This window comes from Saccharopolyspora erythraea (genome assembly GCF_018141105.1).
In the GTDB taxonomy this organism is placed as follows: Bacteria; Actinomycetota; Actinomycetes; order Mycobacteriales; family Pseudonocardiaceae; genus Saccharopolyspora_D; species Saccharopolyspora_D erythraea_A.
The window spans coordinates 5,075,046-5,536,418 of sequence record NZ_CP054839.1 but is presented as its reverse complement, the minus strand read 5'-3'; the positions used below and the strand labels follow the sequence as shown (position 1 = coordinate 5,536,418).

Annotated in this window: 371 protein-coding genes, 5 pseudogenes and 1 riboswitch (2 of these 377 running past the window's edge); of the genes and pseudogenes, 207 read left to right on the top strand and 169 right to left on the bottom strand. The window is 72.2% G+C overall.

Annotated features, from left to right (window positions below; translation table 11 throughout):
- A protein-coding gene (locus HUO13_RS24740) for an acetate--CoA ligase family protein (protein WP_211897457.1) crosses the window boundary here: on the top strand, nucleotides 1–835 show its final stretch. 1,226 nt of this gene lie to the left of the window's left edge; only the last 835 of its 2,061 coding nucleotides appear in the window; the start codon falls outside the window, past its left edge; it ends in the stop codon at nucleotides 833–835.
- A complete protein-coding gene (locus HUO13_RS24735; RefSeq protein ID WP_211897456.1) occupies nucleotides 832–1,608 on the top strand; it encodes an enoyl-CoA hydratase-related protein in 777 nt (258 codons plus the stop codon). Before HUO13_RS24740 ends, HUO13_RS24735 begins: the two co-directional genes overlap by 4 nt.
- A 94-nt stretch (nucleotides 1,609–1,702) precedes the next feature.
- Here the strand turns inward: HUO13_RS24735 and HUO13_RS24730 are convergent, their stop codons facing one another.
- Nucleotides 1,703–1,960: a WhiB family transcriptional regulator gene (locus tag HUO13_RS24730; RefSeq protein ID WP_211897455.1), complete on the bottom strand. Its 258-nt coding sequence runs from the start codon at nucleotides 1,958–1,960 to the stop codon at nucleotides 1,703–1,705.
- A gap of 396 nt (nucleotides 1,961–2,356) precedes the next feature.
- Between HUO13_RS24730 and HUO13_RS24725 the strand changes: the two genes are divergently transcribed.
- Entirely contained in the window at nucleotides 2,357–2,776 is a 420-nt protein-coding gene (locus HUO13_RS24725; protein WP_349253336.1) for a PPOX class F420-dependent oxidoreductase, read from the top strand.
- 155 nt (nucleotides 2,777–2,931) lie between these two features.
- Nucleotides 2,932–3,861 (top strand): alpha/beta hydrolase, encoded by a 930-nt coding sequence (locus tag HUO13_RS24720; RefSeq protein ID WP_211897453.1) that lies wholly within the window; start codon nucleotides 2,932–2,934, stop codon nucleotides 3,859–3,861.
- Nucleotides 3,862–3,876: 15 nt separating this feature from the next.
- Here the strand turns inward: HUO13_RS24720 and HUO13_RS24715 are convergent, their stop codons facing one another.
- From HUO13_RS24715 to HUO13_RS24705, 3 genes are all read right to left on the bottom strand, one after another.
- Entirely contained in the window at nucleotides 3,877–4,866 is a 990-nt protein-coding gene (locus HUO13_RS24715; protein WP_249124017.1) for a DUF4185 domain-containing protein, read from the bottom strand.
- Between the two features lie 186 nt (nucleotides 4,867–5,052).
- Nucleotides 5,053–5,964 carry a hypothetical protein gene (locus HUO13_RS24710; RefSeq protein ID WP_211897451.1) on the bottom strand — a complete coding sequence of 304 codons (912 nt, stop codon included), beginning with the start codon at nucleotides 5,962–5,964 and terminating at the stop codon, nucleotides 5,053–5,055.
- 3 nt (nucleotides 5,965–5,967) lie between these two features.
- The gene (locus tag HUO13_RS24705) at nucleotides 5,968–6,315 is read right to left on the bottom strand and encodes a hypothetical protein (protein ID WP_211897450.1); all 348 of its coding nucleotides are present in this window, start codon (nucleotides 6,313–6,315) and stop codon (nucleotides 5,968–5,970) included.
- A 109-nt stretch (nucleotides 6,316–6,424) separates the two neighbouring features.
- Between HUO13_RS24705 and HUO13_RS24700 the strand changes: the two genes are divergently transcribed.
- Nucleotides 6,425–10,108 carry a CHAT domain-containing protein gene (locus HUO13_RS24700; RefSeq protein WP_249124016.1) on the top strand — a complete coding sequence of 1,228 codons (3,684 nt, stop codon included), beginning with the start codon at nucleotides 6,425–6,427 and terminating at the stop codon, nucleotides 10,106–10,108.
- A 76-nt stretch (nucleotides 10,109–10,184) separates the two neighbouring features.
- Nucleotides 10,185–10,367, top strand: coding sequence for a hypothetical protein (locus HUO13_RS24695; RefSeq protein ID WP_211897449.1), 183 nt, complete (start codon nucleotides 10,185–10,187; stop codon nucleotides 10,365–10,367).
- 108 nt (nucleotides 10,368–10,475) lie between these two features.
- Here HUO13_RS24695 and npdG read toward each other — a convergent pair whose 3' ends face one another.
- From npdG to HUO13_RS24670, 5 genes are all read right to left on the bottom strand, one after another.
- Nucleotides 10,476–11,141, bottom strand: a complete 666-nt coding sequence (npdG, locus tag HUO13_RS24690) for an NADPH-dependent F420 reductase (protein WP_211897448.1) — start codon at nucleotides 11,139–11,141, stop codon at nucleotides 10,476–10,478.
- Between the two features lie 93 nt (nucleotides 11,142–11,234).
- A complete protein-coding gene (locus HUO13_RS24685) occupies nucleotides 11,235–11,852 on the bottom strand; it encodes a hemerythrin domain-containing protein (protein ID WP_211897447.1) in 618 nt (205 codons plus the stop codon).
- A gap of 38 nt (nucleotides 11,853–11,890) precedes the next feature.
- Nucleotides 11,891–12,799, bottom strand: a complete 909-nt coding sequence (locus HUO13_RS24680; RefSeq protein ID WP_211897446.1) for an LLM class flavin-dependent oxidoreductase — start codon at nucleotides 12,797–12,799, stop codon at nucleotides 11,891–11,893.
- 213 nt (nucleotides 12,800–13,012) lie between these two features.
- Nucleotides 13,013–14,233 carry an MFS transporter gene (locus HUO13_RS24675; protein WP_211897445.1) on the bottom strand — a complete coding sequence of 407 codons (1,221 nt, stop codon included), beginning with the start codon at nucleotides 14,231–14,233 and terminating at the stop codon, nucleotides 13,013–13,015.
- A gap of 134 nt (nucleotides 14,234–14,367) precedes the next feature.
- Nucleotides 14,368–14,808 carry a type II 3-dehydroquinate dehydratase gene (locus tag HUO13_RS24670; RefSeq protein ID WP_211897444.1) on the bottom strand — a complete coding sequence of 147 codons (441 nt, stop codon included), beginning with the start codon at nucleotides 14,806–14,808 and terminating at the stop codon, nucleotides 14,368–14,370.
- 224 nt (nucleotides 14,809–15,032) lie between these two features.
- Here HUO13_RS24670 and HUO13_RS24665 point away from each other — a divergent pair, with 224 nt between their 5' ends.
- Nucleotides 15,033–17,969: a helix-turn-helix transcriptional regulator gene (locus HUO13_RS24665; protein ID WP_349253335.1), complete on the top strand. Its 2,937-nt coding sequence runs from the start codon at nucleotides 15,033–15,035 to the stop codon at nucleotides 17,967–17,969.
- A 26-nt stretch (nucleotides 17,970–17,995) separates the two neighbouring features.
- Here HUO13_RS24665 and HUO13_RS24660 read toward each other — a convergent pair whose 3' ends face one another.
- The 3 genes from HUO13_RS24660 to HUO13_RS24650 are packed head-to-tail and all read right to left on the bottom strand — an operon-like array spanning nucleotide 17,996 to nucleotide 20,722.
- Entirely contained in the window at nucleotides 17,996–18,811 is an 816-nt protein-coding gene (locus HUO13_RS24660) for a shikimate dehydrogenase family protein (RefSeq protein WP_211897443.1), read from the bottom strand.
- Nucleotide 18,812: 1 nt separating this feature from the next.
- Nucleotides 18,813–19,847, bottom strand: a complete 1,035-nt coding sequence (locus HUO13_RS24655; protein WP_211897442.1) for a 3-dehydroquinate synthase family protein — start codon at nucleotides 19,845–19,847, stop codon at nucleotides 18,813–18,815.
- Nucleotides 19,844–20,722 carry an ROK family protein gene (locus HUO13_RS24650; RefSeq protein ID WP_282976925.1) on the bottom strand — a complete coding sequence of 293 codons (879 nt, stop codon included), beginning with the start codon at nucleotides 20,720–20,722 and terminating at the stop codon, nucleotides 19,844–19,846. Before HUO13_RS24650 ends, HUO13_RS24655 begins: the two co-directional genes overlap by 4 nt.
- Before the next feature lie 329 nt (nucleotides 20,723–21,051).
- On the opposite strand from HUO13_RS24650, the gene HUO13_RS24645 reads away from it, so the two are divergent.
- The 4 genes from HUO13_RS24645 to HUO13_RS24630 all read left to right on the top strand — a co-directional run bounded on the left by HUO13_RS24645 (nucleotide 21,052) and on the right by HUO13_RS24630 (nucleotide 25,171).
- Complete coding sequence (locus HUO13_RS24645) at nucleotides 21,052–22,218, top strand: DegT/DnrJ/EryC1/StrS family aminotransferase (protein ID WP_211897440.1); 1,167 nt, start codon at nucleotides 21,052–21,054, stop codon at nucleotides 22,216–22,218.
- Nucleotides 22,215–23,309: a Gfo/Idh/MocA family protein gene (locus tag HUO13_RS24640; protein WP_211897439.1), complete on the top strand. Its 1,095-nt coding sequence runs from the start codon at nucleotides 22,215–22,217 to the stop codon at nucleotides 23,307–23,309. The genes HUO13_RS24645 and HUO13_RS24640 overlap by 4 nt, the downstream gene beginning before the upstream one ends.
- Nucleotides 23,302–24,003, top strand: a complete 702-nt coding sequence (locus tag HUO13_RS24635) for an HAD-IA family hydrolase (protein WP_211897438.1) — start codon at nucleotides 23,302–23,304, stop codon at nucleotides 24,001–24,003. Before HUO13_RS24640 ends, HUO13_RS24635 begins: the two co-directional genes overlap by 8 nt.
- A 178-nt stretch (nucleotides 24,004–24,181) precedes the next feature.
- Complete coding sequence (locus HUO13_RS24630) at nucleotides 24,182–25,171, top strand: glutathione S-transferase C-terminal domain-containing protein (protein ID WP_211897437.1); 990 nt, start codon at nucleotides 24,182–24,184, stop codon at nucleotides 25,169–25,171.
- Nucleotides 25,172–25,267: 96 nt separating this feature from the next.
- Here the strand turns inward: HUO13_RS24630 and HUO13_RS24625 are convergent, their stop codons facing one another.
- Nucleotides 25,268–26,599 (bottom strand): class II 3-deoxy-7-phosphoheptulonate synthase, encoded by a 1,332-nt coding sequence (locus HUO13_RS24625; protein ID WP_211897436.1) that lies wholly within the window; start codon nucleotides 26,597–26,599, stop codon nucleotides 25,268–25,270.
- 154 nt (nucleotides 26,600–26,753) lie between these two features.
- On the opposite strand from HUO13_RS24625, the gene HUO13_RS24620 reads away from it, so the two are divergent.
- From HUO13_RS24620 to HUO13_RS24605, 4 genes are read left to right on the top strand one after another with little or no spacing between them, the layout of a single operon-like run.
- Nucleotides 26,754–39,152 (top strand): type I polyketide synthase, encoded by a 12,399-nt coding sequence (locus HUO13_RS24620; protein WP_211897435.1) that lies wholly within the window; start codon nucleotides 26,754–26,756, stop codon nucleotides 39,150–39,152.
- A gap of 15 nt (nucleotides 39,153–39,167) precedes the next feature.
- Entirely contained in the window at nucleotides 39,168–39,926 is a 759-nt protein-coding gene (locus HUO13_RS24615) for an arylamine N-acetyltransferase family protein (protein ID WP_249125165.1), read from the top strand.
- Nucleotides 39,926–41,515 (top strand): bifunctional 3-(3-hydroxy-phenyl)propionate/3-hydroxycinnamic acid hydroxylase, encoded by a 1,590-nt coding sequence (locus HUO13_RS24610; RefSeq protein ID WP_211897433.1) that lies wholly within the window; start codon nucleotides 39,926–39,928, stop codon nucleotides 41,513–41,515. Before HUO13_RS24615 ends, HUO13_RS24610 begins: the two co-directional genes overlap by 1 nt.
- Nucleotides 41,512–42,519 carry a methyltransferase gene (locus HUO13_RS24605; RefSeq protein WP_211897432.1) on the top strand — a complete coding sequence of 336 codons (1,008 nt, stop codon included), beginning with the start codon at nucleotides 41,512–41,514 and terminating at the stop codon, nucleotides 42,517–42,519. The genes HUO13_RS24610 and HUO13_RS24605 overlap by 4 nt, the downstream gene beginning before the upstream one ends.
- Here HUO13_RS24605 and HUO13_RS24600 read toward each other — a convergent pair.
- The 3 genes from HUO13_RS24600 to wrbA all read right to left on the bottom strand — a co-directional run bounded on the left by HUO13_RS24600 (nucleotide 42,512) and on the right by wrbA (nucleotide 44,308).
- Complete coding sequence (locus HUO13_RS24600) at nucleotides 42,512–43,123, bottom strand: TetR/AcrR family transcriptional regulator (RefSeq protein WP_211903116.1); 612 nt, start codon at nucleotides 43,121–43,123, stop codon at nucleotides 42,512–42,514. The genes HUO13_RS24605 and HUO13_RS24600 overlap by 8 nt on opposite strands.
- A 173-nt stretch (nucleotides 43,124–43,296) precedes the next feature.
- Nucleotides 43,297–43,680: a lipocalin-like domain-containing protein gene (locus tag HUO13_RS24595; protein WP_211897431.1), complete on the bottom strand. Its 384-nt coding sequence runs from the start codon at nucleotides 43,678–43,680 to the stop codon at nucleotides 43,297–43,299.
- Between the two features lie 13 nt (nucleotides 43,681–43,693).
- The gene (wrbA, locus tag HUO13_RS24590) at nucleotides 43,694–44,308 is read right to left on the bottom strand and encodes an NAD(P)H:quinone oxidoreductase (RefSeq protein WP_211897430.1); all 615 of its coding nucleotides are present in this window, start codon (nucleotides 44,306–44,308) and stop codon (nucleotides 43,694–43,696) included.
- 194 nt (nucleotides 44,309–44,502) lie between these two features.
- Between wrbA and HUO13_RS24585 the strand changes: the two genes are divergently transcribed.
- From HUO13_RS24585 to epsC, 8 genes are all read left to right on the top strand, one after another.
- Nucleotides 44,503–44,838 carry a winged helix-turn-helix transcriptional regulator gene (locus HUO13_RS24585; RefSeq protein ID WP_211897429.1) on the top strand — a complete coding sequence of 112 codons (336 nt, stop codon included), beginning with the start codon at nucleotides 44,503–44,505 and terminating at the stop codon, nucleotides 44,836–44,838.
- Nucleotides 44,839–45,178: 340 nt separating this feature from the next.
- A complete protein-coding gene (locus tag HUO13_RS24580; protein WP_211897428.1) occupies nucleotides 45,179–46,075 on the top strand; it encodes a TIGR03619 family F420-dependent LLM class oxidoreductase in 897 nt (298 codons plus the stop codon).
- 371 nt (nucleotides 46,076–46,446) lie between these two features.
- Entirely contained in the window at nucleotides 46,447–47,124 is a 678-nt protein-coding gene (locus HUO13_RS24575) for a GTP cyclohydrolase II (RefSeq protein ID WP_249124013.1), read from the top strand.
- Nucleotides 47,121–48,806, top strand: a complete 1,686-nt coding sequence (locus HUO13_RS24570; protein ID WP_211897427.1) for a WD40 repeat domain-containing protein — start codon at nucleotides 47,121–47,123, stop codon at nucleotides 48,804–48,806. Before HUO13_RS24575 ends, HUO13_RS24570 begins: the two co-directional genes overlap by 4 nt.
- A gap of 186 nt (nucleotides 48,807–48,992) precedes the next feature.
- Nucleotides 48,993–49,976, top strand: coding sequence for a formylglycine-generating enzyme family protein (locus tag HUO13_RS24565; RefSeq protein WP_211897426.1), 984 nt, complete (start codon nucleotides 48,993–48,995; stop codon nucleotides 49,974–49,976).
- The gene (gene ribD / locus HUO13_RS24560) at nucleotides 49,973–51,130 is read left to right on the top strand and encodes a bifunctional diaminohydroxyphosphoribosylaminopyrimidine deaminase/5-amino-6-(5-phosphoribosylamino)uracil reductase RibD (RefSeq protein ID WP_211897425.1); all 1,158 of its coding nucleotides are present in this window, start codon (nucleotides 49,973–49,975) and stop codon (nucleotides 51,128–51,130) included. The genes HUO13_RS24565 and ribD overlap by 4 nt, the downstream gene beginning before the upstream one ends.
- 216 nt (nucleotides 51,131–51,346) lie before the next feature.
- Nucleotides 51,347–52,750 (top strand): pyridoxal phosphate-dependent decarboxylase family protein, encoded by a 1,404-nt coding sequence (locus HUO13_RS24555; protein ID WP_249124012.1) that lies wholly within the window; start codon nucleotides 51,347–51,349, stop codon nucleotides 52,748–52,750.
- Complete coding sequence (gene epsC, locus HUO13_RS24550) at nucleotides 52,747–53,352, top strand: serine O-acetyltransferase EpsC (protein WP_211897424.1); 606 nt, start codon at nucleotides 52,747–52,749, stop codon at nucleotides 53,350–53,352. Before HUO13_RS24555 ends, epsC begins: the two co-directional genes overlap by 4 nt.
- 32 nt (nucleotides 53,353–53,384) lie before the next feature.
- Here the strand turns inward: epsC and HUO13_RS24545 are convergent, their stop codons facing one another.
- Together HUO13_RS24545 and HUO13_RS24540 are read right to left on the bottom strand one after the other, a co-directional pair.
- Nucleotides 53,385–56,045, bottom strand: a complete 2,661-nt coding sequence (locus HUO13_RS24545) for a helix-turn-helix transcriptional regulator (RefSeq protein WP_249124011.1) — start codon at nucleotides 56,043–56,045, stop codon at nucleotides 53,385–53,387.
- A gap of 495 nt (nucleotides 56,046–56,540) precedes the next feature.
- Nucleotides 56,541–57,077 (bottom strand): TetR/AcrR family transcriptional regulator, encoded by a 537-nt coding sequence (locus HUO13_RS24540; protein WP_249124010.1) that lies wholly within the window; start codon nucleotides 57,075–57,077, stop codon nucleotides 56,541–56,543.
- Nucleotides 57,078–57,223: 146 nt separating this feature from the next.
- Here HUO13_RS24540 and HUO13_RS24535 point away from each other — a divergent pair, with 146 nt between their 5' ends.
- The 10 genes from HUO13_RS24535 to HUO13_RS24490 all read left to right on the top strand — a co-directional run bounded on the left by HUO13_RS24535 (nucleotide 57,224) and on the right by HUO13_RS24490 (nucleotide 70,608).
- Nucleotides 57,224–58,690, top strand: a complete 1,467-nt coding sequence (locus tag HUO13_RS24535; protein WP_211897421.1) for an MFS transporter — start codon at nucleotides 57,224–57,226, stop codon at nucleotides 58,688–58,690.
- A gap of 711 nt (nucleotides 58,691–59,401) precedes the next feature.
- Nucleotides 59,402–60,403: a pyridoxal-phosphate dependent enzyme gene (locus HUO13_RS24530; RefSeq protein ID WP_249124009.1), complete on the top strand. Its 1,002-nt coding sequence runs from the start codon at nucleotides 59,402–59,404 to the stop codon at nucleotides 60,401–60,403.
- Nucleotides 60,400–61,233, top strand: coding sequence for a class I SAM-dependent methyltransferase (locus HUO13_RS24525; protein ID WP_249124008.1), 834 nt, complete (start codon nucleotides 60,400–60,402; stop codon nucleotides 61,231–61,233). Before HUO13_RS24530 ends, HUO13_RS24525 begins: the two co-directional genes overlap by 4 nt.
- The gene (locus HUO13_RS24520) at nucleotides 61,230–62,693 is read left to right on the top strand and encodes an aldehyde dehydrogenase (protein WP_211897418.1); all 1,464 of its coding nucleotides are present in this window, start codon (nucleotides 61,230–61,232) and stop codon (nucleotides 62,691–62,693) included. Before HUO13_RS24525 ends, HUO13_RS24520 begins: the two co-directional genes overlap by 4 nt.
- Nucleotides 62,694–62,777: 84 nt before the next feature.
- A complete protein-coding gene (locus tag HUO13_RS24515) occupies nucleotides 62,778–64,295 on the top strand; it encodes a carboxylesterase/lipase family protein (protein WP_249124007.1) in 1,518 nt (505 codons plus the stop codon).
- A gap of 45 nt (nucleotides 64,296–64,340) precedes the next feature.
- The gene (locus HUO13_RS24510) at nucleotides 64,341–65,096 is read left to right on the top strand and encodes a class I SAM-dependent methyltransferase (protein ID WP_211897417.1); all 756 of its coding nucleotides are present in this window, start codon (nucleotides 64,341–64,343) and stop codon (nucleotides 65,094–65,096) included.
- Nucleotides 65,093–66,187, top strand: coding sequence for a flavodoxin family protein (locus HUO13_RS24505; protein WP_211897416.1), 1,095 nt, complete (start codon nucleotides 65,093–65,095; stop codon nucleotides 66,185–66,187). Before HUO13_RS24510 ends, HUO13_RS24505 begins: the two co-directional genes overlap by 4 nt.
- A gap of 41 nt (nucleotides 66,188–66,228) precedes the next feature.
- A complete protein-coding gene (locus tag HUO13_RS24500; protein WP_249124006.1) occupies nucleotides 66,229–68,961 on the top strand; it encodes a helix-turn-helix transcriptional regulator in 2,733 nt (910 codons plus the stop codon).
- A gap of 233 nt (nucleotides 68,962–69,194) precedes the next feature.
- Complete coding sequence (locus HUO13_RS24495; protein WP_211897414.1) at nucleotides 69,195–69,962, top strand: VOC family protein; 768 nt, start codon at nucleotides 69,195–69,197, stop codon at nucleotides 69,960–69,962.
- A gap of 160 nt (nucleotides 69,963–70,122) precedes the next feature.
- Nucleotides 70,123–70,608: a DUF1772 domain-containing protein gene (locus HUO13_RS24490; RefSeq protein WP_211897413.1), complete on the top strand. Its 486-nt coding sequence runs from the start codon at nucleotides 70,123–70,125 to the stop codon at nucleotides 70,606–70,608.
- Nucleotides 70,609–70,688: 80 nt separating this feature from the next.
- On the opposite strand, the gene HUO13_RS24485 is transcribed toward HUO13_RS24490, so the two are convergent.
- The 7 genes from HUO13_RS24485 to HUO13_RS24455 all read right to left on the bottom strand — a co-directional run bounded on the left by HUO13_RS24485 (nucleotide 70,689) and on the right by HUO13_RS24455 (nucleotide 77,626).
- Nucleotides 70,689–71,051 carry a universal stress protein gene (locus HUO13_RS24485; RefSeq protein WP_211897412.1) on the bottom strand — a complete coding sequence of 121 codons (363 nt, stop codon included), beginning with the start codon at nucleotides 71,049–71,051 and terminating at the stop codon, nucleotides 70,689–70,691.
- 27 nt (nucleotides 71,052–71,078) lie between these two features.
- Nucleotides 71,079–72,500 (bottom strand): sugar porter family MFS transporter, encoded by a 1,422-nt coding sequence (locus HUO13_RS24480; protein WP_211897411.1) that lies wholly within the window; start codon nucleotides 72,498–72,500, stop codon nucleotides 71,079–71,081.
- Nucleotides 72,501–72,584: 84 nt separating this feature from the next.
- Nucleotides 72,585–73,442 carry a sugar phosphate isomerase/epimerase family protein gene (locus HUO13_RS24475; protein WP_211897410.1) on the bottom strand — a complete coding sequence of 286 codons (858 nt, stop codon included), beginning with the start codon at nucleotides 73,440–73,442 and terminating at the stop codon, nucleotides 72,585–72,587.
- Nucleotides 73,439–73,840 carry a VOC family protein gene (locus HUO13_RS24470; protein WP_211897409.1) on the bottom strand — a complete coding sequence of 134 codons (402 nt, stop codon included), beginning with the start codon at nucleotides 73,838–73,840 and terminating at the stop codon, nucleotides 73,439–73,441. The genes HUO13_RS24475 and HUO13_RS24470 overlap by 4 nt, the downstream gene beginning before the upstream one ends.
- A gap of 49 nt (nucleotides 73,841–73,889) precedes the next feature.
- On the bottom strand, nucleotides 73,890–74,888 hold the full coding sequence (locus HUO13_RS24465) for a sugar phosphate isomerase/epimerase family protein (RefSeq protein WP_211897408.1): 999 nt from the start codon (nucleotides 74,886–74,888) through the stop codon (nucleotides 73,890–73,892).
- A gap of 38 nt (nucleotides 74,889–74,926) precedes the next feature.
- Complete coding sequence (locus HUO13_RS24460) at nucleotides 74,927–76,108, bottom strand: Gfo/Idh/MocA family protein (RefSeq protein ID WP_211897407.1); 1,182 nt, start codon at nucleotides 76,106–76,108, stop codon at nucleotides 74,927–74,929.
- Nucleotides 76,109–76,501: 393 nt separating this feature from the next.
- A complete protein-coding gene (locus tag HUO13_RS24455; RefSeq protein WP_211897406.1) occupies nucleotides 76,502–77,626 on the bottom strand; it encodes a carboxylate-amine ligase in 1,125 nt (374 codons plus the stop codon).
- Between the two features lie 289 nt (nucleotides 77,627–77,915).
- Between HUO13_RS24455 and HUO13_RS24450 the strand changes: the two genes are divergently transcribed.
- The 3 genes from HUO13_RS24450 (at nucleotide 77,916) to HUO13_RS24440 (ending at nucleotide 81,031) form a co-directional block, all read left to right on the top strand.
- Nucleotides 77,916–79,418 (top strand): MFS transporter, encoded by a 1,503-nt coding sequence (locus tag HUO13_RS24450; protein WP_211897405.1) that lies wholly within the window; start codon nucleotides 77,916–77,918, stop codon nucleotides 79,416–79,418.
- A 47-nt stretch (nucleotides 79,419–79,465) separates the two neighbouring features.
- On the top strand, nucleotides 79,466–80,467 hold the full coding sequence (locus HUO13_RS24445; protein ID WP_211897404.1) for an isopenicillin N synthase family dioxygenase: 1,002 nt from the start codon (nucleotides 79,466–79,468) through the stop codon (nucleotides 80,465–80,467).
- Between the two features lie 300 nt (nucleotides 80,468–80,767).
- Nucleotides 80,768–81,031: a GlsB/YeaQ/YmgE family stress response membrane protein gene (locus HUO13_RS24440; RefSeq protein WP_211897403.1), complete on the top strand. Its 264-nt coding sequence runs from the start codon at nucleotides 80,768–80,770 to the stop codon at nucleotides 81,029–81,031.
- 97 nt (nucleotides 81,032–81,128) lie between these two features.
- On the opposite strand, the gene HUO13_RS24435 is transcribed toward HUO13_RS24440, so the two are convergent.
- From HUO13_RS24435 to exaC, 3 genes are all read right to left on the bottom strand, one after another.
- Nucleotides 81,129–82,697, bottom strand: coding sequence for an LCP family protein (locus HUO13_RS24435; RefSeq protein WP_211897402.1), 1,569 nt, complete (start codon nucleotides 82,695–82,697; stop codon nucleotides 81,129–81,131).
- A 229-nt stretch (nucleotides 82,698–82,926) separates the two neighbouring features.
- Nucleotides 82,927–83,316, bottom strand: a complete 390-nt coding sequence (locus HUO13_RS24430) for a DUF779 domain-containing protein (RefSeq protein ID WP_211897401.1) — start codon at nucleotides 83,314–83,316, stop codon at nucleotides 82,927–82,929.
- On the bottom strand, nucleotides 83,316–84,839 hold the full coding sequence (exaC, locus tag HUO13_RS24425; protein WP_211897400.1) for an acetaldehyde dehydrogenase ExaC: 1,524 nt from the start codon (nucleotides 84,837–84,839) through the stop codon (nucleotides 83,316–83,318). The genes HUO13_RS24430 and exaC overlap by 1 nt, the downstream gene beginning before the upstream one ends.
- Before the next feature lie 234 nt (nucleotides 84,840–85,073).
- Here exaC and HUO13_RS24420 point away from each other — a divergent pair, with 234 nt between their 5' ends.
- Entirely contained in the window at nucleotides 85,074–86,564 is a 1,491-nt protein-coding gene (locus HUO13_RS24420) for a GAF domain-containing protein (protein ID WP_211897399.1), read from the top strand.
- Nucleotides 86,565–86,640: 76 nt separating this feature from the next.
- Here the strand turns inward: HUO13_RS24420 and argG are convergent, their stop codons facing one another.
- Together argG and HUO13_RS24410 are read right to left on the bottom strand one after the other, a co-directional pair.
- Nucleotides 86,641–88,059: an argininosuccinate synthase gene (gene argG / locus HUO13_RS24415; protein ID WP_211897398.1), complete on the bottom strand. Its 1,419-nt coding sequence runs from the start codon at nucleotides 88,057–88,059 to the stop codon at nucleotides 86,641–86,643.
- Nucleotides 88,060–88,186: 127 nt separating this feature from the next.
- The gene (locus HUO13_RS24410) at nucleotides 88,187–88,789 is read right to left on the bottom strand and encodes a TetR/AcrR family transcriptional regulator (protein WP_211897397.1); all 603 of its coding nucleotides are present in this window, start codon (nucleotides 88,787–88,789) and stop codon (nucleotides 88,187–88,189) included.
- Nucleotides 88,790–88,894: 105 nt separating this feature from the next.
- Between HUO13_RS24410 and HUO13_RS24405 the strand changes: the two genes are divergently transcribed.
- A complete protein-coding gene (locus HUO13_RS24405) occupies nucleotides 88,895–89,866 on the top strand; it encodes a hypothetical protein (RefSeq protein WP_211897396.1) in 972 nt (323 codons plus the stop codon).
- 250 nt (nucleotides 89,867–90,116) lie between these two features.
- On the opposite strand, the gene HUO13_RS24400 is transcribed toward HUO13_RS24405, so the two are convergent.
- The 4 genes from HUO13_RS24400 to HUO13_RS24385 all read right to left on the bottom strand — a co-directional run bounded on the left by HUO13_RS24400 (nucleotide 90,117) and on the right by HUO13_RS24385 (nucleotide 93,224).
- Nucleotides 90,117–90,551, bottom strand: a complete 435-nt coding sequence (locus HUO13_RS24400) for a nitroreductase family deazaflavin-dependent oxidoreductase (protein WP_211897395.1) — start codon at nucleotides 90,549–90,551, stop codon at nucleotides 90,117–90,119.
- A gap of 141 nt (nucleotides 90,552–90,692) precedes the next feature.
- Complete coding sequence (locus HUO13_RS24395) at nucleotides 90,693–91,613, bottom strand: NPP1 family protein (protein ID WP_211897394.1); 921 nt, start codon at nucleotides 91,611–91,613, stop codon at nucleotides 90,693–90,695.
- Between the two features lie 229 nt (nucleotides 91,614–91,842).
- A complete protein-coding gene (locus tag HUO13_RS24390; RefSeq protein ID WP_211897393.1) occupies nucleotides 91,843–92,142 on the bottom strand; it encodes a hypothetical protein in 300 nt (99 codons plus the stop codon).
- A gap of 113 nt (nucleotides 92,143–92,255) precedes the next feature.
- Nucleotides 92,256–93,224, bottom strand: coding sequence for an iron-siderophore ABC transporter substrate-binding protein (locus HUO13_RS24385; RefSeq protein WP_211897392.1), 969 nt, complete (start codon nucleotides 93,222–93,224; stop codon nucleotides 92,256–92,258).
- A 560-nt stretch (nucleotides 93,225–93,784) separates the two neighbouring features.
- On the opposite strand from HUO13_RS24385, the gene HUO13_RS37705 reads away from it, so the two are divergent.
- Nucleotides 93,785–93,946: a hypothetical protein gene (locus HUO13_RS37705; protein ID WP_249124004.1), complete on the top strand. Its 162-nt coding sequence runs from the start codon at nucleotides 93,785–93,787 to the stop codon at nucleotides 93,944–93,946.
- Between the two features lie 40 nt (nucleotides 93,947–93,986).
- On the top strand, nucleotides 93,987–95,024 hold the full coding sequence (locus HUO13_RS24380) for a cytochrome P450 (protein ID WP_249124003.1): 1,038 nt from the start codon (nucleotides 93,987–93,989) through the stop codon (nucleotides 95,022–95,024).
- Nucleotides 95,025–95,176: 152 nt separating this feature from the next.
- Here the strand turns inward: HUO13_RS24380 and HUO13_RS24375 are convergent, their stop codons facing one another.
- A complete protein-coding gene (locus HUO13_RS24375) occupies nucleotides 95,177–96,466 on the bottom strand; it encodes a DUF1479 domain-containing protein (protein ID WP_211897391.1) in 1,290 nt (429 codons plus the stop codon).
- Between the two features lie 91 nt (nucleotides 96,467–96,557).
- Between HUO13_RS24375 and HUO13_RS24370 the strand changes: the two genes are divergently transcribed.
- The 6 genes from HUO13_RS24370 (at nucleotide 96,558) to trxA (ending at nucleotide 100,994) form a co-directional block, all read left to right on the top strand.
- Nucleotides 96,558–97,712, top strand: coding sequence for an ROK family transcriptional regulator (locus HUO13_RS24370; RefSeq protein WP_211897390.1), 1,155 nt, complete (start codon nucleotides 96,558–96,560; stop codon nucleotides 97,710–97,712).
- 106 nt (nucleotides 97,713–97,818) lie between these two features.
- The gene (locus HUO13_RS24365; RefSeq protein ID WP_211897389.1) at nucleotides 97,819–98,067 is read left to right on the top strand and encodes a DUF2630 family protein; all 249 of its coding nucleotides are present in this window, start codon (nucleotides 97,819–97,821) and stop codon (nucleotides 98,065–98,067) included.
- A gap of 229 nt (nucleotides 98,068–98,296) precedes the next feature.
- Complete coding sequence (locus HUO13_RS24360) at nucleotides 98,297–98,857, top strand: STAS domain-containing protein (protein WP_211897388.1); 561 nt, start codon at nucleotides 98,297–98,299, stop codon at nucleotides 98,855–98,857.
- Between the two features lie 191 nt (nucleotides 98,858–99,048).
- Complete coding sequence (locus tag HUO13_RS24355; protein ID WP_211897387.1) at nucleotides 99,049–100,068, top strand: FUSC family protein; 1,020 nt, start codon at nucleotides 99,049–99,051, stop codon at nucleotides 100,066–100,068.
- On the top strand, nucleotides 100,029–100,418 hold the full coding sequence (locus HUO13_RS24350; protein WP_211897386.1) for a hypothetical protein: 390 nt from the start codon (nucleotides 100,029–100,031) through the stop codon (nucleotides 100,416–100,418). The genes HUO13_RS24355 and HUO13_RS24350 overlap by 40 nt, the downstream gene beginning before the upstream one ends.
- 126 nt (nucleotides 100,419–100,544) lie before the next feature.
- Complete coding sequence (gene trxA / locus HUO13_RS24345; protein ID WP_211897385.1) at nucleotides 100,545–100,994, top strand: thioredoxin; 450 nt, start codon at nucleotides 100,545–100,547, stop codon at nucleotides 100,992–100,994.
- A 72-nt stretch (nucleotides 100,995–101,066) separates the two neighbouring features.
- Here the strand turns inward: trxA and HUO13_RS24340 are convergent, their stop codons facing one another.
- The 7 genes from HUO13_RS24340 to HUO13_RS24310 form a co-directional block, all read right to left on the bottom strand.
- A complete protein-coding gene (locus HUO13_RS24340) occupies nucleotides 101,067–102,770 on the bottom strand; it encodes a PucR family transcriptional regulator (protein WP_249124002.1) in 1,704 nt (567 codons plus the stop codon).
- 102 nt (nucleotides 102,771–102,872) lie between these two features.
- Nucleotides 102,873–105,503: an ATP-dependent chaperone ClpB gene (gene clpB, locus HUO13_RS24335; protein ID WP_211897384.1), complete on the bottom strand. Its 2,631-nt coding sequence runs from the start codon at nucleotides 105,501–105,503 to the stop codon at nucleotides 102,873–102,875.
- A gap of 16 nt (nucleotides 105,504–105,519) precedes the next feature.
- A complete protein-coding gene (locus HUO13_RS24330) occupies nucleotides 105,520–105,846 on the bottom strand; it encodes a chaperone modulator CbpM (RefSeq protein WP_211897383.1) in 327 nt (108 codons plus the stop codon).
- Between the two features lie 2 nt (nucleotides 105,847–105,848).
- Nucleotides 105,849–106,766, bottom strand: coding sequence for a DnaJ C-terminal domain-containing protein (locus HUO13_RS24325; RefSeq protein ID WP_211897382.1), 918 nt, complete (start codon nucleotides 106,764–106,766; stop codon nucleotides 105,849–105,851).
- A gap of 6 nt (nucleotides 106,767–106,772) precedes the next feature.
- Nucleotides 106,773–107,285: a nucleotide exchange factor GrpE gene (locus HUO13_RS24320; protein ID WP_211897381.1), complete on the bottom strand. Its 513-nt coding sequence runs from the start codon at nucleotides 107,283–107,285 to the stop codon at nucleotides 106,773–106,775.
- 8 nt (nucleotides 107,286–107,293) lie between these two features.
- Entirely contained in the window at nucleotides 107,294–109,189 is a 1,896-nt protein-coding gene (dnaK, locus tag HUO13_RS24315; RefSeq protein ID WP_211897380.1) for a molecular chaperone DnaK, read from the bottom strand.
- Nucleotides 109,190–109,241: 52 nt separating this feature from the next.
- Entirely contained in the window at nucleotides 109,242–109,769 is a 528-nt protein-coding gene (locus HUO13_RS24310; RefSeq protein ID WP_211897379.1) for a general stress protein, read from the bottom strand.
- Between the two features lie 516 nt (nucleotides 109,770–110,285).
- Here HUO13_RS24310 and HUO13_RS24305 point away from each other — a divergent pair.
- Nucleotides 110,286–111,476, top strand: a complete 1,191-nt coding sequence (locus HUO13_RS24305; RefSeq protein ID WP_249124001.1) for a VanZ family protein — start codon at nucleotides 110,286–110,288, stop codon at nucleotides 111,474–111,476.
- Here the strand turns inward: HUO13_RS24305 and HUO13_RS24300 are convergent.
- Nucleotides 111,415–114,183 carry an AfsR/SARP family transcriptional regulator gene (locus HUO13_RS24300; protein WP_249124000.1) on the bottom strand — a complete coding sequence of 923 codons (2,769 nt, stop codon included), beginning with the start codon at nucleotides 114,181–114,183 and terminating at the stop codon, nucleotides 111,415–111,417. The genes HUO13_RS24305 and HUO13_RS24300 overlap by 62 nt on opposite strands.
- Before the next feature lie 157 nt (nucleotides 114,184–114,340).
- Between HUO13_RS24300 and HUO13_RS24295 the strand changes: the two genes are divergently transcribed.
- The 5 genes from HUO13_RS24295 (at nucleotide 114,341) to HUO13_RS24275 (ending at nucleotide 118,285) form a co-directional block, all read left to right on the top strand.
- Nucleotides 114,341–114,757, top strand: a complete 417-nt coding sequence (locus HUO13_RS24295; protein ID WP_211897378.1) for a hypothetical protein — start codon at nucleotides 114,341–114,343, stop codon at nucleotides 114,755–114,757.
- Between the two features lie 106 nt (nucleotides 114,758–114,863).
- The gene (locus HUO13_RS38160; RefSeq protein WP_211897377.1) at nucleotides 114,864–116,534 is read left to right on the top strand and encodes a PPE domain-containing protein; all 1,671 of its coding nucleotides are present in this window, start codon (nucleotides 114,864–114,866) and stop codon (nucleotides 116,532–116,534) included.
- Nucleotides 116,535–116,536: 2 nt separating this feature from the next.
- A complete protein-coding gene (locus HUO13_RS24285) occupies nucleotides 116,537–117,292 on the top strand; it encodes an ESX secretion-associated protein EspG (protein ID WP_211897376.1) in 756 nt (251 codons plus the stop codon).
- A 17-nt stretch (nucleotides 117,293–117,309) separates the two neighbouring features.
- On the top strand, nucleotides 117,310–117,627 hold the full coding sequence (locus HUO13_RS24280) for a type VII secretion target (RefSeq protein ID WP_211897375.1): 318 nt from the start codon (nucleotides 117,310–117,312) through the stop codon (nucleotides 117,625–117,627).
- Between the two features lie 34 nt (nucleotides 117,628–117,661).
- Entirely contained in the window at nucleotides 117,662–118,285 is a 624-nt protein-coding gene (locus HUO13_RS24275; RefSeq protein WP_211897374.1) for a YbaB/EbfC family nucleoid-associated protein, read from the top strand.
- A 131-nt stretch (nucleotides 118,286–118,416) separates the two neighbouring features.
- Here HUO13_RS24275 and HUO13_RS37685 read toward each other — a convergent pair whose 3' ends face one another.
- On the bottom strand, nucleotides 118,417–118,809 hold the full coding sequence (locus HUO13_RS37685) for a carboxylesterase family protein (protein WP_282976921.1): 393 nt from the start codon (nucleotides 118,807–118,809) through the stop codon (nucleotides 118,417–118,419).
- A 135-nt stretch (nucleotides 118,810–118,944) separates the two neighbouring features.
- Nucleotides 118,945–119,877, bottom strand: a pseudogene (locus HUO13_RS37680) (carboxylesterase/lipase family protein); the annotation flags it as partial.
- A 189-nt stretch (nucleotides 119,878–120,066) separates the two neighbouring features.
- On the opposite strand from HUO13_RS37680, the gene HUO13_RS24265 reads away from it, so the two are divergent.
- The 4 genes from HUO13_RS24265 (at nucleotide 120,067) to HUO13_RS24250 (ending at nucleotide 125,407) form a co-directional block, all read left to right on the top strand.
- Entirely contained in the window at nucleotides 120,067–122,976 is a 2,910-nt protein-coding gene (locus tag HUO13_RS24265; protein ID WP_211897373.1) for an AfsR/SARP family transcriptional regulator, read from the top strand.
- A 96-nt stretch (nucleotides 122,977–123,072) separates the two neighbouring features.
- Complete coding sequence (locus tag HUO13_RS24260; RefSeq protein ID WP_211897372.1) at nucleotides 123,073–124,227, top strand: WXG100 family type VII secretion target; 1,155 nt, start codon at nucleotides 123,073–123,075, stop codon at nucleotides 124,225–124,227.
- Nucleotides 124,228–124,298: 71 nt separating this feature from the next.
- Nucleotides 124,299–124,595, top strand: coding sequence for a hypothetical protein (locus HUO13_RS24255; RefSeq protein WP_432757863.1), 297 nt, complete (start codon nucleotides 124,299–124,301; stop codon nucleotides 124,593–124,595).
- Complete coding sequence (locus HUO13_RS24250) at nucleotides 124,592–125,407, top strand: ESX secretion-associated protein EspG (protein ID WP_211897370.1); 816 nt, start codon at nucleotides 124,592–124,594, stop codon at nucleotides 125,405–125,407. Before HUO13_RS24255 ends, HUO13_RS24250 begins: the two co-directional genes overlap by 4 nt.
- On the opposite strand, the gene HUO13_RS24245 is transcribed toward HUO13_RS24250, so the two are convergent.
- Entirely contained in the window at nucleotides 125,408–126,139 is a 732-nt protein-coding gene (locus HUO13_RS24245; protein ID WP_211897369.1) for an alpha/beta fold hydrolase, read from the bottom strand.
- A gap of 41 nt (nucleotides 126,140–126,180) precedes the next feature.
- On the bottom strand, nucleotides 126,181–126,465 hold the full coding sequence (locus tag HUO13_RS24240) for a hypothetical protein (protein ID WP_211897368.1): 285 nt from the start codon (nucleotides 126,463–126,465) through the stop codon (nucleotides 126,181–126,183).
- A gap of 112 nt (nucleotides 126,466–126,577) precedes the next feature.
- Between HUO13_RS24240 and HUO13_RS24235 the strand changes: the two genes are divergently transcribed.
- Nucleotides 126,578–126,868, top strand: a complete 291-nt coding sequence (locus tag HUO13_RS24235) for a hypothetical protein (RefSeq protein ID WP_249123999.1) — start codon at nucleotides 126,578–126,580, stop codon at nucleotides 126,866–126,868.
- Between the two features lie 107 nt (nucleotides 126,869–126,975).
- On the opposite strand, the gene HUO13_RS24230 is transcribed toward HUO13_RS24235, so the two are convergent.
- The gene (locus tag HUO13_RS24230) at nucleotides 126,976–128,589 is read right to left on the bottom strand and encodes an amidohydrolase (protein WP_211897367.1); all 1,614 of its coding nucleotides are present in this window, start codon (nucleotides 128,587–128,589) and stop codon (nucleotides 126,976–126,978) included.
- Nucleotides 128,590–128,603: 14 nt separating this feature from the next.
- On the bottom strand, nucleotides 128,604–129,914 hold the full coding sequence (locus HUO13_RS24225) for an MFS transporter (protein WP_211897366.1): 1,311 nt from the start codon (nucleotides 129,912–129,914) through the stop codon (nucleotides 128,604–128,606).
- 121 nt (nucleotides 129,915–130,035) lie between these two features.
- Here HUO13_RS24225 and HUO13_RS24220 point away from each other — a divergent pair, with 121 nt between their 5' ends.
- Nucleotides 130,036–131,559 carry a PucR family transcriptional regulator gene (locus HUO13_RS24220; RefSeq protein ID WP_211897365.1) on the top strand — a complete coding sequence of 508 codons (1,524 nt, stop codon included), beginning with the start codon at nucleotides 130,036–130,038 and terminating at the stop codon, nucleotides 131,557–131,559.
- A 12-nt stretch (nucleotides 131,560–131,571) separates the two neighbouring features.
- On the opposite strand, the gene HUO13_RS24215 is transcribed toward HUO13_RS24220, so the two are convergent.
- Nucleotides 131,572–132,378 carry a GNAT family N-acetyltransferase gene (locus HUO13_RS24215; RefSeq protein ID WP_211897364.1) on the bottom strand — a complete coding sequence of 269 codons (807 nt, stop codon included), beginning with the start codon at nucleotides 132,376–132,378 and terminating at the stop codon, nucleotides 131,572–131,574.
- A 147-nt stretch (nucleotides 132,379–132,525) separates the two neighbouring features.
- On the opposite strand from HUO13_RS24215, the gene HUO13_RS24210 reads away from it, so the two are divergent.
- A complete protein-coding gene (locus HUO13_RS24210; RefSeq protein ID WP_211897363.1) occupies nucleotides 132,526–132,870 on the top strand; it encodes an MmcQ/YjbR family DNA-binding protein in 345 nt (114 codons plus the stop codon).
- 22 nt (nucleotides 132,871–132,892) lie between these two features.
- Here the strand turns inward: HUO13_RS24210 and HUO13_RS24205 are convergent, their stop codons facing one another.
- From HUO13_RS24205 to HUO13_RS24195, 3 genes are read right to left on the bottom strand one after another with little or no spacing between them, the layout of a single operon-like run.
- On the bottom strand, nucleotides 132,893–134,020 hold the full coding sequence (locus HUO13_RS24205) for a zinc-dependent alcohol dehydrogenase (RefSeq protein ID WP_211897362.1): 1,128 nt from the start codon (nucleotides 134,018–134,020) through the stop codon (nucleotides 132,893–132,895).
- Nucleotides 134,013–135,038: a zinc-dependent alcohol dehydrogenase gene (locus HUO13_RS24200; RefSeq protein WP_211897361.1), complete on the bottom strand. Its 1,026-nt coding sequence runs from the start codon at nucleotides 135,036–135,038 to the stop codon at nucleotides 134,013–134,015. Before HUO13_RS24200 ends, HUO13_RS24205 begins: the two co-directional genes overlap by 8 nt.
- Nucleotides 135,031–135,462: a tautomerase family protein gene (locus tag HUO13_RS24195; RefSeq protein ID WP_211897360.1), complete on the bottom strand. Its 432-nt coding sequence runs from the start codon at nucleotides 135,460–135,462 to the stop codon at nucleotides 135,031–135,033. The genes HUO13_RS24200 and HUO13_RS24195 overlap by 8 nt, the downstream gene beginning before the upstream one ends.
- A gap of 93 nt (nucleotides 135,463–135,555) precedes the next feature.
- Between HUO13_RS24195 and HUO13_RS24190 the strand changes: the two genes are divergently transcribed.
- On the top strand, nucleotides 135,556–136,131 hold the full coding sequence (locus HUO13_RS24190) for a TetR/AcrR family transcriptional regulator (protein ID WP_211897359.1): 576 nt from the start codon (nucleotides 135,556–135,558) through the stop codon (nucleotides 136,129–136,131).
- Between the two features lie 98 nt (nucleotides 136,132–136,229).
- Here HUO13_RS24190 and HUO13_RS24185 read toward each other — a convergent pair whose 3' ends face one another.
- Complete coding sequence (locus HUO13_RS24185) at nucleotides 136,230–136,889, bottom strand: TetR/AcrR family transcriptional regulator (RefSeq protein WP_211897358.1); 660 nt, start codon at nucleotides 136,887–136,889, stop codon at nucleotides 136,230–136,232.
- A 158-nt stretch (nucleotides 136,890–137,047) separates the two neighbouring features.
- Here HUO13_RS24185 and HUO13_RS24180 point away from each other — a divergent pair, with 158 nt between their 5' ends.
- Nucleotides 137,048–137,848: an alpha/beta hydrolase gene (locus HUO13_RS24180; RefSeq protein WP_211897357.1), complete on the top strand. Its 801-nt coding sequence runs from the start codon at nucleotides 137,048–137,050 to the stop codon at nucleotides 137,846–137,848.
- Here the strand turns inward: HUO13_RS24180 and HUO13_RS24175 are convergent.
- From HUO13_RS24175 to HUO13_RS24160, 4 genes are all read right to left on the bottom strand, one after another.
- Nucleotides 137,829–138,350 (bottom strand): hypothetical protein, encoded by a 522-nt coding sequence (locus HUO13_RS24175; RefSeq protein WP_211897356.1) that lies wholly within the window; start codon nucleotides 138,348–138,350, stop codon nucleotides 137,829–137,831. The two genes, HUO13_RS24180 and HUO13_RS24175, sit on opposite strands and share 20 nt — an antisense overlap.
- A 211-nt stretch (nucleotides 138,351–138,561) precedes the next feature.
- A complete protein-coding gene (locus tag HUO13_RS24170) occupies nucleotides 138,562–140,925 on the bottom strand; it encodes an ATP-dependent Clp protease ATP-binding subunit (protein ID WP_211897355.1) in 2,364 nt (787 codons plus the stop codon).
- Nucleotides 140,926–141,230: 305 nt separating this feature from the next.
- On the bottom strand, nucleotides 141,231–141,800 hold the full coding sequence (locus tag HUO13_RS24165) for a type 1 glutamine amidotransferase domain-containing protein (RefSeq protein WP_211897354.1): 570 nt from the start codon (nucleotides 141,798–141,800) through the stop codon (nucleotides 141,231–141,233).
- A gap of 144 nt (nucleotides 141,801–141,944) precedes the next feature.
- Nucleotides 141,945–142,649, bottom strand: a complete 705-nt coding sequence (locus HUO13_RS24160; protein ID WP_432757767.1) for an aspartate/glutamate racemase family protein — start codon at nucleotides 142,647–142,649, stop codon at nucleotides 141,945–141,947.
- Between the two features lie 167 nt (nucleotides 142,650–142,816).
- Here HUO13_RS24160 and HUO13_RS24155 point away from each other — a divergent pair, with 167 nt between their 5' ends.
- The 7 genes from HUO13_RS24155 (at nucleotide 142,817) to HUO13_RS24125 (ending at nucleotide 147,731) form a co-directional block, all read left to right on the top strand.
- On the top strand, nucleotides 142,817–143,512 hold the full coding sequence (locus tag HUO13_RS24155; RefSeq protein ID WP_211897353.1) for a type 1 glutamine amidotransferase domain-containing protein: 696 nt from the start codon (nucleotides 142,817–142,819) through the stop codon (nucleotides 143,510–143,512).
- Between the two features lie 268 nt (nucleotides 143,513–143,780).
- Nucleotides 143,781–143,927, top strand: a complete 147-nt coding sequence (locus HUO13_RS24150) for a hypothetical protein (RefSeq protein ID WP_211897352.1) — start codon at nucleotides 143,781–143,783, stop codon at nucleotides 143,925–143,927.
- A 102-nt stretch (nucleotides 143,928–144,029) separates the two neighbouring features.
- Nucleotides 144,030–144,914 (top strand): SRPBCC family protein, encoded by an 885-nt coding sequence (locus HUO13_RS37675; protein WP_249123998.1) that lies wholly within the window; start codon nucleotides 144,030–144,032, stop codon nucleotides 144,912–144,914.
- A 127-nt stretch (nucleotides 144,915–145,041) separates the two neighbouring features.
- Nucleotides 145,042–145,257 (top strand): hypothetical protein, encoded by a 216-nt coding sequence (locus tag HUO13_RS24140; RefSeq protein ID WP_211903108.1) that lies wholly within the window; start codon nucleotides 145,042–145,044, stop codon nucleotides 145,255–145,257.
- A gap of 155 nt (nucleotides 145,258–145,412) precedes the next feature.
- Nucleotides 145,413–146,084 carry a TNT domain-containing protein gene (locus tag HUO13_RS24135; RefSeq protein ID WP_211897351.1) on the top strand — a complete coding sequence of 224 codons (672 nt, stop codon included), beginning with the start codon at nucleotides 145,413–145,415 and terminating at the stop codon, nucleotides 146,082–146,084.
- A gap of 28 nt (nucleotides 146,085–146,112) precedes the next feature.
- Complete coding sequence (locus tag HUO13_RS24130) at nucleotides 146,113–146,448, top strand: hypothetical protein (RefSeq protein WP_249123997.1); 336 nt, start codon at nucleotides 146,113–146,115, stop codon at nucleotides 146,446–146,448.
- Nucleotides 146,449–146,759: 311 nt separating this feature from the next.
- Nucleotides 146,760–147,731 carry a YihY/virulence factor BrkB family protein gene (locus tag HUO13_RS24125; RefSeq protein ID WP_249123996.1) on the top strand — a complete coding sequence of 324 codons (972 nt, stop codon included), beginning with the start codon at nucleotides 146,760–146,762 and terminating at the stop codon, nucleotides 147,729–147,731.
- Between the two features lie 21 nt (nucleotides 147,732–147,752).
- Here the strand turns inward: HUO13_RS24125 and HUO13_RS24120 are convergent, their stop codons facing one another.
- The 5 genes from HUO13_RS24120 to HUO13_RS24100 all read right to left on the bottom strand — a co-directional run bounded on the left by HUO13_RS24120 (nucleotide 147,753) and on the right by HUO13_RS24100 (nucleotide 152,997).
- Entirely contained in the window at nucleotides 147,753–148,916 is a 1,164-nt protein-coding gene (locus HUO13_RS24120; RefSeq protein ID WP_211897349.1) for an NAD(P)/FAD-dependent oxidoreductase, read from the bottom strand.
- 11 nt (nucleotides 148,917–148,927) lie between these two features.
- Nucleotides 148,928–150,367 (bottom strand): sodium:solute symporter family protein, encoded by a 1,440-nt coding sequence (locus tag HUO13_RS24115; RefSeq protein ID WP_211897348.1) that lies wholly within the window; start codon nucleotides 150,365–150,367, stop codon nucleotides 148,928–148,930.
- A gap of 28 nt (nucleotides 150,368–150,395) precedes the next feature.
- Nucleotides 150,396–151,529, bottom strand: coding sequence for an N-methyl-L-tryptophan oxidase (solA, locus tag HUO13_RS24110; RefSeq protein ID WP_211897347.1), 1,134 nt, complete (start codon nucleotides 151,527–151,529; stop codon nucleotides 150,396–150,398).
- 182 nt (nucleotides 151,530–151,711) lie between these two features.
- Entirely contained in the window at nucleotides 151,712–152,434 is a 723-nt protein-coding gene (locus HUO13_RS24105) for a GntR family transcriptional regulator (RefSeq protein WP_249123995.1), read from the bottom strand.
- A 137-nt stretch (nucleotides 152,435–152,571) separates the two neighbouring features.
- The gene (locus tag HUO13_RS24100; protein WP_211897345.1) at nucleotides 152,572–152,997 is read right to left on the bottom strand and encodes a MarR family winged helix-turn-helix transcriptional regulator; all 426 of its coding nucleotides are present in this window, start codon (nucleotides 152,995–152,997) and stop codon (nucleotides 152,572–152,574) included.
- Between the two features lie 67 nt (nucleotides 152,998–153,064).
- Between HUO13_RS24100 and HUO13_RS24095 the strand changes: the two genes are divergently transcribed.
- The 3 genes from HUO13_RS24095 (at nucleotide 153,065) to HUO13_RS24085 (ending at nucleotide 155,848) form a co-directional block, all read left to right on the top strand.
- Nucleotides 153,065–153,508 (top strand): PaaI family thioesterase, encoded by a 444-nt coding sequence (locus HUO13_RS24095; protein ID WP_211897344.1) that lies wholly within the window; start codon nucleotides 153,065–153,067, stop codon nucleotides 153,506–153,508.
- A gap of 104 nt (nucleotides 153,509–153,612) precedes the next feature.
- Nucleotides 153,613–154,284, top strand: a complete 672-nt coding sequence (locus tag HUO13_RS24090; RefSeq protein ID WP_211897343.1) for a haloacid dehalogenase type II — start codon at nucleotides 153,613–153,615, stop codon at nucleotides 154,282–154,284.
- 241 nt (nucleotides 154,285–154,525) lie between these two features.
- Complete coding sequence (locus HUO13_RS24085; RefSeq protein WP_211897342.1) at nucleotides 154,526–155,848, top strand: MFS transporter; 1,323 nt, start codon at nucleotides 154,526–154,528, stop codon at nucleotides 155,846–155,848.
- Nucleotides 155,849–155,897: 49 nt separating this feature from the next.
- Here HUO13_RS24085 and HUO13_RS24080 read toward each other — a convergent pair whose 3' ends face one another.
- A complete protein-coding gene (locus tag HUO13_RS24080; protein ID WP_211897341.1) occupies nucleotides 155,898–157,184 on the bottom strand; it encodes a hypothetical protein in 1,287 nt (428 codons plus the stop codon).
- Between the two features lie 199 nt (nucleotides 157,185–157,383).
- Nucleotides 157,384–158,541, bottom strand: coding sequence for a beta-ketoacyl synthase N-terminal-like domain-containing protein (locus HUO13_RS24075; RefSeq protein WP_211897340.1), 1,158 nt, complete (start codon nucleotides 158,539–158,541; stop codon nucleotides 157,384–157,386).
- 451 nt (nucleotides 158,542–158,992) lie between these two features.
- Here HUO13_RS24075 and HUO13_RS24070 point away from each other — a divergent pair, with 451 nt between their 5' ends.
- Nucleotides 158,993–161,737 carry a sensor domain-containing protein gene (locus HUO13_RS24070; protein WP_211897339.1) on the top strand — a complete coding sequence of 915 codons (2,745 nt, stop codon included), beginning with the start codon at nucleotides 158,993–158,995 and terminating at the stop codon, nucleotides 161,735–161,737.
- Nucleotides 161,738–161,753: 16 nt separating this feature from the next.
- Here HUO13_RS24070 and HUO13_RS24065 read toward each other — a convergent pair whose 3' ends face one another.
- On the bottom strand, nucleotides 161,754–162,329 hold the full coding sequence (locus tag HUO13_RS24065) for a hypothetical protein (RefSeq protein ID WP_249123994.1): 576 nt from the start codon (nucleotides 162,327–162,329) through the stop codon (nucleotides 161,754–161,756).
- A gap of 119 nt (nucleotides 162,330–162,448) precedes the next feature.
- Between HUO13_RS24065 and HUO13_RS24060 the strand changes: the two genes are divergently transcribed.
- Nucleotides 162,449–162,994 (top strand): DinB family protein, encoded by a 546-nt coding sequence (locus tag HUO13_RS24060; RefSeq protein ID WP_249123993.1) that lies wholly within the window; start codon nucleotides 162,449–162,451, stop codon nucleotides 162,992–162,994.
- A 109-nt stretch (nucleotides 162,995–163,103) separates the two neighbouring features.
- Here HUO13_RS24060 and HUO13_RS24055 read toward each other — a convergent pair whose 3' ends face one another.
- Entirely contained in the window at nucleotides 163,104–164,006 is a 903-nt protein-coding gene (locus HUO13_RS24055) for an oxidoreductase (RefSeq protein ID WP_211897337.1), read from the bottom strand.
- A 61-nt stretch (nucleotides 164,007–164,067) separates the two neighbouring features.
- Between HUO13_RS24055 and HUO13_RS24050 the strand changes: the two genes are divergently transcribed.
- Nucleotides 164,068–164,679 carry a TetR/AcrR family transcriptional regulator gene (locus tag HUO13_RS24050; RefSeq protein ID WP_249123992.1) on the top strand — a complete coding sequence of 204 codons (612 nt, stop codon included), beginning with the start codon at nucleotides 164,068–164,070 and terminating at the stop codon, nucleotides 164,677–164,679.
- Nucleotides 164,680–164,802: 123 nt separating this feature from the next.
- Here the strand turns inward: HUO13_RS24050 and HUO13_RS24045 are convergent, their stop codons facing one another.
- The gene (locus HUO13_RS24045) at nucleotides 164,803–165,279 is read right to left on the bottom strand and encodes a (2Fe-2S)-binding protein (protein WP_282974356.1); all 477 of its coding nucleotides are present in this window, start codon (nucleotides 165,277–165,279) and stop codon (nucleotides 164,803–164,805) included.
- 70 nt (nucleotides 165,280–165,349) lie between these two features.
- Nucleotides 165,350–167,677 (bottom strand): molybdopterin cofactor-binding domain-containing protein, encoded by a 2,328-nt coding sequence (locus tag HUO13_RS24040; protein ID WP_211897336.1) that lies wholly within the window; start codon nucleotides 167,675–167,677, stop codon nucleotides 165,350–165,352.
- Nucleotides 167,678–168,129: 452 nt separating this feature from the next.
- Between HUO13_RS24040 and HUO13_RS24035 the strand changes: the two genes are divergently transcribed.
- The 4 genes and pseudogenes from HUO13_RS24035 to HUO13_RS37670 all read left to right on the top strand — a co-directional run.
- Entirely contained in the window at nucleotides 168,130–168,840 is a 711-nt protein-coding gene (locus HUO13_RS24035) for an SdrD B-like domain-containing protein (RefSeq protein WP_211897335.1), read from the top strand.
- Nucleotides 168,841–168,928: 88 nt separating this feature from the next.
- A complete protein-coding gene (locus tag HUO13_RS24030) occupies nucleotides 168,929–169,411 on the top strand; it encodes an RrF2 family transcriptional regulator (RefSeq protein WP_211897334.1) in 483 nt (160 codons plus the stop codon).
- A gap of 4 nt (nucleotides 169,412–169,415) precedes the next feature.
- Nucleotides 169,416–170,681 (top strand): NAD(P)/FAD-dependent oxidoreductase, encoded by a 1,266-nt coding sequence (locus tag HUO13_RS24025; RefSeq protein ID WP_349253334.1) that lies wholly within the window; start codon nucleotides 169,416–169,418, stop codon nucleotides 170,679–170,681.
- Nucleotides 170,669–170,839, top strand: a pseudogene (locus HUO13_RS37670) (MFS transporter); the annotation flags it as partial. The gene HUO13_RS24025 and the pseudogene HUO13_RS37670, both read left to right, overlap by 13 nt.
- Nucleotides 170,840–171,081: 242 nt before the next feature.
- Here HUO13_RS37670 and HUO13_RS24020 read toward each other — a convergent pair.
- Both HUO13_RS24020 and HUO13_RS24015 read right to left on the bottom strand, forming a co-directional pair.
- Nucleotides 171,082–172,236 carry a GDSL-type esterase/lipase family protein gene (locus HUO13_RS24020; RefSeq protein ID WP_211903103.1) on the bottom strand — a complete coding sequence of 385 codons (1,155 nt, stop codon included), beginning with the start codon at nucleotides 172,234–172,236 and terminating at the stop codon, nucleotides 171,082–171,084.
- 64 nt (nucleotides 172,237–172,300) lie between these two features.
- Nucleotides 172,301–172,579 (bottom strand): hypothetical protein, encoded by a 279-nt coding sequence (locus HUO13_RS24015; protein WP_211897332.1) that lies wholly within the window; start codon nucleotides 172,577–172,579, stop codon nucleotides 172,301–172,303.
- A 116-nt stretch (nucleotides 172,580–172,695) separates the two neighbouring features.
- Here HUO13_RS24015 and HUO13_RS24010 point away from each other — a divergent pair, with 116 nt between their 5' ends.
- From HUO13_RS24010 to HUO13_RS24000, 3 genes are all read left to right on the top strand, one after another.
- A complete protein-coding gene (locus tag HUO13_RS24010; RefSeq protein WP_211897331.1) occupies nucleotides 172,696–173,709 on the top strand; it encodes a Gfo/Idh/MocA family protein in 1,014 nt (337 codons plus the stop codon).
- A 148-nt stretch (nucleotides 173,710–173,857) separates the two neighbouring features.
- Nucleotides 173,858–174,208: a hypothetical protein gene (locus tag HUO13_RS24005; protein ID WP_211897330.1), complete on the top strand. Its 351-nt coding sequence runs from the start codon at nucleotides 173,858–173,860 to the stop codon at nucleotides 174,206–174,208.
- A gap of 116 nt (nucleotides 174,209–174,324) precedes the next feature.
- Nucleotides 174,325–174,528: a hypothetical protein gene (locus HUO13_RS24000; RefSeq protein WP_211897329.1), complete on the top strand. Its 204-nt coding sequence runs from the start codon at nucleotides 174,325–174,327 to the stop codon at nucleotides 174,526–174,528.
- A 149-nt stretch (nucleotides 174,529–174,677) separates the two neighbouring features.
- On the opposite strand, the gene HUO13_RS23995 is transcribed toward HUO13_RS24000, so the two are convergent.
- The gene (locus HUO13_RS23995) at nucleotides 174,678–175,274 is read right to left on the bottom strand and encodes a glycoside hydrolase family 16 protein (protein ID WP_282976917.1); all 597 of its coding nucleotides are present in this window, start codon (nucleotides 175,272–175,274) and stop codon (nucleotides 174,678–174,680) included.
- 535 nt (nucleotides 175,275–175,809) lie between these two features.
- On the opposite strand from HUO13_RS23995, the gene HUO13_RS23990 reads away from it, so the two are divergent.
- The 9 genes and pseudogenes from HUO13_RS23990 to HUO13_RS23950 all read left to right on the top strand — a co-directional run bounded on the left by HUO13_RS23990 (nucleotide 175,810) and on the right by HUO13_RS23950 (nucleotide 187,496).
- Nucleotides 175,810–176,991: an ROK family transcriptional regulator gene (locus HUO13_RS23990; protein ID WP_211903102.1), complete on the top strand. Its 1,182-nt coding sequence runs from the start codon at nucleotides 175,810–175,812 to the stop codon at nucleotides 176,989–176,991.
- Between the two features lie 31 nt (nucleotides 176,992–177,022).
- Entirely contained in the window at nucleotides 177,023–178,174 is a 1,152-nt protein-coding gene (locus HUO13_RS23985) for a Gfo/Idh/MocA family protein (protein WP_211897327.1), read from the top strand.
- Nucleotides 178,174–179,178: a sugar phosphate isomerase/epimerase family protein gene (locus HUO13_RS23980; RefSeq protein WP_211897326.1), complete on the top strand. Its 1,005-nt coding sequence runs from the start codon at nucleotides 178,174–178,176 to the stop codon at nucleotides 179,176–179,178. The genes HUO13_RS23985 and HUO13_RS23980 overlap by 1 nt, the downstream gene beginning before the upstream one ends.
- Before the next feature lie 54 nt (nucleotides 179,179–179,232).
- Nucleotides 179,233–180,714: a sugar ABC transporter ATP-binding protein gene (locus tag HUO13_RS23975; protein WP_211903101.1), complete on the top strand. Its 1,482-nt coding sequence runs from the start codon at nucleotides 179,233–179,235 to the stop codon at nucleotides 180,712–180,714.
- Entirely contained in the window at nucleotides 180,711–181,715 is a 1,005-nt protein-coding gene (locus tag HUO13_RS23970; protein WP_211897325.1) for an ABC transporter permease, read from the top strand. Before HUO13_RS23975 ends, HUO13_RS23970 begins: the two co-directional genes overlap by 4 nt.
- A 51-nt stretch (nucleotides 181,716–181,766) precedes the next feature.
- Nucleotides 181,767–182,822, top strand: coding sequence for a substrate-binding domain-containing protein (locus HUO13_RS23965; protein ID WP_211897324.1), 1,056 nt, complete (start codon nucleotides 181,767–181,769; stop codon nucleotides 182,820–182,822).
- Nucleotides 182,823–182,932: 110 nt separating this feature from the next.
- A pseudogene (locus tag HUO13_RS23960) lies at nucleotides 182,933–183,661 on the top strand (ThuA domain-containing protein); the annotation flags it as partial.
- A gap of 48 nt (nucleotides 183,662–183,709) precedes the next feature.
- A complete protein-coding gene (locus HUO13_RS23955) occupies nucleotides 183,710–186,229 on the top strand; it encodes a PQQ-dependent sugar dehydrogenase (RefSeq protein ID WP_211897322.1) in 2,520 nt (839 codons plus the stop codon).
- A 61-nt stretch (nucleotides 186,230–186,290) separates the two neighbouring features.
- Nucleotides 186,291–187,496: an inositol-3-phosphate synthase gene (locus HUO13_RS23950; RefSeq protein ID WP_211897321.1), complete on the top strand. Its 1,206-nt coding sequence runs from the start codon at nucleotides 186,291–186,293 to the stop codon at nucleotides 187,494–187,496.
- Nucleotides 187,497–187,508: 12 nt separating this feature from the next.
- On the opposite strand, the gene HUO13_RS23945 is transcribed toward HUO13_RS23950, so the two are convergent.
- On the bottom strand, nucleotides 187,509–188,774 hold the full coding sequence (locus HUO13_RS23945) for an RNA-guided endonuclease InsQ/TnpB family protein (RefSeq protein WP_211897320.1): 1,266 nt from the start codon (nucleotides 188,772–188,774) through the stop codon (nucleotides 187,509–187,511).
- A gap of 140 nt (nucleotides 188,775–188,914) precedes the next feature.
- Here HUO13_RS23945 and HUO13_RS23940 point away from each other — a divergent pair, with 140 nt between their 5' ends.
- Genes HUO13_RS23940 through HUO13_RS23910 form a run of 7 tightly spaced genes read left to right on the top strand, consistent with a single transcriptional unit; the run spans nucleotide 188,915 to nucleotide 196,443 of the window.
- On the top strand, nucleotides 188,915–189,757 hold the full coding sequence (locus tag HUO13_RS23940; RefSeq protein WP_211903100.1) for an SCO3242 family prenyltransferase: 843 nt from the start codon (nucleotides 188,915–188,917) through the stop codon (nucleotides 189,755–189,757).
- Nucleotides 189,754–190,782 carry a 3-keto-disaccharide hydrolase gene (locus tag HUO13_RS23935; RefSeq protein WP_211897319.1) on the top strand — a complete coding sequence of 343 codons (1,029 nt, stop codon included), beginning with the start codon at nucleotides 189,754–189,756 and terminating at the stop codon, nucleotides 190,780–190,782. The genes HUO13_RS23940 and HUO13_RS23935 overlap by 4 nt, the downstream gene beginning before the upstream one ends.
- Nucleotides 190,783–190,796: 14 nt before the next feature.
- Nucleotides 190,797–192,203, top strand: a complete 1,407-nt coding sequence (locus tag HUO13_RS23930; RefSeq protein WP_211897318.1) for an EboA domain-containing protein — start codon at nucleotides 190,797–190,799, stop codon at nucleotides 192,201–192,203.
- Nucleotides 192,203–193,069 carry a TatD family hydrolase gene (locus tag HUO13_RS23925; protein WP_211897317.1) on the top strand — a complete coding sequence of 289 codons (867 nt, stop codon included), beginning with the start codon at nucleotides 192,203–192,205 and terminating at the stop codon, nucleotides 193,067–193,069. The genes HUO13_RS23930 and HUO13_RS23925 overlap by 1 nt, the downstream gene beginning before the upstream one ends.
- Nucleotides 193,070–193,074: 5 nt before the next feature.
- Nucleotides 193,075–194,169 carry a metabolite traffic protein EboE gene (gene eboE / locus HUO13_RS23920; protein WP_211903099.1) on the top strand — a complete coding sequence of 365 codons (1,095 nt, stop codon included), beginning with the start codon at nucleotides 193,075–193,077 and terminating at the stop codon, nucleotides 194,167–194,169.
- Complete coding sequence (locus HUO13_RS23915; protein ID WP_211897316.1) at nucleotides 194,166–195,551, top strand: alkaline phosphatase family protein; 1,386 nt, start codon at nucleotides 194,166–194,168, stop codon at nucleotides 195,549–195,551. The genes eboE and HUO13_RS23915 overlap by 4 nt, the downstream gene beginning before the upstream one ends.
- Before the next feature lie 52 nt (nucleotides 195,552–195,603).
- Nucleotides 195,604–196,443 carry a sugar phosphate isomerase/epimerase family protein gene (locus tag HUO13_RS23910; RefSeq protein WP_211897315.1) on the top strand — a complete coding sequence of 280 codons (840 nt, stop codon included), beginning with the start codon at nucleotides 195,604–195,606 and terminating at the stop codon, nucleotides 196,441–196,443.
- Between the two features lie 55 nt (nucleotides 196,444–196,498).
- On the opposite strand, the gene HUO13_RS23905 is transcribed toward HUO13_RS23910, so the two are convergent.
- Nucleotides 196,499–197,329, bottom strand: a complete 831-nt coding sequence (locus HUO13_RS23905; protein WP_211897314.1) for an alpha/beta fold hydrolase — start codon at nucleotides 197,327–197,329, stop codon at nucleotides 196,499–196,501.
- Between the two features lie 205 nt (nucleotides 197,330–197,534).
- On the opposite strand from HUO13_RS23905, the gene HUO13_RS23900 reads away from it, so the two are divergent.
- From HUO13_RS23900 to HUO13_RS23880, 5 genes are all read left to right on the top strand, one after another.
- A complete protein-coding gene (locus HUO13_RS23900) occupies nucleotides 197,535–198,032 on the top strand; it encodes a winged helix-turn-helix transcriptional regulator (protein ID WP_211897313.1) in 498 nt (165 codons plus the stop codon).
- 362 nt (nucleotides 198,033–198,394) lie between these two features.
- A complete protein-coding gene (locus tag HUO13_RS23895) occupies nucleotides 198,395–198,913 on the top strand; it encodes an SRPBCC family protein (RefSeq protein ID WP_211897312.1) in 519 nt (172 codons plus the stop codon).
- Nucleotides 198,913–199,974, top strand: coding sequence for an LLM class flavin-dependent oxidoreductase (locus tag HUO13_RS23890; RefSeq protein ID WP_211897311.1), 1,062 nt, complete (start codon nucleotides 198,913–198,915; stop codon nucleotides 199,972–199,974). Before HUO13_RS23895 ends, HUO13_RS23890 begins: the two co-directional genes overlap by 1 nt.
- 105 nt (nucleotides 199,975–200,079) lie before the next feature.
- On the top strand, nucleotides 200,080–200,799 hold the full coding sequence (locus HUO13_RS23885; RefSeq protein ID WP_211897310.1) for a Pr6Pr family membrane protein: 720 nt from the start codon (nucleotides 200,080–200,082) through the stop codon (nucleotides 200,797–200,799).
- A 67-nt stretch (nucleotides 200,800–200,866) separates the two neighbouring features.
- Nucleotides 200,867–201,817 (top strand): DUF5996 family protein, encoded by a 951-nt coding sequence (locus HUO13_RS23880; RefSeq protein ID WP_211897309.1) that lies wholly within the window; start codon nucleotides 200,867–200,869, stop codon nucleotides 201,815–201,817.
- Between the two features lie 17 nt (nucleotides 201,818–201,834).
- Here the strand turns inward: HUO13_RS23880 and HUO13_RS23875 are convergent, their stop codons facing one another.
- The 3 genes from HUO13_RS23875 to HUO13_RS23865 form a co-directional block, all read right to left on the bottom strand.
- Complete coding sequence (locus tag HUO13_RS23875) at nucleotides 201,835–202,347, bottom strand: mycothiol transferase (protein WP_211897308.1); 513 nt, start codon at nucleotides 202,345–202,347, stop codon at nucleotides 201,835–201,837.
- A 41-nt stretch (nucleotides 202,348–202,388) separates the two neighbouring features.
- Entirely contained in the window at nucleotides 202,389–202,775 is a 387-nt protein-coding gene (locus HUO13_RS23870) for a YybH family protein (RefSeq protein ID WP_211897307.1), read from the bottom strand.
- A gap of 69 nt (nucleotides 202,776–202,844) precedes the next feature.
- Nucleotides 202,845–204,608, bottom strand: coding sequence for a phytoene desaturase family protein (locus HUO13_RS23865; RefSeq protein ID WP_211897306.1), 1,764 nt, complete (start codon nucleotides 204,606–204,608; stop codon nucleotides 202,845–202,847).
- A gap of 280 nt (nucleotides 204,609–204,888) precedes the next feature.
- Between HUO13_RS23865 and HUO13_RS23860 the strand changes: the two genes are divergently transcribed.
- Nucleotides 204,889–205,170 (top strand): hypothetical protein, encoded by a 282-nt coding sequence (locus tag HUO13_RS23860; protein ID WP_249123991.1) that lies wholly within the window; start codon nucleotides 204,889–204,891, stop codon nucleotides 205,168–205,170.
- 4 nt (nucleotides 205,171–205,174) lie between these two features.
- On the opposite strand, the gene HUO13_RS23855 is transcribed toward HUO13_RS23860, so the two are convergent.
- Entirely contained in the window at nucleotides 205,175–205,780 is a 606-nt protein-coding gene (locus HUO13_RS23855) for a copper resistance CopC family protein (RefSeq protein ID WP_211897305.1), read from the bottom strand.
- 162 nt (nucleotides 205,781–205,942) lie between these two features.
- Here HUO13_RS23855 and HUO13_RS23850 point away from each other — a divergent pair, with 162 nt between their 5' ends.
- Nucleotides 205,943–207,889 (top strand): bifunctional copper resistance protein CopD/cytochrome c oxidase assembly protein, encoded by a 1,947-nt coding sequence (locus tag HUO13_RS23850; RefSeq protein ID WP_249123990.1) that lies wholly within the window; start codon nucleotides 205,943–205,945, stop codon nucleotides 207,887–207,889.
- 116 nt (nucleotides 207,890–208,005) lie between these two features.
- Nucleotides 208,006–208,695, top strand: a complete 690-nt coding sequence (locus HUO13_RS23845) for a DUF305 domain-containing protein (RefSeq protein WP_211897304.1) — start codon at nucleotides 208,006–208,008, stop codon at nucleotides 208,693–208,695.
- Between the two features lie 89 nt (nucleotides 208,696–208,784).
- Here HUO13_RS23845 and sbnA read toward each other — a convergent pair whose 3' ends face one another.
- The gene (gene sbnA / locus HUO13_RS23840) at nucleotides 208,785–209,771 is read right to left on the bottom strand and encodes a 2,3-diaminopropionate biosynthesis protein SbnA (RefSeq protein WP_211897303.1); all 987 of its coding nucleotides are present in this window, start codon (nucleotides 209,769–209,771) and stop codon (nucleotides 208,785–208,787) included.
- A gap of 517 nt (nucleotides 209,772–210,288) precedes the next feature.
- On the opposite strand from sbnA, the gene HUO13_RS23835 reads away from it, so the two are divergent.
- The 5 genes from HUO13_RS23835 (at nucleotide 210,289) to HUO13_RS23815 (ending at nucleotide 219,272) form a co-directional block, all read left to right on the top strand.
- Nucleotides 210,289–212,808 (top strand): Pls/PosA family non-ribosomal peptide synthetase, encoded by a 2,520-nt coding sequence (locus tag HUO13_RS23835; protein WP_211897302.1) that lies wholly within the window; start codon nucleotides 210,289–210,291, stop codon nucleotides 212,806–212,808.
- 144 nt (nucleotides 212,809–212,952) lie between these two features.
- Complete coding sequence (locus HUO13_RS23830; protein ID WP_211897301.1) at nucleotides 212,953–216,204, top strand: non-ribosomal peptide synthetase; 3,252 nt, start codon at nucleotides 212,953–212,955, stop codon at nucleotides 216,202–216,204.
- 22 nt (nucleotides 216,205–216,226) lie between these two features.
- On the top strand, nucleotides 216,227–217,231 hold the full coding sequence (locus HUO13_RS23825; RefSeq protein WP_211897300.1) for a TauD/TfdA family dioxygenase: 1,005 nt from the start codon (nucleotides 216,227–216,229) through the stop codon (nucleotides 217,229–217,231).
- Nucleotides 217,228–218,298, top strand: coding sequence for a 2,3-diaminopropionate biosynthesis protein SbnB (gene sbnB / locus HUO13_RS23820; RefSeq protein WP_211897299.1), 1,071 nt, complete (start codon nucleotides 217,228–217,230; stop codon nucleotides 218,296–218,298). Before HUO13_RS23825 ends, sbnB begins: the two co-directional genes overlap by 4 nt.
- A gap of 170 nt (nucleotides 218,299–218,468) precedes the next feature.
- On the top strand, nucleotides 218,469–219,272 hold the full coding sequence (locus tag HUO13_RS23815; protein WP_211897298.1) for a crotonase/enoyl-CoA hydratase family protein: 804 nt from the start codon (nucleotides 218,469–218,471) through the stop codon (nucleotides 219,270–219,272).
- 100 nt (nucleotides 219,273–219,372) lie between these two features.
- Here HUO13_RS23815 and HUO13_RS23810 read toward each other — a convergent pair whose 3' ends face one another.
- Nucleotides 219,373–219,693: a hypothetical protein gene (locus tag HUO13_RS23810; RefSeq protein ID WP_211897297.1), complete on the bottom strand. Its 321-nt coding sequence runs from the start codon at nucleotides 219,691–219,693 to the stop codon at nucleotides 219,373–219,375.
- A 726-nt stretch (nucleotides 219,694–220,419) separates the two neighbouring features.
- Here HUO13_RS23810 and HUO13_RS23805 point away from each other — a divergent pair.
- Nucleotides 220,420–220,758, top strand: a complete 339-nt coding sequence (locus tag HUO13_RS23805) for a hypothetical protein (protein WP_249123989.1) — start codon at nucleotides 220,420–220,422, stop codon at nucleotides 220,756–220,758.
- Between the two features lie 197 nt (nucleotides 220,759–220,955).
- On the top strand, nucleotides 220,956–222,269 hold the full coding sequence (locus HUO13_RS23800; protein WP_211897296.1) for a hypothetical protein: 1,314 nt from the start codon (nucleotides 220,956–220,958) through the stop codon (nucleotides 222,267–222,269).
- Nucleotides 222,270–222,544: 275 nt separating this feature from the next.
- Here the strand turns inward: HUO13_RS23800 and HUO13_RS38155 are convergent, their stop codons facing one another.
- From HUO13_RS38155 to HUO13_RS23785, 3 genes are all read right to left on the bottom strand, one after another.
- Nucleotides 222,545–224,047, bottom strand: coding sequence for a hypothetical protein (locus tag HUO13_RS38155; RefSeq protein WP_211897295.1), 1,503 nt, complete (start codon nucleotides 224,045–224,047; stop codon nucleotides 222,545–222,547).
- A 387-nt stretch (nucleotides 224,048–224,434) separates the two neighbouring features.
- Complete coding sequence (locus HUO13_RS23790; protein WP_211897294.1) at nucleotides 224,435–224,659, bottom strand: hypothetical protein; 225 nt, start codon at nucleotides 224,657–224,659, stop codon at nucleotides 224,435–224,437.
- A 198-nt stretch (nucleotides 224,660–224,857) separates the two neighbouring features.
- Nucleotides 224,858–226,249 carry an amino acid permease gene (locus HUO13_RS23785; protein WP_211897293.1) on the bottom strand — a complete coding sequence of 464 codons (1,392 nt, stop codon included), beginning with the start codon at nucleotides 226,247–226,249 and terminating at the stop codon, nucleotides 224,858–224,860.
- 341 nt (nucleotides 226,250–226,590) lie between these two features.
- Between HUO13_RS23785 and HUO13_RS23780 the strand changes: the two genes are divergently transcribed.
- The 8 genes from HUO13_RS23780 (at nucleotide 226,591) to HUO13_RS23745 (ending at nucleotide 248,966) form a co-directional block, all read left to right on the top strand.
- Nucleotides 226,591–227,427, top strand: coding sequence for an NmrA family NAD(P)-binding protein (locus tag HUO13_RS23780; RefSeq protein ID WP_211897292.1), 837 nt, complete (start codon nucleotides 226,591–226,593; stop codon nucleotides 227,425–227,427).
- Between the two features lie 51 nt (nucleotides 227,428–227,478).
- Nucleotides 227,479–228,024, top strand: coding sequence for an adenylate kinase (locus HUO13_RS23775; RefSeq protein ID WP_211897291.1), 546 nt, complete (start codon nucleotides 227,479–227,481; stop codon nucleotides 228,022–228,024).
- A 113-nt stretch (nucleotides 228,025–228,137) separates the two neighbouring features.
- Nucleotides 228,138–228,551: a DUF6098 family protein gene (locus tag HUO13_RS23770; RefSeq protein WP_249123988.1), complete on the top strand. Its 414-nt coding sequence runs from the start codon at nucleotides 228,138–228,140 to the stop codon at nucleotides 228,549–228,551.
- Nucleotides 228,552–228,704: 153 nt separating this feature from the next.
- A complete protein-coding gene (locus tag HUO13_RS23765) occupies nucleotides 228,705–229,598 on the top strand; it encodes a LysR family transcriptional regulator (protein ID WP_211897290.1) in 894 nt (297 codons plus the stop codon).
- A 418-nt stretch (nucleotides 229,599–230,016) separates the two neighbouring features.
- Entirely contained in the window at nucleotides 230,017–231,342 is a 1,326-nt protein-coding gene (locus tag HUO13_RS23760) for a lysine N(6)-hydroxylase/L-ornithine N(5)-oxygenase family protein (protein WP_211897289.1), read from the top strand.
- Nucleotides 231,343–231,434: 92 nt separating this feature from the next.
- A complete protein-coding gene (locus HUO13_RS23755; RefSeq protein WP_211897288.1) occupies nucleotides 231,435–232,418 on the top strand; it encodes an iron-siderophore ABC transporter substrate-binding protein in 984 nt (327 codons plus the stop codon).
- 58 nt (nucleotides 232,419–232,476) lie between these two features.
- Complete coding sequence (locus HUO13_RS23750; protein WP_211897287.1) at nucleotides 232,477–248,766, top strand: non-ribosomal peptide synthetase; 16,290 nt, start codon at nucleotides 232,477–232,479, stop codon at nucleotides 248,764–248,766.
- Nucleotides 248,763–248,966, top strand: a complete 204-nt coding sequence (locus HUO13_RS23745) for an MbtH family protein (RefSeq protein ID WP_282974328.1) — start codon at nucleotides 248,763–248,765, stop codon at nucleotides 248,964–248,966. Before HUO13_RS23750 ends, HUO13_RS23745 begins: the two co-directional genes overlap by 4 nt.
- Nucleotides 248,967–249,387: 421 nt before the next feature.
- On the opposite strand, the gene HUO13_RS23740 is transcribed toward HUO13_RS23745, so the two are convergent.
- Together HUO13_RS23740 and HUO13_RS23735 are read right to left on the bottom strand one after the other, a co-directional pair.
- Nucleotides 249,388–251,160 (bottom strand): ABC transporter ATP-binding protein, encoded by a 1,773-nt coding sequence (locus tag HUO13_RS23740; RefSeq protein WP_432757766.1) that lies wholly within the window; start codon nucleotides 251,158–251,160, stop codon nucleotides 249,388–249,390.
- Nucleotides 251,157–252,794, bottom strand: coding sequence for an ABC transporter ATP-binding protein (locus tag HUO13_RS23735; RefSeq protein ID WP_211897286.1), 1,638 nt, complete (start codon nucleotides 252,792–252,794; stop codon nucleotides 251,157–251,159). Before HUO13_RS23735 ends, HUO13_RS23740 begins: the two co-directional genes overlap by 4 nt.
- A 322-nt stretch (nucleotides 252,795–253,116) precedes the next feature.
- Here HUO13_RS23735 and HUO13_RS23730 point away from each other — a divergent pair, with 322 nt between their 5' ends.
- From HUO13_RS23730 to HUO13_RS23715, 4 genes are all read left to right on the top strand, one after another.
- Nucleotides 253,117–253,752, top strand: coding sequence for an IclR family transcriptional regulator domain-containing protein (locus HUO13_RS23730; protein ID WP_249123987.1), 636 nt, complete (start codon nucleotides 253,117–253,119; stop codon nucleotides 253,750–253,752).
- 546 nt (nucleotides 253,753–254,298) lie between these two features.
- Nucleotides 254,299–255,498, top strand: coding sequence for a CaiB/BaiF CoA transferase family protein (locus HUO13_RS23725; protein ID WP_211903093.1), 1,200 nt, complete (start codon nucleotides 254,299–254,301; stop codon nucleotides 255,496–255,498).
- A gap of 1 nt (nucleotide 255,499) precedes the next feature.
- The gene (locus HUO13_RS23720) at nucleotides 255,500–256,366 is read left to right on the top strand and encodes a hydroxymethylglutaryl-CoA lyase (RefSeq protein ID WP_211897284.1); all 867 of its coding nucleotides are present in this window, start codon (nucleotides 255,500–255,502) and stop codon (nucleotides 256,364–256,366) included.
- A 102-nt stretch (nucleotides 256,367–256,468) separates the two neighbouring features.
- Nucleotides 256,469–257,761 carry an SLC13 family permease gene (locus HUO13_RS23715; RefSeq protein WP_211897283.1) on the top strand — a complete coding sequence of 431 codons (1,293 nt, stop codon included), beginning with the start codon at nucleotides 256,469–256,471 and terminating at the stop codon, nucleotides 257,759–257,761.
- Between the two features lie 12 nt (nucleotides 257,762–257,773).
- Here the strand turns inward: HUO13_RS23715 and HUO13_RS23710 are convergent, their stop codons facing one another.
- Both HUO13_RS23710 and HUO13_RS23705 read right to left on the bottom strand, forming a co-directional pair.
- Nucleotides 257,774–258,280, bottom strand: coding sequence for a hypothetical protein (locus tag HUO13_RS23710; RefSeq protein ID WP_211897282.1), 507 nt, complete (start codon nucleotides 258,278–258,280; stop codon nucleotides 257,774–257,776).
- A 63-nt stretch (nucleotides 258,281–258,343) separates the two neighbouring features.
- Nucleotides 258,344–258,925, bottom strand: a complete 582-nt coding sequence (locus tag HUO13_RS23705; RefSeq protein ID WP_211897281.1) for a hypothetical protein — start codon at nucleotides 258,923–258,925, stop codon at nucleotides 258,344–258,346.
- Between the two features lie 538 nt (nucleotides 258,926–259,463).
- Here HUO13_RS23705 and HUO13_RS38150 point away from each other — a divergent pair.
- Together HUO13_RS38150 and HUO13_RS23700 are read left to right on the top strand one after the other, a co-directional pair.
- Nucleotides 259,464–259,595, top strand: coding sequence for a hypothetical protein (locus HUO13_RS38150; protein ID WP_282974325.1), 132 nt, complete (start codon nucleotides 259,464–259,466; stop codon nucleotides 259,593–259,595).
- Nucleotides 259,592–260,716, top strand: a complete 1,125-nt coding sequence (locus HUO13_RS23700) for an SDR family oxidoreductase (protein WP_249123986.1) — start codon at nucleotides 259,592–259,594, stop codon at nucleotides 260,714–260,716. Before HUO13_RS38150 ends, HUO13_RS23700 begins: the two co-directional genes overlap by 4 nt.
- A gap of 218 nt (nucleotides 260,717–260,934) precedes the next feature.
- Here the strand turns inward: HUO13_RS23700 and HUO13_RS23695 are convergent, their stop codons facing one another.
- Nucleotides 260,935–262,086 (bottom strand): MalY/PatB family protein, encoded by a 1,152-nt coding sequence (locus tag HUO13_RS23695; RefSeq protein ID WP_211897280.1) that lies wholly within the window; start codon nucleotides 262,084–262,086, stop codon nucleotides 260,935–260,937.
- A 152-nt stretch (nucleotides 262,087–262,238) separates the two neighbouring features.
- On the opposite strand from HUO13_RS23695, the gene HUO13_RS23690 reads away from it, so the two are divergent.
- Complete coding sequence (locus tag HUO13_RS23690) at nucleotides 262,239–262,721, top strand: DoxX family protein (protein ID WP_211897279.1); 483 nt, start codon at nucleotides 262,239–262,241, stop codon at nucleotides 262,719–262,721.
- A 165-nt stretch (nucleotides 262,722–262,886) separates the two neighbouring features.
- Here HUO13_RS23690 and HUO13_RS23685 read toward each other — a convergent pair whose 3' ends face one another.
- The 8 genes and pseudogenes from HUO13_RS23685 to HUO13_RS23650 all read right to left on the bottom strand — a co-directional run bounded on the left by HUO13_RS23685 (nucleotide 262,887) and on the right by HUO13_RS23650 (nucleotide 271,578).
- Complete coding sequence (locus tag HUO13_RS23685) at nucleotides 262,887–263,606, bottom strand: MBL fold metallo-hydrolase (protein WP_349253333.1); 720 nt, start codon at nucleotides 263,604–263,606, stop codon at nucleotides 262,887–262,889.
- Between the two features lie 80 nt (nucleotides 263,607–263,686).
- Entirely contained in the window at nucleotides 263,687–265,213 is a 1,527-nt protein-coding gene (locus tag HUO13_RS23680; RefSeq protein WP_211903091.1) for an AMP-binding protein, read from the bottom strand.
- 112 nt (nucleotides 265,214–265,325) lie between these two features.
- Nucleotides 265,326–266,183 (bottom strand): LuxR C-terminal-related transcriptional regulator, encoded by an 858-nt coding sequence (locus tag HUO13_RS23675; RefSeq protein ID WP_211897277.1) that lies wholly within the window; start codon nucleotides 266,181–266,183, stop codon nucleotides 265,326–265,328.
- Nucleotides 266,184–266,321: 138 nt separating this feature from the next.
- A complete protein-coding gene (locus HUO13_RS23670) occupies nucleotides 266,322–268,037 on the bottom strand; it encodes a penicillin acylase family protein (protein ID WP_211903090.1) in 1,716 nt (571 codons plus the stop codon).
- 15 nt (nucleotides 268,038–268,052) lie between these two features.
- A pseudogene (locus HUO13_RS23665) lies at nucleotides 268,053–268,930 on the bottom strand (IS982 family transposase).
- A gap of 67 nt (nucleotides 268,931–268,997) precedes the next feature.
- A complete protein-coding gene (locus HUO13_RS23660) occupies nucleotides 268,998–269,741 on the bottom strand; it encodes a penicillin acylase family protein (protein ID WP_211897276.1) in 744 nt (247 codons plus the stop codon).
- Nucleotides 269,742–269,761: 20 nt separating this feature from the next.
- The gene (locus HUO13_RS23655; protein ID WP_211897275.1) at nucleotides 269,762–271,276 is read right to left on the bottom strand and encodes a solute symporter family protein; all 1,515 of its coding nucleotides are present in this window, start codon (nucleotides 271,274–271,276) and stop codon (nucleotides 269,762–269,764) included.
- Nucleotides 271,273–271,578, bottom strand: a complete 306-nt coding sequence (locus HUO13_RS23650; RefSeq protein WP_249123985.1) for a DUF485 domain-containing protein — start codon at nucleotides 271,576–271,578, stop codon at nucleotides 271,273–271,275. The genes HUO13_RS23655 and HUO13_RS23650 overlap by 4 nt, the downstream gene beginning before the upstream one ends.
- Nucleotides 271,579–271,976: 398 nt before the next feature.
- On the opposite strand from HUO13_RS23650, the gene HUO13_RS23645 reads away from it, so the two are divergent.
- From HUO13_RS23645 to hypB, 20 genes are all read left to right on the top strand, one after another.
- On the top strand, nucleotides 271,977–272,939 hold the full coding sequence (locus tag HUO13_RS23645) for an MBL fold metallo-hydrolase (RefSeq protein ID WP_211897274.1): 963 nt from the start codon (nucleotides 271,977–271,979) through the stop codon (nucleotides 272,937–272,939).
- Between the two features lie 21 nt (nucleotides 272,940–272,960).
- Nucleotides 272,961–274,607 (top strand): FAD-dependent monooxygenase, encoded by a 1,647-nt coding sequence (locus tag HUO13_RS23640; protein ID WP_211897273.1) that lies wholly within the window; start codon nucleotides 272,961–272,963, stop codon nucleotides 274,605–274,607.
- Between the two features lie 132 nt (nucleotides 274,608–274,739).
- The gene (locus tag HUO13_RS23635; RefSeq protein ID WP_211897272.1) at nucleotides 274,740–275,654 is read left to right on the top strand and encodes a hypothetical protein; all 915 of its coding nucleotides are present in this window, start codon (nucleotides 274,740–274,742) and stop codon (nucleotides 275,652–275,654) included.
- Nucleotides 275,651–276,172 (top strand): hydrogenase maturation protease, encoded by a 522-nt coding sequence (locus tag HUO13_RS23630; RefSeq protein ID WP_211897271.1) that lies wholly within the window; start codon nucleotides 275,651–275,653, stop codon nucleotides 276,170–276,172. Before HUO13_RS23635 ends, HUO13_RS23630 begins: the two co-directional genes overlap by 4 nt.
- A gap of 165 nt (nucleotides 276,173–276,337) precedes the next feature.
- The gene (locus tag HUO13_RS23625; RefSeq protein WP_211897270.1) at nucleotides 276,338–277,378 is read left to right on the top strand and encodes a hydrogenase expression protein HypE; all 1,041 of its coding nucleotides are present in this window, start codon (nucleotides 276,338–276,340) and stop codon (nucleotides 277,376–277,378) included.
- Nucleotides 277,379–277,399: 21 nt separating this feature from the next.
- A complete protein-coding gene (locus tag HUO13_RS23620) occupies nucleotides 277,400–279,190 on the top strand; it encodes a nickel-dependent hydrogenase large subunit (protein ID WP_211897269.1) in 1,791 nt (596 codons plus the stop codon).
- Between the two features lie 15 nt (nucleotides 279,191–279,205).
- A complete protein-coding gene (locus tag HUO13_RS23615) occupies nucleotides 279,206–279,745 on the top strand; it encodes a NifU family protein (protein ID WP_211897268.1) in 540 nt (179 codons plus the stop codon).
- Nucleotides 279,746–279,748: 3 nt separating this feature from the next.
- Entirely contained in the window at nucleotides 279,749–280,405 is a 657-nt protein-coding gene (locus HUO13_RS23610; protein ID WP_211897267.1) for a DUF5947 family protein, read from the top strand.
- 1 nt (nucleotide 280,406) lies between these two features.
- Nucleotides 280,407–280,616, top strand: a complete 210-nt coding sequence (locus HUO13_RS23605; RefSeq protein WP_211897266.1) for a hypothetical protein — start codon at nucleotides 280,407–280,409, stop codon at nucleotides 280,614–280,616.
- The gene (locus tag HUO13_RS23600; protein WP_211897265.1) at nucleotides 280,613–281,326 is read left to right on the top strand and encodes a DUF6084 family protein; all 714 of its coding nucleotides are present in this window, start codon (nucleotides 280,613–280,615) and stop codon (nucleotides 281,324–281,326) included. The genes HUO13_RS23605 and HUO13_RS23600 overlap by 4 nt, the downstream gene beginning before the upstream one ends.
- Nucleotides 281,323–282,045, top strand: a complete 723-nt coding sequence (locus tag HUO13_RS23595; protein WP_211897264.1) for a hypothetical protein — start codon at nucleotides 281,323–281,325, stop codon at nucleotides 282,043–282,045. Before HUO13_RS23600 ends, HUO13_RS23595 begins: the two co-directional genes overlap by 4 nt.
- A 7-nt stretch (nucleotides 282,046–282,052) precedes the next feature.
- Nucleotides 282,053–282,184 (top strand): DUF6893 family small protein, encoded by a 132-nt coding sequence (locus HUO13_RS38145; protein ID WP_282974317.1) that lies wholly within the window; start codon nucleotides 282,053–282,055, stop codon nucleotides 282,182–282,184.
- Between the two features lie 120 nt (nucleotides 282,185–282,304).
- Complete coding sequence (locus tag HUO13_RS23590; RefSeq protein ID WP_211897263.1) at nucleotides 282,305–282,928, top strand: D-sedoheptulose-7-phosphate isomerase; 624 nt, start codon at nucleotides 282,305–282,307, stop codon at nucleotides 282,926–282,928.
- Entirely contained in the window at nucleotides 282,925–283,155 is a 231-nt protein-coding gene (locus HUO13_RS23585) for a HypC/HybG/HupF family hydrogenase formation chaperone (protein ID WP_211897262.1), read from the top strand. Before HUO13_RS23590 ends, HUO13_RS23585 begins: the two co-directional genes overlap by 4 nt.
- Entirely contained in the window at nucleotides 283,152–283,832 is a 681-nt protein-coding gene (locus tag HUO13_RS23580) for a D-sedoheptulose-7-phosphate isomerase (RefSeq protein WP_249123984.1), read from the top strand. Before HUO13_RS23585 ends, HUO13_RS23580 begins: the two co-directional genes overlap by 4 nt.
- 26 nt (nucleotides 283,833–283,858) lie before the next feature.
- On the top strand, nucleotides 283,859–284,131 hold the full coding sequence (locus HUO13_RS23575) for a HypC/HybG/HupF family hydrogenase formation chaperone (RefSeq protein ID WP_009945357.1): 273 nt from the start codon (nucleotides 283,859–283,861) through the stop codon (nucleotides 284,129–284,131).
- A gap of 10 nt (nucleotides 284,132–284,141) precedes the next feature.
- Nucleotides 284,142–285,269: a hydrogenase formation protein HypD gene (gene hypD, locus HUO13_RS23570; RefSeq protein ID WP_211897261.1), complete on the top strand. Its 1,128-nt coding sequence runs from the start codon at nucleotides 284,142–284,144 to the stop codon at nucleotides 285,267–285,269.
- A 65-nt stretch (nucleotides 285,270–285,334) separates the two neighbouring features.
- Nucleotides 285,335–286,447 carry a hydrogenase expression/formation protein HypE gene (gene hypE, locus HUO13_RS23565; RefSeq protein WP_249125161.1) on the top strand — a complete coding sequence of 371 codons (1,113 nt, stop codon included), beginning with the start codon at nucleotides 285,335–285,337 and terminating at the stop codon, nucleotides 286,445–286,447.
- Nucleotides 286,448–286,457: 10 nt separating this feature from the next.
- Nucleotides 286,458–286,787 (top strand): hydrogenase maturation nickel metallochaperone HypA, encoded by a 330-nt coding sequence (locus tag HUO13_RS23560; RefSeq protein WP_211897260.1) that lies wholly within the window; start codon nucleotides 286,458–286,460, stop codon nucleotides 286,785–286,787.
- A gap of 3 nt (nucleotides 286,788–286,790) precedes the next feature.
- Nucleotides 286,791–287,675, top strand: a complete 885-nt coding sequence (gene hypB / locus HUO13_RS23555; protein WP_249123983.1) for a hydrogenase nickel incorporation protein HypB — start codon at nucleotides 286,791–286,793, stop codon at nucleotides 287,673–287,675.
- Here the strand turns inward: hypB and hypF are convergent.
- On the bottom strand, nucleotides 287,626–289,884 hold the full coding sequence (gene hypF / locus HUO13_RS23550; protein ID WP_249123982.1) for a carbamoyltransferase HypF: 2,259 nt from the start codon (nucleotides 289,882–289,884) through the stop codon (nucleotides 287,626–287,628). The two genes, hypB and hypF, sit on opposite strands and share 50 nt — an antisense overlap.
- A 159-nt stretch (nucleotides 289,885–290,043) precedes the next feature.
- Here hypF and HUO13_RS23545 point away from each other — a divergent pair, with 159 nt between their 5' ends.
- Entirely contained in the window at nucleotides 290,044–290,784 is a 741-nt protein-coding gene (locus HUO13_RS23545) for a hypothetical protein (protein ID WP_211897259.1), read from the top strand.
- A 97-nt stretch (nucleotides 290,785–290,881) separates the two neighbouring features.
- Here the strand turns inward: HUO13_RS23545 and HUO13_RS23540 are convergent, their stop codons facing one another.
- Nucleotides 290,882–291,766: a LysR family transcriptional regulator gene (locus tag HUO13_RS23540; protein WP_211903084.1), complete on the bottom strand. Its 885-nt coding sequence runs from the start codon at nucleotides 291,764–291,766 to the stop codon at nucleotides 290,882–290,884.
- Nucleotides 291,767–291,878: 112 nt separating this feature from the next.
- Between HUO13_RS23540 and mgrA the strand changes: the two genes are divergently transcribed.
- Nucleotides 291,879–292,925 (top strand): L-glyceraldehyde 3-phosphate reductase, encoded by a 1,047-nt coding sequence (mgrA, locus tag HUO13_RS23535; protein WP_211897258.1) that lies wholly within the window; start codon nucleotides 291,879–291,881, stop codon nucleotides 292,923–292,925.
- Nucleotides 292,926–292,932: 7 nt separating this feature from the next.
- On the opposite strand, the gene HUO13_RS23530 is transcribed toward mgrA, so the two are convergent.
- Entirely contained in the window at nucleotides 292,933–293,889 is a 957-nt protein-coding gene (locus HUO13_RS23530; RefSeq protein WP_211897257.1) for a LysR family transcriptional regulator, read from the bottom strand.
- Nucleotides 293,890–294,055: 166 nt separating this feature from the next.
- On the opposite strand from HUO13_RS23530, the gene HUO13_RS23525 reads away from it, so the two are divergent.
- Nucleotides 294,056–295,969 (top strand): collagenase, encoded by a 1,914-nt coding sequence (locus tag HUO13_RS23525; RefSeq protein ID WP_249123981.1) that lies wholly within the window; start codon nucleotides 294,056–294,058, stop codon nucleotides 295,967–295,969.
- 50 nt (nucleotides 295,970–296,019) lie between these two features.
- On the opposite strand, the gene HUO13_RS23520 is transcribed toward HUO13_RS23525, so the two are convergent.
- From HUO13_RS23520 to HUO13_RS23505, 4 genes are all read right to left on the bottom strand, one after another.
- Nucleotides 296,020–296,844 carry an NAD(P)H-binding protein gene (locus HUO13_RS23520; protein WP_211897256.1) on the bottom strand — a complete coding sequence of 275 codons (825 nt, stop codon included), beginning with the start codon at nucleotides 296,842–296,844 and terminating at the stop codon, nucleotides 296,020–296,022.
- A 145-nt stretch (nucleotides 296,845–296,989) separates the two neighbouring features.
- The gene (locus HUO13_RS23515) at nucleotides 296,990–297,772 is read right to left on the bottom strand and encodes a crotonase/enoyl-CoA hydratase family protein (protein WP_211897255.1); all 783 of its coding nucleotides are present in this window, start codon (nucleotides 297,770–297,772) and stop codon (nucleotides 296,990–296,992) included.
- Nucleotides 297,773–297,814: 42 nt separating this feature from the next.
- The gene (locus HUO13_RS23510) at nucleotides 297,815–299,458 is read right to left on the bottom strand and encodes an acyl-CoA dehydrogenase family protein (RefSeq protein WP_211897254.1); all 1,644 of its coding nucleotides are present in this window, start codon (nucleotides 299,456–299,458) and stop codon (nucleotides 297,815–297,817) included.
- Nucleotides 299,442–300,053 carry a TetR/AcrR family transcriptional regulator gene (locus HUO13_RS23505; protein ID WP_211897253.1) on the bottom strand — a complete coding sequence of 204 codons (612 nt, stop codon included), beginning with the start codon at nucleotides 300,051–300,053 and terminating at the stop codon, nucleotides 299,442–299,444. Before HUO13_RS23505 ends, HUO13_RS23510 begins: the two co-directional genes overlap by 17 nt.
- A gap of 123 nt (nucleotides 300,054–300,176) precedes the next feature.
- Here HUO13_RS23505 and HUO13_RS23500 point away from each other — a divergent pair, with 123 nt between their 5' ends.
- On the top strand, nucleotides 300,177–300,593 hold the full coding sequence (locus HUO13_RS23500) for a nuclear transport factor 2 family protein (RefSeq protein WP_211897252.1): 417 nt from the start codon (nucleotides 300,177–300,179) through the stop codon (nucleotides 300,591–300,593).
- Between the two features lie 486 nt (nucleotides 300,594–301,079).
- Nucleotides 301,080–302,378 carry a sensor histidine kinase gene (locus HUO13_RS23495; protein ID WP_211897251.1) on the top strand — a complete coding sequence of 433 codons (1,299 nt, stop codon included), beginning with the start codon at nucleotides 301,080–301,082 and terminating at the stop codon, nucleotides 302,376–302,378.
- Nucleotides 302,379–302,418: 40 nt separating this feature from the next.
- Here the strand turns inward: HUO13_RS23495 and HUO13_RS23490 are convergent, their stop codons facing one another.
- Nucleotides 302,419–303,213 (bottom strand): hypothetical protein, encoded by a 795-nt coding sequence (locus tag HUO13_RS23490; protein WP_211897250.1) that lies wholly within the window; start codon nucleotides 303,211–303,213, stop codon nucleotides 302,419–302,421.
- Nucleotides 303,213–306,068: a DEAD/DEAH box helicase gene (locus tag HUO13_RS23485; protein ID WP_249123980.1), complete on the bottom strand. Its 2,856-nt coding sequence runs from the start codon at nucleotides 306,066–306,068 to the stop codon at nucleotides 303,213–303,215. The genes HUO13_RS23490 and HUO13_RS23485 overlap by 1 nt, the downstream gene beginning before the upstream one ends.
- Before the next feature lie 565 nt (nucleotides 306,069–306,633).
- On the opposite strand from HUO13_RS23485, the gene HUO13_RS23480 reads away from it, so the two are divergent.
- The 6 genes from HUO13_RS23480 to HUO13_RS23455 all read left to right on the top strand — a co-directional run bounded on the left by HUO13_RS23480 (nucleotide 306,634) and on the right by HUO13_RS23455 (nucleotide 313,348).
- On the top strand, nucleotides 306,634–307,140 hold the full coding sequence (locus HUO13_RS23480) for a 2Fe-2S iron-sulfur cluster-binding protein (protein ID WP_211897249.1): 507 nt from the start codon (nucleotides 306,634–306,636) through the stop codon (nucleotides 307,138–307,140).
- Entirely contained in the window at nucleotides 307,137–308,126 is a 990-nt protein-coding gene (locus tag HUO13_RS23475) for an FAD binding domain-containing protein (RefSeq protein ID WP_211897248.1), read from the top strand. Before HUO13_RS23480 ends, HUO13_RS23475 begins: the two co-directional genes overlap by 4 nt.
- Nucleotides 308,123–310,204, top strand: a complete 2,082-nt coding sequence (locus HUO13_RS23470) for a xanthine dehydrogenase family protein molybdopterin-binding subunit (protein WP_211897247.1) — start codon at nucleotides 308,123–308,125, stop codon at nucleotides 310,202–310,204. Before HUO13_RS23475 ends, HUO13_RS23470 begins: the two co-directional genes overlap by 4 nt.
- A gap of 228 nt (nucleotides 310,205–310,432) precedes the next feature.
- The gene (locus HUO13_RS23465) at nucleotides 310,433–310,633 is read left to right on the top strand and encodes a cold-shock protein (RefSeq protein WP_211897246.1); all 201 of its coding nucleotides are present in this window, start codon (nucleotides 310,433–310,435) and stop codon (nucleotides 310,631–310,633) included.
- 212 nt (nucleotides 310,634–310,845) lie between these two features.
- On the top strand, nucleotides 310,846–312,213 hold the full coding sequence (locus tag HUO13_RS23460) for a glutamine synthetase family protein (RefSeq protein WP_211897245.1): 1,368 nt from the start codon (nucleotides 310,846–310,848) through the stop codon (nucleotides 312,211–312,213).
- 7 nt (nucleotides 312,214–312,220) lie between these two features.
- Nucleotides 312,221–313,348, top strand: a complete 1,128-nt coding sequence (locus HUO13_RS23455) for an amidohydrolase family protein (RefSeq protein ID WP_211897244.1) — start codon at nucleotides 312,221–312,223, stop codon at nucleotides 313,346–313,348.
- 126 nt (nucleotides 313,349–313,474) lie between these two features.
- Here HUO13_RS23455 and HUO13_RS23450 read toward each other — a convergent pair whose 3' ends face one another.
- The 4 genes from HUO13_RS23450 to HUO13_RS23435 form a co-directional block, all read right to left on the bottom strand.
- Entirely contained in the window at nucleotides 313,475–314,842 is a 1,368-nt protein-coding gene (locus tag HUO13_RS23450) for an MFS transporter (RefSeq protein WP_211897243.1), read from the bottom strand.
- 308 nt (nucleotides 314,843–315,150) lie between these two features.
- Nucleotides 315,151–316,059, bottom strand: a complete 909-nt coding sequence (locus tag HUO13_RS23445) for a LysR family transcriptional regulator (RefSeq protein ID WP_211897242.1) — start codon at nucleotides 316,057–316,059, stop codon at nucleotides 315,151–315,153.
- 27 nt (nucleotides 316,060–316,086) lie between these two features.
- The gene (locus tag HUO13_RS23440) at nucleotides 316,087–316,995 is read right to left on the bottom strand and encodes a formylglycine-generating enzyme family protein (protein ID WP_249123979.1); all 909 of its coding nucleotides are present in this window, start codon (nucleotides 316,993–316,995) and stop codon (nucleotides 316,087–316,089) included.
- Nucleotides 316,988–319,351, bottom strand: coding sequence for an arylsulfatase (locus HUO13_RS23435; protein ID WP_211897241.1), 2,364 nt, complete (start codon nucleotides 319,349–319,351; stop codon nucleotides 316,988–316,990). Before HUO13_RS23435 ends, HUO13_RS23440 begins: the two co-directional genes overlap by 8 nt.
- Nucleotides 319,352–319,765: 414 nt before the next feature.
- On the opposite strand from HUO13_RS23435, the gene HUO13_RS23430 reads away from it, so the two are divergent.
- The 4 genes from HUO13_RS23430 to HUO13_RS23415 are packed head-to-tail and all read left to right on the top strand — an operon-like array spanning nucleotide 319,766 to nucleotide 326,457.
- Nucleotides 319,766–323,518, top strand: a complete 3,753-nt coding sequence (locus HUO13_RS23430; protein WP_211897240.1) for a CHAT domain-containing protein — start codon at nucleotides 319,766–319,768, stop codon at nucleotides 323,516–323,518.
- Nucleotides 323,519–323,545: 27 nt separating this feature from the next.
- On the top strand, nucleotides 323,546–325,162 hold the full coding sequence (locus HUO13_RS23425; protein WP_211897239.1) for an Hsp70 family protein: 1,617 nt from the start codon (nucleotides 323,546–323,548) through the stop codon (nucleotides 325,160–325,162).
- The gene (locus tag HUO13_RS23420) at nucleotides 325,159–325,794 is read left to right on the top strand and encodes a hypothetical protein (protein WP_211897238.1); all 636 of its coding nucleotides are present in this window, start codon (nucleotides 325,159–325,161) and stop codon (nucleotides 325,792–325,794) included. The genes HUO13_RS23425 and HUO13_RS23420 overlap by 4 nt, the downstream gene beginning before the upstream one ends.
- A 3-nt stretch (nucleotides 325,795–325,797) precedes the next feature.
- Nucleotides 325,798–326,457: an RES family NAD+ phosphorylase gene (locus tag HUO13_RS23415; RefSeq protein ID WP_211897237.1), complete on the top strand. Its 660-nt coding sequence runs from the start codon at nucleotides 325,798–325,800 to the stop codon at nucleotides 326,455–326,457.
- Here HUO13_RS23415 and HUO13_RS23410 read toward each other — a convergent pair whose 3' ends face one another.
- The 11 genes from HUO13_RS23410 to HUO13_RS23360 form a co-directional block, all read right to left on the bottom strand.
- On the bottom strand, nucleotides 326,458–326,607 hold the full coding sequence (locus HUO13_RS23410) for a hypothetical protein (RefSeq protein ID WP_211897236.1): 150 nt from the start codon (nucleotides 326,605–326,607) through the stop codon (nucleotides 326,458–326,460).
- Nucleotides 326,604–328,193, bottom strand: a complete 1,590-nt coding sequence (locus HUO13_RS23405; RefSeq protein WP_249123978.1) for a TRAFAC clade GTPase domain-containing protein — start codon at nucleotides 328,191–328,193, stop codon at nucleotides 326,604–326,606. Before HUO13_RS23405 ends, HUO13_RS23410 begins: the two co-directional genes overlap by 4 nt.
- Entirely contained in the window at nucleotides 328,193–330,595 is a 2,403-nt protein-coding gene (locus tag HUO13_RS23400) for a GTPase-associated protein 1-related protein (protein WP_211897234.1), read from the bottom strand. The genes HUO13_RS23405 and HUO13_RS23400 overlap by 1 nt, the downstream gene beginning before the upstream one ends.
- Nucleotides 330,595–331,782: a TRAFAC clade GTPase domain-containing protein gene (locus HUO13_RS23395; protein WP_211897233.1), complete on the bottom strand. Its 1,188-nt coding sequence runs from the start codon at nucleotides 331,780–331,782 to the stop codon at nucleotides 330,595–330,597. Before HUO13_RS23395 ends, HUO13_RS23400 begins: the two co-directional genes overlap by 1 nt.
- The gene (locus HUO13_RS23390) at nucleotides 331,782–334,142 is read right to left on the bottom strand and encodes a hypothetical protein (protein WP_211897232.1); all 2,361 of its coding nucleotides are present in this window, start codon (nucleotides 334,140–334,142) and stop codon (nucleotides 331,782–331,784) included. The genes HUO13_RS23395 and HUO13_RS23390 overlap by 1 nt, the downstream gene beginning before the upstream one ends.
- The gene (locus HUO13_RS23385; protein ID WP_211897231.1) at nucleotides 334,142–335,809 is read right to left on the bottom strand and encodes an Hsp70 family protein; all 1,668 of its coding nucleotides are present in this window, start codon (nucleotides 335,807–335,809) and stop codon (nucleotides 334,142–334,144) included. The genes HUO13_RS23390 and HUO13_RS23385 overlap by 1 nt, the downstream gene beginning before the upstream one ends.
- Nucleotides 335,802–336,497: a nucleotide exchange factor GrpE gene (gene grpE, locus HUO13_RS23380; RefSeq protein ID WP_211897230.1), complete on the bottom strand. Its 696-nt coding sequence runs from the start codon at nucleotides 336,495–336,497 to the stop codon at nucleotides 335,802–335,804. The genes HUO13_RS23385 and grpE overlap by 8 nt, the downstream gene beginning before the upstream one ends.
- 469 nt (nucleotides 336,498–336,966) lie before the next feature.
- Entirely contained in the window at nucleotides 336,967–337,761 is a 795-nt protein-coding gene (locus tag HUO13_RS23375; RefSeq protein ID WP_211897229.1) for an SDR family NAD(P)-dependent oxidoreductase, read from the bottom strand.
- A gap of 109 nt (nucleotides 337,762–337,870) precedes the next feature.
- A complete protein-coding gene (locus HUO13_RS23370) occupies nucleotides 337,871–338,704 on the bottom strand; it encodes an aldo/keto reductase (RefSeq protein ID WP_211897228.1) in 834 nt (277 codons plus the stop codon).
- A gap of 500 nt (nucleotides 338,705–339,204) precedes the next feature.
- Nucleotides 339,205–339,531 carry a DUF2795 domain-containing protein gene (locus HUO13_RS23365; protein ID WP_211897227.1) on the bottom strand — a complete coding sequence of 109 codons (327 nt, stop codon included), beginning with the start codon at nucleotides 339,529–339,531 and terminating at the stop codon, nucleotides 339,205–339,207.
- A 93-nt stretch (nucleotides 339,532–339,624) separates the two neighbouring features.
- Nucleotides 339,625–340,632 carry a LacI family DNA-binding transcriptional regulator gene (locus tag HUO13_RS23360; protein WP_211897226.1) on the bottom strand — a complete coding sequence of 336 codons (1,008 nt, stop codon included), beginning with the start codon at nucleotides 340,630–340,632 and terminating at the stop codon, nucleotides 339,625–339,627.
- A 118-nt stretch (nucleotides 340,633–340,750) separates the two neighbouring features.
- Between HUO13_RS23360 and hisD the strand changes: the two genes are divergently transcribed.
- From hisD to HUO13_RS23345, 3 genes are all read left to right on the top strand, one after another.
- Nucleotides 340,751–342,070, top strand: coding sequence for a histidinol dehydrogenase (hisD, locus tag HUO13_RS23355; protein ID WP_249123977.1), 1,320 nt, complete (start codon nucleotides 340,751–340,753; stop codon nucleotides 342,068–342,070).
- 24 nt (nucleotides 342,071–342,094) lie between these two features.
- A complete protein-coding gene (locus tag HUO13_RS23350) occupies nucleotides 342,095–343,435 on the top strand; it encodes an MFS transporter (RefSeq protein ID WP_211897225.1) in 1,341 nt (446 codons plus the stop codon).
- 95 nt (nucleotides 343,436–343,530) lie between these two features.
- Entirely contained in the window at nucleotides 343,531–344,430 is a 900-nt protein-coding gene (locus HUO13_RS23345) for a DUF72 domain-containing protein (RefSeq protein WP_211897224.1), read from the top strand.
- Here the strand turns inward: HUO13_RS23345 and HUO13_RS23340 are convergent.
- From HUO13_RS23340 to HUO13_RS23305, 8 genes are all read right to left on the bottom strand, one after another.
- A complete protein-coding gene (locus tag HUO13_RS23340) occupies nucleotides 344,427–346,031 on the bottom strand; it encodes an ABC transporter ATP-binding protein (RefSeq protein ID WP_211897223.1) in 1,605 nt (534 codons plus the stop codon). The two genes, HUO13_RS23345 and HUO13_RS23340, sit on opposite strands and share 4 nt — an antisense overlap.
- Entirely contained in the window at nucleotides 346,028–346,828 is an 801-nt protein-coding gene (locus tag HUO13_RS23335; RefSeq protein ID WP_349253332.1) for an ABC transporter permease, read from the bottom strand. The genes HUO13_RS23340 and HUO13_RS23335 overlap by 4 nt, the downstream gene beginning before the upstream one ends.
- Nucleotides 346,825–347,772: an ABC transporter permease gene (locus tag HUO13_RS23330; protein ID WP_211897222.1), complete on the bottom strand. Its 948-nt coding sequence runs from the start codon at nucleotides 347,770–347,772 to the stop codon at nucleotides 346,825–346,827. Before HUO13_RS23330 ends, HUO13_RS23335 begins: the two co-directional genes overlap by 4 nt.
- On the bottom strand, nucleotides 347,772–349,289 hold the full coding sequence (locus HUO13_RS23325; RefSeq protein WP_349253331.1) for an ABC transporter substrate-binding protein: 1,518 nt from the start codon (nucleotides 349,287–349,289) through the stop codon (nucleotides 347,772–347,774). The genes HUO13_RS23330 and HUO13_RS23325 overlap by 1 nt, the downstream gene beginning before the upstream one ends.
- A complete protein-coding gene (locus HUO13_RS23320; protein WP_211897221.1) occupies nucleotides 349,289–350,578 on the bottom strand; it encodes an MFS transporter in 1,290 nt (429 codons plus the stop codon). Before HUO13_RS23320 ends, HUO13_RS23325 begins: the two co-directional genes overlap by 1 nt.
- Complete coding sequence (locus HUO13_RS23315; protein ID WP_249123976.1) at nucleotides 350,575–351,687, bottom strand: PLP-dependent cysteine synthase family protein; 1,113 nt, start codon at nucleotides 351,685–351,687, stop codon at nucleotides 350,575–350,577. The genes HUO13_RS23320 and HUO13_RS23315 overlap by 4 nt, the downstream gene beginning before the upstream one ends.
- Nucleotides 351,681–352,550, bottom strand: a complete 870-nt coding sequence (locus HUO13_RS23310) for a Rossmann-like domain-containing protein (protein WP_249123975.1) — start codon at nucleotides 352,548–352,550, stop codon at nucleotides 351,681–351,683. The genes HUO13_RS23315 and HUO13_RS23310 overlap by 7 nt, the downstream gene beginning before the upstream one ends.
- Nucleotides 352,551–352,766: 216 nt before the next feature.
- Nucleotides 352,767–352,937, bottom strand: a riboswitch (cobalamin riboswitch).
- A gap of 326 nt (nucleotides 352,938–353,263) precedes the next feature.
- Entirely contained in the window at nucleotides 353,264–353,596 is a 333-nt protein-coding gene (locus HUO13_RS23305; protein WP_211897220.1) for a putative quinol monooxygenase, read from the bottom strand.
- Nucleotides 353,597–353,994: 398 nt separating this feature from the next.
- On the opposite strand from HUO13_RS23305, the gene HUO13_RS23300 reads away from it, so the two are divergent.
- From HUO13_RS23300 to hrpB, 6 genes are all read left to right on the top strand, one after another.
- Entirely contained in the window at nucleotides 353,995–354,207 is a 213-nt protein-coding gene (locus HUO13_RS23300) for a hypothetical protein (protein WP_211897219.1), read from the top strand.
- Nucleotides 354,208–354,335: 128 nt separating this feature from the next.
- Nucleotides 354,336–355,187, top strand: coding sequence for a TIGR03084 family metal-binding protein (locus tag HUO13_RS23295; protein ID WP_211897218.1), 852 nt, complete (start codon nucleotides 354,336–354,338; stop codon nucleotides 355,185–355,187).
- Between the two features lie 61 nt (nucleotides 355,188–355,248).
- Nucleotides 355,249–356,397, top strand: coding sequence for an acyl-CoA dehydrogenase family protein (locus HUO13_RS23290; protein WP_211897217.1), 1,149 nt, complete (start codon nucleotides 355,249–355,251; stop codon nucleotides 356,395–356,397).
- Between the two features lie 79 nt (nucleotides 356,398–356,476).
- Nucleotides 356,477–357,274, top strand: coding sequence for a class I SAM-dependent methyltransferase (locus HUO13_RS23285; RefSeq protein ID WP_211897216.1), 798 nt, complete (start codon nucleotides 356,477–356,479; stop codon nucleotides 357,272–357,274).
- Nucleotides 357,275–357,742: 468 nt separating this feature from the next.
- On the top strand, nucleotides 357,743–358,216 hold the full coding sequence (locus HUO13_RS23280) for a CAP domain-containing protein (RefSeq protein ID WP_211897215.1): 474 nt from the start codon (nucleotides 357,743–357,745) through the stop codon (nucleotides 358,214–358,216).
- Between the two features lie 186 nt (nucleotides 358,217–358,402).
- On the top strand, nucleotides 358,403–360,880 hold the full coding sequence (gene hrpB / locus HUO13_RS23275; protein WP_211897214.1) for an ATP-dependent helicase HrpB: 2,478 nt from the start codon (nucleotides 358,403–358,405) through the stop codon (nucleotides 360,878–360,880).
- A gap of 177 nt (nucleotides 360,881–361,057) precedes the next feature.
- On the opposite strand, the gene HUO13_RS23270 is transcribed toward hrpB, so the two are convergent.
- A complete protein-coding gene (locus HUO13_RS23270) occupies nucleotides 361,058–362,245 on the bottom strand; it encodes a hypothetical protein (protein WP_211897213.1) in 1,188 nt (395 codons plus the stop codon).
- A 537-nt stretch (nucleotides 362,246–362,782) separates the two neighbouring features.
- The gene (locus tag HUO13_RS23265; protein WP_211897212.1) at nucleotides 362,783–364,402 is read right to left on the bottom strand and encodes an AMP-binding protein; all 1,620 of its coding nucleotides are present in this window, start codon (nucleotides 364,400–364,402) and stop codon (nucleotides 362,783–362,785) included.
- Nucleotides 364,403–364,584: 182 nt separating this feature from the next.
- On the opposite strand from HUO13_RS23265, the gene HUO13_RS23260 reads away from it, so the two are divergent.
- Nucleotides 364,585–365,412, top strand: a complete 828-nt coding sequence (locus HUO13_RS23260; protein ID WP_211897211.1) for an enoyl-CoA hydratase family protein — start codon at nucleotides 364,585–364,587, stop codon at nucleotides 365,410–365,412.
- 113 nt (nucleotides 365,413–365,525) lie between these two features.
- On the opposite strand, the gene HUO13_RS23255 is transcribed toward HUO13_RS23260, so the two are convergent.
- Both HUO13_RS23255 and HUO13_RS23250 read right to left on the bottom strand, forming a co-directional pair.
- Nucleotides 365,526–366,665 (bottom strand): acyl-CoA dehydrogenase family protein, encoded by a 1,140-nt coding sequence (locus tag HUO13_RS23255; protein ID WP_211897210.1) that lies wholly within the window; start codon nucleotides 366,663–366,665, stop codon nucleotides 365,526–365,528.
- A 61-nt stretch (nucleotides 366,666–366,726) separates the two neighbouring features.
- The gene (locus HUO13_RS23250; protein WP_211897209.1) at nucleotides 366,727–369,099 is read right to left on the bottom strand and encodes a bifunctional salicylyl-CoA 5-hydroxylase/oxidoreductase; all 2,373 of its coding nucleotides are present in this window, start codon (nucleotides 369,097–369,099) and stop codon (nucleotides 366,727–366,729) included.
- A gap of 85 nt (nucleotides 369,100–369,184) precedes the next feature.
- Here HUO13_RS23250 and HUO13_RS23245 point away from each other — a divergent pair, with 85 nt between their 5' ends.
- Nucleotides 369,185–369,940, top strand: coding sequence for an SDR family NAD(P)-dependent oxidoreductase (locus HUO13_RS23245; RefSeq protein ID WP_211897208.1), 756 nt, complete (start codon nucleotides 369,185–369,187; stop codon nucleotides 369,938–369,940).
- The gene (locus tag HUO13_RS23240) at nucleotides 369,937–370,344 is read left to right on the top strand and encodes a RidA family protein (RefSeq protein ID WP_211897207.1); all 408 of its coding nucleotides are present in this window, start codon (nucleotides 369,937–369,939) and stop codon (nucleotides 370,342–370,344) included. The genes HUO13_RS23245 and HUO13_RS23240 overlap by 4 nt, the downstream gene beginning before the upstream one ends.
- On the opposite strand, the gene HUO13_RS23235 is transcribed toward HUO13_RS23240, so the two are convergent.
- Nucleotides 370,328–371,194 (bottom strand): PaaX family transcriptional regulator, encoded by an 867-nt coding sequence (locus HUO13_RS23235; RefSeq protein WP_211897206.1) that lies wholly within the window; start codon nucleotides 371,192–371,194, stop codon nucleotides 370,328–370,330. The genes HUO13_RS23240 and HUO13_RS23235 overlap by 17 nt on opposite strands.
- 195 nt (nucleotides 371,195–371,389) lie before the next feature.
- On the opposite strand from HUO13_RS23235, the gene HUO13_RS23230 reads away from it, so the two are divergent.
- The 3 genes from HUO13_RS23230 to HUO13_RS23220 all read left to right on the top strand — a co-directional run bounded on the left by HUO13_RS23230 (nucleotide 371,390) and on the right by HUO13_RS23220 (nucleotide 374,597).
- A complete protein-coding gene (locus HUO13_RS23230) occupies nucleotides 371,390–372,025 on the top strand; it encodes a hypothetical protein (protein ID WP_211897205.1) in 636 nt (211 codons plus the stop codon).
- Nucleotides 372,026–372,528: 503 nt separating this feature from the next.
- Complete coding sequence (locus HUO13_RS23225) at nucleotides 372,529–373,818, top strand: glycoside hydrolase family 27 protein (RefSeq protein ID WP_249123974.1); 1,290 nt, start codon at nucleotides 372,529–372,531, stop codon at nucleotides 373,816–373,818.
- A 197-nt stretch (nucleotides 373,819–374,015) separates the two neighbouring features.
- The gene (locus HUO13_RS23220; protein ID WP_211897204.1) at nucleotides 374,016–374,597 is read left to right on the top strand and encodes a pyridoxamine 5'-phosphate oxidase family protein; all 582 of its coding nucleotides are present in this window, start codon (nucleotides 374,016–374,018) and stop codon (nucleotides 374,595–374,597) included.
- A gap of 45 nt (nucleotides 374,598–374,642) precedes the next feature.
- On the opposite strand, the gene HUO13_RS23215 is transcribed toward HUO13_RS23220, so the two are convergent.
- Nucleotides 374,643–375,554: a LysR family transcriptional regulator gene (locus tag HUO13_RS23215; RefSeq protein ID WP_211897203.1), complete on the bottom strand. Its 912-nt coding sequence runs from the start codon at nucleotides 375,552–375,554 to the stop codon at nucleotides 374,643–374,645.
- Nucleotides 375,555–375,716: 162 nt separating this feature from the next.
- On the opposite strand from HUO13_RS23215, the gene mdlC reads away from it, so the two are divergent.
- From mdlC to HUO13_RS23200, 3 genes are all read left to right on the top strand, one after another.
- A complete protein-coding gene (gene mdlC / locus HUO13_RS23210) occupies nucleotides 375,717–377,303 on the top strand; it encodes a benzoylformate decarboxylase (protein WP_211897202.1) in 1,587 nt (528 codons plus the stop codon).
- Between the two features lie 80 nt (nucleotides 377,304–377,383).
- Nucleotides 377,384–378,721, top strand: a complete 1,338-nt coding sequence (locus HUO13_RS23205; protein ID WP_211897201.1) for an MFS transporter — start codon at nucleotides 377,384–377,386, stop codon at nucleotides 378,719–378,721.
- A 72-nt stretch (nucleotides 378,722–378,793) separates the two neighbouring features.
- Nucleotides 378,794–380,254: an aldehyde dehydrogenase family protein gene (locus HUO13_RS23200; RefSeq protein ID WP_211897200.1), complete on the top strand. Its 1,461-nt coding sequence runs from the start codon at nucleotides 378,794–378,796 to the stop codon at nucleotides 380,252–380,254.
- A 240-nt stretch (nucleotides 380,255–380,494) separates the two neighbouring features.
- On the opposite strand, the gene HUO13_RS23195 is transcribed toward HUO13_RS23200, so the two are convergent.
- Together HUO13_RS23195 and HUO13_RS23190 are read right to left on the bottom strand one after the other, a co-directional pair.
- A complete protein-coding gene (locus HUO13_RS23195; RefSeq protein WP_211897199.1) occupies nucleotides 380,495–381,682 on the bottom strand; it encodes an NAD(P)/FAD-dependent oxidoreductase in 1,188 nt (395 codons plus the stop codon).
- Nucleotides 381,679–382,029 (bottom strand): bifunctional 3-phenylpropionate/cinnamic acid dioxygenase ferredoxin subunit, encoded by a 351-nt coding sequence (locus tag HUO13_RS23190; RefSeq protein ID WP_211897198.1) that lies wholly within the window; start codon nucleotides 382,027–382,029, stop codon nucleotides 381,679–381,681. Before HUO13_RS23190 ends, HUO13_RS23195 begins: the two co-directional genes overlap by 4 nt.
- Nucleotides 382,030–382,357: 328 nt before the next feature.
- Here HUO13_RS23190 and HUO13_RS23185 point away from each other — a divergent pair, with 328 nt between their 5' ends.
- The 4 genes from HUO13_RS23185 to HUO13_RS23170 all read left to right on the top strand — a co-directional run bounded on the left by HUO13_RS23185 (nucleotide 382,358) and on the right by HUO13_RS23170 (nucleotide 387,825).
- Nucleotides 382,358–383,443 (top strand): S-(hydroxymethyl)mycothiol dehydrogenase, encoded by a 1,086-nt coding sequence (locus HUO13_RS23185; RefSeq protein WP_211897197.1) that lies wholly within the window; start codon nucleotides 382,358–382,360, stop codon nucleotides 383,441–383,443.
- Nucleotides 383,443–384,072 (top strand): MBL fold metallo-hydrolase, encoded by a 630-nt coding sequence (locus tag HUO13_RS23180; RefSeq protein WP_211897196.1) that lies wholly within the window; start codon nucleotides 383,443–383,445, stop codon nucleotides 384,070–384,072. The genes HUO13_RS23185 and HUO13_RS23180 overlap by 1 nt, the downstream gene beginning before the upstream one ends.
- Nucleotides 384,073–384,112: 40 nt before the next feature.
- Nucleotides 384,113–386,569: a GcvT family protein gene (locus tag HUO13_RS23175; RefSeq protein ID WP_432757765.1), complete on the top strand. Its 2,457-nt coding sequence runs from the start codon at nucleotides 384,113–384,115 to the stop codon at nucleotides 386,567–386,569.
- A gap of 119 nt (nucleotides 386,570–386,688) precedes the next feature.
- Entirely contained in the window at nucleotides 386,689–387,825 is a 1,137-nt protein-coding gene (locus HUO13_RS23170) for an aromatic ring-hydroxylating oxygenase subunit alpha (protein ID WP_211897195.1), read from the top strand.
- 89 nt (nucleotides 387,826–387,914) lie between these two features.
- Here the strand turns inward: HUO13_RS23170 and HUO13_RS23165 are convergent, their stop codons facing one another.
- A complete protein-coding gene (locus HUO13_RS23165; protein WP_211897194.1) occupies nucleotides 387,915–388,661 on the bottom strand; it encodes a lipoate--protein ligase family protein in 747 nt (248 codons plus the stop codon).
- Between the two features lie 75 nt (nucleotides 388,662–388,736).
- Between HUO13_RS23165 and HUO13_RS38140 the strand changes: the two genes are divergently transcribed.
- The 4 genes from HUO13_RS38140 (at nucleotide 388,737) to HUO13_RS23150 (ending at nucleotide 394,885) form a co-directional block, all read left to right on the top strand.
- Nucleotides 388,737–388,868: a hypothetical protein gene (locus HUO13_RS38140; protein ID WP_282974273.1), complete on the top strand. Its 132-nt coding sequence runs from the start codon at nucleotides 388,737–388,739 to the stop codon at nucleotides 388,866–388,868.
- A 113-nt stretch (nucleotides 388,869–388,981) separates the two neighbouring features.
- Nucleotides 388,982–390,697 carry an AMP-binding protein gene (locus HUO13_RS23160; protein WP_211897193.1) on the top strand — a complete coding sequence of 572 codons (1,716 nt, stop codon included), beginning with the start codon at nucleotides 388,982–388,984 and terminating at the stop codon, nucleotides 390,695–390,697.
- A gap of 14 nt (nucleotides 390,698–390,711) precedes the next feature.
- Nucleotides 390,712–393,954 (top strand): acetyl-CoA carboxylase family protein, encoded by a 3,243-nt coding sequence (locus tag HUO13_RS23155; RefSeq protein ID WP_211903074.1) that lies wholly within the window; start codon nucleotides 390,712–390,714, stop codon nucleotides 393,952–393,954.
- A gap of 523 nt (nucleotides 393,955–394,477) precedes the next feature.
- Nucleotides 394,478–394,885, top strand: a complete 408-nt coding sequence (locus tag HUO13_RS23150; RefSeq protein ID WP_211897192.1) for a hypothetical protein — start codon at nucleotides 394,478–394,480, stop codon at nucleotides 394,883–394,885.
- 114 nt (nucleotides 394,886–394,999) lie between these two features.
- Here the strand turns inward: HUO13_RS23150 and HUO13_RS23145 are convergent, their stop codons facing one another.
- From HUO13_RS23145 to HUO13_RS23125, 5 genes are all read right to left on the bottom strand, one after another.
- A complete protein-coding gene (locus tag HUO13_RS23145) occupies nucleotides 395,000–397,885 on the bottom strand; it encodes a LuxR family transcriptional regulator (protein ID WP_249123973.1) in 2,886 nt (961 codons plus the stop codon).
- A 184-nt stretch (nucleotides 397,886–398,069) separates the two neighbouring features.
- A complete protein-coding gene (locus tag HUO13_RS23140; protein WP_211897191.1) occupies nucleotides 398,070–398,501 on the bottom strand; it encodes a CBS domain-containing protein in 432 nt (143 codons plus the stop codon).
- Nucleotides 398,502–398,945: 444 nt separating this feature from the next.
- Nucleotides 398,946–400,757, bottom strand: a complete 1,812-nt coding sequence (locus tag HUO13_RS23135) for a choline/carnitine O-acyltransferase (protein WP_211897190.1) — start codon at nucleotides 400,755–400,757, stop codon at nucleotides 398,946–398,948.
- The gene (locus tag HUO13_RS23130) at nucleotides 400,711–401,634 is read right to left on the bottom strand and encodes a class I SAM-dependent methyltransferase (RefSeq protein WP_211897189.1); all 924 of its coding nucleotides are present in this window, start codon (nucleotides 401,632–401,634) and stop codon (nucleotides 400,711–400,713) included. The genes HUO13_RS23135 and HUO13_RS23130 overlap by 47 nt, the downstream gene beginning before the upstream one ends.
- Nucleotides 401,635–401,687: 53 nt before the next feature.
- Nucleotides 401,688–402,557 carry a HalD/BesD family halogenase gene (locus tag HUO13_RS23125; RefSeq protein WP_211897188.1) on the bottom strand — a complete coding sequence of 290 codons (870 nt, stop codon included), beginning with the start codon at nucleotides 402,555–402,557 and terminating at the stop codon, nucleotides 401,688–401,690.
- 417 nt (nucleotides 402,558–402,974) lie between these two features.
- On the opposite strand from HUO13_RS23125, the gene HUO13_RS23120 reads away from it, so the two are divergent.
- Complete coding sequence (locus HUO13_RS23120; protein WP_211897187.1) at nucleotides 402,975–405,071, top strand: sensor domain-containing protein; 2,097 nt, start codon at nucleotides 402,975–402,977, stop codon at nucleotides 405,069–405,071.
- A 25-nt stretch (nucleotides 405,072–405,096) separates the two neighbouring features.
- Here HUO13_RS23120 and HUO13_RS23115 read toward each other — a convergent pair whose 3' ends face one another.
- Nucleotides 405,097–406,506: a DUF4153 domain-containing protein gene (locus HUO13_RS23115; RefSeq protein WP_249125160.1), complete on the bottom strand. Its 1,410-nt coding sequence runs from the start codon at nucleotides 406,504–406,506 to the stop codon at nucleotides 405,097–405,099.
- A gap of 643 nt (nucleotides 406,507–407,149) precedes the next feature.
- On the opposite strand from HUO13_RS23115, the gene HUO13_RS23110 reads away from it, so the two are divergent.
- Nucleotides 407,150–407,791, top strand: coding sequence for a DUF4360 domain-containing protein (locus HUO13_RS23110; protein WP_432757764.1), 642 nt, complete (start codon nucleotides 407,150–407,152; stop codon nucleotides 407,789–407,791).
- Nucleotides 407,792–407,882: 91 nt separating this feature from the next.
- Here HUO13_RS23110 and HUO13_RS23105 read toward each other — a convergent pair whose 3' ends face one another.
- Entirely contained in the window at nucleotides 407,883–409,931 is a 2,049-nt protein-coding gene (locus HUO13_RS23105) for a neutral/alkaline ceramidase (RefSeq protein ID WP_211897186.1), read from the bottom strand.
- A gap of 266 nt (nucleotides 409,932–410,197) precedes the next feature.
- Between HUO13_RS23105 and HUO13_RS23100 the strand changes: the two genes are divergently transcribed.
- Nucleotides 410,198–410,722, top strand: coding sequence for a LysE family translocator (locus HUO13_RS23100; protein WP_211897185.1), 525 nt, complete (start codon nucleotides 410,198–410,200; stop codon nucleotides 410,720–410,722).
- A 96-nt stretch (nucleotides 410,723–410,818) separates the two neighbouring features.
- Here HUO13_RS23100 and HUO13_RS23095 read toward each other — a convergent pair whose 3' ends face one another.
- Nucleotides 410,819–410,983, bottom strand: coding sequence for a hypothetical protein (locus tag HUO13_RS23095; protein WP_211897184.1), 165 nt, complete (start codon nucleotides 410,981–410,983; stop codon nucleotides 410,819–410,821).
- Nucleotides 410,984–411,175: 192 nt separating this feature from the next.
- On the opposite strand from HUO13_RS23095, the gene HUO13_RS23090 reads away from it, so the two are divergent.
- The 5 genes from HUO13_RS23090 to HUO13_RS23070 all read left to right on the top strand — a co-directional run bounded on the left by HUO13_RS23090 (nucleotide 411,176) and on the right by HUO13_RS23070 (nucleotide 415,149).
- Nucleotides 411,176–411,646, top strand: a complete 471-nt coding sequence (locus HUO13_RS23090) for a VOC family protein (protein ID WP_211897183.1) — start codon at nucleotides 411,176–411,178, stop codon at nucleotides 411,644–411,646.
- A 482-nt stretch (nucleotides 411,647–412,128) separates the two neighbouring features.
- Complete coding sequence (locus HUO13_RS23085) at nucleotides 412,129–412,599, top strand: hypothetical protein (RefSeq protein WP_009949070.1); 471 nt, start codon at nucleotides 412,129–412,131, stop codon at nucleotides 412,597–412,599.
- Nucleotides 412,600–412,676: 77 nt separating this feature from the next.
- A complete protein-coding gene (locus HUO13_RS23080) occupies nucleotides 412,677–413,171 on the top strand; it encodes a hypothetical protein (protein ID WP_249123972.1) in 495 nt (164 codons plus the stop codon).
- The gene (locus HUO13_RS23075; RefSeq protein ID WP_211897181.1) at nucleotides 413,168–414,364 is read left to right on the top strand and encodes an MAB_1171c family putative transporter; all 1,197 of its coding nucleotides are present in this window, start codon (nucleotides 413,168–413,170) and stop codon (nucleotides 414,362–414,364) included. The genes HUO13_RS23080 and HUO13_RS23075 overlap by 4 nt, the downstream gene beginning before the upstream one ends.
- Nucleotides 414,361–415,149, top strand: coding sequence for a class I SAM-dependent methyltransferase (locus tag HUO13_RS23070; RefSeq protein WP_211897180.1), 789 nt, complete (start codon nucleotides 414,361–414,363; stop codon nucleotides 415,147–415,149). The genes HUO13_RS23075 and HUO13_RS23070 overlap by 4 nt, the downstream gene beginning before the upstream one ends.
- An 83-nt stretch (nucleotides 415,150–415,232) precedes the next feature.
- On the opposite strand, the gene HUO13_RS23065 is transcribed toward HUO13_RS23070, so the two are convergent.
- A complete protein-coding gene (locus tag HUO13_RS23065) occupies nucleotides 415,233–417,899 on the bottom strand; it encodes a glycosyl hydrolase family 65 protein (protein ID WP_211897179.1) in 2,667 nt (888 codons plus the stop codon).
- Between the two features lie 291 nt (nucleotides 417,900–418,190).
- Entirely contained in the window at nucleotides 418,191–419,018 is an 828-nt protein-coding gene (locus HUO13_RS23060; protein ID WP_211897178.1) for an SDR family NAD(P)-dependent oxidoreductase, read from the bottom strand.
- A 186-nt stretch (nucleotides 419,019–419,204) separates the two neighbouring features.
- On the opposite strand from HUO13_RS23060, the gene HUO13_RS23055 reads away from it, so the two are divergent.
- A complete protein-coding gene (locus HUO13_RS23055; protein ID WP_211897177.1) occupies nucleotides 419,205–419,495 on the top strand; it encodes a YrhK family protein in 291 nt (96 codons plus the stop codon).
- 253 nt (nucleotides 419,496–419,748) lie between these two features.
- Nucleotides 419,749–421,248 (top strand): sugar transferase, encoded by a 1,500-nt coding sequence (locus HUO13_RS23050; protein ID WP_249123971.1) that lies wholly within the window; start codon nucleotides 419,749–419,751, stop codon nucleotides 421,246–421,248.
- Between the two features lie 111 nt (nucleotides 421,249–421,359).
- On the opposite strand, the gene HUO13_RS23045 is transcribed toward HUO13_RS23050, so the two are convergent.
- Both HUO13_RS23045 and HUO13_RS23040 read right to left on the bottom strand, forming a co-directional pair.
- Nucleotides 421,360–422,490, bottom strand: coding sequence for a glycosyltransferase family 4 protein (locus HUO13_RS23045; protein WP_249123970.1), 1,131 nt, complete (start codon nucleotides 422,488–422,490; stop codon nucleotides 421,360–421,362).
- A complete protein-coding gene (locus tag HUO13_RS23040; protein ID WP_249123969.1) occupies nucleotides 422,487–423,794 on the bottom strand; it encodes an O-antigen ligase family protein in 1,308 nt (435 codons plus the stop codon). Before HUO13_RS23040 ends, HUO13_RS23045 begins: the two co-directional genes overlap by 4 nt.
- A gap of 195 nt (nucleotides 423,795–423,989) precedes the next feature.
- Between HUO13_RS23040 and HUO13_RS23035 the strand changes: the two genes are divergently transcribed.
- Together HUO13_RS23035 and HUO13_RS23030 are read left to right on the top strand one after the other, a co-directional pair.
- Complete coding sequence (locus HUO13_RS23035) at nucleotides 423,990–425,198, top strand: DUF1972 domain-containing protein (protein WP_249123968.1); 1,209 nt, start codon at nucleotides 423,990–423,992, stop codon at nucleotides 425,196–425,198.
- A complete protein-coding gene (locus HUO13_RS23030; RefSeq protein ID WP_211897174.1) occupies nucleotides 425,195–426,859 on the top strand; it encodes a hypothetical protein in 1,665 nt (554 codons plus the stop codon). Before HUO13_RS23035 ends, HUO13_RS23030 begins: the two co-directional genes overlap by 4 nt.
- A 244-nt stretch (nucleotides 426,860–427,103) precedes the next feature.
- Here the strand turns inward: HUO13_RS23030 and HUO13_RS23025 are convergent, their stop codons facing one another.
- From HUO13_RS23025 to HUO13_RS23015, 3 genes are read right to left on the bottom strand one after another with little or no spacing between them, the layout of a single operon-like run.
- Entirely contained in the window at nucleotides 427,104–428,837 is a 1,734-nt protein-coding gene (locus HUO13_RS23025) for a right-handed parallel beta-helix repeat-containing protein (RefSeq protein WP_249123967.1), read from the bottom strand.
- A complete protein-coding gene (locus tag HUO13_RS23020; protein ID WP_249123966.1) occupies nucleotides 428,834–429,286 on the bottom strand; it encodes an adenylyltransferase/cytidyltransferase family protein in 453 nt (150 codons plus the stop codon). The genes HUO13_RS23025 and HUO13_RS23020 overlap by 4 nt, the downstream gene beginning before the upstream one ends.
- A gap of 2 nt (nucleotides 429,287–429,288) precedes the next feature.
- Complete coding sequence (locus tag HUO13_RS23015; RefSeq protein WP_211897172.1) at nucleotides 429,289–430,056, bottom strand: CDP-alcohol phosphatidyltransferase family protein; 768 nt, start codon at nucleotides 430,054–430,056, stop codon at nucleotides 429,289–429,291.
- Between the two features lie 295 nt (nucleotides 430,057–430,351).
- Between HUO13_RS23015 and HUO13_RS23010 the strand changes: the two genes are divergently transcribed.
- Both HUO13_RS23010 and HUO13_RS23005 read left to right on the top strand, forming a co-directional pair.
- Nucleotides 430,352–431,845, top strand: a complete 1,494-nt coding sequence (locus HUO13_RS23010; RefSeq protein WP_211897171.1) for a tyrosine-protein kinase domain-containing protein — start codon at nucleotides 430,352–430,354, stop codon at nucleotides 431,843–431,845.
- On the top strand, nucleotides 431,842–433,083 hold the full coding sequence (locus tag HUO13_RS23005) for a hypothetical protein (RefSeq protein ID WP_249123965.1): 1,242 nt from the start codon (nucleotides 431,842–431,844) through the stop codon (nucleotides 433,081–433,083). The genes HUO13_RS23010 and HUO13_RS23005 overlap by 4 nt, the downstream gene beginning before the upstream one ends.
- A gap of 9 nt (nucleotides 433,084–433,092) precedes the next feature.
- On the opposite strand, the gene HUO13_RS23000 is transcribed toward HUO13_RS23005, so the two are convergent.
- The 3 genes from HUO13_RS23000 to HUO13_RS22990 form a co-directional block, all read right to left on the bottom strand.
- The gene (locus tag HUO13_RS23000) at nucleotides 433,093–435,387 is read right to left on the bottom strand and encodes a family 2 encapsulin nanocompartment cargo protein terpene cyclase (RefSeq protein ID WP_211897170.1); all 2,295 of its coding nucleotides are present in this window, start codon (nucleotides 435,385–435,387) and stop codon (nucleotides 433,093–433,095) included.
- Between the two features lie 226 nt (nucleotides 435,388–435,613).
- On the bottom strand, nucleotides 435,614–437,797 hold the full coding sequence (locus HUO13_RS22995; protein WP_211897169.1) for an ATP-binding protein: 2,184 nt from the start codon (nucleotides 437,795–437,797) through the stop codon (nucleotides 435,614–435,616).
- Nucleotides 437,798–437,876: 79 nt separating this feature from the next.
- Nucleotides 437,877–439,070 carry a cytochrome P450 gene (locus HUO13_RS22990; protein ID WP_211897168.1) on the bottom strand — a complete coding sequence of 398 codons (1,194 nt, stop codon included), beginning with the start codon at nucleotides 439,068–439,070 and terminating at the stop codon, nucleotides 437,877–437,879.
- Nucleotides 439,071–439,426: 356 nt separating this feature from the next.
- On the opposite strand from HUO13_RS22990, the gene HUO13_RS22985 reads away from it, so the two are divergent.
- Complete coding sequence (locus HUO13_RS22985; RefSeq protein ID WP_211897167.1) at nucleotides 439,427–440,848, top strand: serine/threonine-protein kinase; 1,422 nt, start codon at nucleotides 439,427–439,429, stop codon at nucleotides 440,846–440,848.
- A 39-nt stretch (nucleotides 440,849–440,887) separates the two neighbouring features.
- Here the strand turns inward: HUO13_RS22985 and HUO13_RS22980 are convergent, their stop codons facing one another.
- The 7 genes and pseudogenes from HUO13_RS22980 to HUO13_RS22950 all read right to left on the bottom strand — a co-directional run bounded on the left by HUO13_RS22980 (nucleotide 440,888) and on the right by HUO13_RS22950 (nucleotide 449,471).
- Entirely contained in the window at nucleotides 440,888–443,365 is a 2,478-nt protein-coding gene (locus HUO13_RS22980) for an ABC transporter permease (protein ID WP_211897166.1), read from the bottom strand.
- Nucleotides 443,366–443,371: 6 nt separating this feature from the next.
- Nucleotides 443,372–444,129: pseudogene (locus HUO13_RS22975) on the bottom strand (ABC transporter ATP-binding protein).
- A gap of 293 nt (nucleotides 444,130–444,422) precedes the next feature.
- Nucleotides 444,423–445,235 (bottom strand): SAM-dependent methyltransferase, encoded by an 813-nt coding sequence (locus HUO13_RS22970; protein ID WP_211897165.1) that lies wholly within the window; start codon nucleotides 445,233–445,235, stop codon nucleotides 444,423–444,425.
- A gap of 178 nt (nucleotides 445,236–445,413) precedes the next feature.
- On the bottom strand, nucleotides 445,414–446,799 hold the full coding sequence (locus HUO13_RS22965; protein WP_211897164.1) for an amino acid permease: 1,386 nt from the start codon (nucleotides 446,797–446,799) through the stop codon (nucleotides 445,414–445,416).
- Between the two features lie 264 nt (nucleotides 446,800–447,063).
- Nucleotides 447,064–447,819, bottom strand: a complete 756-nt coding sequence (gene hutC, locus HUO13_RS22960; RefSeq protein ID WP_249123963.1) for a histidine utilization repressor — start codon at nucleotides 447,817–447,819, stop codon at nucleotides 447,064–447,066.
- A 145-nt stretch (nucleotides 447,820–447,964) separates the two neighbouring features.
- On the bottom strand, nucleotides 447,965–448,426 hold the full coding sequence (locus HUO13_RS22955; RefSeq protein WP_211897163.1) for an NUDIX domain-containing protein: 462 nt from the start codon (nucleotides 448,424–448,426) through the stop codon (nucleotides 447,965–447,967).
- A gap of 274 nt (nucleotides 448,427–448,700) precedes the next feature.
- The gene (locus HUO13_RS22950) at nucleotides 448,701–449,471 is read right to left on the bottom strand and encodes a DUF4239 domain-containing protein (RefSeq protein ID WP_211903065.1); all 771 of its coding nucleotides are present in this window, start codon (nucleotides 449,469–449,471) and stop codon (nucleotides 448,701–448,703) included.
- A 361-nt stretch (nucleotides 449,472–449,832) separates the two neighbouring features.
- On the opposite strand from HUO13_RS22950, the gene HUO13_RS37655 reads away from it, so the two are divergent.
- The 4 genes from HUO13_RS37655 (at nucleotide 449,833) to HUO13_RS22930 (ending at nucleotide 454,002) form a co-directional block, all read left to right on the top strand.
- Nucleotides 449,833–451,482: a hypothetical protein gene (locus tag HUO13_RS37655; RefSeq protein WP_249123962.1), complete on the top strand. Its 1,650-nt coding sequence runs from the start codon at nucleotides 449,833–449,835 to the stop codon at nucleotides 451,480–451,482.
- 96 nt (nucleotides 451,483–451,578) lie between these two features.
- A complete protein-coding gene (locus HUO13_RS22940; protein WP_249123961.1) occupies nucleotides 451,579–451,884 on the top strand; it encodes a hypothetical protein in 306 nt (101 codons plus the stop codon).
- Between the two features lie 101 nt (nucleotides 451,885–451,985).
- Complete coding sequence (locus HUO13_RS22935) at nucleotides 451,986–453,248, top strand: nucleotide sugar dehydrogenase (RefSeq protein WP_211897162.1); 1,263 nt, start codon at nucleotides 451,986–451,988, stop codon at nucleotides 453,246–453,248.
- 220 nt (nucleotides 453,249–453,468) lie between these two features.
- Entirely contained in the window at nucleotides 453,469–454,002 is a 534-nt protein-coding gene (locus HUO13_RS22930) for an EF-hand domain-containing protein (protein WP_211897161.1), read from the top strand.
- 359 nt (nucleotides 454,003–454,361) lie between these two features.
- Here the strand turns inward: HUO13_RS22930 and HUO13_RS22925 are convergent, their stop codons facing one another.
- From HUO13_RS22925 to HUO13_RS22895, 7 genes are all read right to left on the bottom strand, one after another.
- Nucleotides 454,362–455,627, bottom strand: coding sequence for an MFS transporter (locus HUO13_RS22925; protein ID WP_211897160.1), 1,266 nt, complete (start codon nucleotides 455,625–455,627; stop codon nucleotides 454,362–454,364).
- A gap of 176 nt (nucleotides 455,628–455,803) precedes the next feature.
- On the bottom strand, nucleotides 455,804–456,223 hold the full coding sequence (locus HUO13_RS22920; protein WP_211897159.1) for a DUF6917 domain-containing protein: 420 nt from the start codon (nucleotides 456,221–456,223) through the stop codon (nucleotides 455,804–455,806).
- A complete protein-coding gene (locus HUO13_RS22915) occupies nucleotides 456,220–457,158 on the bottom strand; it encodes a Gfo/Idh/MocA family protein (protein ID WP_211897158.1) in 939 nt (312 codons plus the stop codon). Before HUO13_RS22915 ends, HUO13_RS22920 begins: the two co-directional genes overlap by 4 nt.
- Nucleotides 457,155–458,279 carry an Ldh family oxidoreductase gene (locus tag HUO13_RS22910; RefSeq protein ID WP_211897157.1) on the bottom strand — a complete coding sequence of 375 codons (1,125 nt, stop codon included), beginning with the start codon at nucleotides 458,277–458,279 and terminating at the stop codon, nucleotides 457,155–457,157. The genes HUO13_RS22915 and HUO13_RS22910 overlap by 4 nt, the downstream gene beginning before the upstream one ends.
- Entirely contained in the window at nucleotides 458,276–459,574 is a 1,299-nt protein-coding gene (locus HUO13_RS22905) for a M20/M25/M40 family metallo-hydrolase (RefSeq protein ID WP_211897156.1), read from the bottom strand. Before HUO13_RS22905 ends, HUO13_RS22910 begins: the two co-directional genes overlap by 4 nt.
- Entirely contained in the window at nucleotides 459,574–460,461 is an 888-nt protein-coding gene (locus HUO13_RS22900) for a sugar phosphate isomerase/epimerase family protein (protein WP_211897155.1), read from the bottom strand. The genes HUO13_RS22905 and HUO13_RS22900 overlap by 1 nt, the downstream gene beginning before the upstream one ends.
- Nucleotides 460,458–461,373, bottom strand: partial view of a Gfo/Idh/MocA family oxidoreductase gene (locus HUO13_RS22895; protein ID WP_211897154.1) — the 3' portion only. Its footprint extends 92 nt past the window's final position; only the last 916 of its 1,008 coding nucleotides appear in the window; its start codon lies beyond the right edge, outside the window; the stop codon is at nucleotides 460,458–460,460. Before HUO13_RS22895 ends, HUO13_RS22900 begins: the two co-directional genes overlap by 4 nt.

Below are 461,373 nucleotides of genomic sequence, written 5' to 3'. Positions count from 1 at the left end.
CGTGGTGAGCTGGCTGCCCGAGGGCATGCCCGAGGCGGTGGGGGACCGGCTCCTCGGCGAGGGCATCGCCCCGATGCAGGGTGTTGCCGACTGCCTGGACGCGATCGGCGCCGCGGCGCGGATCGGCGCGGCCCAGGGCGCGGTGGAGCGGATTCTGCCGGTGCGGACGGTCTTTCCGGTGGAACCGGCCGGCTCCGACGGCGTGGTGCACCTGCTCGACGAGTGGTCGGGCAAGAGGGCGCTGGCCGAGCACGGGCTCCCGGTGCCCCCGGGGGTCGTGACCGGTGCCCGCGATGCCGCGGCCGCCGCGTCCGGGCTGGGGTTCCCGGTGGTGGTCAAGGCGTTGGGGATCGCGCACAAGAGCGACGTCGGTGGTGTCCGGGTCGGGCTGACCGACGAGCACCAGGTGCGGGAGGCGGTCGCGGGCATGGGCGGCGTCGCGGACCGCTTTCTGGTGGAGCGCATGGTCGGCGGCGCGGTCGCGGAGCTGATCGTCGGAGTGCGGCGCGATCCGCGCTTCGGGCTGGCGTTGACCCTCGGCGCCGGAGGTGTCCTGGTGGAGCTGGTCGGCGATGCGGTCACGCTGCTGCTGCCGGCCTCCCCCTCCGACGTCCGCGACGCGTTGCGCGGGCTGCGGATCTGGCCGCTGCTGGCTGGTTTCCGCGGTCCGGGCGCCGACGTGGACGCGGTCGTCGACGCGGTCGGCGCGATCGCCGACTACGCAAGCGCCGGCGACGACCTGGTCGAACTCGACGTGAACCCGCTGCTGGCCCTGCCGGAGGGCACCGCGGCGGTGGACGTGCTCATCCGGCGACGACGAGGAGGCAAAACATGACCGAGGCGGTGCGCACTGATGCCGACGGCGGCGTGCTGACCGTGACGCTGGACCGCCCGAAGGCCAACGCCATCGACGTGGCCACGAGCCGCGCGCTGCACGAGGCGTTCGTCCGGCTGCGCGACGACGACTCGTTGCGCGTGGCGGTGGTGACCGGGGCGGGCGAGCGCTTCTTCTCGGCGGGCTGGGACCTGAAGGCGGGCGAAGAGATCGACGCCGACCACGGGCCGGGCGGCTTCGCCGGACTGACCGAGTTCTTCGACCTGGACAAGCCCGTGATCGCGGCGGTCAACGGGCTGGCGCTGGGCGGTGGGTTCGAGCTCGCGCTGGCGGCCGACCTGGTGGTCGCCGCCGAGCACGCTGAGTTCGCGCTCACCGAGGTCACCCTCGGGATGGTCGCCGACTCGGGCGGCGTACTGCGGCTGCCCGAGCGCCTGCCGCGCGCGGTGGCGGCCGAAATGCTGCTGACCGGCAGGCGGATGACCGCCGCGGAGGGGCATCGGTGGGGTCTGGTCACCAGCGTCGTTCCCGCCTCGGAGCTGCCGGCCGAGGCCGCCGCGCTGGCGCACCGCATCCGTGCCGGTGCGCCGCTGGCCGTCGCGGCGGTCAAGGAGATCCTGCGCGAGACCGCGGCGCTCGACGTCGAGTCCGGGTACCGGCTGCTCCGCGGCGGCGGGTTGCCGAACTACCGCGCGATGCTCGCGTCGGAGGACGCCCGGGAGGGACCGCGCGCCTTCGCCGAGAAGCGGCCTCCACAGTGGACGGGTCGCTGATCGCGAGTGGACGGACGACCGATCGCCGGGCCGGGTCGTTGACCGCAGTGGACGCGTCGTTGACGGCCTGGGCCGCGCGGTGCGGGAAATCCCGTCAGGCGGCCTGGTTCGACGACCTGCGGGACAGCGCGCGCCGCTCGCGGTCGGTCATCCCACCGAAGACGCCGTGGTCCAAGCCGTTCTCCAGGGCGTAGTCCAGGCACTCGGAGCGCACCGGACAACGTGCGCACACGGCCTTGGCCGCCGAGGCCTGCCTGGCGCCCGGGCCCACCTCGGACACCGGGAAGAACAGCTCGGGGTCCTCGTCCAGGCAGGCGGCCTGGTCCCGCCAGTTCGTCGTGTCGCGTTCCATCCTCTTTGCCGCCTCCTCTCGCGGGACACACGCCGGACGTGGGTCCAGTACCGACATCACGTTTCACCTGAGCGCTGGGCACCGCGGGTGGTGCCGCTCCCGGTCGGCCCGCCCGCGGCCGGAACTCCAGCCGGGGCACGGGCGGCGCGGCGCGCTTCGCCGGGGGCTCAATCGTTCGAGGGGACAACGAGCCGACCTCGGGGCGATGTTCCTCGCGCGGCGTTGACCTACCTCACACGCCTGCTCGCGACGGCCGCGACCGCTTTGCGGAGTGCCGCGGGTCACAGCCGAACCGGCGATCCGCGCTCCTCGCCGTCTCGTGTTGCCGGTGTGACGGCGCCGACGGACAGTTCGGGCACACCGCCGCACGCGCCGAGGGAGTCGAGCATGCCGCAGATGACCGCAGACGAACGCCGGCGGTTCCTCATGGAGGGAACCCGCACGGCCAAGATCGCAACGGTGCGCGAGAACGGAGGTCCGCACGTCGTCCCGGTGTGGTTCGTGCTGGACGGCGACGACCTGGTGATCACCACCGGCAAGCACTCGGCCAAGGGGCGCGCCGTGCTGCGCGACGGCCGGGTCGCGCTCTGCGTCGACGACGAGACGCCGCCGTTCGCGTTCGTGGTGATCGAGGGGCGGGCCACGACGACGGAGGACCCGGACGAGGTGCTGCGCTGGTCGACCCGCAACGCCGCGAGGTACGTCGGTGCGGAGAAGGCCGATGAGTACGGCAGGTTGAACGCGGGCGAGGGCAGCATGGTGGTCCGGGTATCCCCGACGAAGATCATCGCGGAGAACAACATCACCGGCGGGTAGGGGTACACATCCGTTCCCCGCCAGGGCTCCGGGCGAGCCCGAGGTCCTGCCCTCGGTGGCGGGCCCGGGCCCGCGGTGGGACGGTGGCACGAAGTCGGTGGACCGGGCGCGGGGTCGCTGGACCGGGGCCCGGATTCGGCGGACGGGGGCCACACATGCATCTCGACCCCGAGCTGGCGGCGGCGCTGCCGGCGATACCGGATCTGCACATCCACGATCTCGCCGGGGCACGGGTCCGGATGGCGCAGCTCGCCGCGCGCGCCGAGGTGCCCGCGACCGAGGGGCTCGGCATCATCGACAAGTCGGTTCGCGCCGCTGACGGCGCCTCGGTGCCGATCCGGGTGTGCAGGCCGCTCGACGCCGCCGGGCCGCTGCCCGCTGTACTCCTGCTGCACGGTGGCGGATTCGTCATGGGGAGCCTGGAATCGACCACCCCGCAGTCGGTGGCCCTGTGCACCGGGCTGCCCGCGGTCGTCGTCGCGGTCGGCTACCGGCTGGCCCCCGAGCACCCGTATCCGGCCGCGCTGCGGGACAGCGAGGCGGCGCTGCGCTGGATCGCCGACGCCGAAGGGATCGACACCGCCCGGATCGGCGTGTACGGGATGAGCGCGGGCGGCGGGCTCGCCGCGGCGCTCGCGCTGCTGATGCGCGACCGGGGCGGCCCGCCGATCGGGTTCCAGCTCCTCGACGCCCCCGAGGTCGACGACCGGCTGGAGACGCCGTCGGCACGCACGTTCGACGACACCCCGCTGTGGAACCGCGCCGACGCGGAGCTGAGCTGGCGGCACTACCTCGCCGGCTGCGACGGGCAGGTACCCGCGTACGCGGCGCCCGCGCGCGCGGACGACCTCTCCGGACTGCCCCCGGCCTACGTGTCGGTGTACGAGAACGATCCGTTGCGCGACGAGGGGATCGCCTACGCGTCCGCGCTGCTGCGAGCCGGCGTGTCCGTCGAGCTGCACCTGTTCCCCGGCACGTTCCACCGGTCCGCGATCATCGCGGGTGCGCAGGTGTCGCGCCGCCAGGCCGCCGAAACCCACGTGGTCCTGCGCCGCGCCCTGTACCCGGAGGCATCCGGGCAGTAGGAGCCGAACGAGCGGTCAGTCGGCGGCAGCGGGGGCGCTCCCGGCGAACTGCATCGCCCGGTACGGCCAGTTCCGCTCCGTGTTCCACTGGCTGACCACCAGGTGCAGGTCCTCGATGGTGGAGCCGGGCACGATGTAGCCGCCGTAGAGCTGGGCGACGTGCCCGCACGCGTGGTCCTCGCGGTCCCACGCCGTCCCGTGCAGCACCGTGGCGCGCGCCGCTTCGTAGAGGTTCGACGTGGGCAGTGCCAGGTTCATCACGTCGATGCGGTAGTTGCCCGCGTCGAAGAACGACAGCAGCCACCGGCCGCCGACGGGGCGCAGGCAGAGCTCGCCGTACGCGCCGGTCAGGGCGATCGTGGGCGGGTGGCCCCACGCCCACGCGCCGTCCCGGAAGCCCCAGCCTTCCCACGCGCCCGGATCGGCCACCCGGTCGGCCGGGACGCGGTGCAGGATCAACCCCTGGTTGCGCTGGAAACCGGTCGAGAAGGCGTAGACGTAGCCGTCGTTCCCCGGCGCCCAGGTGAGCATCTGGAACAGCCCGCCGTGGTGGTCGCCGGGCCACGTCGCGCCGGTGTGCTGCCAGGTCTCGCCGTTGTCGGTCGAGCGGTGCACCTCGGTCCAGTGCACGTTGCCGATTCCATGGCACACCATCACGTGCAGGTACATCGTGTCGCCGATGGTGATGACGTCGGTGGGGATCACGGTGCTGACGTGCAGGCCGTTGATCACCGAGTCGTGGTGGTAGGGCAGCGCCTGTGCGGCGTAGGCACCGGCGCCGATCGATCCGGTCCACTCCACACCGGTGCGGGCTGTCGCCGGATCCCCGAAGAGCACGACCGGCGACCGCCAGCCGCGCCCGCCCACACCGGCCCGTTCGAAGGTGTCACCGAACACCGACACCAGCCGGCCGTCCGGCGCGACCGCCGTGACCCCGAGGTCGGTGCCGCCGACGCCGAAGTGGTCCGTGCGGCCCGGCCCGGTCAGGTCCTTCACCTTGCGCATCGCCGTCATTCCCGTTCCCGACTCGCGGTCTGCCGTGCGTCCCGGCACGGGCCCCGCCGTCGCGACCCGCGCCTGCGGCCGACTGTAGGTTCCTCGCGAGGCGGGGTTCGCACTCCGGTGGGACACGGGTGGTGACTGCACCGTTGCGGACAGTCGCCATCGGTGGGATCGCTGCGTTCGTGGCGGTCAGCGGCCTTTTCGGACCAGCGCGGTGATCCGCGCGCCCTCGTCGGCCGTGAGCGGTCCGCAGGTGTCCGGGCCCGCGGCGCCGAGCTCGATCGCGAGGGTGCGGCCGTGCAGGTCGAGCGCGGCCTCGGAAAGGGCGGTGAGGTCGGTGGTCGCGCTGCGCGCCTGCACCCACCCCGTGATGCCGATGCTCGCCGCGACCAGCAGCGCCGGCCACCACAGCGCGCCGAGAACCAGGTAGGGCCAGGCCCAGGTGCCGGTCGCGACCGCGGCCGCGAACGCGGCGTGCGCGGCGGTGATCTCGGCGCGGGTGTTGTCGGGCAGCACCAGCCACAGCCGCGGCCAGGCGAAGGCCAGGTCCAGCCCGTAGCGGTCCTGGGCGACCCGTTCGAGGGCGTGCATGCGGTCGCCCATCCACGTCGGCCTGCCCGGCTCGGCCAGGGCGAGGCGGTTGACGCGCTCGGCGGCCCGGTCGACCGAGAGCTGCTCGTCGGCGGTGCGGTACTCACGCGGGTGGGCGCGTTCCAGCTCCCGCCGCTGACGCACGTGGCGGTACCAGCGCGCCCGCCTGCGGCCCGCGCGCCAGCGGGCGACCGGCCGCAGCGGTGCGGGCCACCGGCCGAGCCAGACCAGCCGGGTCACGCCGGCCAGCGCCTGCACCGCGAGGCCGGCCCCGGCCGCGGACAGCAGGAACGCGAGGGCCAGCACCACCTGGGTGGCCGCAGGCTGGCCTGCGACCACGCCCCAGGCCGTCGCGACGGCTCGCCGCAACGCCAGCGGGTCCACTGCCTGCCGCTGCCCGAGCTGCACGCCGATCGCGGTGGCGGCGGCCAGCAGCGCGCCGGGAAGCAGCAGCAGGCTCGCCCACCGGTCGGCCAGCTTGGTCGCGAGCTGCTCGAAGAACTTGCCCATGCCTCAGCGCCGGCTCATCGGACGCCCGGTGACCGGGCAGCGGGGGATCGGTCCGGCCGGCGGTGTCTCGCGGACGCGGTCGCAGGCGCGGTCGGGGCAGCCGAACAGCTCCTCGTCGGCCTGTCCCGGGCCCGTACCCGGCAGTGCCGAGCCCAGTGCCCGGGCGGCCTCCGCCCGGCTGGTGCCCAGCAGCTCCGCCAGCAGGCCGAGGATGGGGCGCCGCGCCCTGGCCTCGACCGCGATCCTGTCCACCAGGCGGAGCCGGTCGCCGGGGTGGCGCGCGCATTCCTCCCGCAGGCCGGGGAGTTCGTCGCAGAAGGTCGTCAGCGCATCGCGCTCGGCAGGATCCACTTCTCCGCACTCCTCGGTCGGTTTTCGGCCGCACCGCGCGACATCGCGTGGAATGATCGGCTGTGTCCGCAGCGTAGCGAACCCAGGCACGCACCGGGGGTGGCCGAACGTGTTCAGGGGCTTGAGGCGGCGCCCGGCGGCGCCGGTTCCGCAGGACCCGTTCGAGGTTCTGGTGCGCCGGGTTTCCGCTCGGGTGACCAGGTTCCAGCGCTGGCGGATCAGCAGAGCCGTCCTCGGCGAGCGGGCGTTGCGGGAGGCCGACCAGTTGTGGGAGGCCGCGCAGCCGGACGGCGCGGAGCTTCCCGACACCGGGCAGCCCAATACCGGGCAGCCCGGTCCTGAGGCGCTCGGGCGGCTCGCCCACGCCTGCCACGTCTTGGGATGGCTGCACTTCTCGCGCTTCGAGGCGTTGTCGGACGGCACGCGGATCTCCGAACTCGCCCGTTGCGTGGACTTCCTCGCCGGGCTCGCAGGCACCCCGGCCCCGATTCCGCGGCCCCTGCACAAGATCCTCGGCCCCGGCGCCGATCCCGACGCCCAGACCGGTCTCGCCCGCGACCTGCTGCGTGCCGCGCAGGGCACGTCCGACCCGTCGCTGCTCGACGCCGGGATCCTGCTGCTGACCGCGGCCGCGACGGCCACTCCGCCGGAGCATCCCGAGCTGGACCGGCGCATGGACGACCTCGGGCTCGCCTGCCACCAGCGCTACCGGCGCGACCGCGCCCCGGAGGACCTGGAGCTGGCCATCGAGTTCGGCGAGCGGGCAGTGGCCGCCACCGCCGACGACCACCCGGAGAAGGCGCGGCAGCTGTCCAACCTCGGCGCCGCCTACCGGGACCGGCATGGCGCCACCGACCATCCCGCGGACCTGGACCGGGCGGTCGAGCTCGGCGAGCAGTGCCTCGCGCTCACCGCCGGCGACGACCCGGACCGCTACGCCTTCGTCCGCAACCTGGGCGGCACCTACCGCGACCGCTACGAGAGCGCCGAGGACCTCGCCGACGTCGAGCGGGCGATCGAGCTCGGAGAGGAGGCATTGGCGATCACCCCGCACGACGAGCTCGCCGCCTCGTTGTACAACACCGGCGGCTCCTACCTGCGCAGGTTCGAAAGGACCGGGTCGCGGGCCGACATCGACCGCGTGATCGAGCTGGGTGAGCGAGCGCTGAGCGCAGAACCGGCCGACGACCGGGCCCGCGCCCTCGCGCTGCTCGACATCGCTCACCGAGAGCGGTTCGAGCACACCGGAGAGATCGCCGATCTGGAGCGGTCGATCGAGTACGCCGAGCGGGTGCTGGGACTGACACCCGAAGGCCACCGCGACCACGCCATCGCCCTGGACCACCTGGGGCTGGCCTACCGGAAGCGCTTCGAGAGCACCGGCACGCTCGACGATCTCGGCGATGCCATCGCGCACGGCGAGCGAGCGGTGGGGATCACCCCCGACGGCGACCCCCGGAAAGCAGGTCGGCAGGCGAACCTCAGCATCGCCTACCAGCGGCGCCACGGACGGCTGGGGGACCCGGCCGACCTGGAACGGGCGTTCGAGCTGGCCGGGAGCGCGGCGGCGGCGAAGGCCGACGGCCACCCCCTCCGCGTCGAGGCGCTGTCGCACCTCGCCGTCGCCTACCGGACCCGGTACCAGCGCACCGGGGTGCTGGCCGATCTGGAGCGGGCGATCGAACTCGGCGAGAGGGCGGTCGCGGGCTCCCCGCAGGACCACGTCGGGGTGCTCATCACGCTGGGCCAGCTCAGCGTCGCCCACCGAGAACTGTTCGAGCGCAGGGGAGAGCTGTCCGACCTGGAACGCGCGATCGAGACCGGTGAGCGGGCGGCGGCGATCCCCGAGGACGATCCGAGGCTCGCCGTGCCGCTGGCCAACCTCGGCCCCGCCTACCAGTTGCGGTTCGGGCGAACGGGATCACCGGCCGACCTCGAACGGGCCATCGAGGTCGGTGAAAGAGCGGTGCGACTGACCCCCGGGGACCACGCGGGTTCGGCCACGTGCCTGGCCAACCTCGGCCTCGGGTACGGGCTGCGGTTCGGGCTGACCGGTGCGCGGGACGACCTGGAGTGCGCGATCGAGCTCGGCGAGCGTGCGTTGGCGGCGACCTCCGGCGACGACCCCAGCGCGGCGGGGCGGGTGTCCAACCTGGGCCGGGCCTACCGCTCCCGGTTCACCGCCGACGCGGAGACCATCGATCCCGAGGCGCTGCGGGCTCTCGCCGACCGCGCCGTCAACGCCGCTGTGGCGTCGCCGGGCGACCAGGTCGAGGCCCGGTACGTGGTGGGTTCGCTCGCGACCGAGATGGGCGAGCACGAACTCGCCGCCGACCTGCTGGACGGGGCGGTACGCCTGCTGCCGTCGGTCCCGCCCCGGGAATCCGGTTGGGCCGACCAGGAATACCGGATCGGCCGGTACGCCGGGCTCGTCGGTCAGGCCGTGGCCGCCCACTGCGCTCTCGGCGATGTCACCGGCGCGGTGCGGATCGCCGAACTGGGCAGAGGCGTGCTGCTCGCGGCGCAGATGGACTCCCGCACCGATCTCACCGAGCTCGAACAGTCGCATCCCGAGCTCGCAGCGCGGTTCGGGCGGTTGCGCGACCGGCTCACCACACCTCACGGCTCTGCCGGCGACGCCGACCGGATCGAGGACCGCAGGAAGTCGTGGGAGCAGCACGACGCCCTGGTCGCGCGCATCCGCGACATGCCCGGGCACGAGCGGTTCCTGCTTCCGCCCCGGCTGTCCGACCTGCGGCCTGCGACGGCCGGTGGTGCGGTGCTCCTGGTCAACGCGGGCCGGCAGCGCGGAGACGCCGTCATCGTCACCGCCATCGGCGACCCGGTTCTGGTGCCCCTGCCGCAGCTCGCCTTCTCCGACGTCAACACGTGCGCGAACGCGCTCCTGGACGCAACGCACGACACCCGCAGGCTGACGGCTGCCCTGAAGAAGAGGCGGGTCCTCCCGGAAATCCTGGCCTGGCTGTGGGACACCGTCGTCGCTCCGACGCTGGACGCCTTACCGCAGGCATTCCCGCACGCGGACTCCGGACCGCGCGTGTGGTGGATGCCCACCGGCCTGCTCGGGCTGTTCCCGCTGCACGCCGCGGGGCATCCGGGCAGGCCGGGCGCTCTCGACGCCGTCGTCTCCAGCTACACGCCGACGCTGCGGGCACTGGCGCGCACCCGCACCCGCCCGCCCGCGACCAGACGGCACCAGCTCACCGTCGCGCTCGAGCACACCCCCGGCCTGCCAGACCTGCCCGGAACCGCCGTCGAAGCGGCCCATCTGCACGCCGCGCACGACGGCATCGCGCCGCTGACCGACCGCCACGCCACCAAGGACCGGGTGCTGGCAGCCATGAGCGAGGCCACCTGGGCGCATTTCGCCTGCCACGCCACCGCGGACCTGGCCGAGCCCTCGCGCGGCGGGCTCCGGCTGCACGACGACACCCTGACCCTGCCGGAGATCAGCAGGCTGCGGCTCGACCAGGCCGAACTCGCCTACCTGTCCGCCTGCTCGACCGCCCACCACGGAGCCCGGCACGCCGACGAGTCGCTGCACCTGGCCTCGGCCTTCCAACTGGCCGGTTTCCGCCACGTCATCGCCAGCCTGTGGCCGCTCGACGACCGCGTCGCCGCGGTGGCGGCCCACGACCTCTACCGCAGGCTGCCTGGCCGTAGCACCGCCGACGACGCCGCGACCGCACTGCACCACGTCACCCGCGGACTCCGCGAGGCCCATCCCGACCGGCCCGACCTGTGGGCGCCGCTGATCCACAGCGGCCCGTGACCGGCCGGATGCCGGTGATTGTCGGTGTCCTGCGCCAGTCTGTACTCGACCACGGGACATCGACTGAGGGGAAGCCATGCGCACCGAGGTTTTGCACGACGGGATCACTCACAGCGGCAAGGTGTCGTTGTGGGACGGGCGGGCGTTGTCGCTGTGCGGCAAGAAGTTCGGTCCGGGCACGTTCAGGGAGCCGTTCTTCTTCGGCGGCGTGACGTGCGGCGACTGCAAGACGGCGAAGAAGTCCGGGCAGAAGGCATGAATGCGGGCAGCGGGTGGCGGGTGCCCGCGGTCCGGTGACCGCGGGCCCGGCCGCTCGCCCCGCTTCGCCGCGTGACCGGCTGCGAGTTGTCGCGGCCTGTGACCGCCGTCAGATGTCGGTGATGCGCAGACCGGCGTGGGCCTTGTAGCGGCGGTTGATCGCGATCAGGTTCGCCGTCAACGCCTCGACCTGGTGGGCGTTGCGCAACCGTCCACCGTAGACACCGCGCACGCCGGGAATCATCCCCGCCAGCTCCCGGACCACGTCGGTGGCTTCCCGGTCGTCGCCGAGGACAAGCACGTCCAGGTCGACCTCGGCGACATCCAGGTCGGCCAGGGTCACCGCGGAGACGTGGTGGAACGCCGCGGTGACCCGCGAGTCCGGCAGCAAGCGCTCGGCCTGCTGCGCCGCGCTGCCCTCAGGCACTTCCAGGGCGTAGGGGCCCTGCTTGTCGAACCCGAGCGGGTTCACGCAGTCGATCACGATCTTGCCCGCCAGCTCACCGCGCAACGCGGTCAGCGTCTCGGCATGGCCGTCCCAGGGCAGCGCCAGCAGCACGATGTCGGACACCGCCGCCGCACCAGGGTTGTCCTGGCCGGTCACGTCACCACCCGCGACTCCGGCGATCTCGGCCGCCGCCTGCTGGGCGCGCTCGGAGCTGCGCGAGCCGATCACGACCTTCAGGCCAGCCCTGGCCCACCGGATCGCCAGCCCCTTGCCCTGCGCCCCGGTACCACCGAGCACGCCGATGGTCATCTCCCGAACACCGGTCATGCCCGGCTCCTTTCCTTGATGGCTGGGGGTTTCGTTGTGCGCCCGGGGCGCGCGGCGGGAGCGACCGGCTCCCCGCCGCGCTGCGCCGGGGCGTCACACGGTGATGTTGAGCCGGCTGATCGGTCCGACGAGCTCGTCCTCCTCGTAGTCCAGGTGCGAGCTCAGCACCTGGTCGAGGGTCTCCACGATCTCCTGCACGTCGGCGATGGTGCCTTCGCCGTTGATCAGTGCCATCAGCGTCGTGTCCAGCGCGGTGCAGACCTCGGCGATGACCTCGTGCTCCCAGTCGAGCCGCTTGACGACCGGCTCGACGGACTGGTCGGCCATCGCGATCTCCGGGAACAGCGCCCTGTCCTCGATGGTGTGGTGCAGGGTGAGGATGCGGCAGTACGAGCCGCAGAAGCTTCCCAGGTTCCGGTAGTTGCGCTGCATGGTCAGGTTGCTGATCGCCGAGCGCGCGGTGGCCGCGTCGCTGGTGCCGTCGGCGACCCGGGCGACCGCCTCGCGCAGCTGCTTCATCTCCTGGCGCAGGTGGTCGTGGATGAGCACCAGGCGGCTGCCGCTGCCACCGATCTGCCGCGCGGGCGGAGACCCCTGCGGCTTGGGGAGGTGGGGGCGCTCGGCGGTCCGCAGCGGGTCGTCGCCCCAGGGGCCCTTCCGGGTCCGGGCCTGCGCGGCGCTGCTGGACTCCGAGTTGTCGTTGTTGGGCATGGTGGTTCGGATTCCTCCCGTGTCCTTTCGTTGCCTGCTCACGAGTTCCGGCTGCCGCGGACCGCAGGCACGATCGCCCGCGCCCACCGGTCGAGCTGGATAGGGGTGGCTTCGGCGGGGCAGAAGACGAAGGTGTCGTAGCCGACGTCCTCGGCGAGGCTGCGGATGAGTTCCGCCCACTGCCCGGCGTCGGCCTGGATCGGCGCGGAACCCCGCAACCCGGCGTGCGTGGTGGCCTGGCCGGTGCGCGCCTCGGTGATGGTGCCGACCAGGTGGGCGACGCGCACGACATCGGACGGTTCGCGACCGGCGTCGCGGGCAGCGGCGTCGATGGCCGCCATCGCGGCGGGCCAGTGCTCGTAGGGCAGGTACGGCGCGATGGGCGCGGCCCACCCGTCGGCGAGGCGTCCGGTCAGCTCCAGCATGCGGGGGCCGACCGATCCGAGCCAGATGCCGACCTGGTGCGCCGGCGCGGGCCCGGCCTGGATGCCGGCGAGCCGGTAGTGCTCGCCGTCGGCGCGGACCGCGTGGCCGGCGTTCCACATCGCGCGGATGACGGCGATGCCCTCCTCCAGCGCGCGCAACGCCTGGCCGGGTGTGCGGACCGGTCCGCCCATCGCGCCGACGGCCGGCTGGCTGGCGCCGGCCCCGAGTCCGAGCTCGAAGCGCCCGTCGCTCAGCAGGTCCAGCGAGGCGGCCTGCTTGGCCAGCAGCGCGGGGGTCCGCAGCGGCAGGTTCGCCACGTCCGGGAAGACGCGCAGTTGCCGGGTGGCGGCCAGCAGGTGGCCGATCAGGCTCAGGGTGTCGACGAAGTCGGCGACGTAGGGGTGGTCCTGCACCCCGAACAGATCGAGCCCGGCCTCGTCGGCCGATCTGGCGAGGCCGACCACCGTGTCGAGTTCGGCGGCCACCGGTGCCACTGCCACGCCGAAACGCAGATCGGCCATCGTCGAACCTCTCCTCCGGATGCGGGTGAAACCGCGCGGCTCCGTGGTCGGATGCCCGCGCCATGGCAACTGCCCACCACTATAAGCGGAGGTGTCTCCGATTCCAAGGGTTTTGCGGAGAGTTCTCCGATTGGACGCGTCCGGCCTGGAAAGCGGCACGGCCGAGACTCCCCGTCCCGGCCGTGCTCGATCCGCGCCCGTGCGGACGCCGTCTCAGCGAAGCGGCGTTCCCCGGGTCTCGGGCATCGACAGCAGGGTCGCGGCCGACACGACCAGCAGCAGGGACACGTAGCCGGTGAACCACGGTCCGGAGAAGGTTTCCAGCCATGCCTGCAGGTACGGGGCCGTGCCGCCGAACAGCGCGACCGCCGAGGAGTAGGGCACGGCGACGCCGACGGTGCGGATGCGGGTGGGGAAGAGCTCGGCGAACATCGCGGGCATGATGGCCGCGCTGGCCGCCATCAGCACCATCGCCAGCGACATCGCGACGAACAGCCGCCAAGGGCTGTTGTCGAGCAGGGCGTTGAGCGGGAAGCCCGCGACCGCCAGCCCGATGATGCTGATCAGCGCCACCGGCTTGCGTCCGATCCGGTCCGACAGCGCGCCCCACAGCGGTAGTACGGCGATGAACACCACCTGTGCGGCCACCCCGGCCCACAGCGCACCGCTGGGAGGGACGCCGCGGGAGCTGATGGCGAACTGCGTCGCGGCGGTTCCCCAGGCGTAGAAGGCGACGGTGAGGCCGATGGTCATGCCGATCACCTGCAGCGCCTGCCTGCGGGACCGCAGGATCGCGCGCCCCATCGGCTCCCGGTCCGCGGCGGAGGTCTGCGTGGCCTGCCGCCGGAAGGCCGCGCTCTCCTCCATCCGGCGCCGCATGACCAGGGCGTAGAGCCCGACCACGCCGCCGAGCAGGAACGGGATCCGCCAGCCCCAGGCGCTCATCTGCTGGTCGGTCAGCACTGTGGTCAGCACGGCGCCGAGCGCGGTTCCCATGATCAGGCCGATGGTGCCGGAGAAGTAGATGAGGCTCGACCACAGCCCGCGATGCCGGTCCGGCGCGACCTCGGAGATGTAGGTCTGGGCCGACGGCAGCTCACCGCCGTGCGCCACGCCCTGCACCAGGCGCGCGAACAGCAGGACCACCGACGCGCCCGCTCCGATCGCGGCGTAGGCGGGCGAGACGCCGATCAGGATGGTGCCGCCCGCCGCGCCCGCGACCGACAGCGTCATCGCGTTGCGGCGGCCCCACCGGTCGGAGATGAGGCCGAACAGCCAGCCGCCGAAGGGCCTGGCGAGGAATCCGACCGCGAAAACCGCCAGTGCGGACAGCAGTGCCGAGAGCTGGTCGGAGTTGTCGAAGAACTGGGTGGCGATGTAGGGGACGAAGATCGCGTAGATTCCCCAGTCGTACCACTCCAGGGCATTGCCCACTCCGGTTCCCAGGAGTGTCTTCACCCTGCCTGGCGGGGCCGTGGCGGGGGCGGTTGTGCAATTCGTCGTGTCGGTCATGTCGGCTCCGGGAGTTCTGGCCGGTCGGGCGGGGCAGCGGTGCTGGCGCGAGCCGCTCAACTCCGGTTTTGCACCACTTCGACCAGTGCCCGCGCGGCGAGTTGGTAGCCGAACCCGCCCAGTCCCGCGATCAGACCGCTGGCCAGTGGCGCGATAACCGACTCGTGCCGGAAACTCTCGCGGGCCCACACGTTGGACAGGTGCACCTCGATCCACGGACGCGGATAGTTGGCCAGCGCGTCGCGCAGCGACCACCCGGCAATCATCAGCGCGCCCGGATTGACGATCGCGCCCACGGTGTCGTAGGAGTCCTGGATCGCCCGGATCAGCTCGCCTTCGCAGTCGCGCTGCACCGACCGGACCTCCCACCCCTGCTCGGCGACTTCGCGGGCGACCGCGCCGGCGATGTCGTCCAGCGTCTGCGTGCCGTAGACATCGGGCTCGCGGCGTCCGAGAATCCCCAGGTTCGGGCCGTTGAGCAAGAGCAATTCAGGCATGGTGCGCCCCCAGGTGTGCGATGGAGATTGCCGGGTGTGCTCCGGGCGGGATCGAGGCAGTTATACCGCACAGCGTGTTCGGTCGGGAACCCGAAGATTTTTTCAATTCATTGTGGAAGTGTCGCGGCGGTACACCTGACAAATAGTGGTGGCCTCGGGCGATAAAGGTGGCAGAACAGAGCCGGACGAGGTAGTTAACTTTTCGTGACGGCGGCAGGGCGCAAATGCGTGCCGCCAAACGGGCGAAAGTTACCAGGATCACGTTGACGCAGAATCGGCGATGCGTGAACTCTCGAGCGGGTGCGTCCAGTTTTGTGCTGGGGATGAGTCGTGCGCTGCGCCGCGTGCGCAAATCGCGCGCACCTCCTCCGGCATGGCCGCTACCGGAGAAACCGGAGCTCGTACAGGGGGAACGGGTGATTCTTGCCGAGCGCGAGGAGCAGAATCGTGTGGTCGGTTCGTTGCAACGGGAAAGCGCAGGCTCGGCGGGGCGGGTCGCTCTCGTGGACGGGCCGATGGCCTGCGGCAAGAGCGAGTTCCTGCGCAACGTCGTCGAACGGGCGCAGCGTGCGGGCTTCCTCGCGCTGACCGCGCACTGCTCGCGGACCGAGCGGACGCTGCCCGGGGGTGTGCTCAGCCAGCTGGTGCGCGGCATCGACAACCGCTACACCAGGTTGCTGGACGCCGGGCTGCTCGACTCGGCCATCGCACTGGTCGAACACGACGAGATCGCCTCCGAGCTGCTGCGCGTGTTCCGCGAGCTGTGCTCGGCCGTGCTCGACCGCGCGCGGGACACGCCGTTGCTGCTGGCCGTCGACGACGCCCACCACATGGACCAGGGATCGGCGACCTGGTTGCTGCAACTGCTGCGCCGCTCGCAGTCGTCCAGGGTGCTCGTGGTGCTCACCGCCGACACCCGGCTGCCCGCCGTGCCCTGGCCGTTGCACTCCGAACTGGTGCGGCAGCCGCACTTCCGGCGGATCGAGCTCGCGCCGCTGTCGGCGGCGGGTGTCGGCGAGGTGGTCTCGCAGCGGGCCGGCGACCTCGCCGCGCAACGGCTGACCGCCGATTTCACCGCCGCCAGCGGCGGAAACCCGCTGCTGCTGCACGCGCTGATCGACGACCACCTGGCGGGCCGGACCGCGCAGCATCACGACCTGGCGCTGCTGAGCTGCCTGCAACGGGGCGGGCCGTTCATGTCCGAGGTCGCGCGTGCGGTCGCCGTGCTGGGCCAGGACGCCACGACCGGGACGGTCGCCGCGCTGACGGAGTCCGACGCGGACCGCGTCGGCCACGTGCTTCAGGCGCTGACCGCGGCAGGTCTGCTGCGGGACGGTGCGTTCCGCAGCCCGCAGGCGGTCGCGGCCGTGCTGGCCACCGCGCAGAACCGGGCGCTGATGCACCACCGCGCCGCACGGCTGCTGCACGAAGGCGGATCGCCGGTGTCCGCGGTGGCCCGCCACCTCGTCCAGGCCGAAGGTGCCTCCGAGAGCTGGGCGCGCAACGTGCTGCGCGAAGCGGCGGAAGTCGCGCTGCTGGAGGGGGAACCGCGCCTCGCCATCGAGTGCCTGGAACTCGCGCACGGATCGTGCGGGCAGGAGAGTGAGCGGGCCGCGATCCGCGCGCGGTTGGCCGAGGCCGAGTGGCGCACGAGTCCCGGCTCGGTGCTGCCGCACCTCGGCCCGCTGGCCGCGGCGGCCGACGCGGGCAGGCTGGACGGCTCGGACCGGGCCGCGCTGGTCCGGCGGCTGCTCTGGCACGGTCGCGTCGACGAGGCGCGGCAGGTGTTGGACAACCTGCGCCGGGCGCGACGGCAGAAGCCGGACGATCCGGCCGTCGAGTCGCGCGACGTCGAACTCTGGCTGGGCTACGCGCATCCGCCGCTGGCCGCCGGTGCGCAGCGCTCGGCCCGCTGGTCGCGGCCCGGCGGCTTCGCGACGTCGTCGGGCGACCCGTGGCTGCACACGACCGCGAACCTGGCCGATGTCCTGGTGCGCGGCCAGAGCGCGAAGGCGGTCGAGCAGGCCGAGCGGGCGCTGCGCGACGTGTACCGCACCCGCGGCACGATGTGGTGTGAGGAAGCCACGATGCTCGCGCTGGTGGTGCTCGTGCAGGGGGGCAGGATCGCGCTGGCCTGCGACTGGTGCCGGAAGCTGGCCGCGGCGACCTCGAGCCACCAGACCCCGGCCCTGCGGGCGATCATCGCCTCGGTCCGCTCCGAGCTCCTGCTGCGCGGCGGGGAGTTCAGGGCTTCGATCGAGCAGGCCGGCGTGGCGCTGCGGCACCTGACGCCGCAGGCGTGGGGCGTGGCCGTCGGGCTGCCGTTGAGCGCGCTCGTGCTGGCCCACACCCGGCTGGGCGAGCACGACGAGGCGGCACGCCACCTGGTCCACCAGGTCGACGACGCGATGTTCCACAGCCGCTACGGCCTGCACTACCTGTATGCGCGCGGCCACCACCACCTCGCCACCGCACACCCCTACGCGGCGCTGGCCGATTTCACCGCCTGCCGCGACCTGACCAACGACTGGGGGCTGTCCCGGGCGGGTCTGGTGCCGTGGCGCACCGGCGCGGCCGAGGCGTGGTTGCAGCTCGGCAACACCGACGAGGCGCGGCGGCTGGCCTACGACGAGCTCGCCCAGCCGGGTCCGGAACAGGCCCGCAGCAGGGGAGCCGCGTTGCGCCTGCTGGCCGCGACCAACGCGCCGCGAAGGCGGCCGCAGCTGCTCAACGAGGCGCTGGAGCTGCTGGAGAAGTGCGGTGACCGCTACGAGCAGGCGCGCGTGCTGACCGACCTGAGCGAGGCCCACCACGAGCTCAACGACAACCGGCGGGCCCGGCCGATCTTCCGCCGCGCGTGGCACCTGGCCGGGCTGTGCGGCGCGGCTTCATTGCAGGAGCGGCTGCTGGCGGTCAGCGGGGACGCCACGCGCGGGCACTTGGTCGCGGGCGAGGGCAGGATCTCGTCGCTGACCGACTCCGAACGCAGGGTGGCCTCGCTGGCCGTCATGGGATACACGAACCGCGAGATCGCCGAGAAGCTCTTCGTCACCGCGAGCACCGTCGAACAGCATCTCACCCGCGTTTTCCGGAAGCTGCAGGTGAAACGCCGCGCCGAGCTCCCGGTCGAGCTATGGTCGGCCACCGCGCGCTCGGCGTGAGCGCTCCGCGCGCCGACCCGCGGCGGCTACGGGGTGGCGGTCGTCGCCTCGTCGAGGTGGAAGAACGCGCGGTACAGGTCGAGTTGCTCGTCCAGCATGTGGTTCCCGTGGTGGATCTGGTGTCCGAGCCCGGCGGCGGTGCGCAACAACCGGGTCTCGCGCGGTTTCATGATGATGTCGGCCACCGCGCAGTCCGGTGCGAGCGCCGACGGTTCGAAGGGCAGCGGGTCCTCGGGGCGCAGCCCGAGCGGGGTGGCGTTGACCGCGAGGTGGACGCCGTCGAGCCGCGGCGCCGCCTCGCACCCCACCCGGCCGGGCCAGAGCCGGTCCAGCCGGGCGTGGACGTGGTCGAGCCGCGCGCGGTCCAGGTCGCAGATCGTGAGGTGCTCGACCCCGGCGTCGAGCAGTGCCGCCGCGATCGCCGCGCCCGCCCCGCCCGCGCCGACCAGGGCGACCCGCTTCCCGGTCACCTCGTGGCCCCTGCCGCGCAGGCCCCGGACGAATCCGGCGCCGTCGAAGTTGTCGGCGAACCACCCACCGCCGGGCTCGCGCCGGAGTGCGTTGGCACAACCGGAGATCCGGGCGGCGTGGCTCAGCTCGTCGGCGAACCGGCAGATCTCGATCTTGTGCGGCACGGTGACGAGCAGGCCATCGAGGTTGCCGACGCGGCACAGTCCGCGGACGATCTCGGCCAGGTGCGGCCGGGTGGCGTGCACGGGGAACAGGACGGCGTCCCGGCCCAGCCGCTCGAACAGCGGGTTGAGCAGCTCCGGTGCCCGCACCTGGTCCACGGGGTCGCCGAGAACGGCGAACAGCCGGGTCGTGCCGCTGATGCCGGGCATCTCAGGACATCCTCGGCATCGCGTCGATGGTCTCGGCGACGACCGGCACCGGCACGTCCTCCACCAGCTCCGCCCCGTTCGGGCCGTCGAGCACGAAGGTGAGCCCGTCGCCCTCGGTTCGCTTCTTGTCCAGCCGCATCAGCTCGATCAGCTCGCCGGTACCGACCTCTTCCGGCAGCCGGGTCGGCAGGTCGTAGCCTGAGACGACCTCAAGGTGCTCGTCGACCCGTCGCGCGTCGATCCTGCCCAGCGCGCCCGCCAGCCGCCCGGCGAACACCGTGCCGATCGCGACGCCTTCCCCGTGCCGCATCCGGAAGTCGGTGGCCCGCTCCAGCGCGTGGCCGAGGGTGTGGCCGTAGTTGAGCACGTGGCGCATACCGCTGTCGCGTTCGTCGGCGGCCACGACCGAGGACTTCAACGCGATGCTCGACGCGATCTGTTCGACCAGCGGCAGTCCGCGCAGGTCGCCCGCGCCGATGAAGTGGCAGCGCGCGATCTCGCCGTAGCCGTTGGTCCATTCCCGCGGGGGCAGCGTCTGGAGGTGCTCGACGTCGCAGAGCACGGCCCTGGGCTGCCAGTACGCGCCCACGAGGTTCTTGCCCTGCGGCAGGTTCACGGCGGTCTTGCCGCCGACGCTGGCGTCGACCTGGGCCAGCAGCGAGGTGGGCAGATGCACCACGGGCACGCCCCGGTGGTAGAGCGCGGCGGCCAGCCCCACGGCGTCGGTGGTGGTGCCGCCGCCGCAGGAGACGACCGCGTCCGAGCGGGTCAGCCCGAAGTCGGCGAACCTGCGGCACATCTCCTCGACCCAGGACAGCGTCTTGTCCCGCTCACCGTCGCGGGCCTGGATGACCAGCGTCTCCACCCCGGTCTCCGGCGTCCACTCCGGTGGTCGGGCGGTGACGAGCGCGACCCGGCGCGCACCGATCCCGGCGATGACCTCGCAAAGCTCGTGCCGGACGCCCGCGCCGACGTGCACCTGGTAGGAGCGCTCGCCCAGCGCGACCTCGATCCTGCGGGACTGCGCGGTCGTCATGCCGATTCCTCTCGTCTGGCCAGCAACAGGGCACCGTGCAGGGAAGAAAGCCCGCCGAGGGCGGCCGCTTCGACCGGCGGCGCCGGCGAGCCCGGCCGCGCGAGCAGCCGCGTGCGTTCGGCGACGGCGGGCACGAAATCCGGTAGGGCGGCGGCGAATCCGCCGCCGATGAGCACCAGGTCCGGGTGGACCAGCTCGCACAGGCCGGTCACGGCCGTCGCGAGCGCCGCGGCTCCGGTGTCCAGCGCGCTCCGGGCCCACGGTTGCCCGTCCGCCCAAGCCGCGCGCAGCTCGTCGAAGGTGACCGGGCAACCCCTGAGTTCGCCCGCTCGGCGAAGGACGGCCGGGCCCGAAGCCGCGGCCTGGACGCAGCCGAGCCGCCCGCAGTCGCACTTGTCCCCTGAGGGGTCGACGACCAGGTGGCCGATCTCGCAGGAACCGCGGGCAGGGCCCGGAACCGACTCGCCGTTGACCACGACTCCGCCGCCGATGCCGGTTCCGACACCGATGTAGACCACGTCGCGGCAGCCCGCCCGGTCGGCCTCGGCGAGCGCGGCGAGATCACCGTCGTCGGCGCACCGCACCGCCGAACCGGGGAACAGCGCGCGCAGCCGGGAAACCAGGTCCGCGCCTTCCCACACCGGCCGCCCCGGCCAGGTCAGCACGCGCCCCGCCGCATCCAGTGTCGCGGGCACCGCCACGCCGACGGCGTCGAACGGTTCCGGCCATCGGTGGCGCAACGTCGCGACGTGCGACTCCAACGCCGCGAGGTCGGCGCGGACCTCCGCCGGAACGGGCCAGCGGAAGGAGGTTTCGTGCGGTTCGGCGTCCTCGCCTTCGGCGCGCATGGCCACTTTGGTGCCGCCGATGTCGATTCCCAGGTAGTTGATGACGACTCCAGTGTCCTAGGTGGAGACGAGTTGCCGGCACGGTCCACCCCGACCGTTGACCGGGGATTCGGGCGGAATATGTCCTCCGGTTCGCGGGAATTGCTTGCCGGGGTAGGTCCGCCGCTTGTCGAGCCAGACGGTAGCAGCGTGCTTGGCGACGTGAAAGACGCAGGTAGAGCAACCGGGATCTGGGGAACCGTAGGGGGTCGCTAGGGGGTGGTGCCGCATTCCCGCCCTGGTTAGGTTCGGCCCGCGATCTTTTCGTGGAAAACGTTGTGACCCGCGCAAATCCAGGCATGCAAAGGAAACGGGATATGAACGCTTCTCGACGCACTGCTCCGGTATTCCCGGAATGGCCTCAGTACGGCGACGAGGAACGAACCGGTCTGATCCGCGCGCTGGAACAGGGCCAGTGGTGGCGCATGGGCGGCAGCGAGGTCGACTCGTTCGAGCGGGAGTTCGCCGCCTACCACGGGGCGGAGCACGCGCTCGCGGTCACCAACGGCACGCACGCGCTGGAGCTCGGCCTGCAGGTGCTCGGCGTCGGCCCGGGTGACGAGGTGATCGTGCCGGCGTTCACCTTCATCTCGTCGTCGCAGGCCGCGCAGCGTCTCGGCGCGGTGGCGGTCCCGGTCGACGTCGACCTGGAGACCTACTGCATCGACGTCGCCGCCACGGAAGCGGCGATCACCCCGCGTACCCGCGCCATCATGCCCGTGCACATGGCCGGTCACTTCAGCGACATGGATGGCCTCGGCAAGCTCTCCGCCGACCACGGAGTCCCGCTGCTGCAGGACGCCGCGCACGCGCACGGGTCGCGGTGGCGCGGCAGCAGGGTGGGCGAGACCGGCTCCATCTCCGCCTTCAGCTTCCAGAACGGCAAGCTGATGACCGCAGGCGAGGGCGGGCTGGTGCTCTTCCCCGACCAGGCCTCCCGCGACGCGGCGTTCCTGCGGCACAGCTGCGGGCGCCCGCCGACCGACCGCAAGTACTTCCACCAGACCTCGGGCTCGAACTTCCGGATGAACGAGTTCTCCGCCAGCGTCCTGCGCGGACAGCTCAGCCGCCTGGACGAGCAGATCGACACCCGCGAGCAGCGGGCGCCGGTGCTGCGGCGGCTGCTCGCCGAGATCCCCGGCGTGGTCCCGCAGGGGCGCGACGAGCGAGCCGACCGGGTCCCGCACTACATGGCGATGTTCCGCGTGCCCGGCCTCGGTGAGCAGGGCCGCAACGAGCTGGTAGACGAGCTGGTGGCCAGGGGCCTGCCCGCCTTCGTCGTCTTCCGCACGGTTTACCGGACCGACGGGTTCTGGGAGACCGGTGCTCCGGAGGAGGGCGTGGAGGCGCTCGCCGAGCGCTGCCCGAACTCCGAGGCCATCGCCTCGGAGGGGATCTGGCTGCACCACCGCACCCTGCTCGGCACCGAGCAGCAGATGCACGACGTCGCCGAGATCATCGCCGACGTGCTGGGGGCGAAGTGAGCGGGCCGGTCCGCGTCGCCCTGGTCGGGTTCGGCTGGGCGGGGCAGTCGATCTGGCTGCCCCGGTTGACCGCGCACCCCGCGTACCGGGTCGTCACGGTCGTCGACCCCGACCCGCGGTCGCGGGAGGTGGCTGCCGAGCGCGAGGGCCTCGCGGTCCTGGACGACCTCGACCGCCTCGAAAAGTCCGATGTGGACATCGCCGTGGTGACCGTGCCGAACCACCTGCACAGCCCGGTCGCCTGCCGGCTGCTGGAGCGCGGCATCCCGGTGTTCCTGGAGAAGCCGGTGTGCCTGGACGTGGCCGAGGCGGACCGGTTGGCCATCGCAGAGCGCGAGGGCGGCGCGGTGCTGCTGGCCGGCAGCGCCGCGAACTACCGCGCCGACGTCAGGGCGCTGCACGAGCTCGCGGCCGAGCTGCGCCCCGTCCGGCACGTGGACCTGTCCTGGGTCCGCGCGCGCGGCGTGCCCGGCGCGGGCGGCTGGTTCACCAACCGCGAGCTGGCGGGCGGTGGCGCGCTGGTCGACCTCGGGTGGCACCTGCTCGACATCGCCGGGCCGTTGGTGGGCCCCGCGGTCTTCGAGCAGGTGGTCGCGACGACGTCGGCCGACTTCGTCAACAACCCGTCCCTGCGGGCGGCCTGGCGCGAGGAGGAGCGCGGCGACCAGCCGGCGGGCGACGTCGAGGACACGGTCCGGGCGTTCGTCGTCACCGACAGCGGTGTCTCGGTGTCGCTGCGCGCGAGCTGGGCGTCGCACGAGGCCCGCGACACCACCCGGATCACCGTCGAAGGCGCCGCCGGGGCCGTGTCGTTGAGCTGCACGTTCGGGTTCAGCACCAACCGGTTGCCGGACTCGGTGCTGACCCGCACCCACAACGGTGTCACCGCGCCGGTGCCGGTCGCCGGCGAGCAGATCGGCGCCGAGTACACCCGGCAGCTCGACGAGCTGCCCGCGCTGCTGGCCGATCCGGCGAGCAGGGGCGTGGCGATCGCGCAGGCGCGCGCGACGATCGAGGTGATCGAGCGGGCCTACGCCTCGGCACGGCAGGCCAGGCCCTCGGCCGATCTTCTGGAGGTCCGCGGTGCCTGACGAGTTCGACACGGTCGTGTTCGACCTCGACGGAGTGGTCGTGGACAGCTTCGGCGTCATGCGCGAGGCGTTCCGGATCGCCTACGCCGAGGTCGTCGGCGACGAACCCGCGCCGTTCGAGGAGTACACCCGCCACCTCGGTCGCTACTTCCCGGACATCATGCGGATCATGGGGCTGCCGCTGGAGATGGAGGAGCCCTTCGTCCGCGAGAGCTACCGGCTGGCCGACCAGGTCACCGTGTTCGACGGTGTCGAGGAGCTGCTGGCGGAGCTGAACCGGCGGGGGATCCGGCTCGCGGTGGCCACCGGCAAGGCCGGGTCCCGCGCGCGGTCGCTGCTGGACCGGCTGGGCATCCTCGGCCATTTCGACCACGTGATCGGGTCCGACGAGGTTGCCAGGCCCAAGCCCGCCCCGGACATCGTGCTGCGCGCGCTGGAGCTGCTCGGCGAACCGGCCGAGCGGGCGATGATGATCGGTGACGCGGTCACGGACCTGGCGAGCGCTCGCGGAGCCGGCGTCGCCGCGGTGGCGGCGCTGTGGGCCGACATCGACGAGGCGGTGCTGCTGGCCGCCGGGCCGGACGTCGCGCTGCGGGCACCGCACGAGCTCCTCGCGCTGTGCCCGCCGGTGCGGGCCTCGGAGCCGGCGCTGCAGCGCAGCGGTTCCGGCTCCGAAAGGGCCGGCCCGAGGTAGTGCGGTACCGCCGTCGGCCGCGGCCACCCCACCGGTGGCGGCGGCCGACGACGCGTTCCGGCGGGGTGCGACCACGACGTGGAAAGCACCTCGCCGCTTCCCGAGCGCAAGTAGACTTCCCGGCACAGGACCAGAATCGGCGCGGCCGCGGCGCGCCGGCCACGCAGGAGGAGAGCGCATGCCCTCACCCACGGCGGATCCCGCCTACGCGAGCCCCGTCGACCTGGAGACCTACGGGCACTACGGGCCGGGACGGCTGGACACCTCCTCCGGGTGGCAACGTCCGCTGTACGCCTTCCAGGACCGGGTGACCGCCGACGGGTCGAGCGGTTACCGGGCCGAGCCCGGCCGCTACCACCTCTACATCGCGTGGGTGTGCCCGTGGGCGCAGCGCACCGCGATCGTGCGCGCTCTCAAGGGACTGCGGGACGTCGTCTCGCTGTCCTACGTCGACGACGACCGCGACGGACGCGGCTGGGCCTTCCGAGGGCGGCGCGGCCCGGACCCGGTGAACGGCTTCACGTTGCTGCAACAGGCGTACGACGCCACCGAGCCGGGATTTCCCGGCCACCTCTCGGTGCCGGTGCTGTGGGACCGCAGCACGGGCCGCATCGTCAGCAACAACTTTCCCGACATCACGATCGACCTCGGCACCGAGTTCGACGAGTGGGCGGACCCCGGCGTGCGGCTCTACCCGCCGGAGCACCGCGCCGAGATCGACGAGATCAACCAGTACGTCTACGACAACGTCAACAACGCCCCGTACAAGGCCGCTGCCGCGACGACCCAGGAGGAGTACGACCAGTGGCGCGAGCGGATGTCCGGCGCGCTGCGGCGGCTGGACGAGCGGCTGGCGGGCCGGCGCTACCTCGTCGGTGACTCGATCTCCGAAGCCGACGTGCGGCTGTGGCCGACGCTGGTCCGGTTCGACCGCCTGTACAACCCGATGAGCGGGATGAGCGAGCGGTCGCTGCCGGACTTCGCGAACCTGTGGGCCTACGCCCGCGACCTGTACCAGCGGCCCGGTTTCCGCGACAGCACCGACTTCGACACCTTCGACGTCGGCAGGCCGGCGTTCGTCAACGCCGGCATCGACCGGCTCGAGGTGGCACCCGTGCACGCCGACTGGGAGCAGCCGCACGGCCGGGAGCGCCTGTCGGAGTCGTGAGAGGCGGCTTTCCAGCTCACCTCCTCCCGCATCACCCGAACGCAAGAAAGCCGTGACCACGCGACAGCGTGCTCACGGCGTTCCTCGCGCCTGTGCTCAGGTGGAGAGGCGGTAGAGCTCGGCGACCTTGAAGGCCAGGTCCAGGGACTGCCTGCGGTTCAGCCTGGGGTCGCAGACGGTCTCGTAGCGGTGGTGCAGGTCGGCTTCCAGCAGCCCGTGGCCGCCGCCCACGCACTCGGTCACCTCGTCGCCGGTGAACTCGATGTGGATGCCGCCGGGATGGGTCCGCAGCGCCCGGTGCACCTCGAAGAACCCGGTCACCTCGTCGAAGATGTCGTCCACCCGCCGGGTCTTGTACCCGCTCGGCGACCGGAACGTGTTGCCGTGCATGGGATCGCAGACCCACGTGACCGGTGCGCCGCTGGCGGTGACCTTCTCCACCAGCAGGGGCAGGGCGTCGCGGATGCGGTCCGCGCCCATCCTGGTGACGAAGGTGAGCCTGCCGGGTTCGGCCGACGGGTTCAGGCGCTCGATGATGGCCAGCGCGTCGTCCGGCGTGGTCGACGGCCCCAGCTTCACGCCCAGGGGGTTGCGGATCCGCGAGGCCCACTCCAGGTGGGCGTGGTCGAGCTGGCGGGTGCGCTCACCGATCCACACCATGTGCGCCGACACCGCGTAGGGCCACGACGTCCGCGGGTCGACCCTGGTCAGCGCGCTCTCGTAGTCCAGCAGCAGTGCTTCGTGGCTGGACCAGAACTCGACGGTGTGCACCTCGGCGGGCTCGGCCTTGCAGGCGCGCATGAACGCCAGCGCCCGGTCGATCTCGGAGGCCAGGTGCTCGTAGTCCTTGCCCGCCGGACTGGTGGCCACGAAGTCCTGGTTCCAGGCGTGGACCTGGCGCAGGTCGGCGTACCCGCCGTTGGCGAAGGCCCGGCACAGGTTGAGGATGGTCGCGCTGGAGTGGTAGGCGCGGATCAGCCGTCGCGGGTCGGGCCTGCGGCTCTCGGCGGTGAACTCGAAGCCGTTGACCGCGTCGCCCCGGTAGGCGGGCAGCGTCACCCCGTCGCTGGTCTCGTCGGAGCTGGAACGGGGTTTGGCGAACTGCCCGGCCATCCGGCCGATCTTGACGACCGGGACCTGCGCGGCGTAGGTCAGCACCACCGCCATCTGCAGCAGCGTCTTGAGCTTGTTCTGCACGGCGGACGCGGTCGCCCCGGCGAAGGTCTCCGCGCAGTCGCCGCCCTGCAGCACGAAGGACTCGCCGCGCTGGGCGGCGGCGAGCCGGTCCTTGAGCTGGTCGCATTCGCCGGCGAACACCAGCGGGGGCAGCTGGGAGAGCTCGTCGAGGACTTCGGAGAGCTCGGCGGAGTCGTGCCATTCCGGTTGCTGCGCGGCGGGAAGGCCGCGCCAGGCATCGAGGTTGCGCACGCCGTCGAGAGTATGCGTCCGGGGGTCCGCCGGAGTCCGGCGCGGAGCGGAACAAGGGGGGTGTAGGGGAGTCGTCTGGGGACTGGTGAGCGCCGTCCTCGGCGAGACTGTCCGGCGAGATCTCCCGGCCCCCGCTGCAAAGGATTGTGACCACATGCTGCGTACGGAGCTCATTCGGCCGCTGCCCGAGCTTCTGCGGTCGCACGCCTCCCGCCTCGAGCACAAGATCGCGTTCCGCGACTCCCGGCTGAGTGTGAGCTACGCCGACCTGGAGCTGCGCACCCGGCGGCTCGCCGGGCACCTGGCCGACCTGCGTCTGCAGCCCGGCGACCGCGCGGCGATCCTGCTCGGGAACCGGGTGGAGGTGGTCGAGAGCTACCTGGCGATCCTGCGGGCGGGCGCGATCGGGGTGCCGCTCAACCCGCGGGTCACCGAGGCCGAGCTCTCCTACCTGCTGGAGGACAGCGGGGCGCGGGTGGTGATCACCGACGAGGCGCACGTCGAGCAGGTCCGCGCCGCGGGCGGCGGGGTGCGGCGGATCGTGGTCGTCGGCGACGCGCCAGTACCCAGCGGCACGGTCTCCTACGCCCACCTGGCCGTCACCGACCCGGCGACTCCCGCCCGGGACGACCTGCCCCTCGACGCTCCGGCCTGGATGCTCTACACGTCGGGGACCACCGGCAGGCCCAAGGGCGTGCTGTCCTCGCAGCGCAACTGCCTGTGGTCGGTCGCGGCCTGCTACGTGCCGATCCCCGGACTGTCCGAAGAGGACAGTGTGCTCTGGCCGCTGCCGCTGTTCCACAGCCTTTCCCACATCGCGTGCGTGCTGGGCGTGACCGCGGTGGGGGCCACCGCGCGGGTGCTCGACGGCTTCTCGGCCGACGAGGTCCTCAACGCGCTGCGCGAGGACTCCACCACGTTCCTGGCCGGGGTGCCGACGATGTACCACCACCTGGTGCGCGCGGCGGGCGAGCAGCGGCTCTCGCTGCCGGACCTGCGGATGTGCCTGGTGGGCGGGGCGATCACCACCGCGGCGCTGCGGCGCTCGTTCGAGCAGGCATTCGGCGCCCCGCTGCTGGATGCCTACGGCAGCACCGAGACCTGCGGGTCGATCACCATCAACTGGCCGACCGGTGCGCGGGTCGAGGGCTCGTGCGGACTGCCGGTTCCGGGTCTCGGCGTCCGGCTGGTGGATCCGGAGACCCTGGTCGACGTCGCCACCGGCGAGGAAGGCGAGGTCTGGGTCCAGGGCCCGAGCGTCATGGCCGGGTACCACGACCAGCCCGAGGCCACCGCCGCGGTCTTCCACGACGGCTGGTACCGCACCGGCGACCTCGCGCGGCGCGACGAGAGCGGCTACTTCACGATCAGCGGCCGAATCAAGGAACTGATCATCCGCGGCGGGGAGAACATCCACCCCGGTGACGTCGAAGCCGTGCTGCGGTCGGTACCGGGCGTGGCCGACGCGGCCGTGGTCGGCAAGCCGCACGAGGTGCTGGGCGAGGTCCCGGTGGCGTTCCTGGTCCCGGGGCCCGAGGGGCTGGACCCCGAGCACCTGCTGGCGGTGTGCAGGGAGCAGCTCTCCTACATCAAGGTGCCCGAGGAGCTCTACGAGATCGACCGGATCCCGCGGACGGCGTCGGGCAAGATCACCCGCCACGTGCTGCTCGACCGGCCCGCCAGGCTCAGGGCCGCAGGCGGCGCGCGGCACGAACTGCTCTTCCAGCTCGACTGGCTCCCGCTGCCGACCGTCCCGCAGGCAAGGGCCGCGGCCCAGCAGTGGGCCGTCGTCGGCCCGGACGTCTTCGGGGTGGCCGACTCCCTCGCTTCGCAGGGGAGATCCGTCGACCGGTACTCGGACACCGACGAGCTCGCCGAGTCGGTGGACTCGGCGGAGTCCGCCCCGGAGGTCACCGTGCTCCAGGTGGCGGGCACGGCCGCCGGCGGAGCCGCGTCGCCGGCTGAGGAGGCGCGCGACCGCGTCCGGGTGGTCACCGAGCAGGCGGAGTCCTGGCTCGGCGACGAGCGCTTCTCGGCGGGCACCCTGGTCGTGGTGACCCGGGCGGCGGTGGCCGCCGGGCCGGACGACGAGGTGCCCGACCTGGTCGCGGCGCCGGTGTGGGGCGCGGTCCGCGCCCTGCGGGCAGCCCACCCGGGACGTGTCGTCCTGGTGGACCTCGAACCCGCCGCCGGTTCGGCGGCGGCACTGGCCGATGCCGTCTCCTCGGGCGAACCCGAGCTCCTGCTGCGATCCGGGGTGGCGCTGCGGCCCCGCGCCAACCGGGTGGCCGCGACCGGAGGCGCACGACGCCCGTTGCAGCTCACCTCGCGGGACACCGCGCTGGTCGCCGGTGCCGACGGCGCGGTGGCCGCGACGGTGGCGCGGCACCTGGCCGCCGTGCACGGCGTTCGCCGGTTCCTCCTGGTGAGCCGCGGCGGGGACGCCGACCTCGCGGCCCGGGAGCTGCACGCGGAGCTGACCGCCGCCGGTGCGTCGGTCGCGCTGGCCGCCTGCGACGTGGCCGACCGGGATGCGCTGGCGGGACTGCTGGCCGGGCACCGGCCGGCCGCGGTGGTGTTCGCCGCGGGTGCCGGACGGGAAGCGCTGTCCACCATGGACGGTGCGCTCAACCTCCACGAGCTGGCCCTGGAAACCGGTCTCAAGGCGTTCGTGCTGCTTTCCTCGGCCGCCGGGACGCTCGGCGGAGCCGGCAGCGCCGACGACGCGGCTGCCGGCGTCTTCCTCGACGCCGTCGCGCGGCATCGCGCGGCACGCGGACTGCCCGCGCTCTCGGTGGTCCTCGGACCGGGCGAGCACGAGGACTGGTCCGTGCCCGCCGGCCTGGGCAGGCTCACCGGCCGGGAGCACGCGGCGATGTTCGACGCCGCGCACCTCGCCGACCGCACGTCGGTGCTCGCGTTGCGGCTGGACTCGACCGCGGTCGGGTCCGGGTCCCTCCCTCCGGCGCTGCGGGACCTGATCGACGTGCCGGTCCAGGTCGATGCGCCCGACGACGGCACGGCGTCCGAACTGCGCGAGCGGCTCGCGCCGTTGTCGCGCGAGGAGCAGGGCCGGACGCTGGTGGAGCTCGTGCGCGGCGAGGTCGCCCGGCTCTACGCCATGCCCGACGGCGCGACCGTCCCCTCCGACCGCGCCTTCCGCGACCTCGGCCTCGACTCGGCCACCGCCGTGCAGCTGCGCAACCGGCTGACCGCGAGCACCGGTCTCGACCTGCCGCTGACGCTGGCGTTCGACCACCCCACGCCGGCCAGGGTGGGCCGGCACCTGCGTTCGCTGCTGTTCGGCGGGGAACCTTCGAATGCAGCCGCGGATGCGCGGGTGGTGTCGCACTCCGACGAACCGATCGCCATCGTCGCCATGGGCTGCCGCCTGCCGGGCGGGGTGTCCTCTCCCGAGGAGCTCTGGGACCTCGTGGCCGGTGAGGGCGACGCGGTCGGCGACTTCCCCGGCGACCGGGGCTGGAACCTGGAGGAGCTGTTCGACCCCGATCCGGGCCGGGCGGGCAAGTCCTACGTGCGCCACGGCGGGTTCCTCGACGACGTGGCCGGTTTCGACCCCGAGTTCTTCGGCATCTCGCCCCGCGAGGCGGAGGCGATGGACCCCCAGCAGCGGCTGCTGCTGGAGGTCTCGTGGGAGGTCCTCGAACGCGCCGCGATCGCCCCGGACTCGTTGCGCGGCGCCGATGTCGGGGTCTTCTCCGGCGTCATGTACCACGACTACGCCAGCGATCTCGGCCGCGTCCCGGAGGGCCTGGAAGGCTACCTGGGCACCGGGAACTCCGGCAGCGTCGCCTCCGGCCGCGTCTCCTACACGCTCGGTCTGGAAGGCCCCGCGGTGACGGTGGACACCGCGTGCTCGTCCTCGCTGGTGGCGCTGCACGTGGCCGCGCAGGCGCTGCGCGACGGCGAGTGCGAGCTGGCGCTGGCCGGCGGCGTCGCGGTCATGGCGAAGCCCACGTCGTTCGTGGAGTTCTCCCGGCAGCGCGCCCTGGCCCCGGACGGCAGGTGCAAGGCCTTCGCCGAGGCGGCCGACGGCACGGCTTGGGCCGAGGGCGTTGGCGTGCTGGTGCTGGAGCGGCTGTCGCAGGCCCGGCGCAACGGACACCAGGTGCTCGCAGTGGTGCGCGGCTCGGCGGTCAACCAGGACGGAGCGTCGAACGGCCTGACCGCGCCGAGCGGTCCCGCGCAGGAACGGGTGATCCGGCGCGCGCTGGCGAGCGCCGGGCTGTCGGCCGCGGAGGTCGACGCGGTCGAGGCGCACGGAACGGGCACCAGGCTGGGTGACCCGATCGAGGCGCAGGCGCTGCTGGCCACCTACGGCCAGGGCCGTCCCGCCGGCCAGCCGTTGTGGCTGGGCTCCCTGAAATCCAACATCGGTCACGCCCAGGCCGCCGCGGGCGTCGCCGGTGTGATCAAGGCGGTTCAGGCGATGCGGCACGGCGTGCTGCCCAGGACCCTGCACGTGGACGAGCCGTCCTCCCGGATCGACTGGTCGTCCGGGTCGGTCAAGCTGCTGCGGGAGGCCCGGCCGTGGCCGGAGCTGGACCGCCCCCGTCGTGCGGCCGTGTCCTCGTTCGGCGTGAGCGGGACGAACGCGCACGTGATCCTGGAGCACGCCGGCGAGCCGGACGCGGCCCCCGAGGAGGCCGGGAGCACCGCCCCGGTGCCGTGGGTGCTGTCGGCGCGGTCGGCCGACGGGCTGCGGGCGCAGGCCGGCCGGTGGGCTTCGTTCCTGGCGGATCGTCCCGGCCACCGGCCCGCGGACGTCGGGTTCTCCTCGGTCACCACGCGCGCGGCGCTGGAGCACCGGGCGGCGGTCGTGGCAGGCGACCCGGCCGACGCGGTCGCGGCGCTGAACGCGTTCGCCGCCGGTGAGCGGCCGCAGGAGGTCGTGGCGGACTCCGCGGGCGTCGAGGGCAAGCTGGCCATGGTCTTCCCGGGACAGGGAGCGCAGTGGGCGGGCATGGGGGCCGCGCTGCTGGACTCGTCCCCGGTTTTCGCGGCGCGGATCGCCGAGTGCGAGCGGGCGCTGCAACCCCACGTCGACTGGTCCCTGCGGGACGTGCTGCGGCAGCGGGAAGGGGCTCCCTCGCTGGAACGGGTGGACGTCGTGCAGCCGGTCTCGTTCGCCGTGATGGTCTCGCTCGCCGAGCTGTGGCGCTCGTACGGGATCACGCCGGATGCCGTCGTGGGTCACTCGCAGGGCGAGATCGCCGCGGCGTGCGTGGCCGGGGCGCTGTCCATTGAGGACGCCGCGAAGGTCGTCGCCCTGCGCAGCCAGGCGATCCGGCGAGGCCTCGCGGGCCACGGCGGCATGATGTCGGTGTCGTTGCCGCTGGACCGGGTCACCGACCGGCTGCGCCCCGGTCTGGAGGTGGCCGCGGTCAACGGGCCCACCTCGGTCGTGGTGGCGGGCGAGCCCGGCGCGCTGGAGGAGCTGCTCGCCGAGTGCGAGGCCGAGGACGTCCGCGCCAGGCGGATTCCGGTGGACTACGCCTCCCACAGCTCGCACGTGGAGCGCATCCGCGAGGAGCTGCTGGAGGTGCTGGCCGACGTGCGGCCGCACACCGCGGAGGTGCCCTTCTTCTCCACGGTCGACGGGCAGTGGCTGGACACCGCGGCGCTCGACGGCGAGTACTGGTACCGCAACCTGCGCCGGACGGTGGGTTTCGGGGCGGCGGTCGACGCCCTGGCCGAACAGGGCTACCGGGCGTTCGTCGAGTCCAGCTCGCACCCGGTGCTGACCACCAGCGTGCAGGATGGCCTGGACCGGCGGGAGCAGCCGGTGACCACCGTGGTCACCGGGTCGCTGCGCCGCGACGACGGCGGACTCGACCGCTTCCTGGCCTCGCTGACCCGGCTGTGGGTCGCGGGTGTGCCGATCGACTGGACCGCCGTGTTCGAGGGCACCGGCGCCCGTCGCGTGGAGCTGCCGACCCAGGCGTTCCAGCACCGCCGCTACTGGCTGGAAGCCTCCGAACAGACCGGTGACGTGAGCACGGCCGGTCTGGAGGAAGCCGACCACCCCCTCGTCGGTGCAGTCGTGGCGCTGCCGGAGTCCGGCGGCGTGCTGTGCACCGGACGGCTCTCGCTGCGAACACATCCGTGGCTGGCCGACCACGCGGTCTCGGGCACGCCGATCGTGCCCGGTGCCGCGCTGGTGGAGCTGGCCGTCCGCGCCGGCGACCAGGTCGGCCACGGCGTCGTCGAAGAACTGGTCATCGAGCAGCCGCTGCTCCTGCCCGCCACCGGCGGCGTGCGGTTGCAGGTGAGCGTCTCCGGGGTCGATGACGGGGGACGCAGGCAGGTTGCGATCCACTCCCGGGCCGACGACGGCCCGTCCGAGGCGTGGACCCGCCACGCCACCGGGTTCCTCGCGGCCACCGGCGAGGCCCCGCACGCGAACTTCGAGCAGTGGCCTCCGCAGGGCGCCGAACCCGTGGACGTGACCGGCTTCTACGAGAACCAGGCGGCCGCGGGCTACGGGTACGGCCCGGCGTTCCAGGGCGTGCGCGCGGCGTGGGCGCGCGGCGAGGAGTTCTTCGCCGAAGTGTCGCTCGCGGACGCCCACGCGGCCGAGGCGCAGCGGTTCGGTCTGCACCCGGCACTGCTGGACGCCGCGCTGCACTCGGTGAAGCTGCGCCACGACGCGGCGGGCGAGCTGCGGTTGCCGTTCGCTTTCCGCGGTGTCCGGCTGCACGCCTCGGGCGCCTCGCAGCTGCGGGTGCGCGCGGTGGCCTCGGGTCCGGACGAGATCTCGGTCAGCCTTGCCGATCCGCTGGGACATCCCGTGGCGTCCATCGAGTCGTTGGTCCTGCGCCCGGCTCCGGACGAGAAGCTCGCCGCCGGCAGGAGCGCGCAACGCGCTCCGATGTACCGGACGGCGTGGACACCGGTCCCGCAGGCAGACGGGGACGCGGCCACCCCTTCGGCAGTGCTGGGCACGGGTTGGGGGCCCGCGGAGCTGCCGGAGCACGAGAGCGTGGACGCGCTCGTCCGGGCACTGGACGCCGGAAGCCCGGTACCCGGGGTGGTGCTGGCGAGGGTGGAGCCCGAAGCCGACGACACCGACCCCGCACGGGTGCGGGCGGTCGCGGCCGGCGTGCTGGAACTGGTCCAGCGGTGGCTCGCCGAACCGGTGCTGGAGTCCGGCCACCTGGTCCTGCTGACCCGGGGCGCGGTGCCGGTCCACCACGCCGACGAGGTCCGCGACCTGGCCGCGGCGGCCGTGTGGGGTCTGGTGCGCTCGGCGCAGTCGGAGAACCCCGGGCGCATCACGATCGTCGACGCCGACCGCCTCGACGGCCACTTGCCGCCGCTGCCCGCCGACGAGCCCCAGCTCGCGCTGCGCGACGGGAACTTCCACGCGCCGAGGCTGGCCGGCCACTCCGATGAACTGGCGGCGCCCGGCCGCTCCTGGCGGCTGGAGGTCGCCGACGGCGGCGACTCGCTGGCCGACCTCGCGCTCGTCGCACTGCCGGAGGACCCGGCGCCGCTGGCACCCGGCGAGGTCCGCCTCGCCGTGCGCGCGGCGGGCGTCAACTTCAAGGACGTGCTGATCACGCTGGACATGCTCGGGGTACGGCACGGCCTGGGCGGTGAGGCCGCCGGTGTCGTGCTGGAGGTCGGCGACGCCGTGACCGACCTGGCTCCCGGCGACCGGGTCATGGGTGTGGTCGGCGACTACGGCGCCTTCGCGACCGAGGCGGTGACCGACCGCCGCCTGCTGGCCCGCATCCCGTGGGGCTGGTCGTTCGAGCAGGCGGCTTCGGTGCCCGTCGTGTTCCTCACCGCTTACTACGGCCTGCGCGACCTCGCCGGGCTGAGCGCGGGCCAGTCCGTGCTGGTGCACGCGGCCGCCGGCGGCGTGGGCATGGCCGCCACCCAGCTCGCGCGCCACTGGGGCGCCGAGGTGTTCGGCACCGCCAGCCCCGGCAAGTGGGACGCGCTGCGGTCCCTCGGCCTGACCGACGACCACATCGCCTCCTCCCGCACCGCGGAGTTCGGCGAGCTGTTCCGGGAACGCACCGGTGGTCGCGGGGTGGACGTGGTGCTGAACTCGCTGACCGGCGAGCTCGCCGAAACGTCGCTGTCGCTGCTGCCCCGCGGCGGGCACTTCCTGGAGCTCGGCAGGACCGAGACCCGCGACGCCGGGCAGGTCGCCGAAGCCCACCCGGGTGTCCGGTATCAGGCCTACGCGCTCTACGAGGCGGGACCGGACCGGACCGGTCAGATGCTGGCCGACCTCGTGGAGCTGTTCGAGTCGGGTGCGATCACGCCGTCGCCGCTGAGCGTCTGGGACGTCCGGCGGGCACCGGAGGCGTTCCGCCACATCAGCCAGGCCCGCCACGTCGGCAAGGTCGTGCTGACCGTGCCCCGCGCGCCGCAGCCAGGCGGCACCGTCCTGGTCACCGGCGGCACCGGCACGCTGGGCGCCGAAACCGCGCGGCACCTGGTCACCGAGCACGGCGTGCGGAGCCTCATCCTCTGTGGCAGGCAGGGGATGGACGCTCCCGGCGCCCCCGAGCTGGCGGAGGAGCTCACCCGGCTCGGCGCCCGGGTCTCGGTCGAGTCCTGCGACGTCGCCGACCGCGAGTCGCTGGCCCGGCTGCTGGCGGCGGTGCCGCCGGACCACCCGCTCACCGGTGTGGTCCACACGGCGGGCGCGCTCGACGACGGGGTGATCTCCGCGCTCGACGAGGGGCGGATCGCCACGGTCTTCCGCCCGAAGGTCGACGCCGCGCTGAACCTGCACGAGCTCACCGCTGACCTGGACCTGGCCTGGTTCGTGCTGTTCTCGTCGGCGGCCGGGGTGTTCGGCAACCCGGGGCAGGGCAACTACGCCGCGGCCAACGCCTTCATGGACGGCCTCGCGCAGCGGCGCAGGGCGGCCGGACTGCCCGCGGTGTCGCTGGCGTGGGGTTGGTGGGCGCAGACGAGCGCCCTGACGGCGGCGCTCGACGACACCGCCGCCGCGCGGCACCGGCGCAACGGGCTCCAGCCGATGCCCACCGAGACCGGGATGGACCTGCTCGACGCCGGGCTGGATGCCGGCCACGCCGCGCTCGTGCCCGTCTCGCTCGACCTCCCGGCACTGCGCGCGCGGGCGTCGTCGGAGCCGGTGCCGCCGTTGCTGCGGGGCCTGGTCCGCCCGGGGCGGCGCGTCGCCGGCCGGGCCGCGACCGGGTCGGACCTGGCCGGACGGCTGGCGAACGCCCCCGGGGCCGAGCAGACCAGGATGCTGCTGGAGCTGGTCTGCAAGGAGGCCGCGGCGGTGCTCGGGCACGCCACCTCCGACGCGATCGACCCGAACCGCCCGTTCAAGGAGGCCGGGTTCGACTCGCTCACCGCGGTCGAGGTCCGCAACCGCCTCAACGACGCCACGAAGCTGCGCCTGTCGACCACCGTGGTCTTCGACTACCCGACCCCGGCGGTGCTCGCCGAGCACATTCGCGTCCAGGTCGTCGGCGAGGACATCGAGGTGGAGAAGGCACCGGTCGCCACGGCGGTGACCGGCGGCGCGATCTCCGACGACCCGATCGCGATCGTGTCCATCGGCTGCCGGTTCCCCGGCGCGGCAGGCGGGCCCGAGGAGTTCTGGCGGCTGCTGCGCGACGAAGTGGACGTCATGACCGACCTGCCGGAGGACAGGGGGTGGAACCAGGACGCCTTCGACCCGGACCCGGACACCCCGGGGAGCTTCTACGTCCGGCGGGGCGCGTTCCTGGACGCCGCGGCGTTCGACGCCGAGTTCTTCGGCATCTCGCCGAGGGAAGCGGTGGCGATGGACCCGCAGCAGCGGCTGCTGCTGGAGGTCGCGTGGGAGACCTTCGAGCGCGCGGGCATCGACCCGACCGCGCTGCGCGGTGCCGGGGTCGGGGTGTTCACCGGCGTGATCAACCACGACTACACCAAGCTGTTCGTGCATCCGCCCGCCGAGCTCGAAGGACACCTGATGACCGGGACGGCGGGCAGCGTCGCCTCCGGCCGGATCGCCTACACCCTCGGCCTGCGGGGCCCCGCCCTCACGGTGGACACCGCGTGCTCGTCCTCGCTGGTGGCGCTGCACCTGGCGATGCACTCGCTGCGGCGCGGGGAGTGCGAGCTGGCGGTCGCGGGCGGCGCGACCCTGATGGCCACCCTCGACAACTACGTCGAGTTCTCCCGGCATCGGGGCCTGGCGCCCGACGGCAAGTGCAAGGCCTTCGCGGCGGGCGCCGACGGAACGGCGTGGTCGGAGGGCGCGGGCCTGCTCCTGTTGGAGCGGCTGTCGGACGCGCGGCGCAACGGCCACGAGGTGCTGGCCGTGCTGCGCGGCTCGGCGGTCAACCACGACGGCGCGTCCAACGGCCTCACCGCACCCAACGGACCCGCGCAGCAGGACGTGATCCGGCAGGCGCTGTCCGACGCCGGTCTGTCCACTTCGGACGTCGACGTGGTGGAGGCGCACGGGACCGGTACGCGACTGGGCGATCCGATCGAGGCCGACGCGCTGCTGGCCACCTACGGCCGCGACCGGGACGACGACCGGCCGGTGTGGCTGGGGTCGGTCAAGTCCAACATCGGCCATTCCCAGGCGGCCGCGGGGGTGGCGGGTGTGATCAAGGTGGTGCAGGCGATGCGCCACGGCCTGCTGCCCAGGACGCTGCACGTGGACGAGCCGTCACCGCACGTCGACTGGTCCTCCGGCGGGATGTCGCTGCTGACCGAGCCCCGGCCCTGGGAGGCCGGTGACCGGCCGCGTCGCGCAGGGGTCTCCTCCTTCGGCATCAGCGGTACCAACGCCCACGTCGTCCTGGAGGAAGCCCCCGCCGGCGCACAGGTCCGAGGCGGTGAGCGCACCGAGGTGAGCACGCCTGTCCCGGTGCCGCTGTCGGCCAGGTCGGCGGCCGGCCTGCGCGGTCAGGCCGACAAGCTCGCCCGGCACCTGGCCGACGAGCCGGACGCGGACCTGGTCGACCTGGCCTTCTCGCAGGCCACCTCCAGGGCGGGGCTGGAACGCCGCGCGGTGGTCCTGGCGAGTGACCGCGGTGAGCTGCTGGACGGGCTGGCCGCGCTGCGCGACGGTGAGCCCGGTGGCGAGCTGGTGCGGGGAGTGGCCGGCGGCGGTCTGGCGTTGCTGTTCACCGGCCAGGGAAGTCAGCGGATCGGGATGGGCGAGGAGCTGCACGCCCGCTTCCCGGCCTACGCGAAGGCCTTCGACGAGGTCTGCGCCGCGCTGGACCCGCACCTGGAGCGGCCGTTGCGGGAAGTCGTCGCGGGCGCCACCGACCCCGGCCTGCTCGACCTGACGGCCTACACCCAGCCGGCCCTCTTCGCGGTCGAGACCGCGCTGTACCGGCTGGTGGAGTCGTGGGGCGTGCGACCGGACTTCGTCGCCGGGCACTCGCTCGGGGAGATCGTCGCGGCGCACGTGGCCGGCGTCCTGTCGCTGGAGGACGCCGCCCGGCTGGTCGCCGGTCGCGGCCGGTTGATCCAGGCGCTGCCCGAAGGCGGTGCGATGACCGCGGTCCAGGCCGGCGAGGAGGACGTCGCCGAGCTGCTGGCCGGCCGGGAGCGACAGGTCGACATCGCGGCGGTGAACAGCCCCACCTCGGTCGTCGTCTCCGGCGACGAGGACGTGGTGGCAGCGGTCGCCGAGGAGTGCGCGAGCCGCGGGTGGAAGACCCGGCGGCTGCGGGTGGGGCACGCGTTCCACTCCCCGCGGATGGACGCGATGCTCGACGAGTTCGGCGCGGTGGCGGCGAGCCTGACCTACCACCGGCCGCGCATCGCGGTGCTGTCCAACGTCAGCGGCAAGGTCCTGTCCGCCGAGGAGCTGGCGTCGCCGGAGTACTGGGTGCAGCACGTGCGCAGGCCGGTGCGGTTCCACGACGCCGTGCGCACGTTGTGGAACCAGGGCGTGCGGACCTTCGTCGAGCTGGGCCCGGACGCCGCGTTGACGCCGATGGCCGCCGAGTCGCTGGCCGAGCTGGGCCAGGACGCCGAGTGCGTGGCCACCATGCGCCGGGACCGCCCCGCGGTGCCGACGGTGCTCACGGCCCTGTCCACCATGTACGCGCGAGGCGCGAGCGTCGACTGGCCGGAGGTGTTCGCCGGAACCGGTGCGCGCCGGGTCGATCTGCCCACCTACGCGTTCCAGCACCGGCGCTACTGGCCCGAGGTGTCGAGCACCGCCGAGTCCGAGGTCCGCGAGCGGATCGCCGTCCCGGCGGCGGAAGGAGAGCAGGACGGCGAACCGTCGTTCCGCGAACGCTGGTACGCCCTGGCCGAACCGGAGCGCTTCGCGGCGCTACTGGAGCTGGTCCGGTCCGAAGCCGCCACGACGCTGGGCAACCTGGAGAGCGGCCTGGCCGACGAAGACGCGTTCTTCGAGGTCGGTTTCACCTCGCTCAACGCCGTCGAGCTGCGCAACCGGCTGTCCGGGCACACCGGGCTGCGGCTGCCGACCGCGCTGCTCTTCGAGTACCCCACCCCGCAGATGCTCGCCGAGCACCTGCAAGAACGGATGGCCGCGGACCAGGAGGCATGACCGGAATTGTTCAGCGTGGAAACCTACCTGTCGGGCATCGGATGCTCCGGATCCGCGGCGCCCGGGCGGGAGGCGTTGCGAGAACTGCACAAGAAGCACGTGATGTCGCTGCCCTACGACAACTCCCGGCTCTCCGAGCAGGTCGCCGCCGGGATGAACGGCGGGAACATCGACCTCGACGCCGCGTTCGACGAGGCCGTCGTGGCGCGCCGGGGAGGCCACTGCGGGGAGCTCGCGGGGCTGTTCCACCGGCTGCTGGGCGAGCTGGGCTTCGACGTCTCGTTCCTGATGGGCGGGCTGTGCGGCCCGGGTGGCACCTTCGGCCCGGACCTGGCGCACGTCTTCCTCGGCGTCCGCATCGACGGCGAGCTGTGGCTGGCCGACGTCGGGTTCGCCGGGCCGGGCTTCCTGGAGCCGGTGCGCGTGTCGCCGGAGGTGCAGGAGCAGTACGGCTGCCAGTACCGCGTCGTACCCCAGGGCGGCTACCAGGTGCTGGAGCGCAGGGCGCGCGGAGGTGACTGGCACGGCCTCTACCGGTTCGACCCGCGGCCGCGCGAGCTGGCCGAGTGGAACCCCGGCGGGGACGACGCCGACGACGCCGAGCAGTTCGGCATCGGCACGGTCATCCGCTCCCGCGCCACGGAGAACGGGCAGTGGGTCCTGCTCGGCAGGCGTCTGACCACTGTGGACAACGGTGAGGAGCGGATCAGGGTGCTGGTGAAGGCAGCCGACCACGACGAGGTCGTGCGCGAGATCACGGGAGGAGCGGCCTGATGACCGGCAAGCGGACGAACGTGGCGGTGATCGGCTACGGGCCGGTCGGCCAGGTCATGGCGGCGTTGCTCGCCCAGCGCGGCTGGGACGTTGTCGTGGTGGAGCGCTGGCCGCAGCCCTACACCATGCCGCGCGCGGTGGTATTCGACGGCGAGTCGGCGCGCATCCTGGCCTCCGCCGGGATCGACCCGTCGCTGGGCGAGTTCGGCAAACCCACCGGCGACTACGTCTGGCGCAACGGCGAGGGGCAGGACCTGCTGCACTTCACCGGAATCGGCGACCGGGGACCGCAGGGCTGGCCCATCACGACCTCGATGTACCAGCCCGGACTGGAGGCCGCCCTCATCGAACGAGGCGGGCAGCTCCCGGGCCTCGAGGTCTTCCGGGGCTACGAGGCGGTGCGCGTGGAGGACTCGGACCGGGGTGTGCGAGTGGTCGCCGAAAGCGGCGACGAGTCCCTGGAGGTCGTCGCGGACTGGGTCGTGGGCTGCGATGGCGCCAACAGCTTCGTCCGGGACCGGATCGGCTCCGGGTTCACCGAGCTGGGGTTCAGCCACGACTGGCTGATCTGCGACGTCACGCTGCGGCCGGTGCGCGAGTACAGCCCGGACAACCTGCAGGTCTGCGACCCGGCGCGGCCCAGGACGGCGGTGTCGGCCGGGCCGGGCCACCGCAGGTGGGAGTTCATGCGGGTGCCGGGCGAGACCCTCGAGGAGCTCGACAGCCCGCGCAAGGCGTGGGAGCTGCTGGCCATCGAGGGGATCACCTCCGAGAACGCGACGCTGGATCGCCACGCCGTCTACACCTTCAAGGCCGGGCACGCCGAGCGGTGGCGGTCGGGCCGCATGCTGCTGGCAGGTGACGCCGCGCACCTGATGCCGCCGTTCGCCGGGCAGGGCATGTCCTCGGGGTTCCGCGACGCGGCGAACCTCGCCTGGAAACTGGACCTGGTGCTCTCCGGCTCGGTCGGCGAGCACGTCGTCGACACCTACCCGGCCGAACGCCGTGAGCACGTCCAGTACGCCATCACGAAGTCGGTGGAGCTCGGCCGGGTCATCTGCGAACCGGACCCCGAGGCGGCGCGCGCCCGGGACGAGAAGATGCTGGCGGCCCGGGAGCAGGCGGGCGAGTCCGACGGGGTGGTCCTCGACATCACGCCGCTGCGCAGCGGACTGCTGCACGCCCCGGGTGAGGACTCGCCCGCGGGCGAGCTGACCCCGCAGGGAACCGTCTCGACCGCCGACGCTTCCGGGCTGTTCGACGAGGTCGTCGGGCGCGGCTTCGCGCTGATCGCGCTCGAGCCGCGGCTCGTCGACGACGCGCGGCTGGCATACCTGAAGTCGTTGCGCGCCAACGTCGTCCACGTCCTGCCGGCCGGATCGGCTTTGCCCGAGGCGGAGGACGGCGCGGTGCGGACGGTGGTGGACACCGGCGACGTCTACGTGCCCTACCTCACCGGGTTGGGTGCGGTGGCGATCCTGGTGCGCCCGGACTTCTACCTCTTCGGCGCGGCCCGCGACCAGGACGGTGCCGCCGCGCTCATCGACGATCTGCGCACCCAACTATCCCCAGGAGGAGCCGGCCGATGACGGCGAACGCGGAACTCAACCACATCCAGGAGCTCGCCCTGGGTTTCATGAGCGCGCGTGCGGTGCACACGGCGGTCGAACTCGGCGTTTTCCCGTTGCTGGCGCAAGGCCCGCTGACGGCCGAGGAGCTGCGCGAGCAGCTCGGGCTGCACGGACGCGGTGCCAGGGACTTCTTCAACTGCCTCGTGGCGCTGGGGCTGCTCGAGTACGCCGACGAGCGCTACGCCGCCACGGCGGCCACCTCGAGGTACCTCGGCGACCCCGGCGCGGGCACCTACGTCGGCGGAATGCTGGAGTACATGGGAAGCCACTGGTACTGGTCCTGGGGCAGGCTCGCCGACGCGCTGCGCACGGGCCGTTCCCAGTCGTACGGGGGCCAGGTCCCCTACGAGGCGATCCACTCCGACCCGGGGCTCTCCGAAGAGTTCCAGCGGGCGATGTCGGGCGGGTCCGTCGCCGCCAGCACCGCGCTCGCCGGGAGCTTCCCGTGGCAGGACGTCGCCACGGTCGCCGACATCGGGTGCTCGGACGGTTCGGTGCTCTCCCGCCTGCTGCTCGCCCACCCGCACCTGACCGGCGTCGGCTTCGACCTGCCCATGGTCGAGCACGGCTTCGACAAGACCAGCGCCCGGCACGGGCTGGCCGACCGGATGCGCTTCACCCCGGGCGATTTCCGCACGGCGTCGTTCCCCGCCGCGGACGCGGTCGTGTTCGGTCACCTGCTCATCGACTGGGACCTCGCGACCCGACGCATGCTGCTGGCCAAGGCCTACGACGCGCTGCCCGAGGGCGGCACGATCCTGATCTACGACATGCTGGTGGAGGAAGACCAGCGGGAGAGCGCTCCCGGGCTGCTGATCAGCCTGCACATGCTGGTCGACCAGGGCGGGGGCGTCAGCTACACGGCGGCCGAGTGCTTCGGCTGGCTGGCCGATGCCGGGTTCCGGCAGTGCCGGGTGCGGCCGCTGTCCGGTGCCGACCAGCTCATCACCGCGGTCAAGTAGCCGGGTCCGGTTCCGCCCGCACGCCGACGAGGGCCAGCAGGTCGTCGATGCCGGACTTGATCCGCTCGACGCCGAGGCCCTCGTTGGTGCGCTGGTGGATGACCAGGCTCGCCGAGAGCGGGGCGAGCAGCGCGTGTGCGAGGTAGTGGGCGTTGGCGTCCGGCCTGAGCTGCGCCAGCAGGGTCACCAGGTGCAGGTGGCGCACGGGGTAGGGGCCGTCGTTGTAGCGGACCGCCGGCGTGGTGGCCTCGGCGACCAGCAGCAGGTCGGACTGCTCCTCGACCCGGTCGACCAGGGCGTGCAGGAAGGCGCGGACGCGTTCCTGTGGCGGAGCTCCCGGGCCCAGGGGCGGCGGCCCCTGCATGAACGCCTCCTGGAACTGGCGTTCCCGCTCGTCGAGCAGGGACTGCACGAGTCCCGCCCGGTCGCCGAAGCGGCGGTACACCGTCCCCACCCCGACCTGGGCGGCGTCGGCCACCTCGTCCAGCGACAGGTGTTCGGCGCCGTTCTCGGCGATGAGCCGGGACGCGGCCAGCAGGATCTTGCGGCGGTTGCGCGCTGCGTCAGCCCGCTCGGCCGGGCGCTGACCGACGATCGGCAACATGCCGCCGCGAGATCGCTCTGCCACGGTGCTCCCTTCGCTTGACCTCGGGCGGCCTCGCTGCTGCCTCCCGGGAAGCAGCTGCCACCTGCGGGAGTCATCGTAGGACGCGCGGAAGTGATCACTCGTGGCCGGATGGCCGCACGAGTGATCACTTCCGGTTCTGTTCGGGCGCCTCAGGCGCGGTGCCACACCAGCCGGGCCCGCAACGGCTCGCCGTCCACGGTGTCGGTGCGGCCGAGGACGAGCTCGTCGCCGTCGAGCGAGAAGTCCCGCACCTGCTCCGAGCCGGGCCAGGTGGGGTCGGTCGCGATCCGGACCTCGTGCACGACCTGGTCACCGGCCAGCCGCCACCTTCCGGTGTAACCGATGTAGCTCGCGGCGGGCGGCGGCGCGGAGTCGGTGCGCATGATGTGCACCGACACGTAGCCGTCCGCTCCGTAGTAGAGCGATCCGCGCGGTGAACCGCCGAGCGGGCTCTCCTTCGGGTTCCCCTGTTCGTCGAACTCCACGAAGGAGCCCAGTCGCCAGTGTCCGATCAGGTCCGTCGTCGCGGTCATGCCGGCGTCCGGATCAGCCCTGCGCGCCGTTCAGCAGCCGCGCGGTGACGGTGGCCAGGTTGTAGCCCTGGAAGCGCGCGGCGGCCAGCACCCGCTCGTTCGGCGGCTCGCCGTCCATGCCCGACGGGTAGGAAGCGCCGTAGGGGTTGCCGTAGGCGGCCGGGACGCTGGCGTCGTTGTAGCCGGGCGGCACGATGACCGAACCCCAGTGGAAGGCGATGTGGTACAGCGAGAGCAGCGTGGCCTCGTTGCCGCCGTGCATGTTGATGGCGCTGGTGAAGCCGGTGAACGGCTTGCCGGAGAGCTCACCGGCGTACCAGAGCCCGCCGGTGGAGTCGATGAACTGCTTGAGCTGCGAGGCGACGTCGCCGAAGCGGACGGGGGTGCCGAAGGCGTAGGCGTCGGCCCACTTCAGGTCCTCGTGGGTGGCCGGCTCGATGTCCTTGGTGGCCTCGGCGTGCGCCCGCCACGCGGGGTTGGCGTCGATGGCCGAGTCGGGAGCCAGCTCGTCGACGCGGCGGAAGCGCACCTCCGCGTCGGCCTTCTCGGCGCCTTCGCGGACGGCCTGGGCGAGGGCGTGGACGTTGCCGGTGGAGGAGTAGTAGATGACGGCGACTTTCACGGACATGGCGCTACTTTCCTGTTCTGCTGCTTGCTCGGGTGGCTGACTTCGCGCGTGCGGAGCTCAGCACAGCCTAATCGGAGAAGTCTCCGCATGCAATCGGTTAGTGGAGGATTCTCCGATTGTTGTGGCCGTGTTGTCCCGGCGTCGTCCGGTTCGTTCGGGGCCTTCCGGCGTCACCCGATGGGTAGAGTGTGGACATGATGAGGGAGGCGGCCGAAAGCGACGAGCGCGTCTGCGACGCGGCTTTGGCCCGTGCGTTCGACTTTCTCGGCAAGCGCTGGAGCGGTGTGCTGCTGGGCACCCTGCTCGCGGGACCTGCCGGCTTCTCCGAGCTCAAGCGCGCGCTGTCGGGGATCAGCGACTCGATGCTCTCCGAGCGCCTGAGCGAACTGCGCAGGGCCGGTCTCGTCGAGCGCAGGGTCGACGAGGGGCCGCCGGTCGCGGTGACCTACGAACTGACCGCCGCGGGTCTCGCGCTGCTGCCCGCGTTGCGCGAGCTGGCTACCTGGGCGATGGAGAACCTCCCCGCCTGACCCTCCCGCCTGACCCCCGTCGCCGGCACGCTCCGCGTTCCGCTCACCATGTCGCGTTCGGCGCGTTCCGCGCGCCTCCGCGTTCCGCGCGCCTCCGCGTTCCGCGCGTCGCCTCGCGTCCGCGACGCTCCGTGTCCGGCGCTTTCTGCCTGCCCTGCCGCGTCCGGTGTCCCCGCTGGCCACCTCGGGTCGGCTGTTCTGCTTGCCGCCTCGGGGTTTTCCAAGTCACACCACGCGGTCCCCGTCCGGCAGTTGTTGCCGCCACGTCCTGCTGCTACCTTGCGCTCTGTTCACTTCTTTTTTAGAAGCAACTCCTATAAACGATTAGCTAGGAGGACAGATGCGCATCGGTTTCAGCCTTCCGCAGCTGGGGACGCTGGCGCACCAGGCAGCCGACATCGCCTCGTTCGCGCGGGAGGCCGAGGCGCTGGGCGCGGGCAGCCTCTGGGTCGGTGACCGGCTGCTCGCCCCGGTCGAGCCGACCGTGGGCTACCCGCCGGGAGCCGACACGATCCCGGACGAGTTCCACCGGATCCTGGACCCCTTCGCGATGCTCACCGTCGCGGCCACCGCGACCGAGAACGTCCTGCTGGGCAGCAACGTCCTCAACGCGCCGTGGTATCCGCCCGCGCTGCTGGCCCGGTCGCTCACCACCATCGACGTGGTCAGCCGGGGCCGGCTGGTGCCCGGGTTCGGCGTCGGATGGTCGCCGGAGGAGTTCCAGGCCGCGGGCATCCCGATCAAGGAGCGGGGCGCCCGCATGGACGAGTGCCTGGATGCGCTCAAACAGCTCTGGACCGCCGACGTCGCCGAGTACGGCGGCCGGCACTGGCAGGTGCCGCCGACCCACGCCTACCTCAAGCCAGTGCAGCGTCCGCACCCGCCGATCTACATCGGCGGGTTCGCTCCCGCCTCCATGCGCCGGGTCGCCCAGCGCGGCGACGGCTGGCTGCCGATCCTGCCGGTTCCCGGCGACGTCGACCCCGGCATGGCGATCACCGCGCCGATGAGCCAGATCCGGCAGCTGGCCGAGGAGGAGGGGCGCGACCCGGGCGCGATCGACATGATCCTGCGCGTCTACCCGGACCAGACCGCCACCATCGACCAGGTCGTCACCGCGATCGGCCGCGCGGTCGAAGAGGCCGGCGTCGAGCACCTGCTGGTCGACCTGATGTTCCTGGCCAAGAGCATCGACCACACCCTGGAGATGGCCGACACCATCCTGCGGCGCGTGTAGCCGCAGACGCACTCCGCGGCCCGGCCGGCGCACCCGCGTCCGGCCGGGCCGCTTTCGTGCATCCTGGCGGATCTTCGGTTCCGCGTCGTCGGAAGTCCCACGGCTGCGGGGAATTCCGCGCGTCTCGCGGCGGGAACGCATGCGGGGCCGCATGAGCGAGGAGCCCGCAACAGCGCGCGGACCTTGATCGTTCTGGTCACTGCGTTTCCGGAAAGCGGAACGCGGGCGCGGACACTCCGCCTCTCCGGCCGGCAAACGTATCGGTACGTACCGTCATGCCCGCCCCGGCGGGCCTCGGCTGTCATGGACGGGTCGCTGTTCGGACGCAGCGGCATGACAGCGCTACGAGGTTCCTACCGGGGGTGGAGCAGATGCCCAGTCCTCTTGATGGCGACCAACGACCACCGGCTGCGGCCGAGGACAACGGGAACGGCCCCGTCGCGGTGCGACGGCGCGTCACGATTCCACTCCTGTCCAAGGCCGACGGCGCAACGCTCAAACCGGAGGTCGTTACCTTCTCCGGCTCTTCCGACGGGCAGGAGCACATCGCGCTCGTGTTCGGCGGCGGCACCGAGGTCCCGCTGGTCCGGGTGCACTCGGAGTGCCTGACCGGTGACGTGTTCGGATCGGCCCGCTGCGACTGCGGGCCGCAGCTCGACGAGGCGATCGAGACCGTCAGCCGGCAGGGCGGGGTGATCCTGTACCTGCGCCAGGAAGGCCGCGGCATCGGGCTCTACAACAAGCTCGACGCCTACTTCCTCCAGGACGAGCTCGGCGTCGACACCTTCGAGGCCAACCGCAGGCTCAACTTCTCCGACGACGAGCGCGACTACCGGGTCGCCGCGGCGATGCTGCGCGCGCTGGGCATCGACCGGATCCGGATCCTGTCCAACAACCCGGACAAGGTCGAGCAGCTCACCGGCTGCGGCATCGATGTCGCCGAGGCGGTCCCGACCGGCGTGTTCGTCAACGACGCCAACCGCAAGTACCTGATGGCCAAGGTCACGACGGCCGGGCATCAGGTGGAGCTCATGGAGGGTGCTCTGTGATCAAACACCGCGGCCCGATCAGCGGCATCGCCGCCTGGAAGGGCGACTACGTCCTGACCGCGGGCTACGACAACCAGGTCATCTTGTGGGACTACCGGACGAAGACGGCGCTGGCCCGCTCGTGGCACGACCACCTGGCCAACCAGGCCGTGTTCTCCCCCGACGGCAAGCACGTGCTCACCTCGTCCAGCGACTACACCGCCCGGCTGTGGAGCGTGCCGGAGCTGCGGCTGGAGGCGGTGTTCAACGCCCAGACCGACGACGTGGAGATGTCGGTGTTCCACCCGGTGAAGGAACTGGTCGCCACCGCATCCCGCGACCACAACGTGCGCGTGTACGACTTCCGCGGCAACCTCGTCGCCACCTTCGCCGGGCACACCCAGGACGTGATCTCGGTGGAGTGGGCCAAGGGCACCGACGAGCTCATCTCCTCCAGCGACGACGGCACGATCAAGCGCTGGTCGCTGGAGACCGGCGGCCTGCTCAGCGACCTGGACATGGACGGCGTGGAGACCGACACCATCGCGATCTCCACCAGCGGCACCATCTACGCAGGCAACGACGACGGCGAGCTGATCATCATCGACGGCGCCGGCCGGGACGTGGTCCCCGCCCACGACGCCGGCGTCAAGCGGCTGGTCCTGGACACCGCGCGCGGCCTGCTGGTCAGCCTCAGCTACGACCGCACGATGCGGCTGTGGGAGACGGCGGAGTCCGGGTTGCGGCCGCGGGGCAAGGCCGACCTGCCCTCCGACGTTTGGCCGCGATCGTGTGCGTTCGCGGGCGAGTCCAGCCTCGTCTTCGCGACCTTCGGCGCGACCTACCGCAGCTACGACTTCCAGCGCGAGCGCTGGGAGACCGACGAGATCGCCGGCACCGGCGGGATCAACGCGGTCGTCCCGCACGAGGACACCACCCTCGCGGTGGGCGACGCGGGCGTGGTCTGGCGCGGCGAGGACGTGCAGGCCCGCACCGGCAGCCTGTGCAACTTCCTGACGCCGGTGGAGGGCCTGGTGCTCTCCGGCGGCCAGCTCGGGCGCGTCTTCGACGCGCTGACCGGCGCCGAGATCCACCGGCACCGCTCGCCGCTGAACTGCGGGGTCGCGTTCCGCCGCGACGGCGTGCAGCACGTGGTGGTCGGCGCCTACACCGGTGAGGGCCTGCTGTTCCGGATCCCCGAACCGGGCAAGGCCGAGTTCATCGGCGAGCTGCCGCTGCACACCAACGCCGTCAAGGGCGTGGCCGTCTCCGGCGACCTGCTGTTCTCGGTCTGCGCGGACACCAGCGCCACCTGGTACCGGATCTCGACGCTGGAGAAGGTCGAGACGATCGAGCAGGCCCACGACCGCATCGCCAACGGCTGCGTCGGCCTGGCGGGCGGCGAGTTCGCCAGCGTCAGCCGCGACCTGCGGTTGCGGATCTGGAGCGCCTCGCGGCTGCCGCAGGTCGTCGAGACGCCGCACACGCACTCGGTCAAGTGCGTCTCCGCCTCCGACGACGGCGACCTGGTGGCCACCGGCGCCTACAACGGCCGGATCGCCGTCTACGACCGGCTCGCCTCGGAGTGGGTCTCGGTGCAGCGCCCGACCACGGCGGGGATCTCCTCGCTGGCCTACCACCCCGACGAGAAGCTGTTCCTGGCCGGCTCCTACGACGGCCAGATCCACCGGATCACGGTCTGAGGGCTGTCTTCGAACTCACCTCGCGTGGCGGTTCCGGCGACGGTGCCGGTTGCGCGGGTGGACGAAGCGGCTGCGGCCGCTTCGAAGATGGAAGACAGGCTCTCAAGCGACCGCGTCGCGCCTCGCCCCCGCGCGCCCGGGGGCGAGGCGCCGGCGGTCCGCATCCCACGTCGCAGAGAGGTGCCGATGAGCCCGAGACCAGTCCTGCGCGCCAACCCCAACACCCTCAGCGACCGGGAGGCGATGGGGCTGCCCGACGACCTGGTGGAGCGGGTCGCCGAGCTCCCGCTCTCCGGTCACGAGGACCTGCTCGCCCGCGAACCCGGCGGACTGGCCGGGCTCGCCGAGGACGCCGGGCAGCCCTTCGACCGCCGGTACGCGGCGGGCACGCTGCTCGGCCTGCGCGGCGACCCGCGGATCCGCTTCGACGACCCCGCGATGGTGGAGGTCCCGGCGGCCACCGTGCGGCTCGGGCTGGCACCCGAGGACGTCGGCGAGGTGGTGGGCCGCTGGGAGCACGTGGGCGTCCTGCACTCCTGGATCGCCAAGGAAACCCCCGTGCACGAGGCGCGGATCGAACGCTTCCGCGTCATGCGCTACCCGGTGACCAACCACGAGTACCGCCGTTTCATGGTCGATACGGGGCATCCCGTGCTCCCGCGCGCCTGGCGCTTCGGGGCCTACCCGCACCACCTGTCCAACCATCCGGTGTGGACGGTCTCGCCGGAGGAGGCCGAGGCCTACGCGCGCTGGCTCGGCGAGCGCACCGGCAGGGCGTTTCGCCTGCTGACCGAAGCGGAATGGGAGTACGCCGCCGGCGGCGGCGACGGTCGGACGTTCCCGTGGGGCGACGAGCTCGGCCCAGACCACGCCAACACCGTCGAGCACGGGCCGCTGAGCACCACGCCGGTCGGCGTCTACCCGGCGGGTGCGAGCCCGTTCGGGGTGCTGGACATGGCGGGCAACGTCGAGGAGTTCGTGGCCGACGACTACCGGCCCTACCCCGGAGGCGAGAACGTGCTCGACGACCTGGCCGAAGGCGGCCGCTACCGCGTGGCCCGCGGCGGCAGCTTCACCCGGTTCGCCGACCTGGCCAGGTGCCGGCGCAGGCACGGCTGGTACTCGCGGGAGATCTACGCGATGGGGTTTCGGCTTGGGGAGTCGGTGTGAGTCCGAGCGTGCGGGCGGTCCGGCCGCCCGAGGAGGCGACCGATGCCGAGCGGTGGGCGATGCGCCGGGCGATCCGGCTCACCGCGGACCCGCCCCGGCGCACCAGCCCGAACCCGTACGTCGGCTGCGTCGTGCTCGACGCCGACGCCCGGTTCGCGGGGGAGGGCTACCACCGCGGCGCGGGGCATCCGCACGCCGAGGTCGAGGCGCTGGCCGCGGCCGGTGAGCGGGCGCGCGGCGGCACGGCCGTGGTGACGCTGGAACCCTGCGCGCACCGCGGCCGGACGGGGCCGTGCACCGAGGCGCTGTGGGCCGCGGGTGTCAGCCGCGTGGTGTTCGCGGTCGAGGACCCGACCCGCGACGCCTCGGGAGGCGCCGAGCGGCTGGCCGCGGGCGGCGTGGAGGTCGTCGGCGGTCTGCACCGGGAGGAAGCCGAGCGGCACAACGAGTTCTGGCTCACCTCGGTCCGGCGGGAACGGCCGTTCGTGACGTGGAAGTTCGCCGGCACGATCGACGGCCGCTCGGCGGCGGCCGACGGCAGCTCCCGGTGGATCACCGCCGCCCAGGCGCGCCGGGACGCGCACGCGCTGCGCGCGGTCCACGACGCGGTGCTGGTCGGCGGCGGCACGCTGCGCGCCGACGACCCGCACCTGGGCCTGCGGCACGGGGTCGCCGGCGAACCGCCGTTGCGGGTGGTGCTCGACAGCGCGGGCCGGATCGAGCCCGGCGCGCGTGTGCTCGACGGCAGTGCGCCGACCCTGGTGGTGGTCTCGGATCGGGCCGGGGAACCGCGGGAGCTCGGTGCCGGGGCAAGCACACTCGCGGTTCCGTCCACTGAGGACGGACTTGATCTGGCGGCCCTGTCGGGGCGGCTGTTCGCCAGAGGGGTGCGGTCGGTGCTGCTGGAAGGCGGTGCCCGGCTGGCGGCCGGATTCCTTGCAGGCGGCCTGGTCGACCGCGTCGTGGCCTACCTGGCGCCGATGTTCCTCGGCGGTGCGGGACTACCCGTGGTCACCGGCATCGGCGTGGCGAGCATGGCCGAGGCGGCGCGGATGCGAGTGGAGGAGGTCCGGCAGCTGGGCCCGGACCTGCGGGTGGTCATGCGGCCGGAGCCGCACGACCACAATGCTCGTCTTCGAACCCGTTCTGCGTAGCGGTTCGGCGTGACGGAACCTCAGGCGTCCTCCAGCTCCGGGATCTTGTTCCGAAGTATCAACCCATACGCCGCGAAAAGGCTGCCCTCGCCGGAGAACGCCTGAAAACCCGCGGCGGTGCCGGTTGAGGTTGTTCAAGCGGCTTCGCCGCTTCAAAAGATCAAAAACAGGCTCTGACGAGTCGATGGCGGTTCCCGCCGTTGGGGGCGTGGTGACATGGTCGGTTTTCCGCTGGAACCGGACTCCCGGTCGATGCGCGAGATGGGCGAGTCGGCGACCGCGCTGCTCGCCGACTTCCTGACGGGGCTGGACAAGGCCCCGACCGTCCCGCAGGACGGCGCGGCGGTGCGCGTGACTCGCCCGCAGCCCGCCGGCGCGGCGTTCGACGAGGTGCTCGGCGAGTTCCGGCGCGCGGCCGCGTGGGCGACCGAGACGGCCGGCCCCCGGCACTTCGGATTCATCCCAGGCGGCGGGCTGTTCACCTCCGCGCTCGCCGAGTACCTGGCCAGGGGTTTCAACCGCTACACCAGCGTGGCGGCGATGGCACCGGGGCTGGTGGCAGTCGAGAACTCGGTCGTCGAATGGCTGGCGGCCGAGTTCGGGCTGCCCGCCTCGGCGGGTGGCAACATCACCACCGGCGGGTCGATGGCCAACCTCTCCGGACTGCTCGCGGCCCGCCACGACCGCCTCGGTGACGACCTCACCGGCGGCACGGTCTACCTGACCGCGCAGACCAACCACTGCGTGCCCAAAGCCATGCGCATCATGGGTTTTCCCGCGTCGGCGATCCGGACCGTGCCCTCGACGCCGGACCTGCGCATGGACGTCGAGGCCGCCCGGAGCATGATCCGCGCCGACCGCGCCGCCGGCCTGCGCCCCTTCTGCGTGCTCGCCACGGCGGGCACCACGAGCACCGGGGTCGTCGACCCGATCACCGCGGTCGCCGACCTCGCGGCGCGGGAAGACCTGTGGCTGCACGTCGACGCCGCCTACGGCGGCTTCTTCCAGCTCACCGAGCGGGGGCGCCGTGCGTTCGTGGGCGTCGAGCGCGCCGACTCGCTGGTGCTCGACCCGCACAAGGGCATGTTCCTGCCCTACGGCACCGGCATGCTGCTGGTGCGCGATCCCGCCGTCCTGGCGCGTTCGCACGCGTTGTTCGACGACGACGTTCCCTACCTCCAGGACCTGGCGGCGGGCGAGCTGCCGGACTACGCCGAGCTGGGCATCGAGCGCACCCGCGAGTTCCGCGGGCTGCGCATGTGGCTGCCGCTGCGCCTGCACGGCGTCTCGGCCTTCCGGGAGGCGCTGGACGAGAAGCTGGACCTCGCCGCGCACGCCCACTGCGAGCTGAGCACGATCCCCGGCGTGGTCTGCGGTCCACCGCCGGAGTTGTCCACTGTGGTCTTCAGCGTGCCGTCGGCGGGCAACCGCGGCAACCAGGTGCTTCGCGAGCGCATCAACGCGCGTGCCGAGGCGTTCTTCTCCAGCACCGCGGTCGACGGCCGCTACCTGCTGCGGATGTGCGTGCTGTCGGTGCGCACCCACGCCGGGCACGTCGACGACGCCGTGCGCGTCGTGCGGGAGGAAGTCCAGCGCATGGGCGGGGGAACGATCCGATGACACTGCGGAACTCCAACCGGTGGGCACCCGACGTGCGGCGCGCGTGCGCGACGCTGCGCGAGGACCTCGACACCGTGCTGGCGAAGGACCCGGCGGTCACCAGCCGCGCGGAAGCCCTGATGTACCCGCACCTGCTCGCGCTGTGGGCGCACCGCGCGGCCCACCTCCTCTACCGGCGCGCCCGCTACGGCCCGGCGCGGCTGATCTCGCTGCTCGCCCGCTCCGCCACCGGCATCGACATCCACCCCGGAGCGCGGATCGGCCCGCGCCTGTTCATCGACCATGGCGAAGGGGTGGTGATCGGCGAGACCGCGACCATCGGGGCGGATGTGGTGCTCTACCACCAGGTCACGCTCGGCGCCGTCGGCTGGCGGCGGGACCGGATGCGGGCGCCGGGGGAGCAGCGGCACCCGACCGTCGGCGACGGCGTCACCATCGGAGCCAAGGCCAGCGTCCTGGGGCCGGTCGAGGTCGGCGAGTGCGCGGTCATCGGGGCGCACGCACTGGTCCTGCGCGACGTCGCGGCCAAGGAACGGGTGCGCGGCGGGGCGGTGGTGGGCAGGCACGCGGCCGCCGCCACCGACGCCGGCACCATCGGCTGACCGGGCTTCCGGCACCATCGGCTGACCCGGAGTCAGGAGCTCGACATCGCACTGCCCAGCGCGGGGCGCCCCGAGATCAGCAGCTTCTGGTACACGCGGCTGAGGTGCAGTTCGACCGTGCGGCGGGTGACGTAGAGGTCCGCGGCGATCTGCCGGTTGGTCCGCCCTTCGGCGGCGAGCACTGCGACCCGGCGCTCGGCCGGGGTCAGCGCCTCGACGCCGAGGGCGGTCGTGCGCTGCGGTCGCACCCGGCACGCGGCCAGCTGCTCGGAAGCCCGCCGCACCAGCACCTGCGCTCCGCAATGCCTCGCGTGCGCCAACGCCGACCGCAACCGCGGCCGAGCTTCGTTGGGCCGGTGCAGCTTCCGGTAGGTGACGCCCAGGTCGAACAGCGCCTGCGCGTAGGACAAACGCACACCGGAGTCCCGGAGTACCGCCACGGCCTCGGTCAGGTGTGCCGGCCGGGCCTCGTCGCGGGAGACCAGGCCCATGACCCGGAGCGCTTGGCCGATCGGCGCGGGCGCTCCCCACCCGCGCGCCTGGTCCAGCTCGACGCGCACCAGCGACATGGCGCGGTCGTGGTGGCCCATGCGCGCGTGGACCAGCGCGGACTCCGACCGCCATGCTCCGGCGGCCGGGTTGTGCACGTTCGCGGCCGTCATCCGCCGGCCGCACTCGCGCAGGTCGGCCAGGGCGGCATCCAGCTCGCCCTGGGCCGCGTGCAGCCGTCCCCGCTGCAACAGGACGGAGTTGTAGGGGCTCCACTGGGGCACCTCGGCCGTGAGGCCGGTGGCGGCCAGGCAGCGCCAGGCGCCGGAGTGGTCGCCGGTGGCCAGCGCGACCGCGACGGCGCTGGCCACCGCGGTGCCCAGGTACATCGGGTACTCGTCCGCGGACCGGCGCAACGTCGCCTCGACGGCCGCGTCCGCCATCTGCGCGCATGCCGGGAGATCGCCGGCGTGCAGCAGGATCTCGGCCAGCACGCTGCTGGCGTGCACCACGATCGCCGAGGCGTCCACCGCCGTGGCCTCCAGCAGCATCCGGTGCACGTGGGTGGAGGCCGCGGCGAAGGCGCCGGTGCGGGCCAGCACCAGCGCGGGCAGCAGGAGGCTGGCCGGGTGCTCGTCGTCCGGCCCGGTCTCCAGTGCCTCTTCGGCGTCGGCGGCCGCCTGCTCGCGGTCCTCGCCGGCCCAGTAGCAGCGCAACGCGTTGGCGACCAGCTTGCTGCGGTGGCCGCTCTCGTCCGGACCCGGGTTGGCCTCCGGCCCGGCGGCTTCGCCGAGGTCGCCCCACAGGCAGGTCAGGCGCAGCTCCTGGCGGAGGCGGGACGCTCCCCGCGGATCGGTGCCGCCGATCTCGTCCAGACCGGCCCGCAGCGTCCTGACGGCCGACTCGGAGTCGCCCGCCATGATCATCGCGTTGGCCAGCATGATCCGCAGCCGGACGCGGACCTCGGGGTCGGACTGGAGGCGGAGCGCCTCGTGCAGGTAGCGGCGGGCCGTCGGCGGGTCGCTGCGCAGGGCGATGGTGGCGAGTTCGCGGAAGATCCCGGCGCGGTGGGTCCCGGTGCAGCGGTCCACGACGCGCAGCAGGTAGCGCCGCGCCTGCTCGGGCTCACCGCGGGCGACCAGCTCGCGGGCGTGCTGGTGCATGACGTCGCAGAACCAGGCGGGCATCTCGGTGCGGCGGACCTGCAGCAGGTGCGAGGCGACGAGCTCGACCGGTGCGCCCTTGCCGTGCAACAACGTGGCGGCGCGGAGGTGCGCGGCTTCCAGCCGGTCCGGGGACATCCCGGCCAGCACGGCGCGGTGGATGACCGGCGCGGCCAGCGCGTGGCCCGCGCCGGAGCGTTCGAGCAAGCCGGTGTCCTCCAGCCGGCCGGTGATCTCGGCGACGGTGCCCGGCGCGAGGCCGCAGTAGCCGGCGACGAGCCCGGTGCTCGCCCCGGGTGCCAGCAGGGCGACCGCCTTGATCACCTCGGCGGCCCCCGAGCACTGGCCGCCGTAGCGGTGGGCGAGGATCTCGGCGAGCTCCCGCAGCCCGATCTCGTCGAGCCTGCCGGGACCTCCGCCGGAGGCGTTGCCCGCCCGCGCACGCAACTCGCCGAACAGCCAGTTCAGCAGGAGCGGGTTGCCGCCGGTCTGGCGCAGGCACTCCTGCGCGAAACCCGGGACCGGTGCACCGCCCAGTTCGGCCTCGGCGAGCTGGGTGACCTCGGCGAGGTCCAGGTAGGGCAGCGCCCGCCGGTCGATGAAACGGGCCACCACCTCGGCCAGCGGACCCCCCGCGCGCTCGGCCTCGCCGTGCGGGGCGGTCGCCACGACCCCGAGCGAGCTGTCCGGCAGCCGGTCGAGCACCGATCCCAGCCATCGCAGCGAGTCCTCGTCGAGCCGGTGCAGGTCGTCGACCAGGAGCACGGTGCGCCGCGCGGCCAGGACCGCGCGCGCTACCGCCTCCGGGGCGAACGGCTGGTCGTCCGGGCCCGCGAACGGTCCGAACGAGGACAGGTCGCGCACGGCCGAGCAGGACTCGGCGCGGACTCTCAGCGGGGTGTGCAGCCGGACCGCGGTCAGGCCGGCGCGGTGGGCGTGCTCCGACGCCAGATCGAGCGCCCTGGTCTTGCCTGCGCCGAAGGCGCCTTCCAGCACCACGGCCGCCCGGCCGCCCGCGGCGACCCGGTCGAGGCAGGACACTACTCCGGCAAGCGCAATCGTCCGACCGCTCAAAATGGTCTCCGGGTCAACGTAAGAGGTCCTGGGGAATCAGGAATTGGCGGTGTTCGGGGGAACACGCCTGCGCAATCGGCGGTTTCCGGTTTTCGCGGGAATTGCGCGGATCTTCCCGCCTGGTTATCGGATTTTTCCGCGCGCGGGCGGAGCCGGCGCGGCGCAGCGTGGCATCGCTGGTCCAGCGTGCGCCGCGAAACTTCGTGAAGCGGCGTTTTCGCTGGTGATGGCAGCACTTCAGGGTGCTGAGCGCCCCCGGCTGTGAGACATTTCCACGGTTGCCCTGGCGAGTTGTGGACTTGTCACGAAGATCGAGAATAACAGGAGCGCCATTCGGGACAATAGGCCATCCGGGTGGCGGCGGCGCCGGAGAAGTCGAATATCAGGAAAACAAAATCCGTCAGGTTGGCTGCCGAATGGCTGCGCCGCGTCGTGCATTTCCCCGCCCGGGCGCGGCGCGACTCAGTGCTGCTTGGCCCACTGCGGGGTGGCCGCCCCGCGCATCACGACGTCGACGATCTCCTCGCTGAGGCCGGGCGCGATGGGCTGGTGGCCGAACAGCAACCGGTAGGTCATCGTCGCGGCCAGCATGTCGAGCAGCAGCTCGACGTCGACGTCCTCGCGGACGTCGCCGCGCTCGATCCCGCGCTCGATCGCGCGCGCCGTGGTCTGACGCCGCGGGTTGAAGAACCGGTCGAAGAACCTGTTGCGCAGAACGTCGTCGTTGCGCAGGTCGGCGACCAGCGGAGGCAGCGTGAGAGTCAGTAGCGGCCCCGTCATCGTGCGCCGCAGGGTGTCGATGCCGGCGACGAGGTCGCAGTGCGTGCAGCCGGTGTCGGGCGTCGGCGTCGAGCCGACGTGCTCGGTGATCGCGTCGACCACCAGGTGCTTCTGGCTGGGCCAGCGCCGCCGGATCGCGGGCTTGGTCGTCCCGGCGTGCGCGGCGACGGCTTCGAGGGTGAGGCCCTGGTAACCGACTTCCGGCAGGAGACTGCGCACCGCTTTCAGCGTCGCGAGATCGATCCGCTCGTCGCGTGGTCTTGCCAAGTTGGTCTCTATCTCCAGGTCACGGCCGGGGTGTCGTTGACAGCCTAGCACCGCGGCGATAACGTTCCGTTCAGGATCGGAATGAAAGTGGGGACTGGATGAGTACCGAAGATGTGGCGTCCGCGACGAGCCCGCCGGGCGAGTCCGCGGGTGCGGACGAGTCGGCGCGGAGCGTCTTCGACAGCCGCTACCGCGCGCTCTCGGTGGGCGTGATCACGACGGTCAGCGTCGTCGCCTTCGAATCGCTCGGTGTGGCCACCGTCCTCCCCGTCGTGGCTCGCGACCTGGACGGCCTCGGGTCGTTCGGCTGGGGCCTGTCGGCGCTGATGCTGGCCAACATCGTCGGCGCGGTGGTGGCGGGCCGCGTCGCCGACCGAGGCGGCCCGTGGGTGCCCTTCGCCGCCTCGATCGCCGTGTTCGTGGCGGGCTGCCTGCTCGCGGCGGCCAGCCCGAGCTGGCTGGTGTTCCTCGCCGGACGCGCGGTGCAGGGCTTCGGCGTCGGTGGCGTCATGGCCATCGCGTTCATGTCCATCGGGGCCACCTACCCGGACCACCTGCAACCGAGGATGTACGCGCTGCTGTCCTCGGCGTGGTCCATCCCGGCGCTGGCAGGCCCGCCGATCGGCGGGCTCGTGGCCGAGACGATCGGCTGGCCGTGGGTCTTCGTCATCATCGTGCCGATCGCGGTCGTCGCCGCGCTGCTGGCGACCCCGGCGATGCGGCGGCTCGTCGAGTCCGGCGCGCCTTCCGAGGCGCCGCGCGGCTGGCGCGACAACGTCGTTCTCAACAGCGTGCTGCTGACCGCGGGAACCGCCGTGCTGCTGCTGGCGCTGGAGGCCGGGTCGGCGCTCGTGGTGGTCGTCGGCGTCGTGGTCGGCCTGCTGATCGCCGGGGTCGGACTCCGCCACGTGACTCCGCCGGGGACGTTGGTCGCCCGGCGTGGCGTCGCCTCCGGCATCGTGGTCCGCGCGGGCCTGTGCGGTGCGTACTTCGGCACCGAGGCGTTCCTGCCGCTGGGCATGGCCGAACTGCGCGGGGTGGGCACGACGCTGTCCGGCATCGGGCTGGCGGTCGGCGCGCTCACCTGGGTCGGCGGATCGTTCTGGCAGGCCAAGGTGGACGGTGGGACGACCCGCGACCGCTCCCGCGCGACCGCGCTCGGATCGCTGATCCTCGCCGTCGGCGCCGTCGTCGTCGCGGTGGCGATCCTGGTGCCCGCCGTGCCCGCGGTGCTCGCCGTCGTCGGCTGGGGCATCGGCGGACTCGGGATGGGCGTCGCGGTCAACGCGAGCACCTCGGAGACGATGCGGCTTTCCCCGCCGGAGAGCCTCGGTCTGACCTCGTCGTCCCTGCAACTGGCCCAGACCCTGGCGACCGCGCTCATCGCCGGTCTCGGCGGCGGGTTGATCAGCCTCGTCACGGCGGGCGGTGGCACGGTGGCCACGGCGCTGCTCATCACCTTCGCGGTGACGGTGGTGATCGCACTGGGCAGCGTGGTCGCCGCCGGGCGGTTCCGCACCGGATCGGAGGAGGCGGCGCCGGCGTCGGCGAACGCGGTGGCGTAAGAACAGGCGGTACGACAAGAGCAAAGGCCCACCCGCGGTTGGCCCATCGGCCACCGCGGGTCGGCCTTTGTCTGCTTTCGCGGCCTTTTCCGGATTGTTCGGGGGAACCGTCGTGGAACTGCTCGGCAGGTTGTTGCCAATTGCTGCTCCGGGGGCTGCGTCCGGAAGGCGCAAACATTCCGGATCAATTCTTGGTAGGAATGGACCCGGGTGGGTCGTCCGAATGCACGAAAATTTCCTCCGATGCCTTCGGGGCGGTGCGGAGGAATCTCCGGTTGACGCGTTCTGCTTGCTTGACGACCGTCCGGGCGCTGGGTAGCCTCCGTTGCAGTTCCGCTGCTCGAGGTAATCAATCTGGGGGTTGATGAGTTTGGTGCCTGCGGTTTGACCGCGTCCGGAATGACCGGAGTGGCAACCCGCGCCTGATATCGGTGGATGCTCGTCGAAATGTACCGATGTCGTCGTCATGACCAGCATCGACAGTCGGATGCTGCGTCGGGTCGCATCAGTTGCAGCCGGATTCCGGCTCTGTTGGCCGGTCGTTTTCCGCCAGTTTCCCGCAATTGCGGGGACTGCTGTCGTGCGCAGTTCCTGTTCGCCTTTGTTCGTGATCCGTTCATTCGATGGCGCGCGCCGAAATGGTATTCGCCGACGGTTTTCAACGGCCGCCGGTTCAGCTTGCCCGGCGCGAACCGCGACACCGGAGAAGTGATGAACGCAGATGCCGTGGACGCACCCTGGAAGCCGGACCTCGACTACTCGCTCGACCTCGACGCGGTGACCGGGCGGTTTCCCGCGATGGCCGATTTCCGCCGGAAGCTGGGAGGCACCCGACTCGTGGAGGTGCCCGTTCCCGCGGGCTCGGCCCGAGTGCTGGCCAAGGCCGAATGGGAGAACCCCTGCGGGTCCATCAAGGACAGAACCGCGTTCGCCCTGCTGTGCGAGGTCCTGGCCGACGGGGACGACCCGCGCGGGCTGCACCTGGTCGAGTACTCCGGTGGCAACCTGGCCGGCCCGCTGTCCGTCCTCTGCGGACGGCTGGGCGTGCGGCTGACCCTGGTGCTGTCGGATGCCACCCCCGGCGACTACGTGCGCGAACTGCGCTCGCGCGGCGCCGCCGTCGACCTCGTCGACCGGGACGAGGGATTCCTGGGCGTGATGGAACGCGCACGGGAGCTCAGCGGCACCGGGCGCCTGCTCTACCAGCACCGCAGCCAGGCGAACCTCTGGATGCACCGGGTGTCCACCGGTGCCGAGTTGGTCGAGCAGCTCGGCGATGCGGTACCCGACCGGTTCGTCGCGTCGGTGGGCACCGGCGGCACGCTGGTCGGCGTGCTGTCCGCGCTGCGCGAGCGGCATCCCGGCGTGCGCGGCGTGGTCGTGACCCCGAGCGAACTGCCCTACGGCTCGGACGAACCGCCCAACGGCCGTCCCAAGTACGCGGGTTCAGGTGGGCTCGGCAACGGGATCCGGCAGCCGTTCGTGCTCGGCGCCGAGGACCGGATGGACGGTTACCGCACGGTCTCCCGGCCGCGGGCCATCTCCCTGATGCGCGAGTGCCTGGACGAGACCGGGATGCGGCTCGGCAGTTCGGCGGCGGCGAACTGGCGCACCGCGCTGGACGTCGCGGCCGAACTGGGTGAGGGCGCCACGGTGGTCACCGTCTTCCCGGACGCGGGCTCGCCGTCGGAGTGGGCGGAGGCCGGACGGTGAGGCCCGGCGCCGCCGAGCACGGGAGTGCCGAGATGCTGCACAGCGCCCGCACCCAGGCGCTGTCCTTCGGGGACGGTTCCGACGAGTACGACCGCTCCCGCCCGCGCTACCCGGAGGCGCTGATCCGGGAGCTGGTCGCCGACGGGCCCAAGTGCGCACTCGACATCGGTACCGGGACGGGTGTGGTCGGGCGCCAGCTCCAGCCGCACGTGCCCGAGGTGGTCGGGATCGAGCCCGACGAGCGGATGCGCGCGGTGGCGCGCCGGCGCGGACTGCGGGTCGAGAACGCGACCTTCGAGTCGTGGCAACCGGGTTCCCGCACGTTCGACCTGGTGGTCTCGGGCCAGGCGTGGCACTGGGTGGAGCCGGAGGAAGGCACCCGGAAAGTGGCCTCGGTGCTGGTTGCCGGCGGCCGGTTCGGGGTGTTCTGGAACTTCGCGCGCCCGTCCGAGGAGTTCCTGGCGGTCGCGTCGCCGGTCTACCGCAGGCACGCGCCGGAGCTGGCGGAGCGGACGCTGCTGCTGGGCAACGACGACGGCCGGGTGTCGCGGACGGCGGGCAGGCTGCGGGAGTCCGGGGAGTTCCACGACCTGTCGGTGAGCACCTACCCGTCCTCGGTGAGCTACACGCCGCGGGAGTGGGTCGACCACATCGGAACCTGGAGCGACCACCGCGCCCTGCCCGGGCAGCGGGCGGCGGCGCTGTCCGCCGAGCTCGCCGAGGCTCTGGCCGCGCTCGGCCCGGTGTTCGACATGGACTACGCGAATGTCCTTGTGAGTGCCCGGAAACAGCGCCCGGCGAGCGGACCCGGTCAGGAGGTCCGGCGATGAGCATTCCGGACCGCCTCCGGTTCTACGTGGACGGAGCGTGGCGGCAACCGTCGGGTGGCGAGCGCTACTCGCTGCTGGAGGCCGCCACCGGAGAGGCGCTGGGCACGGCCGCCATGGCGGCACCCGAGGACGTCGACGCGGCGGTGCGCGCGGCCCGGCGGGCGTTCGACGCGGGTGAGTGGGGCATCGCGCCGGCCGAGGAGCGCTCGAAGCTGCTGCACCGGTTCGCCGACGCCCTCTCGGCGCGCGCGGAGACGACCAGCACGCTGGTGAGCCGGGAGAACGGCATGCCCATCGGGCTGTCCAGGGTCGCCAACGGCGCGGGGCCCGTGGCCCAGCTGCGTCGCTACGCCGACCTGGTCGCCGGGATGGAGCTGGAGCAACCGCGCCCGAGCCCGCTGGGATCGACGATCGTGCGCCGCGAGCCCGTCGGCGTGGTCGCGGCGATCACGCCGTGGAACTACCCGCAGTCGCTGGCGATGGCCAAGATCGCGCCCGCGCTGGCGGTCGGCTGCTCGGTCGTGCTCAAGCCGTCGCCGGAGACCGCGCTCGACGCCTACGTGCTGGCGGACGCGGCCGAGGAGGCGGGGCTGCCGCCGGGGGTGTTCAACGTCGTCGCGGGTGGACGCGACACCGGGGCGGCCGTCGTCGCCCACCCCGGCGTGGACAAGGTCGCTTTCACCGGGTCGACCGCCGCCGGCCGCGCGGTCGGCGCGGAATGCGGCCGCCAGGTGAAGCGGTTCATGCTGGAGCTGGGCGGCAAGAGCGCCGCGATCGTGCTGGACGACTGCGACCTCGACGTCCTGCGCGCGGGCCTGGAGACGGCTTCCTTCCGCAACAACGGCCAGACCTGCAGCGCGCAGACCCGCGTGCTCGCGCCTCGCTCGCGCTACGACGAGGTCGTCGAAGCCGTCGTGGGAGTCGCCGAGGAGCTGGTGCTGGGCAACCCCCTCGACCCGTCGGTCACCTGCGGGCCGATGGTCACCGAGGAGCACCGGGAGCGGGTGCTCGGGTACGTGCGCACCGCCCGCGAGAGCGGAGCCGTCCTGGCGTGCGGAGGCGGTCGTCCGGCGGGCCTGGACCGCGGCTGGTTCGTCGAGCCGACGGTGTTCGTCGACGTCGACAACTCCGAACCGCTGGCGCGCGAGGAGGTTTTCGGGCCCGTGCTGGCGGTGATCCCCTACGACGGCGAGGACGAGGCCGTCGAGATCGCCAACGACAGCGAGTACGGGCTCGCGGGGTCTGTGTGGACCTCCGACGACGAGCGCGGTCTCGACATCTGCCGGCGGGTGCGCACGGGCACGATCGGCATCAACTACTACAGCCTCGACTTCGGGGCACCGTTCGGCGGTGTGAAGCAGAGCGGCGTCGGGCGGGAGCTCGGGCCGGAAGCCGTCGACGGCTACCTCGAGTACAAGTCGATCTACGCCGGGGCGGACCGCCTGAGCGGATCGAGCTGACCAGGAAAGGGAAATACGATCAACAAGTCAGGTAGGCCGAGGGCCTCGAAGTCCGGGTCGTGGCGGCGGGTTTCGGTCGCCGCCGTGGCCGCTGTGGTCGTCGCGGCGACCTCGGCCGTGACCGGTTCCGCGTCGACCCGCGCCGACGCCGACCCGAGCGCGGTGACCATCGACAGTGGACAGATCGTCGGTGCCGTCGCCGAGGGCCACCGTTCGTTCCGGGGAATCCCCTACGCCGCCCCGCCGGTCGGCGCGCTGCGCTGGCATGCTCCGGAGCCGCCCGCACCGTGGACCGAGCCGCTCGACGCGCGGACCCTTCCCGACGCGTGTCCTCAGCCGGACGATCCCGCGCAGAACGAGGACTGCCTCAAGCTCAACGTCATCACGCCGCTGCCCGTGGGCCGCGCCGGGCTGCCGGTGGTGGTGTGGTTCCACGGTGGTGCGTTCTTCCGCGGCGCGGGCGGCCAGTACGACCCGGCGCGGATGGCGGTCGCGGGTGATGTCGTGGTGGTCACGGTGAACTACCGGCTCGGCGCACTCGGGTTCCTCGCCGACGACGAGCTGGGCACCACCGCGAACTTCGGTCTCCAGGACCAGATCGCGGCGCTGGAGTGGGTGCGGCGCAACGCGGCCGCGTTCGGCGGCGACCCCGCCAACGTCACCGCGATGGGCGGCTCGGCGGGCGGGCTGAGCATCTGCGCGCACCTGAGCAACGGCGTGGCGCCGGAGCTGTTCTCCCGGGCGATCATCCAGAGCGGTCCCTGCGCGGCCCCGTTCCGGACCCGGGAGCAGGCCAGGGCCGAGAGCGCGGCGTTGCGCGCGGCGCTCGGCTGCGACGGCCCGGACGCGGCCGCGTGCCTGCGGAAGGCCCCGGCCGACCGCGTCGTCCGGGCGCAGACGGGTCTGACCTGGTCGCCCACCGTCGGCGACCAGATCGTTCCCAGGCAGCCCGCGGACGTCTTCGCCGAAGGCGGTGTCGCCCCGGTCGACCTGCTGGTCGGCAGCAACCTCGACGAGGGGCGCTTCGCGGTCGGGATGAACCACGACGGCAAGGGCGAGCCGGTCACCGCCGAGCAGTACCCGCGGCTGGTCCGGGAGCAGTACGGCGCCGCGGCCGACCGCGTCCTGCAACGCTATCCGCTGAGCGGTTTCGAGACGCCCAGCATCGCGCTCGCCACCGTGCAGACCGACTACACCTCGACGTTCCCGCCGTACTCGGTCTGCCCGGTGTTGTGGACCGAGCAGCAGGCGAGCCGCAAGAACCCGGTGTACGCCTACGAGTTCGCCGACCGCACCGCGCCGCCGCCCGAGGTGATCCCCGGTTTCCCCTCGGGCGCCCAGCACGCCTCCGAACTGCAGTACCTGTTCGGCTACGCGGGCGCCGGGGCCCCGCTGGACCAGACCCAGCGCGCGCTCGGCGACCTGATGATCGAGTACTGGACCGCGTTCGCGCGAACGGGAACTCCCCGCGCGGCCAACGGCCCCGAGTGGCCCAGGTTCCAGTCCGCCACCGATGTGCTCGCCTTCGGCGACGGCGGCGTCCGCACCGTCGACCTCGGCCAGGAGCACCAGTGCGGCTTCTGGCGGGAAGTCACCGGCTGAGCCGGATCCCGCGGAGGCGAACGTCCGACAGACGAGGAGGAAGCGGTGGATACAGGGGAGAAGCTCGCATCCGGTGCGGAGCCGCCGGAGAGCAGACCGGTCGGACCCGGCGTGCACGTCCGGGTCCTGAGCGCGGAGGCGCCGGTGCCCGCCGACGACTACGGTTCGACGCTGCTGGCCGACTTCACCGACGTCTACCGCCGGGGTGCCGACGGCTGGAGTCGTGAGCAGGCGATGCGCGAGACCCTCCGGTTCGTCGTCGAGGCGCTGGGCGGCGAGGTCGCCGACCGGACGGTGCTCGACGTCGGCTGCGGTGTGGGAGTCGACGTCGAGCGCATGGCGGAGATGGGTGCGCGCTCCGTGGGGCTGGACCTCGTCCGGTCGGCGGAATGGGATCGGATCACCGCCGAGCACCCGGCGGTCGGCTTCGTGCAGGGCGACCTGGTGGAGCTGTTCCACCGCGGGGCGCTCGCGGAGGACGCCTTCGACGCGGTGCTCGACAACGGCTGCATGCACCACCAGCACCCCGACCGCGTCGGGCTGTTCTTCGACGCGATGCGTGGTGTCCTGCGCGCCGGCGGCGTCCTGGTCACCTCGGTGTTCGGCGCGGCGAAGGACAAGCGGGGCGCGCTCATGCGCAACGAGGCCAGCCGCCTGTTCCGCGACTTCACCCGCGACGAGCTGGTCGAGCTGGGCCGGGCGCACGGGTTCGTGGCGGAGTCGGTGCACGAGGTGCCCCGCGACGACGGGCTCGCCTACTACGTGGGCGTCCTGCGGCCGCTGCGGAACGGGCCGGCGTGACCCGGCTGCTGGTCGTCTACCACAGCCGCACAGGCACCCACCGGCGGCTGGCGGAGTGGGCGGCGCGCAGCGCCGAGCGGCGGGGCGCCGAGGTCAGGGTGCGCCAGGTGCCCGCGCTGCCCGGGGATGCCGTCGGTGACGCGGGCATCCCCGTGGCCGAGCTGGAGGACCTGCGGTGGGCGCAGGCGGTGATCTTCGGCAGCCCCACCCACTTCGGGAGCCCGACGGCGACCTTCAAGCGGTTCCTGGACTCGACCTCGCCGCTGTGGCTCGGCAACGAGCTGCGCCGGCTGGTGGTGGGCGCGATGTCGAGCTCCCGCAGCAGGCGCGGCGGCCGGGACAGCACAGTGCTGACCATCCAGCGCAGCATGCTGCACTGGGGCGCCACGGTCGTCACCGGTTTCCGGTCGCCGTCCAACGAGCTGAGCCCGTACGGGGTTTCGGTGAGCCTGCAGGCCGCGGCTCCCGAGCCCGCCGTGGTCGGCGCCGTCGACGCGTTCGTGGAGTCGGTGATCTCGGTCGCGGCCGACCTCAACGGCGTCCGTCGAGTGCGGCACCCGGCGATCGCGCTGGTCGCCGACGCGGTCGACGCCGACCTCGCCGGCCTCGCCGACGTGGTGGCGACGGCGGTGGCCGCCGACGGCGCGTCGGTGGTCCGGCTCGACACCGAAGCCGCGTGCGACCCGGACCGGCTCACCGGCATCGACGCCGTCGCGGTAGGCGCCACGGTGCGGGCGGGACTGCCCGACGTGCGGGTGGTCGCGATGCTGCAGGAGTGGAGCAGCAGCGGGAAGAAGGGCCCGCTCGCCGGGATGCCCGCGACCGGCTTCGTGCTGACCACCGCGGAAGAGGACGGCGCGGAGGCGGGGGTCCTGGCGCTCTACACCTCGCTCATGCACGCCGGCGCGGTCATCGTGCCCTCCGGGCGGCCGGACCAGCCGGTGCTCGGCGGCGCGGGCAACCCGTACGGCACCAGCCTGGCGGGCGGAGCGAGCACCGCGAGCTGGACGGCCGCGCACACCGAGGCCGCCGACCACATGCGCAGGCTGGTGCGGGTGGCGGGTCAGCTGGGCCGCTCCGAGGCGGTGTGACGGGGCGGACGGTCGTTTCCCCATCGGAGGAGGGAATGGCGATGTTCGTTTCTGGTGCGGAGCCGCCGGCGGTGGTGAGCTCGGTACTCGACGAGGTCCGGCGGGGTGGCCGGGCGAGCCTGCTGCTGGAGGGCGTGCGCGGAGCGGGCAAGACCACCCTGCTGGAGGCCACCGCGCAGCGGGCGCGCGGGCTCGGGCTCGACGTCGTCCGCCTGCCGGTGCCGAGCCAGGAGCGCGACACCGGTCCTCGCCGGCAGCGCGGCACGGACGTCGAGGTGTGCGACCGGTGGTTCGATCGGCCGGCCGGGAAGCCACCGTGCGACGGGCGGCTGGTCGTGCTGGCCGACGACCTGCACCGCTTGGACACCGCGTCCCTGCACTGCTTGAGCCACCTGCTGACCAGGCTCGACCACGGCCCGGTCGGGGTCGTGGCCACCGCCGCGCACGGCGACTACGGACGCGATCCCGGCGCTTTCAGCGAAGCGGTGTCGCGGTTCCGCCGGCGTGCCGAGCTGCGTCCGCTGAGCCGGGCGGCGGTGGCCGAGTCCGCCACGCGCGTGCTCGGGCAGCGGTGCCGGCGCGGCTTCGCCGAGGAATGTCTGCGCCACACCGGAGGAAACCCACTCTACTTGCGATTGTTGTTGGAGGAGCTGAGGATTCGCGGTGTCGCGCCGGTGGACGCGTCGGTCGGCGACCTCAGGAGCGCGGCGGTACCTGCGATCGCCGACGTGCTGCCGGTGCGCGGGCCGGGCTTCGAACCCGAGGCCACGGCCGTGGTCGACGCCGTGGCGTTGCTGCAACCGCACGCCGAGGTCGACCTGGTGGCCCAGTTCGTCCGGCTCGACGACCTGTGGGTCGCCGACACCCTCGACCGGCTCCTGCGGCAGCGGTTCCTGACCCGCGGCGGGGCGGGTTACGAGCTGGACCCGCCGGTCGTGCGTGCGGCGGTGCTGGCGCGGACGTCCGCGGCGGCGCGGGACGAAGGACACACCCGCGCAGCCGAGCTGCTGTACGCGCAGGGGGCTGACGCCGAGGTGGTCGCCGCCCACCTGCTCCGGATCGAGCGGCACGGATTGGCCTGCTGGGCGTGCCGCGTGCTGCACGAGTGCGCGGTCAACGCCGTGGCGCGCGGTGAGCGCGACGAGGCCGACTGGTACCTGCGGCACGCCTTCGAGCAGTGCACCGGGCAGTGCCGCGCCGACATCCTGTGCGAGCTGGGGAAACTGGCGCTCGGTGCGCGACCCGACGCCGCGCCCGGATACCTGTCCGAGGCGTTGTGGTACTGCGCGTCGCCGCGTGAACGCGCCGAGATCCGCAACGCGCTGGCCAACTCGCTGTTCCTGTCCGGCGACATCGGCGCGGCGCGGCGCGTACTGCAGGACGGGGTCGCCGAAGCCGAACCGTCCGATGTGCGCAGTGCCGGCGTGCTGCGCGAGGAACTCCGGCTGTTCACGACGCTCGCAGGTGCTGTGCCAACGCCGGGCGGCATCTCCGCTGTGGAGGGTGCACGGGGGCCGGGTGGCTCGCTGGCGGGGCGCGGAGCGCTGGTGAACGCGGCGCTGCACCGGTACTGGCGCGGGCACGACCGCGGCGAGTCGGCCCGTCTTGCCGAGCGCGCGATCGAACACGAGCCGCAGAACCATGTCGCGACGCTGGCGGTGCCGTTGCTGCTGCTGGCACGCGCAGGTGAGACGGACTCCGCGTTGCGGGCGTGCCTGCGGACGGTGGACGAGGCCCGTGCGCGCGGTGCGGTGCTCGTGGAGGCGTCGGCGCTGGCGGTCCGTGCCGAGATCGCCTACCGCGCCGGGGATCTCGATGAATGCCGACAAGACGCCGCAGCGGCGCTGACCACTCTGCTGGCCCGCCACCCGGTGGGGCACCCTCTCGAACTCGGGATCGCGATGGGTGCGTTGACGGGCGCGCTGCTGGAAGCGGGAGAAGCCGCCGAGGCGCAGCGATGGCTGGACCGCTCGGGCATGAACGGCCCGATCCCCGACCGCGTGGCCTTCCACGGACTGCTGGTACAGCGCGGCAGGCTGCGCACCGAACTCGGGGACCGGGAGGCGGGACTGGCGGACCTGCGCGAATGCGGCCGGCGCATGGGACGGTCCGGTCCGCACAACCCGACCGCGGCGCGGTGGCGATCGGAGCTCGCGCTGGTCGTTGCCCGGGACGGCGGGCACGCCGAGGCCGTGGCGCTGGCCGGCATCGAGCTGGACCAGGCGAGGAAGTGGGGCGCGCCGGAGGAGATCGGCCACGCGCTGCGCGCTTCGGCCGCCGTGGGCTCCGGGGCCGAGCGGGAGGCGAGGCTGACCGAGTCGGTGGAGGTGCTCGCCGCGTCGAGCGCCCGGGTGGCCTGCGCCCACTCGCTGTGCGACCTCGGTGTGCTGTTGCGGGAACTGGGCCGCTGGAAGGAGTCCCGCTCCCGGCTGCGCGCCGCGCTGGCGCTGGCTGAGCGCTGCGGAGCGACGGTCCTGGCCGATCGGGCGACGCGGGAGCTGGTCACCTCGGGTGGACGGCTGCGCCGGGTCACCGAGATCGGCGTCGAAGCGCTCACCGCCGCGGAGATCCGCGTCGCCGCGATGGCGGCCGAAGGCCGGAGCAACCGCCAGATCGCCGAGGCGCTGTACGTGTCGCGGCGCACGGTGGAGACCCATCTCAGCCGCGTGTACCAGAAACTCGACATCCCCGGCCGCTTCGCCCTGGACGGCGCGGTCCTGGCGGGACTGGCGCAAGAGGAGGCAGAAGGCCCGGCCGCGGTGGGGGCGGGTTGATCCCGTGCCCGTGGCGGTGTCGAACACCGGTTTGTCCTCGGTCTCCGGCTACGTTTCCGGGCCGGCCCGGAAACGTAGCCGGTCTGGGCCGTCACCTCGGTCCACCCTGACCAACCCGGTGGGTGAGCCCCTGTTCCCGTGGCGGGTCGTGACTCCGCCGGGTGGCGATCGACGTGCCGCTGTCGGACCCCGCGGTTACCGTCGCGGCTGGACGACCAAGAGCTGGGGGAGCGATGACCGAGCTGACCACTGCCCAACCCGCGGGTACACCGACCTGGATCGACCTCGGCATCCCGGACCTCGACCGCGCGATGACCTTCTACGGCGCGCTGTTCGGCTGGGAGTTCGAAGTGGGGCCGGAGGAGACGGGGCGCTACACCATGTGCCTGCTGCGCGGGTTGCCGGTGGCGGCGATCATGCCGAACCCCGATCCCGCCGCCACGGACTTCTGGTGGAACGTCTACTTCGCGACCGACGACTGCGACGCCACCGCCGTCAGGGCCGAGAGCGCGGGCGGCTCGCTGCCGACCCCTCCGACGGACGTGATGCAGTACGGGCGGATGGCGATCGTCAAAGACCCGTCGGGCGGGCAGTTCGGGCTGTGGCAGGCGGGAGCGCACGTCGGCAGCCAGATCGTCAACGAGCCGAACGCGTTGCTGCGCAACGACCTCGTCACCGCCAAACCCGACGTCGCGCGCGAGTTCTACGCATCGGTGTTCGGCTACTCGGTGGTCCGCAACCCAGACCTGCCCGACCTTGACTTCACGTTCCTGCAACGGCCCGACGGCCACGAGATCGGCGGTGTCCTCGGTGATCCCGGCGCCGAGACCCCCCGCTGGGGCACCCTGTTCCAGGTCGACGACGCCGACGCGGCGGCGCGGCACGCCGCCGAAGCGGGCGGGAGCGCGAGCGAACCCACGGACATGATCTACGGGCGGCTCGTCGACATCACCGACCCGTTCGGCACCCGGTTCCAGGTGGGCTCGCCGAAGAAGAGCTGACTCCGTCCCGGCTTCGGCAGCGCCACCCGTGGGGGGTCGCGCTGCCGGTGCCGAAATCCGGTGCACGCGTCTCTGCGGTCCGGCACGATGAGCGATGCGGACCACGGGTGGCCGCCGTGCGGCGCGCCCGCCGCCTTGCGACCACGTCATGGAGGCACCGATGCCGGAGTGGTTGGCGCCGGTGGCGCTGATCGCCGCCACGATCACGACCGGGCTCATCGCCGGGTTGTTCTACGCGTTCGCGTGTTCGGTGATGCCCGCGCTGCGCGGCACGGACGCCCGGACGTTCGTCGACGTCATGCAGCGCATCAACAGGGCGATTCTCAACGGGTGGTTCGCGGCCGCTTTCGTCGGTGCGTTCGTGCTGACCGCGCTGGCCGCGGTGCTGCACCTCGGCGAAGGTCCGGTCGCGATCCTCGTCCTGGCCGCGCTGCTGCTGTACGGCGCGATGCTGGCGATCACCTTCGCGGTCAACGTGCCGTTGAACAACCAGCTCGACGCCGCCGGTGACCCGTCGGATCTCGCCGACCCCGCGGCGGTGCGCAACCGCTTCGAGCGGCGGTGGGTGCGCTGGAACCTGGTGCGTGCCGTGACGTCGACGGCCGCGCTCGGCTGCCTGGCCACCGTGCTCGCCGTCGTGTCCTGACCACCTGACCCGTCGGGGGTCGCAGCAGAGCCGCCCGGCGCTGACGGGGCAGCGCCGGGCGGTTCGGCAACGCGGGTCGGCTACTCGGCTTCGGAGGGTTTGATCGCGAGCACCGGAACCGGCGAGTCGAGCAGCAGGCGCTGGCTGATGCTTCCCAGCAGTGCCTTGCCCACCGGTGAGCGGCGACGGATCCCGATGACGAGCCGTTCGACGGACCGGGTCTCGATCTCGTCGAGCACCGCATCGGCCGGGTCGCGGTCGGGGCGCCCCTCGCGGTCGAGGACCGTGACTTCCAGCCCCGGCGGGAACTCCGGTGCCGCGAGGTCGGTCAGCGCGAGGTTGACCACGACCAGCTCGGTGTCGAGGCGTCGTGCCTCGGCGATGGCGGCGTCCAGGGCCGCGCGGCCTTCCACGCTGTCGGGAACGGCAACCATGATCGACATACCTGTGACCTCCATGTGTCGGGGTGGTCAGGAGTGCTGGAGCCGGATCTCGTCCTCGAACTCCTCGAGGGTCTTGCCGCGGGTTTCCGGCACCATGGTGGCGACGAAGACGATGCCCAGCACCCCGATGACGGCGAAGACGAAGAACGTCGGAGCGATGCCCACGGCGGCCATGGCCGGGGGGAAGCCGAAGGTGACGCCGGCGTTGGCCAGCCACAGCACGAACACGCTCAGTCCCATGGCGAAGCTGCGGATCTTGAGCGGGAACATCTCGGAGAGCATCAGCCACACCAGCGGCCCGAGGGTGCCCTGCATCGAGAACACGAAGGCCACCACGAAGACCAGGATGATGTAGGGCTTGGCCGCCATGCCGTCGGGCAGGAACATCGCCGAGGCCCCGACCAGGACGTGGAACAGGGAGATCAGCGTGAACCCGCCGATGAGCATGGTGCGCCGGTTGATCTTGTTGATCAGCATGATGCCCACGGTGACGCCCAGGACGCTGAACAGGCCGTTTGCGGTGTTGGCGATGATCGCGCCGTTGCTGGAGAATCCGGAGTCCTTCAGCAGCTGGGTCCCGTAGTACATGATCGAGTTGATCCCGGTCAGCTGCTGGAAGATCCCGAGCACCGCGCCGATGATGACCAGCCTGCGGATCCACGGCACCGCCAGGTCGGCCCAGCCGCCGGTCTGCGCCTGCTGCTCCTCCCGCACCAGCGCGTGCACCTCGGCCATCTCGGCCTCCGCGCGCTCGGGGGAACGCACCTGCTTGAGCACCGCCAGCGCCTCGTCGTCGCGGTCCTGGGAGGACAGCCACCGCGGGCTCTCCGGCATCCGCAACATCCCGATCAGCAGCGCGATCGCGGGCAGGACCGCGACGACGAGCATGTAGCGCCACACCGACTCGTGCTGGCCCCACACGTTCATGATGATCGCGTTGACGACGAAGGCCGCGAACTGCCCCGTCACGATCATGACCTCGTTGCGCGTGACCAGGCTGCCGCGCCTCTCGGTCGGCGCCACTTCGGCCAGGTAGACCGGAACGGTGGCCGACGCACCGCCGACGGCGAGGCCCAGGACGAACCGGAACAGCGCCAGCACGGGCCAGACCGGCGCCAGCGCGCAACCGATCGTCCCGACGATGAAGATCACGGCGAGCATCAGGATGTTGTGCCTGCGGCCGTAGCGGTCGGCGAGCTTCCCGCCGACCGCGGCGCCCAGCGCGGCCCCGAAGATCAGGATGCTCACCACGAAGCCCTCGGTGACCGCCGTGAGCCCCAGGTCGGACTTCATCGGGTCCACCGCGCCGTTGATGACGCCGGTGTCGTAGCCGAACAGCAACCCGCCGAAGGTGGCGACGAAAGCCACCAATCCCAGGCGCCTGGAGTGCGGACCGGGATGATCAGCTGGCAGCGGTGTGTGCAGGGGTGTGGTCGGGTTGCTGCTCATCAGCACAAACCTCCGTCATTGGGGGTGTTGTGGGGTTGTTCGTCGAGGGCGGTGGCGGGCGCCGGATCGTCGCCCGCCTCGGACTCACCAGTACTTCCGCAGGTATTCGTCGATCTTGTCGCGCATGTCCAGAGTGGACTCGCGGGCGCGGTCCTCCCAGGCGAAGACGCAGGAGACCAGGATCCCGTCGAAGCCGCCTTCCTTGAGGCTGCTGAAGAACTCGTCCCAGTCGACCTCGCCCTGACCGATGTCGAGGTGCTGGTGGATGCGGGCGGGCGAGCCCGGCGGGTTGACGATGTAGCGCAGCCCGGAGGACGCGGTGTGGTTGAAGGTGTCGGCCAGGTGGACGTGGGTGAGCAGGTCGCCGGCGTGCCGGATGATGCCCGGCGCGTCGTCGCCCATGTGGAAGGTGTGCGGTGTGCAGTAGAGGAACTGCACGTTGGGGGAGTTGATGCCGCGCACCATGTCGACGGCGGCGTGGCCGTCCTCGATGAAGTCGTCCGGGTGGGGCTCGAGCTTGAGCGTGATGCCCTCGCGCTCGAAGATCGGCAGCAGCTCCTCCATCGACCTCCAGAACTGGCCCTCGCTGCGCCCTGGGGCCTCCGGGCGGCCGTTGAACTCCGAGACCATGACGTCTACACCGAGGTCGGCGGTGATCTGTATGGCCCGCTTCCAGTAGCGCACCGCGGCCTGCCGGTCGTCCTCGTCCGGCCCGGACCAGCGGTACAGCGGCAGCACCGAGGCGATGCCGACGCCCGCGGCGTCGAGCTCCGCGCGGAACCGGCGCACGGTGGCGTCGTCGATGCGGGGGTGGTTGAAGAACGGCAGGACGTCGTTGCGCGGGGACAGCTCGATCCACTCGAATCCGAGCTCGGCCACCAGCCGTGGCAGCTCGAGCAGCGGGGTGAACCGGAACATGTGCGGGTCGAGCGCGATTTTCACGGGGTCTTCTCCTGTCCGGAGGCGGTGTTCGGCTGGGGGCCGCGTGCCGGCGCAGGCTCGTGCAACTCGATGTGGTTGCCCGAAGGGTCCTGCAGGAACGCCTGGCGCGCACTTCCGACGGCGACCGCCTCGCTGACGTCGGTCCCGCGGTCGAGCAGCCGCCGCCGCGCGGCCTCGAGGTCGTCGACCCGCACCGCGAAGTGCTGCCCGACGGCCGGTGGCGGCGTGCCCTCGATCAGGTGGACCTGGTGTGCGCCGAGGTCCAGCCACGCCCCGCGCACGCCGGAGGTCGGCCGGTCGGTTCGCGGCCGCATGCCCAGCGCGCCGGTGTAGAACTCGAGCGCGTCGTCGAGGTCGCGCACCATCAGCGAGACGTGGTGGATTTCCAGCGGGTTCATCGGTTGCACCGTCCACAGTGGTATGTGCTGGCCCGCGCCGGCGGGCGGCTCAGAGGTTCGCGGCGGCCTCGCGCAGGTTCTTGGCCGCCAGGGCCAGCCCTTCGGTCTGGGAGTAGGCGGCGTCCTCGTGCTCGATGTTGACCGCCATGTCCGGGTCGATCTCGGCGAGCGCGGCGAGGAACTCGGTCCAGTAGGCCGTGTCGTGGCCGATGCCGACGGCGACGAACTTCCAGGCCGGGTCGGTGGGCCAGGAGTTGCCCCAGAAGCCGATGCCGGTGGGCGTCCTGCCGGGAGCGTCGGCGGGAACCCGCCCGAAGGAGGTGTCGAGCACGCCGCGCACGTCCACGCCCTTGCACAGCGTCGCGTCCTTGGCCGCGGCGTGGAACACCAGCGGTCCGAGCCGCCGGATGCAGGCGACGACGTCCATGCCCTGCCACATCAGGTGCGAGGGGTCCATCTCGGCGCCGAGGTTGGTCGCGCCGGTCAGCTCCACCAGCTTCTCCAGCGTGACGGGGGAGAACACGAGGTTGTGCGGGTGCATCTCGATCGCGACCCGCACGTCGTTGGCGCGGGCCAGGGCGTCGGTCTCGGTCCAGAACTCCGCCGCGACGTCCCACTGGTAGTCCAGGACGTCCATGTAGACCCCGTCCCACGGGTTGACGACCCATGACGGGTACTTCGCGTCGGGGTCGGAGCCGGGAGTGCCCGACATGGTCACGACGTTGCGGACCCCGAGCAGGCCGGCGAGCTCGATGGTGCGGCGCACGTCGGCGGCGTGCTTCGGGCCCACGCCGGGCAGCGGGTTGAGCGGGTTGCCGTTGCAGTTCAGGCCGGTGAGCTCCATGCCCCGCGAGGCGAACGCCTCCAGGTAGTCGGCCCGCGCCTTCTCCGAGGAGAGCAGGAGGTCCACCGGGCAGTGCGGGGCGGGGATGAACCCGCCGGTGTTGACCTCGACCGAGGTCAGTCCGTTGGCCTTGAGGAAGTCCAGGGCGTCCTCGAGGGGCCGGTCGTGCAGGCAGGCGGTGTAGGCGCCGAGCTTGAGTGGCATCGCTGTCGGAATCCTTTGCGGTCGCGGGAGAAAAGGGCTCAGGCCACGTCGACGGACGCGCCGCCGGACTGGGCGGAGGCGACGATGGCCTGGATCACGTTCATGGTGTGCAGGGCGTCGGCGAAGGACGCGCACTCCGGCTGCGGCTCGGGGGTGCCCGCGACCTGGTCGAGGAACGCGCGGCACTGGTAGACGAACATCTCGGCGTTGCCGCCGCCGTTGCCCGGCGCCTGCATCGGGTAGCCGCCCGCGAAGTACGGCAGCTGGGGCCCGGCGATGACCTGGCGGGCACCGCGGGTGCGGGCCTCGGGCTGGGTGTCGTCGAAGAGGTACTCGGCGGGCCGGTGCCAGTCGAAGGACGCGCGGCCGGAGAGCCCGTAGGCGTCGAAGGCCAGCCCGTTGGGCATGCCGAAAGCCGTGCGGGACACCGAGAACGAGCCGGTGAGCCCGGACTCGAACCGCGCGGTGAACACGGCGGTGTCCTCGTTCTCGACCTCGCCCACCTCGTCGCTGACCGGGGCGGTGCCGTGCCCGACGACCGCGCCCAGCGGCAGCGGCCGCTTGGGGATCTGGGTGGACAGCTCCGCGCCCGCGACCGACTTGATCGGGCCGCAGACGTACTCGCCCGCGTCGATGATGTGGGCGCCGACGTCCCCGAGGGCCCCGCTGCCGGGGCCGCCCTTGAAGCGCCAGCTCAGCGAGCCTCGGGGATCGCAGGCGTAGTCGGCCCAGTAGCGGCCGTTGAACAGCGTCATGTCGCCCAGCTCGCCGCTCTGGACGTGGTCGCGGATCGCGGCGATGGCCGGGGACCGCCGGAAGGTGTAGCCGACCGCGGTCACGACCTCGGCCGTCCGTTCGGCGGCCACCATGGCCTCGGCGTCGGCCGGCGAGCCCGCCAGCGGCTTCTCGCACAGCACGTGCTTGCCGGCGCGGATCAGCGCCTCGGCGATCGGCCGGTGCAGCGCGTTGCCGACGACGATGCTCACCGCGTCGATGGACGGGTCGTCGACGATCTCCTCCCAGCTGGAGACCGCCTTCTCGTAGCCGTAGCGGCGCGCGGCGTCCTCGGCCAGCTCGGTGTTGGCGTCGGCGATCGCGGCCAGCCGGATCGGCGGCAGTCCCTCACCGAAGACGGTGTTGACCTGCCGGTAGCCCGCCGCGTGGCTGCGCCCGGCCATACCTGCGCCGATGACCGCGACGGACAGTGGCTGCTTCGACATTGGTGCGGGTCCTTCTGCTCGGTGGCCCGGCGCGTGGTCATCGCCGGGAAGACCTTGTGGGGAGTGTGCGAACGCCCGCGCCGGGCCTGCTCGTGGCATGAGCGGCGGACGTCGGTGCGTTTAGATCAGTTACCGGAACGTTCCGGTAACCTGTGATGGGAGACACTAGGCAGCCATGGTCCGTATGTCAAGACATAGCTTGGGCGGCGGTGCTGCCGCAGGCACGAACAAGGCCAAAATCGCAGGTCAACGTGGCCGGACGCCCGGCGGCGAGCACCGGCTTGAGTGCCGGTCTTCGAAATCATCTTGCGGGGCGGCTCCGGTGGCGGAACCGTAGGCGCCCTCTGGCTCCGGGATCTTTCGGCTTCGCTGAAGACAGGCTCTGAGAGGGCACTACGCGGACGGGCTGATCGAACGTCCCGGCAGGGTCGCGTTCTCGTCGGGAACGGTCTCCACGAGCACGTGCTCCACCACTTCGCCGATGTCGCGGTGCCGCCGGAACACCTCGCGCTGGCGGTGTGCCGCGCTGCCGTTCCGGCGCAGCTTCCCCAACAACGCGTGCACCGCGTCGAGATCCCCGTACCGCTCCAGCACCGGGCGCACGTGCTCGACGAGGTCGTCGACCAGGCGCCACGACGGGACGAGCCTGCCGGTGCCGACATCCAGCGAGAAGCCCTCCAGGCCGTGGTGCGCCGAGCACCAGCAGGCGGCGCGCAGTACGGAGTCCTCCACCGGCCGCACCGGCTCCGGGCGGTCGGACAGCGCCACACCGACCAGACCGCGCACGAGGCCCGCCAGCAGCACCGCCTCGTCCACGGTCGCCGCGGCGTCGGCCACCCGGACTTCCAGCGTCGGTACGCGATGCGAGGGCCTCGCGTACCAGTAGAGCATTCCCGAGTCCAGCACCGCGCCGGAAGCGAGCAGGCAGTCCACGACGTAGTGGTAGTGCCGGGCGGAGGTGAGCACCGGCGGCGGGCCCGCGGCGGGCCACCGCGACCACAGCGTCGTCCGCCAGCTCGCGTAACCGGTGTCGCAGCCCCGGAAGAACGGCGAGTTGGTGGTGAGCAGCAGCAGTGCGGGCAGCCACGGGCGCAGGTGGTTGCCGGCGACCAGCGCGGTTTCGAGGTCGAGAGCGCCGACGTGCACGTGGCAGCCGCACACGCTCTGGTCCTCGATGATCGAGCCGTAGGTCTCGTACATCCGCCGGTACCTGGGGCTGTCGGTCACCGGCGGCGGCCCGGCGGACCCCAGCGGCGGGACGGCGACGGAGGCGAGGCGGCAGCCCTGCTCGGCCGCGTCCGCGGCCAGCTCCCGGCGCAGCCCGCTCAGGGCCCGGTGCAGTTCCTCCAGGGTGCGGCACACCTCGGTGGCGGACTCGATCTGCGCGGGTGCCAGCTCGCGGTGCACCTCGCCCCGGCCGGTGTCGCCCCGCAGCCTGGCTGCGGCGGCCGCCGGCTCGAGCGTGCCGGGATCGAGGAGCAGGAACTCCTCCTCGACGCCGAGGGTCAGATCCAGCACAGCGCGCACCCCGTGGGACTCGCGGTCGAACGTGGCCCCCAAGCGAATCCGCAGGGAGTGCCCGACACATACCCGCGCGCATCAGGCGCTAAACGGCCGGGTCGATGCGGGGGTGTGAGTTTCCCGGTTCCGCGCGCCGAATGGTGATCTTTCGCGACGAGCCGTGAGGGCGGCGTGTCCTTCCGGGACGGTTCAAGCGCGGGTTGAGGGTGGCCGGCCGTCCGGTGCTGGTCCACGGGCCGTGCCGGCGAGAAGTTTCCGGGGCGATTTCAACGAAACACTGGAGTCCATGGATGTTGGAGAGAACAGGACGCGGCCGGCGGCGCTGTCCGGCGGCCGGAATTCCGGGCGGCGCTGGTGGACGCTGGCGGTCGTGAGCGCGGCGCAGCTCCTCGTCGTGCTCGACGGGACGATCGTGAACATCGCACTGCCGTCCGCGCAGCAGGCGCTGGGCATGTCCGACGGGCACCGGCAATGGGCGATCACCGCCTACGCGCTGGGATTCGGCGGGTTGCTGCTGGTCGGCGGCAGACTCAGCGGCGCGCTCGGTCACCGGCGCGCGTTCCTGGTCGGACTGGTCGGCTTCGCCGCCGCGTCGGCGCTGGGCGGCGGGGCGGTGCACGAGCTGGTGCTGTTCGGGGCGCGGGCCCTGCAGGGTGTGTTCGCCGCGGTGCTGGCACCGGCCGGGCTGTCGCTGCTGACGACCACCTTCACCGGTCCCGGCGAGCGGGGCCGGGCGTTCGGGGTGTTCGCGGCGGTCGGTGCGGCGGGCTCGGCGGTCGGCCTGATCGCGGGAGGGCTGCTCACCGAGTACGCGAGTTGGCGCTGGTGCCTGTACGTCAACGTGCCCGTCGCGCTGCTCGCCGCGCTCGGTGTGGCGCTGGTTCCGCGGGACCGGGTGCTCGCCGCGCCGGGACGGCTGGATGTCGCGGGTGCGCTGCTGAGCCTGGCCGGCTTCGCCGCGGTGGTGTACGCGTTCAACCGGGCCGAACCGCTCGGGTGGGGCGCGACCGAGGTGCTTGCCCTGCTGGGAGCCGGGGTGGTGCTGCTGGCCGCATTCGTCGCGGTCGAGGTGCGCGCGGCCCATCCGCTGCTGCCGATGCGCGTGTTGCTGCACCGGCGCCGCGCGGGTGCGTTCGTCGCGATCACCTCGATGTTCGTGGCGATGTTCGGCTTCTACCTGTTCATGAGCTACTACACCCAGACGGTGCTCGGCTACTCCCCGGTCCAGGCCGGACTGGCGTTGATCGTCAACGCACTCGCCGCACTGGCCGGCTCGACGCTCATCGCCGGGAAGCTGCACGGCCGGGTCGCACCGGCGGTGCTGGTCGTGCCGGGGTTGCTGGCCGCGGCGGCCGGGATGCTGGTCCTGACCCGGCTGACGGCGGACACGACGCACGTCCTCGCCGGGTACCTGCTGCCCGCGCTCGTGCTCACCGGGCTCGGCCTGGGCTGCGTCATGCCCCCGACCGCGAGCCTCGCCACCGCGGGCATGGCGGGACACGACGTCGGAGCCGCTTCGGCCGCATACAACGCCGCGCAGCAGCTCGGTGCCGCCCTCGGCACCGCACTGCTCAACACCCTGGCGGCCGGTGCGACCGCGGCTCACCTGGCCTCCGACCGGCACGCCCTGCCCGCCGCGGCCACCGTCAGCGGCTACACCACGGCGTTGACGGTCGCTGCCGCCATCCTCCTGGTCGCCGCCTGCCTCACCGCGGCGCTGCTCGGCGGTCAGCGCGCACGACGCCAACAGCGAGACAAGCCCGCACCCGTCCCCTCGAACCCGCTGTGAACACAGCGATTTCGCCCGGCCAGTCAACATTCGCAACGGAGGCAACCGTGAACCACCAACCGGTCACCGACGTCGACGGGTACGTGCCCGTCATCGACATCTCCGCCAGGGACAGCGATCCCGGGCGCCGCGCGCTGGCGGCGGCGATCGGACAGGCGTGCCGTAACTCGGGATTCTTCGTCATCGTCGGCCACGGCGTCGCACCGGAGCTGGTCGACCGGATGCACGAGGTCACCACCGGGTTCTTCGCGCTGCCCGACGCCGAGAAGGACAGGGCCGCCGCCCTGCCCGGGTTCTCCGGATTCCGCAGGTCCGGCGGCACCACCGCGCAGAGCCTCGACCACAGGAGCCCGCCCGACCTGTGCGAGTCCTTCGCCGCGCACGTCACCGGAGAGCTGGGCGACCGGGAACGCGAGGCGCTCGGCGACTACTGGGCGACGTGGAAGCTGGCGAACCGCTGGCCCCGGGTCCCGGCCGGGTTCGAGGCCACCTGGCAGGAGTACATGTCGGAGCTGGGAGCACTCTCCTGCGACCTCATGCGGCTGTGCGCCCTCGCGCTCGGACTCGACGAGGACTTCTTCGACGACAAGTTCGACCGGCACGTGTCCTCGCTCGTGGCCAACCACTACTACCCGCAGGTCGAGGCGCCGTTGCCCGGGCAGCTGCGCCGGGGCGCCCACACCGACTTCGGTGGGCTGACCGTCCTGCACCAGCAGGACGACCTGGGCGGTCTCCAGGTCCTGCGCGGTGCGGACGAGTGGCGCGACGTCCGAGCGATCCCCGGCAGCTTCGTGGTGAACATCGGTGACCTGCTCGCGCTGTGGACCGGCGGGCGGTGGGTGTCGACCGTGCACCGGGTGGTCAACCCCGAACGCGGGGACACCTCCTCGCGCCTGTCGATCCCGTTCTTCTTCCAGCCCAACCACGACGCCGTGGTGGAGCCGCTGTCACCACCGGAGGCCACCGGCGACCGGCAGCGGCCCGACGCCGTCGTCGCAGGCCACTGGATGGCGGACAAGACGCGCAAGCTGTTCGCCGCGGGCTCGTAGCGCGGCCCGTGCGACGGCCGCCCGGCCCGCAACGACGGGCGGCCGTCGCCGGGAGCACCGCAAGCACCACGGCGAGGACCGCTCCGCGCACGCGTCTCTTCTGGCCGAGATCCGCGAACTGCGGGCGGAGGTCGCCGCGCGGGTCCGGAGCGCGCCCGGCCGGGCAGCCGTGAGACCGACATCACCCGGGCGAGGGTGAGATCGACCCGGCATTCACCCGTCTGGAATGCTCCGGCCGGGGGCTGCGCGCCGGTCACGACCGGCCGCGGACGCGTGGTCGAGCGAAACGAGGAGGAACCGATGGGAATCGTCAGCTGGATCGTGCTGGGACTGATCGCGGGAGCCATCGCCAAGCTGCTCATGCCGGGCAAGGACCCGGGCGGCTGCATCATCACCATCCTGCTCGGCATCGCGGGCGCGTTCGTGGGCGGCTGGGTCGGCAAGACCCTCTTCCACGTCGAGCTGGGCAAGTTCTTCGACGCCCGCACCTGGGGTCTGGCGATCCTGGGCTCGCTGATCCTGCTCATCGGCTACCGGCTGCTCTTCGGCGCCCGGCGCGGCTGAAAGCCGGAGCGGACATACCTCAGTCGGAGATCCCGGAACGGGAAGGCGGCTGAGGTTCCGCCAGGCGACCCACTACGCGAGCCACCTCTGAATAGTCCTAGTTGACGCAGGGGATCTCGTCGGCGTTGATCGGCTCCTCGCCCGCCGTCGCGGTGCGATGCGGCTCGCCGTCCAGGTGGACCAGTGGTGCGGGGGCGAAGCCGCCTGCGCCCGGTCCTCTGTAGTCGTCGCCGAGCAGCACGCGGATTCGACGTTCGCGCAACGAGGAGTCGAGCCGCACGGGCAGGCCGCCCAGGTGTCCGGCGACGTAGTGGGCCACCTCGGCACCGCCCGCTCCGTGGAGTACGAGCGAGGTGCGCGCACGGCGGGTGTTGTCGGCGTCGCGGACCGGGATGGCGGCGGCGCTCAGCACGTCCTGCACGCGTGTGGCCAGGCCGCCGACGCGGGTGCCGTTGAAGACCTCCACCGCGCTGCGCTGCAGCTCGGCCGGACGAGCAGGTTCGGCGGGCAACCCGTCGTCGGCGCGCTGGATGGCCGTGCGCACCCGGCGCGGGTCGACCCGCACGGCCTGACCGTCGTTCGGCGTGTCGTAATCGGGGTCCTCGACCGGGATGGTGGCGAAGGTGATGTCGCCGCCCGCCAGGCCCCGCATCTGCTCGGCGAAGGCGAACACGTCCCAGCCCTGGTCGAGCACGACGGACTGCTCGACGGCGTCGAACAGGGCGTTGAGCCTGGCGGGGTTGGCCAGTGTCCCGGTCGACAGCACCGAGCGGGCCAGCCCGGCCATGAACGCCTGCTGCCGCTGGACGCGGTCGAGGTCGCCGCGAGGCAGGCCGTGCCGCTGCCGGACGAAGGCCAGCGCGTCCCCGCCGGAGATGAGCTGGCGTCCGGCGGGGAAGCGCGCGCCGGAGTACGGGTCTTTCACGGGCGCGTTCAGGCACACCTCCACGCCGCCGATCGCGCGGGTGAGCTGGTAGAAGCCGAGCAGGTTCACCTCGGCGTAGTGGTCGACGCCGACCCCGGTCAGCTTCTCCACCGTGCGCACCAGCAGCTTGCGGCCCGCGTCCGACGACCGCCGTTCCAGCTCCACCGGGTCCGCGACGCCCTGCGCCCGGAGCTGGGCGTGGGCGGCCGTCTTGGCCCGGCCGTAAGCGGAGTTGATCTTGTGGTTGCCATGGCCGTCGGGAATCGCGACGTAGGAGTCGCGCGGCAGCGAGTAGGCCACCGTCCGCGACCGGTCGGCCGGGATGTGCAGCAGGACCAGCGTGTCGGTGAGGCTGGAGTCGGTATCGCCCGTGCGCAGCTCGCGCAGGAGCTCCTCCGGCAGCGGGTTGCCGTGGGCGTCGGTGCGGCCGTCCAGTCCGACCAGCAGGATGTCCAGCGCCCCGTCCTCGGCGGCCGCGGTCACGTCGCTGGTGGACAGGCCGCCCTGGAGGCGGTCGAGGCTCACCCACGCGTAGCCGGTGAGCACGAGGACGATGCCCGAGGCCAGCGCCGTCGCCGTCCGGGCCCACCTGCGCCAGCGGGGGCGACTCCGCGAGCCGCGGGTGCAGGCGCGTGAACCCGGCCGGGCGGACCGTTTCGTCCTGCCGGGACGGCGTCGCTTCGTTGCGCGCTGCTGCGGTGCGGGAACGTCACCACCGGCCGCGGGACTTCCTCGAGTCACCTCGGCGAGTATCCCGTGCAACCGGCGGCGGGGCCGGGCCTCGGACCCGCCGCGGCGGAGAACAACCCGTCCAGGCGAGGCGTTCCGCGCCGTCCGTCGCCGATCACAACGGCAGTACCCCGTTCGAGTCGTACCGTCGTCCCCATGAGCACACCCGGCCGGTCCCGGACGGTGACGTGTTGCTGGAGGAACCGCCCTACCCGAAAACCTCCGGACCGGCTCGTGCTCCTCAGCGGTTCGCCGGCGGCTGGTCCAGCGCCTCGCACTCCTCGTCGGTGAGCAGGCGGGAGCGGACGAGGAAGCGAACACCGTCGGGGGCTTCGAGGGAGAAGCCGCTGCCCCGGCCCGGTACGAGGTCGATGGTGAGGTGGGTGTGCTTCCAGTACTCGAACTGCGACCGCGACATCCACACCGGGACCGCTTCGCCGTCCACGTCCAGATCGCCGAGGCGGACGTCGGCGTCCGCGGTCTGGAACTCCCCGGCCGGGTAGCACATGGGCGCGCTGCCGTCGCAGCACCCGCCGGACTGGTGGAACATCACCGGGCCGTGCCTGCCGCGGAGGCGGCGGATCTGCTCCGACGCCTCCGCGGTGACCGACACCCTGCCGGGCAGGTCCATCAGAAGAACCCCATCGCGTTGTCGGAGTAGCTCACCAGCATGTTCTTGGTTTGCTGGTAGTGGTCGAGCATCATCTTGTGGGTCTCGCGGCCGATGCCGGACTGCTTGTAGCCGCCGAAGGCGGCGTGGGCGGGGTAGGCGTGGTAGTTGTTGACCCACACCCGGCCCGCCTGGATGTCGCGTCCGGCCCGGTAGGCGGTGCTCGCGTCGCGGGACCACACGCCGGCGCCGAGGCCGTAGAGGGTGTCGTTGGCGGTCTTGAGCGCGTCGGTGTAGTCGTCGAACTTCGCGACCGAGACGACGGGGCCGAAGATCTCTTCCTGGAAGATGCGCTGCTTGTTGTGTCCCTGGAAGATGGTCGGCGCGACGTAGTAGCCGCCCGCCAGGTCGCCGTCGAGCTCGACGCGGTGGCCGCCGGTGAGGACCTCGGCGCCCTCCTGTCTGCCGATGTCGATGTAGGACAGGATCTTCTCGAGCTGGTCGTTGCTGGCCTGCGCGCCGATCTGGGTCTCGGTGTCCAGCGGGTTGCCCTGCCTGATCCGCTCGGTGCGCGCGACGGCGTCGGACAGGAACCCGTCGTAGATGCCGGACTGGATCAGCGCCCGCGACGGGCAGGTGCAGACCTCGCCCTGGTTGAGGGCGAACATGGTGAACCCTTCCAGTGCCTTGTCGTAGAAGGAGTCCTTCTGGGCGGCGACGTCGTCGAAGAAGATGTTCGGGCTCTTGCCGCCGAGCTCGACGGTGACCGGGATGATGTTCTGGCTGGCGTACTGCAGGATCAGCCTGCCGGTGGTCGTCTCGCCGGTGAAGGCGACCTTGCGCACCCGGGGGCTGGAGGCCAGCGGCTTGCCCGCCTCCACGCCGAAGCCGTTGACCACGTTGAGCACGCCCGCGGGCAGCAGGTCGGCGATGAGGTCGAGCAGCACGTGGATCGAGGCGGGGGTCTGCTCGGCGGGCTTGAGGACCACGGCGTTGCCCGCGGCCAGCGCGGGCGCGAGCTTCCAGGTGGCCATCAGGATCGGGAAGTTCCACGGGATGATCTGGGCGACCACGCCCAGCGGCTCGTGGAAGTGGTAGGCCACGGTGTCCTCGTCGATCTGGGAGATCGAGCCCTCCTGGGCGCGCAGAGCACCGGCGAAGTAGCGGAAGTGGTCGATGGCCAGCGGCAGGTCGGCGGCCAGCGTCTCGCGCACCGGCTTGCCGTTCTCCCAGCTCTCGGCGACCGCGAGCTTTTCGAGGTTGTGCTCCATCCGGTCGGCGATGCGCAGCAGGACCCCTGCCCGCTCCGCCGCCGAGGTGCGGCCCCACGCCGGCGCGGCGCCTTCGGCGGCGTCCAGCGCGCGCTCGACGTCGGCGGCGGTGCCGCGGGCGATCTCGGTGAAGGTCTTGCCGGTGACCGGGGTGGGGTTCTCGAAGTACTCGCCCCCGGCCGGGGCCACGTACTCGCCGCCGATGAAGTGGTCGTAGCGTGAGCGGTACTCCACGACCGAACCCGCCGTACCCGGAGCTTCGTACAGAGCCATCGTCGCCTCCCGTGCGAACCGCGGTGACCCGGACCCTCGTTGGTCCGGTGACGGCGCAAGCTAGGGGAACCGACGTTGCATCGACGTTGCGCCGGCGCGTCGGCGGAGGGTTGACACGCTCGGAGCAGTGCGGCTTGCCCGTTGCCCGCGTCACCCACCAAGATGACCCGATCGGCGCCGGATTCGCCGTCGCCGCCTCGGATGCAACCTGGAACAGGTCTTGTGCCGCTGCCCATGAACGACAGCAACGACGCCCCGGCAGACCCGCTCGAGCGGGCGCACCTGCTCGAGCGGGTGCACGCCGCGGTGTTCGCCGGAGACCGGGCACCGCACCAACCGCGTCCCGTCGTCGTCGAGTCGTGGCGACGGTCGCTGGAGGCGCGGATCGACCCCGACGGCTGGGAGCCGCCGGTGTCGTTCGACTCCCACCAGCTCGGCGACGTCCGCGACGCCCATCCGCTGGCGGCGTGGATTCCGCTGCTGCGCCGGACGTTGCTGGAGGCGGCGGACGGCTCGACGCACATCATGATCGTCACCGACGCCGACGGGAACATCCTGTGGCGGCAGGGAGATCCGCGGGTCTGCCGCGACGCCGACCGCGTGCGGCTGGCCGAGGGCACGCGCTGGGCGGAGAGCGCGATCGGCACCAACGCCATGGGCACGACGCTGGCCACCGGTGCGCCGGTGCAGATCCACTCCGCGGAGCACCTCGTGCGCACGTACCACTCGTGGACGTGCGCGGCGTGCCCGGTGCGCGACCCGGAGACCGGCCGGCTGCTCGGGTCCATCGACCTGAGCGGACCGCTGCACACCATGCACCCGGCGTTGCTCGCCCTGGTCGTCACCAGCGCCCGGCTGGTGGAGAGCGAGCTGCGGCTGCGGATGAACGCCCGCGACGACGTCTTCCTGGAGCGCAACGCCCACCACCTCGCCCGGCTGCGGGGTGCGGGGGCGCTGCTCGGCCCCAGCGGGCGGATCGTCGCGACCGCACCGGGTTCGCCGCTCGTCCCCGGCCAGCGTGTCGCGGTCGACGGCGCAGGCGGTCACGTCGTGCTCGACGGTGGCGAGGCGGCCGAGGTCGAGCCGCTGCCCGAGGGTTACCTGCTGCGCGTGCGGCAGGGCGGGGCGCGGGTTCCGCGTCGGCCGCGGTTGTCGCTGACGCTGCTCGGCGATGCCACCCCGACGGCCACAGTGGACGGTTCGGCGCACGATCTGAGCCTGCGCCATGCCGAGATCCTGGCGCTGCTCGCCCTGCGCCCGGGCGGGCTCACCGCCGAACGGCTCGCGCTCCTGCTGCACGGTGAACAGGGGAACCCGACGACGGTCCGGGTCGAGATCCACCGCATCCGCGCCATCCTGGGCCACGACGTGGTGAAGACCCGGCCCTACCGCATCGACGCGGAGCTCGACACCGATGTGGAGCTCGCCCGGCGGGCACTTCGGCGCGGGGACGCGGGGACGGCGCTGGACTGCCACACCGGACCGCTGCTGCCGCGCTCGGAGTCGCCCGCGATCCGCGACGAGCGTGAGGAACTGCTTGCCGCGTTGCGAACGGCACTGCTCGGAGCGGGCGATCCGGAGCAGCTCTGGCGATTCGCCGAGAGCGAGGCCGGTCGCGACGATCTGGAAGTGCTGGAGAAGGTGCGAGACCTGCTGCCGCGTGACAGCCCGCGGCGGACGGCGGTGCAAGCCCGCCTGCGCCGGTTGCTGGAAGACGAGGCGTAGAGCGGCGCGTCCGCGCTCGCTCCACGGCGGTGCGGCCACCGCTTCGCCCGCGGTGGCCGCACCGGGCCGTGCTCGCTCAGTCCGTGCCGGACTCCATCGCGGCGCGGTCGAGAGCCCCGGCGTCGGACTCCTCGTGCGTGCCCACCGACGCGATCGCCTCCGCGCCGCCGGACTGCAGCGACCCGACCAGGTCGGCCTGGGCCTGCCCGACGAGACCGAGCTGGGCGTAGTTCTCCAGCTTGGCCCGGGAGTCGGCGATGTCCAGGTTGCGCATGGTCAGCTGGCCGATCCGGTCGACCGGGCCGAAGGCGGCGTCCTCGGTGCGCTCCATCGACAGCTTGTCCGGGTGGTAGGAGAACGCTGGACCGGTGGTGTCCAGGATCGAGTAGTCCTCGCCGCGACGCAGGCGCAGCGTCACCTCACCGGTCACCGCCGAGCCGACCCACCGCTGCAGCGACTCGCGCAGCATCAGCGACTGCGGGTCGAACCAGCGGCCCTCGTACATCAGCCTGCCCAGCCTGCGGCCCTCGTTGTGGTAGCTGGCGACGGTGTCCTCGTTGTGGATCGCGTTCACCAGCCGTTCGTAGGCGATGAACAGCAGGGCCATGCCCGGCGCCTCGTAGATGCCCCGGCTCTTGGCCTCGATGATCCGGTTCTCGATCTGGTCGCTCATGCCCAGCCCGTGCCTGCCGCCGACGGCGTTGGCCTCGTGCACGAGGTCGACGGGGGAGTCGAACTCCTTGCCGTTGATCGCGACCGGACGGCCCTGCACGAACGACAGCGTGACGTCCTCGGTCGCGATCTCGACCGAGTCGTCCCAGAACGGCACGCCCATGATCGGGTCCACGATCTCGATCCCGGTGTCGAGGTGCTCGAGCTGCTTGGCCTCGTGGGTGGCGCCCCAGATGTTGGCGTCGGTGGAGTAGGCCTTCTCGGCGCTGTCGCGGTAGGGCAGGTCGCGTTCCTGCAGCCACTCCGACATCTCCTTGCGGCCGCCCAGCTCGCCCACGAAGGCGGTGTCCAGCCACGGCTTGTAGATGCGCAGCCGCGGGTTGGCCAGCAGCCCGTAGCGGTAGAAGCGCTCGATGTCGTTGCCCTTGAACGTGGAGCCGTCGCCCCAGATCAGGACGTCGTCGGCGAGCATTGCCCGCACCAGCAGGGTGGCGGTGACCGCCCGGCCGAGAGGGGTGGTGTTGAAGTAGGTCCGGCCACCCGACCGGATGTGGAACGCGCCGCAGCTCAGCGCGGCCAGGCCCTCCTCGACCAGCGCCTCGCGGCAGTCCACCAGCCGCGAGATCTCGGCGCCGTAGGCCTCGGCCCGGCCCGGGATGGAGGCGATGTCGCTCTCGTCGTACTGCCCGATGTCGGCGGTGTAGGTGCACGGCACCGCGCCGTTCTCGCGCATCCAGGCCACCGCGACGGAGGTGTCGAGGCCCCCGGAGAAGGCGATTCCGACCCGCTGGCCCACCGGCAGACTCGTCAATACCTTGGACATGGCTCAATAGTATGCGATGGACTGCATGACTATGAAATCCGGGTGCGGTCCGCGTGTCCGCCGCCCGGGGAGACTGGGTGACTCGAACGTCCATTCGAGTTCTTGCGCTCGTGTGTTCGGGGCAGGGTCAGCTTCCGCGGCCGTCGAGCAGGAGTTCGGTCAGCTCCAGCAGCAGCGGGGTCTCGCGGTCGGCGTCGAACTCCCCCTGGGCGGTGATGCGGTCGGCGAAGCCGTCGAGGAGCAGCGCGATCCAGTCGGCGACCTGCCGGGCTGACAGGTCGGTGCGGATCTGCCCGCCGCTCTGGGCGCGCTCGGTCCAGGTGGTCAGGCCCTCGCGGATCGCTTCCTCGTCGGCTCGCAGCGCTGTCGCGACCAGCTCGTTGGAGACCACTCCGCCGACCGCCGCGATGAACCCGGCCGCCCGCTCGTCCCGCAGGTCGGCGACCGCGTGCCGGACGTAGTCGAGCAGGACCTCGCGGGAGTCGTCGCGGCCCTCCTGCGCGGCGAAGAACTCGCGCGTCTCGGTCGTGCCCAGCTCGAGGATCGCCACCAGCAGGGAGTCCTTGGTGGGGAAGTAGTGGAAGAGCGTGCCAGAGCCGACTCCCGCGGTGCGGCAGATGACCGCGGTCGTCGCTCCGGCGTAGCCGTGCCTGGAGAAGGCGGTCAGTCCGGCGTCGATGATCTGCAGGCGCCGGGCGCGGTGGCGTTCGGGGTCGACGGGGCGTGGCACACCTCGAGTGTAGTTATTGGAGTGGACACTCTGCTAACTTGGGTCCCATGCTTGCACTCCGACGCCGGATCTGGCCGGTACTGGCGGTCTACTTCGGCGCCCCCCGTGACCGCCGAGTACCTGCAGGCGTACCTGACGTCCACCGGAGACGCGCCGGAGTTGCTCGCCGGCCTGCTCGTGCTCGGTCCGCTCTACGGCGGCGCGGCGCTGCTGATCAGGGAGCTCGGCCTGCGCACCGGCCGCGGCTGGCCGGGCGTGCTGCTGCTCGCGGCGGCGTTCGGGCTCGCGATGCCGGGACTGGTCGACCTCGCGTTGTTCGGGGAGCAGCGCGCCGACGTCGCGTACTGGGCGGAGCTGCGCGAGCCGACCCTGCTGGAGCCGCTCGGCATCAGCGCCTACACGACGATCAGCTGGACCGCGGGCCACGTCGTGATGAGCGTCGGCGCACCGCTGGCGTTGCTGTCCGCGCTCGCCCCGGCGCACCGCGGCCGGCCGCTGCTCGGCAAGGCGGGCATCGGCGTGACGGCACTGCTGTTCGCGCTCGCGGCGGTGCCGGTGCACCTCGACGGGCAGCGGATGTACGGCTACGAGCTGAGCCTGCCGCAGGCGGCCGGGGTGCTGGTGGTCGTCGCGCTGCTCTGCGGCGCGGCGTTCTCCCGGCTCGGGCTGCCGGTCGCGGCGCGCGCCGGCGGCCGTGCGGTGCCCGCGCTCTGGATCGTCGCGGGCGGAGTGCCGGCGAAGGGATTCGACCTCCTCCCGCCCACGTGGCTCGGGGTCGCCGGCTGCGTTGCGCTGGGGGTCGGCGCAGCCGGCGGCACGTGGTGGCTGGCGGTGAACCGGCGCTGGTCGCCCAGGGAGGTCGGTCTGCTGGGTGGGAGCGCGGTGGTCGGCGGCACGCTCGTCGGCTTCCTGTCCCCACTCCCGGACGGCGTGGCAGCCGTGGCGAAGTACGGGCAGAGCGCCGTGCTCCTCCTCCTGGCCGTCGCCGTCGTGGTGCTGGTGAGCAGAACTTCCGGCGCCGAAGCGGGAGTGGCGCCCGGCCGAGGCGGCGTCCCGGCGAGCGCGGGGGAGAGGTGAGCGTGGCGATCTCCGCGAACTCCTTGCCGCACAAGGGAATTCGTAGCCGGCGCACGCGTCGGCTGCTGCTGTGGGCGGCGCGGCGGTCGGCGGGTGTTCAGGGGAGGACGAGCGCGCGGCGCCGCTTTCCGGCAGGCACTCGGCTCGCGGATGACGGGCGCGCCGGGAACGCGGGTCCACCACCGGTTCCCGGCGCGCCGGCCCGTCGTGCCGCCGTACGCGCGGCACGGGTGTGCCGCGGGCCTTCCGGTCAGGCCGGTTCGGCGACGAACAACGGGATGACCCGGTCCGTCTTCTTCTGGTAGTCGTCGTAGTCGGGCCAGACGTCGGTCGCCCGCGACCACCACTGCGCTTTCTCGTCGCCGGTGACCTCGCGGACCACCATGTCCTGCTTGTCGGTGCCGTCCTGCAACTCGACGTTCGGGTCGGCCTTCAGGTTGTAGTACCAGACCGGGTGCTGGTCGGCGCCACCGTTGGAGGCGATCAGGGCGTAAGCGCCGTCGTGCTCGACCCGGATGACGGGATTCTTGCGCAGCTTGCCGGACTTGGCGCCGACCGAGGTCACGACGACGACCGGGCGGCCCTTGATGGTGGTGCCCTCGGTGCCGCCGGAGTTCTCGATCTTCTCGACCTGGTCGCGCACCCAACCCGAAGCGCTCGGGACGTACTCTCCAGTAAGAGGCATGGTCGACATCCTGCCTCCGGTCGGCGCGACGTGCCACCGGCGCGGCTCGCGACCACATCGCGGAACCGTCCCGCGGCTCACCGCCTCCGGCGAGCCGCCCCACCGCGTCGGCGGGTCGCCGGAGCGCCCCGCCGCGATGGGTCACCGGTTGGGGTCGAAGGGCACGCCTTCCGGCTTGGCCTTCTCCAGGTCCGCCTCGAAGGTGCCGTCCTTGAGCGCGAGGGTGGCACTGCCGAAGTCGGCGGCCACCAGCTTGTCGCGGACCCCGGAAGGGAAGTTGTTCCAGCTGACCAGAGCCGGGTACTGCCACGTCCCGTGGTCGTTCTCCGGCTGCTCGTCCTTGCCCGCGAGGCGGAACGCGTGCGTGCCGGGGCCGTCCTTGTGGTAGACGATCTTCGGATGGCTGCCTTCCCAGGCGACCTCGGAACGGGGGTGCGTGGCGTAGTCGCCGTGCGCGGACGCCGACACGTACTGCGCCTCGCCCTGGTTCACCCACACCACGACGTGCTCCAGGTCGTGGCGATGACCGCCCAGTCCGCTGCCGTCCACGGCCTGGTCCTTTTCGAAGTACAGCGCGTACATGTAGGCGCACCAGCCGCTCTGGTCGTCGCACTTCGAGCGGGCGTAGGAGTTGGTGTTGTCCAGGTCGGACTTGTCGTGGCAGTTGCCGTTGACGGCACCGGAGAGCTCCAGGCCCTCGGCGACCGTCCCGTCTGCGCCGATGGCGGGAGTGGGGTAGCAGCCGTCCCCGTCGTAGTCGAACGCCGGCTGCCACTTGCCGTCGGGCTCGGCGACGCTGGAGGGAATCGCGGTGGGCGGTTCCGCCAGGGCGCTCGCGGGAGGCAGGCCGACGAACAGCAGCGCGGCCCCGACGACCGCGCGGGTGCCGAACCACAGCTTCTTCGGCAGGCGAACGCTTCCGCGTCCGGCTCCGGACGCGGCGGGAATCCGCGGGAAATCTGGGAATGAACGGAGGGATGAGTGGAAAGGGATTCGTCGTAGGGAGAACGACGAGTGCGGTCGGTCCCCGGTGAACCCGGCGCGGGCGGGCGGTTTTCGCATTATGGCTGTCCCCACTAGGCCAGTCGCAACGATTGTCTTGATCGACTTCGACGCCGATCGCGATCCTAGCGGGGCTCACCACCGCGAGAAATGCGTCTTCCGGCCCAGTGCGGTTCAGCGGAACGGTGGTTCGGTGCGTCCATCAGCACGACGGCGGCCCGCGTTCGCGATGGGCCGCCGCGCCTGAATCTGAACGGAATTGTGTCGTTGTCCGAACTGGTGGTGTCGGTCAGGTTGCCGTTTCGTCGCTGCTTCGGCGTTCGATGAAAGTGTCCGGTGCGGACTCGGGGAGCTCGGTGCGCAGATCCGAGTCGCGCAGTACCTCCCTGGCCTGCGCCTCCGGATCCGCGCTGCCCGCGGCCTCCTCCTCCGGCAGCAACCGCGCGCGGTGCGCGGCGCGCTCGGGGATGTCGTTGCGCTCGTCGAACGTGCGCGGCGCGTCGGCGTCGTGTTCACGACGCGCCTGCCGCTCCTCTCCCGCGGGCAGCTCGGTCTCGCCGAGGTCCAGCGGCTGGTCCTGCCGCTCCATGTCGCGTCCCTCCTCGCGGTGGTCGTCGTGAGGGCCGCCCGACGTCCTACCCCGCCGATCGCTGCGGTGAAACATCGGTTCGCCGGGTGCGCACCCGTTTCCGGTGCCCGTGCTCAGGAACCGCGCAGCGCGGCGGCGAACCGCGGAGCCGCGTGCTCGACGGCGTAGCCGATGCCCAGCGTGGAGCCGGACGAGAACGCCATCGTCAGGTCGTGGTCGTCGAGGACCAGCAGGTGTCCGGCCCGCGCGGACGGGATCTGGTTCAGCACCGGGTCGTCGCGCAGCTGCCGGGCGTCGACCCCGATGGGGAAGACGACCGTGAGGTCCGCGCTGATCGTGCTCAACCGCTCGTGGGCGATGTCGGCGTAGAAGGTGCCGTTGGCGAGCGCGTTGATCTCGGGCTTGTTCTTCATGCCGAGGTCGGTCATGAACTCGACGCGGGGGTCACCGGGCAGGTACGCGCCCCACTTGTTGCCGTAGTAGGCCGCCACGGCCACGGTCTTGCCGGCCGGCTCGGGGTGGGTCCGGGTCGCGTCCCGCAGCCGGCCGTCGAGCTCGGCGATGCGCTGCTCGCCGAGCTCGGGCTTGCCGAGAGCCTGGGAGACCAGCCGCATCTGCTCCCGCCAGCCGGTCCCGTAGGCGACGGTGCCGGGCGGCGGTCCCACTGTCGGGGCGATCTTGGAGAGGATCTCGTTCTGCGCGGGGTCTCCCGAGGAACGGGTGTTGAGGATGAGGTCGGGCCGCAGGGCCGCGATCGCCTCGTAGTCGGGCTCGGTGGTGCCCAGCTTGGTCGGGGGCTGGGTGTAGAGGCCGGCGGCCCACGGGCCCACGCCGTTGCCGCCGGAGCCCTGCCAGTCGCTCGCGCCCACCGGCTGCACGCCGAGCGCGAGCGCGGTCTCGGCGTCGGACCAGCCGAGAGCGACCACTCGCTGCGGCCGAGCGGGAACGGTGACCCGGCCGAACGTGGTGTCCACCGAGGGCCCGGGCGTGCTTGCCGGGGCGTGACCGCCGCCGCTCGCGCAGGAGGTGACCATCATCAGCAGGCCGAGCACCGCGGCGGCGAAGCGGCCCTGTCGCAACATCAACCCAAGCTCCCGGGGTGGAGTGGAACCAATGGTCGATTAGGTTAACCTAAGCTAATCTGATCTTGCGATGCCGGGTGCGTCCGGTCGGCCGGGCTCTCGGCGGGTGCGCCACTGAGGGCGAGCGTTGGGAAATGGCGGACTTCGAGTTGGGCGATTCTGCATCCGCCGGAGCAATGGCCATAAACGGAAGCCCCGGGTGTTTCCGCTTTTCAGCGGAAAGTGTCGCCGGCGGTGAGGCTGGGATCGTCGAATTGGGACCGATGCGGCTCGGCCAGAAGCAGGTTTGTGTGACGCGGCAAGGGTTGTCCGCTGTTGCGGCCGCTTGGCTTATTCCGGGGTGGTTCCGCGGGTAGCAGAGCGAGTCGTCCGGTTGGGTGCGGGAAAAGGTGTTCAGCGGTATTCGGCGCGGCACTCTCGCCGACTGTCCACTTTCGCTTGCGAATCAATGGCACGAGTCGGCGCGTTGTGAATATTCTGGCGCTTGTTGATCAACCCGTTATCCGTGTGATTCGCTGCCAACGACGGCGCATGGTTCGCCACCGTCGAGAGGACGCCGCATGACCGAGTCCATCCAACGAGACGCCGACAGCCAGGAAGCCGCCTGCCCGCACGCCCGCACGTACCCCTTCGGCGACCCCGGAGCCCTGGACTTGGACCCCGACTACGCCCGGGTGCGCGACGACGAGCCGCTGACCCGCATCCGCATGCCCATACGGTGAGCAGGGCTGGCTGGTCACCCGCTACGAGGACGTCAAGACGGTGCTGGCCGACCCGCGCTTCTCCCGTGCCGAGGTGCTCGAGCGCGACGTCCCCCGTCCGACGCCCCAGCAGGTCGAGCGGCCGGGAACGCTGGTCACCACCGACCCGCCCGAGCACGGGCGGCTCCGGCGCCTGGTGGCTGGGGCGTTCACCCACCGCCGCGCCGAGTCCATGCGCCCGCGCATCCGCGGGGTCGCCGACGAGCTCGTCGACGAGATGCTGGCGGGGGACAAGCCCGCCGACCTGGTCGCGGCGGTGTCGATGCCGTTGCCGGTCAACGTGATCTGCGAGCTGCTCGGCGTGCCGCGGGAGGACCGCCACGTCTTCCACTCCGGCGCCATCCTCTCCGACTACACCGTCCCGGCCGACGAGCGCGAGGCCACGTTCAAGAGCCTGGCGGACTACCTGGCCGAGCTGATCGCCGAACGCCGCGCCCGTCCGGAAGGTCCCGGCGACGACGTGCTCGGCGCTCTCATCAGCGCTCGCGACGCCGACGGCGACCGGCTCTCCGAGGAGGAGTTGATCGAGCTCTGGGTGGACATCCTCGTGGCGGGCTACGCATCCATCATGAGCGTGACCCCCGACATGGTCGTCACCCTGCTGACCGAACGAGACCGGTGGTACGGCCTGGTCGCCGACCCCGGTGGCGTGCCCGACGCGGTCGAGGAGATGCTGCGGGTGATGCCGACCATCATCGAGTCCGGCCACTCGCGGGTCGCGACCGAGGACGTCGAGATCGCCGGAGGCACGGTGCGCGCGGGTGAGGCGGTCCTGCCCTGCCTGCCCGCGGCCAACCGCGATCCCGCGGTGTTCGACGCGCCGGAGGAGATGCGCCTGGGGCGCGACGCGGGCAAGCACATCGCCTTCGGCTTCGGCCCGCACTACTGCCTCGGCGCGTCGCTGGCCCGCGTGCAGTTGCAGAGCGTGCTCACGGCGCTGGTCGAGAAGGTTCCCACGCTCGACCTCGTGGAGGCCGTCCGGGAGGATTCGACCCGCGTCGCCGCCGCGGTCCAGGGACAGCTGCTCGTGACCTGGTGAGCACCTGCGGCGCGTGATTCCACGCTGACGAAGCGGAATCCGGGAAGCCTCGGCATCGCCGCGGGCTTCCCAGATCCTGTTCACCTCGACCGCCTGATCTGCCTCGCCGGCAACAGTGTTGACATGTTGATCAGCGGGGGGCGAGCCGCCGGTCAGCTCAGGCCCAGCCCGCGCCTGCCCGTCTCGTTGAGCTGGTCGGGGGTGAAGCGGCCCTGCCACTCCCGCTCGTAGTGCTCCTCGGGGAAGTCGCCGGGGCTGGAGCCGGTTCGCAACGCCTCGCGCACGTTGGCCGCGTACGCCTCGTTGCGCGGGCACCACGGCGCTGCGGGGATGTACATGACGTTTCCCCAGCCCTCCTGGTCGGTGACCGGAGCGACGCTGTGGATCATGTCGCAGTGCCACCACACCGAGTCGCCCGCCGCGATGTCGGGGATGCCGGTGAGGGCCTCCACCAGCATCGGGTGCCACTCGTGGCCCGCGGGGAAGACCTGGTTGGTGGTGACGCCGCACATGTCGTCGTCCGGTACGTCCGGCAGCAGCGGCCGGAGCATCAGGTAGGCCATGGCCTCGGGGATGGGAACGGTGTGCAGGACGCCCTGGTCGTGGGCCATGTCCGACAGCGCCGTCCAGCCCTGGAAGGTCCGGAACGCCGAGCACATCGTCGAGCCGGGGTACTGCGTCGCGGCGGTGCGGTGGGCGGCGTCCCACGGGTCGTACCGCTCCACGGTGCCGTCGAAGAGGTGCCGGAACGCCCGCTGGTAGGACCGCGTCATCCACAGGTCTAGGGTGCCCGGGTCGCAGTGGGTGCCCAGGCCGCCCGAGTCCGATCCCGGCGGGCGGCGCCGGATGCGGTCCGGGTACATCGCGTCGCGGTCGGGCTCGAACCACCGCACGCCCTGCGACTCGTGCTTCCAGAAGGAGTTCAGGAACGACTGCACGCGCGCCATCCGGTCACTCTGGCGTGCCTGCATCTGCGCGCTGGACCAGTAGACCGGGTAGATCTCCGGCTTGGAGCCGACGCTGCCGAAGAAGTCGTCGCCGGGGCCGGAGTAGTTCTCGAAGAACCTGTTGCCCTCGACGTAGTCGACGATCTCGGCGTCCCAGGCCAGCGCCTGGTCGCGGTCGAAGTGCCCGCGCACGACCAGGCAGCCCCGCCGCCGGACCTTGTCGCGCTGCTCGGCGCTGACGGTGCCGCGTTCGATGTCGGCGTAGTCGACGACCGGCCACACGCCCTCACCGCGCGCCTGGTCCGCCCTGATCTCGGCGATCCGTGCCGCGATGCGCTCTTCGACGGCGACGAACACCTCTTCGACGGTGCGGCCGGACGACTCGATGCGCGCCCGCAGGGCGGGCTTGATCCGCCGGATCGCCGCGGACAGGTCCGCGGGCTCGGTTTCCCAGTGGGGCAGCTCAGGCAGGGTGCGCTCGGGTGCGGTGGTCACGCCGGCCTCCTTTGGTCAGGACTCCTAACTAATGGGGGACGGTAGTGGCTCCCGCGCCGTTTGGGCAAGACTCCTGACTAAACTGGCCGCCATGTCCTCCGCCAAGCCGTCGCTGGAGCTGCTGCGCTCGATCACCGACGAGCACGTGTTGCGCGCGGTCATGACCCGGGGGCGCCTGACCCGCACCGAGATCGCCTCGCTCACGGGCATCTCCAAGCCGACGGTCTCCGACAGCGTGCGGCGGCTGAGTGAGGCGGGCGTGCTCGCCGACACCGGGGAGCGGACGACCGGACGCGGGCGGGCGGGCCTCTACTACTCGCTCGCCCGGAGCTGCGGGACGGCCCTGGTCACGAGCATCACCCCGCACGGGGTGAGTGCCGAGGCGGTGGACGCCTTCGGCCAGGTCGTCGCCCGGTCCTCGGCGCGGCTCGGCAGGTCCTCGGGACTGGAGCCGGCCGCCGAAGCGCTCGCGCAGGCCGCCGCCGAGCTGCGGCGGGAGGTTCCCGGCGGGCTGCGCTGCGCGGTGGTGAGCGCGGCGGATCCCGTCGACCGCGCGAGCGGCCGGCTCGTGGAACTGCCGGACGTCCCGTTCGTGGTCGGCGAGCTCGATCCGGTCGCGGTGCTCGCCCCGCTGGTCGACGGAGCGGTGCGGGTCGACAACGACGTCAACTGGGCCGCCCGCGCCGAACGCGGCGGCGGCTGCGCCGCGGGCGTCGACGACTTCGTCTACCTGCACCTCGGCGAAGGTCTCGGATGCGCGGTGGTATCCGACGGTCAGGTGCGTCGCGGGCACCGGGGCCTGGCCGGCGAGATAGCTCATCTCCACACCGAGGGGCCCGACGGCAGGGCCGCGGTGCTCACGGAGGTGTTCGCGGCCCTCGGACTGCGTCACGAGGCGTCCACCGCCATCGACGTCGAAGCGCTGCGCAAGGCCGTCGATGCCGGGGGAGCGGCGGCGGAACGCGTGCTCGACGCGCTCGCGCGCGCGGTGTGCGGTGTCCTGTCGGCCGCCGTCGCGCTGGCCGACCCGCAACTGGTCGTCCTGGGCGGGCCGTGGGGCGGCGAGCCCGCGGTCGCCCGGACCATCGGTGAGCGGTTCGCCGAGTCGCCGCGCGCCGTGCCGGTCGCGCAGGCGCAGGTCGCCGCCCCGGAGCTGGCGGGCGCCCGCGCGCAGGCGCTGGAGGACCTGCGGGAGCTCGTCATCTCCGGCCCGCGCGGTCTCGCGGCCACCGGCGCGCCGAGCTGACCGCGGCACCGCGTCCGCGCGGTGTTCGCGCCGCGCGCGTTTTCCCGGTGCCGCTGGGCGGGTAGCTCTCGGCGGTGCCTGCAGACGTGAGGGAGGCGCGTGGGAAGTGACCGACGACCAGAACATCCTCGGCACGGTGCGCTCCCTGGTCGACGAGGAGCACCGGCTGCGCGCGGAGGTGCAGCGGGGCCGGATCGCCTCGGAGGACGAGCAGCGACGGCTCGCCGACATCGAGGCGCGCCTGGACCAGTGCTGGGACCTGCTGCGGCGCCGTCGGGCACGGCTCGAGGCCGGTGGCGATCCCGACGTCGCGTCGCCCGCGCCGGTCGCAGAAGTCGAGAGCCACCAGCAGTGACCGTCGCTCAGAGGGCGAGGCGGGGTAGGCAACCGCTGACATCCCTCTGTCCTTAGTGGACGTAGGTTGTCGGGCTGCCGAGGTGGCACGGAGTGTCGGCGGTCCCGGCCGCATCCGGCCTCGTGCCGCGCGGTGAAAGCTCGCGCAGTCGTACGTCCTCTCGTCCACCTGTGTCAGTTCCGGCACGGAATTTGCTGCCGCGGGGAAACTGCTGTTCCGGTCGGCCGACGTGCGCGCCGACCTGTGGCGCCGGGCGGCGCTCGCCGAGCTCGAGGACGTGGTCGGCCGGGCGGTCGTGGCGGCGCTGACCGACGAGGCGGACGAGATGACGGTGACCTCGGTGCAGCACGGGGCCCACTACACGGTGGTGACCGTGAGCGGACCCGTCGACGCCCGCGCGACGCGCCAGCTGGCCGCGCACCTCGATGGCCTGCAGCGCGCCGGAGTGCACCACCTGGTGGTGGACCTGGCCCGGGTCAGCCTCGTCGACGACGAGCTGCTCGACCTGATGCGCCGGGTCGAGGCGCGGGTGCTGGCCCGCAACGGCGTCTTCGAGCTCACCGGCCTGGCGCCGAACGTGCTGCACGCGATGGAGGACGGGCCGCTGTCGGAGGTGTTCGCGCTCTACCGCGCCACCCTCGAGCGGGCTGGGCCGCAAGCCGTGACGTGGGCCGCGCTGCGCTGCCCGCAGGGTCTGCTGGAAGTCCCCGAGCCCCGCACGGCGGGGCGGCACCGCTCGATCTTCGACGTGAGGGTGCAGCCCCGGGCGGAGACGAGTGGGACGGGGTAGTCCCGGCTCCGCGATTCCCGAAGTGCTCCAGCGCGCCGGGGGTCGCTCCGCGGCGGCAGCGCGGTCGCGCCGATCCGCAGGCACCGGTGGCGGCGCTGTCCCCGACCTACCCTCGTGGTGCGGCAGAGCCCGGTGCGCCGCCTCGACGCGGGGGCGGCCCGCGGCCGGTCGCCGCGGAGGGGAGTGCGCCGGTGTCCACGCGCCCGACGTCCGACGACCCCGGTGCGTACGACCGGGACGGCGGTGCCGCGCGGAGCCGGTTGCGGTCCAACGCCGCGCGGTGGCGGACCATGGGCCGCAGGGCCGCCGGTTTCGACCAGGCGTCCGGAGGCGACCTCCTGCTGATCTTCAAGACCGCGGGCGCGGCGGGCCTCGCGTGGGTGGTCGGCGCCTGGCTGACCGGCGCTCCGAGCCCGGTGCTGGCTTCGCTGGCCGCGGTGCTCGTCGTGCAGGCCACCGTCTACCAGACCATGCAGTCGGGCCTGCGCAGGGTCGCCGGCGTGGTGCTCGGCGTGCTGCTGGCGCTGGTGCTGGGGCGGTGGCTGGGCTTCAACGCGGTGAGCCTGACCGTCGTCCTGCTGCTGGCGCTGCTGGTGGGCCGGGCTTCGCGGCTCGCCGGGCAGAGCAACCAGGTCGCCGTCAGCGCGCTGCTCGTGGTCACCGTCGGCGGCACCCAGACCGGCTACGCCTGGGAACGGATCTACGAGACCCTCCTGGGCGCGCTGGTGGGCGTGCTGGTCAACGTGCTCATCGTCCCGCCGGTGCACGTGCGGGTCGCGCGAGACGCGCTCGGAGACCTGGCACGCAGGCTGGCCGAGCTGCTGACCGACATCGGGCAGCGGCTCGGCGACGAGGACGCCGCGTTCGCCTCGGCCCGGACCAGGCAGCTGCTCTGGACCGCGCGGGACTTCGACCACGAGATCACCGAGATCCGGTCCCAGCTGGAGCACGCGTCGGAGAGCCTGCGCTACAGCCCGCGGCACAGCGTCTTCCTCAGCCCCGCGCCCAGGCCCGAACCCGCGGCGCTGCTGGAGCGGACCCGGTCCGGCGTCAACGCCGTCGACCACATCGTCGACCAGACCAGCGCCATCGCCCGGGCGCTGGTCGACGTGGGCGAGGGCCGCGCGGGCGCGGAGTGGGACCGCTCGGTCCAAGGCAGGTCGGGGAACTGGTGGTCAGCGTCGGCCGGGCGGTCGAGACCTGGTCGCTGACGCTGGTCGCCGACAACCCCGACGTGCCCGAGCACCCCGGTGGACGCCCGCCCCGCACGCGGCTGGTCCGCGACATCGAGCACGCCCGGGCCCAGCTCGCCGCGGTCAGCCAGCACCTCGCCGCCCAGCGCCGCGAGGACGAGGGCCCGAGCACGAGCAGTTGGCTGGTGGTGGGCGGCGTGCTCGCCGACCTCTCCCGGATCCTCACCGAGATCGACCCCGCGGGCGGCGCGCACAAGTCGGCCTTGTCGCCCACGCCGGGTGCCCACCTGCACGTGCGGCGGCCCTCGTGGCGGCCGCTGCGCCGCGCGGTGCGAGCCGCGCGCAGGCGGCTCCGCCCGCGGAGCTGAGTGCGGATGGTGCCGCCGGGCCGAACCGGCCGGCGCGTTTTGGACCCGGCCGGGGTTGGTGCGCTCCCACCGCGGTCACCAGACTCGGGTGCGACGACCGCGGAGAGCCGGGACAGGAGTCCGACCATGGAACCGAGGCAGGTGCGCTGCCCGCACTGCGGGCGCGCGAACAGGGTTCCCGCCGCAGGCGAAGGTCGCCCGGCGTGCGGCGACTGCCACCACCCGCTGCCGTGGATCGCCGACGCGGGCGACGACGACTTCACCGAGGTCGCCGAGCGGTCCTCGCTGCTGGTCGTGGTGGACCTGTGGGCGCGCTGGTGCGGCCCGTGCCGGATGGTCGGTCCCGTGCTGGAGAAGCTGGCCGAGAGGTTCGCCGGCCGGATGAAGCTGGTCAAGGTCGACATCGACTCCGCCCCGCGGATCTCGCGGCGGTTCGAGGTCCAGGCGGTCCCGACGCTCCTGCTGCTCGACCGGGGCCGGGTCGTCTCCCGCCACGCCGGTGCGGTCCCGGAGCCCGTGCTGCGTGAGTGGATCGAACAGGGGATCGGCGCGGCATCGTCCGGATCGCCGCCATGACCGCGGCTCGCCTGTGGTTTCGCATCGACCGCGCGGATGGTCCGCTGACCGGGCGCGGGGTGCGCGGTGCGCTCAGGCGGGCAGGTCCATGACCCGCCACGCGCGGGTCGCCACGTGCAGGTTCAGCCGGTTGTCGACCTCGCCCAGGTCGATGCCCGAGATCTCCCTGATGCGGCGCAGCCGGTACCGCAGCGTGCTCCGGTGGATCACCAGCGCGTTGGCCGCGGCGTTGTAGTTGCCGCCGCATTCCAGGTACTGCGACAGCGTGTTCACCAGGTTCGAGTGGTGCGCGCGGTCGTAGTCGACGAGCCGGCCGATCCACTCCCGCACGAACGCCTCGATGTCGGCGCCGCCCTCGCCCTGGCCGAGGACCCGGTACAGCCCGATCTCGTCGAAGAACGTGATCCCGTGGCACTCGCGGGACTGCTGGCGGATCCGCATGGAGCGCAACGCCTCCCGGAACGAGCGCGGGAACTCCCCCGGGGCGTCGCAACGTCCGCCGACCCCGATCGCGCCGCGGTCGCTGCCGATCTCCTCGGCCAGCGCCCGGTAGAAGCCCTCGCCGTCGGGCCTGCCGCTGTTGAACAGGATCACCGCTTCCGACCGCCTGGAGACCAGGCTCGACATGCCGGTCCGCTGCACCGCCCGCTGCGCGGCGGCGGCGAGCTCGTCCTCGGACCCGGCGCCGGGCCACTGGACCGCGATCGCGTAGTGCGGCCCGTGCAGGTTGTGGCCGACCGCCTCGGAGCGGGCGAAGACGCTCTGGTCCTCGACCCCGGCGACGAGGTCCTCGACCAGGTCGCGACGCAGCCGCAGCTCCGTCTCGGCCAGGTTGCGGGCGTGGGTCAGCCGCAGCGCCAGCGCCAGCGCCGCGTGCTCCATCGCGTGGACGACGTGCGCGTCCTCGGTCGGGCCCGGATCCAACAGCGCGATGACGCCGAGGATCTCGTGCCGGGGCTGGGCCAGGATCAGCAGGCGGTTGCGGTCGCGCACGACGCCGTTGCGGGCCGCCGCGCGCCTGAGGGTCTCCTCCCGCGTGCCGTTGGGCTGCGGATGCGGGTCCGGCCCGCCCGGACCGGCCCACGCCAGCAGGTTGCCGAATCGGTCCTCGACGGCCACCGCGCTGCCGGTCAGCTGGTGCAGGGTGGCGGCGATCTCGTCCTCGCCACCGTCGGATGCCGCGATACGGGTGAAGGTCTCGTGGATGGTCGCCCGGCGCCGCAGGTCCTCGACGGTGCTGGTGAGCCGCCGGTTCATGACCGCCAGGTCCTCGCTGAGCCTGCTGAGGTGCATCGCGTGCTCCCGCTCGACCTGCAGGAACGAGGCATTGGCCAGAGCCGCGGCGGTCTGCTGGGTGAGGACGTCGAGCAGGAACCGCTCGTGGCCTGCCGGCTCGCCGGGGCCGGTGAGCACGAGGTAGCCGCCCAGCCCGCCGGGACGCCGCAGGGCGAAGGCCCACGCCCACGCCGAGCCCGCCGCGAGGACCGGTCCGTCCTTCCCGCGCAGTGCGCCGAGCTGGTCGGTGAGCGAGGCGGGGACCCGGTCGCGTCCTGGCCGGAACTCGACCAGCTCACCGCGGCGTTCCAGATAACCGGCCAGTGCCCGGTACGAGCCGAGGGTGGGCACCGACGACATCGCCAGGCGCAGGATGCTCTCGGCGTCGATGTGCTCGAACATCGACATTGACAGCTCGAACAGCTGGTGCAGGTGGGAGTCCAGCACCACATCCCGGCCGTTGTTGCCCGCTGGTTTCGGAACGAAGTTCGTGTTCTCCATGGCTGCATCCCCGGGCCGCCTCCGGCTCCCTGGGTGCAGACTACGAGCGCGCGGTTGCGTCGGCAGCTCAGGCACGTGCTCCTTGCGCCGTGCGGCTCCAGGTCAGGCCGCCCGAGCGGGCTCGGCGGCCGGTTCGTAGCCGACCTGCAGTTCGTCGTCGCGCACCGAGACGACGACGGCGCCGCCCTCCCGGAAGTCGCCGCGCAGCATCGCCCGCCCGATCCGCGTCTCCACCTCGTGGGCGATGAAGCGGCGCAGCGGACGCGCCCCGAAGACCGGGTCGAACCCCTGCTCGGCGATGAGCCTGCGGGCCTCCTCGGTGACCGCCAGCGTCGTGCGGTGCTCGGCGAGGCGGGCGCGCAGCTCGTCGAACTGCAGGTCCACGATCCGCTCGATCTCCGGCAGCGACAGCGGCCGGAACAGCACGATGTCGTCGATCCGGTTGAGGAACTCGGGGCGGAAGTGCCGGCGCAGCTCGGCCATCACCCGCTCGCGGACCTCGGGCTTGATCTCGCCGCCCGCGACACCGTCGAGCAGGTACTCCGACCCGATGTTGGAGGTCATGATGATGACGGTGTTGCGGAAGTCGACCGTGCGCCCCTGGGCGTCGGTGATGCGGCCGTCGTCGAGCACCTGCAGCAGCGTGTTGAAGACGTCCGGGTGCGCTTTCTCGATCTCGTCGAACAGCACCACCGAGTACGGCTTGCGCCGCACCGCCTCGGTGAGCTGCCCGCCCTCCTCGTAGCCGACGTAGCCCGGGGGCGCGCCGACGAGCCTGCTGACGGTGTGGCGCTCCTGGTACTCGCTCATGTCGAGCCGGACCATGTTCTCCTCGCTGTCGAACAGGCTCGCCGCCAGCGTCCTGGCCAGCTCGGTCTTGCCGACACCGGTCGGGCCGAGGAAGACGAACGAGCCGATCGGCCGCCGCGGGTCCCGGATGCCGGAGCGCGCGCGGATGATGGCGTCGGCCACCAGCTGCACGGCCTCGTCCTGGCCGATGACCCGCTGCCGCAGGATCTCGTCGAGGCGCAGCAGCTTCTCGCGCTCGCCCTCCTGCAGGCGGGCCACCGGGATGCCCGTCCAGGCCGCCACGATCTCGGCGATCTCCTCGGCGGTGACGACCTCCCGGAGCAGCTGGTGGTCGCCCTGCTTGGACGCGAGCTGCTCCTCCTCGGCCGCCAGCCTGCGTTCCAGCTCGGTGATCCGGCCGTAGCGCAGTTCGGCGGCGCGGTTGAGGTCGTAGTTGCGTTCGGCCTCCTCGGCCTCGCGGCGCAACTGCTCCAGCTCCTGCCGCAGCTCCTGAACCCGCCTGATCGCCCGCCGCTCGGCCTCCCACTGGGCGTGCTTGGCATCGGTCTCGCCGCGCAGGTCGGCCAGCTCCCTGCGCAGCTCCTCCAGCCTGGACGCGCTCGCCTGGTCGGACTCCTTGGACAGCGCCGCCTCCTCGATCTCCAGCCGCGTCACCCGCCGGGTGAGCTCGTCGAGCTCGGCGGGCATCGAGTCGATCTCGGTGCGCAGCCGCGCGCACGCCTCGTCGACGAGGTCGATCGCCTTGTCGGGCAGGAACCGGTCGCTGATGTAGCGGTGGCTCAGCGTCGCCGCGGCCACCAGCGCGCCGTCCTGGATCTTCACGCCGTGGAAGACCTCCAGGCGCTCGCGCAGGCCGCGCAGGATCGAGACGGTGTCCTCGACCGACGGCTCGTCGACCAGCACGATCTGGAAGCGCCGCTCCAGCGCGGCGTCGGTCTCGACGTGCTTGCGGTACTCGTCCAGCGTCGTGGCGCCGATCATGTGCAGCTCGCCGCGCGCCAGCATCGGCTTGAGCATGTTCCCGGCGTCCATCGCGCCCTCGGCCGCACCCGCGCCGACCACGGTGTGCAGCTCGTCGACGAACAGCAGGATGCGCCCCTCGGCGGCCTTCACCTCGCCCAGCACGGCCTTGAGGCGCTCCTCGAACTCGCCGCGGTACTTCGCGCCTGCCACCAGCGAACCCATGTCGAGTGCGAAGACGGTCTTGTCCCGCAGGCCCTCCGGCACGTCGCCGTGCACGATCCGCTGCGCGAGCCCCTCCACGATCGCGGTCTTGCCGACGCCGGGATCGCCGATGAGCACGGGGTTGTTCTTCGACTTGCGGCTGAGTATCTGGACGACCCGCCGGATCTCGGCGTCGCGGCCGATCACCGGGTCGAGCGTGCCCTTGCGGGCTTCGTCGACCAGGTCCCGGCCGTACTTGTCCAGCGCCTCGTAGGCGCCCTCGGGCGTGGCGGAGGTGACGCGCTGGCTGCCGCGGATGCCGGTCAGCGCGCCCAGGAACGACTCGCGGGTCAGGCCGTGCTCGGCCAGGCGCCTGCCGGCCTGGCTCGCCGAGCCCTCCTCGACCAGCGCCAGCGCCAGGTGCTCCACCGAGACGTACTCGTCCTTGAGCCGCTTGGCCTCGCGCTCGGCGGCGTCGAGCACGCGGGAGAGCCGCTGCGTGACGTGGACCTGCCCGGGCGTCGCGCCCGGCCCGGTGACCCTGGCCCGCCGGGAGAGGTCGCTCTCGACGTCGGCGCGCAGCGCGGCGACGTCGGCTCCCGCCTGCTCCATGGCGCGGGGCACCACGCCCTCGGACTGGTCGATCAGCGCCAGCAGCAGGTGCTCGCCGTCGACCTCGGTGTGCCCCAGCTCGGTGGCGATGCTCTGGGCCGCCTGCAGCGCCTCCTGCGACTTCTGGGTCAGCCGGTTCATGTCCATCGTGGATCACCTCTCGTCAGCCCGGGGCGGCGGGACGGGACCGGAGCTCGACCTCCATGCGCGCGATGCGGTCGAGCAGGTCGAGCACGACCCCGATCGCGGCGTAGTTCAGGCACAGCCCCGCGCGCAGCCGCTGGATCCGGGCGAGCGCGACCGGCGCGGTCTCGGCGAACCACAGCGTCCCGTCGGCGTCGCGGGTGGCCTCCAGCAGGCTGAGCGAGACGAGCCGGCGGACCAGCTCCGGGTGCAGCCCGGCGCGCCGCGCCGTGGTCTCCAGGCTCAGCCGGTGCGGTAGGGCCAGCTCGTAGCGGGCGTGGCGGTGATCCGGGGGAGGGACGGTCATGGTCATCTCCGCGGGTCGAAGGTGGACTCGGCGGCGAGCCGGCCGAACAGCTCGCGCTCACGCGGTGTCGGGTCCGGCGGCACCACCACGCGGATCTCGGCGTAGAGGTCGCCGGGAGCGCCGCGGGTCCGGGGCATCCCCTCGCCCCGCAACCGCAGCCGGCGCCCGCTGGACGAGCCGGCGGGCACGGTCACCTTCGCCTCCCCGCCAGGGGTGGTGAGCGGCACCGTGGCGCCCAGCGCCGCCTCCCACGGCGTGACGGGCAGGTCGACGTGGATGTCGTGCCCGGAAATCCGGTAGCGGCGGTGCGGCCGGATGCGCGCCACGAGGTAGAGGTCGCCTGCCGGGCCCTGCCCGCCGCCCCGGCCGCCCTGCCCGGCGAGCCGGATCCGCTGGCCGTCGACCGCGCCTGCGGGCACGTTCACCCGGTACTCGCGCTGGCCGTCCGGGCCCGACAGCGTGATCGTGCGCGTCCCGCCCCGGTACGCCTCCTCGACCGTCAGCGGCAGCTCGGCCTCCTGGTCGGCGCCCGGGATCGGTCCCGCCGCGCCGCGGGCCCCGAACATGCTGCCGAACAGGTCCTCGAAGTCGACGTCGCCGACGCCCCCGGTGGTGAACCGCACGCCGCCACCACCTCGCTGGTGCCGGGGTCCGCCGCCACCGAACCCGGCGCCGACGCGTTCCTCCCAGTCCTCGGGGACGGAGCGGAAGTCCGGCCCGAAGCGGTCGTAGCGCTTGCGGGTCTCGGGATCGGAGAGCACGTCGTAGGCCTCGTTGATCTCCTTGAACCGCTCCTCGGCCTGCGGGTCGGAGTTCACGTCGGGGTGGTAGCGGCGGGCGAGCTTGCGGTAGGACTGCTGGATCTCCTCCGCGCTCGCGTCGCGGGACACCCCGAGCACCTCGTAGTAGTCGCCCGCCATCGCCGCTCACCCCTGCCGGCGGGTGACCGCGACACCCGCGGGCCGCAGCTGGTTGCCGACGTCGCCGTAGCCGGGCCGCCGGACGCCGACCACGGTGCCGGGTTCGGCGTCGGAGTCGGAGACGACCTCGACGACCTCGTGCAGGTTCGGGTCGAAGGGAACACCGACCTCGTCCTGCCGCGGGTAGCCGAGCCGGGTGAGCAGGTCCACCGCCTGGTCCCGGATCGCCCGCACCCCCTCGACGATGGAGGCCGGGTCGGCCTCGGCGTGGGCGAGCGCGAGCTCGAGGTTGTCCAGCACCGGCAGCCAGGCGGCGGTGGCCCTCGCGCGCTCCTCGGCGCGCACGCGCTCCAGCTCGCGGGCGTGGCGCTTGCGCAGGTTCTCGATGTCGGCCAGCGCCCGGCGCAGGCGGTCCTCCAGCTCCGCGACGTCCGGCGTGGCCCGCTCGGCCTCCCGCTCCCCGGCCTGCTCCTCCGGCTCGGGCTGCTCGGTGTCGGGCTCGCGCGGTGATGTCGTCATACCAGACCTCACGTCCGTTCGAAGTCGGCGTCGACGACGTCGTCACCGCCGCCGTCCCCGTGGCCGCCGCCCTGCCCGCCACCGGACGCCGCCCCCGCTCCGGCGCCGGCGCCGGCACGGCTGGCCAGGCTCTGGAAGATCTGCCGCAGGTCGTCGGTCAGCGGCCGGGCCCGGTCCGGCTGCGCCTCGTCGCGGACCGCCTCGCGCGCCTCGTCGACCAGGATCTCGGCGCGGGCGCGCTCGTTCTCCGGCGCGGCGGTGCCCAGCTCCTCGAGCTGCTTCTCCACCTGGTAGGCGGCGGAGTCGAGCTCGTTGCGCGCCTCGACCGCCGCGCGCAGCCGCTGGTCCTCGTCGCGGTTGCGCTCGGCCTCGGACACCATCCGCTCGACCTCGCCCTTGTCGAGGTTCGAGCTGTCGCTGATGGTGATGCTCTGCTCGGCGCCGGTGTCCTTGTCGCGCGCGGTCACGCTCAGGATGCCGTTGGCGTCGACGTCGAAGGTGACCTCGACCTGCGGCTCCCCGCGCGGCGCGGGGCGGATGTTCTCCAGCCGGAACCGCCCGAGGACCCGGTTGTCGGCCGCACGTTCGCGCTCGCCCTGCAGCACGACGACGTCCACCGCGGACTGGTTGTCCTCGGCGGTGGAGAACACCTCGGCGCGGCGCGCGGGGATCGTGGTGTTGCGCTCGATGAGCTTGGTCATCACGCCGCCACGGGTCTCCACGCCCAGCGACAGCGGCGTGACGTCGAGCAGGAGCACGTCCTGGACCTCGCCCTTGAGCACGCCCGCCTGCACCGCGGCGCCCAGCGCGACGACCTCGTCGGGGTTGACGCTCATGTTGGGGTCCTTGCCGCCGGTGAGCTTGCGCACCTGCGCCTGCACGGCCGGTATCCGCGTGGACCCGCCGACCAGGATGACCTCGTCGATGTCGTTCTCGGTGATCCTGGCATCGCCCATCGCCCGCTTGACCGGGTCCAGGCACCGCTGCACCAGGTCGGTGGTCAGCTGCTCGAAGGTGGAGCGCATGATCGTGGACTGCAGGTGCTTGGGGCCACTGGCGTCGGCGGTGATGAACGGCAGGCTCACCTGCGTCTGCGACACCGAGCTGAGCTCGACCTTGGCCTTCTCCGCGGCCTCGAAGAGGCGTTGCAGCGCCTGGGGGTCGTTGCGCAGGTCGATGCCGTTGTCGCGCTGGAACTCGTCGGCGAGGTGGTCGACGAGCCTGCGGTCGAAGTCGTCGCCGCCGAGGTGGCCGTCACCGGCGCTGGAGCGGACCTCCACCACGCCGTCGCCGACGTCGAGGATGCTGACGTCGAAGGTGCCGCCGCCGAGGTCGAACACCAGGACCGTCTCGTGCCCCCGCTTGTCCAGGCCGTAGGCCAGGGCGGCGGCGGTCGGTTCGTTGATGATCCGCAGCACTTCCAGCCCCGCGATGCGCCCGGCGTCCTTGGTCGCCGTCCGCTGGGCGTCGTTGAAGTAGGCGGGCACGGTGATCACGGCCTCGGTCACCCGTTCCCCGAGCGACTTGCCCGCGTCGTCGGCGAGTTTGCGCAACACCTGCGCGCTGATCTCCTCGGGCGCGTACTGCTTTCCCCGCACGTCGAACCGCGCCAGGCCACCGCTTCCCTCGACGACGTCGAAGGCGACCGCCTCCGCCTCGCTGCTCACCTCGTCGAAGCGGCGGCCGATGAAGCGCTTCGCCGAGTAGATCGTGCCCTTCGGGTTCAGGATCGCCTGCCTGCGGGCGAGCTGGCCCACGAGCCGCTCGCCGGAGTCGGTGAAACCGACGACGGACGGCGTCGTCCGCGAGCCTTCGGCGTTCGGGATGACGGTGGCCTCGCCCCCTTCCCAGGCCGCGATCACGGAGTTGGTGGTACCGAGGTCGATACCGACGGCTTTGGCCATGACGTTCTCCTGCCGACGAGTCTTGGGGACGCGGGGCGGGCGGCGCGCGCCGTCAGCCCGCCGCGCCGCCGGGCTGCGGGTTCCGGAACTGCTGCAACAACCTGGCCGCCTCGTCGGCGACCTCGGTGTCCACGAGGACCTCGTAGCGGCTCGGCTCCATCGCGCGCACCGCCGAGAAGTCGCGGCGGCCGCCCTGCATGGCGTGCATCAGCAGGCCGATCAGGGCGCCGATGACCGCGCCGAACACGAGCCCGTACAAGGCGAGGGTGAAGCTCGCGAGCAACGGCTGGATCCAGCTGAACAGCCCGAAGATCCAGCCGAACAGCACGCCGGTCAGAGCGCCGCCGCCGGCGCCGTGTGCCGCTGCCCGGCCGTAGTTCAGCCTGCCGACGACCTGTTCGACGAGCTTGACGTCGTGGCCGACGATGGCCACCCGTTCCACCGGGAAGTGCTGGTCGGAAAGGTGGTCGACGGCGCGCTCGGCTTCGGCGTAGGTGTCGTAGGTCGCGACCGGACGTCGCGCCTGGCGCTGCTCCGGCGCATCTCCCGTGCCGGGTGCGGGCGACTGCTGCTCTGACATCGCGAACTCCTCCGCACACGGCGGCGGAGCGCGAGTGCCCTTTGCGTCGCCGCGCCCTGCGCATCGCCGCGTCGGTGTTCGGCTCGCGCACCGCGCCGGATCGCCCGCACGCCGCAGCACGGGGCTGGCCCTGCGACCTGATCGCGGTCCGAGCCGTCCTGTCCACCTCCAGCGTGCACGCCGGAACCGCGTGCCCGCGTGCGCCTGCGGGGACGAAAATGCCGCGGGAGATTCGGCCTGCGGACACAGGCAAGCCCGGGTGTCGGGCCTGCCCCGGGCGGCCGGGGCACGCTCGTTCGACGCGCGTCGGCTGAGGTGCGGCGCCGATGATCGTTTCGCTGGAGTAGCCGACCGCACGCCCGCCGCCGGGCCTTCCGGCAGCGCGGGCGGTCGAGGAAAGTCGCAGAAGCCAGGACGGGAAACCCGGCCCTCCTCGCGGAGGAATCCCGCCTGAGCCGCCGGCAGGCGCACCGCAGCCGCGGTGACCGCCGCGGGCGGCGTCACCAGGAGGTAGAGGTGAGCAGCCGGGTCACCCCAGCGGTCCTCGCCATGGCGTTCGCCGTGGTGCTGGCCGTGGTGTTCTTCGTCCCGTTCGTAGTGCGCGAGTACCGCAGGCACGGCGAGCTCGGTGCGGGTACGGCGATACTGCGGTTCGCCGCGCTGCTGTACGTGCTCGCGCTCGCGTGCTTCGTCCTGAGCCCGTTCCCTCCGGTGATCGACGGATTCTGCGAGATCTTCGGCCGGCTCCGGCCGCAGTGGGTGCCCCTGGCGGGTTTCGACGGGGTGCGCCGGCCTGCGAGCTGGCAGGAGGCGGCCCATCTGCTGGCAACCAACGGCTCGGTCCAGCAGTTCGCGCTCAACGTCGTTCTGTTCGTGCCGCTCGGAGTACTGCTGCGCCGGTCGCTGCGGCTGGGGCTCCTGCGCGTCGGCGTGCTCGGCTTCGCGGTGTCGCTGGCGATCGAGCTGACCCAGCTCACCGGAGTCTGGGGCCTCTACCCGTGCCCGTACCGGCTGTTCGACGTCGACGACCTGATCGCCAACACCGCGGGCGCGCTGGCCGGCCGGATCGCGGCACCCGCCGTGCGCCTGGTTCCGGGGCGGGTCAGCGCTGTGCCGCGCGACTTCCCGCGCCCGGTGAGCCGTTTCCGGCGGCTGACCGGGATGTCGTGCGACCTGTTGCTGCTGTGGTGGACCGGCGGTGCCGCGCGCCGCGTCCTCGCCTTCGCCCGGAACCACGGCGTGCTGGGTGACCTGCCGTGGCTGGAGCCGACCGCGCTCTGGATCGGCCCAGCGCTGTTGCTGCTCCTGCTCGCGCTGGCCGTTGGTGGCAGCACCCTCGGGCAGCGCGCGGCGCTCCTGCGCTCGGCACGTCCGCCCGGTGTGCGGCCGCCCGCCACCGCCGTGGTCTGCCGGTGGCTGGTGGGCGTCGGCGGGCTGGGGCTGGCGCAGGGGGCGCTGCACGCCGCCGGATTCCCGGGGCTGTGGCTACCGCTCACCCTCCTCTGGGCCGCGGTCCACGGATGGGGCGTGCTCAGGACGCCGGACCACCGCGGACTTTCCGGGCGGCTGACCGGCTTGTGCGTGGTCGACGCCCGGATCAGGTCGCGAACCGCCCCGCCGGCGCCACGGGAAGCGGACCGCGGGCTCAGGTGCACGCCAGTTCGGGGAAGCCGTGCGGATGAGGCCGGTACCCGCGCGTCCCGTTGAGGCCGGCGTCGCCGCCGTCCGGCAGGCCGAGCGCGGCGCGGAGCCGTTCCGCCCGCGTCCAGTGCGGCACCGCGGCGGCCCTGCTCCCCAGGTGCGCCAGCGTGTTGCCGATCGCCCGGTGGTGCCTGGCCTGGAAGACGAGGTCCTCGGTGTCCCTGGCGGCCGAGAGCCCGCGGGAGAACATGCGCAACGCATTGTCGTGCTCGCCGAGCTCGCGGACGACCTCGCCCGCGATCAGCATCACCGCGGCGCCGTGCACCTGGGGCCCGTTGTCGGAGGCCAGTTCCACGGACCGCCGCAGCGCGTCCATCGCGTCGGCGCGCTCGCCCTCGGCCTGGTGCACCCACGCCTTGCCGAGCAGTGCGTGCGCCTCGACCGCGACGTTGCCGACCGCTCCGGCGACCTCGATCGACCTGGTCAGCCGCGCCAGCGCCTCGGCGGGCCTGCCCGCCGCGTGCAGGAAGCAGCCCAGGCCGAGCATCGCGTTGCACGCGTCGTGCGGTTGGTCCCGGCCCAGCCGGACGGCCTGCTCGCCGTGCGCCACGGCTTCGCCCGCCCGGCCGGACCGGACCAGGTTCTCCCCGACGCGAACGTGGAAGACCGCCTGCGCCTGGCTGTCGCCGAGCTCGCGAGCGGCCGACAGACCGAGCCGGGCGGCTTCGGCCTGCCCGGTGAGATCGCCGAGGTGGTGCTGGAACCGTTCCAGGCACAGCGCCAGCCGCCACGCCCGGTCCTGGTCGCCGCGGGCGCGGGCCAGCGCGAGCGCCCGGCGCAGGTTGTTCTCCTCGGCGCGGAACCACTCGAGCGCTTCCCGCACCGTGGTCAGCTCCGGGAACTCCGCGGGCGGGCGTGCGACGCGCGTCGCCGGCCGCCACGCCTCATCGGTGACCAGCCGGCGGCCGGCGTCTGCGGTGTGCAGGTAATAGTCCAGCAGCCGTTCGGCTGCGGCATCCCGTTCGGCCGCGGGCTCATCCTCGGCGGCCGCCGTGGTGTAGAGCCGGACGAGGTCGTGCCTCGCGTAGCGTTCCGGAGCGGTTTTGTGCAGCAGGTGCACCGAAATGAGGCTTTCGAGCTGGGGCTGCACCTCCGCGACGGTGGTACCGGCCAGCGCGGCCGCCGCGGCGCGGTCCACGTCGGTTCCCGGATGCTCGGCGAGCCTCCGGAACAGCCGGGCGGAGGCGGCGTCGAGCCTGCGGTAGCTCCACGCGAGCGCGGTCCGCACGGCGGTGCCGGAATCCGGCAGTGAGAGCCGGCGGAGCCGGTGGCGCTCGTCGGAGAACGTCTCGACCACCGCCCGGAGCGTGCCGTTCGGATGGCTGCTCCCGCGGGCGGCGGCGACGCGCAGGGCCAGCGGCAGCCGGTCGCACAGCTCGGCCAGCTCGGCCGCCGCCGCGGGTTCGGCGGCGACCCGGTCCGCGCCGAGCACCAGGCCGAGCACGGTGACGGCCTCGTCGCGGCTCAGCGCCGGCACGGTGACCCGCACCGCGCCCTCGGTGGCCGCCAGGTCGTCCAGCCGGCTGCGGCTGGACACCAGCACCGCGCAGCTGGAGGAGCCGGGCAGCAGCGGACGTACCTGCGCGGCCGAACGCGCGTTGTCGAGCACCACCAGCATGCGGCGGCCCGCCACCGCCGAGCGGTACAGCGCGGCGCGTTCGTCGGGGTCGGCGGGGATGCGCGCGTCGGGCACCCCCAGCGCGCGCAGGAACCTGGTGAGCACCTGCTCGGGGGAGACCGGCTCGGTCTCGTCGAATCCCCGCAGGTCGGCGAAAAGGTGCCCGTCCGGGAACTGCGCGGCCACCTGGTGCGCCCAGCGCAGCGCGAGCGCGGTCTTGCCCACCCCGGCCGGCCCGACCAGGATGCGGATCGCGCCGTCGGCGCACCCGCTCGGCCCCAGCTTCGCCAGTTCGGCCTCGCGACCGGCGAAACCCCTGTTCTCCCTGGGAAGTTGCAGCGGTACGCACTTCGGCGCGGTCGGCTCGGGCTCGTCGTGGGCGGTGAGAACGGTGTGGAACGCCTGCCGCAGCTCGATTCCGGGGTCGACCCCGAGCTCGTCGGCGAGGCGGGTGCGCGTGTCGTGGTAGACGTTCAGCGCCTCGGCCTGTCTGCCGGCGTGGTGCAGGCTCAGCACCAGCAGCTCGACCAGCGGCTCGCGCAGCGGACGCAGCGCGACCGCCTCGTGGAGCAGGTCGATGCCCTCGGCGGTGCGGCCGAGCCGGTGCAGTCGCCCGCCGAGCTCCTGGATGGCGGTGACCACCGACTCCTCCATCCGCGCCGAGACCACCCGGCGCAGCCGCTCCGCGGGGACGTCGGCGAGCACCGGCCCGCGCCGCAACGCCAGTGCGGTGCGCAGCAGCTCCACCGCTTCGGTGTCGGGCGCCGTCCTGGCTTCGGCGAGCAGGTCCTCGAACCGGGTCAGGTCGAGCTGCGAGCGGTCGGCGACCAGTTGGTAGCCGGGCGAACGGGTGACCAGCTCCACGCCGTCGCCGAGGACCTTGCGCAACTGGGCGATGTGGCCCTGCAGCGCGGCTTTCGCGCTGGGCGGCGGACTGCCCTCCCAGACCACGTCCAGCAGCCGGTCCATGGACACGACCCGGTTCAGGTCGAGGGCGAGCGCGGCCAGCACGCTGCGCCGTTTGGCGGCACCGAGCCCGGCTGTGCTCCCGTCCGCCCGCAGCAGCTCCGCGGGGCCCAACAAGCGAATCCGCATCAGTGGCCCGTCCCATAGAACATGTTGATTTCTCATGTTAATTGATAAAGGCGTTGTTGATCAGGCGGCCCGCCATCCGGCGTTGGTGCCGCGTTGGCGGCGCGTTGGCGCGCACCGGCATGATCACCTGCGTTATGCGCATGTCCTGGGGAGATTCATGAGCGAGAGCGAGCCCGCCGTTCCGGCGGAGCAGGCGTCGCGGATGGTGGCCAACTCCGCGGCAGAGGTCGGCACCCTGAAGCGGGCGGTGGAGTCGCAGCAGCTGCGCCTCGACCCTGCGGCGGGGGAGCGGATCCGCTCGATGCTCGACGAGCACATCGCCAAGGTCGACGCGTGGTTGCGGCAGACGGGGGATCTCGCCCGCCACGCACCCATGGGCGAGAACCCGGTGGGCACGGCCATGGCGGCGAAGTTCGCGAGCCGGGCCGACGGTGACGAGACGTCCTTCGCCGGTGTGCTCAGGCGCTACCGCGAGGTCCTGCAGGAGGCGCAGGACGCGGTTGGCGATGCCATGCGCACCTACCACGAAGTCGACGCCCACGCGGCCGACAGCTTCCGGCAGCTCATCCAGTGACCGCGGCCGGTGCCGGCCCGCGGGCACGGCACCGGCCCGCGCTGCCGATCCGGACTCCGCCGTCTCGCACCGGGGCGGCCACCGCAGTTGAGGAAAGAGACCGAAAATGCCCTCGGAAGCGCAAGCACCGACTGGGCCCGCCGCGGACAACGCGTTGCGGGAGACGCAGAACTGGGCCGCGCGCAGCCACCGCGAGCTCTACGAGGCCGTGCACGTCGCCAACGACCCGGGACGAGTCGGCGAGCTGGCCCAGCAGTGGAGCAAGCTGAGCAGCGAGATGGCCGAGGCCGCCCAGCAGATGGGGGAACGGCTGCGCGCCACCGAGTCCGGCTGGCAGGGTGAAGCCGCCACCGCCGCGCGGTCGGCGATCCAGAAGCTGGCGGACTGGAACGTGACCGCCGGCGAGACCGCCGGTGCGCTGGGCGAGCGGATCTCGGCGCAGGGCCGGATCATGGAGACCGCCAAGGCGCAGATGCCCGAACCCGTCGAGGGCGCCGAGAACCTCGAGAAGTTCGCCGCTGCAACCTTCGTCGCGGGCAACATGGAAGCCTTCCACAAGGCCTCCGCCGACGCGCGGGTCCTGCACGAGCGGTCCGGCACCGCGCACCAGCAGGCGGTTGAGGTCATGACGTGGATGGAGAAGGAGTCCCGCGTCGTGGACTCCGACACGCCGCGCTTCACCCGGCCGCCGAACCCGCTCCAGGACGAACAGCCCCACATGTTCGGGCGATCGGCCGCTCCGGGCGGCGGCGCGGGCGGTCCCGGCGGTGCGGGCGGCCCCGGTGGTGGACAGGGTCCGGGCGGTGCCGGCGGCCCCGCGGGTCCGGGCGCGCCGGCGGATGGGCAGCAGCCGGGCGGACAGCCGTTCAACCAGCAGGCGCCCGGCGGTCAGCCTCCGGGCGGCCCGGGCGTTGGCGGCCCGCCCCCCGGCGGCGAGATCACCCCCGGTGGTCCTCCCGGTGGCCCCAACCAGAACGTCCCGACCTTGTCGGAGTTCCAGCCGAACGCCCACGGCGGTGGCGGTCCGCAGGGCGGTGGACCGTCGCTGACGGCAACCCCGCACGGCGGCGGTGGGTCCGGGCCGGAGGCCGGCGGCCCCTCGTCCGGTCCGTACCGCGGCGGGGGCGGAGCGCCCCGGCTCGGGGACTTCGAGCCGAGCAGCACGACCTCGCAGGGCACCACGTTCAACCCGGCGAGCACGAATCCCCACCAGGGCCAGGACTTCACGCACCAGCCGAGGTCCTTCCAGGGGCCCGACGGTCCCACCGTCGGCGGCCAGCCCATCAACCCCGGAGGCGGGAAGCGCGGTCCGGGTGGCGATCAGCGCGGTCCCGGTGGCCCGCGCGCCGGCTGGAGCGGTCAGATCCCGCCGATCCCGAGCACCGGCGGCCCCGGAGGCAGCGGGCTCGGCGGCTCCGGTGGTGCGGGCGGCGGTGCCGGCGGCGGTGCGGGCGGTGCCGGTTCCGGTGCGGCGGGCGGTCCGGGCATGCGCGGCGGGACCTCCGGCACGGGTGGCGTGACGGGTGTCGGCCGCGGAGAGGGCGTCCCCGGTGGCAGGGGTGGAGGCGCGCCCGGCCAGTCCGGAGGATCCGGAGCCGGTGCGATGGGCGGCGGGATGGCGCCCGGGGCCATGGGCCAGCGCGGCCGGGGCGACGACGACCAGCAGCGCTCCAGCAAGTACGTCGAGGGCGGCCCGGTCGTGGAGGTCCCCGGCGCCGACCTGCCGCCGCCGGTGATCGGTGAGGGCAAGCGCAAGAAGAAGCAGGACCAGGGGTGAGCATGTCCGCGAGGCCGGATTTCGCGTTGTCGGCCGCCGAGTTCGACCTCGTCCACGACGCGCTGGGCCTGGGGCGGCCTCCGTTCCCGCTCGAGGTGCCCAGCCAGGGGATGACGATGGAGGAGCGCTCCGAGCTCGCCGACGAGGCGTTCCGGGCGCTGTCCGGGCGCGGACTCGCCGACGGGCGGCAGCTCGACCCCAGGCTGGAGCAGCTGCTGCGGCTGCTGACAGACCACGACACGTCGGTGGACGCGGTCGGCCACTTGCGCCGTCCCGTCCGGGCGCTGGCGGCCGCCGACCGCAACACCGGCGTGCTCGCCCAGGTCGCCGCGGACGAGGTGTCGCTGACCGAGATCCGGCCCACCGCGCTGGCGATGTCGATCGTGGGCGTGCTGCCCCCCGGCGAACCAGGCCAGTTGCGAGGGGTGTCGATGCCCCGCGACACGCTCACCAGGGCGCTCGCCGAGGACGACGAGGACCCCTTCGGCGGTGACCTCGACGAGGAGGTCGCGCTGACGCGGGCAGGTCTTTCGGCGCAGGACGCGGCTACGTTCACCGAGCTGGTCAACAGCCGTTGCGCCGGTGGCCAGTTCGGGGTCTCGCACCGGTCGATGCGGGCCTCGACGCTGGTCAACTGGTTCGACACCTTCCAGGGCCGGTACCTGATGACCAGCGAGGGCTCCTGGCTGAGCATCACCCCGGCCGACAACCGGCGCATCGAGCACCGCCTCGCCGACGTGCTGTCCGCGGTCGCCTGAGGCAGGAGGGAGCAACCATGACTTTCGAGGTCACCGCCGAGGAGCTCACGGCCCACGGCAGCCATCTGGACGGGTTGACCGACCGGTTGAAGACCGCGATCTCGGCGGCCGAGACGGTGAGCATGTCCGACGAGGCCTATGGCCTGCTGTGCTCGTTCCTGCCTCCGATCGTCAACCCGATGGAGCAGAAGGGGATGGACGCGCTGAAGGCCGCCAGCGAGGGCGTCAGCGCGACGGCGGACAACATCCGCAGCACGGCGAAGCAGTACCTGGACACCGACGACGGCAACGCCGTGTCGTTCGATCCGCTGCTGAAGGCCCACGATCAGGCCTGAGCGCGGTTCGGCCGCGGTAGGAGGAGGTTGAGCAATGCCCGGCGAGAGCCGAGGTGGGTTCGCCGCGATCGGCGCGGACCCCGAGGAGGCGCAGCGGCGCATCCAGGAGTGGGCGCAGGGCTTCGCCGAGAAGGCCGAGCGCTACCAGGCGGTGCAGGAGCAGACCGAGCGGCTGCGGCTGACCGCCGCGAGCCCGGACGGCCGGATCAAGGTCACCGTGCGCGCCGACGGCAGCGTGACGGACCTGGAGTTCACCGACAAGGTCCGCTCGATGGCGCCGTCGGAGCTGGCCGCGCAGATCCTGGCCACGATGCATCGGGCGCAGGCCGACATCGCGAGCCGGGTCGGGGAGACGATGGCCGCGCAGCTCGGTGACGAGGACATGCAGACGCGGTCGATGATGCTGGACAACCTGCGCGAGCGTTTCCCGGAGCAGCCGGAGGAGCCGGAGCAGGAGACCTCGTCGAAGTGGGACGCCCCCGAGGACGACGCTCCGAAGCCGCCGCCGGCGGCGCCGAACCCGTCCGGCGGCCCGTCCGGCCCGTCGGCGACGCCGCCGAAGCCGGGGACACCGCCGCAGCAGCAGCCGAAGCGGTCGCAGTTCGACGACTACGACGACGGCGACTTCGGTCCGGACTTCGACCCGCTGCGGGACTGACGCGCACTCCCGCGGCTCCGCGCCGAGGGAGACTGGCGTGCGCTCCCGGTGTTCCGTGCCGCGGGACGAACGTGGGCTTCCGGTTTCCCCGCCGCGGGAGACTGACCTGCGCTCCCGGTGTTCCGTGCGGGTCAGGCGTGCTCGCGCCAGATGCGGCGCGACGCCCCGGCGGGGTCGCTGACCACCTCGACCGGCACGTTCCAGGAGCGGGCCAGGCGCCAGTCGGTGCCGAACCGCGGCCATCCGGGGTCACCGCTGGTCGCGAACGACGTCCAGGCCCGGTGTAGCTGTGCCGACAGCACCTCGAAACCGGCCGGTGCGGGGTCGCCCAGGATGGGACGGCCGATCTCGTCGTCGAGGACGCCGAACAGGAACGGCACGTCGAGGGAGTGGCAGGCGCCGTACGCGCCGTCGAGCACGGGCGTGGGCCAGGCGAACTCGTAGAGGTAGGTCTTCCCACCCGCCTCGGCGTGCCCTTCGGCGCACCACAGCGTCGGCATGCGGAACAGCGAGTCGGTGAGCATCAGCTCGTGCAGGCCGGCGTTGGAGATGCCGGGATGCGCGGCCCGGTACCGGGGCACGGCCTCCGGCGCCAGCCGCATGCCGCGCGCCACGGCGACCGGATCGCTGCCGGAGAGGTCGAGGCCGGCGGCGAACACGCGGCACTCGTCGCGGGTGAACCCGGCGATCAGGTCGATCCCGCGCCCGGCACCGGCGCGCAGCGCCTCCCACGGGCGCCGCTCCAGCACGTCGTCGCCGAACATCGGCGCGTACGGCGTGTGCGAGTTCGTCCACGCCGCCGGATCGGCGGTGATCGCGGCCATCGGCGTGGACTGCGCGCCGTGGATCGCCTCCGGGGGAAGTGAGCCCAGTTCCGCCGCGGTGGGGGAGACACCGAGCTGCTCGGCGACCATCTCGGCCACCGCCCGCGCCTCGGCCTCCGGGACGAACAGCCCGCCGACGCTCTGGGCGATCCCCCTACGCAGCAGGCCGCGCGCGGCGGGACTGCCGACCAGCGCGACCACCGAGCCGGCACCGGCGGACTGCCCGGCGACGGTGACGTTGCCGGGGTCGCCACCGAAGCCGGCGATGTTGTCGCGCACCCAGCGCAGCGCCGCGACCTGGTCCAGCAGGCCGCGGTTGGCCGGTGCGTCGGCGACCCAGCCGAAACCCTCGTAGCCCACGCGGTAGTTCAGGGACACGAACACCACGCCCTCGCGTGCCAGCACGGTGCCGTCGTAGGCGGGACTGGCCGAGGAGCCGTGCATGAACATGCCGCCGTGGATCCACACCAGGACCGGCAACCCGCGCGCACCCACGTCCGGGCTCCAGACGTTGACGGTCAGGCATTCGGTGCTGTCGCCGGGTTTTTAGGGCGACACCTGTCCCGGCATCGGCACTGCCTCCTGCGGCACGGCCGCGCTGAACGCGGTCGCGTCCCGCACGCCCTCCCACGAGGGCGCGGGCAGCGGCGCCTGGAACCGGGCAGGCCCATCCAGCGCGGCGGCGTAGGGAATCCCCTTGAACACGTTCACGCCGTCGGCGGAGGAACCACGCACACGCCCGGATCCGGTTCGCACGATCACGTCCATGAACCACATATACCGGAATGTCCGTTGTGTGGCGCGCGATTCCGGCACCGGGGGTAGCGGCCGTTGCCCCGGAAACGGCCGCGTGGAGCGACCGCGCCGCGTATACTCCGATCATGTTTCCGGTCCCGTCGCGGTGTGCGGTGCGTTCGCGGCTGACGACGACCGCGAACCCCGTCGTCGCGGACCGCGATGGGATCTGACGCCGAGCGGCGGCTCCGGTTCGCCGTCCTCGGTCCGCTGCGGGCGTGGCGCGGTGCCGAGCGGCTGGACCTCGGTCCGGTTCGCCAGCAGGCGTTCCTGGCCGGGCTGGTCCTGCGGCCGGACGTGACGGTCAGCCAGCGGGAGCTGCTCGACGGCGTGTGGGGCGACGAACCGCCGGGTACGGGTCTCAAGGTCGTGCCCGGATACGTCTACCGGCTTCGCAAGTGCCTGCGCGGTGCTGGCCCGGAGCCCGCCGTGATCTGTGGCGACCGGGGCGGGTACCGCTTCCGCAGCCGTGGCGTCCCGGTTGATGCGGCGCTGCTGGAACAGACCGTCGCCGAGGCGGACGTGGCCGCGCTGTCCGGAGATCTCACCGCGGCGGTGGACGGCTACGACCGCGCGCTCGCGCTGTACGAGGGCGAGCCGCTGGCCGGGCTGCCCGGGCCGTTCGCGGCGGGGGAGCGGCGGCGCCTGGCGGAGCGCCGGATCGCCCTGTCGCAGCGGAAACTCGAATGGCTGTTGCGCCTGAACCGCCCCGCCGACGCCATCGGCGAGTTGTCGGCGTTGACCGCCGCGCACCCGCACGACGAGACGCTCGCGGCGTTGCTGATCCGCGCGCTGCACGCCGGGGGACGCCGGGCGGACGCGCTGTCGGTGTTCGCCGAGCTGCGGCGGCGCCTGGTGGAAGAACTCGGCGTCGAGCCGGGGGAGGAAGTGCGCGCGGTGCACCAGGCCGTGCTGCGCGGCGATGACACCGCTCTCGCCACCCGCCCGCCGGGCGAACCGCCCGGGCGGCCCGCAGGAGCGCGCCGCGTCGTCCGCGACGAACTCCCGGTGGACACCGTCGAGCTGGTGGGGCGCGACCAGGAACTCGCCGTGCTCACCGCACCGGTCGCCGCTGGGACGGTGTCCGTGGACGCGGTGGACGGCGTCGCCGGCGCGGGCAAGACCGCGCTCGCGGTGCGTGCGGCGCGCTCGGTGCGCGCGCGCTTCCCCGACGGCTGCCTGTTCGTCGATCTGCACGGGCACAGCGACGGCCGGGATGCGCTGACGGCGCAACGGGTTCTGCGCAGGCTGCTGCGCTCGGTCGGTTTCGACGAGCGCGGTGTCCCGGACGACCTCGACGAGCTCGCCGCCTGCTGGCGGTCGGCGACCGCCGCGCTGCGGTTGCTGCTGTTGCTCGACGACGCCTCCGGCGCCGAGCAGGTGCGCCCGCTGCTGCCGTCCGGACCGGGCAGCAAGGTGCTGGTGACCAGCAGGCAGCGGCTGACGGGACTGGACGCGGGCAACCGGATTTCCCTGGGGCCGCTCGGCCTCGGTTCCGCCGAGGTGTTGCTCGACCGCATGGTGGGCAGCGCGCGCTCCGGTGGTGAGCAGCAGGCCGTGCGGGAGCTCGCTCGGCTGTGCGGCCGGCTGCCGCTCGCGTTGCGCATCGCAGGGGCCCGGCTGCAGAACCGTCCGATGTGGACGTACCGGGACCTGGTGGCGCGGCTGGCCGACGACGGGAACCGGCTCGGTGAGCTGACCGCCGAGGACCGCAGCGTCGAGGCCGCCTTCCGGATTTCCTACCAGCAGCTCCCGGCGACCGAGCGACGCGCGTTCCGCGTGCTGGGCCTGGCTCCGTCGCCCGAGCTGGACGGGCTCGCGGTGGCGGCGATGCTGGGTTGGGCCCGGTACGAGGCCGAACGCGTGCTGGAACGCCTGGTGGACACCAACCTGGTGCAGGAGCCGGCGGCCGGCCGCTACCGGCTGCACGACCTGGTCGCGGTGTTCGCGCGGCGCCTCGCCGCGCAGGATCCCGAGGAGGTCGCGGTGGCCCGCACCAGGCTGCTGGACCTCTACGTGACTGCGACCCGATGCGCTAGCGAGTGGGACTTCTCCGCCGACGCGACGGAGTCCCGGCCGGACCCGCCGCCGTTCAGCGGCGGCGAGGACGCGTCGGCCTGGTTGGACGCTGCCGGTGACCTCACCGACGTGGTCGGCCACGCCGCGGCCGCCGGACTTCCCGGCCATGCGTGCCGAATCGTCGAGGGCGCGGCGGACTACCTCGTCCGGCAGGGCCGCTACCACGAGTGCCGGTCCGCCATCGAGATCGCGCTGCCGCTGACCGCCGGGACCGCCGGCGAGCCGATGGCGTCGGCGCTGCGGTTCTGCCTCGGTTACGTCGACCTCACGCAGGGCCGCCTGGAGCAGGCGCGCCACTGGTTCGCCGACGCCATGCGGTGCCGCGGCGGCCGGGGCGACCGCCGCGACGAGGCCAGGGCCCTGGCCGGCCTCGGGGTGATCGCGGCGGCGGAGGGGGACCACACCGAGGCGGTCGGCCTGCTGACCGAGGTGATGACCATGGCCGACGAGCTGGACGACCCCTGGCTCGTCGAGCGGGCCGCCTCCCAGCTCGGCTACATACAGCACGTGCAGGGGCGGCACGAGGAGGCGCTCGCGCGCTTCGCGCAGTTCCGCGTGCTGGCCGAGAAGCTGGGAAATCCCGCGATGACGGCCCGGACGCTGTGCTTCACCGGGAGTGTCCACCTGGCCCGCGGCCGCTTCGCCGAGGCCGCCATCGCACTGCGGCAGGCCGCCGAACTGGCCGAACAGGTCGTGGACGTCATGCTGCACCTCGGCTGCCTGACGCGGCTGGGCACGGCGGAGCAGGAGCTGGGAAACCTGGACGCGGCACTCGGACTGCAACGCCGGGCGCTCGCCGGGGTCTCCGAGGAGATGCCCGGCCTGGTCTCGCTGGAGGTCCGCTACCGCTACGGCCTCACCTGCCTCGCGGCGGGGCGACCGGCCGAGGCGCGTGCGCAGTTCGAGCAGGCGCTGGCGCTGGCGGACGGCATCGGGCACGCCCAGTGGCGTGCCGACGTCCTGGACGGCCTGGACCGGTGCGGCCCCCGCTGAGCGGCGCGATCGCCGTTTCATCAGGATTTCATCGCCCGCCGTTAGCGTCCTGGGAGCGTCGCACGCCAGCACGCAGTGAGACGGGGAAGACGGGGCATGACCGACTGGGGAGACAAGAGCCTGATCGACGCCGCGTCGGCGGGCGTCCAGGACCTGGCGGGGGCCGCCACCGCCGCGTTGGAGCAGGCCGGACCGGCCGGTGCGCTCGCGCAGCCGGTGGTGGACGCCCTGCGCAACGTGTGGGAGGGGTACTTCGGTTCACCGCTTCCGCCGGGGGGTACGAACTGGAACGCATACACCCACGAGCAGCTCTACGCGATGCTGTGGGAGGGCGCCGACGTCACCGACGTCAGCGACGTGGCCGCCGAGTGGGACCGGCACGGCGCGGAGCTGACCGGCCACGCAGAGGGGTTGCACGACCAGCGCGGTGCGCTGGAGCGGAACTGGACGGGCCAGGCGGCCGGGTCCGCCGCGGGCGATCTCGGTGCGCTCGGGGACCGGACCTCCGACATCGGTGCCCGCGCGGGCGATGTCGCCCAGGCCACCCAGAGCGCGGGTGACGCGCTGTCGACCGCGCGCAACGCGATGCCGCCGCCACCTGGTGATCCGGCCGCGCTGGCGGTCACCAGCGCCGCTGCGGGTGCAGGGGCGGGAGCGGCGGTCGGTGCGGTGGCCGGTGCCGCCGCGGGCGGGGTCGGTGCCGGGCCGGGAGCGGTGATGGGCGCGGCGGTGGGTGCCGTGGCGGGGGGTGGCGGCAGCCTGTTCCTCGCCAGCGTCGCGGCCGCCGAGCAGAAGGCCCAGGCGGTGCACGTCATGCAGCGCTACGAGCAGAGCCTGCTCAGCAGCAGCCGTGCGATCGCACCGGCGTCCACCGCGTCGGCATCCGCGGCCTCGGGCGGCGCGGCCGCGGCGACCAGTCCGGCGGGGCTGGCCGGCTCGGGCGCCGCGGGCGGTGCGTTCGGCGGGGGCGTGCCGTGGGGGAAGCTGACCGGCTCCGGCGGTCCGCTCGACCCGGGACTCGTGGCGGGCGGCTCGCGCGCGGGTGCAGGCGGACTGGCCGGCCGCGCCGGCGCGGCGTCCGGCCTCGCCGCCGCGCGTGCGGCGAACCGCGGCGGCATGGTGCCGGGAGGGGGCGCCGGCGCGCGGGAGCGCGACGACGAGGAAACCGTGCACCGCAACCGGATGCCGGTCATCGACCACCGCCTCTTCGACTTCGACGAACCGGTCATGCCGCCGGTCATCGGCCAGTGAGCCACGGACGGGAGCCAGCCTTGCCTTCTGAGACCAGCCCCCAGCAGGGCTACCAGGTCGAGCCGCGCGAACTGGAGTCGCAGGTCGCGGCGCTCACCGCGCTCGGCGACCGCACCAACGCCCTGGTCGGCTCGGCCGGCCGGCTCGCCGAACGGCTGCCCAGGCTCGGCACGGCGCCGCCCGCGCTGCACCTGGCCATGCGCCTGCGCGAGGCGGCGGGCCAGTCCGGGCTCACCGGCGAGGTGACCGCGGCCGACACCGAGCTGAACGGATTCCACCGCTCCCTCAAGGAAACCGTGACCGGCTACCTGGATCGCGAGTCCGACGCCGCGGCGTCCTTGCGGTCCATCGGCGGTGCGGCGACATGACGGCGGCGACGGCGACCGAGGCCGGCACGTTGCGCTTCGGGCTCGTGGAGCTGGACCTGCTCGCCACGCACGCGGGTGCGGCGTTGCCCTTCCCGCTGCGGGTGCCGTCGTTCGGGCGGATCGCCGGCGAGCGCGAGGTGCTGCTGGCCGCGGCGGGGCAGACGCTGCGCTGGCGGGGCCTGGCCGACGACGCCGGGCCCGTCGGTCCCGCGGCGGAGCTGGTCACCGCGCTGCGCGAGCACCGGAGCACGGTCGACCTCGTGCTGGGCACCCCGGACGGCCCGGTCGGCGTGGCGGTCGTGGTCTACCGGTCGTGGGCGCTGATCTGCCGGCAGGCGCCGGACGACGATCCGGCGAGCACGGTGGGCATCCGGCGGGTCCCGCAGGCCGCGCTTGCCCGCGAACTGCTCGCGCTGGTGCCGGATCTCGCCCCGGCCAGGGCGATGCCGATCACGCTGCCCGCGCGGGCGGTCAACGGCGCGGCACGCGTGCTCGAGGGCGTCGAGGACGACGCGGAGAAGGCCCTGCGGCTGCGCGAGCTGGTCCGCGACTGCGGGGGCGACCCGGGACTGCTCGACCAGCTCGCCGGCCTGCTCCCCGAGCTCAACGGCTGGGGGCAGCTCGGCGCGACCGCGCGGACCCGCTCCGGTGCGGTCCGGGCCGGCACCGAGCTGTCCTGGTTGGACGGTCCGCGCGGCAGGCTCCGGGTGAACCGCGCGGGCGACGGCTGGGTGAGCGTCAACCCGTTGCGCCAGGCCGACTTGCGCGGCGTCGTCGAGGTGCTTGGCGCGACGGCACGCGTACCCCGGTGATCAGGATTCCCGCAGCAGCGCCGTGATGATCTCGGCGAGCCGCTGCGGCGCCGAGTAGTTCAGCGTGTGGCCCGCGCCGGGCACCTCCGCGAGGCGCCCGCGGGGCAGCGCCGCGGCGACCTCCCGCGCCCACGCGCGCGGTGCGATCGGATCACGGCTGCCGCGCACGACGACTGCGGGAGTTCGCACGTGCTGGAGCTTGCGCTCGACCTGGTCGTCGAGCAGGTGGTCGAACGTGGTGATGATCCGCCGCGGACCGCAGTCCAGGTAGTCGAGGGCGAGCACGAAGGCCAGTGCGGACCGCTCCCGCGCACCGTTGCGGACCAGCCGGGCCAGCTGGCGCGGCCAGGAGCGGGCGTGCCGGTCCACGGTGGGTCCGGTGAGAACGACCGGGCCGAGCAGTTCGGGCGAGTGCACGGCCAGGTCCACCACGACCTGGCAACCTGCGGAGTTCGCCACCAGCGGCGCTCCGCGCCGCGCCGTGGCGCGCAGCCACGCCGCCAGCGACTCGGAGAGCCCGCGCACGTCCAGCGGCTCCCGCGGGCCCGGGGTGCTGCCGAACCCGGGCAGGTCGGGCGCGACCACTCGCAGCTCGGGTGCCAGGCACCGGGCCAGCGGCAGGAAGTACCGGTGCGAGCAGCCGAGCCCGTGCACGCAGACGACCTCTGGCGCCTCGCGGGGCCCGAGGACGGCGGCGTGCACCCGGGTACCGGCAGCCGCGGTGACTTCCACCTGATCCCAGCCGGTTCGAACCCCGGTTGCCCGGACCGGCCTCATCCGGGTTCACCGCGGAGCTTGCGGTGCGCGACCCAGGCGAAGTCGACCACCGCGATCACCGCCAGCACGAGGAGAATCCACGCCATCCAGCTCAGCGGCGGCAGGTACACCCACAGCAGCACGGCGGCCACGGTGCAGAACACCGCGCCGAACCCGGCCAGCCACAGCCGCAACGTCAGCGCGCTCAGCGCGGCGGGCGCACCCGTCAGCCGGTGCATCGGGTCGTGGTACCCGGGCAGACCGCGCTCGTAGTCGCGGCGATCCCGCTTCTGCTCACCCATGTGCCGGCCACCCATCGTCCGCATCCGGCACTCCCGCACCATCGCGCCGGACAACTCTTTCCAGCTGACTGGATTCCCCTGTTCGCGACCGTTAAACGGTCCTGCCGCCCTCGTGGCGCTCCCGTTCAGCGGCGGTCGTCGGCGGCAACTGGGCAGCGGGGAGTACGCGGCCGAGGTCCACGAGGGCGACCAGACGACCGAGCACCGGGTGCTGGTGCCGCGTGAGCTGGTGGACGATCTGGACGTGTCCGCGCCCGACGAGAAGGCGCTCGTGGTGGAGTCCATCAGGTACCTGCTGGAGAGGACGCCGGTCACGGCGCTGCCGCACGACATAGACCTCGACGCCGTCCGCCGCGAGCACGGCGACTTCCTCCCGGAAGTGCGGGCGCGCCTGGATGGCTGAGCCCCGCGCATCAATGAGTCCCTTGTGGACTGTTGCTTCGCGCGGGTGCGCCGGGCCTGGTGACCGGTTGACCGATCGCCCGGGTCGGCACGGGGGCCGGACAGCCCTCAGTCCCGCCGGCCCGGGTCGTGCACGATCTCACCGTCGAGCATGGTGAGCCAGGCACCGGCTTCGGACAGGTCGTCGACGTCGGCGGCCTCGATGTCGCGGTCGAGCACCACGATGTCGGCGAGCTTTTCCGGCCGCAGCGAGCCGATGCGATCCTCCATTCGCAGCGCGAAAGCGGCGTCGATCGTGTGTGCGCGCAGCGCCTCGGCCAGCGTGACAGCCTGGTCGGCGCCGATGTCCTGGCCCTCCCGCGTCTTGCGGCGCACCGCGTTGGCCACGGTGTGCATGGGCCGGAAGCTGGAGACGAAGGAGTCGCTGGAGAGCACCGGGCGCAGCCCGGCGTCGATCTCGTCGCGCATCGGCTGCAGCCGATGCGCGCGGTCGCCGAGCCTGCGGCGGAAGTCCCCGCCGCTGTCGTGCAGGAAGTTCGGCTGGTTGACCGGGATGACGCCGAGGTCGGCGAAGCGGCGGACGTGTTCGGCGGTGGGGTGGCCGCAGTGCTCGATGCGCGGCCTGGCGTCGTCGCCGAAGGCGCGGACCGCGGCGGTGACGGCGTCGACGGCGAAGCCCATCGCCCGGTCGCCCTGGGTGTGGATGGCGACCTGCCAGCCCGCCCGGCCCGCGCGCTCGACCAGCGACCGGAGCTCGCCGGGCTGCCAGTACAGGCTGCCGGTGAACTGGCCGTGCTCGCCGTAGGGCTCGGTGAACATCGCGGTACCGCCCAGCAGGGTGCCGTCGGCGTAGAACTTCATCGCGCCGAGGTTGAGCCAGTCGTCGCCGAACGGCCCGGCCAGCCCGATGGACGAAAGCGCGTCGAGCTGGTGCGACAGCGGCATCGCGACCGTGCGAACCGGCAGCGTCCCGGCGGCTCGCGCGGCCCGGTAGATCCGCAGCTCGCGGGCCGAGACCTGCGGGTCGGCGATGGTGGTCAGCCCGGCGGCCAGGTAGTGCGGGGCGGCATCGGACAGCCAGCCCAGCAGGTGCTCGGCGGGCAGGTCGGTGTGGAAGTTCGGGCCGTGGCAGCCGATGTCCACCGCGACCGGCAGCAGCAGCTCCATCGCCGAGTCGGTGACCATGCCGGTGAGCCTGCCGGCCTCGTCACGCAGGAACCGGCCGCCGGGCGGGTCGGCCACGTCGGCGCCGATGCCGCGCCAGGTCAGGGCGGCGGAGTTGACCACGGCCTGGTGGCCCGAGACGTGGTAGACGATGACCGGATGCCGGTCGGTGGCCTCGTCGAGCAGGTGCCGGGTGGGGCGGCGGGTGTACTTCGCATCGTCCATGCCGAACGCGCGGATCCACTGCCCTTCCGGGGTGACCGCCGCCTGGGCGGCGACGGCGGCGACCAGGCCGGCCGCGTCGCGCACCACGGGGTAGCGGGCGTCGACCGAGGCCAGCGACTCCGCGGTGGACAGCAGGTGGTTGTGCGGGTCGATGAAACCGGGCAGCGCGGTCCGCCCGCCGACGTCGATCCTCGTCGCGTGCGGGCCCGCCTGCGCGTGGGCGTCGGCGCCGACAGCCACGATCCGGTTGCCGTGGACCAGAGCCGCGTCCGCGGTCGGCTGGTCCGGCTCCATCGTCAGGACCTTGGCGTTGTGCAGCAGGGTTCGCTTCACCGGGGTGTCGCCTTTCAGCTCTGGACGGTCGCGGGTCGGGGGGTGTCGGTGTGGCGCGGCGCCTTCAGCAGGCAGGCGATGCTCAGGGCGCACATGGCGATCAGCAGGGCCACGACGGGCAGGACGCTGCCGGTGGCCGCCAGCAGCGCGGTGCAGGCCAGCGGTGAGAGCCCGCCGAAGATCGCGCCCGCGACCTGGTAGGACAGCGAGATGCTGGTGTAGCGGGCCGCGGGCGGGAACATCTCGGCCAGGATCGCCGACATCGGGCCGTAGGTCGCCGCCATCACCAGCCGCATCACTGCGATCACCAGGAAGATCAGTGCGGTGCCGCCGCCGTCGAGGACCAGGAACTGCGGAGCGGCCAGCAGCGCCACCCCGGCCAGCCCGGCGATGACGACCCGGCGCGCGCCGACCCGGTCCCCGAGCCACGAGACCACGACCGTGGACACCAGCTCGACGGCCGCCGCGACCGACAGCGCGTTGAGCAGCAACTGCTCCTCGACGGCCAGCTCGGTGGTCGCATACGCCAGCAGGAACGTCGTCACCATGTAGTAGCCGCCGACCGCGACCGGCAGCGCGCCGACGCCCAGCAGCAGGCCACGCCAGGACGAGCGCAGTGCCCGGCGCACCGGCAGTTCGGCAGGCGCGGACCCGCTCACCTCGGTGAACACCGGCGACTCGGCCACCTTCAGCCGGATCACCAGCCCGACCAGCACCAGCACCGCCGAGGCCAGGAACGGCAGCCGCCATCCCCACGACAGCAGGGCCTGCTCGCCGAAGCCGCTCATCACGCTGAAGAAGCCGGTCGCCAGCAGCGCGCCCGAGGGGTTGCCGAGCTGGGCGAAGGAGCCGTAGAAGGTCCGCCTGTTCGCGGGGGCGTGCTCGACGGCCATCAACACCGCGCCGCCCCACTCGCCGCCGACGGCGAGCCCCTGCACGAAGCGCAGCAGCACCAGCAGTGCCGGGGCCAGCACGCCGGCCGCCGCGTAGGTCGGCAGCAACCCGACGGCGAAGGTCGCCACGCCCATCATCAGCAGCGTGACCACCAGCGCGGACCTGCGGCCGACCCGGTCGCCGAAGTGGCCGAACACCACCCCGCCCAGCGGCCGGGCGAAGAAGCCGACGGCGTAGGTGGCGAACGAGGCCATCACGCCGACCAGCGGTGAGGTGCCTGCGGGGAAGAACAGGCGCCCGAAGACCAGGCTCGCCGCGGTCGCGTAGACGTAGAAGTCGTACCACTCGATGGTGGTCCCGACGAACGCCGCTGCCGCCGCCCGCCGCGGGCTCGCGGCGGGTGGGCTGGTGTCGGGTGGGTTGGCGGCCATTGGCGTCCTCCGCAGACTCGGCAAGTGTGCGGCAGACACTAGAGACGCCGCACGCGCCGGCCACGATGCGAAGTGCACAATCGCAGTCGGCATTCGAGTGCACTTCGAACAGGGGGTCGCCGTGGCTCCGACGATCGCGGACCTGCTCGCGCAGCCTTCCCTGGAACTGGAAGTCCTCGCAGGCGCCGGCCGCCTGGACCGGCAGCTGCGCTGGGCGCACGTCAGCGAGCTGCGCGACCCGACGCCCTGGCTGCGCGGTGGCGAGCTGGTGCTGACCACCTTCCTGGAGCTGCCCGGCGACGCGGAGGGGCAGCGCGACTACGTCCGCAGCCTGGCCGCGCGAGGGTGCGCGGGGCTCGGCTTCGCCGAGGAGCGCCGAGAGCTGCCCGGGCCGGTCCTGGACGCGGCCGTCGAGCACGAGGTGCCGCTGCTGGCCGTGCGGGGAGCGACACCGTTCATCGCGGTCGTGGAGGCCGTCGCGCAGCTGCACGCAGAGGAGCGGCTGCGGGTGGTGCGCCGGGTGATCGACGTCCAGGAACGGGCGGCGCGCGCGGCGCTGCGGTCGGGACCGGACGGCATCCTGCGCGAGCTCGCGCGTGGGATCGACGGCTCGGTGCTGCTGACCGATCCGCACGGAAGGGTCGTCGGTGAGCCGCGGGGTGCGAGGCCCGAGTCGCGGGACACCGGGGAAGCGCCCGCCGCCGAGTCGCCGGGTGGCTGGCAGGCCGGTGTGCTGGCCGCCGTGCGGCGCCGGAGTCGCCGCTCGCAGAGCTCCATGGCCTGGGACGACGGTGACCGCGGCGTCCTGGTGCAGAGCCTCGGCCTCAGCGGCGCCCCGATCGGCTGGCTGGCGACGGCCTCGGCGGTGGACCGCAACCAGCACCGGCTGCTGACCAACCACGCCGCGGTGCTGCTGAGCATCGAGATGCTGGGGATGCGCGCCGGGCGGTCCGAGCTGCACGAGCAGCGGGCCGCCGTCTTCGCCGCGTTCCTCGACGGCGGCGATGCCCGGCTCGCGCGGCTGTGCGGGCTGCCGGACGGCCCGTTCGAAGTCCTCGTCGTCCGCCCGGGCGCGGTCGAGGCGCTGCGGGACGCCATCGCGGACGAGCCCGCGCTGGTCTGCGCGCACGCCGATGGCGCGGTCGTGGTGCTGCCCGACTCCACGCCCCGGCTCGGGCCGGAGCTGCTCCAGCGCGCCGCTCGCCAGCTCGGCGGTGAACTGCGGGCTGGCGCGTGCACGGCGGCCGGAACTGGGCAGCTGCCCTCGGCGGTGGAGTGGGCCGCCGGACTGGTCAGCGACGAGCGGCAGTACGTGCACGCCGAGGACGTCAGCGCCGCCGCACTGCTGCGCGACGCGATCGAGCCGGCGGGCCTGGCCCGCTTCGCCGAAGCGGTGCTCGGCGATCTGCGTGCCCACGACGAGCGGAACGGCACCGACCTGGTCGGCTCCGCCCGGGCCTACGTCGATCACAACGCCGGCATGGAAGCGGCGGCGGCGTCCCTCGGGATCCACCGCAACACGCTGCGCACCCGGCTGCGGACGGTGGAGCGCGTCACCCGCCGGTCGCTGAGCGACCCGCGCCAGCGCGAGGAGCTCTGGCTCGCGCTCACCCTCCCCGAACTGCTTCCGCCCGGCCGGGAGTGAGGGCGAGGGCGTTCACGGGCGCTGCGCGTCGTCGACCGGCGGGCGGTGCCACATGGTGAGCCGGGTCAGGTTCAGGTAGCCCATCGACTCGTAGACGGGACGACCGTCGTCGCTGGAGATGAGCATCGCCGGTTCGGCGCGGTGCACGAGGGTCGCGGCCCAGGACAGCGCGGCACCGATGCCCCGCCTGCGGTGCGAGGGCAGCGTGCTCACCCATTCGACGTCGACGATCCCGTGTCCGAGGCGGGCACCGGCGGTGGCGACCGGTTCGCCGCCGACGTAGCCGACGAACAGCCGGAGCGGCCCGCGCAGCACGGCCTCGTCGGCGAGAACGGTGTCCCCGGCACCGGGCATCGGGTAGCCCTCGACCAGGGTCCGGACGAAGTCGGCGAGCATCCCGCGGTCGCCGACCGGGCTGATGCGCAGTCCCGGTGGTGGCGGGGGCGCGGTGCCGCCCGCGGGCCGCAGCATCAGCGGCGGATGGCCCATCAGGTGCAGTCCGGCCTCCGACAGGTCCGGCGTCGGCCAGGCGGCCAGGAACACGAAGTGGCGCTCCGGCGGGTAGAAGCCGAGCATCCTGCGCACGGCGTCGGAGAGGTCGGTGTAGGGCGGTGGCTGGAGCAGCACGGCCGCGTTGTCGAACAGCACCGGCGAGCACGGGTCCGCCACCGCCAGGTCGGGCCACCGCTCGTGCCTGCCGCCCGCGGCGGTGGCGAGGAAGGCGTTGCGGTCGGCGCTGGCCAGCACGTACCGGCGCAGCAGCGAGTCGCCCGCGTCGAGGTCGGGCTCCCATCCGTGGGTCAGGTGCTCTTCGGCCACGCGCACTCACCTCGATGCCGTGATGGGGCGTTCGCCCGGGCTCCAAGGTAGGTCCGGGCACCTCGCGGGCGCAGGAGGCGAACGGCACCGGCCGGACCACCCCGGCTCGCCGGGGGAGTGTCGGGCGCATCCGCCAGAATGAGCGGCATGGGTGTGCCGGACGCCAGGTTCCTGCGGATGGTCGACGGGCTCGCTGACGTCGAGCGCGCACAGGCGCGCGACTACACGTCGTTCAGCGTGCACGGCAAGCGGTTCGGCTACTACTGGCCGCGGACGAGCACGGTGGGGCTCAAGCAGACCCTCGCCGAGCAGATCGCGCTGGTCTCCGAGCGCCCGGAGGTCTTCGAGGTCCAGTTCACCGCGGGCGGGTTCGGCTGGGTCGTGGTGTACCTGGCGAAGATCGACGCCGACGAGCTCACCGAGCTGCTCTACGAGGCGTGGCGCCTGTCGGCCCCGGAACTGCTCGTCGAGGAAAACCCGTACCCGGCGTAGCGCCTCCGGCGCGGAACGGGGATCACGGCTCACCGGAATCGAGCGGAGCGCGGCGCACCACCAGCTTGGTCGTCTTGGCCGCGTAGGCCGCCGGGGCGTCGTCCCAGTCGGCGGTGAGCGTGGTGACGCGTTCGGCCGGGAACCCGGTGCGCAGCAGGAAGTCCAGCAGGTCCGGCAGCACGGCGCGGGCGTGCGAAACCCCCAGGTGCAGCGTCACGTCGTCGGCGTACATGCGCATCAACGGCACCCGGGTACCGGTCGCCAGGTAGTAGCCGACCGCGTGGCACACGCCGCCGGGTGCCACGGCACGCACGGCGCTGCGCAGGCCGCCGGCGCGCGAGGTCGCCTCGACCACGACGTCGTAGCCTCCGGCCGCGGTGCGCAGCGGTCGCGCCCGGGCGCCGAAGGACTCGGCGATCCACCTGCGTTCCGCGTCGTCGTCGAGGTAGTCGACGACTCCGGCGCCGTGGGCCACCGCGAGTCCCGCGGCGTAGAGCCCGATGCTCTTGGCGCCGCCGCCGAGCACCAGTACCGATGCGGCTTCGCGCTCGGAGAGCGCGGGAACGACGCAGCGCCAGGCGTCGGCGAGGTTGTCGCTCGCCGCGGCGACCCGCGCCGCGGGGACTCCGGCCGGTACCGGCACGAGCATGTGCTCGGCGTGCGGGACGCGGAACTCGCCGGCGGCCATACCTCCCCACGGTCCGCTGGCCGGGCCGAACCCGTAGGCGGCCAGCGGACCGGAGCCGGAGGTCTCCGCGCACTTCGACGTCAGGCCACGACGGCATCGCCCGCAGGTGCCGCAGGACACCGCCCACGGCACCACGACCCGTTGGCCCACGCGCAGGTGCGCCACCTCGGAGCCGAGCGCGGTGATCTCGGCGACGCACTCGTGGCCGATGGCGAACGGTCCGCGGAACGGGACGCTGCCGCAGATGGCGCCCACCACCGGGTCGACCAGGCCGAGCGCCATCCCGGCCTGCATCGCCCGCGAGACCGGCCGGTGGATCGGGACGGTGTCGCCGTCGCAGCGGCCCACGACGAAGGGCCGCACCAGCGCGTCACCGGGGTCCTGCAGCGCCGGGGCGGCGCGTTCGTGCCAGCTCAGCTTGCCTGCGCGCTCGAAGCGGAGCTCGCGGATGCGCTCAGGCACCGTCGGCCCGCGGCAGATCGCGGACGAAAACCGGCTTGAGGTGGCGTTGCGGCAGCGCCTCCGGCAGCCGCTCCCAGTCCAGCACGTCGGAGACGACCCGGCCGGGGTCGACGTGTCCGGAAGCGGCGAGCTCGAGGGCGTCGGGGATGTGCGCGCGGACGTTGTCGCGGGCGATGCGCATCGTGACGCCGGTGAGGTACATCTCCAGCAGCGGCAGCTCGCCGGGCCGGAAGTGGTTGCCCGCGCTTTCGCAGAACCCCTCCGGCGACAGCGATCTCAGCGCCAGCGCGAGTTGGTCCACCCGGCCGGTGGCCTCCACCGCCAGGTCGAAACCGTGGTGGACCGGCTCGGTCGCTTCAGCGGTGCGGGCCCCGTACTGCTCGGCGACGGCGCGGTGGGCGGGGTCCGGATCGACGTAGAGCACGTCACCCGCGCCCAGCGCCCGCGCGATGTCGCAGACGTAGAGACCGATGCTGCCGCGCGCGATGACCAGCACCCGCGCACCGGGGAGCGCCCGCAGGTGCGGCGCGACCAGTCGCCAGGCCAGCGACCAGTTGTCGCTGGCCGAGGCCATCGCGACCGGGTCGAGGCCGGACGGCAGCGGCACCAGCATCGCGTCCGCCCACGGCACCCGGACCAGGTCGGAGAACAGCCCGCCCCAGCTCCCGCCTATCGGCGCGCCGAACATCGCCATGTGCGGCACCGAGGCGCAATGCGCCGACAGGCCGCCGCGGCAGGGCTCGCACTGCCCGCAGCAGATGGTCCACGGCACCACGACCAGGTCGCCAGGTGCGAGCCCGCGGACTGAGTCGCCCACCTCCACGACGCGGGCCACGCACTCGTGGCCGATGGCGAACGGCGGGGCGATGGGGCCATGGCCGGCCAGGATCGCCGAGTCGACGTCGCAGGGTGTGGCCGCGACCGGCGCCACGATCGCGTCGTCGCCGGACTCGATCAGCGGATCGGGGACCTCGCGCCACTCCGCGGTGCGCTTGGCGACGTAGGTGAGCTCACGCACCGGACTTCGCCTCCTTGGCCAGGGCGACCAGATCGGCGTAGCGGATGACCGATCCGCCCGCGCCCCAGGTGCCTTCGGCCTGCTCGTGGACGAGCACCCACACCCGCGGTGCGGCGTCCTGGCCGAGTCCGGCGGCCCGCAGCACGACAGCGGTCACGTCTCCGACCAGCCCGGCTTTCCGGCGCTCCGACAGGGCTCCCTGCGGCACGGTGACGTCCACGCGGAACCGGGGCGCGTCGTCGGCGGCGGTGACCTGCGCTCCCGCGGGCAGTTCGTGCAGGTAGCTCCACGCCTGGGCGCGGAAGAACCCGGTGTCCGGAGCGCCCTCCCAGTGCAGCAGCACGCCCGCGAGCTCCCGCTGGACACTCTCGCGTCCGGCGGGCGTGAGGGCACCGGAGGGGACGGTCAACTCGATCATCGGCATGGCGGAACTCCCGTCGGCACGCGATCTATAACAACTGTCATAGCGAGCGGCACGCTAGCCTATGACGAGCGTTATGGACAAGGAGGCCGCCACATGTCCGCGTCGAGTCAGCAGCCGCGCCGGCAACTGGTCGCCGGAGCCGCCGACATGATCCGCAGGCGCGGGCTCAACGCCACCAGCATCCGCGAGGTGGCCAAGCACGCCCGGGCGCCGCTGGGATCGACCTACCACTACTTCCCGGGCGGGAAGCGGCAACTGGCAGGCGAAGCGGTCCGGTTCGCGGGGGAGACCGTTTCCGCGTTGCTGCGCAAGAAGCTCGACGCCGGACCGGTAGAAGGGTTGCGAGCGCTGCTGGATCTGTGGCGCGAGATCCTGACCGGCACCGACTTCCAGGCGGGCTGCCCGGTGCTCGCGGTGTCGGTCGAGGAACAGGCCGACGAGGGCGGGGAGATGCGCGCTGCGGCGGCCGAGGTCTTCGGCGGCTGGGAGTCGCTGCTCGCCGGCTCGCTGCGGCAGCACGGGTGCGACGCGGAGCGCGCCGCGCAGCTCGCGACGCTCGTCGTCTCCGCGTTCGAGGGAGCCGTCGTCATGTGCCGGGCCCAGCGCAGCACGCGGGCGCTCGACCACGTCGGCGAGCGGCTCGAAGCGCTGATCGCGGCCGAGATCTGAAGGTCACCGACCTCGCCATCGTCCCGGCCACGAACCACCGGTGCTCGGCGTCCTCCCGGCGTGCTGTCCGGAGCCGGAGGGTGAACCGCCCGGCCGGGTCAGCGTTGTGCCGCAGCGGGGGTGACCGGCGCCAGCCACATCCCCGTGATCGCGTCGACGAGCCCGGTCGCGGCTTCCCGCCAGCTCCCCCGGGGCGTCGCGGTGCCCTCGTCCAGCGCACGCTCGCGTTCGGCGAACATGTGCACCAGCAGCTGGCGCGCCATGTGGTAGCGCTCCTCCCGGACGTCCGCGGGCAGCTCGGGGAGGCACCCGTTGAGCCCGGCCATCACCTGGTGCAGCGACGGGGCGCTGAGCGCCTCCTCGACCATGATCGGCCGGAACCCGGGATCGGTCATCGCCTGCGCGCCGAACCGGGCGAACCACGTCGGCGTGCCCAGCGCGTCGAGGTGCTCGGCCGTCGGGTGGACCAGGCAGGCCACCCAGTCCCGCACGTCGGTGGAGTCGCCGGTGGCCTCCACCATCCGCAGCCGCAGGTCCTCGACGGCGCCGGAGTGCCTGCGCACGATCGCGCGGACCAGGTCGCCCTTCGTGCCGAAGTGGTAGCCCACGGCGGCGTTGTTGCCCTGCCCGGCGGCCTCGCTGACCTGGCGGTTGGACACCGCGAACAGGCCGTGTTCGGCGAACAGCCGCTCCGCCGTGGTCAGGATCAGCTCGCGGGTCGCGCCGACCCGCTCGGCCCGCGCCGTCCTGCCGCTCATCGCCACAACACCTCCGCGTTCACCACGATGCCCGACACCCGTCCGCCGGACGCGGACGTCAACGCAGGATAACCGCTTAAGGCAGGCGACTGACTCACTGCCGGGCGGCCGCCGATCGGCCGGTGCCGGTGCACGGGAGGCCGTCGCACACTGGAGGTGTGTTGCGGGCACTGCTGGTCGTGGGGTTGGTGGTCGTCGTGGTCCTCGGGCTGGCCTGGGCGTATCAGCGGCGCCTGATCTACTACCCCGCGGGGCGGCCGCCGCCGGCGGCCTCGGTGCTCGAGGGTGCGCGGGAGGTCGTGCTGAGCACCGGCGACGGGTTGCGGCTCGGTGCCTGGTACGTCCCGGGCAGGGGAGGCGCCAGCGAGACGGCCGTGCTGGTCGCCAACGGCAACGCGGGGGAGCGGTCCCTGCGGGCCCCGCTGGCCGACGCGCTCGCCCGCCGCGGACTGGCCGTGCTGCTCTTCGACTACCGCGGCTACGGCGGGAACCCGGGCACACCGAGCGAGCAGGGGCTCGCGCTGGACGTCCGCGCCGCGCACCGCTACCTCGTCGAGGAGGCCGGCTTCGGGCCGGACCGGCTGGTCTACTACGGCGAGAGCCTCGGCGCGGCGGTGGTCACCGAGCTCGCCGCGCACAGCCCGCCGCGCGGCCTGGTGCTCCGCTCGCCGTTCACCGATCTCGCCGCCGTCGGCCGGTACCACTACCCGTACCTGCCGGTGCGGATGCTCCTGCGGGACCGCTACCCGCTGACCACGCACCTGGCGAACGTCCGCAGCCCCGTCACCGTCGTCTACGGGACCGCGGACTCGGTCGTGCCCGCCGCGCAGAGCAGAGCCGTCGCGGAGTCCGTGCCCGGAGCGACCGCGGTGGCGATCCCGGGCGCGGACCACAACGACCTGGCACTGCTGGACGGCCCGGAGGTCGTCGAGGCCGTGGTCAAGTTCGCCGGTTCGTGACCGAGAAGGCGCGGTCACGCCGCTGCTCGCCGGGCGCGGGGAGCCTGTCGGCGAGCACGGGAACAAGCGTGTCCGCAAGGAGTTTCGCGGTAGCGATGGGGCGCGGGGAAGGCGCCACCGGAGCCTCCGCGCGTGCGCGGACACGGGCGATCGCGCGGCCCAGCAGACATCCCACCACGGCCGCCCCGGCCAGCACGCCTAGCCGCACCACGTCGTCGCCCGTCCACGCCAGGTCACCGCGCGAGTGGACGACGAAGCCGTCGAAGAACATCCACGCCGTCGCCGAGGTCGCCATCGCGCCGGGCAGCGACCGGGTCGCCGCGCCGTACAGGCCGACGACGAAGGCCATGGCGGCGAGACCGGCGGCGGCTCCCCCGCTCCACGGCGTCAACTCGGCGACCGGCACGGTCACCGCGGCCGTCACGAGGAAGCCGACGGCCCACGTGACCGCCGCAGGACAAGGGCGTCGTCCCGACGACCACCCAGTGCTGAACGGTGACATCGCTGCGCCTCCCGACTGACGGGCCACTCGCGTGGCAGGCGTTCTCAGCTGCCTCCGAGTCAACGCTCCTGCCGTGCCGGCAGAGGCCGTGTTGACGGGATGGGTACGCCGCGGGCGGCGAGTTTGACGCCCTGCGGACGCCGCGAGCACAAGTCCGCCGCACCGGGGCGGTCCCGGTGCGGCGGACTCGGTGTGGTGCCGCTCGCTCGCGTCAGCTGTCGGAGCCGGCGAGGTCGACCGGTGGGGCGTCGGGCACCAGCGACGGCTTGGTCTCACCGCGGAAGGTGAAGTGGGCCTTGTCGTCGGAGCCCTCGCCGTCCCAGCCCTCGACGTCGACGATCACGATCTGGCCCGGCTCGATCTCGCCGAACAGGATCTTCTCCGAGAGCCTGTCCTCGATCTCGCGCTGGATGGTCCGGCGCAGCGGCCGGGCCCCCAGCACCGGGTCGAACCCGCGCTTGGCCAGCAGCTTCTTGGCCAGCGTGGTCAGCTCCAGCGACATGTCCTTGCCCTTGAGGGCCTTTTCCACCCGCGCGCCCAGCAGGTCGACCATCTGGATGATCTCGCCCTCGGTGAGCTGGTGGAACACGATCACGTCGTCGATGCGGTTGAGGAACTCCGGCCGGAAGTGCTTCTTCATCTCCTCGTTGACCTTGCTCTTCATCCGCTCGTAGTTCGACTCGGAGTCGGTGCCGGCGGAGAAGCCCAGGCCCACGGCCTTGGAGATGTCCTGGGTGCCCAGGTTCGAGGTGAAGATCAGCACCGTGTTCTTGAAGTCCACCGTGCGGCCCTGACCATCGGTCAGGCGGCCGTCCTCCAGCACCTGCAGCAGGGTGTTGTAGATCTCCTGGTGGGCCTTCTCGATCTCGTCGAACAGCACCACCGAGAACGGCTTGCGGCGCACCTTCTCGGTGAGCTGACCGCCCTCCTCGTAGCCGACGTAGCCCGGAGGGGCACCGAACAGCCGCGAGGCGGTGTAGCGGTCGTGGAACTCGCCCATGTCGATCTGCACCAGCGCGTCGTCGTCGCCGAACAGGAACTCCGCCAGCGCCTTGGACAGCTCGGTCTTACCGACACCGGACGGGCCGGCGAAGATGAACGACCCCGACGGCCGCTTCGGGTCCTTGAGCCCGGCACGGGTGCGCCGGATCGCCTGCGAGACCGCCTTGACCGCGTCGTCCTGGCCGATGATCCGCTTGTGCAGCTCGTCCTCCATGCGGAGCAGACGCGTGGTCTCCTCCTCGGTGAGCTTGAACACCGGGATACCCGTCCAGTTCGCCAGCACCTCGGCGATCTGCTCGTCATCCACCTCGGACACCACGTCCAGCTCCTCGCCGGTCGTGGCGCGGTGGATGCGCATCCGGGCGCCGGCCTCGTCGATCAGGTCGATCGCCTTGTCCGGCAGGAAGCGGTCGTTGATGTAGCGGTCGGCCAGCGTCGCCGCCGACACCAGAGCTTCGTCGGTGAAGGTCACGCGGTGGTGCGCCTCGTAGCGGTCGCGCAGGCCCTTGAGGATCTCGACGGTGTCCTCGGCGGACGGTTCGGCGACCTGGATCGGCTGGAAGCGGCGCTCCAGGGCCGGGTCCTTCTCGACGTGCTTGCGGTACTCCTCCAGCGTGGTCGCACCGATCGTCTGGAGCTCGCCGCGGGCCAGCATCGGCTTGAACAGGTTGGCCGCGTCGACCGAGCCCTCGGTCGCCCCGGCGCCGACCATCGTGTGGATCTCGTCGATGAACAGGATGATGTCGCCGCGGGTCTTGATCTCCTTGAGCACCTTCTTCAGGCGCTCCTCGAAGTCACCGCGGTAGCGCGAACCAGCGACCAGCGAACCCAGGTCGAGGGTGTAGAGCTGCTTGTCCTTGAGCGTCTCGGGCACCTCGCCCTTGACGACCTTCTGCGCCAGGCCCTCGACCACGGCGGTCTTGCCGACGCCCGCCTCGCCGATGAGCACCGGGTTGTTCTTGGTGCGCCGCGAGAGGACCTGCATGATCCGCTCGATCTCCTTCTCGCGACCGATCATCGGGTCGAGCTTGGACTCGCGGGCGCTCTGGGTGAGGTTGGTCCCGAACTGGTCCAGCGTCGTGGCGGTCGCCGCCTGGGGGCGTGCGCCCGCCTCCGCGGGCTCCGGTTCGCTGCCCGAACCCGAGATCAGCCGGTTGACCTCCCTGCGAACCCGGTCGAGGTCCGCGTCGAGCTTGACCAGCACCTGGGCGGCCACGCCCTCGCCCTCGCGGATCAGGCCGAGCAGGATGTGCTCGGTCCCGATGTGGTTGTGCCCCAGCTGCAGCGCCTCGCGCAGCGACAGCTCCAGCACCTTCTTGCCCCGTGGGGTGAACGGGATGTTCCCGCTGGGCGACTCCTGGTCGCCGCGGCCGATGGTCTCCTCGACCTGCCCGCGGACGCCTTCCAGCGAGACGCCCAGCGACTCCAGCGCCTTGGCGGCGACACCCTCACCCTCGTGGACCAGGCCCAGGAGGATGTGCTCGGTGCCGATGTAGTTGTGGTTCAGCGTCCGGGCCTCTTCCTGGGCCAGGACGACCACCCGCCTCGCGCGCTCGGTGAACCTTTCAAACATTCGCACTCCTTGACCGCCGTGCGGTCAACTTCGGCTCCTCGCTGCTGTCAGTCCTCCCCTCAACAGGTCGGTGCGGCCGCTCATTCCAGCGACGGCCCTGGATATGGCGTGTTCGTCATCGGCGAACGGCCGTGCGCCACCACGACATCGCTGGTATACGCACGCCACACCGGCACCCGTGGTGAGGTGGTCGAGGGCACGCGCAAGCTCCGGCCCGCCGAACTGGCGGAGGCGAGCCGGAGCTTGCGATGGAGCCATTGTCAGCCGGCCTGTCGACTCGCGTGCACTGGGCGGGCCCTGGGTCCTCAGGCCCGCGCGGCGGCGCGGTGACGGCCCTCGGCGAATTCCTCGACGATCTTGGCGCAGAACGCGGGCAGGTCATCGGGGTTGCGGCTGGTGACCATGCCCTGGTCGGTGACGACCTGCTCGTCCACGACGTCGGCGCCTGCGTTGCGCAGGTCCGTGCGGATGCTCGGGAACGACGTGACCCTGCGTCCCCGCACCACATCGGCCTCGGCCAGCGTCCAGGGGCCGTGGCAGATCGCGCCGACCGGCTTGCCCGCCTGGACGAACGAACGCACGAAGCCCACGGCGTCGGCGTCGATCCGCAGCCGGTCGGGGTTGATCGTGCCGCCGGGCAGGACCAGCCCGTCGAAGTCGTCGGGCGAGACGTCGGACACCTTCGCGTCGACGGTGAACCGGTCGCCCTTGTCGATGTCGCCGTTCATCGCCTGGATCTCGCCGCCGTGCACCGACACCAGGCTCACCTGGCCACCGGCCTGTTCGACGGCCTGCCGGGGCTGTTCGTACTCCACCTGCTCGAAGCCGTCGGTGGCCAGCACCGCGATCCTGCGGCCGTTCAGATCCGCGGCCACGACATTCACCTCCTCGGTACGGGTGGCAAAACCTTGACGCGCGTTGGCCTACCCAGCGGCGCAAGGGAGAAAACCGCACACCCTGTGAGGCGGCGCAGGTTTTTCTTTCACAGCACGGAACACAGGCGTGGTCGTTCGCCACCGTCATGGCGTGGCCAGTGCCTTGTCGACGGCGGCCTCGACGTGCAGCCGGGTGGTCGGGAAGACGGGGACGGGACTGTCGTCCTGGCTGATCAGCAGCTCGATTTCGGTGCAGCCCAGCACCACGCCTTGCGCGCCCGCGGCGACGAGACGGTCGATCACTGCGCGGTAGGCCGCGCGGGAGGTCTCGGAGACGATGCCCCGGCAGAGTTCGTCGTAGATCACCGAATGCGCCAGAGCCCGATCCTCACGTTCGGGCACCAGCACGGTGAGCCCGTGGCTGGACAGCCGGTCGCGGTAGAAGTCCTGCTCCATGGTGAACGCCGTGCCCAGCAACCCGACCACGTCCAATCCGGCATCCGTGACGGCGGTCGCGGTGGTGTCGGCCAAGTGCAGCAGGGGGATCTCGATCGCGGCCTCGATCTGGTCGGCGACCTTGTGCATCGTGTTGGTGCACAACACCAGGAGGTCCGCGCCGGCCGCCTCGACCTGCTCGGCCGCGCGGGCCAGCAGCGCGCCTGCCTCGTCCCACCGGCCGCCGACCTGCAGCTCCTCGATCTCGGCGAAGTCGACCGAGAGCAGCAGGCAGCGGGCCGAGTGCAGTCCGCCGAGCCGTTCCGCCACCAACTCGTTGGCCAGCCGGTAGTAGTGCGCGCTGGACTCCCAGCTCATGCCACCCAGCATCCCGATCGTCAGCACGGATCCCATGATCGCACGGTGATGGGTGCCGAAGCCGACGATCAACACGGGGTCTCCGCTGGACGCCATCGCCGCGACGCGGGTTGCGAGTGCGCGTGGCGGTCCTACGTTGAGCCGGTAACCGCAGGTGGAAGGCCGGGGTCGTTCGAACCCCGGGAAACGCCGAGGAGCTGATCATGGCCAAGACGAACCGCATCCTGATCGTCGTCACCAGCGTCGGCGAGTACGAGAAGGCCGGATACCGCACCGGGCTGTGGCTGGGGGAGCTGACGCACTTCTACGACGTGGCCGAGCGGGCCGGGTTCGAGCCCGTGATCGCCAGCATCTCCGGCGGGTACGTGCCCCTGGACCCGGAGAGCCTGGCCCACGACGTGCTCCGCGAGCTCGGCACCGACAAGCGCTATGCCGACCGCCAGTTCATGGACAAGCTGAAGGACACCCCGTCCGTGGCGGAAGTGGACGCCGACGACTACGACGCCATCTACCTCACCGGCGGCCACGGGGTGATGTTCGACTTCCCGCGGAGCGAGCGGCTGGCCGAGCTGCTCCGCCGGTTCCACGAGTCGGACAAGGTCGTCTCGGCTGTCTGCCACGGCCCGTGCGGGCTACTCAGCGCCAAGCTCTCCGACGGTGAGCACCTGGTCGGAGGCAGGCAGGTCACCGGGTTCTCCTGGCCGGAGGAGGAGCTGGCCAAGCGCGACCAGGCCGTGCCCTACAGCCTGCAGGACGAGCTGAAGCGGCGCGGTGCGCACTACTCCACCGCCGACACTCCCTTCGCCACCTACGTCCGGGAGGACGGGCACCTGGTCACCGGGCAGAACCCGGGCAGCGCCAAGGCCGTCGCCGACGCGGTGGTCGACCGGCTCCGGTGAACGGCGCGCCGCACCCGCCGGTGCCCCGGAGCTGGTCACGTCTGGGCACGCTCGGCGGGAAACCACCGGAGTGGGTGTCCGATTTTTTCGGTTCCTCCTCTTGTGCAACCCGCCGGTAACCCTGATGGTATCCAGCGGCGCGCTTCTGACCAGGGAAAACGGGGATGGTTCAGTGGCGCTGTCTCGTGGGGCGGTCCTGGCCCCGCGAGAGACCGGGAGCGGGTGGCCGTCGGGGGGCTACCCGCCCCACCCAGCTGAAGGGGCATGCGTGAACGGCATCCGGCGCACCGCACCACCGCTCGCCCACGGCGTCCGAATCTCCCGGCACGGCAGGCCCGGCGCCGGTCGAACGCTGTGGCGAGCGCTGCGGCTGGAACTGCGCGCTCTGACCTCGGGCGGCCGCGTCCGGGCCTGACCCGGTCGGCGCAGCCGTCTCGTGTTCGACGGAGGTGCGCGGCCGGCGGCACACGGGGTGCTCCCACCGCATCCCACCTCGTGACGGAACGAGGTGGTGGTGATGGCTCACCGGGACCGGGGCGCACCCGGAGTTGTCCGGCGGCTTCCTCTCGACCGGCTGAAGTCGGGCGTGCGCGACCTGCTCGCCGCGCTGGCCGAGCGGGCGGTGCGGGCCCTCGTCGGCAAGGCGGAGGACATGGCGGACCGGCTGGCCGAGTCCGCCGAGAACGGTGGTGCGGGGCTCCTCGCCGCCATCACCGGGGCCAGGAAGCTGGCCGAGGGCGCCTCGCCGTTCCGGGCGGCGCTGAGCGCCGCGTTCACCTGGCTCGCGGTGAAGCTCCGGAGCCTGTTCGGCGCGAGGGTGGTCCACATCGTCGAGCACTTCGACGTCGGCCTGCCCGTGCGGACCGCCTACGACCAGTGGACCCGCTTCGAGGAGTTCCCGGGCTTCACAAGGAAGGTCATCGGTGTGGAGCAGCGCGGCGACACCACGGTGGCCTGGAGCGCGATGATCTTCCTGTCGCGCCGGAGCTGGGAGGCGACCATCGTCGAGCAGGTGCCCGACGACCACATCACGTGGAAGACCAAAGGGGCGGGAACCCGCGTCGACGGCACCGTGAGCTTCCACGAGCAGGCGCTGGGGATGACCCGCGTCCAGCTCGTACTGGCGTACCGCCCGCGCGGGTTCCTCGAGCGGACCGCCAACCTCTGGCGTGCGCAGGGCAGGCGGGTGCGTTCGGACTTCAGGCACGTCAAGCGGCACATGATGACCCGCACGATCCTCCGGCCCGACGAGGTCGAGGGCTGGCGCGGCGAGATCCGCGACCGCAAGGTCGTCAGGACCCATGAGGAGGCGATCCGGGAGGAGGCGGCGCCCGGGGCCCGTACCGGCTGGTCCGGGTCACCGCGGTGCCGCGGGCGTGGGGTGCCGGCCGGCGCCCGGTGATGCCGTCCCACGGCCCAGCGGAACGCCGCAGGGCCGAAAGGCCCTGCCGATCACCTCCGCCGTCGCCGACAGTGGAGGTCGCGCCGACCGGTGCGGTGACGTTTCCTGGGGGACGAAGGGGCGGGCGATGGGGGAGAACATTGCTCAGTGGCCCGCGGACCAGGCGTCCCGCCGCAGCGGTTTCGGATTCACCGTGGAGCGCACCGAGCAGGGGTGGCGGCTGACCTACTTCGTCGACGGCCGCCCTTACGCCCGAGTGGGCTACGACACCCGCGAGCAGCTCCGCGACGAGCTCAACGCGCTGTTCCTCGGCACCCACGACCACGTGCTCGGTCTGGGCTGAAGGCCCGACCGCACTTCCAGCCACAGTGGACATTCGCCTTGTGCCGAGCGCCGCGGCGCGTCCCTTCCAGGTGGTCTTGATCCGCACTGCTCAACCCGGCAGTGCGCCGCTGTCGAAGAAGAGGTCGCAAACAACCTTCCCGAAGGGAGTTCCCATTGCGACCGGTTCGCTTCTTCGCGGCGTGGCTGCTGGCCGTGCTCGTCCTTTCCGGCAGCGGTCCAGCGCTGGCGACCCAGCCCGCGCAGGGCGCGTCCGGCAGGCCGCCGGCCGTGGCCGAGCTGCGGGCTCCGCAGCAGTACGTCTGCGGCGACAGCATCTTCGGCCCGGTGGAGCTGTCGTCCAGGCCGCCGTTCGACCGGCTGTTCACCGGCTACGAGCGGCCGACTGACGAGGTCCGGTGCCGGGACTTCCTCGAGACCTGGGGCTACGTCGACGAGCAGGGCCGCAAGCGCTGGACGTATCCGGACAACAACGGTTTCGAAGGTGAGCCTAGGCGGCTCGCGGTCGAGCCCGGCACTCTGCTCGACCGGTTCGGCAACTCCACCGGCGGCTTTCTCGCCCCGGCGGGTGCCCTGTACCGGGAGCGCTCGCTGCCGCCGACCAATCTCAACACCCCGACCGGCGGGCCGCAGCACAACTACCACGTGTACGAAGTGCTCCAGCCGTTCGACGTCGACGCCGGGCCCGCGGCGGCCTGGTTCGGCCAGCCCGGCGGTGGGTTGCAGTACTGGCTGAACCCGGACTACAAGCCGACCGGGGACCTGGCGCCCTACAACGTCGACTACCTGCTGGCCAACGGGTTCGTGCGCGAGGTACAACCGAAGTGACCGGACCGGAGCCCGGGAGGTGGTGGCGGTGAACCGGAGTGAGCTGGTGGCGCGGCTGCGCCGGCTCGGCCTGGACGACGCCGAGTACGTGGTTCCCGGTTACCACGACCTTCCGGGCTCCCCGGAGGAGTACTACTACCTGCGTCCCGGAGGCGGCGGGTGGGAGGTCGGAGTCCACGAGCGCGGCCGGGACCGCCCGAGCGCCACGTTCACCACTGAGGACGAGGCGTGCGGATACCTCCACGACCTCCTCGCGGACCGGGTCGGGCGGGCGGAGCGGGCGCACCCGATGTCGGCCGAGGAACTCCAGGTCAGGTCCGAAGAAGCACAGCGCACCGCGTGGCGCCAGTACCGCCAGTCCTGAGCGCCTGAGCGCCTGAGCGCGGTGGGGCACACGAGTGCACTCGTTTCGACCACATGTATCCGCGCCCTCGCGGGTTCGAACAGGACTCCTGCCGCGGCGGCGATTTCCACGCGCTCACGCCGGCAGTCTCCGTGTCAGTGATCTAGGACACTTCGCCGCAACACGGGGCACGGCTGACCATCCCACTCCCGTGAGCTGTCGGCGTCGGCGCGAGCGCCGGCAGCTCGCCTGGCCTCTCGGACGTCCTGGGAAGGTCAGCTGGACGTTCGGTCGTGCGCTCGGCCTTCGGGTGGGCGGGAAGGGAGCGGCGGGTGCGGGATGCGCAGCTGCGGAGGACCGTGATGTGGCGGCTGGGACGGTGGCGCGCCCAGGTGGAGCGGACCGGGGTCGCCAGGCTGGCGATCGGTGTCGTGCGCACCAGCGCGCGGCACCGGATCACCGGCCTTGCGGGGGAGGCCGCCTTCTTCGCCGTGCTCTCCCTGCCGCCGCTGCTGCTCGGCCTCGTCGGCACCATCGGCTACCTGGGCGATGTCATCGGCCGCGACACCGTCGCCAGCGTCCACGGCGCGATCCTGGTGGCCTCGGCGGCGGTGCTCTCGCCGCAGGGCGTCGCCGAGATCGTCGAGCCGACCCTGGACCAGGTGCTCACCACCGGTCAGGCAGGCATCAGCGTGGTGGGTTTCGCCGTGGCGGTGTGGTCGGGTTCGCGTGCGCTGGGCGTCTACATCGACACCATTTCAGTCCTGTATGGACTCTCCGGCTACCGGGGTCTGGTCCGGCAGCGCCTGATGTCGGTCCTGCTCTACACCGTCGGCCTGCTGGTCGGCATCGCGCTGCTGCCGCTGATGGTCGTGGGGCCGAACGTGCTGATGCACCTGCTGCCCGGGATGGACGCACTGGTCCACGGCCTGTACTGGCCCGCCGTCCTGGTGCTCTCCGCGGCGTTCCTGAGCACCCTGTACTACATGTCGGTCCCGGTCCACACGCCCTGGCGGGAGAACCTGCCCGGCGCCGCTGCCGCCCTGCTCGTCTGGATCGCAGGCAGCGCCGTGCTGCGCGCGTACCTGGCGGTGACGATCCAGAGCAGCCCGTTCTACGGCGCGCTCTCGGCGCCGATCGCGGTGCTGCTGTGGCTGTACGTCACCGCGCTGGCGATCCTCATCGGCGCCGCGATCAACGCCGAGCTCGACCGCCTCAACCCGGCCCGCACCACGGCGCGCACCCGCGCCGAAGCCGAAGCGCGCGGCGACGCCGGGCAACCGGCGGCGGCCGGGCCGGGCTGACCGTCCACGGCTCGTCGCGCATCACTGCTGGCCCGCGAAGCGGGCGGGCCGCAGGGGTGGGAGGTCGGCGCGGCCCAGGAGACGGTCAGGGCGGAAGTCGGTGAGGGCGTCCACCGGCCGGCCCGTGGTCAGTTCCTGGGCTGCGAGCCTGCCCAGCAGCGGGCCGAGGGTGATGCCGCTGTGGGTGGCCATGGCGTAGATCCGGTCGCTGCCGCCGAGGAATCCGGCCGCGGTCAGGCCGTCGGCGGGCATCGCTCGCTGACCGACGCGCAGGGACTCCAGGCGCGCGCCGGCCGTGCCGTCGAGCAGGCCGGTCAGCCGGGCGCACAGCTTCCGAGCGTGTTCGCCGTCGGCCGGTGGCGGTGCCGCCGGGTCGGCGTCGGCGTCGAGGTCGAGTCCCTGGACGACGAGCCGGCCGCCGCCGTCGGGGCGGACGTTGAGCGCCGGCGTGGTCAGCACCCGGTGCAACCGCGCCGGCAGCGGATTGGTGTAGCCGAGGAGCCCCACGGTCGCCGAACCCGCGACGTCGGGTGGGGCCATCGCCACCCGGTGCCCCGCGGCGGCGGTCACCGCCTCCGTCCAGCGCCCGGTCGCGATCACCACCGCGTCGAACACGGTCGCGTCGCCGCCCGAAAGCGAGACGCGAACACCTCCATCCACTTCGGACAGACCGGTCACCTCCGCCGGGCAGCGCAGCCGCGCACCGCGGTCGCGCGCTTCGCCCCACAGCCGGGCCAGCAGCAGCGCCGGTACGACGTGGCCTTCGGTCGGGTAGAAGGCGATGTCGGTGGCGGGCACCCGCAGGTCCGGGACGAGCTCCCGAGCGCGCCGGGAGCCGATCCATTCGACGGGGTAGCCGCGGCCGGTCAGCTCGGCGACGGATGCGGCGAGCCGTTCGGCGCCCGCGTCGTCCTCCGCCCATTCGAGGTTGCCGGTGCGTGCCAGCCACGGCCCGCACGGCCCGGGCTCCTCGGCCAGCGCGTCGTGCTCGGCCATGCCCGCGACGTTGAGGTCGTGGTAGGAGCGGGGGTTCTTGTTGTGCGAGTTGGTCCACGCGAACGAGGTGCCGGAGGTCCCGGCGAGCGGGGCGCGGCGTTCGAGGACGGTCACGTCCGCGCCCGCGAGGGCCAGCGAGCGCGCGGCGCTCGCACCGAGCACGCCCAGTCCGATCACGGCGGTTCTCATCTGAAATCCAGTCAAGCTTTCCTCACCACTTCACCGTAGACGTTCTCGGTGCGTCCGCCTGGCGTGGCGAACGCGACCGCCAGCAGGACCACGGCGGAGGCCGTGATCCCGTACACCGCGTAGGGAACCGTCATGTCCAGCACATGCGCGACCGCGCAGCCCGCGAGGCCGGCGAGCATGCCCGCGATCGCCGCCGCCGGGGTGAGCCTGCGGTGCCGGTGCAGCAGATATCCGAGGAAGATCGGCGCGGCCAGTGCGGAGGCGGAGTAGGCGTAGGTGGCCACCAGCCAGGTCAGCGCCTTCGGGAACAGGATCGCCAGCACGGCCGCCAGCACCGACACCGCCACGGTGATCGCCCGCGACAGCTGCACCGCCTGGCGCTCCTCCTGCGCTTTGCCCGCGATGTTCTGGTAGACGTCGCGGGTCAGGTTGGCGACGACCGACTGCAGCGCGGCGCCGGTGGTGGACACGATCGTGGAGACGAGGAAGGCGCCGAATACCACCAGCAGCCAGCTCGGCAGCTGCGTCAGCAGCCAGCCCGCGGCGTCCTCCTCGTTGGCCAGGCCCGGGTTCATCGAGTGCACCGCGAGCCCGATGCATCCCGCGTAGACGCCGCCGATCAGCATCGCCAGCCCGGACAGGCCGAGCCCGCGGCGGGCGTCGGAGACCTTCTTCGTGGCGAAGACGCGTTGGTAGTAGAGCTGGTTGGTGAGCGTGCCCGGCAGGATCGCCGCGACCCACAGCCAGATCTGGTCCCAGCCCGCCGCGGTCAGGCCCTCCCAGCTCCACAGGCGTTGCGGCACCGTCGCGGTGATGTTGCTCCAGCCGCCCGCCAGGCTGACCGCGTAGGTCGCCACGCCCAGCGACATGGCGATCATGAAGATCCCGAACACGAAGTCGGTCCAGGCCACCGAGGTCAGGCCGCCCGGCAGCACGAACAGCAGCGAGGCCACTGTGATCACGGCGATGAGCACCGTCGTGGGCAGCCCGGTCAGCTGGCCGAACAGCTGCGCGAACGCCACGAACTGCGTCGCCAGCCAGCCGAAGGGCACCACCAGCGCGGCCAGCGCGGCGATCGCGGTGACGAGCTTGTTCTCGCCGAACAGCCGGGTGACGATGTCGGGAACGGTGGTGAACCGCTGCTCGCGCAGCCACTTCGCGATCAGCATCAGCACCAGGAAGCCGACCAGCACGCAGCCTTCGTAGATGAACACCGACCAGCCCGACCGGTACCCGATGCCGACGTGGGCGATGAGCACGCCGCCGCCGGTCGCGGTGGCGAACTGCGTGATGACCACGACGACCAGCGGCAGCGACTCGCCGGCCGACAGCCAGTCCGCCGAGCTCTTCGCCTTGCGTCCGAAGTAGACCGACATCGCCACGCCGAAGCCGATCACCAGCAGGCTGGCGACGATGATTCCGGCTATCTGACCGGTGGAACCAGTGGGCATGGTTGCCTCCATGGGTGTGCGGGCGGGATCACGGCAGCTGTCTGCCGGGGGCGAGCCGGGTGATGTCGTGGCCGGTCGCGCCACGCAGGGCGAGGTCGGCGCCGATCTCGCCGAAGACCGGCGCGAGCTTGAACCCGTGGCCGGAGAAGCCGGTCATGACCGTGGCGTTGCGGTGGCCGGGCAGCGGACCGAGCAGTGCGTGCTCGTCCGGGGTGAAACCCTCGGCGAACGTGGCGATGCGGATCGGGTGCGGGGTGGTGCCGGGCAGCAGGCGTGCCGCGGCGGCCGAGGCAGCCCGGGCGAACTCCGGGTCCGCACTGCGCGGCAGCCCGCCGGGATCGTCCAGCACCGGCCATCCCAGGTGGTGCGGAACGATCTTGACCGCGACGCCGTCCAGCACCGGGAAGCAGGAGAAGCCCGCCTCGCGGTGGCGGCGCACGGCGATGGGCAGCCGGTCGGGCCGGTGCGCGGCGGTGTCGCGCACGGCGAACCAGCACGCGGTGATCAACCGGATCTCGACCGGCAGCGTCTTCAACGGCTCCAGCCGCCGGGCCCACGGACCGGGCGCGAACACGACGTGGTCGACATCGAAATCCCTGTCGCCACTGGTGATTCTCCAGCCGTTGCCGGTTTCGCGGACGCCGTCCACGGGGTGGTAGGGCAGCACCGATGCGCCGGCTTCCTCCGCCGCGCGCAGGGCCGCCTGCACCGCCGGCTCGGGGCGCAGCACCCCCGCGGCCGGATCCAGCACCATGACCTCGTCGTCGTCGACCCGGTGCTGAGGGAAGCGGCTGCGCGCCTGCGCGGCGTCGAGGACCTCGTGGTGGAGGCCGTGCTCCTCGGCGCACGCCCGGACGGCGCGGACGTCGGGATGGTCCGGTCGGCCGATGGTGAGACCACCGCACATGGTGAGCAGGCTGGTCGCCGTCGTGCTTTCCAGCTCCCGCCACAGATCACCGGACCGGCGCAACAGCGGGACGTAGTCCGGGCCTTCCTTGTAGATGGTGCGGAAGATGCGGGACTCACCCGCGGAGGCACCGCGGTCGTGCCCGGGTGAGTAGGTGTCCAGGGCGGTCACCTCGGCTCCGCGCCGAGCCAGCCGCCAGGCGGTCATGGCGCCGACGACGCCGGTGCCGACCACCGCGACGCGCGGGTGGGTCATGCTCACTCCTGTTCTGCGGAATGGGGCGCAGGGAATTGCGCCCGATGCCGGAATGCGGAACGGGTAAGGAAAATCCGGCGTCCTCGCCACGGTTCGGTAGCGCGGTCGCGAGAGGTTCGCCGACGTGGCGGGTCAAGTAGGAACCGTCAGCGGAGAAACGGAACCCGGGTGGTGCGTCTCGGTCAGGTGTGCGGTTTGGACAGCACGGACTGCTCGATGAAGAACTCGACGAGGTCGGGCCGGATGACGTGCCACATCGCCTCGGCCAGCTCGCCGCCGGTGAGCCAGGTCAGCCTGCGCAACCGGATCACGGCCTGTCCCGGCTCGGTGCGCAGCCGGGCGGCGGTGGCGTCGTCGAGCAGGATCGGGTCGACGTACACGCGGGACTTCGCCGCCGGAATTCCCTTGCGGGCGAAGTAGTCGTGCACCGTCAGGTGCGCCAGGTCCTCGTCGGACAGCCGTGGTGCCAACGCGAACGGGATCGCGGCGAGCTCGACGGCGATCGGGTTGTCGTCGCTGTCGAACTTGAGCCGCCGCAGCTGGTGCACCGGTGTGTCGTCGGGGACGCCGGGCAGGGCGACCTCGGCGTCCTGGGCGGGTACCACTTTCGCGGACTCCACGGCGTGCCTGCCCGGGATCTCCGGGCCCCGCAACGTGGGGTTGACCAGGCGCAGCAGGTTCTCCTGCCGGGCGCCCTCGGCGACGAACGTGCCGCGCCGCCGGTGGCGCTCGACCAGCCCGGCATGGGCCAGTTCCGTCAGGACCCGCTGCGCGGTGGCCCGGCCGACGGAGTAGCGCCGCTGCAACTCGGCCTCGGTGGGCAGCCGCGCACCCGGCGGCAGCGCACCGGACTGGATCTGCTGCTCCAGTTCGGTGCGGATGCGCAGGTAAGCGGGAACTGCCACGAGCAGGAACATAGCTTCGGGCGCAATTGCCGGTCAATAGTCAATTCGACCGGTCAAAATCATCGGAATTGAATGGTCCACTCGAATGGCCCAGGCGGAATTGCCTGCCGTGCGGAGTGCTCGGAATGGACTTGTTTTCACGGTCGCCAGCGGGCGAGCTTGTCCAGGGCGTCGGCGGTACTCGCGAAGCCGCGGTCGCCGAGCAGATCGCGCAGTTCGGCGTTGAAGCGGTCGATTTCCGGGCGTGCGGCGCGGAGCGCGGCGGCGCCGGTGCCGGACAACTCCAGCACCACGGCGCGGTGTTCGCGCGGATGCGGCGTCCTGGTGACGAGTCCGGCCGAGACGAGCCGTCCGACGAGCGCGGTCACCGCGGATTCGCGCGACCCCAGCACGCGGGCGAGTTGCTGCTGGGTGCTGCCCGGCCGGTCCTGCAGTGCGAACAGCGCGCCGAGTTGCGCGGTGGTGACTCCCGCGGAGTCCAGACAGCGGCGGTCCGCCGCGGTGCGCAGCTGGTGCGCCGCCTTCTGCAGCAGGAAGAACAGGCGCTGGTCGGGCTCGGCCATGCGCCGATCTTGACAGATGACGGCACGTGGCGCCATTCTCACTTCACCATTGAAGTGAGGTGGAGTCGTGAGCGTTGCGGACCTGGCGACCGCGCGGCGGCTGCTGGCCGCGCAGCCCTTCAGCGTGCTGCTCGGCGCCCGCCTGGTCACCTTCGGCGACGGCGCGGCGACCCTGGAGCTGGACATCCGCGACGACCTGCGCCAGCAGAACGGGTTCGTCCACGGTGGAGTGCTCGGCTACGCGGCCGACAACGCGCTGACCTTCGCCGCCGGCGCCGTCGTCGGATCACGGCTGCTCACCGCCGGATTCACCATCGACTACCTGCGTCCCGCCGACGGTTCGGTGTTGCGCGCGCACGCGCAGGTCGTGCGGGCCGGGCGGATCCGGGTAGCTTGCCGCTGCGATCTGTACTCAGTGGACGGTGGTGGCGAGCAGACGTTGTGCGCGGTGGCGCAGGGCACCGCGATCACGGTGGGCGCGGCGGCCGAAGCCGGCGAGCAAGGCATCTGATCCGTTCCGAGCCGCCGAACCCGGTCTTCGGCCCGCGGCAAGCGCTGACGGGTCCCGTCGGGGTAGCCTCCGGGGGGTCGGTGAGTGCCTGCTCGGAGGGGAACATGCCCGCTCGTCCCCGCGTGGTCGCGTTCGACGTGGTCGAGACGCTCATGTCGCTGGAGCCGTTGTGTGGCCGGTTCGCCGAGGTGGGGCTCGCGCCGGAGCTGGTGCCGCGCTGGTTCGACCGGACGTTGCGCGACGGCATGGCGCTGACGCTGGCCGGTGACTACGCGACGTTCCCGGAGGTGGGCGCGTCGGCGTTGCGGACGCTGGCCGCCGGCTCGCTCGACGAGGACGCCGTCGCGCACGTCATGGGGGGCTTCGCCACGCTGCCCGCACAGCCTGACGCCGAGCCCGCCATGCGGGTGCTCTCCGGCGCCGGGATCACCGTGGTCTGCCTGAGCAACGGCACCGCCGAGACGACGACCGGGTTCCTCGAACGCAGCGGCCTGTCCGGCTACGTCGAGCAGGTCATCAGCGTGGCCGACGTCCGGAGCTGGAAACCGCCGCGGCGCGTGTACGAGTACGCGCTGGAGCTGACCGGGTGCTCCGCCGGCGAGGTCTTCCTGGTCGCCGTGCACGCCTTCGACTGCCACGGTGCCAAGCGCGCAGGGCTTGGCGCGGGGTGGGCGGGCAGGCTGGAAGGGCACTACGCCGAGGTGTTCACCCCGGCCGACGTCGTCGGCCGCGACCTCGTCGAGGTCGCGAGCCGGATCGCCGCGTTGCCCCGGTAGCCCGCACCGCGCCTGCGCGTCGTCACCCACATCCGCACCGGCGCTCGCGCCCGCGCCCGCGCCCGCACCCACACCCGTGCCTGCGGCGGGGGACACCGGACGCCGGGCGGCGCCTTCCACTTTTCGGTTCGCGTGGTCTTGTCGTGCGGTCTCGCGGTGGCTACTGTGCTCGAAACCTTACACCGTTAGTTTCCGATTCACGGAAGTTCCGCATCGGCTCCTCGCCGAAAGGTGCGCCCAGATGACTCCTCCAGGCACGAGCGCCCGGCGCGTGGCGTTCGCCAGCCTCATCGGCACGACGATCGAGTGGTACGACTTCTTCATCTACGGCACGGCCGCGGCACTGGTCTTCAACCAGCTGTTCTTCCCCGACTTCGATCCGATCGTCGGCACGGTCGCCGCCTTCGCGACCTTCGCCGTCGGGTTCCTGGCCCGGCCGATCGGCGGGGTGCTGTTCGCGCACTTCGGCGACCGGCTGGGCCGCAAGCCGATGCTGATCGCCTCGCTGATGCTCATGGGCTTCGCGACCCTGCTCATGGGCCTGCTGCCGACCTACTCCCACATCGGGGTCTGGGCGCCGGTGCTGCTCACGCTGCTGCGCTTCGCGCAGGGCCTCGGCGTCGGCGGTGAGTGGGGTGGTGCGGCGCTGATGGCCGTCGAGCACGCACCGGAGGGCAGGCGCGGCTTCTACGGCAGCTGGCCGCAGGTCGGTGTCCCCGCCGGTCTGCTGCTGGGCAACCTGACCTTCTCGCTGATCTCCTCGACGGTCTCCGAGGAGCAGTTCATGGCCTGGGGGTGGCGGATCCCGTTCCTGTGCAGCGCGTTGCTGATCGGTGTCGGGTTCCTCATCCGGCTCAAGATCGCCGAGAGCCCCGTCTTCAAGGAGGCTTCGCAACGGGCCCAGGAGACCCGTGCCGAGAGGATGCCGGTGGTCGAGGTCCTGCGCAGGCACCCGCGGACGATCCTGCTGGCCGCCGGTTCGTTCCTGGCCACCAACGCGACCTTCTACGTCGGCAGCACGTGGATCGTGGCCTACGCGACGAAGCACCTCGACTACGAACGCACCTCGGTGCTCAACGCCAACTCGTTCCTGGCCTTCGTCGACATCCCGCTGATGATCGCCTTCGGGCTGCTGTCCGACCGCATCGGACGCAGGCTGATGTCGCTGGGCGGCATGGCGGTGCTGGCGCTGTTCGCGGTGCCGTACTTCATGCTCGTCGACAGCGGTTCCATCGTGCTGTTCCTGCTGGGCGGCATGGTCGTGCAGGCATGCCGGACCGCGGTGTACGGGCCGCAGTCGGCGTTCTTCTCGGAGCTGTTCAGCACGAGGCTGCGCTACAGCGGTGCCTCGCTGAGCTACCAGCTGGCCTCGATCCTCGGTGGTGGCATCGCGCCGATGATCTGCACCGTCCTGTATGGAGCGACCGGGTCGTCGATGGCGATCGCGGCCTACGTCGTGGTGCTGTGCCTGATCTCGTTCGTCTCGATCTACCTGCTGTCGGAGACCTACAAGCGGGACCTGACCGAGGAACCGGCCGGGACCGCCGCGGGCGCCGGGGGCTGAGAAGCGGGTGCGTACGCCAGACCGCGTGGCGTACGCACCCGTCCCGCCGTCAGCGGCGCTTCGGGTAGTCGATGACCTGTCCCTGGTCGGGGTGCCACTCGACGAAGCCGCCCTCGAACTCTCCGGCCCTGCCCTGCGGGATGTCGTGCTCCTCGCTCACCGGATAGCCGAGGTAGGAGCGCTCCCAGCCCAGTTGCGACCACCGGACGCGGATGCCGCCGTACACGGCGTGGGCATCGGTCTGGGGCGTCCAGTAGATCGACGCACCGCCGGTGCCGGTGAAGTGGTTGAAGCGGCCCCGCCCGTCCGGTGTGGGCAGCTCGTCGGTCGTCGGGTAGCCGAGGAACCCTTCCGGGCCGCTGAGCTCGGCGTAGCGCTGCGCGATCACGCCCTGCACCGAGTGCGCCGCCGTCCGCGGGCTCCACACGATCGCCGCGGGGAACGTCCCGTCACCGCTGAACTCGTTGTAGCGGCCGAGTCCATCCGATGTGGACAGCTCGTCGGTCGTCGGGTAGCTCAGCGGACCGCGTTCCCAGCCGGTGGCGGCCCACTTGTCCCGGATGGCGCCCAGCACCGCGTTGGGCCCGGTCGGCTGGGTCCAGTAGATCGACGCGTCCTCGCGCTGCCCGCTCGGGGTGAGGAAGTGGTTGTAGGCGCCGAAGCCGTCCGGCGTGGTCCTGGTGTCGGTGGAGGGGTAGCCGAACCCGGCGTCCTCGCCGATGTCGCGGAAGTGCTCCAGGATCCGGCCCTGCACCAGGTGCGCCCCGGTGCGCGTCGACCAGTAGATCGCCGAGTGGATCACGCCGTCGCGAGTGCGGAAGTCGCTGTAGCGGCCCCCGCCGCTGCTGGCCGTCTCGTCGGTGATCGGCACCCCGAGCACGGCGTGGCCGCCCAGCTGCAGGAGGCGGCCGTAGATCGAGCCGTGCACGACCTTCACGCCGGTCTCCGGCGTCCAGTAGAACCGGCCGTGCGTGAAGTCCTGCCAGCGCAGGCCCTCGTCCTCGACGACCTCGGCTCCGGCGGGTTCACCGACCGCCTGCCGTTCCTGTTCGGACATCGACTCGTAGCGCTTCTGGATCTCACCGTCGCCCGGGTCGGCGACCTCGCCCGCGGGCTCGGCGGGCGCCACCGCGGCATCACCCGGTGACTCGGCGGGAGACGAGGTCTCCGCATCCGGTGACGTCGTGGAATCCGGTGACTCCGCCGGTTCCGACGTGTCCGGTGTTGTGTCCGGCGCGGAGCCGCCCGGCTGCTGCGGCTGGGCGGCCGGTTCGAAGGCGCCCGGCGTCACGGCCGTCGTCCCGGTTCCGGCCGCGGCGGGAACGGCCGTGGTCAAGCAGACAACCGTCGCCGTTGCGGCGACGCACCCCAGAAGTTTCCTGACTTTCACTGCGACCCCTTTCGGTTCGTCACCAAGGGATCGTCGTTCCGGCCGGAAAGGTTGCCCGCCGCAGGCGGTTCTTTTCGGGCCGCACGCCAGGGATCGACCGGGTCGGTTCGCGGCCGCGCGCACCGCGCGGAGTGCGCCCGGCCGTTCACCGATCGGCGGGTGCGAGCACGACCGCGGAGTTGTGCCCGCCCAGGCCGAGGGACGACTTCAGCGTGAGCCCGTCGGCCTGGGTGGTCGGCCCGTCGAGCAGCCGCGGGTGCCCCTCGGCCACCGTCGGCGGGGCGGGGATGACCCCGCGGTCGTATCCGAGCGCGGCCGCGGCGACCTCCACCGCCGACGCCGCGCCCATGCAGTGACCGGCCAGCGGCTTGACCGAGTACAGCCGGGCATCGGCCGGGAGCAGCTCGTCGAAGACACCGCTCTCGGCGCGGTCGCACTGCCGGGTGCCGGGCCCGTGGGCGTTGAGGTAGCGCACCCGCGAGGGGTCCGCGCCCGCGTCGGCGAGCGCCTCGGTGAAGCACCGGCGCAGTTCGGCCGCGTCGGGGGCGACCGAGGTGACGTGGTGCGCGTCGTGCGACATCGCGCCGCCCAGGACGCGGGCGTAATGGCCGCTCCCGCCGCTGGAGAGCACCATCCCCACCGACGCCTCGCCCATCACGAAGCCGCGGCTGCCTTCCTGGAAGGGCCGGCACGCCTGCAGCGGCTCGGCGTCGGTGATCGCGACCCCCAGCCGTTCGAAGTGCAGCACGGTCTCCGGTGTGGAGGACACGTCGGTGGCCACGAACACCACGTCGTCGACCACGCCGGCGTCGAGCCACGCCTTCGCGGTGAGCAGGCCCGCGTTGCCGGACGCGCACGTCGCCGAGACGTTCATCGCGGGTCCGTGGAAGCCGAACTCCTGCATCAGCATCGACACCGGGGTGGAGGGCATCAGCGCGAGGTAGTCGCGAACCGGCACGTCCCCGGCCCGCCTGCCGTAGAAGTCGTTCCAGGAGGGCAGGTCGCCGAGCACGGCCGCGTGCAGCAGGCCGACCCGGCGCCCGGGACGCCACCCGCGTTCCTCGGCGTCGGTGATCGCCTCCCGCGCGGCGGCCCGCATCGCCTTGGCGAAGCGGCTCGGCCCGTCGGCCTCCTCACCGCCCTCCGGGACCTTGGCGACCCAGGCCGTCCGGTCCCGGCCGGGTCCGTGCCCCTCGACTGGAGAGGCGGCGACCTCGCCTGAGACCAGGCCGTTCCAGAAGGGCTCGCGGCCCCAGCCGTAGCCGGTCACCGCGCCGATGCCACCGATTCCGCAATGCTGCACGATCGTCTTCCTCCGGGGGAGCTTGGCGGAGGCCGCGTCCCGCCCGGCGCGCCTCGGAATGGGCCGGGGGCCGTCGCGGCCCCGCCGACCTGCGTCGCCGGGCCTGCGCTGCGAATCGCGGACGAGGCCCTGCTTGCTCGTCAGAGTGAAGAATGCCCCGAGATTTTAGCTACTCGTTGTGAATGCGCTCTCCTTTGTATAACCCGAACGAGTGTATTTTGGTTCTGAAATTCTTAGGGCTCGACTACAGTCGGTGGCTTTTTCCTTCTGTTCGTGCAGGCGGGGCACGGAGTGCAGGACTCCGGACTCGGCGCCGCGGTCCGAACGGTTGGCTACCGTTGCCGGTGGGAACCCGTGGACAGGTCAGGTGCGGGAACCCGAACCGGTGATTTGCGCGTGATCGACGCACCCGTTCGGCGATCGGGGTGCGGGAATCTTCATTGGACGGATCATGGAAGTGGATCCAGGCGGCGAGATCCGGAGCGGTTCCGGTCTGGATCGCGAGTTCTTGGACCTCGCGTTGTCCATGCACGGAGCCGTCCGGTGGACCTACGACTTCGCCACCGATGAGGTCACCTGGGCCGAGGGGATGGACACCCTGCTCGGCGCGGCGGGTGCCGAGCACGCCGAGGTGCGCCGGCGGCTGCGCGGGCTCGTCGAACCCCTGGTGGTGTCGGCGCGGACGACGCCGCTGTGGCAGGACTTCGACCTCGAACAGCCCGTGGACACCGTCGAGGACGGCCAGCGGCTGCTGCACTTCCACGCCCGCGCGCACGGCGAGGGCACGCACACCAGCGGACTCATCGGTCTCGCCCGCAACGTGACAGGCGCCCACCGGGACCGGCAGGCGCTGAGCGACCTGGCCGACCGGTACCGCCTGCTGGCCGAGCTCAGCCCCGACGCGATCTGCGTGCACCAGGACAACATCATCCGCTACGTCAACCCGGCGATGGGGACCATCCTGGGCGCCCAGTCGCCCGCGCAGCTGCTCGGCCGCCCGGTCACCGACTTCGTGGCGCCGGACTCGATCCCGCAGATGCGGCGGCGGATCAGGTCGCTGGAGTCCCCGGGCACCGCGACCCCGCGGGCCGAGGCCGAGCTGCGGCGCATCGACGGCACCACGGTGCCGGTCGAGCTGGTCGCGGTGCACACCACGTGGGAAGGCAGCTCGGCGGTGCAGGTCGTCGGGCGCGACGTCAGCGCCCAGAAGGCGGCCGAGGAGACGCTGCGCTTCCAGGCGGCCCTGGTCCAGCACGTCAGCAACGCGATCATCGCGACCGACCGCCACGGCATCGTCACCAGCTGGAACCCCGCGGCCGAGGCGGTCTACGGGATAGCCGAGGACGAAGCGCTGGCACGGCACGTCGCCGACCTGGTCGGCGCGCCGCTGCAACCGCAGGAGCTGGTCTCCAGCGGCGGGGTCACCGAGGCCCTGCACCGGCGCAGCGACGGCACCGCGCTGGTCATCCGGATCTCGGCGGCGGAGATGGACAGCGGCTTCGTCCTGGTGTGCGCCGACGAGACCGCGCGGCGGCGGGCCGAGCAGGACTTCGCCACCGTCGTCGCGGCCCTCGACGAGGGCGTGGTCGTGGTGGGCCCGTCCGGTCTCATCGAGTCGGCGAACCCGGCGGCGCAGCGCATCCTGGGCGCCCCGGCGTCGCAGATCGTCGGCTCCCGGCCCACGTCGTGGCCCACGTTCGACGAGAGCGGCGCCGCCATGCGACCGGAGGAGCAGCCCTCCAGCCTGGCCCAGTGGACCGGGCGACCGGAGAACTCCCGGGTGGTCCGCCTGGTGCGCGCGGACGGGCACAGCGTGTGGCTGTCGCTGACGTCGCGCTCGCTGACCCCGCAGGACCGGCCGCCGCACATGGTCGTCACCTCGTTCACCGACATCACCGACAGCCGGGCCGCCCGGGAGCGCCTGGAGTACGAGGCCACCCACGATCCGCTGACCGGACTGGCCAACCGCACGCTGGCGCTGCGGCACCTGGCGGTGTCGCGGGACCGCACCCGCGCGATCGCGGTGCTGTTCATCGACCTGGACAACTTCAAGCTGATCAACGACTCGCTGGGCCACGGCGTCGGCGACGACGTGCTGCGGATCGTGGGCGAGCGGCTGTTCCGCACCTCTCGGGAGGAGGACCTGGTAGGCAGGCTCGGCGGGGACGAGTTCGTGGTCCTGGTCCACGACGAGAGCGACGACGACGTGCTGCGCGAGCTGGCGACCGGGCTGCTGGCCGCCCTGACCGAGCCGATCGACGTGCAGGGCAGGCAGCTGCACGTCAACGGCAGCATCGGCATCGTGCTCTCCCGCCCGGGCGACACCCGGGCCGGGCCGGAGCTGCTGCGCGACGCCGACGTTGCCATGTACCAGGCCAAGACCCGCGGCGGCGGGCGCTACGAGTTCTTCGACGTCGAGCTCCGCGAGAGCATGCAGCGCAACATGGTGCTGGAGCAGGACCTGCGCCACGCCGCGCAGCAGGACCAGCTCTGGGTCGCCTACCAGCGGGTCGTCGACCTGCGCACCGAGAACACGGTGGGCGTGGAGGGCCTGCTGCGGTGGACGCACCCGGTGCACGGGACGGTCTCGCCGGGCGAGTTCATCCCGCTGGCCGAGCAGAGCGACCTGATCAACTCCATCGGCGCCCACATGCTGCGCATGGCGACCCGCCGGGTCGCCGCCGAGCGCGAACGCCGCGGCGAGGACCTGCGGCTCAACGCCAACCTCTCACCGCGCCAGCTCGACGACCCCTACCTGCAGGTGCTGGTGAAGCAGGCGCTCACCGACGCCGGGCTGCCCGCGCACGCGCTGTGCCTGGAGGTCACCGAGAACGCGATCATGCACGATCCGGCGGCGTCGGCGCGCGTGCTCAGCTCGCTGCGCGAGCTGGGCGTGCGGCTGGCGATCGACGACTTCGGCACCGGCTACTCGTCGCTGGCGCAGCTGCGCAGACTGCCGCTGGACACCCTCAAGATCGACCGGTCGTTCGTCACCGACCTGGACTCGTCGGAGGAGCTCCGGGTCATGATCAACAGCATCGTGGCCATGGCCCATGCGGTCGGGCTCGACGTCGTGGCCGAGGGCGTGGAGACCGCGCGGCAGCTCGACTTCCTGGGCGAGGTCGGCTGCGACCAGGCGCAGGGTTTCTACCTGGGACGTCCCGAACCGATCGAACGGCTCCGCGACCACTGGTGACACCGGTGGCGCGGCGTCACCAGTGGTGCGGGTGCGGCGGTCGGGGCGCCCGGAAGAACTCGTTGGACCGACGGCTGAAGACCAGGACCAGGAACACGATGCATCCGGTGGTGGCCAGGAGCCGCACGAGCACCAGGACGACGAGCATCCCGGTGGACAGGCCCAGGTCCCACTCGCCCCCGAGCACCGCGAAGACGACGGGCGTGAGGACGTTGCCCATGAGCTCCGCGAACAGCCACAGCGCGGCGAACACCGCGAGCGTCACGCGCGCCCACTGGCGGCCGGCCCGCAGCGGGAAGCCGAACGCGATCCACAGCGCCGCCAGCACGGCCGACACCAGCGCCGGGAGCAGCCAGTCCGACGGGGTGGGCGGTGTCGGCGGCACGCCGTAGCGCTCCAGCAGGGCGTTGACGCTCGCCGTCGTCGCGTCGTTGGTGAGGTAGGCGAACACGGTGTCCAGCACGCCGACGAGCAGTGGCAGGACCATGGCGATCCAGAACGCCAGCACGACCGGTCGCGGTGGGGACACCTCGGCCGCTTCGCCGGTCGCGACGGGCGGAGCCGCGAGGGGATCTGGCTGCTGCGAGGTCATCCTCCGAACAGTACGAGCCGCGCCACCGCATCGGGCGGAATCCGGTGATGTCAGGGCAAACCGTTGCCGGATCGCGCCGTTCACCGCCTGGATGTCACGGCTTCGTGGATCATGCTCGTGTGACCACTTCACGCAGGAGGGCCGAGATCTTCGCGGGTGCCGGTCGCCGGTTCCAGGAACCGGCGACCGGTGACGAGCGTCCCGTGCTCGTCGGTTTCCTGACGGCACAGCGCGCGACCCTGGAGCTGAAGTGCGCGGGCCTGGACGGGGAGCTGGCCCGCCGGGCGGTGGAGCCCTCGACGTTGTCGTTGCTCGGACTGGTGCGGCACCTGGCCGACGTGGAGCGGCGGTGGTTCCGCCAGGTGCTGGCCGGGCTGGACGCGCCGCCGCGCTTCTCGTCGGACGCCCGAGCCGACGGCGACTTCGACGCAGCGGTGGCCGATCCCGCCGTCATCGCCGAGGCGTGGGCGGCCTGGCGCGCGGAGGTGGAGTTCGCGGAGCGCTTCGTCGCCGAGGCCCCGGACCTCGACATCGCGGGCCAGGACTCCTGGCGCGGTGCGGTGTCGCTGCGGTGGGTGCTGATCCACATGGTCGAGGAGTACGCACGGCACAACGGCCACGCCGACCTCCTGCGCGAACGCATCGACGGTGCCATCGGACTGTGAAGGCGATCCCGCAAGCGACCAGCCGCGCCGTGAGTGCCTGGACCGCCCGTGGCGCTGATCAGGGCTCGGCGGTTCGGGCGGCGTGGCGGCCACTTCCGCGACGTCGGCGTCACGACGTCCTGGCGAGCGGGAAGGAGACACTGGTGAGCTCCTCGGACAGGTTCCAGAGCCGCTTGGCCGCGGCCGGGTCGCTGGCGGCCGCCGTCCGGCCGACCAGCGTCGGCTTGCCGCGCATCTCGTAGATCCCGTCCGGGCCGACGTAGCTGGCGCCGGGCAGATCCTGAGTGGCGGCGTAGATCGTGGGCTGCGCGCCGGCCTCGGCGTCCTGGGCGAAGAGCCGGTTGCCGACGGCGAGAACCGCGCGCAGCAGTCGGCTCGGGGTGTGGCCCTGCAGCCCGGTGGCGGACCAGCCGGGGTGCGCGGCCAGCGCCCGCACCGGTGACCCCAGTTCGCCGAGCCGCCGCTGGAGCTCCAGCGTGAACAGCAGGTTCGCCAGCTTCGACTGCCCGTAGGCACGCTGGGCGTTGTAGTTGCCGGTGGAGTTGGGGTTGTCGAAGTCGATTCCGCGCACGAAGCGGTGTGCGCCGGAGGCGACGGTCACGACGCGGTCGGTCACGTGCGGCAGCAGCAGGTTCGTGAGCGCGAAGTGGCCCAGGTGGTTGGTGCCGAACTGCGTCTCGAAACCGTCCTTGGTACGCCCCGCGGGCGGAATCATCACGCCCGCGTTGTTGATCAGCAGGTCCAGATCGCCGTGCCACGCCTCGGCGAACTCGCGAACCGACGCCAGGTCGGCCAGGTCCAGCCCGCGCACTTCGCGGCTGCCGGGCACCGTTGCGGCGGCGTCCTCGCCCTTGGCGACATTGCGAACCGCGAGCACGACGTGCGCGCCCGCCCCGGCGAGTGCGCGGGCGGTGTAGATGCCCAGTCCGCTGTTCGCCCCGGTGATGACCGCCGTGCGGCCGGTGAGATCGGGCAGGTCGGGGAGCTGGTGGTGCTTTCGCGTGGTTGCCATGGACCCCAATGTAGTCATCGACAACAAAGTTGGCAACGGCAACAATGATTTCGGTGTCAACATGACCGGTAAGCTCCCGGCCATGGCCGGAGAGCGATATCACCACGGGGACCTGCGCGCCGCGTTGCTGGACGCCGCGTCCGCGGCGCTGCGCGGGCGGGGGGTCGACGCCCTGTCGCTGAGGGAGCTCGCGCGGGACGTCGGCGTCAGCCACGCCGCACCGCGCAGGCACTTCCGGGACCGGCAGGCGCTGCTGAACGCGCTGGCCCTGCGCGGATTCCAGCGCCTCTCCGCCGAGCTCGACGCCGCGGCGGACACCGGCGGCCGGTTCCGCGCCCGGCTGACCGAGATGGCCCGCGCCTACGTCGACTTCGCGGTGCGGGACCCGGAGCTGCTGGAGCTGATGTTCGTGCGAAAGCACGCCCCGGACGCCTCCGAGGAGCTCCTCGCCGCCGGGCGCAGGCTGGGCGAGCAGATGCTCGCGGTGATCGTGGACGGACAGCGCAGCGGCGACGTGCACGGCGGCGACGTCGAAGGGATCGGGCTCGCGGTGTTCGCCGCGCTGCACGGCTTCGCCGGCCTTGCGACCAGCGGCATGCTGCCGGGGCTGAACACCCGCGAGGCGCTGGACCGCATTCTCGACGAGCTACTGCACGGCGCGAGCCCGCGTTGACGGGCGGCCGCGCCGACGGGCGGCCGCGCTGAGGCGTGGCTTCCGCTGACGGGGCCCGCGCCGACGGGCGGCCGCCGAGCCGCGTGGCTCCCGCTGACCGCGCTCGGCCGACGCTGTCCGCCGTCACATCTTCTCCGCGCCTGCCCTGATCGCGTCGCGGATGCGGAAGTAGGTGCCGCAGCGGCAGATGTTGCGGATCTCGTCCAGGTCGGCGTCGCTGATCTCCCGTCCCTCGGCGCGGACCTGCCGGACCTTGGCCACCGCCGCCATGATCTGGCCGGGCTGGCAGTAGCCGCACTGGGCCACGTCGTGCTCCAGCCACGCCTCCTGCATCGGGTGCAGGTCCGCGTCGACGGTGGCGGGCAGGCCCTCGATGGTGGTGATCTCGTCGGTGGGGGCGATGTCCTCCACCGGCACCGAGCAGGGGTTGAACGCCCTGCCGTTGTGGTGGCTGGTGCACGCCTTGCAGACGTTGATGCCGCAGCCGTACTTCGGCCCGGTGACGCCGAGGACGTCGCGCAGCACCCACAGCAGCCGCACGTCCGCGGGCACGTCGGCGGTGACCTGCCTGCCGTTGAGGATAAAGGTGTATTCGGGCACGGGAGCTCCTCGGTTCGGGCGCGGGAAGTCCTGGAACGGACCAGGTTCGGTGCGACGGGTCCGCCGCGGTCTAGTAGGTGTGGCGCAGACCATCCACAGGGGACTGCGGGATCGGCGGGACGGTCGGCTTCGGCTCGAAGGAGAGGGTGCCGTGGTTGATCGGGAAGCTGGTCGGCGTGGTGCCCGTGGCGCGGCCGTAGGCGCACGCGACCGCTGCCATCGACGCGGCCACGCCGAGTTCGCCCGCGCCGCCCGGTTCGCCCGTGGTCGGCGGCATGACGATGATCTCCAGGTCCAACGGCGTGTTCCACTGCCTGGTGTAGAAGTAGTTGTCCCAGCTGGCCTCCAGGAAGTGCCCGTCGCGCAGGTGGAGGCTGGAGGTCAGCACCTGGGCGATGCCGTCGGAGATCCCGCCCATCATCTGGGCCCGCAGGCCGCGCGGGTTGACCGCGAGCCCGACGTCGACGGCGAAGACCGCCTTGGTGACCCGCGGCCCGGTGACGCCGTCGCGGATCGGGCGGTTCACGGTCTCCGGGCGGCAGTCGATCTCGACGAGCGCGGCGGTCACCCCGTGGTACTCGGCGTGGAAGGCGATGCCCTGCGCCGTACCCGCGGGCATCGGCCTGCCCCAGCCGCCGGCACGGGCGACCTCGTCGAGCACCGCCCGCGAGCGGTCGTCCTGCAGGAAGTCGCGGCGGAACCGGTAGGGATCCGAGGCCATCGCGGCGGCGAGCCGGTCGGCGATCAGCTCGCGGGCGCAGGTGACGTCGGGGGAGTAGATGTTGCGCATGCTGCCGGTGTTGAAGCCCTTGTCGGCCTCGTTGAGCAGCTGCGTCGTGGCCCCGAACTGGTAGGGCATGGTCTGGGTCAGCGCGAAGATGGTCTCGCTGAAGCCGAGGTCGCCCACCGGCAGCTTCGCCGCCATGGCCGTGACGACCTCGCCGAGCCCGTGGCTGAAGTCGGTGAACACGCTGGTGTGCCGCTGCTCGTAACCGAGCACGGCGTCCGGCGTGTGGCTGACCCGGACGCGGGAGGTGGCCATCGGGTGCGTTCGGCCCTGCCTGCAGTCGTCGGCGCGGTGCCACATCAGCCTGACCGGCTTGCCCATCCGCTGGGAGATCTCGGCGGCCTCCAGCGCGGCGTCGCCGAACAGCTTGCGGCCGAACGAACCGCCACCCTCGGCCACGTGCACCGCCACCGCCTGAGGAGGCAGCCCGAGCCTGGCGGCGATGGTTTCCTGGGCCACGATCGGTGATTTCAGCGCTGCCCAGACCTCGGCGCGGTCGGCGCGCACGTCGGCGATGGCGCAGTTGGGCTCCAGGGCGCTGTTCCCGCGGAAGTGGAAGGTGAACTCCGCCTCGATCGTCCTGGTGAGCGGGCCGGTTTCCGGAACGGCCATGGGGAGTTCGGCCGCGCGCAGCTCTTCGAGCACGGACTCGTCCGACTTGCCCTCGGCGCTGCCCGGCCCCCACTCGACGCGCAGGGCGCGGACCGCGTCGATGCACTGGCCGAAAGTCCTGCCGCGCACGGCGACCCCGGTGGACACGGCCACCACGTCGGTGATCCCGGGCATCGTGCGGACTTCTCCTGCGTTTGCCACCGACTCCACGGTGCCGTTGATCGTCGGCGGGCGGCACACCATCGTCGGCAGCGCGTCCGGGACGTCGAGGTCCATGGTGAACTTCTTGCGCCCGGTCACCGCCGCGAGCGCGTCGACCCGGTTGCGCGGGGTGCCGATGACGGTGAACTCGGAACGGGGTTTGAGCTCGACGGCGACCTCCTCGGTGCGCAGGCTCGCGGCCTTGCGCGCCAGCGCGCCGTAGGTCGTGCTCAGCCCGGCCGCGGAGGTGATCATCCCCGCGCGCGTGGTGAGGCTGGTGACCGTCGCGTCCAGCTCGAGCGCGGCGGCCTGCAGCAGCCTGCCCCTGGCGATCGCCGCTGCGACCCGGATCGGGGTGTAAGTCGCGAAGGTCGTGTTCGAGCCGCCGGTGAGCTGGTTGAACAGCAGCTCCGGCCGGGCGTCGGCGAGGGTGACGTGCACCCGGTCCAGCGGCACGTCCAGTTCCTCGGCGATCAGCATCGCGCTGGAGGTCGTGATGCCCTGCCCGACCTCGGCGCGCGGCAGCGCGAACGAGACCGTGCCGTCCTCGTGCACCTCGACGGTGATGAGGTTCGCGGTGGGCAGCGCCGCCTGGGTGAGCATGTCGTTGAGGTCGTACACCTCGGCGGGCGACGGCGCCGACGGGACCGCGGCGCCGGCCGTGCCGGTGCCCGGGCCGAGCTCCGCCGCGGCCACGAGGGTGGGCGCCGCCAGCACGTAGCCGAGGAACCGGCGCCGCCCGAGCAGCGCCGGGTCGCCGGACTCTGCGGGCGGGGGCGAAGGGGCGTGCGTCGTCATTGACTGACCTTCCCTGCGGGCTTGGGCGCAAGCGGCGGCGCGGCGGCGGCGTCGGCGCTGGTGCGTGGTGGTGGGGCGGATCCGGCGTGGTGCGGTCTGTTCGGGTGAACGTCAGTGGGCGCCGCGGGCAGCCTGCGCCGGGCGGCGGTGCGACGGGTGTCGCGGCCGGTGCTGCGCATCCGGCGGGCTCCCGCCGCGGGGATCGGCGGATCTCGCCGTGCGGCGGTGAACGGCGGTTCTCGCTAGGTGATTCGGGGACTGTAATTACGATCAACGCCGAGGTCAACGGCCGGGTGAGTGAGCGGGTTCGGCAACGCTCGGTGACCGGCTGGCCGCCCGCCACGGCTCTGGAGGATTTGTCCACAGTGGTCTGAAATTCAGGCTTGGCAACCGCGCCACACAACCGCGTTCTGATGTCGGAAAGCGGGTTTCGTCGCGACAGGAGACACGTGATGGTGAGCAGGAACGGTGTGTTGCTCCTGGCGGGAGTGCTGGCGTCGTCGGGAGCGGTGTTCCCGGCGCAGGCGCACTCGTCGGCGGGGACCGGGACGGTCGCGGGCTTGCACTACTTCGACCGCAACGCCGACGGGGCGTGGCAGCCGGGGGAGCCCGGCGGTGGCAGCGCGGTCGGCCTCTACCGGATGGACGGCGGCTGGGTCGCCACCGCCGGCACGGAACCCGATGGCGGGTTCGTGATCCCGGACGTGCCGCCCGGGCGGTACCGGGCCGGCATCAACCCGATCGGCTACCAGCTCACCACTGCGTCCGAGGTGGTCGTGGACGTGGTCGCCGGCGCGACCAGCCGCGCCGACTTCGGCAAGCTCGGCGGCGACATCACGGGAGTGGCCTGGCACGACCTCGACGCCGACGGGCAGCGCCAGACCGGTGAGCCGTCGCTCGGCGACATCCGGTTCTGGATCGGGCGGTGGGGCAGCGCTACCGATGCCACCGGCCACTACGCGCTGGCGAACCAGGGCACCGGGACCTACTCGTTGCGCTTCGTCGCGCCCGAGGGGATTCGGTTCTCCCCGAAGAACGCCGGCGCTCCCGCCACCGACTCCGACGCCGACCCGGCGACCGGTGTCGCGACGGCCGTCGTGGCGTTGACCGACGGGCGCATCAACCAGGTGCCCAACCTCGACATCGGTCTGGTCACCGAGTAGGTCCGCCGGGCGCGGGTGCTGCGAGGAAAGCCGTGCGAGTGCTCGGCGCACTTGCGGGAGCGAACCTGGTTATCTAATGTCCAGGTTCATGCGGATGAGCGAGGGCGTCGAGTGGGCGCTGCACAGCCTGCTCGCGCTGGCCTGGCTCGACGACGGCAGGCCGGTGCCGACCTCGCGGCTCGCCGCGGGCAACGACCTGCCGCCCGCGTACCTGAACAAGCAGCTCCAGGCGCTGGTCAGGGCCGGGCTGCTCATCTCGACACCGGGAGCCAGGGGCGGCTTCAGCCTCGCCCGGCCGCCGGAGAAGATCACGCTGATGGACGTCGTCGCGGCGATCGAGGGGCCGGAGGACGCCTTCCGGTGCACCGAGATCCGGCGCCGTGGGGCGGGTGCCAACGCTCCGCGGCGCGAGTTCGAGTCGCCGTGCGCGATCGCGACCGCGATGCGCCGCGCCGAGCTGGCGTGGCGCCGCGAACTTGCCGCCCAGACCCTGGCCGACGTGCGGGACGCCGCCGAGGAGCACGCCCCGACGGCGGCCGAGCGGCTGCGCCGCTGGCACGGCCGCGACTGACCCCATGCCCGTGGAACCGCCCGCGGGGTGCCGACCGAGGAGAATCTGGATGTCCAATATCCTGGTTGTTGGTGGAGGTTTCGCCGGTGTGTGGAGCGCGGCGGCGGCGGTCCGGCTGCGGCGCATCGCGGGCGCGGGCGAGGCGGAGTGCTCCGTGACGCTGGTGAGCGCCGGGGACGACCTGGTGATCCGGCCCAGGCTGTACCAGGCCGAGCCGGAGCGGATGCGCGTCTCCCTGGACCGGGTGCTCGGTCCGGTCGGGGTGGACCGGGTGGCCGCGACCGCGACCGGCATCGACACCGGCCGCCGCCGCGTCACCGCCGTCCGGCGCGACGGGCGGTCCATCGAGCTGTCCTACGACCGGCTGGTGCTCGCCTCCGGCAGCCACCTCGTCCGCCCGGACCTGCCGGGCGCCGAGCACCTGCACGACGTCGACACGCTGCCCGCTGCCGCGGCGCTCGACGCGCATCTGCACTGGCTGCCGGACCTGCCGGCAGGTCCCGGCAGGTTCACGGCGGTGGTGGTCGGTGCCGGGTTCACCGGCCTGGAGATCGCCACCGAGCTGGTGGATCGGCTGCGCGCCGTCGCCGAGCCGCACGGCGCGGTCGGCGAGGTCCGCGTCGTGCTGGTCGAACGCGCGGACGTGGTCGGCCCCGATCTCGGCCCGGGACCGCGGCCGGTGGTGCTCGACGCGCTGTCGGCGCTCGGCGTCCAGCAGCGCCTCGGCGCGACGATCCGCGCTGTGGAGCCGGACCGGGTCCGGCTGTCGGACGGCAGCGTGCTCGACGCTCGCACGGTGGTGTGGACGGCGGGGGTGCGGGCCAGCCCCCTGACCGCGGACGTCCCCGCGCCTCGCGACGGGCTCGGCAGGCTGGCGGTCGACCCGTACCTCCGGGTCGCCGGGGTGCCCGAGGTGTACGCGGCGGGAGACACCGCCGCCGCGCAGGCCGAGGACGGCCACCAGGTCATGCAGAGCTGCCAGCACGCCGGCCCGCTCGGCCGTTTCGCCGGGCACAACGTGGCCGCCGACCTCCTCGGTCTGCCGCAGGAGCCGTTCGCGCCCGACCCCTACGTCACCTGCCTCGACCTGGGCTCGGCGGGAGCGGTCTTCACCACGGGATGGGAGCGCGCCGTGGCCTCGGCGCACCAGGCCGCCAAGCAGCGCAAGCGGACGGTCAACGAGGTGTGGATCTACCCGCCGGTCGACGACGCCGAAGAACTCCTGCGCCGCGCCGACTTCCGCGTCTCGACCCGGCAACCGGTCGCTTGAGCACCCTGCCGTTCCAGCTCGCCATCGTGATGCTCGGGCTCTCGGCCGCCTTCGCCGGGGCCTGAGTCGAGCGCTGCGGTCCCCGCTGGGCGATGTTCGTCTCCACCGCGTGCTTCGCCGCCGGGTTCCTGATCTCGGCGCTGGGCGTGGTGCGCAGCAGCCAAAACCCTTGACATAAAATGGGAATCAGCGTCGGTGGCGAAGACGTGATCACCTACACCGTACTCAAGATCCGCCACCTGCTGACCAATCTGGTCCTACTGCCCCTGCACACTGCCGAACACATCTGGCACTGGTCACGCTGGCGCCGACGGCGCCAACACCAAGCCCCGCACCAGCCACTACCGCCGACGCGGCTACCCACCACAAGTGCCGTTGGAGTACTGGGAGATGTGGCCGGTCAGGTCGCGAACGGTGCGCCGCTGTTGAAGGCCAGTGCCCCAAACCGCTCACTCATCAACCGGTGGGTCGCCGTGTCCGGGTGCAGGCGGTCGGGAAGAGGCAGCTCGGTGGCGTCGGCCTCACCGTAGAGTGCGCGACCGTCGAGGTAGTGCAGGTGCGGGTCCTCTGCCGAGCGTTGCCGCACGATCTCGGCGAGTTCTTGGCGGATCGTCCGCAGCGTCAGCTTGCCCGCGGGAACTTCTGCCGGGTCTCCGGTGGCGCGGAACCGCATTACCCCGTCGGTGAAGTCGGGGGCGCCCGGCCCCGGGGTGTCCTCGTGGATCGGGCAGAGGATCGGCGAGATGATCAGCAGCGGCTTCGACGGGTGCCCCTCGCGGATCGTGTCGAGGAAGCCGTGAACGGCCGGGCCGAAAGCACGCAGGCGCATGACGTCGCCGTTGACCAGGTTGATCCCGATCTTGATGCTGATCAGGTCGGCGGGGAGGTCTCGCATGGTGCGGGCCACGAACGGGTCGAGCATGGCGCTTCCGCTGAACCCGAGGTTGACCAGTTCGACTTTTCCGTGCGCCGCGGCCAGAGCAGGCCAGATGGCCGTGGGGCTGGTGGCGTTGGACCCCTGGCTGATGGAGCTGCCGTGGTGCAGCCACACCGGTCGCTCTCCCGGCTGCACGGGCTCGACCGGCGCGTCGGTGCGCAACGCGACCATCTCGATCCGCTCATAGTGCGGTAGCCAGATTTCGACCCGCTTCTTCCGCTTCGGGAGCCCGGCGAAGCGGACCGTCGTGAGTGGGCCGGTCCGGGTCTCACGTTCGCCAGTCGCGATGTCGACGATCTCGGCGGTACCGCCAGTGGAGATCACCTGACCGGCGAGTTCGCCGTCGACGAGCAGGTCGTAGCAGCCATCAGGGCGCGGGGCGACTCCCCGGTAGGCCATGGTCGTGCGGTGCGCGTCCAGCTCGACGACCGTCGCCGCGGTGCGAAGTGCCAGCCGTACCCCGGAGGGCTGGGCCTGCGCCATGACGAGCTGCTGGTCGGCCTGCATCCATGCGGCCCGGGGCAATCGGTGCGGCAATACCCCGTGCGCACCGTGTTCAAGGCCGAGCGCGCCGTGGAGCAGGTTGCCGGAAATGGCAGTGGTGAAGAGGTCGGGCATAGATTTGGAGACTCCTGGCGTCACTTCGGCGGTCAGCACGGCTACATCAGATTCGCGCGTCGGCTCACCTCGAGCAGCAGACATCGTACCTGAGCGCAGATACAACTCCCGGTCGATTAAACGCATGCGCACGATCAGAGGTAGACGCCAAAAACGTGCCGCACGACGCAGCAACCTTCCGCACCTGGCCGAGCGCGACGCTCAGTTCGAACTGCCCGCCCTTGAGGGCGGCCACGGCGTCGTCGGTGGGGTCGTTGACCGTCGCGCCGTCCCGCGCCAGCCGCTGCTTGAGGTCTCCGGCGGCACGCGCGCATCGGCGCAAGGCGTCGGTGTCGACCTGCATCCCGCCGGACGGCCCGCCTCCGCCGCCGTTCACCCGAACGCCCGCATTCCTGGACTCCGGTGCGCCCGTGCTGCTGGTATGTCGGGGAATCGATTCCGAGAGGAGCTGGAGTGCCGATGACTGTGCGGGTGGGTGTGGTCGGGACGGGCGTGATGGGTGCCGACCACGTGCGGACGTTGGCCGGCGCCGTCGCCGGTGCGCGGGTGGTCGCGGTTTCGGATGCCGACGAGGACCGGGGACGCGCGGTCGCCGCCGAGGCCGGCGACGAGGTGGTCTTCCACGCCGACCCCGTGGGCCTGATCGGCGATGCGGGTGTGGACGCGGTGGTCGTCGCGTCCCCGGACCACACCCACGAGGCGCTGGCCGCGGCGTGCGTCGAGGCGGGCAAGCCGGTGCTGTGCGAGAAACCGCTGGCGGCCACGGCCGCGGACTGCCTGCGCATCGTCGCGCACGAGGTGGCCAAGGGGCGGCGGCTGGTGCAGGCCGGGTACATGCGGCGGTTCGATCCATCCTATGTGGACATGAAGCGGGCGTTGGATGCCGGGACCGTGGGCGATCCGGTGCTGGTGCACTGCGTGCACCGCAACGCGCGGGCGCTGCACTTCTTCACCCCGGAGATGCCGTTCACCAGCGCCGCGGTGCATGAGTTCGACGTGGTGCGCTGGTTGCTGTCGTCGGAGATCGTGCGCGTCACCGTGCACGGCACGCGCTCGTCCAGCCGTGCGGCCGCGCGGATGGCCGACCCGCGGCTGCTGGTGCTGGAGACCGCAGCCGGGGTGACCGTCGACGTCGAGGTTTTCGTCAACGCCCAGTACGGCTACGACGTGCGGTGCGAGCTGGTCGGGGAACTGGGCACGGTCTCGCTGGCGCTGCCGTCGACCACCGTGGTGCGCGCGGGCGGCACCGAGGGCGTCGCGGTGCACGCGGACTTCCGGACGCGGTTCGCCGAGGCGTACCGCCTGCAACTGCAGGCGTGGGTCGACGCCGCGGCGCGCGGCGAGGTGTGCGGGCCCAGCGCGTGGGACGGCTACGCCGCGACCGCGGTGGCCGAGGCGTGCCTGCGCGCGCAGGAGGACGGCGCGCCGGTCGAGGTGGAGCTGGCCGACAAGCCCGCGCTCTACGGGATGTAGCCGGCCGGTGGGCGGATCGCGCCGTGCGCTCGTGCCGCCTGCCACCGGATCCGGTTCGCGGCCTCGCGGCGTTTCGGGTCGGTGCGCGGCGGGGTATCTGCTAGCTCTGACAGAGCCAACCGATCAGCTCCGCTGAGGAAGGACCGCCATGAGCGATGTGACACCCGAGCCGAACACCGAGCAGATCACGGTGTGGCGCAACCTGCTGGACGCTTTCGCACAGCTGAGCTCGGCCTGGGACACCGCCGCCGAGGTGCAGGAGCAGGCGGCCGAGGACCAGGGCCCGGGGACCACGAGGATGCCCGCGGAGCTGGTCACCGCGTTCTTCAACGCGGGCACCCGGGGTGCCGAGGCGCTCACCGGAGTGGCCAACGTCCTCGCCGACCAGCCCGATGTGCAGGCGGAGGCGGTAGCCGATGCGCAGCGCCGCGCGCACGGCGCGTGGCAGGAGGCGCGAAAGGCGTTCAGCGGCGACGCGGAGTCGCAGTCGGAGTCGTGATCGTCGCCGGTGACGGGCCGGTCACCTGGTCCATGATTGAAACCGCGCAGGTCCATGATTAATACCGGCGCGCGGTGGGTACATCTCTGTCAGCGACCGAAAGGCAGGGAGCAACGATGGGTTCCAAGTTCCGCAAGACCATCCGGGTCGGCCCGATGCGGGTGCACCTGTCCCGCCGCGGCCTGTCCTGGAGCACGAAGTGGGGCCACCGCACGTGGTTCTCCCGGAGCCGCAGGTACGGCTTCCGGCAGTCGTGGTCCGGGTTCTCGCGCCCGCTGTTCGATCGCCGCACCCGCAGGGCGCTGCTACCAGGGCGCTGAGGCGAGTCCTGCCCGCTCGGCCGCCGGTGGACCCTTGACGCGGGGTTCGGCGCCCACCCGCGTGCCGGCGGCAACGAAGCGGGCCGTCAGGAGGGCTCCACGTCCGCACCGGACGTGGAGCCCTCTGCTGCGCGGGCCACGCAGGCCGGTCAGCCCTGCCACACCCGCACGTAGCCGACGTACATGGTCGAGGTGTGGTCCAGCGGTGCCTTCGTGACGTCGCCGTCGGTGAACTCCAGGATCTCGTGCGAGATGATCGGGAACTCCGCGACCCGGCTGATCAGCTTCGGGTCGGTCACCTCGCGGACAACCTGGCCGTCGTAGCGGAACCTCAGCGACGACTCGCTCCATTCCAGCCCGAAGGTGTGGTACCACGTACCGTGCAGCCCCGGTGCCCGCACGGCTTCCGATGACGACTGGTGGTGCTCGCCGTACCCGTCGTAGTGCAACGTCACCGGGTAGGTGTCGGACTGGTGGGCGCTCTCCAGGACGTCCACTTCCGCCCCGTCGGCCGCGGTGCCGAGTTCGTCGCCGGGGCTGTCGGCCTGCAACCACACCGCCGCCAGGTGGCCCTCGGTGGGCGGCACGTGCGCGCGGAACTCGATGCTGCCGCGGGTGTAGTCGAACTTGCCCTGGCTGTCGATGCGCCCGCCGGAGTACTCGGCGGGGCCGAGCCTGCCGAGGTCGATGGCCAGCGCTCCTCTTCCGTCGGTGCGCACGTTCTGCGGCTTGTACCACCAGTCGATCCCGGAGTGCGTGCCGCGGTGCTGGTCGCGTTTGGTCCATTTCGAACTGTCTACTGTGGTCTCATTGAACTCGTCGCTGAAGACCAGTCGCCGAAGCCGGGTCGCCCAGACGGGACGTCCCGGCCGGGCTGGTCGGGTCTACCTGCGGCGCGGATGGCTTGGCGTGCGCGCCGGTGCGGCGAGCAGGACGCACGCGCTGACCGCGGCGGCTGCGGAGCGAGGGAGGCGGCTCCTCCGGATCGGGGGCGTGGACGTGGACGTGTGGTGCTTCGGCATGGCTGCTCGACTCCGTCGGCGTGTGACTTGGTGGAGAACCGAAAGCGGGGCTGAGCCGGCCGGTGCGGCGCTGGGGTTGCTCGATGGGCATCGAGCAGGTTGCGGATCAACGCTCGCCAAGGTCTAGACCAAATCGGCTTGCTTCTCGCCGGTTGCCGACGTCTGGGCGACTTGGCTGCCTTCTTATTGACTCCGGAAACAAGATTGCTTCTACTTTGTGAACAACTTCTTACCCGGAGTGCAAGAAGTGAGGTTCGCATTGCAACCGGAGAATCCCCACCAGGCAAGACTCCTGGCGGCCCTGCGCCTGAACGGTCCGCAGTCGGCGGCCGAGATGGCCGCGCAGGTGGGCCTGTCCCGGTCGAAGATCGGCCAGGAGCTCCAGCGGCTCGAGGACCTCGGATTCGTCGAGCGGGCGGGCAAGGCCGAGTCCCGGGGCGGACGCCGCTCGGGGCTCGTGCAGCTCTCCGGCGACCTGCGGTTCGTCGGTGTGGACATCGGCGCGACGTCGCTGGACGTGGGGGTAACCAACGGACGGCTCGACCTCGTCGCGCACGTGGCGGAGGACATCGACATCCGGTCCGGTCCGGAGGTGGTGCTGCGGCGGGCTGTCGAGCTGATCGGCAAGCTCCGCGCCGAGGGCCACCTGGGCCGCGTGGACGGCGTCGGGGTGGGCGTGCCGGGACCGGTGAGCTTCCGCGACGGCTACACCGTCTCACCGCCGATCATGCCGGGGTGGGACCGCTACCCGGTCCGCGAGTTCTTCCTCAAGCAGCTCGACTGCCCGGTGCTGGTCGACAACGACGTCAACCTGATGGCCGTCGGCGAGATGTACTGCGGGCTGGCCCGCTCGGTCGGCGACTTCCTGTTCGTCAAGATCGGCACCGGGATCGGCTGCGGGATCATCACCGGTCACCGCGTGCTGCGGGGCAGCAACGGCAGCGCGGGCGACATCGGGCACATCGCCGTCAACGACGGCGGACCCGTGTGCAGCTGCGGGCGCACCGGCTGCCTCGAGGCGTGGTTCAGCGGCGCCGCGCTCTCCAGGGACGTCAACGCGCTCGCCCGCGGCGGCGAGTCGGCCGTCCTGGAGTCCATGCTCGCCGACGGACCGCTGACCGCCGCCGACGTGGGAACCGCGATGCGGCAGGGCGATCCGCACGCGCTCGGGCTGGTCCGCGACGGCGGCAGGCGGCTGGGGCGGGTGCTCGCGGGCCTGGTCAACTTCTTCAACCCGGCCATGATCGTCGTCGGCGGCGGAGTCGCGACCGGTCTCGGGCACACGCTGCTCGCCGAGGTCCGCAGCGAGCTCTACCGGCGTTCGACGCCGCTGGCCACCAGCAACCTGCCGGTCGTGCTCTCCGAGCTCGGTGAGAACGCCGGCGTCGTCGGCGCGGCCGCGCTGGCCGGCGACCACGCGCTCGGCATCGACCAGACCTGACATCCACCTCCTGGGGAACAAGAGGACCGACATGGAAAAGCTCGGTGTGGCCCTCGTCGGCCACGCGTTCATGGGTGCGGTGCACTCGCACGCCTGGCGGACGGCGGGGCACGTCTTCGACCTGCCGGTGGTGCCGGACATGGCGGTGCTCTGCGGCCGCCGGGAGGACGCCGCCGAAGCCGCCGCCGCGCGGCTGGGCTGGCGCGAGTCGAGCACGGACTGGAAGTCGGTGCTGCGGCGCGACGACGTGCACGTGGTCGACATCTGCACGCCGGGTGACAGCCACGCCGAGATCGCGATCGCCGCGCTGAAGGCGGGAAAGCACGTGCTGTGCGAGAAACCGCTTGCCAACTCGGTTGCCGAGGCGACCGCGATGGCGGCGGAGGCCGAGCGCGCGGCAGCCGCGGGCATCGGTTCGATGGTGGCGTTCAACTACCGGCGGGTCCCCGCCCTGGCCCTGGCGCGCGAGCTCGTCGAGCGCGGCAGGCTGGGCCGGGTCCGGCACGTCCGCGCGGCGTACCTGCAGGACTGGCTGGTGGACCCGGAGGCGCCGCTGACCTGGCGGCTGCAGGCCGAGCGCGCCGGCTCCGGCGCCCTGGGCGACCTGGGCGCGCACCTGGTCGACCTGACGCAGTTCCTGCTCGACGACCGGATCACCGGCGTCTCGGCGGTGCTGGAGACCTTCGTCCCGCAACGCCCGCTGGAGTCCGAGCCGCGACGCACCGGCGCGGTCACGGTCGACGACGCGGCGCTGTTCACCGCCCGCTTCGAAGGCGGAGCGGTCGCGACCTTCGAGGCGACCCGCTACGCCGCGGGGCGCAAGAACGGCCTGCGCATCGAGGTCAACGGCAGCGAGGGCAGCATCGCGTTCGACTTCGAGTCGATGAACGAGCTGCAGTTCCACGACGGCGCCGACACCGCCGAGAGCTCCGGTTTCCGCCGCGTGCTGGCCACCGAGCCGGGGCACCCGTACCTGCAGGCGTGGTACCCGCCGGGTCACGTGCTCGGCTACGACCACACCTTCACCCACGAGATCAGGGACTTCGTGGTCGCGGTCGCGTCCGGTACGCCGCCGCGGCCGGGCTTCTCCGACGGTCTGCGCGTGCAGCGGGTGCTCGACGCCGTGCAGCGCAGCGCCGCGCGGGAGAGCCGGTGGACCGCCGTCGAGGAAGGAGAGAGCTGATGGCACGTCCGGTCACGCTTTTCACCGGGCAGTGGGCAGACCTGCCGTTCGAGGAGGTGTGCCGGCTGGCAGCGGACTGGGGTTACGACGGCCTGGAGGTGGCGTGCGCGGCCAGGCACCTGGACATCGCCAGGGCCCGCGAGGACTCCGACTACCTCGCTCAGCGCCGCAAGCTGCTCGACGACCACGGCCTGCAGCTGCACGCGATCTCCAACCACCTGACCGGGCAGGCCGTCTGCGACCACCCCATCGACGAACGCCACCGCGCGATCCTGCCCGGCCGGGTGTGGGGCGACGGCGAGGCCGAGGGCGTGCGGCGGCGCGCGGCCGAGGAGCTCAAGGACACCGCGCGCGTCGCGGCCGAGCTCGGTGTGTCCACTGTGGTCGGGTTCACCGGGTCGCCGATCTGGTACGCGGTGGCGATGTTCCCGCCGGTTCCCGCCGAGACCGTCGAGCGCGGCTTCGCCGAGTTCGCCGAGCGGTGGAACCCGATCCTCGACGTCTTCGACGAGTGCGGCGTCCGCTTCGCCCTCGAGGTGCACCCGAGTGAGATCGCTTACGACTACTGGACGACGCAGCGGGCGATGGCCGCGGTGGACAACCGGGCCGCGTTCGGGATCAACTTCGACCCGAGCCACTTCGTGTGGCAGGACCTCGATCCCGTCGGCTTCGTGCGCGACTTCGCCGACCGCATCTACCACGTCGACTTCAAGGACGCAAAGCTGCACCTCGACGGCCGCAACGGGCGGCTCGGGTCCCACCTGCCGTGGGCCGATCCGCGCCGTGGCTGGGACTTCGTCTCGGTCGGCCACGGCGACATCGACTTCGAGTCCTGCATCCGGGTGCTCAACTCCATCGGCTACACCGGGCCGATCTCGGTGGAGTGGGAGGACGCCGGGATGGACCGGCTGCTGGGCGCGCCGGACGCGCTGGCGCGGGTCCGCGAACTGGTCGCCATCGAACCGCCCGCCGCCGCCTTCGACGCCGCGTTCGGCGACGGCTGACCCGCACGCCACGCCGGACCAGAGGGAGGTGCCGCTGTGAACGACCTGCTCGACATGACCGGAATCGTCAAGACCTTCCCCGGCGTCCGCGCGCTCGGCGGCGTGGACCTGCGGATCAGCGCGGGCGAGGTGCACTGCCTGCTGGGCCAGAACGGCGCCGGCAAGTCCACCCTGATCAAGGTTCTCTCGGGCGCGCACGCGCCCGACGCCGGCCGGATCAGCTGGTGCGGGCGGGAGGTCCGGCTGTCGTCACCGGTCGCCGCGCTGCGGCTCGGCATCGCGACGATGTACCAGGAGCTCGACCTGGTCCCGGGGCTGAGCGTGGCCGACAACGTCTTCCTCGGCCACGAGCTGGCCGCCGCCGGGTTCACCAGGCGCGGCCGGGCAAACCGCGAGGCGCGGGCGTTGCTGGCCAGACTCGGCCATCCCGAGATCGACCCGGAGACCGAGGTGGGGGAGCTCCCCGCCGCCTCCCGCCAGCTGGTGTCGATGGCCCGCGCGCTGGCGCACCGGGCGAAGCTGATCGTGATGGACGAGCCGACCGCCGCGCTGTCGGCGGAGGAGGTCGACAACCTCTTCCGGATCATCGGCGAGCTCACCGCCGAAGGCGTGGCCGTGGTCTACATCTCCCACCGGATGGAGGAGATCCGCCGCATCGCCGACCGGGTAACGGTGCTCAAGGACGGCCGGACGACGGCGTCCGGGCTGCCGGTCGCGGCCACCTCCACCGCCGAGCTGGTCGCCCTGATGACCGGACGCGCCGGGCAGGACTTCCCGGAACGGCCGGCGGCGCGCACTTCTTCGGAGGTGGTGCTGGAAGTCGACGGGCTGGCGCGGCGCGGCGAGTTCGAGCCGGTGAGCTTCACCGTCGCGGCGGGGGAGATCGTGGGACTGGCCGGGTTGGTCGGCTGCGGTCGCAGCGAGCTGCTGGAGACCATCTTCGGCGCCCGCACCCCGACCTCCGGCCGGGTTCGCGTCGCGGGCAGGCCGGTGCGCCCCGGCAGCGTCGCCGCCGCCGTCGCGGCCGGGATCGGACTGACGCCGGAGGAGCGCAAGAGCCAGGCGCTGCTCCCGCAACTGCCGGTGGCGGCCAACATCACGCTCTCGGCGCTGCGCCGCTACAGCAGGTTCGGCTTCACCCGCCGCGGCAAGGAGGTTTCCGACGCGCGCGACATCGCCGAACAGCTCCAGCTGCGGCCCGCGGACCCGCTTCGGCCGATCGGCACCCTCTCCGGCGGCAACCAGCAGAAGGCGGTCGTCGGCCGCTGGGTGCTGCGCGGCTGCCGGGTGCTGCTGCTCGACGAACCCACCCGGGGCGTCGACGTCGGGGCTCGGGCCGAGCTCTACGGCCTGATGCGCAGGCTGGCAGCCGAGGGACTGGGGATCGTGCTGGTCTCCAGCGAGGTGCCCGAGGTCCTGGCGGTGGCCGACCGCGTGCTGGTGCTGCGCGACGGTGCGGTGGTGCACACCGCCGATGCGGACCGGCTCACCGAATCCGATGTGCTCGACCTGGTGATGGAGGCTCCGGCGAGATGAGCGAGCAGACAGTCCCGGCAGCGGCAGTGCCCACCGCGCCGTCACGGCTCGGCCGCTGGTGGGCACGGGCCGACGTGCGGTTGACCTCGCTGGTGCTGGTGCTCGTGGCGCTGTGCGTGGTCGGGCACCTGACCCGGCCGGACGCGTTCCTGACCGAGGGCAACATCTCCACGGTGCTGCGGCTGGCCGCGGCGATCGGCGTGGTCAGCGTGGGGATGACCTTCGTGATCACCGCCGGCGGCATCGACCTGTCGGTCGGCTCCATCGTGGCGCTGTCCAGCGTGTGGATGACGACGTGGGCCACCCAGTCCTACGGGGTCGGGGTGATGGTGCTGTGCGCGCTGCTGGTCGGCACCGGCTGCGGCCTGGTGAACGGGTTGCTGGTGGCCTACGGCAGCGTGGTGCCCTTCATCGCGACGCTGGCGATGATGGCCTCGGCCCGCGGCCTGGCCGAGCGGATCAGCGGCAGGCAGACCCAGGTCGTCACCGACCCCGCCTTCGGCGCGGTGTTCCGCGGCGACCTGCTCGGTGTCCCGGTGCTGATCTGGATCTTCGCGGTCGTCTTCGCCGCGGGCTGGGTCCTGCTCAACCGCACCACCTTCGGGCGCCGGACGCTGGCGGTCGGGGGCAACCCGGAGGCCGCGCGGCTGGCCGGGATCAACGTGCGCAGGCACACCGCGCTGGTCTACGCGCTGGCCGGGCTGTGCTGCGCCATCGCGGCGATCATGGTGGTGGCCCGAACGACCTCGGGTGCCTCGACCAACGGCCTGTTCTACGAGCTCGACGCGATCGCGGCGGTGGTCATCGGCGGCACCCTGCTCTCCGGGGGCCGCGGCAGCATGACCGGCACCCTGCTCGGCGTGCTCATCTTCACGACGCTGAGCAACGTCTTCACCCTCAACAACTTCGAGACCGACATCCAGAACATCGCCAAGGGCGCGATCATCGTGCTCGCCGTCCTGGTCCAGGCCAGGTTCCGCCGCCGAGCCCGCGCGGCGTGAACCGCCCTCCCGCAGCCCACTCCCGCCCACCACTCGCGTTCGGAGACTGCCATGTCCGCGTTGCCCGACCACGCCCGCCGCCGGTTCCTGCTCGGCACCGGCGCCCTCGGCGCCACCGCCCTGCTCGCCGGCTGCGTCTCCAACAGCCCGCCGACGCAGGCCAACCCGGCACCGGTCGCGGCAGGCGGCGACAACGTCGCCCCGGGACCGCCGGTGACCATCGGGTTCTCCGCGCCCGCCGCCGACCACGGCTGGATGGCGGCGATGACCACCAACGCCCGCGCGCAGGCGGAGCGGCTGCCGGACGTGACCTTCCGGGCCACCGAGGGCAGCGCCGACGTCAACCAGCAGATCGCCCAGGTCGAGACGCTGATCAACGAGAAGGTCGACGTCCTGGTGATCCTGCCCGCCGACGGCAAGGCGCTGACCGCGGTTGGGCGCAGGGCGATGGACGCGGGCATCCCGGTGGTCAACATCGACCGCGTCTTCGACTCGCCGGAGGCCTACCGGGTGTGGATCGGCGGCGACAACTACGGGATGGGGGTCAACGCCGCGAACCACATCGCGGCCGAGCTGGGCAGGCGCGGCGTCACCAGCCCGGTCATCGCCGAGATCGCGGGCACCGACTCCCTGCCGCTGACCCAGGAGCGCAGCGCCGGTTTCCGCGCCGGACTGGCCAAGCACGGCCTGAGCGTGAGCAGGCGGGTTGCGGCGGAGTTCACCGTCGAGACCGGCGAGCGCCAGGCGACCAACCTGCTGCAGGCCGCGTCCCGGCTGGACGCGGTGTGGAACCACGACGACGACCAGGGAATCGGTGTGCTCGCGGCGGTGGAATCCGCCCGGCGCAACGAGTTCTTCCTCGTCGGCGGCGCCGGGTCGCGGCCGATGATGGAGCGGATCAAGGCGGGCGGCAGCGTCGTGCAGGCGACGGTGCTCTACAGCCCGTCGATGTGCTCGTCGGCGATCTCGCTGGCCCGCCTGCTCGGCCAGTCCAGGGGCATGTCCGACCTCGCCGAGCACGAGATCCCGCGCTCCATCACCACCTACTCCGCGGTCGTCACCCGCGACAACGTCGACCAGTACCTCGACGTCGGTTTCGCCTCCTAGGAACGGATCTTCGGAGCAGTGGTTCGCGTAGCGGTGCGGGCCGGGGCCCGCACCGCGAGCGGCTGACGCCGCTCATCAGACAGCGCAAGTGCCGAGAAGGGAGCGACCGCATGCGTGCGACCTGCCTGACCCTCGCCCTGCTGACCGCCGCGGCGCTGGTGAGCGGTACCGCCGCGGCCCAGCCCGGCGAGCCGCGCGTGCTGGTGTTCTCCAAGACCGCCGGATACCGGCACGAGTCGATCCCGGACGGCATCGACGCGGTCCGGCGGCTTGGCGCCGAGCACGGCTTCGCAGTGGAGTCCACTGAGGACTCGGCGGTGTTCGACGACCGCCACCTGGCTCGGTTCGACGCGGTGGTGTGGCTCTCGACCACGGGCGACGTGCTCGACGACACGCAGCAGCGCGCCTTCGAGCGCTACGTCCGCGGCGGTGGCGGCTACCTCGGGGTGCACGCCGCCGCCGACACCGAGTACGACTGGCCGTTCTACGGGCGGCTGGTCGGCGCCTACTTCGCCTCGCACCCCGAGATCCAGCCCGCGGTCGTCCAGGTGGAGGACGCCCACCACGAGTCCACCGCGCACCTGCCGCGGCGCTGGGAACGCACCGACGAGTGGTACAACTTCCGGACCAATCCCCGGGACGGCTCGCACGTGCTGCTGTCCCTGGACGAGTCCAGCTACCGGCCCGGCGACGGCGCGATGGGCGACCACCCGATCGCCTGGTGCCACCGCGTCGACGAGGGTAGGGCCTTCTACACCGGCGGTGGGCACACCGCGGAGTCCTTCGCCGATCCCGACTTCCGCCGCCACCTGCTGGGCGGCATCCGGACCGCCATCGGCGAGTCCGCCTGCTGATCCGGCGCCCGAATCCGAGTGACAAGGAGCGCAATGGTGCGAACCTCTCGACGATTACGCCTGCGGACAGTCGCCGCGACCCTGCTGGCCACCACCGCGATGACCGCCGCGACCGCGCTGGCCGCGCCGCCGCCGGAACCGCCGCCGGACACCGCGTTCGACCAGGTCACGCTCGCCAAGGGCGAGGCCAAGGTCGGTGAGCCGATGGCGCTGGCGGTGCTCCCGGACCGCCGGGTGCTGCACAGCTCCCGCGACGGCGCGGTGTTCCTGACCACCCCGGACGCGACGACGGTCCGCGCGGGCACGATCCCGGTCTACAACCACGACGAGGACGGGTTGCAGGGCATCGCCGTGGACCCGGACTTCGCCCGCAACCGCTGGGTGTACGTCTACTACGCCCCACCGCTGGACACGCCTTCCGGCGACGCGCCGGAGGAGGGCACGCCGCAGGACTTCGCTCCCTTCGAGGGCCACAACCTGCTGTCGCGGTTCAAGCTCACCGACGCCGGCACCCTGGACATGGCCAGCGAGCAGGCCATCCTGCGGGTGCCCACGCAGCGCGGGACGTGCTGCCACGCAGGAGGCGAGATCGACTTCGACGAGCGGGGCAACCTGCTGCTGTCCACAGGGGACGACACCAACCCGTTCTCCTCCGACGGCTACGCGCCGATCGACGAGCGGCCCGAGCGCAACCCCGCCTTCGACGCGCAGCGCTCGGCGGCCAACACCAACGACCTGCGCGGCAAGATCCTGCGCATCGACGTCCAGGACGACGGCACCTACCGGATTCCGCAGGGCAACCTGTTCCCGGCCGGCACGGAAAAGACGAAGCCCGAGATCTACGCGATGGGTTTCCGCAACCCGTTCCGGTTCGCAGTGGACCGCGAGACCGGCTGGATCCACCTCGGCGAGTACGGACCCGACGCGGGCGCGGCCGACCCGGCCCGCGGTCCCGGCGGCCTGGTCGAGTACAACCTGATCAAGGGCCCGGGCAACTACGGCTGGCCGTACTGCATCGGTGACAACCAGCCGTTCGTCGACTACGACTTCGCCACCGGCCAGTCCGGGCAGCCGTTCGACTGCGCGGCGCCCAAGAACCTCAGCCCGCACAACACCGGCCTGGTCGACCTGCCGCCGGTGCAGCCCGCGTGGCTGGCTTACGACGACGACTCGGTGCCCGAGCTGGGCGCAGGTCCGGAGTCGCCCATGGGTGGGCCGGTGTACCACTTCGACCCGGGCCTGAAGTCGCCCGTCAAGTTCCCGGAACACTTCGACGGCAAGGTGCTGAACTACGAGTGGGACCGCGGCTGGATCAAGGAGTTCAGCCTCGGGCGAGAGGGCGAGCTGCAGGGCATCCGCCCGTTCTTCGAGTCGATGGAACTGGTCCGGCCGATGAACATCGAGTTCGGTCCCGACGGCGCGCTCTACGTCCTGGACTACGGTTCCAGCTACTTCGGCGGCGCCCCCGACTCGGCCCTGTACCGCATCGACCACAACCCGGGTTCCAAGACGCCGAAGGTCCAGGTCAGTGCGGACAAGGTGTCTTCGGGGCAGGCGCCGCTGACGGTGAACTTCGACCCCGCCGGAACCGAGGACCCCGAGGGCGGGCAGCTCAGCTACGCGTGGGACTTCACCAACGACGGCACGGTGGACTCCACCACGGCCGGTCCGGTCAGCTTCACCTACGACCAGCGCGGCGCGCACACGGCCAAGCTCGCCGTCACCGATCCCGACGGCCGCACCGGCTACGCCAGCGTGCAGATCGTGGTGGGCAACACGCCGCCGCAGGTGGAGATCGAGCTGCCGCCGGACGGCGGGGTGTTCGCCTTCGGCGAGCAGGTGCCGTTCCGGGTGCGGGCCACCGACGCCGAGGACGGCGAGATCGACTGCTCGCGCATGGAGCTGAGCTACGCGCTCGGCCACGACTCGCACGCGCATCCGCTCAGCGAGGAGTCCGGGTGCGAGGGCGTGATCGAGACGCCCGCCGACGAGGGGCACGGGCTGGACGCCGACATCTTCGGCGTCATCACCGCCAGCTACACCGACAACGGCGCCGAGGGACTGCCGCCGGTCGAGGGCAGCGGCCGCGTCACCCTGCAGCCCAAGCACAAGCAGGCGGAGTTCTTCACCGAGTCCCAGGGCGTCGAGGTCGTCGAGGAAGCCGGTGCGGAAGGCGGGAGCAAGGTCGGTGCCGTCGACGACGGTGACTGGATCTCCTTCGCTCCGGTCAACCTGAGCGGTGTCGACGGCATCGGCTACCGCGTCTCGGCGGCCGGTCCCGGCGGCACCATCGAGGTCCGCGCCGGCGCACCGGACGGCGAGCTGCTGCACACCGCGCAGGTGCCCACCACCGGAGGCGGGGACCGCTACGTCGACATCGAGCCGGTCGCGGTGACCGACCCGGGTGCGTCGGGGCCGCTGTTCCTGGTGTTCCGCGGTGGCGGAACGGGACTGTTCGAGCTCGACGCGGTGAAGTTCCACGGTGCCGGTGTCTCGCAGCCGGTTCCGCCCGACGACGCGGCAGCCCGGGCGCAGGGCGACCTGCCGCGCTGAGCACCGCGGTGGTGGCCCGGTAACCGCGGGCCACCACCGCGGCCACCAGGAGGTGACCACGGTGACCGACACATCCCACCGACACGTTCCGTCGCCGGGACGCACCGGGCTATGGCTCTTCGGGGCCCGCGGCTCGGTAGGCACCACGGCGATCGCCGGCCTGGCCGCGCTGCGGGCGGGGGTGGCCGATGCGACCGGATGCGTGACCGAGCTCCCCGGACTGCGCGAGGCGCCGCTGCCTGCATGGGGCGACATCGTCGTCGGAGGCCACGACATCAGCGACGCGCCCCTGCACAAGAACGCCGAGCACCTTGCCGAGGCCGGGGTGCTGCCCGGCAGGCTGCTCGGCGCGGTCGCACCGCAACTGTCCGATGTGGAGTCCGAGCTCCGCGCCGGGTACGACCCGCTGACGCACCAGGGCGCCGCGGTGCTCGCCGCGCAGCGCATGTCCGGCGAGATCGTCGCGTTCCGGCGGCGGAACCGGCTGCGCAGGGTCGTGGCGGTCAACGTGGCCTCGACCGAGGCTCCGGCCGCGGACTCGCCGGAGCAGCACGACCTCGCCGCGCTGGAGGAGCGGTTGCACGACGAGCGGGCAACGCTGCCCGCCGGTGTAGTGAACACCTATGCGGCGCTCAGCGCCGGGTGCCCCTACGTCGAGTTCACCCCATCACCGGGGATCGGCTGGGCCTCCCTGCGGCAGCTCGCCGAGCGAATGGGCCTGCCCTGCGCCGGATGCGACGGCAAGACCGGAGAGACGCTGCTGCGTAGCGTGCTGGCACCGATGTTCGCCGAACGCGCGCTCTCGGTGCTGTCGTGGTCGGGCACCAACCTGCTCGGCGGTGGTGACGGGGCGACGCTGGCGGATCCGGCCGCGGCCGCGAGCAAGCTGGAGTCCAAGGCCCGGGGACTGGCCGAACTGCTCGGCCCCGGTGTCGCCGCGCCGTTGCACATCGACCACGTGGCGGACCTCGGCCAGACCAAGATCGCCTGGGACAACGTGCACGCCCGGGGTTTCCTGGGCACGCCGGTGACCCTCCAACTGACCTGGACCGGCTACGACTCGGCCTTGGCCGCCCCGCTCGTGTTCGACCTCACCAGGCTGGTGGCGATGGCGCACCACGCGGGGCAGCGGGGCCCGCTCGGCGCGCTCGGCTGCTTCTTCAAGGACCCGCTGGGCGACGCCGGGCACCGCTTCGACCACCAGGTCCGGCAACTGCACGAGTGGGTCCGGGCAACCGCGGCCGAGCTGGAAGGCCGCGACTCTTGACTGCTCCCCGCTCTAAAGGGCGGTGATTCCCTTCGGGCTCGCGCCCGAAAGTTCCTGCTTCGTAGCCGACTGCGGAAGGGAGGACCCTTGCCGACTCACACCAGCTCCACAGGCATCGCCGGGGTTGTTGCCGGCTACCGCAAGACCTGCGGCAAGGATGTTCTTCGCGGCGTTATGGTCCCGGTCGTGCCGGGTGCCGCAGCCGGGGCACTTCCATGCCCGGACAGAGAGCTTCAGGTTGTTCAGCAGGTGCCCGCAGTGCGAGCACGTCTTACTGGAGGGGTACCAGCGGTCGATGACGACCAGAGTCTTGCCCGCGCGGTCGGTCTTGTATTCCAGTTGGCGCCGGAACTCACCCAGCGCCGCGTCCGACACAGCGCGGTTGAGCCCGGCCTTGGCGCGCACGTTACGGCCCGGCTTGTCAACGGTCCCTTTGGCAGAGCGGGACATGCCCGCGACGTTGAGGTCTTCGATCGCGATGACGTCGTGTTCGCGCACCAGGCGCGTGCTGGTCTTGTGCAGGAAGTCAGCGCGGGCGTGCCGGACCTTGCGGTGGGCGCGAGCCACCTTGTTCTTGGCCTTGCGGCGGTTGTTCGAGCCGCGCTGCTTGCGGGCCATCTGCCGTTGGTAGCGGGCGAGGTTTCGGGCCTTGCGGTCCAGGTGCTTCGGGTTCGCGATCTTCTCCCCCGTGGACAGCACGGCGAAGTCCTGCACGCCGAGGTCCACGCCGACCATGTTGCCGGTCGGTTCTGTGGGTTCGGGGTCGTCGGTGTCCACAGCGAAGGTCAGGTACCAGCGGCCGTCCAGCTCGCGGGAAACGATCACCATCGTCGGGTTCAGCTTCGCGAGGGTGTCGTTGTCCCAGGACCACACGAACGCCAGCGCAGCCGTGTGCTTGGCCAGCGTCAGCGTGCCGTCACGCAGGCGGAACGCGCTGCGCGTGTAGTGCGCCGACTGCTTGCCGTTGCGGGACTTGAAACGCGGGTACTTGCTGCGACCGGAGAAGAAGTTCTGAAACGCGGTGTGCTGGTGCCGCAACGCTTGCTGCAACGGCACGCTGGAAACCTCGGACAGAAACGCCAGTTCATCGGTGCGCTTGCACGCGGTCAGTGCGGCGTCGGTTTCCTTGTAGGAGGTCTTCGTGCCGTGCGCGTGGTAGATGCGGTGGCGCTGGTCGAGGGTCTTGTTCCAGACCAGGCGTACACACCCGAACGTGCGGCCCAACTGGGCCGCACGTTCGGGGTCGGGGTAGGCCCGAACCTTGTATGCCGTCCGCATGCTGATCGTTTTACACGGTTGCCGATCACGAGTAAGCACGGGTGCGTGCTCACCGAACAGCACTCGGGAGCGGCTCCTCCCCGGCCTGAAGGCCGGGGCTTCCGCCGATTGGAGAAACGGTGAGCCCCTCGGTGAGCCGCCTGCGCACGCTGGTCGAGCTCACCCGCGCGCCGGCGGCGCTGACCGTGCTCGGCGACACCCTCGTCGGGGCGGCGGCCGCCGGTCAGCCGCTCCGGGGCCGCCGACTGCTGCTACCGCTCTCGTCAGCCGCGTTGTACTGCGCGGGCATGGCCCTCAACGACTGGGCCGACCGGGAGCTCGACGCCGTCGAACGCCCGGAACGGCCGATCCCGTCCGGCCGGATCTCGCCCGATGCGGCGTTGGGCGTGGCCGCCGGGCTGGGAGCGTGCGGTGTCGCTGTCGCGGCGGTCGCCGGGCGTGGTGCGGGGCGCACCGCCCTCGGTCTCGCCGCCGCGATCACCGCCTACGACGTGGTGCTCAAGGCCGGACCCGCCGGACCGGCCGGGATGGCGCTGTGCAGGGGACTCGACGTGCTGCTCGGCGCCGGCGGCCGCCGCCGCGCCTGGCCCGCGGCCGCTGTGCTGGCGGCGCACACCTTCGCCGTGACCGCGCTGTCGCGCGGCGAGGTCCACGGCGCCCGCCGTGGCACCGCGCGGGCCGCGGCGGCGACCACCGCGCTGGCCGCCGCGGCGTCGGCCGCGGGACCGCGCCGGTCGCCGGGCCACCGCGCCGCGGCGCTCGCCGCGTCCGCTGCCTACGCCGCTCAGGTGGGTCGCGCGCAGGCACGCGCCGCTCGCACCCCCACAGCCCCGCTCGTGCGGGCCGCGACCCGGGCAGGCATCCACGGGATGGTGCCGCTGCAGGTCGCGCTCGTCGCCCGGCACCGCCTGACCTCCGCCGCCGCGCTGGCCGCGGTCGTACCCGCGGTGCACCACTTCGGGAGGAAGGTGTCGGCCACGTGATTTCCCGTCCCACCAAGAAGATCCTGCCGCCGGCGTGCGCGGTCCTGGCGGCGAGCCTGCTGACCGCGCTACCGGCGCCAGCCGCGAGCGCCGAGTGCCCCGCGCCCGACTCGCGGGCGACCGTCCGCTTCCTCGACCTTGACAGCGGGGTGGCCAACCGCGCCGCGGCGGGCGGGTGCACGATCAACGACCTCGTCGACGACGAACGGCGGTGGAGCGACCACGGGCACTTCGTCCGCCACGTCCGGGAGGTGGCCGACGGGTTGCGCCGGACCGGCGTGATCGACGGCAAGGAGCAGTCGGCGCTGGTCGACGCGGCGGCGCGGTCGGGCATCGGCCGTCCGGGCGGGCCCGCCCCCTACGAGGTGATCTTCGACGGCTCGCCGGAGTCCTTCGCCGCTTGGGAGCACGTCGGCGGCCGGGGCTTCGCGCTCACCGGAGACGGCTCGATGGTCACCACCGCGGAACCCGCGGGTGATGGCCTGGGACTGCTGCACTTCCGGGAAGGCCGCTTCGCGGACTTCTCGCTGCGCCTGCAGTTCCGCGACGACCGGCCGGGCGAGGGCCGGTCCAACAGCGGGGTGTTCGTCCGGTACCCGGGCGTCGATCCGGAGGCTTTCCCGGAGTGCCGCACGAGCGAACCGGCGTGGGTCGCGGTGAACTGCGGCCACGAGATCCAGATCAACGACTCGCCGGAGGAGCCGGGCAACGACCCGCGCAAGACCGGGTCGGTCTACGGCTTCGCCGACCTGGACCTCGCGGCCGCCAGGCCGACCGGCAAGGGGGTCTGGAACGACCTGGAAATCCGCGTGGTCGGGCAGCACTACACCGTGCTGCGCAACGGCGAGGTGGTCAACGAGTTCGACAACGTGCCGGGCATCCCGTTCCCGGGACGGCCCGACGATCCCGGAACGAGCGGCCGCCAGTACTCCGCGGGCGGGGTAGGGGTGCAGAACCACGACCCGGACTCGGTGATCGCGTTCCGCAACATCCGGGTGCGGGACCTGCCCGCCGGCGCCAGGTAGGGGAGGGCCGCCAGGTGCGCATCGCCTACGGGACCAACGGATTCGCCAACCACCGGCTCGAGGACGCCCTGGAGGTGATCGCCGAGCTGGGCTACAACGGTGTGGCGCTGACCCTCGACCACCACCACCTCGACCCCTTCGCTGGGGACCTGTCGCGCCGGGTCGCCGAGGTGCGCGGACGGCTGGAGCGGCTCGGGCTGTCGGTGGCGGTCGAGACCGGGGCGCGCTACCTGCTCGACCCCCGCCGCAAGCACCACCCCACGCTGGTCAGCGACGACGTCGGGCGCCGGGTGGACTTCCTGGAGCGCGCGGTGCGGGTCGCCGCCGGGCTGGGGGCCGAGGTGGTCTCCTTCTGGTCGGGCATCCGTCCGTCCGATGTGGACGCGGAGCTGGCCTGGCGGCGCATGACCGACGGCCTGGCACGGGTGCTGGAGGAGGCCGGCCGGTGCGGTGTGCGCCTCGGCCTGGAACCGGAGCCGGGCATGTTCGTCGAACGGGTCGACGACGCGCTCGCCGTGCGTGCCGCGCTCGGGAACCCGCGGGACCTGGGCGTCACCCTCGACGTCGGCCACTGCGTCGCGGTGGAGGCCGAGTCCGCGGCGGACTGCGCTCGCCGCCTCGGTGAGCTGCTGGTGCACGTCCAGCTCGACGACATGCGGCCCGGAGTACACGAGCACCTGGAGTTCGGCCAGGGCGAGCTGGACCTGCCCGGCACCCTCGCCGCGCTGTCGGAGGCCGGCTACACCGGGCAGGCCGCCGTCGAGTTGCCCCGGCACAGCCACGCCGCGCCCGAAGTCGCGCGCCGGGCGAGGACGGCCATCGGTGCGGCGAGCTGGCTGGCCGGCGCGCTCGCCGCCATCGCCGAGGACCCCGCACGCGTCGCTGCGTTGTTCCCCGCCGCCGGACGGCACGCCGGACGCGGGCCGCTGCGGGCGGACGACCCGCTGGGCCTGGTGCACGGGACGGCCGACGACAGCGCGCGGATGCGGATGCTCGCGGTGCTCGCGCAGACGGTGAAACCCGCCGTGCTGGCCGAGGAGCTGTCCGCGTTGTACCGCTACGGCGACGACGCCGAACGACGCGCGGTGCTGCGGTCGCTGTCCGAAATGGACGGTGCGGACCCGGTTGGAACTGGGCTGGTCGAAACGGGGCTGGAGCTGGTCGGCGACGCCCTGCGCACCAACGACGTGCGGCTGGTCGCGGCCGCGCTGGGCCCGTTCGCCGCCCGCCACCTCGACGATCACACCTGGCGCCACGGCGTGCTCAAGTGCCTGTTCAACGAGGTGCCGCTGGAGGCGGTGGCCGGCTTGCGGCGGCGCGGCGACGCCGAGCTGCGCCGGATGGTCGGTGCCTTCGCCGACGAACGACGGGCCGCCGGACGGCCGGTGCCCGAGGACGCACGAGCACTGCTGGAGAGCTGATGCGCATATTCGACCCGCACATCCACATGACCTCCCGCACCACCGACGACTACGAGGCCATGTACGCCGCAGGCGTCCGGGCGGTCACCGAACCGGCGTTCTGGCTGGGCCAGCCGCGCACCGGCACCACCTCCTTCACCGACTACTTCGACTCGCTGATCGGCTGGGAGCGGTTCCGCGCGGCGCGCTTCGGCATCCGCCACCACGCCACCATCGCGCTCAACCCCAAGGAGGCCAACGACCCGCGGTGCCGCGAGGTGCTCGGCGTCCTGCCGCGTTACCTGGCCAAGGACGGCGTGGTCGCGGTCGGCGAGGTCGGCTACGACTCGATGACCGCGGACGAGGACGACGTCTTCGCCCGGCAGCTCGCACTCGCCGCCGACGCCGGGCTGCCGGTCCTCGTGCACACCCCGCACCGGGACAAGCTGTCCGGGACCCGCCGCAGCCTGGACGTCGTGCGCGAGTCCGGGCTCGCCCCGGAGCGGGTGCTCGTCGACCACCTCAACGAGGTGACCGTCGACCTCGTGGCCGACTCCGGCTGCTGGATGGGGTTCTCGATCTACCCCGACACCAAGATGGACGAGCGGCGGATGGTGGAGCTGCTGCGCCGCCACGGCACCGACCGGGTCCTGGTGAACTCGGCGGCCGACTGGGGCCGCTCGGACCCGCTCAAGACGCGGGCGACCGGCGAGGAGATGCTGCGCGCCGGGTTCACCGAGGCCGACGTCGAAAAGGTGCTGTGGCACAACCCGGTCGCCTTCTACGGCCAGAGCGGCCGGCTCAACCTCGACGAGCTGCCCGGGTTCACCGCCGAGGCGACCACCTTCGCGGGCAACTCCGTGCTGCGCGGCGGATCGGGGGAATGAGCGCGGTGATCTCCTACTGCACCAACGTGCACCCGGCCGAGGACCTGGACGGCATCCGCGCCCAGCTCGCCCGCTACGCCGAGCCGGTCCGGCGGCGGCTGGGCGCCGGAACCCTCGGCGTCGGTCTGTGGCTGGCCGCCGAGGTCGCCGCCCACCTGGCGCGCGACCCCGCCGAGCTGGCCCGGCTGCGCACCGAACTCGATGACAGGGGGCTGGCGGTCCGCACGCTCAACGCGTTCCCGTACCGGGGGTTCCACGACCCGGTGGTCAAGCACCGCGTCTACCGGCCGCGCTGGACCGAGGCCGGCCGCCTCGCCTACACCCTGGACTGCGCCGAAGTCCTGGCCGGGCTGCTGCCCGAGGGAGCCGGGGGCAGCATCTCCACGCTCCCGCTGGGGTGGCGCGAGCCGTGGAGCGACACCGACGACGCCGCCGCGCGGCACCACCTGGACCGGCTCGCCACCGGTCTGCGGCGGCTGGAGCAGCGGTCGGGCAGGCGGGTGCGGGTGGCCGTCGAACCCGAACCCGGTTGCGTGCTCGACACCGTCGCCGACGCGCTCGGCTGGCTCAAGGGCACCGACCCGGACCACCTCGGGCTGTGCCTGGACACCTGCCACCTCGCGGTGTCCTTCGCCGACCCGGCCGAGACGGTGCGGGCCATCGCCGCGGCGTCGGTCGACATCGTCAAGATCCAGGCGTCGGCCGCGCTGCACGCCGATGATCCCGCCGACCCGCGGGTCCGCGCCGAACTCGCGCGCTACGCCGAACCGCGCTACCTGCACCAGGTCCGCGAGCGAGCCCCGGACGGAGCGCTCACCGCCGCCGACGACCTGCCGGAGGCGCTGGCGGAGCTGCCAGGCGACGGCCCGTGGCGCGTGCACTTCCACGTCCCGCTGCACTGGGAGGCCCGAGGCGCATTCCAGCCGACCACGGATGTCCTGCGGGCCGCCCTCGATGCGGTCGAGGGGCCGCTGCCGCACGTCGAGGTCGAGACCTACACCTGGACCGTGCTGCCCGGGCCGCCCGCCGACCTCGCCGAGGGCATCGCCGCCGAGCTCGCCTTCACCCAGGACCTGATCGACCAACGGGGGTGCGCGTGAAACCCGTCGTACTGCTCGACGTCGTCGGCATGACGCCGGAGCTGCTGGAGCACATGCCCAACCTGCGCGCGCTCGCCGCGAGCGGCTGGCAGGCCGAATTGGGCACCGTGCTGCCCGCGGTGACGTGCAGCGCCCAGTCGACGTTCCTCACCGGGCGGATGCCCGCCGAGCACGGCGTGGTCGGCAACGGCTGGTACTTCCGGGACCTCGGCGAGGTCCACCTGTGGCGCCAGCACAACCGCCTGGTGCAGGGCGAGAAGCTGTGGGACTCGGCGCGCCGCGGCCGCCCCGGCTACCGCGCCGCCAACATCTGCTGGTGGTACGCGATGGGCGCGGGCACCGACTGGACGGTGACGCCGCGGCCGGTCTACCACGCCGACGGCCGCAAGTCGCCCGACTGCTACACGCGGCCCCCCGGACTGCACGACGAGCTGACCGGAGCGTTCGGGTCCTTCCCGCTGTTCCACTACTGGGGTCCGACCGCGGACCTGACCTCCAGCAGGTGGATCGTCTCCGCCGCGTGCCGGGTGCTGCGCAGGCACAGCCCGGACCTGCTGCTGTGCTACGTCCCCCACCTGGACTACGACCTCCAGCGCCACGGGCCCGGCAGCGCGCAGGCCCGCGTCGCCGCCGCGGACGTGGACGCGGCGCTGCGGCCGCTGCTCGACGAGGCGCGGGCGGCCGGTGCCGTGGTGATCGCGCTCAGCGAGTACGGCATCACTGCGGTCGAACGGCCGGTGCACCTCAACCGCGAACTCCGGCGCGAAGGCCTGCTGGAGGTGCACACCCAGGCCGGGATGGAGTACCTGGACCCGTGGACGTCCCGGGCCTTCGCCGTGGCCGACCACCAGGTGGCCCACGTCTACCTCCGCGACGACGCCGACCTGCCCCGCGTCCGGGACCTGCTCGCGGCGATACCGGGCGTCGACGAGGTGCTGGACCGCGCGGCCCAGGCGAAGTACGGGCTGGACCACCCCCGCGCGGGCGAGCTGGTGGCGGTCGCCGAACCCGACTCCTGGTTCACCTACTACTACTGGCTGCGGGAGGACCGCGCCCCCGACTTCGCGCGGGGCGTGGAGATCCACCGCAAACCCGGCTACGACCCGGCGGAGCTGTTCTTCGACCCCGACGACCGCTGGGCCAAGGCCAAGGCGGCGCTGAACCTGGTGAAGAAGAAGGCCGGGCTGCGCTACGCCATGAACGTCGTGCCGACCGACGCCCGCTTCGTCCGCGGCTCGCACGGCCGGCTCCCGGACCGGCCGGCCGAAGGCCCGGTGCTGATCTGCTCGGACCCCGCGGCACCCGCCGAGATCGAACGCACCGGACGGCTCGCCGCGACCGGCGTCCACGACCTCGTCCTGAACCTGCAAGGACTGTCCTGAGAGGACTGTCGACGATGAGGGAACCGACAAACCCGCTCTGGAAGGAGCCGACATGCAGCTGAACCGGCGAAACCTGTTGCGCACCACCGCCGCGCTGACCGCCGCGGGACTGGCGAGCACGGCGGGAGTGGCCAGTGCGGCGGGACCGGACGCGGCCGGCCGCCACCGGCGTGCGCGCATCAGCATCCAGCTCTACACCCTGCGCGACCAGCTCGACGCCGATGCCGACGGCACGCTCGCGGCGCTGTCGGAGATCGGCTACCGCCACGTCGAGATGGCGGGCACCCACGGCCGGACGGCGGCGCAGTTCCGCGCCCTGCTCGACAAGCACGGCCTGCGCGCCACCTCCAGCCACGTCGGCATCGACGGCGATCTGGACGCGCTCATCGCCGACGCCCGCACGCTGGGCAACCGAAGCCTGGTCGTGCCCTACGCGTCCTTCGGCACCGCGGCCGAATGGCGGAGCTTCGCCGATCGGCTCAACGAAGCGGGAGGGAAGATCAGGCGGGCCGGACTGGCCTTCGGCTACCACAACCACGACCACGAGTTCGCCCCCGTCGACGGCATCCGGCCCTACGACATCCTGGTGCGCCACACCGATCCCTCGACCGTCCACTTGGAACTCGACCTGTTCTGGGCAGTGCACGCCGGAGAGGACCCGGTGGCTCTCGTCGACGCGCTGCGCCCGCGAATCCGCCAGTTCCACGTCAAGGACCGCACCGCGCAGGGGCAGATGTGCGACCCGGGGACGGGCACCATCGACTTCCCGACGATCTTCCGGCACGCCCGCGCCGTGGAGGAGCACATCGTGGAGCACGACGACTCCCCGGACCCGCTGGGCACCGCCCGGGTCGGCCACGACTACCTCCGCGGCCTCCGCGGCAGCGCGTAGCAACTTCCCGGCCTTCGCCTCGGGCCGGTCCGCCAGACCGGCCCGGCAGGTGTGGTCAGCCGACCGCGATCGCGGCCAGCCGCTCGGGGAACTCGTCGACGACGAGGTGTCCCGCCGAGGGCACGGTTTCCGGCTCGACGCCGAGGATTTCGCGTGCGGCCGGTGCGAGAACGCGGCGAGGGAGGAACACGTCGTGCTCTCCGACGACGACCGTTCGCGGGACGGCGTCCGGCGGTGCCGGAACCACGCCCGGGTCGAGGCTCGGCCGCACGTGCTCGGCGAGCAAGGCCATCCAGTCGACCAGCGCGGGCCGGGGCTCCCGGCCAGGGCCGTGCATCACCCGCAGCAACCTCGCGCTGGCAGCGCGGCTCCGGCGCAGCAGCCAGCAGGCGGAGGCCCACGCGACGGCGGGTGTGATGCGGAGCCTGGTGAGTCCGCCCGGGGACACCAGCACCTGCCGTTCGACGCGGTGCGACCGGCAGCACAGCGCGATCGCCGCGCCGAGGGAGTGGCCCATGACCGTGGCGGGCCCCTTCGCGGTGCGTTCGACCAGTTCGGAGAGCCATCCTCCGTACCACTCCAGCCGGCCGTCCGCGGGGCGCCGTTCACCGCTGCTCAGCCCGGGCTGGCCGGGAAGATCGGCGATCACGACGCGCGAGTGCGCCGACAGCGCGGTGGCGATCGGCAGGCAGGTGGCGGCGGCGAAGTTCGTCCCGGGTACGAACACGACGGTGCGGTCGCCGTTGCCTGCGGTGACCACGTGCGTCGGCGCATCCCGCACCGACAGCTCCCTGCGGGTGTGCGGAAGAGGCCACCGGTCGAGCTGGTCGTTGCACCACCGGACGACGGCGTCACGGCCCGCGGCGCTCCGGTAGATCGCTCCCATCAGGCCGCCCCGGACTCGTCGGGGGCGGCGAAGACCGTGAGATCCATTTCAGGGGCTCCGTCCAGGAAGAGGCGACATCAGCCGACCAGACTTCCCGGCACACCGGCGATCACGCTACCGCGCAGCCTTCCCACTCACCAGCGATGTCCGCCGCCGAGCCGTCTGACCTGATGGGTCTCGTCGTGAGACTTGTATGCTCGCGGATATGAAGCGCACGTCGTTCGCCAGGTGGCCGTGCTCGATCGCGCGGACGATGGACCTGCTCGGCGACTGGTGGACGCCGCTGGTGCTGCGGGAGGCGTTCTACGGCGTGCGGCGCTTCGACGACTTCCAGCAGGAGCTCGGAATCGCGCGCAACACGCTCTCGGAACGGCTGCGCAGGCTCGTCGAGGAGGGGCTGCTGGAGAAGCAGCAGTACGACACCGCCCCGGCGCGCTACGAGTACGTGCTGACCGAGAAGGGGCGGGATTTCTTCGGCGTGCTGGCGGCGATGTCGCGGTGGGGTGACCGGTGGCTGTCGGGCGAGAAGGGGCCGCCGGTGACCCTGCACCACGACAGGTGCGGGCACGACAGCCACGCCGAGGTGGTGTGCGCGGTCTGCGGCGAACCGCTGCGGGCGGAGGAGACCAGCAAGCGGATGGGGCCGGGCTACCCGCCCCGTCTCGCGGACCGCCCGGACGTGCGCGAGCGCTTCGCCCGCTGAGGCGCGCGGTCGCGGGCCGCGTCTCGGGCGCCTGCGGGCGGCAAGCCGCGCGTCGGCGCCCGCTCGCGTTCTAGCCGTCGGCCCCACGCGGTGCCAAGCCACCCAGCCGCCGGTTGCTCGTGCGCCGCCTCGCCGCGGCGGAAGCGACGCTGTTCCCGCGATGGGAGTCGCCGCCGGGCGGCCCGAGCGCCGCGACCGCTGGCGCACGAACGCCTCCACCCGTCAATCCGCGAACACCGCCGCGTCCCCTTCGGCCGCCAACCTTTGCCGCCTGCTGCCTCCGATCACCTTGACAAGTGAGTCTAGTTGAGCAACTCTCCAGTTCAAGGCCGTGATGTCGTTGCTTGGGAGGTCGGCGGTCGATGGAGTGGACGGGTGCGCGGTACGCGGACGGGCCGGTCGCGCGGGTGCAGACCTGGGTCGCCGCGCCACCGAGCCGGGTGTGGGAGTTCGTGTCCGACGTCGAGCGGATGCCGGACCTGAGCGACGAGCTCCAGTCGGTGCGCTGGGTGGCCCCGTCGACCTGCGCGGAACTGGGTGCCCGGTTCGTCGGCAGCAGCAGGCACGAGGCGTTGGGGGAGTGGTCGACGACCTCGCGCGTGGTCGAGTTCGAGCCGCCCAGGGTCTTCGCGTGGGAGGTGGAGGGGCCCGACGCCGATCCGAGCGCCACCTGGCGGTTCACCGTCGAGCCCGACGGCGGTGGCACGTCGCTGAGCCAGGAGGTGCGGATGGGGCCGGGCAGGTCGGGCCTGTCGCAGGCGATCGAGCGGATGCCGGAGAAGGAGCAGAAGATCGTCTTCGTCCGGATGCGGGAGTTCGAGGCGAACATGACCAGGACGCTGGCCGCCGTCAAGGAGCTGGCCGAGGGGAGCGACGCCTGATGCGCACCGCCACGACGATCGAGGCATCGGGCGGGCGCACCTGGTCCGAGCCGGTCGAGTTCGCGGTCGAGGCCGAGAAGCTGGGGCTGGACGTCTGCTGGGTCGCCGAGGCGTGGGGTTCGGACGGGCCCTCGGCGCTGGGATACCTCGCGGCCCGCACGGACCGGCTGCTGCTCGGCTCGGGGATCATGCAGCTCGGCACCCGGACCCCGGTGGCGGTCGCGCAGGCGGCCATCGCCTTGTCGCAGCTGTCCGGGGGACGTTTCCTGCTGGGGCTCGGCCCCTCCGGGCCGCAGGTGGTCGAGGGTCTGCACGGTGTGCCGTTCGCGCGGCCGCTGGTGCGCATGCGCGAGACCGTGGAGATCGTGCGGCAGGCGATCGCGGGGGAGAAGATCTCGTACTCCGGAAGCCACTTCCGGATCCCGCTGCCCGGCGAGTCGAGGCCGATGCGGCTGTCGATGCGAGCCGAGCACGACATCCCGGTCTATCTGGCCACGCTGTCGCCCGCGATGCTGCGCCTGACCGGACGCGTCGCGGACGGCTGGCTGGGCACCAGCTTCGTCCCGGAGGGGGCGGACGAGGCCTACTTCGCCCACCTCGACGCCGGACTCGCCGAGGCCGGGCGGTCGCGTGCCGACCTCGACGTCTGCCAGGGCGCGGAGGTCGCCTTCGCCGCGGACGAGGACCAGTTGCGCGAGATGGTCGCCGGGCGCAGGAAGGAGCTGGCCTTCAGCCTCGGCGGGATGGGTTCGGCGACGACGAACTTCTACAACAACGCCTACAGCCGCCAGGGGTGGGCGCAGGTCGCCGCCGAGGTGCGCGAGCGCTGGCAGGCCGGCGACCGCGACGGCGCCGCGGAGCTCGTCACCGACGAGATGGTGCTCGCCACCACGCTGATCGGCACCGAGGACGGGGTCCGCGCGCGGTTGCGGGTGTGGCGGGACGCCGGCGTGGACACGGTCCGGCTATACCCGGCGGGCGCGGACCTCGACGCCCGGCTGGCGACGCTCGGGCGCGCGATCGAGCTGGTGCGGGAGGTCAGCGCGGAACCCGCCCGCTGACCGGTCGGCAGCGGGACGTGCACCCGCGCCTGCCGCAGGCGACCGGCGTTCGCGGCCCGTGCCGTCGTCCTGCGCCCGCCGATCCGGCTGGAAACAATGGAACGCATGGGTGCGGGTGGTGCCGGTACCGGATTTCCGGACGTCGTCACGGGATGGCACGCCTCGCGGTGCTGGCACGCGCTGCTCGCCGCGGTCGTCGCGCTCGCACTCGTCGTGCAGGTCGTGGTCGTCCTGACCAGTGGAGCGGACGCGTCGGGCCGCGTCGATCCGGACCTGGGCCCGGCTGCCCGTCTCGGCAGGCTGTTCTGCTTCTTCACCATCCAGAGCAACATCCTGGTCCTGATCACCTCGGTGAGCCTGGCGCTGGACCCGGAACGCGACGGCGCGCTGTGGCGGGTGCTCCGGCTGGATGCGCTGCTCGGAATCCTCGTCGCGGGCGTCGTGTTCACGACCGTGCTGGCGCGCCTGGTGCACCTGACCGGCCCGGCCTTCTGGGCGACCGTGGGGTTCCACCACGTCGCGCCGTGGATGTCGCTGGCCGGATGGCTGCTGTTCGGCCCGCGGCCGAGGATCGACCGGTCGACCGTGGTCATCGCGTTCGCGTGGCCGGGGCTGTGGATCGGCGGCACGTTCCTCCACGGAGCGTTGAGCGGGTGGTACCCGTACCCGTTCCTCGACCCGCTGCGCGTCGGCTACCCGGCCGCCGTGGGCAACACGGTGCTCGTCCTCGGGCTGGCCGCGGTCGCGGCCGTCGCGCTGAAGCTGCTCGACCAGCGACTCCCGCGCACCGCCCGGCGCCCCGCGGCGGGCAGCCGGGACGTCTGACCGCGGCTATTCTGGTCGCTCCGGCAACCAGGCGGCTCGTCGGCCGCGGCGCATCGGAGGTCGGATCATGACCGGAGTTCAGCACCGCACCGGGCTTTCCGGCGACTGGCCCGCGCTCCCGGTGGCGGAGTGGGCGGACACCCGCGACACGCTGCACATGTGGACGCAGGTCGTGGGCAAGATCCGGCTGGCGTGCGCGCCGATGGTCAACCACTGGTGGCAGGTCCCGCTGTACGTGAGTCCACGGGGCCTGACCACCTCGGCCGTCCCGCACGAATCCGCCCTGTTCGACGTGGAGTTCGACTTCTGCGACCACCGGCTGCACATCCGCTCGACCAGCGGCGAGCAGCGCCACGTTGCACTGGAGCCGAAGCCGGTCGCCGAGTTCTACCGCGAGACGATGGCGGCGCTGCGCGCGCTCGGGCTGGAGGTGTCCATCCGGGCCACGCCGAACGAGGTGGAGCTGGCGATCCCGTTCGAGGAGGACACCGAGCACGCCTCCTACGACCCGGATCACGCGCAGCGCTTCTGGGGGCAGCTCGTGGCGGCGCACCGGGTGATGGGCGAGTTCCGCTCCCGGTTCATCGGCAAGGTCAGCCCGGTGCACTTCTTCTGGGGCGCGATGGACCTCGCGGTCACCCGGTTCTCCGGGCGCCCGGCGCCCCAGCATCCCGGCGGTGCGCCCAACTGCCCGGACTGGGTCATGGTCGAGGGCTACTCGCACGAGCTCAGCAGCTGCGGCTTATGGCCCGGCGGCGACGCCGAGGGCATGTTCTACTCCTACGCCTACCCGGAACCGCCCGGCTACGCCGAGAGCCCGGTGCGCCCGGAGGCCGCCTCCTACAGTGCCGACGTCGGCGAGTTCCTGCTTCCCTACAAGGCGGTTCGCACCGCATCCGATCCCGACGGCACGCTGCTGGAGTTCCTGCAGTCGACCTACGAGGCGGCCGCCGAGCGCGGGGGCTGGGACCGGGAAGCGCTGGAGGACGTGCCCGAGCGGCGCGCCTCCGCGCGCTGACCCGCGGCCCCGGCGGGTCAGCTCTGCCGTTCGAGGACACCGCGGATGTAGGCGGCCTGCCCGGCGTGCTCCAGGTCGTCGGCGATCACGCTCACCAGCCGGACGCCGAGCGTGACCGGCGGGTCCCACGCCGAGTCCACCACCCGGTCGAGATCGGCGTCGGTGAGGCCCCCGACGTAGCGGGTCGTGCGGTTGTGCACCGCGTCGAGGTAGCCGGTGAGCAGCTTGCCGGAGGAGACCTCGGTCGCCGCCACGTCCTGCGCGCTGTGGCCGTAGCCGGTGTCGAACGCCTCGAACGGCAGCGCGAACCGGCTCATCCAGTCCTGCTCGGTCCAGATCTGCTCGGCGTGGGCGACCTCGGAGACGTGGTCGTCCTGTACCCGGGTCAGGTGCCACACCAGCCACGCGATGGAGTTCGCCGCGGGCTCCACGCGGAAGGCGAGCTGGTTGGGGGTGAGTCCCTCGACCGTGCCCCGGACGGACTCGCGGATCCGGGCGAAGGCATCGGTGAGGAGGTCGGCGCTGGTCATCCGGCGGGCTCCTTGTTCGTCAGGGTGGGGTGCCGGTCGGCTCAGGGTTCGGCGGCGCTGTAGCGCTGGCCCGGCAGGAAGGGCCACTCCTCGAAGGCGCGGCAGCGGCCGTCCGGGGCGAACTCGATGATCCAGAGGTCGCGGTACTCCTGCCGGACCGGTTCTCCGTACTGGACCTCGAGTCGCACGACCGCGGTGTCACCGTCGACGGCGACCAGCCCGCTCGTCATCTGGAACGTCTCGTCGGGGCCCTCGCGTTCGGCCTCCCACATGCGCGAGATGGCGGGCAGCCCCAGCACCGGTTCCTTGTACGGCGACTGCTGGTAGCTCGCGTCGGGGGTGAACAACTCGGAGAGGCCGTCGGTGCCCGGGGCCCGCCACGCCCTCTCGTAGGCGGTGACCCACGCGCGTACTCGCTCCCGGTCCATCGTCTGGAGAGTGTGGCACGCGCCGGTCCGTCGTGCAGGGCCCGCGGACCGGACCGGCAACCGCCTGTCCTAGTTGGACAGTGTGTCTGCGCGGGCAGCCGGTCCCGACGCGGGACGCAGGTTGCGGGACGCCTTGAGCGCGTCCCGGTCCTCGTCGCGCGGGCCGAGCAGGGCCGGGTCGGCGAACACCCGTCCGCCGCGGACCTCGGCGAGGAGGTTCCTGCCGAGCACGGCTCCCGCGGCGATGACCCCGCTCGTGGTTGCGCCCACGACGCCGGGGCCCGAACGGGTGCCGGCACCGGTGAGGTACAGGCCGCGGACCGGGGTCGTCGCGCGCGGGCGGTGCAGGCCGAACTGGCCGGTGGACACCTCCAGTCCCAGGCACGACCCGCCGGTGGCCAGCGTGTAGCGCTCCTGCGTGACCGGAGTCGCCGCCTCTTCCCAGACGATGTGCTCGCGCAGGTCGGGCAGCACCTGGGTCGCCATCCGCACCATGTCCTGGCTGATGCGCTCCTTCACGGCGCGGTAGCCGGCGTTGCGCCGGTAGCGCTCGCCCGCGGCGGGCCCGGTGCTCAGGTGCCAGAACGAGTGGTGCGCGGGCACGAAGGCCATGAGCTGCAGCGTGCTGTGGCCGGGCGGGGCCAGGTGCGGGGAGTGCGGGTCCTTGACGGTGGCGGAGCTGATGAACAGCCCGCCGACCGGCGTGGGCGTGCCGGCACGGCCCGGGTGGACGCCGCGGTAGAACGAGCCCGGTTCGGTGTCCTGGTGGAGCCAGTAGTTGGTGTTGGGCATCCGGGTCGCGAGGTCGTGGTCCAGTCCCAGGTAGACGATGAAGAAAGGCGGTGCCATGCGGTAGGAACCGACTTTGCGCAGAGTGCGCGCGGGGAGGTGCTCCGAGCCGACGAGTTCCAGGTAGGTGCGCGGGATGGCGGCGTTGGAGACGACCACCGGTGCGCTCAGGACCTCGCCGCTGCGCAGTCGCACACCTGTGACGGCACCGCCGGAGACGAGGATCCGGTCGGCCCGGACGCCGGTGCGCACCTGGCCGCCGTGGGCGGTGATGACGTCGATGAGGTTGGCGGCCAGCACCTGACCGCCTCCTCTGGGGAAGTAGGTGCCCGACTTGAGGAAGTGGTGCAGCAGGGCGGCGTGCATCGCGGCGGGCACCACGTCCGGCGGTGCCCCGTAGTCGCCGGACTGGCCGCAGATCACCGCACGCGCGGCGGGCGTGAGCCCGCACGAGTCGAGGAGCTCCGACAACGGCCGAGCCGACCAGTGGACGGCCGTCGGACAACGCAGGACGAAAGCCGCCGCTTGAGCCCGGGTTTCGGGCATGCCCGCCCGTTCGCACTCCAGCGCAACCCGCCGCAGCACCCGGATGCACTCGCGCAAACCCCGCTCCTCGCCGGGAAAAGCCTCGACCAGCGCATCGAGGTAGCGGTCCCAGCCCCGGGGCACGCGGAAGGTCAGGCCGGGGAAGACCAGCGTGTCGAAGCCGTCGGGGTCCATCGGCAGGAACTCGACCCGGCCCTCGAGTCCGACGCCGCGCAGGATGGTGGGGATCGTCCCGTCCGGCCCGCAGTCACCGACGTAGTGCACGCCCACGTCGAACTCGAAGCCTCTGCGCCGGAACACGTGGGAGAACCCGCCCGCGACGCTCCACTGCTCCAGCACGAGGGTGCGCAGCCCGTTGGTGGCGAGGTACGCGGCTGCGGTGAGCCCACCGAGACCCGCGCCGACCACGACGGCGTCCCAGTCCCGAGCGTCCCAGTCCTGCTTGTCGCGGCCCTGTTCGTCCCAGTCCCGCGACATCCGATCCTGCGATGGCGGCATCGGAGCCTCCCGTCGGTCGACCACCGGCCCTGCGCGACGGCCAGGACGATCACAACACGGTCCGCCACCGGTCGCCACGCGTCGATCACTCGGGGTGGGTGGTCTCGTTCAGGTGGATTTGCCGCCAGGACCGCGGAAACCGCGTTCCGGTCCGTTGCGTCAAAGCGCTCACCCGGGTGATCGGGAGACGCGATACTGACGCCGCGGAAGTCGATTCCGGCGCCGCTCGGCGCGCGTCGCCGCGCGACGGCTCGGTGTCCGGTCCCTCGGAGGTGGATCCGTGATCATCTGGTACGGCTGGGGCATCCTCGTGCTCCCGCTGATGGGCCTGGGCGTCGGGGTCGGCGCCGTGCTCGGTCAGCTGTTCGGCGGCTCGCTGCTCGCCCAGGACATCGGCCTGGTGATCGGGTTCCTGGTCGGCGGCGCCGTCGTGCGGGTCGTGGGCAAAGCGCTCAACCGCGACCACGACCACCACCGCTTCTTCGGAGTGCCGATGCAGCACTGCGCCTGGGCGGGGGTCGCCCTGGCGTTGGCCGGCGTGGCGATCATCGTCTTCCGCTGAGCCGTCAGCGCTGGCGCCCCAGGTACCGGACGGCCGCCGCGGCGACGGCCACCAGGACGACGGCGACCGCGCCGCCACCGGCCCACCACAGCGCCGCGCTGCCGTCTTCGGCCGCGGGCTGCGGCGTGTCGGCCGGCGGTGGCTGGTTCGCCGGAGCCGGCGCCGACGTCGGCATCGGCGTCGGCGTCGTGTTCGGCAGCGGAGCGTCGAGGGTGAAGGTGATGGCGCCGGTGACCGGGTGGCCGTCGGCGGACACGATGCGGTAGGCCAGCGCGTAGCGGCCGTTGTCCAGGTGCGGAAGCGGTTGTGTCAGCGTGGTGTCCCGCGCGGTCGGTGGCGGCAGCGGGAGCTGCCTGCCGTCGGCACCCGTCAGCGTCACCGTGACCAGGTTCGGGTCGATCGGGTCGCTCAGGCGCAGCCACGCCTCGGCGGGGGCCTGCTGGAGCGTGGCGCCGTCGGCGGGCGAGCTTTCCAGGAGCGCGGTGTGCGCGGCGGCGGGCAGCGGAAGCAAGACCATCAGGCCGAGAGCGGAAAACGCCCACAGCAGCGCCGTGCGCGGCAGGGCCGAAAGTCCCCTGCGGCCGTGTTCCTGGCGAGTGCGCGGGCCCATACCGGCTCCCATCCGCGGGGCGGCCCGGTGGGCGCCGTCGCCCCGCTGCGTGCATAGTAGGTCCGCGTCCCGGTTGCGGCATTCTCCTGTCAGGACAACGCGAATCCGATCCCTCGACTCGTGGTTCGCCGGAGGCGGTGGGCAATGCCACCAGGCGGGAACATGGCTTCGAAGCCGTCACCCGAGGACCGCGGGGCGTCCGGGCCGCGCCCGTCCCGCCGCGCTGAACCCGCCGGTCCGGGAGCACCCGCACTCGTCCTCGCCGTGTTGGTGGCGATCGGCGCGGGCCTGGCCGCGTTGCTGGCCGCCGGGTTGGTCGCGGTCTCCTCCGAGCAGCAGGCCGGGCTGGGACTGCCCGAGGCCGGTGCGCCGACGCGCTACGGCCTGCCGGTGGTGAAGGTTTTCGCGGACGTCGCCGCGGCGCTGTGCATCGGATTCCTCTGGTCCGCCGGGTTCGCCACCGCGTGGGGCTACGGCCGCGCGCTCGGCGCGGACGGGCGCGCGGCGGTGCGGGCCGCCGGGTGGGCGGCGGTGGTGTGGTTCGCCGGTGCCGCCACGATGGCACCCCTGCTCGCCGCCGACGCGGTGGGGCGCCCGCCGGGCGAGCTGGTTCGCACGGGTGTGCTCGTCGGTCTCGTGGGCACGCTCGAGCAGTCCCGGGCGTGGGCCGCCACGGCGGTGGTCGCGTTGGTGGTCGCTGCGGGGTGCTGGACGGCCCGCTCGTGGGGGCGCACCGCCTGGCTGCTCGTGCTGGCGATGGGCGGGCTGCTGCCGATCGGGGTGACGGGCCATTCGGCGAGCAGCGGTGCGCACGACATCGCCACCGCGAGCCTGCTCCAGCACCTGCTCGCGGCGTCGCTCTGGGTGGGCGGGCTCGTCGCGCTGCTGACCCACGCGGCACGGCGCGGCGGGCACCTCGCGGCGGCCACACGCCGGTTCTCCGGTCTGGCGCTGGTGTGCTGGGTCGCGCTCGCCGGGACCGGAGCGGTCAACGCGCTGACCAGACTGCCCGCGACCGAGCTGTTGAGCACCGCCTACGGGCTGCTGGTGCTGGCCAAGACCGCCGCGCTGCTGGTGCTCGGCCTCATCGGGTACCTCCAGCGCAGACGTGTGGTGGCCGCGGTGGCGGGCGGCCGCCCGGCCGCGCTGTTGCGGCTCGGGGCGGTGGAGGTGCTGCTGATGCTGTGCACGGTCGGCATCGCGGTCTCGCTCGGCCGCACGGCTCCGCCCGCCCTCGGTGGCGAGACCACGCGGGAGGAACTGTTCCTCGGTTTCGTCGTGGGCGGACCGCCCACCCCGTTGCGGTTCGCCGTCGACTGGCGCGTCGACCTGGTCTGCGCGGTGCTCGCCCTGGCGATGGCCGTCGCCTACGGCCGGGGCGTCCGCCGCGTGCGTGCCGTCGGCGGGCGGTGGCCGAAGGGCAGAACCGCTGCCTTCGCGTGCGGGTGCGGTGTCCTCCTGCTGACGACGTCGTCGGGCTTCGCCCGCTACCTGCCATCGGTGCCGAGCGCGCTGGCCGGTGGACTGCTGCTGCTCGCCGTCGTGGCACCGGCGCTGCTGGCGCTCGGCTGCCCCGTGCGACTGCTGGAGCGGACGACGATCCCGGGCGGAGCCCTTCCCGGGCCCCGGGAGTGGGGGCGGGCCGTCTGGCGAACGCGCACGGCGCGGTTTCTCACCGAGCCCCTGGTCGCCGCGGTGGTGCTGGTGCTGGGTTTCTTCGGCCTGTACTTCTCCGGAGTCCTGGAGGCGGGCCTGTACGAGTACTGGTTGCAGCCCGTCGCGCGTGTGGGGTTCCTGTGCGCGGGCTGGCTGTTCTACTGGTCCGTGCTGGGAGTCGACCCGGTGCCGTCCGAAGCCACGGCGGGCTCGCGGGTCGCGGCGGCCTTCGTGGCGGGCGGGGGTCTGGCCGCCTTCGGCGTGTCGCTGACGCGGACCGCGACGCCGATCGGAGAGCAGTTCTACCGCGGTCTGGAACTGCCGTGGATGCCCGACGTGCTCGTCAGCCAGCACACCGGTGGCGTGCTCGCGGTGGGCGCCGCGGGCGTGCTCCTCGCGATGTCGGCGACCGTTCTGTTGCACGGCGGCGAGGAGCGTGGCGGCGCACGCTGACCGGCTCCACACGCGTGGCGGCCCCGCACTCCGCGTGGTACCACGGTCAGCGGGCCTCGGAGCGGGCGGAGCCGCTCCCACCACAGGTGCCAACAGCCGGGGGAAGTGGTGTGGTCATGTCGGCGCGCGGTCCCGCGCTGCGGTCGGTCCTCGTGCTCGCCCTGTGCGTCTCGGCGGGACTGCTGGTCGCCGCCGGGGCGCTCCTGCTCGCCACCCCGGACCGTGAGGAGGACCCGCGACCCGGCCCGGTCGACATCGGTTTCTCGCAGGACATGAGCGCCCACCACGCGCAGGCCGCCGAGATGGCGGGCCTGGCGCGCGAGCGGAGCGCGGACCCGGCGGTCCGGGCGCTGGCGGTCGAGATCGAGACCTCCGAACTGGAGCAGGCCGGACGGATGCGGGGCTGGCTGCAGCTCTGGAACCAGCCGGAGACCCCGCCCGGCGGGCACCACATGGCGTGGATGGATCCACAGGGCGGGCACGCCGCTCACGGCCAGGCCCCGGAGTCGTCGCCCCACGGCGGGACACCGGGAGCGCCCGGGCTGATGCCGGGAATGGCCTCCCCAGCGGAGGTGGACAGGCTGCGGGCCGCCACGGGCGCCGAGTTCGACACCTTCTTCCTTCAGCTCATGGTCCGCCACCACCAGAGCGGCCTGCCAATGCTGCGGGAAGCGGTGGACCGGGCCGCCACGCCCCAGGTCCGCGAGCTCGCACAGCACATGATCCAGCAGCAGGGCCAGGAAATCGCGACCATGGCGCAACTCCTCCAGGACCGCGGAGCCGAGCAACTGCCCACACCGAACTGACCCACGACGCGGAAACGCCGCCCCGGCGGGGGCGGCGTTTCCTGGGTGCGTCGGCTGCTGTGCTGTTGTCGGCTGTCCGGCCCGGACGGTCAGGCCGCGTGCGAACCGACGCCCACCACCTCCTCGTCGAGGATGTCGTCGCCGTAGAGGTCCTGCAGCCAGTTGGTCTGGTACACGGTGTCCAGGTAGCGCTCGCCCAGGTCCGGGGCGATGGCCACCGTGGTCAGGTCGCGGCCGTCCTGCTCGTCCAGCCACCGCGTCGCTCCGCTGACGACCGTGCCGGTGGAGCCGCCGAACATGAAGCCGCTCCTGGCCAGCCGGTGGCAGGCGCGGACGGTGTCGGGCTCCTCGACGCGCACCACGTCGTCGACGTAGCTCTCGTCCAGCATCGGCGGGCGGACGTTGGTGCCCAGGCCGGGGATCATCCGGCGGCCGGGAGGGCCGCCGAAGGTCACCGAGCCGACGGCGTCGACGGCCACGATCCGCACCGACGGATGCCACTCGCGGAAGTAGCGGGCGCAGCCCATCAGCGTCCCGGTCGTGCCCGCCCCGACGAACAGGACGTCCAGGTTCGGGAACTCGCGGGCGATGGCGGGCGCGGTCGTGCGGTAGTGCGACCGCCAGTTGGCCGGGTTGCTGTACTGGTTGAGCCACACGTACTTCTCGTCGGAGGCGCACAGCGCGCGGACGTAGTTGATGCGCGCCGCCAGGTAGCCGCCGGTGGCGTCCGGTTCGGAGACGATGTGGACCTGGCTGCCCAGGGCCTCCATCATCCGCCGGGTCGCCAGGTTGCAGCGGGGATCGGTCACGCACACGAAGCGGTATCCCCTGCTCGCCGCGATCATGCTCAGCGCGACGCCCAGGTTGCCGGAGGAGGACTCGACCAGGACCGACCCCGGCTTGAGGGTGCCCTCCCGCTCCGCGGCCTCCACCATCTCGGTCGCGGCCTTCAGCTTGATCGAGCCGGCGAAGTTGAAGCCCTCGCACTTCAGGAAGATGCTGTGCCCGAAGGTCGCCCGGAGGTCGACGTAGAGCTGCTCCTCGTTGAAGTCCGTGGGACCGGAGATGACTGGCATGGCGACTCCTCGTTCTCGACTACGCACCCGGCCGCTCCGTCCGAGGCGGTGCGGCGTCATACGAGAAGAGTCCGCATTCGGGCATTTCGGATCGATGGTGTGTTCCCCCGTGCGCCCGGAGCCGACCCCCGGATCCCGAGCGGGTCTGACCCACCCCCCGGCGGGGGACAGCCCTACCCGCGTGCGCCCGCGTCGCGCGCGAACGTCCACATGCGGCAGCGGTGTCCGGTGCCGAGCCCTGCCTGAAGAGGCGTCCGCGGTCGGCCGAAGTGGACCTTCACTCCTCGGGACGATGGAGCCATTTCCGCGGGTAGCCCTATCGGACGAGGGTGCTGTCCCTACTCCGGTCCGGGGGCGCGCACCCGTTGACTGTGGGGGCTGCCCGATGGTTCGCGGAGCTGCCCGGAGCGCACGCTTCTAGGCGTTGGTGAGACCGCCAGGACCGGCGGCCCGACGACCACGACCAGCGCCGGAGACCGGCGATCCCCACCGCACCGCGACCGCGAGGACCTGCCTGATGAGCCCAGCGAGCCAGACCGCCCGGACAGCCGAGACGACCGAACCCTCGACCACCCGGGAAGGCCCGGCAGGCACCGCGGGCAGGCTCGCCGAGGTGCTGGCCGAGGTGGTGGGCGTCGAGCACGTCTCGCCCGAGAGCCACTTCTTCGACGACCTGGGCGCGGATTCGATGGTGATGGCCCGCTTCTGCGCCCGGGTCCGCAAGCGCGACGACCTGCCGTCGGTGTCGATGAAGGACGTCTACGGGCATTCCACCATCGCGGGCCTGACCGCCGCGCTGGTGGACGAGGAGCCCGAGCGTGCCGAGCCCGCGGCGCCCGCGCCGGTCGAGGTCGCCGAGCCGGTCGGCACGGTGCAGTACCTGTTCTGCGGTGCCGTGCAGCTCCTGACGTTCCTGGCCTACACCTACCTCGCCGCGTTCGTCATGGCCCACGGCTACGAATGGATCTCCGAGGGCACCACGATGCTCGACATCTACCTGCGCTCGCTGCTGTTCGGCTCCGCCGGCTTCGCCGCCATGTGCTGTCTGCCGATCGTGGCCAAGTGGCTGCTGGTGGGCCGCTGGAAGCAGCAGCGGATCCGCATCTGGAGCCCCGCCTACATCCGGTTCTGGATCGCCAAGACGCTGATCAGGTCCAACCCGATCGTGCTGTTCGCCGGTTCGCCGCTGTACGTGCTCTACCTGCGGGCGCTGGGCGCCCGGATCGGCCGGGGCGTGACGATCCTGTCCCGCCACGTGCCCGTGTGCACCGACCTGATCGCCATCGGTGAGGGCACGGTCGTGCGCAAGGACGCCTACCTGCTGGGCTACCGGGCGCACGCCGGGCTGATCCAGACCGGACCGGTCACCCTGGGCGACGAGGTCTTCGTCGGCGAGGAGGCCGTGCTGGACATCGAGACCTCGGTGGGCGACCGCGGCCACCTCGGCCGCGCCTCCGCGCTGCACTCCGGGCAGAACGTGCCCGCGGGCGAGCGCTGGCACGGCTCTCCGGCGCGACCGACCGACGTGGTCCTGCCCGAGGTCGAACCCGTCGCCTGCGGCACGCTGCGCCGGTTCGTCTACTCCGCCGTGCAGCTGAGCATCCTGCTGGCGGTGTTCCTGCCGCTGTTCGTGGGCGGCTTGGTCATGCTGCTGCTGGAGGTCCCGAAGCTGCGGGCGCTGCTGGAGCCGGGGCCGCTGGCCTTCTCGAACTGGGTGTTCTACGCCGACGCCCTGGCCGCATCGGTGCTGCTGTTCTTCGGCGCGCTGGGTTTCGGCCTGCTGTTCGTCTACTCGGTGCCGCGGCTGCTGAACCTGGCCGTCAAGCCGGACCGGACCTACCGGCTCTACGGTTTCCACTACTGGGCCCAGCGGGTGATCACGCGGATGACCAACGTCCGGTTCTTCACCCACCTGTTCGGCGACAGCTCCTACATCGTGCACTACCTGCGCTACCTCGGCTACGACCTCTCGCACGTCGAGCAGACCGGGTCGAACTTCGGGATGGCGGTCAAGCACGACAACCCGTACCTGAGCGCGGTCGGCCGGGGAACGATGGTCGCCGACGGGCTCTCGATCATCAACGCCGAGTACTCCAGCACGTCGTTCCGGCTGTCCAGCACGGAGATCGGGCCGCACAACTTCCTGGGCAACCACATCGTCTACCCGCCGCAGGGCAAGACCGGTGACGACTGCCTGCTGGCGACCAAGGTCTTGGTCCCGGTCGACGGGACGGTCCGCGAGGGGGTCGGGCTGCTGGGCTCGCCGAGCATGGAGATCCCGCGCACCGTCCAGCGCGACAACAGCTTCGCGCACATGGAGACCGGTGAGGAGTTCGACCGCCGTCTGAAGGCGAAGAACAAGCACAACATCGTCACCATGGCGCTGTGCCTGCTGGTGCGGTGGTTCAACTTCTTCGCCGTGGCGGTGTTCGCCTCGACGGCCGCGGAGCTGTATCACTCGCTTGGCTCGTGGGCGATCGCACTGGCCACCACGCTCATCTTCCTGTTCAGCACCGCCTACTACGTGGTCGTCGAACGCCTCGTGGTCGCGTTCCTGCCGCTGCGCCCGATGTTCTGCTCCATCTACGACAAGCGGTTCTGGCGGCACGAACGCTTCTGGAAGGTCCCGCAGATCACCCACCTGCCGTTCTTCAACGGCACTCCGTTCAAGGTCCTGCTGTGGCGGCTGATGGGCGTGCGGATCGGCAAGCGGGTCTTCGACGACGGCTGCGACCTGTCCGAGCGGACCCTGGTGACCATCGGCGACGACTGCTCGCTCAACCCGGGCAGCAAGATCCAGTGCCACTCGCAGGAGGACGGCACGTTCAAGATGGACCGCATCGCGCTGGGCACCGGCTGCACCGTCGGCGTCAACACGCTCGTGCACTACGGCACGACCATGGGCGACGGTTCGGTGATCGGTGCCGACTCCTTCCTGATGAAGGGCGAGGAAGTCCCGCGCCACCGGAGCTGGGCGGGCAACCCGGCCACGGAGGTTCGAAGTGACCAGCCGATTCCGGTGCAGCGCCGCGCCTGAGCGCCGCCCCGCCGAGCGGGCAGAAGGCCGGGGCCACCGCGACCGGCACGCGCGACCGGGCGAGCGACGTCCGGACTCGCCGGGAAACCAGCAGAAAACAGCACCGAGCACCGCGGCAGCGGTGCGTGGAAGGAAGAAGACGCGATGGGAACGCTAACCGAGGCCGGCCGCGAGTTCTGGCGCGGCGTGCTCGCCGCGGGCGGTGCCACCACCGTCCCGCGGTGGACCCTCCACCCCGCCGCCGGGACCGCCGAGCACGGGGTGCCGGTCCCCGAGGGCCTCGCGGCCTCGGCGCTGCGGCTGGCCGAAGAGCTCGGCGTGCCGCTCAGCGCGGTGCTGCTGACCGCGCACGCCGAGGTGCTCGCCGCGCTCACCGGCGAGCGCGAGGTCACGACCGGCTACGTCGCCGAGGGGAGCGCGAACCCGTTGCCCTGCCGCCTGGTCGTCGCAGGCGGCTCCTGGCGGGATCTCGCGCTGGCGAACCGGCAGGTGGAGTCCGACGTCGTGTCCAACAAGGACTTCCCGCTCGACGAGCTCAGGCGTGAGCTGGGCCTGGGCGAGGCGCCGTTCGAGACCGCGTTCGACCCGGCCGGCGACGGCGAACTCAGCGGCGCAACCGTGCTGCGGGTGGGGATCGAGCGGCACGGCGACCGGCTCGCGATGCGCCTGCGGTACCGGACCGACGTCCTCGACGCCGACTGCGCCGCCAGGATCGCCGGCTACCACCTCACCGCCCTCACGCACCTCACCGCGGAGCCCGGCGCCGAGCCGGGCAAGCGGAGCCTGCTGTCCGCCGACGAGCTGCGCTACCAGGCCGAAGGACTCGCCGGACCGCACCGGGATCTGCCGGACCAGCGGATGCACGAGCTGTTCGAGCAGCGCGTGCAGCTGCACCCGGGCGCGGTCGCGGCCGTGCACGGGGAGCGCAGCTGGACCTACCGGGAGCTCAACGCCCGCGCCAACCGGCTGGCGCGTGCCCTGCTGGTGCGCGGTCTGGAGCCCGAAGGCGTCGTCGCGGTGGCCACCGAGCGCGACCTCGACTGGCTGGCCTCGGTGCTCGCGGTCTTCAAGGCCGGCGGCGCCTACCTGCCGATCGAGCCGCACTTCCCGGCCGACCGCATCGCGACCACCCTCTCCCGCGCCGAGTGCCGCATCGTGCTGACCGAACGCGGCAGCACCACCACGCTGGACCACGCCCTCGAGTCGCTGCCCGGGGTCCAGGCGCTGCTGGTCGACGACGCCTACGCCGAGGACCACGCCGAAGGCGACCTCGGCACCGAGGTCACCGCCGGCCAGCTCGCCTACATCTACTTCACCTCCGGCTCGACCGGGCAGCCCAAGGGCGCGATGTGCGAGCACGCGGGTATGCTCAACCACCTGCTGGCCAAGGTCGACGACCTGGGGATCGGCGAGGGCCGGGCCGTCGCCCAGATCGCCCCGCAGTGCTTCGACATCTCGCTGTGGCAACTGGTCTCGGCGCTGGTGGTCGGCGGCCGGACGCTGCTGGTCGAGCAGGACGTGATCCTCGACGTCGAGCGGTTCGTGGACCGGATCGCCGAGGGCCGGGTCGCGGTGCTCCAGGTCGTGCCGTCCTACCTGGAGGTCGTGCTGTCCTACCTGGAGAACCACCCGCGCGAGCTGCCGGACCTGCGGTGCGTGTCGGTCACCGGCGAGGCGCTGAAGAAGGAGCTCGCCGAACGCTGGTTCGCCACCATGCCGGGGATCCGGCTGGTCAACGCCTACGGGCTGACCGAGACCTGCGACGACACCAACCACGAGGTCATGGACCGGGTGCCGGAGGGCGAACGGGTGCCGCTGGGGCCCGCCATCCCCAACGTGCACGTCTACGTCGTCGACGAGAACCTCGATCCGGTGCCGCTGGGAGCGCCCGGCGAGATCGTCTTCTCCGGCGTCTGCGTCGGACGCGGCTACGTCAACGACCCCGAGCGGACCAGGCAGGCGTTCCTGGCCGACCCGCACCGGCCGGGGCAGCGGCTCTACCGCAGCGGCGACCACGGGCGCTGGCTGCCGGAGGGCAAGCTCGAGTTCCTCGGCCGCCGGGACAGCCAGGTCAAGATCCGCGGGTTCCGCATCGAGATCGGCGAGATCGAGAACAGGCTGCTGCGGGTGCCCGGGGTGCGCGACGGCGCCGTGGTCGTCGCCGAACGCGCCGATCTCAGCAAGCACCTGGCGGCGTTCTACTCCGCGCCGGGCGAGCTCGACGCCGGGATGCTGCGCGACACCCTCGCCGAGTCGTTGCCCGAGTACATGGTTCCGCCGGTGTTCCACTGGAGGGAGAGCCTGCCGCTGACCGCCAACGGCAAGGTCGACAAGAAGGCGCTCAAGGCACTGGCCGAGGAGCTGGAAGTCGTCGAGGAGGACTACCGCGCGCCGAGCACGCCGACCGAGCAACGGCTGGCCGCGGCCTGGGCGAAGGTGCTCGGGGTCCCAGCGGACCAGATCGGCAGGCAGGACCACTTCTTCGACCGCGGCGGCACCTCGCTGTCGGCGGTCAAGCTGGCCATCGCGCTGGACCGGGCCGTCTCGCTCAAGGAGATCACCGCCAACCCGGTGCTGGGCGACCTGGCCGCGCTGGTCGACGGCAGGGCGCGGCAGCGCGGCGGCCTGCTGCACCAGCTGTCCGAACCGGACGGCGGAGGCTCGGGCGCGCTGGTGTGCTTCCCCTACGCCGGGGGCAACGCGGTGAACTTCCAGCCGCTGGCCAGGGCGCTGCGCGGCAGCGGCCTGGAGGTCCACGCGGTCGAGCTGCCCGGCCACGACCTGGCCGCCGAAGCGGAACCGTTCGCCTCGCTGGACCAGGTCGTCGACCAGGTGGCCGACGAGATCACCCGGCGCGGCCTGACCAGGATCATGCTCTGGGGGCACTCGTCGGGCACGGCGTTCGCCCTGGAGACCGCACGCAGGCTGCGGGATCGTGGCGCCGACGTCCAGCGGGTGTTCCTCGCCGCGCAACTGCCGGGCCGGGCCGCCGACCGCAGGGTCGCCGTCGCGGAGCTGACCGCGCGCCGCGACGCCGAGATCGCCGCCGACCTCCGCGCGGACACCGGTTACACCGAGCTCGGCGAGCTCGACGCCGAGCGCGCCGCGCACGTCGGTGCCGCCTACCGCCACGACTGCGTGTCGGCGCACCGCTACTTCGCCGACGCGCTGGAGCACCCACCGCAGGTGCGGCTGTCGGCACCGGTCACCGCGGTGCTGGCCGTCGACGACCCGAGCACGGGCGGCTCCGCCCACCGCCACCACGACTGGGGCCTGCTGGCCGAAAACGTCGATGTGCGGGAGCTCGCCGACGGCGGGCACCACTTCCTGCGGACCCGCCCGGCCGAGGCGGCGCGGATCGTGCTGCGCGCCGCCGAACTGTTCGCATCCCCCTGAGCGGCAACGGAAAGGAATCGAGATGTCGTCCTCAACTCCAGCGTCGGCGCTCGACGTCGACCTGCGGCCCGGCAAGCCCGCGATGCTGCGGGCGGATGCGGCCGGTGGCGCGCCGAGATGGGCATCGGAGCACCGGGACGCGCTGCGCGCCGCGGTGGCCGAGCACGGCTCGGTCCTGGTCCGCGGTCTCGGGCTGCGCGAGACCGCCGAGGCCGCCGCCGTCTTTCACCGGCTGTCCACCGGCCTGATGACCGAGCGGGAGGCCTTCGCCGCCCGCCAGGACCACGGCGACGGGGTGTACTCCTCGTCGAAGTGGCCGGCGAACCAGCAGATGTGCATGCACAACGAGCTGAGCTACGCCCTCGAGTTCCCGGGAATGATGCAGTTCGCGTGCCTGACCGCCCCAGAGCACGGCGGAGCGACCGCGGTCGCCGACACACCGACCGTGCTCGACGCGCTGCCCGCCGACCTCGTCGCGCGGTTCGAGCGTGAGGGCTGGCTGCTGGTCCGCAACTACAACGACGAAATCGGCGCGTCGTTCGCCGAGGCGTTCGGCACCGAGGACCGGGCCGAGGTCGAGAGGTACTGCCGCAACAACGCCATCGAGTTCGAGTGGCAGCCCGACGGCGGGCTGCGCACCAGGCAGCGACGCAGCGCCGTCGTGCGCCACCCGGCCACCGGGCGGCGCTGCTGGTTCAACCAGATCGCGTTCCTCAACGAGTGGACGATCGCGCCCGAGGTGCGCGAGTTCCTGGTCGAGGTCTACGGCCCCGAGGGGCTGCCCTTCAACACGCTCTTCGGCAACGGGGAACCGGTTGGCGAGGACGTCGTGGCGCTGCTCAACGAGATCTACGAGGCCAACACCGCCCGGGAGCCCTGGCAGGACGGCGACCTGATGCTGGTCGACAACATCCGCAACGCCCACAGCCGGGAGGCCTACGAGGGCCCGCGCGAGGTCCTCGTCGCGATGGCCGACGCCACGCACCTCGCCGCCTGCTCGCCGACGATCGAGGTGACCGCCCCATGACCACCATCCACACCGGCCAGGAGCAGACGGCGAAGGCGGAGCAGGCCACCGTGCAACCGTTCGCGGTGATCTCCGGGGCCCAGGTGCAGCGGACGCTGGAAGGCCGCGAGAGCGAGATCGTGGAGCTGACCGAGGAGATCTACCGCGTGCACGCCGCCGGCGACTCGGTGAACCCGCCGTCGTACTTCCTGCGCTTCCCGGACCGCCCCAACTCCCGGATCATCGCGCTGCCCGCGTCGATCGGCGGGCGGGTCCGCGTGGACGGGATGAAGTGGATCTCCAGCTTCCCGGACAACGTGGCGGCGGGCATCCCGCGCGCTTCGGCCGTGCTGATCCTCAACGACCACGACACCGGGTATCCGTTCGCCTGCATGGAGAGCTCCATCATCAGCGCCACCAGGACCGCGGCCTCGGCGGCGCTGGCCGCCGACCGGCTCAGCCGGGGGCGCGCGCGTCCGGCGCGCATCGGGTTCTTCGGAGTGGGCCTGATCGCCCGCTACATCCACCGGTTCCTGGTCGGCACCGGCTGGTCGTTCGACGACATCGGCGTGTACGACCTGTCGGCCGAGAGCGCGGCCGGTTTCCGGGGCTACCTGGAGCAGACCGTCGGGGCCGGGCGGGTCACACTGCACGACGAACCCGAGCAGCTCATCCGGTCCAGCGACCTCGTGGTGTTCGCGACCGTCGCGGGAACTCCGCACGTGCACGACCCGTCGTGGTTCCGGCACAACCCGCTGGTGCTGCACGTGTCGCTGCGCGACCTCGCCCCGGAGATCATCCTGGCCTCGGCCAACGTCGTCGACGACGTCGAGCACTGCCTGAAGGCCGACACCTCGCCGCACCTGGCCGAGCAGCTGACCGGCGACCGGGAGTTCCTCGACGGGACGCTGGAGGACGTGATGTCCGAGCGGATCACGCCGCCCACCGACCGCCCGCTGGTGTTCTCGCCCTTCGGGCTCGGGGTGCTCGACCTCGGCGTGGGCAAGTATGTCTACGACGAGGTGGCCGCGGCAGGCGAGCTGCAAGTGGTCGACGACTTCTTCCACGAGCTGCGCCGCTACGGCTAGCGACCCGTGGGACTTTTCGGGCTGCCACGGCGGCCCCGCAGGACTCGCGGATGCTTGCGGGAACCGGTCGGCGGCGCGTGCGGCGGGACGTCGCCGGGGTAGGGGCTCGTGCCCGATGTTACCGACCAGTAGTATCGGGTGGTCCCACCGCCGGAAGCAGAGGATCGCCGATGCCGGAACGAGTCTCGGTCGAGATCGACGGGCCGCTGGCCCACGTCACCATGACGCGGGCGGACCGGCTCAACGGTCTCGACCTCGACATGATGCGCGCGCTGGTAGAGGCTGCCGGACAGGTGCGTGCCAACCGGGACGTCCGCGCGGTCGTCCTCAGCGGCGAGGGCAAGTCCTTCTGCGCCGGCCTGGACTTCGCCTCGGTTGGCAGACAGCCCCGGCGGATGATGCTCAACTTCCTGCGGCCGCCGTGGCGCTCCACCAACCTGTACCAGGAGATGTGCTGGGTGTGGCGGAGGCTTCCGGTGCCGGTGCTCGCGGTCATCCGGGGGCACTGCTTCGGCGGCGGCCTGCAGCTGGCGCTCGGCGCCGACTTCCGCTTCACCACCCCGGACTGCCGGTTCTCGGTGATGGAGGCCAAGTGGGGGCTGGTGCCCGACATGAGCGGCACCGCCACGCTGCGCGAGCTGCTGCCGGTGGACGTGGCCAAGCGACTGGCCATGACAGGGGAGACCTTCGACGGCAACCGGGCTCGCGAGCTGGGGCTGGTCACCGAGGTCTGCGACGACCCGGCCGCGGCGGCGACCGAACTGGCGCACCGGATCGCCGGGCGTTCCCCGGACGCGGTCGCGGCGACCAAACGGCTGTTCCACCAGGCGTGGCACGCGGCATCGTGGCGCGCGTTCCGGCTGGAGAGCGCCTACCAGCTCAGGCTGATGCTGGGCAAGAACCACAAGATCGCGCGCAGGGCCAATGCCGACCGGAGTGAACCCGAGTTCGCCCGGCGAACCCTCGGGCGCTAGACCGGAATCCGCCGACGACACGCACTCGGCGCGCCGTCGGCGGGATTCCAGCGGTGTGAAGCGGCGGGTCAGCGGTGATACCGCCGACCCGCCCGCGCTGTCACCACCTGCCGCCGGCGAACGCGTCACCGCCGGGGCCACCGATGCCGTCGCCACCCCAGCCGGTGCCGCCGTGGCCGAAGTTGCCGCCGTGGCCGCCGTTGCCGCCGTGGCCGAAGTTGCCGCCGATACCGCCGCGGCCGCCTTCGCCGCCGCCGTGACCGCCGCCGTGACCGCCACCGTTGCCGCCGTCGCCGGCATGAGCGTTGTTCGTCTCACCGCCCCAGTCCGCTCGCGGACCGCCTGCGAACGCGAACATCGTCAGCACGGTGCGAGCGGGAAGAAATTCCACCCGCTGGTCCTCCAGCTCGAAAAGGCTCATTTCGTGAGACACTATTTCCTCCTCTTGCGGAAAACGCGGAAACCGGAGGGGAACAAGCGAACCTGTTTTCCCTCGGAGTCCATTTCGGTCATTATTGAGTTCTGTTGTTGCGGTGGAAATGCTAAGGGCAGGTGCTTGTGGGCGCAGGGCGATCAACGCTGCTCACGGCGGCCCGGAGTCGCGGCGCTCGTCGATGTTCACCCCTGTTGCGGGCCGGTGGTCCACCGTTGTCCGGTTCCGGTGCCGACCGCATTTCCGATCATGGGAGACCACGCCGGTTCGGTGCTTGTTCCTCTGTCGACTCGCGCACTGTGATCAAGTTTCCTCGGAATGTTCTTGCATTGCATGGGCTTCCGGGGAAAGAAGTGCTGGACAGCGCCTTGCTGGCCACTGTGGACCGGTCTGCCCGGTCGGTACGTGCGGGCTGCCGGGATCGGCCGTCGCGTGCGAACGCCAGATCGGCACACGGCGTCAAACTGGCGCCCGAAGTGCGTTGCGAGCGCGCCGAGCGCGTCCACCGCGTCATGTGGACCAACATCAGTCTTCAGTGGACTCGCGTTACCCGAACGAGTGACTATGTCGTACTCGTGTCGGGCTGTTCCTGCCCATAGCATCTGCGCGGCACCAGCGAGTCTGGAGCTTCGGAAAGGAGAAGGCCGGAAGAAAACGGGCAGTTGCCCGTGGATTGTTCCGGCCTGCCGACCAACTTCTGTGCAGGAGGTTACGTTGCCTCATGAATTGAGCATTGCCGAGCTGGAGAACGAGCGGGTCGAGTTCCTCCCGGCGCGCACCGTCCTTACGACGCTCGCGCTCGGGCTCAGCCCGCGTGGCTGGGACTGGGCAGAGACCACCCCGGCCGAGGAAACCAACAGCGCCTCCGGCGGTTCGGGCGGCACCGGTGGCGGCACCGGTGGCGGCCAGGGCGGCGGCAACGGCGGGAACGGCGGCAACGGCGGTTCCGGCGGTGACGGTGGCGACGGCGGCAACGGTGGCGACGGCATCGGTGGCGACGGCATCGGTGGCGACGGCGTCGGTGGCGAGGGCGGCACCGCGGCCGCAGGCTGAGTGAACGAGAGCTGGTGGTCCGGCGGGACATCCGCTGACCCATCACGCTGAAGTCAGGTACGGCGGAGCCGGCCGCGGGCAGCAGAACCCCGAGCACATCCTCTGCGCCCGCGGCCTGTTTCGGTCTTCGGGAGTTCTCTCGGGAGGGATGCACCATCGTCGCCGGTTCTGAGACAGGAGAGCACGACCGCGGGGACGTGGCCGAGCTCCCGGTGCCCGACCTGGATCCCACCGTCGAGCTGATCGGCGAGTATCAGGACTCGGGCTACCAGGAGCCGCCATATCTGGCGCGTCGTGCCGACGGGCAGGTCGTGCAGCTCACCCGCCTGCTCTACCTCGTCGCGTCCCGGCTCGACGGCCACCGCACCCACGCGCAGCTCGCCGAGGAGGTCAGCGGCGATTTCGGGCGCGGCGTCAGCGCCGACCAGGTGGCCTTCCTCATCGACAACAGGCTGCGACCCGCCGGGATGGTCGCCAGCACCAGCGAGGCAGAGCGGGCCGAGGTCCGCAGCCGCAGGCATCCGGACCGCCTCCTCGCGCTGCGGTTGCGGGTCGCGCTGGTGCCCGAGCGCGTCGTCTCGGCCATCGCCGCGGTGTTCCAGCCCCTCTACTGGCCGCCGGTGGTGGTCACCGCGCTCGTCGCCCTGGCCTTCGCCGAGATCTGGCTGCTCGCGGCGCACGACGGCCTCGGCCACGCCGTCTCCAGCGTCAACGCGCTGATCGACGAGCCGACGCAGACGTTGCTGGTGCTGGGGCTGCTCTTCGTGGCCGGTGTCTTCCACGAGTTCGGCCACGTCGCCGCGTGCCGCTACGGCGGCGCCCGGCCCGGTGCCATGGGGGTCGGCATCTACCTCGTGTGGCCCGCGATGTACAGCACGGTCACCGACGTCTACCGCCTCGGTCGCGGGGCCAGGTTGCGCACCGACCTCGGCGGCGTGTACTTCAACGGGCTGGCGCTGATCGCCATGATCGCCGCGTACGCGTGGACGGGCGCGCCCTGGCTGCTGGTCGCCATCCTCACCTGGCAGGTCACGACGATCTGGCAGTTCCTGCCGTCCATCCGGCTCGACGGCTACTACATCCTCAGCGACCTCGTCGGTGTGCCCGACCTGTTCGACCGCATGATGCCGACGCTGCGCAGCCTGATCCCGGGGCGGCCCATGGACCCCAGGGTCCGGGAGCTCAAGCCGTGGGCGCGGCGGGTCATCGCGATCTGGGTCGTGCTGGTGATCCCGTGCCTGGCCTACTGGTTGATTCTCTTCCTGGCCCTGGCCCCGTACGTCCTGCCGACGCTCTGGGACTCGCTGGCGCGGATGGGCGGCGGTGTGGCCGGTGCGGCGCAGGCGGGCGAGATCGCCGCGATGACCACCGGCGTCATCCAGATCCTGCTGCTGTTGCTGCCCTGGGTTGGCGTGACCATCATCCTGTACGGGCTGACCCGCAGCCTCGTCCTTTGGCTGCGGCGGTTGCGCGCCCGGCGTAAGCAGTCCAGGGACGCCGCGGAGGCTTGAGGCCGCCCTTGAACGCATCTTGCGTGGCGGTGTGGTTGCGGAACCTCGGTGCCTGTCTTCGAACTCACCTTGCGTGGCGGTTCCGGTGGCGGAACCGGCTGCGCCGCTTCAAAGACCAATGACAGCGCTCAGGCTCCACCGTGACGGCTGAGCGCACCCAAAGCCGGTTCAGACCCCGGACTGTGCGACGAATCCTTGCCCGCCAACGGGATTGCTCCTCCACGGAAATGGCCCGCCGGAAAGGTTCCGGCGGGCCACTCCTGTGTCAGCGGACCTCAGCCCGCCAGCTTGCACGCGATGACCGCACCAAGAGGCAGCGGGCGCTGTGCGCAAGCCGCTTCGCGGGTGCCGCCGACGCTGTCGGACTTCGGCTCGGCAGCGGTGCCACCATTGCCGGGCTGGTCGGCGACCGGAGCGTTCACCGACGTGGTGCCCGGCTCGCCGCTGACCGAGGCGTCCTCGCCGACGCCGCTGAGCGGGATGCTGGGCAGGACGTCACCGGACACCCGTTGGGTCACCTCTTCGGTGGCGTTGACGCCGGTCCCCAGCGTGCGCCCGGTCGCCTGGTGCTCGGGCGCGGTGCGCGCGACGCCGTTGTGGCTGCCGTTGTCGCCTACCCCGCCGGAGGGGAAGCCGTAGCTGCCGTTGGCGCCGTCGCGTCCTGGCAGCGCCCGCACCGAGGCGGTGCCGTTGCGGTCGACGACCTCACCGGCTCCGCTCTCACCGCCAAGACCGCCGTTGCCACCGGGGCCGCCGATGCCACCGCTGCCGTCGATACCGCCGATGCCGTCGATGCCGCCGTCACCGCCGCGGCCACCCGCACCGCCCTCGACGGTGATCTGGTCGCTGCCCTCGTTCACGATCGTGCCCGCGTTGCCGAGGCCAGCGGGACCGTTGGACGCGGCCCGGCCTCCGCCGCCGTTGCCGCCCGCACCGCCGTGGCCGCTCTCGGTGCCCACGCCGCCGCCACCGCGACCGCCGTGCCCACCGTTGCCGTTGGTCCCGCCGGTGACGTTGACGGTGTTGGTGCCCTCGCCGCCGGTGATGCGGCCGAGGTTGCCGGCACCGCCGGTGCCGCCGTTGCCGCCGGCACCGCCGTTCCCGCCGCCGTAGGCCAGCATCTGCTCCGCGGCGCCACCGCCGCCGTTGCCGCCCTCGCCGCCGTTGCCGCCGGTGCCACCGGTGACGCTGATCGTGTCGTTGCCCGTACCGCCGTTGATGAGACCGGTACGCGCCACGGCGTCGCCGCCGGTGCCGCCGTGACCGCCGCGCCCGGCGTCCTTGCCGTTCTCGGTCGGGGGCTCGTCACCGTTGGCGGACGGCCCCGTGCCCTGCCGGCCGCTGGCCGACGTTCCGGCGTCACCGCCGTTCGGGCCGATCTTGCCGTTGCCGCCGTTGCCGCCGTTGCCACCGGTCGAGCCGGTGACGGTGATCGTGTCGTCGCCGGCACCGCCGTCGACGCTGCCGACCACGCTGCCGACGATGGTGATCCGGTCCTTGCCGGCGGTACCCTGCAGCGTCTGCCCGGCCTGCACCCCTCGCGGGCACAGGATGTCCTGTCCACCGAACTCGTTGGGGGTCCGCGAGCAGCCGGCCGGGTCGGCCAGCGCGGGCTGAGCGGTGAGCAGCCCGAAGCTGGTCATGGCGAGCATGCCGGCGCTGGACAGCGTCAGCCAGTGCTTGCCGGTCCGCCACGCCGCGGAACTCCTGTCGGAGTCCGCGGGGGCGGACGAGTCCAGTCCTGAGGACAGGACGTGGGGATACCGAGGTTGAGCCATTGACATCACTCCCTTGCGAAGTGCGCTCGTACTAGGCTGAACAGCGCAGAACATTAGGCCATAAGGACTATAGTGGTCGGCATTCCCGGTGTTGATGTCGGCTTTGCTATTCGGCCGCGCGAAGGAGCCGGGCGTCCGGCGGTGTCGTCCTGGGTGTCCGATGTGGATTCGTCGCCATATCTTCGCGGCCATTCTGATCAGCGCTTTTGTTGCTGACGACGTGGTTTTCGGGCCGTCTCGCGAGCTACGTGGCAACGTGCGCTTGCTGGCCTGGCACTTTTCTCCAGTGCCGATCCGAATGGTTCTTTCGGAATGTTCCAACTGGAGCTGCCGAATTGTCACTATCGGCGGGTGGCCTCGCCCCGTCGTTCTGGATTGCGCGCGAAATCAGTTCGGGGAATGGGTTGATCCAGCCTCGGCCGGATGCGTCGCGGCGGAAACGGTCAGCCCGGCGGCGATGCGCAGCCTGCGCAGTTCCGCGGCCACGCTTGGTGGTGCTTCGGCGGGAACACGGGGCTGGTCGTCGCGCCGCTGGGGCACCAGCACGACAGGGGTGTCCGGGATGGAGAGCGGCGGGGGTGCCGCCGGTGTGAAGGGTGCCGGGTCGGCCACTGGCGGCTTGTGGCTCTCCGGTTCACCGCTGAGCTCCGCCGCGGCGCACAGGGGCGGCGATCTCGCTGCCGGAGCACGAAAGCGCGTTCGTCGGCTGGGAATTCGACCGCACCGCACCGAAAGAGACTGTGCTCGGGCCTGCGGGCCCTCGGGCGAACGGGCGCGAACCCGGACGTGGTGCGGTGCGGTCGGTCGGGGTCAGTCCCGGGCCGGCGCGAACTCCGGTTGTGCGACGGGGGTCCTGCGCTGGTGGACGATGCCGATGGTCACCAGCGCGGCCGCGACCAGCAGCGTGAGCAGCAACTGCACGCGGGTCTCGCCCTCGAGGGCCATGCCCGCCAGGACGGCGGCGATCCCGGCGATGGTGATCCAGGTCAGGTACGGATAGCCCCACATCCGCAGCGTCAGCCGGGCGGGATCGGTGCGCTGGTAGTGGCGGCGCAGACGCAGCTGGGAGAAGGCGATCACCAGCCAGACCAGCAACGCCGTCGCCCCGGAGGAGTTCACCAGGAACAGGAACACCGTGTCGGGGGAGAGGTAGTTGAACGCGACGGCCACGAAACCGACGACCGTCGAGCCCAGCACCGCGAGCACAGGCGTTCCGCGCTTGCTGACCCGGGCCACCGCGGCCGGGCCCTGGCCCCGCCGGGACAGCGAGTAGGCCATCCGGGAGGCCGTGTAGAGCCCGGAGTTCAGGCAGGACAGCACGGAGGTGAACACGACGACGTCCATCACCGTCGCCGCCGCGGGCAGCCCGATCTGGTCGAGCACGGCCACGTACGGGCTCTTGGCGACCTCGGCGCTGTCGTAGGGCAGCAGCGTGACGATGACGGCGATCGAGCCGATGTAGAAGACCAGGATCCGCCACACCACCGACCGCACCGCGGCGCGGACCGCGCGGCCGGGGTTGTCGGACTCGCCCGCGGCGATCGTGGCGATCTCGGCGCCGAAGAAGGAGAACACGATCACGACCAGCCCGCCGAACACCGGGCTCGCGCCGAAGGGCATGAAACCGCCGTGGCCGACAAGGTTGCTGATGCCGGGGCTCGGCACCGTGGGCAGCAGCCCGAGGATGGCCGCCGCGCCGAGGGCGATGAACCCGACGATGGCGGCCACCTTGATGGCGGCGAACCAGAACTCGAACTCCCCGAACGAGCGCACCGAGTACAGGTTCGTCGCGGTCAGCACCAGCATGATGAGCAGCGCCCACACCCACTGCGGGACACCGGGCACCCACCGGTTGGCGATCTCGGCGCCCGCGGTGGCCTCGATGCCCAGCACGACGACCCAGAACCACCAGTACAGCCAGCCGATGGACAGGCCGGCCCAGCGTCCGAGCGCCTGCTCGGCGTAGGCGGAGAACGACCCGGTGGCGGGACTGGCCGCCGACATCTCACCGAGCATCCGCATCACCAGCACCACCAGGACGCCGGCCAGCGCGTAGGAGACCAGCGCGGCGGGCCCCGCCTCGCTGATGGCCGCGCCGCTGCCGACGAACAGCCCGGCGCCGATCACCCCGGCGATCGCGATCATGCTCAGGTGCCGCTGGCGCAGCCCGCTGCTGAGCGAGGACCCCTCCGTGCCTGACAACTGCGACCCCTTCCTCGGTGGTCCGACTGCGGTTGCCGGACATCGTGAGCCCCGTCACGGCGGGCGGCCAAGGTGTCGATTTGTACAACGGCGAAGACCAACTTCGGCGGATCGTCCACTGTCGTGCACGGCGCCGGTGGTTTAGGGAGCCTCCGGCGGCGATGCGCGGGCGGATACGTCATTGCCACGTTGCTGGTAGTTCAGGGCTACAAGCGGTCGGCGGCGCGGCCGGACGTCCGGCGGCGTCGCTCCGTTCGGTCTTGCCGCACATCGGCGACTCGACAGGAAAAATGCTTCCGCGAGGACAGGAACTGACCGCCGATGTTCCTAGCGTCGGCGGCATGAACAGCCCCAAGACGATCCTCGTCACCGGAGCCACCGGAAACGTCGGACGCCACCTCGTCCGCCAGCTGCTCGCCGACGGACACCGGGTGCGCGCCCTGACCCGCGACCCCGCCCGGGCGGACCTGCCCGCGGGCGCGCAGGTGTTCGCCGGCGACCTGACCGACACCGCCGGCCTGGCGCCCGCCTTCGACGGCGTCCGCGCCGCCCACCTGATCACGTTCGACGGCGCGGACTTCTCACCTCTGGCCAACGGCGAGGACCTCGTCGAGCTCGCGGTGGCGAGCGGGGTGCGCGAGGTGACCGTCCTCAAGGGCGATGTGTCGAAAAGCCCGCTGGAGCTCGCCGTCGAGGCGGGCGGCCTCGACTGGACGTACCTGGCGCCGGTGGAGTTCATGTGCAACGCCCTGGAGTGGGCCGGTCCGGTGCGGGAGGAGGGCGTCGTCCGCGAGGCGTTCGCCGAGTCCAGGAGCGCGATGATCCACGAGGCCGACATCGCCGCCGTCGCGGCGACGGCCCTGACCGAGCACGGACACGCCGGGCAGGAGTACTGGCTGACGGGGCCGGAGGCGTTGACCCCACCGCAGAAGGTGCGAACGATCAGCGAGGTGCTGGGGCGCGAGGTGCGCTACGTCGAACTCACCCGCGACGAGGTCCTGGCGCAGTGGCGGGCGGAGGGCTACTCGGCCGAGGACATCGAGTTCTTCCTCGCCATGCGGACCGACCCGGCCGGGATGGGCGGGACGGTGCTGCCCACGGTGCGGGAGGTCACCGGGCGGCCCGCGCGCGACTTCGCCCGGTGGGTGCGGGAGAACGCCGCCGCCTTCGGCGGCTGAGCCCGGAACGGCGGCGCCGGACCGGTGCGCTGCTTCGGTATGGTCCTTTCCGTGGCCGATCGGATCGCGCGCCGGATCGTGGTCTACGGCGTCACCGGATCGGGCAAGTCGACCGCGGCCCAGCGGATCAGCCGCGCGACCGGTGTGCCGTGGCATCCCGTGGACGACCTCACCTGGGAGCCGGGCTGGGTCGAGGTCCCGCCCGAGGAGCAGCGCAGACGCATCGCGCGGATCTGCGCCCAGGACGAATGGATCCTGGACTCGGCCTACGGCAAGTGGCTGGAGATCCCGCTCGCCCGTGCGGAGCTGATCGTCGCGCTGGACTACCCGCGGTGGCTGTCGTTGTCGCGGCTGCTCCGCCGCACCGCGGGCCGGGTGATCGACAGGCGGCCGGTGTGCAACGGGAACCGGGAAACGCTGCGCACGGTCTTCTCCCGCGACTCGATCCTCCTCTGGCACTTCCGCTCGTTCGCCCGCAAGCGCGGGCGGATGCGGGAGTGGGCCGCGGACCCGTCCCGGCCGGCGGTCCACCGCTTCGGGCGCCCCCGGGACCTGCGCGCCTGGATCGCGACCTTGGGGACCACCGAGACCCGGTAACCGCGCCGGGTCCGGTGGAGCACCGCATCGCGGGTGCGTGGCTCCCGCACGGCGCGTGGGCGCTCCACAGCGGACTTGTGGGGCCGCGCAGGTCTGCCGGGTAACCCACCGCAGTGACCGACGACCACAATGGCCTCCCCGTGCTGGGCGGCCTCGGCCACCTGGCCGAGGCCGTGCGTGCCCACGCGGCCGGTCAGGGCCTGTACCTGCGCTGGTCGCGGGGACCGGCCTTCGACGCCGGCACCACCAGCCGCGACGCGCTCACCGGCGTCACGCTGCCCGGCCTGTCGGCCAGCCCGCTGCACGTCGGGTCGTGGTGGGGCGACCGCTCGCTGCGGCTGTGGGGTGGCGCGCAGGCTCTACGACTACAAGCACCTGCGGGAGCGGCAGCCCGGCCAGGGCGTCCGCGCTGGCTGCTGGCGGGGCGCGAGGTCGCCCGCGGGCCGGACAAGGAACCCTTGGTGGCGCCGGAGCGGGCGATCGCCTTTGTCGCCGAGGAGGCACTGCGGAGGGGCGACGGCTGGTAGCCGAGCTGCACGACGAATGGGGTTCGCTCGACCGCCCCGCCTGACCGCGTGCACCGGTCGCCGGACCGAGCACTCTGACAGCCTTCCACGCAGTGGACGCACGCCCTGCGCGGTCGTGCGGCGCAGGGCGTGCGGCACCTATGCTTGCCGGTCATGAATGTCGAGCTGCGGCATCTGCGCGCCCTCGCCGCGATCGGCGACGAGGGGACCATCACCGGCGCTGCCCAGGCGCTGCACGTCAGCCAGCCCGCGCTGTCCCGCCCCCTCGACCAGCTCGAGGGCAGGCTCGGCACGCGGCTGGTGGAGCGCACCACCCGGCGCCTGGTGCTGACCGAGGCCGGCCGGCGGCTCTGGGAGCACTCCCACCGGTTGCTCAACCAGCTCACGGACGCGCTCGCCGAGACCACCTCGGGGCCGCGTGAGCTGCGCGTCGGGTTCGCCTGGGCGACGCTCGGCCGGCACACGGTGCCGCTGCTGCGCGGCTGGCGCGAACGGCACCCCGGTACCGCGGTCCGGGTGCGGCACCACGACGACCCGGAGGCCGCGCTCTGCCGCGGAGAGGTCGACGTGGCGTTCCTGCGCACGGTGCCCCCGGCCGGAAGCGCGTTGCGGACCCTCCCGCTCTACGACGAGCGCCGCCTGGCCGCCGTGGCGGAGGGCGACCCGCTCGCCGCCGAGGGCGCCGTGCGGCTCGCCGACCTCGCCGGACGTCCGGTCGCGCTCTGCGCCACCGCCGCCACCAGCAGCGCGGCCCTGTGGCCCGACGAGCGGCGGCCGCGGACCTTCGAGGTCGGCGGCGTGGACGAATGGCTCACCGCGATCGCCACCGGTGACGCGGTCGGCGTGACCACCGAGGGAACCGGGCACAGCCACCCCTACCCGGGCGTGCGCTACCTGCCGATCGCCGACGCGGCGCCCGTGACCGTCCACCTGGCGTGGCCGAGCGTCCCCGCGCACGCCGCGACGGAGGCGTTCCGCGAGCCCGTGCGGACCTCGCTCGCCGCCGGTTCCGCGTCCCGGAGTCCGAACGCGGTGCTGGCCGGGTAGCCGTCGCGTATGACCCGGTAGGCCGATTCGTCCTTTTTGTCCTCGGTTGCCGCCTCGCGGACGCGACCGTCTTGTTAGGACGGCGAACGGCGGGATCGGCCCGCCGCGTCGCAACATTGCGTCGCGTGAAGATCACGCGGCGCTTGATCGCCTGGTCAGGCATGGTGTCGTGACTGCTGCGTCTGGCTTCCGGCCGTTGCGACGTCGGGTGTAGACGGCTGGGCGTCGGCCGAACGAGCGATGGATCACACAAACGGGCTAAGTTAGTCAAGCCTAAATAAAGGTAGGCTCACCTTCACCGCCGACCTGCGGAGGTCGCGCCGCGCCCAGCGCGGCGCCCGCCACCGCCGGCCGCCGCGGAGTCCGCGCGTGGACGACCAAACCTGAAATCGCAGCTCCGCCGCATGATGGGACAGGTATGACCCGGTATGACGACTCGAATCCGGTTCGTGATCTCGTGGGCGTCGGCTTCGGGCCGTCGAACCTCGCGCTCGCGATCGCCGTGCGCGAGCACAACGCGCAGGTCGGAGCCGGGGACCAGGTGGCCGCGCGCTTCCTGGAGAGCAAGCCTGCCTTCGGCTGGCATCGCGGGATGCTCATCGACGACGCCACGATGCAGGTGTCGTTCCTCAAGGACCTGGTGACCCAGCGCAACCCGGCCAGCGAGTTCAGCTTCCTGTCGTACCTGCACAGCAAGGGCAGGCTGGTCGACTTCATCAACCACAAGAGCCTGTTCCCGCTGCGGGTGGAGTTCCACGACTACTTCGAGTGGGCGGCCTCCCATCTGGACGACCTGGTCGACTACGGCGTCGAGGTCGTCGGCGTCGAACCGGTGGTGCGCGACGGAGTGGTGGAGCACTTCGACGTCGTGGGCCGGACCGCGTCCGGTCGGGAGGTGACCTACCCGGCCCGCAACGTGGTCCTCGCGACGGGACTGGAACCGAACATGCCGGAGGGGATCACCTCCGGCGACCGCGTGTGGCACAACTCCGAGCTGCTGCACCGCATCGAGTCGCTGCCCCAGCGGGGCGACGAGCGGTTCGTCGTGGTGGGGGCCGGGCAGAGCGCGGCCGAGGTCGTCGCGCACCTGCACGGCCGGTTCCAGGACGCGCAGGTGTCCGCGGTGTTCTCGCGGTACGGCTACAGCCCTTCCGACGACAGCCCGTTCGCCAACCGCATCTTCGACCCGTCCGCTGTGGACGACTTCTACACCGCGCCGGAGCAGGTCAAGCAGAAGCTTCTCGGCTACCACGCCAACACGAACTACTCGGTGGTCGACCTCGACCTCATCAACGACCTCTACCGGCGGGTCTACCAGGAGAAGGTGCTCGGCCGCGAGCGCCTGCGGGTGCTCAACACCTCCCGGGTGCTGGAGGTCGTCGAGACCGACACCGGCGTGCGGGTCGCGGTGGAGTCGCTCACCACGGGGGAGAAGGCGATGCTGGAGTCCGATGTGGTCGTCTACGCCACCGGCTACCGGCCGTCGGACCCGACCGCGCTGCTCGGTGAGCTGGCCGACAACTGCGAACGCGACGACCAGGGGCGCTACCGCGTCTCCCGGGACTACCGGCTGAAGACCGGTTCCGCCGTGCGCGGCGGGATCTACCTGCAGGGCGGGACCGAGCATACCCACGGCATCACCTCGTCGCTGCTGTCCAACACAGCGGTGCGCGGTGGCGAGATCCTGCGTTCGATCGTCGACGACCGCAGCACCGGCATTCCGCGGCTGCGCGTGGCGCAGTAAGCCGGCGGCAGTCCGGAATCCCGGCAACGGTGTGGCCCGGCGGCGCAGTCCGGCCGGGCTTGTCCCAACCCCTTCCCCAGGAGAAGAACCCGATGCGGACCAGAAGTGCGGCGCTCGGCGCCCTGCTGCTCATCGTGGCCATGGTGGCCGCCGCCTGTGGGGGCGCGTCCTCCGGCGAGAACCCGGCGGGCAACGGCCCCGTGGTGCAACACAGGTACGGCTCGACCCAGGTGCCCGCGCAACCCAAGCGGGTCGTGACCCTCGGGATGACCGACCACGAGACCGTGCTGGCCCTCGGCATCAAGCCGGTCGGTGTCGTCGACTGGTTCGGTGAGCGCCCCTTCGGCAACTGGCCGTGGAGCCAGCAGCTGTGGGGCGGCCAGCAGCCGGACGTGGTCGGCCAGCGCGACGAGTACAACATGGAGAAGATCGCCGAGCTCAAGCCCGACCTGATCATCGCCGAGTACTCCGGGATGCGCCGCGAGCAGTACGACAAGCTGTCGGCGATCGCGCCGACCGTGGCGCAGTCGCCCCGCTTCCCCGAATACGGCGCGCCCTGGCAGGAGATGACCAGGATGATCGGGCAGGCGCTGAACCAGCCCGCCAAGGCCGAGGAGCTGGTGGCCCGGACCGAAGGCCGTTTCGCCGAGGTCCGCAAGCAGCACCCGGAGTTCGCGCAGCAGACCCTCGCGCTGGTCGACACCTACCGGCAGGGCGCGTTCGGCGCGTTCCCGCCCGCCGACGCCAAGTCGCTGTTCATGCAGGAGCTCGGTTTCAAGTCGCCGCCGCAGCTGACCGCGGCGATCGGGGACAAGGCGGTGGCCGAGTTCGGCTACGAGCAGATGGGCATGCTCGACGTCGACCGCCTGGTGTGGATGACCTCCGACGAGGTCGCCGCGAACGCCGTGCGCACCAACGGCATCTACCGGTCGCTGAACGTGGTCAAGGACGGGCGCGACCTGTTCCTGAGCTACCAGAACCCGCCGGTCGGTGCCGCGATCTCGTTCAACACCGTCCTGAGCATTCCGTACGCCATCGACCAGGTCGTCCCGCAGCTCGCGCGACCGGCCCGGTAACGGCACCTTCGACTCCGCCCCAGAGCGAGAGAAGCAACACCCCTTGGGAGGAAGAGACATGGCCCGCCCCGGGCTGGCACTCACCGCAGCGCAAGACGGCATCTGGCTTTCCCAGCAGATCGATCCGGAGACCTCGGCGTACAACATCGCCTGGTACCACGAGATCCGGGGCGAGCTGGAGGTCGACCGGATGACCGAGGCCGTGGGCCGGGCCGTGCGCGAGGCGGAATGCCTGCACGTCCGGTTCCGCGACGCCGGCGGCGGGCCGGAGCAGACCGCGCTTTCCGCGTCCGGCTGGCGGCTGCCGGTGCACGACCTGCGTGCCGAGGCCGACCCGCTGGGCGCGGCCGAGGAGTGGATGCGGGCGGACCTGGCCCGCCCGGCCGACCTCGGCGGCGGGCCGCTGTTCGCCCACGCGCTGCTGCGCGTGGGGGACCGGCACTTCCTCTGGTACCAGCGGTACCACCACCTCGTCATGGACGCCTACGGCTTCTCGGTGCTCTCGCGCCGGGTTGGCGAGCTGTACCGGGGTGAGGGCACCGCGCGGGAGTGGCCGGTGGCCGCTCTCGTCGAGTCCGACGCCGAGTACCGGGCGTCGGACTCCTGGGCGGCCGACCGCGAGCACTGGCTCGCCCGCATGGCCGGCCGGCCGGACCCGGCGCGGCTGGTGACCGCCGCGGGCGCTCCGTCGCGCACGTCGGTCGAGTTGCCTGAGGACCGCGTCGCGGCCCTGCGCGCCGGCGGGCACCGGCTCTCCCGGCTGGCGATCGCGGCGGTCGCCGCCTACACCCACCGCCTCACCGGCGAGACCGACGTGGTGCTCGGCCTGCCCGTGACCGCGCGGACCGCCGAGCAGCGCGACGTGCCCGGCATGGTGTCCAACGTGCTGCCGCTGCGGCTGCGGGTGCGTCCGGACATGACGACCGCGGAGCTGGTGGACGCGGTCGACCGGGAGGTGCGGGAGGTGCGCGCGCACGAGCGTTTCCGGGGCGAGGAACTGGCCAGGGAGCTCGGCGTGCCCGGCGGGATCGCCGAGCTCGTCGGGCCGACGGTCAACTTCATGTCCTTCGAGGACGGTCTGGAGCTGCCGGGCCTGGAGGTCCGCGCGCACAACCTCTCGCTCGGCCCGGTGAACGACCTGTCGGTGGCCGTGCACGACGGTCCGCGCGGGGTCCGCGTCGACTTCGACGCGGCCGAGCTCGGCGAGCACCCCGCCCGCTTCCTGCGGGTGCTTGAGGCCATCACCGAGGACCGGCCGCTGCACACCATCGACCCCGTACCGCCGCAGGAGCGCAGGCTGGTCCTGGACCGCTTCGGGCGCGACGACCGCGCGGTGCGCGAGCTGTCCTGGCCCGCGGCGTTCGAGCGGCAGGTGCGCGAGACGCCCGACGCGGTGGCCGTGGTGTGCGAGGACGAGCAGCGCACCTACGCCGAGCTCAACGCCGAGGCCAACCGGCTCGCGCACCTGCTGATGGCTGAGGGGGTCGGCCCGGAGCAGGTCGTCGCGGTCGCGGTGCCGCGCTCGGTGGAGATGGTCGTCGCGCTGCTGGCGGTGCTCAAGACCGGTGCCGCCTACCTGCCGCTGGACCTGGACCACCCGCCGGACCGGATCGCCTTCATGCTGCGCGAGGCGAGCCGGGTCGTGACGGTGCCCGAGCTGGCCGGCGAGATCCCGTCCGGACCACCGCGGGTGCTCCTCGGCGACGCGGCCGGTCAGCCCGCGCAGGACCCGGGCGTCGAGGTGCGGCTGGACCAGGCCGCCTACGTCATCTTCACCTCCGGTTCGACCGGGCGGCCCAAGGGCGTGGTCGTCACCCACGACGGCATCGGCAGCCTGGTCGCCACGGCCGTGGACCGGCTCGGCGTCGACGCGGACAGCCGGGTGATGCAGTTCGCGTCGGTCGGCTTCGACGTCGCGGTGTGGGAGCTGTCCATGGCGCTGTGCACCGGCGGGCGCCTTGTTGTCGTCCCCGAGCAGCGCCGGGTCGCCGGCCGCGAGCTGACCGACTACGCCGTGGCGCACGGGGTCACCCACCTCGCGCTGCCGCCGTCGCTGGTGTCGGCGCTGCCCGCCGACTGCGAGCTGCCAGAGGACGCGGTCCTGCTGGTCGGCACCGAGGCGGTGCCCGCCGAGCTGATCGAGCGCTGGGCCAAGCGGCTGCGGGTCGTCGTGGCCTACGGGCTGACCGAGGCAACGGTGAACTCGACGCTGTGGATGGCCGAACAGGGCTGGCGGGGTTCGGTGCCGATCGGGCGCCCCGACCCCAACACCCGGATCTACGTGCTGGACTCGGCGCTGCGGCCGGTGGGCGTGGGCGTGACCGGCGAGATCTACGTCGCCGGACGGGGCCTGGCCCGCGGGTACCTGGGCCGTCACGGGCCGAGCGCGGAGCGCTTCGTCGCCGACCCGTTCGGCGAGCCGGGCGAGCGCATGTACCGCACCGGCGACCGGGCGCGCTGGCGGCCCGACGGCACGCTGTCGTTCCTGGGCAGGTCCGACGACCAGATCAAGATCCGGGGCCACCGGATCGAGCCGGGCGAGGTCGAGAGCGCGCTGATGCGCCATCCTGACGTCGTGCAGGCCGCCGTGCTGGCCAGGCAGGACCACCGGGGCGCGACCCGGCTGGTTGCCTACGTGCACGGCGAGGCCGACGGCGCAGCGGTGCGCGCCTTCGCCGAGACCCTGCTGCCCGACTACATGGTGCCCAACCCGGTGGTCGTCCTGGCCGAGCCGCTGCCGCTGACTCCCAACGGCAAGACCGACACCGCCGCGCTGCCCGTGCCGGCCTGGGCGGCGCTGGCCGGCGCCGACCGGCCGACCACGGCCGCCGAGCACCGCTTCGCCGAGCTGTTCGCCGAAGTCCTCGACCTCCCGGCGGTGGGGGTGCACGACAGCTTCTTCGAGCTGGGCGGCGACAGCATCGTCGCGATCGAGCTGGTGAGCAGGGCGCGGCGCGCCGGATACGCGATCACGCCGAGGCAGGTCTTCCGGCAGCGCACCGTCGCCGCACTGGCCGCGGTCGCGCAGGAGCGCGGGACCGCCGCGCAGCGCACGGATTCCGGTGTGGGCACGGTGGAACCGACGCCGATCGTGCACTGGCTGCGCGAGCTCGGGGGCGAGATCGACCGCTTCCACCAGTGGACGCTGCTGACCACACCCGCCGAGCTCGACCACGAGCGCCTGCTCGAGATGGTGCAGGCGCTCGTGGACCGCCACGACGTGCTGCGCGCGCGGCTTCAGCCGGACTGGACGATGGAGGTGCCCGAAGCCTCGGCGGTCCGCGCCGGCGACGTCGTCGAGGTGGTGGACGGGCCGGTGACCGACGACCACCGTGCGTGGGCGGTTTCCGGGTTGGCGCCGCGAGAAGGCCGGATGCTGCGGGCCGTGTGGTTCCCCGACGCACAGCGGCTTCTGGTGGTCGCGCACCACCTCGTCATCGATGGCGTGTCGTGGCGGATCCTGGCTTCCGACCTGGAACTCGCCTGGCAGCAGCTCAGCGCGGGCGGGCGGGTCGAGCTGCCGCCGGTCGGCACGTCGTTGCGCACGTGGTCGCGACTCCTGCGCGAGCACGCCGACGACCGCCGCGGCGAGTCGGCGCACTGGCGCCACCCCGCCGACCGAGGACTGGGCAGCCGTCCGCTCGACGAGCGGGACACCGCGGCGACGCTGCGTTCGCTCACCGTGCGGGTGCCCGCCGAGCAGACCGAACCGCTGCTGAGCTCGGTGCCCGCCGCCTTCCACGGCAACGTCAACGACGTGCTGCTCACCGCTCTCGCGGTGGCCGTCGGCCGGTGGCGCGGCGGCGGGGACCTGCTGGTCGACCTGGAGGGGCACGGCCGCGAGGAGCAGGTCTTCGGCGACGTGGACCTGACGCGCACGGTCGGCTGGTTCACCAGCCTGTTCCCGGTTCGGCTGAACCCCGGTGATCCGGCGGAGTTCGCCGCCGGGTCGGTCGACCAGGCCGTCAAGCGCGTCAAGGAACAACTGCGCGTGCCCGACGGCGGACTCGGCTACGGGCAGCTGCGGCACCTGGCCGCCGAACCGGGCCTGGCCGGTGGCGCGCCGGTGCTGTTCAACTACCTGGGCCGGTTCTCGGTGCGCGGCGGGCGCGACTGGGCTCCCGCGCCCGAGGCGGACCCGCTGGGCGCCGGGCGCGACCCACGCATGCCGGTGGACCACGAGCTGGAGATCAACGCCCTCGTGCGCGACGACGACGGCGGTCCGCGCCTCAGCGCGACCCTGACCTGGCCGGAGGGCGTGCTCGCGGAGTCCGATGCTGCCGAGCTGGGCCGCGGCTGGGTCGAGGCGCTGGAGTCCCTCGCGCGGCACGCGCGCGGTGGCCGGACACCTTCGGACTTCCCGCTGGTGCGGCTCACGCAGGAGGAAACCGACGAACTGCCCGCCGAGGTCGAGGACGTCCTGCCGGTGACCCCGTTGCAGGAAGGGCTGTTCTTCCACGCCTCCTTCGACGAGTCCGAGGCAGACGACTACCTCGTGCAGCAGGTGGTGGAGCTGCGAGGCCAGGTCGACGGCGAGTCGATGCGCCGCGCGGTGCGGGGGCTGGCCGAGCGGCACGCCCCGCTGCGCGCCGGCTTCCGGCAGCGCGCCGACGGCCGCGTCGTGCAGCTCGTCGACCGCCGGGTCGAGGTGCCGTGGCGGGAGGTCTCCGGTGACGTCGAGCAGGTCGCGGCCGAGGAGCGGTCGCGGCGCTTCGACCTGTCCGAGGCGCCGCTGATGCGCTGCGCGCTCGTGCGCGGCGACGGCAGGCACTGGCTCGTGCTGACGCTGCACCACATCGTCGCCGACGGCTGGTCGTCGCCGGTGATGGTGCGGGAACTGCTCGCCCTGCACACCCCGGGCGGGGAACTGCCACCGGTCACCGCCTACCGCGACTACCTCGGCTGGCTGGCCGAGCGGGATGACGAGGCGGCCCGGCAGGCGTGGCGCGACGCGCTGCGCGGAATGGGCGAACCGACGTTGCTGGCCACCGGGGACCGGGGTGCGCTCCAGCAGTGCACTGTGGACATCCCCGAGCAGGTGACGGCCGGACTCGCCGCTCGTGCCCGCGAGCTGGGCGTCACGCTGAGCACCGTCGTGCAGGGAGCGTGGGGCCTGCTGCTCGGCAGGCTCACCGGCCGCTCCGACGTCGTGTTCGGCACGACGGTCTCCGGTCGCGCCGCCGAGGTCGCCGGGGTCGAGTCGATGGTCGGTCTGCTGGCCAACACGGTGCCGGTGCGGATGCGCTGGCAGCCGGGCTCGCCCATCGCCGACGAGCTGACCCGGCTGCAGTCCGAGCAGTCCGACCTGCTCGACCACCAGCACCTCGGCCTCGGCGAGATCCAGCGGCTGGCGGGCGCCGGCGAGCTGTTCGACACGTTGCTGGTCTTCGAGAACTACCCGTCCGAGGAGCGCCTGACCGACGCGGGCGGGACGGTCGAGGTCGCGGGTTCGGAGTTCTTCGGCGCGGGCCACTACCCGCTCACCCTGGTCGTGATGCCGGGCGAGAAGCTGGAGCTGCAGTTCAAGCACCGGCTCGCCGCCGCGGAGGCGCGCTCGATCGCCGAGCGGATGGCACGCGTGCTGGAGGCGGTGGCCGCCGACCCGGGGCAGCCCGCCGGCCGGATCGAGCTGCTGTCCGAGCGCGGGCACGACCGGCTGCGGGAGCTCAACGCCACGGCGCGCGAACTGTCCGAACGTACGCTGGTGGACTCCTTCGAGGCGCAGGTCGCGAATACCCCCGACGCCACGGCTGTCGTTTCCGGTGCGACCGAGATGTCCTATGTGGACCTGGATGCGGCTGCCGAGCGGCTCGCGGCGCGGCTGCGGGCCAGGGGAGCGGGGCCGGAGCAGGTCGTTGCGGTGGCAGTTGCCCGCTCGGCGGAGCTGATGGTGGCGCTGCTCGGCGTGCTGAAGTCGGGCGCGGCGTACCTGCCGGTCGACCTGGACTACCCCGAGGACCGCATCGCCTACATGCTCTCGGACTCCCGGGCGCGCCTGGTCGTGACCACCCGGGACGCGGACGGGCTGCCGGAGGGCGCCGAGCGGCTGTTCGTCGAGGACTCCGACGCCGACGTCTCCGAGCCCGTTCCCGAAGCCGGGGCGCGTCCGGTGCCGGACAACCCCGCGTACCTCATCTACACCTCCGGTTCGACCGGCAGGCCCAAGGGTGTGGTGGTGACCCACCGGGCGATCGTCAACCGCCTGGAGTGGATGCAGGACCGCTACCGCCTCGGCGCGGACGACCGGGTCCTGCAGAAGACGCCGTCGAGCTTCGACGTCTCGGTGTGGGAGTTCTTCTGGGCGCTGGGCGTCGGCGCCGCGGTGGTGCTGGCCCGGCCGGACGGCCACCGCGACCCCGCCTACCTGGCCGGGCTCGTGCGCGCGCGGGGCGTCACCACGATGCACTTCGTGCCGTCGATGCTGGCGGCGTTCCTCAGCACCGAGGAGGTCACCGCCGACCCGAGCTGGGCGGCGTCGCTGCGCCGGGTGTTCAGCAGCGGTGAGGCGCTGGGCGGCGACCTGGCCGCGCAGTGGACCGAGCTGACCGGTGTGGAGCTGCACAACCTCTACGGCCCGACCGAGGCCGCCGTCGACGTCACGTGGTGGCCCTTCGACGGTTCGCCCGACGCGGTCGTGCCGATCGGATGGCCGGTGTGGAACACCCGGCTGCACGTGCTGGACTCGTGCCTGCGCCCGGTGCCCGACGGCGTGCCGGGAGAGCTGTACCTGGCCGGGGTCCAGCTCGCCAGGGGCTACCACCGGCGTGCTGACCTGACGGCGCAGCGCTTCGTCGCCGACCCGTTCGGCGCGCCGGGGGAGCGGATGTACCGCACCGGCGACCTCGTGCGCCGCCGCCATGACGGTGCCCTGGAGTACCTGGGCCGCGCGGACCGGCAGGTCAAGATCCGGGGCAACCGGATCGAGCTGGGCGAGATCGAGTCGGCGATGTCGCGGCTGCCCGGTGTCGCCCACGCCGCCGTCGTCGCCAGGGAGGACGGCCCGTCGGTGCGCCTGGTCGGCTACGTCGTGCCGTCCGGGCCGGTGGACACCGCGGAGCTGGAGGCGGCGCTGGCCGCCGAGCTGCCCGCGGCGATGGTGCCGACCGCGTTCGTGGAGCTCGACTCGATGCCGGTGACGCCGAGCGGGAAGCTCGACCGGGACGCGCTGCCCGCGCCGTCGACGCGGCGGAGCACGGCGGGTGGCCCCGGCGACCAGCGCCAGCGGCAGCTCTGCGAGATCTTCGCCGACGTCCTCAGGCAGGAGGTCGGGGTCGACGACGACTTCTTCGCACTCGGCGGCGACAGCATCCTGTCGATCGCGGTGTCCAGCCGGGCCCGCAAGGCAGGGCTGGACGTCAGCCCGCGCGACGTGTTCGAGCACCGCACGCCCGCTGCGCTGGCCGCCCTCGGCGGCGACGCTCCCGCCGAGGCCGTGGTGGCCGACTCCGACGGTGTCGGGGACGTGGCACTGCTGCCCATCGTGCACTGGCTGCGCGAGCGCGGCGGCGGCATCGGCCGGTTCAACCTCTCGATGCTGCTGCGGACCCCGGCGGGTGCCCGCGAGCAGGATCTGACCGCCGCGCTGCAAGCCGTCGTGGACCACCACGACGCGCTGCGGCTGCGCCTCACGCGCGTCGCCGGAGTGCTGTGGTCGCTGGAGACCCGGCCTGCCGGGGCGGTGTCCGCGCGGGACGTGCTGCGCCGCGTCGAGTCCGCGGAGCCGGTCCAGGCCGAGGCGGAGTCCGAAGTGGACCGACTCGACCCCGAAGCGGGAACCGTGGTGCGGGCGGTGTGGTTCGACGCGGGTGAGCAGCCCGGCCACCTGTTCCTCGCGCTGCACCACCTCGCCGTCGACGGCGTCTCCTGGCGGATCCTGTCCGAAGACCTGCGCACCGCGTGGGAGGCCGCGGTCGCCGGCCGCGAGCCCGTGCTCGACCCGGTCGGCACGTCGTTGCGGCGGTTCGCCCGCGTCCTCACCGAGCAGTCGCAGACCCCGCGGCGCATGGGTGAGCTCGGGCACTGGACGGAGGTCCTGCGCCCGGGGGCGGAACTGCTGCCGTCGGCGCAGGCCGCCGGCACCGCGGGCTCCGCGCGCCGCACGACGACCCGGCTCTCGGTCGCCGAGACCGAGCCGCTGCTGACCGACGTGCCCGCCGCGGTCCGGGCCGACGTCACGGAGGTCCTGCTCACCGCGCTGCGGATCGCGGTCTCGCGCTGGCACGAGCGGCACGGCCGCAAAGCCGGGGCGGACCTGCTCGTGGACGTCGAACGGCACGGCCGCGAGGAGGTCGCCGACGGGATCGACCTGTCCCGCACGGTCGGGTGGTTCACCAGCATCCAGCCCGTCCGCCTGCCCGGCGCGGCGGAGCCGCTCGAGGTCCTCAGGTCGGTCAAGGACCGGGTGCGGTCGGCGCCCGACCGCGGCATCGGGTACGGCATGCTGCGCGGCCTCAACCCGCAGACGGCGCCGATCCTGGCCGGGGCCGCCTCGGCGCAGGTGCTGTTCAACTACCTGGGCCGGCTGCCCGCTGCCGGCGGTGACTGGATGCCCACCGGCGCGCTGACCGTCGAGCCCGACGACGACCTGGGCACCCCGTACGCGCTCCAGGTGGACGCGGTCTGCGACGACACGCCGGACGGTCCGCGGCTGAGCCTGCACTGGACCTGGCAGGACCACGCGCTGTCAACTGAGGACGTCGAAGATCTCGCCACGGCGTGGGCCGAAGCGGTGCGCGCACTGGCGCAGGGCGGACCGGCGGGACTCACGCCCTCGGACCTGACCACGGTGTCGCTGGAGCAGGACGAGATCGACCGCGTGGAGCGCGTCAGCCCGGTGCCGGTGGAGGACGTCTGGCCGCTTTCCCCACTGCAGGAAGGGCTTTTCTTCCACTCCAGCTACGACCAGTCGGCCCTCGACGTCTACACCGCGCAGGACGCGCTGGACTTCGACCACCGCCTCGACCTGGAGCGGCTGCGGGCGGCGTGCGCGCGGCTGCTGCACCGCAACCCGAGCCTGCGCGCGGGCTTCACCAGCGACGGCCTGAGCCGCCCGGTGCAGTTCATCGGCACCGAACCGGAGATTCCGCTGGAGGTGGTCGACCTCGGCGACCTGCCCGAGGACGAGCGGGCGCGGCGCGTCGGCGAGCTGATGTCGGCCGACCGCAGGCGCCGGTTCGACCTCACCCGGCCGCCGCTGTGCAGGCTGCTGCTGATCCGGATGGGACCGGACCGGGACCGGCTGGTCATCACCCACCACCTGGTGCTGTGGGACGGCTGGTCGGAGGGGCTGTTCCTGCGGGAGCTGTTCACCCTCTACGACCGCCCGGACGCCGAGCTGCCCGCGCCCGGCTCCTACCGCGACTACCTCGCCTGGCTCGGGCGGCAGGACGACGACCTGGCGGTCCGCGCCTGGCGGCACGCACTGTCCGGACTGGACGAGCCCACGCTGCTGGGGCCGTCGAGCAGCGAGCCCGCCATCCCCGAGCAACTCCGGGTCCAGCTGCCGGAGGAGCTGTGCGAGCGCCTGCGGCGGACCGCCCGGGAGCACGGGCTGACGCTCAACACCGTGCTCAACGCGGTGTGGGGCCTGGTGCTCTCCAGCGCCGTCGGCCGCAACGACGTCGTGTTCGGCAGCACCGTGTCGGGCAGGCCCGCCGACATCCCGGACGTGGAGAACATCATCGGCATGTTCCTCAACACCGTCCCGGTGCGGGTCACCCTCGACCCGCGGGAGTCGCTGCTGGAGCTGCTGCGCCGCATCCAGTCGCAGCGCGCCGAGCTGATGCCGCACGACTACGTGGGACTCGGTGTCCTGCAACGGGAAACCGGCCACGCGCGGCTGTTCGACTCGCTCTACGTGCTGCAGAACTTCGCCGACGAGAGCGGTTTCGAGCAGCTCAGGGAGAAGTTCGGCATCCGGTCGGTCGGCAGCGTCGACGCCACCCACTACCCGCTGACGCTGGTGGTGACCCCGGCCGCGCGGCTGGGCGTGATGCTGGCCTACCGCCCCGACGTGATCGCGCACGGTGACGCCCAGGCCATGCTGGAGCGGTTCACCTCGCTGCTGGAGCGGCTGGACCTCTCGGCCGAGGTCGGCAACCTGGACCTGCTGCTGCCGGAGGAGCGGCGCGAGCTGGAGCGGGACTGGGACGCCAGCCGCAACCCGATGTCGGAGGAGACGGTCGCCGACATGCTCGCCTCCCAGGCGGCCCGCACACCCGACGAGGTGGCGCTGGTCTTCGGCGGGCAACGGCTGACCTACGCCGAGCTGGACGCGCGCATCAACCGGCTCGCGCGGGTGCTGCTCGCGCGCGGCGCGGGCCCGGAACGCGTTGTGGCGCTGGGACTTCCGCGCTCGACGGAGATGGTCGTCGCGCTGTTCGCAGTGCTGCGCACCGGCGCGGCGTACCTGCCGCTGGACCTCGACCACCCGGCCGACCGGCTGCGGATGATGATCGAGGACACCGAGCCGGTGTGCCTGGTGTCGACGACCTCGGTCGCCCCGTCACTGGACGGTGCTCCGGCCGAGCACCGGGTGCTGGTCGACGACCCGGCGGTGGCCGAGGAGCTGGCCGGGCACTCCGGCGCGGACCTGGCCGACTCCGAGCGCCCCGGCTTCGCGCCCGGCACGCCGGACCGCATGGAGCATCCGGCCTACGTCATCTACACCTCCGGTTCCACCGGCAAGCCCAAGGGCGTGGTCACCCCGTACCGGGGGCTGACCAACATGCAGCTCAACCACCAGGAAGCGGTCTTCGGCCCGGCCATCGCCTCGGCGGGCGGCCGGCGGCTGCGCATCGCCCACACCGTGTCGTTCGCCTTCGACATGTCGTGGGAGGAGCTGCTCTGGCTGGTCGAGGGCCACGAGGTGCACGTCTGCGACGAAGAGCTGCGCCGCGACGCCGAGGCGCTGGTGTCCTACTGCGACGAGCACGGCATCGACGTGGTCAACGTGACCCCGACCTACGCCCAGCTGCTCATCGAGGAAGGTCTGCTCGACGGGTACCGGCCCGCGCTGGTGCTGCTCGGCGGCGAGGCCGTCTCCGAGGCGGTGTGGACGAGCCTGCGCGACACCGAGGGCACCTACGGCTACAACCTGTACGGGCCGACCGAGTACACGATCAACACGCTCGGCGCGTCCACCTTCGACAGCGACGGGCCGACGGTCGGCCGGGCCATCTGGAACACCCGCGCCTACGTGCTCGACGCGTACCTGCGTCCGGTGCCGCCGGGCGTGCCGGGTGAGCTCTACATCGCCGGTGTCGGCCTGGCGCGCGGCTACCACCGCAGGTTCGGGCTGACCGCGGAGCGGTTCGTCGCCGACCCGTTCGGCGAGCCGGGCGACCGGATGTACCGCACCGGCGACCTGGTGCGGCGGGCCGACGACGGAAACCTGGACTTCCTCGGGCGCACCGACGACCAGGTCAAGATCCGAGGTTACCGGGTGGAGCTCGGCGAGATCGAGTCCGCGCTGAACTCCCACCCCGGCGTCTCCCAGGCCGCCGTCGTGGCCGACACCTCCACCGCCGTGCCGAGGCTGGTCGGCTACGTGGTCGGGTCGGTGGCCGACGGCGAGCTGCGCGATCACCTCAAGCAGCGCCTGCCCGACTACATGGTCCCGGCCGCGCTGATGACGGTGGACCGCCTGCCGCTGACGGTCAACGGCAAGCTCGACGTCAAGGCGCTGCCCAAGCCGGTCCTGGCCACCGCGCAGGACAGCCGTCCGCCGCGGACCGAGGCCGAACGCGTCCTGTGCGAGCTGTTCGCCGACGTGCTGGGCGCCGAACGGGTCGGCATCGACGACGACTTCTTCGACCTGGGCGGGCACTCGCTGCTGGCCACCCGGCTGATCAGCCGGGCCCGCACGGCGCTGGCCGCCGAGCTGGAGATCCGCGACCTCTTCGACGCCCCGACCGTGGCCGAGCTGGTCAGGCGCACCGGGGACCGGGAGGCGGTGCGGCCCGCGCTGGTCGCCCAGGAGCGGCCGGAGGAGGTCCCGCTGTCGTTCGCCCAGCGGCGGCTGTGGGTCATCCAGCAGATGGAGCCGGACTCCTCGGCCTACAACTTCCCCATCGTGGTGCGGTTGCGCGGCGAGCTCGACGTGGCCGCGCTGCGCGGTGCGGTCGCGGACGTGGCGGCCCGGCACGAGGCGCTGCGCACGGTGTTCGGCGAGCGCGACGGTGTGCCGTTCCAGCAGGTGGTGCCCGTGGAGGAGGCGCGGCCCGCGTTCGAGGTGGTCGCCGACCGGCCGGGCATCGTGCAGGAGGCGATCGAGCGGCCGTTCGACCTCGGCTCGGAGATCCCGTTGCGGGTCACCGTCGTCGAGGCAGGCGATGACGAGCACGTGGTGGTGCTGCTCCTGCACCACATCACCACCGACGAGTGGTCGGACCGGCCGTTCCTGCGCGACCTCTCGCAGGCCTACGCGGCCCGGCGCGACGGCGGCGAGCCCGGCTGGGAACCGCTCGCCGTGCAGTACGCCGACTACGCGCTCTGGCAGCAGCGCACGCTGGGCGATCCGTCCGATGAGGACGGTCTGGCCGCGTCCCAGCTCGACTACTGGCAGCGGACGCTGACCGGGGCACCGGAGGAGGTCGAGCTGCCCGCGGACCGGCCGCGCCCGGCCCGTCCCACCTCCGCCGGCGGCACGGTCGAGGTCGAGCTGGACTGCGACGGCATCCGGCAGCTCAGCCAGGACTCCGGCGCGAGCACCTTCATGGTGCTGCACGCCGCGGTCGGCGCACTGCTGAACCGGCTGGGCGCGGGGGAGGACATCCCGCTCGGCGCCCCGATCGCCGGACGCACCGACGAGGCGCTCGAGGACATGGTCGGCTTCTTCGTCAACACGCTGGTGCTGCGCACCGACGTCTCCGGCGACCCCGGGTTCGAGGAGCTGCTGGCGCGAGTCCGCGCGCTGGACCTGGCGGCGTTCTCGCACGCCGACGTGCCGTTCGAGGCCGTGGTGGAACGGCTGAACCCGGTCCGTTCGCCGGGCCGCAACCCGCTGTTCCAGGTGATGGTGAGCTACCACAGCCGCACCGCGGGCGGTTTCGAGCTGGCGGGGCTGGAGGTCGAGCCGGAGCCGTTCCAGACCCGGGCGGCCAAGTTCGACCTCGTGTTCAGCTTCACCGAGCACGCGGACCGGATCACCTGCTGCCTGGAGTACGCCAGCGACCTGTTCGACCGCGAGACCGTCGAGGGGCTCGGCCGCAGGCTGGCCGTGCTCGTCGACGCCGTGGTCGCGGACCCCGCCCGGCCGGTCGGCGAACTGAACGTGCACACCGGGGACGACCGCGTGCTGGAGGAGTTCAACACCACCTACCGGCCGGTGCCCGAGCTGTCGTTCCCCGAGCTGTTCCAGCGCCAGGTGCTGGCGGCACCGGACGCGGTCGCGGTGGTCGACGGCGACCGGCGGCTCACCTACTCCGAGCTGGACGGCCTAGCCGACCGCGTGGCGGGCCTGCTGCTGGCCGCGGGCGTGCGGCGGGGCGACGTCGTCGGTGTCGCGCTCCCGCGCTCGGTGGAGAACGTGGCGACGATGCTGGCAGCGCTCAAGCTCGGCGCCGCCTACCTGCCGCTGGACCTGTCGTACCCGCGGGAGCGGTTGTCCTACGTGCTCACCGACTCCGGCGCGGGCGTCGTGGTCACCACTCGCGCGGAGGCGGACCGGGTGCCCGCGGCCGACGGCGTCGAGCTGATGGTGCTGGACGAGGTCGCCGAGGAGCCCGGCGTGGCGCTGCCACCGCCGCCCTGGCTCGACGACGCCGCCTACGTCATCTACACCTCCGGCTCCACCGGCAGGCCCAAGGCGGTGGTCGTCCCGCACGACGGCATCGCCAGCCTGGTGGCGACCGCGGTCGACCGGGTAGGGGTGACGGCCGAGAGCCGTGTGCTGCAGTTCGCCTCGCCGGCCTTCGACGTCGCGGTGTTCGAGACGGCGATGGCGCTGTGCGTCGGCGGTCGGCTGGTGCTCGTGCCGGAGCGGGCCCGCGTCGCGGGCGAGCCGCTGACGGATCTGCTGCGAGAGCAGGGCATCACGCACGCGGCGCTGCCGCCGGCGCTGTTGTCGGCCCTGCCCGCTCCGTGCAGGCTCCCCGAGGGGATCACGGTGCTGGTGGGGACCGAGGCGGTGCCGACGCACCTGATCGAGCGGTGGGCCGGGCACGCGCGGCTCGTTGTCGCCTACGGCCTGACCGAGGCCACGGTGAACTCCACGCTGTGGATGGCCGAACCGGGCACCGGAACCGTCCCCATCGGACGTCCGGACCCCAACACGCAGGCGCACGTGCTGGACGCGAACCTGCGTCCGGTGCCGCTGGGCGTGCCCGGCGAGCTCTACATCGCCGGACGCGGCCTGGCCCGCGGCTACCTGGGACGGCACGGCCTCACCGCGGAGCGGTTCGTGGCCTGCCCGTTCGGGGAACCCGGCACTCGCATGTACCGCACGGGCGACCGGGTCCGGTGGCGTCGCGACGGCACGCTGGACTTCCTCGGCCGGGTGGACGAGCAGATCAAGATCCGCGGTTTCCGGGTCGAGCCGGGCGAGGTCGAGGCCGCGCTGGTCGCGCACCCGGCGGTTCGCCAGGCCGTGGTCGTCGCGGACGAGGGATCCCGGCTGATCGGCTACGTCGTGCCGGAGGGGCAGGTCGACACCGCCGAGCTGCGCACGCACGTGAGCGGGCTGCTGCCCGAGCACATGGTGCCCGCCGCCGTGGTGGAGCTGGACGGCATCCCGTTGTCCCCCAACGGGAAGGTGGACCGGCGCGCGCTGCCCGCGCCCGACTGGTCGGCGATGACCGGCGACGACCGGCCTGCCACCGCGCAGCAGCGCGCGCTCGCCGAACTGTTCGCCGAGGTGCTTGGGCTGCCCGAGGTCGGCGTGCACGACGGGTTCTTCGCGCTGGGCGGGCATTCCATGGCCGCGATGCGGCTGCTGGGTGCGATCCGGTCGGCGTTCGCCGCGGAGCTGACGGTGCGCGACGTCTTCGACGCACCGACGGTGGCGGCGCTGGCCGACAAGATCGCCTCGGCCGAGGCGGGCCGCGCGCCGCTGCTGGCGGGGGAGCGCCCGGCCGAGCTGCCGCTCGCTCCGCCGCAGCGCCACCGCTGGTCGCGCTACGTGGAGTTCCCCGGTCACGACCACGCCCTGGTGCTGCGCACCTCGGAGATGGACGCCGACGCGCTGGCTTCGGCGCTGCGCGACGTGGTCGCCCGGCACGAACCGCTGCGCACGGTCGTGGTGGAGCGCGACGGGCAGGCGTACCAGCAACTCGTGGACGGGCCGGAGCTGGAAGTCCTCGACGTCACCGGGGACCTGGACGAACGGGTCGCCGAACTGGCGCGCGAGGCACCGGACCTGCGCGAGCAGCCACCGCTGCGCGCTCGGTTGCTCGTCGGACCGGACGGCAACCAGCGGTTGCTGCTGACGATGCACTACCTCGGCATCGACGAGTGGTCGACCGTCCCGCTGTTCCGCGACCTGGCCGCCGCCTACGCCGCTCGGCGAGAGGGAGCGGTCCCGGACTGGGCCCCGCTGCCGGTGAGCTACGCGGACTACACGCGCTGGGCGTGGGAAGTCCTCGGCGACCCCGCGGATCCGGGCAGCAGGCACGCCCGTCAGCTCCGCTACTGGCGGGAGGCGCTGGCGGGGATGCCCGAGCTGCCGTTGCCGGTGGACCGGCCCCGGGCCGAGTCCCGCGGCGGCCGCGGCGACTTCGTCGAGTTCGTCATCGACGCCGAGGAGCACGAGGAGATCGACCGCCTCGCCCAGCGCAGTGGCGCCAGCATGTTCATGGTGCTGCACGCCGCGCTGGCCGCGCTGCTGACGCGGCTGGGAGCGGGCGAGGACCTGCCGATCGCCACGTTCACCGCGGGACGGTCCGAGGACTCGCTGACCGACCTGGTCGGCAGCTTCTTCAACACCGTCGTCCTGCGCACCGACACCACCGGTGACCCGACCTTCGCCGAACTGCTCGGCAGGGTCCGGGAGACCGCGCTGAGCGCGCTGGACCGCCAGGAGCTGCCGTTCGAGGACGTGCTGCGCGAGGTACCCTCCGCACGCGCTCCGCAGGTGCTGCTCGTCCACCACGAGCAGGCGAACCTGACCGCCCTCGACGAGGGCGGGCTCTCGGCGGTGCCGACGGGGACCACTCCCGCCGAGCTGGCGCTGAGCTTCTACGAACCGCGCGGCGGCGGGCCGGTGCACTGCGTGCTCGGCTACGACGCCGACCTGTTCGACGCCGAGACCGCACGGTGGCTCGCCGACGGCGTGCTCGGCGCGGTGCGGGCCGCCGTGCGCGGACCCGGCCGCACGATTTCCGAGATCGATCCGCCTAGGAGGACCTGGTGACCAACCCGTTCGAAGACCCCGAGGGCCGCTACCTGGTGCTGCGCAACGACGAGGACCAGCACTCGCTGTGGCCGGCCTTCGTCGAGGTGCCCCAGGGCTGGACGCAGGTGTTCGGCCCGGAAGCCCGGGAGGCGTGCGTGGACTACGTCGAGCAGAACTGGACCGATCTGCGCCCGCGCAGCCTGCGCGAAGCCTCCTGACGAGCACGTAGAACCAAGCCCCGGCGCGCGGTGGTCTCCACCGCGGGCCGGGGCTTCGTCGTTGGGATGGGGCCGCAGGTCAGGGCATCGCGCACCCGGACCGACGCGGGCGATCAGCGTGGATGCGTGCGCTGCCTGACGGCGCCTGCCTGACGGGATTCGTCAACGGCGACTGCCACGAGCCAGTCTTGCCTGCCACATGAGTTTCGCCTGTTGCGGCCGTCGCGCGGGGTTTCGCCATGCCGAGTGCCGCACGGGCTTCGCCGATGGTGGGTGGCCGGTTCCGCTTGCGGCGGGTACCGGACTGTCGCTGCCCGATCGACGGTTGCGGTCCGGCCCAGACGTCAGTGTCCGACCCGGACCGCTGGCCGGTCCGGGTCGGACACTGGACTGCGTTGCCGGAGCCTCCGGCAGCCTGGGCTCAGACCGGCTGGCGGGTGTCGGACCACGCCTTCCACAGCGCCGCGTAGCGGCCGCCCGCCGACACCAGCTCGTCGTGGGTGCCGGTCTCGACGACCTGCCCCGCGTCGAGCACGACGATCCGGTCCGCGGCCGCCGCCTGCGTCAGGCGGTGCGCCACCACCAGCGCGGTGCGGCCCTCCAGCGCCCGCTCGGCGGCGGTCTCCAGCTCCCGCGCGCCGCTGCTGCCCGCTTCGGCGGTGGCCTCGTCCAGGATCGCCACCGGCGGGTCGGCCAGCACGAGCCTGGCCAGCGCGAGCTGCTGGGCCTGGGTGGCGGTGAGCCGGTGCCCGCCGTCGCCGACCACGGTCTCGAGGCCGTCGGGCAGCGCCTCGGCCCACTCCAGGGCGCGGACGCGCTCCAGCGCCGCGCGCAGGTCGTCGTCGGTGGCGCCGGGACGGGCCAGTCGCAGGTCGTCGGCCAGCCTGCCCGCGAAGACGTGCACCTCCTGGCTGATCAGCGCCACCGCCGCGCGGGTCGCGGTCGGCCCGAGCTCGTCCAGCGGGACGCCGCCGAGGCTGATCGACCCCGTCGAGGGCCGCTGGACACCGGCCAGGAGCTTGGCCACCGTGGTCTTGCCCGCTCCGCTGGCGCCGACCAGCGCGACCTTCTCCCCGGCGTCGATGCGCAGGTGCAGGTCGCTGAGGATCTCGTGGCCCGGCACGTAGGAGTGGGCGACACCGCTGGCTTTCACCGAGGTGTCCAGCAGCGCGGGCGGCGACTGCGGCTCGGGCGAGGCGGGCAGGTCGGCCACGCCCACGAGCCGGGCGAGGCTGGCGCCCGCCGACTGGGCGTCGTCGGCCAGCGCGAGCGCGATGTTGACCGGCGTGAACAGGCTGTGGAAGTACAGTGCGGCGGCGGTCGCGGTGCCGATGCTGACCTGCCCGTCGCCGACCAGCAGGAACCCGGTCACCAGCACGGCGGCGAGGCCGACGAACTCGGCGAGGTTGAGCCGGGAGAAGAACCTGCTCAGCAGCCGGACCCCGCGCAGCGACAGCGCCACGGCGGCCCCCGAACGCTGCCGCACCTTCCCGACGTGCGCGTCGGAGAGCCCGAACGCGCGGACCGTGCGCGCGCCTCCGATGGTGTCGAGGAGCTGCTGCTGCTGGACTCCGACGGTGACGCGCTGTTCGGCGTAGATCGGCAGCGCGCGGCGGCCGTACCAGCGCAGCGTGTAGACCTGGATCGGTGCGGCCAGCAGCGCCGCGACGAGGAACCGCCAGTCCAGCAGCGCGAGCCCGCCGAGCGTGAGTGCGATGGTCAGCACCGCCTGGGCGAGCTCCGGCAACGGTTCCCGGACCGACTTGGCGATCATCGACACGTCGTTGGTGACGCGCGCGGTGAGGTCGCCGGCCCCGGCCCGTTCGATGCGCTCCAGCGGCAGGTGCAGCACCCGCTGCACGAAGACCTCGCGCAGCGTCGCGAGCAATGTCTCGCCGAGGCGGCCCATCAGCGACAGCCCGCAGCCGGTGGCCCCGCCCCGGGCGACGGCGACCAGCCCGAGCAGCACCACCGGCCAGGTCAGCGCGTCAGCGGGCTGCCCGGAGGCGATGACGTCGACCACGTGGCCGAGCAGCGGCGCGGTCAGCAGGCTGATCGCGGTGGCCGCGAGCAGGACCGCGAACGCGGCCACCGCCAGCGGCCAGTGCGCGCGTAGCAGGGCGCCGACCACGCCGCGGGTGCGGGCGGGGGTGGCGGTGGGGAGCAGGTTGCCCTGCAAAGGTGCCTCCGTCATGCCAGTACCGCCGTGCGGTAGTTCTCGTCGTCGACCAGTTCGCTGTGGTGGCCTTGGCGCACCGACGTCCCGTCGAGCACCAGCACGCGGTCGGTGACCGCCAGCAGCGCCGGGCTCGTGGTGACCAGGACGGTCGTGCGGGAGCGGCGGACCTCGCGGATCCCGGCGGCGATGCGCGCCTCGGTCACCGCGTCCACCGCGGTCGTCGGGTCGTGCACCACCAGCACGGGCGGATCGGCGGCCAGCGCCCGGGCGAGCGCGACCCGCTGGCGCTGGCCGCCCGACAGCGAGTGGCCGCGCTCGGTCAGCGCGGTGTCGAGGCCGTCCGGCAGCGCCCGCGCCACCTCGTCGACGCCTGCGGCGCGGATCGCCGGTGCGCTGTCGCGCTCGGACTCGCAGCGCACGTTGTCCAGCACGCTGCCCTCGAACAGGTCGGCGTCGTGCGCGGCGACCAGCAGCGCGCCACGGGCCTCGGCGGGGTCAAGGCAGGACAGCGCGACACCGTCGAGCTCGACCGAGCCGGAAGCCGGGTCCACGTCCCGGGAAAGGCATTCCAGCAGCGCGGTCGCGGTCGCCGGGGACGTGGTGACCACCCCGACCAGCTCGCCGGCGGCGATGTCGAAGTCGGCTCCGGTGAGGGCGGCGTGGCTGACACCGCAGAACCGGACGCGGCCGCGTACCGGCTCCGGCAGCCGCTCGGTACCCGCCGCGACGGCGTGCGGGGCGGCGAGCACCGCGGCGACCCGCGCCGCCGAGGCGCGGCCCTGCGCCAGGCGGGCGTTGACCATGGTGAAGATCGACAGGGGCCCGAGCAGGAACTGCGCGAGCCCCACCGCGGACACCAGCTCGCCGACGCTGAGAGCGCCGCCGGCGGCCAGCCTGCCGCCGACCAGCGCGACGACGGCGATGAACACGCCGTTCATGGCCAGGATCGCGCCGTTGTGCCAGGCGCGGGCGCTGGCCGAGCGCACGCTCGCGTCCAGCGAGTCGCGACTGGTGCGGTGGTAGCGGGCGATCGCCGCGGACTCCGCGCCGATGCCCTTGAGGATCCGCAGCCCGCCCACCAGGTCGGCGGCGATGCCGGAGGCGTCGGCGGCCCGCTGCTGCTCCAGCCCGCTGCGGCGCTCCAGCGGCTTGCCGACCAGGTGGATCAGCCACAGCAGGGGCGGTGCGCCGAGCAGGATCAGCAGGCCGAGCGGGACCGACATCCGCAGCAGCACCACGGCCGTCACGGCCACGCCCGCCAGCGCCGAGACACCGAACGGCACCGCCGAGGCGATCGCGCCGACGCGGCGCGCGTCCTCGGTGGCGATGCTCACCAGCGCACCGGGCAGGTGGCCCGCCTCGGCGCCGCCGCGGGGGTCGAGGACCCGGCGGCTCAGCTCGGTTCGGATGTCGTGCGCGGACTGCTCGGCGGCCCGCTCGGACGCGCGGACGGCGAACCGGTAGCAGCTCGACAGCGCCGCGAACGTGGCGGCGAGCGCGCCCAGCCAGATGGCGAGGTCTCCGACCGAGCCGCCTGCGACGGCCTGGTCGATCACCACGCCGATGAGCACCGGCACCAGCGCCTCACCAGCCTGGTGACCGCTCGCCAGCAGCGAGGACCCGACGAGGAACCGCTTCTGCCCGGACATGGCATTCTTCAGCACTTCGCGGCCGGATGACACCCCGGTGCGCACCCCACCACCTCCTGACTCCGCTCATCGCCTGGCCCCGCTGGCGGGGGCACCGAGGTCTCAGTGCACAAGGCCCAAGTGTTAGGTAAGCCTACTCTAAAAGATGTTGTCCACCAGGGCCCGGTTCGGGGCGCACCGCCCGATTCTGACGCCCGCCGGACGGCTCCGCGCCTTCGGCCAGGTGGCGGAGCGGGCGCGCGGCGGTGATCCGCGGCGCGGCGCGGAGCGGCGGGGTGGTTAGTGTGTCGTTGTGGGCGACGCGGGCGGTGGAGAAGGGGTCGTGCGCCGAGCGACCGGGGTCGGCGTGCTCGACCGCGTGGTCGCCATCCTCGACGCGGTCGAGGCGCGGCCGATGGGTGCCAGCGAACTGGCCCGCCACCTCGGGCTGGCGGTGCCCACCGTGCACCGGCTGGCCGCCGCGATGGTCGTGCACGGCCTGCTGTTCCGCGACGCCGAGGGCCGCCACCACGTCGGCTCCAGGTTCGCCTCCACCGCACTGGCCGCGGCGGCGTCGCCGGTGCTGGAGGAGTTGCGGCGGGAGACCGGTGAGACGGCGCAGGTGTGGGTGCCGCGAGGTGACTCGCGGCTTTGCCTGGCCTGCGTCGAGTCGACCTCGGAGCTGCGGGCGTCGTTGCCCGTCGGCACCGCGCTGCCGCTGTCGGCCAAGGGGTCCGCGGCGCAGGCGCTGACCGAGGAGCCGGGCGAGTCGTCGCGGCGGTGGTTCGAGAGCGTTTCCGTGCGCACGCCGGGGCTTTGCTCGGTGTCGGCCCCGGTGCACTACGCGACGGAGATCGTCGCGGCGGTGTGCGTCGCCGCACCCGTCTCGCGCGTCCGCGCGGAAGGTCCCGGCGCGCAGTGGGGCGCGCTCGTGGTCGCGGCGGCCGAACGGCTGGAGGAAGCGCTCCGCAGCCGCTGACCTGCGCGGCTGGGCTCGCGTACTCGACGGTGAGCCCGAGTGGGCGGAGGAGCCGCGCTCGTCGGTGAGCCTGAGCGGGCCGAGTCGTGCGCCTGCTGGTGAGGCTGAGTCGGCGGAGGTGTCGGCGGCTGAGCCCAAGTGTCCGGGTCGCGTGCCCGCGGCTGAGTCGAAGCGCCCGGAGTTGCGTGCCCGCGGCTGAGTCAGGGCGGCCCGAAGGCCGCGCGCCCGCCGCGCCGCGCGTCCCGGCGATCGCGCAGCCGGCTCCGAACCGTCCCGCGGCCGCCGCCCTTGCTCACCTCCGCCTCTGGCGGCGCGACCCCCGGTGGTCGCGCCGCCACCGCGCGCCGGCCGCGCCCGCGCCGAGAAACCGCCTCTTGCCCTCGGGATCGTCGCGCCGTACCTTCCTTCTCGTAAAACGAGCAAGCATTCTCGTTATTTGATAAAGACGCGAAGGGGCTGTTCGTGGTCGACATCGAAACCGAGTGCGGAACCGAGGCGGGCGCCGGAGCGGACGCGGGGCCCGCGGCCGGACCGGGCGAGCCGGGACTGCTCTCGGACATCCGCGTGCTGGAACTGGGCAACTTCATCGCGGCACCGTTCGCCACCCGCTTGTTCGCCGACTTCGGCGCCGAGGTGGTCAAGATCGAGAAGCCGGGATCGGGCGACGAGCTGCGCGGCTGGCGGCGCCCGCGCGGGGGGACCTCGATGATGTTCCGGACCATGGCGCGCAACAAGAAGTCGGTGACCCTGGACCTGCGCACGCCGGAGGGCAGGGCCATCGCGCTCGACCTGGTGCGCCACTGCGACGTCGTCGTGGAGAACTTCCGTCCTGGGACGCTGGAGCGATGGGGCATGGGCCCCGGCGAGCTCACCGCGGCGAACCCCGAGGTCGTGCTGGTCCGCATCTCCGGCTACGGCCAAACCGGTCCGTACCGCGAGCGCGCCGGGTTCGGCGGGGTGGCCGAGGCTTTCGGCGGCCTGCGCCAGATCACCGGGCACGCCGACCGACCGCCGGTCCGGCCCGCGGCTCCGGTCGGCGACGTGCTGGCCGGGCTGCACGGCGCGGTCGGTGCCCTGGTGTTGTTGCTGGCCAAGGAAAAAGGCCGTCCGCATCCGGGGCCGCGGGTCGCCGACGTCGCCCTCTACGAGTCGGTGTTCATGGCGGTGGAGTCGCTGGTGCCCGAGTACGACGCCTACGGGATGGTGCGCGAGCGCACCGCGGGCAACCTCCCCGGCGTCGTGCCCAGTGGTGTCTACCCGACTTCCGACGGCGCGTCCGTCGTGATCGCGGGCAACTCCAGCGGCGCCTTCGCACGGCTGATGACCGCGGTCGGCCGGGCGGACCTCGCCGCCGACGCGTCCCTGGCCGACGGCGACGCCCGCTACGCACGCGAGCGGGAGCTCGACGCCGCCATCACCAAGTGGACGAGCGAGCGCACCGCGGCCGAGGCGGTGTCGGTGCTGGCCGATGCCGGAGTACCGGCGGGACCGGTCTGCGACGCCCGCGCGATCGCCGAGGACGAGCACTACCGGGAGCGCGGCATGCTGCGCCCGATGCCTGTCGTCGTGGATGACGAGCCGGAGGAGGTCAGGTTCCCGGGCGTGGTGCCGCGGCTGCCCGGCGCGCCGGGCCAGGTGCGCTGGGTCGGGCCGGACCTGGGCGAGCACACCGACGAGGTGCTGGGTGGTCTGCTCGGCATCGACGCCGAGCGGCTCGCCGCCTACCGGGCGCGGGAGGTGGTGTGACGTGGTGGTCACCGTCACCGAGGTCGTGATGCGCGACGGGCTGCAGGACGAGCCGGTCGTGGTCGAGGTCGGCGACCGGATCGCGATCGCGGCGGCGCTGGTGGCCGCCGGGTTGCGCGAGATCGAGGCGGTCTCGTTCGTCAACCCCGCGCGGGTGCCGCAGATGGCGGGCGCGGAGGAGGTGTTCGCCGCGCTGCCGCACCGGGACGGCGTCCGCTACAGCGCGCTGGCGCTCAACGCGCGGGGGGTGCGCAGGGCCGTGGCCGCCGGAGCGGGGGAGGTCACCCTGGTCGCGTCGGCGGGGCAGGGGCACAGCCGCGCGAACGCGGGTCGCGGCGTCGAGCAGGCGCTGCAGGAGGCCGCGGAGGTCGTCGCCGCGCACCCGGGGACGCGGTTCGCGGCGGGGATCGCCACCGCGTTCGTGTGCCCCTTCGACGGCGACATAGAACCCCGGCGGCTGCTCGCCATCGCGCAGCGGTTCGCGGGCATGGGCATCACCCGGATCGGGTTGGCCGACACCCTCGGCACCGCGACCCCGCGGCAGGTGGTGCGTTCGCTGGACGTCGTCCGCGACGCGCTTCCCGACGTCGAGCTCTCCCTGCACCTGCACAACGCCCACGGCCAGGCACTGGACACAGTGGACGCCGCTCTGGAGCTGGGCGTCGCGCGCTTCGACAGCGCCGCAGGCGGTTACGGGGGCTGCCCGTTCGCGCCGGGCGCGCACGGCAACATCGCCACCGAACAACTGGTCGCGCACCTGCACGCGCGCGGCATCCCCACCGGCGTCGACGAACACGCGCTCGCCGAGGCGGTCGCGCTCGTGCGCGAGGCGCTGGCGCGCGGGCGAAGCTGCCCCACATCCTCCTAGTCCCGCGAACCGCTCTTTCGACCCCACCGCGAACAGTTCCTACGTCAATGGTGACGTCGCCCGGCGCCTGTCCCGGGTTCGCGTGACCGGAACAGGTCGGCCATGGTCCATGCGTTGTCGCTGCTCGTGCTCGTCGCCGTCTTCGTCGTGGCCACCACGACGCCGGTGAACATGGGGATAGTCGCCTTCCTGGCGGCGTTCCTGGTCGGTGCCCTGTCGGGGGTCGGGATCGAGGCGGTGCTGGGGTTCTTCCCCGGAGACGTCTTCGTGCTGGTCGTCGGCATCACACTGTTGTTCGGGGTGGCCCGGGTCAACGGCACGATCGACCTGGTGGTGTCGGCCTCGCTGCGCCTGGTGCGGGGGCGCCGGTGGGCGGTGGTGTGGCTGATGTTCGCGCTGGCGGCGGTGCTGATGTCGCTCGGCTCGGTGCTGGCCGTCGGGATGCTCGCCCCGGTCGCGATGCCCGTCGCGGAGCGCTACCGCATCAACCCGCTGCTGATGGGCATGATGCTCAGCCACGGCGCGTTGTCCGCCGCGTTCTCGCCCATCACCGTCTACGGGGCGTTCACCACGGGCATGGTCGCCCGCGCGGGGCTCGACGTGTCCCCGCTGCTGCTGTTCGCCGTGCCGTTCGCGCTCAACGTCGCGTTCGCGGTGGTGCTGTTCCTCGTGCTCGGGCGCGACCTGCTGAAACCGGAGGACGACCGCGTCGGCGCGGTCGGTGAAGTCGAGCCGGCGGGCGGGGGAGGCGCGGCCACGCTGGCGCCGCCGGTGGCCGGTACCGGCGTGCTGCGCGCGGTGCCGGTGACCCCGCGCCGGGTGCTGACGCTGGCCGGGATGGCGGTGCTGCTGGTGTCGGGATTGCTGGGAGCCGATGTGGGGGTCACCGCGTTCGTGGTGGGAAGCGCCCTGCTGCTGGTCTCGCCGAACCGGCACCAGGACTCGATGAAGGACGTCGCCTGGTCGGCGGTGCTACTGGTGTGCGGGATGCTCACCTACATGGCGGTGCTGAAGGAGAACGGCACACTGGCGCTGCTCGGCGAGGGCGCGGCGGCGCTCGGCTCGCCCGTGCTCGCCGCGCTGCTGCTGTGCCTGGCGGTGGCGGTGCTCTCGGCGTTCGGCTCGTCCATCGGCACGCTGGGCATCGCGCTGCCGCTGGCGTTGCCGCTGCTCGAGCTCGGCGGCATCGGCGCCGCCGGGTTCGTCGTCGCCCTCGGCTTCTGCTCGACCGTCGTGGACGTCAGCCCGTTCTCGACCAACGGCATCATCGTCCTGGCGCAGGCGAGGGTGGTCGACAAGCAGCGGTTCCAGCGGCGGATGCTGGCCTATGGCGGGCTGGTCGTGCTGGTGGCGCCGGTGCTGGCCTGGTCGGTCGCCGTGCTGCCGACCTCGTGACGGATGCCGTGCTCAGCGCAGGATCTCCACCAGCAGCACCCAGGCGTTGAGCATCGCGGCCACCAGTCCGGCGATGACGCCGACCGGTAGCCAGTAGAGGCCGCCGAGCGTGCCGGTCAGCGTGCCGAAGCCGGCCAGCGCGAGCGAGAGCGACAGCAGCGCTGACGGTGCCGCCGCACCGAGGAACCACGCCACGAGGGACTGCTCCGGAGCGCGCAACCAGGGGCGGTTGAGCCAGAACAGCCACCCGCCGGTGACGGCGCCGGTCGCCAGCAGCTCCGATCCCAGGGCGGCCGCATCCTGCCCGGGGATCAGCAGCAGCAGAGCGGTGACCAGGGGAACGCCGAGCAGGACCAGGGTGTGCGCCGCCCGCGCGGTGAGCCGGTTCCCGGCGAGGATGCGCTGGAGGTTGATCGACAGCGACACGAACAGCAGACCCGCCAGCGCGGCGCCCGCGCCGGCCGTCGCCACCCCGAAGTCGCTCCAACCGTCGGACTGGTACGCGCTCACCCGCCGCATCGTCCCAGCAGCCGCCCCTGATCGCCGCGCGCCGGACCCGGCCTGGTCCTGCGCCGTTCTCGTTCATGTGTTCCCGGACTCACGGTCGATCTGCCTGTCGAGCTGGCGCAGCACGGTCTTGCGCGCCTTGTGACTGCTCTCGTGCTCGCGCGCGCGGCGAGCCTGGTCCGGGCCGAGCCTGCGCGCCTGCTTGACGGCCTCGGCCGCGGGAAGGCCGTCCAGTTCGGCGGCTTTGCGGGCCGCCCGCGCGGCCGGCGGGTTGGCCGAGTGCTGGAGGCCCCGGCGATCGTCGCGCCGCTTGGCCTGCCTGGTTGCGCGCCGCTGCTGCGGAGTCAGCTCCTCCCACGCCTCACGCGGCAGGTAGCGGTCGGTGCCGTGCTCGCCGCGAGCGCGCGTCCCGCCCGACGCGGTCCTCCAGTCCTGCTCGGTCCAGCGCCGCAGATCCCGCTGGCTCCGGCTGCGGCGCCGCGGGTGCCGGTAGCCACCGCCCTGCCGTTCGTACTCCTGTGTCAACAGCTGGCTCTTGCGCGCCGACCACCGCCCCGGCGCACCGCCCTTGTCCGATGCCTTGATCCGCTCCTTCAGCCGCTCCCGCAGCTGCGGATCGGTGTAGTCGTCCCGGTAGTCGCTCGCCTTCTTGCCCATGACACCGGTTACCCAGGTTCAGCGGAGGCATCGCATGAAAAATGTCGTTGTCCTGCGGCGGTTTCCGGTGAATCGTTGAGCGGACCCCATCGATCATGCGGGCGCGAAACGGGAAGCGCAGGATTGGAAGGCGTCAGGCTCCAACCGACGGCGTGGGCCTGCTGACCGACTTGCTGAGCCGGGCGGCTCTGTACCCTCCACAGTAGACATTCCGCGCGGATGTCCGGTAATGGTCGGACCTGGATTGGCAGCTCGGGCTCCGAACTCCCTGCCGCGCAGCGATGCCGTGGACTCACTGGCGGACACGTCCCGCGCGACGACTGCCGGCGCTCGGCCGGGTGAAGATCGGTTGATGATCACTTGATCGGGTGCAGCGCTGTTTGTGCGCCCCCATCCGCTGTGTGATCATCCGCCCGCAGTCGGAAGAACCGCGGGAGCCTCCCGGACGTTTCCGACCTCGTCGCGTCGCGTGCCCGGGACGTCGACATCTCCGCCGACCGATCCCATGCGGCAACGCGACCCGCGCTGGAGGACAGCCATGACCGAGACCGGCCACCCGGACGACGCGATCGCGATCGCCGGGGCGGCCCGCAGGCTCCCCGGCGGGATCGCGGACCTGCCGGCGCTGCCCCTGGCCGGGCCGGTGCACAGCGGCGGAACGGCGCGGTGAGCGTGGACCAGCGAGGTGTGGCGATCACCGGCGCCACCGGGTTCCTCGGTGTCCACCTGGTGGCCGAACTGCTGGACCGGCACCGCAGGCTGATCGTGCTCGCCCGCCGCGACCGCGCGTCCGTGCTGGACACCATGGAGCGGCGGTTGCGCCTGCTCGGCGTGCCCGAGCGGGTGCTGCGGGAACTGCCGGAGCGGCTGAAGGTGGTGCGCGTCGAGCTGACCCGTCCGCGGCTCGGGCTGATCCCGGCCGCGTTCCAGCTGCTGGCCGACCGGATCGACCGGATATGGCACTGCGCGGGCGACACCACCCTCGACGGTAGCCTCTCGCGGCTGCGCGAGGTCAACGTCGCGGGCACCCGCCACGTGCTGGACCTGGCCGCGGCCGGTGAGCGGCACCCGCTGGTGCACCACACCAGCACGATCGGGGTTGCCGGGTCGCGCCGCTACGGGTTGATCCCGGCGCGGGTGCTCGACGACGAAGCCGGTTTCGAGTGCAACTACGAGCGGTCGAAGTACGAGGCGGAAACCCTGGTCCAGCACTGGGCGGTCGACCGGGGACGCCCGGTCGTCGTGCACCGGCCGAGCGTGCTGATCACCGACCGGCCGCACCGCGCCGAGATGCCGCTGAACCCGCTCACCACGATCGCCCGGCTGCTGCACCGGCACCTCACCCAGCTCGGGCTCTCGGGCGAGGTGCCCGAGCAGCTCCAGCCGGTGGTGCGTGTGCCCGCCGACCGCACCGCCTCGGTCAACCTCGTGCAGGCCCGGCACGCGGCCGCGGTGATGGCCCGGCTCGGCGACCACCCGCCGTCGGCGGGAGTGCTGGTGCACCACGTCGTGCACCAGCGCGACATGCTGGTCCCCGACGTGCTCGCGGTGCTGGAACGGATGGCACCGGTGCGCCTGCGGGTCGTGCCCGCCGCGCCACCGGACACCTCGCCGCTGGAGGCGGTCCTGCAGGCATACCCGGTGGTGCAGCGCTACCTGCGCCACCACCGCCGGTTCGACAGCTCCGGCGTGCGGGCCCTGCTGGGCGAGCGCGCCGTGGCGGAGCCGATCGACGCCGACTACCTGCTGGCCGGACTGCGTTCGGTGTTCGACGCACCCGCGAGATTGTGATGCGGCGCCGGTTTCTCCGCCCGGTGCACCGCGCCTTCTGGCCGCCGTGCCGACGGGTGCCTGGCGCTGAACGAGTGGGCGGGGCTCGGTCGTCCTAAGTGGATGGTGGTGGACCCCGGCCTTGGAACAGCACGTTCGCGAGGTATGGATCGCACAACGTGTGATGTGGACGGGATGCGTTGAGCGCCCGGCATGCGCCCGTCGTGTCAGGTGCCTGCTCAGCGTCCGACGGCGGCGCGCATGCGCCGCAGGATCTCCTCGAGGATCGGTCCCGAGGTCGCGAAGTTGAGACGGGCGAAGCCGTCGCCGCCGGGGCCGAACGAGGGGCCGGAGCTGAGCATGACCTCGGCGTGTGCGAGGAAGAACGCCGCCGGGTCCGCGCCGAGCCCGAGCTCGCGGCAGTCGAGCCAGGCCAGGTAGCCCGCCTGGGGGCTGTGGTGGCCGACGCCGCTGGGCAGCGCGTCGGCGATCATCCGCCGGTTTCGGTCGAGCGTCGAACGCACCTGCGCCAGCCAGGGTTCTCCCTCCAGCCAAGCGGTCCGCGTGGCGAGCACGCTCAGCGAGCTCACCTCGCCGAACAGCATCGGCGGCTGCTCGGCCAGCGCACGGCGGATGCGCGCGTCGCCGATGAGGGCGACCGAGCAGCGCAGTCCTGCCAGGTTGAACCCCTTGCTCGCCGAGGTGAGCGTGACCGTCCGGGAGGCGATCTCCGGCCCGAGCGAGGCGATCGGGACGTGCCGGTGCGGTTCGTGCACGAGGTCGGAGTGGATCTCGTCGGAGATGACGAGCAGGTCGTGGCGCACCGCGATGTCGGCGATCGAGGCGAGCTCGGCGCGGGTGAACACCCTGCCGGTCGGGTTCTGCGGGTTGACCAGCACCAGCGCCCGGCAGCCGCGGGCGGCGACGTCCCGCGCCAGCCGGTCGGCGTCGAAGCCCCAGCCGCCGTCGTCGTCGACCATGGGAATAGGCACCAGTTCGCGGCCCATGTCGGTGAGGGACTGCAGGAAGGGCGGGTACGTCGGCGTGTGCATCGCCACGGCGTCGCCCGGGGCGGTCCCGAGGTGCAGCACGACCTGCAACGCCTGGATCAGCTCGGTGAACACCCGAACCTGCGCGGGGTCGACCGCGAAGTCGTGGCGCTGCCGCATCCGCTCGGCGAAGGCCACCCGGAGCGGGTTCATGTCGGGCCGGTCGTCCCACCAGGGGTAGCCGAGCTCGGTGTCCAGCTCCCGGCTCAGCACCTCGCGCACGGGCTCGGCGGTGGGGAAGTCCATGTCGGCGATCCAGGCGGGCAGGACGCCGGGGCCGGCCGCGGACCACTTGACCCCCGAACGCCGGCGCAGGGAGTCGAGGTCGAGATCGTCGAACATGGCCGGTGTGCCCCCTTCGCGCCGGATGACCGCACCAGGCGATCGTCTCCGGGCATGCTACGCGCCGACCCGGAACTAGTCATTGACAAGTTTGTGGCCGCCGGTGCATCTTGACAGGGACAAGTTCGCCTCTTCGGAACAGAGGTCATCCCATGGCTCCCCTGGTCGCCCTGGTCGTTGTCACGTTGTTGCTGCTGGCGGCGGGAGCCGTCGGCGTGCGCCCGCTGAGGCGCTGGCCGGTCGCGGTGCGCGGCGGCCTCGCCGCGATGTTCGTGCTGACCGGCGGCGCGCACTTCATCGGCATGCGGGAGCAGCTGATCAGCATGGTGCCGCCCGGCCTGCCCGCGCCGGAACTGCTGGTCACCGTCACCGGCGTCCTCGAACTGCTGGGCGCCGCCGGGCTGCTGTGGCACCGCACCGCGCCGTGGGCGGCGGGAGGGCTGAGCGTCCTGCTCGTCGTGATGTTCCCGGCCAACGTCCACGCCGCCGTCGCGGCAATCCTGCCTGGTGCGGACGACCAGCTCGTCCCGCGCACCGCGATGCAGGTCGTCTTCCTGGCGGCCACCCTGTCCGTCGTGGTGCACCACCTGCGAGCCCGGCGTCGCCCGGTCTCCGAGCGCACCGCAACCGCCTGACCGGTTGTCACGGCCCGGTGGTCGACCCCGCCGCCGCGCGGCTCCACGAGCTGCGCGGCGGTCGCGGTCCGCGCGGTGGGTTCTTCTCAGTCCATGAAGGTCACGGCGGTCGAAGCCGGATGACGACCCGGGCCGCCTGGCCGGTCCGGCCGGGCGGTGCCGCGCTCACCCCAACGGATCTTCGGCGTTGCGCAGGGCTGCCGCGACATCGCCGTGGAACGGGTCTCCGTGGCCGAAACAGGCGACGTCGACGTCCAGCTCGGCCAGCCGGCGCAGCGACCGCCACGTCTGATCGCGGTCGACGTTGAACCCGCCGAGGATCGGCGGGCCTCCGGGCGAGCCCGCAACGGTGTCCCCGGTCAGCAGCACCCGCTGACGCGGCAGGTGCAGCCCGATGCTCCCCGGCGTGTGGCCGGGCAGCTCCAGCACCGTGCAGCCACCGGCGAAGGGCAGCACGTCGCCTTCGGACACCTCGTGGTCGACCCGGCACGGCGGGCCCTGCGGCGACTTGCCCTCCGGCGTGGCCTGCTCGAACAGCGGCCGCTCGGCGTCGGTGAGCACCGGTGGCGGGCCGGGCAGCTCACCTCGGACGTAGGGCGCGTCGGCGGCACCCGCCACCACGGTCGCGCCGGTCGCCTCGACGAGCTCGGCCGCCGCACCGGTGTGGTCGACGTGGTAGTGGGTGAGCACGATCCGGCGCAGCTCCGCAGGGGACCGCCCGACCCGCTCCAGCGCCGACAGGATCTGCGGCGCGTGCCCGAGGTCGCCGGCGTCGATCAGCGTCACCTCCCGCTCGTCCAGCCAGAGGTAGGCGTTGAGCAGGTAGGCGGGCGTGCCGGAAAACCGGATGCGGTGCAGACCGGGAACCACTTCGAAGATTTCCACAACCGCACGGTAGAGCGGTTCCCGGTTGCCGCACACGCGCTTTCACGGTGAGCGCAAACGGATCACTGATCCCGCCGGGGTCAGTGGACCTGGCGCTCGTGGCCCCGCCAGAACGGCTCGCGGAGCTTGAACTTCTGGATCTTGCCGGTCGCGGTGCGGGGCAGCTCGTCGATGAAGTCGACGCGCTTGGGGCACTTGTACCCCGCGAGGTGCTCGCGGCAGTGGCCGATGAGGTCCTCGGCCGTGGTGGTGTCGTCGTCGGTGACGACGAGCGCCGTGACGAGCTCGCCCCACTTCTCGTCGGGGATGCCGATGACCGCGACCTCGTGCACGGCGGGGTGGGAGGTGAGCGCGTCCTCGACCTCGATGGACGACACGTTCTCGCCGCCGGTGATGATGACGTCCTTCTTGCGGTCGGCGATGGTGAGATAGCCGTCGCGCACCGTCCCGCCGTCGCCGGTGTGGAACCAGCCGCCCTCCTGGACGCGCGCGGTCTCCTCCGGGTTCTCCCAGTACCCGTCGAGGTTGGTGTTGGACCGCGCCAGCACCTCGCCGCTTTCGTCGACGGCGAGGCGCACCCCGATCGCCGGGGCCCCGGCACGGCCGAGCAGGCGCGCCTGCTCGGTGCCGTCCAGTTCCGCCCACTCCGAGCGCATCCGGTTGACCGTCAGCAGCGGAGCGGTCTCGGTGAGCCCGTAGATCTGGATGAACTCCCACCCCAGCTCCTCGCGCACGCGCTGGATGGTCCTGGTGGGCGGCGGGGCACCGGCCACGACGATGCGCACCCGGTCGCGGCCGGGGATCTCGCCCTCCCAGTCCTTGGCTGCGTCGAGCGCGGCGGTGACCACGGCGGGCGCGGCGCACAGGATGGTCACGCCGTGGTCGCGGACGCGGCGCAGGATCTCCGCGCCGTCGACCTTGCGCAGCACGACGTGCCTGCCGCCGAGCCCGGTGAGCGCGTAGGGCATTCCCCAGCCGTTGCAGTGGAACATCGGGAGCGTGTGCAGCAGTACGTCATTGTCGTTCAGCGTGGTGTGCAGGCCGAAGACCGTGGCGTTGATCCACAGGTTGCGGTGCGTCAGCTGCACGCCCTTGGGGCGGGCGGTGGTGCCGGAGGTGTAGTTGAGCGTCGCGGTGGCCGCCTCGTCGCCGTCCCAGTGGGCCGGTTCGGCGGTGCTGCCGAAGACGGTGTCGTCGTCCTCGCCGAGCACGAAGGTGTGCTTGGCGGTCGCGGTGTCGAGCAGGTGCCGCAGGTCGGGGTCGACGAGCAGGACGTCGGCACCGGAGTGCTCGACGATGTAGCGCACCTCGGCCGGGGCCAGCCGGAAGTTGACCGGCACCAGGATGCGCCCCCACCCGGACACGCCGAAGAACGACACCAGCAGCCGGGCCGCGTTGTGGGACACGATCGCCACTCGGCCGCCGGCCGGCACGCCCAGCGCGTCCAGACCCGCCGCCTGCGCGCGGGCCAGCCGGGCCATGTCCCGGTAGGTGAGCGACCCCCACGACTGGGCGGGCTGGTCGGGCTCGTCGACCACCGCCACCCGGTCGGGGTAGACCAGCTCGGCCCGGTCGAGGAAGTCGCGGATCGTCAGGTCGAAGAACATGTCCAGCCCCTTTCTGCCCCGGTCGGGTACCGCCACCGGAGGCCTGATCATGGCTTCGGGGCACCTGCCCCGCTACCCCACAAAGGGGGTAGCGCCGCGGGGAAGCGCGGGCTCAGCCGATCAGCCCGGCCTGGCGGGCCCGGTTGACGGCCTGGACGCGGTTGGTCGCGTCCAGCTTCTTCATGGCGCTCTTCAGATAGGACTTCACGGTGTTGGGCAGCAGGCCGAGGCGCCGCGCCACCGCGTCGTTGGTGCAGCCCGTCGCGACCAGCGCGAGCACGTCGGTCTCCCGCGGCGACAGCGCGGGCCGGGCACCGTCCAGGCGCCTCCCGCTGCGCGCCCTCACGCGGCGGCACACCTCGAGGAGCCGGCCGCGGGTGCCCTCGTCCTCGATGGTCGTGGCGATGGCCATGATCTCGGTGCAGAGCTCGTCGGCCTCGCCGGCGGACAGCGCGGTGCGCGGTCCTGTCGCGGGGGCGGCCGTGCACGCGAGGCGCCGCAGCACTTCCTGCTCCACCGCGATGTCGCGCTCGACCCGCCGCACGACCCGCTCCGCCGCGCGCAGCACGTCGTCGCCGAGGTGCGTCCGCTGCCGCCCGGCCGCGTAGAGGATGGCGTGCGTGCCCTCGCCGACCCGGATCGGCAGGGCGAGCATCGCGCGCAGTCCCTCGGGTGCCACGGCGGCGTCGTAGCGGTGGGTGATCTCCTCGGCGTTGAGGTAGTCGGCGACCGCGGAGGGGCGGGCCAGCGCGAGCGCCTTGCCGCCGAGCCCGGCGCCGGAGCTGACGGTGAGGTTCAGCAGCGACCGGGTGGCGGTGCCGCTCAGCTGGTCGATGACGAGGCGGCGCCGGTCCGCCGAGACCGCGCCGCCGAAGGCGACCGGCAGCTCGGTCGCCTCCCGCAGCGCCCGCACACCTCGCGCGAGCAACACGCCCAGGTCCGGTGAAGACTGGTCCGACGGCGTTGTCATGATCGTCCTCGCAGGTCACTGCAGTGCCGACACCGGCGGAGAGCTTGCCGGTCCCGGCTAGCTGCCTTGTGTTGCGGAGCACACTACTTCAGCGGCACGCCGAGCGCCTCACACCCGGCGAGCACGCCCCGCGACCGGCTAGGGAAGGTGGCGGACGGACTCCTGGTGGGCGCGCACCTCGTCCGGGGTGAACAGCACCGGCTTGTTCCGGAAGGACAGGAAGAGGTCGAGCTGGTCCCGGTAATGCGCACCGGTCGACCCGTCCGAGGCGACGAACCCGCTCTGCCCCGGTGCGAGCACTTCGGCCGCGGTGACTCCGCCGGGTGCCAGCGAGATGATGTTGTTCTCGCTGCCACGGTTCATGAACGCGCCACGGCTGATCGCCTCCCGCGGGCTCGCCTGCGGGATGCCCGCGAAGTTCTCGTCGTCGAAGGCCGCCGCCACGACGGGAGCCAGCCATGCCCGCATGTTCGGTCCGAAGCGCTCGCGCAGGTCGGCGACGGCCGCGGCGAGCGCCTCCCGCACCACCGCGGCCCCGCCCCGGCCGTCGAAGAAGTCGTGCGTCTGCGGCACACCCGATGACGCACCGAGCAGGGCGTTGTGGACGATCCGGGTTCCCGCGGAGATGTTGAGCGAGCCCACTCCCTCGCTGGAGTCCCGGTAGCCGGTGGTGGCGTACCGTTCGCGCACTCCGGGCGGCAGCCCGGCCAGCGTGCGCCGCACCATCCGCTCCAGCCACGCGCGCATGATGGTGCCGCCCGGGTGGTCGTAGCGGCCGTCGCCGTCCTCGTCGGTGTTCGTGCGGTCCCAGTCGTCGAGCAACCGGACGGCTCGCACCTCGTCGGAGTCCCCGGGCAGCCCGGTCACCGCGGCGCGCAGGTCGTCGAGGAAGTAGCGGGCGTTGACGTCGACGAACGAGGTGCCGCGGACGACATCCCACGCCTGCTGCGGAGTGATCCCGTCCCGGTCGCGCAGGAGGTCGTGGATCTCGTCGACGCGGTCGGCACCGGACCACGGCGAGTGCCCCTCATAGCCCGGCGCGGGCTTGTTGTTCCAGTTGGCAAGGTAGCCCTGTTCCGGGTTGAACACCTTGGGGTTCCAGGAGAAGGGCTGGAGGCCGAGCCACTCCGTCTCACCGGTCCCCGGCATCGGCAGCCGGGGGTCGACGCCGGGCCTGCGCCTCGGGTACCGGCCGGTGTGGGCGTAGCCGATGTTGCCTTCGCGGTCGGCGTAGTACCAGTTGATCGTCGTGGCGTTGCGCTGCGCCTGTTCCAGCCATTGCGGCCACGAGCGGGCCCGCGTGGAGTCCAGCCAGCCGAACAGCGACTCCAGCTCTCGTCCCGCCCACGCCCGTTTGGCGGTGTAGGCCACCCCTTGTTCCGGATCGCTCGCCGTGACAGGCCCGTGCACGGTGGAGAACACGGTCACCTCGACCGGGTTCGAGTCGCGCACGTGGATCGTCTCGGTGCGCCGGCGCATCGGCCGGTAGGCGCCGTCGAAGAGGTACTCGTGCGCGTCGTGCGGGTCGAGTCGCTCGGCGTAGACGTCGACGCTCGCCCCCATGCCGGCGGTCGACCCCCACGCGATGTGCCCGTTGTGTCCGAAGAGGACCACCGGATAGCCGAACGGCGTGTTGCCCACGACGTCGAACCCCGCGCCGTGCAGGCCGACGGAGTAGGTGTAGGCGGGCTGGAAGAACCCGAACTGCGGGCCGTTGACCAGGATCGCCCCTCCTGTGCTGCTCCGGCCGCCACCGATGAGCCAGGCGTTGCTGAACCGGGGAGCGGCATCCGGGCCGGACGTAGGGACACCCGGCGGCGGAGCCGGGCGTACGGGGGCCGCTAGATGATTGATTCCGTGAAGTTGGTGTTAGTGGTCGTAGGCGATCAGTGATCGCTTGCTGGTGGCGCCGGTGGTCCAGTTGTGCCAGATGCTTGTGGCCAGGGCCAGCAAGCGCTGTGCGACTCGGGTGAAGACCCCAGCCGGGGTGCGGGCACCGTGCTGTTCGAGGTCGAGCTGGCCTTTGAGGGTCTGGTTGACCGACTCGATCCACTGGCGTACTCCGCCGAGGTTGCCGTTGCGGTAGGTCTCGTCCTTGCGGTCGGGGCGCAGCAGCCGTAGCCCCATCGCGTCGGTGAGTTGTTTGAACGTCCGGCCGGATAAGCCCTTGTCGGCGAGCAGGATCTGACCTTGGTGGATCAGGTGGTGGTTGTGGTCCAGCAGCGCGGCCAGCACCTCGCGTTCGCCGAGCTTGGGGTGGGCCAGACACCACATGATCGGCATACCGTCGCCGGAACAGACCAGGTAGAGCTTGAGACCCCAGTAGAACCGGGAATGGGCGGCGCAGTAGCCGTAGCCGGCGTGTCCGGCCAACTCCGATCGCTTGACCGTTTCTCGCGACATACCGCAGGGCACCGGGGTGGCGTCGGCGATCCACATGTCGTCGAACCAGGACGGGCAGCATTCGGCCAGCTGTACAGCAACGATTCCGCGGCTTTGAGTCGCTTGTGGTAGCCCGGCTGCTTCGGCAGGTACGGAAACAGTGCCCGCCACGCCGGGCTGCTGTGGACGTGGCGGATCCACCGGCGCTCGCAGTGGTATCCCTGCAAGATTTGGGCCACCGCCAGGGTGAGTAGCTCGCTGTCGGACAGCAAGGGCTCTCGGCCACGGCCGGTGCGGCGCGGGACCACGTGATCGTCGATCAGCACGTAGAGTGCGGTCAGGAGGGTGTTCAGTTCTTTGCTCACACATTGATCTTGAACACCCTCCTCCCATGTCTGCGAACCGGCCGCACTTCACATGATCTTCACGGAATCAACCGTCTAGCACGGGTATCGCCGACTGCCGCGACCAGAACTTCGGCAACACGCGTGGGACCCCGCCCGGTGCGGGACCGGCGGGCACCGTCGTCGGCGCGGTGGGGTCGTCGCGCCACACGAGCTGGTCGAACAGCCGGCGCCCGCGCTCCGGGCCGAAGTGCTCGACGAGCTCGCGCAGCGTCGCCAGGTTCTCGACCTGGTTGGTGGTGGCCGAGAACCGCACCGCCATGGTGCCCACGAAGATCATCACCACGTCGAGCCCGGTCCACTCGGCCGGTTCGAACCCGAGTTCCGAGTACTGCCGCGGTAGCAGCCGCTCCCGGTCGGCGAGGACTTCCCGGATGCGCGCGTTGACGCCCTCGGCGTAGCCGTCGACCACGTCGCGGTCGTGCCGCGGCAGCCGGTCGTACTGCGCGCGAACGGAAACGGCGTCGGTGTCGGTGCGCACCGCTCGGTCGTGGTCGAGGTAGGCGGCACCGAGCACCTCGGCCACCCGGCCGGTGAACGAGCGCCGCGCCATGTCGAGCTGGAACAGCCGGTCCTCGGCGACGCTGTGGCCGTAGCCGTGGAACAGGCTTCTCCGCGTATCGGCGTAGACGTGCGGCGTCCCCCAGAGGTCGCGGACTACGGTCGCGCCGCCGACCTCGCGCGGCGTGGCGGCCGCCGTGGACCAGCAGGCGCCCAGCGCCGCCGTCGCGGCGAGCAGGCTCCGGCGGTTGAGCTGCACGGGATCGGTCATCGCGCTCCTCGGCTCGGGGGTCATCGCTCGCTCCCGACGAGAGCGGCACGTTCGATCTCGTCGAAGGCGGTGGCGTGCTCGTCGCCGCGGTCGCGTCCCCACCACGAACCCGCGACGGCGAGCAGGAACGCCGCGGGCACCGACACCAGCGCGGGGATGGTCAGCGGGAACAGCGGTGCCACGCCGGTGACCAGGCCGGTCGGGCCGAGGACGTTCGGGCTCAGCGCGACCAGGCCGAGGCTGACCACCAGGCCGCCGGCCAGCGCCCAGCTCGCCCCGGTCCGGTTGAACCCGCGCCAGTAGATCGACAGCACCAGCACGGGCATGTTCGTGCTGGCCGCGACCGCGAACGCCACGTTGGCCAGGAACGCCAGGTTGAAGTGCTTCGCCGCCAGCGCGAGCAGCATCGCCACCAGCGCGATGCCGACCAGCGAAAGCCGCGCCGCCCGCAGCTGACCGCGCGAAGACACGGCACCGCGCTTGACGACGTGGGTGTAGAGGTCGTGGGCGAACGCACCGGAGGTGGCGATGGCGACACCGGCCAGCACGGCGAGGATGGTGGCGAGCGCGACGCCGACGACGGCCGCGCGCAGGACTTCGCCTCCGAGCGCCTCGGCGAGCTGCACGGCCGCGAGGTTGCCCTTCTCGTGCGCCGCCTCGATGCCGGGTGCGCCGACCGCGCGCAGCGCGCCGTAGCCGAGGAACGGCAGGACGAGGTAGAACGCGCTGAACACCCACAGCGCGACCAGACCGGAGCGCCGCGCGGCAGGGGCGTCGCGGACGGTGAGGAACCGGACCATCACGTGCGGCAGGCCCATGACCCCGAGGGCGAGTGCGAGCTGCTGCGAGATGGTGTCGGCGGTGCCGATGAGACCGAGCGGCTCGGCGACCACGGCCGACGCGGGCAGCCCGCGCACGACGCCGAGCGGGTCCGGCCCGTACTCGGCCAGCACCAGCAGCAGGACCGTCGCCGTGCCGCCGAGCAGCAGACCGGTCTTGAGCACCTGCACCCACGTGGTGGCCAGCATGCCGCCGAACGTGGTGTAGACGACCATGAGCACGCCGAGGACGAGCACCGCCGCGCTGAACTCCACCCCCAGCAGCGCCTGCACCAGCAGCCCCGCGCCGACGAACTGGATCACCATGTACATCGCGGAGATGACGATCGTGGTGACCGCCAGCCAGCCGCGCAGGCCGCGTCCGCGGAAGCGCGCCGCGACGGCGTCGGCGAGGGTGAAGCGGCCGAGGTTGCGCAACGGCTCGGCGATGACCAGCAGCACCAGCAGGTAGGCCAGCGGCACCGCCGAGGCCAGGTAGAAGCCGTTGAACCCGGTGAGCGCGATGGCGCCGCTGATGCCGAGGAACGAGGCCGCCGAGACGTAGTCGCCCGCGATGGCCAGCCCGTTGCCGACGGGCCCTACCTGCCCCTCCGCGACGTAGTGCGACGAGGCCGAGGTGTTGCGCCTGGCCGCGACCCAGGTGATGGCCAGTGTGAGCGCGAGGATGCCCGCGACGATCGAGACGCTGAGGATCACTCCCGCTCACCCCGCTGCTTCCCGGCTCGCACCAGCGCGTCCATCCGCCGCGCCCACCGCGCGTAGCCGTGCGCGACCGCCAGGATGACGCCGAAGATCGCGAAGCCCGCCCAGTACGCGGTGCCGAGGCCGGCGATCCGGCCGGAGAGCACCGTCGTGGACGTGGTGAGCGCGACGTAGCCGAGGAACCCGGCGAGCAGCACGCCCGCGCTGCCGAGTGCGAGCGACCGGCGGCGCTTGGCCATGACGAGCACCGCGTCCTCGTCCTTTCCGGCGGGACGGTCCGGCGATGGAGCAACCATGAGCCCTCGCAGTTGGTGAGGAGGCCCGAGAACCGCCTGAGATAGTCAAACCTTGGATTGATGCGCGACAATAGTGATGCACCGCACAGCACGCAAGGAGGATCGACCACTTGCTCGGTCAAGGCGCTGGATCGCGCTGACTCGGACTCCGCGAGTCGGGCGATCCGGGGCCTGCGATCGGTTCGATGCACCTTTTCGGAGGGAATCTTGGGGACTTGGCGAGTCGAGGGCGGGCTGGATGCTCACGTATCGCGGTGGTGCGGTCGATTGCTGCGGGGGCCGTCGGCTCGGTCTGGGCGAATTCCCGCCGGAGCCCTTCCGTTGTCGCTTTGCTTGGCCTAGTGTGCGGCACCACAACAAACTAGTAAAAGTTTTGATCGATACTGGCGGAGGACTTAATGGCTGCGAAGCCGTTCGCGTCGTCGGGGGACCTGGCCGACAAGGAGCAGACGCTGGAGGTGCTGGCCGACGGCGTGTACGCGCTGACCGCCGAGGGCGATCCGAACGTCGGCGCCGTCGAGGGCGAGGACTTCCTGGTCTGCTTCGAGGCCCTGGCCACGCCCACCGCGGCCCGGGAGTGGCTGGCCAGGCTGCGCGAGCACACCGACAAGCCGGTCAAGTACCTGGTCCTGTCGCACTACCACGCGGTGCGGGTGCTCGGCGCAAGCGCCTTCGACGCCGAGGTCGTCATCGCCCACGACAACACCCGCGCCCTGATCGCCGAACGCGGCAAACAGGACTGGGAATCGGAGTTCGGGCGGATGCCCCGGCTGTTCAAGGAACCGGAGTCCATTCCCGGGCTCACCTGGCCGAGTCTGACGTTCAGCGAGCGGCTGACGATCCCGCTGGGCGGCGACCGGGGCGAGCTGGAGCTGCGCTACTGCGGCCGCGGGCACACCGAGGGCGACCTCGTCGCCTGGCTGCCGCAGCAGCGCATCCTGTTCGCCGGTGACCTGGTCGAGGCCGAGGCCGCGCTCTACACCGGCGACGCCTTCCACCTCGACTGGTCGACGTCCACATTGGACGCAGTGGCTTCGCTGGAGGCCGAGGCCCTGGTCGGCGGGCGGGGCGCGGTCGCCCGCGGCCGGGACCAGGTGCGTGCCGCGATCGAGCAGACCAGGCACTTCCTGCGGGTCATGATCCGCGAGGTCCGCGCGGAGCGGGAGCGCGGCGGCACGCTCAAGGGCGCCTTCGACGCCTGCCACGCCGCGCTGGCCGGCACCTACGGGCGGTGGCCGATCTTCGAGCACTGCCTGCCCTTCGACGTGGCGCGCCTGTGGGACGAACTGTCCGGTGTGGAGCGTCCGGTGATCTGGACCGCCGAGCGCGACCGCGAGGTCTGGGACCGGTTGCAGGGCTGAGCCGCCGCCGATTGGAGTTCGATGAACGCAAGTCAGTCCCGACCGGTGCTGGTGCTGGGCGGCGGTCCCGTCGGGCAGACCACCGCGCTCCTGCTGGCCCGGTGGGCGGTGCCGGTGGTGCTGCTGGACCAGCGCCCGCGGCGCGATCCGGTCGGCTCGAAGGCGATCTGCCAGCAGCGCGACGTCCTCGACGTGTGGGACGCGGTGGGCGCTGGGCGCCGGATCGCGGACGAGGGTGTCACCTGGACCACCGCGCGCACCTTCTACCGCGACCGCGAGCTGTTCGGGTACTCCTTCCAGGAACGGGGCAGTCCGGCTTTCCCGCCGTTCGTCAACATCTCCCAGGCCCGCACCGAGGAGATCCTGGACGAGCGCATCGCGGCCGAACCGCTCATCGACGTCCGGTGGGGCCACCGGGTCACCGGGATCGAGCAGGACGGCGCCGGGGTCCGCCTTCGTTGCGCCACACCGGAGGGAACGGCCACCGTCGAGGGCTGCTGGGCGGTGGCCTGTGCCGGGGCGCGCGGTGATGCCGTGCGGCGGATGCTGGGCGTCGAACTGACCGGGCGGTCGTTCGACGACCGGTTCCTGATCTGCGACATCCGCACCGGCCTGCCGGACTGGGCGGGGGAGCGGCGCTTCTACTTCGACCCTGCCTGGAACCCCGGCAGGCAGGTGCTGATCCACCCCTGCCCGGACTCCACCTTCCGCATCGACTGGCAGGTCCCGGCAGGCTACGACCTCGACGCGGAAGAGGCGGGCGGGGCGCTGGACGAGCGGATCCGCGCGATCATCGGCGACCGCCCGTACGAGATCGTGTGGAAGTCGGTGTACCGGTTCCACTCGCGGCTGGTGGACCGCATGCGGGTCGGCCGGGTCCTGCTGGCCGGCGACTGCGCGCACCTGGTGTCCCCGTTCGGCGCGCGGGGCCTCAACTCCGGGGTGCAGGACGCCGAGAACGCGGCGTGGAAGATCGCCTTCGTCGTGCACGGCTGGGCGGGCGAACGGCTGCTCGACAGCTACCACGACGAACGCCACGCCGCGGCGGTGGAGAACCTGGAGGTCACCGGCACGACGATGCGTTTCCTGGTGCCCGCCGACGAGCAGGAGCGGCAGCGGCGCACCGCGATCCTGGAGCGCGCCGTGCACGACCGCACGGCGTGGGCCGAGGTCGACTCCGGGCGGCTGTCCGAGCCGTTCTGGTACGCCCGCTCGCCGCTGACGACCCCGAGCGCCCACCGCCTGCCCGCGTGCCGCCCGGAACGTGGGACGACACCGCCGCCCGGACCCGGCGTGCTGGTGCCGGACGCGCCGGTGTCGGTCCCGGGCCGGGGCACGACCCGGTTCCGGGAACTCGCGCGGGACGGTGTGCTGCTCCTGGCGGGCAGTGGGGTCGACCAGGCCGAGGTGCGTGCCGCGGCCACCGCGATCGAGGTCCCGGTGCGCTGTCTCGACCTCGCGGCGATCGACCGCGCCGGCGCGCTCGCGGAGGCACTGTCGGCCGGGACCAGCGAGGTGTGGGTGATCAGGCCGGACGCCCATGTCGCGGCCGTGCTGACGCACCCGGACCGCACCGACGTGCTTTCCGCCCTGCGCAGGCTTCTGGCCGAGCAGCCGACTCCGCCTGGCCCGAGCGCGGAGGGAGTGTCGCTGTCCGCACCGAGGTGAGGCTCCGGCCCGGTCTCGTCTCCGTCACCCGTAGGCGAGACCGGGCCGAGCGCAGTCGACACCCTGGTTGCGGGTGCAGGAGGCGGGACGGACACTGCGGAAGCCGTTGCGGCCGACGACCGGGGGAAACGCATGGGTCTGGACAACGCTCGTGCCGTTGCCGATGCCGTCCTGCTCGAGGGCTACCTGCTCTACCCGTACCGCGCCTCGGCGTTGAAGAACCGCATGCGCTGGCAGTTCGGGGTGCTGGCGCCGAACCCGGCAGGCGTGGGCGAGCCCTCCCACGCGCGGACCGAATGCCTGGTCGAGCCGGCGGCGGAGCCGGTGCTCGACATCCGGGTGCGCTTCCTGCACCTGCGCAGGCACGCGACCACACCTTCGTGGGACGAGGGCGTGGTGCGTGAGATCCCCGTGGCGGCCAGCATCCGCGACGACGGTACCCACGAGTTCCCCTGGGAGATCGGCGAAAGCGGTGAAACCGGCGAGGACGAGCGCACGTGCCCGCTCGCCGGAGTCGTCCGCCTCGAGGTACGCGGCGTCGAGGACGTCCCCGAGCTTCGCAAGGTCGCCGTCACAGTGGAGAACCGCACGCCGTGGACACCGCGACCGGGCGACGGCCGCGACGAGATGCTCCGCCGCGCCATGGTGTCGGCCCACACCATGCTGGCCATTCAGGACGGCGGCTTCCTCTCGCTGCTCGACCCGCCGCAACGCGCCCGCGCGGCGGCGAAGTCCTGCCGCAACGAGCACACCTGGCCGGTGCTGGTGGGCGAGCCGGGCTCGAACGACGTCGTGCTGTCGGCGCCGATCATCCTCTACGACCACCCGGCGGTGTCGGCGCAGAGCCCCGGGGACCTGTTCGACGCCACCGAGATCGACGAGATCCTCACGCTGCGCACCATGACCCTGACCGACGCCGAGAAGCAGGAGGTCAGGGAGACCGACCCGCGCGCGGCCGAGCTCATCGAACGCACCGATGGCCTGCCGCCCGAGGTGCTCGAACGCCTGCACGGCACGGTGCGCTTCCCGCAGCGGGAGGGGCGATGAGCGGCAGGGTCCTCGTCGCGGGGATCGGAAACGTGTTCCTGGGAGACGACGGCTTCGGGGTGGAGGTCGTGGGCCGCCTGCTGGATGAGGAGCACCCCGAAGGCGTGCGGGTCGCCGACTTCGGCGTCCGGGGCGTCCACCTCGCGTACGAGCTGATGAACGGATACGACGCCGTGGTGCTCGTCGACGCGGTGCCCCTGCCGGAGGAGCCGGGAACCGTCCAGGTCATCGAGGCCGACCTGGACGCGGTCGAGCCGGCGGCCCCCGGCGCGGCCGCCCCGGTGATGGACGCCCACGGCATGACGCCCGACGCGGTGTTCGGCCTGTTCAGGGCTCTCGGCGGCAGCGTCGGCAGAGCACTGGTGGTGGGGTGCCGGCCACTGGACTGCGCGGAGCGGATGGGCCTGTCCGCGCCGGTCGCAGCAGCCGTCGACCGGGCGGCCGGCCTCGTGCGCGAACTGGTCGGCGAGCTGATCGCCGCGCCGCGGACCGAACCCGGTTTCGAACCGGGCCGCTGAGCCGCGGGACTGTCGCAAGGGGACGATCACGCCGTCCACAACGGACGGAAGATCCCGCTGCGGGACCCAGCCGCCGCCTCTACCTTGGGAATCCGGACCCGCCGCAGCTCGGCGGTCCCCGCACCGCACGGGAGGCGGGGCCAGGCGACCAGGGGGAGGTGGCCGATGAGCTCGACGCCCACGGCCTTCGACGAGGTCCACATCCTGTGGACCTCCGAGGGGATGAGCTGTGACGGCGACACGGTGTCGGTGACCAACGCGACGCTGCCCAGCATCGAGGACGTTGTGCTCGGCACGGTGCCGGGGCTGCCGAAGGTGCACCTGCACAACAAGGTGCTGGCCTACGAGACCGGCTCGGACTTCATGGCGGCCTTCCACCAGGCCGCCCGCGGCGAGCTGGAGCCGTTCATCCTCGTCGTCGAGGGTTCCATCCCCAACGAGAACATCAACCCCGGGGGCTACTGGACCTCGATGGGCAACGACCCGGACACCGGCGAGCCGATCACCCTCAACCAGTGGATCGACCGCCTGGCGCCGAAGGCGTGGGCGGTCGTGGCCATCGGCACCTGCGCCACCTTCGGCGGCATCCACGCGATGGCGGGCAACCCGACCGGCTGCATGGGGCTGGCCGACTATCTCGGCCCGGACTTCCGCACCGCGGGCGGGCTGCCGATCGTCAACGTCCCGGGATGCCCCGTGCAGCCGGACAACTTCATGGAAACCCTGCTGTGGGTGCTGCACCAGGCCGCGGGGCTGGCGCCGACCATCCCGCTCGACGAGCAGCTGCGGCCGACGTGGCTGTTCGGCAAGACGGTGCACGAGGGCTGCGACCGCGCCGCCTACTACGAGCAGGCCGACTTCGCCAGGGACTACAACTCGCCGAAGTGCCTGGTGAAGGTCGGGTGCTGGGGCCCGGTGGTCAACTGCAACGTCACCAAGCGCGGCTGGATGGACGGCATCGGCGGCTGCCCCAACGTCGGCGGCATCTGCATCGCCTGCACCATGCCGGGCTTCCCGGACAAGTTCATGCCGTTCATGGACGAACCGCCGGGCGGCACCCTGTCGGCCGGACTGCTGCGGGCCTACGGCCCGTTCATCCGGATGATGCGCGGCTTCACCAACCGCAACGCCGACCGGGAACCGAAGTGGCGCCACAACGGCCACGAGCTCACCACCGGCTACCAGCCGCGGTGGCCGAACCGATAGCCCCCGAGGGAGAACGCACACATGGCCACTCAGCGGACCAAAGCCGGTGCGCAGCAGCGCAACATCGTCGACGTCGAGTTCGACCCGATCACCCGGATCATCGGGAACCTGGGCATCTACACCAAGGTCGACTTCACCAACAACGAGGTCGTGGAGTGCAAGAGCACGTCCTCGATCTTCCGCGGCTACAGCGTCTTCATGAAGGGCAAGGACCCGCGCGACGCGCACTTCATCACCAGCCGGATCTGCGGCATCTGCGGTGACAACCACGCGGTCTGCTCGATCTACGCGCAGAACATGGCCTACGGGGTCAAGACCCCGCCGCTGGGCGAGTGGATCATCAACCTCGGCGAGGCGGCCGAGTTCATGTTCGACCACACCATCTTCCAGGACAACATGGTCTTCATCGACTTCTGCGAGAAGATGGTCTCGGAGACCAACCCCGGCGTCGTCCGGCAGGCCGAGCAGAAGTCCGCGCCGCGCGGCGACATCCACGGCTACCGCACCATCGCCGACATCATGCGCTCGTTCAACCCCTTCGAGGGCGAGATGTACAAGGCGGCGCTGGAGATGAGCCGGGTGACCCGGGAGATGTGCTGCCTGATGGAGGGCAGGCACGTACACCCGTCGACGCTGTACCCGGGCGGGGTGGGCACGGTGGCCACGCCGCAGGTCTTCACCGACTACCAGGTCCGGCTGGTGCGGGTGCTGGACTTCGTCAAGCGCGCCGTGGCGATGAACGACGACGTCTTCGACTTCTTCTACGAGGCGCTGCCCGGCTACGAGGAGGTCGGCAGGCGGCGCACGCTGCTGGGCTGCTGGGGCTGCTTCCAGGACCCGGAGGTCGTCGACTACGACTACCGCAACATGACCGAGTGGGGCCGGTCGATGTTCGTCACGCCCGGCATCGTGGTGGACAACGAGCTGGTCACCACCAGCCTGGTCGACATCAACCTCGGGATGCGCATCCTGCTCGGCAGCTCCTACTACGAGGACTGGGCAGGCGAGCACACGTTCGTCGACCGCGACCCGCTGGGCAACCCGGTCGACCAGCGCCACCCGTGGAACCAGACCACGCTGCCCGCGCCGCAGAAGCGCGACCTCGACGGCGGCAACTACAGCTGGGTGATGAGCCCGCGCTGGTTCGACAAGCGCACCGGCGACCACCTCGCGCTGGACACCGGCGGCGGGCCGATCGCGCGGTTGTGGGCCACGGCGCTGGCCGGGCTGGTCAACACCCCCTACGTGCGTTCCACCGGACGTAGCGTGCAGATCGACCTGCCGCGCGGCCAGTCGCTGCCCGACATGCAGCTGGAGTGGACGCCGCCGGCGTTCCCCAACACCATCGAGCGCAACCGCGCGCGGATGTACTTCGTCGCCTACGCCGCGGGGATGGCGCAGTACTTCCTGGACCGCGCGCTGGCCGAGGTCCGCTCGGGAAACACCAGGGTGTTCGCCGACTTCGACGTCCCGGACGAGGCGATCGGCGTCGGATTCCACGAGGCCGTGCGCGGTGTGCTGTCGCATCACCTGGTCATCCGCGACGGCAAGATCGCCAACTACCACCCGTACCCGCCGACGCCGTGGAACGCCAGCCCGCGCGACTTCTACGGCACGCCAGGGCCCTACGAGGACGCGGTGCAGGGCCAGCCGATCTTCGAGGAGAACGGGCCCGACGACTTCAAGGGCATCGACATCATGCGCACCGTGCGCAGCTTCGACCCGTGCCTGCCGTGCGGGGTCCACATGTACCTCGGCGGTGGCCGGGTGCTGCAGAAGTCGCATTCGCCGATGTTCGGCGGCTCGGCGTGACGGGACGGGGACGCCATGTCTTGGGACGATGAGCAGACCAGGGAGCACGTCGGCCGGGTCGAGTCGCTGCTGTCGGCGCTGGAGGCGCGCCAGGACGCCGCAGGCGCGCAGGCGCTGGAGGCGGTGCGGGCGCTGGTCGCCCTCTACGGCGACTGCCTCGCGCGGGTGGTGGAGCGCGTCGAGCGCTCCGGCGACCGCGCGCTGCTCACCGAGCTGGGCGAAGACGAGCTGGTCTCGCACCTGCTGCTGGTGCACGACCTGCACCCGGTGGACACCGAGACCAGGGTGCGGCGGGTGCTGGCCGAGGTGGCGCGTTTCGCGGGCGGCGGCGTGGAGCTGCTGTCCTTCACCGACGGGGCGGTGCGCGTGCGGATCGGACCGGGCGGCTGCGGTTCGACGTCCGCTCGTCTGCGCGCGGCCGTGGAGGACGCCGTCGCGCAGGCCGCCCCTGAGGTCGGCCGCGTCGAGGTGGTGGAGGAGCAGGCGCCGAAGGCGGCGGCGGTGATCCCGGTGGAGGCGCTGTTCGCCGGTGGAAGCGTTCCGGGTGGTGCGTGAGCGATGACGCGTGCGTTCGCAGGTTCACCGCTGCGCCGGATGGCGCGGGGGCAGCCGGCCGCGGCGGAGGCCGCACCCGAGGAACGCTGCGACCTGTGCTCCGAACCGCTGCCCGGAGGCCACCGCCACCTCGTCGACCTCGGAACCGGCGAGATCTCCTGCGCGTGCCAGCCCTGCGGTGTCCTGTTCGACCAACGCGCCGCGGGCGGCGGCCACTACCGGCTGATCCGCACCCGCCCGCGCCTGCTGGAGGACTTCCGGCTCGACGACCTCGGCTGGGCCGCCCTGGGAATCCCGGTGGACCTGGCCTTCTTCGTGCGCAGCGGCGAATCGGACCGCGTCACCGGCTACTACCCGAGTCCGATGGGGACGATGCGCTCCGAGCTGGAGCTCGGCACGTGGCAGGAGGTCGTCGAGGACAACCCGGTGCTGGGCGGCCTGGAACCGGACGTTGAGGCGCTGCTGGCCAACCGCGTCCGCGGTGCGCGCGAGTACTGGCTGCTGCCGCTCGACGAGTGCTACCGGCTGGTGGCGGTGCTGCGCACCCGGTGGCAGGGCTTCAACGGCGGCGACGAGGTCTGGGAGCACGTGCGGCGGTTCTTCGCCGAGCTGTCCCCGGACGCCGGCAGACGGGCCGGGCCCGCAGGTGGGGAGGAATGACATGGCCAGGATCAGAGTGGGCAGACCGGACGTGAAGGTCGACGGGCCCTCCCACACCCGGGGTGTGCCGGAGGGCAACACCGAGGGCAACTACGAGCGGCAGCGCGGTCACCTGCCCGACGGCACCTCGACCGCCGCGCGCTCCACGGGGATCCGGCCGAGGGGCAAGGGGCCGATCCTGCCGGGCATGCCGAACCTGTCGCCGTCGTGACCACCGGCGAGCGGGAGATCCCGACCGGAGCCGGTGTGCCGGACGGGCGCCAGGCTGCGCCGGAGCTGGCCTTCCAGGTGACCGGCGCGGCACCGGTGCGCTTCGCGGCGGTGCCGACGCTGTCGTTCCGGATCGGGGTGAGCAGGACCGGCGGCGGGCCGGTCCGCTCCATCACGCTCACCACGACCGTCCGGATCGCGGCGCCCAGACGCCGCTACCGGCCGGCGGAGCAGGCGATGCTCACCGAGCTGTTCGGCACTCCCGACCAGTGGGCCCGCACGATGCGTCCGCTGCCGTGGGCGCGGGCGACGACCGTGGTCGCGCCGTTCACCGACAGCACCGCGACCGAGGTGCCCGTGGTGTGCACGTGGGACGTCGAGCTGGCCGTGGCCAAGTACTTCCTCGCGGTACGGGACGGCGGTGTCCCGCTCGACTTCATGTTCAACGGCACGGTCTTCTTCGAAGGCGAGGACGCGCGGCTGCGCACCGCGCAGATCTCGTGGTCGACCGACACGACGTTCGTGTTGCCCTCCGAGCTGTGGCACGAGGTGGTCGGCTCCTCATCGCCCGGCAGCGCGTGGCTGCGCCTGTCCCGGGACACCTTCGAGCGGCTGTACGCGCACAGGAGCCGCTCCGCGGCAGGTGGGTGGGACGAGGTGGTCAACGCACTGCTCGACGACGTCGAGCCGGAACCGGGACGGCAGCCATGAGCGCGGTGGAGCGGCCCGCGGGCCGGGGCGTCGAGTTCCGCAGGGGCGGCCGGGTCCGGCTGCGGCCCTCGCAACGCGCCGACATCGTCGATCTGACGCTGTCGGGCCGGACCGCGCGGGTCGACCGGGTGGAGGAGTACGAGGACGGCCGGATCCACGTCGTGGTCGCACTCGACGGTGACCCCGCCTGCGACCTCGGCGCGATGAGTCAGATCGGACACCGGTTCTTCTTCGCTCCCGAGGAGCTGGAACCGATCGACGACGAGCGGAACGGCAGCGCCGTGCTGGTGGCCGCGGTCGGTGACGCGTTCGTCCCCGGTGGCCGATTCGGCGCGTCCGTGGTCGAGCGGCTGCGGGAGCGCGAGCACCGGCACGACGTGCGCCTCAACGACTTCGGTATCCGGACCTCGGATCTCGTGCGCGCGGTGGCCGACGAGGACTTCCACGCCGTGCTGCTCGTCTGCGCGCTGCGGCAGGGCAGGCAGCCCGGTGCCGTGTCGGTGTGGGAGGCCGCCGCGGTGACCACTCCGGAGTCCGACGACGCGGCGTTCGTCTTCGCCCTCACGCGACGGCTCCAGCCGCACTGCGGCCGGGTCCTCGTGCTGGCCGGTGAACCAGCGCGCGGCGGCGCGGCCGAACAGCTCGACGAAGCGGTCCGGGTCCTCGACATCCTGGTCGGGGACATCACGACGGCCCGCCAGGCACCGACAGGACGGTGAGTTCCCCATGTGCGACGACATCCACATCTCGCGGCGGGCGCTGCGCATCACCGCGGCCCTCCTCGCCGCCACCGCGGTGTTCGCGGTGCTGAAACAGCTTCCGGAGATCCGGCGTTATCTCAAGTCCGAGCGGATGTGAACGACCGTCCACCATCGACGGTCGTCACGCACAGGCGGGCCTGATCGATTTGTGGGCCCGCCGCACCGGACTTAGCTTGAGATCGCCCGCGAACACGGACCCATGGGGAGAAGTGACCGCATGCAACGGTCGTCCGACAACGGCGCCTGCGACGAGCTGGACGCGATCTTCGCGCGCCGTGCCGAGCCCGTGGCCGAACTGCTGGACGACGCGGAGGCGGTCGCGCGGACCTGCCACGCGATGGCACGCCGGTTCCACGCGGGCGGCAAGCTCGTCGTCTTCGGCAACGGCGGTCCCAGCACCGACGCCCAGCACGTGGCGGTGGAGTTCGTGCACCCCGTGATCGTGGGCAAACGCGCGCTTCCGGCGGTCTCGCTCACCTCCGACGTGGCCACCGTGACCGGCGTCGCCAGCGGCAGCGGCCTCGACGAGATCTTCGCCCACCAGGTGCACCACCTCGCCGACCCCGACGACATCGCGCTGGGCATCTCCACCGACGGGCGGTGCGCCAACGTCCGCCGCGGGCTGGAGGCGGCGCGCGCCCGGGGGCTGCTGACCGTCGGGCTGGTCGGCGGCGACGGCGGTTCGATCGCGGCTGGCGGGTTCGACCACGTGCTCATCGCCCGGGCCACCGATCCGCGCGTCGTCAAGGAGGTGCACGTGACGATGTACCACGTGCTGTGGGAGCTGGTGCACGTGTTCTTCGACCACCCGGGCACGCTCGAGGCGGAGGCGGTCGCATGAGCGCCGGGCCGTCGCGGGAGCAGGCGCCGGCGTGCACCGGCGATCGCTGCGTGACGTGTTCGGACGAGGCGGTCGCCGTCGAGGTCGTGCGGCTGCTCGACGACGGGCTGGCGCTGGTCGCCACCGACGCGGGCGAGGAGGAAGTGAGCGTCGCGCTCGTCCCGGCCCGGGCAGGCGACACCGTGCTGGTCCACGCCCGCGAAGCCATCGCGATCGTGAAGGGGTGAGCGACGTGGACTCCACCCGCGGCGAGGTTACCGGGACCGAGGCGCTCTACCCGTTCCTCAGCTCCGCCCACACCGACGTCGGCGACGTGCTGAGCGAGGTCAGCCGGTCCACGCAGGACAAGGTTCGGGAGATCATGGCGCTGCGCGAGCAGGTCCGCCTGCGCGACGGCAGGAAGCTGGTCGAGTGCGCCGAGGCGATGGCCGAGCGCTTCCGCGCCGGGGCGAGGTTGTTCGCCTTCGGCAACGGCGGCAGCTCCACCGACGCCCAGGACCTGGCGAGCCTGTTCCTGCACCCGGGACCGGGCTGGCGCGCACTGCCCGCGTTCGGCCTCACCAGCGACATCGCCGTGGTCACGGCGCTGTCCAACGACGTCGGCTTCGACGTGGTCTTCGCCCGCCAGATCGGCGCGTTCGGGCGGCCCAAGGACATCGCCGTCGGGCTGTCCACCAGCGGCAACTCGGCCAACCTCCTGCGCGCCTTCGACGAGGCCGCGCGCCGCGGGATGCTCACCGTGGGCATCGCGGGCGACCAGGGCGGGAAGATGGCCGAGTCCGGCAGCATCCACCACCTGTTCGTCGTGCCGTCGGCCTCGGTGCACCGCATCCAGGAGGCGCAGACGACGCTCTACCACGCGCTGTGGGAGCTCACCGCCGCGGCGCTGGGGCCCGCCGACTGACTGAACGACCGACCTGGGGAGAGCAGATGTGCCTGGCGATTCCGGGTGAGGTGCTCGAAGTCCTCGCCGACCGGCCCGAACTGGCCAAGGTGGACGTCAGCGGCGTCCGGCGCAACATCAACATCGGCCTGCTGGGCGACGAACCGCCGGAGCCGGGTGAGTGGGTGCTGATCCACGTCGGCTTCGCTCTGTCCAAAATAGACGAGTCCGAGGCTCGGGCGGTCCTGGAGTTCCTGGAGAGCGTCGGCCAGGCCTACGCCGACGAGCTCGAAGCCCTGCACGACTCGCGCATCGACTAGGAGCCGCCCCATGCGTTTCGTCGACGAGTACCGCGACGCGGCCAAGGCCCGCGCGCTGTCGGCCAGGATCAGGGAGCTGTGCGAACCGGGCAGGCAGTACAAGTTCATGGAGGTGTGCGGCGGGCACACCCACACGATCTACAAGCACGGCCTGGAGGACTACCTCCCGGAGAACATCACGCTGGTGCACGGGCCCGGCTGCCCGGTGTGCGTGATCCCGATGGGGCGCGTCGACGACGCGATCCACATCGCGGGCCGCCCCGGCGTGCTGATGACCTCGTTCGGCGACATGATGCGGGTGCCCGGCGGCAACGGCACCTTCTTCGACTCCAACGCCGAGGGCACCAACATCAGGATGGTCTACTCGCCGCTGGACTCGCTCAAGCTCGCGCGGCAGAACCCCGATCTGCACGTGGTGTTCATGGCCATCGGGTTCGAGACCACCGCGCCCTCCACGGCGATGACGCTGCTGCGCGCGGAGGAAGAGGGGCTGGAGAACTTCTCGGTCTTCTGCAACCACGTGACCATCATCCCGGCGCTCAAGGCGATCCTGGACTCGCCGGACCTCCGGCTCGACGGGTTCCTCGGCCCCGGCCACGTCTCGACGGTGATCGGCTGCCGTCCCTACGAGTTCATCGCGCGCGACTACGGCAAGCCGCTGGTGGTCGCCGGATTCGAGCCGCTGGACATCCTGCAGTCGGTCTACATGCTGCTGCTCCAGCTCGCCGAGGGCCGCTCGGAGGTCGAGAACCAGTACACCCGCGTCGTGCCGTGGAACGGCAACACGACGGCGCTGGCGGTCATCTCCCGGACCATGGAGCTGCGCCCGTACTTCGAATGGCGCGGGCTGGGCTTCATCTCGCACTCTGCGCTGCGCCTGCGCGAGCGCTACGCGCGGTTCGACGCCGAGAGGCTGTTCGAGCTGCCCGGGGTCCGCGTCGCCGACCCGAAGGCCTGCCAGTGCGGCGAGGTCCTGAAGGGCGTGCTCAAACCGTGGGAGTGCAAGGTGTTCGGCACCGCGTGCACCCCGGAGACGCCGATCGGGACGTGCATGGTCTCGCCGGAGGGCGCCTGCGCCGCCTACTACAACTTCGGCCGCTTCAGCCGCGAACGCGTCAAGGAGGCGAGCAGGACGTGAGCAGCGATCAGGACGCAGGCGCCGGCGTGGAGCCGGGACGCACGCCGGGCTGGGTCGCCGACGCGATGGCGCACCACGGGCAGGACGGCCAGCCGGGCTCCGGCCACGCCACGCGCGAGGAGCAGGTCCTCGAACGCATCGACCGGGCGCGCCGGCGCAAGGCGAAGGTCAAGGAGGAGCGCATCACGCTGGCCCACGGTTCGGGTGGCAAGGCGACCCAGACGCTGGTCGAGGCGATCTTCCTGGAGAGCTTCCGCAACCCGCTGCTGGAGCGGATGGAGGACGGCGCGCAGCTCGCGGTCAACGGGTCACGGCTGGCGTTCACGACCGACTCGTTCGTGGTCTCCCCGCTGTTCTTCCCGGGCGGGGACATCGGCGACCTCGCCGTAAACGGCACGGTGAACGACCTGGCCGTCTCCGGATCGACCCCGCTCTACCTGTCGGCGGGCTTCATCATCGAGGAGGGCTTCGCGGTCGCAGATCTGACCCGCATCGTCGAGTCGATGTCGGCGGCGGCCGCCCGCGCGGGCGTGCAGGTCGTCACCGGGGACACGAAGGTCGTGCAGAAGGGCAAGGCGGACGGCTGCTACGTCAACACCGCAGGCGTCGGCCTCGTCGAGACCGGCCACCGGCTCGGAGCCGACACCGCCCGGCCCGGTGACGCGGTGCTGGTGTCGGGCCCCGTCGGGGACCACGGCGTGACGGTGATGCTGGCACGCGGCGAGCTGGACATCGACGCCGACATCACCTCGGACACCGCGGCCGTCAACGGCATGGTCGCCGAGCTGCTGCGCGCCGTTCCCGGCGTACGGGCGATGCGCGACGCGACCCGCGGCGGCGTGGCCACCGTGCTGAACGAGCTCGCCAGGGCCTCGAACGTGTCGGTCGTGGTGAACGAGGCCGAGGTGCCGGTGCGCACCGAGGTTCGCGGCGCCTGCGAGCTGCTGGGCATCGACCCGCTCTACGTCGCGTGCGAAGGCCGGATCGTGGTGGTCGTCGACGGAGCGCAGGCCGAGACCGCGCTGGCGGCGTTGCGGTCGCACCCGCTGGGCGGCGGAGCGGCGCTGATCGGGCGGATCGGGGACGACCCGCCGGGGCTGGTGCTGCTCAACACCGCGTTCGGCGGCACCAGGATCGTCGACCTGCTCGTCGGCGACCCGCTGCCCCGGATCTGCTGAGCGCGGCGGCGTGCACGAGCTGGGGATCACCCAGGGCATCGCGGAGGCGGTGCTCGACGCCGTCGCCGGCGCCAGGGTCACCTGCGTGCACCTGGAGATCGGCACGCTCTCCGGGGTGGTCGCCGACTCCGTGCGGTTCTGCTTCGACCTGGTCGCCGAGGGCACCGCGCTGGAGGGCGCAAGGCTGGAGATCGCCGAACCGGCCGGGCGGGGTGCGTGCCGCGACTGCGGGAACGAGTTCGACCTGGCCGGCCCGATCGCGCTCTGCCGCTGCGGTGGGGGCGACGTGGAGATCCTGGCCGGCCGCGAACTGCGGATCAGATCGGTGGAGGTGGAGTAGACGATGTGCGCCACGTGCGGATGCTCGGACGACGCGGGCACGCGGATCAGCGGCCCGGAGGCGGACGACCACGGCGAAGGGCAGGAACACGGCCACGATCACGGCCACCGCCACGGCCACGACAACGGCCACGGGCATGGGCACGGCCACGGTCACGGCCACGCCGACCCGGGCGACGCGCGGACGATCGACCTCGAACAGCGGGTGCTGGCCAAGAACGACCGGCTGGCCGAGCACAACCGCCGGTGGCTGTCCGGCAACGCGATCCTCGCTCTCAACCTGATGAGCTCGCCGGGCTCGGGCAAGACCACGCTGCTCGAACGCACGCTGCGCGAGCTCGGCACCGAGGTCGGTGTGTCGGTGGTCGAGGGCGATCAGGAGACCCGCTTCGACGCCGAGCGCATCCGCGCCACCGGCTGCCGGGTCGTGCAGGTCAACACCGGAGCGGGCTGCCACCTCGACGCCGGCATGCTCGGCGACGCCCTGCGGGCGCTCGAGCCACCGCGGCGCTCGGTGGTCTTCGTGGAGAACGTGGGCAACCTGGTGTGCCCGGCGCTTTTCGACCTGGGGGAGCGGTTCCGGGTCGTGATCGCCTCGGTCACCGAGGGCGCGGACAAGCCGCTGAAGTATCCGCACATGTTCCGCACCGCGGATCTGGTGCTGCTGAACAAGGTCGACCTCCTGCCGCACCTGGACTTCGACGTCGAGGCGTTCACCGCGAACGTGCGGCAGATCAGGCCGCAAGCGCGGATCCTGGAGGTCTCGGCCACCACCGGCCAGGGGCTGGACTCCTGGTACGGCTGGCTTCGCGAGAGCCTGGCGGCTCCGGGAGACGCGGTCAGCGCAGCCGGTCCCGTGCCCCGGCGACAACCGCCTGGCCGAAGCTGATCCCGCCGTCGTTGGCGGGCACCCGGGAGTGGGTCAGGGTGCGGAAGCCGCGCGACTCCAGCCGGGCCACCGTTCGCTCCAGCAGCAGCATGTTCTGGAACACCCCGCCCGAGAGGGCGACCGCGTGCAGGCCCGTCGAGAGCCTGATCCGCTCGCACGCCTCGGTGACCAGCCGCGCCAGTCCGTTGTGGAATCTCGCTGACACGACAGGAGGTAGCACACCTGCGCGCACGTCGTGGACGGCGGCACGCACCAGGTCGGTGGCCGGGATGGTTCCGCCCTGGGGGTCTCCCACCCGGTACGCGCCGGGCTCGTGCCGGTCGGCGAGCTGTTCGAGCTCGATCGCGGCCTGGCCCTCGTAGCTGACCGCGTCGCGGATGCCGAGGATCGCGGCCACCGCGTCGAAGAGCCGCCCCGCGCTCGAGGTCAGCGGAGAGCTCAGGCCGTGCTCGACGAGCTGCGCGACCTCGGGCCAGCTCGGGTTGCGGTGCAGCACGTCGTCCTCCGCCAGCTCCCCGCATGCCATCAGGTGGGAGACCGCCATCCGCCAGGGCTGCCGGATGGCTGCGGCGCCGCCGGGCATGGGGACCGGCGCGAGGTGCGCCGCGCGTTCGAAGTCGGCGAGTCCGGTCACCAGGAACTCCCCGCCCCACAGGGTGCCGTCGGTGCCGTAGCCCAGTCCGTCGAACGCGACGCCGATCACCGGCCCGGTCTCGGCGTTGTCGGCCATGCACGAGGCGATGTGCGCGTGGTGGTGCTGGACGCCGGCCAGCTCGACGTCCGGTAGCTCGCGGGCGTACTTGGTCGACAGGTACTCGGGATGCAGGTCGTGCGCCACCACCGCGGGCCGCACGTCGAACAGCTTGCGGAAGTGCTCGACGCCGTCGGTGAACGACTTCAGCGTCTCGTAGTTCTCCAGGTCTCCGATGTGGTGGGAGACGAAGACGTGACGCTGCTTGGCGACGCTGAAGGTGTTCTTCAGCTCCGCGCCGCAGGCGAGCACGGGACGCGGGAACTCCCAGGGCACGGCAAGCGGTTCCGGGGCGTAGCCCCGGGACCGGCGTACCAGCATCGGCCTGCCGCGGAACGCGCGCACCACCGAGTCGTCGGTGCGGACGTGGATGGGGCGGTCGTGGGTGAGGAACGCGTCGGCGATGCCGGAAAGCCGCCGCAGCGCGTCGTCGTCCTGGTGGGCGATGGGTTCGTCGGAGACGTTGCCGCTGGTGAGCACGATCGGGGTGGCGCATCGGCGCAGCAGGAGGTGGTGCAGCGGCGTGTACGGCAGCATGAGCCCGAGCCGCGGGTTGCCCGGTGCCACCGCGGAGGCGATCGGCCCCGTGCCGGACCGCAGCCGCAGCAGCACGATCGGGCGGCGTCGCGAGGTCAGCAGCTCGGCCTCGGTGTCGTCGAGCGTGCACAGCTCGCGGGCGTCGTCCACAGTGGCCACCATCACCGCGAACGACTTGTCCTCGCGCAGTTTCCGCTTGCGCAGCGCCAGCGCCGCGTCCTCGTCGGTGGCGTCCGCGGCGAGGTGGTAGCCGCCGAGCCCCTTGACCGCCAGCACTTCGCCGCGCGCCAGCACCGCCGCGGCCTCCTCGACCGGGTCGCCGTGGCGCGGCGCGCCGGATGCGTCGAGCAGGGTGAGCGCCGGCCCGCACGCCGGGCAGCACACCGGTTGGGCGTGGAAGCGCCGGTCGGTGGTGTCGCCGTACTCCGCGGCGCAGGCGGCGCACATGGCGAAGCCTGCCATCGTGGTCAGCGGACGGTCGTAAGGCACGTCGCGGACGATGGTGAACCGCGGGCCGCAGTTGGTGCAGTTGACGAAGGGGTAGCCGAAGCGCCGGTCGCCGGGGTCCGACAGCTCGCGGAGGCAGTCGTCGCAGGTGGCGCTGTCGGCCGACACAAGCGTTTCGCGGTGGCCTGCCGACGAGCTGGCGACGATGCGGAAACCGGTGTCGCCCAACGGCTCCACCGGCACCGCCGCGACGTCCTCGACCACCGCCAGCGGCGGGGCCTGGGGGCGCAGGGACGCCACGAACAGCTCGACGGCTTCCTCGGAGCCCTCCACCTCGACGAACACGCCGTGCAGGTCGTTGCCGACGTGTCCGCCGAGACCGAGCCGGGTGGCCAGCGAGTGGACGAAGGGGCGGAAACCCACGCCCTGCACCACACCCTGGACCCTGACCCGCACCCGGACTCGCCCGTTCACCCGTCCAGTGTCCCGCCGGTCCGCGACCACAGCCATCCGGCGGAACCGGCGCCGGTCCGCGTTCATCCGCGCACCGACGGTGTTTTCGCGCTGCTGGTAGCTGCGAGCTGTCCTCCAGTCGGTGGCATCCCGCCGCCCGGATGTGCTAAGTCGGGAGGCATGGTCATCCGGATCCCCACGCCCAGTGATGTTCTCGGCCTGGCGAAGTCCACGGTCGGGTGGGCAGTCGAGTCGGCCACCGCGGTCGCCGCCTTGCCGGGCCGCGTGCTCGGGCTGGTCGACGGGGCGGAGGCCCTGCTGACCCGCGTGCAGGCGGTCGCCGACCGCGCCGACGAGCTCGTCCAGCGCACAACGAGGACCGCCGAGGACGCCGAGGCGCTGCTGCGGGACACCCGCGCGGTCGCCGACGCGGCCCGCGCGGCGGTTGCCGACGCGGGGCGCATCGCCGCCACCACCGAGGGCCTCGTCAACCGCGCCGGTGGTGTCACCGACGAGGCGGCGAAGACGATCGTCGAGGCCCAGCGCGCGACCTCGACCGCAGACGGGCTGCTGGCCGCCTACGCGCCGATGGCACGGCGGTTCGCCCCGCTGGCCGACCGGTTCGTCGACGAGCTCTCCGACAAGGAGGTCGACGCCGCGATCCGGCTCGTGGACGAGCTGCCCGTGCTGACCGAGCACGTGCTCCGGGACGTGCTGCCGATCCTGCGCACGCTGGACCGCGTCGGCCCCGAGATCCACGAGCTGCTGGAGGTCACCCACGACGTCCGGCGCGCGATAGTCGGCATCCCCGGCTTCCAGTTCTTCCGGCGCAGGGGCGAGGAGCGGGTCAGCGAGGAGGAGGTCGCCAAGCCGCAGGCCGACCACTACGGCCCCGGCCCGGCGGCGGACTCGGCGCGGTAGGCCGCCGCGGCGCGAAGCACGCCGGCTCGGCGCCGGTGGAACCCACCCTGCGCGCGCAGAGACCCGCGCTGCGGGCCGCCGCGCCGCAGGCCCGGCCTCAGGTGGATGCGCCCCTGCTCGCTTCCTGGACGTCGGCCAGCAGGGCCGCCGCGGCGGTGCTGGTCGGATCGCCGGTGATGGCCACCGTCTCCCAGGTCGGCGCGGGGGAGGCGAGCGGGACGAAGCGCACCTGCCCGTTCTTGGCCGAGAACGACCGCGGCACCAGGGCGATGCCCAGCCCGCAGGCGACCAGCTCCAGCAGCGAGTGCACGTCGGTGACCTCGAGGGCGACCCGCCGCTCGACCCCGGCTTCGGTCAGCACGCGGTCGACCACGTCGCGCGTTCCCCAGTCGCGGTGGAAGTCGACGAACGGCTGCTCGCCCAGCTCGCGCGGGTCGACCTGGTCGCGCTGGGCCAGGGAGTGGCCACCAGCGCAGGCCAGGACCAGCGGCTCGTTGTCGAGGCTGTGCACCAGCACGCCGTCCGGGCAGCGGGCGGGCCGGACGGCGAAGGCGAGGTCCAGGCGTCCGGTGCGCACCTGCTCGGCGAGGTCTCCCGAGCCGCCCTGGCGGAGCCGGACCTCGATGCCCGGGTGCGCGTTGACGAAGCCGGCCAGCACCGCGGGCAGGTCCACCACGTGCAGGCACTGCAACGTGCCGATGGACAGCTCGCCTCGCAGCAGCCCGTTGACGGCCGCGACCGCGTCGCGTGCCGAGTCGACCGCGCAGAGTGCCCGCCGGGCCTCGTGGAGCAGGGCGTGACCGGCGGCGGTGAGCGTGACGTTGCGGGTCGTGCGGTGCAACAGCGGCGCTCCCAGCTCCCGCTCCAGCGACCGGATGGACGCCGACAGCCCGGACTGCGCGACGTGCAGCCGCTTGGCGGCCCGGGTGAAGTGGCACTCCTCCGCGACCGCGACGAAGTACTCCAGTTGCCGCAGCTCCATCGGGATCAATCGCTCTCGTTGCTGGAATCGATCACTTTCTTCTGTTGGACAGCTTAATCGATCCGCGGCAGCCTTGCCCCGTCATCACCGCACCCCCGACTGGAGGAACCTGATGCCGACCCGCGCTGACGAACCCGCCGCGGACCGCTACGACCGGATGCCCTACCGGCGCTGCGGCCGCAGCGGACTGCGACTGCCCGCGGTGTCGCTCGGCCTGTGGCACAACTTCGGCGACGACCGGCCGTTCGAGGTGGGCAGCCGGATCGTGCGCCGCGCGTTCGACCTCGGCGTCACGCACTTCGACCTGGCCAACAACTACGGCACGCCCTACGGCTCGGCGGAGCGCAACTTCGGCCGCATGCTCGCCGCCGACCTGCGCGGACACCGGGACGAGCTGGTCATCTCGACCAAGGCGGGCAACGACATGTGGCCCGGGCCCTACGGCGTCGGGGGGTCGCGCAAGTACCTCACCGCGTCGCTGGACCAGTCGTTGCGCCGCCTCGGGGTGGACTACGTCGACATCTTCTACTCGCACCGCTTCGACCCCGAGACCCCGCTGGAGGAGACGACGGGCGCGCTGGCCTCCGCGGTGCGCCAGGGCAAGGCGCTCTACGTCGGCATCTCCTCGTACTCCCCCGAGCAGACCCGCCAAGCCGAGGCCCTGCTGCGCGCCGAAGGCGTGCCGCTGCTGATCCACCAGCCCTCGTACTCGATGTTCGACCGGTGGATCGAACCGGAGCTGCTCGACGTCGTGGGAGGTGCGGGCGTCGGCTGCATCGCGTTCTCGCCGCTCGCGCAGGGTCTGCTGACCGACCGCTACCTCGACGGCGTGCCGGCGGACTCGCGGGCGAGGCGGGCGAGTTCGCTGCCCTCGGACCTGCTGTCCGACCAGGTGCTCGCGCGGGTGCGCGCGCTCGACCGCATCGCCCGCGGGCGCGGCCAGTCGCTGGCCGCCCTCGCGCTGACCTGGGCGCTGCGCGATCTCCGGATGACCTCGGTGCTTGTCGGGGCCAGCTCGGTCGAGCAGCTGGAGAACAACATCGCCGCGGTCGCCGCGGCGCCGCTGACCGCCGGCGAGCTCGAGGAGATCGACCAGTACGCCGCCGCCGGCGGAGCGGACCTCCGCCAGACCCTCGAGGCGGCGACCGCCAGGGCCTGAGCCGGAGTCAGACCGCCGGGTGGGTTTCCGGATGCGCCCGCCACCAGCGGTGGAACACCGGGTTGTCGCGGACGTGGGCCAGGTAGGCGTGAGCGAGCTCGCGGTAGAGGGTGCCGGCCTGCTCGCGGGTCAGGCGGTCCTGCCGCCAGGCCACCACAAGCCTGCCCACCAGCGGCTCGCCGTCGAGCGGGAGCACGACCGCACCGTCGGGCGCCGGCCACGACGGGTCGACCAGCCGGATCGCGTGGCCGCCCGCGACCAGCTCCCGCGCGCCGCCGCTGGGCGCCTCGAACCGCACCTTCGGTTCGAACCCGGCGGCGAGGCAGGCGGCGCGCAGCGAGGCCAGCGAGCCGTCGTCGGCGCCCGGCGGCCCGACCCACGACTCGTCGCACAGGTCGGCCAACCGCACGCGCTGTTCCCGTGCCAGCCGGTGACTCGCCGCCAACGCGACGAAGATCGGGTAGCGGGGCACCAGCGCGCGCCCGGTCACCGGTCGTCGCAGAGGAACGTCGTGGCCTTCCATGTGGGCCACCAGCGCGGCGTCGTAGCGCCCGTTCGCCAGGGCGTCGCCCAGCACCGCCGCCGACGACTCGATGTGCAGCGTGACGCCGTGGCCGGGCAGCGCGACCGGGGCGCGCTCGGCGATGCTGGGCACGCACGCCAGGTGCGCGCATCCCAGCCGCATCGGACGCGTCGGCGGCGGTGCGCCCGGCAGGTCGCCGAACAGCGAGTCCACTTCCGAGAGCACGATCCTGGCCCGGTCGATGACTCGGCGCCCGAAGGACGTCGGCGAGACCCCGGTGCGGCTGCGGACGAACAGCGCGTCGCCCAGGGCTTTCTCGATGCCGTGCAGGTGGGTGCTCAGCGCGGGCTGGCTGAGCCCGACCCTGGCCGCCGCCCGCGTGATGCTGCCGGTCTCCGCGATGGCGCAGATCATGCGGAGCTCACGGATGTCCAGTGCCATAGCCGAACTCTATGGCCGCGCTTATGACCGCGGGCGATCTTTCGTTGCCAGACTTCCCGCGGTGTAGGCACGTTCCGGCACCGGTCCGCCGCTCGGACGGCGAATCCGGGGACGTGCGACCGGTTGGAGGCCCGTGCCGGGCCAACGCCATCTTGGGAGGTCCTCCGTGCTGTTCTTACCCCCGCGCCCCGGGTGCGGCAGACGCCTGTCGCTGTCCCGGATCGCGGTCGTCGTCGTGATGTCCGTGCTCGTGCCGTTCACCGCCATCCCAGGACCGGTGTCCGCCGCACCGGGACCGCTGCCGCGGACGAGCGGGCAGGAGCACGTGGGATGGCTGCCCGCCGAGCAGCGGCCGCCGCGTGCAGCCGACACCGCCGCGTTGCGGCGTCAACACGACGATCCGGTGCAGAGCCCGCCGCGGCCGTCGATGCACACCACCGGCGAGCCGGTGGCCTGCGACCCGGCGAACTTCACCGGCAACACCGGCGCCGAGCTCGTGCGCCAGATCCGGGCCGTCACGACCGAATGCGTCAACACGCTGTTCGGGTTGACGGGCGGCGATGCCCGCGGTGCCTTCCGCGAGGAGCAGATGGTGACCGTCGCCAACGCCTACCGGGACAACGCCCTCGGCTACCCCGGCGACAACAGCACCGCCACCGCGCAACTCGTGCTGTACCTGCGCGCCGGCTACTACGTGCAGTGGAACCAGCCCGACGTGGTGGGGGAGTACGGTCCGGCGCTCAAGAGCGCGATCCAGGGCGCCCTGGACGCGTTCTTCGCCAACCCCCGCTCCGGCACCGTCAGCGACGCCAACGGCGAGGTGCTGGCCGAGTCGGTGACGCTCGTCGACAGCGCGCAGGAGAACGCCCGCTACCTTGGCGTGGTCGAGCGGTTGCTCACCGGCTACGACAGTTCCTACGACCAGTACTGGTGGATGGTCAACGCGGTCAACAACGTCTACACCGTGCTGTTCCGCGGGCACCAGCTTCCCGAGTTCGTCCAGGCGGTGCAGGCCGACCCCCGCGTGCTGGAGGTGCTGCGCGATTTCGCGTTGCAACACCTCGATCTGCTCGGCACCGACCGTGCGTACCTGACCTCCAACGCCGGTCGTGAGCTGGCGCGCTTCCTCCAGCACGAAGCGATGCGCCCGGCCGTGCGGCCGATGGTCCGGGAGCTGCTGGGGCGCAGCGAGATGACCGGGCCGACCGCGGCGCTGTGGGTCGGGGTGGCCGAGATGACCGACGCCCACGACCAGTCGAACTGCGCCGAGTACGGGACCTGCGACCTGCAACGGCGGCTGGCCGAGGCCGTGCTGACCGTCCGGCACACCTGCTCCCCGAGCATCGCGGTCCGGGCGCAGCAGATGGCCGCCGAGGAACTGGAGGCGACCTGCGCGAGCCTGACCGGGCAGGACGCGTTCTTCCACGACAAGGTCCAGGACAGCGGACCCGTGGCCGACGATCTCAACACGACCGTCGAGGTCGTCGCCTTCGACTCCAGCGCCGGCTACCAGACCTACGCGGGGGCCATCTTCGGCATCGACACCAACAACGGGGGCATGTACCTGGAAGGCGACCCGTCCGCGCCCGGCAACCAGCCGAGGTTCATCGCCTACGAGGCCGAATGGCTGCGCCCGGAGTTCGCGATCTGGAACCTCAACCACGAGTACACCCACTACCTCGACGGCCGCTTCGACATGTACGGCGACTTCGCCGAGTCCACAAGCACGCCGACCGTGTGGTGGCTGGAAGGGATCGGTGAGTACATCTCCTACTCCTACCGCGATCTGCCGTACCAGGAGGCGATCGAGGAGGCGGGCAGGCACACCTACGCGCTCAGCGAGCTGTGGAACACCACCTACGACGCCGACACCACGCGCGTCTACCGATGGGGCTACCTGGCCGTCCGGTACATGGCCGAGCGGCATCCGGCGGAGCTGGCATCGGTCCTCGGCCACTACCGCACCGGTTACTGGCAGGCCGCGCGGGACCTGTTGACCCGCACCATCGGCACGAGTTTCGACCAGGACTGGCACGCGTGGCTGGACCAGTGCGCCGCGGGAGCCTGTTCCCAGCCCTGACAGCTCCTGCCGCCCGGACCCGGCACGGGCGCCGGGTGCGGGCGGTGCGGTCAGCTCAGGAGGAAGGCCTCGACGTTCTCCTCGGCCCACTGGGCGAAAGTCCGCGCCGGGCGCCTGGTGATCCGCTCGACCGTCGGCACCACGGTGTAGGCCGAGGGCGGCGGATCGGCGTGCCAGCCGATGACGAAGTCGACCACCTCCGCAGCGGCGCCCGTCGCGAGCAACCGCTCGCGAGCCTGCTCCATGCTGAGTTCGGTGTAGTCGATGGGCCTGCCCAGCGCGGAGGACAGGATGCCGACCTTCTCCGCTACGGTCAACGCCTCCGGCCCGCTCAGCACGTACTCCGCGCCGGCGTGGCCGTCCTCGGTCAGCGCCCGCACCGCCACCGCGGCGATGTCGGCCTCGTGCACCACTGCGCCGCGCACGTCCGCGAACGGCTCCCGGACCACGCCTTCCGAGCGCACCGAATCTGCCCAGCCGAGCGCGTTCGCCATGAACTCGACCGGTTGCAGCGCCGTCCACTCCAGTCCGCTCGCCTCCACGGCCCGCTCCACGGGACCGCGTTCGCCGCTCCACAGCATTGTCACGCGGCGGACTCCCGCCTCCTCGGCGAGCCGCACGATCTCAGGTCCCGTCCGCAGTGCGGTCCCGTCCGCGCCGTCGAAGGTGATCAGGTGCATCGCCGTCACTCCGGCCAGGGCGGGCGCGAGGCTCGCGGGCTCGGACAGGTCGCCCGCCACCACTTCCACGCCTTCCGGCAGCTTCGCGGTCGCCGGGTTGCGGGTCAGGGCGCGGACGCGCCGGCCGGCGCGGAGCAGTTGGTCCACCACGTGGCGGCCGACGTTGCCGGTAGCTCCGGTGACGAGGATCGTCATGCCTTTCCTCCCGTTCGCAAGGGGTTCAGGCACGACGCTATTCGTTCCAGTTAAGTAGAGGTCAAGTGTTCGCCGGGCCACAGCGCGGAAAGCTCTGGCACGGGCTGGTGCGTCCGGGCGGATGGGACGCAGCGCTCCACTCTGCTCACTCCGGGCCGTCGAAGGCGCCGTGACGTCCGGCGCCTTCGGCGAAGCGGGCGGCTCCGTCGAAGCCGTCGCCCGACAGCGACGCCATGCCCCTGGCGAACTCGCCCGCCATCGCGGCCCGCTCGTCGAGACCTTCCTGCTCCAGCAGGGACATCCGGTCGTTGCGCAGGCAGGTCTGCGGGAACCCCGCGATCTGACGCGCGAGGCGGCGCGCCTCCGGCAGCGCCTGCCCGGCCGGAACCACCCGGTTCGCGAGCCCGATCCGCAGCGCCTGGGCCGCGTCGACCGGCCGTCCGGTGAGGACCAGGTCCATCGCCACGCTCGCCCCGACGAGCCGGGGCAGCCGGACGGTGCCGCCGTCGACGAGCGGCACGCCCCAGCGCCGGCAGAACACGCCGAAGACCGCGGTCTCGTCGGCCACCCGCAGGTCCGCCCACAGCGCGAGTTCCAGTCCGCCCGCCACGGCGTGCCCGGCGACGGCGGCGATCACCGGTTTGGACAGCCGCATCCGGGACACGCCCATCGGCCCGTCACCGTCCGGGGCGACCCGGTTGCCGCGCCCCGCGCTGATCGCCTTCAGGTCCGCACCGGAGCAGAAGGTGCCGCCCTCGCCGTGCAGCACGGCCACCGACGCCTCGTCGTCGGCGTCGAAGGCCCGGAACGCGGCCGCGAGCGCATCGGCCGCGTCCCGGTCGACCGCGTTGCGGACCTCCGGGCGGTTCAGGCTGATCGTGGTCACCGCGCCCTCGCGGTGGACCAGCACGGGCTCCTCGGAGGCCATGGCGGTCCCTTCGTTTCCGTCCGATGTGGATGGTGGTGCCGGTCAGCTCTCTCCCGCGGCGCAGGGGCGAGCGCGGCGCAGGATGGCGGCGGTGTCGACCCCGCGCGGCAGCGTGCCGAACGCGACACCCCAGTCGCCGTCGAGCCTGGAGGCGCAGAAGGCGTCGGCGACGGCCGGGTTCCCGTGCTGGTGCAGCAGCGATCCCTGCAGGACCATGGCCATCAGCTCCACGACCCGGCGGGCCCGGTACTGCGCGTCCTCGAGGTCGCCGAGTTCCTTGCGCACCGACGCGATCGCGCGGTCCAGTCTGCCATCGACCCCGGCGGCTCGTTCGACCTCGGCGAAGTAGGCCTGCACCGACTCCGGCTGCTTGGCCATGGCCCGCAGCGCGTCGAGCGCGGCCACGTTGCCCGAACCCTCCCAGATCGAGGCCAGCGGCGACTCCCGGTACAGCCGGGGCATGCCGGACTCCTCGACGTAGCCGTTGCCGCCCAGGCACTCCAGCGCCTCCGCCGCGTGGGCGGGGGCGCGTTTGCACACCCAGTACTTGGTGACCGCCAGACCGATCCGGCGGAAGGTCTCCTCGCCGTCGTCCCCGGCCGCGGCGCGATCGACCGCGCCCGCCAGCCGCATCCCCGCCACGGTCGCGGCCTCGGCTTCCACCGCCAGGTCGGCCAGCACGTTGCCCATCAGCGGCTGGTCGACCAGCGGGTCGCCGAAGGCCCGGCGGTGGGTGGCGTGGTGCACGGCCTGGACCACACCCTGGCGCATGCCGGCGGCCGAGGCCACGGCGCAGTCGAGCCTGGTCAGGTTGACCATCCGGATGATGGTCGCCACGCCTCGGCCTTCCTCGCCGACCAGCCACCCGCGCGCATCCTCGTACTCGATCTCGGAGGAGGCGTTGGAGCGGTTGCCGAGCTTGTCCTTCAACCGCTGCAACCGGATCGCGTTGCGGGTGCCGTCGGACAGCACCCTGGGCAGCAGGAAGCACGACAGCCCGCCCGGGGCCTGCGCCAGCGTCAGGAAGACATCCGACATCGGCGCCGAGGTGAACCACTTGTGCCCGGTGAGGGCGTAGGTGCCGTCACCGGCGGGGACCGCGCGGGTCGTGTTCGCGCGGACGTCGGATCCACCCTGCTTCTCGGTCATGGACATACCCGCGATCAAGCCGCGCTTGCCGGTCGGCTCGCGCAGGCCGAAGTCGTAGACCGCCGAGGCGAGCAGCGGCTCGTACACCTCGGCGAGCTCGGGTGCCGCGCGCAACGCGGGGACGGCCGCGTAGGTCATCGAGATCGGGCACAGGTGCCCGGGATCGGTCTGCCCCCACACGTACATCTTCGCGGCCCTGGCCACGTGCGCGCCGGTGCGATCCTGCCGCCACGGTGCGGCGTGCAGGCCGTTGGTCACCGCGACGTCCATCAGGTCGTGCCAGTGCGGGTGGAAGTCGACCTCGTCGACGCGGTGGCCGTAGCGGTCGTGCGTGCGCAGCACCGGCGGGTACTGCTCGGCCAGCCGCGCCCATTCCTGGACCCGGGCGCTGCCGGCGAGCGTGCCGAGGGCGTGCAGCTCCTCCTCGGCCCAGGCCGCGCCTTCCCGGCGCAGGCCCTCCAGCAGCGCCGGATCGCCGGCGACGTCGTGGTCCACCAGCGGTGGGACCTGGTTGGTGACCTCATGCGTGACGGGCATCGGCGACTCCTAGCGCTCGCAGGGTGAAGGTGACCAGGGCGGGGATCGTGTCCGGGCCGGAGGCCCCCTCTGCCAGCGGGCCGACCAGGGCCTCCGCTCCGGCGCCCACCAGCGCCGCGGCCGTGACCCGGGGGTCCTGCGCGGGCAGCTCGCCGCGGTCGACGCCCTCGGCGATGTGCTCGGCGAAGACGTCGCGGAACGCCCGGCGGAACACCAGCCGCTCGGCGTCGACGGCCGGATCCACCGGCTCGGCCAGCAGCGCGTAGGCCAGCCGGGGAGCCTTGAGCGCACGAGCGGCGAAGGTCTCGATCACCGCCACGATGCGCTGGACGAGGTCACCGGGCCGCCGGGACGCCTCGGCCACCGCCGCGACCTCGCGGGAGACCACGGTGCGGAACAGCTCGGCGGCCAGCTCGGCCTTGCTGGGGAAGTGGCGGTACACGCTGCCGGTGGCGATCCCCGCCTCTGCCGCGACCGCGGCCATCGAGCACCCCGCGTAGCCCCGCTCGGCGAGCAGGGCGATCGCGGCGTCCAGGACGACCTGGCGCTGGGCGTCCATGCGGGCCTGCACGGCCGGGGTGCGTCGATAGGGCACGTGAAGAAGTGAACCACCGGTTCATCACTTCACGCAATGGCCCGCCGACCGCGGGTGCCGCGACGGCTCCACAGCCGGCCGTTGCCCGCTGCCGAGCACCGCGATGGCCGCTACTCTGCCGTGATGACCAGCCCGTCGAGCCCGCATGCCTCCGACGACGCCGTGGGGGACGAGCTCGTGGCGGTCGCCGACGACTGGGCGGCCGCGATCGTGTCCAACGACGCCGCCCGCATCGCCGCCTTCATGGCCGAGGACTGGGTGATCGTGTCGGAGTCCGGCATCTCTTCGAGGGCCGACTTCCTGGCGCTGGTCGACTCCGGAGACCTGAGCCACTCGGCGATGAGCAGGGTGGGCGCCGCGAGCGTCCGCGTCCACGAGGCCACCGCGGTCTACACGGCGAGGGTGACCAACACCGCCCACTACCGTGGCAGGCGCTTCGACGCCGACGAGTGGACCACCGACGTCTTCGTCCGGCGCGACGGCCGCTGGCTGTGCGTGCACAGCCACATCACACCCGCTGCGCAGGGCGGATCCCGCTAGCTGCCGGCTCCACTGAGGACGTTCGACTGCGCGGTGCTCCGGTCGCGGCGGGCGAAGGTTTGTCGGGCGGCCACGCGGCTCATCGGTCCCGTTCCCGGTTCTCCCAACCCCGCTGGCGGATTCTCACGTGGACGTCACCGAGGAAACGTAGTGCGGATGCCCTGTCCTTTAGGGCAGGGGAGGAAGCGCGCGTCAAGTCCAGGTCTGACCCTGTTACTGGTCCGGGTTGGGCTGGACCCGGCTTATGCCGAGAGCGCAAGACATCCCGGTGCGCAGGGCCGAAAGGCCGCTTGAGCCAGAAATCCCCGCGAACGCTCTGCAAGGCGAGAGAGATCACGAATCGCCCGCCTTCAGACGGGGGAGCAGTCAAGATCCGCCTTCGATCGGGCCGAGCGCTGGTCCTGGTCGCCGCGCGCGTGCTTTGATCGCGCGAGGGAGCCCGAGCCGTGTTGGGAGACTCGCGGTGGAGCGGAGAAGGGGGATCCGATGCGCGCGAACCCGGGGGCGGCGCCGGCACGGTGGATCACGCGCTACCTGTTCGGGACCGTGGCGCGGGGCAGCGCGGCGCTGGCCGCCGACCTGGCGGTGGTGGCGGTGTTCTCGGCGACCCACGTGCTCGCGGTGGTCCTGGAACCGACCGAGTCGGGTGAGCCGCAGTGGTGGCCGCTGCTGGTGAGCATCCCGGCGACCGCGGTGCTGCTGGGCTGGCGGCGCATGCCGTGGCCGGCGTTGCTGGTCACCTTGAGCGCCACCGTCGCGCTCACCGCGGCGCACGCCTCGATCGGCGCGTTGAACCTGGTCATCCTCGTCGAGATGTACGCGGTCTGCCTGCGCACCTCGCTCGCGGGCGTGGTGGTGGCCGCGCTGGTCGCCATGGTCTACCCGGTGGTCGACGCGCTGGAGCTGTCGCTGGGCGAGGGCTTCCTGCGGGTCTTCGGCGGGGCCGTCAACCTGGTGATGGTCATCGGCTGGGGCCGGGCGATGCGGGTGGCGCTGCGGCGCGAGCGCCAGCTCGAGCACACCGTGGTGCTGCTCGACGAGGCCCGCGACCAGATCGCCGCCGACGCGGCGGTGGTCGAGCGCGCCCGCATCGCGCGCGAGTTCCACGACGTGGTCTCCCACAACCTCTCGGTGGTCGCGCTGCGCGCCGGGGTGGCCCGTGCCGTCATGGAGCGCGACCCCGACCACGCCCGCGGCACGCTGCGGGAGCTGGAGGAGACCTCGCGTTCGGCGCTGGACGAGATGCGCAACGTGCTCACCGCCTTCCGCGAGGGAGCGGTGGCGCCACCGCACGCCGGACCCGCGCCGGGTGAGCTGGAGGAGGCCGAGCGCCAGCCCGCGCCGAGCCTGGACCGCGTCGACCTGCTGATCGACCGGGTGCGCAGCGCCGGGGTCTCCTGGCGGCTGGAGCGCCGCGGCGCCGTGCGGGGGCTCGGGCCGGGCGTGGAGATGAACGCCTACCGGGTGGTGCAGGAGGGGATCACGAACGTGCTCAAGCACGCACCCGGCGGTATCGCCCGGGTGCTGCTGGAGTACGGCAACTCCTCCTTGCGTATCGAGGTGACCAACCGCGACACCAACGCCGCCGCTCCGCGTCCGTCCACCGTCGACGCCCCGGCGCGGGCGGGCAACGGCCTGATCGGCCTGCGCGAGCGGGTCGCGCTGCTGGGCGGGTCGCTGACGGCCCACCCGGTTCCCGGCGGGTTCCACCTGGCCGCCGTGCTGCCGGTGAACGAGACGCAGGTGAGCGAGGCGCAGGTGAGCGAAGCGCCGGACGCGCGGTGACGGACGCGCGGTGACGGCGCACTCGCGCCGCGCGAGGCGATCAGCCGGGCGGACCGTCCGCGTCTCCGGCGTCTCCGGCCAGCGACCACGCCCGGTCGGCCGCACGGCGGGCGACCGCCACCAGGTGCCGCCAGTCGTCGGCGTCGAGCCCCGGCGCCGGACCCAGCATCCGGAGGGCTTCCGGCATGTGCCCGCCGGGCTGGCACGGGTGCGCGGCGACCGATGCGAGGGACGTACCGGCGGTGAACAGCGATCCCGCCTCCACTTCCGCGAGCGGCAGCCCGCCGGTCGCGGTGGGGGCCGGAGCCTCGCCGCCGCGTGCGGCGCGCAGTTCGGCGAGCAAGCGGTCGCGATCCCGGCCTCGCAACCGGGTGAGCAGGAAGGGATCGTCGTCCAGCGCCCTCGCGACGACGTAGTGCACTGCGGCGGCGTGGGCGCACGGGTGCGCTCTGCCGGAGCATCCGCACGTCGAGCCGAGCTCGCCGCGGCGCGGGAACAGCGGCACGCCGGCCTCGCCCAGCGTGTCGTCGACGTCCTCGGGCAACCGCCCTTCGAGGAGCGCGATGGCGTGCCGGAGCCGTCCGGCCAGTGCGGTGACCGCGGTGGTCCACTCGTCGTCGCCGAACACGGGCAGGTGCAGGCCGACCTCGCGGGTGCGGGAGCCGTCGCGCACCCGCGCGGTGACCGCACCCGGTACGACGGCCATGTCCTCGACGGCGCCCTTGCGCGCCAGCGAGCGTCCGTGCGGGAGCCGCGGGTTGGGGTAGGTGGCGCCCAGCGACTCCAGGGCCCGCCGCCAGCGCCGTCCCCACCAGGTAACGCCGAACTCCGGCATCACGCCTCCTCCTCGCTCAGCGCCACGAGTGCGCGCAGCGCGTCGTCGTCCAGCTCGGTCAGCCAGGTCTCGCCGCTGCCGACCACGGCGTCGGCCAGACCGCGCTTGCGTTCGAGCAGGTCGGTGATCCGCTCCTCCAGCGTGCCGTGCGTGACCAGCTTGTGGACGTGCACGCCGCGCGTCTGCCCGATGCGGTGCGCGCGGTCGGTGGCCTGGTCCTCCACTGCCGGGTTCCACCAGCGGTCGTAGTGCACGACGTGCGTGGCGCGGGTCAGGTTGAGGCCGGTGCCACCGGCCTTCAGGCTGACCACCAGCAGCGGTGCCGCGTCGTCGGAGTGCTGGAACTCCTCGACCATCCGGCTGCGCCGCGCCGTGCTGACACCGCCGTGCAGGAACGGCACCGCGGGCAGGTCGAGCTCGGCGGCGAGGTGCCCGGCGAGCAGTTCGCCCATCACGCGGTACTGGGTGAACACCAGCGCCCGGTCCCCGGCCGCCACCACCTCCGACAGCATCTCCGCGGTCCGCTCGAGCTTGCCCGAGCGGCCGCGCAGCGGCCCGGACTGGCGCAGGAAGTGCGCCGGGTGGTTGCAGATCTGCTTGAGGGCGGTGAGGAGCTTGAGGATCCGCCCACGACGGGCGATGCCCTCGCCCATGCCCTGCTCGTCGAGCATGCCGCGCACGGTCGCCCGGTAGAGCTCGGCCTGCTCGTCGGTGAGCGCGCAGCTGACGGCCGACTCCACCTTGGCGGGCAGGTCGGTGGCGACCTCGCTCTTGAGGCGCCGCAACAGGAACGGCGCGACCACCGAGCGCAGCCGCCGGGTGGCCTCCGGGTCGCGCCACCGCTCGATCGCCACCGCGAACCGGTCCCTGAACCGCGGGAACCGGCCCAGCAGACCGGGGTTGGCGAAGTGCATGATGGACCACAGCTCGGCCAGCCGGTTCTCCACCGGCGTGCCGGTCAGCGCCACCCGCGCTCCCGCGCGCAGCCTGCCCGCGGCCTGCGCCGTCTGCCCGGTGTGGTTCTTGATCTGCTGCGCCTCGTCCAGGACCACGACGTCCCAGTCCACTTCGGACAGCAGTGGGCCGTCCAGCCGCAGCAGGGTGTAGGTCGTCACCACGACCGCGCCGGGCGCGAACGCCTCCGCCGTCGTGGCGCGGCCGGCGCCGTGGTGGCGGACCACCCGCAGTCCCGGGGAGAAGCGCCGGATCTCGCGCTCCCAGTTGCCGACCACCGAGGTCGGGCACACCACGAGGTGCGGTCGGTGTCCCGGCCGGTCCGCCAGCAGCGCGATGGTCTGCAGGGTCTTGCCCAGGCCCATGTCGTCGGCGAGCACCGCGCCCAGACCGAGCTCGGCCATCAACTGCAGCCATGCCGCTCCGCGCTCCTGGTAGCGGCGCAGCGTCGCGTCGATCCCGGTGAGCCGGGGCTGCCGGTGGGCGTCGGCGCCGAGCCGGTCGACCAGTGCCCGCAGACGTCCCGCGGACCGCACGTCGACCTCGCCCAGCTCCGCGGTGGTGCGGCTGCCCTCCAGCGCCGCGGCCAGCGCTTCGGTGCTCGACAGCGTGAGCGCGGTGTCCATGAGCGCGGCGATCCGCGCGGCCCGCCGCGCGTCGACGCGGACCCACCCGCCGCGCCAGCGGACCAGTGGGCGGCCAGGCGCGACGAACTGCGACACCTCGTCGCGGGTCAGGACGATGTCGCCGACGACGGCCTCCCAGCGGAAGGTGGCTGCCTCCCGCCCGTCGAAGGCCGCGCTCCCGGCAGCGTCCTCCGCCGTCGCGCGAAGCCGCGCCCGCAGGGGCTCGACAGCTCCGGCTCCGAGGCCGTCGGGGACTTCCACCGAGATCCCCGCCGCGGTCAGCGCGGGCTCGCCGTCGGCGAGGAAGGCCGCCGCCTGCTCGACGTCGAGGCGGATCCCGGTCGGCCGCCGCTCGGACAGCGCGCGGTCGATCGGCGGGAACAGCCGCGCGGCCTCGGCCAGCCCCCGCACCAGCGAGTCCTGCGGTTCCGCGATCGAGCAGCCTGGCAGCTCGAGGGTCGCGTTGCCCGCCGACCAGGCCCTTTCGGCCGGCACCGACGTGCCGGGGTCGGCCGCGGCCCGCAGGTGGAACTCCAGCTCCCACGGTCCATCGCCGGTCCGAGGTGCGCGCAGGCGCAGGCAGAGCCGCCCGCCGAGCGGTCCGGCGGCGCCGGTGCGCGGCAGCAGGGGGCGCGCCCAGGAGTCGAGCTCGTCGCGCAGCCGCTCGTCCGGCGCATCTAGGGCCGGTGACGTGCCGCTCAGGGAGGCGATCCACCGCTGCGCCCATGAGACCGGCTCGTCGACGACGGCCGACCCCCGCGCGCACGTGTCCGCCACGGCATCGCAGAACGCGCCGAGAGCCTCGGCGGCGGTCCACACGTGCGCTTCGTCGCGGCGCAGTGCGTGCGCCGCCACGGGCATCGCCCCGGCCAGGGCCGCGAGCCTGCCATCGTGCGCGCTCACCAGCCGCCACCGCGCGACCGCGCCCGCCTCGCCGACCCGCGCGGTGGGCACGACCATGCCCGCGGACACGAGTTCCAGGGCCAGCTTGGCCGCGGTGCTCCAGGCGAACACGGAGTCGCCCTGCCGCCGCCCGCGCGGCACGAGAGACCGGGCGGGCATGGCGGCCAGCGCGGGTAGCGCCGCGTCGAGGCCGATCGCCACGGCAGCCACGTCGGCCGGGACGACCGGCGACGCGTCGGCGCGCGGCAGGACCGTGCGCAGCGTCGTCGGCCGCCCGGAGCGCAGACCGAGGACCGCGGCGGCCGCTGCCGGGTCTCCGGTGCCCCAGAACGCGAAGCCGATGGCCGAGGACTCGGGATCACCGGGGACCAAGGTCGCCTGGAGCCGGCCGGGAAGCGGCGGGTGGTCCGGGCCTGCTCCGGGAAGGAACAGGGCGGGTGAGGTCGGCGAAGCGGAAATGGGCGTCCCTCCGTTCTGGTGCGGCAGCACGAATCGTCAGCGGTCGGCGATTCGCCCCGCTTGTTCACGACCGGTTCGGCCGCGGATGGGATTGGCGACCGCCGACAATACCCGAAATTCCGGCCGGGTCGCGTCGCAAGAGCGGAAAGGCGGAATTTGACATCGCGCGGCAATTCTGTCCCAAGGCTCCGCTCTGCCAGGCTTTTTCGGTCTGGTGGGGCGATGTGCCGACCTGTCCAGTTCGGCGAGGACCGATTTCCTGATAGCCGTGCGGCCGGGTTGTCAAGTGGATCGGGGAAAAAGGTCGCGGCGAATTCCATCCCGGAGATTCGCCGAGTCCCGGAAACGGCGCGCTCACCGTGGTGCGCCGTTCACCGGATTGCTCCCACGCCGTCGGTGATTAGGAACACAACATCGCGGGTAGTCCGCGACGGCACCGGCTGACCGCAACGACCACCACGAGAAGACGGGTGCGCTGATGGAAGCTGAGATCACCCTGGACGTCGACGGCGAAAGGCACCGCATCACCGCGGACACGCGCACGACGGTGCTCGACGCACTCCGCGACCACCTGGGCATCACCTCGGCCAAGAAGGGCTGCGACCACGGGCAGTGCGGCGCGTGCACGGTGCTCGCCGACGGCAGGCGGGTCACCACGTGCCTGTCGCTGGCCGTGGCCAGCCAGGACGTCCACTTCACGACCGCGCAGGGACTGGCGCGCGACGGCGGGCACCCCGTGCAACAGGCTTTCCTGGACCACGACGCCTTCCAGTGCGGTTACTGCACGCCCGGCCAGGTCTGCTCCGCGGTCGGCGTGCTCGACGAGTTCGGCCGGGGCTGGCCCAGCGCCGTCACACCCGACGTCCGCGCCGAGCCGGAGCTCGACGACGAGGAGATCCGTGAGCGCATGAGCGGCAATCTCTGCCGGTGCGGCGCCTATACCGGCATCGTCGCGGCGATCGGCGAGGTGGGAGGCAACCGGTGAACCCGTTCGACTACCGGCGCGCCGAGGACGCCGACAGCGCGGTGGCGGCGGTCGCGGGCCGGCCTGCTGCCGCTTTCCTCGGCGGCGGCACGAACCTGGTCGACCACATGAAGCTCGGCATCGCCAACCCGGAGCTGCTGGTGGACGTCACCCGCCTCCCGCTGGGCGGTGTCGAGCCGCTGGAGGACGGCGGGGTGCGTGTCGGCGCAGGGGTGCGCAACAGCGACCTCGCCGCCGACCCGCTGATCCGCGAACGCTACCCGGTGCTCTCGCAGGCCCTGCTGTCCGGAGCGTCGGGCCAGCTGCGCAACCTCGCGACCACCGGCGGGAACCTGTTGCAGCGCACCAGGTGCGTCTACTTCCAGGACGTCACCACGCCGTGCAACAAACGCGAGCCGGGGTCGGGCTGCTCGGCGATCGGCGGATGGAACCGGTACCACGCCGTCCTCGGGGCGTCCGACCAGTGCGTCGCGGTGCACCCCTCCGACATGGCGGTCGCGCTGTGCGCGCTGGACGCGGTGGTCCGCGTGCAGGGGCCGGGCGGGCACCGCGGCATCCCGCTGGTCGACTTCCACCGGCTGCCCGGGGAGGAACCCGACCGCGACACCGTCCTCGAGCACGGCGAGCTGATCACCTCGATCGACCTGCCGGAGTTGCCGATGGCGGCCCGCTCGAAGTACCGCAAGGTGCGCGACCGGGCGTCGTACGCGTTCGCGCTCGTCTCGGTCGCCGCCGCGCTCGACGTCGCCGGCGGACGGGTGCGCGAGGCCCGCATCGCCTTCGGCGGGCTGGCGCACAAGCCATGGCGCGCCACCCGAGCCGAGGAGGCGCTGCGCGGAGAACCCGCGACGGCACGGGCCTTCGGCGCCGCCGCCGACGCCGAGCTCGCCGACGCCCGCCCGCTGCCCGGGAACGGGTTCAAGGTGCCGATGGCCCGATCGGCACTGGTCTCGACGCTCACCGAACTGGCCGGGGAGGATGCGTGACGGAACTGCTGCGACCGCGCGCCATGGGTAGCGACGTGGCGAGGCTGGAGGGCTGGGCGAAGGTCACCGGCACGGCGCCCTACGCCTACGAGCACCCGGTGGACAACCCGGCGCACGCGCATGCGTTGCAGGCGAGCATCGCCCGCGGCCGGATCACCGGCATCGACACCGCGGCCGCGCGCGAACTGCCGGGCGTGCTCGCCGTCCTCACCCACGAGAACGCTCCGGCGCTGGCGTCCACCGAGGACGGAGAGCTGGCGATCCTGCAGTCCGGCGAGGTGCACTACCGCGGCCAGCTCATCGGCGCGGTCATCGCGGAGAACCCGGAGATCGCCCGGCACGCCGCCGCGCTGGTGCGCGTGGACTACGAGCAGGCAGGCCACGACGCCGAGTTCTCCGCCGAGCGCGACGACCTCCACACCCCGGAGCAGGTCAACCCGGCGTTCGCCACCGACACCGCGCAGGGCGACCTGGAGGCCGCGTTCGAGTCGGCCCCGGTGCGGGTCGACGCGACCTACACCACGCCGATGGAGCACAACAACCCGATGGAGCCGCACACGACGGTCGCGGTGCGCGGCGACGGCGGGCTGACGCTCCACGACTCCACGCAGGGCGCGCACACGGTGCGCCAGGTGGTGGCCAAGCTGTTCGGGCTCGACCGGGAGCGGGTGCGGGTCGTCTCGCCGCACGTCGGCGGCGGCTTCGGCTCCAAGGGCCTGCCGCACTCCCACGTCGTCCTCGCCGTGATGGCCGCCGGACTGCTCGAGGGGCGCCCCGTGAAGCTGGCGCTGACCCGTCAGCAGATGTTCTCCCTGACCGGCCACCGCACACCCACCGTGCAGCGGATCCGGCTCGGAGCCGACCGCGACGGCAGGCTGACCGCCATCGCCCATGACGTCATCGAGCAGAGCTCGAAGGTCAAGATCTTCGCAGAGCAGAGCGCCGAGCCCAGCCGGCACATGTACGCGGCGGGCAACAGGCGGACCACCCACCGGCTCGCGCTGCTCGACGTGCCGGTGCCGTCGTGGATGCGCGCTCCCGGGGAATGCCCGGGCATGTTCGCCGGTGAGGTGGCGATGGACGAGCTCGCCGTCGCCTGCGGCCTGGACCCGGTCGAGCTGCGCCTGCGCAACGAACCCGAGACCGACCCCGAGTCGGGCAAGCCCTTCTCCAGCCGGAACCTGGTGGCGTGCCTGCGCGAGGGCGTGCGCCGCTTCGGCTGGCAGGACCGCGATCCGGAGCCCGGGGTGCGCCGGGAGGACGGGTGGCTGGTCGGCACCGGCGTCGCGAGCGCGGTGTACCCGGCGAACGTGTTCCCCGGCTCCGCGGCGGCGATCCGCCGCACCGCCGACGGCTACCAGGTCCGCATCGGCGCCGCCGACATCGGCACCGGCACGTGGACGGCGCTGAGCCAGATCGCCGCCGACGCGCTCGGCGTCGGGCTGGAGGAGATCGACCTGCGCATCGGGGACACCGAGCTGCCCCACGCGACCGTCGCGGGCGGTTCGTCCGGGCTGTCGAGCTGGGGCTCGGCGGTGGTGGACGCGGCCGCGGCGTTCCGGGAGAAGTTCGGCACCGACCCGTCGGTGGGCGACGAGGCGGACGGGACGGTGCCGGACAACCCCGACCGGAAGCGCTACGAGATGAAGGCGTTCGGCGCGCAGTTCGCCGAGGTGCGCGTCCGCGAGGACACCGGCGAGGTCAGGGTGCCCCGCATGCTCGGGGTGTTCGCCGCGGGGCGCATCGTCAATCCCCGCACCGCGCGCTCGCAGTTCGTCGGCGGCATGACCATGGGTATCTCCATGGCCCTGCACGAGCAGAGCGTGCTGGACCCCCGGTTCGGACACGTGGTCAACCACGACTTCGCCGAGTACCACGTGGCGACCAACGCCGATGTGCACCGCATCGACGTGCACTGGCTCGACGAGCACGACCCGCACGTGAACCCCGTGGGCACCAAGGGGATCGGCGAGATCGGCATCGTCGGAGCGGCCGCCGCCGTGGCCAACGCCGCCTACCACGCCACCGGCCTCCGGGTGCGCGAGCTGCCGATCACCCCGGACAGGTTCCTCGGCTGAGGTGGGCCTACGCGGGGTACGGACACCTGCGGGCGGACGGGCGCCTGTAGCATGTAGAGTGGGTTCGGTCGTAGTTTCTGAGTTCGTGTTCGCAAGCACGCTCGCAGATGCCGATGCGGGCGAGCTGCTTTCCCTGGCGTAGCTGGAGTTGGCCGCCGTCTGAGATCAGCGGGCCCGGGCCGCGCACCGCGCGCGCCCGTCGTATTTCCAGCTACCGGAGGAGAAGACATGGCACAGGGAACCGTGAAGTGGTTCAACGCGGAAAAGGGCTTCGGCTTCATCGCGCCGGATGACGGTGGTCCGGACGTGTTCGTGCACTACTCGGCGATCGACGCGGGAGGCTTCCGCAGCCTCGACGAGGACCAGCGAGTGACCTACGAGGTCACCCAGGGGCCGAAGGGCCCGCAGGCCGCCAGCGTGCGTGTCTGAGTCCGGCTCGCTTCACCCGGTGGCTCCTCACCCGACCTGGGTGAGGAGCCACCGGCGTTTCCGGCGGCCGGTCCCGCTTCCCCGTATCGGTGATACGGGCCGGCGCCGATCCGCCTCGCTGGACTTCCCGTGACCGGGCGGGCACGCTGAGTGAGCCCGGTCCGGGCGCGGCGCCCGGACGTCGCCAGTCCGCGAGCCGCAGGGGGACCGCGATGACCTCCGACCGCATCCCGGCCGAGGAGCGGGCCGATCTCGACGCCACCGCGGAGCGACTGCGCGCAGGCGGCGTGTCGATGGTCGAGATGTCCTTCGTGGACAACGCCGGGGTGGTGCGGGTCAAGTCGGTGCCGCTGGACCGGCTCGGCTTCGCCGCGCGCTACGGCGTCGGCGTCTCGCCCTGCTTCGAGACGTTCTGCTTCGACGACGTGATGGTGCTGGGCCGCCACCTCGGCGGTCCGGACGGCGACCTGCGGTTGATCCCCGACCTCGACCGGCTCGTGCCGCTGGCCGCTCAGCCCGGCTGGGCGTGGGCGCCCGCCGACAAGTTCGTGCAGGAAGGCCCGCGCTTCGCCGCCTGCCAGCGGGCCTTCGCCGCGTCGCAGGCGAAGGCGATGCAGGCGCGCGGCCTGCGGGTGCTGGCGGCCTTCGAGCACGAGTGGGCGCTGGGTGCCGGCGGTGCCGAGGACTTCGTCCCGGCGGTGACGGGCCCGGCGTACGGCCAGCCGCGGCTGGAGGTCGTCGCCGGCTACGCACGCGACCTCGTTGACGCGTTGCACGCGCAGAACCTCGTCGTGCACCAGTTCCACCCCGAGTACACCACTGGACAGCTCGAGCTCTCCGTCGCCGCGACCGATCCGGTGGCGGCCGCCGACGACGCCGTCCTGGTCCGCCACACGGTCCGCCAGGTGTCGCTGCGCCACGGTTGGCGCGCGAGCTTCGCGCCGTGCGTGGTCCCCGGCGTGCCGGGTTCCGGCGCGCATCTGCACCTTTCGCTGCGCGACGAGCAGGGCAGCCTCTTCCACGGCGGGGAGGGACCGCACGGGCTCCGCCGCGAGGGCGAGGCGTTCTTGGCCGGGGTGCTGGCCGAGCTGCCCGCGCTGCAGGCCGTCGGGGCCGGGAACCCGGCGAGTTTCCTGCGGCTGCAGCCGTCCCGGTGGGCCGGGGTCTGGCAGGTGTGGGGACGTGAGGCGCGGGAAGCGGCGATCCGCCTGGTGCTCGGCGTGACCGGCACCGGCGACTGGGCGGCCAACGCGGAGGTGAAGTGCTTCGACGCCACCGCGAACCCGTACCTGGTCGTCGGCGCCGTGCTCGCGGCGGGCGCCGAGGGGATGCGTGCCGGGCTCCGGCTCCCCGCGGAGGTCGCCGGTGATCCGGCGCTGCTGCGGGAGGAGCAGCAGCCGGCGCGACTGCCGACCAGCCCGCTCGCCGCGGCCGAGGCGCTGGAGGGCTCGCGGGTACTGGCCGAGGCGATGGGCGAAGTCCTGCACGATGCCGTGGTGACGGTCCGGCGCGCCGAGGGCGAGCGCTTCGCCGAGGCAGAGCCCGCCGAGCTCGTCTCCCTGACACGCTGGCGCTGGTAGGGCCCCGTTGCTGACTGACGACATACCGCTGCTCGACCAGCACTGCCACGGGGTGCGGACCGCGGACCTGGACCGGCACTCGTTCGAGCTGCTGATGACCGAAGCGGAGCGGCTCGGACGGGACCGCAGCCCGTTCGACTCGATGCTCGGCGTGTCGTTGCGGCGGCTGTGCGCACCGGTGCTCGGCCTGGACCGGCACGCCGAAGCCGGCGACTACCTGGCGCGCCGCGCCGACCTCGGCTGGCTCACCGTGACCCGGCGGCTGCTGGGTGCATCGGGTACCAGGACGTGGTTGGTCGACACCGGTCTCACGACCCTGCCGCTCACGTCCCCCGCCGAGTTCGCGGTGCTCGCCGACGGGCAGGCACGCGAGGTGGTGCGGCTGGAGGCTGTGGCCGAACGGGTCGCGGCAGGCGGAGTCGCCGCGGCGGACCTGGCCGACGCGGTGGAACGTGAACTGCGCGCACAGGCGGCGAACGCGGTCGGGTTCAAGAGCATCGCCGCCTACCGCGGTGGTCTGGCCCTGCCCGACCGGCGGCCGGACACCGCGAGCGTCGTCAGAGCGGCGTCGCGGTGGCTCTCCAGCGGCAGCGGCCGCCTCGACGATCGCGACCTGCTCGCGTGGCTCGCGCACGTGGGCGCCGGGATCGGCGCGGAGCTGGGTCTGCCGCTGCAGTTCCACACCGGCTTCGGCGATCCCGACCTGCACCTGCGCGAGGCCGACCCGCTGGCGCTGACCGACTTCCTGCGGTCCACGTCCGGCACCGGGGCGACCGTCGTCCTGCTGCACTGCTGGCCGCACCACCGCAACGCCGCCTACCTCGCCCACGTCTTCGACCACGTGCTGGTGGACCTCGGCCTGACCATCCCGCACGTCGGCGCCCGCGCCGGCGCGGTGCTGGCCGAGACCCTGGAAATCGCGCCCTGGCGCGCGGTGTGTTTCTCCTCCGACGGCTATGGTCTGCCCGAACTGCACCACCTCGGCGCGGCCCTGTGGCGCGAACGGTGCGGGCGCCTGGTCGACGAATGGCTCGCCGATGACGTGCTCACCGCGCGCGACGCGGAACGGCTGGTCACCGGCATCGCCGGTGCGAACGCGGCCCGCGCGTACGGCCTCGACTGGCCGCCGGCCTGACCCACCGGCACCCGCGCCGCTGAAGCGAAGCGGGTGCCGGTGGTGCTGAGGCGAGCGGTCCAGGCCGAGTCGGCGACATCGGGCCTCGGTGCGCCGCCTTCTCCGAACACCGCGCAGGCTCGTCCGTCACACCGCGCTCGCCTGGTCCTTGCGCTCCGGCACCTCGCCGCCGCTGGCCTGGGCCAGCGACAGCCCCTTGGTCTCCTCGGCCCACAGCACGCAGGCGAGCAGGCCGACCAGGGTGATCGCGGTGCCGATGTACATGGTGGCCGAGGTGCCCAGGCTCTCCAGCGACAGCGGCACCAGGTAGGTGCCGACGGCGGCACCGATCCGGCTCAGCGCGACGGCCAGGCCCACCGCCGACGCGCGGATCGAGGTGGGGAACAGCTCGTTGGGGTAGAGCCATTCCAGGATTCCCGGGGCTCCTGCGAAGAAGGCGTAGAGGCTGAAGCAGACGATCACCGCGGCCACCGGGGCCGCGGGCCACCAGCCGAGCACCGCGAGCGGGACGGCCATCAGCGCGAAGGACCAGATGATGGTGCGCCTGCGTCCGGCCGTCTCCAGCAGCCGCATCGCAGGCACGCAGCCGAGCAGGAACAGCGCGCTGATCAGCGCGGACCCGAGGTTGCTGAGGTTCTGCGAGTCCAGCCCGAACGCGGCCAGCATCTGAGGCCCGAACAGGTACATCGCCCACATCGGGATGACCTGGCAGGTGTAGAAGACCGACACGAACAGCGCGCGGCGCAGGTAGATGCCCCGGAACAGCTCGCGCAGCCCGCCGCGTTCGACCGCGGCCCGCTCGCGCGAGGCGATCAGGTCGTCGGCGGTGACCGGCACCCGCAGCACCCGGTGGACCAGCGTCGCCGCCTCCTCGGCCCGTCCCTGGTCGACCAGCCAGCGCGGCGACTCCGGTGTCCCGTGGCGCAGGACGAGCACGACCGCGCTCACCACCGCCGCGCTGCCCAGCACCCAGCGCCACCCGCCTGGACCGGCGACCTCGGTGATGGCGAACCCGACCACGTAGGACAGCAGGGCGCCGAGGTACCAGGCGACGATCACGCCGCCCAGCGCGCGCGCCCGCTGTGCGCGCGGAAACCACTCCGCGAGCAGTGCGGTGGCGATGGGGTAGTCGGCTCCGACGGCGAAACCGACGACGAACCGCAGCACGACGAGCTGCCACGCCTCGGTGACGAACACGCACAGCACCGACGCGACGAGCAGGACGGCGAGGTCGATGGTGTACATCGAACGGCGGCCCAGGCGGTCGGTCAGCGGGCCGATGGTCAGCCCGCCCAGGAACATGCCGACCAGGGCGACCACCCCGACCAGTGCCGAGGACGTCGTGCTCAGCCGCATCTCGTCGGTGATGCCTACCAAAGCGACGCCGATGATGCTCAGCAGGTATCCGTCGAGCAGCGGTCCTCCGCAGCAGGCGACCAGCAGCTTGCGGTGGAACCCGCTCACGGGTGCGTCTTCGATTGCGTCGAGTTTCATCAGTGTTCCTCCCGTTGTCCCGCGCGCACCACGAATGCGCGGGCGGTCCCGGAAATCGCCGCGCCAATGCCGAATGGGCGGCACCGTCGTTCGCCGAATCCGGTTCGAAACGCGCACGTGGGCGCGGAAACGGTGCGGTGGTCGGAAAATCTCGTCGTCGACCCGCGTGTTGCGGGAAATTTCCGGAGAAATCCGGCGGATCGTTTCCGCAGAGAATAGTTGTCCGCGGGTACGCGGGCCACAGTTCGGGCTCTGCCGGCCGAGACCGGTTTTCGATATGTGCGATAGAACCGCGCTATCGCGTGACGTCAGCCGCGGCGCGGGTCGGCGGAACCTCGGCTCGCCTGCGACATCACCAGCCGGACGAACTCGCCCGCGGCGGGCGAGAGCGGCCCGCGGCGCCAGAACAGCACCCCGCGCCGGATGACCCTGGGGCGCAGCGGCAGCACGGCCGCCCCGCGCTCGGCGGCGTCGCGGGCGAGCGAGCGGGGCAGCAGCGTCGCGCCCGCGCCCGCCAGCACCAGCGGCACGACCATGGCCTGGTGCGCCGTCTCGACCGCCACGCGAGGACTCGCGCCCTGCGCGCTGACCGTGTGGTCGATGACTTCGCGGGTCGCGGTGCCCTCCGGTGTGGTGACCCAGTCCAGCTCGGCCAGCTCGGCCACGCCCAGCCGGGTGCGCTCGGCCGGGGCCGCGCCCGCCGGGAGCACGGCGAAGATCTCGCGGCCCTCCAGCACGATGTTCTCCAGGTCGCCGACGGCGTCCACGGTGGAGTCGGCCATGCCGAGCTCGCACTCACCGGTGCGCACCGAGCCGGTGACGTCGGAGCCGAGCTCGGGATCCGACACCCGCACCGCCACCTTCGGGTGACTGCGCAGGAAGGCGCCGAGCAGCTCGGCGAGCGGGTCGACGGCCAGCGTCGTCTGCGCGACGATGTCCAGCCGCCCGGCCGACAGGCCGAGCACCCGGCGCACCGAGTCGGTGGCGGTGCTGAGGTCGCGCATGACCTGCCTGGCAGGCTCCACCAGCGCCTCGCCCGCGGTGGTGAGCGCGACGCCGTGCGGCAGCCGGTGGAAGACCTTGCCGCCGAGCTTGTTCTCCAGCGTGCCGATGGCGTGCGACAGCGACGGCTGGGCCACGTGCAGCGCCTGGGCCGCGGCGGTGAAGCTGCCGCTCTCGGCGATGGCCAGGAAGTACTCCAGTTCCCTGCGCTCCATGCCGCATCCCTCCCGGCGTCGGCCGCCTCACGCGTCCAGGGCACAACGGAACCCAGTATTGCCGGTGGTGGAGTCGGGCGTGAGCCCCTGGCGGGCCGACACCCGGTAGCGGCGGCAGTAGGAGTCGTGGCACAGGTACGAGCCACCGCGGGCACTGCGGCGCGTCCGGTGACCGGGGTCGAACCAGTCGGCGCACCACTCCCACGCGTTGCCCGTGGTGTTGTGCAGCCCGAAGCCGTTGGGCGGGAACGCGTCGACCGGGCAGGTGCCGAGCCAGCCGTCGGCGCGGGTGTTGCGCCGCGGGAACTCGCCCTGCCAGACGTTCATCAGGTGCCGCCCGCCCGGCTCCAGCTCGTCGCCCCACGGGAACGCCCGGCCGGCGAGGCCGCCGCGGGCGGCGTACTCCCACTCGGCCTCGGTCGGCAGCCGCAGTCCGGCCCAGGCGCAGTAGGCGCGGGCGTCGGACCAGGACACGTGCACGACGGGGTGGTCACCGCGCTCGTCCACATCGGACCCCGGTCCTTCGGGGTGGCGCCAGTCGGCGCCCTCGACCTGCCGCCACCAGGGCGTGGCCGCCACGCCGCGGGTCGGCGGGAAGTCGTCGGGCAGCAGACCGGCGAAGACGAACGACCAGCCCCACCGCTCGGCCTCGGTGCGGTAGCCGGTGGCCGCGACGAACTCGCCGAACTCCACATTGGACACCGCGGTGCGGCTGATGCGGAAAGCCTCCAGCCGCACCGCGCGGACCGGCCCCTCCCCGTCGCCGGGGTAGGCGTGCGCGTCCTCGCTGCCCATCAGGAACTCACCACCGTCCAGCCGCACCAGGTCGCCCGCGCGGCGCGGGGGATCGCAGGTCTCGACGGCGTCGACCTCCACCGCGCGCGCGGCCCGGCCGGTCGGCGGCGCGCAGCAGGACTTCAGCTCCGGCTCAGTCATGGGCTGCCTTGAAGCGGCTGCGCTCGCGTTCGGTGCCGACGTCGTCGCAGAGGTCGTCGCCGAGGTCGACGCGCACCCAGTGCAGGGTTCCGGTGAACCGGTTGTCCACCACCGGGTAGTCGTCGGTGACCGGAGAGGCCCGGTCGCAGCCGACGTCGAAGGTCTCGTCGAAGGCGAAGTAGTAGGGAATGGTCCTGGGCACCACCACCTCGCCCACCTGCGCGCCGTCGACGTGCAACGTCGCGGTGCCCCCCTTGCCGACTCCGCCGCCGTCGTAGGCGAAGTCCATCCGCACCTCGTGCACCCCGGGCGGCAGCGGTTGGCTCGCCCGCGCGGTGTGCACCTCCAGACCGAAGTAGTTGTAGGCGTAGCAGAGCCTGCCCTGGTGGAAGTACACCGACCACCCGCCGAAGCGCCCGCCCTGCGCGGTGACCACGCCCGCCGCGCCGTCCTCACCGGCCTCGACGCGCGCGGTCACCGAGTGCGATCGGTTCTTGACGTTGGGCGCGGTCTCCTCGGTCAGCCGCTTGGCCCCGGCGTGGAAGGTCACCGAGCGGCGGTCTCCCATCAGGTCGAGCCGACCGGCCTCCCGGGGGTTCTCCCGTTCGGTCATCCGGTCGTCGAGCGGGAAGACGTTGTACTTGGCCGCCTCGACGAGGAAGAGCTGCTTGAGCTCGTTGAGCCGCCCCGGGTGCTCGGCCGAGACGTCGCGCGCCTGGGTCCAGTCCACCGCGGTGTCGTAGAGCTCCCACTCGTCGTCGTCGAAGTAGCGGCGCTGCTCGCCCTGCACCATCTCCCACGGGGTGCCGTGGCGGGTCACCGCCATCCAGCCGTCGTGGTAGATGCCCCGGTTGCCGACCATCTCGAAGTACTGCAGGCGGTGGCGGTCCGGCGCGTCGGCGGCGTTGAAGCTGTAGAGCATGCTGGTGCCCTCGATCGGCTTCTGGGCGATGCCGTCGACCTCCGAGGGCTGCGGGATGCCCGCCGCCTCCAGCACGGTCGGCACGATGTCGATCACGTGGTGGAACTGCTGGCGGATGCCGGCGCGCTCCTCGATCCCGCGGGGCCAGTGCACCACCATCCCGTCGCGGGTGCCGCCGAAGTGCGAGGCGACCTGCTTGGTCCACTGGTAGGGCGTGTTCATCGCCAGCGCCCAGCCCACCGGGTAGTGCGCGTGGGTCGTGGCGTCGCCGAGCGCGTCGAGGTTGTCGAGGATGAACTCGGGGCTGTCGGGGATGCCGCTGGCGAAGCGGTGCTCGTTGAGCGTGCCGCCCAGGCCGCCCTCGGCCGACGCGCCGTTGTCGCCGAGGATGTAGATGAACAGGGTGTCCTCCAGCGCGTCGAGCTCATCGAGCGCGTCGACGAGGCGGCCGACCTGGTCGTCGGTGTGCTCGGCGAACCCGGCGTAGAGCTCCATGAGCGCCGCGGCCGAGCGCTGCTCGGTCTCCGACAGCTCGTCCCAGTGCGGCACGCCGTCGGCCCACGGCGCCAGTTCGGCGTCCTGCGGCACCACGCCCAGCTCCTTCTGCCTGCGCAGCGTGATCTCGCGCTGGGCGTCCCAGCCGTGGTCGAACTTTCCGCGGTAGCGGTCCCGGTACTCGCGGGGGACGTGGTAGGGCGCGTGGGTGGCGCCGAAGGGCAGGTACACGAAGAACGGGTTGTCGGGCTTGAGGCTCCGCTGGTCGCGCACCCAGTCGATCGCGTGGTCGACCAGGTCCTCGGACAGGTGGTAGCCGTCCTCCGGACGCCGCGACGGCTCCACCGCGGTCGTGCCGTCGAACAGCACCGGGTACCAGTGGTTCATCTCGGCGCACAGGAATCCGTAGAACTTCTCGAAGCCCTCGCCGGTGGGCCAGCGGTCGAAGGGACCGGCCGCGCTGACGTCGCGCGCGGGGGTCTGGTGCCACTTGCCGAACGCCGCGGTGTTGTAGCCGTTGCCGCGCAGGACCTGGGCGAGGGTTGCCGCGCTGCGCGGGCGGATCCCGTTGTAGCCGGGAGCGGAGCTGGCCATCTCGGTGGTCACGCCCATGCCCACCGAGTGGTGGTTGCGCCCGGTCAGCAGTGCCTGGCGGGTGGGGGAGCAGATCGCGGTGACGTGGAAACGGCCGTAGCGCAAGCCGCCCTCGGCGAGGCGGTCGGCGGTGGGCATCCGGCAGGGGCCGCCGAACGTGCTCGGAGCGCCGAAGCCCATGTCGTCCAGGAGCACGACCACGACGTTGGGGGCGCCCTGCGGTGGCCGCACCGGCGGCACCGGTTCGAAGGGCGGGTCCTGCTCGTGCACGTCCAGGGACGTGGCGGTGGGCACGGCGGCATCGGGAATCGGGAGACGTTCGCGGGAGATGTCCGCGTCGCCCATGTAGACCTCCTGGACGGTGTTCGATGCGGTTGGCCGCGGCGACCTCCAGGCGCGCGCCACCGAGCGCGGAATTCGTTCGTTTCCGCGCCGGAATGAATTGCGTGCGTGGTTTGATCGCCGTTGTCCGGCGGGGTCCGCATCGCCGGTGTTCAGGTACGGCAGCGAATGCTAGTGCCTGGATCCGGCCGTGCAAGCAATGCTGCCGCGACGATCTGCTCTGCGGGGTGCGCGGGATTCGGTTATCGGCTGGTCAGAAAGCTGTCTCGGGTCGCGCAGACGGATTCTGAATCAGCCCCATAGAAGGTGTCTATGGGGCCTTCGGCGGTTCTCTTCCGGTGGTTTCACCGACAGCGGACCGAGGCGTCGGTAAGCTGATCGTCCGGCGCTGGAGTTCGCGGGTGAGGGGATCGGTCGATGGCGGGCGACGCGGACCCCTTCCAGGAGTCGCTCGAACTCGCCGATCGGCTGCTGGAGCGGGCGCGGCGCACCGACGGCGTCGACGACCTGGGCGCGGTGGTCGAGCACGCGCAACGCGCGCTGGATTCCCTGGACGGCTGCGACGCCCGCCGCGTGGGACCGCTCTACCAGCTCGGGCTCGCCCACGCGCTCCGCCACGAGCGCACCGGTTCGGTCGACGACCTCCGGGCCGCCATCCGGCGGATGCGCGCGGTGCGCGACGGCCTGGCCGACGACGACCCGCACCGGCCGGAGGTCTGCGCTCGCACGGGGCTGCTGGTCAGCCGGTACGTGGGGGTGTCCGAGGGCGACCGCGGCGACGTCGACGAGGCCATCCGCGACCTGACCGCGGCGGGCGAGGCCGACAGGGGCGTCCTCGTCCGCTACGCCCTCGGGATCCTGCACGCCGTGCGCTACACCGGTTTCGCGGGGGATCAGCAGGATCGAGAGACGGGGATCGAGCTGCTCTCCGAGCTGATCGAACGGTCCGAGACCGACGCCGCGACCGCCGACGCGTGCCGGATGACCGTGGCGCACCTGCTGCTGAGCCGCGGCACCCCGGTGGAGCTGCGCGGGCGCCGGCCGACGCTCACCGGCGTCGGCGGACTGGGCCTGGAGGCGACGCCGGAGGAGATCGCGACCGCCCGGCGGCATCTGGAATCCCTGACAGGGACCCAGGACCGCGACCTCGCCGGCATGCGCTCGGCGCTCGAGCTGCTGGTGTCGTCGGCCAGGGGGCAGATCGACCTCACAGCACCGGAGCCCGGCCGTGCGCTGACCGACTTCGAAGAGATGCTCTCGCGGATCCCGGACAACGGTCTCGACGCCGGTGAACGCGACGCGATCCGCGCGGCCGTGCGCGGAATCCAGGCTCATGCCGCAGGTTCCGGCGACGACCTGGCCGACGGGATCGCCGAGGCCATGGCCGGGCTGCCCGCCGGGCACCTGATGCGCGAGTTCCTGGTCGGCTTGCTGCGACCCGGTGAGCCGGGGCTCGCGGAGTCGGGTGACCTGGAGCGGATCGGCCGCAGCAGCGCGACCGCCGTCGCCGCCCTGGAACGGGCGCTGGAGCGGCTGCCCGCCGACGATCCCGACCGCGCCGCGGTGCTGACGCGGTTGGTGGGGGCGCTGATGGCCAACACCTCGGTGAACCGCGGATCCATGACACGCATCCGCGCGCTCGCGGCGGAAGCGATCGAACGCGGCCGCGCCGACGACGAGAACACCGGTCTCAACCACGCGATGCTCGCTCTGGCCTCGGTCTTCCCGGAGGACTCGACGCCGGGGCTGGACCAGATGGACACCGCGGTCGAGCACCTGCGAGAAGCCGCCCGGTTGCTTCCTGACGGGCACGCGCTGCGGGACAAACTGCGCACGATGCTCGGGACGATCCTGCTGACCCGGTACGCGCGTGGCAGTGAGGCGGAGAACGTCGACGCCGCGGCCCACTACCTGAGACAGGAAACGTTCGACTCGCATCTCGCCGCGTTCAACGAGGCGCACATCCGCTTCGCGGGGTACCTGCGCCGGCCGGATTCGGAGACCGCGCGCCAGGTGGTCCGCGATCTGCGGCGTGTGATCGAGGAGCTTCCCGAGGGCCACTACCTGCGGCGGCGCGCTGCCAGCACGCTGAGCGTGGTGCACGCGGCCGAAGGCTTCCGGGTTCGGGGGACCGACATGGGGGAGCTCAGCGCGGAGATCGGCAGCGCGCTCGCCGAGGCGGGCACCCCGCCACCGGAGGCCCTCGACTTCCCGACCGAAGCGTTGTTCACCGCCCTCGGGGGGATCGGGCGGGCGATGGCCGAGAACGACCTGGCGGGCGTCGACCGCGGCATAGCGCTGCTGGGTTCGGTGGCAGGTCGTGCCGACCTGCACCACCACGAGCGCTTGTCGGCGATCGGCAGCCTGGGCATGGCACTTCGCACCCGCTACGAGTTCACCCGGGACCGGCGCGATCTCAGCAATGCCATTGACCGGCTCGAACAGGCGCGGCGGATGCTCCGGGACGACCCGGGCGCGCTGGAAGGGGCGCTGCTGCTGAACTCGCTGGCCGACTGCTACCGCGCCCGCGGCGATACGGCCAGGAAGGACCCGCAGCGCGCGGTGCGGGACGGGCTGGAGTCCCTGCGGGCGCGGGCCCGCGACGTGCTGCTGCAGTCGAGCGCCCTGCGCGCGCTGAACGCGGCCGGTGCGGCGCTCGGCGAGGCGGCGTCGGTGGCCCGCTGGTGCCTGGCGGCCGGGCAGCCCGAGAACGCGGTGGAGGCGCTGGAGCTGGGGCGGGGGATGGTGCTGCACGCGGCCACGGTCGACGCGGGTGTTCCGGCAATGCTGCGCGAGTCCGGCCAGAACGGACTCGCCGACCGGTGGGAACGCGAGGCTGCCGAGTCCGGTCCGCAGCCGTGGGACGTGCCGGATAGGCCGCCCGGCCCGGTGCGGGACCTGGTCGGCGCGCCGCTGCCCAGTGACCTGCGGTACCGGGTGCTGGAGGCGCTGGAGGGCCACGGGGCGCAGACCCGGCTGCTCTCGCCGCCCGCCGTCGCCGAGATCGCGGCCGCACTGCGTGCCACCGACACCCGGGCACTGGTCTACCTGGTCCCGGCCGGCGAGCGGGAACCGGGCATCGCGGTGCTGGTCACCGACGGCGGCGAGGTCCGAAGGCTCCGCTGCCCGCTGCTGACCGCCGCGGACGGCAGTCCGGTGGACCGGTTCGACCGGCTCCAGCGGGAGCGGGCGAGCGGACCGGTGTCCGGGGAACTGGACCGGCGGTGGAGGCAGGCTCTCGGCGAGATCTGCGACTGGGCGTGGACGGCGGTGCTCGGCCAGGTGCTCGACACGGTCTCGGTCGAGCGGCGCGGGCGTCCGAGCCGGATAGTGCTGGTGCCGGTGGGAAAGCTCGGTGCGGTCCCGTGGCACGCCGCGCGGCACCCGGTGCCCGGCGGCGGCGTCCGCTACGCCTTTCAGGACGCGGTCGTGCGCTACGCCGCGTCGGCCCGCCAGTTCGCCGAGACCGCTCGGCGCCGCAGGCGTGCCTGGGACAGCGAACCGGCGCTGGTGCGGGTGGCGGGCAGCGGCCTGCTGTGGGCGTCGGAGGAGATCGAAGACATCCACCGCAGGCACTACTCGCACGGCGTCTACCTCGGCCGCAGGCGCCGGGGTGGGAGGCGGGCCCCGGCCCCGCGGCCCGACGACGTGCGCGCCCTGCTGCCCAGCGCGAGCTCGCCGGGTGCGTCGCTGCTGCACCTGGGCTGCCACGCCGATCTCGCGGCGGTGCCGGTGGACTCCGCCCTGCGCCTGGGAACCGGTTCGGCGTTGCAGGTGCAGGACATCCTGCGGCAGGCGCGCGACCGGCCGGCCGACGCGCCGGGCGGACTGGTCGTGCTGGCCGCCTGCGCCAGCGACCTCACCGGCCGCGAGCACGACGAGGCGCTGACGCTGGCGACGGCGTTCCTGACCGCGGGAGCGGCCGGGGTCGTCGGCGCGCGGTGGAACGTGGACGACCTGCCGACCGCGCTGATCATGATCATGTTCCACCACTACCTGAACTCCGGTTACGACGACCCGGCGACGGCTCTGCGCGCGGCGCAGGCGTGGATGGTGGACCCGCGCCGCGTGCTGCCCGGAGGCGTCGGCGCGCGGCTCGCGCCGGAGCTCGCCACGATCGACCCCGCCGAACCCGGCAACTGGGCGGCGTTCACCTACCAGGGCCGGTAAGGCACCTCCGGCAAGTTGGGAGCACCCATGGCGGTACCGCCGACGACCTTCGGCATCGACCTCGGCACCACCCACTCCTGCGTCGCCTACGTCGACGAGTCGGGGCGGCCGGTGATCGCCCGCAACGCCGTCAGCGAGGACACCACGCCGTCGGTGGTCTACTTCGAAGGGCCGGGCCGGGTGCTGGTCGGCTCGTCGGCGAAGAACTCCGCGCTGCTGGCCCCGCACCTGGTGGCACAACTGGTCAAGCGCGACATGGGACGCCAGGGCGTGGAGTTCGGCTACCACGGCCGCGCCTACACCCCGGAGGAGATCTCCGCGCTGATCCTGCGCGAGCTGGCCAGGTCGGCGGAGGAGAGCACCGGCAGGCAGGTGCGGGACGTGGTGATCACGGTGCCCGCCTACTTCGGCGTCGCCGAGAAGGAGGCCACCCGCCGGGCCGGCGACATCGCGGGGCTCAACGTGCTCGACGTACTCGCTGAGCCGGTCGCGGCCGCACTCCACCACCAGGGCCTGGACAGCAGCGACCGCGCCCGGCACCTGCTGGTCTACGACCTCGGCGGCGGTACGTTCGACACGACCGCCATCCGCGTCGAGGGCGACGACATCCGCGTCGTCTGCACCGATGGGGACCAGGCCCTCGGCGGAGCGGACTGGGACCAGCGCATCGTCGGGCACCTGCTGGAGGTCTTCCGCGCCCAGCACCCCCGGCTGGACCCGGGGGCCGACGAGGAGGCGATGCAGGAGTTCCACGGCACGGCCGAGGAGCTGAAGAAGGCACTGAGCCGCACCGAGTCCCGGCGCGCGCAACTGCGCTTCGCCGGTGCCGCCGCGGGGGTCGAGCTGACCCGCGCCGAGCTGCAACGGCTCACCGGCGACCTGCTCGACCGGACCATGGAGATCACCCGCCGGACCCTGGAAGTGGCGCGGGGCAAGGGGATCGAGCACTTCGACGACGTGCTGCTGGCCGGCGGGATGACCCGGATGCCCGCGGTCGCCGAGAACCTGCGCAAGCGCTTCGGCCTCGACGCGCGGCTCAGCGAGCCGGACCTCGCGGTCGCCAAGGGCGCGGCGATCTTCGCGCTGCTGCGGCAGGTCGAGGGCGCGGGCGGAGCCACGCGGGAGGTCGCCGGGCAGCTGGGGATCAGCGCCGCCGACGTCGAGGCGGCCGCGGCCAAGCGCGTGACGACCGTGGTCCCCCGCGCGTTCGGGGTCAAGGCGATCGATCCGGCGGACCCGCTGGCGCACACCAACCCGTTGCGCGCCAGGCAGATCGTGACCCACCTGCTCGCCGCGAACGCCGAGCTGCCCGCCGACACCGGTCCTTTCCCGTTCGCCACCGGCGTGAACAACCAGCGGATGGCCGAGATCGAGGTGTGGGAGCAGAAGGGCCAGGCGGCGTCGGAGGACCTCGCCGACAACATCCGCGTCGGACGCGGCGTCCTCAAGGGCATCCCGCCCCGGCCCGCCGGAACCCAGATCGAGATCACCTTCCGCATGTCCGAGACCGGTACGCTCGCGGTGCACGCGCAGGAGCAGGAATCGGGGCAGGAAGTGCGGTTCGAACTCTCCATCGGCGGCATGGACCACCGGGCGGTCGACGCCGCCCGCACCGACATCGCCAGGCACGAGGTGAGCGGGTGAACCTCCGGCACGCACTGACGGCGCTGGCCGCGGACTTCGACGGTGTCCGCGCCCTGCTGGCACCCGACGACTACACCCGTCTGGTCGCGCTCGTCGTGGAGTTCTCCACCGAGACCAGCCCGGACGTCGCGGCCGACATCGCCGAGGACATCGCGGTGCTGCTCACCGACGCGCTGCCCGCCGAGCACCCGGTCCGCCGCGAGCTGGCGGCACCGGAGTCCCGCTTCTCCACCGGAGCCGGCCCGGACTGGGGGGACCTCGGCACGAGTCTGCACGACTGCCTGCTCTCCGGTGCCGCGCCGGAGGCGCCGCGCCAGGTGCTGGAGGCCGAAGCGGTCGGCGAGGCGGAGGTGCGGGCACGTGGCCTCGCCGCCGACGACCCGGACCTGATCCGGCTCGACCACCAGGACGGCGACCGCTGGCCCGCCTTCCAGTTCGGCCCGTCGGGACAGCCGCTGGAGGTCGTGCGCACCGTCAACCGGATCCTCGACGCCGCCGACGACCCGTGGGGCGCCGCCGACTGGTGGCTGGGTGAGAACGCCTGGCTCGACGGTGTCCCCGCGCGGCTGCTCGACCAGGTCGCCGACCAGGTCCTCATCGACGCCGCTCGCGCCGGCTTCTCGGAGGTGTGAGCGGTGGCAGACCTCGCGCCTCCCCCGAAGTACGCCGGCACGCCCGTCCGCCACGAGCTGCCCGCGGACGCCGAGCTGTGGCGGGTGCACTCCGACGAGTTCGACGCCACGAGCTTCCGCCCCGGCCCCTCCGACGACCACTTCGGCGGCGGCCGGTTCGACGGCACCGAGCGCGACCCGTACCCCGGGTACTACGCCGCGCTGGGCGCCCCGACGGCGCTGATGGAGTTCCTGGCGCGCGATCTGCGGGTCCGGGACGACGGCACCCGGCGCGTGCTGCGGCGCAAGGTCGCCGGGCGCCGCATCAGCGGGGTGCGGACGACCCGGCCGCTCGACCTGGTGAGCCTGCTCAGCGGACCGCACCTGGCGGCGGTCGCCCAGGACGAGTGGCTCGTCCAGAGCGAGGAGTACGGCAAGACGCGGCGCTGGGCGAGCTGGATCAGGCAGCAGGCGCCGTGGGCCGACGGGCTGATCTGGCTGTCCAAACGCGACCCCGAGGGACGCGCCGTGGTGCTGTTCGGCGACCGGTGCGGTCCCGACGCACTGGAACCCGCGACATCGGTCGAGCTGGGAACCCTGGAAGGCGCGCACTACCTCAACGACGTGCTCGATCCCTACCGCGTCACGGTCTCACTGCCCCCGAGCGCGAAAGCGCAGGGCTGATCAGGGAACGGTGGGTGCGGCCCCCAGGGTGAGCAGCCAACCCACCAGGGTCAGCAGCACGTCGGCGACCAGTGCCAGCGCGACCAGCGCCAGCACCCCGAACAGGACCCAGCGGTGGGCGCGGTAGCCCGGCGGTGGTTGTCGGTTCAAACCGGCTCCTTCACCGTTCGGCCGGACCCGCCGCGCGAGACCGGAAACCCACCGCGGCCCATCAGCCACAGGAAGGGCTCGGCCGGGGACAGGGCGCTGCCGGGTGTGGTCCCGGTCAGCGACGACGCGACGAAGAAGCGGACTTCGGCGAAGTCGCGCTCCGCGGCCAGCACGAGGTTGTCCAGTCCCGCCGTCGTCAGCCATTCGCGGACCCGGCCCGACAGCAGCGGCCCGGCCCAGTCCAGTTCCTGGAGCAGGTCGGCCTTGACCACTACGACCGCCAGCGCCCGGCGGCCGAGGTCGACGCGGTAGTCCTTCAGCCTGCGCACCGTCACCTGGTAGACCTCGTCGGGGTCCCTGGTTGCCGGGTTGGCCGCCACGACCCGCGCGTCCCCGGCGCCACCGAACTGGTCGCGCACCCACCGCACGGAGAACGGGTCCACGACGAACACCAGCCCGCTCGCGTGGTCGAGGAACTCCAGCTCGGTGTTCTCCTGGTGGTCCACGAAGAACTCGCCCGCCGCGTCGAACAGGCTCAGCAGCGCCTGCCTGCGACCACGCCGGACCCGCGCGGTGATCGCCGCGGGCAGCCGGCCCGCCGGGGTCTTGGCGGTCTCACCACCGCCGGAGACCAGTCGGGTGGCCTCGGCGAAGACCTGCCTGCTCGGCTCGTCGTCGAACTCCAGCTCCGCGCCGGCCGCCGCCAGCTCGTCGCGCAGCTTCACCATCCCGGCGTGCACGAGCCGGGTCTTGCCCGCCGAGACCGCGCCGAACACCGGCATCGAGATGCCGGTCAGCGCCGCCGCGCCGGTGTGCAACGGCTGCCCGCAGCGTTCGCACAGCGCGGTCAGCTTCCGCGCGGCGCGCAGCACCGTCGTCGGCATCCGCGTGCCGCAGCCGCATCGCCGCCACACGGCGCCCAGCGGTCCGGGCCGGATGTCGCGGTGCACCGCCGCGCAGTTCGGGCACCGGTAGTCGGGGAGGCGCTGCTTGTAGTAGCACTCGGGATGAGGGCAGACCGCGTCGGCCCGGCGGATGCGGCGGACCACGGAGTCGTAGCCGCGCAGCAGTGCGATCACCGCGACCCAACCGATCCAGGCGACCACCAGCACGGTGCCGGCGACGACCGCGACGAGCAGCGCGCCGAGCAACGTCCCGACCAGGACGCCGGACCACCCCGCGAGGGGCACCGCCTGCAGCAGGAACCGGGTCGGCCAGGTGGTGAACTCGCCCCAGCCGCGGATCAGTCGGTACCCGGAGCCGATGATGTCGCGACCGCAGCGCCAGGCGCCCAGCCAGTCGTAGCGCCACTGCGAGGCGAGGTAGCTCGGCCAGGCCCGGTCACGGCCGCGCGGGCGGTTGCGGCGCAGCCGGGGGAGCCCGGCCGTGCCGGCCTCGACGTGCTCGGGCATCACCAGGGCGGGGCGCCACCTACCGCCTCCGGCGAGCGTGGTGCAGGCGATGACGAACGCGAGCACCACGCCGGCCATCGACCCCAGCCACAGCGCGATCAGCGACGCGTAGAAGGCCACGCCGAGCGCGCACAGCCCGACGCCCAGCAGCAGAAGGGCGACGACGGGGTGCATCACTCACCCCGCTCTCGCAGCCGGTCGAACAGGCGTCGCGCGGCGGAGGGCTTGCGCTGCTTGCTCCTGCCGAGCTCGCGCAGCCACTCGTGCCACGCGGTGGCGTGGTCGGAGTCGACCGCGCGCAGCAGCATCCTGATGCGGCGCTGGTCGGACTGGCGGTGTTCGCCCGCCCACGCTTCCAGCGCCTTGTCGAAGCCGGCTCGCGCCGACGAGGCGGCCTTGTCGGACCACGCCACGAGGAAGGCGAGTGCCACGGCGCGATCTTTGCGCTCGTCGGACGAGTCCCCGTTCCACACGTCGGCGAGCTCGCCCACCAGGACCTCCTGCACGGCTTCCCCGCCCCGCACCGCCGCGTTCACCGCGCGGCTCAGCTCGACCTCCAGCATCACGTCCACCACGTCGCGGGCACGGGCCGACAACACGGGCTTGGACACCTCGGCCAGCGCCGCGGCCGACTCGGCCCCGCCGCTGCGCTGGAAGGCCGTCAGCCACCGGCGCAGGGTGCCGTCCTGCTTCCACAGCTCGCGCATGGGATCGGACCGGACGTGCTCGATGAGCTTGCGCAGCACCTCCAGGTAGTCGGCGTTCACAGCGGACTTCTCCAGCACCGGGAACGCCTTGCGCGCCAACGACTCCGACACCGTGGCGGTCGGCATCTGGGAGAGGAACTCCAGCATCTCGGCGACCGACGGCGTGGTGTCCTGGAACAGCGCCTCCCACACCGCGTCGCCCACGCCCGGCCGGTCGGGCTCCTGCAACGGGGCGCGCATGGCGGCGAAGGCGTCCCGGCGGCTCCGGCCGCCCTCGGCCACGGCGGTGCCGGTCACCACGGCGTCCAGCCGCATGAACGGGTCGCTGACCGTCGGCAGCAGCAGCGGCCACCAGTGCCTGCGCACCGCCGCGACGGTCTGGTCGGCGCGGTTGTCGCGCAGGCGCAGCGCCAGCTCGTCCCGGAGCAGGTCGAGCACCTGCGGTGCGCAGGTCCACCGCGAGTGGGCGAGCTCGGCGTCGGGGTGGTCGGCCCACCAGCTCACGAACCCGGCGGCGGCGTCGCGGAAGCGGTCGATCCGGGGCGTGATGCCGAATCCGGCGGCCAACCGCAGGAGCGCGTCGAACCGTTCCGGGGGGACACCGCCGGCCACCGACTCCACCAGCGAGGTCGCCCGCTCCAGTTCCGGCTGGGGCCAACGGCGTTGCGGCAGCGAGCCGCGGCCTGCGGCGGCCGCGCCGCGCACGACCTCGTCGAGTTCGGCCCGCAGCAGCGCGTACCAGACCTGGCCCGTCAGCTCGTCCTGTCCAGAGTGGACAGCGGTGGCCAGCTTGCGCAGCGCCGTGGCGTCGGGTCCGGCGGACATGACCGCCTCGGCGACCGGTTCCAGCGCGTCCCGCGCGGACTCCGGTGGCGCCGAGGCCAGCCAGTCGGCGAGCACGGCGGCCTCGGATCGGTGCTCCAGCGGGTCGCCGCAGGTGAGCACCCCGGCGGCCAGCCGGTCGCCCATCCCCGGCCTGCCCCCGTCGCGGGCGAAGCTGTGCGCCATCTCCACCGCGTCGATCACGTCGTAGGGGTCGGCGCGCAGGAAGCGCGGCACCCAGTGCGAGGCGGACTCGGTCGGCTCGACCCGGGAGTGCCGGCCGGCCTCCAGGTCGAACACCGCGAAACCGCCGTCCCGTTCGGTGTTGGCGAGCTGACCCGCCCAGTCCGGGTGCAGCGCCAGCACCTCGTGCCTGCTGTACTGCGGGCTCGTCGCGAACACCCGGAACCCGACGCGCAACGCCCGCTCCTGGGGCAGCAGCAGGGTGCCCGCGGCGATCCAGCGCACGATCTCGCCCGCGTCGGCGCCGACGAAGAGCACCCGCCGCGGGTTCTCGTCGTGGACGCGGTCCAGCGCGGAACTCAGGGCCAGCAGCCAGCTCTCGCCGCCGGGCCTGCCGAGCACCCAGTCCCGCAACGCGTCCACCCCGAACGGGCCCGGCTCGGGCTCGGCGGCCACCGGCTCGGTCTCGGTGCCTTCGGCGGGGCGCTCGGACCACCACGGCGCCTCCCATAACTGCGCGGGGCGGACGGGCCCGTAGAGCTGAGGATCCGCGGTGGCGATGGCGTGGGTGAACTGGTTGCCCTCCCGGATCCCGCCTGCCTCGGCACCCAGGTAGACGCCGCGCGCGGTCGCGTACACGCCGTCGAAAACGTGCGCCAGCGAAGGCGGGTACTGCTCGACCGGGCGCTTGTCGCGCATCCACGACACCGGCGCCTCGTACAGCGCGGACCGCTGGACCACGCCCATCATCTCGTGGTCGGCCCCGGACGAGACGGCCTGGAACTGGAACCCGGCCCCGCCCCGCAGGCCCTGGCCCTGGCGGCAGTCGGTGTAGAACAGCGACTCGAAGCCGCGCCCGCCCATCACCCGCTCCGTTCGACGATCCTGAAGAGTCCGAGCAGCCACAGCAGCGGCTCGTCCACCCGGAACGGGCGCACGCCGCCCGGATCGATCCGCTTGCCGTCGTAGTCGGGTTCGGCGCCCAGCGAGGACACCGCGAAGTAGCGGTAGCTCTTGTAGTGCGCCCGCAGGTGGGCGTCGATGTCGTCGGCGCCCAGGTCGGCGAGCATGGCCCGCAGGTGCTCGTCGGTGTCGCGCCCGGCCGCCTCGTCGTAGTGCGCCCCGGCCGACGGCGCGCGCAGCAGCGGATGGCCCTCGCCCAGCATCCCGTAGAACGCGTCGATCTTGGAGAACACGACCGCGACGGGCACCGGGATGCGCCTGCGGACACCGACACCGCCGGTGGCGCGCAGCAGCTCGGTGAGGCGGCCGAGCACGCTCAGCGGCGGTTCGGTGTCGCGCATTCCCGCCTCCGGCACCGCGATGCGGTCGCGCGTGCCGGGGAGCTGGAAGGGATCGAGCAGCACGACCAGCCCGTCGGCCGCGCCGAGGTAGGCCTGGCGGTTGACGAACTCCTGCGTGGTCATGTCCTCGCCCGCCGCGTCGTAGAACGACAGTGTGGTCGTGCTGTGGACCTCGCGGCCCAACGAGCGGTGCGGCTGGCGCCACTGCACGACCAGCGGCACGCGACTGCCGTCGGCCGACCCGGTGGTGGGCTCGAACAGCGCGTTGTCGTCGAACAGCGCGTGCTCGTAGTTCTCCAGCCATGCCGCGGTCCGCGCACCGGCCTGCTCGCCCGCGAAGGACACGTCGGCGTCGAAGCGGCGGCGCACGCGGTGGCGCAGCTCGTGCACCAGCACCGTGGTGTAGACGGTCTTGCCGGAGTTCTTGCCGCCGACCATGCCGATCAGCGGGCTGCGGCTGTCGGCGAAGTTGGCGGGCAGGGGCGTGCGGCAGACCGGGCACGCGCGGATGCCGGTGTCGGTTCCGCAGTCCGGGCAGGCGGCCCTGCGCCGCGGCAGCCGCAGCCGCGACGGCGGCGGCGGGAACGTCGGCCAGGACGCCTCGGCATACCCGGTGAGCTTCAGCCGCTCCTCGTCGACCGAGCGCGTGCAGCGCGTGCGGCCGGGAGCGGCCCGGCCGGTGCACTGGAACCGCAGGTTCGCCGGCTGGAAGCGGTGGTAGCAGTAGGGGCAGGCGATGGTGGACATCAGGTGGCCTTCAGTTGCGCGGTGGGCGGGTCGACGAGCCGGACACCGGCCGTCTCGGTGAAGCAACGCAGCCAGTACGGGCGGCGCAGCTTCGGGACCTCCACGGTGGTCTCGACCGGGCGTCCGGGGCGCAGCTCGCCCTCGACCCGGCCGATGACCTGGCCGTCGGCCGGCTGCAACGGCATCACGCGGCCCTGCGCGGCGACCACCAGCACCGTGCACGCGGGCACCGGCTGGTCGGCGGTCAGCGTGATCCGCGCGGTGCCGCCGCCGACCAGCGGCCGCGACCGGCGCTCGACGGTGTAGCCGACGTGCGGCTGACGGCCGTCGATGTCGATCTCGGTCGGCGCCGAGCACGCCGCGCCGTCCTCGGCGGCGGCGAGCGCGCTGACGCGCACCCGCACCGGGCCGGCCCCGGTGCGAAGCCGGCAGCCGCCGGATGCCTGGTACTCCTGCCTGGTCAGCCGGTAGCGGCCGGAACCGGCCGAGCCGTTCCACACCACCTCGGCGACGCCTGCCCGCTCCGGCCACACCCACGACAGCACCAGTTCCTCGTCGAAGCGGCGGAACTCCAGGCCGCCGACCGGTGGCAGCGCGGGCACCACCCGGCTGGTGCTCTCGGCGCGCACCGGTTCCGACGACGCTTCGGTGCCGTCGGACCGGCGGTAGCGGGCGGTCAGCACGTAGGTGTAGTCCACCCCGGGAGTCGTGCCGGTGTCGCGGAACGACGTGGTGCCCGTGGTGGCGACCGGTAACTCCCGTGAGCCGTCGTCGCGGCGGACGTCGACGGCGATCGCGTCGGGATGCACCTTCCAGCTCGCCTCGACCACGCCCTGGACGGTCCGGAGCCGGACGCCGTGCACCGGCGGCAGCACCTCGATGCGGGCTCCCACCGGACGCGACCACGCGCCCTGCTCGTGCGCGGCGAACACCGCGTACCCGACCCGCACCCCGGCCCGCGCGGTGGTGTCGCGGGCCGGCATCGCGGTGTCCTCGGCGACGACCTCCCCGTCGGCTGGGTCGGCGGGCACCCGGTCGTTGCGGCGCACCACCCGGTAGACGGTCCCGTTCTCGTGCTCGGCGGGCACCCGCCACGACACCCGCACGCCGGTTCCCTCCGGCTGCGCCGAAACCTCCAGCACCGGCGGGGGAGGGATGCGGCGCAGCTCGGCGGCGATGCGGTCGTCGTCGGTGGCCAGCGCCGCGGCTTGCAGCAACCGTTGCCGCGCCTCGGTTTCCTCGCCCGCGACCAGCGCCCGGTGGGCGGCCGACCGCAGCTCGCGGACTCGCTCGCCCTGGCGCTCCACCAGCCGCCGGGCGGACTCGGCCTCCTCGGCGTCGGTGATGCCGGTCAGCGCCTGTTCGGCGGCGGCGAGGCAGCCGTCGCGCAGCAGCTCGGTGACGCCGGGCAGCCCGGACGGCGGGGCGGGCCCGCGCCCGCCGGACTCGCCGAGCACGCTCACCACGGCCTGCCGCGCCTCGGACTCGGCCAGCTTCGCCTGCCGCAGGTGCCGCAGCAGCACCGACGCGGGAGCGCGGTTGTCGTGGTGCCTGCGCACGTCGTCGAGCAGGTGGAACAGCGTGAGCAGGCGCAGGTCGACCCCGTCGGAGGTCACTGCGGTGTTGAGGATGCCCAGCGCCTCACGCGCGGCCTGGTTGCCGGAGCGGCGGTTCTCCCGGTCGATCGCCTGGCGCACCGCCTCGGCGGTCAGCCCGGCCGGGTGCGCCGGGGTGCAGGCGAAGGTGGTCAGGACCCGCAGGCTGGTCAGCTCGCCGAGCACCAGCTCGGCGATGCTGCTCATCTCGGCATCGGCGAGCAGTGACTTCAGCCGCCGGTAGGTGGTCTCGCGCAGTCCGCTGGCTCGGGGCAGCTCCACCGGGTTGCTCAGCCGCACGCCCGCGGTCTCCAGCGCCCGGTCGACCTCCTCGGGCGCCAGCAGGCTGAAGGTCTCGCGCATCGCCTCCAGCTGGCCGGAGGTGATCAGGCCGAGCTCGCCGAAGTTGGCGTGCAGCATCGCGACCAGCTCGTCTACCTGCTGCCTGCGGCTGCCGGTCCGCGCCGCGTCGTGCTCGCGCCACCAGGAGATCCGCAGCATCCGCTCGCCGTGCTCGCGCCGCAGTTCCTCGTCCTCGCGCAGGAACGCCTTGTAGACGCTGCGGACGAACGAGGACTTCGCGGTGGACTGCGCGCTCTTGTTCCAGTGCGAGCGGATCTGGGCGATCCGCTCGGCCAGCTCGCCGTCGGAGAAGTCCAGCCGGACCGCGTAGCGCGACACCAGGTCGTCGGGCAGCCGGCCGCCCCGCCCCCGCAGCGGCCGCACCACCTTCTGCTCGTAGTCCTTCGGGTCGAAGGAGGCCATCAGCTCGAGACCGTGATCCCGGCGACGACCTTCGCGGCCTCGGCGACCTCCTCGTCGCTGCGCACGCTCACCCGGACCTTGATGTCCAGCGACTTGCCGGTGCTCGGTTCGGTGGCGTTGAGCTCCAGCAGCCCTTCGGCGTCGACGGTCATCCGGATGTCGATCGGCGAGCCGATGGGCATCGGCGGCAGCCCGTCGATGAGTCCCTTGCCCTCGTTGAGCGCCTTGTTCTCGGCCAGCTCCGGCCCGGCGACCACGCCGGACTGCTCGAACAGCTCGATCTCGATGCCCTGCTGGCCCTCCTCGACGGTGGCGGCCTGCAGGTCGCGCACCTCGGTGGGCAGCGCGTCGTTGGCGTGCACGAGGTGGTGGACGTAGTGGCGCTTGGGCTTGCTCTGCCAGTCGGCGTCGCTGGTGTCGACGAGCTTGACCCCGAACGCCTTCGGCAGCACGTTGCGGGTCTGCTTGGCGGCCAGGCCCTCCAGCGTGCGCACCGAGATGCCGGTCTGCTCGGCCACGCTGCCGACAGCCTCGGCGACCCGGTCCCGCACCTGCTCGGCGGTGCCGCCGGCGTCCTCGGCGTCCTGCTTCTCCTTGTGCACCACGCGACCCAGCGCGTAGAGCGCGGCACCCTTGGCCACCGCCAGGTCCGGGTCGTGCAGCTTGGGCTCCCAGCCGAACTCCGCGCGCAGGCGCTCGGCGACCGCGGGCATCTTGGTCGAGCCGCCGACCAGCAGGACGTCGTCGATGGTGGTGCCCGGCCGCTTGTCGCGCAGGGTCTCCAGCGTGCGCCGGACGATGTCGATCGTCTTGTCCAGCAGGTCCCTGGTCTCGTGCTCGAACAGCTCGCGGGTGACCTCCACACGCGCGCTGCTACCCCCGCCGCGCAGCGCGACCGGCCGGGACTCGGCGCGGGAGAGCTGCTTCTTGGTCTCCTCGGCCGTGGTGGCCAGCGACTGCATGAACTCCTCGTCGTCCTCGGCGTCGGTGCCGGTGGACTCGGTGAACCGCTGCAGCAGGTAGTCACGCAGCCGGGCGTCCCATTCGGCGCCGCCGAGGTGGTCGTCGCCGTCGGTGCACAGCACCTCGATCTCGTCGGAGGACACCCGGATCGCGGTGGTGTCGAAGGTGCCGCCGCCCAGGTCGTAGACCAGGATCGTCTTGTCCTCGGCGTCGGTCGTCGCCTCGTAGTGCAGCGCGGCGGCGACCGGCTCCGGCACGATGCCGATCACGTCCAGCCCGGCGATCTGCCCGGCGTTCTTGGTGGCGGTGCGCTCCAGCATGCCGAAGTAGGCCGGGACGGTGATGACCGCGCGAGTGGCGGGCACTCCGGTGTGGGTGGCGGCGTCCTGGGCGAGCTGCTTGAGGATCAGCGCCGAGATCGACTCCGGGGTGTAGGTGGTGCCGTGGTAGTCGTAGACCGCCTCGCTCCCCATCTCCCGCTTGATCAGCGACACGACCTGGTCGGGGTAGGTGATCGCGGAGTTCTTGGCGACCGAGCCGACCACGACGTTGGACTCGTTCTCGAAGAACACCACCGACGGCGTCGTCTCGAGGCTGTCGGTGTTGCGGCACACCGCCGGCCGGCCGGTCTCGTCGACGTAGGCGATGGCGGAGTAGGTCGTGCCGAGGTCGATGCCGAAGACCTTGAGGCTCTCGTCAGGCATCCGCGCGCTCCTGTTCCTGTTCCGTGCTGGAGGTCTCGGCAGGTGTCCACCGGTACACGTGGACCCGGGCGGGTGCGGTCACGCGCTCGGAGGCGGTGTCCCGGTAGCCGTCGGCGACGACCGCGGCGACCCTGCCGTCCTGCTCGGCGCGCTCTGCGGGCACGAGCTTGACCGCCCGGTGTTCGCGTGCGGAGAACTCGTCGCCCTCGGTGGGCACGATCGGTGCGCTGCCGCACCGCTCCAGCGCGAGTTCCACGCTGAGCGCGAAGGATTCCAGCAACTCGGCCACCTGGTCGCGGGCGACCTCGGCGGGCAGCGTCCGCGCCTGGTGCAGCAGGTCCTTGCGCAGGTTCTGCAGGTCGGTGACAACCGGGCGCAGCAGCAGGTTCTGCTCGCCCGCGCGGAGCCGTTCCACCTCGGCGTGCAGGTTGTCGATGACGCGCTCGCGCGCGGCGGCCCTGGCGTGGTGTTCACGGATCTGCTCGGTCAGCCCGGAAACCGCGTCGGTCAGCGCGGCCAGTGGGTCGTCTCCGGCGGACTCGGCTTCCTCGGCTCCGGCCGTCTGCGTTGCTTCGCTTCCGGCCGTCGGCGCTGGGTCGGCGTCCGGATCAGCGGACTGGTCCGTCACTTCCGGTCGCGCGTTGGAGTCATGCTCCAACGGACCGCCGTCCTGCTCTTCGTCGCGCATGACCTCGCCCGCCTCGATGCCCGCTTCGCTGCGCGGTCGTTCGACCGCACGGAGTACACCTGCCGTTGATCACAGACCCTATCGCTGCGCCGACCGGCTCCGGAACGGATTCGCAAGGTTGGACGGAGCCGCGGGTGAACGGGTTCGGCGAGACTCACCCGGAAAGCGCAATGCGCACCGCGCTTCCGCCGGAGCGCGCGTTCTCCGGCGACGGCGACCCGCAGGCCATGGTGCGGGGTCTGGGGGTGCCGGGAGAGGCGGTGGAGAACGGTGTGCAGGGTGCGTGCTGGGGGGATGGTCGCTGCGGTCCCTCCAGGCGCCGTCGGCGCCGCTCAGCCGCCGGCCGCCACTGTGGTCCAGCATCCCGGTGCGGTCACAGACCGCTCGGCGGTGCCCGACAGGCGGCGCTCGACAGATGGTCCACTGTGGAACCGGGTCCGCCGCTGAGCACGCGGCGGACCCGGCCGGGTCAGGGCAGGATGCTGTCGACGTAGCCGCCGTCGACCCGCAGCGCCCCGCCGGTCGTGGCCGACGACAGCGGCGAGCTCAGGTACACCACCATGTTGGCGATCTCCTCCGGCTCGATCAGGCGCTGGATCAGCGACTGCGGCCGGTGCAGCTGCATGAACTCCCGCTGCGCCCGCTCCCACGGCAGGTCCTGGTCGACCAGCTCGTAGACGAACTTCTCCACGCCCTCGGTGTGGGTCGGCCCGGCGAGCACCGAGTTCACGGTCACGCCGGTGCCCGCCGCCTCCTTGGCGAAGCCGCGGGAGGCGGCCAGCAGGGCGGTCTTGGACATGCCGTAGTGGATCATCTCCGCCGGGGTCACCACCGCCGAGTCGCTGGCGATGTACTGCACGCGGCCCCAGCCCCGCTCGACCATGCCGGGCAGGTACGAGCGGGTGAGGCGCACCGCGGACAGGACGTTGACCTCGAAGTAGCGCCGCCACTCGTCGTCGGTGATCTCCAGCGCGGGCTGGGCGCCGAAGATGCCGAGGTTGTTGACCAGGACGTCGACGTGGGGCAGCTGCTCCACGAGCTGCCGCGCCCCTTCCTCGCTCGCGACGTCGGCGGCGACCGGCACCACGTCGGCACCGGCGACCTCGTCGCGCAGCCGCTGCGCGGCCTCCTCCGTGGTGCCGCCCTTGCGGCCGTTGACCGCGACGCGGGCGCCCGAACGGGCCAGGGCGGTGGCGATCGCCGCGCCGATGCCCTGCGTGGAACCGGTGACCAGCGCGGTCTTGCCGGTGAGGTCCAACTGCATCTGCCAAAACCCTTTCCTCGTGCCGGGAGGGAACAGCGTCCCGCCCAGTGTTGTGCGGACCGGTCGGCTCCGCGCGCGATGAGACTCGCGGGCGCCGGGACCGGATTGCTCAGGCGACGTTGAAGGTGTCGGGGTCGGGCCCGGTGCGCTCGTCGCGGTCGAGCGCGGCCAGCGTCGTCAGGTCCGCCTCGTCCAGGGCGAAGCCGAAGACGTCGAGGTTCTCCCGCATGCGAGACGGCGTGACCGACTTCGGGATGACGACGTTGCCCAGCTGCAGGTGCCAGCGCAGCACGACCTGCGCGGGCGTGCGGCCGTGCTTGCGCGCCAGGTCCGCGACGACGGGCTCGGACAGCAGCTCGCCGCCCTTGGCCAGCGGGCTCCACGCCTCGGTGGCGATGCCGTGCTCGGCGTCGTAGCGGCGGACCTCGGCCTGCTGGAGGAATGGGTGCAGCTCGACCTGGTTCACCGCGGGCACCACGTCGCCGTGCTCGGCGAGGCCGCGCAGGTGCGCGGGCTGGAAGTTGGAGACGCCGATCGCGCGGACCCGCCCCTGTGAGTACAGCTCCTCCATGGCGCGCCAGGTCTCTCCGTAGAGACCGCGCTCGGGGACCGGCCAGTGGATCAGGTAGAGGTCCAGGTGGTCGAGGCCGAGCAGCTCCAGGCTGGTGTCGAAGGCCCGCAGCGCGTTGTCGTAGCCCTGGTCGGCGTTCCACAGCTTCGTGGTGACGAACAGCTCGTCGCGGGCCAGCCCGGACTCGGCGAGCGCGCGGCCGACGGCGGCCTCGTTGCCGTACGCGGCGGCGGTGTCGATGCTGCGGTAGCCCGCTTCGAGCGCGGCGCCGACCGCGGCGGCCGTCTCGTCCTCGGGGACCTGGAAGACGCCGTAGCCGAGCTGGGGCATCTCGACGCCGTTGTTGAGCGTGACCGAGGGAACACTGGTCATCGGTGGTGCGTCCTTTCGGAAGTTCTGCGTAGGCCCGGATCCGGGCAGGCGGGGGAGTGGCGGGGTGCCCGGAAGGCACCGCGCCGGATTACAACCACACGCCTTTATTTGCACACGCCTCATATTGTAGGGGCGTGTTACATCGGTACGCAACGAGGGGTGGCGACCACCGGGAACCGAGTGCCCGGCTCGTCTGCGTCAGCGCCTCGACGAGGCGGGGTCGACACTTCGGGGCCAGGTGCCACCGGCTGTGGACGCATGAGACATCGGCGGCCTGGCATGGAAAAGCAGCACGGCGCCAACGGAAAGCGTTGGATGCGGCGCGTTCGCTCGAAGGTGCGGCGAGGAGGCGTTCACGCGTCAGGGAACTGCTGCAAGCTGAAGTGCTTCGGTGGCGGCGCTGTTGCCACCGCCGTCACCGAAGCACCCGGGCAGGGACCGGCGACCCCAGCCGCGCTGCCGCGCGTCGCGGTCCTGCCCTGTTCGGCACCGGCCCGCGGTCAGCTCCCGCGGTTCTCGCCCAGCTCTTCGACGATCGGGTTGCTCGGCACCTCGGTCTCGTGCTCGGCGAGACCGTCCTTGGTGTGCTGCCGCGCCTGCTGGGCCTTGTCCGAGCTGGACTGCCCCTCTTCGATCCCCTTGTCCAGGGGAGCCGAGCGGATGACCTCCTCGACGTTGCCGTAGTCGGCGAGCGGCAGCGCTCGCAGCGCGCGCAACGTCTCCTCGTCGGCGCCGTTGCCGGCGGCGTAGTCGACGATCTGCTCCTTGCTCGCAGGGAAGTCCGCAGCCGAGAGGGTCGCCTCCAGCGTCGAACGATCCGTGCTCATGTCGCCTCCTGTACCTGCGGGGTCGCTTGCCGTTTCAACTCACGGGATTGCCCGGGCGTGCCGCGGCGAAACCCCTGCGGGGCACGAAGTCGATCATTCTCCCGGCCATGCGGTGCGGGCTGTCGACCCCCGGATGGTGAGCTCGCTGGGGAACGTCTGCCTGCGAGGCGGCAGCGAACGGTCCTCGACGCGTTCGAGCAGCAGCCCGACCGCGGCGCGCGCCATGTCGGCGATGGGCTGGCGGACGGTGGTCAGGTCGTAGGAGTCCCACGCCGTCATGGCGATGTCGTCGTAGCCGACCACCCACACGTCCTGCGGGACGCGGCGTCCGAGTGACACCGCGCCGTCCACCGCGCCCAGCGCGGTGAGGTCGTTGGCGCAGAACACCGCGGTGGGCGGCTCCTCCTGCGAGAGCAGGTCGCGCATCGCCCTCCGCGACACGTCGTGGGCGAAGCCGCCCTGCCTGGTCAGCGCCTCGGCCAGCGGATGTCGGAGTTCGGCCAGCCGCTCGCGGAAGCCCTGCTCGCGGTGGCGCGCCGTGCTCGGCAGCTCGGGGCCACGCAGGAAGCCGATCCGGGTGTGCCCGCCCGCCACCAGGTAGTCGGCGACCGCGCGGCCGCCCGCGACGTTGTCGGTGGTGACCTGGTCGCATTCCAGCGAGTCCAGGCCGCGGTGCAGCAACACCACCGGGTCGCCGCGCCGCAGCGCCTCGGCGAGCTCGGCCGAGCCCTCGGTGACGGTCGTGAAGATCAGGCCGTCGACCGTGCCGTCGTCCAGCGCCGCCAGCGCGCTGGACCCGCCGAAGTCGGGGGCGTTCCACAGGACCATCCGCTGCCCGGCCTCGCCCAGCGCCTGCCCGACCGCCTCGAGCAGCTGCGGGTAGAAGGGGTTGGTGATGTCGGCGACCACGACGCCGACCGTGCCGGTGCGCCGGGTCCGCATCGTGCGCGCCGCGGCGTGCGGCCGGTAGCCGGCCTCCTTCATCGCGGCCAGCACGCGCTCCCTGGTCGCCGCGGCGACCTTGGTGCTGCCCTGCAGGACTCGTGACACCGTCATCTGGGAGACGCCGGCGAGTTGGGCTACGTCCCGGCTGGTGACCACCGGGCACCTCCATGCCTGGATCGAGAAAGGGCCGTCGGGGGTTTACGTAAACAAGACTACCGCCCTATGGTTCTTCGCCAAGAGGATGTGTACGTAAACATGCGAAGGATCGCCACCCATGTCTCTCGCCCTGAAAACCCCGGACGCCCGCTCCGCGGCCGCCGCGACCTCGCTTCCCGACGTGCAGGAGAAGGTCGAGTCGATCATCGCCGACATCCGGACCCGCGGTGACCAGGCGGTCCGCGAGTACTCGGCCCGCTTCGACCGCTGGGAGCCGGAGTCGTTCCGCCTCTCCTCCGAGCAGATCGCCGAGATCGTCGCGCGGGTGCCCGAGCAGGTCATCGCCGACATCGAGTTCGTCCAGCGGCAGGTGCGCACCTTCGCCGAGCACCAGCTCGCCTCGATGCGGGAGTTCGAGGTGGAGACCCTGCCCGGGGTCCACCTGGGCCAGAAGCACATCCCGATCGCCGCGGCCGGCGCCTACGTGCCCGGCGGCCGCTACCCGCTGCTGGCCTCGGCGCACATGACGATCCTGACGGCCAAGGCCGCGGGCGTGCCGCGGGTGGTCGCCTGCACGCCGCCGATCCGCGGCGAGATCCCCGACGCCACGGTCGCCGCCATGCACCTGGCCGGTGCCGACGAGATCCACCTGCTCGGCGGCGTGCAGGCGGTGGTGAGCATGGCGCTGGGCACCGAGAGCATGGAGTCGGTGGACATGCTGGCCGGCCCCGGCAACGCCTTCGTGGCCGAGGCCAAGCGCCAGCTCTTCGGCGAGGTCGGCATCGACCTGTTCGCGGGCCCGACCGAGGTGCTCGTCGTCGCCGACGAGACCGCCGACCCGTTCGTCACGGCCGTCGACCTGCTCAGCCAGGCCGAGCACGGCCCCGACTCGCCCGCGGTGCTGATCACCACCTCGCAGGCCCTCGGCAGGCAGGTCATCAACGAGATCGACGAGCTGCTGCTCGAGATGCCCACGCGCGACAACGCCGAACCCGCGTGGCGCGACCACGGCGAGGTCCACGTCGTCGCCGACCTCGACGAGGCCTACGCGCTGGCCGACACCTACGCCAGCGAGCACGTGCAGATCCTCACCGCGAACCCGCGCGAGGCGCTGGAGAAGATGCGCAACTACGGTGCGCTGTTCCTCGGCGAGGGCACGTGCGTTTCCTACGGGGACAAGGTGATCGGCACCAACCACGTGCTGCCCACCCGCGGAGCGGCCCGCTACACCGGCGGGCTGTGGGTCGGCAAGTACCTCAAGACCGTCACCTACCAGGAGGTCACCGACCAGGCCGCCAGCGCCCGGCTCGGCGAGGTGTGCGGTCGCGCCGCGCGCGTGGAGCTGTTCGAGGGCCACGCCCGCTCCGGCGACGTCCGCGCCGCCAAGTACGCCGACGCGCCGCTGCCCTGGGCGCCCGGCGCCGTCGCCCGCTCCTGACCGGCCCCGACCAGAAAGCACGGCATGTCCTCCAACGCAACGAAGCGCACCGGGGCCTCGTCCGCGCCGAGGACGCTGACCTCGAGCACCATCGGCAGCGTCATCGAGTGGTACGACTTCACCATCTACGGCACCGCGGCCGCGCTGATCTTCAACCGGCTGTTCTTCAGCGACGTCAGTCCCACCGCGGGCACGCTGGCCGCGTTCGGGACGTTCGCCGCCGGTTTCGTCGCGCGTCCGGTCGGCGGTTTCGTCGCCGGGCACTACGGCGACCGGCTGGGCCGCAAGGCGATGCTGGTGGCGACCCTGCTGCTGATGGGCGCCGCCACCACGCTGATCGGCCTGCTGCCGACCTACGAGCAGGTCGGCGTCATCGCGCCCGTGCTACTGGTCGTGCTGCGGCTCGTCCAGGGCTTCGCCGTCGGCGGCGAATGGGGTGGTGCGGTCCTGATGGCCGTGGAACACGCCCCCGACGACAAGCGCGGCCGGTACGGCGCGTGGCCGCAGACCGGTGTGTCGGCCGGGCTCCTGCTCGGCACCGGCGTGTTCAGCCTCGTCTCCGCGCTGCCGGAGCCGCAGCTGCTCGCCTGGGGCTGGAGGGTGCCGTTCCTGCTGAGCATCGTGCTGGCCGTGGTGGGCCTCTACATCCGGTTCCGCATCAACGAGTCGGAGTCGTTCGCGGCGGCCACCGCCGCGGAGGGCCCGGCGCGCAGGCCGCTGGTCGAGGTGCTGCGGACCCATCCGAAGCAGATCCTGATCGCGGTCGGGGTCCGCTTCGCCGAAGGCGGCAACTACTACGTGTTCACCGTCTTCATCCTCAGCTACGTCACCCAGCATCTCGGACTGCCGCGCCAGGCCGGGCTCACCGGCGTGATGCTGGCGGCGGCGCTGAACATCGTGGCGCTGCCGCTGTGGGGCGCGTTGTCGGACCGGGTCGGCCGCAGGCCGGTGTTCATCGGTGGCGCGCTGTTCATGGCCGCCTACGCCTGGCCGTTCTTCCTGCTGGTCGACACCCGGTCGCCGGCACTGATCGCGCTGGCCCTGGCGGTCGCGCTCGCCGTCCCGCACGGCGCGGTGTTCGCACCGATCGCGGCGTTCTACACCGAGCTGTTCGAGCCCCGGGTCCGCTACAGCGGCGTGTCGATCGGCTACCAGATCGGCAGCGTGCTCCTCGGCGGGTTCACCCCGCTGCTGGCCACCTCGCTGATCATGTCGTCCGGCGGCGCGTCGTGGAGCGTCGCGGCGCTGGTCGCCGCCGGGGCGCTGGTCGCGGCCGCGTCGATGTTCGCCGCACCGGAGACGTTCCGGCGCGGCCTGCACGCCGGGCGGGAGCCGGAGTCCGCAGGGGAGAAGGCCGCCGTCTGACCGCGTGCTCGCCGCCGGGAGTCCCGCGGGGTTCCCGGCGGCGAGGCGTCTTCGCCCCACGACTGGACGCCGGGGCCGGTACGCTGAGCGGGGTCATGGGATCGGGATCGAAGGCGCACCGCGTGCGGATCGGTACCTCCGGGTGGGTCTACGAGCCTTGGCGCGGCTCGTTCTACCCGGCCGGCCTGCGGCGTGGCGGAGAGCTGGAGTACCTGTCCAGCAAGCTCGACTCCGCCGAGATCAACGCGTCCTTCTACTCGTTGCGGCGGCCGGAGAGCTACCGCGACTGGGCGGCGCAGACGCCCGCCGACTTCCTGTTCGCGGTCAAGGGAAGCCGCTACATCACGCACATGAAGAAGCTGCGCGGCGTCGAGACGGCGATGGCCAACTTCTTCGCCTCCGGTGTGCTCGCCCTCGGCGGCAAGCTGGGGCCGCTGCTGTGGCAGCTGCCGCCGTCGCTGGGTTTCGACGCCGAGCGGCTCGCGGAGTTCTTCGCCCTGCTGCCCCGGAGCACCGGCGCGGCGGCGGACCTGGCGGCCCGGCACGACGACCGCCTGCGCGGCCGCGCGTTGACCGAGACCGAGATCGACCAGCCGCTGCGCCACGCCCTGGAGGTCCGCCACCCGAGCTTCGCCGGCGCCGAGGCAGTGGAGCTGTTGCGGGAGCACGACATCGGGCTCGTCGTCGCCGACACCGCCGGGAAGTGGCCGTACCTGGAGGACGTCACCAGCGACTTCGTCTACGTCCGGCTGCACGGTGCCGAGGAGCTCTACGTCAGCGGCTACACCGGCAGCGCGCTCGACCGCTGGGCGGGAATGGTGCACGACTGGCACCAGGGCCGCAGTCCGCGCACCGCCCACACTGTCGCTCCGCCCGCGCGGCGGACGAAAGGCCGGGACGTCTACGTCTACTTCGACAACGACGTCAAGGTCCACGCCCCCTACGACGCCATCGCGCTGGCGCAGCGCTGCGAGCGGCCGGCGGGGCGGGGCTAGGGGGCGGAGCCGCCCGGAAGTCGTTGCGGCTGCGCGCCTTCGCGCGCGCTCGCGACCAGGTCGCGAGCGAAGCTCGTGCCCGGCGCCGAGAGCAGGGTGTGCGTCGGGGCGGTTTCCACGCAGCGTCCCGCTTCCAGCACGTAGATCTCGTCGGCCACTGAGGCGACGGCAGGCAGGTCGTGGCTGATCAGCACCAGCGCGACACCGGTGGACCGCACCGCGTCGGCGAGCAGTTCGAGCAGTCCGGCCTGGTGCACCGGGTCCTGCCCGGAGGTGATCTCGTCGCAGACCAGCACCGCCGGGTCCGCCGCGAGCGCGCGGGCCACCGCGGCTCGTTGCAGCTGGCCGCCGGACAGTGCGCCGGGGCGGCGGCCGGTCTGCTCCGGCGTCACGCCCGCACCGCTGAGCAGACGGGCCGCTTCGGTGCGCGCTTCCTGCTTTCCGCCGCCCCGGGCCAGCCGCACGGCTCGCGCGACCTGCGCCAGGACCGGGCTGAACTGGTCGAACGAGGCACGCGCGTCCTGGTGCACGTACTGGACCCTGCGCCGCTGGATTTTCGTGCGACGCTGGACGGCGGGAGCGAGCACGGTGCCGTCGAGCACGACTTCGCCGGTGTCCGGCTTGCTCAGACCCGCCAGGCAGCGGGCGAGCGTGGTCTTGCCCGCTCCGGATCGTCCGACGAGCGCCAGGCAGTGCCCGGGCACGACGTCGATGTCCACATCGGACAACAGTCGTCGTCCGTTCGCTGCCCGCTTGCCGAGTCCTCGGGCTCGAAGGCCGCTTCTCGCCGCGGTGCCGGGTTTCTCCTGTGCCGCAACGGGTGCGGCGCTGGACTCCAGGCGAGGCTCGGCGGCGAGAAGCCTCCGGGTCCAGTCGTGCCCGGGGTCGGACAGCACCGTGTTCGCGGGCCCGTGCTCGACGCTGCGACCGTCGCGCAGGACCACCACCTCGTCGGCGATCCGACGGGCCAGCGCGAGATCGTGGGTGAGCACGACCAGTGAGGTCCCGGCGCCGGACAACCGCTCCAGCGTTCCCGCGAGCTCGGACTTCGTGATGGCGTCCAGCCCCGTCGCGGGTTCGTCCAGGACGAGGATTCCGGGACGTGCGACCAGCGCTTGGGCCAGTGCCACGCGTTGCTGCTGTCCGCCGGAGAGCTGGTGGGGGAAGCTCCGGAGCAGTTGGGGCAGCGGCTCCAGCCGTGCCGCACGCAGCGCTTCGCCGACGGCTTCCTCGCGGTCGTGCCGTGTCGCGTGCACCACCGCGGCGAGTTCCTCCAGCACGCCGCCGATCCGCCGCACGGGGTTGAGCACCGCGCCCGGGTGCTGCGGCAGGTAGCCGATGCCGTTGGCGCGCGCCGCCCGGCGCTGCCGTGCGGGCAGCCCGAGCAGTTCGCCGGTACCGAGCCGGACGCTGCCCGCGAGCCGGATGCCCGTGCGGTGTTCACCCTGCAGCGCCAGGCCGAGTGTGGTCTTGCCCGCGCCGGACTCGCCGAGCACCGCGACCACCGCCCCCGCCGCCACGTCGAGGTCGATCTCGTCCAGCAGCCGCTGTGCACCGGTGAGCGCGCTGAGTCCCCGCGCGCTGAGCACCGATTCGCTCATGACCGGACCTCCCCGCGGCCGGTGAGGAACTGGTCGGCGAGGAGGTTGACGCCCATGCACAGCGCGACGAGCAGGCCCGCCGGGACCAGCACCGCGAACGGTTGCAGGAACAGGGCTTCCTTGTTGCGCTCCACGAGCACCGCCCAGTCGCTGGAGGCCGGCGGCAGCCCGAGCCCCAGGAAGTTCGCCGACGCGACGAGGTAGAGCACCAGCCCGAGCCGCGTACCGGCGTCGGTGGCGACCGGCCCGAGCGCGGCCCGGCCGACGTGGCCCAGGTGGATCCGCCACCACGATTCCCCTTGCATGGTCAGTGCTTCCACCGTCGCCCGGCAGCCGGGGGCCAGCGCCGCGCTGCGCGCGATGCGGACCACGGCGGGAAGCTGGAGCACCGCGATGGCCAGAACCAGGGCGGGTGCGCCGCGCCAGTCGACGGCGGCCAGCACCAGCAGCACCAGCAGCCCGGGAAGCGCCAGCACGAAGTCCAGGACGCGGAGCAGCCCGCCGGACACCCACCGGCTGCGAGCGCCCGCGACCAGCAGTCCCAGCGGAACGCCGGCGAGGTAGCTGAGCAGCAGCGACAGACCGGTCAGCGCGGCGATCGAAGCTCCGCCGGTCAGCACGAGATCGAGCACGTCGCGGCCGAGCGCGTCGGTGCCCAGCGGGTGCCCGGTGTCCGGCGGCATCAGCGGCGGCGACTTCGAGTCCGCCGGTCCCGCCACGAACCCGCCGAACAGGGCCATGAGCGCGGGTACGGCGAGCAACACCGCGGCGGAGGCCGCCGCGAGCAGGCGGGTCACGCCATCACCTCCCGTTGCGGTACGAGCCGCTTGGCGGCGATGTCGGCGAGCATGTTGACCGCGATCGTGACGGCGGCGAACACCAGCGCGTAAGCCTGCACCGAAGGCAGGTCGCGTGCCATGACGGCGTTGACGAAGCCGGAGCCCATGCCCGGCAGCGCGAACACCGCCTCGACGACGACCACGCCGCCGAGCAGCCCGTCGACCACCCTCGCCAGCTGCTGCACCGCGGGGCCGATCGCGTTGGGCAGCACGTGGCGCAGCACCACGGTCCGCTCCGGCAGGCCGTGGAATCGGACGTGCGTCGCGTACTCCGCGTCGTCGGCTTCGGCGACGCCGATTCGCACCTGCCGCGCCAGACCGCAGAGCTGTTTGCCGACCAGCACGCTGACGGGAAGCACCAGCAACGCCGGCTGGGCGGCCAGCTCCCAGCCCGACGCACCGGCGGCGGTGGCCGGAAGCCACGCGAGGTGCAGCGCGAAAAGCCCCACGAGCAGCAGTGCCAGCGCGAACTCCGGCACCGAGTTGAGCAGGAGCACCGCGCTGTTGAGCACCCGGTCCGGCAGCGAGCCGCGACGCAGGCCGCCGGCCACGCCGATCGCCACCGCCAGCGGCACCACGACGACCAGTGCCACGACCGCGAGTAGCGCCGTCGTGGTGAACCCGCGCGCGATGTCCTCGGTGACCGGGAGCCCGGTGAGCGACGAGCGGCCGAGATCGCCGTGGAGCAGACCGCCCGCCCACGCCGCGAAGCGTTCGAGCGGTGGCCGGTCCAGGTGCATCCGCTCCCGCAGTGCCGCGAGCTGTTCCTCGGTCGCGTGCTCGCCCAGCACCACCACCGCGGTGTCACCGGGTAGCAGCGACGTCAGCGCGAACACCGCCACCGACACCGCGACGAGCTGGAGGGCGGCGGTGGCCGCGCGCCGCAGCGCGGCAAGCGCCATCAGCCCACGACCGCGCGGTCGAAGCGCGCCCAGTCCAGCGAGTTCGGCGGTGCCGGGCGCAGCCCGCCGACCGAACTGGAGACCGCCACGTTCCAGTCGCTGAACCCCCACACCAGCAGACCGCTCTGGTCACGCGCGAGCCGCTGGGCGTCGGCGAAAAGCCGGCTGCGATCGGCTTCGCCGGGCGAGCCCATCGCGCGGGAGAACAGGGCGTCGAACTCCGCCGAGCGGTAGCCGGTGTAGTTGTTGCTCCCGGCGGTTCCGCGCATGCGCTGTTCCAGGAACGCGGGCAGCGGCAGGGGAGCGGTCCTGGTGTGGGCGGCGGTGCCGATCTTCTTGATGTCGGAGAAGTAGGTCTCCGACGGCCCCACGCGCGGGGCCGCCCGCAGGCCGATCTCGGCGAGCTGCTGGGAGAGCAGGATCGCCGCCGACTCGAAGTAGGGGTCGGCCGCGCTGGTGTGCAGGTCGAAGGCCAGGCCCTCCGCGCCGGCCTCCCGCACCAGTGAGCGTGCGAGCTCGACATCGCGTTCGCGGGGAGGCAGATCCTGCGGGTAGTACTCCAGCCCCATGCCGAACAGGTCGTTGCCGGGCTTGCCGTGACCGCTCAGCACCACGTCGACCAGCGCGCGTCTGTCCACACCGGACACGATCGCGCGCACCAGGCGCGGATCGTCGAACGGAGGCCGGTCGACCTTCAGCGCCACCGCCTGCATCGTCCCGCCGGTCGCGGCGAGCACGCGGGTGCGCGAGTCGCGCCCCAGCAGCGTGGCCGAGTTCGCGCTGACGTCGTGGGCGTAGTGCACCTGGCCGGACAGCAGCGCCGCAACCCGCGCGCTCTCCTCGTTGACCGGCACGAACTCCAGCTCGGGCGGAGTCGGCGCACCCTCCCAGTACCCGTCGAAGCGGGCGAGGACGGTCGAGCCGCCGGGCTGGAACGACTTGAACCGGAAGGGCCCGGAGCCGACCGGCGCGGAGAATCCGGTCGTGCCCGCGGGCACGATCTCGGTGGCGGGAGCGCCCCAGGCCGAGGGGAACTCGAAGTTCGGCTCCCGCAGCACCAGTTCCAGCTCGGTGGCCGAGCGCACGCGGCTCGCACCGAAGTCGACCCCGGCGAACTGCCGCGCCGCGGGCGAGCCCGTGGCCGGGTCGGCGACACGGCGGTAGCTGTAGAGCACGTCGTCGGCGGTGACGGGCCGGTTGTCGTGGAACCGGGCGGCGCGCAGCCGGACCGACCACCGGGTGCCGGTGGCGTCGGGCTCCCACGACTCGGCCAGGCGCGGTACCGGGCTCATGTCGTCGGCGTAGCCGACGAGCGTGTCGAACAGCGCCTTCGCCCGCGCCTGGTCGACGAACAGGGAGCTGGTGTGCGGGTCGAGCGTCTCCTTGGCCCCGGCGGTGGGGAACGCCACCCGCAACCGCCCGTCAGGCGCGCCCGCCGCACCGCAGGCGGCCAGCGGCGCGGCGGCGACCGCGCCGAGCGCGGCCTTGAGCGCGGTCCGTCGATCGAAGCGAAGCACTACGCCGTCCCCTCCCGGGTCGTCGCGGGCACCGGTTCGGCCCGCTCGGTGCGGCCGAGCAGGCCGCGTCGTTCCATCAGCGCCGCACCCGCGCCGCCGGCCAGCCCGACCACGAGCAGCGCCAGCCACGGCGACCAGGCCAGCGCCGTCTCGCCGGTGAGGTCGAGCAGCGCCCCGGCCAGCCAGCCGACCCCGGCCGCGACCACGCTGGAGACGAGGTAGTAGAAGCCGTAGTAGGTCCCCGCCAGCCGCTCGCTGCCCACCAGCGGCAGCAGTTCCATCGCGAACGGGTTGGTGATCGCCATCCCGACGGTGAACAGCGCGGTGGTCAGCAGCACCGGCACGCACACAGCGGCGGTCGCGGCCCAGTCGAGCTCGCCGCTCGCCCGCACCGGCAGCAGCGGACCGGTCAGCATCACCGGCACGAAGGAAACGCCCATGCACGTCAGCCCGATGGCGACCGAGCGGCCCGCGCTCCACCTCTGCCTGCACCACCGCGTGATGCGCACCTGGCCGAGGACGCCGATCAGCGTGGAGACCGCGAAGACCACCGCTACCGCCTCGCTCAGCCCGGAGACGCGCTGCGCCTCCAGCGGCAGCGAGAGGTAGAGCTGGTTGTAGAGCCCGAAGTACGCCGACAGCGCCAGCGTGAACGCCAGGAACCTGCGGTTGGCCACGACGGTGCGCCAGCTGCCCAGCACGCTCTGGCGCTGGGGCTCGACCTCGCGGTGGGGGAGCACGACGGCCTGCGCGATCGTCAGCACCGCGAACGCGACGCACGCCACGACCGCGATCAGCCGGAAGTCGACCCGCAGCAGCGCGGCGCCCAGCAGCGGACCGACGAGCGTGCCCGCGTGGGCGAACACGTTGAACACGGCGAAGGTCTCGGCGCGCCGTTCTCCCGCCTCGTGCATCAGGTAGGTGCGCACGGCGGGGTTGAACAGCGCGCCCGCCAGCCCGGTGAGCATGGCCGCCGCGAACAGCCCGGGCAGCGAGGTCAGCACGCTGAACAGCCCGAAGGCCAGCACCCGCAGCGCGCAGCCGGTGATGATCATCGGCCGGCAGCCGAGCCGGTCGGCGGCGGTGCCACCGAGCAGGAACATCCCCTGCTGGCTCAGGTTGCGCACGCCCAGCACCAGGCCGACCACCGCGGCGCCGTAGCCGAGGTTGTGGCTCATGTAGGCGGCCAGGAACGGCATGAGCATGTAGAAGCCCACGTTGATGCCGAACTGGTTGACCACCAGCAGCTTGGAGGCGGGCGAGAGCCGCCGGAACTCGCTGGTGTTCACAGCGCGTCCTCCTCTCCGCACACGGTGCAGGGCAGCCCCTCGGCGGAGCGCAGGGAACAGGGGTCGACGACCTTGCCGGTGCGCACCCAGCCGAGGGCCGAGTGCGGTCCGGCGTCGTCGAGCGGTTCGGTGACCGGGGCGCCCAGGTGGTGCTCGGCGAGGTAGTCGTCGGCGTAGATCGACTGCCAGTAGCGGTGCGGCCCGTCGGGGAAGACCCCGCAGACCCGGTCCGAGCCCAGCTCCCGGGCGCACCACGCGGCGGCCATCGCCACCGCTCCGGTGCTCCAGCCGCCGGTGACGAACGCCCCGGCGGCGAGCCTGCGGCAGGAGTCGGCGGCTTCGGCCGGTCCGATCCAGTGCACTTCGTCGAAGATGTCGTAGTCGACGTTGCCCGGGTGGATGCTGCTGCCCAGCCCGCGCATCAGCCGCCGCGCGGCGTCCTGGCCGAACACCGTGGAGCCGACCGAGTCCACCCCGACGATGCGCACGTGCGGCCACCGCGCGCGCACGACCGGCGCTATCCCCGCGCTGTGCCCGCCGGTGCCGACGCTGCACACCACCGCGTCCAGCTGGTCGAACTGCTGCACCAGTTCCTCGCCCAGACCGCGGTACCCGGCCGGGTTGTCGGGGTTGTTGTACTGGTCGGGCCAGTAGGCGCCGGGGAGTTCGGCGAGCAGTCGCGCCACGCGTTCGCGGCGGGCGCGCTGCCATCCGCCGACCGGATGCGGTTCGGTCACGATCTCGACCCGGGCGCCGTGGGCGCGCAGGAGTGCCGCGGTCATCCCGTCGAGCTCGCGGTCGGCGACGATCACGACCGGATGTCCCAGCGCGGTGCCGACGCAGGCGAGCCCGATGCCCAGCGTGCCGCTGGTCGACTCGACCACCGCGCCACCCGGGCGCAGCTCGCCCCGGCGCCGGGCGCCCCGCAGCAGCGACAGCGCGGCCCTGGCCTTCATCCCGCCCGGCGCGAAACCCTCCAGCTTCGCCCAGAAACCGGGGTGGGGGTGAGGCAGCGGCGTGTCGACCCGCAGGACCGGGGTGTCGCCGATGAGGTCCAGGACCGAGGCGCACCTGGCCCCGCCGCGCACGTCGGCTCGAGCGGTCAGCACGTCGCATCACCGCCCTGGGCCACGTAGGTGTGGATGTCGGTGCCGTCGCCGGTGAGCCAGAAGAACGGGTAGGGCTCGGCCGACAGCGCGTGCACGTGGGTGCCGACCAGCTCCCGCAACACCGCGCTCCCGGTCTGGGCGAACACGACCAGCGCAAGCCCGCGTTCCCGGCACAGCGCGGAGATCTCGTCGAAGGTCCCGTTGCCCAGGACCATCCCCGAGGCGAGCACCGCGTCGGCGCGGGAGATCGCCTCGCGGTGGTCGGTCGTGACCGGCTCGCCCCACTCGGTCGTCCCGCCGCGCAGGTCACACGGGACGCGGTGCGCGCCGCGTTCGCCGAGCGCGGCGAGCAGCGAGTTCACCACCCCGATCACCGCGACCGCGCCGCCCGGCCGCACGGGCACCAGGTCGGCCACCGCGCGGGCCCTGGCCACCGACTTCTCCAGCGAGGTACCGGCAGGGACGTGCACGAGGCTGGACCTCGGGTGCTGGGAGTGCGGTTGCAGCCAGGCCAGGTAGGCGTCGAGCACGGCGACCCGGACCGGCGCCTGGCGGTGCCCGAGCAGCTCGGTGACGGTGCGGCCGGCGAGATCGCCCACGTCGAGCGAATCCGCCTCGCCGGCTTCGACGGCGCAGGAACCGACCGCGTTGCCTACCCGCACGCTCAGCACGAAGTTGGCGTAGCCCGAGCGCCTTCCGGCGTGTTGTGCACTTTGGACGGTCAGGAAAGCGACCGAGATCCGGGCCTGCTCGGTTCGCAGGTCGGCCGCGCGCCGTTCGTCGTCGGCGCGGGCCCGGTCGATCAGCGCGGTCAGCGCGGCGTGTTCGGGCGCGCGAGCAGGGGATGCGATGCCAGCAGGCACGGGTGTCTCCACGTGTGAGAGATCCGGAGTCGGGTGGAAATCCGCCGACGGGCGGACGAAGGAGGGGATCACGCCCTGGAAGGCGTGGTTCCTCCGGACGACGCACGTGGACGCGTCGTGCCTCGAGCGGTGGAGACGCCACGGCGGCGGTGTCGGCCGGTGACGTGCGTGCAGTGCAGCAGCACCTCGGTACCTCCTCCGGGGCTCCGCGACCCCGTACGAATCGGCACGACGGCGCCAGTCTCCTGACTCATGGATCGTCGCCTTCCGCCAGCCTTCCCACCGGTTGCACGGCAGTGGCGCGGTGGCGGTGGCTCCCCATTCACAGTGGCGGGACCGTGCCGGAGTCGCACCGGCTTCCTGTCCGCCGTCGCGGTGAGAAACTCGCGAAGACGTTTGCAGCAGGCCGCCCGGGCTGTCAAGGGCAGCGGTCGCAGATCACGCCCTTGTCCGAACGCGCACTTGATGGGCCTTCCGGCGGACTGACGTTAGTCCGAACGGGCTAGAAGTTCGCGGAGTAGCACTATGAGAGTGGGCGGCGCGAGAAGTCCACAGTGGTGCTGTCCACAGTGGTTTGGTGGGATCGATCACTCGGGCGGCCGTGGTCCGATCGGCCCGGGGTGGTGGTGGCCCGCCGGGGCCTCCTGCGGATGGGCGCGGCGACCGCCGTGGGGCCCGGGCGGGCACCACGGGCGGAGCGCGCGAGGGACGGGTCAGCCCCGCTCGGGCACGGTCATCTCGCCGAGCACCGACCAGTCCTGCTGCGGGATCGTCGTGTTGATCACCCGCGGCGTCTCGGCCAGGTACTGCGGCAGGGTCTGCTGCGCCTGCTTGAAGTGGTCGGACTGCACGTGCTCGGCCCCCGCCTCGTCGTCGCGGAACGCCTCGACGAGCACGTACTCGTCGGGGTTCTCGATGCTGCGGGACCAGTCGAACCACAGGCAGCCGGCCTCGGCGCGGGTCGCGCGGGTGAAGTCGCCCGCGATCTCGGGCCAGCGGTCGGCGTGCTCGGACAGCACCCGGAACCTCGCGGTGATGAAGATCATCGATCTCGCTCCTTCGTCGCTCGTGGTGGAGGCGGTTCGGCCAACGTCCTCCGCCGGAATCCTAGGAAACCGCCGCGGCCGGTGCCCGAACGGCTTCCGGTGCCCGGTGCCGCCATGTCGTCGAGGTCCGGTGCCGCTTCCACGATCGTGCTGAGGCCGGACTGCCGGCGGCCACTTTCCGGTGTCGTGCCGCGATGGGACCGCACCTCATGCGTTGCCCCGCAACCTCGTTCGTGATCCTCGGCTGCTCGTGTGTGCGCTGAGGGTGACGAAAACAGGGCTCACCCTGCAGGGATGACACACAGCAGAGCGCCCCGGCATGCGAGCGGGTGCAACATCATCAACCCTGCTCGTGGCACAGCAGTTCCGTGATGTTCAAACGGGAAGGGCGAGCACACATGCGCACTGTGAAGAGGATCATCGTCGCCGGGGCCATCGCCGCGGCTGGCCTGGCGGTCGCCGCCGGGCCCGCCCACGCCGGATTCGCGGTGAGGGGGTGGGACTGCGTCCTCAGCGGTGGCGCTCCGATCAAGTTCGAGGGTGGCCGCCTGATGTGCTGGGGCGGCCACTTCGACGGCCACCCCGTGATCAAGGCTTCCTGGCACCACTGAGCCCCGCGCTCGGCACCGGTCACCATGGGAGGCCGCCGGCCGGTTCGGCCGGCGGCCTCTTCTGCGTCCATTAAAAAAGCAATCATGACTGCTTGCTTTTGGTTCGGCGCCGGTGCCACGATGAGCGCATGCACAGCGGTGAGCGGCGGGAACGCGTTTCGTCCGGGTCCGACCTGACCGAGCGGCTGCTCGCCGACCTGCGCGCCGAGACCGCCGACTTCGACGCCCTGGTGGCGGGGCTCGATCCCGCCGAGTGGCGTCGGGCGACACCCGCACCGGGATGGACGATCGCGCACCAGGTCGCGCACCTGGCGTGGACCGACGAGCAGGCCGTGCTGGCCGTGCGCGATCCGGAGGCTTTCCAGGCCGCGCTGGAGAACGCGGCCGAGCTCGCGCGCGAGGTGGACGACGCGGCGGCGCGCGGCGCGCGGGAGGACCCCGCCGCGCTGCTCGCGCGCTGGCGTTCCGGGCAAGCGGAACTGGCGGTGCTGCTGGCGGCCTGCCCCGGCGGCACGCGCCTGCCGTGGTTCGGCCCGCCGATGGGAGTCCCGTCGATGGTGACCGCACGGCTGATGGAGACCTGGGCCCACGGCCAGGACGTCGCCGACGCGCTGGGAGCGCGGCGCGAACCCACCGACAGGTTGCGCCACATCGCGATGCTCGGCGTGCGAACTCGTGACTTCGCCTACGCGGTGAACGGAATCCGGCCGCCCGCCGAGGAGTTCCGGGTGGAGCTGATTGGGCCGGGCGGCGAGCGGTGGGGCTGGGGACCCGAGGACGCGGCGCAGGTGGTGCGCGGCCCGGCACTGGACTTCTGCCTGGTCGTGACCCAGCGCAGGCATCCCTCCGACACCGCGCTGACGGCCACGGGGGAGCAGGCCCGCCAGTGGCTGGGCATCGCGCAGGCCTTCGCCGGTCCGCCGGGACGGGGCCGTGAGGCCGCGGGTTCACCGGACGCCGGGGGCCGGCCCGGCGCATGACGCTCGTCCTCGCCGCACGCGGAAAAGCCCCGCGCGGACCCGGATTCCCGGAGGTGCTGTTGTGACCGACCCGTTCCGCGCTCCCGAGCGGGAGGAGCTGCGACGGACCGTGCGCCGCTTCGTGGAGGCCGAGGTCCTGCCGCACCAGGACGGCTGGGAGCGCGACGGGGAGCTGCCCCGGTGGCTGCACCGCAAGGCGGGTGAGATCGGCCTGCTCGGCGTGGCGTTCCCGGAAGAGGCCGGCGGTGGCGGCGGTGACATCGTCGACACCATCGTGCTCGGCGAGGAGATGCACTACGCGGGCGGTTCGGGCGGGCTCTTCGCGTCGTTGCTGACCTGCGGGATCGCGCTGCCGCACATCGTCGCGGCGGGCGATGCGGCGCAGGTTGGCCGCTGGGTCCGGCCGACGCTGGCGGGCGAGGCCATCGGCGCGCTGGCGGTGACCGAACCCGGCGGCGGCTCCGACGTGGCGGGGCTGCGCACCACCGCCGAGCGCGACGGGGACCACTTCGTCGTCAACGGTGCGAAGACGTTCATCACCTCCGGTTGCCGCGCGGACTTCGTCACCACCGCGGTCCGCACCGGCGGTCCCGGCGCGCACGGCATCTCGCTGCTGGTGGTCGAGCGGGGTACGCCGGGCTTCGAGGTCTCGCGCCGGCTCGACAAGATGGGCTGGCAGTGCTCGGACACCGCGGAACTGTCCTTCGTGGACTGCCGGGTGCCCGCGGCGAACCTGGTCGGCGCGCAGGACTCCGGCTTCGTCCAGATCGCGCAGCACTTCCTGACCGAGCGCATCATGCTCGCCGTCCAGGCCTACGCGGGCGCCCAGCGCGCGCTCGACCTGACGGTGTCGTGGTGCCGGATGCGCGAGACCTTCGGCAGGCCGCTGATCTCCCGGCAACTGGTCCGCCACACGCTGGTGGAGATGGCGCGGAAGGTGGACGTCGCGCGCAGCTACGTGCACGACGTGGCGCGCCGGCACCTCGCGGGCGACGACGTGGTGGCCGAGGTCTGCTTCGCCAAGAACACCGCGGTCGAGGCGGGCACGTGGGTCGTCGACCAGGCCGTGCAACTGCACGGCGGCGCCGGATACATGCGGGAGTCCGAGGTCGAGCGCCAGTACCGGGACATGCGCATCCTCGGCATCGGCGGCGGGACGTCGGAGGTGCTGGCCGAACTCGCCGCCAAGCGCAAGGGTTTCGTGGCCTGAAGATCCGTTCTGGCGGGGCGCTCGGCACCGTGAGGCGGGGTAGGTTGCGAGCAGGCGCCACGCGGGGGGAGGCAGGTCCATGCGCGAAGAACGACAGATCGGCGGTTCGCTGGATCAGCTGGTGGCCAATCCCTTCGACAGCGATGCAGCTGCACGCCGTTACGCGCGCGGTCGTCCGTACTACCACCGCACGGCATTGCGGCTGGCCATGCGCCAGTTGAGGATCGAGCGCGCAGGCACCGCCGTCGACCTGGGCTGCGGTACCGGGCTTTCGACGCGTGCGCTGCGGGACGTGGCCGACCGGGTCGTGGCGCTGGACGTCGCACCGGCGATGTTGCGCGCGGCGCAACGATATCCCGGCGTGCAGTACGTCGTGTCGGGTGCCGAGCGGATTCCGCTCCGCGACGCGTGCGCGGACCTGGTGACCGCGGGCGCGGCGTTCCACTGGTTCGACCAGGCCCGCGTGCTGCCCGAACTCGCCCGCGTCCTCGACGACGGTGCGGCACTGGCCGTCTACAGCGACTTCTTCACCGGTCGCCTGGCCGGGCGGCCCGCGTTCACCCGGTGGTTCCGGGACTCCTACCTCGCCCGCCATCCGGCGCCACCACGTCATCACCTCGACACCGCCGCAGCGGCGGACGCGGGTTTCAGTGACGCCCTGGATGCCGAGGACCGGTTCCGGGTCCGCATGAGCCGGTCGGAGCTGGCCGACTACCTGCTCAGCCAGAGCAACGCCGCCGCGGCCGTCCGGTCAGGAGCCGTCACCGCGCACGACCTGCGTCGCGAGATCACCGACGGTCTCCGGTCGTGCCTGGACGGTGAGGAGATCGACGCCCTGTTCGGCGTCCGGGTGTGGACGGCGGTCCTGCGCCGCTGAAGAAGGCCAGTGGCGTCGCTGCTGAGTAGAGCCGGTGCGGCGCTGCGATGGCTCGCCGCGGGGGGCTCGACCTTGTCGCTACCGCTACGTGACCGGGCCTCGCCGGTCTGTAGCTGACCGGCGAGGCCGGAGATCACCGGCTGGCTGGGACCGTTCGGCCGGCGCGGACGTGCGTGTCCCGGCGCGCTGCGGGTGCGGGGGCCGCGTGGTTGCGCCCCTGCTGAGCGAGGCGCGATCCCTCACCGGCGCCGCTACCGCACGGGCCGCTTGGGCCTCATCCACAACGTCTGCCCCTCGACTTTCTCGTCGCCGGCTGCCGGAAACCCGTCCTCCTTGCGATGCATCCCTCACTCGAACGTGGAAGCCGAACGGCAGGCGGTCGCGGTTCCATCACTCATGGTGAACGTGGTTGTGACTTAGCGCATCTATAACGGTTCGATCACGACACGAATGGGTAGCTTGCTCGCCGTGACTCGCTCCAAGTTTCAACGCTCCGTAATCACGATCAGCGCTGCGGCCGCCCTGCTCTCCTCCGGCGGCGCCCTGGCGCTCTCCCCGGCGGCCTCGGCCGACCCCTCCGCCGAGGGGCGCGTCGTCGAGCTCGTCAACCAGGCCCGCGCCGGTGCCGGCTGCGCGGCGGTCAAGGCCGACTCCCGGCTGGCCGACGCCGCCCAGGCCCACAGCACCGACATGGCCAACCGCTCCTACTTCGACCACACCTCGCAGGACGGCTCGACGTTCTCCCAGCGCATCACCAGGGCCGGCTACCCGTCGCCTGCCGCGGAGAACATCGCCATGGGCCAGCAGACCGCCGAGCAGGTGATGGACGCCTGGATGAAGTCCCCCGGGCACAAGGCGAACATCCTGAACTGCTCCCTCAAGACGATCGGTGTCGGCGTCGAGCCCAACGGCTGGTACTGGACGCAGGACTTCGGTCGCTGACCCCGCCCTGCCTCGGTGGCCGACCCGCGCGACCTCGTCGGATGATCCGCCGGACCTCGGTCGCTGACCGCGCTCCCCGAAACCCCTTCCCGAACGGCGCCGCACCCGGCTGACAGGTGCGGCGCCGCTTCACGCGCACCGCGCCCGGCCGGGCGCGGGCCAGGCGGGTGGCAGGATGGCAGCGCTATGTTCGAGTTTCCCGATCTCCCGGTGCGCGCCGTCCTCGACGAGGTCACCGGTGCCCTGATGGAGCGCGGCACGGCGGTGCTGGTGGCGCCGCCGGGCACCGGCAAGACCACCCTGGTGCCGCTGGCGCTGGCCGAACGCGGCCTGCGCGTCGTGGTGGCCGAGCCGCGCAGGCTGGCCACCCGCGCGGCGGCGCGGCGGATGGCGAGCCTGCTCGGCGAGGAGGTCGGGGGCCGCGTGGGCCACTCGGTGCGCGGTGAGCGGCGGCGTGGCCCCGGGACGGTCGTCGAGGTGGTGACCTCGGGTCTGCTGGTGCGCCGCCTGCAGTCCGATCCCGAGCTGGCCGGGGTCGACGTGGTGATGCTCGACGAGTGCCACGAGCGCCACCTCGACGCCGACCTGCTGCTTGCGTTGCTGCTGGACGCGCGGGAGGGGCTGCGTCCGGACCTGCGGGTCCTGGCGACCTCGGCCACCGTGGCCGCGGGACGCGCGGCGGAGCTGCTCGGTGGCGCCCCGGTGCTCGAGGCGCATGCCCGGACCTACCCGGTGTCGACCCGCTACCTGCCGCCCAGCCGGGGAGAGCGGATCGACGCGTGCGTAGCGCGGGCCGTGCGAACCGCGCTGGCCGAACAGGACGGCGACGTGCTGGCGTTCCTGCCCGGCGCAGGCGAGATCCGCCGCGTCGCGGGCCATCTGTCCGGGGAGTCCGATGTGGACGTGCTGGCGCTGCACGGCAGGCTCCCGCACGCGCAGCAGGACATGGCGTTGCGCGAGGGACCGCGCCGCCGCGTCGTGCTGGCCACCGCGGTCGCCGAGTCGAGCCTGACGGTCCCCGGCGTCCGCGCCGTCGTCGACTCCGGGCTGTCCCGGGTGTCGCGTGTGGACACCCGTCGCGGGCTCGCCGGGCTGGCCACGGTGCGGGTGTCGGCCGCGGTCGCCGACCAGCGCGCGGGCCGCGCTGGCAGGCAGGGGCCCGGCGCGGTGTACCGGTGCTGGCCGGAGCACGAGCACAGCACGCTGCCCGCCTACCCCGAGCCGGAGATCCGCACCGCCGAGCTGACCCGGCTCGCGCTGGAACTGGCCTGCTGGGGAACGCCTGACGGGTCGTCGCTGAGCTGGTGGGACGAGCCGCCGGGCGGTGCGCTGGCGGCCGGTCGCGAGGTCCTGCGCGGCCTCGGCGCGCTGGACGCCTCCGGCGCGGTGACCGAGCGCGGGCGGCGGATGGCCGAACTGGGCCTGCACCCCAGGCTCGCGCGGGCGTTGCTCGACGGCAGGGAGGCGGCGGGCGCGGAGACCGCCGCCGAGGTCGTCGCGCTGCTGGACAACGACGCGCTGACCGCCGAGGCGGACGTGACCTCGGCGCTGTCCCGCCTGCGCCGGGGCGCCCCGGGCACCGAGCGGTGGCGTCGCGAGGTGGGCAGGCTCAAAGCGGCGGTACAGGACCGCGGCGCAGCCGCCGGCCTTGGTGACGCGCCGCAGGCGGACCGCGGCGGGGCCCCTGGCCGAGGTGACGCGGCTCTTGTGGTGGCCCTGGCTCAGCCGGAACGACTCGCGCGGCGGCGGTCACCGGAGTCCGCGGTGTACCTGATGGCCTCCGGCACGGCGGTGGAACTGCCTGCGGGTTCGGGACTCGGGCACTGCGAGTGGCTTGCGGTCGCGGTGGCCGACCGGTCGCCGGGCAGCGCCACCGGCACGGTCCGGCTCGCCGCCCCCGCCGACGAGGAGCTCGCCCGCCGCGCGGCCCCTGCGCTGCTGGCCACTGCCGACGAGATCGGCTGGGTGGACGGCGATGTCCGTGCGGTCCGCGCCGAACGGCTCGGCGCGATCACCTTGCGGGAGCGCGGAATCGAGAATCCCGAACCGGCCGAGATCCGGCGCGCTGTGCTCGACGGCCTGCGCGCGGAAGGGCTGGAACTCCTTCAGTGGTCCGAGGACGCACGGCGGTTGCGGGAGCGGCTCGGCTTCCTGCACGCCACGCTCGGCGATGCCTGGCCCGCCGTCGACGACGAGTCGCTGCTCGCCTCGGCGGACCACTGGCTGGAGCCGGAACTCTCCCGCGTCCGGCGCCGCGCCGACCTGCTGCGCCTGCCTGCGGGCACCGCGTTGCGGCGGCTGGTGCCCTGGTCGTCGGCCGCCGGGGTGGACGACCTCGCGCCGGACCGGATCGAGGTGCCCTCCGGCTCGCGCATCCGGGTCGACTACGGGGCGGAGCAGCCGGTGCTGCCGGTCAAGCTCCAGGAGGTCTTCGGCTGGCGCGACGTGCCGCGCATCGCGGAGGGACGGGTGCCGGTGGTGCTGCACCTGCTCTCGCCGGCCGGGCGTCCGGCGGCGGTCACATCGGACCTGGACTCCTTCTGGCGCAACGGATATCCGCAGGTCCGTGCGGAACTGCGCGGCCGCTACCCGAAGCACCCGTGGCCGGAGGACCCGGCCACGGCGACCCCGACCGCCAGGACGTCCGCGCGGTCCCGGCGGTAGTGGGTTGGCGAACTCTGCTGGTTGACAGCATCCAGTGTGCGTTCACCGCTTCGGTGGCACTCGCCCCACCGTGGATCGATCGTCGATCTTCAGTGATCGAGTGCCGCCGTTGACCTTCGGGCACTTCTGGCTATTCATCAGAGGGTCACCGCTTCGAAGATCGCCACCTCGGAGTGATCAACCGCATGGAGCCGGCCGCCGCCACATGTGTTCGAGGACATCGGACAGCGTGGAGGGCCACGGTTTCCCGGCTTCGCGGGTCGCAGCCCTGCGCAGGACCCCCTCCGCCCCGCCGGAGTTCACCTGCCCAACCAGCGGCACCGTGGCCAGCGCGACCCGCTCGGCCTCGGCGGAATCCCCGGCTCGGAGCAGGCCGTCCAGAAGGTTCGCGCGGTGGATGAGGATTCCCCACTGGTAGTTCGTCGCCTTCGACGCGCCCTCTGCTGCTGCGGCCAGGTAGGGGAGCGCGCGGCCGTGCTCGCCCAGCGACACGTGGAGCAACCCCGTGTGCGCGTTGACCACCTCTTCGCCGAACCACCACGACCACTCGGGGTCGCGGCTGGTCACTCCCTCGGCGAAGGTGGCCTTCGCGCGGTCGAACGCTTTGAGCGCGGCCGCGCCGTCGCCGAGGTGGCCGAGGGCACGTGCCCGGCGGACGTCGAAAAGGGCCCGGACCCTCGCGGGTGGATCCGTCTCGATCATCCGGTCCGAGATCCGCAACGCCTCCCGGTCCCGCCCCGCGTGGGTGCTGGACAGCGCTTGGTTGCTCAGGATGAACCATTCCATCTTCAGGTCCCCGGCAACACGGGCCAGCATCAAGGCTTCGGCGTTGATCTGGCGGGCTTCGTCGTGGCGTTCGGCGTCATGCAGCATCCACCCGGCCAACTCGCCGAGTTCTGCAGCGGCAGCCTCCAGATCGCGCTCCACCTGTGGCAGGTAGCGGCCCTCACCGAGCACCCGCTGGGCATCGCGGAAGCGTCGGATCACCGACGCCACGATGTCACCGCCGCCGAGCAGGGCCTCCAACTTCACGAACTGCCCCACCGCCGAGCGCAATGAGTCGACGTACTCGACCCCCACCCACGGACCCTGGGAGTTCTGGAAGTATCCACCGCCGGGTGTCTCAGGGACACCGGTCGGTGAGGGTTCGGCCGTCTCCGTGGCTGTGGGGGCGTCGGAGAAACCGAGGTCGGCGTCTGAGTTGGCCCCAAGCACCGCGCGCAGCGCCGATCGGTAGGCAGCGGTCGGCAGCCGGACCGCTCCTCGTTCCCACTTGGCCACCAGGTGCGGGTCCAGATCGAAGCGCTTGCCGGTCTCGCGGTAGAGCCACGCCGAGACCTCCGAGGCGAGTTCGGAGCGCGACATCGGCTCACCTGGTGCGCGCCTGGACGGCGTGTGCAGGCGTGCCTGGCGCAGAGCTTCGTTCGGCTGCTGACCCACGATGACCAACCTGCCCCATGCCGTGACCTGGGGTCCAGCCACCCCCGGTGACGAAGGTAGGGACATGGGTGATCACAGGGAGCCGATCAAGTGGGGCGCGTCCAGGTACGGAGAACGAGTCCACGCCGTGATGGCGGATTGGTGCTGAACGCCGGGATGCTCGGTTCGCGTGATCTGCGGGGTCGAGATCAGGCCAGCCTGGCCCGGATGGAGGCTGCCGTCGGCCTGCCCGGACTGCCGGGCCAGAACGCAGAGCGCCCCACCGCGCCGGCGATCGCTGGTGACGGCGTGATCGGATGGCGGAGCTGGACCGATTCGTCGGGCACCGCACACGTGTTGCGGCACGGCAACGCCCAGACCTTCTGCGGGCGGAGCCCGAACGCTGATGGCCTGCACCCCACCAATGGTTGCGCGGCGTGCGTGGCATTGTGGGCCGCCGAGACGATCAGCAGTCGAGCCGGCTCAACCCCGCTCCCGTGCGCGTTCCCTCAGCAGATAGCGCTGGAGCTTCCCGTTGACCGTGCGCGGTAGCTCCGCGACGAACTCGATCTCGCGCGGGTACTTGTACGGTGCGATGGCGTTCTTGACGAAGGTCTGCAGCCGTTCGGCGGTTCGCTCGTTCCCCTCGATTCCCGGGCGCAGGACCACGAAGGCCATCACGATGGTGCCGCGGTGCTCGTCGGGTGCGCCCACGACCGCGGCGTCGACGACGTCGGGGTGGGCGAGCAGCGCCTCCTCGACCTCCGGTCCCGCGATGTTGTACCCGGCGGAGATGATCATGTCGTCGTTGCGGGCCTGGTACCAGAAGTAGCCGTCGGTGTCGCGGACGTAGGTGTCGCCGGTGATGTTCCACCCGCCCTGGACGTAGACCTGCTGGCGGGGGTCGGCCAGGTAGCGGCAGCCCGTGGGCCCGCACACCGCGAGCCGGCCGGGTTGGCCGTCGGGTACGGGCGAGCCTTCGTCGTCGAGCACCACCGCCTCGAAGCCGGGTACGACCCTGCCCGTCGAGCCGGGGCGGATGTCGTCGTCCGCGGCGGAGATGAAGATGTGCAGCAGCTCGGTTCCGCCGATGCCGTTGATGATCCTCAGGCCCGTCTGGCGGTGGAACTCCGCCCAGACTTCGGCGGGCAGGTGCTCCCCGGCCGACACGCAGCGCCGCAGGCTCGGCAGTGCCGGCGCCTTCCCGGTGGCCAGGATCGCCTTGTACGCCGTGGGCGCGGTGAACAGCACAGTGGCGCCGTGTTCGGCGATCGCGGTGACCAGCTCGTCGGGACCGGGTTTCTCCAGCAGCAGCGACGCGGCCCCGAAGCGGAACGGGAACACGACCAGGCCGCCGAGCCCGAAGGTGAATCCCAGTGGTGGCGTGCCGGTGAACACGTCGTCCTCGGCCGGCTTGAGGACGTACCGGGCGAACGTGTCGGCATTGGCCAGCACATCGCGGTGGAAGTGCATGGTGGCCTTGGGTTTGCCCGTCGTACCCGACGTGGGCGCCAGCAGCGCGACGTCGTCGGCGGCCGTCTCGACCGCGGTGAAGTCGCCGGATTTCCCGTCGCACAGCCGGATCAGGTCGTCGGCGTTGCCGGATCCATAGGCGAGGACGGGCAGTTCGGGAACCCCCGCGTGAAGGTCGTCGACGAACCGGTGGTCGCACAGGGCGATCGAGGTGCGGGTCAGCTCGTGCAGCGTCCGGATCTCCGTCCCGCGCAGCAGCGGCATGGTGGTCACCGCGACGCACCCGGCCTTGATGACGCCGAACCAGGCGGCGACCAGCCACGGGTTGTTCGGTCCCCGCAGCAGAACCCGGTTCCCCGGCACGAGTCCGCGGTCCTCGGTGAGGACCCGCGCGATCTGGTTCGCCCGGCGCCGCAACTGTCCGTAGGTCCAGCGCTCACCGGGGGTGATGAGGCAGAGGCGGTCCTCGCCCCACTTCTCGACGGCCTGGTCGAGCAGCGCCTCCGCGCAGTTCAGCCGGTCCGGGTAGGCCAGTTCGGGCAGGTCGAAGCGGAACCGGGGCCACTGGTCGAGCGGAGGGAGGCTGTCCCGGCAGAAGGTGTCGGTGTGGGCGGAAGGCGAAAGCCGCATCGGCAGCGCTCCCTCCTCGGCGGGTGGGGAATGCCCACAAGTATTCATCAATCATGACGGCAGTCAATGGAGCGACATAAACTAGCTATGTCGGTTCGGTGACGACGGTCATGTATAGGTGATAGCCTGCCGCGGTCCGGGCCCGGCGCGGGCCGCACCGCAGACTGGCAGGAGTCCCTGGCATGAGCCCGTTCCGCGGATCCGTCCCGTTCACCGACGAGTGGGAGCACTTCCGCCTGGAGCGCGCCGACGGCGTCACCACGGTCACCTTCGACCGGCCGGACAAGCTCAACGCGCTCACCTTCGATGCCTACGCCGACCTGCGTGACCTGCTGACCGAGCTCCCGCACAGGGGTGACACGAGGGTGCTGGTGCTGCGCGGGGCGGGCCGGGCGTTCTGCTCGGGCGGGGACGTCAACGAGATCATCGGCGAGACGCTGCGGATGCGCCCGGACGAGCTGCTGGAGTTCACCAGGATGACCGGCGAGGTCATCAAGGGCATGCGGGAGTGCCCGATCCCGATCGTCGTCGCTCTCAACGGCATGGCCGCCGGTGCCGGTTCGGTGATCGCGCTGGCCGCCGACTTCCGCATCGCGGCGGAGTCGGCCAGGTTCGCGTTCCTGTTCACCAAGGTCGGACTCTCCGGCGCGGACATGGGGTCGGCCTACCTGCTGCCGCGGCTGGTGGGGCTTGGCCGGGCGACCCAGTTGCTCATGCTCGGCGACACCATCCCCGCCGCCGAAGCCGAACGGTACGGGCTGGTCAGCGAGCTGGTGCCCGACGACGAGCTCGACGCCGCGGTGGACCGGCTCGCCACCCGCCTGGCCACCGGGCCGCACCAGGGCTACGCCCTGACGAAGGAGCTGCTGACCAGGGAGCTGGACATGAGCCTGTCCGGCGCGCTGGAGCTGGAGGCGGTGACCCAGGCGCTGCTGATGAAGACCGATGACTACCGGGAGTTCCACGCCGCGTTCAACGCCAAGCGCAAGCCCGACTGGCAGGGCCGCTGACCTCCGGCCGCCGCAGGCGGGCTGGTGGGTGGGCAGTCCTGAGCTGACCTCCGCCGCTGGCGGGCGGGACGCTGCGCCCCGGGGCCCGGTGAGCCACCCAGCCCGGCGCGCGCTCAGCGGTAGAGCTCCCGGGCGATGATGGTCCGCTGGACCTCCGAGGCCCCCTCGTAGATCCGGGGTGCGCGCACCTCGCGGTAGAGGTGCTCCAGCAGGCTGCCCTTTCGCAGGGCGCGGGCGCCGTGGATCTGCACCGCGGCGTCGACGACGTACTGCGCGGTCTCGGTCGCCAGCAGCTTGGCCATGGCGGCGCGACCGGCGAGGCGCTGCTCGCCCGCGTCGTAGGCCGCCGCGGCGGAGTGGACGAGAAGTCGCGCGGCTTCGGTGCGCATCGCCATCTCGGCCAGGGTGTGCGACACCGACTGCAGGTCGCGGAGCGGCCCGCCGAACGCCTGCCGGGACCCGGCGTGCTCGACGGCCGCGTCGAGCGCGGCCTGCGCCATCCCGACCGCGAACGCGCCGACGCTCGGGCGGAACAGGTCCAGCGTGCGCATGGCCACCCGGAAGCCGCGGTCGGGCTCGCCGAGCAGTTCGTCACGGCGCACCGCGACGCCGTCGAACGTGAGGCGCCCGATGGGATGCGCGCTGAGCATCTCCAGGTGTTCTCCGGACAGTCCGGCGCGGTCGGCGGGAACGACGAACGCGCTGACGCCGCGCGCCCCGGCCGCCGCCGTCGTCCTGGCGAAGACCGAGTAGAAGTCGGCCTCCGGCGCGTTGGAGATCCAGATCTTCTCGCCGCTGAGCCGCCAGCCGTCGCTGTCCGGTTCGGCTGCCAGCTCCAGCGCCGCCGCGTCCGAGCCTGCTTCCGGCTCGGTGAGCGCGAAGGCCGCGACCGCGTCCCCGGCGGCGACCGCGGGGATCCAGCGCCGCACCTGCTCCTCGCCGCCGGACTGCAGGACCGGATAGCTGCCCAGCCCTTGCAGCGCCAGCGCCGTCTCGGCCTCAGTGCACTCGCGTGCCAGGTTCTCCCGCAGCAGGCAGAGGTCGGTGGACGCGGCCTGCCTCGATGCGAGGCCGTCACCGGAGCCGGGGAACAGGCGAGACAGCAGGCCGAGCCGTCCCATCTCCTTGATCAGCGGGCGGTTGACCGCGCCGGGCGCGCCCGACTCGGCCAGCGGACGCAACCGCCGCGCGCCGATCTCGCGCACCCACGCGGCGAACTCGCGCTGCTCGTCGTCCAGCGAGAACGTGCTCATCGGTGCTTCCCCATCCCTTAAAGCCAGTGAGTGTCCGGGGCGCCATGGAAGCCCAGAAGACTCACGGGGCGGTCGGTCGCTGGTCCGGCACCCATCTGGTGTGCGCGGTCGTGGTGCCGCCGGAGCGGATCAGCTCCAGGCGCGGCTTGGGGTCTTCGGTGCGTCCGGTCTGCGGTCTGCGCCTGCCCGCGAGGAACGGGTCGGGCCACACCGCGCCCGGTCCGGAGTAGTCCTGCTCGGCGGCGGCGTGCAGGGTCCAGTGCGGGTCGTGCAGGTGCGTGCGCCCCAGCGCGCACAGGTCGGCGCGACCGGCCAGGATCAGCGAGTTGACGTCGTCGTGCGAGGAGATCGCCCCGACCGCGATCACCGCGGTGCCGTGCTCGCGGCCCACCTCGTTGCGGATGCGGTCGGCGTAGGGGGTCTGGTAGCTGCGGCCGAAGGCCGGTCGCTCGGCCCTGAGCACCTGACCGGTGGAGACGTCGATGCCCGCCGCGCCGTGTTCGGCGAAGGCGCGGGCGATCTCCACCGCGTCGTCGGCGTCGATGCCGCCCTCGAACCAGTCCGTGGCCGAGATCCGCACCGTCATCGGCCGGTCGGCCGGCCACACCTCGCGCACCGCGTCGAAGACCTCCAGCGGGTAGCGCAACCGGTTGGCCAGCGAGCCGCCGTAGGCGTCGGTTCGCTGGTTGGACAGCGGTGAGATGAACGAGGAGAGCAGGTACCCGTGCGCGCAGTGCAGTTCGAGCACGTCGAAACCGGCGCGCGCGGCGGCATCCGCGCAGGAGACGAACTGCTGCCTGATCTCGGCCAGCTCCGCCGCGGTCAGCTCGCGCGGAACCTGGTTGACCTCGGAGTAGGGGATCGGTGAGGGGCCGACGACCTCCCATCCGCCTTCCGGCAGCGGTTCGTCGATGCCCTCCCACATCAGCTTCGTCGATCCCTTGCGTCCGGCGTGCCCGAGCTGCACGCCGATCCTGGCCTGGCTGTTGCGGTGCACGAAGTCCACGACCCGGCGCCAGCCCTCTTCCTGAGCGGGGGAGTACAGGCCGGTGCACCCGGGCGTGATGCGGCCGGGTCCGGACACGCACACCATCTCGGTCATCACCAGGCCCGCGCCGCCCATCGCCTTGCTGCCCAGGTGCACCAGGTGGAAGTCGTTCGGCACGCCGTCGGTGGCGCGGTACATGTCCATGGGCGAGACGACCACGCGGTTGGGCAGCTCCAGCGGGCCCAGCTTCACCGGCTGGAACATCGGCGGGCGCACCTCGGTGTGGTCGCGGGCGAACCAGGTGTCCAGGCCGGCGACGAACTCCGGGTCGCGCATCCGCAGGTTGTCGTAGGTGACGCGACGGCTGCGGGTCAGCAGGTTGAACGCGAACTGCGGCGGGTCCTGGTGGGTGTACTGCCGGATGTTCTCGAACCACTCCAGGCTCGCCTGCGCGGCGCGCTGGGTCGAGGTGACGACCGGGCGGCGCTCCAGCTCGTACGCCTCGAGAGCGGCGTCGCGACCGGGGTGCTGGTGCAGGCACGCGGCGAGCGCGAGCGCGTCCTCCATCGCCAGCTTCGTACCGGATCCGATGGAGAAGTGCGCGGTGTGCGCCGCGTCGCCGAGCAGCACCACGTTGCGGTGGCGCCATGATTCGCAGCGCACCGTCCGGAAGTTCAGCCACCGGGAGTTGTTGGCCACGACGGAGTGGCCGTCGAGCACGTCGGCGAACAGCTCCCTGATCAGCCCGATGGACTTCTCGTCGCTGGCACCGGGTTCGACCGGGGTAGTGGCGTCGAAGTCGGCGAAACCCGCGCGCTTCCACACGTCCTCGTGCAGTTCGACGATGAAGGTGCTCGCCTCGCGGCTGAACGGGTAGCCGTGCAGCTGCATGATGCCGTAGGGCGTTTCCGCGATGTCGAAGCGGAAGGCGTCGAAGACCAGGTCGGTTCCCAGCCAGATGTACTTGCAGCGCCGGGTTTCCACGTTCGGGGCGAAAGCGCCGGCGAACCTGGAACGCACCGCCGAGTTGGCCCCGTCGCAGGCGACCACGACATCGTGCTCGGCCGCGAGCCGCTCGACGTCGGGAGCCTCGGTGCGGAAGTGCGCGCGCACGCCCAGTTCGGCGCAGCGCCGTTGCAGGATCCGCAGCAGCCGCTTGCGGCTCATCGCGGCGAACCCGTGCCCGCCGGAGGTGTGGGTCCGGCCTCGGTAGTGCACGTCGATGTCGTCCCAGCGGGCGAATTCCCGTTGCATGGCCTGGAAGATCACGGGATCGGCGTGCTCGATGCCGCCGAGCGTCTCGTCGGAGAAGACCACACCGAAGCCGAAGGTGTCGTCGGCGGCGTTGCGCTCCCACACCGTGATCTCGTGAGCCGGGTCGAGCTGCTTCATCAGCGCGGAGAAGTAGAGCCCGCCCGGGCCTCCGCCGACGACCGCGATACGCACCTGAGCACTCCTCCCGCCGGGGCCGGTCGGCGGTCAGCGTATGGCGTATTGCGCACGGTCGTCAATTTTCCGTAATATCGCCGCCGTGACGACACGCAACTGCCTGGTCACCGGCGCGGGCCGGGGCATCGGCCGGGCCATCGCCACCCGGCTCTCGGCGCGCGGCCACCGCGTCGCGATCACGGCCCGCAGCGCCGACCAGCTCGGCGCGGCGGCAGCCGGTCTCGCGGGCCCGGCCCTGCAACTGCCCGCCGACGTGACCGACGCGACGGCGATGGAGTCCGTCTTCGCCGCTGTGGAGGAGGAATGGGGCGGTGTCGACGTGCTGGTGCTCAACGCGGGCACCGCGACCTCGGCGCCGCTGGCCGCGACCAGCGACGCCGACTGGCAGCGAGCGATCGAGGTCAACCTGACCGCTCCGTTCCGCTTCCTGCGCCGTGCCGCGCCCGCGATGGCCGAGCGCGGCTGGGGACGGGTCGTGGTGGTCGCCTCCATCGCGGCCAAGCGTGGCGACCCCTACGTCAGCGCCTACACCGCGAGCAAGCACGGCGTCCTCGGGCTGGTCCGGTCCGCGGCGGTCGAGCTCGCGGGCACGGGCGTCACCGTCAACGCGGTGTGCCCGGGCTACGTGGACACACCCCTGACCGATCAGGCGGTCGCCAACATCAGCGCCCGGACCGGGCGCACCGCCGAGGAGGCGCGGCGGATCCTGCGACGCCGCCAGCCCGTCGGCAGGCTGATCGAGGTGGAGGAGGTCGCCGACGCCGTCGAGCTCTGCGTGCTCAGCGCGGCGATCACCGGGCAGGCGATCAACGTCGACGGAGGAGCGGTCCAGTCGTGACCATCGAACGCATCAACCCACCGGAACTGGCCAGGCCGTCGGGTTTCTCGCACGCCACGGCGGCGGCGGACTGCCGCTTGGTGTTCCTCGCCGGGCAGACGGGCATGGACGCCGAAGGGCGCATCGTCGAGGGCGGGCTCGTCGCGCAGTTCGAGCGCGCGCTGACCAATCTGCTCACCGCGCTGCGGGCGGCCGGGGGCGAGCCCGGAGACCTCACCGAGCTCACCATCTACATCGTCGACGTGGACTCCTACCGCGCGAGCGCACGGGAGATCGGAAAGGTCTGGCGGCGTCTGGCCGGTGCGCACTACCCGGCGATGGCCGGCATCGGCGTGGACCGGCTCTGGGACGCCGAGGCGCTGGTGGAGATCAAGGGCACGGCGGCGGTCAGCGCCGCCCGGTGACCTCGTCGACGTAGGCGTGGGCCTGCTCCTGCAACGACGCCCGCAGCGAGAAGAACAGCTCGGCCGCCACCGCCCCGTTCCACTCCGCGGGCAGCAGGTCGGCGGGCAGGCCGGGGTCGAGGTAGGGCAGGCGCCGCCAGTCGGTCAGCACCCGCACGTAGTCGAGGAATGCCTCCCGCTCCCGCCGGCTGCGGCGGCGCTGCCACCTGCGCAACACCGGCTCGTGCACGCCGACGAAACTCCCGTAGAGCTCCTGGAGCTGCTCCAGGTCCCACCACTGCGCGACCTTTTCCCGCAGGTCGCCGAACGCGACGTGCTCGGAGTGGAACAGCTCGGCGTAGGAGTCGAGCTCGAAACGGCGCAGCGCGCTGGTCGTCGCCGCGTGCAGGTGCGCGGGCGCGATCCACACGCCGGGCGCCACCGTGCCGAAGCCCAGCCTGGTGAGCTGGGTGCGCAGCACGTGCCTCTTCTGCCGCTGCGACTCGGGCACCGAGAACACCGCCAGCAGCCAGCCGTCGGCCGCCGTGGCGCGCTCCTGGCTGAAGATCCGCTCGTCGCCCTCGCGCAGGATCTCCAGCGCCTGCTCGGACAACACGTAGCCGGCCGCACCGCCCTGCCTGCTGGCCACGAGGATGCCGCGGCGCTTGAGCCGGGAGATCGACGACCGCACGGCGGGCTCGTCCACGCCGAGGTCGCCGAGCAGCCGCACCAGGGCGGCGACCGAGAGCCAGCCGCCCGACTCGCGGGCGTAGAGGCCGTAGACGGTCACGATGAGCTGCCTCGGCTGGGCGCCGCGTCCGGTCAGCTCGCTGACGAACGCCTCGTCTTCGGCCACCGCGTCGGTCGTCACGACGACACGATACGTGGGACGGCGGCCCCGGCGTCCACTGGGGAGCACCACGATCGAGCGGTGGTTCACCGGCTCCGGTGCCGTGCCCAGGGATTTCTCCGGGCGAAGGCCCCCGGGGTCGCGCACCGGCGGCCGGGTGAGGGAGAGTCGAGGGCCGGACATGGTGAAAACTCCGAGCCGTACCCAGGAGTGCGCATGAAGTTCCGTACGACGTCCGCGGCGGTGCTCACCGCCGTGCCGCTGGTCCTCGCCGGCTGTGCGCAGGGCACCGGTCCCGGGGCGCAGCAGCCCGAGCCGAAGCCGCAGGCCGCGGCGCCGAGCCCGGAGGGCGTGGCGTGGGTGGGCAAGCTGTGCGGGGTGGTCGGCGGGTTCACCGCCGCGCAGCAGAACCAGCCCGGGCCCGACAAGAGCAACACCAGCGCCTTCAAGCAGTCGGTGGTCAACCAGATCGACCACTCCGCGCGTGCCGCCGACGACACGCTGCGCGGGTTGCAGGAGATGGGGCCGGGGCCGATCCAGGGCTCCGACCAGCTCAACGACAGCTTCGAGCAGGGCTTCGTCCAGGTCCGCGACATCCTGCGGACCGCGCAGGACAAGGCGCAGCAGGCCGACCCGTCCGACAAGCAGCGGTTCCAGGCCGGGATGACCGAGGTCCAGCACGAGCTCGACAAGGGCAAGCAGCTCAACATGAACGGCGCCATCGCGCAGTTCAACCAGAACCCGCAGCTGAACGCCGCCGCGCAGCAGGCGCAGGAGTGCAAGATGTTCAGCCAGGCTCCCCAGCAGCCGCAGGGGCAGCAGCCCCCGCAGGGGCAGCAGCCCCCGCAGTGACGGGCGGCGTCCAGGCTCCTCCTCGATCCCGGTGCGGGCACCGGTCGTGCGCACGAAACGCGCGACCGGTGCCCGCATTGCTGTGTTCCGCGGGTCCGGTTCGATGATCCATCCTCAGTGGACATATCAGAATCAACAGAATCAAACATCGCGATGTTTGGCTTGGTTGTCCGTGTTGGCGCCGCGTGATCATGTAGGGCTCGTCTGGATTGCGGCTTCGTGTCGCAGTCGCCCAGTATGGGAAAAACGGTTTACCTGGCGCCATATTTGAGTCGTTTCTGCTGGTGGCAGGCGTACCGTGAGGCGCTGGCCGACGTGGGTGGGCCCCGGAGGTTGAGCTTGCAGGTCGATCTGCCGGGCAGTTCTCGGGGAGACCGAGTTTGAGAACTCGATGTTGACTCTCGTGTGATTGTGTGTCGTAATCATAGCCCTGCCGGTGGCCACGGGATCGCCCCCATGTCACCGGGATCTCGCTGGACGGGACGAAACATCGAGGAGAGACGATGAAGTCTGCGAAGCGGCGGGCTCGGCTCGCGACAGCCGCGGTAGGTGTCACCGTCGCGGTCGGGGCCGCGATGGCGCCCGTGACGGCGGCGGCCGGTCCGCCGGCTGTGCCCACCGCCCAGGACGGGGTGGCCGGCACTCCTCCCATGGGCTGGAACTCGTGGAACTCCTTCGGATGTGACATCGACGAGCGGCTGATCCGCGACACCGCCGACGCGCTGGTCGGCTCCGGCATGCGAGACGCCGGATACCAGTACGTCGTGGTCGACGACTGCTGGTTCGACCCGCAGCGCGATCCGCAGGGCAACCTGCGGGCCAACCCGGAGCGGTTCCCGGGCGGCATCAGGGCGCTGGCCGACTACGTGCACTCGCGCGGCCTGAAGTTCGGTATCTACCAGGTCCCGACCGAGAAGACGTGCGCGCAGCGCGGCGGCACCTACCCGGGCGCGACCGGCAGCCTCGGACACGAGGAGCAGGACGCGCGGACCTTCGCCGAGTGGGGAGTGGACTACCTCAAATACGACTGGTGCTCGCCGGAGGGCACCCTCGAGGACCAGATCGCGGCCTTCACCAAGATGCGCGACGCGCTTGCCGCGACCGGCAGGCCGATCGTCTACAGCATCAACTCCAACAGCTACCACCCGGACAAGAACGGTGCGACCCACGACTGGTCGCCCGTCGCGAACATGTGGCGCACCACCGAGGACATCAAGCCGGTGTGGGACTCCGGCAACGAGAACGAGTACCCGATGGGCGTGGTCAACATCGTCGAGGTCAACCGAGGGCTCGCCGCGCAGGCGCGTCCCGGTCACTGGAACGACCCCGACATGCTCGAGGTCGGCGTGTACGACGTCGAGGGTTTCAAGGGGCTCACCGACACCGAGGCGCGTGCGCACCTGAGCATGTGGGCGATGATGGCCTCGCCGCTCATCGCGGGCAACAACGTCACGCGGATGCCGGACGGGATCCGCGACATCCTGACCAACCGGGAGGTCGTCGCGGTCGACCAGGACCCGGCGGGTGCGCAGGGCGTCCCGGTCCGCGACCACGGCGACCGCGAGGTGTGGGTCAAGAGCATGGCCGACGGGTCCAGGGCCGTCGCGCTGTTCAACCGGGGCGAGCGGCACGCGGGCATCCGGACGACCGCGCGCGAGGCCGGGTTGCCCGAGGCGCCCGGGTACCAGGTGCGCGATCTCTGGGCGCACGAGGACTCCACGACCGACGGTGAGATCCGGGCCGAGGTCCCCGCGCACGGCGTCGTCCTGCTGCGGGTGTCGGCGCGGGGCTGACGTTTCCGCCGACCGCCTCCCGGTTGCTCCGGCTGCCGGGAGGCGATTCTCCTCCCCAGCGCGGAGAATTGTGTGTTTCGCGCGGAATTTCCCTGGATCTTTCGGCGAAATGTCGGTTGGAAGGGCGGGTGCGAAGTCCTATCATCGTCGTGCGTTCGAGGGAATTGTCGCGAAACGTGGACGCGGAGGATGGTGTCATGGGGAAGGTGTACGCCCGGATCGACGACCGCCTGCGCGCGTTCATCGAGGCGCAGCAGGTCTTCTTCGTCGCGTCGGCACCGCTCTCCGGGGACGGCCACGTCAACATCTCGCCCAAGGGCCGCGCGGGTTCGCTCGCGCTGCTGGGCGAACACGAGCTCGCCTACCTGGACTTCGGCGGCAGCCATGCCGAAACGCTCGCGCACCTGCGGGAGAACGGCCGGATCACGCTGATGTGGTGCGCTTTCGAGGGCCCGCCGAAGGTGCTGCGGGTGCACGGGCACGGCGAACCGGTGTTCCGCGACGATCCCAGGTGGGCGGAGCTGGTCGCGCGGTTCGGCGATGCGGACGCTCCCGGCCTGCGCGCGATCGTCGTGGTCCGGGCCGAGCGGATCAGCGACAGCTGCGGTTTCGCCGTCCCGTTCATGGACTACCGCGAGGAGCGCACGCTGCACTCCGACCACTTCGGACGCAAGACCGACGAGGAGTTCGCCGCCTACTGCGAGGCGAAGGAGTACAACGGCACCAGCATCGACGGCCTGCCCGCGCTTCCGCTGCCGCTGCCCGCGCGGTCGGCCTGAAACCGGTCCCGGGCGCCTTCGCCCGTCCTGGAACTCCCGAAGCCCTCAGTCGTTCGACGGGGGCTGGTCGCGCAACGTCCGCACGATGAGCTCCCGCAGCCATTCGATGCCCGGCGCGGGCAGTGCGCGCTGGTAGGTGTAAAGCGAGACCTCGACGACCGGGAGATCCAGCGGCAGCGCGAAGGTGCGGACCGCCGACGAGCGGGTGAACAGCCCCGCGACCCGGCTGGGCACCACCGACAGGAACCCGGTCTGGGCCAGCAGCTCGGGCAGCACGGCGAAGTGCGGCACCCGGACCGCGACGTCGCGGCGGTGGCCCAGCCGGTTCAGCTCCTGGTCGGCGTCGATGTGCCCGGCCGCGGCGTGCACGACGATGTGGCGTTCGGCCAGGTACTCGCCGAGCGTCGGGTGCTCGCCGATCCTGGGGTGCTCGCGGGCGCGGAGCCCGACGTAGTTCTCCCGGAACAGCGCGTCGCGTTGCAGGTCGGGCGCGTCGATGCGCGGGGTGCAGATCACCGCGTCGCTGCGCCCCTGCCGCAGGTTGCGCGCGGCGTCGGCGAAGTCCAGCGGCGTGACCTCGACACTGCACCGCGGAGCCTGCCGTTCCAGCTGGGCCAGCACCGACGGCAGCAGGCTGATCTCGCCGAGGTCGGTGGCGCAGATCCGGAACGTGCGCGCGGAGCTCGCCGGATCGAAGTCGGTCGCGCCGGAGAAGGTCTCGGTCACCACCTCCAACGCCTGGGACAGGCTGGGGTACATCCGGTCGGCCACCTCGGTCGGCGTCAGCCCGTCCGGCGATCGGACGAACAGCTCGTCGTTGACCTGCCTGCGCAGGCGCCGCAGCGCGTGGCTGACCGACGGCTGGGTGACGAACATCGCCTCGGCGGTCCGCGTGACGCTCCGCGTCTCGTAGAGCAGCACGAACGTCCGCATGAGGTTCAGGTCCACGTCGGTCATCCCTGGAGGATAGACAGTGCCTATACCCGCATCAACATCATTCATTAGAGTTATGTTGCCTGTCTGCATAGGGTGGCTCCCCGATACGAGAGCGCTCGTGAGCCTTCCGGTCGTCATGGCGGCCCACAGGGTCACGGGCCCGTTCGGGGGAAGGCGAGCCAGATGGCCGACGTGCGGACAGCGACCTACGACCTGCTGCGGTCGCACGGGTTGACCACGATCTTCGGCAACCCGGGCTCCAACGAGCTGCCGTTTCTGGCCGGGATGCCCGAGGACTTCCGCTACGTGCTGGGCCTGCACGAGGGCGCCGTGCTGGCCATGGCCGACGGCCACGCCCTGGCCGGCGGGGGATCGGCCCTGGTCAACCTGCACGCCGCCGCCGGTACCGGCAACGCCCTGGGGGCGCTGACCAACTCGGTGTACTCGCACAGCCCGCTGGTCGTCACCGCGGGCCAGCAGGTGCGCTCGACGATCGGCCAGGAGGTCATGCTCGCCAACGTCGAGGCCGCGTCGCTGCCCAGGCCGCTGGTCAAGTGGAGCGCCGAGCCGTCGTGCGCGCGGGACGTGCCGCGCACCATCAGCCAGGCCATCCACATCGCCAACCTGCCTGCCAAGGGCCCGGTCTACGTGTCGGTGCCCTACGACGACTGGGACCACGAGGCCCCGCCGGAGGCAGGCCACCTGCTGCGCCGCAGCACCACGTCCGCCGGGTCGCTGAGCTCCGAGCAACTCGCCGACCTGGTGCAGGCGGTCGACTCGGCGCGCAACCCGGTGCTGGTGCTGGGGCCCGACGTCGACGCCCAGCACGCCAACGACCACGCGGTCCGGCTCGCCGACAAGCTCAAGGCCCCGGTGTGGGTGGCGCCCTCGCCGTCGCGGTGCCCGTTCCCGACCCGCCACCGCTCGTTCCGGGGAGTGCTGCCGGCGGCGGTCCAGGGCGTGACCGACGCGCTCGACGGACACGACCTCGTCCTCGTCGCGGGCGCCCCGGTGTTCCGCTACCACCAGTACGTCCCCGGCGAGTACCTGCCCGATGGCGCCCGCCTGATCCACCTGACCAGCGACCCAGGCGAGGCCGCGCGGGCCCCGATGGGGGAGGCGCTGGTCTGCGACATCGCCGACGCGCTGTCCAGGCTGGCCGACGAGGCCGCCGACGCCGGCCGGCCCGCGCTGCCGCCGTTGCCGGACTTCCCGAGCGTGGGCGGCTCGAGCGACGCGGTCCACCCGGCGGAGCTGTTCGCGACCCTGCGCGACATCGCGCCCGAGGACGCCGTCTACGTCAAGGAGTCCACCGCCACCACCGGCGCCTTCTGGTCGCAGATGGACCTCACCCGCCAGGGCAGCTACTTCTTCCCCGCCGCCGGCGGGCTCGGCTTCGGCCTGCCCGCCGCGGTCGGCGCCCAGCTCGCGCACCCGGAGCGCCAGGTCGTCGGGCTGATCGGTGACGGCTCGGCGAACTACGGCATCACCGCGCTGTGGACCGCCGCGCACTACCGGATCCCGGTGATCGTCGTGATCCTCAAGAACGGCACCTACGGGGCACTGCGCTGGTTCGCCAAGGTCCTCGACGCGGGCGGGACGCCCGGCATGGACGTGCCCGGCATCGACTTCGTGCGGATCGCGGGCGGCTACGGGGTGGAGGCCACCTCGGTGCGCACCGCCGCGGACTTCGCGACCGCGTTCAAGGACGCACTCGGTGCGGGCCGGCCGACCCTCATCGAGGTCGAGACCGAGCTCACCGAACCCTGACCGGCACCGGCAACAGACCCCGGACCCGGCCGGGTCCGCTACCCGTCAACAAGAAGCCGCGACAGCAGAAGGAAATCCCAGTGTCCCAGCAGACCGTCACATCCGTGGTCGGCAAGGCCCGGTTGAACGGCTTCCACATCGGCGTCCTGGTCATGTGCTCGCTGCTCATGATCGTCGACGGCTACGACATGGTCTCCTACGGCACCGTCATCAGCCACCTGATGGACGAGTGGAACATGGACCCGGTCACCGCCGGGACCCTCGGCTCGGCCGCCCTGGTCGGGATGCTCGTCGGCGGCATGTTCATCGCGCCGCTGGCCGACACCCACGGGCGCAGGCCGCTGATGATCAGCTGTGTCACCGTGGCCAGCGCAGCCTCGCTCGCGTGCGCCTTCGCCACCGGACCGGTGCAGCTCGGCGTGCTCAGGCTGGTCGTGGGCGTGGCGCTGGGTGCGTTGGTGCCCAACTTCATCGCCCTGACCGGGGAACTGGCGCCGCAGCGGTCGAAGGCGCTGTTCGTGACGCTGGTGTCGTGCTTCTACTCCGTCGGCGGGATCGCGGCGGCGGTCTTCGCCATCTACATCGAGCCGCTGTGGACCTGGCGCGGTGTCTTCTACATCGCGGGCGCGCCGCTGCTGCTCGTGCCCGTCCTGCTGCGCCACCTGCCCGAGTCGCCGGAGTACCTGGCCGTCAACGGCGACCGCGAGCGGCTGCTGGCGGTGCTGCGCAAGGTCGAGCCCACCGGTGACCTCGGCGACGTCGTGGCCGACCAGCGCCCTGCGGCGGGCAAGGTCCGGCTCTCCCAGCTGTTCACCGGCGGCAACGCGCTCAACAACGTGCTGATCTGGGTCTTCTTCGCGATGTGCATGCTGCTCAGCTACGGGCTCAACACCTGGCTGCCCAAGCTGATGCAGACCGCCGGCTACCCGCTGGGCTCGGCGCTGTGGAACCTGGTGGTGCTCAACCTCGGCGGCATGATCGGCGCCGTGGTCGGCGGGTGGCTCGCCGACCGCTGGACCTACCGCGGCACGCTGGTGGTGTACTTCGTCCTCGCCTCGGTGTCGCTGGTCGGGCTGTCGTTCGACCCGAACGCCGTGGTGCTCAACCTCTTGCTGTTCGTGGCCGGTGCCGCGACCATCGGCGTGCTGGCGATCATCCACGCCTTCGCCGTCGAGTACTACCCGGCGCACGTCCGCTCGACCGGCGTCGGCTGGGCGGCCGGGGTCGGACGCATCGGCGCCATCGGCGGGCCGACCCTCGGCGGCGCGCTGCTGGCGATGGAGCTGCCGTTCCAGCAGAACTTCATCGCGGTGGCGGTGCCCGGAGTCATCGGGGCGGTCGCGGTCGCCCTCGTGGCGGGCAAGAAGTTCCGGACCGCGCCGCGGTCCGAGCCGGTCGCCGGGGTGAACGCGTCCTGACCGCGCCGGGTGAACCCCGCCGCGGAAGCGAAGTACCCGCAGAACCTGATCGTGCCGGAGGAGAGGTCCCGCATGGCGTTCGTCGACCCCGAGGTCTGGGAGAACAAGATCTTCACCGGACGGTGGAGCACCGCGGGCGGTGCGCCGTCGCAGGTGACCGAACCCGCGACCGGCAAGTCGCTCGGCCAGGTGGGCACCGCCACGCCCGCCGACGTCGACACCGCGTGCGCGCGGGCCGCCGCCGCGCAGCGGGAGTGGGAGCGCACGCCGTTCGAGGAGCGCGCGGCGATCCTGCGGCGCGCCGGTCGGCTCTTCGAGGAGCACGCGCCGGAGCTGCGGACCTGGCTGGTGCGCGAGGCGGGCTCGATCGGCGCGAAGGCCGACCTCGAGCTGCGCACCGCCGCGACCGAGTGCTACGAGGCCGCGGCACTGCCCTCGCACCCCAGCGGTGACCTGCTGCCCGCCGCCGACGGGCGCCTGAGCTTCAGCAGGCGGGTGGCCGCGGGTGTGGTGGGCGTGATCGCGCCGTTCAACTTCCCGCTGATCCTGTCCATCCGCGCGGTGGCGCCCGCGCTCGCGCTGGGCAACTCCGTGGTGCTCAAGCCCGACACGCGCACCGCGGTGTGCGGCGGCGCGGCGCTCGCGGAGGTCTTCGCGGCGGCGGGCGTCCCGGAGGGGGTGTTCCAGGTGCTGCCGGGTGGCGCCGACGCCGGTGCCGCGCTGGTGGCGAACAAGCACACCCGGGTGATCGCCTTCACCGGCTCCACCGGAGCCGGGCGCAAGGTCGCCGAGGCCGCGGCGACCCACCTCAAGCGCACGCACCTCGAACTGGGCGGCAACAACGCGCTGATCGTCCTGCCCGACGCCGACGTGGCCGCCGCGGCCTCCGCCGCCGCGTGGGGCGCCTACCTGCACCAGGGCCAGATCTGCATGGCCGCCGGACGGCACCTGGTCCACGAGTCGATCGCCGACGACTACGTGGCCGCCCTCGCCGAGAAGGCTCGCGCCCTGCCGGTCGGCGACCCGCACACCGCCGAGGTCGCGCTGGGCCCGATCATCGACGAGGGGCAGCGCGACAACATCCACCGCCTGGTCACGGCGAGCGCCGAGGCCGGTGCGCGGGTCGTGGCCGGCGGTACCTACGAGGAGCTCTTCTACCGGCCGACCGTCCTGGACCAGGTCCGCCGGGACACGCCCGCCTTCGCCGAGGAGATCTTCGGGCCGGTCGCGCCGGTGTTGCGCTACCGGACTGTCGAGGAGGCGGTGGAGATCGCCGCCGACTCCGAGTACGGCCTGTCGCTGAGCGTGCTCGGCGCCGACGCGATGCGGGCGTGGGAGGTCGCCAAGCAGATCCCCAGCGGGCTGGTGCACGTCAACGACCAGACCGTCGGCGACCAGCCCCACATCCCCTTCGGGGGCGTGCGCGACTCCGGCAACGGCGGCCGCATCGGCGGCGCCGCGGCCAACGTCGAGGCGTTCACCGAGACCCAGTGGGTCACCATCCAGGGCAGCATCCAGCAGTACCCGTTCTAGGACGAGCCGCAAGCGGGCTATACGTCAGTCGGAGATCCCGGAGCGAGAAGGCGGCTGAGGTTCCGCCAGGCGACCCACTGCGCATGCCACATCTGAAACACGTCCGGGCACCACACGCCGCCGGGAACCGTTCCCGGCGGCGTGTGGAGGAAGTGCGAGTGGCGGCGCCCTGGTCCCCGCGGAAGTCGTTGCGCGCCCTGCGAGATCGACGGCAGGCGGGGAGCTCGGCCCGCGGGCGTCCTACGAGGTCGCCACGTCCAGGGTGGGCCTGGACAGCTGGCGGCGGGCGCGGCCGAAGCCGCGGGGGTGGTTGAACGCCAGGACGCCCACGGGTCGCCCGTCGCGCTCGTACTGGGCCAGGAAGCAGCGGTCCTCGATGTCTCCGTCGATGATGCGCACGTCGTCCTCGGGGTGGACGAAGCCCGCGAACTGGATGCGGACCCCGTACTGGTCGGACCAGAAGTAGGGCATGTCGGTGTGCTGTTCGTTGGTGATGCCGTCCAGCAGGTTGCGCACCGCGATCCGCGGCTGGCCGTTGGCGGTGGCCCAGTGCTCGGTGCGCACGTTCCTGCCGAGGTCGGGCCGGAAGACGCGGGCCACGTCGCCGACGGCGACGACGTTGGACAGGTCGGTCACGCCACCGGAGTCGCAGAGCACGCCGTCGTGCAGGCTCAGGCCCGAACCGCTCAGCCAGCCGGTGTTGGGCTGGACCCCGATGCCGGCGACCACCACGTCGGCGGGCAGTTCCTCGCCGGTGGCCAGTCGCACGCCGACCACGTGGCCCGCGGCCGAGCGCAGCTCTTCGACCCCGGCCCCGAAGCGGACCGCCACGCCGTGCTCGCTGTGCAGTGCCGCGCACGCGGAGGCCAGGCGCGTGCCGAGCACGCGGGCCAGCGGGAGTTCGGCGGCCTCGACGATGGTCACGTCCAGCCCGAGCGCGGCGCAGGAGGAAGCGACCTCGGCGCCGATGAACCCGGCACCGATGACCACCACGTTCGGGCGTCCGGTGGTCAGCTCCTCGCGCAGTGCCTGGGCGTCCTCGAGCGTGCGCAGGGTGTGCACGCCGCCGACGCCGGCGCTGCCGGGCAGCACCCGGGTCGAGGCCCCGGTGGCGATCACGACGCCGTCGGTGCCGATCTGCTCCCCGCTGTAGAGCTCGATGCCCGCGTCGGCGGGCCGCAGGCGCGCCGCGAATTCGCCCAGCCGCCATTCGGCTTCGAGCTCGTCGAAGTCCTGCTGCTCGCCGAGCGCGAGGTCGGCGGTGCCGATCTGGCCCTTGAGGAAGTCTTTCGACAGCGGCGGCCGGTCGTAGGGCAGGTGGACCTCGGTGCCGACGACGACGAGCCTGCCGTCGAAGCCCTGCGCGCGCAGCTGCTGGGCCGCCGAGTACCCGCCCAGCGACCCTCCCACCACGGTGATCGTCCTCATGCGACGCTTTCCTGTTCCAGAGCGGCGTCCTGGCCCGCGGTCCGGCGGGGCGTGACGTCGACGTAGATGACGCCGTTGTCGACGGTCACGGCGTGGGTGCGCACCGGGCGCTTGGCCGGCAGGCAGGTCGGCATGCCGGTGCGCAGGTCGAAGAACGCCGCGTGCAGCGGGCACTCGACGAAGCAGCCCTCCAGGAAGCCCTCGGACAGCGAGGCGTCCTGGTGCGTGCACGTGTCATCCACCGCGTAGTACTCGCCATCGGCGTTGAACACCGCGATGGGAACGTCGGCGACGACCCGCGCGGACTCGCCGGGAGGCAGTTCCTCGGTACGGCAGACGGCGAACATGAGCCCTCCTGTTTGTTGCGCATAAGAGAACAGCAACCGTTATGCGCAACAGGCTCCATGACTCCGGGGTGGTCGTCAAGAGGGATCGCGCCGTTCGCCCGCAACGTTTCGCGCGCGGATTCCCTTCTCCGGCAACGCGATGCGACCCACGGGGGGTTACGTCGCGGTAACCCGGAGTTGATCGGCGCGGGGCTCTTGACAGCGCAGGGGTGCGGCCTCATCGTTGTTTCCCATCAAGCAACAAGGTGCTTAATGCGCAACTGTGCAGGTTAGGGCCACCTCCGGCCCGAATCCCCGAACTCCACACTCCCGGAGAGGAGAGCGTCCTTTGCTGCATCAGGTCCGCGGCGTCGTCGCGCGCGAGGTGGGCGCACCGGTCGAGGTGCTCGACGTCCTGGTCCCCGACCCCGGCCCGGGCGAGGCCCTGGTGGCCGTGCAGGCCTGCGGGGTCTGCCACACCGATCTGCACTACCGCGAGGGCGGGATCGGGGACGAGTTCCCCTACCTGCTCGGGCACGAGGCCGCCGGCGTGGTCGAGGCCGTCGGCGAGGGGGTCACCGAGGTCGCGCCCGGGGACTTCGTCGTCCTGAACTGGCGGGCCGTGTGCGGTCAGTGCCGGGCCTGCCGCCGCGGCAAGCCACAGTACTGCTTCGACACCCACAACGCCCGCCGGCCGATGACGCTGGCCGACGGCACGCCGCTCTCGCCGGCGCTGGGCATCGGCGCCTTCGCCGAGAAGACCCTGGTCGCCGCGGGGCAGTGCACGAAGGTCGACGCCGAGGCCGACCCGGCGGTGGCCGGGCTGCTGGGCTGCGGCGTGATGGCCGGAATCGGCGCCGCGGTCAACACCGCCCCCGTGCGCCGCGGCGACACGGTCGCGGTGATCGGCTGCGGCGGCGTCGGCAGCGCGGCGGTCGTGGGCGCGGAACTGGCCGGTGCACGCCGGATCATCGCCGTCGACCTCGACTCGAAGAAGCTGGACTGGGCCGAGGCCTTCGGCGCGACCCACCTGGTCAACGCCCGCCACGCCGACCCGGTGGAGGCGGTCCGGGAGCTGACCGGCGGGTTCGGTGCCGACGTCGTGATCGACGCGGTCGGCCGCCCCGAGACGTTCAAGCAGGCCTTCTACGCCCGCGACCTGGCGGGCACGGTCGTGCTGGTGGGCGTGCCGACCCCGGAGATGACCCTGGACCTGCCGCTGATCGACGTCTTCGCGCGCGGGGGAGCGGTCAGGTCGTCCTGGTACGGCGACTGCCTGCCCGGCCGCGACTTCCCGGAGCTGGTGGAGCTCAGCCAGCAGGGCCGCATCGACCTCGGCGCGTTCGTCACCGAGCGGATCGCGCTCGACGAGGTGGAGAAGTCCTTCGAGAAGATGCACCGCGGCGAGGTGCTGCGCTCGGTGGTGGTCCTCTGATGACCGCCCGCGTGGAGAAGGTCGTGACCTCCGGAGTCTTCGCCCTCGACGGCGGCACGTTCGCGGTCGACAACAACGTCTGGCTGGTCGGTGACGACCGCGAGGTCCTGGTCGTCGACCCGGCGCACGACCCGGACCTGGTGCTGGACGCCGTCGGCGAGCGCAAGGTCACCGCCGTCGTGTGCACTCACGGCCACAACGACCACATCAACGGTGCCGTCGCGCTGGCCGACAAGGTCGGTGCCCCGGTGCTGCTGCACGCCGACGACCTCGAGCTGTGGCAGCAGGTTCACGCCGAGCGGCCGCCGGACTGGACGATCGCCGACGGCGAGCTGCTGACCGTGGCAGGCACCGACCTGCAGGTCCTGCACACCCCGGGCCACACCTGGGGAAGCGTCTGCCTGCACGCCGCCGAGCAGGGCTGGCTGTTCTCCGGCGACACCCTGTTCCAGGGCGGCCCGGGCGCCACCGGCCGCTCGTACTCCGACTTCACCACGATCATCCGCTCGATCACCTCGCGCCTGCTGGACCTGGACGGGAGCACCGTCGTGCACACCGGACACGGGCCCACCACGACCATCGGCGCCGAATCCCCGAACCTGCCGGACTGGATCGCCCGGGGGCACTGAGCCCGGCGCCACCCCGCCTCTGGAGAAAGGACCAACGCTGGTGACATCTCCCGCCACACCCCGAGTGGTCGTCATCGGTGCCGGCATCGTCGGATGTTCGCTGGCCGACGAGCTCACCGAACGCGGCTGGACCGACGTGACGGTCGTCGAGAAGGGGCCGCTGTTCGCCACCGGCGGTTCCAGCTCGCACGCGCCCGGCCTGGTGTTCCGCACCAACGGATCCAAGGCCCTGACCGAGTTCGCCGACTACACGGTGCGCAAGTTCCGCGGCATGGACCTCGACGGGGCGCCGTGCTTCCTGCCCGTCGGAGGTCTGGAGCTGGCGACCACCTTCGAGCGGTGGGCCGACCTGCAGCGCAGGCACGGCCTGGCGACCTCGTGGGGCATCGGCTCGCGGCTGCTGGACCCGCTCGAGTGCGCGGAGCTGTGGCCGACGATCGACCGCGAGCGGGTCCTCGGCGGCTTCCACACCCCGGGCGACGGGCTGGCGAAGGCTCTGCGTGCGTGCGAGGCGCAGGCCCGGCGCGCGATCGCCAGGGGAGCGGTGTTCCTGGCCCACCACGAGGTCGTCGGCATCGAGCAGCGTGGCGGACGGGTGAGCAGCGTGGTCACCGACCAGGGGGTGCTGCCCGCCGACGTCGTGGTGTCGGCGGCGGGGCTGTGGGGCCCGCGGATCGGCCGGATGGCGGGTGTGGACGTGCCGTTGCTGCCGATGGCGCACCAGTACGCGAAGACCACGCAGCTCGCCGAACTCGCCGGCCTCAACGACGAACGCGACGAGCTCTCCCGGCCGATCCTGCGCCACCAGGACGCCGACCTGTACTTCCGCGAGCACGTCGACCGCATCGGGATCGGCTCCTACGCGCACCGCCCGATGCCGGTGGACCTCGCCGAGGTGCCGAGCTCCGCCGCCGCGCAGGTCATGCCCTCGATGCTGGAGTTCACCGCGGAGGACTTCGAGCCGTCCTGGCAGGACGCCCTCGACCTGCTGCCCGCGTTGCAGGACACCAAGGTCGAGGAGGGCTTCAACGGGATCATGTCGTTCACCACCGACGGCATGCCGCTGATGGGCGAGTCCCGCGAGCTGCCCGGATTCTGGCTGGCCGAGGCGGTGTGGGTGACGCACTCCGCGGGCGTGGCGCGGGCGCTGGCGCAGTGGCTGGTCGACGGGCAGCCCGACACCGACGTCCACGAGTGCGACGTGCACCGCTTCGAGCAGGTGCAACTCGACACCGACTACGTGCACGAGCGCGCCTCGCAGGCGTTCGTCGAGGTCTATGACGTGCTGCACCCGCTGCAGCCGGCGGAACGGCCCCGCCGGCTGCGGGTGAGCCCGTTCTACCCGCGGCAGCGGGATCTGGGCGCGTACTTCCTGGAGGCCCACGGCTGGGAGCGCCCGCACTGGTACGACGCCAACGCCGAAGCGGCCGAAGGGCTCGAGGTGCCGGAACGGGGCGCGTGGGCGTCGCGGTACTGGTCGCCGGCGGCCGCGGCCGAGGCCCACGCGACGCGTGGGAAGGTCGCGCTCTACGACATGACCCCGTTGAAGCGGCTGGAGATCTCAGGTCGGGGCGCGCTGGACTTCCTCCAGCACATGACCACCAACCAGATGGCGGTCAAGCCGGGCACCGTCCGCTACACGCTACTGCTCGACGAGGCGGGCGGGGTGCGCAGCGACCTGACCGTGGCGCGGCTGGAGCGCGACCGCTTCCAGATCGGCGTCAACGGCAACCTCGACCTGGACTGGTTCCTGCGCCACGTCCCGGCCGACGGCTCGGTCGTGGTCCGCGACATCACCGCCGGGACGTGCTGCGTCGGGGTCTGGGGGCCGCTGGCCCGCGACCTGGTGCAGCCGCTGAGCCGCGACGACTTCTCGCACAAGGGCTTCGGCTTCTTCAAGGCCAAGCACGCCCGGATCGCCGGGGTGCCGGTCACCGCGATGCGGGTGTCCTACGTGGGCGAGCTGGGCTGGGAGATCTACGCCGACTCCGACGTTGGCCTGCGGCTGTGGGACGCGCTGTGGGAGGCCGGGCAGGAGCTCGGTGTCACGGCGGGAGGCCGCAGCGCGTTCAACAGCCTGCGGCTGGAGAAGGGCTACCGGTCCTGGGGAACCGACATGACCACCGAGCACAACCCCTTCGAAGCCGGTGTCGGGTTCGCCGTCCGGATGGACAAGGCCGACTTCGTCGGCCGCTCCGCGCTGGTGGAGGCGGCGGCCGAGCAGCCGCGGCGGCGGCTGGTGCCGCTGCTGATGGACCAGCCCGAACACGTGGTGATGGGCAAGGAGCCGGTGCACACCGCCGACGGCTCGGTCGGCTACGTCACCAGCGCGGCCTTCGGCTACACCATCGGCCGCTCGATCGCCTACGCGTGGCTGCCCGCGGACGCCGCCGCGCCCGGCACGCGGGTGGACGTCGAGTACTTCGCCGAGCGGCTGCCCGCGACCGTCGCCGAGGAACCGCTGTTCGACCCGGAGATGGCCCGCATCCGCCGCTGAAGCGGCATGGGTCGCCTCCGCGGTGACCCGCACCGAACCGACCGCCACCGTCGCGGCCCGGTGATGTCGCCGGGCCGCTCCGCACAACCCACCCGTACGACCCCTGTGAGGTTGCTGTCATGACCACGACCGGATCGCCGCAGAGCCTGATGGCGACGTTGCCCGGCCAGTACTACACCGACCCGGCGATTTTTTCTCTTGAGCAGTCGCGGATTTTGGAGGCGCAGTGGTTTTGTGCGGTGCGCTGTGATGATCTGGACAAGCCCGGTGCGTTCCGCACGGTGCAGGTCGGGCGGGAGAGCGTGTTGATCGCCCGCGGCCGGGACGGCGGGATCAATGCGTTTCTCAACATCTGCCGTCACCGGGGTGCCCGGTTGTGCACCGAAGACAAGGGCGAGGTGCGTCGTTCTTTCCAGTGCCCGTACCACGCCTGGACCTACGGGCTGGACGGCAAGCTGATCGCCGCGCCCAACCTCAACGACATGCCCGACATCGACCGCACCGAGTTCGGGCTCAACCGGGTGCACGTGCGGGAGTGGCTGGGGTATGCGTGGGTGTGCCTGGCCGAGCAGCCGCCGTCGTTCGACGAGACCGTGGTCTCGGATGTCACCGCGCGGCTGGGTGATGCCGGGGCGATCAACTCCTACGACATCGCCGCGCTGAAGCTGGGCAAGCGCATCACCTACGACGTGAAGGCGAACTGGAAGCAGATCATCGAGAACTTCATGGAGTGCTACCACTGCGCCACGATCCATCCCGAGCTCACCGAGGTGCTACCGGAGTTCGCCGACGGCTTCGCCGCGCAGTACTACGTCGGCCACGGCGCGGAGTTCGGTGAGGACGTGCAGGGCTTCACCGTCGACGGCAGCCAGGGCCTGGACCGGCTGCCCGGCGTGTCCGACGAGCAGGACCGGCGCTACTACGCGATCACCGTGCGCCCGCAGGTGTTCATCAACCTGGTGCCCGACCACGTGATCTTGCACCGCATGTTCCCCGTCGCTGCGGACCGCACGCTGATCGAGTGCGACTGGCTGTACCTGCCCGAGGTCGTCGACTCCGGCCGCGACCTGTCGCACTCGGTGGAGCTGTTCGACCGCGTCAACCGCCAGGACTTCGACGCCTGCGAACGCTGCCAGCTCGCCATGGACTCCCGCGGCTACGCACGCGGCGGAGTCTTCGTCCCCAGCGAACACCACATCGCCGAATTCCACGACTGGGTTCGGGAGCAGATCGGCGAAGGCGCCGGCGGCGAGTGAGGACGCGGCGGGTGGCGGCTGTCGGACCCGCCACCCGCCGCACCCGGCGCATCGGCGGGGAGCGCGGCGGTACCGCCTGACCTCGGTGCTCAGAGCCGGTGGTCGACGGCCAGGCCGCGGGCCGCGCTCACCACCCCGTCGTCGAGTGCGGTGGGGGTCAACTCGATCCGGGCACCGTAGGAGGCGATGACCGCCGACTCGAAGCGCTCCAGGTCCAGGTCGGGCACCTCCTCGCGCACCGAGCCCACCGAGGTGCCGTCGAAGTCCAGACCGAGGTGGGCGTAGATCTCGGTCAGCAGCGGCCGCAGCACCTCGGCGCCGTCGAAGATCGCCACAGCGCTGAACAGCCACGCCTGCCGCACCAGTCGTTGCGCCGTGCCGACCAGCTTCACCACGCCGCGGGCGTTGACGCTGTAGGCCCCGGGGCAGTACTCGCCCGGCACCGCACCGACCCGGGCGTCCACGCCGTGCTCCCGGAGCACGGCCGCCCACAAGTGCCCGTAGTCGGTGAACCGGTCGTTGAGCCCGGCAGGGAAGTCCGGGTGCGGGCTGACGTGGTCGACCACGACCGACTGCTCGGTGTAGGCCACCGCGCGGCCGCCCTGCGGCCGGACCAGCGGCTGGAACCCCGCGTCGCGAGCGGCGCGGACCGCCGCGTCGAAGCCAGGCAGGTGGGAGTCCCGGCGGCTGAACGCCACGACCGGTGCCGTAGGCCGGTACACCCGCAGGATCGCCCCGGAGTCACCGCGGCTGACCCCGCGCAGCAACGCGTGCGCGACCGCGATCTCCAACGCCTGGTCTTCGTCCGCGCCGAGGGCGCCGTGCAGGAGGTCCACGCCCCGAGCTTAACCAGCGGGCACGGGCTGTCCGGGCCCCGCACGCGGCCGCAGGCTTCGGGCCGGCTGCAACTCATGTCGGTGGCGGTCGCGACGCTGGAATTCGCCGCCTCGCCCATGGCCGACGACCGTCCGCGGCGCGCCCGCGAGCCGGCGACCCGCCTGGATCCGTCGTCGGTGGCGCCGCCGCTGGTGCGGCTGGCGTAGGAGGTGCGGTCGGCCGCCGGCCGCACGGCCGATCGGTCGACGAGGGTTGACCACCAGGACCCCCGAACTTAACCTCCCGCATACCGACTAGTCGGTCTCAATGGGGTGGTGGGATGGGCGCTGTTGAGGACTACCTCGCGGATCTGCGCGTGCGTCAGCAGGAGGTGTGGCCGCCGGGCATCCCGCGCGAGGTCGAGTACCCGCTCGGGGAGCGGCCGGTCACCGAGTACGTGAGCCACTGGGCGCGCACGGTTCCCGACCGCGTCGCCTACGACTTCTACGGACGCCGCATCACCTACGCCGAACTGGACGAGCTCGCCGCGCGGTTCACGGGATGGCTGGGCTCGGTCGGGGTCGTCCCGGGCGAGCGGGTCGGGGTGTTCCTGCCCAACTGCCCGCAGCTCGTGGTCGCCATGCTCGGCGTCCTGCGCGCGGGCGCGGTGTACGTCCCGATCAACCCGATGTTCCGCGAGCACGAGCTGCGCCACGAGCTGACGGACGCGGGCGTGTCGGTCCTGCTGTCGCTGGACGCGCTGTTCCCGCTGGTCGAACAGGTGCGACCGGACACCGCCCTGCGCGAGGTGCTCGTCACCGCGCCGGCCGACATGCTGCCGCCGGAACCGGTGCGTACGGAGCCCGCTTCGCTGCGCGCCGAATCGGACGTCGCGAGCGGTTGGGCTCGGGCGCTCGCGCATCCGCCCGCGCCCGGACGTGAAGCCGACCTCGACGCGCTGGCGGCGCTGAACTACACCGGCGGCACCACCGGCATGCCCAAGGGCTGCGAGCACACGCAGCGCCACATGATCTACACCGCCGCCACCGCCGCGGCCGCCTCGGGCATCGACGTCACCGGCGGCGAACCCGAGGTCTTCCTGATCTACGTGCCGATCTTCTGGATCGCGGGGGAGGACTTCGGAATCCTGGTGCCGCTGTTCTGCGGGAGCACCGTCGTCCTGCTGACGCGCTGGGACGCCGGCGCGGTGCTGGAAGCGGTGAGCGCACGCCGGGTGACCACGATCCTGGGCACGGTGGACAACTACGTCGAGCTCATGGACCACCCCGACTCCGGCTGCCGCGACCTGTCGTCGTTGCGCCGGCCGCGCGCGATGTCGTTCGTCCGCAAGCTGACACCGCGGTTGCGGCAGCGGTGGCGGGAGCTGGCCGGACCGGAAAGCGTGCTGCGCGAGGCTTCGTATGGGATGACCGAGACCCACACCGCGGACTCGATCACCGAGGGTTTCCAGGCGGGCGACCACGACCTGCTCACCGCTCCGGTGTTCTGCGGACTTCCGGTTCCCGGAACGGAGTTCATGGTGGTAGACGAAGTCACCGGCGAGCCGCTGCCGCTGGGCGCGACGGGCGAGATCGTGGTGCGCTCGCCGTCGCTGCTCACCGGTTACTACGAGCAGCCGGAAGCGACCGCCCACGCGTTGCGCGGCGGCTGGTTGCACACCGGCGACCTCGGGATCGTCGACGAGGACGGTTGCCTGCACTACCTCGGCCGCAACAAGGAGATGATCAAGGTGTCGGGCATGAGCGTCTTCCCGTCCGAAGTGGAGAGCCTGCTCGCCAGGCATCCCGGCGTGCTCGGTGCGGCGGTCGTGCCGAAGACCGATCCCGAGCGCGGGCAGGTGCCGGTGGCGTTCGTGCAGCCCGCGCCCGGAGCGGAGCTGGACGAGACCGCGCTGCGGGAGTGGGCGCGGCTCAACATGGCGCCGTACAAGGTTCCGGTCGTGCGGCTGGTCGACGCGCTGCCGATGACCGCCACCGGGAAAATCCAAAAAGGACGGTTGCTGGAAGAGGCCGAACGGCTCACCGCGCGACCGTAGTGGGAAGGGTGCAGATGCAGATCGCCGGACTGCTGGTGGCCAACCGGGCGGAGGTGGCGGTCCGCGTCATCCGGGCCGCCGGGGAACTCGGTGTCGGAACCGTCGCGGTGCACGCGGCCGACGACGCCGACGCCCTGCACGTGCGGATGGCAGACCGCGCGGTGCCGCTTCCGGGTACCGGGCCTGCCGGGTACCTCGACGGGGCCGCCCTCGTCGACGCGGCTCGCTCGACCGGCTGCGACGCCGTGCACCCCGGCTACGGGTTCCTGGCCGAGAACGCGGGTTTCGCCCACGCGTGCGTCGAAGCCGGGCTGACCTGGGTCGGGCCGGAATCGCAAACCCTCGACGTGCTCGGTGACAAGACGCGGGCCAGGGAGCTGGCCACGCGCTGCGGCGTGCCGGTGCTGGCGGGGACCTCGGCGATCAGCGGTCCCCGCGAGGCCGAGGAGTTCCGCGCCGGCCTGCCCGGCGGCTCGGCGGTGGTGGTCAAGGCTGTCGCGGGTGGCGGTGGACGCGGAATGCGCGTGGTCGCCCCGGACGAGGACCTGGCCGAGGCCGTCCTGCGCTGCCGGTCCGAGGCGCGCGCCGCGTTCGGCGACGACGGGGTGTTCGTGGAGCAGTTCCTGCGTCGCGCCCGGCACATCGAGGTCCAGGTGCTCGCCGACGCCGGCGGTGCCGTGGCGGTCCTCGGCGACCGCGACTGCAGCCTCCAGCGGCGCAGGCAGAAGCTGGTGGAGATCGCGCCGGCCCCCGACCTGCACGACCCGGTACGCCAGGCGCTCGCGCACGCCGCTTCGGTGCTCGCGCGTCACGCCGGGTACCGGGGACTGGGCACTTTCGAGTTCCTGGTCGAGGCCGGGGACGGGGGAGTGCCCCGCTGGTACTTCATGGAGGCCAACCCGCGGCTGCAGGTCGAGCACACGGTGACCGAGGAGGTCACCGGCATCGACCTGGTCCGCGCGCAGATCCGGGTCGCGGCGGGAGCGAGCCTGGCCGACCTCGGTCTTGCGCCGGGAGAACTGCCCGCCACGCGCGGATTCGCGGTGCAGGCCAGGCTCAACACCGAGCGGTTGACCGCCGAAGGCCAGGCGATTCCCGCGACCGGCACGCTCACCGCCTACGAACCGCCCGGCGGGCCGGGCCTGCGGGTCGACGGCTGCGGATACCCCGGCTACCGGGTCAGCCCGCGCTACGACTCGACGCTGGCCAAGCTCGTCGCGCGCGACTCCGCTCCGGTGCTCGCCGACGCCGTCGGCAGAGCCCACCGCGCGCTGGGGGAGTTCCGCGTCGAGGGCGTGGCCACCAACCGCGAACTGCTGCGCAGCCTGCTCGCGCGACCGGAGGTGCGGGCGGGCGCCGTGCACACCACGTTCGTCGACGACGTGCTGTCCGAACTGGACGGTGTGGGCGCCGAATCCGTGGCGCTGCCCGGCCGCGACGACGTGGTCGAGGTGACCGCGCCGATGGCGGCGACCGTGGTCGAGGTCTGCCGGGCGCCGGGAGAGCCGGTCCGCGGGGGCGAGGTCATCGCCGTTCTGGAAGCGATGAAGATGCAGCATCCGGTCAGCGCCGCCACCCCGGGTGTGGTGGCCGAGGTGCTGGTGAAGGTCGACGACGTGGTGACCGCCGGCCAGCCGGTCGCGCTGCTGTCGCCGGGCGAGGACGAGGACGGCGGCGAGTCCGGCACCGCGGCGGTCGATCTCGACGCGCCGCGCCCGGACCTCGCGGCGCTGCGGGAGCGGCGGGCGACGCTGGCCGACGAGGCACGCCCCGACGCCGTCGCCCGGTGGCACGACCGGGGGCGCCGCACCGCCCGGGAGAACATCGCCGACCTGTGCGACGAAGGCACCTTCGTCGAGTACGGCGGGCTCGCGATCGCCGCGCAGCGGCGTCGCCGCTCGTTGCGGGACCTGGTCGAGCGCACCCCTGCCGACGGGCTGGTCGCCGGCGTGGGCGCTGTCAACGGCGCCGACTTCGACCACGCCCGCGTGGTCGCGTTGTCCTACGACTACCTGGTGCTGGCCGGGACGCAGGGCCAGCGCGGGCACGCCAAGAAGGACCGCATGTTCGAGCTCGCCGAGAGCGCCCGGCTGCCCGTGGTGCTCTTCGCCGAGGGCGGTGGAGGCCGGCCGGGCGACACCGACGGCAGCGGCGTCACCGGACTGGACTGCCGAGCCTTCGCCCTCTACGCGCGGCTCAGCGGTGTGGTGCCGTTGGTGGGCATCGCCTCCGGACGCTGCTTCGCGGGCAACGCCGCGCTGCTCGGCTGCTCCGACGTCGTGATCGCCACGCCGGAGGCGTCGATCGGCATGGGCGGCCCGGCGATGATCGAGGGCGGCGGCCTCGGCGTGTTCGCGCCGGACGAGGTCGGGCCGACCGAGGTCCAGCGCGCCAACGGCGTCATCGACCTGTTGGCCCGCGACGACGCCGACGCCGTTGGGCTGGCCAAGAAGTACCTGTCCTACTTCCAGGGCGCGGTGTCGCGGTGGGAGGCTCCGGACCAGCGCAGGCTTCGCCACGCCGTCCCGGAGAACCGGCTGCGCGTCTACGACGTCCGCGCATTGATCGAGGATCTGGCGGATGTGGACTCGGTGCTGGAGCTCCGGCGCGACTTCGGGCACGGCGCGGTCACCGCGCTGGTGCGGGTGGAGGGCAGGCCGCTGGGCCTGATCGCCAACAACCCCGCGCACCTGGGCGGCGCCATCGACTCGCCCGCTGCGGACAAGATCGCGCGCTTCCTCCAGCTCTGCGACGCTTTCGGCCTGCCGGTGCTCTCGCTGTGCGACACCCCCGGTTTCATGGTCGGCCCGGACGCCGAGCGCACCGCGACGGTCCGGCACGTCAGCCGGATGTTCGTCAACGCGGCCGCGATGTCGGTACCGTTTGGGGTGATCGTGTTGCGCAAGGGCTACGGACTCGGCGCGCAGGCGATGGCAGCGGGCGGGTTCCGGGAGCCGCGCTTCACGATCGCCTGGCCCACCGGGGAGTTCGGACCGATGGGACTGGAAGGCGCGGTGCGGCTGGGCTACCGCAAGGAGCTGGAGGCCATCGCCGACCCGGCGCGGCGGCAGCGCAGGTTCGAGGAGATGGTCGCCGCTGAGTACGAGCGTGGGCAGGCCACGAACGTGGCTTCGGCGTTCGAGATCGACGACGTGATCGACCCGGCCGAGTCCCGCCGCTGGATCGCCGCCCTGCTGACGGGGGAGGAGCCCTCGGCGCCGGTCGGAGGCCGCAGGCCCTGCGTGGACACCTGGTGAGCATCCGGACGACACCGGGCGGCATCCCCCATGGCGCCCCGCAAGGATGCCCCTAACAGAGAAAGTCAATGACTAGGGGTAGCGGACCATGTTCGTTACGTGCTCAACCCGATAGAGTGATCACGACGGTGGGAAACGGCACACTTTTCTGACTTTCCGTGTTGGAGAAGGGAAAAGGTGCCGTCATCCGGCATTGGCCGGTTCCCGTCGTCGCCCCCGAGGAACGATCCGGAGCCGGCCGAGCGCAGCGGGATCGTCCGGGCCGCTCGCGGGCGGCTCCCGGACCCCGGTCGCATGCCGCCCCCCTCGCGGTGACCGGTCCTGACCCAGGCCGGTGACCGGCCGGAACCCCGGCCGTCCTCGGAACGACCGACCGCCGACGGGCTGACGGCAGGCACGCCGCCGCGCGGTGCTGCCACCAGCGGCAGCACCCACCCGGGGCCGCGCCGCTCGCGCCGGGTCCGCCGGATGTCGTCGGTCGGACGCACATCCCGCACACCTGCGATACCGAGAGGAAGAGGACTTGCTTCCCAGCCCCACGCCTCCGCCCGGACCGACTCCGCCGCCGGACCCCCGTCCGGACGTCGACATCGAGATCGAGCAGAACGACTCGCACAACCTCGTCAGCGTGCACGACGTCCTCAGCGGCAACGAGGTCGCCAACGTCGCGGCCGCCGGCAACGCCGTCGGTGACGTCGAGGAGTTCGAGCCGTCGGCGGCCTCGGTTCCCGGCGACCTGAGCGGTCTCGACCTGGAGCCCGGCCAGATCGCCGGCGACCTGGTCGAGCACCTGCCGACCGACGACCTGACCGGCGCGCTGCCGGTCGAGGACGTGGCGAGCACCCTGCCCGCGCCGGCCGAACTGCCGGTCGTGGGCGACGTCGCCGACCAGCTCGTCGGCCACGCGGACCTGCCGCTCGACCTGCTCTGAGGCACACCGCCGGTGCCGGGTCCGCCTGGCACCGGCGGCGGGCGTGGGCAAGAACCTCACCGGTCGCGAGGCCGGGTGAGCGGTTGCGCCGCTTCGAAGCTCGAAGACAGGCGCTCAGCGCCGTTGGAGCTCGGTGCGCGAGGCGGCGCCGAGCTTGCGCAGCACGCGTGCGACGTGCTGCTCCACCGTGCGCCGCGACAGGAAGAGGGCCTCGGCGATCTCCCGGTTCGTGCGGCCCCCGGCCAGCAGCCGTGCGACGTCCTGCTCGCGCGGCGAGAGCTCGTTGCCGTAACCGCGCCTGCCCCGCCGCGACGGCGTCGTGGCGCCGTGGCTGCGCAACAGGTGGCGGCACCGGGCCGCGTCGCGGGTCGCACCCAGCTCGGCGTAGCGGTCGGCCAGCTCGCCCATGCACTCCGGTCCGCCAGGTGCGCGGCGGGCAGCCAGCTCGGCCATCCGCAGCGCGCGGTAGGGCACGCCCAACCGCTCGTATTCCCGCCCTGCGCGGTGGAAATCCTGGGCCGCGGACGACGGCCGTCTCCGGTGCACGGCGATCCGGGCCCGGCATTCCAGCAGCGCCGCCTCGGCCAGCGGAGCGTCCAGAAAGGACAGACCGGCGGCCAGTTCCTCGGTCACCTTCTCCGCGTCGGCGGTCCTGCCCGCCGCGCAGTACGCCTCGACGGCTTCCGGCACCAGCTCCCCGGCCCACGCCCACACGCCCTTGTGGCGGAAGACCTCCAGCCCGCGGTCGGCCTGCCGGCACGCCTCCACGACGTCGTCCTGGGCCAGCCGGACGCTCACCACACCGCCGAAGGCCGCGAGCATCACCGGTGCGATGGAGTTGCCCGGATCCGGCAGCCCGGTGCGGGCGAAGTGCTCGGCCGCACCGTCCCAGTTCCCGTGCGCGGCATCGATCCATCCCAGCACGAGGTGCAGTTCGCTGACCACCGGCATCAGGTGCTGGTAGGTCTCGGCGAGCTGCCGCGCCCGTTCCTGGAGCCCCGCCCGGCGCCCGGCCATCCAGTCCAGCCGGATCCTGGTCGCCTCGGCGGTGCCGACCACGTACGGCGCGCCGCAGCGGGCGGCGATGCTCAGCCCGTTGCGGATGAACCGCTCGGCCTGCTCGTAGTGCCCGGTCCACGAGCACGAGTCGGCGAGGTTGCAGTAGAGGCGGGCGATGTGGCGCTGCTCGCCGACGTCGTCGGAAAGCGGGTCGACTCGCGCGAGCTGCTGCCAGGCGAGCGGGTCGCCGACGTGCATTCGTCCGCCGATCGAGTTGGCCAGCACCGCGAAGCCGGACAGGTCCCTTGGGACCGCGCCCAGCTCGCGCTCGATCCGTTGCAGCCAGCGCATGTTCTCGGCCAGCGGCGTGATGCCGATGTAGGGCAGGGCCAGCACCGCCATCCCGCGCAGGGCCAGGTCGGGCCGGGTGCCCAGGTCGTCGATGGCCAGTCGCACCTCGACCCGGCCGCGCTCGAGCGCCCCCTCCTGGCGGATCAGCAGCAGCCCGAGGCCCAGCCGCACCTCGCCGCGCACCTGTTCGGACAGCCGGGTGTCGGTGAGCAGCCGCTCCAGCTCCGCGGTGACCTCGTGCTGGTGCAGTCCGGTGAGCGCGTCCTGGCACAGCCTGCTCACCAGCCGGTTCACGTCGGCCGGTGGCACGGCGGGCTCGGCCACCAGCGACAGCCGCAGCTCCACGGCGGTGGTGGCGTCGCCCGCCTGCATGGCCAGGTCGGCGGCCTCCTCGCCGTAGCGCAGCCGCGCGGTGTGCTGACCGGCCCGCTTGGCGTGCTCGGCGAGCATGAGCAGCGGTCTCGGGTCCTGCCTGGCCAGCATGCGCAGCGCCCGGTTGTGCAGTTCCTGCCTGCGTGGTCCCGGCAGCGCGTAGTACACCGCACGCTGGGCGAGTGGGTGGCGGTAGCGGTAGCGGCCGTCCTCGTCCTCCACCAGCACCCCGGCGGTGAGCAGCTTCGAGACGGCGGTTCCCGCTCGCGCCGGTGCCAGCATCGTCATCGACGCGAGCAGCCCGAGGTCGGCCGGGCAGTCGAGCACCGCCGCGCACTCGGCGAGCGCCCGGGCGTGGGCGGGCAGGCCGTCCAGCCGCTCCAGCATCGCCTCCCGCAGCAGGGCCGGGACCTCCAGCTCGGCCAGCATCCGCTTCACGCCGCGGCCGTCCGGGCGGACGCCTCCTTCCCGCTGGCGCAGCGCGTGCAGCGTTTCCTCCAGCACGAAGGGAACTCCGGCCGTCCCGCCGTGCAGGTCGACGGCGAACTCCTGCGACACCGGCGTGCCGAGGATGGCCTGGGCGAGTCCGCCCACCTCCTCCGGCTCCAGCGGCCCCAGCACGAGGTGCGCGCTGCTGGTGCCGGGCGACGGGCGGAAGGCTCTGCCCAGCGCGGCGGAACGGCCGGGCAGCTCCTCCCTGCGGTAGGTGACCACGAGGGCGAGCCCGGGCGGCGGATCGGTCATGACGAATCGCAGCAGCTGCCGCGAACCCTCGTCGGCCCACTGGATGTCCTCGACCACCACCACGACCCTGCCGAGCGCGGCGAGCAGGTCCCGCACCGCGCGGAACAGCCGGTGGCGTTCCGCCGCCTGGTCGCCGAGCGGTTCGGGTGCCGGAGGAAGCCGGTCGGCGAGCTCGGGCAGGTACGGGCGCAGCGATCCGGTGACGGCGCTGAGCCTGCCGGGGTCCGACAGCCGCTCGGCGCATCCGCCCAGGCACTCGAACACCACGCCGTGCGGGAACGGGTCGCGCAGGGGCTGGCAGTAGCCGGTGGTCACCCACACCGGATCGGAGCGCACCGCCATCAGCAGCTCGCTGACCAGCCGGGTCTTGCCGATCCCGGCTTCGCCCTCGACGAACACCACCGACGGAGCGGTGTTCACCGCGGTGACCAGCGTGTCCAGCTCCGCGGCGCGCCCGATGAGCACCGGCGAACTCGTGCGCAGGCCCACCGAGGGCGTGTTCTGCCGGGCGGAAGAACACGCGTGTTGCGGCATCGGCTGCTCCCGGACCCGGACTCCGCACGTAATGGAGCGGTGGAGGAAGCCTAGGCAGGCCGATCTCGGCGGCGCAATCCGCCGGCGGCGGCCACCTTCAACGGTGTTTTCCCGTTTTCGCAACCGTTTCAGCGGTTGCGGGCCGCGTGGTGTCCTCGGGCAGGACAGCATGCGGCCGAGGTCGTCAGCCCTGCGTGATGTAGGACTCCAGCTGCTCCTGGCTCTGCTCCAGGGCGTCGATGCGGCTCTTGACGACGTCGCCGATGCTGACGATGCCGACCAGGGCCCCGCCCTCGACCACGGGCAGGTGGCGGACGCGGCGTTCGGTCATGATCTCGGTGAGGCCCTCGACGGTGTCCGTGGGCGCGCAGGTGATGACGTCGGTGGTCATGATCTCGGCGACGGTGGCCGTCAGCAGCTCCGCGCCGCGCTCGTCGAGGCGGCGCACGATGTCGCGCTCGGAGACGATGCCCAGCAGGTCCTCGCCCTCGCCGACCACGGCCATCGCGCCGATGTTGTGGTGCGCGAGCATCCTGAGCAGCTCGCTCACCGCGGCGGCCGGGCGGATGGTGGCGACGTCGGAGCCCTTCTTGCTCAGAATCTCGGCGATGTGCATGGGTGGTACCTCCCGGTCGGTCACGTCTTCGTGGATCGGTCCTGGGCGGTCGGCTGGCGGCTGCTCGGCGGCCGGTGCGGAGCGCGGCGGTCGGGTGCGGTAACGGTCGTTCGGTGCGAACGCCGCGAATCCCCGCGGGCTACTCATGGTAGCGGTGGGCGCAACGCCCGACGAAGTGCAAGTGAAGAGGCGGCAGCGCGGCGGAGGTGGTTCGGACCAATGTTCGTGCTCAACCCGGTGTTGCGGCCGGGTGCCGACGGCGTTCCAGCGACGCCGGAGCGAGCGGTCGACATCGGAAGGCAAGCCGGCTCCGCTGGTGCTGTCCGTCCACTGTGGCTGAAAACTCGGGGCGGGGACGTGGTTTTCGGTCGCCATGACGCGGCGCTGACGTCGAAGTGACCCCACCTGGGGAGCAAGTGGGGCCACTTCGGCGCTGCGGGTGTCTCACTCCTGGCTGAGCAGGTCCTGGAGTTCGCCCACCGCTTCGCGGAGCCGGTCGGCGAAGGCGTACATCTCGTCGGCCACCTGCCGCGGGGTGCTCAGGTAGAGGTTGAAGCGCTCCGGCAGCAGCACGTAGGCGACGCCGATGCACTGGCTGCTGGTCGAGCCGAACCCGAAGTACTGGATGTTGGTCGACGGCGCCGAGCTGGTGCTGAGGTAGTCGTCGCGCATCTTCAGCCAGCCCGGGGACTCGTAGAGGTCGAGCTGCTCGGTGGCGCCGAGCTCGGCGCCGCGCCGCTTCTGGATGAGCTGGAGCTCCCACAGGTGCTGCTCGGGAGCCTGCCCGGCCTGGCACTCCTTGGCCCGGGCCACGTGCTTGTCCGCGGCGGCGCGGAAAGCCTCCCTGCGGGTGGCGGCGCCGGCGTCCGGGTCGTCCATCGCCGCCACGAAGCGCAGCACCTCCGGCGTCACCACGCGCATGGCCTCGGTGCGTCCGTGCCGGTACTGGCGCGTCGCGATCGACTCGTAGGTCGCCCCGGTCAGCCCCTTGCTGCGCTTGTGCGCGAGCTGGTAGGCCATCTGCACGAACGCGTCCGGTGACATGCCGAGCTGCTTGGCCCGGTTCGCGCCGAAGTCCTCGAAGGACACCGCCGTGGTGGCCGTGTTGGCGGCGTAGTCGGCGAACGCGTCGGCGGCCGCGCGCACGTCGGTCTCCAAGGCGTCGTCGAGCACGAACTCGATCGGCTCCGCGGCGGGCACGCCCTGCTCCGCCGTGCCCACCTGCGCCTCGGACGACTCCTCCAGCAGGGCATCGACGAAGGTCAGGATCGTGGTGCCGTCCAGGCCGCAGTGCTCGATGTTGATTCCCGCGGTGCCGTCGGCGAACACGACCAGCGACACGGCCTTGTCGAACCAGCGGTTGCCGCTGTCACCGTGGAGCAGATGGTCGCAGGCCTGCTGGGTGTCCTGCGGGGCGAAGTCCTCCAGGCACACGCAGAACAGCGCGGTCTCCACGGCGTCGAGTGCCTCGGCGTTGGCGGGGTCCAGCGCCAGCAGCGCCTCCCGGCTGGCCGCCCATTCCGCGCGCGCCTTGGTGGTCAGGTGCCCGACCGAGCTCTCGGTTGCCGCCCGGTTCGCGCCCGCCTTCATGACGGCGCGCAGGCCGGCGCCGAGGTCGTCGGGCGAGTACGGCTCTCCCCGCTCGTCCAGCACGTCCATGCGGAACAGGTTCCCGCGGTGGAACACCGCGATGTGGCGGGCCTTCGAAGGTCCGGGCGACTCGTCGCTGTAGGGGGCGCGGACGGTGTCCTGCTCCTGACCGGGGATGCGCGTGGTGGAGAACAGGAACTTGTTCTGCTCCATCGAGAGCGGACGTCCGCGCTGCGTCACCGGCGGCAGTTCCTCGGCGTCCAGGAGCCGCTTGTACTCGAGAGCACCGGATATGAGCGCGGCAGCGCGTTCGGCCTGTTCCAGCGGTGATTCCCGGAACAGGAAGAAGAAGTTCGCGTTGAGCGCGATCCGGTCGCGGCGACCCAGGTACCGGTACGGCCAGAAGGTGTCGAGCCAGCTGTGCACGTCCTCGCGGGCGTCGTAGTCCTCCAGCGCGGCGTGCAGCACGCGGGCGGTGCTGTCCGGCCGCAGGAACCGCGACACCGCGGCTTCGGTCTCGGCCAGCTCGGTCTCGGTCAGCAGCGGCGCGCACCACTCGACGAACCGCCGGCAGCTGTCCTGCAACGCCGGCAGCGGGACCCGTGGCAGCTTCTCCTCATTACCGAAGGTACGGGGCGACCACACTTGGCTGCTGTTCAATTTCATCCTCGACTTCGATGGTGGACGGATCGTTGTTCGCCGGCGAAGCCGGCTCGGCGACCGCGCTCGCCGCGGCGACGCGCGGCCGGGAGACGAAGAGCCGGGCGTAGAACCAGCCTTCTGCCTCCAGTCCCCGCGGATCCACCCCGGCGCGGGACAGCGTATCCAGCACCTGCGACTGCTCCTCCGGGGAGGCGAACCGGCGCTGCCGGTACAGGCCGGGCAGGGACTCGGTCTCGTAGCCGGCCTCGGCGAGGCGGTCGGCGATCGGGTCGAACGGGAACATCCGCAGCACGAAGTGCGCCATCCACGGCTTTCGCACGCCGTGCGCGCCTGCCACCGCCGACAGGGTGCGCTCACCGACGTATCCCACGCAACCGGTCGAGATGACCAGGTCGGCTCGGGCGATTTCGGCGCGCTGCCCGGGAGTCGGATCCCGTGTCTCCAAATCGGCGTGCACCGCGCCGTCGAGGAAACCGGCCGACAGCGCGTAGGAGAGCGCGGGCCCGGAGCTGTCCAGGCCCACGAACCGCATTCCCGCGTCGGTGCCCCGCGAGCGCACGAGTTCGCGGTCGCGTGCGAGCAGCCAGTCGCGGTCGCGTTCGTCCGCGCCTTGGTCGCAGTAGTGCTCGTAGAGGTCGTCGATCGTCAGATCGCATTGCAGCAGCGCGGCGTTGATCCCGTAGGAGCAGCCGATGTCGAGGATCGTCGGCACCCGCACCCCGGTGGACTCGCGGTATTCCCGCACCAGCTCGGCGAAGTGCTGCTTGGCCAGCTGCGGGATGCAGTACCCGAGATCGCGCAGCGTGCGGAAGTAGGGGCGCGGATCGGGACGGGTGTAGATCTGGTCGAGTGAGACTTTCCCTGTCGCGTCGAGACGCACGGACCGTGCTCCTGTTCGGTTTCGCGGGCGGGTGAGCGGGTTCGGCCTGCTCGCTAGTCCAGCAGCTGGTCGACGCGCACCGCGCGGCCCTCGGCGGCCAGGTGCTCGGGCAGCACGCGGCCGAAGATCTGCTTGGTCCGCGCCACGCTGCCGATGACCCCGGGGCGCTCGCTGTAGGCGAAGATCGCCGTGTGCCGGGCGGTCGCACCGCGCACCGTGGTGACCCGGTGCAGCGAGTACCGGCCCCTGAACAGCTGGAGGTCGCCGGGCCGCAGCGCGATCCGGCGGACCAGGTGCTCGCCGCGTCCGGCCAGCACCGCGCGCACGTCGTCGAAGTTCTCGTCGCGCGCCGACCGGATGCCCGGGCAGTACTCGAAGACGCCTCCGTCCTCGGACTGCTGGGTCAGCAGGCTGACCGCGAACTCGTTGGTGTCGAAGTGCCAGGGGTGGTCCATGCCCGGGCGCACCACGTTGAGGCACAGCCCGGCCAGCGGGTCGGCGAGCTCGTGGACCCGGGGGACCTCCACGCATTCGGCGATGAAGCGCTGGAACAGCTCGCTGGTGTAGAGCCGGTGGACGATGGCCTGCCGGGGGACGTTGTCGCGCGCGACGAAGGCGTTGCCGCGTTCCATGGTGGCGCGCGCCGGGTGGTCCTCGGGCAGTTCGGCGTCGACGGCGATGTTGTAGGCGTTGACGACCTCGACGTCGTAATGCGCGAGCGGCGCGATCGCGTCGCCTTCGGCGCGCAGCTCCTCGTGCAGCGAGGAACGGACGAAGTTGGGCAGCACGCTGCATCCGAGCTCCCGCAGGTCCCGGCGCGCGCGGTCGACCGCATCCTTCCATGCGGTGCTGTCCGGATCGGTCAGCGGATAACGACCGGTGTCGACCACCTGCTCGACCAGCCGGGCTTCCGATGCGCTCATCAGGATCCTCTCCACGTCCGAAGCTCACCCACCCTGGACGGGCTCGTCGAACCGCCCAACGAACACCGGCCGAGGCGGTTACCGCGTGCCTGGCGACCGGGTGGCGGGTGAGGGCTTTCCGCGTGCGGTTTTCATATCCCGCGACCGCCGTGACGTGCGACAGCGATACGGGTGGTCGAGTTCGTGATCGTGGCCATATTGTGGGTGCCGCACAAGATCATGTAAGGAGCCTTTTCGCCCCGTTGCCGAGACCGGCAGCCTCGTCGCTGTCGGCGACCCCGGAGGCCGCCGCGCCGGGCGGGCTGTCACCCGATGGTGTGTCCAATTTGCTCCGGCGGGGTATGCGAGGTGGGGTGTCCTCGCCGGAGGGAGCCCGGCGCCGCTGCGGATCAGCGGTTCGGCGGGTTGGTAAAGCACATGATCGATCGACACGACGAGGTCCTGGCCGCGGTGGGGCGGGGTCGCCTGGCGCGCCGCGAGGCGACTCCACCGGCCGAAGCGGGCCCCGGCACCGTCGCGGTGTACTCGCTGGACGCCGAGGGCCGGGTGGCCAGCTGGAACCCCGACGCGCAGCGGCTGAAGGGCTATCGCGGCGAGGAGATCCTGGGGCAGCACTTCTCGGTGTTCTACCCGCCGGAGCTGGCCGCGGTCGGCTACCCGCAGGAGGAGCTCGAACGAGCGGCCGAAGTCGGCGTGCACATCGACGAGGGCTGGCGGATCCGCAAGGACGGCACCCGCTTCTGGGCCTACATCATCATCGCGGCCCGGCGCAGCGAACAGGGCGTGCTGCAGGGCTTCGTCAAGGTCGTGCGCGACGACAGCGAGGCGCACGCCCGCCAGCAGCGTTCGTACCGCCGCTTCTCCGACCTGCTCACACTCGCGCCCGTCGGTGTGTGCTTCGTCGACGACAACGACCGCGTCCGCGAGGTCAACAACGCGCTGTGCCGCCTGGTGCGCCACCCCAGGGCGGAGCTGCTGGAGATGACCGGCGCCGACCTGCTGCACCCCCTGGACGGGGGCGGGGGCCTGACCTCGGAGAACGCCCTGAGCGAGGAGGATCCCGAGACGCCGGTGTCGCGGTCGAGGGTGCTCCGGCGCTCCGACGGCGAGCCGATCCACTGCGACGTCTACTGCACGCTCTCGGTGCAGGACGACGGCAGCCACTTCTGGCTGGTGGTGTTCCAGGACGTCACCGAACGCATCCACCAGGCCGAGGTCCTCCAGCACCAGCTGAACCACGACGCGCTCACGGGGCTGCCGAACCGGCGGGGCGTGGACGAGCTGCTCGACAACGCCGGGCGGCTGGCCGTGCTGTTCTGCGACATCGACAACTTCAAGCGGATCAACGACTCCCTCGGCCACGCGGCAGGCGACGAGCTGATCGTGACCGTCGCGCAGCGGCTGCACGGGGAGCTGGGCGAGGAGTGCACGGTCGCCCGGCTCTCCGGCGACGAGTTCCTGATCGCCTGCACCGACGTCGACGCCGTCGGCGGCCTGCGGGTGCTGGCCGAACGGGTCGCGGGCATGCTGCGCATGGTCGTGCCGGTCCGGGGGCACCTGGTGCGGGTCTCGGCCTCGGTCGGCGCGGCGATGTTCCCCGAGTCCGGCACCAGCGGCGAGGACCTGCTGCGCTTCGCCGACGCCGCGATGTTCCGCGCCAAGCGGCACGGGCCCGGCCGGGTGGTGCTGGCCGACCCGGCGCTGACCGCCAGTCTTGCCGAGCAGATGGGGCTGGAGGAGCAGTTGGGCGAGGCGCTGCGCACCGACGGGCTGCGCCTGCACTACCAGCCGATCGTGGACCGGGACCGGACGGTGGTCAGCGCCGAGGCGCTGGTGCGGTGGCCGCACCCGCGGATGGGGCTGCTGTCGCCGGACGTGATCCTGCCGATCGCCGAGCAGGGCAACCTGCTGCACGAACTGGACCTGTGGGTGCTGCGCGCGGCGCTGCGGGACGCGGTCGGCTGGCCGCAGCCGGTGCGTGGGCGGCAGGTGCGGGTGTCGGCGAACCTCAGCGGCCGGTTCTCCGCCGAGGTCGAGTTCCTGGACGCGGTGGGCGCGATACTCGCCGACTCCGGCATCGACCTGCACCGGGTCGTCCTCGAGGTGACCGAGACCTCGCTGGTGGAGCTGTCGGCGGCGGCTCGCGACGCCATGCACTCGCTGATCCGGCTCGGCGTGTCGTTCGCCGTGGACGACTTCGGCACCGGGTACTCGTCGCTGGCGCGGCTCAAGGACCTGCCCGCGCAGGTCATCAAGCTCGACCGCCAGTTCATCTCCGGGCTGGAGACCCAGGAGGCCGACCGCGCGATCGTGCGCTCGGCCATCGACATGGCCCACGCCACCGACCGCCGCTGCGTCGCCGAGGGGGTGGAGACCGCCGCCCAGTTCCACCTGCTCAACGAGCTCGGCGTCGACGCCCACCAGGGCTGGCTGTTCTCCCGCCCGCTGCCGCTGGCCGACTTCCGCGCGATGGTCCGCGGCGGCCCGCTGCCGGTTCCCGACCACCAGCCCTGACAGGCCGGGCGCACCGCCGACGGGATCAGGGACCGCCGGGCGCGAGGTGGTCGGACAGGTTCCACGTGCGCCAGTCCCCGTCCGGTGCGGATCGCCCGATCGTGTCGATGATCCACGTGCGTTCCCGCTCCGGTAACCGGCTCAGCGCAGGGACCGCGTCGGCGGACAGCTCCGCCAGGTAGTGCCCGTCGAGCCTGCCGGTGGTCTCGAAGCGGTCGATGTTGCGTCCGGCGATCAGGCCCTCCGGGTTGAGGGCGGCCAGTCCGAGCAGCGCCAGCATGCCGGTGCCGACGACCGCGTTGGGCAGCCGGCGCGCACGCAGCCGGACACCAGCGGCGATGACCAGCAGGTACACCACTCCCAGCCACAGTTCGCAGGCCATCACCAGCAGCCGCAGCACGGTGTAGCCGTAGGCCGCCTGGTAGGCCCACATGCGCATGAGTGCGGAGAACACGATCAGCAGGGTCAGCACCGCCAGCATCCCGGCCAGGCCGCGCAGCAGGTTGCGGTCGAGCGCGGACCGCTTGGGCGCCCAGCGCGCGGCCGCCGCGATGACCGGCAGCGTGAGGATGGTGACGAGCATGAGCTGCCAGAAGCCGCTTCGCGCGTATCCGGCGTAGGTCAGCCGCTCGGTGTGCTGGACGTGCTGACCACCGCCGAACATCGGGGTGCTCTGCACCGCGACGAACACCGCGAACAGCAGCACCAGCAGCCCGACCGGGATCGCCCACTCCAGGCGGCGCAGCGTCCTGGCCGATCCGGCTGCCTCGGCGACCTGCGGCGGGCGGACCAGGGTGAAGGCGGCCCCGAGGCAGACGAGTGCGAAGAAGCCGAACACGAAGGTCCAGCGGAATAAGGTCAGACCGTCCAATCGCGGTGTGAGCGCCCGGACCAGCCCGGCGAACCCGTCGTCGGCGCCGGCGAACAGCGCGCCGAACACGAGCAGCAGCAGGACCCCCACCGCCACCGACGCAGCGATGCGCATTCCTCCGCTGGTGCGGTGCCTCCCGCGCATTCCGCGCACGCACCACGGCAGCGCGCGGAGAGCGCCTACCGGAACCGCCATGGCCGACACCGCGAACGTCCGCACGTCGCGGCCGTCGGCGACCGCCAGCGCGGCGGCGACGCAGGCGGTGAGCACGCACAGCGCGCAGAGCCACTCCGCTGCCCGGAACGCGCAGACGCCGAGCAGCAGCAACGCCGTCGCCGCCCACAGCAGTTGCATCGGGCGGACCTCGCGCTGCGCGCGGCGTCCTGCCGGCAACAGTGCGCCCGTGATCGCCAGACCGAGCAGCGGCCACCCGATGCCCGGTGTACCCACCGGCACGCACAGCGCGCCGCCGACCCCGCCGAGCGACGCGGCAAGCAGCACGACCGGGGCGTGCGATGTCTCGGGCGCGGGCCAGAAGGCGAACGGCGGGGGAACCGGTTGCACGGGAGGCCGCCGGCCACCGCCCGGCGTGGGACCGTGCCGAGCCGGAACCGAAGTCGGCATCGGAGTCCGGGCCGGGGCGGGAACCGAGCTCGGCGTCGGAGTCGGAGCCCAGGCCGGGGCCGGAGGGGGAGCCGGGTCCGGACCTGGAACGGGAGGTTGCTGGGACTCGTCCTGCTCCTGGCCTGGAGCCGGGACTTCGGAGTCCTGCGGCTGGGGTTCGCCCGAAGTCTCCTCCTGGGCGACCCGTTCGGGCACCTCTGCGGGTTCCGCGTCGGCGTCCACGCGGTCGCGGGCGCCCGGGGTGTCGTCGGGGTTGCCGGACATGATCCTCCAGTCGTTCGTCGGCCGTCACTCCCTCAGACGCATCGGAGGGCGCCAGGTTCACCGCACCGGGTGTACCGGTCCCGGGAGCTTTCCTCCTCCGCTCCAACCGGAACGGCCGTCCCACAATTGCGGCGCGGTCGTTTTCGCATCCGGGCGACAATTGGTCCGACCCGTTCGTAGTGATCTTTTAACAGTTTTCGAAGAATAGCCGGTTTTGGTCCGTTCAGAGGCGTGCGCAAACCGTTCCTGCCGCTAATCTCATCGCAGTTTCACAGCAGTGAAGTCTTGTCTGTTCGATTTTCAACGAAAGGCATTCGCCATGTTCGCTGCGCTGCCGGCCGCCGTCCTGACGGCGATGGCCGTCCTTCCCTCCACGATCATCATCGGCGACGACGTCCCGCCGCCGACCGGCCGGATCACCATCGACGTGGCCACCGTGAACGGTTCCGGCTGCCCAGCCGGAACCGCCGCTGTCGCGGTGTCCCCGGACAACACCTCCTTCACCGTCAGCTACAGCGACTACCTGGTGAAGGTGGGGCCCGGATCGGCGCCCACCGATTTCCGCAAGAACTGCCAGCTGAACCTCGTGGTCAACATCCCGCAGGGGTTCACCTACGGAATCGCAAGCGCCGACTACCGCGGTTTCGCCCACCTGGAACCGGGCGCGACCGGACTGGAAAAGGCGAGCTACTATTTCCAGGGGATGTCGCACACGGACTATTTCCAGACGCCCTTTTCCGGTCCGATGAGCGACAACTGGCAGGTCACCGACGCGACCGAGGTCGGCGCGATCGTCTACAAGCCGTGCGGTGAGCAGCGCAACTTCAACATCAACACCGAGCTGCGGGTGGACGCCGGTACCTCGGACCCGGCGAAGACGAGCTTCATGTCGATGGACTCCACCGACGGCAACATCGAGACCACCTACCACTTCGAGTGGAAGGAGTGCCCGAAGCCGTGATTCGGCGGCGAGGCTGAGATGACCTGTTCCGCCGGGGACGCGCGCCGTGCCCGGCGGAACAGGCGCGCGCGGGCATCCCGTGCGACGGCGTTCAGCGCGACACGGTGAAGGTCGGGGTGGTGCCGGTGAACGCGCTGACCGCGCCGGTGAGGTGCCGGGCGTGGCCGTGGTAGCGGACGCGGTAGCCGCCGGGCGCGGCGTCACCCGGAACGTCCCAGGTGACGGTCACCTTCGACGCCGCGATCCCGTCGCGCTCCCAGTGGAACCTCGTCGACCAGTCGCCGTCGTCGGCGACCGTGCGCCACCGGCCGTCCTCGTGGCGCTGCACTTCCAGGTAGGTGCCGCGCCGGTGCAGGTCGTTGCCCGGGTGGGCGCCCGCGAAGACCACGGAGACCCGCTCACCGGCGCGGTAGGAGTCGCGCGGCCCGGTCAGCACGTCGCCGAAGGCCCGCATCGGCTGCGGGACGTCCACGACGATCGGGGGTTGCAGGGAGAGCTGCGAGCCGGACAGGTCCGGCGGGACCGGCCCCAGCGGCAACCGCCTGCCGTCGCGCATGGCGGTCGCCAGCTCGGCGACGACCTGTTGCAGCGCGGGCAGCTGCCACCGCCCGAACAGGGTGCTGCCGCCCTCGTACTGCTGGGCGTCGTACTCCTCGGGCGTCGTCACGTAGTGGAAATAGGAGTTCGCGTAGCCGGCGACGAGGACGTCGGCGAGGTCGGCGCCGGCGATTCCGGCGACCGTCCGCCGCAGCCGCAGTCCCGCGCCGATCGTCACCTCGCCCGGAATGCCGATCAGGTGCAGCCGCCCGACGCGGACCAGCTGCACCGGCACCTGCTCCTGCACCCACGGGTATACGTGGTTCATCGCACCGACCGGCACCACGATCGCCTTGGGTGCCTGGGCGTCCCGCAGCTCGGGTGCCGGGCCGTAGACCACCGAGCCGGAAACGGCGTCCCAGAACGGGTTCTCGCCCTCGGCGAACCCCGGGAACGCCGGGCCGTCCTCGGTGCTGCCCGCCGCCATCGGCGCCCCGATCGCGGGCTTGCTCGTCCGGTGGGTCCTGCCGTCACCGGTGAACTCGGGGGAGACCACGACCTCGGAGAGGTCGACGTAGACCAGCCGCGAGTCGACACCACCGGTGAGCCGAACACCGGTCGCGCCGAGCTGGCGGACCGCGGCCTCGTACTGGCGGTGCCCGTTGACGCGGGTGCGCTCGAAGTCCTCCGGCGTGGCCGGTGGACGCAGGTCGAGGTTCGGTGACATGTCCCCGGCGTTGGTCTGCGCGAACGCGCTGACGAAGCCCGGATCGGCGTCGGCGCGGTAGTCGACCCGCTCGACCTCGCGCTCCCAGTGGTAGGCCGCGTATCCCTTGTTGTCGGCGCTGATCAGCCTGTTGTCGCCGGACATGCTGGTGCCGTGCGTCGCGAACCAGTTGACCGCGCCGACCGCGCGGCCGGCGCGCTCGATGCGCAGGAGCGAGGTCTGCGGGTCGATCGCGTCCGGGAAGTGCGCCCTGATGTCGCCGGGGTTGCGGTCGAACGCGGCGCGGGAGCGGTTCGCGCTGGCGTCGCGCAGTTCGCCGTGGGTGAGGGTCAGCTCGGCGGGCGCGAGGTCGGCGTGGGCGCGCTCGGCGGACTCCACGATGCCGTCGACGACCGCGTCGAAGGTCCGGCGGTGGAAGCCGATGGTGGTCAGGTTGTAGAGCAGGTGGTGCGAGTAGCCGCCTGGGCCCGCGTGCGTGTGGGTCGCGGTGATGAGCACGTTCTGCTCTGTGTAGCGGTCGCCGAAGCGTTCCCCGAGGCGGCGCAGCACGGCCTGGTGCACGCTCTCGAAGATCATCGGGGAGTCGACGACGATCAGCAGGACGGGGTCACCGCCGTCGGGCGTGGCGATGGCGAAGGAGCGCGCCCGCAGTCGGGTGTGCAGCCCGGCGGCCTGCTGGTCGAAGCGGCCGTAACCCATCATGCCGCACTCGGCGACCTCGCCCGTGGCGTCGGAGATCCCGCGCCCCACCAGGAAGGAAGCCGTTCCGGCGGCGTCGGCGCGCCCCGGCCGCGAGGCCGCCAGGCCGAGTCCTGCCGCCGCGGTCGCGCGCAGCACTGCTCGGCGGGATCTGGTGGGGAGATCGCTGACGTCCATGCAAACTCCTCAGTGGACAGTGGGGCGCTCTGGTTCCGGTGGATCCGCCGGTGTCATCCCGCGGTGTCCGCCCGGCGCGGGGAGGTCCGCGCTCGGCGAGCCGCAACCGGGAAAAATGCGAAAGAGAATCATGTTTTGTCGAGTTCTTACCCGTCGGTTGGAGAACGCGCAATACCCCGGGGCCGGTGCGGGTTCTGCCGTAATGTCGCCGACGCGGCGTCGGTGCGAGGAGTGCGCCTGCGCGCCGTGCACTGGAGGGAGCTGCCTTGAGCTTGGAATTCTGGCTGACATCGCTGGTCATCGTCGTGACGCCGGGGACCGGCGTCCTCTACACCATGGCGGCCGGGCTCGCGGCGCTGCTGCACACCAGCGCCACGGCGTTCCAGGTGCTCAAGTACCTGGGCGTGGCCTACCTGCTATACATGGCGTGGAGCACGCTGCGCGACAGGGGAGCGCTCGCGGTGGAGCGGGAGACCGCCGAGCGCTCGACCGGGAAGGTCGTCCTCTCGGGCGTGCTGGTCAACATCCTCAACCCCAAGCTGACCATCTTCTTCTTCGCGTTCCTGCCGCAGTTCGTCCCCACCGGCGAGGCCGGCGGTCTGCTGCGCATGGTCGAGCTGAGCGCGGCCTTCATGCTGCTGACGTTCGTGGTGTTCGTCGGCTACGGCGTGTTCGCCGCGGCGCTGCGCGACCACGTCATCTCCCGGCCCCGCGTGCTGACCTGGATGCGCCGGGTGTTCGCGGGGGCCTTCGGCGCTCTCGGCGTCCGGCTGGCGTTCGCCGACGCGTGACGCTTCCGCGCGCAGAAGAGGGGCGGGGACGCCACGACGTCCCCGCCCCTGCCTTCTCCTGGTCGCCCGCGTGCGATCGCCGCGGACCCGCGCCGGTCAGTCCTCGTCCGGCTTGGCGTGGTCGGGCACGCCGGGGTGCGGGTCGCGGGAGAGGTCGATGAGCGGGTGCCGCTCGGCGCCTTCGGGTGCGGCGTGCGCCGGGGCGCCGCTGCCGTCCTGGTCGTTCTGTTCGTTCTGCGTGCGGTCAGGTTCGGTGCTCACGGTGTTTCTCCTCGGTTCGGCGAGCGTTCCCGGAGGAACCCCCCAGCGCCATCTCCTTGCGATATCAGGATGCATGCCGCGCGTCCGGCGCGGTCCACAGGGGATGGGTCCGGCCGGAGCCGCGCAGACGCGGCGGATGTGGGTGCCCGGTGCTCTACTTGTGGCATCCACCACGGCGGCAGGAGACCGGCGATGCAGAAGATCACCACGTTCCTGTGGTTCGACGGGCAGGCCGAGGAGGCCGCCGAGTTCTACACCTCGATCTTCCCGGACTCGCGCATCGTGCACGTGCAGCGCTACGGCGAAGCGGGGCCGGGACCGGAGGGCGCGGTCATGACGGTGAACTTCGAGCTGGCGGGCCAGGAGTTCATCGCCCTCGACGGCGGTCCGCAGTTCAGGTTCACCGAGGCGATCTCGCTGTTCGTCGACTGCAAGTCGCAGGAGGAGGTCGACGAGCTGTGGGCGAAGCTCACCGACGGCGGTGAGGAGAGCCAGTGCGGATGGCTCAAGGACCGGTACGGGCTGTCCTGGCAGATCGTTCCGACGGTGCTCATGGACATGCTGAAGGATCCGGATCCGGTCAGGTCCGCGCGGGTGATGAAGGCGATGCTCGGGATGGGCAAGCTCGACATCCAGCGCCTCGTCGACGCCTACGAGCAGTAGGAGCGGTTCCCGCGCGACGGTAGGGGAATCGTTCCCGCGCCGAGGTCGGGTTCCCGTGAGTCATTTTTTGGTTGCCGTCGCGGCCCGGAAGACTCACGAGTGCCGGCACCCGGCACCGCGAAGCGACCGGAAGAAAAAGGGCGCCGTCCTCGACCGGCCTGGGGGTCACCGGGAGGACGACGCCTAACGCATCGTATCCCAACCCGTTGCCCACGTGGAGACCCACGTTCGGTGCGTATCCGCGCGATACCCCGCGCGGTCGCGGTTCCAGGAACGTTCGGGGTCTGAGAGGCCCCCAGGCCCTCTCAGACCTTGTCCACTCTAGCGGACAAGGGGGTGATTCGCGCAAGTGCTCCCGGCGGACGACTTGGCGGGAGTATGGTGGCCACTTGACGATGTGGTCCAAGCCGAGTATCCGCCAGGGCGGACGCCGGGTGGGGCTGGGCCACGGGGGAATGACCGTTGAGCGTGAGGAACCGAGGATGACCCCGGAACGCGGCGGTGAGCGCAGACCGGCCGGGTCGCGACTGGATGCGAAGCTCGACCACCTGATCACCACGCTGTACCCGGACCGGCAGTCCCGGCCGGGTTTCGCCAAGCTGGCCGCCGAGATCCGCAGGCAGACCGGCGAGCCGATGTCGAGCACCTACCTGTGGGAGCTGGCGACCGGACGCAAGAGCAACCTCACCCAGGGCACGCTGAGCACGCTGGCCAAGTTCTTCGGCGTGCCAGGTGAGTACTTCCTCGACGACGAGGTGGAGTCCAAGGTCAACGCCCAGCTCGACCTGGCCATCGCGCTGCGCAACCAGAAGGTGCGCTCCATCGCGCTGCGGGCCGACGGGCTCTCCGACGACACCCTCAGCGCCGTGCTGGCGATGCTCTCCGAGGCGCGCAAGATCGAGCGCCTGGAGCCGCTGGACGAGGAGGCGGGGCAGGCTCCGGAAGGCGGCTAGCCATGTACAACGCCCGGTGCCGGCGGCACGATGGGTTCCGCAGATGCCCGATCGGGAACGACAGCGAGACGATGGCGATGGACGGCAGCTACAGGCGGTGCCAGGAACTGGTCAACGGGCTCACCCTGCCCCGGCCGTTCTCGGCGATGGGGCTGGTGGAGACGCTGGCCGAGCAGCGGGGGCGGCCCATCCACGTGCGCACGCTGCCCGGCCGCTTCACGGTCAACGCCTGCGGCGCGTGGGTGCGCCTGGCCGACAGCGACGTGATCTTCATCGAGGCGCGCACCACCCGGCTGCACCGCGACCACATCCTGCTGCATGAGATCGGTCATATCATCTGCGAGCACGGTGACGGTTCGATGACCGGGCGCGAGATGCTGAGCCGGTTGCTGCCCGACCTCTCCCCGCAGCTCGTCGAGCGGCTGCTGACCCGCACCGGTTATTCCACGGCGGAGGAGAAGGAGGCGGAGCTGGTGGCGAGCCTGATCAGGACGGCCGCGCGCACACCGAGCGCGACGGGGGTGCTGGGCGAGCTGGAGGCGGCGCTCGGCGTCCCGGGCGGGACGGCATGACGCTGGCCGCCCTCAAGCAGCTCGGCGCCGACGCGCTGCTGGTGGGGGCCGTCGCGCTGTGGATCGCGATCCTGGTCCGGCTGCCCTCGGCGATCCGCTCGCCGCAGTCGCGCCGGTTGCTCGTCGCCGCGATCGGCATCGCCGGGTCGGTCACCGTCTACCTCGACCCGGTCACCGCGCTGTTGCGCAAGACCTACGTCTTCGCCGACAGCTGCGGCATCTTCATGAACCTGTGGGGTGTGCTGAGCTCGGCTTTCATCCTGGACTTCGTGCTCGCCGCGGTGGCCAGGCGCAGGCTGTGGCTGGTCTACGGCAACGCGGTGCTGGTCAGCGTCGCGCTGGTGGTGCTCGACTCGGTCTCGGCGCCGCAGTCGGGCTGCGTCACATCGGTGTCGGTGCCCTGGTACAGCCCGTTCTGGTGGATCCTCAGCGCCGCGCACGTGGCGGCGGTCGCCCCGTGCACGGTGCTGTGCGCCCGCTACGCCCGGCGCGCCGCCTCGTCGGGACCGCTGCGCCTGGGGCTGCGGCTGCTGGCCGCCGGGTTCGCATCCTCGACGTTCTTCTGGGGTCCGGTCATCATCGGGTTCCTGCTGTTCCGCCCGCCGTGGCTGGGTGCGCTGTTCTCGCTCAACATCGCGGTCACGACCTGGCTGATCACCGCGGGCGTGGCGTTGCCGTTGATCCTGCGCGCCCTCGCGGTGCGGACCGGCCGGCGCTCGCTGCGCAGGCTGAAACCGCTGTGGGAGCGGCTGGTCGACGCCACGCCCAGCGTCGCGCTGCCGCAGCACACCGTCGGCGGGCTGCCGAGGTGGTCGGTCGACCTGCGCCTGTACCGGCGGGTGATCGAGATCAGGGACGCGATCCTGATCCTGCGCGACTACGTCGGTGACGACGCGCTGGAGGCCGCCCGCGACCACGTCGGGACCGATCCGGTGCCGGTCGGCGACACCGAGGCCGCGGTGACCGCGTGCTGGCTGGAGGTCGCGATCGCGGCCAAGGCCGCCGGTGACGAGCCCGCCACCTCGGCGTCGGTGCCCGAACCCGAGCACGACCCGTCCGACGACGAGCTGGCTTCGGAGATCCGCTTCCTGGAGGAGGTCGCCCGGGCGCAGCGCTCGGAGTCGGTCCGGCGCTTCGCCGAGCGCCACCGCAGGAGCGGGGAGTCGGCGCGGTCGAGGCAGGAGGCGCGGTGAGCGACGCATCCGGTTACGGCGCGAGCGCGCTGAGCAAGGACCTGCCGGGGGAGCGGGAGCGACTGGGCTCCATCCAGTCCAGTGTGGACGACTTCAGCACCGGGGTGATCCGCGACCTGGGGCTCGCGCCGGACTGGCGCTGCCTGGAGCTGGGCGCGGGCGCGGGCTCGATCGCGCACTGGCTGGCGCGCCACTGCCCGGAGGGCTACGTCGAGGCGGTCGACAACGATGTCCGCTACCTCGACGCGGGGGACGCGGCCAACCTCACCATCACCGAGGCCGACGTCACCGCGGAAGGCTTCGAACCGGGGCGCTTCGACCTCGTGCACGCCCGGTTCCTGTTCTGCCACCTGCCGGAACGCGACGAACTGCTCGCGCGGGCGGTGCACTGGCTCAGGCCCGGCGGCTGGCTGGTGATCACCGATCCCTACCAGCTGCCCGCCGACACCTCGCCGTTCCCGGTGGTCGAGCGGATCATGGCCGCCTACAAGCGCAACTTCGAGCGCCACGGCGCGGACCTGACGTGGGCGCGCGGCCTGCCCGCCCTGCTCGGCTCCAACGGGCTGGGGTCCATCGGGTTCACCGGCAAGCCCGCCTGCATGGGAAACCTGGACCAGGACCGCTGGCGGCCGCTGATCTCGAAGGTGGCATCCGCCATGGTCGCCGACGGCGGGATCGACCGTTGCGATCTCGAGGAGTTCGAGCGGCTGCTGGCCGAGCCCGGCTTCGTCGACATCCCGCAGTTCACCCTCGTGGCCTGGGGCCGAGCACCGCAAGTGGCCTGACGGACCCTCGGGTGCCCGGCCTCACCGGGTTCGGCTACGGGCGGTCTCCGGGCAGCGGGGGCCGCCGCCCGGAGACCGCTCTCTCAACCGCGGACTTCCAGCTCGCTGAGCCCGGTGTGCTCGGGCCCGGCCGGTCCGGTCAGCTCCACCCGGACGTAGCGGGCGAGCCTGCCGCCGGGGATCTGCTGTCCCGCCTCGGTGAACTCCCTGCCGTCGACGGAGGTGAGCAGCCGGAAGCCGGTAGGCGCGGTCTCCGGCCACCGCGGCGTGATGCCGGAGATCCGCTGCGGCGAGCCGAGATCCACCGTCGCCGAACCCTGCGCGCCGTCCAGCGCCCAGGTGGTGGCGGTGTTGCCGTCGACGGCGGCCTCGGCGTACTTGCCGGCTTCCTCGCTGGTCGCGCTCGCGGTCTTGCAGCGCGCCAGGTTGTCGGTCGGCACCAGGTCCGGCCTGCGCGTCTTGAGAGTCAGAGGGGCGTCCCGGCTGACCACGTGCCGCCCGTCCGGTGCCTCCACGGTGAACGGCTCGCCCTTGCGCAGGAGCACCTGCGTCTCGTGCGCGCCCACGCGGACGTCGAAGGTGCGGCCCTGCCAGTGCAGCCCGGTCAGCTCGACGCCGCCGGGCAGCTGCGGCGGGAGCGTCGGGTCGAGCACCACCCGGTCGCCGCGCCACCGCAGCCCGGTCAGGCCGTGGGTGAAGACCTGGGTGTAGCCGCCGGCACCGGTGAGGAAGTTGAACGTCGGCGCGCCGGCGCCCTCACCGGCGCGCTCGCCGCGCGCCTCGGAGAACTGCGCGAACGGGTCCTTCTCGAAGGGCCGGATCGAGCGGTTCAGGTAGGTGTTGGTGGTGCACCCGGGCTCGCCGGTGGCGGCGGCGTCGATCGCGTGCGCCGAGTCGGTCATCGCCGGTCCGTCGGGATCGGTGCGCGGCGCGTAGTAGTCCAGCGTCTTGGCTGCCGCCTCCGGCGGCATCGGCCATTCCAGCGGGTACTGCAGGAGGACGGCGTCGGCCTGCTTGATCTTCTGCCCGCGGTAGCCGTCGTACTGCTGGAAGACCTGCTGCCGCGGGTCGTAGGGGATGCGCAGCCGGTCGGCGATGGTCGTCCACTCCGGCGGAGCCTGCTCGCCGAGCAGCCTCGCGGCCTCGGTCGCGTTGCGCAGGCTCACGGCCGCCCCGGCGTTGGTGAACACGCCGTCGTTGACGCCGTTGCTGTACTCGTCCGGCCCGGCGACGTTGTTGATCGAGTAGCTGCCGTCGGGGTTGGCGGTGACGCGTCCGGCCCAGTACTCGGCGATGCCGCGCAGCACCGGCCAGCCGTGCTCGCGCAGCCAGCGCTGGTCACCGGTGGCCAGGAAGTACTGCCAGGCGGCGAGCGCGACATCGCTCTGCAGGTGGTTCTGGGTCAAGCAGTGCGGCGGATCCCAGCTGTGGCAGTCCTTGCCCAGCTCACCGCTGTCGGCGCTGGTCCACGGGTAGAACGCGCCCTTCTGGCCCACGGAGGCGGCGTTGGCCCGCGCGGCCCCGAGCATCTTCTCCCGGTAGTCCACGACCGAGCGCGCGATGTCCGGGTGCTGGAGCAGCAGGCTGGGATACATCCACAGCTCGGTGTCCCAGAAGATCAGCCCGGCATAGTTGTCGCTGCTCAGGCCGGCGGGCGGGACGCTGAAGCCGTGGTCCTGGCGGATGCTGGACAGGATCGCGTACTTGCTGGAACGCAGGGAGTTCTGCAGGTCGGGTCTGCCGGGAACGCGGATGTCGCTCTCCCACAACCGCTTCCACCGCTCGGCGTGCTCGCCGAACAGCTCGTCCCAGCCCCGGTCGGCGGCCTCGCGAGAGGCGCGCACCGCCGAGGCCGTGTGGTCCGGCGTCGTCACCGAGGTGTCGACCCCGACGAACTTGCTGAACTCGTAGGTCTCACCGCGCTGCGCGGCGAAGCCGAGCCGCTGCTCGGCGTCGAGACCGTCGACCCGCTGCCGCACGGGCTCGGCGTCGACGGCGAAGTCTGCCCGCAACGTCGAGGCGACGGTGCCGGTCGCGCGGACACCGTCGGTCTCGAACCCGACGCGCACCGTGTCGCCCTCGGCGCGCCCGCCGGTCGGGTGCAGCCGGCGCGCGCCCGCGCCGTCGATGGTGCCGCTGACTTCCGCCGCGCCGTCCCAGCGCGGTGTCATCCGCACCCGCACCGCGCCGACGTTGGGGTGCGCGCGGTCGGCGACGACCTCGTAGACCAGGTCGGTGGCCCGGCCGTCGGGTGTGGTCCAGGTCAGCGACGTGCGCACCACGCCGCACTGGAGGTTGACCGCCTGGCGGAAGCCCGAGATCTGCTCCGGCGGCGTGTTCGGACCGAACGCCTGGTCGCCGACCCGGACGTTCACCGTCGACCACGTGGGGATCGCGGCGATGGCGTGCCGCGGCTGGTCGCTCTGCGAGCTCGGCCCCTCGCCGTAGAGGCCGGCGACGAAAGCGCCGTCGAAGCGCGGGGTCTCCAGCGGGAACCCGGTCTTCTCGCCGGTCGCCGCGTATCCGCTGCCGGCGGGCGGCACCCGCTGCGACAGGTAACCGTTCCCGACGAACGCGTGCCGGGTGTAGTCGGAATCGATTCGGTCGGTGGACAGTTCCCAGCCCTGGTCGCTCGCGCAGAGCCCGGACGTCTCCGCCGCGGGGGCCGCGGTCAGCGCGACGGGCACCACGGCGCCGGCCGCCACGAGTAATGCCCCGCCGACGACGCTGACGGCACGGGTCGTTCGCATCGGTCACCTCTTGCTCGGTTCAGAACGAAGTAGTCGGTGACCTAACCTCCCCGGAGACGAAGAGTCAAGAACGGGCTCGTCACTCGCGGCCGGGTCTCCAGCCGTCGGCCCGAGGTTCCGTTTCCGCGCCGCGATCGAGGAAACCGCTGGTCACGGGCTTCGGGTGGGTTGCCCGGCAGATCGTTTCCCGTCAGGTGGGCATATCGGGCGATCAGTGCCCGACGAGAAAATTCGTATGCGAGGAAATGTCCGCGCGGTGGCCCGGTGTCACCGTGCGAACCCGCCGCGTGGTCATGGGGCGGACAGCAGTTCCGAGGTCATCGCGTGCAGGCGCATCGCGTCGGACCGGTCGAACGACCGGCCTGCCAGGCCGACCGGTGCGCCGGCGTTGAACGCGCTCAGCGGCTCGGAGGGCGGCGCGTCGACCAGGGCGACCGCGGGAGCGATGCCGTCGGCGACGGACCTGCCGTTGGCCTTGGCGTGGGCGACGTGCGCGGCCGACTCCGCGTCGTACTCGCCGGAGAAGCTGGTCGACACCATGCCCGGCCCGTACAGCACGTAGCGGGTCCGGGCGCCCGGGTGGTGCGCCGCGAACGCCACGCCGAGCAGGTCGTTGAGCCTGCCGCCCTGGACCATCGCGGTGTTGCCGTGGTAGTCGCCGGCCAGTTCGAGGTCGTCCCAGCGGATCTCGCCGAAGCCGGCGCCCGGCCCGCAGAAGTTGACCACGACCGGCGACTCGGCTTTCTCCAGGTTCGCGAGCAGGCCGTGGCTGAGCACGAACCGGCTCAGGTAGAACAGCGCGAAGCCGTACTCGTGGCCCTCGCCGGTCTGCAGTCTCGTCGCCCGGTAGTGCCGGGCGCACAGCACGAGTGCGTCGATGACGGGGAAGTCGGCCGCGATCCGATCGACGAGCCGCTGGTTCTCGCCGACCAGGCTGAGGTCGGCGGCGATGAAGGTGGCCCGCTCCCGGGCGCCGATTCCGGTCGCGGTGTCGAGGAAATCCCGGCCCTTGCGCTCGTCGCGGCCGACGATGACGACCTGGTCGCCGCGCTCCAGGTAGGTCTGCGCCAGCGCGCGGCCCATGCCGTCCGTTCCGCCGGTGATCACGATGGTCTTCACGGTTCTCCGTCCGGGGTGTTCCTGGGTCCTGGGTGAGGACATGTTTTTGAACCTGCTGGTTCACCGTAGCGGCGCGATCACGCCGAGGGCAACTAGCCAGGCCAATAAATTGAACTAATCGGTTCAATCAGTGGAGCTGGTACGTGCAGTGCTGCGAACTGGGGGCGGTGGCGTGACACTCTGGACATGACGGACCCAGCAGCCTCCACCCCGTGGGTGCGGCGTATCGGGCACGGCGAGTTGCTGCTGCGCCATCGCTACGAGATGGCCAGCATCATCAACGACATCCTCATCGCCTTCTGGTTCATCGCGGGCAGCCTGCTGTTCTTCAGCCCGCTCACCACGACCGCCGGGGTGTGGATGTTCCTGCTGGGCAGCATCGAGCTGGCGATCCGGCCTTCCATCCGCCTGATCCGGCACCTGCACCTGAGGAAGGTGCAGAAGAGCATCACGCACGAGTCCGACCAGGATTTCTGATCGCGTCTACTGTGGACTGGACGGCGGCCGCCGCCGGCTGGGTGCGCTGCGGATCTTTCCGGGGCGATCCGGTGTCCCGCCGGCGGGATCGTCCGTCGTCGGCCCTACCGCCGGAATACCGGCCGCGGTGCGGAGCGTCGGCCACGGAACGTGTAACGGATTCGCGATGCCCCCGATAGCCCCCACGTCCGAGCTCGATTGCTTCCGGCATCGGACTTCTCTTTCACCGAGTGGGGGTTGGATGCAGGAGCCGATGCGGACGCCGCTGGTGCTGCCCGGCGGGATCGGTGCCCGGGGGGCCGTTCGAACGCCGGTGCTCGCCCCACCACCTCCGCGGCCGGCACCGGCGTCGGCCCACTCGACGGTGTGGGAGCGGTGGTACCGCGTCGCGGTGGTCGTCAGCGACCTGCTGGCCACCCTGCTCGCGTGCGGTTCCGGAACGGTGCTGGCCATCGCGTTCGGGCTGTCCGCGGGGCCGCGCACCGCGATCCTCGCGGTACTGGCGTCTTCGGTCGTGCTGTGCAGCCTGTCCGGTTCCTGGAGTCCGCGAATTCTCGGCGAGGGACCGGAGGAGTACCGGCGAGTCGGACGCGGAGTCTTCGCCGCGGGCGTCGCGCTCGCCGTGCCCGGACTGGCCTTCCCGTCCTGGGACGTGCGGCTGTGGGTCTTCGGGGTGCTGCCGCTGCTGGCGGTGCTCGCCGTGCTCCAGCGCTACCTCCTGCGCCGCTACCTGCACAGGGCGCGCGGCACCGGCCGGTGCCTGCTGCCGGTGATCGCAGCGGGAGACCCGCGGACCCTGCGCGACCTGGTCGAGCGGACCAGGCTGCAGCCGCACGTCGGCTGGCGCATCGAGGCGCTGTGCGTCCCGGCCGCGACGGCGGGGCAGGTCAGCGAGATCGAGGGCATCCCGGTGGTCGGCGACGTCGAAGGGCTCGCCGGCCACGTGCGGCGCGGCGGCTACCGGGTCGTCGCGGTCACCGCCGACCAGCACTGGACGCCGCGCCGCTTGCAGCGGCTGGCGTGGGAGCTGGAGGACACTCCGGCCGAGATGGTCGTCGCACCGGTGCTGATGGAGGTCGCCGGACCTCGGCTGCACGTCTCGTCGGTGTTGGGAATGCCGCTGCTGAGGGTCAGCGCTCCCGTGTTCAACGGTGCCCGCCGGATCATCAAGTCGCTCGCCGACTGGGTGAGCGCGTTGCTGCTGCTGGTGTTGCTCGCACCTGCGCTGCTGGTCATCGCCGCCGTGGTGAAGGCGACCGACGGCGGGCCGGTGGTCTACCGCCAGCGCCGCATCGGCCGCAACGGCACGACGTTCACCATGCTGAAGTTCCGCTCCATGGTGGTGGATGCCGACGCGCAGCTGTCGAGGCTCCGGGCGTCCAACGAGGCGGACGGACCGCTTTTCAAGCTGCGCCGCGATCCGCGGGTGACCAGGATCGGTGCGGTGCTGCGCCGCTATTCGCTCGACGAGCTGCCGCAGCTGTTCAACGTGCTGACCGGCCAGATGTCGTTGGTGGGCCCGCGACCGCCGCTGCCGGAGGAGTCCGACGCCTACGACTCCGAGGTGCGCAGGCGGTTGCTCGTCAAGCCCGGCCTCACCGGGCTGTGGCAGGTGAGCGGGCGCAGCGACCTCTCGTGGGCCGAGAGCATTCGGCTGGACCTGCGCTACGTGGAGAACTGGTCGCTCGCGCTCGACGCCGTCATCCTCTGGAAGACGGTGCGCGCGGTGCTCAAGAAGCAAGGCGCCTACTGACGGAGCAGGCACCTGCAGACGAACCAGGTTGCCTGCTGACGGAGCAATGCCCCGCACGCCAAGCAGAATGCCTGCTGACACAGCAGAATCCTTGCGGTTCCGCGGGCACCGTCAGGGCTTTGCCGCGATCTCGGCGATCTCCCGGCGGTAGCGCTGCGGGGCGAAGCGTTCCCGCGCGTGCTCGCGCGCCAGCTCGGCGGCGCGGATGGTTTTCTCCCAGTCGTCGAGCGCACCGCTGATGGCGTCCGCGAGCGCGTCGGGGTCGCCTGCGGGCACGACCGCGCCGAACTCGCCGTGCGCCACGGTTTCGGGCAGGCCCTGCGCGTCGGTCACGATCACCGGCGTCCCGGCGAGCTGCGCCTCCACCGAGGTGTTGCCGAACGGCTCGAAGCGAGAGGGCACCAGCGCGATGTCGGCCCCTCGCAAGGAGTCCCACACGTCGGTCTGGAAGCCGTGGAAGCCGACGACGTCGCCGAGGTCGTGCTCGCGGACCAGATCCTGGAGTTCCCGCTGGTACCACTCGTAACCGGTGAACACCGAGCCGACGAGGTCGAGGGCGACGGCCCGTCCCTGCGCGCGCAGCCGAGCGACGGCGCGGACCGCGACATCGGTGCCCTTGCGGGGAGACAGCCGGCCGACGAGTACCAGGCGCACCGGATCGTGCGGGGCGCGCGGAGCGTTCTGCTCACCGCCGGGTCCCGGAACTCCGTTGTAGACCAGGCGGATCCGCCGTTGCAGGCGGGGGAGGGGCCGCGTGGTCGCGGCCGCGGTGGCCTCGCTGTTGACCACGATGGTCGTCGCCGCCAGCAGCGGCGCGCAGAGCGCGGCGCGGACCGCGCGCGGCGCGCCTTCCTCCGCCTCGTGGACGTGCGCGACGACCGCGTGCCGGGTCACCCGCGCCAGCAGCAACCAGGTCGGCACCGTCACCGTGTTCACGTAGACGACGTCGGCGCGGGTCGATCGCAACAGGCGCAGGGTGGGTACCACCGAACGCGCGCAGTCCCGGAGCAGCCGGATGAATCCACTGGGCCGCAGGGCTGATTTGCGCAGCACGGGCGTCGGGCAGAACACGACTTCCGCGTCCTGCTCCCGGATCGCTCCGGCGAGCGGGCCGTCGCCGGGCAGCGCCACCACGACGCGCCAGCCGGACTCGGCCAGCGCGGTCACCGACTCCAGGAAAACCCGGTCGGAGCCGTAGAGCTCGGCCGAGGGATGGGCCATCAGAGCGGTCCGCAGGGTCACCGCGTCTCCGTTCGGTCGGTCGTCGCGTTCTCGGCGGGTGCTTCGTCCTGCGTCCGGCCTGCCATGCCCGCCCATGCGGCGAGGAGGAAGAGCCAGACGCAGGCGACGTTGGAGGGAGCCCCCAGTCCCTCGGTGAACATCGAGTTGGCGATCAGGCCGGCGATGAGCGCGAGCACGATCATGCGGTCCATCCGCGGCTCGGGACGCACGTCGCGCAGCCGCACCGCCCTGACGATGATGCCGCCGAGCAGGAACAGCCACACCGCCGCACCGAGCAGTCCGGTGTCCACCAGCAGGTTCACCAGGCCGTTGTGCCCGCCGCCGAGGCCGATCTCCTCCAGGAACATCCCTTGCGAAGCGGTGAGGCCGTAGCCGTAGAGCGGGCGCTCGGTGAAAGCGTCGAAGGCGTAGGCCCACAGGTCGGTGCGGGAGTTGAGCGAGGCCAGTCGCTCCGCGGACTCGCCGCGGGCGAAGAAGGACTCGATCTGCTGCCCCAGCGCCAGCCACGCCAGCACGATCCCGACCGACAGCGCCGCGGCCACCTCGATCCGCCTGCGTCCCCGCCACCGCGTCCAGGCGATCGCCAGGACGCCGACGATGGCGCCGAGCGCCGCACCGCGCGTGTTGCTGCCCACCAGGCCCGCGGCGCAGATGCCGAGAAGCAGCAGGTAGACCGGCATCGGCCAGCGCGGTCCCGGACGCGGCAGCTCGTGGCCGAGGACGTAGGCGCTCAGCAGCACGACCGCGATCGCCAGGAACTGGCCTGCGTCCACCGGGTGCAGGTGCAGCCAGGTGAACCTGTCGGGCTGGGTGGGCAGGCGCGGGAACGGCACCACGACGCCGAAGACCACCGAACCCGACACCAGCACCGCGAACCAGTGCGCGACGCGGTGCGGTGCCTCGCGCGGGCAGTGCCGGGCGATCGAGCGGGTCAGTGCCAGCACCACGACCACCTGGCACGCCCGCACCAGGGCGAGTTCCCGGTACGGCGAGTAGAGCGCCGAGAGCACCAGCACGGCGGCGTAGGCGTAGGCCGAACAGGTCAGCCAGTCCGCGCGCCGGATCCGCGACGTCGGTCGGAATCGGAAGAACAAGTAGGCCGCGACCACCGCGTAAGCCGCGATCTCCAGGACGATGAAGACGTCGGGCGAGCCCGAGACCGACTCGTCGTTGGCGCGCAGCCGGAACTTGTACTCGCTGGCGACGATGAGCGCCAGCACGCAGACCGCGGGCCAGCGGTGTGCGGCGGAATCGCCGTCGTGGCGCGGTGTGCGCGCGCGGCGGCGTGCGGTGCTCCAGCTCACGGCCGGTCCTCGGTCGAATGGGTTGGTGTGCGCGGAAGGCGCGGAGGTGGCGCGGTGTAACGACAGCGCGCCTCCGGCATATTACTAGCTGAGCGCACATGTGCGTGAGCCGGACGAATCCGCGCGTCGCGGCGCTGCGCCCGTGCGAGAACGGGCCCGTGGAAGAACGGTGGAGCCGTAGGAATGCGGATTTCAATGATCGGTACCCGTGGCGTGCCCGCGCGCTACGGGGGATTCGAGACCTGCGTCGAGGAGGTCGGCCGGCGGCTCGTGGAACGAGGCCACGAAGTCACCGTGTACTGCCGCAAGGCAGGCGGAGAGCCGCCCGCGGCGGGCAGCCACCTCGGGATGCGGCTGGTGCACCTGCCCGCGCTGCGGCGCAAGACCCTGGAAACCCTGAGCCACACGGCGCTTTCGGCGCTGCACGCGCTGATCGACCCCGCCGACGTCGCGATCGTGTTCAACGCGGCCAACGCGCCGCTGCTGCCGTTGCTGCGGATGCGGCGCACGCCGGCGATCACCCACGTCGACGGGCTGGAGTGGAAGCGGGCCAAGTGGGGCAGGGTCGGCTCCCGCTACTACCGGACCGCCGAAGCGCTCGCCGTGCGGTGGTCCGACGCGTTGATCGCCGACGCGGTCGGCATCCAGGACTACTACTCCGACCGGTTCCGCACCGACACCGACTACATCCCCTACGGCGCCCCGGTTCTCGGTGAGACCGGATCCGACCGGCTCGCCGAGCTCGACCTGCTCCCGCACCGGTACCACCTGGTCGTCGCGCGCTTCGAGCCGGAGAACCACGTGCACGTCGCGGTCGAGGGCTACCTGCGCAGCTCGGCGCGGCACCCGCTGGTCGTCGTCGGCTCGGCGCCCTACGCCGACGAGTACACCGCGCGCGTCACCAGGCTGGCCGCGGGGAAACCGAGCGTGCGGTTCCTGGGAGGGGTGTGGGACCAGGCGCAGCTCGACCAGCTCTACGCCAACGCCCTGACCTACATCCACGGGCATTCCGTCGGCGGCACGAACCCGTCGTTGCTGCGCGCGATGGGTGCGGCCGCCGCGACCTCGGCCTTCGACGTGCGTTTCAACCGCGAGGTCCTGGGTTCGTTCGGCCGGTTCTTCACCACCGCCGGCGACCTGGCCGCGCTGTGCGACGACGCCGAGGCCGACCCGGCGGCGACCGTGCGCCGCGGGCGGGAGCAGGTCGCGTCGCTCAACCGCTACACGTGGGAGGGCGTTACCGACGACTACGAGCGGCTGGCCCTGCGCGTCATGCGGGCGGGCGGCCGTGAGGGCGCGGCGGCCGGGCCGCGTGGTGGCGGATCCGCGTGGAAGCCGTGGAAGGCCAGGAGCGTGGGCGCGGCCGTGGCGGCCACCCCACCCGAGAGCGAGGAAGTGCGATGAGACGGGGAAGCAAGGCGCTGTGCGCCGCGGTCGCGCTGGTCGCGGCCGGCGGTTCGCTGGTGGCGTTACCGGTCACCGGAGCCGCCCAGCCGCCACCGCTGCCGGTCCCGGCGACCGCGGGCGCGCTGCCCGCACCGCAGACCGACGGCATCGTGTTCTCGGTGGCGATCGTCGGCAACACCGTGGTCGCCGGGGGCAGGTTCACCAAGGCGCGGCCCGCGGGTGTGGCGCCGGGCGGTCCGGGCGAGGTCCGGCGCGACAACCTGCTCGCGTTCGACCTGCACACCGGTGAGCTGCTGCCGTGGGCTCCGGTGGTCAGCGGCAGCACCTTCGCCGGGCAGGACCCGGGACCGTTCTGCGAGCCCGCCGGCGGCGGCCGGTGGGTCTGCGACTCGGTGTTCCGAGTCAAGGCGTCGCCGGACGGGCGCAAGGTCTACGTCGGCGGTGACTTCGACAAGATCGACGGGCAGTGGCGTTCCAGGGTCGCGGCGTTCGACGCGGTCACGGGTGCGCTGGACCCGGCGTTCCGGCCGCAGGTGGCGGGACGCGTGCGGGGCCTGTCGGTCACGGCAGACACCGTCTACCTCGGCGGTGGGTTCAACGCCGTCGGCGGCGTGCCGCGCACCCGGCTGGCGGCGGTCTCTGCGAACGACGGCGCGCTGCTGCCGTGGGCGCCGGCGGCCGACCGCGAGGTCTTCGCCGTGCTGGCGGCCCCGGAGCACGGACGCGTCGTCGTAGGCGGGGCCTTCGACCACGTCAACGGCATCTACCAGCACGGGCTCACCGCCGTCGACACCGCGGGCGGGGCCGGCGTGGCGTGGCAGTGGGTCACGCCGTCGGATGCGGACACCATCACCGACCTGGTGACCGACGGCACCGGCACGGTGTACCTGGGTTCCTACAACTGGCGCGGCGGCAACCCCCGCCTGGAAGGGCGGGGCGCGGTGGAGATCGCCACCGGACGCCCGCTGTGGCTGGACGGCTGCTACGGCGACACGCAGGGCGTCGCGGTCGCCGACGGCGTGCTCTACAGCGCCTCCCACACCCACGACTGCTGGGCGATGAACGCGATCCCGGAGAACGGGCCGGTCGACTACCACCGCCTGCTCGCCGAGACCACCGTCGCGACCGGCGCGGCGCAGCGCGACGTCAACCACGTGCGCCGCGGCGACCCGATCCCGGAACTGCTGCCGTGGCTGCCCAACACCAACGGCGGCCCCTCGACCAGTCCGTGGCTCAACGGGCCGTGGACCGTCGACGCCAGGAGCGGCTACGTGGTCGTCGGCGGTGAGTTCACGGTCGTCAACGGCGTGCCGCAGCAGTCGCTGACGAGGTTCGCGGCGCGCGGCGTGCCGGGCGCGGTGAACAACGGGCCGCAGGTCCCGTTCCCGGCCCCGCGGCTGAGCCGCAAGCTCTTCGGCGGCTACAACATCACCTGGACCGGCACCTGGGACGCGCAGAACCGCGAGGTCCGCTACGAGGTGATGCGTGCGGGCACGCCGAAGCCGATCCACGTCACGACCGCGCCGTCCTGGCCGTGGACGGTCTCGGAGATGCGCTTCACCGACCAGCGCCCGCCCCAGGGCAGGGTGGAGTACTGGGTCCGCGCCGTCGACGCCGACGGTGCCGTGCTGAGCAGTCCGCACAGCACCATCGGGTAACCGCGAACCGGCAGAACGCACGAACAGGGCCCGGCGGCAACGGCCGCCGGGCCCTGTTCGCATGTCGCGGGCCTTCGAGGCTGTCGTTGGACTCGCTTTGCTTGGTGGTTCCGGTGGCGGAACCTCAGGCGCCCTCTGACTCCGGGATCTTTCTCTCGCGTATCACCGATGCGGAGGTCCGGCCGTGAGTGCGAACCTCGGCGGGCGGCCCCGGAGGGCCGCCGTGCCGTGGCAGGTCCCGGCATCAGCTCCGCGGGCCGGTGAGCATGCCGATGTCGGGATGCTCGGTCGGGGCCAGGCCCAGCACCTCGGCGATGTCACGGGCCAGCGGCCGCCCGGCCCGGTACCCCGGCGCCTTCTCCCGGAGGCGGTAGTCGCCCTTGCCCGGGTCGCGGAACGGGTCGGGCGCGGGCGGTGCCTGCAGGCTGTGCCGGTCGTGACCGGTCGTCTGCAGGTGCGCCAGCGAGTTGATGGTGACGATCTCGCCCTTGCCCAGCGACCAGGTGGCCAGCGGCCCCTTGCCCTCCTGCCACAGGTAGGCGTTTCCGTCGCTGACCGAGACGAACGGAGCGGGCGGCTTGGGTTGGGGCTTGTGGTCGGCGGACTCCACGAACGGGTTGGGGCCGATGAAGAAGTTGCCGACCAGCTCGGTTCCCGAGGTGATCCACGACAGCCCGAGCTGCTCGCTGTAGGGGTCGGAGCTGGGCGAGCGCGGATCGTTGTAGATGCCCAGCGCCACCGCGTTGCCCACCATCGTGTTGTGGTGCAGGCGAACCCGGTCGGAGCTGGAGATCTTGACCCCGCGCGCCCGGTTGCCGACGACGGTGTTGGACGCGATGATCGCGCGCGCCGACACCTCGTAGTAGATCCCGTTCACCGCGTTGCCCCGGGCGAGGTTGCGGATGACCACCGCGTCGGTGCAGCCGAGGTCGCACCACCACCCGGTCGCGAAGTTGTCGACGAAGGCGTTGTCGGCGACGTACGGGTGCTTGCTGCGGGTGATCTTCGCGCCCGCCGCGCCGATCGCCTCCCCGGAGAGCGCGAAGTGCTCGTTGTTGTTGCGGGCGAAGGTGTTGCCGGTCAGCCGGAGCCGGTCGGCGCGGTTGGCCATGAACCCGACCAGGCCGTTGTCCAAGAACTGGTTGCCCTTGACGGTGCTGTCGGGCTGGAACACCGCCGCGCCGGTGGAGGCCGAGGCGGCGAAGGTGTTGTTCTCCAGCGTGACCGACGGCGCGTTCACCACGACCATCGCACCGCGCTGCCCGTACTCCTGGTTCGAGCCGTAGTGGGCGATCCCGATCCCGCGGATCGCGCTGTGCGCGGCACCGGGCCCGTCGAACTGCAGCAGCCACGGGAACTCCGCGGCCTCCACGAGCTTGCCGCGCGGGTTGTCGCCGATCAGCAGCTCCTTGCGCTTGACGTCGACGTGGAACGTGCCCGCGGTGACCGCGCTGCGCTCACCCACCTGCCGCAGCGGCCTGCCGTCGACGAACACCATGTCCGGCAGGCCCGCCAGCGGGTGGGCGGGGTCGATGATCTCGGGCAGGTAGCAGGTCCGGCACAGCGGCGGGTCCCAGCCGGTGTGCCGCCAGGCGTTGCCGGAGGCCGACCACCGCGAGATCACCCGGCTGCCCTTGAGCCAGACGCGTTCGCGCGGATAGGGCTGGATGGTGAGCTTCTTGCCGACCAGGCCCAGAGTCTCGCGGTAGGTACCCTGCCGCAGCACGATCGTCGTGCCCTGCGGCGCTCGCCGGACGGCCTCACCGAGGGTGCGCAGCGGCGTGGACTCGCCGCCCTGCGCGGAGTCGTCGCCGTCGGTGGCCACGAAGAGGGCACCGGGCGGCACCCGGTACTCGGTCACGGCGACCCGGGCGGGCGGCGTCCCGCCGGCGGGACCGGCCTGGTCCGCGGGCGCGCAGGACATCAGCAGCAGGCCGGCCAGCGCGAGGCACGGCAGCGGTCGCAACGTCGTTCTCATGCCGGCCCCGGTTCCACTTCGCCCGGCACCGGCGCGGTGGCCAGCGAGAGCCGCCGCCGCAGCAGGGTGCTGGAGGTGTGCATGGTGTAGGGGAAGTAGCGGACCTCGGCGCCCACCGCGGACAGCTTCGACTCCAGCTCCCGGGCGCGTGAGGTGCCGCGCCAGTCGTCGCCCTTGAACAGCACGTCGTAGCGCAGCTGCTTCCACATCCGGAACTTGTCGAGGTAGCGGTCCGGGACCGCGTCGGCCACGCAGCGGATGTTGCGCACGATCTCCAGCCGCTCCTCGAACGGGATGACCGGCTTCTTGCCCTTCGCGCGCAGCACGACGGCGTCGGTGACCACCCCGGCCACCAGGTGGTCGCACTCCTGGCTGGCCTGGCGCAGGATGTTCAGGTGTCCTATGTGGAACATGTCGTAGGCGCCGGGCGCATATCCGATGATCGGCACGCTCACCGCCCCCGGCCGGGCGCGACGGGGTCCAGCGACCTCATGTCGCCGAACCACTTCGGCAGCGCCGCCACCAGGAACAGGGCGTTGCACGTGAAGAGCACCCCGTAGCCGGCGGCGAACGCGGCGGGCGACCCCAGCAGCAGGAACACCAGGCACAGCAGCCCGTAGTCGGTCGGCACGACGAGAAGCGAGCGCAGCGTCGACGGGTGCCCCGGCTCCGGCGCCCGCGTCCCGGTGGTCGCCCGGTGCACGCGGCGGAGCTGGTCGTTGAGGATCATCGCGAAGAACATGACGCTCTCGACCGCGCCGTAGGCGATGGGCACCAGCAGCCACGCGGTCGGCAGCTCGGAGAACCGGAAGGCCGAGACCAGCACGGCCACGTGCAGCGTCGCGATCTTGGCGCTGTCGATGACGTGGTCGAGCCACTCGCCGGAGACGCTGCTCGTGCCGCGCAACCGGGCGAGCTGGCCGTCGGCGGAGTCCAGCGCGTAGCCGAGGACCAGGGCCAGCGAGACCGCGATGCCCAGCGGCCACGACGGAGGCAGGAGCAGCACCCCGGTGATCCCGGCGAAGGTGCACAGCGCGCTGACGGCCGTGACCTGGTTCGGCGTGGCACCGACCCGGTAGGCCAGCACGGCGAGATAACCACCCGCCCGGCGGTTGACGAATCTCGAGTACGCCGGGGCTCCCTTCGCCGTCTTCTGCGCTGAGGGCAGCCGCCGTAGCGTTGCGGTGAAGCCGCTTTCCGCGGCGTCGGAGCTGCTCATCTGGTCCTCTCGTCGACGCGTTCCGGGGTGGCCGGATCCGTTGTGGCGGCAGGGTTTCGCCGCCCTCGGTAACTTGACAGGCGATCCGCGCGATCTGAATACTGGAGAATCAGTTTGTCTTCCTCCTGGTTTTCGCGCGCGAAGACTCCGCCCGCGTGCATCGGCTCAGCCACCGGCACCAATCCGGTGCCGGTCGTTGCGCTCAAGCCGTAGTCGCCGCAGGGGCCCGGTGCGTTACCACCGGAGCGCGGACTCACCGGGGGTTTCCTCGTGACACAGAGCGGAATTGACACCGATGGACGACACTGGCCCGGGACCGACGATCTTCGGGGCGTTGTGGCGGTACCGCCGCAGCTCGCTGGCGATCGTGGCGGTGGCCGTACTGGTCAGCTTCGTGGTGGCGCTGGCCGCGGGCGACGGCCGCACGGCCCGGGCGCGCATCGTGCTGCGCGCGCCCGACCAGACCGGCGCGCTGGGCATCGAGCTGACCAGTGAGGCGAGCTTCGTGCGCTACGTCAAGCAGCGCGCGTTGTTCGTCACCTCCGACCGCGTGCTCGGCGCGGCCCGCACCCGTCTCGGCGGACCCGAGACGCTGGAACAGATGCGCTCGGCCATCGCCGCCGAGTCGTCCTCCACCGGTGAGTCGATCGAGATCACCGTCGACGGCCCCGGCTTGGAGCGCTCGGTGCTGATCGCCAACGCGGTGATCGCGGCCTACCAGGACGAGTCGCGCGCCGAGGTGACCGCGGCGACCGAAAAGGCGCTGGCCACCCTCAACACCCAGCGCGGCGCGGTCGTCGCCGAGATCCCCGCGGGCGGCGCGATCGCCACCGCGGCGGGTCAGACGCTCAGCGAGATCGACAAGCAGATGAGCCGCATCGGGGTCGTGGCCAGCCAGTTCGACGACGGTGTGTCCTTCGTGGACCACGCGACGGCCGGTGCGGTCGGCCCGTGGCGCGGGGTCCTGCGCGATGTCGCCATCGGGCTCGCCGTGGGCCTGGTCGTCGCCGCCGCGGTCGCCTGGTTCCGCGCGGACCGCGACCGGCGGGTGCGCCACGCCGGCGACCTGGCGGGTGTGGTGTCCGAGCCGCTGCTCGGCGAGATCGAGACGCTGCCCGCCCAGGCCGTGCCGGCGCTGAGCACGCCGGGCGTGCCACCGCTGCGGTCCTACCAGCTGGTGGCTTCCGGGCTGCGGACGATGGTCGGAACCGGCGTGGTCATGGTGACCGGCGCGTCGTCGGGGGAGGGCGCCACCACGACGACGTTGCAGATCGCCGGTGCCGCCGCCCGCGACGGCCTGCGGGTGCTTGTGGTGGACGCGGCGGTGCGCTCCCGCGACCTGTCCCGGCTGCTTGGGCTCGCCGACTGGCTCGGGCTGACCTCCATCGCCACCGGCGCGGCGTCGCTGGAGCAGGCGACCCACTCGGTGCACATCGGCGACGGCGTCGGTTTCAGCGTGGTGCCCGCCGGGCACGCCCACCGCTACTCCCGCGACCATCTGCGTTCCTCCTCCCTGCGCAAGGTCATCGCGGACATGCGCGCGCGCTACGACCTGGTGCTGGTCGACCTGCCCCCGCTGTCCTCGCAACCGGAGACCACCTCGCTGATCGGGGTCTCCGACGGTGTGCTGGTGACCGTGCGCCGCGAGGGCGACCTGCGGTCGCTGCGCAAGCTGCGCGAGCAGATCCACCTGTTCGGCGGCACGATCACCGGCTACGTGCTCACCTTCACCGGGGCGGACCCGACGCGCCGCGTGGCGGAACCCGCCGTGCCGCAACCGGTTCGGTGACCGCGCTCGCGGCGCCGCTGCGCCGCATCCGGAAGGTCGCGGGCAAAGGTGCGGCGCCGGTGCTCTCGCAGGGCATCACCGCCGGCACCAGCCTGCTGCTGCAAGTGGTGGCGGCCCGCGTGCTCGGGTTGGCGGAGTTCGGTGCCTTCGCGGTGTTCCTGGCGCTGCTGGTCAGTGCGAGCGCGCTGTACACGGGCTGGGTCGGCGACAGCCTCGCCGTCCTCGACCGGCACGACCCGGACACCAGGGCGGCGCTGGTCTCCAGCGCGGCGGGCGGCTGGGCGCTGTTCTTCGCGGCCGGGTGCGGCGCGGGCCTGGTGGTCGGCGACGGCGGGGCGGGCACCGCCGTGGTTTACGCGGCGATGCTGGTCTGCTGGCTGGCCGAGGAAACGGTCCGGCGGCTGCTGATGGCGAGGCTGCGGTTCTGGCAGCTCGTCGTCAACGACGCGTGCTATCTCGTGGGGACGGTGGCGGTGCTGGCACTGCTCGCCGCGACGGGGGAGATCACCCTCGCGTCGCTGTTCGGCGCCATGTGCGCCGGAGCGTGCGCGGCGGTGGTGGTCGGGATCGGGCAACTGCCGCGGGACGAACTGCGGCAGTTGCGTCCCGGACTCGCGGGCATGCGCGCGGTGGCGTCGTTCGCGGCGTGGCGGTCCCTCCAGGCCACACTGCGCCCGGCCGCGCTGCTCGGCTCGCGGGTGCTGGTCTCCGGCGTCGTGTCGCTGGCCGCGGTCGGCGTGCTGGAGGCAGGACGGCTCGTCGTCGCACCGCTGCAGGTCGTCATCAACGGTGCGGGCAGCTTCCTGCTCGCCAACTTCGCCGCCAGGCAACGCGGGGGCGGCGGCACCCGGCTGTCGGCCGACCGCGCCGCCCTGCTGCTGGCGGGCGCCACCGCGGTCGGCGGGACGTTGCCCGCGGTCTTCGCCGGCCCACTGGGCGAGCTGCTGATCGGCCAGCCGGTGGACCCGCTGCTCGTGCTGGGCTGGGTCGCGTACCTGACGGTCTGGGCGGCGGGTCTGCCCTACGTCACAGAGGCAGTGGCGCGGCGGATGTCCAGGCAGGTGTTCACCATCCGCCTGGCCGATTCCGCGGCGGGTCTCGCCACGGCCGCGGCCGTGCTGGTGCTGGGCCTCGGGATCGCCGCGGTCCCGTGGACCATGGCCTGCGGCGGCGTGCTCTCGGCGTGGCGGTTGCGGCGGTCGGCCACGTCCGACGGGCCGGACCACCGCAACCGCTGACGACGACCGTCACCGCAGCTCGACCGCGGCGGTGCCCAGGCCGCTGGGGCCGCGCAGCAACGCGGACAGACCGTGCGACACCGCGTCGTGGCGCAGGTCCTCGTCCTTGTAGCGGACGCATTCCCGGTGCCAGTTCAGGATTCCGGCCATCCAGTCGCGCAGTTCGGCCGCGTACCGGGTGAGCATCGCGCGGGCTTCGTCCGACAGCCCGAAGTCCTCGCACAGCACCGGCAGCTCGTCGTCCACTGTGTACTGGAACTGCTTCATGCGCGCGGTCATCAGGTCACCGACGATGTCGAAGGCGCGGTCCTGGTCGCAGTCCAGGAAGTTGCGCACCACCAGCACCGAGTTGTGGACCTCGCCCTCGTACTCGATCTCCTTGCGGTAGGAGAAGACGTCGTTGAGCATGGTCGCGTAGTCGATCGCGGAGTTCTCCATGTTGCGGATCGTGCGCGTCCGGTAGATCTCCGGCGGCACGGCCTCGCCGTGGGAGAACTTCGCGAGGCTGATGGTGAGGTCCGAACCGAAGGTCCGGCGGCGCATCTCGAAGTAGTCGACGGGATCGGGGATGCGGTTGAGGTGCTGGTTGTGCAACTCCCACAGCCAGCTGTCGATCATCGTGTCGACCGCGGCGCGGAACCTGCGCCGCGCTTCGACGGGCATCGGTCCGGCGGTGCGCTCCCACAGGTCGGCCAACCCCCGCTCCAGCGGAGTGACCGGTGCGGTGGCCGGCACGGACTCGACGGGCATGAGCTCCTTGAGGCGCGCGGTGCACGCCCTGGCGCCGGCCATGTCGAAGGTGCGGCCGAAAACCCGAGGGTAGTAGTCGTCCCCGTAGGTGCCCCACGTCAGCCATGCCGCCGAGAGGTCGAGTTCCTCCGGGGTGGCGTCCGGGTCGAGCCCGGCCGAGCACAGCGGGAGGTCGTAGCCCCGCATCTGGTCCTCGTCCCAGATCCGCGGGACGTCGTCGAAAATGCCCATCGCCCGCGCCCACGCGGCGGTGTTCTCGCGGCAGTCGTCCAGGTGCGGGCTGAGCGCGAGGTCGAAGGGCATGTAGATCTCGGGCATCCGGATCGGGCCCACGGGCTCGTAGGGCACGTGGCTGAAGCTGCGGATGCGTTGCGGCGCGGTGGAAACCAGCGAGTGCACGATGCGTGCCGCGGAGGTGCCCAGTCCGGTCGGCCCGCCGAGCACGGGTTGTGCGGCGGGCGCAGTGTGACCGTCGGGCGTCGGCTGCCCGACTCCCGGTTGGCCCAGAGCTGGTTGGCCGAGTGCTGGTTGGCCGGCGAGTGCGGATTGTTCGACCAGGCCCTCGTTCATGTACCTGCTCGAGCGGATGTGCCACTCTTGCCCGCCGGACTGCCAGTCCTGCAGGCCCTTGACGTAACCGAGAACGGCCAGCCTGCCCTGCGGGTCCACGCCGTTGTCGTCCAGCAGCGCGGGAACCTCGGTCAGCGCGGTGTGCTCGAACTGGTGCAGCCGCGAGGTGAGCAGGTCGTTGACGGTGTCGGCGGCCTGCTGGGTGGAGCAGCCGAGGAACTCCTCGAAGACCAGCACGCTGTTGCTCAGCTCGCCCTCGTCCTGCACCTCGCGCTGGTAGGAGAACAGGTCGTTGCGCAGGTGCACGGCGTCGGAGAACGTGTCGCGCAACACTTGCATCGGCCGTTCGGCCGCGATCGCGGCGGGGACCTCGGCGTCGACGGCGTGCTCGACGAGGTTCGCCGACCACGGGGCGCCCCCGACCTTGCGCCGCATCTCGATGTACTCGATGGGGTTGGAAAGCCGGTTGCGGCTGATGTTGGACAGCTCCCACAGGGACTCGTCCAGCAGGTGCTTGGTGTTCTCGGCGTAGCGGCGCCGCCAGTCGGCGGTCCTGGCGGGCACCGTGCGCTGCCAGAGGTCGGCGAGCCCGCGCTCGACCGGGTTGGCCGGCTCGGCGGTGACCGGGCCCTCGACCGGCATGAACGCGGGCAGGCGGTCGAGGTACTCCTTGGCGCCCGCGAGGTCGGGGTTGCGCTTGTACAGCTCGACGAAGTGGTCGTCGAAGTAGAAGACCCAGACGTACCAGTCGGTGATGAGGTCGAGCATCGGTCCGTCGGCGTCAGGATGGGTGTAGGCGCACAGCAGCGCGTAGTCGTGCGAGTCGAAGTCGTTCTCGTCCCAGATGATCGTCCCCTCCTGCGGGACGTCGATCATGTCCATCGCGTAGGCCCACGTCTTGCTGTGGTCCCGGGCCCGTTCCAGGTTCGGGTTCAGACGTGCCGGGTACGGCATGTAGAACTCCGGTTGCTGGAAAGGCTGCATCGCACGCACCTGACCCTTCTGCTGGCGTCACCGACGCAGGGGACGAAACCAGCCGTTCGGGGGGTGGGCCAATGCCCGAACGAGGTTCCACACGATCGTGAGATCACCATCGCTGAACCGGCCCAGCGGGCATGAACCCGCGGTGCACGGACCTCCGGGTCGCGCGGATGTGATCGATGCGTCGTGGTGTGCGGCGAATGGGTGCTCAATGCGCTGTTGGTGGTATTCAGGCCGAATCTTCGAGGTCCGGCAGCATCGCCGACAGTTGTGCCTCGACCCACGCGGACTCACGGTCGTCCCCGCAGTCGGCGAAGGCGTTGCGGGCGTGGGTCCAGCATTCGGCTACCAGTGAGCGACTCTCGCCGGCTGCCAGGTGCGTCAGGCCGAGGTTGAACAACGTCTGCCCCTCGCTGTACTGGTCACCGAACTCGCGGTGCAGATCGAGCGCCTGGCGCAGGCACTCGACGGCATCCGCGTGGTCGCCCGCGAGGCGGTGGTCGTTGCCGATGTTGTTCAGCACCTGCGCCTGGCCGCGCAGATCACCGATCTCGCGATGCAGCTCCAGCGCCTCGGTGTCGTGTTCGAGCGCACGCCGGAGGTCTCCGCGCTGCCGATGCGCACTCGCCAGGTTTTTCAGCGTCGTGGCCTCGCCGAGGCGGTGTCCGAGCTCGCGGTGGATCTCCAGGGCCTCCGTGCACAACCGCAGCGCCTCGTCCGGCCGGCCGAGGTGGCGGTGCACCGCGCCCATGTTGTTGAGGGTGACCGCCTCGCCGCGCCGGTCGCCGACCGCGACCCGGATCTCCAGCGCCTGCTTGTAGTGCGCCAGAGCGGTGTCCAGCTCCCGCAGTTGCTGTGCGATGTTGCCGAGGCCGTGCAGCGACCGGCTCTCCGCCTCCGGATCGCCGAGCCGCCGGGCCGCCGCGAGCGCGAAGCGCTGGGTGAAGGCCCAGTCGTCCCACTTCTTGCGGAGGTCGAGGTAGCTGGAGAGCAGGAAGGCCAGCGCGCACGTGTCGGTGTCGTCGCCACTGTCGTGAGCCAGGCGCACCGCCTCCACCAGGCACATCCGCTCGGAGTCGAGCCAGGCCAGCGCCTGGGCGCGGTCGGCGAAGCGCCACGGCCCCGGGGCCCGAACCGAGACGGGGCGCAGGAAGTCGGCGGCTGCCGCGGCGGACTCGACGTAGTGATCGAGGAGCCGTTCGACGGCCGCGAGCCGGGCGGCCGGCTCCTCGCGCTGCGCGCGGTCGAGGGCGTAGAGGCGCAGCAGGTCGTGCAGCCGGAACTCGCCCCCGTTGTCGCCAGGCAGCACCATGTGCGCCCTTCGCAGCGAACGCAGCAGCTTGCGCGCCGTCCGCTCCTGCACACCCAGGAGCGCGGCGGCCGCACCAGCGCTCACGTGCGGCCCGGTGGACAGGGCGAGCAACCGGAACAGGCGCTGCTCCTCGGGCGGAAGCAAGGCGTAGGAGAGGTCGAACGCGGCATGCACCGCCATGCTGTCGCCGTAGGTCAGCTCGCCGAGCCGGGTCGACGCGTCCCGCAGATCCTCGACCAGATCGCCGACCGGCCGCTGCGGATCGTCGACGAGGATCGCCGCGGCGATGCGCAGCGCCAGCGGGAGGTGCCCGCACAGCACCGCCAACTCACGCGCCCCTCCGGGATCGTCATCGATGCGAGTGTCCTGCGGCCAGGCCGTGCGCAGCGCCGTGGCGAGCAGGTCCAGCGCGTCCCGCGGGGCGAGGACGTCCAGCCGGAACTGCCGTGCCCCGGCGAGGTCGGCGAGCACGTTGCGGCTGGTGACCAGCGCGCGGTTCCCCGGGTGTGCGGGCAGCAGCGGGCGGACCTGTGCGGTGGAGGAGGCGTTGTCCAGCACCACCAGTACCTCGCCCTCGGCTGCCGCGCGTTCGGCGAGGCGCGAACGGTAGAGCGCCTCCCGCGCGGGCGGTTCGGACGGCAGGTGCTCGCGGGCCACGCCGAGCTCCTGGAGCAGTGCCGCCAGCGCCGCCCCACCATCGACCGGCCCTGCGGTGTCGTGCCCTCGAAGGTCGAGGAACAGGATCCCGCCGGGAAACCACCCGTTGTCGCGCGCCTGGTGCGCGGCGCGCAGCGCCAGCGTCGTCTTGCCGACGCCCGCGAGCCCGGCGACGGCCGTGATCAGGACGGGACTGGCGGTCGTGGGCCCAGGGGAAGTGGTGGGTTCGGGAGAAGCAGAAGCAGGTGTCGCGGACGGCCCGGCGAGCAGCGCGAGCAGGGCGTCGAGCTCGGCGGTCCGCCCGGCGAACTCGGCGGGAGCCGCGGGAAGGCCGCTCAGCGCCTGCGGGGGCTGAGCGGCTAGCACCACCTGGTCGATGCGGCCTGCCTGCACCACATGACCGTCGCGGACCGTGCCGCCGAAGTCGTTGCGGGTGCCGACCACCGGGAAATCGTAGCGTGGTGGGGCGGTCGGGTGGGGCGGGCGAGGAATCGGGTTGCGGGTATGAGCGCGGAGCGCCGGATCAGGTCGTGGACACCGAGACGACGAGTTCGCGCAGCTCGTAGCCGCCGATGGCGTCGTTGAACGTCACGCGCGGTGGCGTGCGCATCGCCAGTCCCGGCAGGGCGAACAGCTTCCTGAGGAAGGTGTCGGTCTCCATGATGGCGATGTGCGCGCCCGGGCACTTGTGCGCGCCGTCGCCGAACGACATCCCGTGCGCGTAGGCACCGTCGGACAGCTCGCGACCGGGGCACAGGCTCTCCGGCCGCTCACCCATCACACGCTCGTCGAGGTTGGTGGCGCTGACCACGATGTCGAGCACCTCGCCGGCCGGGACGGTGACCTCGGAATCGCCGTCGGGGACGCGGAGCTCGGCGTTGGTGCGCCGGCGCAGGTGCCCGACGACCGGCTCCAGCCGCAGGATCTCGTGCAGGATCGCCAGCCGCTCCGGCTCCTCGGCGGAGCAGTAGCGCTCCCGCAGCGCCTCGTCGGTGAACAGGTGCCAGGCGGCGAGGTTGACGAACTCCCGCGTGGTCACCATCCCGGCCGCGGCGAAGGTGATGCACTCGCCGAGGATCTCGGCCGAGGAGCAGCCCTCGTCCAGCAGGTGCGAGATCAGGTCGTCCTGCCGTTGCCGCTTGCGGGCGCGGACGGCGGGCCGCACGTCGCCGAGGTAGATGCCCACCCAGTTGCGCAGCTGCCGGAAGATCCAGTAGATCCCGTTGATGCTGGTGAAGCCCGGCTCGCCGAACTCCTCCGGGAAGAAGCGCTCCAGCCGTGCCTGGATGCCGGGCCTGCTCTCGGTCAGCCCGATCACCGAGGAGGCGACGTCGATGGCCAGGTGGAAACTGAGCTCGGACAGGTGCGCCTGGCCGTCGGCCCGCAGCTTGGCCAGCTGCTCATCGGTGACGCGCTCCATGATGTCGCGGTAGCGCTCGTCGACCCGGCGCGGCGTGAAGTACTTGGCGGTCTGCTTGCGGTGCTCGCGGTGCTCGGAACCGTCCCGGTAGAGGACAGGACGGCGGATGCGGGCGGGCATCTTCTCGACCGTCTCGACGCCGAGCCCGGCCTGGACCGTGTCGGCGCTGCGCAGGACGGCCCGCGCGGAGGCGTAACCGCGGACCTCCCACACCCCGTCGGGCCGACGCTGCACCGGGCAGCCTCCCCCGGCTTCACCGCGGTCGATCTTGCGTGCGTCAGTGCTGTCGGTCGGCATCCGGGACTGGTCCTTTCCACGGCCGGTGTTGGTACCGAGATTCTGCGACTGTGCCAGAGAGCAAGATCCACTTGGGTTGCGTAGTGGTATCAGTCCGGGAGCAAGACGGGGAGGGGAGCGGACTTTGAGGGTGGTGGCTTTCGGTGGGTGGGTGCGGGGGGTTTCGGAGGCATCCTGCGGCTCGCATCTGGCGGGCCCCTTGATTCGGTCCGATCGGGCTGGCGCCAGGTCGGCGGGCTGAGGACCACAGCACCGATGGTGGGGTGTTTCCCCTGTTCAGTGGCTATGTTCGGGGGAGTCGGGCTGGGCGCATAGGATGCCTGGACGAGGTCGGCACGGAGGAGTAACGCAACCGTATGTGGCATTTCGGGCCCTATCGGGTCGAGGGGTTGATCGCTCGCGGCGGTATGGGTGAGATCCTCCGCGCGTACGACACCAGGCACGACCGCGTGGTGGCGCTCAAGCTCCTCGCGGAGAACCTCGCCGCCGACGACGAGTTCCGCGAGCGGTTCAAGCGCGAGGCCCATGCGGCCGCGCGGCTGCGTGAGCCGCACGTGATCCCCATCCATGCCTACGGTGAGATCGACGGTCGGCTCTACCTGGACATGCGCCTGGTGGAAGGCGGGGACGTGGGTGCCCTGCTCGCGTCGCAGGGGCCGATGCGGCCCGCCGACGCGGTCGGCGTGATCGAGCAGGTCGCCCGGGCGCTGGACGCCGCCCACGCCGAGGGGCTGGTGCACCGCGACGTCAAGCCGTCCAACATCCTGCTCGGCGATAGTGGTTTCGCCTACCTGGTGGACTTCGGCATCGCGCACTCGATGCAGGCGGGCACCCTGACGTCCACCGGCTTCACGGTCGGCACGCTGGACTACATGGCGCCCGAGCGCTTCGACGACGCGCCGGTCGACCACCGCGCCGACGTGTACTCCCTCGCGTGCGTGCTGTACCAGTGCCTGACCGGCGCCAAGCCGTTCTCCGGTGACACCGCGGCATCGTTGATCAACGCCCACCTCAACCACCAGCCGCCGCTGCCCAGCTCCGCACGCCCGGACATCCCGCGCGAGTTCGACCGGATCGTGGCGCGGGGGATGGCGAAGAACCCCGCCGAGCGCTTCTCCAGCGCCGGTGAGCTGGCCAGGGCCGCGAGGCAGGCGCTCACCACGATGTTTCAGGTGTCCGCTGCGGAGCCCGCGCGCCGGTCGAGGCGGTGGGGCTTCGTCGTCGCCGGTGCCGGTGCGGTCGTCGTGCTGGGCGCCGGGACGGCACTGGCGCTGACCGCGATGCGCACCGAGGCCGGCAGCCCGGTCCCGGCCGAACCGACCGCGCCGCGGTCGTCCGCGCCGGCTCCGCCGCAGCCCGTGACGTCGTCGACCACGTCGGCGCCCGCGCCGTCTCCGACGGCGCTGCCCTCCGCTCCGCCGCTGCCGCCGCCCGCTCCGCCACCGTCGTCTGAGTCCCCGAAGCCGCCGGGTGGCACCAAGCAGTGCCGGACGATCGTGTTCGAGGGCAAGGAGCGGGGCGTCGGCTGCTTCGACCCGAACGGCGACCACCTCTACGCCCACGACACCGCGCGTGACGGCATGTGGATCCGCACCGACCTCGCCACGGACTACGGCCGCACGGAGGAGTGCAAGGACCTCAAGAGCGAGGGCGGGCCGATCGACTGCCGGCTCGACCTGAGCGAGCAGGGCCGGGTGCGGTTCCAGGTCGAGCTGTGGGACGCCAAGAAGCGCGTCACCGAAACCCCCTGGACCGACTACTTCCCGATCGCGCAGTGAGCGGTGGTCGGGTGCGCGCGAGGCACCCGACCACCGGGTTCACTCGTCGGACAGCGCCTCGGCGGGAGCGGCCTTGGCCGCCCGGCGCGCCGGCAGCACCGATGCCAGCACCCCGGCCAGCACGGCGCAGCCGAGCACCAGCAGCAGCCTGCCGAACGGGACGTGGAAGCTCGACTCGAAGCCGAGCTGCCCGAACAGCGCGGTGGCACCCGCCCACGCGAACAGCACACCCAACACCGCCCCGAGCAGTGCGCCGACCAGCGCAAGAAGCACCGCCTCGAAGGCCAGGGTGCCGCGGAGCTGGCCGCGGGTGAGCCCGAGCGCCCGCAGCAGCGCCGACTCGCGACCCCGTTCCAGCACCGACAGGCCCAGGGTGTTGGCGATGCCGACCACCGCGATGATCACCGCGACGCCGAGCAGCCCGGTGACCACCGACAGCATGATGTCGAGCACGGTGCCGATCTGCGCGCGCATCGGCGCGGCGCCCGACAACTGCACCGAACCGCCGCCGGAACCGGAGTAGAAGCCGCTCAGGTTGTCGACGAACACCTTGGTGTCGACCGAGTCGTCCGCGCGCAGCCACACCGCGCTCACCTGCGTGTCCGGTGCGATCTTGGCCAGATCCGACTCGGCCAGCACGATCTGGTCGTCCTGCGCCAGGTCGCTGGCCACCAGCCGGACCGCCACGGTGCCGCCGTCGCGGGCCGGGATCCGCAGCTGCTCACCGGCCTTGACGTCGCTGTACTCGAGGTCGGTCGGGTTCATCAGCGCCGTGCCCGGCTTCAGCGCGTCGCCGCCGTGCCGGGCGATGTCGCGGAACTTCGCCGGGTCGGCGCCGAACACGCGGTGGCTGGAGTAGTCGATCTCCACGTCGGCCGCGCGCAGCTCCATCGCGGCCGCCACGCCGTCGAGGTTGCGCGCCTTCTGCACCACCTCGGGTGGCAGGGCGCCGGTCTCGCTCATCACCATCGCATCGACCGGGAACCGCTCGTCGACGCGCGCGGTGGCCGTCTCCTGCGCCGTCGCGGTCCCGGTCAGCAGCGTGACGATGAGACCGACGCCGATCATCAGCGCCGTGCTCGTGGACGCCGCGCGGTAGGGGTTGCGCACCGCGTTGCCGGTTGCCAGCACGCCGGTCGGACCGGCGAAGCGGAAGAGCCCGCCGAAGAGCGTCGCGACGGCCGGGATCAGCGAGGGTGTCCACAGCAGCACACCGATCGCGGCGAGCAGCGCGCCCGGCACTGCCATCGCCAGCGAACCACCGAACGCCCCGGCCAGCAGCAGCGCCAGTCCGATGACCGTGAGCACGAGCGCGAACACCAGGCGCACCCGTCCCATCCGCCTGGCCACCGACGTCTCCACCACCGGCCGCAGCGCCGCCAGCGGGCTGACGCGCGTCGCGCGTCCCGCCGGGGCCAGCGCCGCCAGCAGCGTCACCAGCACCCCGACGACCGGCGGCACCAGCAGCGAGGCCGCGGTGATGCCCAGCGAGCCGAAGTCCACCGCCGACTTGGTCAACCCCAGCGGCCAGCCGACCACCGCCGCGACGAACACCCCGAACGCGGTGCCCACGACCGAGGCGACCGCGCCGATGATCAGCGCCTCCAGCAGCGCCGAGCCGCGGATCTGCGACCGGCTCGCACCGACGCACCGCAGCAGCGCGTACTGGCGGCTGCGCTGGGCGAACAGCACCGAGAACGTGTTGACGATGACGAACCCGGCCACGAACAGCGCGATGGCCGAGAACGGCAGCAGCATCGCGTTGATGACCGCCGACATCGGGCCGAGCTGATCGGCCGCCTCCTTCGCGCGCTGCTCACCGGTCTTGACCGAGAAGCCCGGTCCCATCGCCTCGCCGATCGCCGAGCGCACGGTCTCGACGTCGGCTCCTTCGTCGACCAGCACGTCGATGCCGCCGACGCTGACCAGCCCCAGTTCCTCCAGCTTGGCGGGGGCGGCGAACAGCGAAGGCGTCGAGCCACCGGTGACCAGCGTGCGGCCGGTGTCGACCAGGCCGGTGACCCGGAACTCGGTCTGGACCTCCCCGGTGCCGTAGCTCAGCGTCCTTGCCGTGATGGTGCCGCCGACGCCGAGTCCCGCGCCGCGCGCGGCGACGCTGTCCAGCGCCACCTCGTTGCCCGCGCCGGGCAGCCGGCCCTCGGCGAGGGAGAACCACTGCAACCGCGGGTCAGGCGGTACGACGAACACCGACGAGTACCCGCTGCCGCCGTTCCAGAAGGTCTCGGCGTTGTCGTTGTAGCGGAACTGCGACACCGCCACCCCCGGCACCTGGCCCACCTTCTGGGCGTCGCCGGTGCGGAAGCTCTCCGACTCGGTGCCCACCACCAGGTCGGCGGCGAGCTCCGGTGCGGCCACCGCGCGCGAGGTGGAGCTCTCGAGGGTGCCGGTGAACACCAGCGTGGCTGCCACGAAGGCCACCCCGAGCACGATCGCCAGCGCCGCGGCCGAGACCCGGCCGACGTTGGCGCGCAGCTGGTTGAGCGTGTTCTGCAGCATCGGGTATCAGCCGCCCAGCCTGCGCAGCGCGTCGAGCACCGCTTCCGGGGTGGGCCGCTCGATCCGGCCCGCGATGTGGCCGTCGGCGAGCAGCGTGACGCTGTCGGCGTAGGAGGCCGCCACCGGGTCGTGGGTCACCATCACCACGGTCTGGCCGAACTGGTTGACCGAGGCGCGCAGGAAGTTGAGCAGGTTCGTCCCGGACTTGGAGTCCAGCGCGCCCGTCGGCTCGTCGGCGAAGACCACCTCGGGCCGGGTGACCAGCGCGCGGGCGACGGCGACGCGCTGCTGCTGACCGCCGGAGAGCTCGCTGGGCCGGTGCCGCAGCCGCTCAGCGATCCCCAGCGCCTGGGTGATGGTCTGGAACCACTGCGGGTCGGCCTTGCGGCCCGCCAGCTCCAGCGGCAGCAGGATGTTCTTCTCCGCGGTGAGCGTGGGCAGCAGGTTGAACGACTGGAAGATGAACCCGACGCGGTCGCGGCGCACCTGCGTGAGCTGCTTGTCCGGCATCCCGGTCAGCGAGATCCCGCCCAGCGTCACCTGACCCCGGGTGCCACGTCCAGCCCGGCGAGGCAGTGCATCAGGGTCGACTTGCCCGAACCAGACGGGCCCATGATCGCGCTGAACTGCCCGCGCGGGAAGCCGACGTTGACACCGCCCAGCGCGTGGACCGCCGCCGGGCCGATCCCGTACACCTTGACCAGACCGGTCGCAGCCGTCGCGTACTGCGGCTGGCCCGGCACGGGCTGTCCCGGCGGGGACATCGGCCTGCCGCCCGGCGCGGGCACGGCCTGACCGGCCGGACCGCCCGCGTGCGGTGCGCCGGGCATGGGCCCGGTGGGCGCCTGTGGTGCGCCCTGGTTGACCGATGGCACGCTCATGTGAGTCCCCCCAGGAAGTTCGACGTGCGGGAAAGCAGCTCACAAGCTAGTTGATCGAAGTGCCCGGTGTGCGCGGATCACTTCGGCCCGGATGTGAAGCCGCTCATGCGCGGAGGAGGGGGAGCGGGAGAGGTCCGGTGTGGACGGAGCAGCAGTGGCCGCGGCGGTGTCGCGGGTCAGGGCTTGCGGGCGAGGCCGCAGCGCGAGAGCACCTCGGCCGGCGAGCCGTCGTCCTCCGGCCGCCACTGCGCCGCGGGCACCAGGCCGGGCTCGACCAGCTCCAGGCCGTCGAACAGCGACGCGAGCTGCTCCGGGCTGCGCAGCCGGTAGGGCTCGGTGCCGCTCTCGTTGTAGGTGTCCTGGGCGCTGACCTGCTCTGGCGCGAGGTTCGTGCCGTCGCCGACGAGCAGGTAGCTGCCGGGCACCAGCGCGTCCAGCAGCTCCCCGATGATGCCGCGGAGCTCGTCGTCGCCGGCGATGTGGCCGGCCACGCCCATCAGCATCACGGCCACCGGCTCGCGGTAGTCCAGCAGGTGCGCCGCGCCGTCGAGGATCGCCTTCGGTTCGCGCAGGTCGGCTTCCAGGTAGTCGGCGGCCCCCTCCGGCGTGCTGGTGAGCAGCACGCGGGCGTGTGCGAGGACCATCGGGTCGTTGTCCACGTAGACGATGCGGCTCTCGGGCGCGCGACGCTGGGCGAGCTCGTGGGTGTTGTCGGCGGTCGGCAGCCCGGTGCCGATGTCGAGGAACTGCCGGATGCCGCTGTCGACGAGCAAGCGCACGGCGCGCGCGAGGAACTTGCGGCCCGCCAGCGACATGTCGACGATCTCCGGGAACGTCCGCCGGTAGCGCTCGCCCGCTTCGCGGTCGACGGCGTAGTGGTCCTTGCCCCCGAGCCAGTAGTTGGTGATCCGCGCCGAGTGGGGGACGCTGCTGTCGGTGCCGCTCAGCGGCTGCTCGCTCGGAAACGCCTGGGAAACCTCGTCCGGCACCGGTACCACCCTCCTCGACCGGTGAAGATCATATCGCCCTGGATTTCGGCACACCGGAAAACCCCAGGTCCTGGGCTGTGTGGAGGAAGGTGGTGCCGCCGAAAGCCGCATCGTCGGCGGCTCAGGTGCCGGAAATCGTGTCGACGATAGCGCGGGTCGCGGTCTCGGTGTCGCGACCTCAACTCTCGACCGTGGCGGGCACCTCGTCGGCGTTGCGAGGCCGCACCCAGATCCAGTGCACGACGGTGAGCAGCAGCAGCCAGGCGACGCCCACGACGAGCGCCACGCGGGTGTCCTCGCCGAAGGCGAGCAGCACGAACACACCCAGCATGAACGTGATCGTGAGGTACTGCCCGTAGGGCCAGAACGGCACCGGGAACTTCAGCGCCGCGGTCTGCTCCGCGCTCATCCGGCGCCGGGACCGGACGTGGGACAGCAGGATCATCAGCCACACCCAGACGGTGGCGAAGGTGGCGATCGAGGCGATGATCACGAAGACCCGCTCGGGGATCAGGTAGTTCAGCAGCACGCCGCCCAGCAGCGCCACCACCATGATCACCACCGTCATCCACGGCACCCCGTTGCGGGACACCCTGGCCACGATCGCGGGCGCCTGCCCGCGCTGCGCCATGCCGTACATCATCCGGCCCGCGCCGAAGATGTCGCTGTTGATCGCCGACAGGGCGGCGGTGATGACGACGACGTTGAGCACCGTGGCCGCCGAAGTCAGGCCCAGGCCCTCGAAGATCTGCACGAAGGGGCTGCCCGACGAGCTGATCGACTGCCACGGCATGATCGACATGATCACCCCGAGTGTCAGCACGTAGAACAGGATGACCCGGACCGGGACGGTGTTCACCGCGTGCGGGATCGTCCGCTCCGGCTGCTGGGCCTCACCCGCGGTGATCCCGATGATCTCGGTGCCGCCGAACGCGAACATCACCACCGCGAAGCACAGCACGAAGCCCTCGGCCCCGTTGGGGAAGAAACCGCCGTGCGACCACAGGTTGCTCACCCCGACCGCGCCGCCGTGCGCGCTGCCGAGGACGATCAGCGCGATGCCGCCGGCGATCATCGCGATGATCGCGACGATCTTGACCAGCGAGAACCAGAACTCGACCTCGCCGAAGACCCGGACGCTGAGCAGGTTGACCAGGCCGATCACCAGCAGCGCCCCGAGCACCCAGATCCAGCGCGGCACGTCGGGGAACCAGAAGCCCATGTAGACGCCCAGGGCGGTCACGTCGGCCACGCAGACGATGACCATCTCGAACGTGTAGGTCCAGCCGGTCACGAAGCCGGGCAACCTGCCCAGGTGCCTGCTGGCGTACTCGCCGAACGACCCGGGCACCGGGTCGCTGACGGCCATCTCGCCGAGCGCCCGCAGGACGAGGTAGACCGCCGCGCCGCCGATCAGGTAGGCCAGCAGCGCGGAGGGGCCCGCCTGCGCGATGGCCTCCGACGAGCCGTAGAAGAGGCCGGTGCCGATCGCCGAGCCCAGGGCGATGAACCTGATGTGCCGCGCGTTGAGCCCTCTGCTCAGCGCCGCCGTGGCTGCTTTCAACGTGTCCTCCTCCGGGAACGGCGGTGTTCCCCGTCGTGTGGCGACTCCGCGGCCCTGGCCGGTGCTCGGGCGGTGACCGGGCGACCCATGGAGTGTGGCGACCGGACGTCCGGGACCGGGCCGGCGCACGCCCGGAGTGTGCTCCACGGCACAGCCGGACGAATGAAAAACTGTATAGCCCTGTATATACAGCTGGCAAGAGGAACCGTGAACGCTGACCGGACCCCGTCGCTGCGGTAGCGAGACCGAGCGGCGGCCCGCCGGTCACTGCGGGTCGAAGGCGCCCTCCAACCGGTACCGCGAACCCGGGTGCAGCAGCCTCGCCGCGCTGACCAGCACCCCTTCCGACCACGTCCGGCGGTGGATCAGCAGGCAGGGCTCGGAGGGGTCGATACCCAGCGCCGCGCAGTCCTCGGCGGTGCCCAGCACCGCCTCCACCACGTGCTCTCCCCGGCCCAGCGGCGCGATCCTCGACAGGTAGTCGTTCGGTGTGCGCTCGGTGAAGTCCTGGACCAGGTAGCCGGGGGCCAGCGCCGGGTTGACGTGCCGGTCCTCCAACTGGATCGCCACGTCCTCCTCGAAGTGCACTATCCGCGAGTGGAAGACCGGGCCGCCCTCGGCGATGCCGAACAGCCCGTGCACCCTGGCGTCGGCGGGCTCCTGCCGCACGAACAGGACGTCGGTCCGGTGCCGGTGCCCCCGGCGGCTCACCTCGTCGGCGATGTTGCGGACCTCGACCAGCGCCGAGCTGCCCTTGCGCTCGGCGACGAACGACCCGACGCCCGCATGGCGCACGACCACGCCCTCGGCGCTCAGCTCACGCAGGGCGCGGTTGATCGTCATCCGTGACAGCCCCAGCGACTGCACCAGCATGCTCTCCGAGGGCAGCAACGCACCCTCCGGCCACCGGCCGGTGCTGACCTGCTCGACGATCAGGTCCTTGAGCCGCCGGTAGGCGGGGGCGGCTCCGGGCGAGCTCGCCCTGAACAGCGCGGCGACGTCCATCGCGTCGATGGCCACACTGGATCACCGCCCGGCTGCTCGGTCACGTCCGACCGGGTGAGTCTATCCGTCCGGGCGGTGCGGTGGGCTGACGCGGCGGTTCGGCGGACCGGTCTGACAGGCGCGGCCAGGGGCGCCACAGTGGACGGAATCGGCGCCGGTGTCAGAAGCCGTAAGGCACGACGAGCGGCAGGTCCCGGTCGCGGAGGCGATCGAGCACCATCCGCTCGTGCGGGACCGTGGACTCGGGCAGCGAGTCCAGCGGGAACCACCGCAGCTCAGCCGCCTTGTTCGGCTCGAGCCGGCGCGGTTCACCGCCCCACCGCCTGCACTCGAAGAAGAAGTCGACGCGTTCGTCGATCGGCCGGCCGCGTTTGGTGCGGTGCATGACGGTGAGCGGGACGAGGTCCTCGGGGTCCACCGCGATACCGAGCTCCTCGGCGGCCTCCCGGCACGCCGCCTCGGTGGCCGGCTCGCCCCTCTCCACGTGCCCGGCCGCACCCCACGCCCAGTGGCCGTCCATGTAACCGGTGTTGTGCCGCAGTTGCAGCAGCACCTGCCCCGGGTGCTCCCCGCTGCGGAGCAGCACGTACACCGACGGCACGACCTGGAAGCGCCTGCGCATGACGACGAGCCTAGACGCGGTCGGGTCCTCGGCGGACGGGGCGAAGCGGGTGAATCGCGCGGTCGGGTGCGGAGACCGCCCGCGAGATGACCTGTCGTCGACCACGGCGAAGCGTGATCGGGCAAAAGGCCGTCCTGTTCATCACTGATGAACAGGACGGTGCGAAAACCCTTGTTGTGACACCGAAACCTCGGTCTTACGCTGCGCCGCTTCACGGTGCTTTCCCGTTCGGGGAGGGGAAAGCACCGTGAAGCACGGCGACCAAGCGCCGGGTTCACGCCCCGGTCAGCAGGGTGCCCTCGAAGCTCTCCAGCGCGGTGCGGAACGGCCCGGGCTCGACCCCGAAGGGGCCGTGCAGCGGGTGCATCAGCTGCAGCGAGACGAAGATCGTGAAGCCGAGGGTGAGCGTCAGCAGCACCATGGTCGCGATGTTGGCCGCGGTGGGGCTGATCCCGATCAGCAGCGGGAAGGCGACCATGATCAGCGCGCCGATGATGCTGGCCACGAGCAGCACCGTGTTGAAGACCTGGCCGTCGGTGGCCTGCTCGACCCGCTCCCGGTGGTTCTCGTCGATCACGCGGATGTTCTGCAGGGCCTGCTCCCGCGCGGACTTCTGCTGTTCGGTGTCGGCGGGCAGGTCGATGACCTCCGCGCGCATGGACGCCAGCACCGCGTCCACCTCCGGGTCGGTGCGGCCCTGGTCCAGCGCCGCCCACTCGTGCTCGGCGACGCGGGTCGCGTAGCGCGCCGCCAGCGACCGGATCGTCGACGCCGCGGGCTCGGGTGCCGAGCTCACCTGCCAGTACGTGTCGGTGAGCGCGTTGGCCTCGGTGGTCGACGCCTTCTCGACGTCGTCGCCGTCCTGCCAGGCGAACACGATGTAGAACGCGAGCACGACGGTGAACAGCGCGTTGAGCACGCCGCCGACGAACGACAGCGAGTCGGAGTCGGAGTCGGATCGGGCCGCGCCGGCTCTTTTGCGGCGCTTGTCCAGGACCAGCAGTCCTGCGACGAGCAGGGCGGGCAGGACGACGACGAGCAGCATGAGGAACAACTGAGATCCCGGATTTCTCGTGCAGACGGGGGAATCACGGCGGACGAGCCGATGCGCCGTGCGGTCGCGGGACGCGCGACACCGCGATGGTAGACCCGGCCGGGAGCCGGAAAAGCCTTGTGCGGCACCGGATCCGCCAACTTCATCAGTTCGAGTGATCTTGAAGTGCGCTCCGGTGCACGACGTCATCCGGACCGGACCGACGAACCCGCGAAAACGGCCCGGGAGCTGGCCATACGCCTTCGGCGGTGCGGCCAAACCCGGCTGCGGACAAAGGGTTTTCGGCGGATAACGTCACCCGCGTCGACTTCCCAGAAGACCCGTCCCCGGTGCTCCGGCAGGTGCACCCGGCGTGGTCGCGTTCCGAATCAGGGGCTCGTTTCCGGTGATCCGTTCGAGGAGAACACGTGCGCTGACAGCCCGCGGTGTCCGGCTGTCGCTGGTGCTGCTGGCGAGCGCGTTCATGGTGGTGCCGGCGACCGCGTCGCGGGACGTGCCGGTGCGCAGGCTCGACGAGGGCCACCACACCCGCACGGGCTCTGTGACGGCGGGAGAGCGGCTCGGTGGTCGTGGCTCCTCCTCGGCGCGGCTGGACATCCCGGCAGGCGCGAGGATCGTCGAGGCCGACCTCAGCTGGACCGGCACCGGCGCCCACTGCGGGACCGGGGCCGGATGGCTGTTCTCCACGGGGCAGCAGGCCCCTTCGGTGGTTCTCGGTTCGACGCGGGTCAGCCCGCAGAGCGTCGTCGAGGGAACCGGTGGGAGGCCGTCGTCGGCCCGCGCGGACGTGTTCGACGAGCTCGCCCGCCTCGTCGGCGACCACGGAGTGACGGTGGTCGTCGGGGGACCGTCGTGCGTGGAGGGGTGGTCGCTGCACGTCGTGTGGACGATCGAGGTTCCCGACCCGGAGATTTCGGCCGCGGGCCGGATCGACCGCGGCGCGGCGCACCCCGGGGACGTGGTGAGCCACGACGTGGTGGTCACCAACACTGGCGGGACGGAGCTGCACGACGTGCTGGCCGAGTTCGACATCGGCTCCGGATGCCGCAAGCCCCTCGGGACCCTCGCGCCAGGAGCGGCGGTCGCGGTCGCCTGCGCCGGCGCTGCCGGCGAGCGCGACGCTTCGGTGACGGCGCGGGTCAGGGGCACCAGCGCCGACGGCAGGACGGTGACCGCCCGGACCGCGGACGTCGTCCGCGTGCTGCGCCCGGCGCTGGAGCTGGCGGTCGCGCGGGAGCACGGCATGGTGCTGGAGGGTGACGACGCGGTGCACGAGCTGGCGCTCCGCAACAGCGGCAACACCGAGCTTTCCGGGCTGGCGCTGACCGGAGACGGGGCGCGGTGCGACCCGCTGCCGGCGACCATGGGCCCGGGCGAGCGGCGGCAGGTCCGCTGCGCCGTCCGGGCAGGTTCGGGTGATGTCGTGAGCAACCTGACCGCCTCCGGACGCGACGCACTCGGTGCGATGGCGGTGGATTCGTCTTCGGTCACGACGAAGGGCGTCCGGCCGAGCATCGCGCTGGAGGTCTCCGAAGCCGGTACCGGGACCGACCGCGACGGCCGGGCCGAGGTCGACGTGCGGGTGCGCAACACCTCGCCGATCCCGCTGGACCACGTCGTGGTCGGAGGCGAACCGGCGGACTGCCGAGAGGACATCGGATGGCTCGACGCCGGTGAGAGCTCCGAGTACCGGTGCCGGGTGGCCCGGGGCACCGCCGTCGCGCTTTCGGTGTCGGGGCGACCGGTGATCGACGGCGTGGTGGCCGACGTTAGCCACACCGTCCGGACCACGACGGTCCTGCACGTGACATACGCGGTGAATCCGGGCCGTGCGGGCCGCCCGGCGGCGGCGCTCGCGCAGCGGGAACGCGAGCGCGCGGGTGGCGGCGGCGGACCGCTCGAATCACCCGAGCGGACGGCGGGTTTCATCGGCATCCTCGGCGCGCTGGTGATGATGGTGAGCGTCGGGGCGCTCTCGACTGCGAGCCGCGCGAAACGGTGACCGGTCCACCCGGCGGCGTATCGGATTGCTCCCTGTTCTCAAGAGGTTTCTGTTGTCGGCTGCCGCTCCCGGCAGCCCTACAAGGAGGTGGATGCATTGCAGCGCAAGTTTTCCATGGTCGCGGCTCTCGTGGGTGCCGTCCTGCTCACCGGGGTCGCCGCCACGGCCGCTTCGGCCGCCACGGGTGAGGTGACGGTCTTCGAGACGGAGACCACGCGGCTCACCACGTACGCGGATCCCTCGGGGTGCTACAAGCTCCCGTTGGCCGCGCACGTGCTCAACAACCACACGGACAGGCCGGTCCGGATCTACGGCGACCCGTTCTGCGCCGGCCCGAGCGTGACGGTGCAGCCCGGGTTCGGTTCGCACGTCGCGCCGGGCAGCGGCAGCTTCTCGGTCTGATCCGCGATTCGCGTCCAGCGGTGGAGCGCCCTGCAGCGTGCGGCGCTCCACCGGTACCGAAGTTCAACGCGCGAACGCGCGCACTCGATCGAGGGGGAACCGTGGCAGACGTCGATCTGGTCGTGGTCGGTTTGGGGTACGTGGGGCTGCCGCTGGCCAGACGGGCCTGCGAGGAGGGTCTCTCGGTGCGTGGACTCGACGTGCGTGCCGAGGTCGCCGAGGGGCTGAACGCCGGGCGTTCGCACGTCGACGACGTCCCGGACTCGGCGGTCGCGGAAATGCGGGCCGCCGGCTTCGCGGCGACGACCGACACCGCGGTGATCTCGCGTGCGGAGACGGTGGTGCTGTGCGTGCCCACCGGGCTCACGGCAGACGGGAAACCCGATCTGGGTTCGGTCCGCGCGGCCGCACGCGCAGCGGCGCCGCACCTGCGGCCCGGGGTGCTGGTGGTGCTGGAGTCGACGAGCTACCCGGGCACCACCGAGGAGGTGGTTCGGCCGATCCTCGAAGCAGGCAGCGGACTGCGCGTCGGCGAGGACTTCCACCTGGCCTACTCGCCGGAGCGCATCGACCCGGGCAACAAGCGCTTCGGGCTGCGCAACACGCCGAAGGTCGTCAGCGGCTGCACCCCGCTGTGCGCGAAGTCGGCCGTCGCCTTCTACGGCAGGTTCGTCGACACCCTGGTGGTCTCGCGCGGCACGCGCGAGGCGGAGATGGCCAAGCTGCTGGAGAACACCTACCGCTACATCAACATCGCGCTGGTGAACGAGGTGGCGCTGTTCTGCGACAAGGTCGGCATCGACGTCTGGGACGTGATGCACTGCGCAGCGACGAAGCCCTTCGGGTTCGCGCCGTTCGCGCCCGGGCCCGGGGTCGGCGGGCACTGCATCCCGGTCGACCCGCTGTACCTGTCGAGCAAGGCCGAGGCGGAGGGCTTCACCTTCGACATGCTCGCCGCGGCACGCGGGATCAACGGGCGGATGCCCGGGCACGTGGTGGACCGGGCGGTGAGCATGCTCTCCGGGATGGGCAAGTCCGTGCGGGGAGCCGAAGTGCTGTTGCTCGGCGTCGCCTACAAACCCGACATCTCCGATACCCGCGAGACTCCCGCGCTGCCGGTGGCGCGCGAGCTGGTGGCACGCGCGGCGTCGGTCACCTACCACGATCCGCACGTCACCGACTTCGCGGTCGACGACGTGCAACTGCCGAGAGCTGAGGAATTGTCGGCGGCTCTGAAGAATTGCGATCTGGCGATTCTTCTGCAGGACCATTCGAGTTATGACCACGCGGTGCTCGCCGCCGCGGAATGCGTGCTCCTCGACACCCGTGGCCAGGTCGCGGGTGAACGAGTCACTTTGCTGTGAGCTCAGTACATCGTTCTGTCCGAGGTGGACGTTCCTCCGGATCACCAGAACGTGTTAATGACGGGATCTGATCAAGGAATATAGGCTTGCGCTGGGCTTCGTGGGGAAGTTCAACGCGAGGCGGCGTCCTCGTCGATCCGGCTGATCGCAGTGGTGTGGATCTGATCGTGGACGTCGTTTTTTCGCAGTACTATCCGATGGGAAAGGAAGTTCTGGTTCTATGACTACGGCCATCGCCAGCGACCGTCTGAAGAAGCGCTTCGACAGGTGGGACTTCGACGGCAACGGCGCTCTGGAGCGGGCGGACTTCGAGAAGGAGGCCCAGCACATCGCGAAGGCCTTCGGCAAGGACGCCGGTGCCGCTGAGGTCCAGACGCTCAAGAACGCCTTCGGCGGGCTCTTCGACTACCTGGCCAAGGAAGCCGGTGTCGGCTCGAACGGCTCCCTCACCGAGGAGCAGTTCATCCGCGTCACCGAGAACCTCGTCTTCGAGCAGGGCGAGGCCAGCTTCAACCGCGTCCTCGGCCCGGTGGTCAAGGGCATCGTGGGGCTGTGCGACAAGAACGCCGACGGCCAGATCAACGCCGACGAGTTCGCGGCGTGGCTGACCGCGCTGGGCATGAGCAAGGCGGAGGCCGCGGAGGCCTTCAACCAGGTGGACACCAACGGCAACGGCGAGCTGTCTCTCGACGAGCTGCTCACCGCCGTGCGTGAATTCCACTTCGGACGGCTGGACGTCGAGCTGCTCGGCTGATCCTGCCGACGGCTGCGCGGGAAGACTCCTGAACGAACAGCGGCCGGTGTTCCCGGATTCGGTCCGGGACACCGGCCGCTGCCGCATTCAGCGGGGGTTGGGGCCTGGGCTGGCGGCAATTCGGCGAGGTGGGTCTCCGGGCTGCCGGCGTACTTCGACGAGGTGGGGCGCTCGATGCAGCCTCTGCCATGTGCGGCCGTAAGACGTGCGGCACAGCTCGGCTCGGGGCAGCGCCCGCCCGCAGCAAACTGAGGAAATCCGGCGGATCAGCGAAACCGCTCGCCGTGAAGGCACGAGGAAGCGGAATCCGGCTTGGCAGTGGGCATGGGCACGATCAGACCGGCATCTCAACAGGCACGTCAACCGGAGCCCGGAGAGGTCGGTGCGTCTGGTGTGGGTTCTGTCTCCTGCCACTGGGGCGAGCGATCGTGGCGGGGGAGCAGGAGCGGCGTCGCCAGGATGAGCAGTCCGGCGACCGCGATCGCGGTGCGGGGGCTGGTGGTGCTCGCCAGCACGCCCCACAGGGCGGTCATGACCGCGATGGTGAGGTTGCTGGTGACCGACCAGGCGGACAGGGTGCGGGAGACCCGGTCCGGTGCGATCTGCTCGAGACGGTATGTCGCGAGGATTGGGTTGAACACTCCCACGCACGTGATCAGCGCGAGCTCTACGACGATGACCAGGGCGAGCCCGGTGGTACCGGGGTGGACGAAGGCCAGCCCGAGCAACCAGCACGCGCGCAGCGCTCCAGCGGTGAGCATCGTCCGGTGCCGCCCGAACCGCGCGACCAGAGGACGGGCGAGCCGTGCACCGATGAGACCACCGATGCAGGGCACGCCGAATGCCAGGCCGTACTGCAGGGGCGTGAAGCCGAGCCGGCCGAGCATGAGCACGGCGAGCAGCGGCGCGGTCGCCATGATCAGGCCGTTGACCAGGATCGTGTTGAAGAACAGAGGGCGCAGCGCCGAGTGGGTCAGGATGTAGCGCCAGCCTTCGAGAACGTCGCGCGGACGCAGCCGTGACGCCTCGGTTCGCGCGGGGTGAGGCTCCCTGCCACCGATGGCGCGGATTCCCACTGCCGAGAGCAGGTAGCTGACCGCATCGGCCAGCACGGTCGTCACCGGACCGAGCAACCCGATCGCGGCTCCGCCCAGTGGCGGGCCGAGCGCGGTCGCGGTCCAGGCCGTGGACTCGAATCGCCCGTTCGCGACGAGCAGGTCGTCCCGCCGCACGATTGCTTTCAGGCACGCTCCGCTGGCCGCCCTGAAGGCGATGTCGGCCGCGGCGACGACGACCGACACCACCAGGAGCTGTGCGAAGCTGAGCAGGTCCAGCGCGAACGCGGCTGGAACGCTCACCACCGCCGCGAACCGGATCAGGTCCGCCGCGATCATCACGGGCCGCTTCCGGCGGAACTCCACCCACGGGCCGAGCGGCACCGCCACCACCGCGCCCACCGCCATCCCCGCCGCTGCCAGCGCCGACACCTCGGTCGGCCCGACGTGCAGCACCAGGACCGCGATCAGGGGGAACGCGTCGAACGCGAACCGCGTGCCGAACGTGCTGACCGCGTAGGCCGCCCAGAGCCACCCGAACTGCCGCCCCAGCGACCGCCTGCCCACCATCCCCGCGCCCCCTTGAGGAACCACTTCTGAGAACCTGCGGCGATGCGGGCTGAGTCCCACACCGCAAGCGGCTGACGCCGCTTCCGGAAGAGTCCCTCGCCGACTCGCCTTCGTGGCATTCGACCAGCGACACCGAATCGCGCGGCGGGCGGGTGGAAATGGGCGTGTTCGTCGCTTCAGCCGACGGGAACCAGTGCCGGGGCGAAGCCGATCGGGAGTTCCGGGCGAAGGTCCAGGTCTGCGCCGGTGACCGGTGACGTGGTGCTGATCAGGATGTTGTAGTGGTTGGGGAAGTGGCACGCGTCGAAGCCGAGCACGGTGCCGACGACGGTGTCGCCCACCCAGAACTGGTCACCGCGGTCGATCACCCCGGCGCAGGCGATCTCGGCGAACCCGAGGAAGCCGACCCGGTCGATGCGGGCGCCGGGCGCGGTCTCGCGGTGGTCGGTCGTGACCAGCTCGTGCACCTCGCCGCGACGCACGCACCGGCTGGCGTGCGGTTCGAGCGACATCCCGCGGTCGTCGCGCCGGTGCAGCAGCACCTTGACTAGCGTTCCGCGCACCGCGCGCTTCGCGCCGTCCTCGTCGTGGTTCATGATCCCTCCAGGTTCGGTAGTGCCGTGCTCGGGCGCTCGGCGCGGTATGCGGCTTCGACGAGTTCCAGTGCCGCGAGGCCGCCGTCGCCGGTGCGCGGTGCCGCGAGGGTGTCGCTGAAGTCGTCGAGGATGCCCGCGTACTCGTGCCAGAGCGACGACTTGAACTCGGGGTGGCCTGCCAGCATGTCTGCGTGCAGCGTCGAACCGTTGTCCAGGACGAGTTCGACGTCCTTGGTCTCGCCCGGATGCGACCAGTCGAGTTCGACCACCGCCTCGACGCCGGTGCCGGAGCGCAGAGCGACGCGAGCCTGCCGGTCGGTACCGGTCCCGTCGCGGGTGATCTCCGAGCCGACCACCTCGACGTCGCCGAGGAACAGACGGACGAGGTCGAAGGCGTTGGGACCGTTGTCGGCCACGCAGCCGCCGCCGCAGCGCTCGGCGTCGAGGTACCAGGTGTCCTGCCCGATGTGCTCCTCGATGAGCTCCAGGTAGCGCACCGCCATCGACCGGATCGGCGCTCCGGTGGCGCGTTGCCGGGCGAGCAGGGCCCGCACGTTGCGGTTGTAGCGGCGGTGGAAGGCGGTGAAGAGCGCGACCTCGCGCATGCGCGCCAGCGCGTCCAGCTCCCGCCCTTCGGCGGCGGAGAGCGTCAGCGGCTTCTCCACGCACACCGCGAGTCCGGCCAGCAGCGCGTCGCGGCAGATCGCGCCGTGCGCGTCGTTGGGCACCGTGACCACCACCGCGTCGAGCCGGGCCTGCGCCATCATCGTGCGGTGGTCCTCGTAGCACGTGACGGTGTCGCGGTGCGGTTCGAGCGCGGCCTCCCGGACGTCGCACACGGCCGCGAGCTCCCACGTGCGGGACGACTCGATGGCAGCCAGGTAGAACCTGGAGATCACGCCCAGCCCGACGACGGCGATGCGCCTGGCCGTCACCGGTGCTCACCTGCCGGTTCGACGCCGAGTCCGAGCCCGACGAGATCGGTGTGCAGGCCCGCTGGAACCGGCACGCCCTCGCGCAGGCGGCTCTGCGCGCGCTCGGCCTCCCACCAGCCCGGATACCGCACGTCGGCGTGTCCGGGTGCCGGTGGGCACGCGTTGATCGTCTCGAACAGTGCCTCGGCGGCGCCGGTGAAGTCGCGGTCGGGGCGCAGCAGCCGCGGTGCGATCGCGAGGGCGGAGAAGCCGATGTCGTCGTCGCGGCCGTGCGGACGCCCGTCGCCGGCGAGTGCCTCGGGTGCGGGACCGAGTCCGGCGCCGGGCAGCAGCGCGCCGAGCAGCTCGACCACGAGGCCCAGGCCGAAACCCTTGTACGCGCCGGTGTCCTGGTCACTGCCGAGCCAGTTCAGGTACGCCTCGCCGCGGTCGAAGGCGGCCGGATCGGTGACCGCGGCGCCGGAGGAGTCCACCAGCCAGCCCGGCGGGACCGGCTCGCCACGCGCCGCGGCGGTGCGGACCCGTCCGGTGGGCACCACCGTCGTGCTCATGTCTAGCACGAACGGATGCCCGGGCAGCGCCGGGGCTGCGACGCTGAGCGGGTTGGTGCCGAGCATGGCCAGCGCCCCGCCCGGCGGCCGGGCGATTCGCTGGCCGCCGCAGTTGCCCAGCAGCACACCGATCATGCCGCGTTCGGCCGCCCGCGCGGTGTGGAAACCGGCGCAGCCGAAGTGCGTGGCGTCGCGCACCGAGACCAGTCCGATGCCGTGCCGGGCGGCCCGGTCGGCCGCCGAGTCCATCGCTTCGGCCGCCGACCAGAGCCCGAGCGCGCGGCGGGAGTCGACCACCGCGCACGCGCCGAGGTCGGTCAGCACGCGCGGTTGAGCGGCGGGGTCCACTCGGTCGCTGTCGAACAGCGGCAGGTACAGGCGGGTCAGGTTGAACAGGCCGTGCGACTCCAGGCCGGTGAGGTCGCCGTAGCAGAGCGCGCTCGCGGCCGTGTGCGCCCGGTCGGCCGGGACACCTCTCTCGGTGAACAGCCGGGTGGTGAACGAGAGCAGGTCGGCGTAGTCGACCCGCACCACGCCGTTCCGGCGTGCCGCGGGCACTTCGTGCGTCATGGGCGGTTTCCGTTCGGTTGGTCCTTGCAGTCCTTCACGAAGTCGACGAGCACGTCGGCGACGGCCGACGCGAACTCCTCGAGCTCGGCCAGCTCGGCGAACTCGCCTTCGGCGTGGGCGTTGTTGCGGTCGAGCGATCCCGGCCCCAGCACGGCGGTGGCGGTGCCGGGCACGCCGTCCATCCAGATGGCGTCGCAGGTGAAGGCGGGCTCGTCGTCGGGCCAGCGGCGCAGTCCGGACCGTTCGAGGAGCTCGGCGGCCCACGGCTCGGTGCCGCGCAGGCACGGCAGGCCGCGCTTGTGCCATTCCAGGGTGGTGATGTCGGCGCAGTCGGCCGCGGTGCGGCCGAACTCCCTGCTACCGGCGAAACGGCGGGTGAAGGCGTGCAGCCCGCCGCGCAGTGCCCCGGCGACCGCCTGTTCCAGCTCGACGCCCTCGGCCGAGGTCGCGTACGACAGGTTGAGCAGCAGCCGGCCCGAGCCGTAGACGCGGTTGTGCATGTCGCCGGTGTGCAGGCCCGCGACGCACACCCGTCCCGGCCGAGACCCCGGGTCGAGCTCGGCGGCGAGGTGCTGGGCCAGGAACCCGAGGAGGACGGTCGCGTTGTGCCCGGTGTCGGGCCGGTCGTCGATGGCGCCCTCCCCGTCGACCCGGACGCATGCGGTCATGGCGGCCGTGGACCGCGTCAGGTAGCGCAGCCCGGTCGGCTCGCAGAAGACGTTGAGCCGGCCGACGAACCCGGACTCGACCAGCGGCCGGGTGCCGAAGGTGCCCATCGCGCCGCCCTCTTCTCCCGACACGACCTGCACCAGCACCGCGATGTCGCGGCCCACGGCGCTTTCCCGCGCCAAGGCGGCGCGGATGCCCGAGAGCAGAGCCACGGCGGGCCCCTTGGCGTCGATGGCGCCACGTCCGGTGAAGCGGGAACCGTTGAACGACACGGGTTCCATCCCGGAGACGGTGTCCAGGTGCACGTTGAACATCACCGTGCGCTCCACCGGCAGCGCCGCGCCGAGCCGCATCACCAGGCTCGGCTGCTGGGACAGGAACGACGGGTCGCGCGCGGCGTCGCGGACGGTGAGCGGCACGTCGGGACGTGTCACCGCCGCGAGCGGAGGGCTCGCGTGGCGCACCCGGCGCAGGCCGATGGCCTCGGCCGCCCGCGCGTACTCGTCCTGCGCCAGCCACATCCGGGTCTGCTCGGCGCCGGAGGCGGCCTCCAGCGGACCGACCGTGCACGTCGAGAGCAGGCTCAGCAGCAGCTTGCGGTCGGACTCGGCCAGCAGGCCCACCACTACGCCACCCCCGGGTCCCGCGACTGCGCCGCGGAGGTCGTCGTCTGCCGGACGAGCTGCCGGAGCCGCTGCCCGGCACGCACGAACAGCTCCGCGGAGTCGCCGTGTGCCCGCAGTCCTTCGTGGGGCCTCGTGGCCAGATGCGGTTCCAGCGACAGCCACCCGCTGTAGCCGGCGTCGCAGAGCATCCGCAGACATTCGGCGACGCCCGCGTCGCCCTCTCCGGGCAGCGTGTAGCCGACCCCGTCCGGTGTCGTGACGGCGTCCTTGACGTGGACGTGCGCGACGTGCGGCAGGACGCGGCCGAGCATCGCGACCGCGTCGTAGCCGTGGGCAACCCCGTTGCCCGTGTCGAAGAGCAGCCGCAGCGCCGGGCTGCCGACCTCGTCGAGCAACCGCAGCATCCGGTCGGCGTCGGAACCCGCCCAGCCCGAGCAGTTCTCGTGCAGCAGCACCAGCCCGGCCTGCTCCGCGCGTTCGGCCAGGTGCTTGATCCGGGTGACGACCCGGTACGCCCAGTCCTGCTCGTCGAGCCCTCCGCCGGGGTAGGACATGATGCGGACGTACCGGGTTCCCAGCGCCGCGCACTGCGCGGTGAGCACGTCGAGCTCGGCCAGGTCGTGGTGGAAGGAACCCGTGATCGGGCGCGCCCAGTTGCCGATCCGCGACGCCAGGCACACCACTTCGAGCCCGGCCTCGCGCACGGCGTCGCGCACCGCCTCGAACTGGCGCGGGTCCAGGTCGGCCATCGCGACACCGTCCACCGTGCGCAGTTCGATCGCACGCCAGTCGAGTCGGCGCAACGCCGATATCTGCCCCGCGAGGCCGACGTCGGCTTCGTCGCCGATGCCGGTGAGCGGGATTGCGTTGTACGGGTGGGTTTTCACGTCGAGATCTCCTCCGGGGTCGAGCCGCGCGCGGTCTCCTTGGCTTCGCACATCAGCCGGATCGCCTCGCTGTGGAGCTGGAAACCGGCCTCGGCCGAGGGTGCACCGGACTGGAAGGCCCGGTAGGTCGCGACGACGAACGCGGTCAGCGCGTCGTCCCGGAACACGTGGTGCGCGCGCTGCGGACCCTCGACGGTCAGCTGCGCGTGGTCGTCGTTCTCGCTCAGCGGGTAGTGCCCGGTGGCCGAGCCGCGCTCGAACTCCAGCCGCACCCTGCGCTGCTGCACCGGCGAGGTGAGGTCGGAGAAGATCTCGCTGACCACCCCGGACTCGTGCCCGAGAGCGAGCCGTGCGCTGCCCATCCCGGGCAGCACGACGTCGTCGCCGACCCGCATGTCGGTCCGCTCGGCAGAGAGCAGCCGGGCCGGGCCGGCGAGGCGGAGCACGACGCCGAGCGAGTGCGGCACCTCCACGTCGAAGGCGGTGGGGTGCCCGTTGGTGCTCAACGAACGGGAGAAGCGGGGTTTGTGCTGCGTGAAGGTGATCGAACGCAGCGCTCCGAACGGCTGGTCCCGCACCAGCTCGGCCAGCCGGCGGGTCAGCTCGGAGGCCAGCCAGTGCGCGACCACCACCACTTCCAGCCCCAGCTCGCGGCGCAACCGGTCGATGCGCAGCAGCTCGTCCACGCCGGTCGCAAGCGGTTTCTCCACCACGAGCTTGCGGACCCCGAGCGCGCCGAGCTGCCTGATCACCTCAAGCCGCGCGACGGGAGGTGTGCAGACATGGGCCACAGTGGACTCCGGATCGGTGGTGGACACCGCCGCGGTGAGGGAGTCCCGCACGCTCAGGCCCGGCACCTGCTGCCCGGCGTCCTGGCGCGGGTCCCAGGCGGGTACCGGGCCCGGGGCGATG

Coding starts and splice junctions, on each gene's coding strand:
- HUO13_RS23955 (WP_211897322.1), top strand. CDS start 183,710: ATGGTGCGAACCTCTCGACGATTACGCCTGCGGACAGTCGCCGCGACC.
- HUO13_RS23195 (WP_211897199.1), bottom strand. CDS start 381,682: ATGAGGACGATCACCGTGGTGGGAGGGTCGCTGGGCGGGTACTCGGCG.
- HUO13_RS24050 (WP_249123992.1), top strand. CDS start 164,068: ATGACCGGTAAGCTCCCGGCCATGGCCGGAGAGCGATATCACCACGGG.
- HUO13_RS24275 (WP_211897374.1), top strand. CDS start 117,662: ATGCCCGGCGAGAGCCGAGGTGGGTTCGCCGCGATCGGCGCGGACCCC.
- HUO13_RS24085 (WP_211897342.1), top strand. CDS start 154,526: ATGACTCCTCCAGGCACGAGCGCCCGGCGCGTGGCGTTCGCCAGCCTC.
- HUO13_RS24100 (WP_211897345.1), bottom strand. CDS start 152,997: ATGGCCGAGCCCGACCAGCGCCTGTTCTTCCTGCTGCAGAAGGCGGCG.
- HUO13_RS23575 (WP_009945357.1), top strand. CDS start 283,859: ATGTGCCTGGCGATTCCGGGTGAGGTGCTCGAAGTCCTCGCCGACCGG.
- solA (WP_211897347.1), bottom strand. CDS start 151,529: ATGACCCACCCGCGCGTCGCGGTGGTCGGCACCGGCGTCGTCGGCGCC.
- HUO13_RS38160 (WP_211897377.1), top strand. CDS start 114,864: ATGCCCTCGGAAGCGCAAGCACCGACTGGGCCCGCCGCGGACAACGCG.
- HUO13_RS24485 (WP_211897412.1), bottom strand. CDS start 71,051: ATGTCGATCATGGTTGCCGTTCCCGACAGCGTGGAAGGCCGCGCGGCC.
- HUO13_RS23500 (WP_211897252.1), top strand. CDS start 300,177: ATGACCAGCCCGTCGAGCCCGCATGCCTCCGACGACGCCGTGGGGGAC.
- HUO13_RS24070 (WP_211897339.1), top strand. CDS start 158,993: ATGGAAGTGGATCCAGGCGGCGAGATCCGGAGCGGTTCCGGTCTGGAT.
- HUO13_RS23180 (WP_211897196.1), top strand. CDS start 383,443: ATGACCGCCCGCGTGGAGAAGGTCGTGACCTCCGGAGTCTTCGCCCTC.
- HUO13_RS23065 (WP_211897179.1), bottom strand. CDS start 417,899: ATGCGAACGACCCGTGCCGTCAGCGTCGTCGGCGGGGCATTACTCGTG.
- HUO13_RS23965 (WP_211897324.1), top strand. CDS start 181,767: ATGTCCGCGTTGCCCGACCACGCCCGCCGCCGGTTCCTGCTCGGCACC.
- HUO13_RS24025 (WP_349253334.1), top strand. CDS start 169,416: ATGCCCGTGGAACCGCCCGCGGGGTGCCGACCGAGGAGAATCTGGATG.
- HUO13_RS24685 (WP_211897447.1), bottom strand. CDS start 11,852: ATGCCCAACAACGACAACTCGGAGTCCAGCAGCGCCGCGCAGGCCCGG.
- HUO13_RS24530 (WP_249124009.1), top strand. CDS start 59,402: ATGAACGCAGATGCCGTGGACGCACCCTGGAAGCCGGACCTCGACTAC.
- HUO13_RS24265 (WP_211897373.1), top strand. CDS start 120,067: ATGGGATCTGACGCCGAGCGGCGGCTCCGGTTCGCCGTCCTCGGTCCG.
- HUO13_RS24285 (WP_211897376.1), top strand. CDS start 116,537: ATGTCCGCGAGGCCGGATTTCGCGTTGTCGGCCGCCGAGTTCGACCTC.
- HUO13_RS23970 (WP_211897325.1), top strand. CDS start 180,711: ATGAGCGAGCAGACAGTCCCGGCAGCGGCAGTGCCCACCGCGCCGTCA.
- HUO13_RS23715 (WP_211897283.1), top strand. CDS start 256,469: ATGGTCCATGCGTTGTCGCTGCTCGTGCTCGTCGCCGTCTTCGTCGTG.
- HUO13_RS23215 (WP_211897203.1), bottom strand. CDS start 375,554: ATGACCGACGTGGACCTGAACCTCATGCGGACGTTCGTGCTGCTCTAC.
- HUO13_RS22950 (WP_211903065.1), bottom strand. CDS start 449,471: ATGCTGCTCGTCGTCGTCCTGCCCGCCCTGCTCGTCGCAGGACTGCTG.
- HUO13_RS24155 (WP_211897353.1), top strand. CDS start 142,817: ATGGCCAAGACGAACCGCATCCTGATCGTCGTCACCAGCGTCGGCGAG.
- HUO13_RS24170 (WP_211897355.1), bottom strand. CDS start 140,925: ATGTTTGAAAGGTTCACCGAGCGCGCGAGGCGGGTGGTCGTCCTGGCC.
- HUO13_RS24010 (WP_211897331.1), top strand. CDS start 172,696: ATGACTGTGCGGGTGGGTGTGGTCGGGACGGGCGTGATGGGTGCCGAC.
- HUO13_RS23650 (WP_249123985.1), bottom strand. CDS start 271,578: ATGGTTGCTCCATCGCCGGACCGTCCCGCCGGAAAGGACGAGGACGCG.
- HUO13_RS22990 (WP_211897168.1), bottom strand. CDS start 439,070: ATGCCGACCGACAGCACTGACGCACGCAAGATCGACCGCGGTGAAGCC.
- HUO13_RS22985 (WP_211897167.1), top strand. CDS start 439,427: ATGTGGCATTTCGGGCCCTATCGGGTCGAGGGGTTGATCGCTCGCGGC.
- HUO13_RS23160 (WP_211897193.1), top strand. CDS start 388,982: ATGGGCGCTGTTGAGGACTACCTCGCGGATCTGCGCGTGCGTCAGCAG.
- HUO13_RS23400 (WP_211897234.1), bottom strand. CDS start 330,595: ATGGGCGGGCGCGGCTTCGAGTCGCTGTTCTACACCGACTGCCGCCAG.
- HUO13_RS23875 (WP_211897308.1), bottom strand. CDS start 202,347: ATGACCAGCGCCGACCTCCTCACCGATGCCTTCGCCCGGATCCGCGAG.
- HUO13_RS24730 (WP_211897455.1), bottom strand. CDS start 1,960: ATGGAACGCGACACGACGAACTGGCGGGACCAGGCCGCCTGCCTGGAC.
- HUO13_RS23300 (WP_211897219.1), top strand. CDS start 353,995: ATGCGCACTGTGAAGAGGATCATCGTCGCCGGGGCCATCGCCGCGGCT.
- wrbA (WP_211897430.1), bottom strand. CDS start 44,308: ATGTCCGTGAAAGTCGCCGTCATCTACTACTCCTCCACCGGCAACGTC.
- HUO13_RS23190 (WP_211897198.1), bottom strand. CDS start 382,029: ATGTTCGCCGTCTGCCGTACCGAGGAACTGCCTCCCGGCGAGTCCGCG.
- HUO13_RS22925 (WP_211897160.1), bottom strand. CDS start 455,627: ATGGTGGGCAGGCGGTCGCTGGGGCGGCAGTTCGGGTGGCTCTGGGCG.
- HUO13_RS22910 (WP_211897157.1), bottom strand. CDS start 458,279: ATGACGCACGAAGTGCCCGCGGCACGCCGGAACGGCGTGGTGCGGGTC.
- HUO13_RS23145 (WP_249123973.1), bottom strand. CDS start 397,885: ATGCCGCAACACGCGTGTTCTTCCGCCCGGCAGAACACGCCCTCGGTG.
- HUO13_RS24585 (WP_211897429.1), top strand. CDS start 44,503: ATGATGAGGGAGGCGGCCGAAAGCGACGAGCGCGTCTGCGACGCGGCT.
- HUO13_RS24720 (WP_211897453.1), top strand. CDS start 2,932: ATGCATCTCGACCCCGAGCTGGCGGCGGCGCTGCCGGCGATACCGGAT.
- HUO13_RS23695 (WP_211897280.1), bottom strand. CDS start 262,086: ATGTTCGACGATCTCGACCTCGACTCCCTGCGCCGGCGTTCGGGGGTC.
- HUO13_RS23030 (WP_211897174.1), top strand. CDS start 425,195: ATGAGACGGGGAAGCAAGGCGCTGTGCGCCGCGGTCGCGCTGGTCGCG.
- HUO13_RS24460 (WP_211897407.1), bottom strand. CDS start 76,108: ATGTCGAAGCAGCCACTGTCCGTCGCGGTCATCGGCGCAGGTATGGCC.
- HUO13_RS23080 (WP_249123972.1), top strand. CDS start 412,677: ATGGACGGCAGCTACAGGCGGTGCCAGGAACTGGTCAACGGGCTCACC.
- HUO13_RS23540 (WP_211903084.1), bottom strand. CDS start 291,766: ATGGAGCTGCGGCAACTGGAGTACTTCGTCGCGGTCGCGGAGGAGTGC.
- HUO13_RS23200 (WP_211897200.1), top strand. CDS start 378,794: ATGGCGTTCGTCGACCCCGAGGTCTGGGAGAACAAGATCTTCACCGGA.
- HUO13_RS24660 (WP_211897443.1), bottom strand. CDS start 18,811: ATGCCCGGCATCAGCGGCACGACCCGGCTGTTCGCCGTTCTCGGCGAC.
- HUO13_RS24600 (WP_211903116.1), bottom strand. CDS start 43,123: ATGTTGCCGATCGTCGGTCAGCGCCCGGCCGAGCGGGCTGACGCAGCG.
- HUO13_RS24710 (WP_211897451.1), bottom strand. CDS start 5,964: ATGGGCAAGTTCTTCGAGCAGCTCGCGACCAAGCTGGCCGACCGGTGG.
- HUO13_RS24250 (WP_211897370.1), top strand. CDS start 124,592: ATGACGGCGGCGACGGCGACCGAGGCCGGCACGTTGCGCTTCGGGCTC.
- HUO13_RS24175 (WP_211897356.1), bottom strand. CDS start 138,350: ATGTCACCGTTCAGCACTGGGTGGTCGTCGGGACGACGCCCTTGTCCT.
- HUO13_RS23585 (WP_211897262.1), top strand. CDS start 282,925: ATGAGCGCCGGGCCGTCGCGGGAGCAGGCGCCGGCGTGCACCGGCGAT.
- HUO13_RS24280 (WP_211897375.1), top strand. CDS start 117,310: ATGACTTTCGAGGTCACCGCCGAGGAGCTCACGGCCCACGGCAGCCAT.
- HUO13_RS24210 (WP_211897363.1), top strand. CDS start 132,526: ATGGGTGTGCCGGACGCCAGGTTCCTGCGGATGGTCGACGGGCTCGCT.
- HUO13_RS23605 (WP_211897266.1), top strand. CDS start 280,407: ATGGCCAGGATCAGAGTGGGCAGACCGGACGTGAAGGTCGACGGGCCC.
- HUO13_RS24240 (WP_211897368.1), bottom strand. CDS start 126,465: ATGGGTGAGCAGAAGCGGGATCGCCGCGACTACGAGCGCGGTCTGCCC.
- HUO13_RS24555 (WP_249124012.1), top strand. CDS start 51,347: ATGGTCGGTTTTCCGCTGGAACCGGACTCCCGGTCGATGCGCGAGATG.
- HUO13_RS23445 (WP_211897242.1), bottom strand. CDS start 316,059: ATGGAGCGCAGGGAACTGGAGTACTTCCTGGCCATCGCCGAGAGCGGC.
- HUO13_RS24325 (WP_211897382.1), bottom strand. CDS start 106,766: ATGGCGGGCGACTACTACGAGGTGCTCGGGGTGTCCCGCGACGCGAGC.
- HUO13_RS24040 (WP_211897336.1), bottom strand. CDS start 167,677: ATGACGACGCACGCCCCTTCGCCCCCGCCCGCAGAGTCCGGCGACCCG.
- sbnA (WP_211897303.1), bottom strand. CDS start 209,771: ATGCCAGTCATCTCCGGTCCCACGGACTTCAACGAGGAGCAGCTCTAC.
- clpB (WP_211897384.1), bottom strand. CDS start 105,503: ATGGACATGAACCGGCTGACCCAGAAGTCGCAGGAGGCGCTGCAGGCG.
- HUO13_RS24680 (WP_211897446.1), bottom strand. CDS start 12,799: ATGGCCGATCTGCGTTTCGGCGTGGCAGTGGCACCGGTGGCCGCCGAA.
- HUO13_RS24020 (WP_211903103.1), bottom strand. CDS start 172,236: ATGCCCGACCTCTTCACCACTGCCATTTCCGGCAACCTGCTCCACGGC.
- HUO13_RS24430 (WP_211897401.1), bottom strand. CDS start 83,316: ATGGACCTGCCCGGCAGGGTGTCGGTCACCGCGGAGGCGTCGGAGCAG.
- HUO13_RS23055 (WP_211897177.1), top strand. CDS start 419,205: ATGACGGACCCAGCAGCCTCCACCCCGTGGGTGCGGCGTATCGGGCAC.
- HUO13_RS38140 (WP_282974273.1), top strand. CDS start 388,737: ATGTCGGTGGCGGTCGCGACGCTGGAATTCGCCGCCTCGCCCATGGCC.
- HUO13_RS23385 (WP_211897231.1), bottom strand. CDS start 335,809: ATGCCTGACGAGAGCCTCAAGGTCTTCGGCATCGACCTCGGCACGACC.
- HUO13_RS24030 (WP_211897334.1), top strand. CDS start 168,929: ATGCGGATGAGCGAGGGCGTCGAGTGGGCGCTGCACAGCCTGCTCGCG.
- HUO13_RS23625 (WP_211897270.1), top strand. CDS start 276,338: ATGAGCTCGACGCCCACGGCCTTCGACGAGGTCCACATCCTGTGGACC.
- dnaK (WP_211897380.1), bottom strand. CDS start 109,189: ATGGCCAAAGCCGTCGGTATCGACCTCGGTACCACCAACTCCGTGATC.
- HUO13_RS23660 (WP_211897276.1), bottom strand. CDS start 269,741: ATGACCGATCCCGTGCAGCTCAACCGCCGGAGCCTGCTCGCCGCGACG.
- HUO13_RS23705 (WP_211897281.1), bottom strand. CDS start 258,925: ATGGGCAAGAAGGCGAGCGACTACCGGGACGACTACACCGATCCGCAG.
- HUO13_RS23430 (WP_211897240.1), top strand. CDS start 319,766: ATGGCGGGCGACGCGGACCCCTTCCAGGAGTCGCTCGAACTCGCCGAT.
- HUO13_RS23395 (WP_211897233.1), bottom strand. CDS start 331,782: ATGTCCACCATCGCCTGCCCCTACTGCTACCACCGCTTCCAGCCGGCG.
- HUO13_RS24120 (WP_211897349.1), bottom strand. CDS start 148,916: ATGAGAACCGCCGTGATCGGACTGGGCGTGCTCGGTGCGAGCGCCGCG.
- HUO13_RS23680 (WP_211903091.1), bottom strand. CDS start 265,213: ATGTTCTTCGACCTGACGATCCGCGACTTCCTCGACCGGGCCGAGCTG.
- HUO13_RS37705 (WP_249124004.1), top strand. CDS start 93,785: ATGACCGAGTCCATCCAACGAGACGCCGACAGCCAGGAAGCCGCCTGC.
- HUO13_RS23590 (WP_211897263.1), top strand. CDS start 282,305: ATGCAACGGTCGTCCGACAACGGCGCCTGCGACGAGCTGGACGCGATC.
- HUO13_RS23845 (WP_211897304.1), top strand. CDS start 208,006: ATGTCGGCGCGCGGTCCCGCGCTGCGGTCGGTCCTCGTGCTCGCCCTG.
- HUO13_RS23450 (WP_211897243.1), bottom strand. CDS start 314,842: ATGAAACTCGACGCAATCGAAGACGCACCCGTGAGCGGGTTCCACCGC.
- HUO13_RS23925 (WP_211897317.1), top strand. CDS start 192,203: ATGCGCATATTCGACCCGCACATCCACATGACCTCCCGCACCACCGAC.
- HUO13_RS23345 (WP_211897224.1), top strand. CDS start 343,531: ATGGGATCGGGATCGAAGGCGCACCGCGTGCGGATCGGTACCTCCGGG.
- HUO13_RS24715 (WP_249124017.1), bottom strand. CDS start 4,866: ATGCGCAAGGTGAAGGACCTGACCGGGCCGGGCCGCACGGACCACTTC.
- HUO13_RS23230 (WP_211897205.1), top strand. CDS start 371,390: ATGAAGTTCCGTACGACGTCCGCGGCGGTGCTCACCGCCGTGCCGCTG.
- HUO13_RS23120 (WP_211897187.1), top strand. CDS start 402,975: ATGATCGATCGACACGACGAGGTCCTGGCCGCGGTGGGGCGGGGTCGC.
- HUO13_RS24490 (WP_211897413.1), top strand. CDS start 70,123: ATGCCGGAGTGGTTGGCGCCGGTGGCGCTGATCGCCGCCACGATCACG.
- HUO13_RS22980 (WP_211897166.1), bottom strand. CDS start 443,365: ATGCTGCAGAACACGCTCAACCAGCTGCGCGCCAACGTCGGCCGGGTC.
- HUO13_RS23640 (WP_211897273.1), top strand. CDS start 272,961: ATGAACGCAAGTCAGTCCCGACCGGTGCTGGTGCTGGGCGGCGGTCCC.
- HUO13_RS24295 (WP_211897378.1), top strand. CDS start 114,341: ATGAGCGAGAGCGAGCCCGCCGTTCCGGCGGAGCAGGCGTCGCGGATG.
- HUO13_RS23635 (WP_211897272.1), top strand. CDS start 274,740: ATGGGTCTGGACAACGCTCGTGCCGTTGCCGATGCCGTCCTGCTCGAG.
- HUO13_RS24580 (WP_211897428.1), top strand. CDS start 45,179: ATGCGCATCGGTTTCAGCCTTCCGCAGCTGGGGACGCTGGCGCACCAG.
- HUO13_RS23945 (WP_211897320.1), bottom strand. CDS start 188,774: ATGCGGACGGCATACAAGGTTCGGGCCTACCCCGACCCCGAACGTGCG.
- epsC (WP_211897424.1), top strand. CDS start 52,747: ATGACACTGCGGAACTCCAACCGGTGGGCACCCGACGTGCGGCGCGCG.
- HUO13_RS24655 (WP_211897442.1), bottom strand. CDS start 19,847: ATGACGACCGCGCAGTCCCGCAGGATCGAGGTCGCGCTGGGCGAGCGC.
- HUO13_RS24610 (WP_211897433.1), top strand. CDS start 39,926: ATGACCGGCAAGCGGACGAACGTGGCGGTGATCGGCTACGGGCCGGTC.
- HUO13_RS23905 (WP_211897314.1), bottom strand. CDS start 197,329: ATGGGAGCGATCTACCGGAGCGCCGCGGGCCGTGACGCCGTCGTCCGG.
- HUO13_RS24035 (WP_211897335.1), top strand. CDS start 168,130: ATGGTGAGCAGGAACGGTGTGTTGCTCCTGGCGGGAGTGCTGGCGTCG.
- HUO13_RS24340 (WP_249124002.1), bottom strand. CDS start 102,770: ATGGAGAACACGAACTTCGTTCCGAAACCAGCGGGCAACAACGGCCGG.
- HUO13_RS23075 (WP_211897181.1), top strand. CDS start 413,168: ATGACGCTGGCCGCCCTCAAGCAGCTCGGCGCCGACGCGCTGCTGGTG.
- HUO13_RS23895 (WP_211897312.1), top strand. CDS start 198,395: ATGGAGTGGACGGGTGCGCGGTACGCGGACGGGCCGGTCGCGCGGGTG.
- HUO13_RS23000 (WP_211897170.1), bottom strand. CDS start 435,387: ATGCAGCCTTTCCAGCAACCGGAGTTCTACATGCCGTACCCGGCACGT.
- HUO13_RS23865 (WP_211897306.1), bottom strand. CDS start 204,608: ATGCCGCCATCGCAGGATCGGATGTCGCGGGACTGGGACGAACAGGGC.
- HUO13_RS23035 (WP_249123968.1), top strand. CDS start 423,990: ATGATCGGTACCCGTGGCGTGCCCGCGCGCTACGGGGGATTCGAGACC.
- HUO13_RS23510 (WP_211897254.1), bottom strand. CDS start 299,458: ATGCCCGTCACGCATGAGGTCACCAACCAGGTCCCACCGCTGGTGGAC.
- HUO13_RS23765 (WP_211897290.1), top strand. CDS start 228,705: ATGAATGTCGAGCTGCGGCATCTGCGCGCCCTCGCCGCGATCGGCGAC.
- HUO13_RS24670 (WP_211897444.1), bottom strand. CDS start 14,808: ATGCCTGAATTGCTCTTGCTCAACGGCCCGAACCTGGGGATTCTCGGA.
- HUO13_RS23750 (WP_211897287.1), top strand. CDS start 232,477: ATGGCCCGCCCCGGGCTGGCACTCACCGCAGCGCAAGACGGCATCTGG.
- HUO13_RS23255 (WP_211897210.1), bottom strand. CDS start 366,665: ATGAGCACGTTCTCGCTGGACGACGAGCAGCGCGAGTTCGCCGCGTGG.
- HUO13_RS23515 (WP_211897255.1), bottom strand. CDS start 297,772: ATGGCCTCCGAGGAGCCCGTGCTGGTCCACCGCGAGGGCGCGGTGACC.
- HUO13_RS23630 (WP_211897271.1), top strand. CDS start 275,651: ATGAGCGGCAGGGTCCTCGTCGCGGGGATCGGAAACGTGTTCCTGGGA.
- HUO13_RS24260 (WP_211897372.1), top strand. CDS start 123,073: ATGACCGACTGGGGAGACAAGAGCCTGATCGACGCCGCGTCGGCGGGC.
- HUO13_RS23885 (WP_211897310.1), top strand. CDS start 200,080: ATGGGTGCGGGTGGTGCCGGTACCGGATTTCCGGACGTCGTCACGGGA.
- HUO13_RS23375 (WP_211897229.1), bottom strand. CDS start 337,761: ATGCAGTTGGACCTCACCGGCAAGACCGCGCTGGTCACCGGTTCCACG.
- HUO13_RS24370 (WP_211897390.1), top strand. CDS start 96,558: ATGTCCTCCGCCAAGCCGTCGCTGGAGCTGCTGCGCTCGATCACCGAC.
- HUO13_RS22920 (WP_211897159.1), bottom strand. CDS start 456,223: ATGAACCACGACGAGGACGGCGCGAAGCGCGCGGTGCGCGGAACGCTA.
- HUO13_RS23880 (WP_211897309.1), top strand. CDS start 200,867: ATGACCGGAGTTCAGCACCGCACCGGGCTTTCCGGCGACTGGCCCGCG.
- HUO13_RS24000 (WP_211897329.1), top strand. CDS start 174,325: ATGGGTTCCAAGTTCCGCAAGACCATCCGGGTCGGCCCGATGCGGGTG.
- sbnB (WP_211897299.1), top strand. CDS start 217,228: ATGACCACCATCCACACCGGCCAGGAGCAGACGGCGAAGGCGGAGCAG.
- HUO13_RS23390 (WP_211897232.1), bottom strand. CDS start 334,142: ATGGCCTCCTTCGACCCGAAGGACTACGAGCAGAAGGTGGTGCGGCCG.
- HUO13_RS23620 (WP_211897269.1), top strand. CDS start 277,400: ATGGCCACTCAGCGGACCAAAGCCGGTGCGCAGCAGCGCAACATCGTC.
- HUO13_RS38150 (WP_282974325.1), top strand. CDS start 259,464: ATGACCGAGACCGGCCACCCGGACGACGCGATCGCGATCGCCGGGGCG.
- HUO13_RS24450 (WP_211897405.1), top strand. CDS start 77,916: ATGGATGTTGGAGAGAACAGGACGCGGCCGGCGGCGCTGTCCGGCGGC.
- HUO13_RS24015 (WP_211897332.1), bottom strand. CDS start 172,579: ATGCAGGTCGACACCGACGCCTTGCGCCGATGCGCGCGTGCCGCCGGA.
- HUO13_RS37675 (WP_249123998.1), top strand. CDS start 144,030: ATGGCTCACCGGGACCGGGGCGCACCCGGAGTTGTCCGGCGGCTTCCT.
- HUO13_RS23985 (WP_211897327.1), top strand. CDS start 177,023: ATGGAAAAGCTCGGTGTGGCCCTCGTCGGCCACGCGTTCATGGGTGCG.
- HUO13_RS23810 (WP_211897297.1), bottom strand. CDS start 219,693: ATGAGCCTTTTCGAGCTGGAGGACCAGCGGGTGGAATTTCTTCCCGCT.
- HUO13_RS24480 (WP_211897411.1), bottom strand. CDS start 72,500: ATGAGCAGCAACCCGACCACACCCCTGCACACACCGCTGCCAGCTGAT.
- HUO13_RS23740 (WP_432757766.1), bottom strand. CDS start 251,160: ATGACGGAGGCACCTTTGCAGGGCAACCTGCTCCCCACCGCCACCCCC.
- hypE (WP_249125161.1), top strand. CDS start 285,335: ATGGCGCACCACGGGCAGGACGGCCAGCCGGGCTCCGGCCACGCCACG.
- HUO13_RS23910 (WP_211897315.1), top strand. CDS start 195,604: ATGCAGCTGAACCGGCGAAACCTGTTGCGCACCACCGCCGCGCTGACC.
- HUO13_RS23105 (WP_211897186.1), bottom strand. CDS start 409,931: ATGGACGTCAGCGATCTCCCCACCAGATCCCGCCGAGCAGTGCTGCGC.
- HUO13_RS23900 (WP_211897313.1), top strand. CDS start 197,535: ATGAAGCGCACGTCGTTCGCCAGGTGGCCGTGCTCGATCGCGCGGACG.
- HUO13_RS24300 (WP_249124000.1), bottom strand. CDS start 114,183: ATGCGGATTCGCTTGTTGGGCCCCGCGGAGCTGCTGCGGGCGGACGGG.
- HUO13_RS24385 (WP_211897392.1), bottom strand. CDS start 93,224: ATGTTGCGACAGGGCCGCTTCGCCGCCGCGGTGCTCGGCCTGCTGATG.
- HUO13_RS23220 (WP_211897204.1), top strand. CDS start 374,016: ATGGGGAAGGTGTACGCCCGGATCGACGACCGCCTGCGCGCGTTCATC.
- HUO13_RS23270 (WP_211897213.1), bottom strand. CDS start 362,245: ATGTCGCGCTCCGAACTCGCCTCGGAGGTCTCGGCGTGGCTCTACCGC.
- HUO13_RS23085 (WP_009949070.1), top strand. CDS start 412,129: ATGACCCCGGAACGCGGCGGTGAGCGCAGACCGGCCGGGTCGCGACTG.
- mdlC (WP_211897202.1), top strand. CDS start 375,717: ATGGCCGACGTGCGGACAGCGACCTACGACCTGCTGCGGTCGCACGGG.
- HUO13_RS23365 (WP_211897227.1), bottom strand. CDS start 339,531: ATGAGCACGGATCGTTCGACGCTGGAGGCGACCCTCTCGGCTGCGGAC.
- HUO13_RS23090 (WP_211897183.1), top strand. CDS start 411,176: ATGCAGAAGATCACCACGTTCCTGTGGTTCGACGGGCAGGCCGAGGAG.
- HUO13_RS23615 (WP_211897268.1), top strand. CDS start 279,206: ATGTCTTGGGACGATGAGCAGACCAGGGAGCACGTCGGCCGGGTCGAG.
- HUO13_RS23675 (WP_211897277.1), bottom strand. CDS start 266,183: ATGACAACGCCGTCGGACCAGTCTTCACCGGACCTGGGCGTGTTGCTC.
- npdG (WP_211897448.1), bottom strand. CDS start 11,141: ATGACCGGTGTTCGGGAGATGACCATCGGCGTGCTCGGTGGTACCGGG.
- HUO13_RS23495 (WP_211897251.1), top strand. CDS start 301,080: ATGCGCGCGAACCCGGGGGCGGCGCCGGCACGGTGGATCACGCGCTAC.
- HUO13_RS23975 (WP_211903101.1), top strand. CDS start 179,233: ATGACCGGAATCGTCAAGACCTTCCCCGGCGTCCGCGCGCTCGGCGGC.
- HUO13_RS23435 (WP_211897241.1), bottom strand. CDS start 319,351: ATGGGCGACGCGGACATCTCCCGCGAACGTCTCCCGATTCCCGATGCC.
- HUO13_RS24185 (WP_211897358.1), bottom strand. CDS start 136,889: ATGAGCGGCAGGACGGCGCGGGCCGAGCGGGTCGGCGCGACCCGCGAG.
- HUO13_RS23225 (WP_249123974.1), top strand. CDS start 372,529: ATGAAGTCTGCGAAGCGGCGGGCTCGGCTCGCGACAGCCGCGGTAGGT.
- HUO13_RS23285 (WP_211897216.1), top strand. CDS start 356,477: ATGCGCGAAGAACGACAGATCGGCGGTTCGCTGGATCAGCTGGTGGCC.
- HUO13_RS23890 (WP_211897311.1), top strand. CDS start 198,913: ATGCGCACCGCCACGACGATCGAGGCATCGGGCGGGCGCACCTGGTCC.
- HUO13_RS24470 (WP_211897409.1), bottom strand. CDS start 73,840: ATGAACCCGCTGGAAATCCACCACGTCTCGCTGATGGTGCGCGACCTC.
- HUO13_RS24090 (WP_211897343.1), top strand. CDS start 153,613: ATGCCCGCTCGTCCCCGCGTGGTCGCGTTCGACGTGGTCGAGACGCTC.
- HUO13_RS24140 (WP_211903108.1), top strand. CDS start 145,042: ATGGGGGAGAACATTGCTCAGTGGCCCGCGGACCAGGCGTCCCGCCGC.
- HUO13_RS24620 (WP_211897435.1), top strand. CDS start 26,754: ATGCTGCGTACGGAGCTCATTCGGCCGCTGCCCGAGCTTCTGCGGTCG.
- HUO13_RS23170 (WP_211897195.1), top strand. CDS start 386,689: ATGACCACGACCGGATCGCCGCAGAGCCTGATGGCGACGTTGCCCGGC.
- trxA (WP_211897385.1), top strand. CDS start 100,545: ATGGAACCGAGGCAGGTGCGCTGCCCGCACTGCGGGCGCGCGAACAGG.
- HUO13_RS24575 (WP_249124013.1), top strand. CDS start 46,447: ATGCCCAGTCCTCTTGATGGCGACCAACGACCACCGGCTGCGGCCGAG.
- HUO13_RS23520 (WP_211897256.1), bottom strand. CDS start 296,844: ATGACGATCCTCGTCACCGGAGCTACCGGCAACGTCGGCCGCCACGTG.
- HUO13_RS24595 (WP_211897431.1), bottom strand. CDS start 43,680: ATGACCGCGACGACGGACCTGATCGGACACTGGCGACTGGGCTCCTTC.
- HUO13_RS23260 (WP_211897211.1), top strand. CDS start 364,585: ATGAGCCCGTTCCGCGGATCCGTCCCGTTCACCGACGAGTGGGAGCAC.
- HUO13_RS23305 (WP_211897220.1), bottom strand. CDS start 353,596: ATGATCTTCATCACCGCGAGGTTCCGGGTGCTGTCCGAGCACGCCGAC.
- HUO13_RS38155 (WP_211897295.1), bottom strand. CDS start 224,047: ATGGCTCAACCTCGGTATCCCCACGTCCTGTCCTCAGGACTGGACTCG.
- HUO13_RS24400 (WP_211897395.1), bottom strand. CDS start 90,551: ATGCCTCTTACTGGAGAGTACGTCCCGAGCGCTTCGGGTTGGGTGCGC.
- HUO13_RS23405 (WP_249123978.1), bottom strand. CDS start 328,193: ATGCACCCCGTCGTCGCCCTTCTGCTGCTGGGCGTCGGGCTGTGCGCG.
- hypB (WP_249123983.1), top strand. CDS start 286,791: ATGTGCGCCACGTGCGGATGCTCGGACGACGCGGGCACGCGGATCAGC.
- HUO13_RS24520 (WP_211897418.1), top strand. CDS start 61,230: ATGAGCATTCCGGACCGCCTCCGGTTCTACGTGGACGGAGCGTGGCGG.
- HUO13_RS23815 (WP_211897298.1), top strand. CDS start 218,469: ATGCCGGAACGAGTCTCGGTCGAGATCGACGGGCCGCTGGCCCACGTC.
- HUO13_RS23350 (WP_211897225.1), top strand. CDS start 342,095: ATGTCCTCCAACGCAACGAAGCGCACCGGGGCCTCGTCCGCGCCGAGG.
- HUO13_RS23735 (WP_211897286.1), bottom strand. CDS start 252,794: ATGTCCGGGCAGAAGCGGTTCCTCGTCGGGTCCTCGCTGCTGGCGAGC.
- HUO13_RS23140 (WP_211897191.1), bottom strand. CDS start 398,501: ATGCACATCGCCGAGATTCTGAGCAAGAAGGGCTCCGACGTCGCCACC.
- HUO13_RS24225 (WP_211897366.1), bottom strand. CDS start 129,914: ATGGCCGCCAACCCACCCGACACCAGCCCACCCGCCGCGAGCCCGCGG.
- HUO13_RS22955 (WP_211897163.1), bottom strand. CDS start 448,426: ATGCGCAGGCGCTTCCAGGTCGTGCCGTCGGTGTACGTGCTGCTCCGC.
- HUO13_RS24665 (WP_349253335.1), top strand. CDS start 15,033: ATGCGTGCCGCCAAACGGGCGAAAGTTACCAGGATCACGTTGACGCAG.
- HUO13_RS23155 (WP_211903074.1), top strand. CDS start 390,712: ATGCAGATCGCCGGACTGCTGGTGGCCAACCGGGCGGAGGTGGCGGTC.
- HUO13_RS38145 (WP_282974317.1), top strand. CDS start 282,053: ATGTGCGACGACATCCACATCTCGCGGCGGGCGCTGCGCATCACCGCG.
- HUO13_RS24630 (WP_211897437.1), top strand. CDS start 24,182: ATGCCCTCACCCACGGCGGATCCCGCCTACGCGAGCCCCGTCGACCTG.
- HUO13_RS23340 (WP_211897223.1), bottom strand. CDS start 346,031: ATGAGCGAATCGGTGCTCAGCGCGCGGGGACTCAGCGCGCTCACCGGT.
- HUO13_RS23480 (WP_211897249.1), top strand. CDS start 306,634: ATGGAAGCTGAGATCACCCTGGACGTCGACGGCGAAAGGCACCGCATC.
- HUO13_RS24115 (WP_211897348.1), bottom strand. CDS start 150,367: ATGCCCACTGGTTCCACCGGTCAGATAGCCGGAATCATCGTCGCCAGC.
- HUO13_RS24605 (WP_211897432.1), top strand. CDS start 41,512: ATGACGGCGAACGCGGAACTCAACCACATCCAGGAGCTCGCCCTGGGT.
- HUO13_RS23465 (WP_211897246.1), top strand. CDS start 310,433: ATGGCACAGGGAACCGTGAAGTGGTTCAACGCGGAAAAGGGCTTCGGC.
- argG (WP_211897398.1), bottom strand. CDS start 88,059: ATGTCCAAGGTATTGACGAGTCTGCCGGTGGGCCAGCGGGTCGGAATC.
- HUO13_RS24195 (WP_211897360.1), bottom strand. CDS start 135,462: ATGCCGATGATCGAGTTGACCGTCCCCTCCGGTGCCCTCACGCCCGCC.
- HUO13_RS24190 (WP_211897359.1), top strand. CDS start 135,556: ATGTCCGCGTCGAGTCAGCAGCCGCGCCGGCAACTGGTCGCCGGAGCC.
- HUO13_RS22930 (WP_211897161.1), top strand. CDS start 453,469: ATGACTACGGCCATCGCCAGCGACCGTCTGAAGAAGCGCTTCGACAGG.
- HUO13_RS23265 (WP_211897212.1), bottom strand. CDS start 364,402: ATGCGGCTTTCGCCTTCCGCCCACACCGACACCTTCTGCCGGGACAGC.
- HUO13_RS23010 (WP_211897171.1), top strand. CDS start 430,352: ATGGACGACACTGGCCCGGGACCGACGATCTTCGGGGCGTTGTGGCGG.
- HUO13_RS23595 (WP_211897264.1), top strand. CDS start 281,323: ATGAGCGCGGTGGAGCGGCCCGCGGGCCGGGGCGTCGAGTTCCGCAGG.
- HUO13_RS23545 (WP_211897259.1), top strand. CDS start 290,044: ATGGTCATCCGGATCCCCACGCCCAGTGATGTTCTCGGCCTGGCGAAG.
- HUO13_RS23295 (WP_211897218.1), top strand. CDS start 354,336: ATGCACAGCGGTGAGCGGCGGGAACGCGTTTCGTCCGGGTCCGACCTG.
- HUO13_RS24440 (WP_211897403.1), top strand. CDS start 80,768: ATGGGAATCGTCAGCTGGATCGTGCTGGGACTGATCGCGGGAGCCATC.
- HUO13_RS24695 (WP_211897449.1), top strand. CDS start 10,185: ATGCGCACCGAGGTTTTGCACGACGGGATCACTCACAGCGGCAAGGTG.
- HUO13_RS23870 (WP_211897307.1), bottom strand. CDS start 202,775: ATGGACCGGGAGCGAGTACGCGCGTGGGTCACCGCCTACGAGAGGGCG.
- HUO13_RS23110 (WP_432757764.1), top strand. CDS start 407,150: ATGTTCGCTGCGCTGCCGGCCGCCGTCCTGACGGCGATGGCCGTCCTT.
- HUO13_RS24645 (WP_211897440.1), top strand. CDS start 21,052: ATGAACGCTTCTCGACGCACTGCTCCGGTATTCCCGGAATGGCCTCAG.
- HUO13_RS23490 (WP_211897250.1), bottom strand. CDS start 303,213: ATGCCGGAGTTCGGCGTTACCTGGTGGGGACGGCGCTGGCGGCGGGCC.
- hypD (WP_211897261.1), top strand. CDS start 284,142: ATGCGTTTCGTCGACGAGTACCGCGACGCGGCCAAGGCCCGCGCGCTG.
- HUO13_RS23645 (WP_211897274.1), top strand. CDS start 271,977: ATGGCTGCGAAGCCGTTCGCGTCGTCGGGGGACCTGGCCGACAAGGAG.
- hisD (WP_249123977.1), top strand. CDS start 340,751: ATGTCTCTCGCCCTGAAAACCCCGGACGCCCGCTCCGCGGCCGCCGCG.
- HUO13_RS24310 (WP_211897379.1), bottom strand. CDS start 109,769: ATGTCAGAGCAGCAGTCGCCCGCACCCGGCACGGGAGATGCGCCGGAG.
- HUO13_RS24390 (WP_211897393.1), bottom strand. CDS start 92,142: ATGGAGCGGCAGGACCAGCCGCTGGACCTCGGCGAGACCGAGCTGCCC.
- HUO13_RS23850 (WP_249123990.1), top strand. CDS start 205,943: ATGGCTTCGAAGCCGTCACCCGAGGACCGCGGGGCGTCCGGGCCGCGC.
- HUO13_RS23440 (WP_249123979.1), bottom strand. CDS start 316,995: ATGACTGAGCCGGAGCTGAAGTCCTGCTGCGCGCCGCCGACCGGCCGG.
- HUO13_RS23710 (WP_211897282.1), bottom strand. CDS start 258,280: ATGCGGCGGGTGAGCGCGTACCAGTCCGACGGTTGGAGCGACTTCGGG.
- HUO13_RS24160 (WP_432757767.1), bottom strand. CDS start 142,649: ATGGGATCCGTGCTGACGATCGGGATGCTGGGTGGCATGAGCTGGGAG.
- HUO13_RS24330 (WP_211897383.1), bottom strand. CDS start 105,846: ATGACCGTCCCTCCCCCGGATCACCGCCACGCCCGCTACGAGCTGGCC.
- HUO13_RS24395 (WP_211897394.1), bottom strand. CDS start 91,613: ATGCGAAAACCGCCCGCCCGCGCCGGGTTCACCGGGGACCGACCGCAC.
- HUO13_RS23330 (WP_211897222.1), bottom strand. CDS start 347,772: ATGGCGCTTGCCGCGCTGCGGCGCGCGGCCACCGCCGCCCTCCAGCTC.
- HUO13_RS23980 (WP_211897326.1), top strand. CDS start 178,174: ATGGCACGTCCGGTCACGCTTTTCACCGGGCAGTGGGCAGACCTGCCG.
- HUO13_RS23050 (WP_249123971.1), top strand. CDS start 419,749: ATGCGGACGCCGCTGGTGCTGCCCGGCGGGATCGGTGCCCGGGGGGCC.
- HUO13_RS23835 (WP_211897302.1), top strand. CDS start 210,289: ATGAGCCCAGCGAGCCAGACCGCCCGGACAGCCGAGACGACCGAACCC.
- HUO13_RS23015 (WP_211897172.1), bottom strand. CDS start 430,056: ATGAGCAGCTCCGACGCCGCGGAAAGCGGCTTCACCGCAACGCTACGG.
- HUO13_RS23830 (WP_211897301.1), top strand. CDS start 212,953: ATGGGAACGCTAACCGAGGCCGGCCGCGAGTTCTGGCGCGGCGTGCTC.
- HUO13_RS24005 (WP_211897330.1), top strand. CDS start 173,858: ATGAGCGATGTGACACCCGAGCCGAACACCGAGCAGATCACGGTGTGG.
- HUO13_RS24065 (WP_249123994.1), bottom strand. CDS start 162,329: ATGACCTCGCAGCAGCCAGATCCCCTCGCGGCTCCGCCCGTCGCGACC.
- HUO13_RS24055 (WP_211897337.1), bottom strand. CDS start 164,006: ATGGCAACCACGCGAAAGCACCACCAGCTCCCCGACCTGCCCGATCTC.
- exaC (WP_211897400.1), bottom strand. CDS start 84,839: ATGGCTCTGTACGAAGCTCCGGGTACGGCGGGTTCGGTCGTGGAGTAC.
- HUO13_RS23125 (WP_211897188.1), bottom strand. CDS start 402,557: ATGAGCGCATCGGAAGCCCGGCTGGTCGAGCAGGTGGTCGACACCGGT.
- HUO13_RS23370 (WP_211897228.1), bottom strand. CDS start 338,704: ATGACCAGTGTTCCCTCGGTCACGCTCAACAACGGCGTCGAGATGCCC.
- mgrA (WP_211897258.1), top strand. CDS start 291,879: ATGCCGACCCGCGCTGACGAACCCGCCGCGGACCGCTACGACCGGATG.
- HUO13_RS23025 (WP_249123967.1), bottom strand. CDS start 428,837: ATGAGAACGACGTTGCGACCGCTGCCGTGCCTCGCGCTGGCCGGCCTG.
- HUO13_RS23825 (WP_211897300.1), top strand. CDS start 216,227: ATGTCGTCCTCAACTCCAGCGTCGGCGCTCGACGTCGACCTGCGGCCC.
- hrpB (WP_211897214.1), top strand. CDS start 358,403: ATGTTCGAGTTTCCCGATCTCCCGGTGCGCGCCGTCCTCGACGAGGTC.
- HUO13_RS24565 (WP_211897426.1), top strand. CDS start 48,993: ATGAGCCCGAGACCAGTCCTGCGCGCCAACCCCAACACCCTCAGCGAC.
- HUO13_RS23135 (WP_211897190.1), bottom strand. CDS start 400,757: ATGAAATTGAACAGCAGCCAAGTGTGGTCGCCCCGTACCTTCGGTAAT.
- HUO13_RS23855 (WP_211897305.1), bottom strand. CDS start 205,780: ATGGGCCCGCGCACTCGCCAGGAACACGGCCGCAGGGGACTTTCGGCC.
- HUO13_RS24465 (WP_211897408.1), bottom strand. CDS start 74,888: ATGCCACTCAAGCTCGGCGCCTACACCGCCTGCCTGCACGACCGGCCC.
- HUO13_RS23755 (WP_211897288.1), top strand. CDS start 231,435: ATGCGGACCAGAAGTGCGGCGCTCGGCGCCCTGCTGCTCATCGTGGCC.
- HUO13_RS23425 (WP_211897239.1), top strand. CDS start 323,546: ATGGCGGTACCGCCGACGACCTTCGGCATCGACCTCGGCACCACCCAC.
- grpE (WP_211897230.1), bottom strand. CDS start 336,497: ATGCGCGACGAAGAGCAGGACGGCGGTCCGTTGGAGCATGACTCCAAC.
- HUO13_RS24725 (WP_349253336.1), top strand. CDS start 2,357: ATGACCGCAGACGAACGCCGGCGGTTCCTCATGGAGGGAACCCGCACG.
- HUO13_RS24420 (WP_211897399.1), top strand. CDS start 85,074: ATGAACGACAGCAACGACGCCCCGGCAGACCCGCTCGAGCGGGCGCAC.
- HUO13_RS23690 (WP_211897279.1), top strand. CDS start 262,239: ATGGCTCCCCTGGTCGCCCTGGTCGTTGTCACGTTGTTGCTGCTGGCG.
- HUO13_RS24735 (WP_211897456.1), top strand. CDS start 832: ATGACCGAGGCGGTGCGCACTGATGCCGACGGCGGCGTGCTGACCGTG.
- HUO13_RS23780 (WP_211897292.1), top strand. CDS start 226,591: ATGAACAGCCCCAAGACGATCCTCGTCACCGGAGCCACCGGAAACGTC.
- HUO13_RS24535 (WP_211897421.1), top strand. CDS start 57,224: ATGAGTACCGAAGATGTGGCGTCCGCGACGAGCCCGCCGGGCGAGTCC.
- HUO13_RS23760 (WP_211897289.1), top strand. CDS start 230,017: ATGACCCGGTATGACGACTCGAATCCGGTTCGTGATCTCGTGGGCGTC.
- HUO13_RS24320 (WP_211897381.1), bottom strand. CDS start 107,285: ATGACGACATCACCGCGCGAGCCCGACACCGAGCAGCCCGAGCCGGAG.
- HUO13_RS23460 (WP_211897245.1), top strand. CDS start 310,846: ATGACCTCCGACCGCATCCCGGCCGAGGAGCGGGCCGATCTCGACGCC.
- HUO13_RS23530 (WP_211897257.1), bottom strand. CDS start 293,889: ATGGCACTGGACATCCGTGAGCTCCGCATGATCTGCGCCATCGCGGAG.
- HUO13_RS24500 (WP_249124006.1), top strand. CDS start 66,229: ATGTTCGTTTCTGGTGCGGAGCCGCCGGCGGTGGTGAGCTCGGTACTC.
- HUO13_RS24495 (WP_211897414.1), top strand. CDS start 69,195: ATGACCGAGCTGACCACTGCCCAACCCGCGGGTACACCGACCTGGATC.
- HUO13_RS37685 (WP_282976921.1), bottom strand. CDS start 118,809: ATGCTCACCGACTCGCTGTTCCGCATGCCGACGCTGTGGTGCGCCGAA.
- HUO13_RS23610 (WP_211897267.1), top strand. CDS start 279,749: ATGACGCGTGCGTTCGCAGGTTCACCGCTGCGCCGGATGGCGCGGGGG.